The organism is Sorangium sp. So ce204, from assembly GCF_051526795.1.
Taxonomy (GTDB): domain Bacteria; phylum Myxococcota_A; class Polyangia; order Polyangiales; family Polyangiaceae; genus Sorangium; species Sorangium cellulosum_B.
This window is the reverse complement of record NZ_CP150317.1, coordinates 12357371-12818743: the sequence shown is the minus strand read 5'-3', so window position 1 is coordinate 12818743 and position 461373 is coordinate 12357371. Positions and strand designations below refer to the sequence as shown.

The 461373-nt window shown below is 71.7% G+C and carries 348 protein-coding genes, 1 tRNA gene and 4 pseudogenes (2 of these 353 only partly in view); 169 read left to right on the top strand and 184 right to left on the bottom strand.

Annotated elements, in window-relative coordinates:
- The 3 genes from eutB to WMF22_RS48520 all read right to left on the bottom strand — a co-directional run.
- A protein-coding gene (eutB, locus tag WMF22_RS48530; protein WP_438034176.1) for an ethanolamine ammonia-lyase subunit EutB crosses the window boundary here: on the bottom strand, positions 1 to 1325 show its 5' portion. Its footprint begins 877 nt before the window's first position; only the first 1325 of its 2202 coding nucleotides appear in the window; its start codon is at positions 1323 to 1325; its stop codon lies off the left edge, out of view.
- A gap of 39 nt (positions 1326 to 1364) precedes the next feature.
- The gene (locus tag WMF22_RS48525) at positions 1365 to 2777 is read right to left on the bottom strand and encodes an ethanolamine ammonia-lyase reactivating factor EutA (protein ID WP_438034175.1); all 1413 of its coding nucleotides are present in this window, start codon (positions 2775 to 2777) and stop codon (positions 1365 to 1367) included.
- Positions 2778 to 2856: 79 nt separating this feature from the next.
- Positions 2857 to 3534 carry a DUF4336 domain-containing protein gene (locus WMF22_RS48520; protein WP_437296624.1) on the bottom strand — a complete coding sequence of 226 codons (678 nt, stop codon included), beginning with the start codon at positions 3532 to 3534 and terminating at the stop codon, positions 2857 to 2859.
- Between the two features lie 50 nt (positions 3535 to 3584).
- Here WMF22_RS48520 and WMF22_RS48515 point away from each other — a divergent pair, with 50 nt between their 5' ends.
- Positions 3585 to 4091, top strand: coding sequence for a MarR family winged helix-turn-helix transcriptional regulator (locus WMF22_RS48515; protein ID WP_438034174.1), 507 nt, complete (start codon positions 3585 to 3587; stop codon positions 4089 to 4091).
- On the opposite strand, the gene WMF22_RS48510 is transcribed toward WMF22_RS48515, so the two are convergent.
- Together WMF22_RS48510 and WMF22_RS48505 are read right to left on the bottom strand one after the other, a co-directional pair.
- A complete protein-coding gene (locus WMF22_RS48510; protein WP_438034173.1) occupies positions 4027 to 4680 on the bottom strand; it encodes an exonuclease domain-containing protein in 654 nt (217 codons plus the stop codon). The genes WMF22_RS48515 and WMF22_RS48510 overlap by 65 nt on opposite strands.
- Positions 4681 to 4925: 245 nt before the next feature.
- Positions 4926 to 5831 (bottom strand): hypothetical protein, encoded by a 906-nt coding sequence (locus tag WMF22_RS48505; RefSeq protein ID WP_438037341.1) that lies wholly within the window; start codon positions 5829 to 5831, stop codon positions 4926 to 4928.
- A 217-nt stretch (positions 5832 to 6048) separates the two neighbouring features.
- Between WMF22_RS48505 and WMF22_RS48500 the strand changes: the two genes are divergently transcribed.
- On the top strand, positions 6049 to 6429 hold the full coding sequence (locus WMF22_RS48500; protein WP_012241451.1) for a hypothetical protein: 381 nt from the start codon (positions 6049 to 6051) through the stop codon (positions 6427 to 6429).
- Positions 6430 to 6447: 18 nt separating this feature from the next.
- Here WMF22_RS48500 and tam read toward each other — a convergent pair whose 3' ends face one another.
- Complete coding sequence (gene tam, locus WMF22_RS48495) at positions 6448 to 7218, bottom strand: trans-aconitate 2-methyltransferase (protein WP_437296620.1); 771 nt, start codon at positions 7216 to 7218, stop codon at positions 6448 to 6450.
- A gap of 59 nt (positions 7219 to 7277) precedes the next feature.
- Complete coding sequence (locus tag WMF22_RS48490; RefSeq protein ID WP_437296619.1) at positions 7278 to 7517, bottom strand: hypothetical protein; 240 nt, start codon at positions 7515 to 7517, stop codon at positions 7278 to 7280.
- A gap of 10 nt (positions 7518 to 7527) precedes the next feature.
- On the opposite strand from WMF22_RS48490, the gene WMF22_RS48485 reads away from it, so the two are divergent.
- Both WMF22_RS48485 and WMF22_RS48480 read left to right on the top strand, forming a co-directional pair.
- Positions 7528 to 8139 (top strand): NADPH-dependent FMN reductase, encoded by a 612-nt coding sequence (locus WMF22_RS48485; RefSeq protein WP_437296618.1) that lies wholly within the window; start codon positions 7528 to 7530, stop codon positions 8137 to 8139.
- 35 nt (positions 8140 to 8174) lie between these two features.
- The gene (locus WMF22_RS48480) at positions 8175 to 9602 is read left to right on the top strand and encodes a sigma-54-dependent transcriptional regulator (RefSeq protein WP_438034172.1); all 1428 of its coding nucleotides are present in this window, start codon (positions 8175 to 8177) and stop codon (positions 9600 to 9602) included.
- On the opposite strand, the gene WMF22_RS48475 is transcribed toward WMF22_RS48480, so the two are convergent.
- From WMF22_RS48475 to WMF22_RS48460, 4 genes are read right to left on the bottom strand one after another with little or no spacing between them, the layout of a single operon-like run.
- Complete coding sequence (locus WMF22_RS48475) at positions 9595 to 10953, bottom strand: sensor histidine kinase (RefSeq protein WP_438034171.1); 1359 nt, start codon at positions 10951 to 10953, stop codon at positions 9595 to 9597. The two genes, WMF22_RS48480 and WMF22_RS48475, sit on opposite strands and share 8 nt — an antisense overlap.
- Entirely contained in the window at positions 10950 to 12149 is a 1200-nt protein-coding gene (locus tag WMF22_RS48470; protein ID WP_438034170.1) for an FtsX-like permease family protein, read from the bottom strand. The genes WMF22_RS48475 and WMF22_RS48470 overlap by 4 nt, the downstream gene beginning before the upstream one ends.
- A complete protein-coding gene (locus WMF22_RS48465; RefSeq protein ID WP_438034169.1) occupies positions 12143 to 13402 on the bottom strand; it encodes an ABC transporter permease in 1260 nt (419 codons plus the stop codon). Before WMF22_RS48465 ends, WMF22_RS48470 begins: the two co-directional genes overlap by 7 nt.
- Positions 13399 to 14118 (bottom strand): ABC transporter ATP-binding protein, encoded by a 720-nt coding sequence (locus WMF22_RS48460; RefSeq protein ID WP_438034168.1) that lies wholly within the window; start codon positions 14116 to 14118, stop codon positions 13399 to 13401. Before WMF22_RS48460 ends, WMF22_RS48465 begins: the two co-directional genes overlap by 4 nt.
- A gap of 149 nt (positions 14119 to 14267) precedes the next feature.
- Here WMF22_RS48460 and WMF22_RS48455 point away from each other — a divergent pair, with 149 nt between their 5' ends.
- The 4 genes from WMF22_RS48455 (at position 14268) to WMF22_RS48440 (ending at position 16798) form a co-directional block, all read left to right on the top strand.
- Positions 14268 to 15227: a GlxA family transcriptional regulator gene (locus WMF22_RS48455; protein WP_438034167.1), complete on the top strand. Its 960-nt coding sequence runs from the start codon at positions 14268 to 14270 to the stop codon at positions 15225 to 15227.
- 204 nt (positions 15228 to 15431) lie between these two features.
- Positions 15432 to 16148: a DJ-1/PfpI family protein gene (locus tag WMF22_RS48450; RefSeq protein ID WP_438034166.1), complete on the top strand. Its 717-nt coding sequence runs from the start codon at positions 15432 to 15434 to the stop codon at positions 16146 to 16148.
- Between the two features lie 36 nt (positions 16149 to 16184).
- Complete coding sequence (locus tag WMF22_RS48445; RefSeq protein WP_438034165.1) at positions 16185 to 16487, top strand: hypothetical protein; 303 nt, start codon at positions 16185 to 16187, stop codon at positions 16485 to 16487.
- A complete protein-coding gene (locus WMF22_RS48440) occupies positions 16484 to 16798 on the top strand; it encodes a DUF3817 domain-containing protein (protein ID WP_437296609.1) in 315 nt (104 codons plus the stop codon). The genes WMF22_RS48445 and WMF22_RS48440 overlap by 4 nt, the downstream gene beginning before the upstream one ends.
- A 355-nt stretch (positions 16799 to 17153) precedes the next feature.
- Here WMF22_RS48440 and WMF22_RS48435 read toward each other — a convergent pair whose 3' ends face one another.
- Positions 17154 to 17444 (bottom strand): glutathione S-transferase C-terminal domain-containing protein, encoded by a 291-nt coding sequence (locus WMF22_RS48435; protein WP_438034164.1) that lies wholly within the window; start codon positions 17442 to 17444, stop codon positions 17154 to 17156.
- Positions 17445 to 18028: 584 nt separating this feature from the next.
- On the opposite strand from WMF22_RS48435, the gene WMF22_RS48430 reads away from it, so the two are divergent.
- The 6 genes from WMF22_RS48430 to WMF22_RS48405 all read left to right on the top strand — a co-directional run bounded on the left by WMF22_RS48430 (position 18029) and on the right by WMF22_RS48405 (position 25095).
- Positions 18029 to 19189, top strand: coding sequence for a hypothetical protein (locus WMF22_RS48430; protein WP_438034163.1), 1161 nt, complete (start codon positions 18029 to 18031; stop codon positions 19187 to 19189).
- Between the two features lie 10 nt (positions 19190 to 19199).
- Positions 19200 to 20510, top strand: coding sequence for a hypothetical protein (locus WMF22_RS48425; RefSeq protein ID WP_438034162.1), 1311 nt, complete (start codon positions 19200 to 19202; stop codon positions 20508 to 20510).
- Positions 20511 to 20687: 177 nt separating this feature from the next.
- Positions 20688 to 21347 carry a siderophore-interacting protein gene (locus WMF22_RS48420; RefSeq protein WP_438034161.1) on the top strand — a complete coding sequence of 220 codons (660 nt, stop codon included), beginning with the start codon at positions 20688 to 20690 and terminating at the stop codon, positions 21345 to 21347.
- Positions 21348 to 21619: 272 nt separating this feature from the next.
- Positions 21620 to 21961, top strand: a complete 342-nt coding sequence (locus tag WMF22_RS48415) for a hypothetical protein (RefSeq protein WP_437296600.1) — start codon at positions 21620 to 21622, stop codon at positions 21959 to 21961.
- Positions 21958 to 22551 (top strand): GNAT family N-acetyltransferase, encoded by a 594-nt coding sequence (locus WMF22_RS48410; protein WP_438034160.1) that lies wholly within the window; start codon positions 21958 to 21960, stop codon positions 22549 to 22551. Before WMF22_RS48415 ends, WMF22_RS48410 begins: the two co-directional genes overlap by 4 nt.
- 36 nt (positions 22552 to 22587) lie before the next feature.
- Positions 22588 to 25095, top strand: coding sequence for a hypothetical protein (locus WMF22_RS48405; RefSeq protein ID WP_438034159.1), 2508 nt, complete (start codon positions 22588 to 22590; stop codon positions 25093 to 25095).
- 148 nt (positions 25096 to 25243) lie between these two features.
- Here the strand turns inward: WMF22_RS48405 and WMF22_RS48400 are convergent, their stop codons facing one another.
- Together WMF22_RS48400 and WMF22_RS48395 are read right to left on the bottom strand one after the other, a co-directional pair.
- Entirely contained in the window at positions 25244 to 26893 is a 1650-nt protein-coding gene (locus WMF22_RS48400; protein ID WP_438034158.1) for a 5'-nucleotidase C-terminal domain-containing protein, read from the bottom strand.
- A 40-nt stretch (positions 26894 to 26933) separates the two neighbouring features.
- A complete protein-coding gene (locus tag WMF22_RS48395; RefSeq protein WP_438034157.1) occupies positions 26934 to 27827 on the bottom strand; it encodes a LysR family transcriptional regulator in 894 nt (297 codons plus the stop codon).
- Positions 27828 to 27892: 65 nt separating this feature from the next.
- Here WMF22_RS48395 and WMF22_RS48390 point away from each other — a divergent pair, with 65 nt between their 5' ends.
- A complete protein-coding gene (locus tag WMF22_RS48390) occupies positions 27893 to 28837 on the top strand; it encodes an MBL fold metallo-hydrolase (RefSeq protein ID WP_437296595.1) in 945 nt (314 codons plus the stop codon).
- A gap of 24 nt (positions 28838 to 28861) precedes the next feature.
- On the opposite strand, the gene WMF22_RS48385 is transcribed toward WMF22_RS48390, so the two are convergent.
- Positions 28862 to 29725, bottom strand: coding sequence for a LysR family transcriptional regulator (locus WMF22_RS48385; protein ID WP_437296594.1), 864 nt, complete (start codon positions 29723 to 29725; stop codon positions 28862 to 28864).
- A gap of 83 nt (positions 29726 to 29808) precedes the next feature.
- On the opposite strand from WMF22_RS48385, the gene WMF22_RS48380 reads away from it, so the two are divergent.
- Together WMF22_RS48380 and WMF22_RS48375 are read left to right on the top strand one after the other, a co-directional pair.
- A complete protein-coding gene (locus WMF22_RS48380; RefSeq protein WP_438034156.1) occupies positions 29809 to 30627 on the top strand; it encodes a hypothetical protein in 819 nt (272 codons plus the stop codon).
- On the top strand, positions 30614 to 31420 hold the full coding sequence (locus WMF22_RS48375; protein WP_438034155.1) for a hypothetical protein: 807 nt from the start codon (positions 30614 to 30616) through the stop codon (positions 31418 to 31420). Before WMF22_RS48380 ends, WMF22_RS48375 begins: the two co-directional genes overlap by 14 nt.
- Before the next feature lie 160 nt (positions 31421 to 31580).
- Here WMF22_RS48375 and WMF22_RS48370 read toward each other — a convergent pair whose 3' ends face one another.
- The 3 genes from WMF22_RS48370 to WMF22_RS48360 form a co-directional block, all read right to left on the bottom strand.
- Positions 31581 to 32681, bottom strand: a complete 1101-nt coding sequence (locus WMF22_RS48370; RefSeq protein ID WP_438034154.1) for a hypothetical protein — start codon at positions 32679 to 32681, stop codon at positions 31581 to 31583.
- A 270-nt stretch (positions 32682 to 32951) separates the two neighbouring features.
- Positions 32952 to 33251, bottom strand: a complete 300-nt coding sequence (locus WMF22_RS48365) for a hypothetical protein (RefSeq protein WP_438034153.1) — start codon at positions 33249 to 33251, stop codon at positions 32952 to 32954.
- Positions 33252 to 33371: 120 nt separating this feature from the next.
- Positions 33372 to 34016: a glutathione S-transferase N-terminal domain-containing protein gene (locus tag WMF22_RS48360; RefSeq protein ID WP_438034152.1), complete on the bottom strand. Its 645-nt coding sequence runs from the start codon at positions 34014 to 34016 to the stop codon at positions 33372 to 33374.
- Positions 34017 to 34402: 386 nt separating this feature from the next.
- On the opposite strand from WMF22_RS48360, the gene WMF22_RS48355 reads away from it, so the two are divergent.
- The 4 genes from WMF22_RS48355 (at position 34403) to WMF22_RS48340 (ending at position 38004) form a co-directional block, all read left to right on the top strand.
- Entirely contained in the window at positions 34403 to 35029 is a 627-nt protein-coding gene (locus tag WMF22_RS48355; RefSeq protein ID WP_437296589.1) for a high-affinity nickel-transport family protein, read from the top strand.
- A gap of 46 nt (positions 35030 to 35075) precedes the next feature.
- Positions 35076 to 36416: a CobW family GTP-binding protein gene (locus WMF22_RS48350; protein ID WP_437296588.1), complete on the top strand. Its 1341-nt coding sequence runs from the start codon at positions 35076 to 35078 to the stop codon at positions 36414 to 36416.
- The gene (locus WMF22_RS48345) at positions 36404 to 37441 is read left to right on the top strand and encodes a WD40 repeat domain-containing protein (RefSeq protein WP_437296587.1); all 1038 of its coding nucleotides are present in this window, start codon (positions 36404 to 36406) and stop codon (positions 37439 to 37441) included. Before WMF22_RS48350 ends, WMF22_RS48345 begins: the two co-directional genes overlap by 13 nt.
- Positions 37442 to 37653: 212 nt before the next feature.
- Positions 37654 to 38004: a hypothetical protein gene (locus WMF22_RS48340; protein WP_437296586.1), complete on the top strand. Its 351-nt coding sequence runs from the start codon at positions 37654 to 37656 to the stop codon at positions 38002 to 38004.
- 8 nt (positions 38005 to 38012) lie between these two features.
- Here the strand turns inward: WMF22_RS48340 and WMF22_RS48335 are convergent, their stop codons facing one another.
- Positions 38013 to 38618, bottom strand: coding sequence for a DUF1826 domain-containing protein (locus WMF22_RS48335; protein ID WP_437296585.1), 606 nt, complete (start codon positions 38616 to 38618; stop codon positions 38013 to 38015).
- 417 nt (positions 38619 to 39035) lie between these two features.
- Here WMF22_RS48335 and WMF22_RS48330 point away from each other — a divergent pair, with 417 nt between their 5' ends.
- Entirely contained in the window at positions 39036 to 41180 is a 2145-nt protein-coding gene (locus WMF22_RS48330; RefSeq protein WP_438034151.1) for a cytochrome C peroxidase, read from the top strand.
- An 88-nt stretch (positions 41181 to 41268) separates the two neighbouring features.
- Here the strand turns inward: WMF22_RS48330 and WMF22_RS48325 are convergent, their stop codons facing one another.
- Together WMF22_RS48325 and WMF22_RS48320 are read right to left on the bottom strand one after the other, a co-directional pair.
- A complete protein-coding gene (locus tag WMF22_RS48325; RefSeq protein WP_438034150.1) occupies positions 41269 to 41805 on the bottom strand; it encodes a hypothetical protein in 537 nt (178 codons plus the stop codon).
- A 182-nt stretch (positions 41806 to 41987) separates the two neighbouring features.
- Entirely contained in the window at positions 41988 to 42728 is a 741-nt protein-coding gene (locus WMF22_RS48320) for an SDR family NAD(P)-dependent oxidoreductase (protein WP_438034149.1), read from the bottom strand.
- Positions 42729 to 42836: 108 nt separating this feature from the next.
- Here WMF22_RS48320 and WMF22_RS48315 point away from each other — a divergent pair, with 108 nt between their 5' ends.
- The gene (locus WMF22_RS48315; protein ID WP_437301689.1) at positions 42837 to 43454 is read left to right on the top strand and encodes a TetR/AcrR family transcriptional regulator; all 618 of its coding nucleotides are present in this window, start codon (positions 42837 to 42839) and stop codon (positions 43452 to 43454) included.
- A gap of 34 nt (positions 43455 to 43488) precedes the next feature.
- Here the strand turns inward: WMF22_RS48315 and WMF22_RS48310 are convergent, their stop codons facing one another.
- Positions 43489 to 44214: an SDR family oxidoreductase gene (locus WMF22_RS48310; RefSeq protein ID WP_437296580.1), complete on the bottom strand. Its 726-nt coding sequence runs from the start codon at positions 44212 to 44214 to the stop codon at positions 43489 to 43491.
- A gap of 234 nt (positions 44215 to 44448) precedes the next feature.
- On the opposite strand from WMF22_RS48310, the gene WMF22_RS48305 reads away from it, so the two are divergent.
- Complete coding sequence (locus WMF22_RS48305; protein ID WP_438034148.1) at positions 44449 to 45600, top strand: methionine aminotransferase; 1152 nt, start codon at positions 44449 to 44451, stop codon at positions 45598 to 45600.
- Positions 45601 to 45700: 100 nt separating this feature from the next.
- Positions 45701 to 46825, top strand: a complete 1125-nt coding sequence (locus WMF22_RS48300; RefSeq protein WP_437296575.1) for an acyl-CoA dehydrogenase family protein — start codon at positions 45701 to 45703, stop codon at positions 46823 to 46825.
- Between the two features lie 82 nt (positions 46826 to 46907).
- On the opposite strand, the gene WMF22_RS48295 is transcribed toward WMF22_RS48300, so the two are convergent.
- The 5 genes from WMF22_RS48295 to WMF22_RS48275 all read right to left on the bottom strand — a co-directional run bounded on the left by WMF22_RS48295 (position 46908) and on the right by WMF22_RS48275 (position 51087).
- Positions 46908 to 47264, bottom strand: a complete 357-nt coding sequence (locus WMF22_RS48295; RefSeq protein WP_437296574.1) for a response regulator — start codon at positions 47262 to 47264, stop codon at positions 46908 to 46910.
- Between the two features lie 79 nt (positions 47265 to 47343).
- Entirely contained in the window at positions 47344 to 48078 is a 735-nt protein-coding gene (locus WMF22_RS48290) for a response regulator (protein ID WP_437296573.1), read from the bottom strand.
- A 22-nt stretch (positions 48079 to 48100) separates the two neighbouring features.
- On the bottom strand, positions 48101 to 49681 hold the full coding sequence (locus WMF22_RS48285) for a sensor histidine kinase (RefSeq protein WP_438034147.1): 1581 nt from the start codon (positions 49679 to 49681) through the stop codon (positions 48101 to 48103).
- A 25-nt stretch (positions 49682 to 49706) separates the two neighbouring features.
- Positions 49707 to 50441, bottom strand: coding sequence for a sensor histidine kinase (locus tag WMF22_RS48280; RefSeq protein WP_438034146.1), 735 nt, complete (start codon positions 50439 to 50441; stop codon positions 49707 to 49709).
- Positions 50442 to 50487: 46 nt separating this feature from the next.
- Positions 50488 to 51087 carry a response regulator transcription factor gene (locus WMF22_RS48275; RefSeq protein WP_438034145.1) on the bottom strand — a complete coding sequence of 200 codons (600 nt, stop codon included), beginning with the start codon at positions 51085 to 51087 and terminating at the stop codon, positions 50488 to 50490.
- A gap of 688 nt (positions 51088 to 51775) precedes the next feature.
- Between WMF22_RS48275 and WMF22_RS48270 the strand changes: the two genes are divergently transcribed.
- The 5 genes from WMF22_RS48270 (at position 51776) to WMF22_RS48250 (ending at position 54960) form a co-directional block, all read left to right on the top strand.
- Positions 51776 to 52267 (top strand): GreA/GreB family elongation factor, encoded by a 492-nt coding sequence (locus WMF22_RS48270; RefSeq protein WP_157907361.1) that lies wholly within the window; start codon positions 51776 to 51778, stop codon positions 52265 to 52267.
- A 162-nt stretch (positions 52268 to 52429) separates the two neighbouring features.
- Entirely contained in the window at positions 52430 to 53512 is a 1083-nt protein-coding gene (locus WMF22_RS48265; protein WP_438034144.1) for a Spy/CpxP family protein refolding chaperone, read from the top strand.
- Positions 53513 to 53565: 53 nt separating this feature from the next.
- Entirely contained in the window at positions 53566 to 54114 is a 549-nt protein-coding gene (locus WMF22_RS48260) for an RNA polymerase sigma factor (protein WP_438034143.1), read from the top strand.
- Positions 54107 to 54502, top strand: coding sequence for a hypothetical protein (locus tag WMF22_RS48255; RefSeq protein ID WP_438034142.1), 396 nt, complete (start codon positions 54107 to 54109; stop codon positions 54500 to 54502). The genes WMF22_RS48260 and WMF22_RS48255 overlap by 8 nt, the downstream gene beginning before the upstream one ends.
- Positions 54499 to 54960, top strand: a complete 462-nt coding sequence (locus WMF22_RS48250) for a hypothetical protein (RefSeq protein WP_438034141.1) — start codon at positions 54499 to 54501, stop codon at positions 54958 to 54960. Before WMF22_RS48255 ends, WMF22_RS48250 begins: the two co-directional genes overlap by 4 nt.
- Positions 54961 to 55000: 40 nt before the next feature.
- Here WMF22_RS48250 and WMF22_RS48245 read toward each other — a convergent pair whose 3' ends face one another.
- The gene (locus WMF22_RS48245; RefSeq protein ID WP_438034140.1) at positions 55001 to 55924 is read right to left on the bottom strand and encodes an NAD(P)/FAD-dependent oxidoreductase; all 924 of its coding nucleotides are present in this window, start codon (positions 55922 to 55924) and stop codon (positions 55001 to 55003) included.
- Positions 55925 to 56467: 543 nt separating this feature from the next.
- Here WMF22_RS48245 and WMF22_RS48240 point away from each other — a divergent pair.
- Positions 56468 to 57319 (top strand): hypothetical protein, encoded by an 852-nt coding sequence (locus tag WMF22_RS48240; protein WP_437296564.1) that lies wholly within the window; start codon positions 56468 to 56470, stop codon positions 57317 to 57319.
- A 425-nt stretch (positions 57320 to 57744) separates the two neighbouring features.
- Positions 57745 to 59085 carry a PAS domain-containing protein gene (locus WMF22_RS48235; protein ID WP_438034139.1) on the top strand — a complete coding sequence of 447 codons (1341 nt, stop codon included), beginning with the start codon at positions 57745 to 57747 and terminating at the stop codon, positions 59083 to 59085.
- A 4-nt stretch (positions 59086 to 59089) separates the two neighbouring features.
- On the opposite strand, the gene WMF22_RS48230 is transcribed toward WMF22_RS48235, so the two are convergent.
- From WMF22_RS48230 to WMF22_RS48205, 6 genes are all read right to left on the bottom strand, one after another.
- Positions 59090 to 60127 (bottom strand): hypothetical protein, encoded by a 1038-nt coding sequence (locus WMF22_RS48230; protein ID WP_437296562.1) that lies wholly within the window; start codon positions 60125 to 60127, stop codon positions 59090 to 59092.
- Between the two features lie 26 nt (positions 60128 to 60153).
- Entirely contained in the window at positions 60154 to 61287 is a 1134-nt protein-coding gene (locus WMF22_RS48225) for a tetratricopeptide repeat protein (protein ID WP_437296561.1), read from the bottom strand.
- 31 nt (positions 61288 to 61318) lie between these two features.
- Positions 61319 to 62878, bottom strand: a complete 1560-nt coding sequence (locus WMF22_RS48220) for a serine/threonine-protein kinase (RefSeq protein WP_437296560.1) — start codon at positions 62876 to 62878, stop codon at positions 61319 to 61321.
- A gap of 243 nt (positions 62879 to 63121) precedes the next feature.
- Positions 63122 to 63868 carry a cyclase family protein gene (locus tag WMF22_RS48215; RefSeq protein WP_438034138.1) on the bottom strand — a complete coding sequence of 249 codons (747 nt, stop codon included), beginning with the start codon at positions 63866 to 63868 and terminating at the stop codon, positions 63122 to 63124.
- A gap of 88 nt (positions 63869 to 63956) precedes the next feature.
- On the bottom strand, positions 63957 to 64139 hold the full coding sequence (locus tag WMF22_RS48210) for an ATP-binding protein (RefSeq protein ID WP_437296558.1): 183 nt from the start codon (positions 64137 to 64139) through the stop codon (positions 63957 to 63959).
- A gap of 133 nt (positions 64140 to 64272) precedes the next feature.
- Complete coding sequence (locus WMF22_RS48205) at positions 64273 to 65343, bottom strand: glycosyltransferase family 2 protein (RefSeq protein WP_437296557.1); 1071 nt, start codon at positions 65341 to 65343, stop codon at positions 64273 to 64275.
- 318 nt (positions 65344 to 65661) lie between these two features.
- Between WMF22_RS48205 and WMF22_RS48200 the strand changes: the two genes are divergently transcribed.
- Positions 65662 to 67215: a hypothetical protein gene (locus WMF22_RS48200; protein ID WP_437296556.1), complete on the top strand. Its 1554-nt coding sequence runs from the start codon at positions 65662 to 65664 to the stop codon at positions 67213 to 67215.
- A 227-nt stretch (positions 67216 to 67442) separates the two neighbouring features.
- Here the strand turns inward: WMF22_RS48200 and WMF22_RS48195 are convergent, their stop codons facing one another.
- The gene (locus WMF22_RS48195; protein WP_438034137.1) at positions 67443 to 68822 is read right to left on the bottom strand and encodes an O-antigen ligase family protein; all 1380 of its coding nucleotides are present in this window, start codon (positions 68820 to 68822) and stop codon (positions 67443 to 67445) included.
- A 1845-nt stretch (positions 68823 to 70667) separates the two neighbouring features.
- On the opposite strand from WMF22_RS48195, the gene WMF22_RS48190 reads away from it, so the two are divergent.
- Positions 70668 to 70928 carry a hypothetical protein gene (locus WMF22_RS48190; RefSeq protein WP_438034136.1) on the top strand — a complete coding sequence of 87 codons (261 nt, stop codon included), beginning with the start codon at positions 70668 to 70670 and terminating at the stop codon, positions 70926 to 70928.
- A 167-nt stretch (positions 70929 to 71095) separates the two neighbouring features.
- On the opposite strand, the gene WMF22_RS48185 is transcribed toward WMF22_RS48190, so the two are convergent.
- Positions 71096 to 71842, bottom strand: a complete 747-nt coding sequence (locus WMF22_RS48185) for a cyclase family protein (RefSeq protein WP_438034135.1) — start codon at positions 71840 to 71842, stop codon at positions 71096 to 71098.
- Positions 71843 to 72163: 321 nt separating this feature from the next.
- Positions 72164 to 73711 (bottom strand): serine/threonine-protein kinase, encoded by a 1548-nt coding sequence (locus tag WMF22_RS48180; RefSeq protein ID WP_438034134.1) that lies wholly within the window; start codon positions 73709 to 73711, stop codon positions 72164 to 72166.
- A gap of 21 nt (positions 73712 to 73732) precedes the next feature.
- Between WMF22_RS48180 and WMF22_RS48175 the strand changes: the two genes are divergently transcribed.
- The 3 genes from WMF22_RS48175 to WMF22_RS48165 all read left to right on the top strand — a co-directional run bounded on the left by WMF22_RS48175 (position 73733) and on the right by WMF22_RS48165 (position 80312).
- A complete protein-coding gene (locus WMF22_RS48175) occupies positions 73733 to 77842 on the top strand; it encodes a serine/threonine-protein kinase (protein WP_438034133.1) in 4110 nt (1369 codons plus the stop codon).
- A 283-nt stretch (positions 77843 to 78125) separates the two neighbouring features.
- On the top strand, positions 78126 to 78869 hold the full coding sequence (locus tag WMF22_RS48170) for a hypothetical protein (protein WP_438034132.1): 744 nt from the start codon (positions 78126 to 78128) through the stop codon (positions 78867 to 78869).
- Between the two features lie 78 nt (positions 78870 to 78947).
- Positions 78948 to 80312: a sigma 54-interacting transcriptional regulator gene (locus tag WMF22_RS48165; RefSeq protein WP_437296551.1), complete on the top strand. Its 1365-nt coding sequence runs from the start codon at positions 78948 to 78950 to the stop codon at positions 80310 to 80312.
- A 146-nt stretch (positions 80313 to 80458) separates the two neighbouring features.
- Here the strand turns inward: WMF22_RS48165 and WMF22_RS48160 are convergent, their stop codons facing one another.
- From WMF22_RS48160 to WMF22_RS48150, 3 genes are all read right to left on the bottom strand, one after another.
- Positions 80459 to 81925, bottom strand: a complete 1467-nt coding sequence (locus tag WMF22_RS48160; protein WP_438034131.1) for a hypothetical protein — start codon at positions 81923 to 81925, stop codon at positions 80459 to 80461.
- Positions 81926 to 82574: 649 nt separating this feature from the next.
- Positions 82575 to 83969, bottom strand: coding sequence for a pyridoxal-phosphate dependent enzyme (locus WMF22_RS48155; RefSeq protein WP_438034130.1), 1395 nt, complete (start codon positions 83967 to 83969; stop codon positions 82575 to 82577).
- A gap of 197 nt (positions 83970 to 84166) precedes the next feature.
- A complete protein-coding gene (locus tag WMF22_RS48150) occupies positions 84167 to 85894 on the bottom strand; it encodes a PHP domain-containing protein (protein ID WP_438034129.1) in 1728 nt (575 codons plus the stop codon).
- A 484-nt stretch (positions 85895 to 86378) separates the two neighbouring features.
- On the opposite strand from WMF22_RS48150, the gene WMF22_RS48145 reads away from it, so the two are divergent.
- From WMF22_RS48145 to WMF22_RS48135, 3 genes are read left to right on the top strand one after another with little or no spacing between them, the layout of a single operon-like run.
- A complete protein-coding gene (locus tag WMF22_RS48145) occupies positions 86379 to 87641 on the top strand; it encodes an AAA family ATPase (protein ID WP_438034128.1) in 1263 nt (420 codons plus the stop codon).
- Positions 87638 to 88831, top strand: coding sequence for a hypothetical protein (locus tag WMF22_RS48140; protein ID WP_438034127.1), 1194 nt, complete (start codon positions 87638 to 87640; stop codon positions 88829 to 88831). The genes WMF22_RS48145 and WMF22_RS48140 overlap by 4 nt, the downstream gene beginning before the upstream one ends.
- A 2-nt stretch (positions 88832 to 88833) precedes the next feature.
- A complete protein-coding gene (locus tag WMF22_RS48135; RefSeq protein ID WP_437296545.1) occupies positions 88834 to 90447 on the top strand; it encodes a DUF262 domain-containing protein in 1614 nt (537 codons plus the stop codon).
- Between the two features lie 88 nt (positions 90448 to 90535).
- On the opposite strand, the gene WMF22_RS48130 is transcribed toward WMF22_RS48135, so the two are convergent.
- Complete coding sequence (locus WMF22_RS48130; RefSeq protein ID WP_438034126.1) at positions 90536 to 91618, bottom strand: formylglycine-generating enzyme family protein; 1083 nt, start codon at positions 91616 to 91618, stop codon at positions 90536 to 90538.
- A 200-nt stretch (positions 91619 to 91818) separates the two neighbouring features.
- Between WMF22_RS48130 and WMF22_RS48125 the strand changes: the two genes are divergently transcribed.
- From WMF22_RS48125 to WMF22_RS48115, 3 genes are read left to right on the top strand one after another with little or no spacing between them, the layout of a single operon-like run.
- Positions 91819 to 92334, top strand: a complete 516-nt coding sequence (locus WMF22_RS48125) for a hypothetical protein (protein WP_438034125.1) — start codon at positions 91819 to 91821, stop codon at positions 92332 to 92334.
- Complete coding sequence (locus WMF22_RS48120; RefSeq protein ID WP_438034124.1) at positions 92334 to 93056, top strand: hypothetical protein; 723 nt, start codon at positions 92334 to 92336, stop codon at positions 93054 to 93056. Before WMF22_RS48125 ends, WMF22_RS48120 begins: the two co-directional genes overlap by 1 nt.
- The gene (locus WMF22_RS48115; RefSeq protein ID WP_438034123.1) at positions 93053 to 94390 is read left to right on the top strand and encodes an SLC13 family permease; all 1338 of its coding nucleotides are present in this window, start codon (positions 93053 to 93055) and stop codon (positions 94388 to 94390) included. The genes WMF22_RS48120 and WMF22_RS48115 overlap by 4 nt, the downstream gene beginning before the upstream one ends.
- A 406-nt stretch (positions 94391 to 94796) precedes the next feature.
- Here the strand turns inward: WMF22_RS48115 and WMF22_RS48110 are convergent, their stop codons facing one another.
- The 3 genes from WMF22_RS48110 to WMF22_RS48100 all read right to left on the bottom strand — a co-directional run bounded on the left by WMF22_RS48110 (position 94797) and on the right by WMF22_RS48100 (position 96224).
- On the bottom strand, positions 94797 to 95066 hold the full coding sequence (locus WMF22_RS48110) for a hypothetical protein (RefSeq protein ID WP_438034122.1): 270 nt from the start codon (positions 95064 to 95066) through the stop codon (positions 94797 to 94799).
- 108 nt (positions 95067 to 95174) lie between these two features.
- A complete protein-coding gene (locus tag WMF22_RS48105) occupies positions 95175 to 95495 on the bottom strand; it encodes a hypothetical protein (protein ID WP_438034121.1) in 321 nt (106 codons plus the stop codon).
- Positions 95496 to 95585: 90 nt separating this feature from the next.
- Positions 95586 to 96224 carry a hypothetical protein gene (locus WMF22_RS48100; protein WP_438034120.1) on the bottom strand — a complete coding sequence of 213 codons (639 nt, stop codon included), beginning with the start codon at positions 96222 to 96224 and terminating at the stop codon, positions 95586 to 95588.
- Positions 96225 to 96609: 385 nt separating this feature from the next.
- Between WMF22_RS48100 and WMF22_RS48095 the strand changes: the two genes are divergently transcribed.
- Complete coding sequence (locus tag WMF22_RS48095) at positions 96610 to 98430, top strand: hypothetical protein (RefSeq protein ID WP_438034119.1); 1821 nt, start codon at positions 96610 to 96612, stop codon at positions 98428 to 98430.
- A 66-nt stretch (positions 98431 to 98496) separates the two neighbouring features.
- On the opposite strand, the gene WMF22_RS48090 is transcribed toward WMF22_RS48095, so the two are convergent.
- The 13 genes and pseudogenes from WMF22_RS48090 to WMF22_RS48030 all read right to left on the bottom strand — a co-directional run bounded on the left by WMF22_RS48090 (position 98497) and on the right by WMF22_RS48030 (position 120255).
- On the bottom strand, positions 98497 to 100086 hold the full coding sequence (locus WMF22_RS48090; protein ID WP_438034118.1) for a hypothetical protein: 1590 nt from the start codon (positions 100084 to 100086) through the stop codon (positions 98497 to 98499).
- Positions 100083 to 103124 carry a hypothetical protein gene (locus tag WMF22_RS48085; protein ID WP_438034117.1) on the bottom strand — a complete coding sequence of 1014 codons (3042 nt, stop codon included), beginning with the start codon at positions 103122 to 103124 and terminating at the stop codon, positions 100083 to 100085. Before WMF22_RS48085 ends, WMF22_RS48090 begins: the two co-directional genes overlap by 4 nt.
- 64 nt (positions 103125 to 103188) lie before the next feature.
- Positions 103189 to 104742 carry a hypothetical protein gene (locus WMF22_RS48080; protein ID WP_438034116.1) on the bottom strand — a complete coding sequence of 518 codons (1554 nt, stop codon included), beginning with the start codon at positions 104740 to 104742 and terminating at the stop codon, positions 103189 to 103191.
- Positions 104743 to 104748: 6 nt separating this feature from the next.
- Positions 104749 to 106689 (bottom strand): type VI secretion system Vgr family protein, encoded by a 1941-nt coding sequence (locus WMF22_RS48075; RefSeq protein WP_438034115.1) that lies wholly within the window; start codon positions 106687 to 106689, stop codon positions 104749 to 104751.
- A 158-nt stretch (positions 106690 to 106847) separates the two neighbouring features.
- Positions 106848 to 107183 (bottom strand): annotated as a pseudogene (locus tag WMF22_RS48070) (contractile injection system protein, VgrG/Pvc8 family); the annotation flags it as partial.
- A complete protein-coding gene (locus WMF22_RS48065) occupies positions 107180 to 107740 on the bottom strand; it encodes a hypothetical protein (protein WP_438034114.1) in 561 nt (186 codons plus the stop codon). The pseudogene WMF22_RS48070 and the gene WMF22_RS48065, both read right to left, overlap by 4 nt.
- Positions 107741 to 107781: 41 nt before the next feature.
- A complete protein-coding gene (locus tag WMF22_RS48060; RefSeq protein ID WP_438034113.1) occupies positions 107782 to 111768 on the bottom strand; it encodes a DUF6531 domain-containing protein in 3987 nt (1328 codons plus the stop codon).
- Positions 111769 to 112212: 444 nt separating this feature from the next.
- Positions 112213 to 112644, bottom strand: a complete 432-nt coding sequence (locus WMF22_RS48055; protein ID WP_437296531.1) for a hypothetical protein — start codon at positions 112642 to 112644, stop codon at positions 112213 to 112215.
- A 340-nt stretch (positions 112645 to 112984) separates the two neighbouring features.
- A complete protein-coding gene (locus WMF22_RS48050) occupies positions 112985 to 114409 on the bottom strand; it encodes an SIR2 family protein (RefSeq protein WP_438034112.1) in 1425 nt (474 codons plus the stop codon).
- Between the two features lie 109 nt (positions 114410 to 114518).
- Complete coding sequence (locus WMF22_RS48045) at positions 114519 to 115643, bottom strand: hypothetical protein (RefSeq protein ID WP_438034111.1); 1125 nt, start codon at positions 115641 to 115643, stop codon at positions 114519 to 114521.
- A 206-nt stretch (positions 115644 to 115849) separates the two neighbouring features.
- The gene (locus WMF22_RS48040; protein ID WP_438034110.1) at positions 115850 to 118078 is read right to left on the bottom strand and encodes a biotin carboxylase N-terminal domain-containing protein; all 2229 of its coding nucleotides are present in this window, start codon (positions 118076 to 118078) and stop codon (positions 115850 to 115852) included.
- A gap of 111 nt (positions 118079 to 118189) precedes the next feature.
- Positions 118190 to 119506 (bottom strand): FecR domain-containing protein, encoded by a 1317-nt coding sequence (locus tag WMF22_RS48035; RefSeq protein ID WP_437296527.1) that lies wholly within the window; start codon positions 119504 to 119506, stop codon positions 118190 to 118192.
- Entirely contained in the window at positions 119503 to 120255 is a 753-nt protein-coding gene (locus WMF22_RS48030) for an RNA polymerase sigma factor (RefSeq protein WP_437296526.1), read from the bottom strand. The genes WMF22_RS48035 and WMF22_RS48030 overlap by 4 nt, the downstream gene beginning before the upstream one ends.
- 333 nt (positions 120256 to 120588) lie before the next feature.
- Between WMF22_RS48030 and WMF22_RS48025 the strand changes: the two genes are divergently transcribed.
- Positions 120589 to 120810, top strand: a complete 222-nt coding sequence (locus tag WMF22_RS48025) for a hypothetical protein (protein WP_437296525.1) — start codon at positions 120589 to 120591, stop codon at positions 120808 to 120810.
- A 283-nt stretch (positions 120811 to 121093) separates the two neighbouring features.
- Entirely contained in the window at positions 121094 to 122179 is a 1086-nt protein-coding gene (locus WMF22_RS48020; protein WP_438034109.1) for a hypothetical protein, read from the top strand.
- Positions 122180 to 122235: 56 nt separating this feature from the next.
- On the opposite strand, the gene WMF22_RS48015 is transcribed toward WMF22_RS48020, so the two are convergent.
- Positions 122236 to 123390 (bottom strand): ferritin-like domain-containing protein, encoded by a 1155-nt coding sequence (locus WMF22_RS48015; protein WP_438034108.1) that lies wholly within the window; start codon positions 123388 to 123390, stop codon positions 122236 to 122238.
- A gap of 238 nt (positions 123391 to 123628) precedes the next feature.
- Positions 123629 to 125113 carry a serine/threonine protein kinase gene (locus WMF22_RS48010; RefSeq protein ID WP_437296522.1) on the bottom strand — a complete coding sequence of 495 codons (1485 nt, stop codon included), beginning with the start codon at positions 125111 to 125113 and terminating at the stop codon, positions 123629 to 123631.
- A gap of 293 nt (positions 125114 to 125406) precedes the next feature.
- Here WMF22_RS48010 and WMF22_RS48005 point away from each other — a divergent pair, with 293 nt between their 5' ends.
- Positions 125407 to 126135 carry a hypothetical protein gene (locus WMF22_RS48005; RefSeq protein WP_438034107.1) on the top strand — a complete coding sequence of 243 codons (729 nt, stop codon included), beginning with the start codon at positions 125407 to 125409 and terminating at the stop codon, positions 126133 to 126135.
- A gap of 7 nt (positions 126136 to 126142) precedes the next feature.
- Complete coding sequence (locus WMF22_RS48000; RefSeq protein WP_438034106.1) at positions 126143 to 130417, top strand: serine/threonine-protein kinase; 4275 nt, start codon at positions 126143 to 126145, stop codon at positions 130415 to 130417.
- 28 nt (positions 130418 to 130445) lie between these two features.
- Here the strand turns inward: WMF22_RS48000 and WMF22_RS47995 are convergent, their stop codons facing one another.
- The 5 genes from WMF22_RS47995 to aceB form a co-directional block, all read right to left on the bottom strand.
- Positions 130446 to 134393 (bottom strand): serine/threonine-protein kinase, encoded by a 3948-nt coding sequence (locus tag WMF22_RS47995; RefSeq protein WP_437296519.1) that lies wholly within the window; start codon positions 134391 to 134393, stop codon positions 130446 to 130448.
- An 11-nt stretch (positions 134394 to 134404) separates the two neighbouring features.
- Positions 134405 to 135241 (bottom strand): hypothetical protein, encoded by an 837-nt coding sequence (locus WMF22_RS47990; protein WP_438034105.1) that lies wholly within the window; start codon positions 135239 to 135241, stop codon positions 134405 to 134407.
- A 94-nt stretch (positions 135242 to 135335) separates the two neighbouring features.
- Positions 135336 to 135680: a hypothetical protein gene (locus WMF22_RS47985; protein ID WP_437296517.1), complete on the bottom strand. Its 345-nt coding sequence runs from the start codon at positions 135678 to 135680 to the stop codon at positions 135336 to 135338.
- Positions 135681 to 136279: 599 nt separating this feature from the next.
- Complete coding sequence (gene aceA / locus WMF22_RS47980; protein WP_437296516.1) at positions 136280 to 137578, bottom strand: isocitrate lyase; 1299 nt, start codon at positions 137576 to 137578, stop codon at positions 136280 to 136282.
- A gap of 75 nt (positions 137579 to 137653) precedes the next feature.
- Complete coding sequence (gene aceB / locus WMF22_RS47975) at positions 137654 to 139276, bottom strand: malate synthase A (protein WP_438034104.1); 1623 nt, start codon at positions 139274 to 139276, stop codon at positions 137654 to 137656.
- Positions 139277 to 139486: 210 nt separating this feature from the next.
- Here aceB and WMF22_RS47970 point away from each other — a divergent pair, with 210 nt between their 5' ends.
- On the top strand, positions 139487 to 140917 hold the full coding sequence (locus tag WMF22_RS47970; protein ID WP_437296514.1) for a helix-turn-helix domain-containing protein: 1431 nt from the start codon (positions 139487 to 139489) through the stop codon (positions 140915 to 140917).
- 96 nt (positions 140918 to 141013) lie between these two features.
- On the opposite strand, the gene WMF22_RS47965 is transcribed toward WMF22_RS47970, so the two are convergent.
- The 3 genes from WMF22_RS47965 to WMF22_RS47955 are packed head-to-tail and all read right to left on the bottom strand — an operon-like array spanning position 141014 to position 143538.
- Positions 141014 to 141385 (bottom strand): response regulator, encoded by a 372-nt coding sequence (locus WMF22_RS47965; RefSeq protein ID WP_437296513.1) that lies wholly within the window; start codon positions 141383 to 141385, stop codon positions 141014 to 141016.
- Positions 141385 to 142077, bottom strand: a complete 693-nt coding sequence (locus WMF22_RS47960; RefSeq protein ID WP_437296512.1) for a histidine kinase — start codon at positions 142075 to 142077, stop codon at positions 141385 to 141387. Before WMF22_RS47960 ends, WMF22_RS47965 begins: the two co-directional genes overlap by 1 nt.
- Before the next feature lie 27 nt (positions 142078 to 142104).
- Positions 142105 to 143538 (bottom strand): sigma-54-dependent transcriptional regulator, encoded by a 1434-nt coding sequence (locus WMF22_RS47955; protein ID WP_272096441.1) that lies wholly within the window; start codon positions 143536 to 143538, stop codon positions 142105 to 142107.
- 797 nt (positions 143539 to 144335) lie between these two features.
- On the opposite strand from WMF22_RS47955, the gene WMF22_RS47950 reads away from it, so the two are divergent.
- Positions 144336 to 144815, top strand: coding sequence for a hemerythrin domain-containing protein (locus tag WMF22_RS47950; protein WP_437296511.1), 480 nt, complete (start codon positions 144336 to 144338; stop codon positions 144813 to 144815).
- A 34-nt stretch (positions 144816 to 144849) separates the two neighbouring features.
- On the opposite strand, the gene WMF22_RS47945 is transcribed toward WMF22_RS47950, so the two are convergent.
- The 4 genes from WMF22_RS47945 to WMF22_RS47930 form a co-directional block, all read right to left on the bottom strand.
- On the bottom strand, positions 144850 to 145134 hold the full coding sequence (locus tag WMF22_RS47945; RefSeq protein WP_012241329.1) for a hypothetical protein: 285 nt from the start codon (positions 145132 to 145134) through the stop codon (positions 144850 to 144852).
- 15 nt (positions 145135 to 145149) lie between these two features.
- A complete protein-coding gene (locus WMF22_RS47940; protein ID WP_437296510.1) occupies positions 145150 to 145371 on the bottom strand; it encodes a hypothetical protein in 222 nt (73 codons plus the stop codon).
- A 43-nt stretch (positions 145372 to 145414) separates the two neighbouring features.
- Positions 145415 to 145972: a hypothetical protein gene (locus WMF22_RS47935; RefSeq protein WP_437296509.1), complete on the bottom strand. Its 558-nt coding sequence runs from the start codon at positions 145970 to 145972 to the stop codon at positions 145415 to 145417.
- 228 nt (positions 145973 to 146200) lie between these two features.
- Complete coding sequence (locus WMF22_RS47930) at positions 146201 to 146365, bottom strand: DUF1328 domain-containing protein (RefSeq protein ID WP_437296508.1); 165 nt, start codon at positions 146363 to 146365, stop codon at positions 146201 to 146203.
- Positions 146366 to 147003: 638 nt separating this feature from the next.
- On the opposite strand from WMF22_RS47930, the gene WMF22_RS47925 reads away from it, so the two are divergent.
- The 3 genes from WMF22_RS47925 (at position 147004) to WMF22_RS47915 (ending at position 151971) form a co-directional block, all read left to right on the top strand.
- Positions 147004 to 149850: a PAS domain-containing hybrid sensor histidine kinase/response regulator gene (locus WMF22_RS47925; RefSeq protein WP_438034103.1), complete on the top strand. Its 2847-nt coding sequence runs from the start codon at positions 147004 to 147006 to the stop codon at positions 149848 to 149850.
- Between the two features lie 67 nt (positions 149851 to 149917).
- Positions 149918 to 150334, top strand: a complete 417-nt coding sequence (locus WMF22_RS47920; RefSeq protein ID WP_437296506.1) for a response regulator — start codon at positions 149918 to 149920, stop codon at positions 150332 to 150334.
- Positions 150331 to 151971, top strand: a complete 1641-nt coding sequence (locus WMF22_RS47915) for an ATP-binding protein (RefSeq protein ID WP_438034102.1) — start codon at positions 150331 to 150333, stop codon at positions 151969 to 151971. The genes WMF22_RS47920 and WMF22_RS47915 overlap by 4 nt, the downstream gene beginning before the upstream one ends.
- A 6-nt stretch (positions 151972 to 151977) precedes the next feature.
- Here the strand turns inward: WMF22_RS47915 and WMF22_RS47910 are convergent, their stop codons facing one another.
- The 11 genes from WMF22_RS47910 to WMF22_RS47860 all read right to left on the bottom strand — a co-directional run bounded on the left by WMF22_RS47910 (position 151978) and on the right by WMF22_RS47860 (position 175398).
- A complete protein-coding gene (locus tag WMF22_RS47910; RefSeq protein WP_437296504.1) occupies positions 151978 to 152601 on the bottom strand; it encodes a methyltransferase family protein in 624 nt (207 codons plus the stop codon).
- The gene (locus WMF22_RS47905; protein WP_437296503.1) at positions 152598 to 155792 is read right to left on the bottom strand and encodes an efflux RND transporter permease subunit; all 3195 of its coding nucleotides are present in this window, start codon (positions 155790 to 155792) and stop codon (positions 152598 to 152600) included. The genes WMF22_RS47910 and WMF22_RS47905 overlap by 4 nt, the downstream gene beginning before the upstream one ends.
- Positions 155793 to 155808: 16 nt before the next feature.
- Positions 155809 to 157170, bottom strand: a complete 1362-nt coding sequence (locus tag WMF22_RS47900; protein WP_437296502.1) for an efflux RND transporter periplasmic adaptor subunit — start codon at positions 157168 to 157170, stop codon at positions 155809 to 155811.
- Positions 157167 to 158423 (bottom strand): TolC family protein, encoded by a 1257-nt coding sequence (locus WMF22_RS47895; protein WP_438034101.1) that lies wholly within the window; start codon positions 158421 to 158423, stop codon positions 157167 to 157169. The genes WMF22_RS47900 and WMF22_RS47895 overlap by 4 nt, the downstream gene beginning before the upstream one ends.
- A gap of 164 nt (positions 158424 to 158587) precedes the next feature.
- Positions 158588 to 158977 (bottom strand): hypothetical protein, encoded by a 390-nt coding sequence (locus tag WMF22_RS47890; RefSeq protein ID WP_438034100.1) that lies wholly within the window; start codon positions 158975 to 158977, stop codon positions 158588 to 158590.
- Between the two features lie 562 nt (positions 158978 to 159539).
- Positions 159540 to 159621 (bottom strand) — tRNA-Leu (locus WMF22_RS47885).
- Between the two features lie 230 nt (positions 159622 to 159851).
- Positions 159852 to 161084 carry an ATP-binding protein gene (locus WMF22_RS47880; protein ID WP_438034099.1) on the bottom strand — a complete coding sequence of 411 codons (1233 nt, stop codon included), beginning with the start codon at positions 161082 to 161084 and terminating at the stop codon, positions 159852 to 159854.
- A gap of 57 nt (positions 161085 to 161141) precedes the next feature.
- Positions 161142 to 162917, bottom strand: coding sequence for a carboxypeptidase-like regulatory domain-containing protein (locus WMF22_RS47875; protein WP_437296498.1), 1776 nt, complete (start codon positions 162915 to 162917; stop codon positions 161142 to 161144).
- 367 nt (positions 162918 to 163284) lie between these two features.
- Positions 163285 to 171273 (bottom strand): hypothetical protein, encoded by a 7989-nt coding sequence (locus WMF22_RS47870; protein WP_438034098.1) that lies wholly within the window; start codon positions 171271 to 171273, stop codon positions 163285 to 163287.
- A 161-nt stretch (positions 171274 to 171434) separates the two neighbouring features.
- Positions 171435 to 173294, bottom strand: coding sequence for a S49 family peptidase (locus WMF22_RS47865; RefSeq protein ID WP_437296496.1), 1860 nt, complete (start codon positions 173292 to 173294; stop codon positions 171435 to 171437).
- Complete coding sequence (locus WMF22_RS47860) at positions 173287 to 175398, bottom strand: zinc-ribbon domain-containing protein (protein WP_438034097.1); 2112 nt, start codon at positions 175396 to 175398, stop codon at positions 173287 to 173289. Before WMF22_RS47860 ends, WMF22_RS47865 begins: the two co-directional genes overlap by 8 nt.
- Before the next feature lie 589 nt (positions 175399 to 175987).
- On the opposite strand from WMF22_RS47860, the gene WMF22_RS47855 reads away from it, so the two are divergent.
- From WMF22_RS47855 to WMF22_RS47845, 3 genes are all read left to right on the top strand, one after another.
- On the top strand, positions 175988 to 177115 hold the full coding sequence (locus WMF22_RS47855; protein ID WP_438034096.1) for a hypothetical protein: 1128 nt from the start codon (positions 175988 to 175990) through the stop codon (positions 177113 to 177115).
- A 190-nt stretch (positions 177116 to 177305) separates the two neighbouring features.
- Positions 177306 to 177623, top strand: a complete 318-nt coding sequence (locus WMF22_RS47850) for a YtxH domain-containing protein (protein ID WP_437296493.1) — start codon at positions 177306 to 177308, stop codon at positions 177621 to 177623.
- Between the two features lie 295 nt (positions 177624 to 177918).
- Positions 177919 to 178329: a hypothetical protein gene (locus WMF22_RS47845; protein WP_438034095.1), complete on the top strand. Its 411-nt coding sequence runs from the start codon at positions 177919 to 177921 to the stop codon at positions 178327 to 178329.
- 80 nt (positions 178330 to 178409) lie between these two features.
- Here the strand turns inward: WMF22_RS47845 and WMF22_RS47840 are convergent, their stop codons facing one another.
- The 4 genes from WMF22_RS47840 to WMF22_RS47825 form a co-directional block, all read right to left on the bottom strand.
- Positions 178410 to 178721, bottom strand: a complete 312-nt coding sequence (locus tag WMF22_RS47840; protein ID WP_437296491.1) for a hypothetical protein — start codon at positions 178719 to 178721, stop codon at positions 178410 to 178412.
- A 10-nt stretch (positions 178722 to 178731) separates the two neighbouring features.
- On the bottom strand, positions 178732 to 178941 hold the full coding sequence (locus WMF22_RS47835; RefSeq protein ID WP_012241308.1) for a hypothetical protein: 210 nt from the start codon (positions 178939 to 178941) through the stop codon (positions 178732 to 178734).
- A 315-nt stretch (positions 178942 to 179256) separates the two neighbouring features.
- Positions 179257 to 179970 (bottom strand): HAD family hydrolase, encoded by a 714-nt coding sequence (locus tag WMF22_RS47830; protein ID WP_437296490.1) that lies wholly within the window; start codon positions 179968 to 179970, stop codon positions 179257 to 179259.
- A gap of 3 nt (positions 179971 to 179973) precedes the next feature.
- Complete coding sequence (locus WMF22_RS47825) at positions 179974 to 181770, bottom strand: AMP-dependent synthetase/ligase (RefSeq protein WP_437296489.1); 1797 nt, start codon at positions 181768 to 181770, stop codon at positions 179974 to 179976.
- A gap of 179 nt (positions 181771 to 181949) precedes the next feature.
- On the opposite strand from WMF22_RS47825, the gene WMF22_RS47820 reads away from it, so the two are divergent.
- Positions 181950 to 183920 carry a serine/threonine protein kinase gene (locus WMF22_RS47820; protein ID WP_437296488.1) on the top strand — a complete coding sequence of 657 codons (1971 nt, stop codon included), beginning with the start codon at positions 181950 to 181952 and terminating at the stop codon, positions 183918 to 183920.
- 23 nt (positions 183921 to 183943) lie between these two features.
- On the opposite strand, the gene WMF22_RS47815 is transcribed toward WMF22_RS47820, so the two are convergent.
- The 4 genes from WMF22_RS47815 to WMF22_RS47800 form a co-directional block, all read right to left on the bottom strand.
- Positions 183944 to 184639, bottom strand: coding sequence for a hypothetical protein (locus WMF22_RS47815; RefSeq protein ID WP_438034094.1), 696 nt, complete (start codon positions 184637 to 184639; stop codon positions 183944 to 183946).
- A gap of 117 nt (positions 184640 to 184756) precedes the next feature.
- Complete coding sequence (locus WMF22_RS47810) at positions 184757 to 185116, bottom strand: YXWGXW repeat-containing protein (protein ID WP_437296486.1); 360 nt, start codon at positions 185114 to 185116, stop codon at positions 184757 to 184759.
- Positions 185113 to 186075 carry a prepilin peptidase gene (locus tag WMF22_RS47805; protein WP_437301686.1) on the bottom strand — a complete coding sequence of 321 codons (963 nt, stop codon included), beginning with the start codon at positions 186073 to 186075 and terminating at the stop codon, positions 185113 to 185115. The genes WMF22_RS47810 and WMF22_RS47805 overlap by 4 nt, the downstream gene beginning before the upstream one ends.
- Positions 186076 to 186085: 10 nt before the next feature.
- The gene (locus tag WMF22_RS47800) at positions 186086 to 186349 is read right to left on the bottom strand and encodes a hypothetical protein (RefSeq protein WP_437991616.1); all 264 of its coding nucleotides are present in this window, start codon (positions 186347 to 186349) and stop codon (positions 186086 to 186088) included.
- An 86-nt stretch (positions 186350 to 186435) separates the two neighbouring features.
- Here WMF22_RS47800 and WMF22_RS47795 point away from each other — a divergent pair, with 86 nt between their 5' ends.
- Positions 186436 to 187722 (top strand): formylglycine-generating enzyme family protein, encoded by a 1287-nt coding sequence (locus WMF22_RS47795; RefSeq protein WP_438034093.1) that lies wholly within the window; start codon positions 186436 to 186438, stop codon positions 187720 to 187722.
- Between the two features lie 42 nt (positions 187723 to 187764).
- On the opposite strand, the gene WMF22_RS47790 is transcribed toward WMF22_RS47795, so the two are convergent.
- The 5 genes from WMF22_RS47790 to WMF22_RS47770 all read right to left on the bottom strand — a co-directional run bounded on the left by WMF22_RS47790 (position 187765) and on the right by WMF22_RS47770 (position 192946).
- On the bottom strand, positions 187765 to 188250 hold the full coding sequence (locus tag WMF22_RS47790; RefSeq protein ID WP_438034092.1) for a YbjN domain-containing protein: 486 nt from the start codon (positions 188248 to 188250) through the stop codon (positions 187765 to 187767).
- A 54-nt stretch (positions 188251 to 188304) separates the two neighbouring features.
- A complete protein-coding gene (locus WMF22_RS47785) occupies positions 188305 to 189495 on the bottom strand; it encodes a hypothetical protein (protein ID WP_438034091.1) in 1191 nt (396 codons plus the stop codon).
- Positions 189492 to 190556 (bottom strand): alpha/beta fold hydrolase, encoded by a 1065-nt coding sequence (locus tag WMF22_RS47780; RefSeq protein WP_437296482.1) that lies wholly within the window; start codon positions 190554 to 190556, stop codon positions 189492 to 189494. Before WMF22_RS47780 ends, WMF22_RS47785 begins: the two co-directional genes overlap by 4 nt.
- A 42-nt stretch (positions 190557 to 190598) precedes the next feature.
- Complete coding sequence (locus WMF22_RS47775; RefSeq protein ID WP_012241296.1) at positions 190599 to 190829, bottom strand: TIGR04563 family protein; 231 nt, start codon at positions 190827 to 190829, stop codon at positions 190599 to 190601.
- A gap of 134 nt (positions 190830 to 190963) precedes the next feature.
- Positions 190964 to 192946 (bottom strand): aconitase family protein, encoded by a 1983-nt coding sequence (locus WMF22_RS47770; protein ID WP_437296481.1) that lies wholly within the window; start codon positions 192944 to 192946, stop codon positions 190964 to 190966.
- 229 nt (positions 192947 to 193175) lie between these two features.
- On the opposite strand from WMF22_RS47770, the gene WMF22_RS47765 reads away from it, so the two are divergent.
- The 4 genes from WMF22_RS47765 to WMF22_RS47750 all read left to right on the top strand — a co-directional run bounded on the left by WMF22_RS47765 (position 193176) and on the right by WMF22_RS47750 (position 198367).
- Entirely contained in the window at positions 193176 to 194525 is a 1350-nt protein-coding gene (locus WMF22_RS47765) for a protoporphyrinogen/coproporphyrinogen oxidase (RefSeq protein ID WP_438034090.1), read from the top strand.
- Positions 194522 to 195265, top strand: a complete 744-nt coding sequence (locus WMF22_RS47760; protein ID WP_438034089.1) for a glycosyltransferase — start codon at positions 194522 to 194524, stop codon at positions 195263 to 195265. The genes WMF22_RS47765 and WMF22_RS47760 overlap by 4 nt, the downstream gene beginning before the upstream one ends.
- 94 nt (positions 195266 to 195359) lie before the next feature.
- Positions 195360 to 197141, top strand: a complete 1782-nt coding sequence (locus tag WMF22_RS47755; RefSeq protein ID WP_438034088.1) for a glycerol-3-phosphate dehydrogenase/oxidase — start codon at positions 195360 to 195362, stop codon at positions 197139 to 197141.
- A complete protein-coding gene (locus tag WMF22_RS47750) occupies positions 197120 to 198367 on the top strand; it encodes an FAD-binding protein (RefSeq protein ID WP_437296477.1) in 1248 nt (415 codons plus the stop codon). Before WMF22_RS47755 ends, WMF22_RS47750 begins: the two co-directional genes overlap by 22 nt.
- A gap of 45 nt (positions 198368 to 198412) precedes the next feature.
- Here the strand turns inward: WMF22_RS47750 and WMF22_RS47745 are convergent, their stop codons facing one another.
- Positions 198413 to 199750, bottom strand: a complete 1338-nt coding sequence (locus tag WMF22_RS47745; RefSeq protein ID WP_438034087.1) for a S41 family peptidase — start codon at positions 199748 to 199750, stop codon at positions 198413 to 198415.
- Positions 199751 to 200319: 569 nt separating this feature from the next.
- On the opposite strand from WMF22_RS47745, the gene WMF22_RS47740 reads away from it, so the two are divergent.
- The 4 genes from WMF22_RS47740 to rpsT all read left to right on the top strand — a co-directional run bounded on the left by WMF22_RS47740 (position 200320) and on the right by rpsT (position 202991).
- Complete coding sequence (locus tag WMF22_RS47740; RefSeq protein WP_012241290.1) at positions 200320 to 200907, top strand: RNA polymerase sigma factor; 588 nt, start codon at positions 200320 to 200322, stop codon at positions 200905 to 200907.
- Positions 200904 to 202409, top strand: coding sequence for a hypothetical protein (locus tag WMF22_RS47735; protein ID WP_438034086.1), 1506 nt, complete (start codon positions 200904 to 200906; stop codon positions 202407 to 202409). The genes WMF22_RS47740 and WMF22_RS47735 overlap by 4 nt, the downstream gene beginning before the upstream one ends.
- A gap of 95 nt (positions 202410 to 202504) precedes the next feature.
- A complete protein-coding gene (locus WMF22_RS47730) occupies positions 202505 to 202693 on the top strand; it encodes a hypothetical protein (protein WP_044967265.1) in 189 nt (62 codons plus the stop codon).
- Between the two features lie 13 nt (positions 202694 to 202706).
- A complete protein-coding gene (gene rpsT / locus WMF22_RS47725; RefSeq protein WP_438034085.1) occupies positions 202707 to 202991 on the top strand; it encodes a 30S ribosomal protein S20 in 285 nt (94 codons plus the stop codon).
- A 308-nt stretch (positions 202992 to 203299) separates the two neighbouring features.
- On the opposite strand, the gene polA is transcribed toward rpsT, so the two are convergent.
- From polA to WMF22_RS47695, 6 genes are all read right to left on the bottom strand, one after another.
- Positions 203300 to 206002, bottom strand: coding sequence for a DNA polymerase I (gene polA, locus WMF22_RS47720; RefSeq protein ID WP_438034084.1), 2703 nt, complete (start codon positions 206000 to 206002; stop codon positions 203300 to 203302).
- Between the two features lie 33 nt (positions 206003 to 206035).
- A complete protein-coding gene (locus tag WMF22_RS47715; RefSeq protein ID WP_438034083.1) occupies positions 206036 to 207379 on the bottom strand; it encodes a carboxypeptidase regulatory-like domain-containing protein in 1344 nt (447 codons plus the stop codon).
- A gap of 19 nt (positions 207380 to 207398) precedes the next feature.
- Positions 207399 to 207605: a hypothetical protein gene (locus WMF22_RS47710; protein WP_437296471.1), complete on the bottom strand. Its 207-nt coding sequence runs from the start codon at positions 207603 to 207605 to the stop codon at positions 207399 to 207401.
- 86 nt (positions 207606 to 207691) lie between these two features.
- Positions 207692 to 209626, bottom strand: coding sequence for a S8 family serine peptidase (locus tag WMF22_RS47705; RefSeq protein ID WP_438034082.1), 1935 nt, complete (start codon positions 209624 to 209626; stop codon positions 207692 to 207694).
- 472 nt (positions 209627 to 210098) lie between these two features.
- Positions 210099 to 211637, bottom strand: coding sequence for an aminopeptidase P family protein (locus WMF22_RS47700; RefSeq protein WP_438034081.1), 1539 nt, complete (start codon positions 211635 to 211637; stop codon positions 210099 to 210101).
- Between the two features lie 97 nt (positions 211638 to 211734).
- The gene (locus WMF22_RS47695) at positions 211735 to 212475 is read right to left on the bottom strand and encodes an SDR family oxidoreductase (protein ID WP_012241275.1); all 741 of its coding nucleotides are present in this window, start codon (positions 212473 to 212475) and stop codon (positions 211735 to 211737) included.
- Positions 212476 to 212623: 148 nt separating this feature from the next.
- Here WMF22_RS47695 and WMF22_RS47690 point away from each other — a divergent pair, with 148 nt between their 5' ends.
- Complete coding sequence (locus WMF22_RS47690; protein WP_437296467.1) at positions 212624 to 213472, top strand: hypothetical protein; 849 nt, start codon at positions 212624 to 212626, stop codon at positions 213470 to 213472.
- Positions 213473 to 213514: 42 nt separating this feature from the next.
- On the opposite strand, the gene WMF22_RS47685 is transcribed toward WMF22_RS47690, so the two are convergent.
- The 3 genes from WMF22_RS47685 to WMF22_RS47675 form a co-directional block, all read right to left on the bottom strand.
- Complete coding sequence (locus WMF22_RS47685) at positions 213515 to 214060, bottom strand: HdeD family acid-resistance protein (protein WP_438034080.1); 546 nt, start codon at positions 214058 to 214060, stop codon at positions 213515 to 213517.
- Positions 214061 to 214315: 255 nt separating this feature from the next.
- Positions 214316 to 215662 carry a DUF1552 domain-containing protein gene (locus WMF22_RS47680; protein WP_438034079.1) on the bottom strand — a complete coding sequence of 449 codons (1347 nt, stop codon included), beginning with the start codon at positions 215660 to 215662 and terminating at the stop codon, positions 214316 to 214318.
- Positions 215663 to 215705: 43 nt separating this feature from the next.
- On the bottom strand, positions 215706 to 217406 hold the full coding sequence (locus tag WMF22_RS47675) for a DUF1592 domain-containing protein (RefSeq protein WP_438034078.1): 1701 nt from the start codon (positions 217404 to 217406) through the stop codon (positions 215706 to 215708).
- Positions 217407 to 218131: 725 nt separating this feature from the next.
- Here WMF22_RS47675 and WMF22_RS47670 point away from each other — a divergent pair.
- The 13 genes from WMF22_RS47670 (at position 218132) to WMF22_RS47610 (ending at position 239922) form a co-directional block, all read left to right on the top strand.
- Positions 218132 to 220393: a bifunctional salicylyl-CoA 5-hydroxylase/oxidoreductase gene (locus WMF22_RS47670; RefSeq protein ID WP_438034077.1), complete on the top strand. Its 2262-nt coding sequence runs from the start codon at positions 218132 to 218134 to the stop codon at positions 220391 to 220393.
- Between the two features lie 164 nt (positions 220394 to 220557).
- Complete coding sequence (locus WMF22_RS47665) at positions 220558 to 221277, top strand: MerR family transcriptional regulator (RefSeq protein ID WP_437296462.1); 720 nt, start codon at positions 220558 to 220560, stop codon at positions 221275 to 221277.
- A 338-nt stretch (positions 221278 to 221615) separates the two neighbouring features.
- Positions 221616 to 222629 (top strand): YihY/virulence factor BrkB family protein, encoded by a 1014-nt coding sequence (locus tag WMF22_RS47660; protein ID WP_438034076.1) that lies wholly within the window; start codon positions 221616 to 221618, stop codon positions 222627 to 222629.
- A 131-nt stretch (positions 222630 to 222760) separates the two neighbouring features.
- On the top strand, positions 222761 to 223711 hold the full coding sequence (locus WMF22_RS47655; RefSeq protein ID WP_438034075.1) for a diacylglycerol/lipid kinase family protein: 951 nt from the start codon (positions 222761 to 222763) through the stop codon (positions 223709 to 223711).
- A 79-nt stretch (positions 223712 to 223790) separates the two neighbouring features.
- Positions 223791 to 224954 (top strand): AAA family ATPase, encoded by a 1164-nt coding sequence (locus tag WMF22_RS47650; RefSeq protein WP_438034074.1) that lies wholly within the window; start codon positions 223791 to 223793, stop codon positions 224952 to 224954.
- The gene (locus WMF22_RS47645) at positions 224951 to 225652 is read left to right on the top strand and encodes a hypothetical protein (RefSeq protein WP_438034073.1); all 702 of its coding nucleotides are present in this window, start codon (positions 224951 to 224953) and stop codon (positions 225650 to 225652) included. Before WMF22_RS47650 ends, WMF22_RS47645 begins: the two co-directional genes overlap by 4 nt.
- Before the next feature lie 156 nt (positions 225653 to 225808).
- Entirely contained in the window at positions 225809 to 227143 is a 1335-nt protein-coding gene (locus WMF22_RS47640) for a ketopantoate reductase family protein (protein ID WP_438034072.1), read from the top strand.
- Between the two features lie 214 nt (positions 227144 to 227357).
- Positions 227358 to 229310: a hypothetical protein gene (locus WMF22_RS47635; RefSeq protein ID WP_438034071.1), complete on the top strand. Its 1953-nt coding sequence runs from the start codon at positions 227358 to 227360 to the stop codon at positions 229308 to 229310.
- Positions 229311 to 229312: 2 nt separating this feature from the next.
- Positions 229313 to 231130 (top strand): acetyltransferase, encoded by a 1818-nt coding sequence (locus tag WMF22_RS47630; protein ID WP_438034070.1) that lies wholly within the window; start codon positions 229313 to 229315, stop codon positions 231128 to 231130.
- Positions 231131 to 231159: 29 nt separating this feature from the next.
- A complete protein-coding gene (locus WMF22_RS47625; protein WP_437296452.1) occupies positions 231160 to 232665 on the top strand; it encodes an OmpP1/FadL family transporter in 1506 nt (501 codons plus the stop codon).
- Positions 232666 to 233275: 610 nt separating this feature from the next.
- Complete coding sequence (locus WMF22_RS47620) at positions 233276 to 233566, top strand: hypothetical protein (RefSeq protein WP_437296451.1); 291 nt, start codon at positions 233276 to 233278, stop codon at positions 233564 to 233566.
- A gap of 200 nt (positions 233567 to 233766) precedes the next feature.
- Complete coding sequence (locus WMF22_RS47615; RefSeq protein WP_438034069.1) at positions 233767 to 236838, top strand: tetratricopeptide repeat protein; 3072 nt, start codon at positions 233767 to 233769, stop codon at positions 236836 to 236838.
- Between the two features lie 216 nt (positions 236839 to 237054).
- Positions 237055 to 239922, top strand: coding sequence for a kelch repeat-containing protein (locus tag WMF22_RS47610; protein WP_438034068.1), 2868 nt, complete (start codon positions 237055 to 237057; stop codon positions 239920 to 239922).
- A 115-nt stretch (positions 239923 to 240037) separates the two neighbouring features.
- On the opposite strand, the gene WMF22_RS47605 is transcribed toward WMF22_RS47610, so the two are convergent.
- Complete coding sequence (locus tag WMF22_RS47605) at positions 240038 to 241567, bottom strand: sigma-54-dependent Fis family transcriptional regulator (protein WP_437296448.1); 1530 nt, start codon at positions 241565 to 241567, stop codon at positions 240038 to 240040.
- 632 nt (positions 241568 to 242199) lie between these two features.
- Here WMF22_RS47605 and WMF22_RS47600 point away from each other — a divergent pair.
- Positions 242200 to 244221, top strand: a complete 2022-nt coding sequence (locus WMF22_RS47600) for a hypothetical protein (protein WP_438034067.1) — start codon at positions 242200 to 242202, stop codon at positions 244219 to 244221.
- A gap of 35 nt (positions 244222 to 244256) precedes the next feature.
- Here the strand turns inward: WMF22_RS47600 and WMF22_RS47595 are convergent, their stop codons facing one another.
- A complete protein-coding gene (locus WMF22_RS47595; protein WP_438034066.1) occupies positions 244257 to 245708 on the bottom strand; it encodes a peptidoglycan-binding domain-containing protein in 1452 nt (483 codons plus the stop codon).
- Between the two features lie 122 nt (positions 245709 to 245830).
- Between WMF22_RS47595 and WMF22_RS47590 the strand changes: the two genes are divergently transcribed.
- Both WMF22_RS47590 and WMF22_RS47585 read left to right on the top strand, forming a co-directional pair.
- Entirely contained in the window at positions 245831 to 246931 is a 1101-nt protein-coding gene (locus tag WMF22_RS47590; protein ID WP_438034065.1) for an LLM class flavin-dependent oxidoreductase, read from the top strand.
- 176 nt (positions 246932 to 247107) lie between these two features.
- Positions 247108 to 247698: a Uma2 family endonuclease gene (locus WMF22_RS47585; RefSeq protein WP_438034064.1), complete on the top strand. Its 591-nt coding sequence runs from the start codon at positions 247108 to 247110 to the stop codon at positions 247696 to 247698.
- Between the two features lie 87 nt (positions 247699 to 247785).
- Here the strand turns inward: WMF22_RS47585 and WMF22_RS47580 are convergent, their stop codons facing one another.
- A complete protein-coding gene (locus WMF22_RS47580) occupies positions 247786 to 249498 on the bottom strand; it encodes an ATP-binding protein (protein WP_438034063.1) in 1713 nt (570 codons plus the stop codon).
- 250 nt (positions 249499 to 249748) lie between these two features.
- Between WMF22_RS47580 and WMF22_RS47575 the strand changes: the two genes are divergently transcribed.
- From WMF22_RS47575 to WMF22_RS47560, 4 genes are all read left to right on the top strand, one after another.
- Positions 249749 to 249922: a hypothetical protein gene (locus tag WMF22_RS47575; protein ID WP_438034062.1), complete on the top strand. Its 174-nt coding sequence runs from the start codon at positions 249749 to 249751 to the stop codon at positions 249920 to 249922.
- 144 nt (positions 249923 to 250066) lie between these two features.
- Positions 250067 to 250831: an ABC transporter ATP-binding protein gene (locus tag WMF22_RS47570; RefSeq protein WP_012241252.1), complete on the top strand. Its 765-nt coding sequence runs from the start codon at positions 250067 to 250069 to the stop codon at positions 250829 to 250831.
- The gene (locus tag WMF22_RS47565; protein ID WP_438034061.1) at positions 250832 to 252949 is read left to right on the top strand and encodes an FtsX-like permease family protein; all 2118 of its coding nucleotides are present in this window, start codon (positions 250832 to 250834) and stop codon (positions 252947 to 252949) included. It begins immediately after the preceding gene.
- A 534-nt stretch (positions 252950 to 253483) separates the two neighbouring features.
- The gene (locus tag WMF22_RS47560) at positions 253484 to 255265 is read left to right on the top strand and encodes a right-handed parallel beta-helix repeat-containing protein (protein ID WP_437296440.1); all 1782 of its coding nucleotides are present in this window, start codon (positions 253484 to 253486) and stop codon (positions 255263 to 255265) included.
- Positions 255266 to 255295: 30 nt separating this feature from the next.
- Here the strand turns inward: WMF22_RS47560 and WMF22_RS47555 are convergent, their stop codons facing one another.
- Positions 255296 to 256012, bottom strand: coding sequence for an RNA polymerase sigma factor (locus WMF22_RS47555; RefSeq protein ID WP_438034060.1), 717 nt, complete (start codon positions 256010 to 256012; stop codon positions 255296 to 255298).
- Between the two features lie 525 nt (positions 256013 to 256537).
- Between WMF22_RS47555 and WMF22_RS47550 the strand changes: the two genes are divergently transcribed.
- The 4 genes from WMF22_RS47550 (at position 256538) to WMF22_RS47535 (ending at position 264722) form a co-directional block, all read left to right on the top strand.
- Complete coding sequence (locus tag WMF22_RS47550; protein WP_437296438.1) at positions 256538 to 258484, top strand: YgiQ family radical SAM protein; 1947 nt, start codon at positions 256538 to 256540, stop codon at positions 258482 to 258484.
- Positions 258459 to 259685, top strand: coding sequence for an aminotransferase class V-fold PLP-dependent enzyme (locus tag WMF22_RS47545; protein WP_437296437.1), 1227 nt, complete (start codon positions 258459 to 258461; stop codon positions 259683 to 259685). The genes WMF22_RS47550 and WMF22_RS47545 overlap by 26 nt, the downstream gene beginning before the upstream one ends.
- A 427-nt stretch (positions 259686 to 260112) precedes the next feature.
- A complete protein-coding gene (locus WMF22_RS47540; RefSeq protein ID WP_438034059.1) occupies positions 260113 to 261408 on the top strand; it encodes an FG-GAP repeat protein in 1296 nt (431 codons plus the stop codon).
- Positions 261409 to 262367: 959 nt separating this feature from the next.
- A complete protein-coding gene (locus WMF22_RS47535) occupies positions 262368 to 264722 on the top strand; it encodes an FG-GAP repeat protein (RefSeq protein ID WP_438034058.1) in 2355 nt (784 codons plus the stop codon).
- Between the two features lie 6 nt (positions 264723 to 264728).
- On the opposite strand, the gene WMF22_RS47530 is transcribed toward WMF22_RS47535, so the two are convergent.
- Positions 264729 to 265310 (bottom strand): hypothetical protein, encoded by a 582-nt coding sequence (locus WMF22_RS47530; RefSeq protein ID WP_437296433.1) that lies wholly within the window; start codon positions 265308 to 265310, stop codon positions 264729 to 264731.
- Between the two features lie 39 nt (positions 265311 to 265349).
- Positions 265350 to 266228, bottom strand: coding sequence for a hypothetical protein (locus WMF22_RS47525; RefSeq protein ID WP_438034057.1), 879 nt, complete (start codon positions 266226 to 266228; stop codon positions 265350 to 265352).
- A 92-nt stretch (positions 266229 to 266320) separates the two neighbouring features.
- Between WMF22_RS47525 and WMF22_RS47520 the strand changes: the two genes are divergently transcribed.
- The 4 genes from WMF22_RS47520 (at position 266321) to WMF22_RS47505 (ending at position 272795) form a co-directional block, all read left to right on the top strand.
- Positions 266321 to 268186 carry a bifunctional homocysteine S-methyltransferase/methylenetetrahydrofolate reductase gene (locus WMF22_RS47520; RefSeq protein WP_438034056.1) on the top strand — a complete coding sequence of 622 codons (1866 nt, stop codon included), beginning with the start codon at positions 266321 to 266323 and terminating at the stop codon, positions 268184 to 268186.
- A gap of 75 nt (positions 268187 to 268261) precedes the next feature.
- On the top strand, positions 268262 to 270925 hold the full coding sequence (locus WMF22_RS47515; protein WP_437296430.1) for a M1 family aminopeptidase: 2664 nt from the start codon (positions 268262 to 268264) through the stop codon (positions 270923 to 270925).
- 44 nt (positions 270926 to 270969) lie between these two features.
- Positions 270970 to 271758 (top strand): enoyl-CoA hydratase-related protein, encoded by a 789-nt coding sequence (locus WMF22_RS47510; protein ID WP_437296429.1) that lies wholly within the window; start codon positions 270970 to 270972, stop codon positions 271756 to 271758.
- Between the two features lie 113 nt (positions 271759 to 271871).
- Positions 271872 to 272795, top strand: a complete 924-nt coding sequence (locus WMF22_RS47505; RefSeq protein WP_438034055.1) for a hypothetical protein — start codon at positions 271872 to 271874, stop codon at positions 272793 to 272795.
- Between the two features lie 200 nt (positions 272796 to 272995).
- Here the strand turns inward: WMF22_RS47505 and WMF22_RS47500 are convergent, their stop codons facing one another.
- A complete protein-coding gene (locus tag WMF22_RS47500; RefSeq protein ID WP_438034054.1) occupies positions 272996 to 274150 on the bottom strand; it encodes an FAD:protein FMN transferase in 1155 nt (384 codons plus the stop codon).
- A gap of 179 nt (positions 274151 to 274329) precedes the next feature.
- On the opposite strand from WMF22_RS47500, the gene WMF22_RS47495 reads away from it, so the two are divergent.
- Positions 274330 to 275517 (top strand): M20 family metallopeptidase, encoded by a 1188-nt coding sequence (locus tag WMF22_RS47495; protein WP_438034053.1) that lies wholly within the window; start codon positions 274330 to 274332, stop codon positions 275515 to 275517.
- 6 nt (positions 275518 to 275523) lie between these two features.
- Here WMF22_RS47495 and WMF22_RS47490 read toward each other — a convergent pair whose 3' ends face one another.
- A complete protein-coding gene (locus WMF22_RS47490) occupies positions 275524 to 276108 on the bottom strand; it encodes a hypothetical protein (protein ID WP_438034052.1) in 585 nt (194 codons plus the stop codon).
- 227 nt (positions 276109 to 276335) lie between these two features.
- On the opposite strand from WMF22_RS47490, the gene hemE reads away from it, so the two are divergent.
- The 7 genes from hemE to WMF22_RS47455 all read left to right on the top strand — a co-directional run bounded on the left by hemE (position 276336) and on the right by WMF22_RS47455 (position 285815).
- Complete coding sequence (gene hemE / locus WMF22_RS47485) at positions 276336 to 277385, top strand: uroporphyrinogen decarboxylase (RefSeq protein ID WP_437296424.1); 1050 nt, start codon at positions 276336 to 276338, stop codon at positions 277383 to 277385.
- A gap of 221 nt (positions 277386 to 277606) precedes the next feature.
- Positions 277607 to 278392: a class II glutamine amidotransferase gene (locus WMF22_RS47480; RefSeq protein ID WP_437296423.1), complete on the top strand. Its 786-nt coding sequence runs from the start codon at positions 277607 to 277609 to the stop codon at positions 278390 to 278392.
- Positions 278393 to 279445: 1053 nt separating this feature from the next.
- Positions 279446 to 280345, top strand: coding sequence for a GGDEF domain-containing protein (locus tag WMF22_RS47475; protein WP_012241235.1), 900 nt, complete (start codon positions 279446 to 279448; stop codon positions 280343 to 280345).
- A 43-nt stretch (positions 280346 to 280388) separates the two neighbouring features.
- A complete protein-coding gene (locus WMF22_RS47470) occupies positions 280389 to 281750 on the top strand; it encodes an aspartate aminotransferase family protein (RefSeq protein WP_438034051.1) in 1362 nt (453 codons plus the stop codon).
- A 48-nt stretch (positions 281751 to 281798) separates the two neighbouring features.
- Positions 281799 to 282998, top strand: coding sequence for an acyl-protein synthetase (locus WMF22_RS47465; RefSeq protein ID WP_438034050.1), 1200 nt, complete (start codon positions 281799 to 281801; stop codon positions 282996 to 282998).
- Positions 282999 to 283000: 2 nt separating this feature from the next.
- Complete coding sequence (locus WMF22_RS47460) at positions 283001 to 284119, top strand: acyl-CoA reductase (protein WP_438037340.1); 1119 nt, start codon at positions 283001 to 283003, stop codon at positions 284117 to 284119.
- A gap of 133 nt (positions 284120 to 284252) precedes the next feature.
- Entirely contained in the window at positions 284253 to 285815 is a 1563-nt protein-coding gene (locus tag WMF22_RS47455) for a GAF domain-containing protein (RefSeq protein ID WP_438034049.1), read from the top strand.
- A 27-nt stretch (positions 285816 to 285842) separates the two neighbouring features.
- Here the strand turns inward: WMF22_RS47455 and WMF22_RS47450 are convergent, their stop codons facing one another.
- A complete protein-coding gene (locus tag WMF22_RS47450) occupies positions 285843 to 285965 on the bottom strand; it encodes a hypothetical protein (protein WP_272096326.1) in 123 nt (40 codons plus the stop codon).
- A gap of 133 nt (positions 285966 to 286098) precedes the next feature.
- Here WMF22_RS47450 and queD point away from each other — a divergent pair, with 133 nt between their 5' ends.
- Both queD and WMF22_RS47440 read left to right on the top strand, forming a co-directional pair.
- Positions 286099 to 286461, top strand: a complete 363-nt coding sequence (gene queD, locus WMF22_RS47445; RefSeq protein ID WP_012241229.1) for a 6-carboxytetrahydropterin synthase QueD — start codon at positions 286099 to 286101, stop codon at positions 286459 to 286461.
- 4 nt (positions 286462 to 286465) lie between these two features.
- A complete protein-coding gene (locus WMF22_RS47440; protein ID WP_438034048.1) occupies positions 286466 to 286750 on the top strand; it encodes a (2Fe-2S)-binding protein in 285 nt (94 codons plus the stop codon).
- A gap of 51 nt (positions 286751 to 286801) precedes the next feature.
- Here WMF22_RS47440 and WMF22_RS47435 read toward each other — a convergent pair whose 3' ends face one another.
- Together WMF22_RS47435 and WMF22_RS47430 are read right to left on the bottom strand one after the other, a co-directional pair.
- A complete protein-coding gene (locus tag WMF22_RS47435) occupies positions 286802 to 287629 on the bottom strand; it encodes a class I SAM-dependent methyltransferase (RefSeq protein WP_012241227.1) in 828 nt (275 codons plus the stop codon).
- Entirely contained in the window at positions 287629 to 288306 is a 678-nt protein-coding gene (locus tag WMF22_RS47430) for a HEAT repeat domain-containing protein (RefSeq protein ID WP_437296418.1), read from the bottom strand. Before WMF22_RS47430 ends, WMF22_RS47435 begins: the two co-directional genes overlap by 1 nt.
- A 212-nt stretch (positions 288307 to 288518) precedes the next feature.
- Here WMF22_RS47430 and WMF22_RS47425 point away from each other — a divergent pair, with 212 nt between their 5' ends.
- Positions 288519 to 289454 (top strand): M23 family metallopeptidase, encoded by a 936-nt coding sequence (locus tag WMF22_RS47425; RefSeq protein ID WP_438034047.1) that lies wholly within the window; start codon positions 288519 to 288521, stop codon positions 289452 to 289454.
- Here WMF22_RS47425 and WMF22_RS47420 read toward each other — a convergent pair.
- Both WMF22_RS47420 and WMF22_RS47415 read right to left on the bottom strand, forming a co-directional pair.
- Positions 289436 to 290128 (bottom strand): response regulator transcription factor, encoded by a 693-nt coding sequence (locus WMF22_RS47420; protein ID WP_438034046.1) that lies wholly within the window; start codon positions 290126 to 290128, stop codon positions 289436 to 289438. The genes WMF22_RS47425 and WMF22_RS47420 overlap by 19 nt on opposite strands.
- A 207-nt stretch (positions 290129 to 290335) precedes the next feature.
- A complete protein-coding gene (locus WMF22_RS47415) occupies positions 290336 to 292705 on the bottom strand; it encodes a hypothetical protein (protein WP_438034045.1) in 2370 nt (789 codons plus the stop codon).
- Between the two features lie 640 nt (positions 292706 to 293345).
- Between WMF22_RS47415 and mgtE the strand changes: the two genes are divergently transcribed.
- The gene (gene mgtE / locus WMF22_RS47410) at positions 293346 to 294731 is read left to right on the top strand and encodes a magnesium transporter (RefSeq protein WP_437296414.1); all 1386 of its coding nucleotides are present in this window, start codon (positions 293346 to 293348) and stop codon (positions 294729 to 294731) included.
- Positions 294732 to 295008: 277 nt separating this feature from the next.
- Positions 295009 to 295620 carry a single-stranded DNA-binding protein gene (locus tag WMF22_RS47405; RefSeq protein WP_438034044.1) on the top strand — a complete coding sequence of 204 codons (612 nt, stop codon included), beginning with the start codon at positions 295009 to 295011 and terminating at the stop codon, positions 295618 to 295620.
- 122 nt (positions 295621 to 295742) lie between these two features.
- On the opposite strand, the gene WMF22_RS47400 is transcribed toward WMF22_RS47405, so the two are convergent.
- The 4 genes from WMF22_RS47400 to WMF22_RS47385 all read right to left on the bottom strand — a co-directional run bounded on the left by WMF22_RS47400 (position 295743) and on the right by WMF22_RS47385 (position 298955).
- Complete coding sequence (locus WMF22_RS47400; protein ID WP_438034043.1) at positions 295743 to 296405, bottom strand: hypothetical protein; 663 nt, start codon at positions 296403 to 296405, stop codon at positions 295743 to 295745.
- On the bottom strand, positions 296386 to 296751 hold the full coding sequence (locus WMF22_RS47395) for a MerR family transcriptional regulator (RefSeq protein ID WP_437296411.1): 366 nt from the start codon (positions 296749 to 296751) through the stop codon (positions 296386 to 296388). The genes WMF22_RS47400 and WMF22_RS47395 overlap by 20 nt, the downstream gene beginning before the upstream one ends.
- Positions 296752 to 296762: 11 nt before the next feature.
- Positions 296763 to 297068 (bottom strand): integration host factor subunit alpha, encoded by a 306-nt coding sequence (locus WMF22_RS47390; RefSeq protein ID WP_012241218.1) that lies wholly within the window; start codon positions 297066 to 297068, stop codon positions 296763 to 296765.
- Between the two features lie 321 nt (positions 297069 to 297389).
- On the bottom strand, positions 297390 to 298955 hold the full coding sequence (locus WMF22_RS47385) for a glycosyltransferase family 2 protein (protein WP_438034042.1): 1566 nt from the start codon (positions 298953 to 298955) through the stop codon (positions 297390 to 297392).
- 517 nt (positions 298956 to 299472) lie between these two features.
- Between WMF22_RS47385 and WMF22_RS47380 the strand changes: the two genes are divergently transcribed.
- Complete coding sequence (locus tag WMF22_RS47380) at positions 299473 to 300513, top strand: hypothetical protein (protein ID WP_438034041.1); 1041 nt, start codon at positions 299473 to 299475, stop codon at positions 300511 to 300513.
- An 82-nt stretch (positions 300514 to 300595) separates the two neighbouring features.
- Here the strand turns inward: WMF22_RS47380 and WMF22_RS47375 are convergent, their stop codons facing one another.
- From WMF22_RS47375 to WMF22_RS47300, 16 genes are all read right to left on the bottom strand, one after another.
- The gene (locus WMF22_RS47375; protein WP_012241215.1) at positions 300596 to 300970 is read right to left on the bottom strand and encodes a response regulator; all 375 of its coding nucleotides are present in this window, start codon (positions 300968 to 300970) and stop codon (positions 300596 to 300598) included.
- 285 nt (positions 300971 to 301255) lie between these two features.
- On the bottom strand, positions 301256 to 302014 hold the full coding sequence (locus WMF22_RS47370; RefSeq protein ID WP_437296408.1) for an ABC transporter ATP-binding protein: 759 nt from the start codon (positions 302012 to 302014) through the stop codon (positions 301256 to 301258).
- Positions 302011 to 302811: an ABC transporter ATP-binding protein gene (locus WMF22_RS47365; protein WP_438034040.1), complete on the bottom strand. Its 801-nt coding sequence runs from the start codon at positions 302809 to 302811 to the stop codon at positions 302011 to 302013. Before WMF22_RS47365 ends, WMF22_RS47370 begins: the two co-directional genes overlap by 4 nt.
- The gene (locus WMF22_RS47360; protein WP_438034039.1) at positions 302808 to 304058 is read right to left on the bottom strand and encodes a branched-chain amino acid ABC transporter permease; all 1251 of its coding nucleotides are present in this window, start codon (positions 304056 to 304058) and stop codon (positions 302808 to 302810) included. Before WMF22_RS47360 ends, WMF22_RS47365 begins: the two co-directional genes overlap by 4 nt.
- 56 nt (positions 304059 to 304114) lie before the next feature.
- Positions 304115 to 304831: a ClpXP protease specificity-enhancing factor SspB gene (locus WMF22_RS47355; RefSeq protein WP_437296405.1), complete on the bottom strand. Its 717-nt coding sequence runs from the start codon at positions 304829 to 304831 to the stop codon at positions 304115 to 304117.
- Positions 304832 to 305030: 199 nt separating this feature from the next.
- Positions 305031 to 306404, bottom strand: coding sequence for a phenylacetate--CoA ligase family protein (locus WMF22_RS47350; protein WP_438034038.1), 1374 nt, complete (start codon positions 306402 to 306404; stop codon positions 305031 to 305033).
- A gap of 200 nt (positions 306405 to 306604) precedes the next feature.
- Positions 306605 to 307528 carry a DMT family transporter gene (locus tag WMF22_RS47345; protein WP_438034037.1) on the bottom strand — a complete coding sequence of 308 codons (924 nt, stop codon included), beginning with the start codon at positions 307526 to 307528 and terminating at the stop codon, positions 306605 to 306607.
- Positions 307529 to 307583: 55 nt separating this feature from the next.
- Complete coding sequence (locus tag WMF22_RS47340) at positions 307584 to 309293, bottom strand: IgGFc-binding protein (protein ID WP_438034036.1); 1710 nt, start codon at positions 309291 to 309293, stop codon at positions 307584 to 307586.
- Between the two features lie 471 nt (positions 309294 to 309764).
- On the bottom strand, positions 309765 to 312809 hold the full coding sequence (uvrA, locus tag WMF22_RS47335) for an excinuclease ABC subunit UvrA (protein WP_438034035.1): 3045 nt from the start codon (positions 312807 to 312809) through the stop codon (positions 309765 to 309767).
- Between the two features lie 136 nt (positions 312810 to 312945).
- A complete protein-coding gene (locus WMF22_RS47330) occupies positions 312946 to 313716 on the bottom strand; it encodes a PP2C family protein-serine/threonine phosphatase (RefSeq protein WP_438034034.1) in 771 nt (256 codons plus the stop codon).
- A 471-nt stretch (positions 313717 to 314187) separates the two neighbouring features.
- Positions 314188 to 314634: a hypothetical protein gene (locus tag WMF22_RS47325; protein ID WP_438034033.1), complete on the bottom strand. Its 447-nt coding sequence runs from the start codon at positions 314632 to 314634 to the stop codon at positions 314188 to 314190.
- A gap of 13 nt (positions 314635 to 314647) precedes the next feature.
- Positions 314648 to 315631 (bottom strand): DUF2894 domain-containing protein, encoded by a 984-nt coding sequence (locus tag WMF22_RS47320; protein WP_438034032.1) that lies wholly within the window; start codon positions 315629 to 315631, stop codon positions 314648 to 314650.
- The gene (locus WMF22_RS47315) at positions 315631 to 316263 is read right to left on the bottom strand and encodes an OmpA family protein (RefSeq protein ID WP_437301684.1); all 633 of its coding nucleotides are present in this window, start codon (positions 316261 to 316263) and stop codon (positions 315631 to 315633) included. Before WMF22_RS47315 ends, WMF22_RS47320 begins: the two co-directional genes overlap by 1 nt.
- 115 nt (positions 316264 to 316378) lie before the next feature.
- Positions 316379 to 319768, bottom strand: coding sequence for a hypothetical protein (locus tag WMF22_RS47310; RefSeq protein WP_438034031.1), 3390 nt, complete (start codon positions 319766 to 319768; stop codon positions 316379 to 316381).
- A gap of 18 nt (positions 319769 to 319786) precedes the next feature.
- A complete protein-coding gene (locus tag WMF22_RS47305) occupies positions 319787 to 320593 on the bottom strand; it encodes a hypothetical protein (protein WP_437296396.1) in 807 nt (268 codons plus the stop codon).
- A 157-nt stretch (positions 320594 to 320750) separates the two neighbouring features.
- Complete coding sequence (locus tag WMF22_RS47300; RefSeq protein WP_438034030.1) at positions 320751 to 322889, bottom strand: prolyl oligopeptidase family serine peptidase; 2139 nt, start codon at positions 322887 to 322889, stop codon at positions 320751 to 320753.
- A gap of 374 nt (positions 322890 to 323263) precedes the next feature.
- On the opposite strand from WMF22_RS47300, the pseudogene WMF22_RS47295 reads away from it, so the two are divergent.
- Both WMF22_RS47295 and WMF22_RS47290 read left to right on the top strand, forming a co-directional pair.
- A pseudogene (locus tag WMF22_RS47295) lies at positions 323264 to 324010 on the top strand (AraC family transcriptional regulator ligand-binding domain-containing protein).
- A gap of 288 nt (positions 324011 to 324298) precedes the next feature.
- The gene (locus WMF22_RS47290; protein WP_438034029.1) at positions 324299 to 325099 is read left to right on the top strand and encodes an alpha/beta fold hydrolase; all 801 of its coding nucleotides are present in this window, start codon (positions 324299 to 324301) and stop codon (positions 325097 to 325099) included.
- 112 nt (positions 325100 to 325211) lie between these two features.
- Here WMF22_RS47290 and WMF22_RS47285 read toward each other — a convergent pair whose 3' ends face one another.
- Together WMF22_RS47285 and WMF22_RS47280 are read right to left on the bottom strand one after the other, a co-directional pair.
- Positions 325212 to 326327, bottom strand: coding sequence for a lactonase family protein (locus WMF22_RS47285; protein ID WP_438034028.1), 1116 nt, complete (start codon positions 326325 to 326327; stop codon positions 325212 to 325214).
- Between the two features lie 55 nt (positions 326328 to 326382).
- The gene (locus tag WMF22_RS47280; RefSeq protein WP_438034027.1) at positions 326383 to 327696 is read right to left on the bottom strand and encodes a lactonase family protein; all 1314 of its coding nucleotides are present in this window, start codon (positions 327694 to 327696) and stop codon (positions 326383 to 326385) included.
- Between the two features lie 431 nt (positions 327697 to 328127).
- Here WMF22_RS47280 and WMF22_RS47275 point away from each other — a divergent pair.
- From WMF22_RS47275 to WMF22_RS47260, 4 genes and pseudogenes are all read left to right on the top strand, one after another.
- Positions 328128 to 328343 (top strand): annotated as a pseudogene (locus tag WMF22_RS47275) (3-beta hydroxysteroid dehydrogenase); the annotation flags it as partial.
- A 210-nt stretch (positions 328344 to 328553) separates the two neighbouring features.
- Complete coding sequence (locus WMF22_RS47270) at positions 328554 to 330884, top strand: nitric-oxide reductase large subunit (RefSeq protein WP_438037339.1); 2331 nt, start codon at positions 328554 to 328556, stop codon at positions 330882 to 330884.
- The gene (locus WMF22_RS47265; protein ID WP_437296390.1) at positions 330881 to 331192 is read left to right on the top strand and encodes a hypothetical protein; all 312 of its coding nucleotides are present in this window, start codon (positions 330881 to 330883) and stop codon (positions 331190 to 331192) included. Before WMF22_RS47270 ends, WMF22_RS47265 begins: the two co-directional genes overlap by 4 nt.
- A 71-nt stretch (positions 331193 to 331263) precedes the next feature.
- Positions 331264 to 332229, top strand: a complete 966-nt coding sequence (locus WMF22_RS47260; protein WP_437296389.1) for a universal stress protein — start codon at positions 331264 to 331266, stop codon at positions 332227 to 332229.
- Between the two features lie 13 nt (positions 332230 to 332242).
- Here WMF22_RS47260 and WMF22_RS47255 read toward each other — a convergent pair whose 3' ends face one another.
- The 7 genes from WMF22_RS47255 to WMF22_RS47225 form a co-directional block, all read right to left on the bottom strand.
- Complete coding sequence (locus WMF22_RS47255; RefSeq protein ID WP_437296388.1) at positions 332243 to 332596, bottom strand: Na+/H+ antiporter subunit G; 354 nt, start codon at positions 332594 to 332596, stop codon at positions 332243 to 332245.
- Complete coding sequence (locus WMF22_RS47250; protein WP_012241190.1) at positions 332593 to 332871, bottom strand: K+/H+ antiporter subunit F; 279 nt, start codon at positions 332869 to 332871, stop codon at positions 332593 to 332595. Before WMF22_RS47250 ends, WMF22_RS47255 begins: the two co-directional genes overlap by 4 nt.
- Positions 332868 to 333365, bottom strand: a complete 498-nt coding sequence (locus WMF22_RS47245) for a Na+/H+ antiporter subunit E (RefSeq protein ID WP_437296386.1) — start codon at positions 333363 to 333365, stop codon at positions 332868 to 332870. The genes WMF22_RS47250 and WMF22_RS47245 overlap by 4 nt, the downstream gene beginning before the upstream one ends.
- Entirely contained in the window at positions 333362 to 335020 is a 1659-nt protein-coding gene (locus tag WMF22_RS47240; RefSeq protein ID WP_438034026.1) for a monovalent cation/H+ antiporter subunit D, read from the bottom strand. The genes WMF22_RS47245 and WMF22_RS47240 overlap by 4 nt, the downstream gene beginning before the upstream one ends.
- Positions 335017 to 335361 carry a Na+/H+ antiporter subunit C gene (locus WMF22_RS47235; RefSeq protein ID WP_012241187.1) on the bottom strand — a complete coding sequence of 115 codons (345 nt, stop codon included), beginning with the start codon at positions 335359 to 335361 and terminating at the stop codon, positions 335017 to 335019. Before WMF22_RS47235 ends, WMF22_RS47240 begins: the two co-directional genes overlap by 4 nt.
- Positions 335362 to 338277, bottom strand: coding sequence for a monovalent cation/H+ antiporter subunit A (locus WMF22_RS47230; protein WP_438034025.1), 2916 nt, complete (start codon positions 338275 to 338277; stop codon positions 335362 to 335364).
- Between the two features lie 87 nt (positions 338278 to 338364).
- Positions 338365 to 339114, bottom strand: a complete 750-nt coding sequence (locus WMF22_RS47225; protein ID WP_438034024.1) for a DUF998 domain-containing protein — start codon at positions 339112 to 339114, stop codon at positions 338365 to 338367.
- Positions 339115 to 339192: 78 nt separating this feature from the next.
- Between WMF22_RS47225 and WMF22_RS47220 the strand changes: the two genes are divergently transcribed.
- Positions 339193 to 340164, top strand: a complete 972-nt coding sequence (locus tag WMF22_RS47220) for a LysR family transcriptional regulator (protein WP_438034023.1) — start codon at positions 339193 to 339195, stop codon at positions 340162 to 340164.
- Complete coding sequence (locus tag WMF22_RS47215; RefSeq protein ID WP_437296381.1) at positions 340161 to 340394, top strand: hypothetical protein; 234 nt, start codon at positions 340161 to 340163, stop codon at positions 340392 to 340394. Before WMF22_RS47220 ends, WMF22_RS47215 begins: the two co-directional genes overlap by 4 nt.
- A gap of 29 nt (positions 340395 to 340423) precedes the next feature.
- On the opposite strand, the gene WMF22_RS47210 is transcribed toward WMF22_RS47215, so the two are convergent.
- From WMF22_RS47210 to WMF22_RS47200, 3 genes are all read right to left on the bottom strand, one after another.
- Positions 340424 to 340690 carry a hypothetical protein gene (locus WMF22_RS47210; RefSeq protein ID WP_438034022.1) on the bottom strand — a complete coding sequence of 89 codons (267 nt, stop codon included), beginning with the start codon at positions 340688 to 340690 and terminating at the stop codon, positions 340424 to 340426.
- 227 nt (positions 340691 to 340917) lie between these two features.
- Entirely contained in the window at positions 340918 to 341100 is a 183-nt protein-coding gene (locus tag WMF22_RS47205) for a hypothetical protein (RefSeq protein ID WP_437296379.1), read from the bottom strand.
- 74 nt (positions 341101 to 341174) lie between these two features.
- Positions 341175 to 342035 carry an aldo/keto reductase family oxidoreductase gene (locus WMF22_RS47200; protein ID WP_438034021.1) on the bottom strand — a complete coding sequence of 287 codons (861 nt, stop codon included), beginning with the start codon at positions 342033 to 342035 and terminating at the stop codon, positions 341175 to 341177.
- 76 nt (positions 342036 to 342111) lie between these two features.
- Between WMF22_RS47200 and WMF22_RS47195 the strand changes: the two genes are divergently transcribed.
- Positions 342112 to 343014, top strand: coding sequence for a LysR family transcriptional regulator (locus tag WMF22_RS47195; protein ID WP_437296377.1), 903 nt, complete (start codon positions 342112 to 342114; stop codon positions 343012 to 343014).
- Positions 343015 to 344221: 1207 nt separating this feature from the next.
- Here WMF22_RS47195 and WMF22_RS47190 read toward each other — a convergent pair.
- Positions 344222 to 344659: a hypothetical protein gene (locus tag WMF22_RS47190; RefSeq protein ID WP_438034020.1), complete on the bottom strand. Its 438-nt coding sequence runs from the start codon at positions 344657 to 344659 to the stop codon at positions 344222 to 344224.
- 276 nt (positions 344660 to 344935) lie between these two features.
- On the opposite strand from WMF22_RS47190, the gene WMF22_RS47185 reads away from it, so the two are divergent.
- The 6 genes from WMF22_RS47185 to WMF22_RS47160 all read left to right on the top strand — a co-directional run bounded on the left by WMF22_RS47185 (position 344936) and on the right by WMF22_RS47160 (position 351076).
- Positions 344936 to 345640: a DNRLRE domain-containing protein gene (locus WMF22_RS47185; RefSeq protein WP_438034019.1), complete on the top strand. Its 705-nt coding sequence runs from the start codon at positions 344936 to 344938 to the stop codon at positions 345638 to 345640.
- Complete coding sequence (locus WMF22_RS47180) at positions 345637 to 347019, top strand: ABC transporter ATP-binding protein (protein WP_438034018.1); 1383 nt, start codon at positions 345637 to 345639, stop codon at positions 347017 to 347019. The genes WMF22_RS47185 and WMF22_RS47180 overlap by 4 nt, the downstream gene beginning before the upstream one ends.
- Complete coding sequence (locus tag WMF22_RS47175; protein WP_438034017.1) at positions 347016 to 348095, top strand: ABC transporter ATP-binding protein; 1080 nt, start codon at positions 347016 to 347018, stop codon at positions 348093 to 348095. Before WMF22_RS47180 ends, WMF22_RS47175 begins: the two co-directional genes overlap by 4 nt.
- 285 nt (positions 348096 to 348380) lie before the next feature.
- On the top strand, positions 348381 to 349160 hold the full coding sequence (locus WMF22_RS47170) for a hypothetical protein (RefSeq protein ID WP_438034016.1): 780 nt from the start codon (positions 348381 to 348383) through the stop codon (positions 349158 to 349160).
- A gap of 196 nt (positions 349161 to 349356) precedes the next feature.
- Positions 349357 to 349983 (top strand): hypothetical protein, encoded by a 627-nt coding sequence (locus tag WMF22_RS47165; RefSeq protein WP_438034015.1) that lies wholly within the window; start codon positions 349357 to 349359, stop codon positions 349981 to 349983.
- Positions 349984 to 350086: 103 nt separating this feature from the next.
- Positions 350087 to 351076: an NADPH:quinone oxidoreductase family protein gene (locus WMF22_RS47160; RefSeq protein ID WP_438034014.1), complete on the top strand. Its 990-nt coding sequence runs from the start codon at positions 350087 to 350089 to the stop codon at positions 351074 to 351076.
- A 125-nt stretch (positions 351077 to 351201) separates the two neighbouring features.
- Here WMF22_RS47160 and WMF22_RS47155 read toward each other — a convergent pair whose 3' ends face one another.
- Positions 351202 to 353439, bottom strand: a complete 2238-nt coding sequence (locus tag WMF22_RS47155; RefSeq protein ID WP_438034013.1) for a glycoside hydrolase family 3 protein — start codon at positions 353437 to 353439, stop codon at positions 351202 to 351204.
- Between the two features lie 978 nt (positions 353440 to 354417).
- On the opposite strand from WMF22_RS47155, the gene WMF22_RS47150 reads away from it, so the two are divergent.
- Positions 354418 to 355236, top strand: a complete 819-nt coding sequence (locus tag WMF22_RS47150) for a hypothetical protein (RefSeq protein ID WP_438034012.1) — start codon at positions 354418 to 354420, stop codon at positions 355234 to 355236.
- Between the two features lie 35 nt (positions 355237 to 355271).
- Here the strand turns inward: WMF22_RS47150 and WMF22_RS47145 are convergent, their stop codons facing one another.
- Positions 355272 to 357197: a fructose-bisphosphatase class III gene (locus WMF22_RS47145; RefSeq protein WP_438034011.1), complete on the bottom strand. Its 1926-nt coding sequence runs from the start codon at positions 357195 to 357197 to the stop codon at positions 355272 to 355274.
- Positions 357198 to 357452: 255 nt separating this feature from the next.
- Between WMF22_RS47145 and WMF22_RS47140 the strand changes: the two genes are divergently transcribed.
- Positions 357453 to 357806, top strand: coding sequence for a response regulator (locus WMF22_RS47140; protein WP_437296361.1), 354 nt, complete (start codon positions 357453 to 357455; stop codon positions 357804 to 357806).
- A 16-nt stretch (positions 357807 to 357822) separates the two neighbouring features.
- Here WMF22_RS47140 and WMF22_RS47135 read toward each other — a convergent pair whose 3' ends face one another.
- Positions 357823 to 360360, bottom strand: coding sequence for a protein kinase domain-containing protein (locus tag WMF22_RS47135; RefSeq protein WP_437296360.1), 2538 nt, complete (start codon positions 360358 to 360360; stop codon positions 357823 to 357825).
- A gap of 280 nt (positions 360361 to 360640) precedes the next feature.
- Here WMF22_RS47135 and ggt point away from each other — a divergent pair, with 280 nt between their 5' ends.
- Entirely contained in the window at positions 360641 to 362470 is a 1830-nt protein-coding gene (ggt, locus tag WMF22_RS47130) for a gamma-glutamyltransferase (protein ID WP_438034010.1), read from the top strand.
- Between the two features lie 615 nt (positions 362471 to 363085).
- Positions 363086 to 368050, top strand: a complete 4965-nt coding sequence (locus tag WMF22_RS47125) for an AAA family ATPase (RefSeq protein ID WP_438034009.1) — start codon at positions 363086 to 363088, stop codon at positions 368048 to 368050.
- Between the two features lie 80 nt (positions 368051 to 368130).
- Here WMF22_RS47125 and WMF22_RS47120 read toward each other — a convergent pair whose 3' ends face one another.
- From WMF22_RS47120 to WMF22_RS47110, 3 genes are all read right to left on the bottom strand, one after another.
- The gene (locus WMF22_RS47120) at positions 368131 to 369135 is read right to left on the bottom strand and encodes a terpene synthase family protein (protein ID WP_438034008.1); all 1005 of its coding nucleotides are present in this window, start codon (positions 369133 to 369135) and stop codon (positions 368131 to 368133) included.
- Positions 369136 to 369180: 45 nt separating this feature from the next.
- On the bottom strand, positions 369181 to 370419 hold the full coding sequence (locus WMF22_RS47115; protein WP_438034007.1) for a cytochrome P450: 1239 nt from the start codon (positions 370417 to 370419) through the stop codon (positions 369181 to 369183).
- 545 nt (positions 370420 to 370964) lie between these two features.
- Complete coding sequence (locus WMF22_RS47110; RefSeq protein ID WP_437296355.1) at positions 370965 to 371234, bottom strand: hypothetical protein; 270 nt, start codon at positions 371232 to 371234, stop codon at positions 370965 to 370967.
- A gap of 551 nt (positions 371235 to 371785) precedes the next feature.
- On the opposite strand from WMF22_RS47110, the gene WMF22_RS47105 reads away from it, so the two are divergent.
- From WMF22_RS47105 to WMF22_RS47095, 3 genes are all read left to right on the top strand, one after another.
- Positions 371786 to 372454 (top strand): TetR/AcrR family transcriptional regulator, encoded by a 669-nt coding sequence (locus WMF22_RS47105; RefSeq protein WP_437296354.1) that lies wholly within the window; start codon positions 371786 to 371788, stop codon positions 372452 to 372454.
- A 22-nt stretch (positions 372455 to 372476) separates the two neighbouring features.
- A complete protein-coding gene (locus WMF22_RS47100; protein WP_438034006.1) occupies positions 372477 to 373241 on the top strand; it encodes an SDR family NAD(P)-dependent oxidoreductase in 765 nt (254 codons plus the stop codon).
- A gap of 235 nt (positions 373242 to 373476) precedes the next feature.
- A complete protein-coding gene (locus WMF22_RS47095) occupies positions 373477 to 375003 on the top strand; it encodes an ATP-binding cassette domain-containing protein (protein ID WP_438034005.1) in 1527 nt (508 codons plus the stop codon).
- 46 nt (positions 375004 to 375049) lie between these two features.
- Here the strand turns inward: WMF22_RS47095 and WMF22_RS47090 are convergent, their stop codons facing one another.
- The 11 genes from WMF22_RS47090 to WMF22_RS47040 form a co-directional block, all read right to left on the bottom strand.
- Entirely contained in the window at positions 375050 to 377272 is a 2223-nt protein-coding gene (locus tag WMF22_RS47090; RefSeq protein WP_438034004.1) for a S46 family peptidase, read from the bottom strand.
- 556 nt (positions 377273 to 377828) lie between these two features.
- Positions 377829 to 378089: a hypothetical protein gene (locus WMF22_RS47085; protein WP_437296350.1), complete on the bottom strand. Its 261-nt coding sequence runs from the start codon at positions 378087 to 378089 to the stop codon at positions 377829 to 377831.
- Between the two features lie 115 nt (positions 378090 to 378204).
- Positions 378205 to 380181, bottom strand: coding sequence for an ABC-F family ATP-binding cassette domain-containing protein (locus tag WMF22_RS47080; RefSeq protein WP_437296349.1), 1977 nt, complete (start codon positions 380179 to 380181; stop codon positions 378205 to 378207).
- Positions 380182 to 380193: 12 nt separating this feature from the next.
- On the bottom strand, positions 380194 to 380769 hold the full coding sequence (locus WMF22_RS47075; RefSeq protein WP_437296348.1) for a hypothetical protein: 576 nt from the start codon (positions 380767 to 380769) through the stop codon (positions 380194 to 380196).
- A complete protein-coding gene (locus WMF22_RS47070; protein WP_438034003.1) occupies positions 380762 to 382078 on the bottom strand; it encodes a DUF3696 domain-containing protein in 1317 nt (438 codons plus the stop codon). The genes WMF22_RS47075 and WMF22_RS47070 overlap by 8 nt, the downstream gene beginning before the upstream one ends.
- Before the next feature lie 87 nt (positions 382079 to 382165).
- Positions 382166 to 382684, bottom strand: coding sequence for a hypothetical protein (locus WMF22_RS47065; protein ID WP_437296346.1), 519 nt, complete (start codon positions 382682 to 382684; stop codon positions 382166 to 382168).
- Positions 382681 to 383514, bottom strand: coding sequence for a hypothetical protein (locus WMF22_RS47060; RefSeq protein WP_438034002.1), 834 nt, complete (start codon positions 383512 to 383514; stop codon positions 382681 to 382683). Before WMF22_RS47060 ends, WMF22_RS47065 begins: the two co-directional genes overlap by 4 nt.
- A 311-nt stretch (positions 383515 to 383825) precedes the next feature.
- On the bottom strand, positions 383826 to 384890 hold the full coding sequence (locus tag WMF22_RS47055; RefSeq protein WP_438034001.1) for a carbohydrate-binding family 9-like protein: 1065 nt from the start codon (positions 384888 to 384890) through the stop codon (positions 383826 to 383828).
- 10 nt (positions 384891 to 384900) lie between these two features.
- Entirely contained in the window at positions 384901 to 386541 is a 1641-nt protein-coding gene (gene ffh, locus WMF22_RS47050; RefSeq protein ID WP_437296343.1) for a signal recognition particle protein, read from the bottom strand.
- 169 nt (positions 386542 to 386710) lie between these two features.
- Positions 386711 to 387253: a hypothetical protein gene (locus tag WMF22_RS47045; RefSeq protein ID WP_438034000.1), complete on the bottom strand. Its 543-nt coding sequence runs from the start codon at positions 387251 to 387253 to the stop codon at positions 386711 to 386713.
- 11 nt (positions 387254 to 387264) lie between these two features.
- Positions 387265 to 387807, bottom strand: coding sequence for a hypothetical protein (locus WMF22_RS47040; RefSeq protein WP_438033999.1), 543 nt, complete (start codon positions 387805 to 387807; stop codon positions 387265 to 387267).
- Positions 387808 to 388161: 354 nt separating this feature from the next.
- Here WMF22_RS47040 and WMF22_RS47035 point away from each other — a divergent pair, with 354 nt between their 5' ends.
- The 3 genes from WMF22_RS47035 (at position 388162) to WMF22_RS47025 (ending at position 390725) form a co-directional block, all read left to right on the top strand.
- Positions 388162 to 389022: a hypothetical protein gene (locus WMF22_RS47035; RefSeq protein WP_438033998.1), complete on the top strand. Its 861-nt coding sequence runs from the start codon at positions 388162 to 388164 to the stop codon at positions 389020 to 389022.
- 169 nt (positions 389023 to 389191) lie between these two features.
- The gene (locus WMF22_RS47030) at positions 389192 to 389902 is read left to right on the top strand and encodes a hypothetical protein (protein ID WP_438033997.1); all 711 of its coding nucleotides are present in this window, start codon (positions 389192 to 389194) and stop codon (positions 389900 to 389902) included.
- Between the two features lie 40 nt (positions 389903 to 389942).
- Positions 389943 to 390725, top strand: a complete 783-nt coding sequence (locus tag WMF22_RS47025; RefSeq protein ID WP_438033996.1) for a hypothetical protein — start codon at positions 389943 to 389945, stop codon at positions 390723 to 390725.
- Between the two features lie 116 nt (positions 390726 to 390841).
- On the opposite strand, the gene WMF22_RS47020 is transcribed toward WMF22_RS47025, so the two are convergent.
- The 3 genes from WMF22_RS47020 to WMF22_RS47010 are packed head-to-tail and all read right to left on the bottom strand — an operon-like array spanning position 390842 to position 391825.
- On the bottom strand, positions 390842 to 391270 hold the full coding sequence (locus tag WMF22_RS47020; RefSeq protein ID WP_438033995.1) for a type II toxin-antitoxin system VapC family toxin: 429 nt from the start codon (positions 391268 to 391270) through the stop codon (positions 390842 to 390844).
- Positions 391258 to 391530: a hypothetical protein gene (locus WMF22_RS47015; protein ID WP_437296335.1), complete on the bottom strand. Its 273-nt coding sequence runs from the start codon at positions 391528 to 391530 to the stop codon at positions 391258 to 391260. Before WMF22_RS47015 ends, WMF22_RS47020 begins: the two co-directional genes overlap by 13 nt.
- A gap of 25 nt (positions 391531 to 391555) precedes the next feature.
- A complete protein-coding gene (locus tag WMF22_RS47010) occupies positions 391556 to 391825 on the bottom strand; it encodes a hypothetical protein (RefSeq protein WP_437296334.1) in 270 nt (89 codons plus the stop codon).
- Between the two features lie 685 nt (positions 391826 to 392510).
- Between WMF22_RS47010 and WMF22_RS47005 the strand changes: the two genes are divergently transcribed.
- The 8 genes from WMF22_RS47005 (at position 392511) to WMF22_RS46970 (ending at position 399902) form a co-directional block, all read left to right on the top strand.
- Entirely contained in the window at positions 392511 to 392876 is a 366-nt protein-coding gene (locus WMF22_RS47005) for a hypothetical protein (protein WP_438033994.1), read from the top strand.
- Positions 392848 to 393243 carry a type II toxin-antitoxin system RelE/ParE family toxin gene (locus WMF22_RS47000; RefSeq protein ID WP_438033993.1) on the top strand — a complete coding sequence of 132 codons (396 nt, stop codon included), beginning with the start codon at positions 392848 to 392850 and terminating at the stop codon, positions 393241 to 393243. Before WMF22_RS47005 ends, WMF22_RS47000 begins: the two co-directional genes overlap by 29 nt.
- 102 nt (positions 393244 to 393345) lie before the next feature.
- The gene (gene thiO / locus WMF22_RS46995) at positions 393346 to 394455 is read left to right on the top strand and encodes a glycine oxidase ThiO (protein ID WP_437296331.1); all 1110 of its coding nucleotides are present in this window, start codon (positions 393346 to 393348) and stop codon (positions 394453 to 394455) included.
- Positions 394456 to 394999: 544 nt separating this feature from the next.
- A complete protein-coding gene (locus tag WMF22_RS46990; RefSeq protein WP_438033992.1) occupies positions 395000 to 396727 on the top strand; it encodes a discoidin domain-containing protein in 1728 nt (575 codons plus the stop codon).
- 202 nt (positions 396728 to 396929) lie between these two features.
- Positions 396930 to 397514, top strand: a complete 585-nt coding sequence (locus WMF22_RS46985; RefSeq protein ID WP_438033991.1) for an RNA polymerase sigma factor — start codon at positions 396930 to 396932, stop codon at positions 397512 to 397514.
- Complete coding sequence (locus WMF22_RS46980; protein WP_438033990.1) at positions 397454 to 398197, top strand: zf-HC2 domain-containing protein; 744 nt, start codon at positions 397454 to 397456, stop codon at positions 398195 to 398197. The genes WMF22_RS46985 and WMF22_RS46980 overlap by 61 nt, the downstream gene beginning before the upstream one ends.
- A gap of 21 nt (positions 398198 to 398218) precedes the next feature.
- Positions 398219 to 399322: a cytochrome c biogenesis protein/redoxin gene (locus WMF22_RS46975; RefSeq protein WP_437296327.1), complete on the top strand. Its 1104-nt coding sequence runs from the start codon at positions 398219 to 398221 to the stop codon at positions 399320 to 399322.
- Positions 399323 to 399419: 97 nt separating this feature from the next.
- Positions 399420 to 399902, top strand: coding sequence for a DoxX family protein (locus tag WMF22_RS46970; RefSeq protein ID WP_438033989.1), 483 nt, complete (start codon positions 399420 to 399422; stop codon positions 399900 to 399902).
- Between the two features lie 52 nt (positions 399903 to 399954).
- Here the strand turns inward: WMF22_RS46970 and WMF22_RS46965 are convergent, their stop codons facing one another.
- Entirely contained in the window at positions 399955 to 400383 is a 429-nt protein-coding gene (locus tag WMF22_RS46965) for a (deoxy)nucleoside triphosphate pyrophosphohydrolase (RefSeq protein ID WP_438033988.1), read from the bottom strand.
- Positions 400384 to 400825: 442 nt separating this feature from the next.
- On the opposite strand from WMF22_RS46965, the gene WMF22_RS46960 reads away from it, so the two are divergent.
- The 3 genes and pseudogenes from WMF22_RS46960 to WMF22_RS46950 all read left to right on the top strand — a co-directional run.
- Positions 400826 to 401458, top strand: a complete 633-nt coding sequence (locus tag WMF22_RS46960; RefSeq protein ID WP_438033987.1) for a hypothetical protein — start codon at positions 400826 to 400828, stop codon at positions 401456 to 401458.
- 15 nt (positions 401459 to 401473) lie between these two features.
- Positions 401474 to 401599 carry a hypothetical protein gene (locus WMF22_RS46955; RefSeq protein WP_438033986.1) on the top strand — a complete coding sequence of 42 codons (126 nt, stop codon included), beginning with the start codon at positions 401474 to 401476 and terminating at the stop codon, positions 401597 to 401599.
- 62 nt (positions 401600 to 401661) lie between these two features.
- Positions 401662 to 401799 (top strand): annotated as a pseudogene (locus WMF22_RS46950) (AIR synthase related protein); the annotation flags it as partial.
- Positions 401800 to 401831: 32 nt separating this feature from the next.
- Here the strand turns inward: WMF22_RS46950 and WMF22_RS46945 are convergent.
- From WMF22_RS46945 to WMF22_RS46930, 4 genes are all read right to left on the bottom strand, one after another.
- On the bottom strand, positions 401832 to 403463 hold the full coding sequence (locus WMF22_RS46945; RefSeq protein ID WP_438037355.1) for a hypothetical protein: 1632 nt from the start codon (positions 403461 to 403463) through the stop codon (positions 401832 to 401834).
- A gap of 397 nt (positions 403464 to 403860) precedes the next feature.
- On the bottom strand, positions 403861 to 404322 hold the full coding sequence (locus WMF22_RS46940) for an RHS repeat-associated core domain-containing protein (RefSeq protein ID WP_438033985.1): 462 nt from the start codon (positions 404320 to 404322) through the stop codon (positions 403861 to 403863).
- 80 nt (positions 404323 to 404402) lie between these two features.
- Positions 404403 to 405938 carry a hypothetical protein gene (locus WMF22_RS46935; protein WP_438033984.1) on the bottom strand — a complete coding sequence of 512 codons (1536 nt, stop codon included), beginning with the start codon at positions 405936 to 405938 and terminating at the stop codon, positions 404403 to 404405.
- A 174-nt stretch (positions 405939 to 406112) separates the two neighbouring features.
- Positions 406113 to 410099, bottom strand: coding sequence for an RHS repeat-associated core domain-containing protein (locus WMF22_RS46930; protein WP_438033983.1), 3987 nt, complete (start codon positions 410097 to 410099; stop codon positions 406113 to 406115).
- A gap of 209 nt (positions 410100 to 410308) precedes the next feature.
- Here WMF22_RS46930 and purM point away from each other — a divergent pair, with 209 nt between their 5' ends.
- A complete protein-coding gene (gene purM / locus WMF22_RS46925) occupies positions 410309 to 411355 on the top strand; it encodes a phosphoribosylformylglycinamidine cyclo-ligase (RefSeq protein ID WP_438033982.1) in 1047 nt (348 codons plus the stop codon).
- An 81-nt stretch (positions 411356 to 411436) separates the two neighbouring features.
- Here the strand turns inward: purM and WMF22_RS46920 are convergent, their stop codons facing one another.
- Both WMF22_RS46920 and WMF22_RS46915 read right to left on the bottom strand, forming a co-directional pair.
- A complete protein-coding gene (locus WMF22_RS46920) occupies positions 411437 to 415150 on the bottom strand; it encodes a protein kinase domain-containing protein (protein WP_438033981.1) in 3714 nt (1237 codons plus the stop codon).
- 192 nt (positions 415151 to 415342) lie between these two features.
- The gene (locus WMF22_RS46915) at positions 415343 to 416167 is read right to left on the bottom strand and encodes a hypothetical protein (RefSeq protein WP_438033980.1); all 825 of its coding nucleotides are present in this window, start codon (positions 416165 to 416167) and stop codon (positions 415343 to 415345) included.
- A 661-nt stretch (positions 416168 to 416828) separates the two neighbouring features.
- On the opposite strand from WMF22_RS46915, the gene purN reads away from it, so the two are divergent.
- Positions 416829 to 417551, top strand: coding sequence for a phosphoribosylglycinamide formyltransferase (gene purN, locus WMF22_RS46910; RefSeq protein ID WP_437296319.1), 723 nt, complete (start codon positions 416829 to 416831; stop codon positions 417549 to 417551).
- Positions 417548 to 419173 carry an NAD(P)-binding protein gene (locus WMF22_RS46905; protein ID WP_437975464.1) on the top strand — a complete coding sequence of 542 codons (1626 nt, stop codon included), beginning with the start codon at positions 417548 to 417550 and terminating at the stop codon, positions 419171 to 419173. Before purN ends, WMF22_RS46905 begins: the two co-directional genes overlap by 4 nt.
- A 268-nt stretch (positions 419174 to 419441) precedes the next feature.
- Here the strand turns inward: WMF22_RS46905 and WMF22_RS46900 are convergent, their stop codons facing one another.
- A complete protein-coding gene (locus WMF22_RS46900) occupies positions 419442 to 420236 on the bottom strand; it encodes an ABC transporter ATP-binding protein (RefSeq protein ID WP_438033979.1) in 795 nt (264 codons plus the stop codon).
- A gap of 327 nt (positions 420237 to 420563) precedes the next feature.
- Between WMF22_RS46900 and WMF22_RS46895 the strand changes: the two genes are divergently transcribed.
- Both WMF22_RS46895 and WMF22_RS46890 read left to right on the top strand, forming a co-directional pair.
- Entirely contained in the window at positions 420564 to 422033 is a 1470-nt protein-coding gene (locus tag WMF22_RS46895) for a cellulose binding domain-containing protein (protein ID WP_438033978.1), read from the top strand.
- 289 nt (positions 422034 to 422322) lie between these two features.
- Positions 422323 to 423687, top strand: coding sequence for a hypothetical protein (locus WMF22_RS46890; RefSeq protein WP_438033977.1), 1365 nt, complete (start codon positions 422323 to 422325; stop codon positions 423685 to 423687).
- 230 nt (positions 423688 to 423917) lie between these two features.
- Here WMF22_RS46890 and WMF22_RS46885 read toward each other — a convergent pair whose 3' ends face one another.
- Both WMF22_RS46885 and WMF22_RS46880 read right to left on the bottom strand, forming a co-directional pair.
- Positions 423918 to 424940, bottom strand: coding sequence for an aminoglycoside phosphotransferase family protein (locus tag WMF22_RS46885; RefSeq protein WP_438033976.1), 1023 nt, complete (start codon positions 424938 to 424940; stop codon positions 423918 to 423920).
- Between the two features lie 34 nt (positions 424941 to 424974).
- Positions 424975 to 425313, bottom strand: coding sequence for a hypothetical protein (locus WMF22_RS46880; protein WP_157907324.1), 339 nt, complete (start codon positions 425311 to 425313; stop codon positions 424975 to 424977).
- 71 nt (positions 425314 to 425384) lie between these two features.
- On the opposite strand from WMF22_RS46880, the gene WMF22_RS46875 reads away from it, so the two are divergent.
- Positions 425385 to 427274, top strand: a complete 1890-nt coding sequence (locus WMF22_RS46875; RefSeq protein ID WP_438033975.1) for a DUF2169 family type VI secretion system accessory protein — start codon at positions 425385 to 425387, stop codon at positions 427272 to 427274.
- An 882-nt stretch (positions 427275 to 428156) separates the two neighbouring features.
- Positions 428157 to 429671, top strand: coding sequence for a type VI secretion system Vgr family protein (locus tag WMF22_RS46870; RefSeq protein WP_438033974.1), 1515 nt, complete (start codon positions 428157 to 428159; stop codon positions 429669 to 429671).
- A gap of 109 nt (positions 429672 to 429780) precedes the next feature.
- Here the strand turns inward: WMF22_RS46870 and WMF22_RS46865 are convergent, their stop codons facing one another.
- Entirely contained in the window at positions 429781 to 431016 is a 1236-nt protein-coding gene (locus WMF22_RS46865; protein WP_437296311.1) for an STAS domain-containing protein, read from the bottom strand.
- A 186-nt stretch (positions 431017 to 431202) separates the two neighbouring features.
- Positions 431203 to 431784, bottom strand: coding sequence for a hypothetical protein (locus WMF22_RS46860; RefSeq protein WP_438033973.1), 582 nt, complete (start codon positions 431782 to 431784; stop codon positions 431203 to 431205).
- Positions 431785 to 432138: 354 nt separating this feature from the next.
- Between WMF22_RS46860 and WMF22_RS46855 the strand changes: the two genes are divergently transcribed.
- The 12 genes from WMF22_RS46855 to WMF22_RS46800 all read left to right on the top strand — a co-directional run bounded on the left by WMF22_RS46855 (position 432139) and on the right by WMF22_RS46800 (position 450319).
- Positions 432139 to 432933: a hypothetical protein gene (locus WMF22_RS46855; protein WP_438033972.1), complete on the top strand. Its 795-nt coding sequence runs from the start codon at positions 432139 to 432141 to the stop codon at positions 432931 to 432933.
- 545 nt (positions 432934 to 433478) lie between these two features.
- A complete protein-coding gene (locus WMF22_RS46850) occupies positions 433479 to 434924 on the top strand; it encodes a hypothetical protein (RefSeq protein WP_438037338.1) in 1446 nt (481 codons plus the stop codon).
- Positions 434921 to 437143: a hypothetical protein gene (locus tag WMF22_RS46845; protein ID WP_438033971.1), complete on the top strand. Its 2223-nt coding sequence runs from the start codon at positions 434921 to 434923 to the stop codon at positions 437141 to 437143. Before WMF22_RS46850 ends, WMF22_RS46845 begins: the two co-directional genes overlap by 4 nt.
- Entirely contained in the window at positions 437140 to 438294 is a 1155-nt protein-coding gene (locus tag WMF22_RS46840) for a hypothetical protein (RefSeq protein ID WP_438033970.1), read from the top strand. Before WMF22_RS46845 ends, WMF22_RS46840 begins: the two co-directional genes overlap by 4 nt.
- 172 nt (positions 438295 to 438466) lie before the next feature.
- Positions 438467 to 438703, top strand: a complete 237-nt coding sequence (locus tag WMF22_RS46835) for a hypothetical protein (RefSeq protein WP_438033969.1) — start codon at positions 438467 to 438469, stop codon at positions 438701 to 438703.
- On the top strand, positions 438700 to 439740 hold the full coding sequence (locus WMF22_RS46830; protein WP_438033968.1) for a hypothetical protein: 1041 nt from the start codon (positions 438700 to 438702) through the stop codon (positions 439738 to 439740). The genes WMF22_RS46835 and WMF22_RS46830 overlap by 4 nt, the downstream gene beginning before the upstream one ends.
- Before the next feature lie 85 nt (positions 439741 to 439825).
- Positions 439826 to 440263 (top strand): hypothetical protein, encoded by a 438-nt coding sequence (locus WMF22_RS46825; RefSeq protein WP_438033967.1) that lies wholly within the window; start codon positions 439826 to 439828, stop codon positions 440261 to 440263.
- A gap of 131 nt (positions 440264 to 440394) precedes the next feature.
- Positions 440395 to 440694 carry a hypothetical protein gene (locus WMF22_RS46820; protein ID WP_438033966.1) on the top strand — a complete coding sequence of 100 codons (300 nt, stop codon included), beginning with the start codon at positions 440395 to 440397 and terminating at the stop codon, positions 440692 to 440694.
- A gap of 157 nt (positions 440695 to 440851) precedes the next feature.
- Positions 440852 to 442663 carry an ATP-binding protein gene (locus tag WMF22_RS46815; RefSeq protein ID WP_438033965.1) on the top strand — a complete coding sequence of 604 codons (1812 nt, stop codon included), beginning with the start codon at positions 440852 to 440854 and terminating at the stop codon, positions 442661 to 442663.
- The gene (locus tag WMF22_RS46810) at positions 442660 to 447999 is read left to right on the top strand and encodes a hypothetical protein (RefSeq protein WP_438033964.1); all 5340 of its coding nucleotides are present in this window, start codon (positions 442660 to 442662) and stop codon (positions 447997 to 447999) included. The genes WMF22_RS46815 and WMF22_RS46810 overlap by 4 nt, the downstream gene beginning before the upstream one ends.
- 62 nt (positions 448000 to 448061) lie before the next feature.
- Positions 448062 to 448673, top strand: coding sequence for a DUF488 domain-containing protein (locus WMF22_RS46805; protein ID WP_437296302.1), 612 nt, complete (start codon positions 448062 to 448064; stop codon positions 448671 to 448673).
- Positions 448674 to 449062: 389 nt separating this feature from the next.
- Entirely contained in the window at positions 449063 to 450319 is a 1257-nt protein-coding gene (locus tag WMF22_RS46800; RefSeq protein WP_438033963.1) for a hypothetical protein, read from the top strand.
- Positions 450320 to 450527: 208 nt separating this feature from the next.
- Here the strand turns inward: WMF22_RS46800 and WMF22_RS46795 are convergent, their stop codons facing one another.
- On the bottom strand, positions 450528 to 451457 hold the full coding sequence (locus tag WMF22_RS46795) for a ketopantoate reductase family protein (RefSeq protein WP_438033962.1): 930 nt from the start codon (positions 451455 to 451457) through the stop codon (positions 450528 to 450530).
- A 131-nt stretch (positions 451458 to 451588) separates the two neighbouring features.
- Here WMF22_RS46795 and WMF22_RS46790 point away from each other — a divergent pair, with 131 nt between their 5' ends.
- The 5 genes from WMF22_RS46790 to WMF22_RS46770 form a co-directional block, all read left to right on the top strand.
- Positions 451589 to 454294 (top strand): ATP-binding protein, encoded by a 2706-nt coding sequence (locus WMF22_RS46790; RefSeq protein WP_438033961.1) that lies wholly within the window; start codon positions 451589 to 451591, stop codon positions 454292 to 454294.
- Between the two features lie 373 nt (positions 454295 to 454667).
- Entirely contained in the window at positions 454668 to 457208 is a 2541-nt protein-coding gene (gene nirB, locus WMF22_RS46785) for a nitrite reductase large subunit NirB (RefSeq protein WP_438033960.1), read from the top strand.
- A gap of 37 nt (positions 457209 to 457245) precedes the next feature.
- Positions 457246 to 457644: a nitrite reductase small subunit NirD gene (nirD, locus tag WMF22_RS46780; RefSeq protein ID WP_437296297.1), complete on the top strand. Its 399-nt coding sequence runs from the start codon at positions 457246 to 457248 to the stop codon at positions 457642 to 457644.
- 119 nt (positions 457645 to 457763) lie between these two features.
- Complete coding sequence (locus WMF22_RS46775; RefSeq protein WP_437296296.1) at positions 457764 to 459506, top strand: DmsC/YnfH family molybdoenzyme membrane anchor subunit; 1743 nt, start codon at positions 457764 to 457766, stop codon at positions 459504 to 459506.
- Positions 459506 to 461373 carry the 5' portion of a molybdopterin oxidoreductase family protein gene (locus WMF22_RS46770; RefSeq protein WP_438033959.1) on the top strand. The gene runs 379 nt beyond the window's last position, so only the first 1868 of its 2247 coding nucleotides appear in the window; its start codon is at positions 459506 to 459508; its stop codon lies off the right edge, out of view. The genes WMF22_RS46775 and WMF22_RS46770 overlap by 1 nt, the downstream gene beginning before the upstream one ends.

Here is a 461373-nt window from a genome sequence, read left to right as displayed (position 1 = left end):
GCGCGGCCGTGGATCTCCCGCAACGTCTGCACGTCATGCCCGCTCGTGTCGAAATAGGCGAGCATGCGATCGGTGTTGAGACAGACATCCATGTAGTAGTTGGCGCCCGCGGCGGTGAGGAGCTGCGTCGCCATCTGCTGGCCCTCCAGCGTGACGCGGGCGTGGAGGGTGTAACAAGGGGCCATGCCCATGGGCACGCCGAGGAGCTTGCCCATGAAATGGTCCTGGAGGTTCGCGAGGATCATCTCGCGGTCGTCGAGGTGCGTCTCCGGGCCGATGAAGCCGGTGACGTTGTTGAGCATGAACGGGTCCCAGCGGCGGGCGAGGCCGTAACAGAGCGCCTCGGCCGTGGCCATGTCGATGCCCTCGTGCTTGCCGTACGTGAGCTCGCTGCCCTGGCCGGTCTCGAAATACATGAACTGCTCGGCCTGGCCCGCGAGCGGGCCGCGCGCGGCCATGCGGCGATAGCCCTCGTCGATGAGATCCACGGTGACGTCGAACTCGGTGACACAGCACGACTCGGTGCCGGCCAGGCTCTGAAAGAGGATCTCCACGGGCGCGCCCTGGTCGAGCGCGGCGAGCTGCACCTTGAGGTGCGACAGGCAGCAGATCTGCGTGGGCACGCCTGTCGCGCGGCGGATGCGGTCGAGGTGGCGGAGGATCGCGGCGGTGGCCTCCACCGTGCCGGACGCGGGGTTGACGCCGAGCAGCGCGTCGCCGGCGCCGATGGAAAGGCCCCAGTAGAGCAGCAGGGTGATGCCCCGGAGATCGTCGGTGGGGTGGTTCGGCTGGAGGCGCGAGGCGAGCGTGCCGGGGGCGCCGAGGAGCGTGCGGGCGCGGGTCGGGCGGCTGATCTTGCGGGCGAGGTACACGAGCTCGTGCACGTCGCAGAGCTTGACGAGCGCCGCGGCCATGACCCCGGTCAGGGCGCGGCCGAGGCGCGCCACCTCCGGGCCGGGGGCGCGGAGCAGGTGGTCCTTGAGCTCGCCGACGCGCAGCGAGGCGATCCGGGCGAAGGCGTCTCGGTCGATGTCGTAATTGACGCGCATCACCGCGTCGATCTCGCCCCGCTCGCCGGTGAGCGGGTGATCGTGGAGGTGCTCCAGGGTCAGCTCGCCGAGCAGCTCCCGCGCGGCTTCCCGCGCCGCGTCGTCGCTCGCCGCGAGGCCTGCCTGGCGATCGCCGGCCTTGCTGCAGTCGGCGGCGCCGAGGAGCCGCTTCAAGCCGCGGAACGAGCCGTCGTGGCCAGGCAGGCGGGCCGCGTAGACGACGTCGGTCCGGGGGCGAGGGACCTCGATCCGATCGAGCGGGGTCGGTTCCTTCACGGCGCGCTCCTCCCTTCACGGAAGGTTCGCCGAGCGACGTCATGGCGTCATCCCGTAGAACGAGATCGGCAGGATCTGATCGCACAGGCGGCCGACCTGGACGAACCGGGCGCCGTGCGCCTGCACCTCGTCGATGACGACGAGGTCGATCGGCAGCGCGCCCCAGCCGGTCACGTAGCCCCCGAGCGTCTTGCCCGCGTTCTGCGCGGTGAGCAGCACGAGGGGGTGCTCGGGGATCGGTCCGGCGCGGCGCAGCGCGCCGGCGATGCGCGCGCCGAGGCCCTTGAGGGTGGCCGCCGAGACGTCGTCGAGGGCGATCTCCAGAGCGCCGCCGCGGGTGCTCCGTCGGAAGAGGTCCACGGCGTGATCGAGCTCGGCGTCGGACGAGGCGGGCGAGAGGCGCGCCAGGATGGGCACGTCGCGCAGGGGCAAGCGCTCGGGGCGCGGGAGGAACAGCGTCGCGCCGGAGAGCTGGGTGGCGTGGCGCAGCAGGCCGTACGCCGTGGCCCGGCCCATGCTGGCCGGCGTCGCGACCCGCGCGCTCAGCCGGGGCGAGGCGAGGATCGCGCGGGCGAGGTCCACGCCGAGATCGCCGTGGTGAGCCGGCTCGGGCAGCGGGCGCCCGGCCAGGCCGGCGTAGATCAGCTCGCCCACGCCCCCGGAGAACGTGAGGGTGGGCGCCGCGAGCCCCTCCGGCAGCGAGAAGGGCACCTGCACGTGGCGCGCGGCAGCGGGCGTGTCGAAGGCGCCGGCGCGCCCCGCGGTCGCCGCCTCGAGCAGATCCACGTAGAAGGCGACGACGGCCTCGGCCTCGGCCTGCGAGAGCACCTCGCCCGGGCCGCGGCGGAGCCCGAGGTGGTCGAAGGCGGCGCGGGCCTCGGGCGAGAGGGCGCGGAGGCGGCGCGAGCGCGGGTTGAGCGCGACGTGCCGCGCGCCCACGAGGAGGCAGCCGGTGCGCTGGACCTCGCCGGCCAGGCCGAGCGCGAGGTTCGTGGTGCCGCCGCCGATGTCCAGGTTGACGAGGGGCTCGCCGGGGCGCGCGCGCGACAGGGGAGCAGCGCTGCCCATGAAGGCCACCCAGGACTCGAGGCAGGGGTCCTCGGCGACGGCGAGCAGCGCGTCCCCAACCCGCGCGCGGATCAGCGCGGCGAGCGCGTCGGCGTTGCTCCGGCGGGCGGCGAGGCCGGTGATGATCGCCCCGCCGCCGAAGAGGGCCCCGGGCGCCACGCCCGCCTCGGCGAGCCAGCGATCGAGGAGCGCCGCCGCGGCGTCGAGATCGAGGGCGTCGCCGGCGAGGGGCGTGAGCGCCATCTCCGATCGGTACCGCTCCTCCAGCGCGCCGAGCTCCACCCGGCCGCTGCCCGCGGCGCGCGTGAGCGTCGCCGAGGCGGCCACGGCGCAGCTCGTGGTGGAGCCGAAATCCAGGCCGAGCAGGGTGACCTGGGCGCCCATCACCGGACCTTCCTGATCTTCATGGCCAGGCCCCAGTCCTACCGCACCGGCGCCCGCGCGCCGCTCCACGTCAGGGACGTCAGAGCACCCGCTCGAACGCCGCCTGCAGCGCGTCTCGACCGCCGCGCTCGACGACGTCGCCGTGCGCCACCACGATGCGCTCCGGCGCCCACGCGAGCATCCGCTCCAGCGAGGCGCGCACCGCGGCGCGATCGCGCATCATCGAGCGGGCGATGCGGGACGGGCCGAACCTCCCGTAGGCGCCGTTCAGGCGCATGAAGAGGCGCGTCGGGAGGTGCTCGCTCTGCGCGATGTGAAAGCAGAGATCCCAGACGAAGAGGGTCCTGCTCGGCCGGTGGAAGAAGACCGTCTCCTCGAGCTTCGGCATCCCGAAGGCCGCCGCCTGGTCGATCTCCGCGGACCAGAGCGGGTCCGGCGCGCCGTCGAGCGCGCCGGTGAACGTCACGTCAGGGCGCTTCTCGCGGAGCCCCCGCGCGCCGTAGAGCCGCGCCCCCGGGAACAGCCGCGCCGCCGGCGAGAGGCCGAGGTGGTGCAGCAGGTTCGGCGCAACGATCGCCCGCACCTCGCCGAGCGCGCGGATCTCGTCCGCCTCCCGCTCCACGCTCGGGAGCGGCGAGAACAGCAGCAGCCCGCCGTCCTCGAGGCGCACGACCGGAGATCGCACCGGAAACCGGAGAAACCCCACCTTCAACGTGTCTTCCGCAACCCAGAGGGATTGATCGAGCCGTCGCAGCATGGTTCAATTGGTAAACCAGCTTGACCATTTAGTCAAGTAAGTTGACCATCATGACCAAGCACGACCTCGATCCATGCGACGTCGCCGAGCTCGAGCGGCGCAAGCGTGTGAGCCTCGGGCAGCTCCTGCTCCGCTCGGCGCGGCTGCTCGACGAGCGGGCGGTGGCGCGCGTCGCCCGGCGCGGCGCGACCGGGGTGCGCCGGGCGCACACGGCGCTCATGCCGTACATCGACCTCGAGGGCACGCGGCAGATCGACCTGGCGGAGCGCGCCGGCGTGACGAAGCAGGCCGTGGGTCAGCTCGTGGAGGAGCTCGAGGCGGCGGGCGTGGTGGAGCGGACGCCCGATCCGGAGGACCGGCGGGCGAAGCGGGTGCGGTTCACGCCGCACGGGCTGAAGATGCTCCTCCACGGGCTCGGGGTGCTGCAGGAGCTGGAGGAGGAGCTCACGCGAGCCCTGGGGGAGAAGCAGATGGCCTCGCTGAAGAAGGGGCTCACCGCGCTGCTCGCGGCGCTGGAGGCGCCGGAGGCCCCGGAGGCGCCGCCCGAGGGCCGGTGAGCGGCGGCGCGGCGGGGCTCCCGGGGGCGCCGGCTGGGTGGGGCTCGAGGCCCAGCGCGTGCGGCAGGAGCCGCGCGATGTTGCGGGCGTCGTCGATGGCGCGGTGCTGCGTCCCCTGAAACGAGAGGCCGACCCGGCGCAGGGCCTGCCCCACGCCGAGCTCGCGCTCGGCGCCGAGGCGGCGGGCAAAGGCCCGCTTGAGGTTGAGGTGATCGCCGCCGAAGGGCAGCGCCACCCCGTGGCGGCGGGCGTCGCGCTCGATCTGCCGCTTGTCGTAGCCGCCCCAGGAGCAGAAGAGCGCCTGTCTTCCGCGCACCAGCTCCCTCAGCCGCGCCGCCGCCGCGGGGAAGCGCGGGGCGGCGTCGACGTCGGCCTGGCGGATGCTCGTCAGCCGCATGCAGAACGCCGAGAGGCGCGGGTGTCGGATCGGGCGCACGAAGCACTGCAGCTCGGCGGCGGGTCGCAGGGTGCCGGCATCGACGAGCACGGCGCCGACCTCGATGATCTCCATCTCGTCGCGGGGGAAGGCGGGGTCGTCGCTGCAGGTCGCCTCGAGATCGATGACCAGGTAGTGAGTGAGGGAAGACATCGGCGTTCTCCTTGAATTCGTTGCGGGTAGTCTGCGGTCGCGACGACCGGAGGACCCGGACACGATTCCGGACACGCCGCCCCCACGGGCTCGCCTACGGGCTTTTCGTGGGGGGATGAAGGGCTCTCCGGGCGAGGGGGAGGGGGCGGCGCAGGCGCTCCAGATCGCGCGGCGGCTCGAGGACGAAGAGCTCCTCTGGCGGGGAGAGCGGCTCGCGCCGCGCTGTTCGGGCGCAGCGCCGCCCGTCAGGAGATCACGTCGGAAGCGTCCTTTGCTTCGAGCGCGTTATCGACCCACCGATCGAGGGTCGCAGGGTCCTTGCACGCCTGGATGCGCTCGCGATGGTCGGCGGTGAGGGCGATCCCTGCGCGCGCCACCAGCCGGAGCAATGCGTCGCGCTTGGCCTCGAGGATGCCCTCGAGCTTGCCCTCCCGGATGCCCTCGATCCGGCCACGCTCGATGAGCTGCTGGGCGAACGGGGGAAAAGTTGCCTTGCCTTCGGTCTGCCGCTCCATGATCAGCGCCTCCAGGGCTCTCCGCATGGGTTCACGCAACGCATTGTAGACGATCTGGAAGTACACCGCCGCGTGCTCGTGGTCGAGCCGTCCGAGCGCCCCCAGCGCGGACTGGACCACGGCGAGACCGTTCGGTCCGTTGCCGTGCGCCACGGCCGAGAGAATGGCGAGCTCCGTCTCCTTTTCCGCCTCGGCCTGATCCGTCACCTCCGGCACACTCGCCGGCCCCAGCACCAGCGGCTGGAGCGTCCCGAGCCCCAGCCCGAGATCGATTTTCTGCGCGGCCCAGGCGGCCACCTCCGCGTCGGGCGCGACGACGAGGACGACAGCCGAGCACTCCTTCCGGGCCCGCACGACCGCGACGTAGACAGGCCATGAGTAGCCCTTGCGCCGATCGATGTCGCGCTGGACCTCGAGGACGATGGAGAGCACCAGCGCACCGGCCCTGTCGCGGAGCTCGAGCACCAGGTCGGCGCAGAACTCGACCGGGAGGAGCTGGTCCAGCGAAGCCTCGACGACCGCGACCGTGGCATACGGCGGGAGATCCAGGTGAAAGAGGATCTGGAGGAAATGAGGCGCGAGCGAAGGATTCTCGCGGAACATGTCGACGAAACCGTTGTGCTCGAGCGTCGGCATGGGCAGCACGCTACTGCCACCTACATGAGGTGGGCAAGCCGCGCGCACGCCTCCAGCCATGTCTCCCATGAGCGTAAATGAGCGAAATGAACCATGGTTCAACCACGCAAGTCGCCGTGTCGCTCCACACGCGACGGCTCAACCGTACAGGCCGGCGCCAAGCAGCTCCACGCAACGAGGGCTTCCCGTGGCGGCGCCGCCGCGATAGGACAGCGCGGTGACACGCCCCATTGCACGGTGGATACCCCTCCTCGCAGCGCTCTCCGCCGGGTGCGCCCCGGCGCCGCCCCCCGCGGCCCCGACGGCCGAAGAGGTCACCGCGAAGAAGGCCGCCAGCATGGCGCTCACCGCGCTGTTGAACCGCAAGTTCGACGTCCAGGGCTGCGACGCCTCCGAGGCGCGCGTGGTCCAGGAGGCCGAGGCGCGCGCGGGCACGCCCCAGGGCGAGCGCTGCGCCATCCTCGTCGCGCGCAGGAGCGACCGGACCTGGCTCGTCGCCGTCCGCTCCTCGCTCTCGTCGGCGTCCGTCGGAGCGCAGGCGCTCGTGACCGTGCTCCCCGAGGCCGAAGGCGTCGGCGCCATCGAGTACACGCGCTGAGCCGCGCGGCGGCCACGCTCACCGCGCCGTGGCGACGAGGAACAACCGCCGGAACGGAAACGGCGTCTTCCCGTCCGCCGCCTTCGGATACGCCGCCGCCACCCGCCCGCCGTACTCCTCCAGGAACTCGGCCCGCTCATGCTCATCGAGCGCCGCGAGCAGCGGCCGCAGCGCCGTCCCCTTGGTCCACTCGACGACCGGATTCGCGCCCTCGAGGACGTGCAGATACTCCGTCTCCCAGATGTCGAGCCGCGCCGCGTGCGGCGCCAGCATCCCGTAATACGCCGCCGGCGCCGCGACCGGGCTCTCCCTCACCACCGCCGCCAGCCTGTCGCGGAAGCGAGGCAACCGGCTCGCCTCCGCCATCGCCGCGTGCGACGGCGCGCCGTGGTTCCTCGGCATCTGCACCGCCAGCACGCCGCCGGCCGCGAGCCGCCCGAGCAGCGCCGGGAACAGCGCCTGGTGGTCGTCCAGCCAGTGCAGCGCGGCGTTGCTGAAGATCAGCGCGGGCGGCGCGGACGGCGCGAAGCGCGCGATGTCGCCCTCGACGAACCGCGCCCCGGGCATCGCGGCGCGCGCCTGCGCCAGCATCTCCGGAGAGCTGTCGACCCCGAGGATCCCCCGGCTCGGAAAGCGCTGCGCCACGAGGCGGGTGATGTTGCCGGCCCCGCACCCGAGATCGACGATCTCGCCCGGCGCGGTGAGATCGACCCGGCCGAGCAGGTCAATCGCAGGACGCGCCCTCTGGTCCTCGAACTTCAGGTACTGCGCAGGATCCCAGTCCGCCATCGCGCCCTCCGCCGATCCAGCGCGGCAGAGCGTGAGCTCTCCGCCGCCGTTTCCTCTCCCTACTTCCAGCAGATCCGGGCGCGCCTGTCGACGCAGAAACCGAGGACGACCCCGGCGGCGACAGCGCAGGAGCCGCCGAGGCCGCCGCGCTGGACATCCCCGCACGGGAGCGGCACCCTCGCGCCGGTGGATGCCCCGGAGATCTCCGATTCCTCGACCCGCCGCGCGAGCGCGGGGTAGCATCGCGCCGCAATCCACCGATCACCGAGGAGCGCCGCGCGATCCGTCGCCGGTCGCACGCAATACCCTATGAAGCTCGCTGTCATCTCAGGCAGTCACCGCAACGGCTCCGAATCGGGGAAGATCGCCCGCCACGTGCAGCAACAGCTGGCGTCGTCGGCGGACGTCTCCTCCACGTACACGCTCGATCTCGCCGACAACCCGCTCCCGCTCTGGGACCCGGAGGTCTGGCAGCCGTCCGAGAAATGGGAGCGCGTCTGGGGCCCCATCTCCGCCGAGCTCAAGACGTCCGACGCCTTCGTGATCATCGCGCCGGAGTGGGGCGGCATGGTCCCCGCCGGGCTGAAGAACTTCTTCCTCCTGTGCACCCGGGGCGAGCTCGCGCACAAGCCCGCGCTCATCGTCGGGGTCTCCGCGAGCGCGGGCGGCGCCTACCCGATCGCGGAGCTGCGCATGAGCAGCTACAAGAACACGTACCTCTGCTACATCCCGGACCACGTGATCGTGCGCAACGTCCGCGGCCTCCTCAACGACCCGGAGGCGCCGCAGTCCCCCGACGACGAGCGCATCCGCGAGCGGCTCCGCTACGCGCTGGGCATGCTCCTCCAGTACGGAAAGGCCCTGCAGCAGGTCCGCGCGAGCGGCGTGATCGACCTGGCCAAGTACCCTTACGGGATGTGACCGGCCCCCGGCGGCGAACACGCTAGTCTCGCCGGGTGCCGAAGATCCTCGTCATCGACGATCAGCCCGCCGTCTGCGTCGCGCTGACGACGCTGTTCGAGCTGCACGGGCACGAGGTCCGCGTCGCCGCCACGCCCGACGAGGCGATGGCGGCGGTGCTCGGCGACGAGCTCGGCGCCGTGGTCCAGGACATGAACTTCCGGCAGAGCGCCACCTCGGGCGAGGAGGGGATGGAGCTGCTCCGCCGGATCAAGGCCGTCGACCCCGAGCTGCCCGTCGTGGCCATGACCGCGTTCACGTCGATCGCGGGCGCGGTCGAGCTGATCAAGGCCGGGGCGAGCGACTACGTGCCCAAGCCGTGGGACGACCAGAAGCTCGTCGCCACCGTGGGCAACCTGGCGCGGCTGCGGGCGCTCGAGCAGGAGAACGCGCGCCTCCTGGCCCAGCGCGGGCGCGCGCGGCACAGGCTCGCCGAGCGCCACGACCTGGCCGGGCTCGTGTACGTGAGCGACGCGATGCACGAGGTCGTGAGCCTCGCCGTCAAGGTCGCGCCCGCCGACGTGCCCGTCCTCATCACCGGGCCGAACGGGACCGGGAAAGAGCTCCTCGCCACCATCGTCCAGGCCAACTCGCGGCGGCGGGACCGGCCGTTCGTCAAGGTGAACGCCGGGGCCCTCCCCGACGAGCTCGTCGAGGCGGAGCTGTTCGGCGCCGAGCCAGGCGCGTTCACCGGCGCGACCCGCCTCCGCGCAGGCCGCTTCGAGGAGGCCGACGGCGGCACCCTCTTCCTCGACGAGATCGGCACGCTGTCGCTGAACGGCCAGAAGAAGCTGCTGCGCGTCCTCCAGACCGGCGAGTACCAGCGGCTCGGGAGCAGCGTCACCCGCAGGGCCGACGTGCGCGTGCTGAGCGCGACCAACCGCGATCTCCCGCGGGCGATCGTCGAGGGATCCTTCCGCGAAGACCTGTACTTCAGGCTCAACGTCATCGAATTGACGATCCCCGCGCTGCGCGATCGCCCCGAGGACATCGCGCCGATCGCGAGCCACCTGCTCGATCGCCTCGCCGCGCGCGCGGCGGGCGGCGAGCGGGTGACGCTCGGCCCGCGCGCGCGCGACGCGCTCGCCGAGCACGACTGGCCGGGCAACGTCCGCGAGCTGGAGAACCGGCTCACGCGCGCGGCGCTCGTGCGCAAGGGCGAGACGATCGAGCCGCACGACCTGGGGCTCGACGCGATCGCGCGCGCGCCGCCGGCGCCCATCGCGACCGGCGCCGCGCACGCCGCGCACGCCGCGTCGTCCGCGCCTTCCGCGACCTCCTCCGAGCGCCTCGAGATCGAGCGCGCGCTCGTCGAGGCGCGGGGCGTCGTCGCCAAGGCCGCGGCGTCGCTCGGCCTGAGCCGGCAGGGGCTCTACCGGCGCATGGACCGGCTCGGGATCCAGATCGAGCGGAAGCTCAAGTAGCGCGCTCGTCCGGCGGCGGCGGCAGGCGGCACTCCGCCTCGGCCCCGCCCCCCTCGCGGCGCCGCAGCGCGAGCGCGCCGCCGTGCGCTGTCGCGATCTCGCGGCAGAGCGCGAGGCCGAGCCCGCGACCCTGCTGCTTCGTCGAGTAGAAGGGCAGGAGCGCCTTGCCCGGCGCGTCGTCCGGCAGCCCGTGGCCTCGGTCGGCCACCGTGAGCGCGAGCTCGCCGGTCGAGAGGCGCCGCACCGAGACCTCGATCTCGTCGGGCGGGCTCCCGGCCTCGACCGCGTTCTTGAGCAGGTTCAGGAGGAGCTGCTGGATCTGCGCTGGATCGAAGAAGCCTGGCTCGTCCGGCGCGCCGCCCACCGTGAAGGGCGCGAGCCCGCGCAGCCGCTCCAGGAAAGGGCGCCAGGGGACCCGCTCGGGGGCGGGCGGCGGGAGGCGCGCGAGCTCGGCGTACGCGGCGAGGAAGCGGGCGAGGTGCGCGCTCCGCTCCTCGATGGTGTCGAAGACGACGCCGAGGCGCTCCCGCTGCTCCGGGCGATCGAGCAGGAGGCGGCCCGAGTGGAGGAGCGAGGAGATCGGCGCGAGGGAGTTGTTGAGCTCGTGGCTGATGAGCCGGATCGCGTTCCTGTGGAGCTCCGCCTCCCGGCGCGAGATCTCGCGCGTGAGCGACCGGACCGAGACGAGGACGTGCGCCTGGGTGTTCAGGCGGAACGCGCGGCGGGCGACGTACAGCGTCTCGATCTCGCCCCGGCGCTCGACGGACACGAGGGCGTCCCGCCCGGCGACCATCGCGGCGCGGAGCTCCTCGGGCTCCCCCGCGAGCAGCGCGGAGAGCGTCCTCTGGCCGACGCGCTCGCCCGCGGCGAAGAGGGCGCGCGCGGCGCCGTTGCCGTACACGATCCGGCCCGCCTCGTCGTGGAGCACCATCGCGACGGGCGTGGCGTCGAGCGCCGTCTCGAGCAGGAGCTCCTTCTGGTAGAGGTCGTCGCGCTGCGCCCGCAGGGCGTCGCCGAGGCGGTTGTGGCGCTCGACGAGATCCCCGAGCTCGTCCCGGCGGTCGTGCCGGACGCGCTGCGTGTAGTCGGACTCGGCGAAGCTCGAGAGGCCGTCGGTCACCGCGCGGAGCAGGCCGACAGCGCGCCCGAGCAGCGCGCGGGAGGCGAGCGCGCCGGCGACAAGGGCGAGCCCGAGCCCCGCAAGGGCGGACACGGGCAGGGACGCCTGCGATCGCGCGGCGGCGAGGCTCCCGGCGCAGGCGGCGGCGGCGGTCAGGGCGACCACGGAGGCGAGGCGGACCCGGAGGGGCACGCGGAGCGGCGCCCGGAGCCACGCGTGGAAGGAGGTCATGATCGCGACGCCTCCGCGGGGGAGACGGCGCTCGCCCGGAGCGCGGGCACGACCGCCGCGGCCATGCCCGCGAGCCAGAAGGCCGCGGCGACGAGGAGCGCCGTCGGCGGCTCGAGGGGCACGTCGAGCTCGGGGGCGGCGGCGCGCGCCGCGGCCCGGAGCCCGGCGAGGGCGACGGCGCCGGCGGCGAGGCCGGCCGTCGTGAGCAGCGCGTTCTCCGCGAGCACGAGGCGCGCGACGCCGGCGCGGGTCGCGCCCAGGGCGCGGCGGATGCCGAGGGCCTGGCGGCGCTCGGCCACGAGCAGCGAGGCCATCCCGATGCGCCCAAGGAACACGACGACGAAGATCGCCCCGAGGAGCGCGAGGGCCAGGCCGCCCGCGCCGCGGCTCGTGCCGGCGTCGAGGTCGACGCCCTCGTCGAGCCGGCGCACGAGCACGGCGCGGCGCGGATCGACGCGCTCGAGGGCCTCGCGCACGCGCGCGCCGGCGCGGTCGTCAGCGCCCGGATCGACGCGGACGAGGTACGCCAGCGAGCGGCCGAGGGCGGGCCCCTCGGCCGCGAAGAGGGCGCGCTGGGCGTCGTCGGGATCGCGGCCCATGGAGACGCGGAACGACGGGACGACGCCGACGACGACGAGGGGCCTCTGCCGGGCGCTCCGGCGCACGATCTGCCCGACCGCGCGGCCGTCCGGGAAGAGGCGCGCCGCGAGCGCCTGCGTGACGACGGCGGGCGTCGCCTCCGCGCCCGCGGCGTCCCCCGCGGCGAGCAGGCGCCCCGCGAGGGGAGCGAGGCCGAGGACCCCGGCGACGCCGCCGCGATCGTCGAGCATCCAGGCGACCGCGCGCGGGCCGCCCGGGAGGGTCGTCTCGACGACCTCCCTGTGCGTGAGGTTGAACGGCGCCGCGGCCGCCTCGGCGGCGGCGAGGACGCCGGCGACGCGCGCGAGGGCCGCGGCGTCGCGGCGGACCGCGGCCGCGCGCTCGTCGAGGGACGCGAAGCTCGGGCCGTCGCGCTCGGTCGCGGCGAGGAGCAGCGACCGCGTCTCGATGCCGCGCGGCGCGGAGGCGCCGCGGGCGTAGTGGACGGCGAGCCCCGAGGCGTGCACCGCCACGGCGAAGCCGAAGGCGGTCTCGAGCACCATGAGGAGCGCGGGCGTCTTCCGGCGAGAGAGCGCCCTGACGAGGGGGCCTAGCACGATCGCCGGAGCCCTTCGGCCGGGGGGATCCTCGCCGCGCGCAGGGCCGGGTACGCGCCGGCGAGGAGGCCGGCGGCCATCGCGGCCACGAGCGCCGCGCCGGCGGAGCGCGCCTCGAGGTGGTAGTCGACCGGCCGGAGGTGGATGACGCGGTTGACGATCTCGAGCGCCGCCGCGGCGACGCCGACGGCGAGCGCGGCGGCGCTCGCGGCGACGAGCGCCACCTCGGTCAGGAGCCCGAGGAAGACGGCGCGGGCGCTCGCGCCGAACGCGCGGTAGACGGCGATCTCGGCGCGCTTCGCGCGGAGCTTCCCCTCGAGCAGCCGCGCGACGCTGAGCGTGCAGGCGCCGAGGAGGACGTCGGCGAGCAGGACGAACAGGGTCGTGCCGGGGTCGTCCGCGCGGAGCGCGTGCAGGCGCTCGCGCGGCACGAGCTCGGCCCCGAGGACGCGCCGGCCGCGCGCGCGCTCGCCGCGGGCGTAGGCGTCGAGCTCGGCCTGGAACGCGGCCCGGCTGGGCTCGTCGCGCAGCTCGACCACGAGATCCAGCCAGCCGTTGTCGGTGGCGGCGAGCGCGTCGAAGCTGCCGCCCGGGTCCTCGACCTCGCGGACCAGCGCCGGCCGGACGCCGAGCGCGAGGCCGGCGGCGCTCGGCGCGAAGACAACGGCCGTGCGCGGCGCGCGCGTGCGCGGGGCGGCCGGGAGCGCGACGACGCCGACCACCCGGAACGGCTCCCCGAAGAGCCGCAGCGTGCGCCCGATCCCGCTCGCTCCGGAGAACAGCGCGCGCTCCGCCGCGTCGGAGAGCACGACGGGGCGCTCCTGGCCGGCGCCCTCCGCCGCCGGCCAGATCGCGCCGCTCCGGACTGTCGCGCCCACCATCCCGAAGAGATCGCTGGTGCAAAAGATCACCTGGACGGGGACGAGCGGGCCGTCGTCCGGGCTCCCGGCGGCCACGGCGGCGAAGAGATCCGACGCGCGCGAAGGGTGGGGGCTCTCGAGGAGGACGCGATCGCGGTGGCTCGGGGGATCGATCGCCCTGGGATCGGTGACGGCGCCGCCCTCCCGCGGGAGGGAGACGAAGTAGAGCCCGCGCGCCGACGCGAACGGATCGGACGCGCGCGCGTGGAGGACCGCGCGCGCGGCGGTCCATGCCGCGAGGCCGAGCGTGAACGCCAGCAGCATGATGGCGGTGTGCCCAGGCTGCCGGCCGAGGCTCCTGAGGGCCATCCGGAGCGCGTCGCCAGCCGTCACGGGAGGCCCTCCGGCGGAGCTTCCGAGGGCGGCGCCGGCGGCGCGGGGGCCCAGGGATCGATGAGCTTGCCGTCGAGCACGTGGACCCTGCGGCGCGCCCGCGCCGCCAGCTCGGGGTCGTGCGTGGTCATGACGATCGTCGTACCGCCGGCGTGGATGCGCTCGAGCAGATCGAGGATCTGCCGCGCCGCGCGGGAGTCGAGGTTGCCGGTGGGCTCGTCGGCCAGGAGGAGCGAGGGCTCGCCGACCAGCGCGCGCGCGATCGCGACGCGCTGCTGCTGGCCGCCCGAGAGCTCGCTGGGCCGGTGGTGGAGCCGCGCGCTCAGGCCGACGCCCTCGAGCGCGCGCAGGGCGCGATCGCGCCGCGCCCGCGCGCTCAGGCCGCGGACCCGCAGCGGCACGTCGACGTTGTCGAGCACGTCGAGGTCGGCAATAAGCTGGAAGCTCTGGAACACGAAGCCGATCTTCCGGTTCCTGATCGCGCTCGCGCGGGCGTCGGAGAGCCCCCGCATCGGCTCGCCGTCGAGCAGGTACTCGCCCCCGTCGAAGGGATCGAGGAGCCCTGCGACGTTGAGGAACGTCGTCTTCCCGGAGCCGGAGGGGCCCATCACGGCGAGGAACTCGCCGCGCGCGACGCGCAGCGTGAACCCGGCGAGCGCGTGGGTCTCGAACAGGCCGCGCCGGTAGACCTTGGTGACGCTCGTCATCCGTATCATGTCGGCCACTTTGGCAGGAATTGCAGGTACTTTATCTTCACGGCCACCGGCCAGCCAGCTACCGTCGTCGCGTGAAGCGGCTGTCTCCATCGAAATCCGCTCCCTCTGCCACCCCGCGCGCGCATCGCCATGGACCGACGCGCAGGGTCGTGGCCGTGGTCTACGACGGCGCGAGCGCCATCGACGTGGCGGGGCCCACCGACGTGTTCGCCCTCGCCTCGGACATCGCGAGCGCGAAGGTGCCCGGCGCTCCCCCCGCCTATGCGGTCGAGATCGCGGCCGTGAACGGCGGCGTGATCCGGACGCTGTCGGGGGTGCAGATCGTCGCCCACAAGGCGCTCGCGGATCTGGCGCCAGGCATCGATACGGTGCTCGTCGCCGGGGGCGAGACCCGTGAAGCGACGCGGGATGCCCGGCTGCTCGCCTGGCTGCGCGCGACGACGCCCGAGGTGCGGCGCATGGGCTCCGTCTGCACGGGCGCCTTCCTCCTCGCCGCTGCGGGGCTGCTCGCGGGGCGCCGCGCGGCCACGCACTGGCATTCCGCGGCGGCGCTCGCGCGCGAGTTTCCCGGCGTCGAGGTCGACCCCGACGCCATCTTCGTGCGGTCCGGGAAGATCTACACGTCGGCGGGCATGACGGCGGGCATCGACCTCGCGCTCTCGATGGTGGAGGAGGATCTCGGATACGACATGGCGCTCCAGGTGGCGCGGGGGCTCGTGGTGTTCCTCAAGCGCCCGGGTGGACAGTCCCAGTTCAGCCGCCCGCTCCTCGCGCAGACGGTCGCCGCGGGCTCGCTGCGGGGCGTGATCGACTGGGTGCTCCGGCACCTCGACGCCGACCTGCGCGTCGAGGCGCTGGCGGAGAGGGCGGGGATGAGCCCGCGCAACTTCGCGCGGACGTTCACCCGGGCCATGCGGATGACGCCCGCGAAGTTCGTCGAGGCGGCCAGGCTGGAGCAGGCGCGCTCCTGCCTCGAGGGGGGCCGAGCCTCGATGAAGCAGCTCGCGCGCGACTGCGGCTTCGGCACGGACGAGCGGATGCGGCGCGCGTTCCAGCGCGCCCTGCAGGTCACGCCGGAGGACTACCGGAGGCGCTTCGGTCGAGCGTGAGCGGACGCGGGCGCCCTGCCGCGCGCCCGCGTGTCCTGAAAGCAGGGCACGATGTCCTTTCCGCCGCGGCCGGCACCGCTCACAGTCAGGCCTGCGAAGCGCGCTCGTGAGCGCCAGGCGCGGGGCCGCGTCGAGACGAAGCCCCGCCATCGAGGCGATCCTCGGCAGATGACGAAACGAAACGAAAGGGTTCAGGGACGAACGATGACGGACACCTATGACATCAAGCTGCCAAGTCCTCAGCCGCCGCTCCGGGTCGGCATGGTGCTCTACCCGGGCCTCACGGCGCTGGATCTGATCGGCCCGCAAAGCGTGCTGACCGCTCACGCGACGACGTATCTGCTCTGGAAGACGCGCGACCTGGTCATGACGGACTCGGGGGTTCCTATCCAGCCGACGGCGACCTTCAGCGACTGTCCGGACGACCTGGACATCCTGTTCGTGCCGGGCGGCATGGGCACCCCCGACGCCATGGTGGATCAGGAGATCCTTCGCTTCCTGAGGGATCGGGGCGCCCGCTCCAGGTACGTGACCTCCGTGTGCACGGGGTCGCTCATCCTGGCCGCGGCGGGCTTGATGCAAGGATACAAGGCCACGACACACTGGTCCACGCGCCACATCCTGGAGGCGTTCGGCGTGGAGTGTGTCCCGGCGCGCGTGGTGGTCGATCGCAACCGGATCTCGGGCGGCGGGGTGACCGCAGGCATCGATTTCGGGCTGACGCTGCTGGCGCTGCTGCGCGGAGAAGATGCCGCGAAGCTGACGCAGCTCATGCTGGAATACGACCCCGCCCCGCCCTTCAACGCCGGGGTGCCCGAAGCCGCGGGACCCGAGCTGACGCAGCGCCTATTGAGCGTCCTCGAGCCGTACGATCAGCAGATGCGGAAGATCGCCGCCGAGAGGAGCACCAGCGCGAGCTGAGGCGCCGGCCGCGTGGCCGCCACGGGCCGCAGCATCATGCCAGCATCTGTCGCCGCGTCCCTCGTCGATCGGGAGCGCGCCACCCACGCCGCGGCCTCCCCGGGGCTGGTCGTCACGTGGATCGCGGGATACCTCTTGACCGCGCTGCTACAACTCCCCATGACGGAGCTCTGGATCGCCGCGGCGATCCCCCTGTCGCGGGCTTCGCTGCTCGCCTTCGTCCATGGCGCCGCGCGCGATCGACGGACGCTCGGCGTGTTCGTGACGACCTTTCCCCCTCTCTTCGTGGTGCTGCTGATGATGGTCTTTCACCCCGCCTGGTCTGGTGTCGAACGATGAGCGCGCTCCGCACCCTGCGCCTCGTCGGCTTCCTGGAAGGGCTGTCCTTCCTGGTCCTCCTCGGCGTCGCGATGCCGCTCAAGTACCTCTTTGAGCTGCCGATCGCCGTGCGGATCGTCGGCAGCGCCCACGGGCTCCTCTTCCTCCTGTTCGTCGGCGCGCTGATTCGCGCGGCCACCGAGCGCGACTGGCCGCATCGCCGCTCCCTCGCGGCGCTCGTCGCGTCGCTCGTCCCCTTCGGGACGTTCGTGCTGGATCGCGCCCTGAAGCGCGAGATGGAGGGCGACGCGCAGGCGGCCGGCGATGGCTGACGCTGGCGCGTCGCGTCCACGTCGCGCGCGCCGGCGCTGCGCGCGGATGCGGCTCGAGGACACGGGCGTGATGCCCAGGTACGACGGACAGGCCAGGACTGGCTGAACTTGCGAGGCGGTTGCACTCGAATCGCCCCGGCGCGCTCGCCTGCTCGCGAAGCCGCTCGTCCGCCTCGAGGTCGCGACGCGCCGACGGCGCCTATCGCGCCGGTGCGTTATAGGGCGTCGTCGGGGATGAAGCAGCAGCAAGGCGGGGAGACGGGGAGGATTTTGAAGATTTCCCTCCCCGTCTCCTCGCCTCCCTGTGAAATTGTCTCCGCTGAAAAGGGCTGCAAATGAGCGGATTCCTCGGAGGTCAGGCGGGAGGACTCCAGTCGGCATAGTAGCGTTGCCGCATGCGCTCACAGTAAGCAACGAGGTTGGGCTGGGCCTCGGCGTGGCGCTTCAGCGAGGAATCGACGGGGAAGCGGAGCACGCTGGCGAGGAGGGCGTACACGGTCGCGTCCACCGAGCTCGGCTCGGTCCCGAGCATGAAGGGCTGGTCGCCGAGCAGGGTGGCGATGGCGTCGAGGTCCGCCTTGCCCTGGGCATAGATCTCCTCGCGGCTGTGGCGCCCCGTGCCCTGCGCGCGGAGCATGCCGGTCATCCGTTTGCGCCACCTCGTAGGGGAGGCCGACCATGCGCAGCCAGGTCTCGAGCTTGACGCAGAAGGGGCTGATGTTCGGGATGCCCCACGCGGCGGGGGCCTGATAGAGGGTGATCATCTCGGCGCTCCTCGTTGACGTTCCAGCACGTCATGTCATCTCCCCGAGGAGCGGCGCGGCGTCCACGTGGACGGACGAAGGCCGGAATCCCTCGCTCTTCCCCGCAAGAAATCGACGCCGAACAGCGAGCCCACGACACCTGTCCGCCTCCGCCGCGGACACCTGTCCGGACGCGGACACGCGCCCTCGCGCGCCGCCCGCCGATTGCGGCCAATCCTCTCGGGCACGCCCGCTGCTTGGGCGCCTCGCATGCGTCTTCTCATCCACTTCGTCTTGCCCTCCGCCACGGCGCTCCTCCTCGGTTGTTCCCCCGAGGCGGCGCCGGGCGCGAGCCCCCCGACATTCCACAGGGACATCGAGCCGCTGCTTCAGAAGAGCTGCCTCGGCTGCCACGCGCAGGGCGGCACCGCGCCGGTGAGCCTGGCCTCGTACGAGAGCGCGAAGGCGCTCGCGCCGGTCATCGCCGATGAGACCGAGGCGCGGCGGATGCCGCCGTGGGGCGCCCTGCCGACCGACGAGTGCGCGCCCCCTCGCCCGTTCCGGGGGGGACCTGCACCTCTCCCTCGACGAGATCGCCCTGCTCCGCGCCTGGAGCGACGCCGGCGCGCCCGAGGGGGATCCCGCGGACGCCCCGGCCCCCTACAAACCCATCGCGGCGGGCCTGTCGCGCACGGACCTCGAGCTCTCGCCAAAGGCCCCCTTCGCCGCGGCGGAGGGCTCCGACAGCTTCCGCTGCTTCGTCCTCGATCCGGGGCTCACGGAGCAGGCGTGGGTCCAGGGCTACGACGTGCTGCCGGGCAACCGCGCCGTCGTGCACCACGCGCTGCTCTTCATCGACGCGAACCGCGAGGGCGAGGCGCTCGGCGGCGAGAGCGGCAGCTACGAGTGCTTCGGCGACGCGCGCCTCTCGGAGACGGCGCTGCTCGGCGCCTGGGCGCCCGGCACGCAGGCGTTCGAGCTGCCGCCGGACATCGGCATCTCGGTGCCGGCGAACGCGCTGCTCGTGATGCAGGTCCACTACCACCCGAAGCCCGGCGAGGCGCCCTCGCCCGACGCGACCCGGGTCGCGCTCCGCCTCATGGACGAGAAGCCGAGCCGCGCGCTCTCGCACCTCGCGCTCGGCAACGCCGAGGCGCCGTTCCGGGACGGCACCGGGCTCCTGCCCGGGCCGGGCGACCGCGGGAGCGTCGAGTTCCGGATCCCGGCCGGGGCCCGGGGGCACGTCGAGCGGATGCGGTACGTCATCGACTTCCCGATCCCCGAGATCTCGATCTACGGCGCCGGCGTCCACATGCACCGGGCCGGCGTCGACCTCAAGGTCGACCAGATCCGCGCCGAGCCGCGGGGCGACGAGGCCGACCGCCAGTGCCTCGTCCAGACGCCCGCGTGGGACTACAACTGGCAGCGGCTCTACAGCTACGACGCGCCGATCGACGAGCTGCCCGCGCTGCGGTCGGGCGACACGATCGAGCTGCGCTGCACGTACGACAACACAACGGAGAACCCGGCGCTCGCGGCGCAGCTCATCGAGGAGCGCCTGCCCGCGCCGCAGGACATCGTCCTCGGCGAGTCGACGCTCGACGAGATGTGCGTGGCGTTCCTGCCTGTCGTCCACCCGAACCCCTGAGGAGACGCCGATGCCTTCGAACCCCTGTCACGCACTGTTCGGTCTCGGCGCGCTCCTGCTCGCCGCCTGCTCTTCACCGCCGAGCGCCGCGCCGCCCGGGCCCACGGCGCCGCGCGAGGACCTCTGCCCGGAAGGCTTCGCCGATTGCGACGGCGACAGCGACAACGGCTGCGAGGCCGCCCTGTTGACGAGCGTCGAGAGCTGCGGCGCGTGCGGCGCGCGCTGCGCGGGCGGCGACGGCGCGACCGCGCTCTGCGCGGCGGGCGCCTGCGCCCTCGCGTGCGACGCCGGGCGAGCCGACTGCGACGGCGACGGCGGCAACGGCTGCGAGGTCCTCGTCGCGGAGGACCCGCGCCACTGCGGCGCCTGCGGCGTGACCTGCGCCGACGCTTGCTGGAACGGCACCTGCGACGCCGCCGTGCTCGCAGGCGAGCTCCGGCTGCCCACGTTCCTCGGGATGGACGCGACCGGGCTCTACTGGACGAACCAGGGCTCGGGCGACGCGCCGGACGGCAGCGTCATGCGGCTCGATCCGGGCGGCGGGAAGCCGGTGGCGCTCGCGCCGGAGCAGGAGCTCCCGGGCCCGCTCGCGCTCGACGAGGCCGCCGTGTACTTCGCGCACGCGCGCGGCCTCGCGGCCGTCCCGAAGGCCGGCGGCGAGGTGGCCGAGCTCGCGCCCGGCACCCGCGGCGTCACGGCGCTCGCTGTCGACCAGGGCGCGCTCTACTGGGTCGAGGCGGGGGCGCCGCCGGCGTTCGAGGACGGCGGGCTGTTCACGCTGCCGCTCGGCGCCGAGCCCGGCGCGGCGAAGGTGATGCTCGCGGCCATCCCGGGCGCCGCCAGCGGGGTCGCGCTCGACGCAGGCCACGTCTACGTGACCGCGCGGGGCACCGGCGCGGCCGACGGCGCGATCTACCGGGTGGCGCGCGACGCGGCGCCGCCGAGCGCGCCGGAGCGGCTGCACGAGGCGCTGGTCGCCCCGCGCGCGCTCCAGGCGCGCGGCGGCGCGCTGTGGCTCATCGAGGGGCGCGGGATCGCCACCTTCTCGCCCGGGAGCCCGCTTCGCAGGGTCGTCCCGGATCTGCCCCAGATCCCCGCGCAGCTCGCGTTCGACGGCGCGCGCGTCTTCTGGACGACCGCGCGGGAGGCCGACGGTCAGGTGCAGAGCGCGCGGCTCGACGGGGGCGATCTCGCGACGCACGCGCGCAACCTGAGCTACCCGTGGGGCATCGCCGTGGACGGGACGAACGTCTACTTCAGCCTCGCGTGGAACGGCGGGCCCGCTACGGGGGCGCTGGTGCGCGGGCCGAAGGGCCCGTGACCGCGCGCTCCGCCGGGGGAGCCCGGCCTCAGCGCCGGCCGACCTTCGCGCTCGCCGCGGCGTGACCGCGCTGGATCGCGCGGGTCCAGAGGTCTGTGCAGGGCTTTCGCCCTCCGGTCCTCCGGCCTTTGCGCTTCTTCACGCACCGGCGCGGTCGCCCTGACTACGCTGACCCGCATGGCATCCGGAAAAGGTCGCTTGCTCGGGCTCCTCGGCGGGCTGGTCCTGGCCGAGGCGAAGGTGCAGGCCGTGGGCACGCCCCACCCGCTCTACCGGCGCGTGGTGCTCGAGGGCGAGGGGCTGCGCACGCGCAGCTGGCAGCCCGGCGACAAGATCCAGGTGCTCCTCCCCTCGAACGACGTGCGGACGTACACCCCGATCGACTGGGCGGAGGGTCGGACCACGCTGCTCCTCCATGCGCACGGGAGCGCGCCGGGCGCGCGGTGGACGGAGACCGTCCGCCCGGGCGACGTCGTGCGGTTCGTCGGCCCGCAACGCTCCCTCCGTCTGGGAGGCGTGGGCCTCCTGACCGGCGACGAGACCTCGCTCGGCGTGGCGGCCTCGGCGCGCCGCCTCGGCGTCCACGCCGTGCTCCGGGTGGCGAACGTGCCCGCGGCGGAGGCGGCGGCGCGATCGCTCGACGTCTCCGTGGACCTCGCGGGGTCCGACGAGGAGGCCGCCGCATTGCTCCGCGAGCGCGCGGCGGGCGTCGCCACGGCGGTGGCCTGCGGCGGCGGCGCGTGGATCCAGCGGGCCCGCGAGGTGCTCCGGGCGGCCGGGGTGCGTGAGGTGCGCGCCAAGGCCTACTGGATCGCAGGGAAGACCGGGATCGACTGACCCTCTCTGCACACCCGCGAGCGCTGTGCGGAGTGATCGGGAGCTCGATCCAGCGCGCCCGCGGCGCTAGCTCTGCGACGGCTCGAAATCGCCCCCTGCCACCGTTTCAGCGTCATTTCGTCCGTCATCACCGGACGTGGCAACGCTGTCGGGCGATTGCTCCCACGCTCGACGAAGGAGGACGACGCTGCATGTCAGGGCACCGAGCGCGCGGCCCGACCCGCGCGCCTCTCTTGACGGCCGGGCGGGCGGGGGACGAATCTGGCCATACCATGTTGGTGATCCGGCGGGCGCAGTGGGACCGGCTGGCGGACGTGGCCGACGAGGCGTTGGCGGACCGGCTGGCGGAGATCGCGCGCCTGCACTGGCCGGCGGCCGCGGCGTTGACGCCGGAGGCCCGGCGCGAGCGGGTGAAGGGCGCGCTGGCGCGCGGTCGGCGGGCCGGGTTCGTCGCCGATCGCGACGCGGGGTGCTTCGTCATGCTCGACTTCGCGCTCGGCGCTGGCTTCGAGCAGGAGCGGGACTGGGCGCGCGCCATCCTCGGCGCAGGAGGAACGAGGCCCGCCGAGCGCCTGCAGCGCCTGCTCACCCGGGCGCGCGGGGAGCTGGGGTGACCGGCGCGCTCGGGGGTGTGGCGGTCGGTGTTGCGGCAGGGCTGCCCGCGCCGCCGACGTCGCGAGGCGAGCCGTCCCTTCCTCCCGCCGTCCGCCTCGAGCGCCTGGGGTTCGAGCACGCCGCCGCGCTTCAGGCGCTGCTGTCGTCGGCGGCCGTGGCCGGGGCCCTCGGGCTGCGCCGCCCGCTGCGGCCCGATCACGCCGTGGGCGACGTGGCGGCGCTGCGCCACTTCGAGCGCGAGGGGACCCGCGTCGGATTCGCCGTGGTGGTCGCGGGCGCGGGGGGCGCCGCCGTCATCGCCGGTGGATGCGACCTCTGCGCGATCGATCGTCTCCGCGGCGAGGCCACGCTCCGCTTCTGGCTGGGCGAGCCGTTCTGGGGGCGCGGGATCGGGCGCGCCGCCGTGGGCGCGCTGCTCGACGAGGCGCGCGCCCGGAGCTTGCGGACGGCCAGGGCAGTGATAGCCGCCGACAACACCCGCTCCCGGCACCTCGTCGAGGCGCTGGGCTTCGCCGTCGGCGGCGACGGGCAGCAACGTCCGGCGACGGAGCGGAGCGCGCCGCCCCTCGTCTACCTCCGCGCCGTCTGACCGCCCCGATCGAACGAATCGGCTCTCGAGCTACGAATGGACAATCCCGATCACCTTCCCGCCAAGCGGCTGTCTTCAAGGAACTGGGGGCAGGAGCGCGCCGGGTTCTTCCGGTCACCCACGCTGCAGGAGCTCGGCCTCGTCGATCTCTACCCGTTTCTGAGCTCGGAGGTGGAGGGGAGCTGGCCCGATTGCGACGAAGTGATCGAGCTGCTCGAGACCCTTCGTCTGCGGACCCGCTACTACCGCAAGCGGTTCATCACCATCGAGCAGAGCGGGCTCGACCTCTCCACCGCCGCGGTCCAGACCGAGATCGTGGACAGGAGCGGACCGACGGCGAGCTGCTCGTCCCTGACGGAGGAGGCCAGTCGTGAGGAGAAGGAGGGGGAGGAACGGCCCGAAAAGCTGTTCAAGGACCCGGGCTCCCCCGCGACGTCCGCCACCGAGCTGTTGCTGGCCTGCATCTACGAAGGGAACGTCGCAAAGGCGAAGGAGGCCATCCTGGCAGGCGCCGATCTCTACCTGCCCTGTGCGTACAAGCCGTGCATGATCGACAATTTCCTGTATCACTACTCGGGAGCCACCGATTTCTCATGCTCGCCCCGGCAGGCAGCGTACGTCGAGTATTGCTGCTCCCTGGTGGCCAACGGCGGGCTCTCGTGGGCGTGCCAATCGACGCCGCGCGACATGAAGGCGCGCCTCGCGATGCTGCAGCTGCTCCTCGACCATGACAAGACCGACGTCCACCCGGACGCGCTCCTGACCAGCAAGTTGAAGTTCGACCTGGGGCACCTCGAATGCCTCCTTGACGGGCCGCACTGGCAACATCGGGGCAAGCGGGATGCCTCCACCGACGTGCGCGACTTCATGCTCCTCTTGCTCTGCTGGCTGGTCGGCATGTGCACCGAGCTCAACGAAGCGAACCGCCAGCGCTCGTGTGGAATCGAGGATCTCTGGCAACGACTCCTGACGATCGACTCGCTCTGCGAGCTCTGTGTCGGGATCCTCTACGGCCAGGGGATGACGAACACCATCGGGCTGCCACCGTTGAAGGCGCCGCTGGCCTTCTCGGTCGAGCTCGTCACCGAGGTCTTCAAGCTGCAGGCCACCGCCTCCGATTGCGCCCGGGAGCTGGACAAGCGGCTGCGAAACGAGCTGAACATCGACGCCCCCATCGTCCCGGGGGGACGCGAGGACCTGTGGGGAGCCGCGAAGCGAAACCTCTGGAACTACCTGCTGGAGATGCAGGACGCATTGCGAGGTTCGGACCTCATCTGGTCCGCCATCTTCACGCCGATGGACCCCGCCGCGCACGCCGAGCGCTTGGAGGATCCGACGGCTGTGTTCCATGGTTTCTGCGATGCGCTGGAGAAGAGGGCGTCGAGGCACCCGGACAAGGCGGAGAGGTGCAAGCGACAGCTGGAAGCCCTGCGCGAGTACGACACGATCGCGCGACGGATCGTGAGCCGGTCGCTGAAACAGCGAGGTTGCATCGATCTCCAGACCCTACTCACGCTCCGCCGCGAGCTGCCGGTCGCGGAGAAGGTCGAGGCGCTCATCGCTGGCGCGTTGGGCCTTGGGCAGAGCCTGCAGCAGCACATCGAGGAGGCTCTCGCGGCTGTTCACGCCTCGACGACGCACCCCGAGGAGTTCGGGGTCGCCAGGGAGATCAAGAACAAGGACGACCCCAGCGTCTGCGGGAGCGGTCCCGATGTCGAGTTCTACGGCCAGGGAGGCCTGGCGTGGGACGCCAAGCGCCTGGGCGGCAACCGCAAGGAATGGGACGCCACGCAGCGCAAGGGGTTCAAGACCAAAAGCGCGGTCCCGTGCGCGCTGCTGCTCGACGCCACCTACGGCAACCAGCGCCGCTACCAGCGGGCCTGGGCCGAGATCTTCGCGGTGATCGCCCGCGCCAAGCTGCGGCTGTTCCGCGTCGTGAAGGGGACCCGCCGCCCGGCGCTGCTCGAGATCTCGGTGACCATGATCTGCAAGGCGCGGAGCCCGCAGATCCTCATGCCGGGCGATCCCGAGCTGAGCCCGCGCTGCTCGTACGGGGCCCTCATCGTCGCCGACTGGCTCGACACAAGGAAGCTGAAGCCGGGGGGCAACGCCATCCAGCTGGACACCACCACGAGCTCACATCCGTGGCTGTCCGCGGCCCTGACCATGATCTGCAAGGGGGAGCTCACCTGGTATGACTTCTTCAAGGACCACACCAAGGAGCTGCCACTGCCAGATGGCCGCCACGTGTGCGTCGAGATCGCCCTCACCGCCGTCCCCGGCCTGACATTCCCGGAGCCCCCGAGCGAGGAGACCGGCGAGGAGATCAAGAAACTCTGGCGGATCATCTGGGTGGTCGACACCCATCAGTTCTTCATCACCTTCACGCACTACGAACGCTGGTCCCTGAACCACGAAAAGCAGATCCTGGGGATGCCGGCGTTCTTCGAGATCCTCGGCGCGCCGCCGCTGAACCTGAACCAACCGCCCACGGGCCAGACCGTGGAGACGGCGTTCGGCGCCTTCGTGGGGGCGCTGCAGTGAGAGCGCCGCCGGTCGCCAGCGGGAGGCGTGGCGCCGCAGCAGCTCGGTCACGCCGTGCAGCGAGCCGGCGGTAGAAGAGCCCTGGAGCTCCTCGTGAAAGCGGCCAATCAGCACGGGTTGGGCGCTACTCGCCCCGGTCGAGCCGCGCTCACGGATCGGATCGATCGCGCACCCCCGCGCCCGCGGGCGGCGGGGAGGACAGCGCGTCGACCTCGCCGCGCGTCACGCGCTTGTCGCCGTCGCGGTCGAGCGCCTTCATCATCTCGCCGACGACCACCTCGGACGGCGTCTCGGAGGTCGTCCTCGAGACGGCGTCCCTCAGCTCCTCGGCCGAGACGCGGCCGTCCCCGTCGGCGTCGATCGCCTCGAAGGCCCCGAGCTGGCGGACGAGGTCCGCGGCGAACGACTCGACGAGGACGAGCTTCGGATCGCGCCCGCTGTCCGCCGGCGGCACCTTCTCCGGGCGCTCCTGGGCGAAGCGGACCAGCGGCGCGATGTCATCCATGCCGCCGAGGAGCCCGCGCGGGAGGGCGATCCGGTACGCGCGATCGTCGACCAGCGGGAGGCCGTCTATCGCGGTCAGGACGCCTCGGGCGTCCGTCGCCATCCGGTCGTCGATCTGGAGGTAACCGCCGTGCTGGGCGGGGGCGCGCGACCGCGACGCGGCGACGGCCTCGCGGACGACGCGGCCAGGCAGGAGGGTCACCACCACCTCGTTGCTGAAGGGCACCTCGGCCTTGAGATCCCCGTACGTGAAGCGCTCCCGGTACGCGCGACCGCCGCGGATACCGCCGCCGTTGAAGAGGCACCCGTCCGCCCCGAAGGCGTCTCGGATCCGCGAGCAGAGCAGCGCGCCGAGCGACGTCTGCTGGACCCGCGTCCCGACGGACGAGAGCTCGCTGCCCGGCGGGAGCCGGAGGAGGGTGGCCGCGTCGAGGTCCCGCACGATCTGCATGTGGCGGTCGACGCGCTCGCGCATCGCCGGATCCTCGGGATAGGCGCCGACCTCCTCGATCCGGACGGTGACCGCGGGCAGGTCGGGCACCCCGGCGGGCGGCGCCATGGCCGGCCACACGAGGTCGATGATCGCGGCGCTCTCCGCGTCCGTGCCGGCCTTCACGACCCAGCAGCCGTCCACGTCGTCGAGGATCACCTCGTGCTCGTGGCCGCCGAGGATCACGGGAAAGCGCGGATCGCGCTGCGCCCGCGCGAGCTCGAGGTCCTGGTCGCGGCTCTGGTGCGTGATCGGGATCACGCACGCGCACCCCTCGTCGCGGACGAGCCGGCGGGTCCAGCGGAGGGCCGCCTCGTTCGCCGGCTCGATGTCGATCCCCCCGAACGCATCCCGCCGGTACAGGCCCTTCACGTGCACGAGCAGGCCGAGGAGGCCGATCCGGACGGCGCGCCCGCCGGGGCTCGAGACATCGACGATCTCGTGCGTCGGCAGCGCCGGGGTGAACGAGGGCATGTTGGTGTTGAGCCAGTTGCCCCGGAACTCCTGCACCCGCGCCCTGAGCTCCGGCAGCTCGACGTCGGCCTCGTGGTTGCCGAAGATGGTGTGGGTGATCGGCAGCGCGTTCATGCAGTCGACCATGCCCCTGCCGTGATCGAGGCTCGACAGCAGGCTCGGCGCGAGGAAGTCGCCGGCCATCACCACAAGGAAGCGATCGGCGGGCCCTGCGGCGTGGCGCCGCACGAGGGTCGCGAGGCGCGGGAGGTTGTCGAGCAGGTACACGTCGTTCACGCAGACGATCCGCAAAAGGGGGCCTCCGGGCAGGGCGTGTGCGGCGGCGGTCATGGCCATCGAAGATAGCCCAGCCCGCGGGCGCGCGACGCCGTCAGCGCCGAGCGCCCCTCGCCTTCGGCGGGCGCCACGCGCGCAGGCTCTCCGCGAGCGGCTCGAGCACGGCGCGCACCCGCGGAATGGCGCGGGCGCTGCGCGGGCAGAGCAGGACGAGCGAGCGTCGCGCGGGCGGCAGGTCCACCTTCAGCTCCACGAGCGGCGGGTGCCTCCGGAAGTGCGGGTGCTCGCGCGCGAGCATCATCGCGCCGAGCCCCAGCTCGCACGCGCGGATCTGCACGAGGTAGTCGTCGGACGCGAACGACGGGCGCCACCCCGGGATCAGGCGGCCGAGCGCGCTGTTCGGCGAGAGGTCGTCGAGCGGCGGCGCCCAGCCGATCCAGGCGAGCTCGGCCGGGTCGGTCTTGCCCGCCACCCGCGCCGCGTACTGCTCCGACGCGAAGGCGCGCAGCTCGATGTCGACCGAGGCGACGCTCTCCTCGCCGGCGGGGACGCCCAGCCGCAGCGCCAGATCCGCCTCTCGCCTCGTCAGGTCGAGCGGGCGCACCGTCGACACGACGTGCAGCTCGATCGCCGGCGCGCGCCGCGAGATGGCCGCCGCGAACGGGACGAGGAAGCCGTGCGCGATGCCGGGGGGCGCCGTCACCCGGACCACGCCCGTGGGCGCGTGCCGCCGCTCCGCCGCGCGGGTCAGCTCGGCGGCCCAGTCGGCCATCCGCTGCGCGGGCTCGACGAGGCCGGCCCCGTACACCGTCAGCGCCGTGCCGGCCACGCCGCGGTCGAAGAGCGGCTCGCCGAGGAGCGCCTCCAGCTCCGCGAGCCGCCGGCTCACCGTGGGCTGGGTCATCTGCAGCTTGCGCGCCGCGGCGCTCAGGCTGCCTGCCTCCGCCACCGCGAGGAACAGCCGCGCGTCGTCCCACGAGATATTCATCTGCGTATGACACCATGCGACTTTCGCCAGTTACTCATTCATTTTTCGGAGAACACACTGGCGGCATGTCCAGACGCACCTTCCGCTTCGTATCCCGCGCTCTCCTCGCCTCCGCGCTCCTGCTCGGCGCGTGCGCCGAGCCGCTCCCGGCGCCCAGGGACCCGCCCGCGTCGACACACGGCGCGAAGAGGGCCACGCTCGGCACGCCGATCCGGCTGCAGGCGATGGAGGCGCTCCTCGACCAGGCGGGCCCCATCGCCGTCGAGACCGTCGTCAGCGCGCGGTGGGAGACCAGCCGCGCCGGGCTCATCAACCTGGCCCACGAGCGCGCCGCCGGCCTGACCGACGGCCTCGAGCCGGTCGACATCACCTTTCACGCGCTCGCGCACCCGGCCCGGGGCCTGTACCTCATCGACACGGGCGCGTCGCAGGCGCTCGCGGCGAGCGACCATCCCCTCCGCACCGGCCCCGTCGGACAGGCGCTGAACTTCGGCGCCTTGCGGGTGGAGGCCAGCCTGGGCGCCTTTCGCGGCGAGCGGGCGCTGGCCGGCGTGCTCCTCACACACCTGCACATCGACCACGTGCTCGGCCTGCCCGACGTCGCGCGCGACGTCCCGATCTTCGTCGGGCCCGGCGAGTCCACGTTCGAGAGCCCGTTCCATGCGCTCACCCAGTCCACCGTGGACCAGCTCCTCGAGGGCCGCGTGCCCCTCGAGGAGTGGGCCTTCGGCGGCGAGGGCGTGATCGACGTGCTCGGCGACGCCTCGCTCTTCGCGCTCTCGGCGCCGGGACACACGCCGGGCTCGGTCGCCTACGTCGCGCGCACGCCCGAGGGCCCGGTGCTCTTCACCGGCGATGTGTGCCACACGGCCTGGGGCTGGCGGAATGACGTCGAGCCCGGGAATTTCTCGTCCGACCCCGCCGGGAGCGCCGAGAGCCTCGCCTTCCTCCGCGCCCTCGCCGCCCGCCACCCGTCGATGCGGGTGCGCCTCGGGCACCAGTCGCTGTGAGCGCGGCCCTTCCCGGCACGGCGCTCATCCGCCGGAGGTGAGCTCCTTCTGGAGGTGCCGCTCCAGCCGCTCCAGCACCTGGCGCGCCACGCGCCGGAGCCGCCGGGGGTAGACGACGACGAGGGGCGGGCTCGGCAGCGGGAGCCTGGGCAGGAGCCGGATCAAGCGCCCCTCCTGGACCCGGCGCGCGACAAGCCAGCGCGGGAGCACGCTCACGCCGAGCCCTGCCTCCACCGCCCTGAGGTTCGTCTCGATGTCGTCGGTCGTGAGCCTGACGGTGAGCCCCAGCTTCTCTAGCTCGCGCACCCCGCCGCTCGCCACGACCCGCACCGCGGCGAGCTCCGACATGGATGTCGGCGCCGGCTTGCCCGCGAACAGGCCGGCGCTGCCGACGAGCCACTGGGGCGAGGTCCCCAGCGCTCGCTCGATGAACGACGGCTCGCTGCGGACGCCGACGCGAAGCGCGAAATCGAACGCGCCTGCCACGAGGTCGACCCGCTGATCGGTGAGCGCGGCGTCCACGACGAGCCCCGGCGACTCATGCATGATCCGCACGAGCTCCGGCAAGAGGAGCCGGCGGCCGAGCGCCCCGGGCGCCGAGAGCTTCACGCGGCCCGCGAGGTCCCCGAAGCCGGACGCGGCGCGGAGCTCCGCGTCCTCGAGCGCGCGCACGTGCTCCTCGATCTGCTCGTAGTACGCGCGCCCCTCCAGGGTGAGCGCGACGCGCCGGGTGGTGCGCTCGAACAGCCGGAGACCGAGGCGCGACTCGAGATCGGCGATCCCGCGGCTCGCGGCCGATTGCGTCATGGAGAGCTCGCGCGCCGCCCGCGAGAAGCTGCCGCTGTCCGCCACCTTGCAGAACACGCGCAGCGCGAGGAACCGATCCATGGCTCAATTTATTCTGATTTCGAATAACTGTAAGCCGTATTCTATCGGTACCGGCATGAGCGGGCGCTGACCATCCTGCGTGCATGCTCGTACGCCACACGTTCGATGGGCCGAGGCGGGGCCGTCTGCTCCGCCTCCTCGCGTTCTTGAGCGCGCTGCTGCCGCCGCTGGGCGCCCGCGCGGCCGAGGCCACGGGGGCATCTCCGCCGCCGGAGGTCGCGCCCCGCGGCGCCGATTCCGCGGGTCCGGGGCCCGCGGAGGCTCGCCTCGTCCTTGGATCACGCCTCGTGGGCAGGGACACGGGCGGCGGCCTGGAGCTCGACGGCCGCGTGCGCCTTTCGGGTGGGGCGCAGCTCGGAGCCGCTGCCTCCTTCTGGGCCCTCGAGCGAGCGTACATGGGGGGGCGAACGGTGACAGGCGCGAGCGGCGCCTCGGGCGCTGCGGTCTTCCTGATGCCGCTCGTGACGCACGGCCCGCTCGAGCTCGATCTGCGCCTCAGGACGGGGTTCCTGGCGCTCCGGGATGTCGGAGGGGGCGACGGGGGAGGCAGCACCGGGGGAGGCAGCACCGGGGGAGGCGGCGACGCGCCCGCGTCGGCGCTCCGGCACGTCGACGAGCTATCGATGGTCGCTCACGTCGCGCTCGGCGAGGCGTGGCTGCTCCGCGCGGGGGCCACCGTCGGCTTCGAGCTGGAGCTCGATCCGACAACGGAGCTGGCCGACCTGGCGCAGGTCCTGACGGCGGGCGCCGGCTACGCCGTGTCCGAGCACGTTCTCCTCACCCTCGACGCCAGCGCGGGAGGCAGCTTTGGGTTCAACGGCGACAACGGCAAGTTCCTGCTCGAGGGCTCCCTCGGAGCGCGCTTCGCTTTCGGACAAGGAGGCTCCCGTGTCGCTCACTGACCGCCGCGGCCACCGTCTTCACCTCATGACGCTCGCGTCGAGCGCGTGCCTCGCGCTCCTGCTCGGGGCCGCGCGGGCCGGCGCGCAGGCTCCGGACGCGGGGTCCGGTGCCGCCGAGCGCGCCGGCGCGGGCGCCTTCGATGCCGGGCAGGCCGCGGCCACGGACACGCGCGGCGCGCGCCGGCCCGCGCCGGGCGTCCCGGTCGGTGGCTTCGTCGACCTCGAGTGGCGGGTGATGGGCCTTGGAGGGCACGTGTCGCACGGGCCGGCGTTCGCCGCCGGCGTGACCTTCGCCGACGGCCTTGTGCGCCTCGGCCTGGGTGGGCTCGGGCGGCCGGGGCCGATGAATCCTGCCACCTTCGACGTCACCCTGCCCGGAGGGCAGACCTACAAGGGGCAACGCACGCTCGAGCTCAAGTCCGACGGATCCATGCTGGGCGCGCATGTCGGGCTCTCGTTCCGGCTCCCCTTCGCGGAAGCGCTGGCGGTCCAGATCCCGATCACGGTCGGCTACGGCGGGTTCGGCTTCTACCTGCAGGGGAACGATCGCAAGACGCCCGACGGACGCCGCGTGAGCGCGTGGGAGGACGAGCTCTTCGCGGGCAAGGACTCCTTCCTCGGCCTGGTCGTCGATACGGGGCTGCGCCTCGGGTACCAGCCGGACGACGCGCCGTGGTTCAGGCCCTACGTGGGCGCGAGCTTCACGGCGGTCCCCGGCTTCGACACGGTGGTGCGAGACGACTACCTCGGGTTCAGCGGAGTCCTCGGCGTGGAGATCGGCCACGGCATCTGAGCGGGCGCCTTCGCCGGTGTCGTCGGGTGGTCTGCCCGGCCCTGGCGCGCGAGCGAGGCATTCTCGATCTCGCGTCGCCCTGACGCGCGAGCGGGGTGCTCTCGATCTCGCGTCGCCCTGACGCGCGACCGCGCTCGAGGAGCGCCCGCTCCTCCGGGATTCAGTCCGGATCCGCCCCGACTCCCATCTTCCCGGCGACGGCCCGGCTCGCGGAGGTCGCGCGCATCGGCGCGCCGAGGCCGAACGTGATGGTCACGCCCGGCGCCTTCCTCAGCGCGCCGCCGTGCTTCGCGACAAGGGCGGCGAGCTCGGTCGCAGGCACCCTCGCGGCGGCCTTGTGGAGCGCCGCGAGCTCGTCGTGGTGGTCGATGTTGGCGAGGACTGCCCGGTTCACCGCCGATCGCTCGCTGAACATGCCCATCTGGTAGACGAGCGCCGCCGCCGCGCCGGCCGCGTCGGCGCCACGGAACCACGACCCGAGCTCGTGCGTCTTCAGGTGCGCGCACTGTCCATAGAGCGCGCCCATCTCGGCGCCCGTGGCGGTGAGCAGCCGGTCGGCGAGCGCGACGAAGCGCCTTCGAGAGGCATCTTCGAGGTAGGCCCGCGCGTATCCTCCCCCCATCCGGATCGCCGCGGCGCGGAAGGCCGGCGCGGCCTTCACCGCCTCGGGCGCGAGCCCATCGGCGAGCTCCGCGGTGCCGTCCGTCACGGTCGCGAGCTCCTCGTCCGCGTCCGCCGTCAATCGGCCTCTGGAGACCGCGGCGACGAGCGCCGGGTGGTCGTGCAAGCTCTCGCCTCTCGCGCTGGCCAACCACAGCGTGACCTGCCAGCCCTCGGTCGCGAGCGGTGGAAACGGGGCTCCCCTGTAGATCTGGCTCCGCGCGGCCTCGCACGCGCGGCGGAGCGCCTCAACCCGCGGCAGCTCCTGCGCGCTCGGTGTATCCGCCGTCACGCTCGGTGGAGGCACCGACGCTGGCAGAGAGGGTCTGGCCTCCGCGGACCGACCCCCTTGCCCGAACACCCGTCTGGCACCTCCGGCCCCGGCGGCGAGCAGCGCGCCGGCCATCACGATGATGAAGGGCTGCGCCTCGTCGCCCTTCCGATGAACGACGACGAAGAGGAGGGCGCCCCAGCACGGCAGGAGCAGGACGACGACGCCCCACGCAGGGTTCGTCTTGAACGCGCTGATACAGAGCCAGATCTGGCCCGCGACCATCACGATGAGACCGAGGCCCATGAGCACATCGAGGAACGTCGCCATGGGGGGATGCTACGCGGCTGACGCCGCGGGAGGCAGCGCCGCACGTCCTCTCGACGACCCGGGCTGTTTCTGCGCGCTCAACCACCCGGAATCACGAGCCAATTGCCCGTGTGGACGCGGGTGAAGCGCGTGCGCCGGATGACGTCGCGTCGTTGCGCCGCGCCGATTCGGCTGCTGCATGTCGTGCCTGCAGAACGACGGTCGCGCGCCAAACGTGCCATGCTCCCGCGGGAGCTCACGAGCTCCGCACGGGCTCCGCGAGCCAGCGAATCAGCGCCTCGCTCTCGAGATCGAGCAAGGCATCCTCGACCTCGCCCGGACCGCTCGCGCGGGCTCGCTCGAGGATCGAGCGCTCTTCTTCCGCCGTCGGCCGATCCGCCGCGCGAAGAGGCGACCGAGCAGCTCCGCGATCGCCTTCTCCTCCCCGCGCTGCTCGCCCCTCAGCTCACCTCGTTGCTCTCCTCGTTCCTCCCCTCGTCGCTCGGCCTCGATGATCAGCTCCCCGATGATCGGGGTGCGCCGGAGCAGCCCCTCTTCCTTGTCCTCCACCATGTCGACGAGCACCTTCATCAGATGATGCCCCCAGGCGGCGTCCCTGGCAGATCGCATGCCAGGGAGGAGGCCGACATCACGGGCTCCCCGCATGAGAGATGCGCGTCGGGCGGGTGGCGGCGCCATGGCGGGCCGCGCTCAGGGGTCGAACCGGTAGGCGGTCTCGACGGCGGACGCCCGCGCCGCGAACTCTCGACAGAAGCCGTTCAGCGCCGGATAGGGCTCGGTCGGCAGGACGCGCCGGAACTCCAGATGCGTGACGAGGCAGAACAGCGCGACCTCCAGATAACTCAGATCCCGGTCCGATGGGAGCGCGGCGAGCGCGTGACCCGCGTTGTCCTCCAGCCATGACATGGTGTCGACCAGGCTCTTTCGCTGCTTGGCCTGGTGCGCGCTGCCGTCGCTGGCCCCGGCGGCGCCGGCCATGATCAGCGCGACCTCCGTCGCCATCGCATGAACGACGAGCTCCTGGGCGTTCGCGAGAAGGGGTTCTGCGAGGTCCTCCGGCCATACCGTGCGTACCGCGCGCTTCGATTGCCGCGACAGCTCGCGGCAGATATTGAGCGCGCCGAACCACACGCCGCGGGATGTCCGGAGAGCAGGCATCTTGAGCGCGGGGTTTCCCCCGTAGTCCGCCGCGTTGGACGACATGAGGTCCCGCACGACCTCGAGCGAACAGTCGACCCCCATCTCCACGGCGAAGATCCGCGTGACGCGCGTGAAGTGCGAGCTGGAACGGCCGACGATCACGGGCTTGACGAGCTCTCCTAGAGCATCTGACATGCTTGCTCCTCCGATCCAGGAACCATTCAGCGTCGATGCGGGCCCGACGCGTGGATCGCCTCGTGCTCCGAGCCGGCCCCGTCGTGCGGCTCCCACGCATCGTGGAGCGGTAGCATGGCTGGCGTGAATCCTCAAGCTGAGCTTGGCAGCCAGGAGCGTCGTGAAAGGCGTGCTGATCGAGAGCCGCAAACGAGGTAGCTACTCGACCAGAGATACTATTGCAAATTAGTTGCAAATAACCCGGAGGTCGGCTACGCGGACGCCATGCACCCGAACACGGAAGCTGCGCCGCGCGTCGGCCGCGGCGCGGTCCCCAGGGCGTCCTCGGACGCAGCAGAGCTTCACCTCGAGGCGGCGCGTCGCGCGCACCGCGCCGGAGGGCGGCCGTGACTGGCGTGTCAGCGCTGCTCCTCGGGCTCGGGCTCGGCCTGCGCCACGCCACGGACGCCGACCACCTCGTCGTCGTCGCCACGTTGCTCCAGCGCGAGCGTGGGCCGCGCCGCGCCGCGCTCATCGCGGCGCTCTGGGGGCTCGGCCACTCCGCCACCTTCCTCGGCGTAGGGCTGATCGTCGTCCTCCTCGGCCTGCGCATCCCCGCGCCCTTCGAGAGGGCGGCCGAGATCCTCGTCGCGTTCATGCTGATCGCGCTCGGCGCATGGCACCTCGTCCGCCCGCAGCGACGAGCGCCGGCGCCCGGTCACGGCGGCGCCGCGCACGCGAGGTCCATCGCCATCGGCCTCGTTCACGGCCTGGCGGGCTCCGCGGGCATCGCCCTGCTCGCGACGGCGAGCATCCCCTCGCGGCTCTGGGCCGCGGCGTACCTTGCGCTCTTCGGCCTGGGCACCGTCGCCGGCATGATCGCGCTGACGGTGATCCTGTCATGGCCCATCGGGTGGACGCTGACGCGAGGAGGAGCGCCGCGCCGCTTCTCGATCGTCACGGCGGCGCTGCTCGGCATCGCGACCGGCGTGGTGGTCGGAGCCGATGCCCTCTTCGGCGCAGGGGCGCAATGACCCCTCGCCCCCCGTCACGAACGAACCCCGGAACTCGAAGGGCCCCATGAATCAAGGCAAGATCCCCGTCACCGTGCTCACCGGCTTCCTCGGAGCAGGCAAGACCACGCTCCTCAACCGCATCCTGACGGAGAACCACGGCAAGCGCATCGCCGTCATCGAGAACGAGTTCGGAGAGATCGGCATAGACCAGGCCCTCGTCATCAACGCGGACGAGGAGGTCTTCGAGATGAATAACGGCTGCATCTGCTGCACCGTGCGTGGCGACCTCATCCGCATCCTCGGCGCCCTCATGAAGCGGAAGGACAAATTCGACCATGTGCTCGTGGAGACCACGGGCCTGGCCGATCCGGGGCCGGTGGCCCAGACGTTCTTCGTCGATGACGACGTCCGCGAGCTGTTCGCGCTCGACGCCATCGTCACCCTCGTCGACGCGAAGCACATCCATCTGCACCTCGAGGACTCGAGCGAGTGCAAAGAGCAGGTCGCCTTCGCGGACGTGCTCGTGCTCAACAAGGCCGACCTCGTCACCGAGCGCGAGCTCGACGCCCTCGAGCGGCGGCTGCGCGGCATGAACACGCTGGCCCGCGTGCTCCGCGCGACGAACGCCGACGTGCCGATCGCCGACGTGCTCGGCGTGGGTGGCTTCGATCTCGACCGCGCGCTCGCCCAGAAGCCGGCCTTCCTGGAGCCCGAGTACCCGTTCGAGTGGGCTTTCGCGTTCGACCTCGCGGAGGGCGGCTGCGAGCTCGTCCTGGAGCCAGGCCCCGACGAGTGCATGGACGTCGTGGTCCTGCCGCTCGAGCCGGCGGTCGATCCGGGCGCGCGCGAGGCCGCCGAGCGCGCCGTGCGGCTCTGGGCGGAGCCGGCGGCGCGCGTCGCGCCGGGGGGTAGCCTCTTGATCGGCGACCACCCCTCCAGGCTCGCCCTGCGCGATCCGGGGACGATGCGGTTCCGGCTCAACGCGCCGAAGAGCGGGCGTTACGGCCTGTATCTGCAGCACGCCCCGAGCGAGTTCCGGGCGCGGCTGGAGTCGGCCGGCGCCGTGGAGCCAGCGGTGGCGCGCGAGTTCGCGGCTGGGCACAGCCACGATGAGCAGGTGAGCTCGGTCGGCATCCACCTCGAGGGCGCCGTCGACCGCGAGCGGCTGACCCGATGGGTCTCGGAGCTCTTGCGCGAGAAGGGCGCGGACATCTTCCGGATGAAGGGCATCCTGAACCTCCGCGGCTCCGAGAACCGCTTCGTGTTCCAGGGCGTTCACATGCTCTTCGACGGGCGCGAGGATCGGCCCTGGGGAGACGAGCGCCGCGCCAGCGATCTCGTGTTCATCGGCCGCGACCTGGACCGCAAGCAGCTGACCCGGGGGTTCCAGCGATGCCTGGCGTGACGGCGCGGGCGCCGCGCGGCAAGACCGAGCTCCCGCCGCGCTGGCGGCTCTCGGCGGGAGACCATGTCGTCGCGATGAGCGTGACGCCCGACGGCAGCCTGTGCGCGATCGGGACCGGCGCCGGGACGGTGCTCGCCGTCGAGTTGCAGACCGGCGCGGTGCGCTGGCGCGCCGAGGCGCACCCGAACGGGATCCTCGCGCTCGGGTTCTCCCCCTCCGGAGCCCGCCTGGCCACGTGCGGCCAGGATGAGAAGGCGCGCCTCTTCGACCTCAGCGGCGCCCTCGTGGCCGAGCTCCCCGGCGGGGCGGCGTGGGTCGAGCACGTGGCGTGGGCGCCCGGCGGCGAGCGCCTGGCCACCGGCTCGGGGCGGACGGTGCGCGTCTGGACCGAGCGCGGCGAGCCGGTCGTCGAGACGGAGCCGCTGCCCAGCACGGTCGCCGCGCTCGCCTGGCGGGAGGGCCGCGCCGAGCTCGCCGCGGCGTGTTACGGAGGCGTCTATCTCTGGTCGATCGCCGCCGGTGCGACGTCGCGCCACCTCGCCTGGCAGGGCTCGCTCGTGTCGATGGCGTGGAGCCCCGACGGGAAGGTCATCGCCTGCGGCAGCCAGGACCGGTCGGTGCACTTCTGGCGCCTCTCGACCGGGCAGGACTCCGAGATGCGCGGGTATCCCGCGAAGCCGAAGGCGCTCGCGTGGGACGCGCAGTCGCGCCTGCTCGCGACCGGCGGCGCCCCGGCGGTCACGGTCTGGGACTTCTCGGGCAAAGGCCCCGAGGGCACCCGTCCAATCGAGCTCGAAGGTCATCAAGACACGTGCCTCCAGCTCGCGTTCAGCCCGCGCAAGGGGGTGCTCGCGAGCGGCGCCCAGGACCACGGCGTGCTGCTCTGGGAGCCGCGGCGGCTCGCCAGGCCGGTGCGCTACGCGTTCCTGGAGGACAAGGTCACCGCGCTCGCCTGGCACCCCGCGCACGCGGGGCTCCTCGGCGCAGACGCCTCCGGCACGGTCGTGCTCTGGCAGGTGGAGTAGCGGCAAGGCTGGCCGGGAGCCGGGCTTGACCAGGTGATTGCCGTTTCACAAGAATTTTCGATGACTACCGCACGCCGTGCGGGTAGGTTTGGTCACCTGGAGCCCAATTTCTCGTGTCTGCCAGCCGAGGAGTCGTGCTTCAGGGGTTGATGCAATCAGCCTCATCACCTTTCAGAGCTGTGCGTTTTCCCGCGCTCGACAAGGAGACCAGGATGAAGGACCACGCGACGCACGATGAGCATGCGCACGATCACGGCCAGGCGTGCGGACACCAGGCGATACGTCACGGTGACCACGTCGACTACCTGCACGATGGCCACTTGCACCACCGGCATGACGACCATGTCGACGAGCACGTCCTCTCGGTGAACGAGGAGAACCCTGCACAGTGCACCCCGAACCACGCGTGCTCAGGGCACGACGTGAAGCACGCGCACGGAGACAACTGCGGGCACCCCGCTGTTCCTCATGGAGATCACGTGGACTTCCTCGTCGACGGCCACTTGCACCACCCGCACGGCGGGCACTGCGACCATCACGGCGACGTACAGCTGACGGCGTAGCCGCGGATTCAGGCGAGGGCGTCGAGCGTCACGACGACACGCGGCGACGTTCCGGGGGGCGACCGGTGCACCGCGCCGCGATCCTGGTTGCCCGGCCACGCCTCTCCCTTGAGCAGCCCGACGTCGAACGGCTCCATCCGGCGGAGGCGCGCGCCGGCGCGCAGCACGCCGGAGACCTCGTCGGGGAGGCCGTTCGCGCGGTGTCCGAGCCGGTCGCGCCGGACGGCCGCGTGCTCTGCCCACTCCGTCCCAGGCCCGACATAGGTGGTCACCAGGCGGACGGTCACCATGTCCGCGTGCAGACGAGGGCACATGGGTTTGTCGAGCCGCGCGAGCCGCAGGCCGACCCGCGGGCAGCCCGTGAGATCCGCGAAGAGCGATATCAGCCCGCGCACGTCCTCGAGGAAGGCTTCACGACCGGGCGAGGGGGGTGCTCCAGCAGCCAGCGCCGCGAGGTCGGGCGCGACCGGATCGACGCTCAGCGCCTCGGCGAGCGGCCGTGGCAGCAGCCATTCGCGCACGAAGCCGTCCACGTCGGGGTCGACGCCCCGCCGCAGCACGCAGACGCTCACCTCGGGCGCCGCGAGCTCGGCCAGGTCGACGAGCTCCGTCACGACGCGCGTCGAGCTGGCTGGCGCCGCGCGCGGCGATGCGAAATTCTCGTGTTCCTCAGCGGTCGTTGTCGTCATCACGTCTTGTCTGGCCTTCCGTGGTGGGCGCCGCGACATGAGCCACCATGCCGCGACGAAGTCTCGCGAGCCATGATGCCATGGGGCACGGCGTTAATGCAATCAAGTTGCATCAACGGGCAACCGATGGAGGGAGCGCTCGACGTCGGCTACCGCTGCGGAGACAACGACCTGAACGACTCGCCTCCTGACTGGGAACGCGTCATCTATCACGCGGATTGAGCCGGGGTCCGAGCAGGCCGCTCACCCCCGCCTGTCCGGCGCTCCGGCCAGGCACGGCGAGCGACCATCCCGCGGCGGCGCCCCTGTCACACTCTCGCCCGCTGGGCCGACGGTCCAGGCATGAGAGCCGCCGCTCCGACCGCCCTCGCCCTCCTCGCCCTCGCCTGCACCCCCTCCCCGCGCGACCCGGCCCCGGCGCCGCCGCCCAGCCCCCCTGCCGCGGCGGAGGCGCCGCCGCGGCCCACCTGCGCCCGGCGAGCGGCGGGCCCCGCGCCCGCGCCCCTCGACGCGACGCACGCCGGCTCCGGCGTCGCCCTCGCAAACCTCGGCGGGCGCACCCTCGCGTTCGTCGCCGACGAGGACGACGCCGCCCTCCACACCGTCGACATCGACGCACGCGCCGCGCTCGCGCGCACGCCGCTCGCTGGCCGGCCCGCCCAGGTGATCGTGCTGGGCGACGGCCGCGTCGTGGCCTCGCTGCGCGACCGCGCCCTGCTCGAGGTGCTGGAGCCGGTGGGCCCTGCCGCCCCGCTCCAGCGAAGGTGTCTGGTGCCCGTGGCGAGCGAGCCGGTGGGCCTCGCGATGACGCCGGACCGCGCCACGCTGCTCGTCGCGAGCCGCTGGGGCCACGCGCTCACCAGCCTCGCGACAGCCGACCTCCGGCGCACCGGCGAGCTCCCGCTCGCCCGCGATCCCAGCGCGGTCGTCGCGTCGAGCGACGGCCGGCGCGCGTTCGTCTCCCACGCGGTCGGCGGCCGCATCAGCGTCGTGACGCTCGGCGAAGGCGGCGCGCCGACCGGCGCACGCGAGCTGTCGACCGACGGGGTGGAGCGGCGCGCCCCGAGATCGACGTCGAAGCTCGCCAAGCCTTTCCCCCGCAGCTCGAGCGGGCCCTCACGGAAAGTGCCCTTCGATTTCGAGGACGGGACGCCGTTCCAGATGCGCCGCCCGACGGTGAGCGTGGATCGCCGCGGCTCCCAGGGCTTCGCGCTGGCGCGCGCGGCGAGCGGCGCGGTCTTCGCGCCCATCGCGCTCGTCGATCCGGGGCCCGCGACAGGCGCCGGCGGTTACGGCAGCGCGCTCGTCCACACCGTGATCGAGCACATCGCCGTCGTCGACGCGATGGGCGAACGCGCGGACGTCCCGCCGGTCTCGACCCACCTCGGGCTCCGCGGCTGCCGGCTCCCGCGCGCTGCAGCGATCGAGCCCGGGGACGACGTCCTGCTCGTCGCGTGCCTCGGCCACGACGAGGTGATCGCCTACGACGCCCGCGCCCAGATCCCCGGCAAGCCGCAGCGGACCGGATCGGCGCGGGAACGCGAGATCTTCCGCGCCCGCGTGGGCGCCGGGCCCACCGCCATCGCGGTCGACGGCGCGCGCCGGCGCGCCGTTGTCTTCTCCCGGTTCGACGGCGCGCTGACGATCCTGCCCGCCGCGCGCGATCCGGAGCCGACCGCGATCGGCGCCAGCGGCAAGGAGCTCGCGGGCGAGCTGCCGGTCATCCCCCTGCCCCGCGCGTCGCGCCTCGACGAGCAGCGCGCGGAGGGCCAGCGGCTGTTCCATGCGGCCGGCGGCCGTCGCGTCGCGTTCGACGGCCGCGCCTGCGCCAGCTGCCACCCCGACGGCCGCGACGACGCGCTCACCTGGTCGACGCCGGAGGGGCCGCGCCAGACGCCGATGCTCATGGGGCGGCTCGAGGGCACCGCGCCATACGGCTGGGAGGGCGACAAGAAGGACCTGGAGAGCCACTTCGCCCGCACCATGTCCCGGCTCGCGGGCACCGGCCTGAGCGCGAAGGAGCGCGACGCCCTCTTCGCGTACCTCCGCGGCATGGATCCGCCGGCCGAGGCGGCGGTCCTCACGGCCGAGGAGCGCGCCGCGCTCGCGGCGGCGCCGGCCGGCGCCGCAGAAGCGGCGACCGCCGAGACAGCAGCCGCGGCGGCCGGCGCCCGCGCGGCCCTCACCGCGCGCGGCGACGAGATCTTCCACGCCCGCGAGGCGGGCTGCTCGAGCTGCCATGTCGGCGACGAGCTGACCACCGACGGCGCGCGGCACGACGTGCGGAGCGCGACGCGCTTCGAGACGGAGCGCTCCTTCGAGACGCCCTCGCTGCGCTTCGTCGGCCGGTCCGCGCCGTACTACCACGACGGCCGCTACCCGACGCTGCTCGCGCTGGTCGAGGGGGTGGACGGCTCCATGGGCCACACGGCCCACCTGTCGGCCGGCGATCGGCGCGCCCTGGTCGCTTACCTGGAGTCGCTCTGAGGGCGGCGCGGCCGGCCTGATATGCGTCGTCCCGAGCGGGGCGACGCTCGGCTGCCACGCGCCCGATCTTCACGCCTCTCGCGGGAGCTCACGAGTGGCGAATCGGCTCCGCGAGCCAGCGGACCAGCGCCTCGCCCTCGAGATCGAGCAAGGCATCCGTGACCTCCCCCGGACCGTTCGCTCGGGCTCGCTCGAGGATCGAACGCGCTTCGTCAGCCGTCGGCCGTCGCCCGATCCGCCGCGCGAAGAGGCGGCCGAGCAGCTCTGCGATCGCCTCCTGCGCTCGTTCTTCGCCTCGTCGCTCGGCCTCGATGCTCATCTCTCCGATGATCGGCGTGCGCCGCAGCAGCCCCTCTTCCTTGTCCTCCACCATGTCGATGAGCTCCTTCCGCAGATTATGCCGCCAGGGATCGATGGCGGCCATCACCAGGAGCGCCGTGTACAGCTCGGCCCGCTCCGCCGCGGCCTTTGCCCCCGCGTGGATCTCCGCGACGACCTCCCGCAGCGCCGCCGCGGTCGCGTCCCGCGCCAGCGGGGCGAACACCAGCCAGAGCACGCTGCCGCGCGCCCGGAGCTCCGCGACCGTGCGCTGGTAGACGGCGTCCACGCGGGGTGGCGGCGCCATGGCGGGCTGCGCTCAGAGGTCGAATCGAGCTGCGATCTCGCTTGCCGACGCCGGCGCCGCGAAATGCCGAATGTCGGCAGATACCGATGCTCCTGGGACAACTCGACGGCACCGCGCCGTACCTCCCTGGAGTCGCCCTGGTGGCCGCGCGACCAGCGCCATGGCGGGCCGCGCGGCCCCCCTCAGGCCGTGAACCCGCCGTCGATGGTGATCGTCGCTCCGGTGATGAAGCGCCCGCCTTCGCCGGCAAGGTGAGCGACCGTGGCGGCGATGTCGTCGGTGTTGCCGTAGTGACCGAGCGCGAGCATGCTCCGCTGCCCATCCGCTCCAGCGCCGTTGGCCGGGTTCATGTCCGTGTCGATCGGGCCGGGCTGGATCAGGTTGGCGGTGATCCCGCGCGGCCCGAGATCGCGGGCGAGGCCCTTCGTGAGGCCGACAAGCGCGGTCTTGCTCATGGAGTACAGCGTGATTCCCGGCCCCGGCACCCGGTCGGCGAGGCAGCTGCCGATGCTGACGATGCGCCCGCCAGCGCCCATGTGCCGCGCCGCGGCCTGCGAGGCGAGGAAGACGCCCCGCACATGGATCCCCAGCGTCTTGTCCAGGTCCGCGAGCGTCACGGCCTCGAGCGGCGCCATGATGGCGACACCGGCGTTGTTGACGAGGATGTCCAGCCTGCCGAGCTCGGCCACCGTCCGATCGACCGCGGCGACGATCGCAGCCGGATCCGCGGTGTCCGCCGCGATCGCCATCCCCCGCCGGCCCGCCGCCTCGACATCGGCGATCACCGAGCGCCCCTTGTCCGCGGCGCTCACGTACGTCAGCGCCACATCCGCCCCGCCCCGCGCCAGCCGCTTGACGATCGCCGCGCCAATCCCACGGCTGCCCCCGGTCACCAGCGCCACCTTGCCTGCGAATTCCGCCACGTGAACCTCTTTTCTGTACAGATCGATACAGAACGTATACGCTGTCCAGTGACCGGTGGTCAATCGGTTTTTTATCGATCGTCACAGAAATACAGAAAGGTCTCGATGATGGTCGGACGGGGTCGCCCTCGCAGCTTCGATCGAGACGCCGCCTTGCGGCGGGCGATGGAGGTGTTCTGGGAGCGGGGCTACGAGGGCACCTCGCTCAGCGATCTCACGGCCGCGATGGGCATCAACTCGCCGAGCCTCTACGCCGCGTTCGGCTGCAAGGAGGCGCTGTTTCGCGAGGCCGTGGCGCTCTACAGCGAGGTCGAGGGCGCGGCGACGAGCCGGGCCATGAGCGACGAGCCGACGGCGCGCGGGGCGGTCGAGGCGATGCTGCGCGGCAACGTGGAGGGGTACGCGACGCCGGGCAAGCCGAGCGGCTGCATGATCGTGCTCGCCGCGACGCTCGGCACGCCGGAGAACGAGCGCGTGCGCGCCTACCTCGCCGGGTGCCGGCGGGCGGCGCTCGACGCGCTCCGGCGCCGGCTGGATCGCGGCGTCGCCGAGGGCGACCTGCCGGCGGGCACCGACACGGCGGCGCTCGCCGCCTTCTACACCACCGTGCTCCAGGGCCTCTCCCTGCAAGCCCGCGACGGCGCCTCGCGCGAGGCGCTCCAGGCGATCGTCGACTGCGCGATGGCGGCATGGGAGACGCTGGCGAGGCCGCGCGCCGCTGTCTGAGCGCGCGCGGCGGCGCGCGAGGCGAGCCCACGCGCTACGTGGCTTCGTTCATGGGCCGCATGACGATCTGCACGATGCGCGAGCGGTCCCGCGGCAGCGCGGCGAGCACCACGGCCTCGGCCACGTCCTCCGGCGTGGAGAAGCCGCGCATGCGCTCCGAGCCGGCGGTGCGCCCGTCGCCGAGGGCGAAGTGGGTCTCGACGCCGCCCGGACAGACGGCGCTCACCTTGATGTTGTCCTGCCAGAACTCGCGATCGAGCGCCTGGGTCAGGCCCATCTGCGCGAACTTGGAGGCGCAGTAGATGGCCTCGCTCGGATAGCCCTGCAGGCCGGCGACGCTGGCGACGTTGATGATGTGGCCGCCGCCCTGGCGGCGCATGTGGGGGATCACCTCGCGGCAGAAAAGCCACGTCCCCTTCACGTTCGTCGCCATGATGCGGTCGTAGTCGTCCTCCGACCACTCGAGGAAGGGCCGGTATCCGCCGATGCCCGCGTTGTTGACGAGGATGTCGACCCGCCCGAGCTGGCGGACGGCCTCCTCCACGCACGCGGCGACGGACGCCGCGCGGGTGACGTCGGCCTCGATCATCCGCCCGCGTCCGCCCGCCTCGCGGAGCTCCCGCTCGAGCGCCGCCAGATCGGCCGCGTTGCGCGCCACGCCGACCACGACGGCCCCCTCCCGGCTCAGCGCGAGCGCGCTGGCCCTCCCGATTCCCCTGCTCGCCCCGGTGATGAGCGCGATCTTGTCCTTCAGCCGCACGGTGTCCCCCTCTCTCCGCCGCGCGCAGAGGAGAGGAACGGAGCGCCGCCCCCCGCGCCGGCGGCAGGCACGCTATCACGGGCGCGGCTCGCCGGCGCGAAGCCGGTGGCCGGCCTCGGGCGGAGCGCCGGCCTCGAGCCAGGCTGGTGTCGGCGGCAGCGGTCGCGGCCCCCGCGCTCCGCGGCGCGCCGCCGGGGAGCACGGCCGGGCTGAAGGGGTGATATAGGACCTGCCATGACCACGCCCGCGCTCCCATCGAAGCTGCCGTCGACCGGCGTCAGCATCTTCACGGTGATGACGCGGCTCGCGAACGAGCACGGCGCCATCAACCTGTCGCAGGGCTTCCCGGATTTCGACTGCGCGCCGGAGCTGGTGGAGGCCGTCGCCCGCCACATGCGCGCCGGCCACAACCAGTATGCCCCCATGCCCGGCGCGCTGGCCCTGCGCGAGGCGCTCGCGATGAAGATCGAGCGGCTCTATGGCCGCCGCTACGATCCGGCGACCGAGATCACGATCACCTCGGGCGCCACCGAGGGCATCTTCAGCACGATCACGGCCTTCGTCCGCCCCGGGGACGAGGTCATCCTGTTCCAGCCCTGCTATGACTCGTACGCGCCGGCCGTGCTGCTGAACGGCGGAACGCCCGTGTTCGTCACGCTCCGCTTTCCGGAGTACCGCGTCGACTGGGACGAGGTGCGGCGCGCGATCACCCCGCGCACGCGGCTCCTGCTCATCAACTCACCGCACAACCCGACCGGAACGGCGCTGTCGGCCGACGACATGCGGGAGCTCGCCCGCGTCGTGGACGGGCGGGACGTCCTCGTCGTCGGCGACGAGGTCTACGAGCACATCCTCTTCGACGGGCGCCGGCACGAGAGCCTCGCGCGGTACCCGGAGCTCTCGGATCGCTCCGTCGTCATCAGCTCCTTCGGCAAGACGTACCACACGACCGGCTGGAAGGTGGGCTATTGCGCGGCGCCGCAGGCGCTCTCGGCCGAGATCCAGCGGGTGCACCAGTTCGTGACGTTCGCGGTGAACGGCGCCATCCAGCACGCGTATGCCGAGGTCGTGACGCGCGACCCGCTCGCCGCCGATCTCGCGCCGTTCTACCAGGCGAAGCGGGATCTCTTCCTGAAGCTCATCGAGGGCTCGCGGCTCCGCCCGCTGCCGTGTGAGGGCACGTATTTCCAGCTCGTCGACTATTCCGAGATCACGACGGAGCGAGACGCCGATTTCGCGCGGAGCCTCCTCCGCGAGCACAGCGTCGCCGCGATCCCGATCTCCCCGTTCCTCTCCGGCGTGGAGCCCGGGCCCGTCCTGCGGTTCTGCTTCGCCAAGCGGGACGAGACGCTCGAGCGCGCGGCGGAGCGGCTGCGCCGGGTCTGAGGGCCCGCCGCGGCGGGCCGCCGGAGCGCCACGCTCTGTACACCCGGCTTCGTTGACAAACAACCAACTCAATGCCTCGCAGCCACAGAGGAACGACCTCATGAATGCAGAGAAGAACGACGCACGTCAGGCCGGCGAGCTCCTCGCCGAGGCCGAGCGGATCTCGGCGGTCCTCGCCGAGCACGCGGCCCGGCACGACCGGGACGCCACCTTCCCGGTCGAGGGGCTGGCCGCCACGATCCGCTCCCCGATCAACACGGCGCTGCTCGGCGGGGCCGCGGGCGACGACGCCGCCCGTGCGCCCTGCTCGTGGCTCACCTTCGGCCGCATCGTCGCGCTCCTCGCGCGGGGCGACGCGTCGTTCGCCACGGCGTGGCTCATGCACCAGGGCGCCATGTCGGTGTACCGCGCCCTGGTCGACCCCGGCGAGCGGTCCCGCTTCGAGCAGGCGATCCGCCGCGGCGCGTGGGTCGGCAACGCGCTCTCCGAGCCCACCAGCGGCAACATGTTCCTCGTGCCGCGCCAGGTGGCCCAGAAGGCCGAGGGCGGCTATCGCCTGACCGGCGAGAAGCGCTTCGTCACCGGGTGCGAGCACGCGGATTTCTTCTTCACGGCCGCGGTCTGCGACGGCCAGCCCGCGTTCTTCCTCATCGAGAAGGACGACTCGATCGCCATCGAGCCCGTCTGGGACACGCTCGGCATGCGGGCCACGCGCAGCCAGATCGTCCGCTTCCAGGGCACGCTCCTGCCCGAGTCGCGGCGGCTCGCGGTCGATCCCACGGCGCCCAACCCCATCCCCAACGGCCTCGGCTGGCTCTCCGTGGGCATCGCCGAGGCCGCCATGGCCGCGGCCGTGGCCTACGCCAAGGAGCGGGTCCTGCCGCCGGGGGACCGGCCCATCGCCGAGCTGCAATGGGTGCAGTTCGCCGTGGCCGACATGAGCCTGCGCCTCGAGGCCGCGCGCGCCCTCGCCATGCGCACCGCCGCCGCCCTGGACGCGGGCGACCCGAGCTACGGCCTCCTGCAGCTGCAGTCCAAGGTGGTGGCCAACGAGGCCGCGGTGGCCATCGCCACCTCGGCCCTGGAGATCGCCGGCGGCGCCGGGTACATGCGCAGCCGCCCCATCGAGCGCCACCTGCGCGACGCGATGAGCGGCCCCATCATGGCCCTGTCCGGCCCCGCGATCCGCGACATCGTGGGCAAGGCGCTGCTCGGCGTCGCGTGACGCCGCGCGCGCGGCCGTCTCGCGCCGCGCGAGCCCGCGCCGCATCGGAGGGCGCGGCGCCGGCGCGCACGGCGCCTACGCGTCAGCCGAGCAGCTGCCGGATCCGATCGAGCAGATCCGGAAAGCCGATCCCCTTCGAGAGCACCGCGTCCGGCGGGGGCGCGTCGCCGAGGGCCTCGTCGCCGCTGCCGCTGATCAGCACCGCCTTCGCGCGCGGCAGGCGCGCCCGCAGCAGCGCCACGAGATCGGTGCCGTGGCCGTCGCCGAGGTTCTGATCGAGCAGCGCGAGGTCGTACCGCGCGCCCTCCGCCGCGATCTTCCGCCCGGCCTCGGCGAACGAGCCGGCCTCCTCCACCTGGAAGCCCTCGTCCTCCAGGAGCGTCGCGAGCACGAACCGGGACGACGCGTCGTCGTCGACGAGGAGCACGGTCACGCTCACGCCGCCCTCCTCCGCCCGCGCGGTCGCGGCCGGGCAGGGCGGAGCGCCCGCCCCTGCCCGGCGCCATGTCCCGCGGCCCTCAGCACGTCCCCGGGTCGCTCCGGGCGCGCGCGATCGTGTGCATCAGCTCGCGCACCTCGAACGGCTTGTGGAGGCAGGCGTACCCGCCCTGGCTCGTGAACGCGTGGATCATCTCCGGCGTCGCGTGGCCGGTCATCGCGATCACCGTGATCCCCCGGCTCAGCCGCCGGATCTGCTCGTGGGTCCTCACGCCGTCCAGGGACGGCATCCGCAGGTCGAGCACGCACACGTCGACCGCCGCGTCCCGCGCGCGCTGGATGGCCGTGTGCCCGTCGTACGCGGCCTCCGCGCGCAGCCCGGCCGCCGTGAGCCCCGCCACGATCGACTCCGCGACCGCGGGGAGGTCGTCCACCACGAGCACGCCGCGCGACGAGAGGGCCCGCGCGATGATCCGCATGAGGTGCTCCATCGAGAACGGCTTATAGATGACCGCGTAGACGCCCTCGCCGATGCCCTGCTCGATGAGCTGCTCGCGCGCGAAGCCGGTCATCAGCACCACCGTGAGCTCCGGCTGGAGCCGCTTGATCTCCCGGAACGTCGCGACGCCGTCGAGGCCGGGCATCCTCACGTCGCTCAGCACGAGCGCGAAGCGCCGCTGCCTCACGAGCTCGAGCGCGTGCGCCCCGTCCCGCGCCTCGACGACCTCGTACCCCTCGAGCTCGAGGTTCGCGGCGAGCGTGGCGCGCATCCCCTCCTCGTCGTCCACCACGAGCACCGGTCCGGTCCCTTGCATCGACGGCCGTCTCCCTCCGCTGTCACGCGGGCTGCATGGAGGAGTGTACCTCCGGCGCCGCGGCGCGCGGCAACCGGATGGTGAACGTCGTCCCCGCGCCGGGCGCGCTCTCCACCGCGATCGTGCCGCCGTGCAGGCGGACGATCCCGGCGGTGATCGCGAGCCCGAGGCCCGTCCCCTTCAGCTTCGTGCTGAAGAGCGGCTCGAAGATCTTCGCGAGGTGCTCCTCCTCGATCCCCTCCCCGTTGTCGGCCACCTCGAGGCTCACGGCCTCGTCACATACCCGTCCAACCACGCGCACCCACCCTTCGCGTTCGACCGGGATCGCCTCGGCCGCGTTCTGGATCAGGTTCACGAGCACCTGCCGGAACTGGTCCTTGTCGAGGCTCGGCACCGGCAGCGCCGCCGGCACGAGGTTCTCCAGGCGCACGTGCGCGGGCGGCGCGACGACCGACATGGCGTCGTCCACCAGGGGCGCTAGCGGACAGGCGGTGCGGCGGAGCCTGCGCTCACGCGCGAAGTCCAGGAGATCGCCGATGATCCGGTTGCACGAGAGCAGCTCCTTCTCCATCAGGCCGAGGAGCTGGGCGACGCGCGGCTCCGCGCCGACCTCGGTCCCGGCGAGGCGCTTCTTGAGGTAGTGCGTCGCGTTCCGGATGGCGCCGAGCGGGTTGCGGAGCTCGTGCCCGACGCTCGCCGCGAGCTGCCCTATCGCCGCGAGCCGCTCGACGCGCACGCTCGACGCCTGGGCCTCGCGCAAGCTCTCGGCCATGTGGCGGAGCGCCGTGCCCATGCGCCCGAACTCGTGCTTTCCCAGGTCGGGCAGCGGGTAATCGAGGTCGCCTCCGGCGATGCGCCGCGAGCACTCCGCGAGCGCGCCGAACCCGCGCGCCATCGAGCGCAGGAGCCCGCCGAGGAGGACGACGAGGAGCACGAGCGCCGCCGTCATCAGCGCGGTGCTCGCGATCCTGATCCTGGCGCCTGCGCGGCCCGCCTCCTCCGCGTTCCGCGCGACGTCGCGCCGCGCGTCGGCGATGGCCGCGTCGATCTGGGGCACGAACCCCTCCTCGTACTCGGCCTCGGGGCGCTCCACGAACCTCCGGTAGGCCGCCAGGTCCCCGGCGCTCGCCATGCGGGACACGTGGTCCACGCCTCCGGCGATCGTCGCGAAGCTCGCGCGCATCCGGCGCAGGCCCTCGTCGCCCTCCTGCGCCTCGCGCAGCGCCTCGGGGCCGCGCTCGCCCTCGATCAGCGCCCGCTCGAGCGGCGCCCACGCCCACTGGAGCGGCTCCCGCGCCCGCTCGAGCGGCGCCCGCGCCCGCTCGAGCGCCTCCGCCGCGGCCAGGTCCCGCGCGACGAGCCCGGCCAGGTGATGGAGCTCCTCGGTGTCGCCGCCGCCGAGGGAGATCTCCGCGGCTTCCCGCATGTAGCGGCCGGCGTGGTTGGCGAGCGTGACGTGGCGGGTGAGCCCCTCGTACGACAGCTCGGCGCGCCGCTGGAGCCGCGTCATGCTGGCGGACGTGACGTGGAGCGCGCCGGTCGCGAGCAGCACGACGGCCGCGGCCACGGCGAAGATCAGCGAGAGGGCGGCCCGGATGCTCATCGCGGCGCCTCGGCCGCGCGCGCCGTCACAGCCGCTCCTCGGCGCCCCCGCCGGGCGGCTCGGGCGGAAGAGCGAGGGGCAGCTCGATGCAGGCCAGCGTGCCCGAGGGCGCGCCGCGGCCGACGGTGAGCGCCCCGAAATAGCGGCGCGCCACGCGCCCGGCGATGTTGAGCCCGAGCCCGAGGCGGCCCGGCTTGGTGGTGTAGAACGGGCGCGTGATCGCCTCCCGCTCCTCCTCGGGCACGCCCGTCCCCGCGTCGCCGACCTCGATGCGGTAACGCGCGCCGGCCACGCTCCCGCGCAGCGTGACCACCCCGCCCCCGGGCATCGACTCCGCCGCGTTCTCGACGAGGCACCGGACCGCCAGGGCGAGCTCGGCCGGATCGAGCTCGACCACGCCCTCCGCCGCGTCGACGTCGACGCGGATCGCCGGCTCGGCGATGCGCGCGCAGGCCGCCGCCGTGAGGACGCACGCGCGGGCGCTCGCGCTCACCGGCCGCCGCCTGAGGCTCGGGTTCGCGTCGACGGCGCCGTCGACGAGCGCGCTCGCCGCGATCGCCTCCTCGTCGATGACGTCGAGGAACTGCTCCACCCGCGGGTCGTCCCGAAAGGCCTGCTCCCGGGCGACCTTGCGCCGGAGGAAGAACGCCGCATTGCGGATCGTCCCGAAGCAATTGCGCAGATCGTGGCGCAGCGTGGCCACGATCTCCTCGGCCGTCGCGGTCTGCTCCACCGCGCCGAGCGGATCTCGGCTCGTCATCGTGGGGGATGGCCTCCTCGGGTGCCGCGTTCGCCGCCGCGGTCGATCACTTGAGGGTCCGGGCCGGGAGCCCAGCGTCTCCGCCCCGCACCGTGTCCAGGTAGCTCGACGCCGCGCGGGAGGACGGGGGCGGGTACGAGCTCACCCGCTCGCGCTGCGAGGACGCCGGCGCGTCCTGGGCCTCCCGCGGCCTGAGCGACGGCGCGGCCCGCCTCGTCTTCGAGGCGGGCGCGGCGGCCTCGCGCGCCGAGGAGGCGTCCGCGGACCGCCGCGCGTGGGCGAGGCGCGCGAGCTCCAGGACGATCCGGGTGACCCGGGCGGGCTCGAACGGCTTGAGGATGACGTAGTGGCGGGCAGCCTCGCCGGAGCGGATGTACTCCTCGTCGCCGGTGATCAGCAGGCAGCTCGTGTAGAACGGCAGGCCGGCGACCCGCTTGAGGAGCTCGTCTCCGTTCATCCCGGGCATCTTGTAGTCGGAGCAGACCACGTGGAACTGGCCTGTCTGCAGCAGCTCGAGGGCCCGGTGGGCGGACGTGCAGGTCTCGACATCGACGTCGTCGTCGAGGATGGCCGCGATGCTGTCCAGCATCCTCCGCTCGTCGTCGACGACGAGCACGCGCAGCCGCTCCTGGGCATACAGGCTCACGATTCTCCTCTTGTGTGCTCGTGCAGTGATCTGGACGCAGCCCGGGCGAGCAGCGGCAGGACGCCTCGCGTCATGTCGCGCGCGCTCCAGGCTGTGCGGTGGCGCCGCACGACACCCATGCTCTCGTGTCGATGCGTTCCAGCCCGGAACAGCGGCGCAGCAGATTAGGAATCTACACCACTCACCCTAGCCCGGCAAAGAGATTCCTGAACGATTCCTGAGCGGTTCTCCGGCTCGCCGTTCTGCGGCGTCTTCGAGCGTCGTCGTGCGTCTTCCCGCGTCTTCGTGCTTCCAAGTCACCGTCTTGAAACATTCGATTCACACGAACGATAAGCGCGTCGGCAGTCCGCCGCTCGAGACGCGCATGGATTGCAACTCTGCAAGGAGCGGGGAGATCTCGACGCGAAAAGGCGCCATGAGCTGCGACTCTGTGCGAGAGGCATCCATCACAGAGCTGCAATCAGCGCAGGTGTGCGCTCGGCGCCGCTCGCCGGCGGGCGGGCGCGCGGCGCACGGCCTTCCCGGAGGAGCCGGGCTGCCTCCCGTCTCCTCCTCTGCACCGGCGGAGACGGACGCGCGCCGGGCGGCGCCGAGGGCGGCCGCGCCCCCCGGCTGTCCTCGGCGCCGCCCGGCGCCTGACGACCGTCGAGTGACCGCCGCGATCCCGTCTGGTAAGGTGTGCGTGTCCATGCCACCGGCCATCGACAAACGCGCGTTGCTCGCGGCCCTGAAGGACCAGCTCGCCCGTGAGCTCGAGCGCTCCACCGAGCGGGCGCGCGACGCCGCGAGCGCCGTGACGCACGAGGAGAACCGCGCCGAGGGCGACAAGGACATGCGCGCCACCGAGGCGTCCTACGTGGCGCGAGGTCACAGCGAGCGCGTGCTCCAGATCGAGCAGGCGCTCGCCAGGCTGGGCGCCGTCACGGTGCGCGACTTCGGCCCTGGCGCGGGCATCGAGAGCTCGGCGCTCGTGGAGCTGGAGAGCGGAAAGCGGCGCGCGCTCTACTTCCTCCTGCCGGCCGCGGGCGGCGAGCGCATCCAGTTCCAGGGGGTCGAGCTGCAGACCCTCGCCACGACGAGCCCCCTCGGCGCGTCCCTGCTGGGCCTGTCGGAGGGCGACGAGGCCGAGGTCGCCACACCGCAGGGGACGCGCACCCACCTGATCGCCAGCGTGCGGTAAGGCCGGGCCCGTTCCAACCCGCGCTGGCCTCTCCCGGCTCCCTGCGGAGCTTGCCTCCGGAAAAAGTAGCTCGCCCTCGTAGGGCCCCCCTCCCCGCCGGCGTCACAGGGATGAACGACCCGCTCGGCACGACGCGGGCGACGCAGGACAGGAGAAGAGTCCATGACGCAGTCTCGTTGGTGGAGGCTTGGTGGGATATTGCCGCTCGTCGGCGCGCTCGTCGGCGCGGCCGGTTGCACGGCGGAGACGGGGCAGGGCGACACGTCCCCGAGCGACGAGGCCGCCGAGGCGGCGCTCGCCAAGGGCCCGCCCAGGGCGGGCGGTCCCCGGGAAGGCTTCGGCGGCCATCGCGGCGGGCCGCGCGGCCCCGAGCACCTCCTGCGCGCGGCGCTCCACGAGCTCGACCTCTCCGACGCGCAGGAAGCGACGATCGAGGGCGCCCTCGAGGGGCTGCGCGACGGCGCGAAGGAGCGCCCGAAGGACGGGGCCGTCTTCGCGGCGCTCGCCGAGGGCGTGCGCGCCGGCAAGATCGATCGGGCGGCGATCGAGGCGAAGCTCCCCGACGCCGGCCGCGCGGCCGAGGAGCGCCACGCCCGCGTCGCCGGGGCGCTGAGCACCCTGCACGCAACGCTCACGAAGGAGCAGCGCCGGCAGCTCGTCGACGCGATCGCCGCGAAGTTGGACGGGCGAGGAAAGCGCGGCCCGCGCGGCGGCGAGCACCACCGCGGCGGCATGGGCGGCCCCGGCATGCGCGGCGGTCCGCTGGGCCACCTCCTCGCCGGCCTCGACCTGCGCGACGAGCAGCGCGCGCAGATCGACAAGGCCCTCGAGGCGGCGCGCCCGCGCGACGCCGACCGGGTCGGGCGGAAGGAAGATCACGCGGCGAGGCGCGCCGAGATGCGCGCGCGGCTCGAGACGTTCGCCGCGGATCGCTTCGACGCGAACGCGTTCCTGCCGCGGCCGCCGGCGGGCGAGAAGATGGGCCCGCGGGCGCACCTGGACCGCATGGTCGGCGCGCTGGCCGCGATCGTCCCGATCCTCGACGAGGCGCAGCGCAAGGCGCTGGCCGAGCGCATCGAGAAGGGGCCGGCCGCGGTCAGGCCCGAGCGCGGCGAGCGCGGCCCCGGGCCTGGCAGGCACGGCGGCATGCGCGGCCCCGGGCCCGGCATGCGCGGCCCCGGGCCTGGCGGGCCCGGCTTCGAGCGCGGCTTCGGGCCCGGCGGGCGAGGCCCCGAGCGCCGCTGAGCGCCCGTCCCGGTAGCGCGCGCGGTGCCATGGGCGCAGAATCGCGAGGGAACGTGATCGTCGACCTCAGGCTCGTCGCAGCGCGCGTCGCCAGGGGCGATGATGCGGCCTTCCGGCAGATCGTCGAGCACACGCGCGCGCCGATGTACCGGCTGGCCGCGCGCCTGGTCGGCGACCTCGCCGAGGCCGAGGACGCCCTGCAGGAGGCGTTCGTCGACGCCTACCGCGCCCTGCGCGAGGGGCGCTACGACGGGAGATCGAAGGTGGAGACCTGGCTGTACCGCATCGTGACGAACGCCTGCCTCGACGCCCTCCGGCGCCGCCGCGACACCCCGCGCGAGGCGTCGACCGAGCCGCGCTTCGACGGCCTCGTCTCCGCCGAGGCGCGCGTCGCGCTGCGCGAGCTCGACGCCCTGCTCGCCGCGCTCCCGCCCCAGGAGCGCGCCGCGCTCGTCCTCGTCGCCGTCGAGGGCCTGCCCGCGAAGGAGGCCGCGGCGGCGCTCGGCTGCTCCGAGGGCGCCGTCGAGCAACGCCTGGTGCGCGCCCGCGCCGCGCTCCGCGCCCGGCAGATAGAGATAGAGAAGGAGGCGCCGCATGTCTGACCGCGACGACGACCGGACCGGACCCGATCGGGACCTCGCGCGCCTCGCGGCCGCGACCGCTCGCATCGACGCCGACGACCGCTTCACGGCGGCCGTGCTGCGCGCTGCGACGGCCAGCGCGGCCAGCGATCCGCTCGCGCGCATCGCGGCCGCGACCGACGGCCTCGAGCCGGACGCCGGCTTCACCGAGGCCATGGTCCGCGCCGCGACGGCCTCTGCCCTGCCCGCGCGGCCCGCGATCGCCGACGGCATCGTCCGCTCGGGTCGCCCCGCCCTCGTCGTGACCGCCCTCGCGGCGGCCGCGAGCGTCCTCTTCTTCCTGCAGACGCAGCGCGACGTCGACAGCGCGATCATGGCCTCCGTGGAGGCCCTCGAGGCGAGCGAATGACAGAGCGCTCCGCGTCCCCGCCCGCCCTCGCCCGCTGGAAGCCGCTGGCCGTGCTCGCCGCGGTCTTCCTCTTCGGCGGCGTCGCCGGCGCGTCCATCGGCCGCGTCACGGCGTTGCGCGACCTCGAGGCCACCTTCCGGGGCCCTCCGACCGAGGCGCGCGCCCAGTTCCGCCTCAAGGCGATGCGCCGTCACCTCGACCTCAGCGACCGCCAGGTGCGCGAGCTCAGGGCGACCCTCGCCGAGGCCGAGGCCGAGCGGGACAGGCTCCTCTCCGAGTGCCGCCCCGCGCTCGACGCCCTCCGCGATCGCACCGACGCGCGCGTGAAGGGCGTGCTCACGCCCGAGCAGCTCACCCGCTACGAGGAGCTCGAGGCCGAGCGGCGGCGGCGCCCGGGCCCGCCGCCGTTCGGGCCGGGGCCCGGCCGCGGGCGCGGGCCGGGCGGTCGGGGCGACTGAGCGCCCGTCAGGGCGGCGCCGGCGAGGGCGCGCTGCCCCGCTACGCGAGATCCTCTTCTTGCAGCGCGCAGTTGATCCCGAACGCCGCGGCGGCGCCCTCGGCGGCGGCCACGATGGCGAGCAGCACCTCCTTCGAGGCGTCTCCGGCGACGAAGACCCCTTCGCGGGTCGTCTCCTCGTGCTCGGCGACCGTCTCGACGCCCCGCTCCTCCGTGACCGCGCAGCGGAGCCGCTCGGCCAGATCCGACCCCTGCTCCTGCTTCGCCTTGACGAAGAGCGAGCGGCGCTCCACCGCGCTGCCGTCCTCGAGCACCACGCGCTCCAGCATCCCGTCCGTGCCCTCGAGCCGGACGACGCGCTCCTCGCGCACGCCGATCCGGTGGCGCGCGAGCCGATCCGCGTCCGATCTCGACAGGGACGCTGGCCCGTCCGTGAACAGGACGACGTCATCGCTCCACGTCTTCATGTTCACGGCGAGCGAGACCCCGGTGCTGCCCTGTCCGTAGACGCCGATCGCCTGATCGCGCGCCTCCCATCCATCGCAGTAGGGGCAGTGGTGCACGCTCTTGCCGTACATCGCCGGGAGCCCCGGCAGCTCCGGCAGCCGGTCGACGAGCCCGGTGGCGAGCAGGAGCTTGCGGCAGCGCAGGCGCTCGCCGCCTTCCAGCGTCACCTCGAAGCGCCTCGCTCCGCGGCGGACGTCGGTGACGGCCGCCTCGCGGATCTCGACGCCGTACGGCGCCAGCTGCTCGCGCGCTATCCGCCGGAGCTCGGACGGCGCGATCCCGTCGCGCGACAGGAAGCCGTGCATCTCGCGCGCCGCGTGGTTGCGGTACTGCCCCGAGTCGCACACGAGGACGCGCCTCCGGCAACGCCCCAGGATGAGCGCCGCGCTGAGGCCGGCCGGCCCTCCGCCGACGATGATCGCGTCGTATCCCGGGATGTCCTCTTCGCGTGTCGACATGGCCGGTGCCCGCCTCGCAACGGGCGCGCCGTGCGCGCCGGTGGCACGGCGCGCACGGCGTCGAGGTGGGCTCGCGGGCGCCGCTCGCGGGCGTTCGCTCGGTGAGGCGGATCGCAGACCCGAGCAGCTCGATCACCGCCCGCTCGGCCTGCCTGCACGAGATCCCCTGACAGCGTCGGCCGGGGCCCTCGGCGACGCGCTCGTCAGCGGTGTGCCCCGCGCCGTTGGCCCCAGCCGCGCACACGCTCCTATCGCCACACTGCACATTGCAACGACACACAGTCCGCTCGCTGCCCTTCTGTCGAGCCTTCATGCAATGTGAGATTTCGATCATCCACCGCTCTTCACTGGGTGTCAGACGACGCGCGACACGCGGCCTCGCGCTCGCCCAGCACGCCGTGGACAGAGCACCCCTGACTCCAACGATTCGAGAATTCTACACAAATCGCGAGTTGAGTACTGGACATGATGGCTAGTCATCGGTACACCCCATGTGACCTTCGACGAGGGCACGAAGGGACGAACCCGGGGGGGGGAACGACGATGTACCGGATCAGCATCGCTGATTTCGCAGCGCTCTTGCTCGCGTCTTTGGTCGGCTGCGTCGCAGTTCAGGAAGAGGAGGAGGACTCCGTAGGAGCTGCCCTTAGCGAGCTCGAGTTCGTCAACGCCCTCAACCCCAACGCCCTCAACCCCAACGCCCTCAACCCCAACGCTCTCAACCCCAACGCCCTCAACCCCAACGCCCTCAACCCCAACGCATTGAGCCCGGCGGCCCTGAGCGCGATCCGGGATCCGGGCGCGGCCGGCGATCTCTCGCGCCAGCTCCTCAGCTATGTGGTCGGCTGTGCGTTCCTCCCCTCGCAGTCGTTCAGCTTCTCGTGGACCGACGGCTCGGGCACGGTGCATAGCGAGGAGTACAGGGGGATCATCGGCCTCGTGCCGGACTGGAGCACCAGGCCGCTCGGCACCAACGATCAGCAGTGGATCTCGGCGTGCATCGCGTCGCGGACGAACTGGTACGGCGTCTCGGTGACGATCTCCTCGCGGGGCAACTCCGCGGTCATCGACAAGAGCGGGACCCTCGAGCTCACGACGTACACGCATCTGGAAGGCGCCTTCTGGGGCAATCTATTTGCCCCCTCTCCTTACCTGAACGCCTGCTACGACGAGGCCAATCGCAGCTATGTGCGGTCGCTCTCGCGGGAGTGCGCCGCCGGTCACCTCACGAGCGGCGGGGCCGTCCAGCAATGCGGGATGCTCAGCATCCGCGGGTCGTGCGCCGCCTACTGCCAGCAGCTCAACACGAACGGCATGTACTACCCGAGCTGCGTCAACAACCTCACCGGCATCCCGGAGTCGACCACCCGTGTGATCACGGTCTTTCTTCCCTAGCTTCGGAGACGGCGAGCCCGAGCCGCGGGACCTATCCCTGGTCGACAGGACATTCTCCGGGAACAGGCGCCACGCAAACACGAAGCGGCGTCCGTCCGGATCGGATGTGCCTTTCGCCGTGTCGATAGCGCCTCGGAGATGCTCCGATGTACGAGGCGGCGAGCACGAAGGGCAGGTCCCGGTCGGTGGTGCGCGGGGCTGCGATGAGGGCGAGTCGGTCGTGCGTGGGAGTACCGCTGTCGGCGCGCCAGCCCGAGAGAACGAGCCAGCCGGGCCGATTCAGCACTTCACGGGGACAGCCTTATGGTGCACCATTTCAGCGCAGACGAACTCCGGGATGGCCGCGGGCGGGGGCTGAGCGCGCTCTCCTCGGCGGCGAGCGGCCGCGCGTGAGATCGCAGATCAGGTAGGGCTCAGGGGGAACGATGGAGATCGACCGGCACAGCGACGAGCGAATCAAGGCAGAGAACGCGCGGCTCCGGGCTCGCGTGGAGGAGCTGGAGCGAAGGCTCGGCTCGGGCGCGGCGCCGCGCGACGCGCAGCGCGAGCTCGCGGACAGCGTGCCTTACCGCGCGCTCTTCGATGCGGTGACCCTACCGCTGGTGGTCCACCGCGCGGACGGGCTCCTCGTCGCGATCAACCAGGCCGACTGCGCGCGATGGCGCATCAGGCCCGAGCAGATCATCGGCAAGTACAACGCGCTGGAGGATCCGCAGGCGGTGAAGACGGGCCACGCCGAGGCCTTCCGCCGTGCGCTCGCCGGGGAGGTGGTCACGCTGCCCCCGGTCCCCTACGACACCGAGCCGGGCGAGCTCTACAAGGAACGGCGTCGGCTCTGGACCGAGCCGAGCTACGTTGCGTTCGAGGACGCGAGCGGGGACCGCTTCGTGGCGGTGGTGAGCATCGACGTCACCGCGCGCGTGGAGTCCGAGGCGCAGAGGCGCCGGGGCGCCGCGCTGCTGGAGGCCTTCATTCAGAACGCGCCGATGCTCATGTTCGCGCGGGACAGCGAGGGCCGCCACACGCTGCTGAACCCGCCGGTCGAGGCGCTCCTCGGCAAGCCGCGCGAGGAGCTGATGGGGAAGACCCAGCACGACCTGTTCCCCGCGGAGATCGCCGACCGGTTCGCGACGCAGGACCGGGCGGCGATGGCGTCGTCCGAGCCCATCACCTCCGAGGACGAGATGGAGCTGTCCGACGGGACGCACGTGTACATGAGCACCAGGTTCGCGCTCCGCGACGAGGAGGGCAGGGTCTCCGGATGCGGGGCGATCGCCGTGGACATCACCGAGCGGGTGCGGGCCGAGGCGAGGACCCGGCACCTGCAGGAGAAGATGCTGCTCGTGCAGCAGGAGACGATACGGGCGATCTCGACGCCGCTGTTGCCCATCGCGGACGGGGTGCTCGTGGCGCCGCTGGTCGGCGAGCTGACCCGCGAGCGGGGCGCGCAGTTCACCGAGACGCTGCTGGAGGGGATCTCCCGCCAGCACGCCCGGATCACCATCCTCGACGTGACGGGGGTGCCGCAGGCGGGGCCGGAGGTGGCGGACGCGCTGATCCGGGCGGCGCGGAGCGCGCGGCTGCTCGGGGCCGAGGTGGTGCTCACCGGGATCCGGCCGAGCGTGGCGCAGGCGCTCGTGCAGCTGGGGGCCGATCTAGGGGGGATCGTGACGCGGGGGACGCTGGAGCGCGGGGTGACCTATGCGCTCTCCGGCCGCGAGGGGGCGCGGGCGCCAGCGCGAACCCGGAGCGGGCGCGGCGCGTAGCAGCTCACATCCCGGGGCCATCGTCGCTCTTCGCCAGCGTCGCGGCGTTGGCCTTCACCTGCTCGGGGGTGAGCGGCTCGCCGTACAGCGCGGCATACTGGATCGAGCCGCGAAGAGAGCGCCCGGCCTTCCGCGTATTTCCGAGCACGAGATACCACGTCGGCTCCGCCCACGTGAAGACATAGTCGGCGGGCGGCCGATCCGGGATCGCGTTCGTTTGCACATCGCCGTTCACGTAGAGATCGACGACGCCCTCGGCGGCGTTCAGCACGAGGTGCAGGACGCACGGCTGCTCCAGCTCCTCGACGGGAATGAACCACTGCCCCACGAACTGCGTCTTGGAGTCGGCGTAGATGTGGAACTGCAGCTCTCGGTTCCCCATCCCGTCGGGGTCGCCCGCGCTCAGCGAGTACTTCCCGAACTCGCCTGTATCGGTCCCGAGGTACAGGATGCGCGCCGGCACGCCCTCGACCGCCGCGTCCGTCACGCTCACCACGGTCTCGAGCGTGAGCGCCGCCTTCGACACGAGGAGCTTGCTCGGGGGCGTGGCGGTGGACGGAAACGCGGCCTCCACGCGCGCGTTGCCGCCGAGGTTGTTCCAGCGGATGCCCACGCGCCCCGCCTCGCCTTCCAGGTTGAGCCGCTCTCCGTCCGACACCACGTCGAGCGAGAGCCCCGGCTCCGGTCCCGAGTCGACGAGCTTGCCATCCGTGCCGTACGCGTCGAGGAAGTACCGCGCGAGCAAGCCATCATCGACAAGGCACGTCGAGACATGGCTCCCCGGCCCATCGCAGCCCTCCGGGGGAGCCCCGCCGCAGCCGCCACCCCCCTGGCCGCAAGGCTCCACGGTGCCACCGGCGCTGCCGCTCGTTCCGCCTGTTCCGCCTGTTCCGCCTGTTCCGCTCGTTCCGCCTGCGCCGCCCGCGCCGGGGACGACATCCTCGTAGCTGTAAAAGACGCAGCTACCCCCGGTAAGCGCGACAAGCGGGACGATCGTCGAGAGCGCCCGACCCATCCACGTCCAAGATACGATGCGCACCATCGGGACGATCCCTCTCTTCGGAAACCTCACCAGCGCTTGCTGATCACGAGCCCGCCCGGCATGGGGCTCACCGACAGGCCGGTCGCCGTCGCGTCCCGCGCGTCGGGCTGCCCTGTCAGGAGGACGTACGCCGCCGTGCCGAGCCCCGCCGCGCCCGCGGCCAGGAAGCTCCAGACCGCCGCGTTCGCGAGGTCTGCCTTGGCGTGTCCCAGGTCGTTGTACTGGCGCAGGTCGAGCCCGGGGCAGCGCGCAGGGTCCGTGCAGGCCGGCTCCAGGAGGCGCTGCTGCGCGCTCGCCTTCCCGTTCGAGAGCAGCACGAACGCGACGCCGAGCCCCGTCCCCGCGGCGGTCGCGGCGAGCCCCGTGTACACGACCGCGGTGCTGCGCGGGCTCGGGCGTCCATCCGCCGCGTCACCGCCCTCCTGGGCGCTGCCGTCGGCCGCCCCCTCCCCAGGGCCGAGCGGCCCGCCGCCCTCCTGGGCGCCGCCGTCGGCCGCGCCCTGCCCGGGGCCGAGCGGCTGCGGCTCGCCGCCCGCGTCGCGCCCGATCCTGTCGCTCTCGATCCGCACCTTGCCGGCCGCGAGATCGACCTCGACCTTGGCCATCATCCCCTCCTTGAGGACGATCTCCTTCGTCAGCCCGCGCCGTCCAGGCGCCCCCACGGCGAGCGTGTGGCTGCCCGGATCGCGCGCGACGGGCGTCGACGTCGGCACGTCGAGCCCGCCGAGCGCCACCTGCGCGCCCCCCGAGCCGGCGCCCGTCACGGTGATCTCCACGGTCGGGATGCGCGACGAGAGGGCCTCGAGCTCCGTCCTCGCCTCGGCCTGCGCCTGCCGGAACGCCTGCGAGGCGTCGGCCGAGAGCTGCTCGTCGACGATGACCTGGTAGACCGAGCGCGCCTCGGTCAGGCGGCCGAGCTTGTGGCAGGAGCGCGCGACCATGATCAGGAAGGTCGGCGCATGCACCGTGGCCTCGGCTCGGCGGAAGGCCTGGAGCGCGTCCCGGTACCGGCGTGCTCGGTAGGCCGTCCACCCCTGGTTGGCGTGCGCGACGGCCGCCTGCCGCGCCTTCGCCGACGGGGGCGGCGCCTGCGCGGACGCCTCCGCGCAGGCGAGCGTGGCAAGGAGGAACGTACCCATCACCGCCGCTCGGAAACGCATTCTTTCTCTCTGGGGACGCGGAGCCACCCGGCTAGAGCCCCCAGTCCGGCCTGCTCCCGCCGGACTTCTTGCGAGGAGCCGGCAGCGCCTTGCGCGTCGACGCGGTCCGAGCGGTGGCCGGAGACGTGGGGCGCGCGGGCGCCGCGCTCCGCGCCGCCGCCGCGGAGGGGACGGCGGAGGCCTGTGCCGGCGCCACGGAGGCGGCGCCCGGCGCGCCCGCGCCCGGGTCGAGCGGCAGCGGCGCCGGCACCACCGCGGGCGTCGCCGCGGCGCGCGCCTCGGGGGCGCTCGCGATGGCGGGGACCGCGGCGAGCCCGGCCGGCGCGCCGCTCGGCGGCGCGGCGGGCGCGGGCGCCGCGGCGGCCGCGGACGCCTGGGTCGCGGTCGGGTCACCGTCGGTCGATGCGCCCCTGAGCGTGGCGACGAACAGGCCGCCCCCCACGGCGACGATCGTCGCCCCGACGGCGACGCGCCCCGCGACCCGCGCGATGGCGCCGCGCGCCGGGTGCGGCGCCGACAGGTTGATCGCGCCGGTCAAGGTGCCCGGCAACGATTGCGGGTTCGGCGTCGAGGCGCGGACATCGTTCGGGTCCGAGCGCCGCTGGATGGGCATCGTCGTCAGCTGCGCCACCGGCGGCGTGCCGAGCTCGGCGAGCCCGGGCTCCCCGCCGGAGCCCCGCGATGACCACCCGGCGCCCGGCGAGGTCTCCCCCACGAGCGAGAAGAACGGCGGCGCGCCCGCGACGCGCGCGAACTCGTTGACCATGTCGCGCACGTTCTGGAACCGCTTGTCCCGATCGCGCGCCAGCGCCCGCTCGAAGAACGCGTCGATGCCGCTCGGCAGATCGGGGGCGAGCTCGCGCGCCGACGGCACCGTGCCGAGGATCACCTTCGTGACCACGCGCCCGATCGCGTCGCCCGGGAACGGCAGCTGCCCCGTGAGCATCTTGAACAGGATGACCCCGAGCGACCAGAGATCGCTGCGCGCGTCCACGTCCCGCTCGCCATAGAACTGCTCCGGGCTCATGTAGTTGGGCGAGCCCATCACCTCGCCCGTGGCCGAGATGTCGGCCGCGAGCACCGCCGAGACGTCCTTCGCGATCCCGAAGTCGAGCAGCTTCACGATCTCGCCGTCCTCGCCGTCGACGCGCGCGAGGAAGAAGTTGGCGGGCTTGAGGTCGCGGTGCACGAACCCCGCTTCATGGACGCTGCGGAGCGCCTTCCCGGCCTGGACGATGATGTGCAGCGTCTCCGGGAGCGAGAGGCGGCCGCACCGCTGGAGGCGCTTGCTGAGATCCTCGCCCTGCAGGAGCTCCATGACGAGGTAGGGCACCTCGTCCTCCTCCTCGAAGCCGAAATCGTGGACCTGCACGATATGAGGGCTCTTGAGCTGCGCGGCGGCGCGCGCCTCCCGCTCGAAGCGCGCCCGGAGCACCGGCAGCCGCGAAAACGAGTCGCGCATGAACTTGATCGCGACGAGCGTGCCGAGCTGTACGTGCTGCGCCACCCAGATCGAGCCCATCCCGCCGTGCGATAGCTCTCGCTCCAGGCGGAATTTGCCGGCCAGAAGGACGTCTTTTTCGAACTTCATACGCCCGGACACCTCCCGAGGGGGGAGTCGAGAGGATACCGAATCCCGGGCAGGACGCGAAGCTCCGTGTGGTCGCTCCGGCGCGGGGAGCAGCACCTCGTACGACCGTCGCGGGGGGCGGTAGGCAAACAGGCGACACGGCGCCAGAGCAGGGCGACGGGGCCGGGACGACGCCGAGCTGCGCCCCGCGCTGCAATGCGCAACGCCACAGCCGCCCGATCCTGCCCGGGGATGCGCGCCGCGCTAGCTCGCCGGGCCGCCGGAGGCCGGCACCAGCGCCAGCACCCGGGCCGGCGCGCCGCTGCCGCGCGCGAGCGGGAGCGGCGCGACCACGACGACCGCCCCGGCCTCGGGCAGCTGCTCCAGATTGGCCAGGTTCTCGATGTGGTAGCCGCCGGCGCCAAGGAAGGCCCTGTGCTGCTCGAATGTCTCGCTCTGCCCCGGGTCGGTCGACAGCGTATCGATCCCGATGCAGCGCACGCCGCGCTCGCGCAGGTAGCGGCTCGCCTCCACGGACACCCCGGGAAAGTGCATCACGCCCTGGGGGTCCTGGTTCAGGTACCTCGCCGGATCGGACCAGCGAGCCCCCCAGCCCGTCCGGATCAGCACGATATGCCTCGCGCCCATCGCCCCGTGCCGCGCCTCCCAGCTCCGGAGATCGTCCACGGTGACCCGGTGGTCCGGGCTCGCCGCCACGGCCGCCGTCACGTCCACGACCGCCGCCGCCCCGACGAGCTGCTCCGGCGCGATCTGCTCGACGGTCGCCGCCCCGGCCGTGAAGTGCGCCGGCGCGTCCACGTGCGTGCCCGCGTGCTCGGCCATCGAGAACCGATTGGAGCAATACGCGTCCTCCTCGATGGTGCTCAGCGTCTCCGGCGCATAGGGCTCGTCGCCGGGAAACAGCGGCATCTCCCGGGTGATCGGGTGCGTCAGATCGACCACCCGCGCCGCGGCGAGGTCGATCACGAGAGCTCCGTGCGCCTCCTTCATGGCGCGCAGCTCACCACGAGCCCGCCGCCCGCACAAGGCACGCCGACGGGCGCTCGCGCCGCGCCCGCCCGACGCGCCCGCCCGTGTGCTAGCGCAGCCTGCGCAGCATCGTGTCCGCGCTCAGGAAGCGCACGCTGTAGCCGTGCTGGCACGCGAGGTGTCCGAGCGCGTTCGCGAGGAAGGTCTTGCCGACGCTGCCCCATGACGCCGCGAACTTGCAGAGCCCGCTGCTCCTCGCCCGCCCGCACGCCCTGTCGCTGCGCAACGCCATTCCGCCGCGCCCTTCCCCTCCGGCTAGCGTAGGGCGAACGCCCGCGCCGCAGCCGGGCACGGTGGAACAGACGCGCGGCGCGGGGGAGCCGCACCGCCGCGTTGCCCTCGGCGAAGAGACCGAGAGACTCTGCTTACCCTCGCAGCTCAAACGTTCCGGTCGTATCGTGCAGTCTATTCACCGTTCCCGTGATGTCCGGCTGTCGATTGACGACGTCCCCCTCGGCGGTGCCGCTCTGGCGCGTCGCCAGCTCGGAACCTCGCGCTCCGCGATAATGACGGATCGATGGGGACCCAGAGGGGTACGGCCTGAGGAGCCGCGCAAAGACCTTCGTTCTTTCCCAGGAGAAATCGCGATCGGGATGGGGCAGAGAGCGCGGATAGCTCACGAACCAGCGCAGCAAGAAGGACAGCGCCGTCCAGCGATCGTCCTGGCACATGAACGCGATCGTGGCGTCTCGATAGAGGAAGGCGAACGCGGCTGGGCGGATGTGGCGGTATCTGGGATTGTCCTTGAAAAACCTGTCGAGCACGAGCACGAGGCCTTGATACATCGCCATGGCGTTCCGGCTCACCTGCTCGGGGTGCGCGCGATAGTAGTACAATGGCTCCTTCACCCGAGCCGTCGCGAAGGCGGCGGCGAGCCGAATCCACATCTCGCGATCCTCTGCGTAACGGATCTTGACGTCGAAGCCTCCGACCTGGTCGAAGCAGCGCCGCCGGACCATCACGGAGGACTGTGCCAGGGGAGTCCAGGTCAGGAAGTCCACCACGCTCAACCGATCGACCTCTGGCTTTTCAGGCAGGTCCGGCGGCAGCGCGCCCGAGCTCCCGGCTCCGCCGATGACGGAGAGATCGGGGTGAGCTTTCGACACCCGGATCTGCAGGGCCAGCTTCTGCGGATGCCACACGTCGTCGGCGTCCAGCAGGGCCACCCACTCGCCGGAGGCGAGGCCGATGCCGAGGTTGCGCGCCGCGGACACGCCCTGGTTTTGCTGGCGAACATACCGTATCCGGTCTCGGTAGGGGGCCAGTCGCTCGGGCGTATCATCGGAGCTCCCATCGTCGACCACGATGATCTCATGCCGCTCGTAAGTCTGCGCGAGCACGCTCTCCACGGCGTCCACCACAAAATGACCATAGTTGTATGTCGGGATCACCACCGACACCAGCGGTTCCTGCCGCAGCGGCTTCACCTCATTCATACATCAACCCTCCCCTGGGCACAGACCATATTCCATGTTCCTCGGACCCGCCAGCAGGTACTCATTATTGGTCAGAAATCCAACTCATCGTCCGACATGGGCGTGAGCTCCGTAGCCGCGATGGGTGTGCATGCATCGTTATTCGACGTATTAGAACGCGCGGGACGCAGGACGATGTCCGGAGCGGCCGACGCGTAGCGCCGGGCAGAGCGCATGCCGCAAATTCGGCACAAGCGCGTGGACCTGGCAAATCTGGCGCGCTAGAACGAGGGACGGCCACGTATCGACTTTACGGGCCTTACGAGGCTTGCGAGACACATGCAATCCATCGATATCGAGTATGGACAGGCGGCGAGCAAGCCGGCGAGTGTCGCGTCGCGCTGGTCCCGACTGCTCCCCGTCGGGAACGTCTCGGTGTCCTGGCTCAACACGCTCGTGTCGACCGCGGGCGGGTTCATCGTGACCCCGGCGCTCCTGGGAGCGCTCGGGGAGGTGAACTACGGGATCTGGCTCCTCATCACCTCGTTCATCTTCCAGCTGCGGATCCTCGATCTCGGCATGTCGAACGGGACGATGAAGTTCACCGCGGGCGCGTGCGAGCGAGGCGACAACCGGGAGCTCACGAGCGTATGGAGCGCGAGCCTCCTCCTCTTCGGCGCGGCCGCCCTCCTGACGCTTGGGGTCACGAACGTCCTCATGATGGTCCTGCCGAGCGTGTATCCAGCGTCGCTCGGGAAGCACAGAGACATCATCCTGGCGCTCGGGGCGGGCACCGCGCTGGAGCTCTTGCTGAGGCCGTACGCGGCGTGCCTACGCGCGCGCTCTCTCTTCTTCGTATGCGATGCGACCGAGACGGTGTCGTACGCCGTATTCAAGCTCGGCCTCGTGCTCTACTTCGCAGCGACAGGATCCATGTCCCTCGCGCTGCTCTGCGGCATCACGGTCACCGAGGTGGTGTTCAGGAACGTTGTCGTCGCCTCGGCTGCGCTCAAGCTCGCCCCGTGGACGCGCAGGTTCACGCCGCGGGCGGCAGACCGCGCTACACTGATCAAGCTGACGCGCTACGGCGGCGCGACGTTGCTCATCAACCTCGCCGATGTCTTGCGGTTCCAGATCGACTCGGCGGTCATTGGTTGCTTCATGCCAGGGGCGCTGGAGAACATCTCGATTTACAGCATCGGCATACGCCTCGTAACGGTCGCGTGGTACAGCATCGGTGTCATCGGCGCCGTGCTCATCCCGCGCTTCAGCGGGCTGTCCGAGAAGGGAGACGCGGCCGGGCTCACACGCCTCCTCGAGCGTGCGAACCTCGTCACGGGGCTGTTCACGGCTTACGTCCTCGTCAACATCGCAGCGCTGGGACCAGACCTCCTGGCGCTGTGGATCGACAAGCCGTGGATATCACAGAGCTCGACCGTCATGCTCCTCATGCTCCCCTCGTACTATGTGATGCTGTTGCACGGGCCCGCCACGAGCCTGCTCGCCGGGAGCGGGAAGCTGCGCGGCCAGATGAGCATCACTGCGGTCGAGGCGATCGCGAACGTGGCGCTCAGCGTCGCCCTCGTACGCCCGTTCGGGATCTACGGGGTATGCCTCGGCACGGCGATCCCGATGATGCTCGTGCGCGGCATCGTGTTCCCCATCGTCCTCAAGAAGGAGCTGGGCATCGGGGTCTTGCGTTATTACCGCACGCACCTCCCGACGGTGGCGATCGCCGCCGTTTACTCCATCGTGATCGTCGCCGCGCGCTTCCTTCCGATCCACGGCTCCCTCTCGCTCATCGCAGCGGGCGTGGCGAACACGCTGTTCTTCGCCGTCCTTGTCCTCGCGTTCATCCCCGAGGCGCGCCAGCTCGCCGCCACCCGCCGCTAATCCGCTCCTTGTGCCTGCGGTCGCCGGTCGCGTCCTGATGCGCGGCTGGTCGGGCGCGATCTCCGTCGGGCGGGGCTCGCGGGGCGACTGACCCGCTCTCGGGAGCGATCGCTCGGTCCTCTTCCTCGGGGCCGGGCCCCGCCGGGTCACATCTCTGTCTTCTCTTTGGATCGCGCCTTGACGCCGAGGGCCCTCCGCGGGCGAGAATGCTCTCGCTCGCCTGGCCTTCACCCTCTCAAGCGAAGGGAGATGTTCAAGGCTGCGAGGAGGGCGAACATGGCGCAGCACACGACGGCAATTTCCTTGGCCGATATGCGGATCGAGACGCGTGGGTCCTGCGCGCGCGCGGCGCCATACAGGGCCATGGAGGCGCCGAGCACGATGTAGAGCACGTCCTTGTAGCTCCACGACAGGAAGAAGATACCCACGAGCGCGCCGCACAGGCTCACGAAGACGGCCGGGGCGAAGCGCGACACCGTGACGTCGACATTGTAGCCGTCGCGCCAGATCTTGAACGACACCTTCAGCGATGCATAGAGGAGCAGCGCGAAGAGGCTCGCGCCGACGACGCCGGTTTCTGCAGCGGCGAGCAGGTAGGCATTGTGCGCGGTCTGCGCGCCCACGGATTCGTCGGTGAACTGGCCCATGCCGACGCCAATGCCCATGGTCCGCTGGATCATGTCGAAGCCTTCATGCAAGAGGTCGACGCGTGCATCCGTGCTCGAGGCGGCCTCGTCTCCGTCCCGGCCCCCGAACATGAGCATCGGCGTGCCCGCGAACCCTGCCACGAAGAGGCCCTTCAGGCCGTGCCGCTGTATGACGCACAGGCTGATGATGACGAGGTACACGAGGAGCCCCATCCGCGAGCGTGCAAAAACGATCATGGTCCCGATCCCGGCCAAGTTCGCCGTCGCGAAGACGGCGCGAAAGGTCGCCGCTACCCAGGAAACAGGCGTGCTGTGCTCCATGGCCGCCGCGTCCCAGCGCGGCGCATGCTGCAACGCGGGCGCGTGGCGCATACCGGCGCTCGAGTGAGCCCGTCTTCGATGTCGCCCAGTGAGGGTCAGGACAAAGGGAATGGTCATCCCCGCCATCAGCGACAGGTCGTTGGGATCCATGAGCGTTCCGCGGTAGCGGACGCGACTGCTGATGGTCGTGGTCGCGAACGGACCCGGACGCTCGCATCGATACTCCGCATAGGGGTCAGGCGCGTCGCGCCGGCAGTCGTAGTGGAACTCGCACGGGCGACCATCGGGCACCAGGTTCTCCCCGCTCGCCGCCGTGGGGTCGACGATCATGCACTCGAGAGGCGCATACGCCTGCTTGAGCGCGACGGCGGTGACCAGGACGGCGCAGCCGACCAGCGTGAGCACGAAGATCTGGAGGCCCCGCGACGAGGCGCACCCGAAAGCGAGCGCGAGCATCACGCACGCAGTGGGCAGCAGCGCCAGCGCGCGCTCGCCGAAGACGTGAGGGCTCTTCAGCGCGGTCGTCATGAGCGCCCACAGCATGAACCAGATCGCGTAACGCGTTTGCGGCGCGACCGTCAGCGCGATGCATCGCCTCCGGACATCGACGATGATGCAAGCGACGGTGATCGCGAGCATCACGTGCAGCACCGGTACGGCGCCGAGCGCCGGGACGAACTCTTGTGGCTTGATGATGATGAGCGCGCAGAGCGCGCAAGTAGCCCATGCAGCCATAGCGTCGTCGCGCCGCCGCTGCCACCGAGTTTTAGGCTCTATGCCGCGCCGGCCGCTCGTACGAAGAGAGGCACTCTGGCGGACATACGAGCGGCGGGCGCCCCCTTCGATTTGCCAATTTACACCGGCAATCCATGCTTGTCCAGCACGCGGAGTCCGCCTTGCCGAGCCTTCTTTGAGGACGACCTGTGCTCGTGCCGAGTCGTGGGTCCACGCCGCCCCGCGCCCAGCGTGGTCGACCCCGGCGAGAGCGCAAGGGGCAGTGACCGTGGCGATGGCCTGGCGCTTACGGATCCGGAGCATCCGGAGGTATACAAGTCCGGGAGCTTGGACTCAGCGAGCAGAGGCGCGTGCCGCGCGCGCGAGTCAGGCTGCGCGGTGCGCGCCAGAGGTTTGGTGTCACGAGAAAGCGCCACGTCTTACTCAGGCATGACACTCGCAACCATGTATCGCGGGAGTGGTTTTCCCGAACACAGTCTTCGAACGGCGCACAAACAGGGAGGTCGCAGGGAATTCGGATGCTTCGCGACGAACGAGCGAGAAAATGTCGCTATGGCGCCTCCCGAGCCTCGACGCTCGCTTTCGCATGGCACCGTCGCGGCATCGTTCGCCCCGCCCATGTCGGCGAAGTAGCTCGAATGCGGCCTCGACGGAAGGATTCCGCCACGTGCGTCCGAGAATGTCCGGGAGAATTGGTCGCATCGCTTCGAGTGCCGCGATCTCCTCCGCCAGCGATAGGAAGGCGTGCCATTTTCCGCCGCGCCTGTCTACATCGAGCGCGGCGGGGTCCTCATGATGCATTTTCAGCCAGCGACAAATGGACTTCCATTCCACTTGAGACAGCGCATCCATCCGGCTTGCAGGCAATGATTCACTTGCGCGAGCGAGGTGGCGCAGCAACGCTTGCAATTCATCCTGGACCTATATTCACGCATTCAGCTAGCCATTTGCGCCGGCGTAAGCCACGGGCGGATGTCCAGCGATCGATACATGCCGATTGAGCGCAGCGCGACGCTGGGAATTCTGATCCTCGCTTGGCATCAATCTCACGCGCAAGGTCATGCATGATACCTCGGAGGAGCGGTCTGCGCAAAGACAGTCTGGAATTTCAATAGTGTCCGCCCACGACGCGGCAGTAGCGGTCCGTGCTCGAAATCGTGAGCAATCCGCCCTGGGCTGGGCGAGACGGCGAATTTGGACGATTCAGCGCCGGTGCCGCGCTACCTCGCCGACTCGCCGGAGACCGGCACCAGCGCCAGCACCCGCGCAGGCGCGCGGCTTCATGTTCATCGTCGTCCCCTTCATCATCCTGGTGACGAAGCTCCTCGGCTGAGCCGGTGCGCTGGAGAGCGAGGCGCTCCGGAGTCGCATCACGGCCTTTATCGAGTTGGCCTGGACGCCCTGATCACCGCCCGAGGCGTATCTGCGCCGGTCGAAGGCCCTCTTCAGATCGAAGCGACCGTTCAACGGGGGCGAAACGCTGGTCGACAGCGATTGACGAGATTCGCGCGACAGGCCTCGAGTAGTGTTCGTTGACATGCTCCGGAGAGGTGCAGCCGATCCGCGACGGTGCTACGCTGGAGAGGATGAACAACGGTGAAAGTTGCCCGGTCATACCGCACGAGTCGGACTCACGCGTTCCGGACACGAGCGAACTGGCACACCTGTTCGCGCCCCTGTCACCGAATCGCGAGAGGCTGCGTCGCAGCTACCGCCTCCTGCAGCGCTACAAGCCGGCGCCGCCGCCGTATGTCTACTGGCACCTTGCGACGTCTCGTCGAGACCGCCGGCTTTCGCGTCGATAAGCTCGTCACGTTCGACGGCTATTCGAACGACCGTCAGGATCTGCGTACGCGCGCGCTGTGGTTTGGGACCGTCCTGTGGCACGCCGCCAGCCTGCAAGCAGGGCGGACGCGCAACCTCATCGCTCGCAGCGGTTCGACGTTGATGGTCCTCGCGACGAAAGTCGCGCCTTGTAACGTGACCAGGGTCACTGCCGTCAAGGTCTGAACCGCCAGGCGCTCGGGGCAGACACGCGCTCTCAGGCGTTCACGAGGGTGCGGCGATGGCGATTCCCCACCGGACAGGCGCGCGAACGACAGCGCCGCTCAATCGACCCGCGCGTGCCACTTCACACGCAATCAGGAACGAACTTGGTCGGTGCGGTGTTGCTGCCGCTACGTCGCCGGCTCGGCTGAGCCCGGCACCAGCGCCAGCACCCGGGCCGGCGCGCCGCTGCCGCGCGCGAGCGGGAGCGGCGCGACCACGACGACCGCCCCGGCCTCGGGCAGCTGCTCCAGATTGGCCAGGTTCTCGATGTGGTAGCCGCCGGCGCCAAGGAAGGCCCTGTGCTGCTCGAATGTCTCGCTCTGCCCCGGGTCGGTCGACAGCGTATCGATCCCGATGCAGCGCACGCCGCGCTCGCGCAGGTAGCGGCTCGCCTCCACGGACACCCCGGGAAAGTGCATCACGCCCTGGGGGTCCTGGTTCAGGTACCTCGCCGGATCGGACCAGCGAGCCCCCCAGCCCGTCCGGATCAGCACGATATGCCTCGCGCCCAGCGCCCCGTGCCGCGCCTCCCAGCTCCGGAGATCGTCCACGGTGACCCGGTGGTCCGGGCTCGCCGCCACGGCCGCCGTCACGTCCACGACCGCCGCCGCCCCGACGAGCTGCTCCGGCGCGATCTGCTCGACGGTCGCCGCCCCGGCCGTGAAGTGCGCCGGCGCGTCCACGTGCGTGCCCGCGTGCTCGGCCATCGAGAACCGATTGGAGCAATACGCGTCCTCCTCGATGGTGCTCAGCGCCTCCGGCGCATAGGGCTCGTCGCCGGGAAACAGCGGCATCTCCCGGGTGATCGGGTGCGTCAGATCGACCACCCGCGCCGCGGCGAGGTCGATCACGAGAGCTCCGTGCGCCTCCTTCATGGCGCGCAGCTCACCACGAGCCCGCCGCCCGCACAAGGCACGCCGGCCGGCGCTCGCGCCGCGCCGCGAGCGCCGCGAGCGCCGCGCCCGCCCGACGCGACGACCGAGCGAGCCGGCATCGCCCGCGCGCGGGCCCGTGCCCGCGCGCGCGGCTCACACCTCGTGCAGCCTCACCCGGCGCCGAAGGTAGTTGCTCAGGTCGATGCGGGTAACCGGCCCGACGAACTCGTCACCCTCGGTCAGGGCCGCCGCGAGCGGCGTCCCGGACGACGAGCCGGCGAGGATGCCCGTCCTGGCGCGCTGGGCATGAGGGGCGGGTGATCAGCCCTGTCGTGTCCGTGGCGCTGTGATCCGGCGGAGCGCGCCCTCTTCTCCTGTCGTTGCGATCTCCAGATCGGAAAGGAGCTCGGGTGAGGCGAAGACGCCCTCTCCGGCTTGGTCTGGCACCCACGCCGCGACCTCCAGCAGCTTGCCGGCTGCGGGCGAGCCGTCGCCGGTATCCATGAGCTCTCCCGCGTGGAGGCACAGGCGCACATCGACCCTGGGATCGCGCCCGGAGCGGGCCTCGAGCCGCTGGTAGATCGCGAGCGCCGTGCGCACCACCTGGCGGCGCGCCTCCCTGTCCCCGGCCGGGTCGTCGGGACGATCCGCCGTGAGAAGCACGCTGCTGCCGGTCTGCGCCATGCTCGTGAGACCGGCGCTGACGAGCTCGGCGGCGATGAAGGGGAGGATGACCTCGAGATCCGCGAGCAATCCATCCTCCGGCTCCTCGAGGGCGCTCGGCTCGACGTGCACTTCGGCGTAGAGCGCGAGCGCCTGCCGCGCGCGCGCGGCAGAAGACAGCGCGCCCGTCCCGCCGCTCGCCTCCACCTTGGCCCTCAGCTCGCTCAGAAAGGCCGTGATCGTCGGGGTGCGCTCCCTGCGATCCTTGCTCATCGCACGGAGGATCACCTCATCCAAGGCGGGATGGACGCGCGCCCGGGTGCTCGGGCGCGGCGGGTCCACGTAGAGGTGCAGCTGGCGCAGCATCGGATAGGAGCGCTCGACGAAGGGCGGCTCGCCGACGAGCATCCGGTACGTCAGCACCCCGAGCGCGTAGACGTCAGCGCGAGAGTCGATCGACTCGCCGAGGATCTGCTCCGGGCTGATGCACGTCGGGGTCCCGACGATGTGCCGCGACGACGTGAGCGCAGGCCCCGGCGCATCGAGCAGCTTGGCCACGCCGAAGTCGAGCAGCACCACCCGCCGCCGCCCGCCCTGCTCGGCGAGAAAGACATTCGATGCCTTGATATCCCGGTGCACGATCCCACAGCGGTGCGCCGCATCGAGCGCGCTGCAAAGCGGCTCCAGGAGCGCGAGCACATCGGCGGCGGACAGGCGTCCGCGGGCGCGGAGGTGCTCGTCGAGACTACATCCCTCGAGCAGCTCCATGACATAGTAGGGGTGACCACGGCTGCCGAGCCGCCCGTGATCGAAGATCTCGACCACGTTCGGATGATCCAGGCGCTGTATCGCCTCGATCTCCCGCGCGAAGCGGACGACCGCATCGAGATCCGAGGCGAGGTCGGCGTGAAGGACCTTGAGCGCCGCAGCGGTGCCGCGCTCGGCGTGCGTGGCGCGATAGACGAAGCTGAAGCCACCCTGGGCAAGGGGGCGATCGAGGATGTAGTCGCCGACGCGAGCCCCCCGCGGCAGGGTGCGGAGCGGCAGATGGGACGACGGCTCCTCCAGCGTGGGCGTGGCCTCGGCCTCCCGTATCGGAAGTGTGCTGTCGTCGAGGGCGCTCGGCGGATGAGCCACGGCCGCCGTCGCCAGCGCGGAAGGGGTATGTGAGCTGGGGAGCGTGTCGTCTTCCGTGGTTCGTGCCATGCGCCGGGCAACAACGATATCATGAGCGCCGCTCACGGCTCCCGCGCGCGGCGCGAAGGGAAAACCGATTTGCATCGCTGTCCATCGTGCCACAGGCGGATCGCAGAGGCGGCCCCGTGCCCCCGGCACGGCGGGCCGCCGCTTGGGCCTGCGCCCGCAGAGGCCCGCGGCGCAGCGCCGCGCGTCGAGGGCTTCCGTCTGACCGAGCTCCTCGGTCTGGGCGGCTTCGCTGCCGTCTGGGCAGGCTGGCGCGAGCGCGACGAGATGCCGGTCGCCGTCAAGGTCGGCCTGAGCGACGCGGAGCAGAGCGATGCGCGCTTCCAGCGCGAGGCCGGCGCTCTCGAGCGGATCGGCCCCCCACACGTGCCGCGCCTCTACGGGCAGGGGAGGCTCGACGATGGCCGACCGTGGATCGCCATGGAGCGGCTGCGAGGGCGCACGCTCGCGGCGGACCTCGCGGCGCTGCCCGCGCCGCCGGACCTGGGCTGGGCGCTCGGGCGAGCCGACGCGCTGCTCGTCGCGCTCGAGGCGGCGCATGCCCGGGAGGTGATCCACCGCGACGTGAAGCCGGAGAACGTCTTCCTCGTGCCAGCGAGCGGCAGCGGAGCGCGCGCCGGCGCCGCGGGGCGAGGCATTCCCGGCGCGGAGGAGCGCGTGGTCCTGCTCGATTTCGGCCTCGCCAAGCGGGGCTCTGGCGCCGAGGCGACCGGCGCCGAGCTCACGCGCGCCGGGACCGTCGTGGGGACGCCCGTCTACATGTCGCCCGAGCAATCGCGCGGGGACCTGGCGATCGACGCGCGCGCCGACATCTACGCATTCGGCGTGATCCTGTTCGAGCTCCTGACGCTGCGACCGCCGTTCGTCGGCGACGCGAGCGCCATCGAGCACGGCCACCTCGCGCTGCGTCCGCCGCGCCCGACCGAGCTGGCCGCCGTCCCGGCCGCGATCGAGGACGTGGTGCTCGCGTGCCTCGCCAAGGAACCAGATCGCCGGCCCGCGAGCGTGTCGCTGCTCCGGCGCGCCCTCGCCGGGGCGGTCGCTGGCCTCGCCCGCGGCGCTGTCGTGGACGCTGACCGCGCCCGCGGCGCTGTCGCCGGGGAGGCGGCCCCGCCCGAGAGCGCCGGGAGCGGTCGGCTCATCGCGGACGGGCGCGAGCCGGTCTTGGTGCTGGTCGCGGACGTCGGCGGCGCCGTGCCGCCGGCCGTCGCCGCGCTGGCGAGCCGCAAGGGGCTCGTCGTCCGCCAGCGCGGACGCCGCCTCGTGGCGCTGTTCTCGGGCCTCGACATCGAGCATCCGGCGCAGGCGGCGCTCGCCGCCGCGCGGGAGCTCGTCGACCGATGCGATGCGCGCGCGGGGCTCCACCTCGCGGGCGTCACCGTGCGCCGGAAGGGGAGGTGCGCGCCCGTCGCCTACGGCGCGGCGGTGGATCGCCCGGAAGGCTGGCTGCCGCCCGAGCCCTGGACCGGGGTCGTGCTCAGCGCGGAGATCGAACGCGTGCTGGTGGAGACCGAACCCACGCCCCCCTCGGCAGGCGCCGCGGCCGCGACGGGCGCGGTCGACGGCGAGGTACCCCTGTTCGGGCGGAGCGAGGTCGTCGAGGCGCTGCTGGCGAGCGCCGCCGCGGCCTTTGACGGCACGTGTCCCGGCCTGATGACGCTGCTCGGCGACGCGGGCCTCGGCAAGACGCGCCTCGCGAGCGAGGCGGCTGCCGTGGCGCGATCGCTCCATCCGGGGGCGCTGGTGCTCTCGATGCGCGCGGCGCAGCCGCTGTCGTGCGAGCTCGCGCGAGACGCGGAGGAGATCCTGCGCGCCGCGCTGGGCGCGCAGGAAAGGCCGCCGGCCGACGTCGAGGCGTTCTGCGCGGAGCGGCTCGGCCACGAGATCGGGCGCGCGGCGGGGCCGTCCGTGGCGGCGGCGCTCGGGTGGGGCGCCCCGTCCGGCGGCGCGTCGCACGACCACGAGCTCCGGCGGGCGATCGCGGAAGGGCTCCGCCGGCGCGCGCGCCGCGGGCCGGTGGCCGTGATCCTCGACGACGCGCACTGGGCGGGCGACGCGTTGCTCGATGCCCTCGAGGTCGCGACGCTCGACGGCGCCGGCGTGGCGCTCTGGGTCGTGGTCGCCGCGCACCCGCGGTTCGAGCAGCTCCGCCCCGGGTGGGGTACCCGCACGCAACGCTTCGACAAGAGGGCGCTTTCGCCGCTCGACGAGGGCGCCGGGATGCGGCTCGCGGCGGAGCTTCTCCTGCCGGCGGAGTACCCGCCGGCGGACACGCTGAGGCGGCTCGCCGCGTGGGCCGGCGGCAATCCGGCGTGCCTTGCGGCGATCGTCCGGGCGCTGAAGCGGGCCGGGATCGTGCGCCAGCGGTCGAACACAGGCAGCTATTACGCGGCGACCGCGGCGCCCGAAGGCCTGGCGTCCTCGCCTGGGTGGCAGTGGCTGGCCATGCGGAGGCTCGAAGCGCTGCCGCCGGAGCTCGCGGCGTGCGCGCGGCTCTGCGCGGTGCTCGGGGCCTCGTTCACCAGGGCGGAGCTGGAGTGGGTCCAGGACGCCGCCGATCGGGCCGGTGGGGCCGGGTCGCCGGTGGACGCGGGCTTCGGCCTGAGCGCGCTGGTCGAGCGGGGCATCCTGGAGCGCGCGCCGCGCGCGTCGCGCGCGCCAGGTGAGCGGTACGCGTTCCAGAGCGGCGTCTTCCGGGACTCGGTGATCGAGCTGCTCCATCCGGAGCACCGCAGGGACACCCACCGGTACGCGCTGGCCTTCTGGCGAGCGCGGGTCTCCGCCGGGGATGCGACCCCGGAGACCCTCGCCTCGCTGGCGCGGCACGCGAGCGCGTGCGGAGCCAGCGAGGAGGCGGCGGAAGCCTACGTGAAGCTCGGGGACATCGCGCTCTCGGCTCACCGGCACGTCGAGGCCGACCAGCACTACACTGCGGCCCTCGGGCGCATCTCCGAGGCGGACCTGCGCCGGCGCGCGCTCGCGCTCGCGGGCCGGGGCAGGGTACGCTACCGAGCGCACCGGACGCGGGAAGCCATCGAGGATCTGACCGTGGCGCGCGAGCTCGGCGAGCGCCTCGCCGACGAGGTGCTCGTCGCGGAGATCCTCCTGGAAGAGGCCACCCTGCTCGACTGGACCGGGGATTACGAAGGGTCGGCGCGGCGCGTGGAGCAGGCGCGCCCCCTCGTCGCGCGGTCGGGCTCACCGCGGCTCGCGGTCCGGCTCGTGGTGGCCGATGGGCGCAGGTGCGTGCGGACAGCGCAGGTGGCGCAGGCGATCGCGCTCCTGGAGAAGGGCGCCGTCGAGGCGGAGGCGCTCGGCGATCACGACAGCCGGATCGTCGCGCTGCTGCTCCTGTCGGTCGAGCTGGCGCACGCGGGCTCGTTCAGCGAGGCAGAGGAGCGCGCGCGCGAGGCGATCGACCTCTGTGCAAGGGTCCACGATCTGCCGCACCTGTGCGTCGCATACATGAACCGCGTCGTGCTCTGGACGCTGAAGAAGTCGCCGTCCCGGGCCACGGAGGATCTCCAGCGCGTCATCTCGCTCGCGCGCGAGATCGGCAACCCGTGGCTGGAGCGCGTGGCGACCTACAACGTCGCCGAGCTGCTCTACTGGAGCGACCGGCGCGAGGACGCGCTCGTGCTCGCCCGCCGGGCGCATGTCCTGGAGCGGCGGTTCATCGAGCGCCCGGTGCCCGAGTGTTCCCTGCTGCTCGCGCGGATCCTGGCCACGGCGGAGCAGGACGACGAGGCGCGCGAGCTCATCGCCTGGGTAGCGGGCTCCTGCCCGCCAGAGCCGGGGGCGCACGCTGCGTTTGCGTGCTTCCGGATGCTCCAGGCGCTGCTGATCGACGAGGCGGGGCGCGTCGTCGGTCCCCGTGAGGCGGTGGCCCATGAGACGGTGGATGGAGCGATGGGCGCCGCCGGCAGCACGGGGAGCCTGCTGTTCGCCGATGAGCTCCTGGAGATCCTGTACTGGCGTGCTCGCCTCGCCCTGCGGGACCGGCGAGAGGCCGACGCTTCTGCGGTCGTGCGCAAGGCGCAGGCCATGCTGGAGGAGCACCCGGCGTGGCGGGATCGCTTCGATGGCCTCGCGCGCGCCCTCGAGAAGGTGCTGGCTGGGCCATGCAGCACCTGAGGGCTTCAACATGCAGGTACCGCCGGATCTCGGCCGCATGGGTGTTGTACGACTCACGTGCTTCGCGCGGCGGCGCGGCCATTTCTCATGCAGGGCCTGCTCCTGCCGGGGCGGGCCGCTGAAGCAGGGGGCCGGCCTGCGCCTTGCACAGCTTGCTCGCCGAGCACATGCGGTCGGCGCCGCGCGCTCCGGGGGGATCATGTCCATTTCACGAGCGTTCAGCGCTATCACAACGGTTTTTTCTCTCTTCATCGCCGGATGTGGGGCAGAGCGGCACAGCGGCATGAGCTCGCGCACCGAGGAGCAGGACGCGATCATCGTCATGAACGGAGACGATCCTGCGTTCTTCTGGCGATCCGCGACGCAGCAAGCCTTGCGCGCCATGGCTGAGGCGCCGCTCGAGGGATCAAGCGGCGAGCTCACCGACACCCCGCTGCTCGCGAGCGCAGAGGGGCGGCGGCTCCTCTCCTACGTGGTCCTCTGCGCGCTCCCTGGAGGCGAGGCGCTGCGCGGTGAGGCCGCGGGGGTCTCCTTCGAGGGCGCGGTCGGCCTCGCGCCACGGTGGATATCCTCGCCTCTCGAGGACGTCGAGACACAGCGGTGGATGACGGCGTGCCTGCTTCAGACGCTCAACGGCCTCAGTATGGAAGTGGAGGTCCGGATGACGGGCAGCCATCCGGCGCTTGCCGGGCGCGCGGGGGCCGCGCCGTCCGAGTTCACCACCCCGGATGCCACGATGTTCGGCAACCTCTTCCATCCGGACAGCCCGGCTGCTTTCGCCTGCGTCGACAACGCGGATGTGGCGGCGTGCGGCGCCGACTGGAGCGGGCATTCGGTCCAGCGGATCTGCGGCATCTCGCCCACGTGTGGCGTCACCCTCCTTGGCCCGTGCTCCCTCGCCTGCGCTCGCGACGCGGACGGCCGCTCGACGTGTGACACGCCGAGAGACGGCCGCTACGTGGAGGCCATCTCCACGAGCCTGCATCGCAGTATCTCTCTCGACTCGTTCGCGCCCTGCAGCCTGTGACGCGCCGGACGGGCTCAGCGCTCGCCTGTGTGCGCGCCGAGAGCGCGGGTCGGTCGCTCGTGTGGTAGCTTGAGGTCGATGGCCTCGGAGCGACCCCCCTGTCAAGATGTCGGCGCGACAGCGGTGCTGGAGGCGCGCCCCCGCGAGGTGGCGTTCAGCCGGTTCCACGTCCAGGTGCAGCGCGGCCCTGATCAGGGCGCCTCGCAGGTGGCAGATGCGCCGGAGCTCGTGATCGGCTCCGCCCGCGGCAACCAGCTTGTCCTGACCGACCAGGCCGTGTCGCGGCACCACTGCGTGATCACCGTCACGCCACAGGGGTTTCTGCTCCGGGACCTCGGGAGCACCAATGGCACGAGGGTTTCGGGGATCCGCGTCGAGGCCGCGTACCTCGATCCGGGGGCGCTGATTGGCGTGGGCCAGTCCACGCTCCGCTTCGACGTCCTCCCGGACGAGATCCGCGAGCCGCTCGGCGACGAGGACCTCTCCGGGCGCGTCCTCGGGCAGAGCACCGCGATGCGGCGTATCTTTGCCATGCTGCCGCGGGTCGCGGCATCCGACTCGACGGTGCTCCTCGAAGGGGAGACCGGCACCGGCAAGGGGCTCTTCGCCGAGCTCATCCATCAGCAGAGCCGCCGCGCCTCGGGGCCGTTCGTCGTGATCGACTGCGGCGCCATCCCACCCACGCTCATCGAGTCCGAGCTGTTCGGGCACGCCAAGGGGGCCTTCACGGGCGCGCAGCAGGCGCGGGCGGGCGCCTTCGAGGCAGCGCGCGGGGGGACGGTGCTGCTCGACGAGCTCGGCGAGCTCCGACTCGACCTGCAGCCCAAGCTGCTTCGCGCCCTGGAGGAGCGGACGATACGGCGCGTCGGCAGCCTCGACCCGATCCGCCTGGACGTGCGGGTGATCGCCGCCACGAACCGCGATCTGCGCCAGGAGGTGAACCGGGGCAACTTCCGCTCCGATCTCTTCTATCGGCTGAACGTGGTACGGATACGCGTCCCGTCGCTTCGGGAGCGCCGCGAGGACATCCCGCTGCTCGTCGCGCACTTCTACCGGCAGTTCGCCGACGGGGCCAAGCCGCCCCTGGAGCTCGTGGAGGCGATGGCGCGCCACGACTGGCCGGGCAACGTCCGCGAGCTGCGCGGCGCGGTCGAGCGGGCCGTGCTGCTCGGGGATCCGCTCCTCTGGCGGGAGGGCGCGGCGACCGAGGGCGAGGCCGCGCAAGGCGAAGCCCGCGAGAACGTCTTCAGGGAAGACGATCTGTCGCTGTCGTTTCGTGAGGCGAAAGAGCGAGTCATCACGCTCTGGGAACGCGCTTATGTCCACGCGTTGATCCGCGCCAATGGCAGCAATGTCTCGCGCGCGGCGCGGGCGGCGCGGATGGATCGCAATTACCTGCGGGAGCTGCTTCGCCGGCACGGCGTCCTGGCGACCGACGTCTGAACGTCCGTGGGCCATCGCTGGCGCCGACGTGCAGGGCGGCCCGGCAAGCGATCATGACACCGCATCCAACCGGGAGGAGGGCGTGGAGGAGTTCCCCGGTTCGCCCTCCCATGGTCACGGTCGAACCCAGCCGCGGCGACCTCGGATCACATCGGCGTGCGGAACATGGCCTGCGCGGAGCAGAGGACGTGGGTCACCGCCTCCGCCTGCGCGTCGCTGGCGGCCGCCGCGGTGAGCGTCGGCGCGAGCGCCTCGACCCCCGCCGCGAACTTCGCGTAGGCCTCGACGATGCCGTCCAGCTCGGCGTCGAGGCTGGCCGACGCGCTCGGGTCGGCGTGCGCCTCGGCGTCGAGGTAGGCCGAGAGCGCGGCCTTCAGGTCGGCGTCGAGCTGCGCGTTGAGGTCGACCGTGGCATCGAGCACCGTCCGCAGCGCCGCCTCGGCGTCGGCCGTGGCGCCCACCAGGAGGCCGAGCGCACCGCCGGCCTCGGCCTGCGCCTCGCCGGAGAGGCTCGCGACGAAGTCGGCGCGCGCGGTCGTGATCGCGTCCACGCTGGCTGCTGCGGCCACGTCCGCCGTCAGCTTGGCGCCTGCGTCCGCGATCGCATCGACGGTGGCCTGCGCGGCGCCGCTCAGCTTGGCGATCTCCGTGGTCGCCTGCGCGGTCGCGCGCGCCTCCAGCTGTGCGGCGGCGTGGGCGCAGGCGAAGAGGACCACCTCTACGTCCGCGGACGCGTCGAGCTCCGCGCTGAGCGCGGCGCGGAAGGTCATGCTGGCCGCGGCCTGCGCCTGGGCGCGCACGTCGGCGGTGGCTCCCGCGGCGTCCAGCGCGGCGTCGACCTCCGCGAGGAACTGAGCGGCCGCCTCGCCGGCGGGAACCTCGCTGTCCAGCGCCGCGTTCAGTGTCTGGGCGGCCTCCAGCTCCGCGCTGGCGAGCGCGTCCGCGTCGATGTTCGCGCCCGCGGCTGCGAGCGCGCGCAGCTCCGCGTGGTGCGCTCCCAGGGTCGCCCCCGCGATCGCGTTCACGACCGCCTTGGTCTCGGCGCCGGCCGACGCCGCGGCCGCGACCGCGGCGGCGAGCTCCGCGTCGACGAGCGCGCGCACGTCCGTCGCCACGGTGGCGTCCACCGCGACGCTGGCGGCGAGATCGATGAGCACGAGCGCCTCGACCGAGCTCTCGGTCGAGATCGGCGCCGCGACGGCGATCTCGCCCGCGGCGCTCCCTGCCGCATCGAGGAACGCGGAGCCGATCACCTGGCCCGAGCCGTCGAGGGCCTGCACGATGAGCGGCTTTGCGTCCACCGGGACCTCCGCGGAGAAGGCCCCCTCCGCGTCGATCGTGGTCTCTGCCAGCGGCTCGAGTGCTCCGCTCTCGAGCAGATGAGAGACGCGGACCGTCCTCGTGTTCGCGACGGTGCTCTCGCCGGCGAGGCTGTGGTCGTGAGACCCGGCGCCCTCGTCGGTCACGTGTCCGTTGACGATCGCGAGTGCGCCGTCTCCGGTCTGCGGATCGCCGTCCGAGGACGAGCCACCGGAACCGGAAGAACATCCCAAGGCCATCGAGACGCCAATCACCAAGGCCAACACGCTGCACTTCGAAGAGATGGTTCTCATGCTCACTCCTGTGTTTGCGGTGTACGCTCCGCGCCGCTGGGCCATGTCGTTCGGACGAGCCGACGAACCCCCTGCGACGCGATCACGACGTGATCACGAGGCGATTTGCGGAGGTGGTCGCCGGCCGGTGCCGACAGGAAGCAGGGTTCGCGCTGCGCGCCTGCTGTCCTGACCTACTAGCAGGCTGCGTGCCGCCGGCGCTGCGCGCCTGGCCCGCGGGGAAGGCACCGCAGGCCCGCGCGTCTTCGGCATGGAATCGACGGATCCGAAGGTGCGAATCGACCGGGTGTCACGAGCGCGAAGGGGTGTCGGTTGCTGGGGACAGCCAGCAGTGCCGCAGGCTGCCGCAAGCAGCGGCCGTCGACTTCCGTTCCGGATTGGACGTCCATGTAAGTGCGTTGATGTCGACCTGCGCATGGTCGGATGAACTCGGCCACGTCCTCCGCGCCGACGCGCAGCGGGCCCGAGCGGGAGGGGCGCGATTACCAACCACGACAGCCCCGGCCTCCGGGGGCTGATCCAGATGGGCCGGGTTCTCGATGTAGTAGCCGCCGGCGCCGAGGAAGACCCTGTGCTGCTCGAACGTCTCGCTCGGCCCCGGGTCGGTCGACATCGTATCGATACCGATGCAGCGCCCCGCGCGCGCGGCTCACACCTCGTGCAGCTTCACCCGGCGTCGCAGGTAGTTGATCAGGTCGATGCGGGTGACCAGCCCGACGAACTCGTCACCATCGGTCACGATCGGCACGAGCCCCGCGTCGAACATCGGAAGGAGCTCCCGGATCGGCGTCCGCACGTCGACCGTCCGGAGCCGCGTCGTCATCGCGGCCTCGACCGGCTGGCGGAAGCGCGTCACGTCGTCGACGGCCGCGAGGAGGAGGTCGGACTCGTCCAGGATGCCGATGATCTTGCCGTCCTCCAGGACGGGCAGCTGCGACACGTCGTAGAGCTTCATCCTCGCATAGGCCACGAGGAGCGCGTCCGACCGCTGCACCGTGACCACCGCCCTGTCGGCGTGGCGGCGCGTGATCACGTCGCGCAGATCCCCTGTCGGCGCGCGGTCGGTGAAGCCCTGATCGGCCATCCAGAAATCGTTGTACATCTTCGACAGGTACTTGTTGCCGCTGTCGCAGACGAGGGTACAGACGCGCTTCGGCGACGACTGCTCGCGGCAATAACGCAGGGCCGCCGCGAGCAGCGTCCCGGACGACGAGCCGGCGAGGATGCCCGTCCTGGAGAGCAGCAGCCGCGCCGTCTCCAGGCTCTCCCGGTCGGAGATCGTGTAAGCGCGCTTGACATGGGAGAGGTCGAGGATCGGAGGGAGGAAGTCCTCCCCGATGCCCTCCACGAGCCACGAGCCCGCCTTGCCGAGCTTGCCGGTCTTCACGTAGCCCGCCAGCACCGAGCCCTCCGGATCGGCGAGCACCATCTCGCAGCGCGGCTGCGCCGTGGCGAAGTAGCGCGAGAGCCCTGTCATGGTGCCGCCGGAGCCGACGCCGCACACCATCGCGTCGATCCTTCGATCGAGCTGCGCGTCGATCTCGGGGCCCGTCCCTGTCTCGTGGGCGAGCGCGTTCGCCGGGTTCTCGAACTGGTTCACGTAGAACGCGCCCTCCTCGCGCGCGATGCGGGCGGCGAGGTCCTGGTAATAGCTCGGGTGGCCCTTCTCGACGTCGGAGCGCGTCATCACCACCTGCGCGCCGAGCGCCCTCAGGTGGAACACCTTCTCCTGGCTCATCTTGTCCGGGATGACGAGCGTGAGCCGGTAGCCCTTCTGCGCCGCGACGAGCGCCAGGCCGAGCCCTGTGTTGCCCGCCGTCGCCTCGACCACGTGGCGCCGCTCGCCCCCGAGCTGGCCGGCGCGCTCGGCCGCCTCGATCATCGACAGGCCGATGCGATCCTTGATGCTGCCCCCCGGGTTCTGGCTCTCCATCTTGAGGAAGAGCTCGCACGGGCCGGCGTCGAGCTGAGTCACCTGGATCATCGGGGTGTGCCCGATGAGAGCGACAATGTTCTCTGCGGGCGCAGCGGTCGGCATGGGCATTGGCATGACAGCTCAACGGTCACACGACGCGCACCGTCTGTCGAGGTGGTGCCAGCGATGACGCGCGCGTCACGCGCGTCGCATGGGCGGCGTGGGCCGCGCAGGGTTGCCGCGGACGGCCGACCTCTGGACCGAAGCGACCTTCGCGGCGTCCGGGCCGCACGCTGCCACGCTCAGAGGCGCGATCAGGGACGCGATCAGGCGGGCCGGACCGCCTTCTGGAACGCGGCCGGGCCGAGCGCGTTCAGCACCTCGCCCCGGCGGAGGCCGCCTCGCCGCGCGGTCCCCACGCCGAAGCGCAGGTTGTGGAGCGCGCGCGTCGAGTGTGCGTCCGTCGAGACGACGAAGCGGATACCGCGCTTGCGCGCCTCCTTGATCCACCGGGGCTCCATGTCGAGGCGGTACGGGTCCCCGTTCACCTCGATGGCGGCCCTCGACTCGGCCACGGCGTCGAGCACCTCCTCGACGCGGCACGCGAACGGCTCGCGCCGCTGGATGAGCCGGCCGAGCGCGTGCCCCCAGATCTTGAAGACCGGCAGCCGCATGGCGCTGACGAGCCTGCGCGTCATCTGGTCCGCGTCCATCTTCATGCGCGAGTGGATGCTCGCGATGACCACGTCGAGCTGCTCCAGGATCGCGTCCGGATAATCGAGCCTCCCCGACTCGAGGATATCCGACTCGGTGCCTCGGAGGAGCTTCACGCCCACGCGCTCCTGGACGCGGGCGATCTCGTCCCACTGCTCCTTCAGCCGGTCCAGGCCGACGCCGTTCGCGTAGTGGGCGGCGGGCGAGTGATCGGTGATGGTGAGGTATTTCATCCCCATCGCCTCGGCCTCCAGGGCCATCTCCTCGATCGTGTTCTTGCCGTCCGAGTACACCGTGTGGCAGTGCACCATGCCCTGGATATCGCCCTGCTCGACGAGCTCGCCCTCGCGGCCCGCCCGCGCGGCGCGCTCGATGGCGGCGACGATGTCCTCCGCGCTCTCGCGGAGCTCGGGCGCGATGTACGGGACGCCGATGTGCTCGTAGAGGTCCTCTTCCGTCTTCACGGAGAGGCGCTTCTTGCCCCGCCAGAGCCCTCTCTCGTCGAGCGTGAGCCCCAGCTCGCGCGCGAGCGCGCCGAGCGCCGAGAGGTACTCGGGCGCCCCCGTCCGGTGGTGGAGCGCGGCCGCGTAGTCCCGGGGCGGCACGCAGAGGAGCTCGCCGCGCAGGCCGCCCGAGAGCCTCACCCTGCAACGCGCGCCGCCGCGCGCCTCGACCTCGGCGACGAGCGGGGACCGGACGAAGCAGTCGATCACCTGCGCGGCGTCGTCCGCCGCGGCCACGAGGTCGATGGCCGGCACCGTCTCTTCCCAGCGCCGGATCGAGCCCGCGAGATCGGCCTGCTCGGTCGCCTCGCAGCCGCGCACGTGGGCGAGGAGCGGCTCGGCCGCCTCGAGCGCGTCGACGAGCAGGACGCGCTCGTCGCGCGCCTCGTGGCGGGCTATCCCCTCGAGCAGGCTCGCCTCGGTCTTCGCCCCGAAGCCCTTCACCGCACGGACCTTCCCGGCGAGACAGGCCCTCTTCAGCTCCTCCACGCTGCCGATGCCGAGCGCTTCGTGGAGCGCCTTCATCCGCTTGAGGCTCATCCCAGGCACCTGGGCGAGCTCCAGCACGCCGCTGGGCAGCTCGGCGCGGAGCTCCTCGAGCTGCCCGGAGCGCCCCGTCTGGTAGAGCTCGGCGATCTGGGCGGCGAGCGCCGGGCCGATGCCCTTGATGCCGGTGAGCTTCTTCTCCCGGACGAGCGCGCCGAGGTCGTCCGTCAGCTGCTCCAGCGCCTCGGCCCCCGTCTCGTAAGCGCGCGCTCTGAACGGGTTCTCGCCCTTGATCAGGAGGAGCGCGCCCGTCTCGCGGAGGGCGCGGGCGATGTCGAGCTTGTCGAGCATGGGTCGTGGCAACTCTAGCACCTGCGGCTCGCGGACCGGAGGACAGGAGGTGTGGCTTTTTGCAACGAGGCAGCTTGCCACAGATACGCGTCCAGCCCCCGCCACGGCGGACGACATTCCACGTCCAGAGCGGCGGAAAACGCTCCTCGCCCACGATCCTCCCGTGGAGCAGTTCGCCCCCCAGCTCGATCCGGCGTCGCCTCACCGCCGACCCAACATCGCGCGCCAGACGACGGCCCCCAGGCGGAGGCGCGCGTCGCGCACGGCCGCCAGGGGAGGCGGTGGAGCAAGGTCACGCGCCGAGGGCGCAGGACGCTCGGCCCGACGCCCCCCACCCGAGCTTGAGACGGCGAAAGCTCTACCGATTCCTATGCCCCGAAGCCTGCTCGATGGTCTCCCACGGCGCCGAACCGGTGCGCCGGCGCGCCGACGACGAACTTTCCACGGGAGGGAGGGCGCACTATGCTCCAGCGAGAGAGCGTTCATGCCCCGCCTGCGCCGCATCTTCGTCGAAAACTACCGCGCCTTCGAGCGCGGGCTCGACCTCGACCTCCGCCCCCTGACGCTTATCTACGGGAAGAACAACGCGGGCAAGAGTTCGGTCGTGCGGCTCGCTGGCATCCTCCACGACTCCGTCACGGAGGGCAGCAAGAGCCCGTTCGAGCTCGGCGGCGCCGCGGGGGGCAACGCGTCCTTCAGGGATGTCCTCAATGCGCGGGCGCGGGACGAGGGCAAGTCTTTCCTGGAGCTCACGCTCGGCTGGGACGACGACATCGAGGCTTCCTGGCGGATTGGTCTTCACGAGCCAGGGGGTGTGGATCGGGTCAGGGTCGAGCAGCTGCTGGTCAAGAACGGCGGCGCGCCGGCCCACTACGCCGCGCCCAAGGTCCTGGAAGCAATCCCTCCCGCGGGCGCCACGCACGTCCCGGAGCTCTCGTTCGGCGGACTCGTCCCGCTCGAAGCCCCCGCCCTCCCCGTTGCCGTGTCGGATTTGCGCGCGCGGCTGCGGGAGATTCACGGGCGCGTCCAGTACCTGTCCGCCGTGCGAGCTCCCTCGCCAAAGAGCGTTGAACCGCGGGGCGTTACGCCCGATCTTTCGGCCGACGGGAGGGAAGCGCAGGAGATCCTGCTCTACGACCGCGCTGTGCAAGCTGAGGTCGAGGCCTGGCTCCGAACCGAGGTCGACCGCGACCTTCGAAGGGAGCGCATGGGAGACAACAGCTGGCGCTGGCTCCTTCCTCCCTGCGCGGCGCCGACGCTCTCCATCCCCTTTGCCTCCACCGGAGAGGGCATGACCCAGGTGCTCCCGATCCTGGTGGCGCTCGCGCAACGCTGGGGCAAGGACCGCCCCGATGGCAAGCGGATGTTCGCGCTCGAGGAACCGACGACGCACCTGCACGACGATCTCCAGATCCGGCTTGCACGGCACTTCGCCTCCATCGCGATGGCAGCCGAGCCCCCGGTCGTCCTGCTGGAGACCCACGCCCGCCCGCTGCTGCTCGGCGTACAGCTCGCCATTCTGAAGGAAGGGTTGGACCCCGCGCGGGTGATCCTCTACTGGGTGGACCAGGACGAGACGGGCGCGAGCCACGCGGAGCCGGTGGAGTTCGACACGAATGGGCTCCCCAAGAGCAGCACCCTGCGCACAGCCTTCACGGAGGAGCGGCGCCTCCTCCAGGAGTTGAGCAGAGCGCACCTCCGCGGCCCGGTGTACGAAGCCCCCAAGGAGGAGCCTCCGACGCGATGATCGTCATCGTCGATCGGCGCCTCTTCCAGAAGGGCCTGCCCGCTCTCGTGCGCTGCCTCCAGTTCGTGTTCGCGGCGAGCACGCGGGAGCACGTGCTGCTGACCGACCCCCCATGGAACGCCGAGGACGACGCCCACCCGGTGCGCGTATGGCTCAGCGCCCTCTCAGCCGAGATCCAGGAGGCGGTGCAGAATGAGCTCGAGCGGAGCCTCGACAAGGCCACGACCATGGCCGCGCACGCCGCCAAGCTCCGCGTGGAGCCCATCGCGGAGAGCCGCTGGGAGGACGGCGAGCTCACCCCCGAGGACGCGCTCCGCGCCATGTACACACCGCTATGGCTCGCGCTGGAGAACGGACGCAACGATCTGCAATTTCTCCGTCGTATCCTGGAGGGGCGCGATCGTGCGGAGCTGGACAGATGCATTGCCGAAGGGCTCGTCGAAATCCCGCTCGGCGGCGGCACGGGAGAGCTCAAGGCCTTCCTGGCGAGGCTCAAGGAGCCCGACGGGGCGACGAGCTGGATTCGCCGCCTCCGGAGCTGGGCCATGTTCGATCGCGACGCGCACTCCAGCGATCGGCGCCTGCCGTCGAAGGAGTCAAAGGACCTCCACGGCCACGTGGCGTCCATGCAGAAACCCTGGCCCTTTCCGGGTCACCAACTCGGCCGGCGTACCATCGAGAACTACCTGCCATTCGAGGCGCTCGACATGTGGGCGGAAGGCGGAGAGGGGCACGACAGGACGAGGCGCCGCCAGCAGGTAGAGGCGTTCAAGTCGGCCGACTTCGGACCGACGCGGCGCGCGTGCTTCAACATGAAGGATGGTTTCGAGAAGGACGTCGCTCAGGAGGTCCGCGATGAGCTGAATCAACGCAAGAAAGAGCAGTACAAGCTCAAGCGACAACGCCGCCAGCTCCTCCCTCGCAACGCGCCCGCGAACCACCGGGCGATCGCGCGGCCGACCGTACGCTGGCTGAAGGAGACGGAGTTGCCCGTGGTCTTCCAGGGGATGCAGAACGAGGCGTTCCGCAACCGACTGAACCGTGGCTTCGGGAAGGACATCGCTGCTCTCTACCGCGAGGACGAGGACACGAAGATCGACGACATCTGGTTTCATCGCGTCTTCGAACTCGATCCCGCCGCGCAGGCCTGGCGCAAACGGCTCGTGGAGAGCCTCTGGAGCGTGCTCTGAACATGAGCCGGATGTTCGACACGCCGGTCCTGCCCCGGCTTCCCGAGCTGCTCCAGGAGGTGCACGAGGGCACGATCCAGGTCCCCGAGTTTCAGCGCGGCTACGCGTGGTCGGACGAGCAGCGGCTCCGGTTGATGGACAGCATCTGGCGCGGCATTCCGATCGGCAGCCTGCTCGTCTGGCGCACCACAAGCGATCGGGGGATCCGGGTCAAGACGCAAATCGGCCCCTGCCCCCTGCCCCAGGGCCAGCGTTCGGGCGCTCGCGGATATCTCGTTGACGGCTTGCAGCGCGTCACCACGCTGTACTCGGCCCTGATGCCGCTCCCCGAGGGCGTGGAGCAGGACGGCGAGGGGCGCCGCTGGCCCATCTACTACGATCTCGCCGCCCCGCCCAGCGACGACCTGCGCTTCCGATTGCGCCACGGCCGGCAGAACGCGCCGTCCACGTGGATACCGCTCGCGTGCTTGCTCGACGACGATCTGTTCTTCAAGTTCCGCACACAGCTCGTGGACATGGGGCGGCGGGATCTTCTGCAGGAGGCGCGGCGGCTGGAGAGCCGCTTCCGCAGCTACGTCGTGCCCGTAGTCCCGCTGGTCTCGGACGACCAGGAGCTGGTCACCGAGGCGTTCGCCCGGGTGAACAGCTACGGCCAGGACCTCGACGAAGGGGACATGGCCCACGCTCTCACGCTGGGGAGGACCTTCAGCTTCAACGACGAGCTGGCCGTCATCTCCGAGCAGCTCTCTCCGATGGGCTTCGGCGAGCTCGATCGCAAGACCATCATCGCCGCACTGAAAGGGATGTGGGATCTCGACATCTACAAGTCGGGCGCCAAGGGGCTGAAGCTCAAGCTCGAATCGCAGGACGGCCGAGATCTGCTCCGCGCGTTCCCCGAGATCTTCGCCCCGGTCGCCGATTTGCTGCGTGAGTTCGGGGTCTACGGTCCCGGAAGCCTGCCTTACGCCTACCAGCTCGTCGCCCTGGTGCGGGCGCGTCACGTCATCGGCGAGCCTGGCCTGCGGCAGGCTCGGCCGGCGCTGGAGCGGTGGTTCTTCTGGACGAGCTATCACGAGCACTTCACCGGCATGACGAGCGGTCAGCTCCGACAGGAGTTCGAGCGTGTCGAGGCGCTGATCCGGGGACATCACCTGGCGAACTTGATGGCGCGGCCCGTGGTCCAGCCCGTGGACAAGCTGCGGCTCAACTCGGTGCGCTCGCGCCTCGCCCTGCTCGTGATGGCGACCGCGGGCGACCGCGAAGCCGGCGGCGACACGCAGAGGCGCCTCTACGGCGCGATGGGCAACGAGGCGCTGCATCGCCTCTTTCCGGAGCGATCGGCGCACGATCTGGCGAACCGGGTCATCGCCAGCGACGACGGTCTAGCACAGCTCCGCGCATGGATCGGCGCGCCGGGCCCGGGTCTGCCGGGGCTCGAGAGCAATCGCGATGTCGAGCTAGCGGCTCGCCATCTGCTTCCAGCGGACGATAGAACGCGTACCCCGGAGACGGTGCTCGGCTGGCGCTACCAGCGGCTGTGGCGCGAAGAGCGTGACCTGATCCAGCATTTTGGCGGATCCTGGGAGCTCCCCGAAGGCGAAGATCTGGACGACTGAGTCACCAAAGACGATAGGAAGTCGGGCCAACGTTGGGGACGCTCGCGTGCGCGTTGGATCGCGCTGCCAGCCATGGCCGCGCGGAGGCTCACGGCCCTGGCAGGTCGCGCGCGCACATCGCCGATACATAGTAGTGGCGACCATTCGTCTCGTACGGCGCGCGGTAGGTCGTCGTCTGCCGGTATCCGGCGGCGACGAAGCTCCCGCCGTGCGTGACGCGCAGGGCAGCGTGATTGTCCAGGCGGGAGCAGTCGTCGCACGGCACGAGCGGGCGGTCGTCGTCGGCGGCGTCGCGCGTGACCTTGTAGGCCTCGCCGGCGAGATCGAGCTGGCCCCAGCGCCCCGCTCCCCTGGGAAAGGAGCCGACAGGCGCGAGATCGTCCGTGGTGCAGTGGATGAGGCTCCACGGGGGAAACGCGTCCTCGCAGGGCAGCGACGTCGAGCCTTCCCCCTGGCAGCAGAAGGCCGCGTCCTCGGAGGTGATGGGGGAAGAGCCCCACGGATACAGCCGCTGCTCGTCGCCGCCAGCAGCGGCGTAGTTCATCTCGGCCTGGGTCGGCAGGCGCCCGCCGTCCCACGCGCAGAACGCGAACAGCTCGAGCCATGTCGCGCACACGATGGGTTTGTCCTCGTTCGCGGCCGGAGCGTCGGTCCACGTCGGCCAGCCGTAAGGATCGCAGACGAGCGCCCGCTTCATCGCGGCCGTTGTCGCCGGGAGCATCGCGTTCCAGGCCGGGTCCCACCCGCTGTCCGGGATCTTCGGGTGCGCCCCTGCGCCGGCCGGCGGCGGGCTCGCCTGCGTCGGGCCGCCTGTCTCTTCCAGGTAGCGGCGAAACCGCCCGACCGTGACCATGTACTTGTCCAGGTGGAAGCTGCTCACGCTCGCCGGATACCGCGGGTCGTTGAGCCGGTTGAACGTGCCGCCGGGCACGGGCAAGCTGGCGCAGCAGTCGTCGTCGTGGCCGAGGCCACAGCGGTCGTCGGCGCCGGGTGTGCCGCCCGCGCAGCTCGGCGGAGGCGCCTGCGCGCGGTCGCGCCCTGCGTGAACGGAAGCATTCGCGTCCTGCTCCGCAACGCCGCCGCTGTACGCGTGGCTGGATCCCAGGATCGCCGCGAGCGTGCAGAGGGCGAGGAGGGTCGATAGCGGCTGTCGAGGCGGTCGCGTGGCCATTGGAGCGGTTAGGTGCGAGCGCCGCCGCTCTGGTTGTGCGACACGGCGGAAGGCCCGCGCGAGGCGGCCCGGGCGCCCAGGCGCACGGGGACCAGCGCGCTCCTGCGCGCGTCCGCGCGCGCGCGTCCGCACTGTGCCGCTGGCGCGCGAGATCAGGCCTGGATCCAGGCCCTTCCGGGCAGCTACGCTGGAGTGCCCTCATGCCTCCGCACCGACCGCCTCGCGACCCCGGCCATCGTTACCCTTCATTGCCCTCGTCCGTGGTGTCCGCGTTCATCCGCCCCGCGAGGCTCGATGCGCTGCTCGCCCCCTGGATGCCCGACGCGGAGGAGCGCGCCTTCGTCGTCCGGTGCATCGTCGGGGAGGGCCCGGTCCATCACCGGGGCGCGAGCTACACGCTGGTCTGCCTGCTCGGTCTGCTGCTCGAGGAGCTCGGCCCGCCGGCGGGCGGCGCGCCGAGCGGCGAGTCGCTGCCCGTCCCGATCCGCCTGCCGCCGCACCTCGCGCGCGGCAGCGAGCACGACTACCCGCTGGCCCTCCCGCTCGCGCCGCTTACGCGCCTCGCCCCGAAGGGCTCGCCGGAGCTCGCGGCGCTCGTCGACTGCCTGACCGACGGCCCGCCGCACCACGCGCTCGCCAACGCCGCGATGGTCTGCCTGCTCGACGCCCTCTTCGCGCGCGCCGAGCGCGCCCGCGCCGGGGCGGAGCCGGCCTGATGGCGCTGCCGCCGGCGCTCGGACAGGCGTTCCGGATGGTGGCCGCCGAGCTGGGCATGCGCTCGGCGGCGCGGCTGTTCCTGCGCGAGCTGATGGGCGAAGGCGGCGCCCCGCTCGCGCGCGAGGCCCGCGACCAGCTCGGGCGCGAGTTCCCCGTCCTCGACTTCGTCGCCGAGCAGTGGCTCTCCGGCGGCGCCGAGGCGCCGCTCGACCTGGCGGGCGTCCTCGACGCGCTCCGCGGCGTGACCCGGCTGCTCGTCGTGGGGCTGGAGGCCGACTGCCTCGACGCGCTCGTGCCGCGGCTCTCCGGCGTCGAGGCGGGCCTCGTCACCGACGCGGGCGGGCTCGACACGGACTTCGGCCGCGTGCTCGCGAACTACGACGGGCTCATCGCGCCGGTGGGTCTGTCCGAGCTCCACCGCTGGGCCGGGCGCAGGAGCGCGCTGCTCACGTTCGTCTACGGCACCGACGGGCACGCGGCGCACGTGAGCCCCTCGTGGCTGCGCGTCTCGGGCCCCGACGTGCGGACCCAGTTCCGCTCGCTGATCGGCTGGGACATCCTCGGCCGGCCCATGACGGTGTACCCGCGCTGGATGGTCGAGACGAGCTCGGCCGATTTTTCCTGCCTCGTCGGGCCGGCCCCGCGCGGCCCCGCGCCCGAGGTCGCCGCCGCCGGCGCGGGCGACCCGCGCGCGCTCGCGCCGGCGATCGAGGCGACGTGACGGCGCCCCAGGCCGCGCTCTTCGCCGTCCTGCTCGGCGCGCTGCTGCTCCAGGCGCTCCTGCCGTCGCGCCGCGTGCTCATCGTGACGGGCGGCGCGGGCCTCGCCTGCCTCGCGTCGACGCTGCTCGGGGTCGCGACGACGCCGCTCCTGCTCGCCGACGTGCCGTGGGACGTGCTCGTCATCCTCGTGACGCTGGGGCTCCTGTCCCAGCTCTTCGCCGCCTCGCGGCTCTTCGATCGGCTCGCCGTCGCGGCGACGCGGCTGAGCGGCGCCGAGCCCTTCCGCGTCCTCCTCGTGTTCTCGATCGCGATGTACGTCGTGAGCGGCGTCGTCAACAACCTCACGGCGCTCGTGCTCGTCCTGCCGGTGCTGCACGTGCTGCTCAAGCTGATGGGCACGCGCCAGCGGTACGTCTCCTGGCTGCTCGGCCTGCTGCTCGTCGCGTGCAACCTCGGCGGGGCCGCCACGCCGATCGGCGATTTCCCGGCCATCCTGCTGCTCGGCCGGGGCAGCATGACGTTCGGGGGCTACCTCTCGCGCGCCGCCCCGGCGACGCTCTGCGCGCTCGCCGTGCTGCTCCTCGTCGTGCGCGCCGTGGTGCGCCCGACCGCGGGCGTGCCGCGCGATCCGGTCTCGGCGCGGCTCACGCGCGCGGCCATGGAGGCGCTGCACCGGCGGGTGCGGACCGACAGGCGCCTCCTCGTGCCGGCGGCGGCGTCGCTCGGCGCGATGGTCGTCGCGTGGCTGTTCCTGCCCGCGGAGCTCGGCGTCGGCCCCGAGCTCGTGTGCTGGCTCGGCACCGGCGCGGCGCTGCTCGCGTCGCGCAGGCTCGGCGAGCGGCTCGCGCGGACGGGGCTCGACATCGAGGCGGTGCTCTTCCTGCTCTCGCTCTTCGTGATGGTCGCGGCGGTGCGGCGCACCGGCCTGTTCGAGGAGGTCTCGCGCTCGCTGGCGCGGCTCCCGGTCGCCCCGTCGCTGCAGCTCGTCGCGTTCCTCGTGCTCGCCGGCGTGCTCACCGGGCTGTTCTCGGCGGGCCCCAGCATGGCGGCGCTGCTCGACGTGGCCGAGTCGCTCGCCGAGCGGCTGCCCGCGCCCGCCGTGTACGTCGGCCTCGCCCTGTCCGTCTGCGCGGGCAGCTCGCTCTTCCTGACCGCCGCGACGTCGGGCCCGCTCGCGCAGGCGCTCACCGAGCGGGCCGACCTGCGGGACGTCGACGGCAGGCCCATCCGGTTCGGCTTCTTCGATTTCCTGCCGACCGGGCTCCTGAGCTTTGCGGTCATCCAGGCCGTGGCGATCGCGTATGCGCTCCTCGCCATCTGGGCGGGGCGATGAGGTCGCCCACCGGGGGGCACGAGTTGGGTCACCCGTACGGCAGATGGGTCGCACCCGCATCTGGGTGGGTGCGCCTAGAGCATGACGACGGGTCGCATCCATCTCCCGCTGGCTCCCCTTCCAGAAGGAAGACGGGTCGCACCCGTCTCCGGCTGGACATGCCCCCAACAAAACACGGGTCGCCCCGTCTCCCGCTGGCCCCTCTCCAACAAAAAGACGGGTCGCACCCGTCTCCCGGTGGACGTGCCTCCACAAAAAGATGAGTCGCACTCGTCTCCCGGTGGACGTGCCTCCAACAAAAGACGAGTGGCGCTCGTCTCGCGGTGGACGAGCCTCCAACAAAAGACGAGTGGCGCTCGTCTCGCGGTGGACGAGCCTCTAGCAAAACACGTGTCCGGTCCGGTCATCACGCGCGAGGCATCGCGGCGACGTAGCGCAGCTGCAACGCGCGGCGCTCCTCCTCCGTCGACGCCGTGATGAGCTCGATGTAGGGCTCGAAGGCGAGCGGCATGGGGAGATCGAAGAGCAGGTGCTTCTCCGGATCGACGCTCTTCCCCGCGCCATGACACAGGAACAGCCGCTCCTGGAGCAGCGGGAAGACGGCGAGCGAGGTGAGCTCGTGCCGCTCGATCGTCTCGATGTCGGCAATCGACGGCTCGAGGATCTCGTCGAACACACCGCTCGGATGCTTGAAGGGACCTCCGGCGTGATGGTTCACGTCCTTGCACACGAGCGCCCCTCCGCGACCGATCGTGATGAACGAGCGCTCGTGAGGCGTGCCCTCCTAGACCGTCACCCGTCGGCTCGTCGCGTCGGGGTGGATCCACGCGGTCGGGAGGTCGACGTTCAACGGCTCCACGCCCTTGACCCGGCCGATCGCGCTCGACCTGAGGAGCTGCCGGGTGACGCCCGCGCAGAAGAGGACGTCCGCCGGAGCGAGCCGTGTCCCCTGCCAATCGCGATCGCGGCGGAAGTGACGGAAGAAGACGAGGTAGGGAGACCTGCTCATCTGCGCGAGGACGAAGAGCCCTCGGCGGGTCTCGAGATCGATCACGTTGCCAACGCCCCAGGTGACGCGCCCCATCGCGGCCGCGACTCTACCCATTCCGGCTCGCTCCGGCGAGGCGAGCGCCCTCGATCGCGGCCGTGGATGGCCTTCCCGGACCCGCCGTATCGGGCGGCGCCGATCCCGGCGTCACCGCGCCTCGCCGCCAGGGTTGAAGTCAGCGCATGACGGGCACTTGGACGCCGCGCAAGCCAGCGCGGGGCACGACGTCGGGCAGCTCGGGTCGTCCGGGTCGCATTTGATGAGCTGCCAGGTCAACGAGCTCATATCCTTTAGATCCGCTGGGCACACGTCGACGTCGAACGCATGCGACGCCACCATGGTGAGTGTGTGGCAGCCCGCCGTCACGGAGGACGAGTCCAGGAACCAGCGCCTCACGAAGGGGCGCTGCCCTTCATTCATCGTGCCCGCCTCGATGGCCTCGAACGGGTAGGCGCGGTCCCGGTAGGGCTGCCCGGCTGAATTGCGGGTGCCGTAATCGAGGTAGAGCGCGATCTCGACATCCACGCTGTTGTCCTCGGAGAGCACGGCAGCGCCGAAGTCCACGAAGACGTCTTGTTCCTGAATGTAGACGGCCTGCAGCTGGCTGGGAGATGCCGCAGACGCGATCAGGTACGGTGCCGTCTGCGGAGGCGTCTCGTGATCGGGCTGCGAGAGGAGGAGGCAGCCCGACGCGAGCAGCGCGAGGGCCGTCAGCGCGGCCGAGGAGAGAGCGCGCGCCACCGACGCCGCAGCGCGCAGGGATGGACCGAAGGATGGGACAGACATGGTCAGAGGATCACGGGCTACCAGGACCATTCTACACGGGGGGCGGGCCGCCTCGGTACGCGGAAACTTGCGCGAGGGCGCCGACCTTCCAGCCGGGTCGGTTCGGGTCCCCCGAGCGTCGACCCGGCTTGCAGGCTCATGGGGCCAGCGGGAGACGACGTGATCCGCCTCGACGATGCGTGACACCGCGAAACGTCTCGAGATCCCCGGCGCCGCGCGCGAAGCGCCGGGGTCTCGCCGCCGCGGCCAGCGTGCGTGAACGCCACCGATGTGCGGGGTCTCGGAGCACGCCGCCAGACGCGCCTCGCCAGCGTGTAATTTTCCACGTCGCGATTGCTGTGCACGCAGGGCCGGTGATAGCGTCTCCTGATTGCCTGGGGGTGCCATGCCTGTACGACATATCATGTTCAATGCGCTGCCCGATCCCGTCCGCGATCGGCTCGTTCGGTGCCTCGATGGCCAGGGCCCGCCCAGGCCGATCCTCTCCGCGCCGACGAGCGCAGGCGCGGGGATCCTCGGATGGGGCTTCCTCGCGCTGGCCGCCGCCGCCGTGACCCTGGTGCTCGTCTGCAATCGTTTTGGATCGCTTTGGTCAGGCGTTCAGGGCACGGGGCACCTTCTCGGCTACGCCGGCGGCCTCTTCCTGCTCTTCGTGTCGACCCTGATGGCCATCAAGCGGCTCAGGTTCAAGTCGACCCTCCCGTTCAGGACGGGCCGGTATCTCTTGCCGGCGGACTACGTCGACGCGACGGGGCCCAGGCTGACGATGATCCCGATGTCGGATCTCGTGAACGTCGGCGCGGTACACCACCACACGAATGGGGTCTACACCCACTCGCGCATCACCTTCAGCTTCCAGGGGAACGTCAGCCAGTCGTTCGACGTCCGTTCACAGGCAGAGGTCCAGGCCAAGATCGGCGAGCTCGAGTGGTCCCGGCAGGCGCTCCGGGCCGCGTTCGCGTCGAGGGACGTGCAGCAGCTCATCGCGCTGGATCCGTTCTTCGAGGTCCGGCGCGACGACGCGTGGGACAGGCTCGTGGCCGTCGATCCACCACACGCGGCGGGCGGCCACGCGCCGCGTGTGGGCGCGATGCCGTCGTTCCTCCACCCCGGCTTCATCGCGGGCGCCTCGGCGCTGGTGGCCGTGATCCTCGCGCTGCCCTTGTGGTACGTGCGCAACCTTCTGAGCGACGAGGCGATGTTCCGCAGCGCCAAGGAGGTAGGGAGCGAGTTCGCCTACGAGGGCTATGTCCATTCAGGCCGCAGGCACCTCGATGAAGTGAAGAACAGCTTGCTCCCCCGGGCCGCGCTCGCGGAAGCAAAGCGCGAGGGCAGCGTCACCGCGCTGCGCGCTGTCCTCAAGAAGTACCCGGGATCGGTGGTGGAGGGAGAGACGCGCGCCGCGGTCCATGCGCTCTTCTCGAAGACGCTGGCCGACTTTCGAGCGCAAGCCTCGACGTCGGACCCGGTCATGCTGAGCTTCATGGAGAAGCTGATCTCGTATCTGGAGAAGAGCGAGCGGTCGACCGTCGAGGTCCGCTTCGACCCGCCCTCCACCGACATGCTCGCGAAGCTGGATGTGGTCTTGCAGCAGAAGGCGCAGGCCCTCCGCCCGCGGGGCGCGGGCGTGGCGCCCGTCGCGAAGCATTTCGATGTCGAGCACTCCCTTCCTCGCGAGGCGGCCATCGTGAACAACCTGGCGGCCGGCTTCAAGCGGGTCTTCCCGACGGACATCCTCGAGCTCAAGCAGGGGGAGCGCCTGACCGACGACGCCGGCGCAGCCAGGGTCGATCCGAGCGTTCCGACGATCGACATCCATTACGATGTCGGCTGGTCCGGCACCATGTACTCGGGCGAGCGCAGCGAACGAGCGTTCGTCGGCATCCTGGTCGATTTCGACGGGACCATGCGGATCCCCGGAGAGCGCGACGCGTTCGACTTCAAGCTGAAGGTGATGCCCCCGGACGAGTTCACCGTGGAGTACAGGAGCACGGCAGGGCTGGGGGCCAACCTCGCGAGCGCGCCTCCCGATGACCGGGTCTACGAGGTGATGGCGCTCCGCGCCTTCGACCAGCTCGCGGGCAAGCTCAGGAGCATCTTCTTCAAGCCTGGGAGCATAGCGCTCCAGGGGGCGGACGAGAGCGGCCCGGCGCAGGGGGGCTCGTCCCCCGGCGCGCGCCCGCTCGGGCGCTCCCCGCGCCAGTGACCGGCTGAGCACGCGCGGGCAGTCGCCCTCGAGGTGGCGGAGACTCCGCGACACGCGGCCGTAGCGCTAGTTGCACCCCAGCCGGCACACCATGGCCGCCGTGTAGGAGCACCCGTGGTCGCCCCATATCGTGGAGCTCGGCCCCGTGCACCGGAACGCGCACCCCCGCCCGTCGGCGGTCGCCTCGGCCGTCAGCCGGTATCCCTCGGCGCTGCAGCTCCCCGTCGATGACAGGCAGCTCGCCAGCTGCGGCTCGCACTGCTCGACCACGTAGCCGGCCGGGCACGTCCAGTCGACGCTCGCCCGGCCGTAGTCCGGCGACCGCCCCGTCTCGGTCGCGATCGGCTCGTGCTTCGAGAAGGTCGGCATCCCCGTCGTGACCTGGAGCGGCACCACGACGGCCCGCTCGCGCGGCACCACCGGGGCGGACGCGTCCTTCGGCTGCACGACGAACGTGTCCCGCCGCGTCTGACGCTCGCACCCGGCCGTCGCGCCCTCCGGCGTCCACGAGAACGCGAGCTCCGCGCTCCCGTGCGCGGGCACCTCGACCGTGCGCTCGCCGTGGGTCACCCGGACATCGACCTGCGCCCGGTTCGTGATGAGCGCCTGCGCCGTCCCCGTGGCGCCGTACGGCACCACGCCGAGGTCGACGGGCAGCGGCGCGATCTCGGGCTCGGCGAGCGAGAAGCGGCACACGTCCGCCACCGGGTAGATCGCGTACGCCAGCGGCACCGCCTTCTTGACCTCCATCCGCAGCGCGCCGAACGCCTGCCCGCCTCCCTTCGCGCCCGCGACCGGCGCGCCCTCGACGCCCTCGATGGCCAGCTCCCCGACCGAGGTCATCGTCACCCGGCGGTCCCCCGCCTCGAGCCGGGCCTTGAACAGGCCGAGCGCCGTGCCGTGCGCCTCGCCGGCCGTCACGTCCGTCTCGTAGGCGACCATCGCGCCGCGCTTCACGGCACCGATGAAGTGCGTCGCGCGACCGCAGGCGCAGCCGCCGGCCGCCGCCGGCACCACGCTCTCGGTCGGCTCGAAGAACTGCGGATCCTCGTCCGCGACCAGCGCCATCGCGACCAGCCGCAGCCGGCGCCGGTGGAGCGTCCCACCGGCGCTGAAGTACGCCGGCAGATCGACGTCGGCGCCGACGAGGACCGAGTCGACAGCGATGCCCACGTAACGGAAGTCGATCGCGCGCTCGCCCGGCGCCGGCGCGGGTGCGCCCGGCGCCGCCGTCGCCGCCGGGATCGCGGCCACCGTCTGCGCCGCGGGCGCTGCCGCCGCCCCGGGCGCGCCCGTCACCGCGGGCGCCGCCGGCTCCGCCTTCGGACGGGCGCAAGCAAGGCCGACCGGCGAGAACGCGCCCGCCGCGCTCCTCGACAGCCCGCGGCCCGGCACCATCGCGCTCGATGTGTCGAGGAGGTAGTCGTGCCGCACGTCGCTGAACGCCCGCGCGGCGGCGAGCAGCGCCCCGGCCTGAGAGCAGCCGCTGTCCTTGCAGCCCGGCAACACCGCCGCGCCGGCCGGCTTGCGCGCCGGCGGGACCGGCACCTCCGGCGGCCCGGGGCAGCCGAGCGCGGAGGCCAGCGCCCCGAGGAGGAGCCCGCCCGCGCGCAGCGGCGCGGCGCGCCGCCGGCGAGCGCGATCTGCGCCGCTCACGGCCATGCGATCGTCATCCACCGGACGCGCCCTGAGCCGCTCACCGCGTCGTCCGCAAAGAACAGCGAGGCGCCGGACCGCCCCGCGAACGCCGGCGACACGTCCTGCGACGCGCCGCCGGTCAGCCACGCCAGCGGCTTCAGGGAGGGCGCCGACACGTCGCCGGGCGCCAGCGTGAACGCGTTCAGCTCCACCGCGTCCCCCGGGGCCGACGCGAGCACACCGCGGCAGATCTTGTCGCACGCGAGCGCGAGCGACGAGACCGCCGCGCCGTCCGGGCCGCTCACCACGACGGGCGGGCCCTGCACCGCGCCGTTGCCGTCGACCCGCACGAGCCGCGCGCGCCCGCCGGCCCCCGCGCCCCCGCCGGACTCGTCGGCCGGCTCGTCGATCCAGCCGACGAAGAGCCCGCCTTCGAGCGGCGCGATCACCGGGCTGCGCGAGTGCTCCGAGGACGCGTGGAGGCGCGATTCGTCGCCGATCCGCTGCAGCGTCTTCGCGTCGAGCCGCGCGAGGAAGATGTCGCCGACGGGCTCGTCGCCCTGGCCAGCCGCTCCGCCCGCAGCCGCGCCGCCGCCCGCGGCCGCTCCGGCACCCGCAGCCGCGCCGCCCGCAGCCGCGCCGCCGTCCGTGCGCGCGTCGGACCACACGAGCCACACCTCCTGGCCGCGCACCGCGATCTGCACCTCGGCCGCGTCGAGCGGCGCGTTCGTGATGCGGCGGTCCGGCGCCGTCCGGTTCAGCGCGCGGTCCACCCGCGCCGCGTACACCTCGGCGTTGCCGTCGCGGGTGTCGATCCACGCGACGATGAAGCCCCCCGCGCCGTCGTAGGCGATCGCCACGTCGGACGCCTCGCTCGCGGCGCCGCCCTGCTTCTTCCGCGGCGCCGTGGTGAGCTTCTTCTGCGCGACCTTCGCGCCCGTCGCGTCGACCTTGGTCAAGTACACCTGCGTCTCGCCCCGCTCGCGCGCGACCCACGCGATCACGCTCTCGCCCTGCGTCGCGCCCTTGCCCTTCGCGTCGGCCGGGAGCGGCGGCGCCGCCGCGATCGCGACGCCGCCGAGCGACGACGCCTTCTGCGAGAGGACGCTCAGCTTGCCGAGGCCGCCCGGGGACACGGCGCGCACCGCGAGCGTCGCAGAGACCTCCTGCCCGCGGGGCGCGGCGTCCGACGCGCCCTCGACGAAGTACGTGACCCACGCCGAGAGCGCCGCGCCGCCGTCGAGCTCGACCGCCGCGACCTCGGCGATGGGGTCGCCCTCGGCGAGGGCGCGCACCGCGGTCGCGCGCGGCGGCGGGTCCTTGTCCTCCCGGAACGCGGGCGCGCGCCACGCGCTCTCGCGCACCGGGAGCGACACCAGCGCGAGCGGCGCCCGCGCGCCCGCCGCGCCGCCAGCGCCGCCAGACGGCGCGCCGGGCGCGGCGCTCGCCAGCGTCGCGCACGCGCCCGCGTGGCACGTCAGCCCGCGCACGAGGTACGGCACGCCGTCCGTCGCCGCGAACGGCGCGGCGCGCACCGGCTCTGCCGCCCGCACCGAGAGATCCGGGCCGAACCGCACGAACGTCGGCCAGACCGGCGGCGCGGCCGCCCCGTCGCGCGCCATCTTGAGCGTGGCGGGCGCGAGCGTCACCGCGGCGAAGCCGTCGCCGTCGGCCACGAGGTCGGGCGGCCCGCTCGCGCTGAAGACGAGCGCCGCCCGCTCCGCGCCGAGCGTCCCGTCCGGGCCGACCGACGCGAGGTGGATGAGGCGCCCCGGCCCGCGCGCGCCCGCGCCGCCGGCCTCGCCGCCGCGGGCGCGCAGCAGGTCCTCCCACGCGAGCAGCGCCCGCCCGCCTCCGCCCTGGGAGGGCGCGACGAGCGACACGAGCGCCTGCTCGCCGGACGGCGACGTCGCCTGCCGCGGCGCCACCACCACCTTGCCGCCCGGCTCGACCGCCGCGAGGTAGACGGCGCCGTCGATGTCCCGCTCGTCGGTCCAGGTGAGCAGGTAACGCCCACCGAGGGAGGCGATCTCGAGATCGATCTGCGCCGTCGGCTCGGGGCTGACGACCACCGGCGCCGACACCTTCCCGGCCGCGTCGATCTCCAGGAGCGCGACGGATCCGAGCTTCCCATCCTCCGCGGCGTCCGCCGCCTCCGCCTTGCGCGCGGGCTTGCCCTCGCCTCGGCCGCGCGGCGCGGCCGGCGGGAGCACGAGGGCGACCGCCGCGCCCCGCTCGGTGGCGACCGCGTGCCACCCGAGCACCTCGCGCGCGACCGACGCGGGCGCCGTCGGCTTGATCGCGGCGCCCTTGCCCTGCGCCACGACCGTCATGACCACGTCGACGCGGTCGACACCGGGGTGGGCGACACCGGGGTGGGCGACGCCGGGGTGGGCGACGCCGGCGCGAGCCGCGTCGCCCTGGGCCTCGCGCGGCATCTCCCACAGCACGAGCGCGCCCTGCGCGTTCGGGAGCACGTCGAGCCACGAGATCTCCTCGGCCGTCTGCGCGACGAGGCTCGCCGGGGCGCTCGGCTTGCCGGCGGGGTCGAGCGCGAGCACGCGCACCGCGCGGCTCCCCTCGATCTGCTCGATCCAGGCGGCGAGGTAGCCCTGCGGCGTGGCGCGCAGCGCGGCGACGGGCACGTCGGCGGCGACCGGCCCCGCGTCCACGGTGTCCCCTCGCGGCGCGCCGTCCGCGCCGAGGAGGCGCGTTCTCCAGCGCCCTCCCGCGGCGTGGAGCAGCAGCGCCTCGTCGCCGCGCCGGACGAAGTAGGGCGTCGCGTCCTCGTCGTCGAGCTCCGCGATCACGCGGGCCGGCAGGAGCGGCGGCCCTTCCGGCGCCTTCGGCTGCGCGGGCGGCGTCTTCACGACCCGCGCCGGGCGCGCGACGGGGGCCGGCGCTGCGCCGGAGCACCCGAGCGAGAGCGCGAGCGCGGCGCCGAGCAGCGCCGGCGCGCGGCGCCCGAGCGCGGGGCCGGTCAGGCGGCGTGCGTCGCGCCGCGGGCCGCGTGGAACCGAGGGGAGAGCGCTGCGGACGAGCATGGCGGCGACCATGCCAGAAGCGAAGAGCCCCCGCTACAGGGCGCCGCTCGGAGTCACGTCGCGGCGCTCCGGAGCACTAGCCCGCGCCCGGCCCCTCCTTGGTGGAGCGGAAGGGCAAGACCGGACCGCTCGGGACGCGCGAGATCGGCACCGTCCTGGTCTCCAGCGGTTCGAGATCGTCAAGGTCCTGCAAGGCCGCGCCCTCCTCGAGCGCCGGCGGTGGCTCCGCGTGCTGCGGCGGTTCCCGCACACCTCGGCTGGCCTGTGCCGCCGACCGATCCGACTCCGCCGAGACACGATGGAGATCGACCGACGGGTGCACGGCCGCATCCAGGAGCGATCGCACGTGCTCCGCCTGGAGCCGCAGGCCGACACGCTGCAGAAATGCCACGAGGGCGCTGGCCACCTGGGGAAAGGTGCTCGCGCAGCGAATCGGCGCATCCAGCGCGGCGCCCGCGTCGACCGCCTCTTGCCATGCGGCCACCGCGTCCTCCCGGCGACCGTCGAGGAGAGAGCACGTGCCCGCCATGCGGAGGGCCTCGATCGTGAGGAGGGCGATCCGTCCCCTTTTGGCCGCGCTGGCCGACGCGCGGTAAGCGACCGCGGCAGGCGCGTACCGCTTCGCCGTAAGGTACGCGCCGCCCGCGCCGAGCCAGGCTTGGCAGACGACCGGCCAGGCCGCTCTGCCCTCGGCGAGCTCTGCCGCCTTTCGATAGCTCTCGATGGCGAGATCCACCGTGCTCGCCGCGAGGCACGCCCCACCGAGGGCGATGAGCACCATCGACTCTTCGAGCACGAGCCCCTCCGCCCTGCACAGCTCGCGCGCTTTTCGGTAGTCCTCCGCCGCGCCGAGGGGATCGCGCGACGCGGTTTTCTGGCCTGCGCCAAGCAGGAAGGCACGCAGCCGCACCGCTGCGCCGACCGAGGGGAGCCTGCGCCCGGCCACCGCCTCCAGCGCACGCCGCTGCTCCTCGGTAGGCAGCGGGGGGCCCTGGATCGCCGGACCTGCGCTGCTGGCGGCGCCGAGATGCTTGAGGAAGTCCACGAGCTCTTCGGCGTCGATGTGGAAGCGTGCGCCGTCCTCGCCGAGGACGCCGTTCAATGTCCCTCCAGGCGGGTTCCAGACGGCGATCCGAACGCGCTTCGAGAAGCGCGTCCGCTGGAGCGCCGCGATGCTGTCCCGCCAGCCCGATCCGCACTCCACCCGGCCCGGCAAGAGCGCCAGGAGCACGCCGTCGAGGCGCTCTCCGAGCAACGTCGCCGCGCGCTCGAGCGTGAGCACTGCGCGCTCGAGCGCCGGAACCGCCAGCTCGCCAGCTCGCCCTCCATCGGGCGCGAAGACGGGCAGTGAGACCCCTTCTTCCTCAGCGCCCCGCCGGATGAGCTCGTAACCCTCCGAGATCGCGCGCGCCAGGCCCTCGAAGTAAGCGCGCGGATCGATGAATGGCTCCTCATGAAGGAACAACGGCCGCCGGTTCTCCGGGGCGAGCTCTTGGATCCTCAAGGTCTTGGCCACCTCGACGCGCTCGGACGGGCTCGCGACCAGAGGCAAGAGCGGGCCGCGGCCGGAGCGCCAGAACGCCTCGGCCTCGGCGAGGAACGCCTTGGAGGCTCGGGTGATCGGGTCCATGCGGCCTCAGTTGATCTTGACCATGCCGCCCGTGACATCCACGGTGCCGCCGGCGATCTTGACGGCGCCGCCGGTGATCTCGACGCCGCTGCCGCTGATCTTGATGGCGCTGCCGCCGGCGCCGAGGACGATCTCGCCGCTCGCGGTCACGTGGACGCTCGTGCCCTGCAGCGCGGCCTCGGCCGCGGCGATGAGGCTCAGGTTGGCGCCGGCCTGAACGCCGGCGTTGGCGCCGGCCGAGGTAGCGATGTTTGCACCGGCGGTCTGCGTGATGTCCGCTGCCCCGCTCAGCTCGACCGCGCCCGAGATCGTGTGCGTCATCGTCCCGGATACGGTCACCGATCGGCTTCCAGAGACGGTCTCCTCGGCGTTCCCCGAGACCGTGACGGCCTTGTTGCCGGCGACGATCTGGTCCGCGTTGCCGCCCACCGACTCGCTCCGGTTGCCCGAGACGGAGATCGATCGATTTCCTCCGACGGAGAGAGCATCGTTGGCGGCGATCGACGTGGTCTGGTTCGCTCCGACCGAGAGGGTTTGATCGGCGCCGACCGAGACCGTCCGATCGGCGCCGACGCTCAGGCTCTGGTTGGCGCCGACGCTGCTGCTCTGGTCGACGCTGATGGAGCTGGTCTGGCTGCCCTTGACGGACACGGACTCATCCCCATCGACGCTCTCGGCGTTGTTCCCCTTGACCGAGGTGGCGCGATCACCGCCTGTCGACTCCGTTCGGTTGACGCCGACGTCCGAGGTGCTGTCGTTGCTCACCTTCTCGGAGCGGTCGTGTCCCACGGTGCTGTTCCAGTCCTTTCCGGCGTGCATCTTGATCTGCTCCTTGCCCGCGGTGTCGTCGAAGCCGAGCTCGTTGTGCACGCCTGCGCCTGGGCTGGCGAACGACTTGAACATGCTCACGGTCGCAGCCCCGGATGCCGGGGCCGGCGGGCGGTTCGCGCCGTTGTAGACGCGGCCAGTGACGAGGGGTCGATCGGGATCGCCGTCGAGGTGATCCACGATCACCTCGACGCCGACGCGCGGGTGCCACACGCCGCCCTCGCCGACGCCGGCGAACACCTGGCTCACGCGGACCCAGCAGGAGCTCGGCTCCGTGGCCAGGCGCTCCTCGTCGAGATCCCAGTGGAACCTGAGCCGCACGCACCCGATCTCGGCGCCGGGAGGCCCCCCGACATGGATCTCCGCCCCCTGCGACCGTGGATCGGCGGTGACGAACGCCGTCTGGGAGCCGACGATCCGCGGCTTTGGGGTCACGCGCGGCGGCCGGAACCGAGACTCCGCGGGCGCGCCTCCCTTGCCGCGCCGGGCGCACTCGAAGGTGCACGAGAAGGGAACGGCGCCTTGGGCCGAGTCCACCGTGACCGCGCCCTGCTGCTCGCCACGGACGTCGAGCTTGGTGACCAGGTACTCGCCGTCGTAGCGGGCCTTCTCGTGATCGAGCTGGAAGACCGAGCCTGCGGAGAGCACCCTCGAAGCGCCGTCGCCCACGGCATATTCGGCCTCGGTGCGGTACCGATCGAGGCGCGCCTTCGCCAGCGGATCGCCCTGGCTGGGGGCGTCATGGGAATATCCGCCGGGGTAGCGGTACTCGAAGAGGTCCTCCTCGTCGCCCTTGGCCTCTGCGAGCAGGGCGAGCGCTGGTTTGCGCCAGTCGTAGTCCCTGAGGCGCACCTTTCGCTCGCGCAGCCTCGCGCCGAGCTTCACGCTGGTCACCGCGCGGCCTGCGATGTGGCTGCCGAGGGGATCGAACGGATCGAGGCGCGCCTTGCCCTGGTCGGAGTCGGAAAGGACGAGCAGGCAGGCGCCCGCGCCGTTCTCGAAATGGTAGCTGATGCCTTCTTCCTCGAGCAGGCGCGACACGAAGGCGAGGTCGCTCTCGTTGTACTGGACGCAGTAGGGCCTGACGTGCGCATCGTTGATGCGCGAGGGGTCGTCCATGCGCCAGGCGAACTTCTCCGCTGCAGGGGGGAGAAGCTCGAGGCATCCCCATCGTCCTCCTTCACCGCGGCGGCGTCTTCCAGCGTCAGGTTCGGGTCGCCCTGGAGGACGGCCTCGACGATGGCGCGCGTGGTCTTCTCCAGGAAGATACGGCAGCGCGTCCGGTGGCTCGCCCGGACGAGCGGCGGCATGAGGAGCACGCGGTATAGCATGCCTTCCGGTACGGGGTGGAGCTCTTCAACCTCGGCGAGGACGCCGTGGACGAGCCTGTAGGCCGGCCGCGTGAGGGAGGCGATGCGCAGGGTGGCGCGCGCGCCGATGAGGTCGTGCGGGTCGACCTCGGGGGCGGGGTCGCGGGCGAGGAGGGTGATGTCATAGCGATAGAGGCTGGAGATCTGCTCGCGGCCCTGGAAGCCGACCACCTGGAGGTGCGCCCAGGGGCCACCGGGCGCATCGGCGCCCTCGAAGGCGAAGGTGAAGTCCGGGGTGGTCATGGACATGATGCACCGCCGGCGGTGATTACCGGGATCACCACGAGCCTATACTTGCCACCAAAGCCGCGTTCCCACATACCACGAGACTGTGCGCCGCCCACATGCATACCATCAAAATTCATTGGATCGAAGAACAAATATTCACCTTTGTCGAGCGCCAGACCCAGCGAGGAAATAGCCCGACCGCTTTTGTCCTCCTCATGCAAGAACGAGTCGATTTGAAGCACACGCGCTGAGTCTCTTCCGCTTGGCAATAGGCTGCGCAGCACCGACATGACGCCGAACGTATCGTCGGGATCGAGCTCGAAGCAATGGGCGATCCGTTCTACAATCTGGATACTAATTCTGGAGTAATTATCAGCGGTGCCGCAGGCAATAAGATGCTTTCCCGTGTCCAAGTAGCAGATGTCCCACATGGGATGAAACTGAGAAAAATCGCTTATTGGACGAATATTATCCCGCACACCGCTTCCGCTGTCGATGTAGCCGCCGACGTATATGTCTTCTATATTCGATTCAGTGAATATGTCTTTCAGATCGAAAACTGAAATCTCCATGGTTTCACCGTTCAGCGAGAGCTTGTCACCCGGGAGAACTGCTACCAGGGTGTGAAGCCTGGCAGCAGGAGCTGCTGTGGGTTCAGAAATTGCATTGCACCCGTTGTGGCGCGTCCAGTGCCAGACTCCAGCAGCGTCACAAACTCGCCGTTCGGTCGAATGACTGCGGTGATCCCGAGTCCCTCGAACACATGCGCAGGCACGGCGCCTTTGTTGATGGTTGCCAATCCTTGATGTTGGAGTTGACCGCTGGAAATGAGATCCTGAAGCGATTGTCTAAACAGTAAGCCTTCCGCGGACTCGCTCCATTTCGGCAAGCGTTGACCAAGGACTCGCTCAAGCAGCCCCTTGTGACGGATATAATGGTCTTTGAAGTTCTTTCCGGCCGATATTTTGCACGATAATCCCAGCGGATCTGTCGATCGGGTTGGATCCCCAGTGTACCCGAACAGGTTCGATCCGCCTTCCAACCCTATTGGATCTTGGCCTATATACCTACCAGTTTCCGGATCGTAGTACCGAAACCGATTGTAGTAGAGCCCCGTCTCCTCGTCTTCGTACTGCCCCGGCCACCGCCACGGGCAACCCGTCCGCGCCGCCTCCTCCCGCACCACGCCGTACAGATCCAGCTCCCCCTTCCAGGCCACCTCCCCGCTCTCGTCGAACAGCGCCACAGACGTGCCCAGGTGATCCGTCACCACCCCGTACCGCCTGTCGCCCTCCATCTTCGCGATCGGCGCAAACGTCTCCGGCTCGAACTCCCACGTGACGAGCGCCTCCCCCTCCGTTACCTCGTGCACCAGGTCGTTGCCATCCCAGACGAACGTCGTCGTCCGCCCGCCGGACGTCTTCCGCACGCGCCGACCGAGCGCATCGTAGCCGAACGTCACCCACTGCCCGTCCGGCCGCACAACCACGCGGAGCTGCCCCGCGTGGTCCCACGCATACCGCCATCGTTTCCCGTCGGGCATCACCTTCTCGACGATCTGCCCATCCGCGTCGTGCACGTAGCGCACGCCGCCGGCTTCCTCGATCCGCCCGCCTCGTCCATATGTCCTGTCGCTTCGATCCGGGCTCCTGTACACGTTGCCCACGGCATCCGGCGCCCGGTACTGCACCGACCCATCCGGCCGCGAGGCCGCCACCAGGTACGACCGGGCGTCGTGCTCGAACCACGTCGGCCCCGCGTGCACATCGACGATCCCCGCGATCTGATCGTGCGATCGCCACCGGTACCCTGTGCCCATCACCGGCTCGCCGCCCCGCGCCGTCCGATGCACCCGAGGCCGCCCGGAGGCATCGCGCTCCCAGGAGCTCACCACCTCGCCTGGCAGCACCCGCTCCACCTCGCCCCCTGCCGCATCACGCCTCAACGTCGCTTGCCACGGCGCGCGCACCGGTCCACCCTTGGCCAGCGACTCGGGCGTGAAGTCCTTCCACCGCGGATCCCGCCCGAACACCAGCCCGAGCAGCTCCCCATTGCCGTCGAAATCGTACGTGGTCTCGTGCCCCAGGCTCGTCCGCCGACCTATCCGGTTGCCAGCCGCGTCGTACTCGCTCCGGATCGTCCGCCCGTCGGCGTGCTCCTCGATCACCCGCCCGAGCGGGTCGCGCACGAACCGCACCTCCGCGTCGCCGTTCCTGGCCAGGATCAACCCGCCGAGCGCATCATAGCCATACTCGACCTCCTCTCCCGTCGGGATCGGGTCGCCCATCACCGGATTCTTCGGAATGACCAGCTTGGTCGCGCGCCCGAGCGCGTCCCGCTCGATCTTCGTCCGCTTCCTCTGCCCGTTCACCGTCTCGATACAACGGCCCGCGCGGTCGTACAGGAACTCCAGCGAACGCCCGTCAAACCCACGCTCCCGCACGACCCGGCCGGCGAGGTCCACGTCGATCGCGTACTCCTCGCCAAGCTCGTTCGTCACCGCGACGAGGTTCTCTTCCGTGTCGTACGTGTACCGGACGATCCCGCCCACCGGGTCGATCCGCTCGACCAGCTTGTTGAACCCCGTGTACCGAAATCGCGTCGTGCTGCCGAGCCCATCCGTGCGCTCGATCAGGTTCCCCTCGCCGTCGTACGCCAGCCGCAGCGCCGAGCCGTCCGGCAGCCGCACCGCGACCGGCCGATCGCACGCGTCCCTCGTGATCGCCGTCTCGCCGCCGAGCGCGTTCACCTTGTGGATCACGCTCCCGCGAGCGTTCACCACGTAGCGCGTCGCGTGACCCTCCCAGTCACTCACCTCGGCGAGCTCGCCTGCCGTCGTGTAGCACAGCGCGAGTGTCCGCCCTTTCGCGTCCTCGACGGAGACGAGATTCCCCCGCCGATCATGCCTGAAGCGGGCCACATTTCCGAGCGGGTCTTCCGCCCTCCGGATCTTCCCCCGCGCGTCGAACTCGCGCCTCCACACGCCCCCCGCCGCGTCGATCCGCTCCACCGGGAGGTTCAGCTCGTCGAAGCGCCATCGCGTCTCCTGACCGAGTGCGTCGCGCTCCAGCACCCGGTTCCCACGCGCGTCGTAGGCCCACTCCGTCCGGTGACCCAAGCCGTCGACCTCGGCGACCTTCCGGTAGCTCGAGTCCCATTCATAGAGCCTCTCCCGCCCGGTCGGATCGACCTCGCGATCCACGAGACCCGCAACGTTTCCGTAGTAGAGCGTCCGGCCGCCGCGCGAGTCGTCCACCACCGTGAAGTGCCGGTGCTTGTCGTAGGTGATACGTCGATCGTAGATGCCGCCGTCGCCCCAGGTCCTGACACACCAGCCGTCCGGATGGTACCAGTCGTACTCGAAGTAGAAGCTCAGGCCGTTCCGGTTCGTCTCCTGGACCAGCACGCCGCCCTTGTACGCATAGCGCACCGGCCGCCTCATCGGGTCGAACGCCGCCGCGAGCCGCCCATCACCGTCGTACTCGTACGCGACGAGGTCGATCCACCCCTCTCCGCGGCGCATCCGGATGGAGCGGAGCCGCCCCTCCGCGACGGCGAGCTCCAGCACCCTGCCCACGCTGTCCACGACCTGGCGGAGCCGGCCGCCGTCGTAACGAAGCTCCACGGCGTTCTCGCAGCGATCGGTCATCCTCACGAGCGGGTGCGTCACCGGAGCGCCTCGGACCGGCTCGAAATGCAGGCACCGGCCGTCCCAGAAGGTCAGGTGGTACCCTCGCTGCGTCCGCTCGAGCGTGTACCGGTCGATGTCGTCCCACAACGACCCGCCGGGCGGCAAAGCGTCGTGCGTGCGCTCCCGCCCGTCGGGCAAGCGCACCCGCACGCTGTCGGCCCGCTCGTCGGCCGACGCGTCGAGCGGGTGATGCCAGCCGGGGCCGAGCGGGCCGTCCCCCACATCGCGGCTGTAGTAGTTCCTCTCGAACTTCAGCGGGATCGGACCGGGCAGATCGAAGTCCACCGCGTCCGCGAGCACCTCGCCGGTCACGACATCGACGGGGTGTCCGGTCAAGAAGCAGATGACCCTGGACAGCCTTGGGCCAGCCCTGGTCACGCGATGCAGGAAGTCCGAGAACCACTTGGTGCGGATGCCACGGGTGACGGCCGCGAGGATATCGAACGAATCCGGTCCACCCACCAGCACCGGCGCCCCCATCGGGACGGCCATGCACACCGAGGTCGGCAAGTTGATCGGGAAGTTGCACGTCATCACCATCGACGTCAGCCGCCCAGCCGACGCCCCCGCCATGCTGACGGTCTTGCTGCCCGTGATGATCGTGCCTGCATTGTCCGGGATATCGTTCGGCGCGAACGAGACGCCAGGGGGCGTAGGCAGATGCGGGATCCCCTTCGCATCAGTGCCTGTGTTTCCCACGGGCATCATGTTGATGAGCACCGGGCCCCCGCCGCCGAACACGGCCCCGATGGCCGCGCCAAGCGCCGCGCCGAGCGGATCGAACACCACCCCGATGAAAGGGTGCGGCAACGGCGTCGGGACCGGTGCGGGGGCGGGCGGAGCCGGCACCAGCACCATATGGACGTCGACACCGAGCACCGGATCGCCGAATTTCGCCGCCTCGAACACGCGTCGCGTCCCCGTTCAAGCGCCTGCAGGCGCCGCCCAACGCCCGGCGCGTCTATGCAGGCTTCCCCCGTGAAGCCGCTCCATTACCCATCATGGAGCCATCTTCATCTATAGCAGGAAGAGAGAGCCTGCGTACTCGGAACCTATCGAAGGAAGCGGGACGACATGATCGATTCAAAGACATTACGTCCATCCCCAAATCGATGGTCCTGCGCCAGTCGCCGCCTCATTGGTCCACCTCAAAGCTCACCGAGAGGGCGACATCATGCTTGACAGGTGCAGAACCCTGGTACAGCGGGGCGCCGGAGCCGGCCGCGAGCGGAGGAGCTCCGGCCCCTCGGGAGATGATCGCGTCAGCGCCGCGCGGTCTCCGCTGTCAGCGACGGCGCTCCGCTGGTTCCTCCTCCGCAAGCCCGCTGAGGCGCGGGCGCGGATTGCGCGAATTTAGAACGCGAGCAGGCGCCCGAGCAGCGTTCTGTACCTGCGCAGCGCGAGCCGGAGTTCCTCCGTCGACGCCTCGGCTCGCCCGGGCTCGCCGTCGACGAGGCGCTGCAGCGCGGCGCGCTCCTCCCGGAAGCTCTGCGTGACCCGCTGGATCACCTCGTTCACGAGCGCGTCGGCCTGCTCGACCGAGAGGCGCGGCGCTTCGATGAAGCCCGCCTGGATCGCGCTCCAGCGCTCGGACAGCTCGCGCGCCTCTTCCGGCGTGAGCACGGGCGCGCGCTCCGGCCAGGGCTCTCCGGTGGGCCCGCCGCGCGCCGTGTAGACGGCCGGCTGGCGGCCCGACTCGGGTGGGATCTCTTCGTCGGCGAACCGCGCCTCGGGCTGGCTGCTCTCGCGCGCCGTCACCATCCGTTCTCTGTGCAATGGGCTCACGATGGCCACCTCTCCGCTCGTTCGCGCTGTGCGCCCAGCGGACATAGCAAGCCGCATGCGCGTCCCGATGTGCATCCGCGCCCGCTGCGGCGCGCGCAGCGCGACAAGGCCAGAGGCCCGGAAGAGCGCGAGAAAATCCAGACAGCCCTCCGGGCACGCCGGGCAGCCCGGCGCCGATCACGCGGAGCGGCGATCCTTCACGAGCCGATGAGGCGGAAGAGTACGGAATACGCCCGGCGCCGGCCAGGCCGCCGCTCGCGCATGCTCGCGCATGCTCGCGCATCACGGAGCCGCCGCCCGAGCGCGGCAGGGCCGCCGCTCGGGCGAGCGGCGCGCAGATTCACCTCAGCGACGGGCGCAGCTTCGTCACGACCGCGCGGATCTCCCGCACCACCTGGAGGAGCGCCTCGTCCTCGTCGGGCCACTTGCTCACGGGCTTCTTGTCCCGCGGCACCGCCTGGAGCTCGGCGAAGCGCGTCGTCTCCCAGTCGCAGGGGCGGAGCAGGATCGGCACGACCACGGCCTGCCCCGCGGCGCGCCGCTCCATCGCGCGCGCCACCTGCGCGTCGCCCTGCTCGGACGCGAGGTAGCTCGCGCTCACCAGGAGGAGGACGAGGTCGGCCGCCTCGAGCTGCTCGCCGATCGCGCGCTCGGTGTCCTCGCCGGCGCCGATCTTCCCGCTGTGCCACGGCGCGATCAGCCCCTCCCGCCGGAGCGGGGTCATGTGCGCCTCGAGGCGCGCGAGGAGCTCCTCGTCGCGCGAGGCGTAGGAGAAGAAGACGCGCACCGGCCGCGGCGCCGCCGTCGCGCCCGCGCCCGGCGCGCGTGCCGCCACGGGCGAGGACGGCAACGTGGGCGACGACGGCTGCGCGGCCCGCGGCGCGGCGTGCGGCGGCGCAGCGGCATGCGGCGACGCAGCGGCGTGCGGCGGCGCAGCGGCATGCGGCGGCGCCGCCGCGCCAGGCTCCAGGCCGAGGAGGACCTGGACGACCTCCGCGTGATCGCCCGCCTGGTTCTCGTAGACGATGAGCTGGACGCCCGACTCCTCGAGCAGCCGGCGGCGGAACGGCGGCACCCCCTTCGGGAGCAGCGCGAAGTGCATCGGCGGCTGCCCGCCGGAGAGCGCGCGCACGCGGGCGAGCGTCTGGTCGATGTTGTCGTCGGCGAGGCCGAAGCCCACGAACAGGATGGAGTGCGTGCGGTAGAGGGCCCCGAACGCGTCCTGCAGCAGGGGCGAGCCGAAGATCGCCCGGTCGTACTGGTCGCGCGAGAACACCCAGGTGTCCCACGCCCGCAGCGTGCCGTGCAGCTTCAGGATGAAGCCCCTGTCCATGGCGACGTCGCCCGCCGGCCGATCGACCATGCGCCACTCGCCCTGGAACGCGCGCTCCAGGAAGCGATCGATGTTCGTTGTGAGCACGGCCTTGAGCTTCGGCTTGAGCGCGGCGATCGCCCGCGCCAGCGCCGGCACGTCGCGGCCGGTGTCGTCGAGCTCCTTGTCGACGGTCCAGTTGAAGTCCTGCGGCCCGAGCGCGAGCCTCGCGGCGGAGAGCGCGTTGATGAGCTGGTTCGAGGAGATGTACTGCTGGATCTCGTCGATGACCGCCTGGTCCGCGCTCCGCCGCCGCGCGCGGTCGCGCAGCTTCTCGGCGAGCTGCTTCCAGGTGGGCATGCCCGCGGCCGCCGAGACGCCGGCGCCCGCGAAGACGATCAGGTTCCCTGACGTGTAGCGCTCACGCAGCTGCTCGAGGATCTCTTCATCCATCAGCGATCAAGATACCGCGGATCTGCGCCAGCGGGCGGCGCCGCCCCCTCACCGCGCCGCACCCTCACCGCACCACACCCTCATCGCGGCGGCGCGGAGCGCCGCACCCTCACCGCGGCGGCGCGGAGCGCCGCTCGGTGGAGAGCGAGAGGCCGACCCCCAGCCAGGCCCCCTCGACGGCGCCCGCCTCCCCGCGGGCGCCCTCGTAGGGCGCAGGCCGGAGCACGATCCCCGGGTCCAGCGTGAGCCCGAGCCACACCGGGCCGCCCAGCCGGGTCTCCACGCCGAGCCCGAGGCCGGCGCGCGCGGACCACGTGTCGCGCTCGCCCGCGATGCCATCGACGGAGACGGCGGCGGGCAGCCTGAGCGACGCGACGGAGGCGGTGGCGCCGATCGAGAGGCGCCACGAGGCGGCCAGCCAGAAGCGGTAGTCGCCCGAGAAGCCCGCCTCGATCCAGCGCAGCGGCTCGCCGCCGGACGGCGCGGCCAGCAGGCGGGCGAACAGCGACTCCGTGAGCCGCAGGCGCCGCAGGCCGAGCGCGAGGCCGGCCCCGCCGAGCACCCGCGGCCCGCCCGAGACGATCGCCCCGTAGGGCCCGGCCGAGACGGACAGGGTGTCGAGATCGCGCGAGGCGAGCTCGACCTCGTCTTGCGTTGGGCGCCGCGGCGACGGCGGCCGCCGCGGGGCGCGCGCGCGGCGCATCTCGGCGAGGATCATCTCGGAGGCGGCGATCGCGACGAGCCGCGCGGCCACGTCCGAGGTGAGGCCGGAGACGGCGATCTGCCGCCGCACGACGGCGCGGCCGTCGAGGCGCACCTGGATCTCGAGGCGCGCCGCGGTGGGCCGGTCGACCCACACGCTCGCGACGCGGTCGCCGAGCGGGCCGACCGGCTCGGCGGCCAGCGCCGCGCCGTCCGGGAGCTCGATCTCGAGCAGGCGCCGCACGCGGACGCTCGAGACCTCCTCCGCCGCGCCGCGCGACAGGGCGACGCGCACCTCGATGGGCGCCGCCCCCTCGGGGAGCCGCGGCGCGACGGGCGCGGCAGCGCGGCCGGTGATCGCCACGACGGCGCGCGGCTCGGCGGCCGCGGCCGGGAGGGCGAAGCTCAGCTGGACGACGACCGCGGAGGCGGCGAGCGCGGGAAGATCCCGGCGCGGGGGGCGCGCCGGGGGCAGGCGGCCAAAGCCCGTCCTCTGCGGCGCCGTCCGCGCCGGAGATGAGCCGCTGGGCATCCTCGCACGGGCCATCGGGGTACTTGGCCACATACCTTGTTGCGATCTGAATTGCCTCTTTCTTGTCGTCCGAGACCACCTCACCGAGGCTGCTCTGGCCGGACGAATCCACCGCGACGCGCCCTCGATCGAGAACGGCCGCGCGTTCGCGGATTATTTCGCTGCCAGCGCTCACCCCACAGGGGAGCGCGGCTGCCTACCCCGGCTCACGCCTCCTGGCGGAACGCGGCCACGAGCCAGTTGACGTGACGTCCGGTGTCGTCGCCGCTCGAATGGCGCTTGAACAGCGGCATCCTCAGGATGCGCACGTGATCCTGGAGGTTCGTCTTGAAGGGCGAGCCCTGGATGGGCGTCCCGTCGGGCCGCACCTGCCGCCCCTCGATCTTCATCTTCTTCAGCACCTCGAGGGACGCGAGCCGCAGGAGCTCATAGGCCCTGTCCGGGTCCTTGCAGCTCACGGAGACGATGAGCTTGCCGAACGTGGGGTCCTTGTTCACGAGGACGTCCCCCGCCTCGAAGCCGCAGTCGAAGCGGACCTTCAGGTCGGTGAGGCCCTTCTCCTCGAGCGCCTCGCGGATCGGGTCGGTGTCGGGGAGCGCGATGCGATCGAAGATACCCGCGTTGGGCAAGAACAGCCCTTTGCCGCCGTCCCGCGAGTCCCTGAGATCGGGATTCCAGCTCTCCGCGTTGATGCGGAACTCGCGGCTACAGTGGGTCTGCACCACGTGGTCCTGCTCGAAATCGATGGGTTGCCCGTCCGCGATGCGCATCTGCCACGCGACGAGGTTCACGGGGACGCGGCTGCGCTTCCGCTTGATGGCGTAGCTCTCCTCGCTGACGGGGTGCTCCACCTGGATGCGCGTGTTCATCTCCAGGAAGTAGAACTTCCCTTCCTTGAACATCAGCTCGACGGTGCCCGCGCCCACGTAGCCCACGCGGTCCGCGATCCGCACGGCGAGCCCGCAGATGCGCTCTTCCAGGCCCGGGTACCGCCGGAGCAGGGCCGGCGGCGCCTCCTCCTGGATCTTCTGGCTCGCGCGCTGCTCGCTGCAGTCGCGCATGCCGAAGTGCCGCGCGTTGCCGTAGCGATCCCGCAGCACCTGCACCTCCAGGTGGATCGTCTCCGGGATGTTCTGCTCGAACATCACGCCCGGCTGCCAGTTGTACGCCTTGATCTCGCCGAGGACCTTCTGGATGGCCTGAGGCACCTGCTCCACCGTCGGGATGACGGCCTGCCCGCGGCCGCCGCCGCCGTTGGCGGCCTTCAGCCGCCCCGGGAACGTGAAGCGCCCAGCCGCGTGGGCCTCCAGGACGATCCGCTGGATCTCGCCCGGATCGTCGCTGTCGATGACGATGCCCGGCGTCACCGCGGTCGGGTCGAAATCCTGGGCCATCAGGCGGAATTTGCGCTTGTCGCCGGCGCTCTCGACCACGTCCTGCATCGGGCCGACGAAGACGATGTTCTTCTGGCGGAAGTGCCGGATGGCCGCGGCGTTCTCCGCCAGCGGGCCGTACCCGGGGTAGAGCCCCGCGCGCGACAGCTCCTCCTGCCAGCCGTCGCCGAAGCGCCGCTCGAACTCGGCCCTCACCTTGTCCGCGATCTGGGTGAAGTTCGCGTAGCTCTCGCGGAAGCTCCCCTCGAGCCCCACGCCGAACCCGCCGCCCTCCCGCGCGATCCGCAGCTGCAGCGCGTTCGCGTCGTCCTGCAGGCTGTAGAGGACCACCGGGATCTTGCCGAGCGCGATCGCCTCCCGCGTCGCCCGCACGCCCATCTCGCCCTTGTCCGCGACGAGGACGTACTTGAGCTGGCCCGCGCTCACCGTCGTGGCGGGGTAGCTGTCCAGGCGATGCACGGCGGCGTACAGGAGATCCAGCGCCTGCGCGTCCTCCCGCAGGAGGTCGCCGGCCCGGGAGCGCAGGAGCTCCGCCGCCTTGTCGCGGAGCGAGGGCTCGTCCTGCTCCAGGATCAGGAACTTGAGGAGCCGCTCGTCGTCGAACTCACGGCGCTTCAGCGCCCGGAGCAGCCCGCCCTCCAGGTAGCGCGCGAACCCGTCGCGGTCCGCGGCCGTGATCGCCGCGCGCGTGTCCCGGATCCGCGCGAGCAGGCCCTCCGCCGCCGCGAGGTGCTCCTGCACCCGCTCCTCGTCGAGGAGCGCCCTGCGCAGCGCCGCTTCCAGGGGGCGCTGCCAGCCGAAGTGCGTCCTCCACACCTCGCCGTTCGCGATGAGGTACCGCAGCCCGAGGAGGCGGTGCGCGTCCTTGCCGCCGGCCAGCGTGCCCAGATCGAGCAGCACGAAGCCAGGGACGCCCATCGCCGTGGTGAACGCCTCCATCGAGGACACATAGCCGCCTCGGGGCAACACCAGCTTCCACGACGGGAGCGATTGAACGTCGTTGCGAGCGGGTAGAGAGCTGGTGCGGACGGCGGTGGTCATCCTGAGCGGTTCTCCGGCGCGGCGAGCAAGCAAGCGCAGAACCGCTAGGGGATGTCAAGCGTGTCCGCCGCGCTCGGCGGAGCGCGATCGACGTGGACGGGCGCCCCCGCGCTACGGGGTCGGGCTCGCGTCCGGGGCCGGCGGAGGCTGGGGCGGCGGGGCCGCGTGCTCCTCTTGCTCGACCGCCTCTTCACCGGACTCGCCGGAGACGATCCGCTGGACGTCCTCGCACCGGCCGTCCGGGTACTTGGCCACGTACTCCTTGGCCATCTGAGAGGCCTCTTCCTTGTGGCCGGCGACCACCTCGGCGCGGATGCGCTTGCAGAACGAGTCCTCCGCGAGGTTGCCCTCGGGCGACAGCGAGCGCGCCTGCTCGTAGTACTTCGCCGCCAGCGCCTGCTCGCCCATGCTCGCGTGCATGTCGCCGAGCTTGTAGGCCGCGATCGGCGCGTTCGCGTCGCTCGGGAAGCCCTCGACCACGCGCGCGAACGCGCGCATCGCCGCGGCGCGATCGCCGCCCTTCCCGCGCAAGAGGTCGCTGAGGTCCATCAGCTCCCTCGCCGTCTTCGCGGAGGCGATGGCCCCGTCGATGCCGCCGCTCTGCTGCTGCAGGCTCTGCAGCGCCTCGGCGACGTCGCCCGCGTTGTACCGCGCGCGCCAGTCCGGCGCGGCGGCGGCAGAGGCGGCCGGCGCGGCGGCCGCCGGCGGCTCGATCGGCGCCACCTCCGCGCTCGAGCGCGGGAGCGACGGGGCGCGGGCGCGCCGCGGCTCCGGCGGCGCCACGACCGCGATCCGCTGCCGGATCGGCACGCCCTCCTCGGCGTCGCCGCGCCCGAGCTCCCGCGAGCCGGCCGGCGACGTGAGCTTGACCGAGCCATCCGCGACGTTGACGTCGATCGCGTCGACGTTGTGCTTCACGCGCAGCACGCTGCCCGCCGCCGCCGCGAGGCGGGCCTCGCCGGCGACGAGCGCGAGCGCCGCCGTGCGCGTCCCGCTCACGGTGTCGAGCCACGCCTCGCCCTGCACGAGCCGCAGCGTCAGCGCGCCGCCGTCCGCCTGCTCGACCTCGACGGTCGTGCCCGCCGTCAGCGAGATCCTCCCGCCGCCCGGCAGCTGGAAGGTGCGCCCCTGCGAGCCCGCGGCGAACACGTCGACGAGCGACGGCGCGTCGTCGGCCGGCGCCACGGCGGTGGGCGCGGGCGCCGCGCGCTCGTCGCTCCAGATCGCCTTGCCGAGCCACAGGCCGCCGCCGAACGCCGCGAACGTCGCCGCCGCGAGCATCGCGGCCATGCCCGCGCGCCGCGGCGACGAGCGCTCGCGCGCCCCGAGGTCGTGCTCGATGCGGTCCCAGACGCGCGCGATCCGCTCCTCGGTCGCGTGGTCGCGCAGATCTGCCGTGGCGATCCGGGGTAGCCCTCGCCGGCTCATGATGAGACCTCGCTGCTGGTTGAATCTACAAAATGACCGTCGAGGAACTGCTGCGCCCGCGAAATCCGCCGCTTGACGGTCGCGAGCGAGCAGCCCGTCATCTGCGCGACCGTCTCGAGATCGTGCCCCTCCACCGAGCGGAGGATCCACGCGATCCGGTCGTCCGCCGGCAACGTCTGGAGCAGGGCGTAGATCTGCGCGATCTGCGCGCGCGCGTGGGGCGACGCGGCCGGGCTCGCCAGCGCGTCGAGATCGACCGGCTCGCTCGACTTGCCCATCCCGAGCACGCCGAGCAGCCGCGCGCGCCGCATCCGCGAGCGGACCTTGTGGACGATGATCGACCCGAGCCAGGCGCGGAACGCGGCGGGATCCACGAGATCGTCGAGGCGCTCGTAGGCGCGGAGGAACGCGTCGTGGACGATGTCCTCCACGTCGCGCGCGGAGCCCTCGATGCGCGTCGCGAGGTGGATGGCGAAGGCGACGTGCCGCCGGTAGAGCTGCTCGAGCGCGCCCACGTCCCCGCGGGCGCCGAGCACCACGAGCTGCGCGTCCGGCAGCTCCGCGAGGCCCGTTCCGCGCTCGGCCGGCCCGGTCGCGGCGGAGGACCGCCGGTCCTGCGCGCCCGCCCCCCCGAACCGGCCATCGCCGCGGCCGCGCTCCTCCGGAGCGAACGCGGGCCCGGCGTCGCCCATGTCCTCCTGGGCCTCCGCGGCCGGGGCAGCCGGGGCGGCCGGTTCGACAAGGCGCAAGCGCCCTCGCTGAGGTCTCAGAGCCATGCGTTCGTACCAGGGGACATGACTGGAAATGTACAGCAGACGGTGATCGCGGTGCCCTCGCGGGAGGCGGGGCAGCGGCCCGGGCGGAGCGCCGAGCCCTGAGCTCCTGTCCAGAGCGGCATCAGGAGCGCCCCGAGGTTCCCACACTTTTCTAGACGCCTGGTCGGGCCCGGGCGGCTCATCGAAAAAACTGTGAGCCGTTCTGGCCCCCAGCGGCGTCTGGGTGGTGGCCGCCGGATTTGCGTGCGGTTCACACGCCTGTTGGTTGTGAGGGTGGCCTGACCGCCCTCTTTTTCGGAGGATTCCATGAAGAAGCTCGTTCTTGCGCTCGTCGCCGTGTCGTCCCTCGTCGTCGCCTGCGGCGGCAGCGCCCCGGCCCCGACCGACCCGGGCGCGGCTCCGGCGGCTGACCCGGCGGCTGACCCGGCGGCGGCTCCGGCGGCTGACCCGGCGGCGGCGCCGGCGGCTGACCCGGCGGCGGCTCCGGCGGCCGACCCGGCGGCGGCCCCCGCCGACGCCCCCAAGTGAGCTCTCTGCGCGGCACGTCGCTTCCTGGTTGAAGCGCGCACCGCGGAGCGCTTTGGGCGACGCCTCTCCGGAGGCGCCGCCCTCTTTTATTTTGTGCCCCGCGTCGCGCATGCGGCCCCGGCCCGCGGCGCGCCTGTGCTTTGGCGCCATCCGTGGGCCGTCTCCATGTATGTTCCGTCCGCGCGCGTTCCCGTGGACGGCTCATCGCGGCGCCGCTGCAGCCCGCGAGCCGGTCCCGCTCCTTCTGACAACCCGACCTCTCGTGATCCCCGGGGCTGATCGTATGGGTACCACAAGCCGGCTGAGCTTCCTGCTGCGGCCCGGGCGGCGTCGCCCTGGCTTCCTCTCCTCGCGCGCCTTCGCCTGGTCTGCGCTCGTCGCCCTCGCGGGGGCCTCGCTCGGGGCGGGCTGCGGCCGCACCGAGACGTGGGAGTACGACAGCTCGTCCGGCGCCGAGCCCCCGGCGTGCGGCGACGGCGCCTGCAACGGCGCCGAGGACTGCCGCTCCTGCGCCCCCGACTGCGGCCCGTGCCAGGGCCAGGGGTGCGGCGACGGCGCCTGCTCGGGGACAGAGACGTGCTCGAGCTGCGCGATCGACTGCGGCCCGTGCGGGGGGTGCGGCGACGGCGCCTGCAACGGCGCCGAGGACTGCGGCAGCTGCGCCGAGGACTGCGGCCTCTGTCCGCGCTGCGGCGACGCCGCCTGCGATCCGGCGAGCGAGTCGTGCTCGACGTGCCCGGGCGACTGCGGGGTGTGTCCGAACTGCGGCGACGGCGTGTGCAGCGGCGCCGAGACGTGCGCGACGTGCGCGGGCGACTGCGGCGTCTGCCAGGGCTGCGGCGACGGCGTCTGCTCGCCGCGGGAGGACTGCCGCTCGTGCGCCCCCGACTGCGGCGTCTGCGAGGCCTGCGGCAACGGCGTGTGCAACGGCGGGATCGAGAGCTGCTTCTCTTGCCCGGACGACTGCGGCGCCTGCGCCACGTGCGGCGACGGCGTCTGCTCGGGGACGGAGACGTGCGCGTCCTGCCGGCGCGACTGCGGCGTCTGCTCGGTGTGCTCGAACGGCGTCTGCGAGAGCTTCGAGACCTGCGGCATCTGCCCCCAGGACTGCGGCGCGTGCGAGCCCGTGGACTGCCAGGAGGTGGTCACCTGCGCCGCCCGGTGCATCGACAGGGAGCGGATGCCGCCGGAGTTCAGCGTCGCGTGCGTCTCCAGCTGCGTCTCGCGGGGCTGCCCCAACGCTCAGTTCTTCGCCGATCAGGCCCTCTCGTGCGCCTTCAGGTCGCTCGCCGCCTGCAACGGCGACTTCGCCTGCATCCAGAGGCGGTGCGGCGTCGAGCTCTCGGCCTGCGCCCGGTCCACCTGCTGATCTCTCCCCGGGGCCGGCGCGGGCGTCCGCGTCTTTCGCCCTCGGCCGCCCTCGCCTCACGCGTCGTCGAGCAGCTCCTTGGCCGTCAGCTCGCTGGCCGCCCGCCCGTGCTCGTACTCGAGCAGGCCGAGCGAGGCGTAGCGCGGCCGCATCCGCGCGGACAAAAGGCCGATCCGCTTCAGGTTCGGCACGATCCGCCTGAACATCGTCCGGCGGAAGAACCCCATCAGGTCGCTCTGGAGCATGAGCTCGTCCCACGCGCAGCGCGTCATGCGGTGAGCGTAGAACTCGTCATAGAACTCGTGCGCCAGGAAGCGGTTGCGCAGGAGCACCGACAGGTCGAACGCCCAGTCCTCACGCTCCCTCCGCGCCCGCTCGTCGATGCCCTCGCGGTAGAACCTGCTCAGCGCGAGCACCCCGTAGTGGACGTGGCGCGCCTCGTCGGTGATCACCGACCGGAGGACGTCCTTGAGGAGCGGCTCGCTCGTCATCTGTCGAATCGAGCCGAACGCGCCGAGCGCCAGGCCCTCGATCATGATCTGCATGCCGAGGAACTTCATGTCCCACCGGCCGTCGCTCATGATCGCGTCGATGACGACATAGAGGTTGTCGTTGATCTCGTAGAGCTTCTCCAGCTTCTGCGTCAGGTAGGCGTGGAACACCTCGACGTGGCGCCCCTCGTCGGCGACCTGCGTGCTCCCGTAGAGCTTCGCGTCGAGCGACGGCACGCACTCCGTGATCTGCGACGCCGCGAACAAGGCGCCCTGCTCGCCGTGCAGGAACTGGCTCAGCATCCAGGAGAGCAGCCCGTGGCGCTGCGTCGCGCGCTCCCGCTCGGAGAGCCTGCCCCAGGCGGGCAGCTTGGACGGCGGCATCCAGCTGTCGGGCAAGAGCGGCATTGCCGGGTCGAGCCAGTCGACGCTCCGCGACCAGTCGAGGTCTGTCGCAGCGTCCCACTGGGACGTCTTGGCGAGGTGGTAGAGCCTCGCCATGTCGGGGTCGTCCCGCCCGTAACTCCAGTTAAAGCTGGCCTCGTATCCAACCGAGATATCGGTCGAGACCACGCCCTTGCCCCGCCGCTGGACGAAGCCGCGGAAGGCGGGCCCGAGGAGCGAGGCGAGCACACGGACGTTACCGCTGCTCGATGCGTCGCGAAGGAGAGGGGCGGAATCGAGGAGGGTCTGGAGTGCTTGCTGAAGGCGCATGGACATGAGAGCTTTCCGGAGCCGCGAGGCGCGGGCGCGAGGCCGAGCGACCCGCGGGCGGCCCTTATAATGGCACCTATCATCGAGCGGCAATCGCCCCTCGCTCGTTTTTGCGTCGTCATATCGACTCCGGGAGCTCCCGAGTCGGCCAGGGGGTCCACGCCGAGCGCGCGCCCGTCGCCGACCTGACATCGCGCGTCGCGGGGGCGCGGCGCGCGTCGCTGAAGGGCCGACGCCGGCCGCGTCAGAGCGCGCGGCACCGCAGCGTCGGCGCCGGCGAGGAGCAGTGCCCGGAGAGCTCGCCGATCAGCAGGAGCCCGGGCGGCCCCGCGGAGAGCTCGAGTCCGCCGATCCCGCGGACCGCCGCCTCCGTCGCGCAGAGCGCGTGCACCGCGTCGACGGGCGCCCACGCCCCGACCCGGGCCAGGTCGCCGCCGATGATCTCCGGGTGGTTCGCCGAGCGCACCACGACCTGCCCGGCGTGCAGGCACAGGTTCGTGTGCACGCGCGTGTCCGGGCCGCTCCTCAGCGCGATCTCCTCGTGGAGCGAGGCGGCGATCTCGATCACCGCCGCGCGCTCCAGCAGCGACTCCCGCAGCTCGCTGGAGAGGAGGCGCACGGCGAGGATCTCGCTGCCGGTCACGGAGACCAGCGTGAGCCCGGCGTCCCGGAGGCGCTCCTCCGCGAGGTCGAGCACGAGGCCGAGCTCCTCGGCGAGCGCGTCGTCGAGATCGTCGGCGTCGGTGCGCACCCGGAGATCGAGGTAGATCGCGATCGCGTCGGTCTGGAGCTCCGGCATGCTGCTCCGCCCCGACGTCGGCTCGCCGACCGCCTCGCGCAGCGTGTAAAGGAAGCTCTTCACCGAAGGATAGCGGTGCTCCGGCTGCTTCTCCATGCAGCGCAGCACCACCGCGTCGAGCGCGGGCGGCAGCGGGGTCCGCCGGCTCGGGCGCGGCGCGGGCTCCTCCAGGTGCTGCCGGAGCAGCTCGGTCGCGTCCGGCGAGTAGAACGGGAGCTTGCCCGTGAGGAGCCTGTGCAGGAGGACGCCGAGCGCATACACGTCCACGCGCGCGTCGAGGACGCCGCCGAGGATCTGCTCGGGCGCCATGATCGTGAGGGTGCCAGGCGCCCTCCCCGCCGTGGTGAAGCCGCTCGCCCCCTCGTCCGGCTCCATCAGCTTGGCGATCCCGAAATCGAGGAGCTTGACCGCCCGCGGGGCGCCCCGCGAGACGAAGATGTTGCTGCCCTTCACGTCGCGATGGATGATCCCGGCCGCGTGCGCCGCGTCGAGCGCCGAGCAGACCGGCTCGAGCAGCTCGAGCGCCTGCTCCGGCGAGAGCCGCCCCTCCTGCCGGAGGAGCACGTCGAGCGTCACCCCGTCGAGGTGCTCCATCATATAAAATGGCCGGCCGTCCGCGAGCTCGCCGGCGTCATGAATCTCGACGATCCCGGGGTGGTTGAGCAGCCGCACCACCTCGATCTCGCGCAGGAAGCGCTTCACCATCTTCGGCGACGCGGCGAGCGTGCCGTGGAGCACCTTCATCGCCACGCGCTCGCCGGTCCGGAGGTGAATGGCCTCGTACACGGCCCCACATCCGCCCCGGGCGATGGGCGACACAACGGTGTACTCACCCGCCCGCGTGCCGCACGGCAGCTCGCCTCGGGAAAAGGACCTCTCCTCCAGTGAAAATGCCCGCGTCTCGTTATCTCGTGTCGCCAAAGCATCCATCGTCATAACCCCCCCGATGCGACTAAGGACTCACCCGAGCGAGGAGTTTCTCCGCGCCAGACGGCCGGGTTGGCGCTACACGCCGCTTCGCCAAGTGGTACAGTAAATCCATCGTTATCCTTACGGTAGCCTATTCCATCTGCTAGCAGAACGGGCGCGGAGGGGGACAGATGAAGAGGCGAATCCGAGCTCTGTGCGCACACACATTTCTGTTGGCTTCAGTGCCGTGCTGCGGTGGCAGCGACGGATTTCCCGCGGAGTGGGGGTCGGTCGACGAGGTCTCAAGTGCGCTCGTGAATCACAACGCGCTGAACCCGAACGCGCTGAACCCGAACGCGCTGAACCCGAACGCCCTCGACCCGATTGCGCTCGCCCCGAACAGACTCGCCTCGAACGCCCTCTCGGCGGCGGTCCGCGCCGCCATCACCCGCCCAGGGGAGCTCGGCGCGATGTCCAGGCAGCTCCTTCAATACATCGTCGGCTGCGCGCTGACCCCGTCGCAGTCGTTCAGGTTCTCGTGGCGCGACGAGCGCGGCGAGCTGCGCGAGGAGGTCTACCAGGGTTACCTCGGGCTCGCGGCGAGCTGGGCCATCGCGCCGCTGAGCGAGTCCCGGGAGCAGTGGGTCTCGGCCTGCGTGGCGTCGCGCGCCAACCGGGCCGGCGTCTCCGTGATGATCTCGTCGCGCGCGGCGCACCTCGCCCTCAGGCACCCGGACGCGAGCGAGGTCGAGTCGTATCCGATCGAGGAAGGCGCGTTCTGGGGCGATCTGTTCGCGACCCCGCCCCGCCTCTATGCCTGCTACAACAAATCCAACGTGGAGAGCTCTCGGGCCCTCAGCAGGGACTGCGCCGCGGGGCTCCCCGAGCCCGGCGGGGGCGTCCGAGAGTGCCCGAACATTCACATCGTGGGCTCATGCGATCTCGCGTGTGACGCGCCCGGCGCGGCCGACGGCTATCGCCCGAGCTGCACCGACGATCGAGGCGAGTCGTGGCCCGCGGTGATTACGACGTTCCTGCCATGAGGCCCCCATGTTGCCCGATGCTCGTCGAGGCGGAAGCGCGGCCCGCTCCGGGGCGCCCACCGCGCGGTGCAGGGAGTGCGGCAGGCGCGTCGCGCACGCGGATCCGGGGTGTCCGGAGCACGGCCCCGTGGTGCGGCAGGCGAGCCCCGAGCCCGGCGCGCCCGGCGGCGCGGACGAGTCCAGCGGCAGCTGGCTCGGCGCGACCGCGGTGCCCAGCATCGAAGGCTACCGGGGCGTCCGGCTCGCCGGCGCAGGCGGGTTCGGGGCCGTGTTCGCGGCCGAGCCCGAGGAGGGCGGCCCGACCGTGGCGATCAAGGTCGCGCGCGTCGACCAGCCGGACGCGAGCGCGCGCCTCGTCAAGGAGATGCGGGCCCTCTACGACGTCGGGCCGCCCCACGTGCCCGCCGTCTACGGGTGCGGCCAGCTCGCCTCGGGCGCGCCGTACTTCGTCATGGAGTACCTCGACGGCCCCACGCTCGCCGACCGCCTCGTGGCGCGCGGGGTCGCCGGGCCGATGCCGGCGCGCGAGGCGTGCGCCCTCGCGCGCTCCGCGCTCCGGGCCCTCGAGGCGATCCACGCGCGCGGCTACGTGCACCGCGACGTCAAGCCGGAGAACATCTTCGTCTCCGGCGCGCCGCTCGCCGCGCGCGCCGGAGCTGGCGGGCACCGCGCCACCATCATCGATCTCGGCCTCGCCGCGGGGCACCGCGAGCCGTCGCCCCGCCTCACCGCCGAGAGCGACGCGCCCGGCACCGCCGAGTACATGGCCCCCGAGCAGTGCGACGGCCGCGGCGACGTCGACGCGCGCGCGGACGTGTACGCCCTCGGCGCCGTGCTGTTCGAGCTGCTCACCGGCAAGCCGCCCTTCTGGGGACCCCCCGCCCTGGTGCGGCAGGACCACCTCAGCCGCCGCCCCCCGCGGCCCTCCCTGATCGCGCCGATCTCGCGCTCGCTCGAGGAGATCGTGCTCCGGTGCCTCGCGAAGGACAGGGGCCAGCGCTTCGCGAGCGCCGCGGCGCTCGGCGCCGCCCTGGAGAGCTTCGAGCGCGGCCAGGAGCGCCGCCCCTCGCGCCTCCGGGGCCCCACCACCGAGCCGCCGCCGCCGAGCGGCCGCAGCGTCGAGCGGCGCGCCGTCGCGCTCCTCTTCTTCGAGGCCGAGCTCGACGTCGTGGCCCTCCAGCGGAGGCTCAGCGCGCTGGGCGGCGAGCTCGCCCACGCCGCGGGCGGCCGCTTCGTCGCCGTCTTCGATCACGCGGACGGCGCGAGCCCGCTGCGCCGCGCGGTGCACGCCGGCCGCGAGCTCGAGCAGCAGCGCGTCCTCTCCCGCGGGCTGCTCGACCTCGCGACCGTGTCCGTCCAGCCGCGGCCCGACGGCACGCGGCGGTTCCTGAGCCCGCTCTTCCACCGGGAGGATCGGCTCGCGGCGGGCGGCCCTCCGGGCCTCACCCTGTCGCCGGCGGCCGCGGCGGCGCTCGGCGACGACGCCTCCCAGACCCCGGGCGACGGCGCCCCCCCGCCAGGACCGGCCTCCGCCGGGCCCGGGCTGGCCGCCGCCCTGCCCGACGCCGACACCGCGTTCGACTCGAGCTCCCAGCCGCTGTTCGGCCGGAGCGACGTGCTCGACGCGCTGGTCGCGGGCGCGCGCGACGCCGTGGCGACCGCGACGCCCACCATCGCCAGCGTCATCGGCGTGGCCGGCCACGGCAAGAGCCGCCTCGCCGGCGCGCTCGCGCAGCGGCTGCGCGCGATCGAGGGGCGCGCCGAGGTGATCGAGCTCCGGACCGGCGAGCCGGTCGCGGGCGGGGCCGATCGCGTCGTCCGGGAGATCCTGCAGCGGGCGCTCGCGCTGCCGTCGTCCCCTCCGGCGGACGGCGGCAGCGCGCTCCTCCGGCGCCGCCTCGCGGGCGCGCAGCAGGCGCGGCTCGGGGCCGCCGTGGCGCTCGCGCTCGGCTGGATCAGCGACGACCCGCTCGCCGAGGAGCGCTACCCCGAGCTCCGCGCGCTCTCCGCGGCGCCCGGCGCGCTCCGCGCCGCGCTCTCCGTGGCCGCCGGCGAGGCCCTCCGCCGGCGCTCGCGCCGGACGCCGCTCTTCGTGGTGCTCGACGACGCGCACGTCGCCGACGACGCGGCGCTCGCCGCGCTCGAGTACGCGGCGCTCGCCGAGGCGCAGGCGCCGCTCTTCATCTGCGCGTTCGGGCGGCCGAGCTTCGAGAGCGCGCGCCCCTCCTTCGGCGAGCGCGCCGCGCGCCGCGAGACCTATCGGCTCGAGGCGCTCGATCGCGAGAGCGCGATCGCCCTGTGCCGGCGGCTGCTCCTGCCCGCGGAGGACGTGCCCGAGCCCGCGGTCGCGCACCTCGTCGAGCGCGCGCAGGGCGTCCCGCTCCTGCTCATCGAGCTCGTGCGCGGCCTCAAGCGGGGGGGCGTCGTGCGCCGGCACCCGCGGGGCGACGCGTGGTACCTCGCCACCGACGAGCTCGATCGGCTCCCCGACATGCCGCTCCTCGACTGGCTGGCCCTCGGCGAGATCGACGCGCTCCCGCCCGCGCTGCAGGCGCACGCGCGGCTCATCGCGCTGCTCGGCCCCGACGTCGCGGTCGCCGAGGTGGCCGGCGTGCTCCACCGGCTCGACGAGCACGGCGAGGCCGACGACCTGCCGCTCGACGCCGCGGTCGCCGTGAAGCGCCTGATCGCCGCGGGCCTCCTCGTCCAGGACCGGCGGGGGCGCATCGGCTTCCGCCACGCGCTGGTCCGCGAGGCGGTGGCCCGCGGCGCGCCCGAGCCGCTCCGCCGGCGCGTCCACCTCGCGGCCTTCAAGCTGCACCGCGACGCCGCGGGCGACGAGGCCGGCGAGCGCGACGCGCCGCACCTCAAGAACGAGCGCCTCATCCCGTTCGCGTACCACGCCGCCCAGGCGGGCCTCGGCGAGATCGCGGAGATCGCCTACCTCACCCTGGCGGAGCGCGCGCGCGCCCGGCACGCCTACCTCGACGCGGAGACGCTCTACAGCCGCGCCCTGGAGCAGCCGATCGAGCCGACGGCCCCGGGCGGAGGCCCGCCCAGCCGCCGCGCGCCGGGCGGGGCGCGCCCCGACCGCGCGGCCGCGCACCGGGGCCGCGGCCTCATGCGCTACCGCCTGGGCCGCTACCACGACGCGCTCGCCGATTTCGCCAGCGCGCGGGCCATCGCGCGGGCGCGCGGCGACGTCCGGGCGCAGATCGACATCCTGCTCGACGAGGCCACGGCGCTCGACTGGATGGACGAGTTCAAGAGCTCCGAGGAGCGCGTCGAGGAGGCGGGCGTGCTCGCCGAGGAGATCACGCTGTCGCCGGCGCTCACCGCGCGCCTCGCGCTCGGCGCCGGGCGCACGCTCCACCGCTTCAGCCGGGAGGAAGAGGCGGCCACCGCGCTCGAGCGCGCGGCGGCGTCGGCCGCCTCGCTCGGCGACGAAGGGTACGAGACGCTCGTCATCTCGCTGCTCATGCTCGGCTTCGTCCTCCAGGGGCTCGGCCGGCTCGACGACGCCGAGGACGCGCTCGGCCGGGCGATCGCGCTCTGCGAGGCGCACCACGACACGCTCCACCTCGGCTCCGTGACGAACAACCGCGCGCTCCTCTGGGCGTGCCGCGGCGACAAGGCCCGGATGATCGCCGACCTCGAGCGGGTGCTCGCGCTCGCGCGCGATCTCGGCCAGAGCGGGCTGGAGCGGGTCGGCGAGTACAACCTCGGCGAGTACCTCTACCTCATGGACGACCTCGCGGCGGCGGGGCCGCACATCGATCGCGCGCTCGAGATCGAGCGGCACCGGCTCTGCGGGGCGTGCCGGCCCGTCGCCTTGCTCCTCAAGGCCCGGTTCCTCTTCTTTTGCGGCGAGCATGCCGAGGCGCGCGCGCTGTTCGAGCAGATGCGCGAGATGCAGGAGCGCGCCCGCGACGAGGGCCAGGCCGACGCGCTGATGGTCCCCTCGGAGGAGGTGCTCTGCGCCATGATCGATCTGGCCACGCAGGACAGGGGCGCCGCGGACGACGCGGCGTGGGACGCGCTCGTGGACCGCTCGGCCCAGAGCTCCGTGGGCCAGGAGCACATCGAGGTCCTCGAGATCCGCGCGGTGACCGCGCTGCGCCGCGGCCGGCTCGCCGCCGCGCGCCGCGCGCTCTCGGCCGCGCTCGCGGCCTCAGCGCGCATCCCGAACGTGATGGGCGACCGGCTGCGCCGCCACGCCGCCGCCATCGCCGAGCGCGAGGCGGCGGAGGCCGCCCTGGATCAGCCGACGCAGCCGGCGTAGGCGAGCCGCGCCGCCGCCCCGTGAAATGTCACTCGGCGGCGGCGAGCGCGAGGGTCTTCGCGTTGTCGGGCACGCACGTCAAGAACCGCTCCCGGAAGGACGCGTCGCTGATCTTCGCCGCGCGGTCGAGCAGGTGCTGGCGCGCGACGGCGAGCGCCTCCGCCGCCTCGCGCGCGGCGCCCGCCGCCGCGAGCGCCTCGGCGTAGGCGAGCCGCACGAGCGACTCGCCCTCCTCGAGCGAGCCCGCCTCCTCGAGCTGCACGAACGCCTCGCGCGCGGCCGGCAGCGCCTCTTCCGGGCGGCCCTGCGCGAGCAGCGCGCGCGAGAGCACCGCCACGGCGGCGGCGCGGAGCGGAGGCGCCACCACCAGCGCCTCGACCGCGGCGCGCGCCTCGCGCTCGGCGGCCGCGGGATCGCCCGACAGGAGCATGATCTTCGCCATGTACGTCAGCGTCACGCCCTCCATGCGCCGGTCGCCCTGCTGCTGGAACGCCGCGGCGGCGCGCTGCTCGAGGAGCTTCGCCTCCTCGAGCTGCCCCAGGTGGGCGATGACGTAGCCGAGGTTCTGGAGCGCGGCCGTCTCCAGGTCGTCGAGGCCCATGCGCTGCGCCCCGGCCAGCGCCGTCCGGAGCTCGGACTCGGCCACCTCGAAGTCGCCGAGCTCGCCGTACAAAAAGCCCAGGTTCGAGCGCGCCGCGCAGGCGTTCCGGCGGTCGCCGGCCTGCTCGAACGCCGCGCTCGCCGCCGTGAACCCGCTCAGCGCGGCCCCGATGTCGCCCCTCGTGTGCGCCCGGATCGCGCGCGCTTGCTGGTATTGGCCCGCCGCCTGCGGCTCGAGCCCGGCGGGCTCGCTCGCGGCCGCCTCGAGCATCTGGATCAGCGCGTCGGCCGCCGTGTAGCGGCCGCCGAAGATCAGGTACATCGCGGCCTCGCACAGGCACATGATCCGCGCGCTGATCGCGCCCGCCGCCTCGGCCGCCCGCGTCGCCCACGCCTCGACGCGATCGAAGTGGCCGAGCTTCCCCTCCGCGATGATCACCTGCCCGATGGCGCGGAACCACGGCGAGCTCCCGGTCCGCACGAGGCTCGCCGCCTCGGTGCCGCGCTGCACGGCGAGCGCCGTCTCCTGTTGCCACAGGGCGATCTCGGCCTCCACGAGCCGCAGCCGCCCGAGCTCCTCGTCGGCCGCCCCGCACTGGACGCCCATCTCGGCGCGCGCGAGCGCGCTCGCCAGATCGTTCGCCTCGAGCGCCTGCTCCGCGGCCCTCCGGTACCACCGCACCGCGCGCGCCGGCTCGCCGCCGCGACGGAAGTGCTCCGCGAGCGCCATCGCGTCGGTGTGCCCGCTGCGCTCGAGCCACTCGCCGGCCAGCTTGTGGCCGAGGGCGCGGTCCGGCTCGGTGAGCATCGCGTACGCGGCCTCGCGCACGATCGCGTGGCGGAACACGTAGTCCGTCGGGATGAGCCACCCCGGCGTCGAGACCGGGGCGATGAGCTCCCGCGCCGCGAGCGCGTCGAGCCACGTCTCGGTCTCCTTCACGCGCGTCGCGCCGCCGAGCAGCGCCGCCACCGCGAGCTTCGAGAAGCGGTCGCCGAAGATGCTCGCGGCCCGCAGCACGCGCTTCGCCTCGTGCCCCTCGGCGTCGAGCCGCGCCTCGACCGTGCCCAGCACCGAGTCGGGCAGCACGTCCCCCTTGCCCGTCGCCACCGCGCGGATGAGCTCCTCCAGGTAGAACGGGTTGCCGTCGGCCCGCTCCACGACCCGGGCCACCGTCTCCGCGGGCGTGTCCTCGCCGAGCGCGCTCCGCACCATGCGCTCGCTCGCCTTGGCGGGCAGCGGCCCGAGCTTGATCGTCTGCACCTCCCGGTCGGTCCACAGCGCGGGGAACTGCTTGCTCACCTCGGGCCGGGCCAGCGCGAGCAGCATGAGCGGCAGGTCCCGGAGGTTCCGGAGCGTCTGATCGATGAGGCGCACGGTCGCCGGATCGCCGAAGTGCAGGTCCTCGAGCACGAGCAGCACCGGCTGCGCCGCGCACTCGGCGGCGAGCCAGTCCTCCCACGCCGCGCGCGTCGCGTCGGCCATGAGCATCGCGTTGTCGCGCGCCGCGCGCAGCCCGCTCGTCTCGCCGTCGGGGAACGGCGTCCGCGAGATCTCGCCCAGGAAGGCCGCGATCCGGCTCAGCGACTCGCCGCTCAGGTGGCGCCCTAGCCGGCGCGTCAGCTTGCGCCGCCGGGCCTCCACCGGCTCGCCCTCGCGCATCCCCGCCGCCTTGTGGATCGCGTCGGCGATGAGGCCGAACGGGGACCCCGCGGCCATCGACTCGGCCCGCCCGGAGAGGATCTCCACCGACCCGAACTGGCGCCGCACCCGGGTGAGGAACTCCAGGCGGAGCCTCGACTTCCCGGACCCCGCCGCGCCGATCACGAGCACCGCGCTCGCCAGCGACTCGCTCACGCACCCGGAGAACACGCCCTCCAGCATGGACAGCTCGCGGATGCGGCCGACCCAGACGCTCGGCTTGCCGAGGAGCACGGGGACGCTCTCGTCGGCCGCCGTCTCGGTCGCGAGGAACGGCCCGTTCTCGTCGGTCTCCACCTTGAGCCGGCCGCCGACCACGCTGGCCGTCACGTCGTCGAGCCGGACCGCCCCGGCGTGCGCGGCCCGCAGGGCGCGCACGCCCCGGTCGATGACGTCGCCCTCGATGAGCTTCGCCGACGACACCCCGCGCCCCGTGGCGACGGCGAGCGGGATGCCGGGGAACCGCGCGCGCAGCGCGAGCGCGCACCGCGCCGCCCGCTCGGCCCGGTCCACCGCGCTCCCGGCGCCGGCGAGGATCGCGATGAGCGAGCCTCGCGAGATCTCCGTGATGTGGGCGCCGTAGGGCTCCACCGCGGCCCGCACCTCCGAGCGCGGCACCGCGGAGCCCGGGCCCTCGCTCGAGAGCTCCTGCAGCACGCTCGAGACGTCCGAGGCGCTCGGCACGCCGCCGGCCGCCGCGACGCTCATCTGCACGTCGTCCGGCTCGCCGGCGAGCACGAGGGACACGAGCCGCTGCTCGCTGCGCGTGAGGAAGCCGTCGGGCCGCGCCGAGCGCATGGTCGCGTCGCGCGGGGAGGCCAGCGTGGCGGGCCGCGGCGTCGCCCAGGTGTCGAGCACCTCCGCGATCTGCGCGAGCTCGACCCCGACGTCGCCGCAGTCGCGCGGCCGGTCCTCGGGGTTCTTCGCCATCATCCGGTCCATGAGCTGCTCCAGCGGCTCCGGGACGTCCGCGCGGACCTCGCGCAGCCGTGGGGTCGTCTGGAACAGGAGCTTGGCGAGCGCCGCCATGACGTGCGCCCCCTCGAAGGCCGGGCGGCCCGCGACGCACTCGTAGAAGACGCACCCGAGCGAGAACACGTCCGCCCGCGCGTCGAGCGCGCCCCCGCCCTCGATCTGCTCGGGCGCGATGTACCCCGGGGTCCCGAGGATCCCGCCCGTGTAGGTGAGCCGCCGAGACTCCCCGTCCGGGCGCGCGATCCCGAAGTCGACGAGCCTGAGCTGGCCGACGTCGCCGGCGACGAGGAAGATGTTGCTCGGCTTGACGTCGCGGTGGATGATCCCGCGCGAGTGCGCGAAGGCGAGCGCGTCCGCGGTCCTGCGCAGCACCGAGAGGCTCTCGGCGAGCGCGAGCTGCCGGCGCGCGAGGCACGCCGCCAGGTCCTCGCCCTCCAGCCACTCCATGGCGAGGTAGTGGTCCCCGGCGCCGGTCCGCCCGTGCGCCACGTACCGCACGATCCCCGGGTGGCTCAGCTCGGCGAGGATCTGCGACTCACGCTCGAACCGCTCGACGTCGAAGGCCTCGCGGCTGTGCAGGACCTTCAGGGCGACCGGGCGGTCGTCGAGGCGGTCGTGCGCGCGAAAGACCGTCCCCATCCCCCCGGCCGCAACCTTCTGCCCGACGACGAAGCGGTTCGCGAGGACGGCGCCGGAATCCACGCCGCCCGATGCTACTCGAGGAAGACGGACACCGAAGCCTTGTAGCGGTCGGTGCCGCGCGGAAAGACGGGGGGACCGCACGGAAGGTCGAGCGGCTCACGATCGCGGCAGTTCAAGAAGCTGCCGTCCGACCTCGGGCCATCGCACACATCCTCACACTTGCCCACGACATCGATCGGGCAGTTCTTGATCGAGGGCCCGCAGACGCGCGGGATCTGCCGCTTGCCCGGCGCCAGGCAGGCGAAGAGGCGCTGCGGCCTCTGGAAGACGTTACCGAAGTAGGTCGCCTCCTCCTCGTCGTATCTCGCCCGCTCCCGCTTCGTGGACGAGAGCGCTTCGTGCTGTCCGCGGAGCGAGATCATGACGTGTTCGCCCCGGTAGTTGACGCGCGCGAGCAGGCACGCGGAGACCCACTCCTGGCACTCTTCATCACACGAGCCACGCTTCGAGCCCCACTCGGGCGCGAGGCCGAGATCCCCCGCGAAGCTGTAGGGCACCCCATCGACCTTGACGTCGAGGCGGGCCTCCTCGGGGAGCGCGCAGCCCACGATGAAGCTGAGGAGCTCCCTCGACTCGGGGGAGCGGAGCGCATCTTTCAACCGCGAATTACCCATCAACGAATTGACGGTCAGCGCGTTGACGGTCAGCGCGTTGACGGTCAGCGCGTTGACGGTCAGCGCATTGACGGTCAGCGCATTGACGGTCAGCGCGTTGACCGTTATGGCCGCCTGCTGGACCTCCTCCACCGCCTCATCGTCCCCTTCGAGCCCGGCAGACGCGACGCAAGCGGCCTGTGAGAACGACACCGCCACGCAAGCGAGGAGAGCGAACTGGCGTGCAGATTCCATAGTACCAATCAGATCTACACCACTCCAGCTATCAAGCTCAATTGATTTATGAACATTTTGCTGGACATCTTTCTCCACACCGCCACGACAGGCGTTACGTAGTCAGGTGCCGGGAGTGGGATAACGCAGAGCGCAGCACTCGGGCGCACCCTGCGTCGGGGGGGAAGCGAAACAGCGCGTGGGTGGGAGATTTACGCCAGCTTCCTGGGCAGCAGCGGAGTGACCAGGTCGGGGCTCGCCTTGCCGCCGGAGCCTTCATGACCTGACCGACGAAGAGCCCGATCCGCTTCGAATTCCCCGCATGGAAGCGGGGAACCTCGCCTGCGTGGCCGGCGATGATCGGGTCGACGACGCGCTCTAGGGCGCCTTCGTCGGCGACCTGCCGGAGCCCTCTCTGCGCGACGATCGCCTTCGTCTTCGGACTACCGCCCTGCTGCATTATCTCAGTGAGGACAGCTTTTCACTCTTCCCGGAAATCGTCTCGTCATCGTCAACGCCCGGTATCCCACGTGTTTCGATGAGGTGTCTGGCCTTCTCGGCCCGCGCCGGGTCGAGCCGCGCGAGGCGCTCCTCGGAGGGCGCGCGCTCGCGCCGAGGCTCCGGCGGCGGCGCCTTCTCGACCGTGGACAGGCTCGGTTCCACCTGACACCCGCTCAGGGCAACCAGCCAACCAGGATTCAAGTTCTCCAGAAAATCCCTTCCCCCCTTCGACCGCGTCGGGCCGCTCGGCCGCGACGAGCCGGTCGTGGAGCCGGGCCTCGGCGGTGAGCGCATGGGCGGCCGAGACCCAGAGCGACGTTCCCTTCGGCTTGCGGCCGTCGGGCGCGTCACCGCTCTTCGTGGGGGCGCTCGTACGTGCGGCGGAGCTCGACGACCTCTCCTGTGGCCTCGTCTCTCACCACGTCGCGACAGGTGACGAACCCGGCGTAGCCGAGCCGCGCCTGCTGCCCGGGCGCGCGCCGGGACCACTTCTTGGGGGGGCGCCGCGGCCGGCAGGCGCGGGCGTGCGCGACGGACGGCGCACGCCCGCGCGGGCGCTCAGAACTGGGCGGCCTCGGTGGACTCGTGGAGGGCCAGCGTGGACGCAGCGCCGCCCGAGATCACCTGAGCGACCTCGTCGAAGTAGCCCGTCCCGACCTCGCGCTGGTGGCGGGTCGCGCTGTAGCCGAACTGCTCGCCGGCGAACTCGGCCTGCTGGAGCTCGGAGTACGCCGCCATCCCCCGGCGCTGGTACTGGCGGGCGAGCTCGAACATGCTGTGATTCAGCGAGTGGAACCCGGCGAGGGTCACGAACTGGAACTTGTACCCCATCGCGCCGAGCTCGCGCTGGAACCGGGCGATCGTCGCGTCGTCGAGGTGCTTCTTCCAGTTGAACGAAGGCGAGCAGTTGTAGGCGAGCAGCTTGCCCGGGAACTGCTTGTGGATCCCCTCCGCGAAGCGCTTCGCCTGATCGAGGTCCGGCGTCGATGTCTCGCACCAGACGAGGTCCGCGTAGGGCGCGTACGCGAGCCCGCGCGCGATGGCCGCCTCGAGGCCGCCCTTCAGCACGAAGAAGCCCTCGGGCGTGCGCTCGCCCGTGACGAACGGCCTGTCGCGCGGGTCGACGTCGGACGTGATCAGCTTGGCGCTGTCGGCGTCCGTGCGGGCCACGAGGACGGTCGGTACGCCCATGACGTCGCTGGCGAGGCGGGCCGCGATCAGCGTGCGGATGAACTGGCTGGTCGGGACGAGGACCTTGCCGCCCATGTGCCCGCACTTCTTCTCGGAGGCGAGCTGGTCCTCGAAGTGAACGCCCGAGGCGCCCGCCTCGATCATGGCCTTCATCAGCTCGAAGGCGTTGAGCGGCCCGCCGAAGCCCGCCTCCGCGTCGGCCATGATGGGCGCGAGCCAGTAGCGCCCCGCCTTGCCCTCGGCGCTCTCGATCTGGTCGGCGCGGAGGAGCGCCTGGTTGATGCGGCGCACGAGCGTCGGGACGCTGTTCGCCGGGTACAGGCTCTGGTCGGGGTACATGGTCCCGGCCTCGTTGTTGTCGGCCGCCACCTGCCACCCGCTCAGGTAGATGGCCTTGAGCCCGGCCCGGACCTGCTGCATCGCCTGGTTGCCGGTGAGGGCGCCGAGCGCCGCCACGTAGGGCTCGGCGTGCATCAGGTTCCAGAGCCGCTTGGCGCCGAGGGTCGCGAGCGTGTAGTCGATACGGACGGTGCCGCGGAGGCGCGCGACGTCCGCCTCGGAGTACGGGCGGACGACGCCGCTCCACCGGCCCGGGACGGTGTCGCTCGGCGGCGCGTGCAGCGAGTCGGCGGAGATCGGCGTGTTCAGCGGGAAAGCAGCGGACATGACTGGGCTCCTAGTGCGTTGGGGTTGGGGGCGGCAGCGGCCGCTGTGTCGACGTCAAACGAAGCGCGCCGGGCGTCACGAGCGCCGCTCTCCGGCGGTGGAGATCAAGAGCTCGTAAGCAGGCAGCGTGAGGAACTCCTCGAAGGTCTCTCCGATCGAGAGCCGCTCGAACAGCGCGCGCGCCTCGGCGAAGCGGCCGCCGTCGAAGCGCGACGGGCCGAGCGCGCCGCGGAGCGCGGCCATCTCGCCGTCCACCGCCGCGCGGAAGCGCTCCACGGTGAGCGGCTGGCCGTCGTCGAGCGTCGCCCCGTGGCGGATCCATTGCCAGACCTGGGTGCGGGAGATCTCCGCGGTGGCCGCGTCCTCCATCAGGTTGTAGAGCGGGACGCAGCCGAGGCCGCTGATCCACGCCTCGAGGTACTGGACGCCGACCCGGATGTTGTGGCGCAGGCCGGCCTCGGTGCGCGCGCCCTCCGGGACGCGCAGCAGGTCGGCCGCCGAGACGCGGACGTCCTCGCGCTTGCGCTCGATCTGGTTCGCAGCGGGCATGTGCGCGTCGAACACCTCGCGCGCGAGCGGCACGAGCCCCGGGTGCGCGACCCAGGTGCCGTCGTGTCCGTCCTTCACCTCGCGCAGCTTGTCGGCGCGCACCTTGTCGAGCGCCGCGCGGTTCGCCTCCGGGTCGCTCTTGATCGGGATCTGCGCCGCCATGCCGCCCATCGCGTGGACGCCGCGGCGGTGGCACGTCTTCACGAGCAGCTGCGTGTACGAGCGCAGGAAATGCTGCTCCATCGTCACCTGCGAGCGGTCCGGCATCACGCAGGCGGGGTCGTTCCGGAGCTTCTTGATGAAGCTGAAGATGTAGTCCCAGCGACCGCAGTTGAGGCCGGCCGAGTGCTGCCGGAGCTCGTGGAGGATCTCGTCCATCTCGAACGCCGCGGGCAGCGTCTCGATGAGGACCGTGGCCTTGATCGTGCCGATGGGGAGGCCGAGCGCCTCTTGCGCGAAAACGAAGACGTCGTTCCAGAGGCGCGCCTCCAGGTGACTCTCCATCTTCGGCAGATAGAAGTAAGGCCCGGTACCGCGGCGGACGAGCTCACGCGCGTTGTGGAAGAAATAGAGTCCGAAATCGAAGAGCCCGCCTGGCAGCGGCTTGCCGTCGAGCTCGACGTGCCTCTCGGGGAGGTGCCAGCCGCGCGGGCGCACGAGCAGCGTCGCCAGCCTGTCTCCGAGGGCGTACCGCTTGCCGGTCGCCGGGTCGTCGTAACGGAGCTCGCGCCGCGCCGCGAGCCTCAGCGCCGCTTGCCCCTCGATGAGGTTCTTCCACGTGGGCGACGTGGCGTCCTCGAAATCGGCCATGAACACGCTCGCGCCCGAGTTCAGCGCGTTGATGATCATCTTGGGATCGACCGGACCCGTGATCTCCACGCGCCGGTCGAGCAGGTCGTCGGGCAGCGGCGCCACCGTCCAGTCGCCCTCGCGCACATCCCGCGTCTCGGGGAGAAAATCGAACCGTTCGCCCGCGTCCAGCCGCTCTTGCACGGCGCGCCGCCGGGCGAGCAGGGCGGGTACCCGGTCAGCGAACTTGCGCCCAAGACCGGAGAGGAAACGAAGGGCCTCTGGCGTGAGGACGGACTCGTCTCCCCCGACCCGAGGAGCGAGCAAGCGGACGCTTGCGGTCTCATGATTCTGGCTCATCCACATCTCCTGCAACGCTGCGCGTCGTTACAAGCAACCTATGTTTGTCGACGAGGTTTCAGCGTCAACTTCGCTCTGAAATGCAGGCGGATAACGATGTAGACGAAAGGGCTTTACAGCGTGTTAACGTGTAAACTATTGTAAATTTCCACCAGGCGAGCTGCGCCTACATTTCATCCAGGTTGTCCTGGTCACGTCGGGAGGGTCCTCATGGCCGATGCACCTCTTCTCGGAGCCAAGGTCCGCGCGCTCCGGCGTCGCGAGCACATGACGCAGGTCGATCTGGCGGAGCGCCTCGGTGTCTCGGCGAGCTATCTGAACTTGATAGAGAACAACCGGCGTCCGCTGACTGCGCCGCTGCTCATCCGGCTCGCCCAGATATTCCAGCTCGACCTCCAGAACTTCGCGTCGGAAGAGGACGTCCGGCTCACGGCCGATCTCCACGAGGTGTTCGGCGATCCCATCTTCGAGAGCCACGGGCTGACGAACGCGGATCTGCGGGAGCTCGTCGCGGCGTCCCCGAACGTCGCGCGCGCGGTGCTCACGCTCTACCGGACCTACGCGACGACGCGCGAATCGCTGGATACGCTGGGAGAGCGGCTGGCGGGGGACGGGTTCGTCGCGGTCGACAACTCGCGTCTACCGTCCGAGGAGGTCAGCGATCTCATCCAGCGCCGGATGAACCATTTCGCGGAGCTCGAGGAAGGCGCCGAGGCGCTCTGGCGCGAGGCGGAGCTCGACGCGGACGACGTCTACCGCGGGCTCGTCCGGTACCTCCACGCGACGCGCGGCATCGAGGTGCGCATCGTCCGGGTCGCGGACGAGCGCCAGGCGATGCGGCGGTACGACCCCGACAGGCGCGTGCTGAGCATCTCCGAGGTGCTGCCGCCCCGGAGCCGCAGGTTCCAGCTCGCGCACCAGCTCGGCCTCCTGACGCAATCGACGGCCATCGACCGCATCCTGCGCGACGAGAACCTCACGACCCCGGAGTCCCGCGCGCTCGCCCGCGTCGCGCTGGCCAACTACTTCGCCGCCGCGATCCTCATGCCGTACCAGCCGTTCCTGGAGGCGGCGCGCGCCGAGCGCTACGACATCGAGCTCCTCGCGCACCGGTTCGGCACGAGCTTCGAGCAGGTGTGCCACCGGCTGACGACGCTCCGCCGGCCGGGCGCCGAGGGGGTGCCGATGCACATGGTCCGCATCGACATCGCGGGCAACATCTCGAAGCGCTTCAGCGGCTCCGGCATACGGTTCGCGCGGTTCAGCGGCGCGTGCCCCCGCTGGAACGTCCACGCCGCCCTGATGACGCCCGGCATGATCCGGATCCAGCTCTCGCAGATGCCCGACGGCGCCGTCTACTTCTGCATCGCGCGCACCGTGCGCAGCGACCGCGGCGGCTACCACGTCCCCCACACGGTGCAGTCGATCGGCATGGGCTGCGACGTCCGCTATGCCCGCGAGCTCGTCTACGCCGACGGGATCGACCTGGACAACATCGGCGCGGCCGTGCCCGTCGGCGTCACGTGCCGGACCTGCGAGCGCCTCGACTGCGCCCAGCGCGCGCTGCCGGCGCTGCAGCACCCGCTCCGCCTCGACGAGAACCGGCGGGGCGTCTCGTTCTACGCGTCAGTCGACAAGTGAGGCGACAAGTGAGGCGACAAGTGCGGCGAGCCCGCGGCCGCCCTGCTCCGCGCGCCGGGGTGGCCGGCGCGCGGCGCGGGACCGCCGGCGGCCCGCTCAGCTGGGCCGCCCGAGCAGCTGGTTGAGCGTGGCCACGAGCCGGGCCACGTCGATGGGCTTGACCATGTGCGCGTGAGCGCCGGCCGTCCGGCTCTTCTCGCGATCGTCGTCCCCGCCGAATCCGCTCACGACGATCACCGCCCGCGGCCTGTCCACGAGCGACGCGACAAGCTCGACGCCGCTGCCGTCGGGGAGCGACACGTCCGTCACCAGGGCGTCGACCGCGCTCGCGGCGAGCGTCGAGCGCCCTTCCTCGCACGAGCGCGCCACGAGCACGCGGAAGCCGCGGCGGCGGAGCGCCATGCCGAGCAGCGCCGCCGTGTCGTCGTCGTCGTCGAGCACCAGCACCTGCGGCAGCTCCGCGCTCATCAGGCCCCCGCCTTGCGATCGGCCGCGTTCAGCGGCCACTCCAGGGTGATCTGCGTCTCCGCGCCGACGCGGTCGGCCCGCGCCTCGCCGCCGTGCGCCTTGAGCACGCCGTCGATCACCCGGACGGGCAGCCCGCCGTCGGCGAGCGGATCCGCGTCCGGCGCGAGCGCCGCCTCGAAGAGCTTCTCCACCGAGGCCGCGCTCGAGTCGCTCGTCACCACCACCCGCGCGCGATCGCCGTGGGCCGCGAGCGCAACGACGACCCGCGCGCGGGCGACGTTCAGGGCGAGCATGAGCGCGTCCGAGAGCGCCGCGGTCATCGACGCGGCGTGCGCGAAGCCGCGCACAGGGACGAGGTCGAGCGCCACCGTGACGTCGCGCCGCCCGTAGACGAACGACGCCTCCGCGACGGCCTTCTGGACGAGCGCCTCGAGGTCGAGCGGCTGCGCCGGGGCGTCGAGCTGCCGCGACAGCTCGGACGCGGCGGTGTAGCGGTCGGCGAGGCGCAGCAGGCGGCGCACGCCCCGCCGCGCCATGGTGAAGTACGCCGCGTTCTGGGCGGTGGCCTCGCCCCCGAGGACGCTCTCCAGCTCGTTGAGCGCCGTGGCCACCACCCCGGCGGGCCCGCGCACGTCGTGCCCCGCGCGCGCGAACAGCCTGTAAATCGAGTCGGACAGCGCCTTTTCGCTCATTCGTTACGCCTCGCCTCGCGTCCCGCCTCAGCTCAACGAGGAGCTCGCCGAGCCCGGCGAAGAGGCCGCCTTGTCCTTGTCCGGGCCCTCGTCCCCGCCCGAGCCGTCCTGCTCCCCGTAGCGCTCCAGCTTGCGGTAGAGCGTCCGCCGATCGAACCCGAGCATCTGGGCGGCGCGCGATTTGTTGCCGCCGACGAGCGCGAGCACGCGCTTGATGTAGCGCTTCTCGAGCTCGTCCATCGTCATGATCTCCGCCGGCTCGTCGACGGCGACGACGAAGCGGTCCGGCCGGTAGGCCTGGACCTTCTCCGGCAGGTCCTCGACCGTGATCTGCTCGAAGCGCGCCAGCGCCACCGCGCGCTCGATGCTGTTCTCGAGCTCGCGCACGTTGCCCGGCCAGTTGTACGCCGTGAGCTTCTCCGCGGCCGCGGTCGAGAGCGAGAGCACGCCCTTGCTGCTGCGGGACGAGAACTTCTCGAGGAAGTGCATCGCGAGGTGGAGCACGTCGGTGCCGCGCTCCCGCAGGGGCGGCAGGTCGATCTTCACGACGTTGACCCGGTAGTAGAGGTCCTCGCGGAACCGCTTCTCGTACACCTCGGTCTCGAGATCGCGGTTCGTCGCCGTCACGATGCGGGCGTCGAAGGGGATCTCGGCGTTCGAGCCCACCGGCCGCACCTTGCGCTCCTGCAGCGCGCGGAGCAGCTTCGGCTGGACCTCGAGCGGCATCTCGCCGATCTCGTCGAGGAAGATGGTGCCGCCGCTGGCCTCCAGGAACAGGCCGGTGCGCTGGGTCTTGGCGTCGGTGAAGGCGCCGCGCGCGTGGCCGAAGAGCTCGCTCTCGAGGAGCGCCTGGGGCACCGCGGCGCAATTGACCGCCACGAAGGGGCCGGACCGGCCGCTGGCCTCGTGGATCGCCCGCGCGATGAGCTCCTTGCCGGTGCCCGTCTCGCCGTGCACGAGGACCGAGGCGTCGCTCCGCGCGACGCGGCCGATCAGATCGTAGACGCGCTTCATCGCAGGGCTTCGCCCGACGAGGCCCTTGGTCTGCTGGACGTCGTGGGCCGCCTCGCGCAGGCGCTTCACCTCCGAGCGGAGGCGCCTGTGCTGGACGGCGCGCGAGACCGTCAGGCCGAGGAGGTTCGCGTCGAGCGGCTTCGTGACGAAGTCGAACGCCCCGGCGCGCATGGAGGAAATGGCGGTCTCCATGCTCCCGAGCGCCGTCATGACGATGACGAGCATGTCGGGGCGGGCGCCGAGGATGCGCTCGCAGAGCTCCAGGCCGCTCATCTCGCTCATACCGACGTCGGTCAACACGACGTCGAAATCGTCCTCGCTCACCAGCTCGAGCGCGCTCTTGGCCGAGGTGCGCGCCGCGACGGAGAACTCCTGCCTCTTGAGGAGGGCTTCGACCAGATCACACGTCGCTTCGTCGTCGTCGACGACGAGTATCCTGCCGCTCATCGCGTGTCCTTCCCCGGCAGCTCTTCTAAAGGTCGACCGCTGCCTGCACTTGCAGGGAACGTGCCACGGAGAGTTCGCGCCATCAAGCCCAGTCCGCTCCTCGCTGACGTCCTTCCAACGTGACGTTTCGCCACAGGTGCGCGTTCTTGCCCCATCCTGGATGGCACCGGCCGCGCGCAGCGGCCGAGCGGTCCGCCGCCGACGGGGGCCAGTCAGCGCCGCTGCGCTGGAGGCGCCACGGCCGGTGGGGGCTCACCGACCCGCCGTTCCTCCGTGGATCGGCGCGAGCCGGCGGCGCGCCTCGTCGGGGCGCGTGCCGCGCCTCCGGCGGGTCACGCGGGGCGAGGGGCCGCTACCGAGGCATCGCCGCGGTCCCCCGCGGACCGGCGCCTCTCTCGATCAGACGGCGCCGCCTGAAGGCAACAGCCGAGTTCGCCCGGGCTCCGGAAGCCATGGCGAGAGGCGAAATTCCACATCGATATTCCCTGTCCGGTGTCCAGCGTCTCTTCGCATCCGGAATGAACCTAATCGGCACGGTGATTGCTTGAGTGCGCCTCATGCAGAAGAGGGGGCGGGAGGGGGGCTCCCGCGCTCGCGGGCCTCGTCGCTGACGCTGCGCGACGGCGCGATATCACCCCGCTGAAGCTCGGCGCGCCGCCGCGGGCCCTCGCCCTCAGCCGCTGCGTGAGCTGGTCGCGAGCGAGCGAGCGTGACGAGCTCCTTTCCACCTCGATGAACGGCGGCCCAGCCACCTCGATGAACAACAACCCGACGTCCGGTCCTTGAGAGGAGAATGCATGAAGGCGACACAGCTCTTGAAGGGGCAACACCGCGAAGCCGAGAGGCTGTTCGATCTGGCCCTCTCGACCACAGGCGATGTCCGGGGAGCGACGGACGAGCTGACCAAGCACCTCCTCGCCCACATGCTCGCCGAGCAGGTGGTCCTCTTCCCGGAGCTGCTCGCCGTCGAGCCGGACCTCATCGGCGGAGCTTGCGAGGAGCATACGGTCACGCGGTTCGAGATCCGCCGCGTCGTCGGCACGGCGCCGGAGGACCCGAGCTTCCAGGCCAGGCTGGCCACCCTGAGGGAGCTCGTCACGCACCACGCCGAGGAGGAGGAGCGGGACCTCTTGCCGAGGATCGAGGCGGAGCTGACCGAGGACACGAACGAGCGCCTCGGCCGGCAGATGCTGGAGCTCTTCGAGGCGCTCATCGCCCACTCCCGCCGCCCCCACGCCTCGAGCCACGCCCCGCTCCGCACGGCGAGGGCGGCCTGACGGCCGGCGCCCTCCTCCGGCGGGCGGCGGTGGATCAGGGGCCGGTCGCGGGCGCGTCGCCGGGGCCGGTCGGGCCGCCGTGCGCGGGTCCATATCCATGGGACTCGCCGTAGCCGAGATCCTCGGGGACCATGGGGTCCGCCGGGCTCGACGGAGCGGTCGAGGCGGGGCTCCGCGCGTCGTTCGTGACGAGCTCGTAAACGCCGCGCTCGAGCTCCACCTCGTCGAGGGCCGAGCCGCAGGCCCGGCAGGGCGTGGCCGCCGTCGACACGAAGACGTACCGGCGGCCACAGGCTTTGCATCGGAGCTCGCGGATCATCGCTGCTCACCCGGTTCAGCTGGGTTGACCTCGCCGCGCAGCTTCCTCGGCTTCGCGCAGCTCGCCGCCCTCGGGTCCGTCGAGCGCGCGGGCGGCCTCCTCGGCGTGCTCCTTGATCTTGCCGGCCTTCACCGACTTCTCCACCCCTTCTCGGTAACGCCGATCGGCCGTGCGGTTGCCCTCTCCCTCGATGTCCGCCGACGGGGTCTGCTGAGTCGCCTTCTGATTCGCCATCATGTCCTCCTCGTGTCGAGCCTTGCTGGGCCCAGGCGAGCCTGCATCAAACGCGCCGCTTCACCGCCTGGATCGCGCGATCCAGCTCCTCCACGCGCTGGTAGACGCCTTGTTTCACCCGGTCGAGCGTCTCGCCGGTCGCCGTGTCGAGGTCGCGCAGGCTCCTGCGGACCGCCTCCGACTTGTCCTCCACGTCCTTCATCAGCCTGCCGACCTCGTCCTTGGGCAGCTTCTTCTCGGCCTTTTCGCGGAGCTCGACGGCATCCTTCTCGAGATCCTCGATCCTGCGCGACGTGGACGCGCGCACGTCCGCGCGCGCCTTCGCCAGCTCCGCCTCGGCCTCTGCGGTCTTCTCCTGGGCCTCGACGGCGGCGTTGTTGAGCTTCTCCGCGGCCTCGCGGAGCGCGTCGTCGGTGGCCCGCTCGGCCTTCTGGTCGATCTCGGCGACCTTCTTGTCGAGCTCGGTGGCGACCTCCGCCGCCTTCTGCTGCGCCTCGCGCTGCGCGCGCTCGGCCTTGGTTTGCGCGTCCGCCGTGGGAGACTCGCAGCCCACGACGGCGCTCATGACGATGGCGATAGGCAGGAATGTTCGGACGGTCAACATGATGATCTCCTCTGGTCTGGGGTCGACGCGCGACCTCGCGTCCGGGCGAGCGCCCGGCGCGTCACGGTCGCCCTACCGACGCCGCCCGAGATGGGCCTCATGGCGCGATAGATGGGTCGATCCGCGGGCATTGCGACAGACGTGCCATGCGGAAGCATGGATACCGCTCGTCCTGGCGAGGCATGTCGCCCCGATCGTGGCCTCCGAGCACGTGCGATCCGCGTGGCGTCAGGTCGGGGCGCGTCGGCCGAGCGCGAGGGAGACGACCGCCAGGATGAGGAAGATGACGAAGAGCAACTTCGCCACCGAAGCGGCGCTCGCCGCGAGGCCGCCGAAGCCGAGGATCGCAGCGATGATCGCCACGACGAAGAACGCGACACTCCAACTGAGCATGACAACCTCCTCATCGGGTGAATGACTGGGTGAATGACTGGGTGAATCACTGGGTGGATCACTGTGTCGATCGGTGTTCCAGCGCTTCGATGCTGCGTTGTTGCAGCGATTGCAGCGGTTACGTCGTTACCGCGTTACGGCGTTACGGCGTTGCAGCCGACGTGCCGCGACATCGCGAGTTCCCCGGATCCGCGGAGCGCCCGGGCGCCCCGGCGGCTCGCTGCAGATGCCGACGCGCGACACGGGCAGGCGGGGGAGCTGCGGCAAATTGCCTCACTCGTGACGTCGCGCACCGCGCATCCTCTCGTTCATCGGCTGGCCGATCTCGGCACAACGCTTGCTCGCGCCTGGGCTTGTACTGGCGAGGTGGAAGTCAGGCTCAGCTCAAGGCCGGTGTCGAGATCGACGCCGACGGAGAGCCGGCCGCGGCTGTCTCAGGAGGGTGGCGGCCGGCCGTCCGAGGCGGGGTGAGCCGCGCTGGCAGTGCGCCTTGTGGCGCTCGGTCAGCTCTCCGAAGATACCGTGCTCGCCGATGCCACCCGCGCCGCCGATCGCCCACCATCGCTCGCCGCTCGCTGCCCAGGCCCCCTGACGGCGACGTCTGCCGAGGTCGGGCTCCCGACGCGAACGATCCGATCATGACGATCCCGCTCTCCACGCTCATCAGGACCCGCCGCGAGGCCATCATCGAGCGGTTCGTGGGCGAGCTGCGCAAGCGAAGCGCGGCGGTGCGCAACATGCCGAAGCCGCTCATCATCAACTCGCTGCCGAGCTTCCTCGACGAGGTGGCCGCCAGCCTGGAGCAACGCGCGTCGACGGCCGGCAGCAAGGAGGCCGCGCGCGAGCACGGCGAGATGCGCTGGGAGCACGGGCTCGACCTGGGCGTGATGGTCCGCGAGTACGGCGTCCTCCTGCAATCCATCCTCCGCGAGCTGGAGGAGGCCGGGATCACGCCGGATCTGCGGGAGATCGAGGCGCTCTCCGAGCGCGTGGACGCGGGCATCGCCCAGGCGGTGAGCGAGCACGCCCGGCTCCAGCTGGAGGCGATCGAGACCGAGCGCAGGCGCACCGAGATCGAGCGAGGCAGGAGCGGCTCGCTGCTCTCGCAGGCGCCCGCGCCGATCTGCTTCCTCAAGGGCGCGACGCTCGTGTTCGAGCTCGCGAACCCGCTCTTCTGCCGCATGGTCGGCCGCGACGATCTCCTCGGCAAGCCGCTCGTCGAGGCGGTCCCGGAGCTGCGCGGGCAGCCGCTGCACGCGCAGCTCGAGGCCGTCCTGGCGAGCGGCGAGCCGAGCGTGGCGAGCGAGATCCCGGTGCGGATCACGCGCTGGACCGGCGAGACGGTCGAGCGGCTGTACAACGTCCTGTGCAAGCCGGTGCACGACGTGGGCGGCGCCGTGGAGGGCGTCATGGTGACGGCGTTCGACGTGACCGAGCAGATCGGCGCGCGCCGGAAGGCGGAGCGGCTCGCGCTCGAGCTCCAGCAGAGCGTGGCCCAGCGCCTGCGCGCGGAGCAGGCGCTCCGCGTGAACGAGGAGCGCTTCCGCAAGGCGCTCCGGGGGTCGCCGGTCATGGTGTTCACCCAGGACCGGGACCTGCGCTACACGTGGATGCACAACTCGTTCGGCAAGTCCGAGCGCGAGGTGCTCGGGAAGACCGACGGGGAGGTGCTGGAGGACCCGGAGGCCGCGAGGTCGCTCGATCGGACGAAGCGCGACGTGCTCGCCAGCGGCGTCGGCCAGCGGCGCGAGATCGCGGTGCGCGCCGGCGGGCGCACCCAGCACATCGACGTCTCTATCGAGCCGCTGGCCGATGATACGGGCGAGATCGTCGGCATCACCTGCACGGCGACGGACATCACCGAGCGGAAGTCGATCGAGCAGGCGCTGCGGGCGAGCGAGGCGAGGTTCCGCACCGTGCAGGAGGCGTCGCCCGACGGGTTCATGATGCTGCGCAGCGTGCGCGACGCGTCCGGGGCGATCTCCGACTTCGAGTGGGTCTACGTGAACCCGGCCACGGGGCCGATCGTCGGGGGCCGGGGCAAGGATCTGGAGGGCAAGCGGCTCCTTGTCGAGGTCCCTGGCAGCGCGCTCGCGAGCGCGTTCGACGCGTGCGCGCGCGTCGTGGAGACCGGGGAGCCCGCCCGGGTCGAGCTCTTCTGCGCGCACGAGGGCGCGCCGCGGACGTTCCGCGCCATCGCGGTGGCGCTGGGCGACGGCGTCGGCCTCTCGTTCCACGACATCACGGAGCAGAAGCGCGCCGACGCCGAGCGCGCCCAGCTCCTCGACCAGGAGCAGCGCGCGCGCCAGCACGCCGAGCAGCTGAACCGGCTCAAGGACGAGTTCCTCGCGACGGTGTCGCACGAGCTCAGGACGCCGCTCCAGTCGATCCTGGGCTGGGCGCGGATCCTCCGGACGGGCGAGGTGGACGCCGAGTCGCTCGAGCGGGGGCTCGCCACGATCGAGCGCAACGCGAAGGCGCAGTCGCAGCTCATCGAGGACGTCCTCGACGCCTCGACGATCCTCGCGGGGAAGCTGCAGCTCCGGACCGATCCGGTCGACGTGCGGCAGGTGCTCGCCACGGCGCTCGACCTGGTGCGCCCGGCGGCGCTGGCGAAGGGCGTCGCGGTCGACGCCTCCGTCGCCGACGACGTGGGCATCTTCCTCGGCGACGCGGAGAGGCTCCAGCAGGTCGTCTGGAACCTGCTCGCGAACGCGGTGAAGTTCACGCCGTCCGGGGGCCAGGTGCGGGCCCTCGCCCGGCGCGTCGAGGCGACGCTCGAGGTCGAGGTGGAGGACAACGGCGAGGGCATCCCGCAGAGCTTCCTGCCGTTCCTGTTCGAGCGGTTCCGGCAGGCGGACGGGGGGATGACCCGGGCCCACGGCGGGCTCGGGCTCGGCCTCGCCATCGTGCGTCACCTGGCGGAGGCCCAGGGCGGCAGCGTGCACGCCGAGAGCGACGGAGAGGGCAAGGGCGCGCGCTTCCGGGTCCGGCTGCCGATCCGCGCCGACGCGCCCGCGGCGCCGCCGTCCCCGCAGCGCCGGGGCGGCGAGGCGCCGGGGGGCGCCGCGCGGCGCGTGCTCGAGGGCATCCGGGTCCTCGTGGTCGACGACGAGACCGACGCCCGCGAGCTGCTCGGCATCATCTTCGTGCGCGCCGGCGCGACGGTGAGCGAAGCGGCCTCGGCGGGCGCGGCGCTCGAGGCGCTCCGCATGGGCGAGTTCGACGTGCTCGTGAGCGACATCGGCATGCCGGGCGAGGACGGTTACGCGATGATGCGGCGGCTGCGCGCCCTGGGGGCCGACGTCCCCGCGAGCGGCATACCGGCGCTCGCGCTCACCGCGTACACGCGCATGGAGGACCGCCGCCAGGCGATCGCCGCCGGCTTCCAGATGCACCTGGCCAAGCCCATCGAGCCGAACAGCCTGGTGACCGCGGTCGCGCACCTCGTCGGCCGCGCCGGCACGCGTGGTGGCTGGCCGTAGCCCCTGCGCGCGGCCTGCGGTTGATGCTATCAACGAGCCTCCGCTTTGCCCCTCCACGAGGACGAGGATGGACGGTAAATTCCTGAATATTATCCTGGTCGAGGACGACACCGTCGACGTGATGAACGTCCGGAGGGCGTTCGAGAGGGGCAAGATCACGAACCCGCTCTGGGTGGCGGGCGACGGCGTGGAGGGGCTCGATCTGCTGCGCGGCAACCAGGTGCCCAGGGATCGGCGCCTCGTCCTGCTCGACCTGAACATGCCCAGGATGAACGGCATCGAGTTCCTCCGCGAGCTCCGGGCCGACGTCTCGCTGCGGGCGACGCCCGTCGTCGTGCTGACGACCTCGAACGACGATCGGGACAAGGTGGACGCGTACGATCTGAACGTCGCCGGCTACCTGCTCAAGCCGGTGACGTTCATGAGCTTCGTCGAGCTCATGACGGCGCTGAACCGGTACTGGACGCTCGTGGAGATGCCTTGAGCCCGAGGTCGGTTCGCCTCCTCGTCGTCGACGACGACACGGTCGATCGGATCGCGATCTTGCGCGCGCTGCGGAGCGGCCGCGTCGACGCCGAGATCAGGGAGGCCGATTCCGTCGATTCGGCGCTCGCGGTGCTGTACGAGCAGCAGATCGACTGCGTGCTGCTCGACTATTACCTCCCCGGGGGCGACGGGCTCGCGGTGATCGAGGCGGCGCGCAAGGCGAAGCTCACGGCGCCGTTCATCATGCTGACCGGGCAGGGCGACGAGTCGCTCGCGGTCGATCTGATGAAGCGGGGCGCGGCGGATTACGTGCCGAAGAACCTGCTGACGCCCGAGCGGCTGGTGCAGAGCCTGCGCCACGTCCTGCGGCTGAGCGAGGCGGAGCGCCGCGAGGAGGAGGCGCGCAGGGCGCTCGCCCGCCACGCGAACCAGCTCGCGCAGCTCACCGAGGCGACGCTGCGCATCCACCGGTCGCTCTCGCTGAACGAGCTGATCGAGCGCACCACCGACGAGGCGCGCGCGCTGCTCGACGCGGGCGTCGCGGCCTCGCGGCTCTCGGCGCGGGGCGTGGAGCAGCGGCCCTTGACGGGCATCTCGCTGTCCGAGGAGTACGCCGCGCGGGAGGACCGCGACGGCGTCCGCGAGGTCGCGCTCGGCCTGATCGAGCGGAGGAGCACCGGCGTCCGGCTGACGGGCGACGAGATCGCGAGCGATCCGACGTGCGCCGACGTGCTCTCGCGCGCGCCGGCGGAGCTCCACCCGCGCTCGCTCCTCGCGGCGCCGCTGCGCGGCCGGGACGGCCAGTGCATCGGGAGCATCCAGCTGCTCGACCGGCGCGACGGCCCCTTCGTGGAGAGCGACGAGGTGCTGCTCACCCAGCTCGCGCAGTCGGCGTCCGTCGCCCTGGAGAACGCGCGGCTCTACAACGAGGCGCAGGCCGCGACGCGCGCCCGCGACGACCTCCTGGCGATCGTGTCGCACGATCTCCGGAACCCGCTCAACACGATCGCGATCACGGCGTCGCTGCTGCGGAGCGATCTTCTCCAGCGGAAGGACGGCGGCGACGACGACGACGCCGTCCAGCTCGTCGACCGCATGGACCGCGGCATCCAGAGCATGACGCGGCTCATCGAGGATCTGCTCGACGCGTCGCGCATCGAGGCGGGGCGGCTCGTCGTGTCGCCGAGGGTGGAGCGGGGCGGGACGCTCGTCCGCGAGGCGCTCGACGCCGCCACGTCGCTCGCGGAGGCGAAGGGCTGCCGGGTGACGCAGGGGACGCTCGACGCGGGCCTCGAGGTCCTCGCCGACCGGGATCGCGTGCTCCAGGTCTTCTCGAACCTGCTCGGCAACGCGCTGAAGTTCACGCCGCGGGGCGGCGTCGTGAGCGTGTCGCTCTGCCGGGTCGCCGACAGCGCGCGGTTCTCGGTGGCCGATACGGGCCCGGGCATCCCGCCCGAGCACCAGCCGCACCTCTTCGATCGCTACTGGAAGGCCTCGCAGGAGTCGCGCACCGGGGCAGGGCTGGGCCTCTACATCGCGCGCGGCATCGTCGAGGCGCACCACGGGACGATGGCGGTCGAGAGCGCCCCGGGCCAGGGGACGACGATCCACTTCTCGCTGCCCCTGGCGAGCTGAGGGGCGTCAGGGCGGCGGCGGCGAGCCCCCTCGGCCGATCCCGGGCACGAAGCGGCCGACCTTCGCGCAGTAGGCCGCGTACGCGCCGCCGTGGGTGCGCGAGAGGTACGGCTCCTCGACGAGGCGGACCTGCAGCTCGATCGCGATGACCAGCGCGACGAGCGAGGCGAGTGCGGCCGCGTTCGGGAGGATCAGCGGCAGCCCGAGCGCGGCCAGCATCATGAAGCTGAAGACAGGGTTCCGCACCACCGCGAACGGGCCTCCGGTGACGAGGCCCGTGCGCTCCGCCTCGCGGACGCCGATGCGCCAGGACGCGCCCATCGCGCCCTGGGACCAGAGCGTGCCGAGCGTCCCCGAGATCGTCATGGCCGCGCCGAGGCCGACGAGGAGCGGGCCGGGATCGGCGAGGGGCCCGATGAAGGCCGCGAGCTCCGCGACGGGGGCCAGCGCTCCCAGGACGAGCGCGATCACGAAGAGCACGCCGCCGAGCCACGGCAGCGACCCGGGTGGCCCCGAGATGCCGCGGAAGCCCGCCGATCCCGTCGCGCGGAGCTGCCTGAGCGAGCGCCATCCGAACGCGAGCGCGATGTAGATCCCGTAGAGAACGAGGGCGAGCCAGGGTCGGTTCATGTCGAGGTCTCCTGTCGATGGGTCAGCCGGTAGAGGACCGGCAGGACGACGAGCGTGAGCGTCGTGGACGAGAGGATCCCGCCGATGACGACCGTCGCGAGCGGGCGCTGCACCTCGGAGCCGGTGCCGGTGGCGAGCGCCATCGGGACGAAGCCGAGCGCCGCGACGAGCGCCGTCATGAGCACGGGGCGGAGCCGCGCGATCGAGCCGTGGAGCACGGCGTCGTCGAGCGCCTCGCCGCGCTGCCGCAGGTTCTCGATGAACGTCACCATCACGAGCCCGTTCAGCACGGCGACGCCCGAGAGCGCGATGAAGCCCACGGCCGCCGATATCGAGAGCGGGAGCCCGCGGCCCCAGAGCGCGAGGACGCCGCCGGTGAGCGCGAGCGGGACGCCGGTGAAGATCAGCGCGGCGTTCCTGAGCGTCCCGACGGAGAGGAAGAGCAGGCCGAAGATCAGCCCGAGCGCCACGGGGACGACCACGGCGAGGCGCCGCTGGGCGGCGAGCATGTTCTCGAACTGGCCGCCCCACGACATCCAGTAGCCCGGCGGGAGCTTGATCTCGGCGTCGATCCGCGCCTCGGCGTCGGCGACGAAGCCGCCGAGGTCGCGCCCGCGCACGTTGCACTGGACGACGACGCGGCGCTTGCCGCTCTCCCGGCTGACCTGGTTCGGGCCCTCCTCCACGCCGATCTTCGCCACCGCGCCGAGCGGCACGAACGCCGCCCGCTCTAGCGCGCCGGCCGCGGCGGCGATGGTGGGGCCGCTCGGTCCGGTCGCGTGGCCCCCCTTGCTCCGGAGCGGGATCGGGAGCCGCTCGAGCGCCCCGATGTCGCGGCGGATGGAGTCGGGCAGCCGGAGCACCAGATCGAAGCGCTTGTCCCCCTCGAAGACCTCGCCGGCGCTCACGCCCCCGATCGCGGCCTCGACGACCGCCTGCACGTCGGCGACGTTGAGCCCGTAGCGGGCCACCATGCGCCGATCCACGTCGATGGTCAGCACCGGCAGGCCCGTGACCTGCTCCACCTTGACGTCGGCGGCGCCCGGCGTCGCCTTGAGGAGCGCGCCGATCCTGCTCGCCTCCTCGAGCATCACGCCGAGGTCGTCGCCGAAGACCTTGACCGCGACGTCGCTCCGCACGCCGCTGATGAGCTCGTTGAACCGGAGCTCGATCGGCTGGCTGAACTCGTAGTTCTGCCCCGGCAGCTCGTGGATCACCGCCTCGATGGCCTCGGCGAGCTCCTCCTGCGTCTTCGCCTTCTTCCACGCGCTCCGCGGCCGCAGCATCAGGTAGGTGTCGGAGACGTTCGGGCCCATCGGATCGGTCGCGACCTCGGCCGTCCCGGTCCTGGCGAAGACGTGCTCGATCTCGTCCGGGAACCGCTCCCTGAGGAGGCGCTCGAGCTGCGCCTGCATGGCCACGCTCGTCGTGAGGCTGATCGACGGGATGCGCGCCGGCTGGAGCGCGAGCGCCCCCTCGCTCAGCTTGGGGGCGAACTCGCTGCCGAGCCCCGCGGCGACCAGGCCGGAGGCGGCGAGGGCGACGCCCGCGATCGCGACCACGATCGGCCTGTGGGACAGCGCCCAGGCGAGCGCCCTCCCGTAGGCGTTCTTCGCGTGGTGAAAGAGGAGGTTCTCCTTCTCCGACACGTTGCCCCTGAGGAGCAGCGCCACGAGCGCCGGGATGAACGTCATCGACAGGATCGTCGCCCCCGCGAGCGCCAGGACGACGGTCTGCGCCATCGGCCGGAACATCTTCCCCTCGATGCCGGTCAGCGTGAGGATGGGCAGGTAGACGATCGCGATGATGAGCTCACCGAAGATCGTCGCCTGGCGGACCTCCTGGGACGCCTCGTAGGCGAGATCGAGCCGCTCTTCGCGGGTGAGCGCCCGCCCGAGCCGGCGCTGCTCCTCGGCGAAGCGCCGCACGCAGTTCTCGACGATGATCACCGAGCCGTCGACGATGAGCCCGAAGTCGATGGCGCCGAGGCTCATCAGGTTGCCGCTGATCTTGCTCTCGACCATGCCGGTGACGGCGATCAGCATCGAGAACGGGATCGCGAGCGCGGCGATGAGCGCGGCCCGGAGGTTGCCGAGCAGGAGGAAGAGCACCACGACGACGAGCGCCGCCCCTTCGAGAAGGCTGTTCCTGACGGTGCTCAGGGTGGCGTCGACGAGGTAGGTGCGGTCGTAGACGGTCTTGACCGTCACGCCCGCGGGCAGCGACTTGTTCACCGCCTTGATCTGGTCGTCCACCCGCCTGGAGACGGCGCGGCCGTTCTCCCCGACGAGCATGATGGCCGTGCCGATGACCGCTTCTTCTCCGTCCTCGGTGGCCGCCCCCGTGCGGAGCTCCTGGCCGACGCTGACCTCGGCGACGTCCTCGATCCGGATCGGCGCCTCGCGGTGGTTGCCGACGACGATGCCCCGGATGTCGTCCTCGCTCTGCACGAGGCCCGTGGCGCGGACGAGGTACTGCTCGCCCTTGTGCTCGATGTACCCCCCGCCCGCGTTGGCGTTGTTGGCCGCGAGGGCCTCGAGCACGTCGCGGAACGAGAGCCCGTAGCCGACGAGCTTCGCCGGATCCGGCGAGACCTGGTACAGCCGCTCGTATCCGCCGATCGAGTTGACCTCCGTCACCCCCGGCACGGTCCGGACCTGGGGCCGCACGATCCAGTCCTGGATCGTGCGTAGATCGGTCAGGTCGTACGGCTTGCCGTCGGGCCGCCTGGCGTCCGGCGCGGCCTCGAGGGTCCACATGTAGATCTCGCCGAGGCCGGTCGCGATGGGGCCCAGCTGCGGCTCGCCGAGCCCTGGCGGCAGGCTCTCCTTCGCGGCGCCGAGGCGCTCGGCCACGAGCTGCCTCGCCCAGTAGATGTCGGTGCCGTCCTCGAAGATCACCGTCACCTGGGAGAGCCCGTAACGGGACAGCGAGCGCACCTGCTGGACGCCCGGGATCCCGCCCATGGCCCACTCGATGGGGAAGGTGATCTGGCGCTCGACCTCCACGGGGGAGAGCGCCTTGACCGACGTGTTGATCTGCACCTGGACGTTGGTGATGTCCGGGACCGCGTCGATCGGCAGGCGGGTGAAGTTGTAGGCCCCGAGCGCGCCGACCGCGAGGGTGATGGCGACGACGAGGAAGCGATGGCGGATCGAGACGGACAGGAGCCGCGAGAGCAAGGTGAGCATGGGGTCCTCGCGCTCCTCAGTGCTGGTGTCCGGCCTCGGATTTGCCGAGCTCCGCCTTGAGGATGAAGCTGTTCTTGCCGACGTAGCGCTCGCCGGCGGCGACGCCGGCCTCGATCTCGACGACCGGCGCGCCGCGCCGCGGTTCGGCGGCGGGGGCGCCGGGCGGCCCGCCCCCGCTCGTGCCACGGCGCCCGATCTTCACGGGGCGGGCCTCGAAGGCGCCGCCCTCCTCGACGAAGACGACGTCCTTGCCCTCGACCCGCTGGATGGCCTCGTCGGAGACGACCACGGGCGCGGCCGCCTCCTCGACGGCGATGTCGGCGGTCGCGAAGAGCCCGGGGCGCCACGCAGCGCCCGGGCTCTCTAGGACGACGCGGGCCACGGCCGAGCGGCTCTGCTCATCGACGACCTGCCCCAGGTACGCCAGCGTGCCCTGCGCGCTCTGCTCGATCCCCTCGGCCTTGACCCAGGCCGTCTGGCCGATCCGCGCGCGGCTGAGGTCCTTGGCGTAGACGGTGACGTTGACCCAGATGGTCGACAGGTCGGCGATCACGAAGACCTGGGTGTCTTCCTTGAGCACCTCGCCGATGGCGATGTGCTTCTCGATGATGGTGCCGTCGATGGGGGCGACCAGCGCGTAACCGCTGCCCTTGCCCGCGCCCGAGCCCGCGGCGGCGCTGAGCTTCTGGGCGGCGCTGCGGTGCTCGATCCGCGCCTCGGCGACCGCCTGCCTGGCCGCGAGGTACTCCTTCTCGGCCGAGATGCGCTCCTTCCAGAGCGCCTCGTGGCGCGTGAAGCTCGCCTCGGCGAGGGAGAGGCGCTCCTTGGCCGCCAGGAGCTCGCGCTGGAGCTCGGCGAGCTCGCGGCTGTCGAGCACGGCGAGCACCTCTCCTCGCGTGACCGTGTCGCCGAGCTGCTTCTTCACCTCCCGCGCCGTCCCCGGCACGCGGGGCGTGACGTGCGCGATGGCCTCGGCGTTGAGCGCGACCTCGCCGGGGAGGGTGACCGTCACCGCGACGTTGCCCGGTCCGGCGGTGAGCATCTCCAGCCCGGCGTTCTGGATCATCGCGGGCGACAGCTCGAGCCTGTCGCCGTGGGCGTGCGCTTCCCCGGGCTCGTCCGGCGCGTGCTTTTCCGCGCGGTCGTCGCCGTGGTCGTGATCGTGATCGCCGTCGTGGCCATCGGCGTGCGCTCCCTCCTCCTCGCCGTGCCGATGCCCGTCGTGCTCCTCGTGGCCGGCCTCGCGGTCGTGCCCGTGGCGTCGATGCTCGACGCGCACCGTGATGGCGACGGCCGCGACGACGAGCGCCAGGATCGCGGCGGCGATCGTGGCGATCACCTTCGGGGAAAGCTCGATCTTGCGCGGAGGAGCGCTCATCGGGGCGCCCTCCCCGCGGCGACGAGGAGCTCGATCTTGGCCGCCGCGTGGGCGTGCTCGGCCTCCAGCAGCGCCGCCTCGGCGTCGATGACCTCACGCCGCACCAGGAGGACGCTCGCGAGATCCTTCTCGCCGAGCTCGTACCCTCGCGCCGAGATCGCGGCCGCCTGTTCCATCAGGGTGGCCGTCGGTGTCAGCGCCTGGAGGGCCTCTTTCGTCGCCTTGTAGCGCGCGTAGAGCTGGGTGATGTGGCCCGCGGCGCCGGTCCGCGCGGCCTCGGCGCGGGCCTCTGCGACATCGATCTCCGCGGCGGCGGTCGCGGCGCCGGCGCGGTTGGCGTTGAGGATCGGCAGCGGGATCGCGAGGCCGAGCATGCCGATGTTCGCGCCGTCGTCGCGCTCGACCTGGGCGACGACGTTGACGGTGGGCCACCCGGCCGCCCGCTCGCGCTCCGCCCTGGCCCGCGCGGCGTCGACCGAAGCCTCGGCGGCCCCGACATCGGGGCGCCGCCCCAGGTCGCCGAGGATCGACGCGAGCGGCGGCGGATCGTCAGGCGGCACGAGGGGCCCCTCCACCGGGGGCAGCGGCTGCGCCGCTCGCAAGGGGAGGCCGAGCAGGCCGAGGAGCGCCGCCTCGTCGGCGTCGCGCGCGCCTTCCGCCGCCTTCGCGGCCGCCTGGTCGCGCCCTCTCTGGAGCGACGCCAGGGCGACATCGACCTCCGGCACCTCGCCTGCCTTGCGCTGGCGCTCCGCGGCGGCGTGGAGCCGCTCTGCGAGCGCGACGCGGGCGCGGGCGAGCTGCACCTGCCGCTCGCCCCGGAGCACGAGGGCGTGCTGGAGCAGGGCGGCGAGCAGGACGCGGCGCCGGCCGTCCTCGGCGCCGATCTCGGCGGCGCGCTGCTCGGCCTTCGCGGCTGCGATGCGCTCGCCTCGCTGGCCGCCGAGCTCGATCGGCCACGCGAGGGACGCCGAAGCGGCCGCCGGCTTGCTCCCGTCGGGGTTGAGCCGAACGCCGCCCATGCCGGTCAGCACGGGGTTCTCGAGGGAGAGCGCGCCTGCGGCCGAGGTCGCTGCGCGGGCGACGCCGACCTCCGCCGTGGCCACGCGCGCGCTCGGGGCTGCGCGGGCGAGGTCGGCGACGCGGGCGCGGGTGAGGGGCGGCTCTGCGGCGAGGGCCGCCGGGGGCGCGATCGACAGGAGGTGAAGGGCGAGCGAGGAAGCGACGAACAGACGACGCACGGGGGGACGGAACATGGACGGACAGCCCTCGAGCGCGTGGAGCGCTCACGCGAAGAACCGCGGTTGTGCCCGGTCAGGATCGCGTGAGAGGGCCGAGCCCACGGCTGCGCGGCGCAGGGGCGCTCAAACGCCTGTGCGCTGCTGCCGTGCTCGCGGGTGCGACACCTGACGCGGGCGCCTCAGGCGCGCGGGTGTCGGGGTGGCCGTTCGAGGCGGTGAGGGAGGCTGCGCCCTGGCATTTCCGGCAGCGTCGACGCGGCGATCTCGTACGCCTCCAGGAGGATGTAGGGCAGCGCGGCGCCGACGGACAGCGTCATGGGGATACGGCCACAAGCGCAGTCGCTGCAGCTGGGCGGACAGTCCTCGTGGGAGCTGTCAGGCGCCGCGTCCTCCTCGTGATGGGCCGACGACGCCTCGATCATCGGGTGCTCGCAAGCGATCGTCATGCCGAGCGCCTGGAGGGTGTGGCCCTGCGCCATGAGACCGACGACGAGCAGCACCGGGAGCGCGGCGCGGATCCAGCGAAGGATCGCGCTGCGGTCACGATGGGGTCGCCGGAGGCGGAACATCCGATGCGAGCGTGGGGGAGGACAAGACGGACGTCAAGGAAGGCGTTCGGCCGAGCCCGACCAGGCCGCTCGGCGACCGATGCAAGCCTGCGCGCGCCGTCGATGCGCGCCCGGACGGAGGATTGAGCAGGAATGCGCGCGACACGGTCATCGCGGCACCCCGGACTCCACGCTGGAACATGCTGCGTGGACCCTCCACGAACAGCGTAGGTCCGACTTCAAAGCCCCCTGCCGCGGACACCTCGCGCTCACGACCGATGGCTCGATTGGCGTCAACGCCAGTGCGATAGGGACATGAACCATCGTCCGTATCGAACGGAGCGCCACTCCCCGCGCGGCATGTGCTGCCCGCGTGCATCGCCGTGCGTCCAGCTGGGCGCAGACGAGCGCTCAGCGGTGCCACGGCAAGCCGTCGAGACTCAGACGCGCGCTCCGAAGCCGGGCGGCCCCGTCAAGACACAGGGGCAGCCTCACCGGTACCGCACACGAGCCGAGGGAATGCGCTCAGCCAGCTGTGCACGAGGAGGGGAGAACGAGGCGTCGAGAGTAGAGAGACAGGGAGTGCGAAGGGGGGGACTTGAACCCCCACGGTGTTACCCGCTAGCACCTCAAGCTAGTGCGTCTGCCAATTCCGCCACCTTCGCGAGTGCGGTTGCGGGACGGAACCTACCCAGCTGGCCGGGGAAGTCAAGCTAATCCTCACAACGTCGTCCCACGGCGCAGCGCCTGCGCTGGTCAGCCCGGCGCGGCGGCCTCGCGGCCTCGACCGATCGCCGGCTGCCACGGCGGCGCGCGCGACCGGAGCGCGCACGCGCACGAGAGGAGCACGCCCGCACCCGCGCGGAGCGCTGCGCGCACCTCGCCCGCGGGCTCTTCAGCGGACGAGCGCCTCGACGATCTCGCGGATCTCGAACGGCTTGCGCACCCAGGAGACGCCGGCGTTCGCGGGGAGAGGATCGGCGCCGGCGCTGCCGGACATGACAACGAGCCGCACGTCCGGGTTGGCCCTGCGCACGGCGGAGACGGTGCCGAGGACGTCCTGCTGGATCGGCGAGATGTCGAGCAGCGCAGCCTGGAACGGCCCGGAGGCGAGGGCCCCAGGGAGCTCGACCGCGCTCTGCACGCTGACGATGCTCGCGCCGCGCGCTGTGAGCGCCGTGTCGAGCAGATCCACCACCGCGTCGTCGTCCTCGACCACCAGGATCCTGACGCCATCGAGGATCGTCCCGTGCTGCGGCGGCGACGTCGTGTTCCGCGGCGCAGGCGGCTTTTCCTCGGCGCATGCTTCGCCGGGCGGGGCGTCGGCGGGCGGCGTGTCCTCGACGGGCCAGCGCAGCTCGAAGCGAGCGCCTTCCTCCGAAGGCACGAGCGCGAGCGCGCCGCCGGCAGCGCTCGCCAGCGCCGCGGAGTGGCGGAGGCCGATGCCCGCTCCGCCAGGCCGCGTGGAGACGCCGGAGCTCAGCAGCGTCGCTCGGCGCGACGGCGGGACGCCGGGCCCCTGGTCCGCGACGCCGATGACGACCGCGGCACCCTCCAGCCTGGCATCGACACGGACGGACGAGCCGCGGGGCGACAGCGCCACGGCGTTGAGCAGGAGGTTCGTCAAGATCTGCACGACCGCAGCGCCGTTGCTCACGCCGGTGCGCGCGACAGCGGGCGCGATCACCGCGCGGAGCGCGATCGCCGAGCGGCGCGCCTCGGGCTCGAGCCCCATCACGGCGTCGTCGATGACGTCGGCGATCAGGCGCGCCGGCTCCCCCAGCGGCCTCGACGCGACCTCGCCGTCGCCGGCCGGACGCCCCTCGGCGCCGATGGCCCGCCGGATCAGGCGGCGAGCGTCGTGCGCGCGGGACGCGGCGACGCCGAGCGCGCGGCCCAGCTCGGGGCCTTGCTCGCCCTGCGCGCGCTCGATGCACCCCACGATGACCGTGAGCGCGTTGGAGACCTCGTGCAGCGCGATCGCGAGCTCCTGCGCAGACGGAAGCGCGGTCCCGGTCGCGCGCTCCTCGTCGGCGCGCTGGCCGAGGTCGCCGCGCAGAGGAGGCGCGAGGCTCAGGCCATCCTCGGTTGAAGGCTCCGATGTCCCACCGCGCGTCGGCTGCGCCACGGGCGTTAGCCTATCTCGCTCCGCGCTGGGCTGGTACCGCCCTTTTTCGCTCCGACTTCACCGGAACATCGATGGGGGGAGCGGCAGTACATAGGAGCCATTGGCCGCCGACCGGGTCTCGCCGATCTGGATGCCCCTCGTCTCCTGCGCGGTCGCGCCCTGGACCGGCAGCCAGGCCACGACCGTGGCGTCGCCGAGCCGGGCGCCCGACGCGTCGCGGACGACGCCCTGGAGCACGGCCGGGAACGAGATGGCGAGCTCGAGGTCGGTGACCGCGGCGTCCATCGCAGAGACCGTTAGGCGCGGCCTGACGAGCCACGGGAAGGCGGAGCCGGGCGTCGGGCGGACCGAGAAGTCGAACTCCCCTGGGTCGATGCCGATCGAGAACGCGCCGTCACGGAGGACCCCGGACGCCTGCCGGGGCAGCAGCGGCCCGGGCGTCAGCACCTGGCCGATGTAGGGCGTGACCTGGCCGCGGGCAGGGACCGCGAACACGCTGGCGCCGTCCATCAGCTCGCCCATGGGCCCCTGGACGCGGCCGCGCAGCGTCCCGGCCTCGGGGATGACGACCGACTGACCGCAGTAGCAGTCGTCGCCGGCGGCGAACTTGAGCGGCTGCTTGACGGCCGCCTTGGTGGTGTCGTTGATCGGCTGCGCGAAGAGGACGTACTCGCCTGGCGGGAGATCAGCGCGGAAGAGGCCGTTCGCGTCCGTCTCGGTGTCCAGCTTGTAGGCGGCGGTGGGCGCCCTGTCGATGATGGCGCTCTGGATACGGACGGCGGAGAGCACCGGGTTGCCGTTCACGTCGAGCGTCTGACCTTCCACGCGGCGCGCCGCCGCGTCGAGCTGGAGGAGCGACAGGTCCAGGTTCCCCGTGGAGCCCTGGAGCGCGAGCGCGGCGAGCTCCCAGTAGACCGTGGGCCTCGGCACGCCGTCCTTCGGACGCAGCCGGATGAGCGGGCTCCTGTCCTTGTCGGCCCAGTAGAACTTCACGTTGAACCCGACCTGCGTCGCGGTCGCCTGCGAGTCGGGCTCGGCCTGTTCGAGGAGGCCTGCCTGGGAGAGGACGCTGCCGGTCACCGGGTCGACGAGATCGAGCTTCCACCCGTCGACGCGCATGCCCTCGGGCACCTGCAAGCTGCCCTGGAGCACGGCGGGCGCCTCGGCGTTGATGCCGAGCGTCCACTGCTCGGGGACCACCTGGTTCGGCAGGAAGATCGGCGGGGGGATGTCGTCGAGGCAGTCGGCGCGCGCCTGCGGAATCAACGAGATGTGGTAGTCGCCTGCGGGGATAGAGAGCTCGAATCTCTGGCCGTCGGTGCCGTCCGGCTCCGAGAGCGTCGAGTAGCTCTGGGTGGGCAGGCCCAGGATCGGCGCGAGGCGCCGGAACTCGACCTTCACGGGGAACTGCCCGCCGGTCAGGGGAGGCAGCCCGCTGGTGCGGCCCTCGCAATAGGAGCCGCCGAGGCGCATCGTGGCCTTCACGCGCGCGGGCATCGGGATCGTGAGATCGACGGAATGCACCTGCCCGCCAGGGTCCTGAGGAGGGAAGCCGCTCGCTGCATCGATGGCGAGGAGATGGGAGACCTCCGCGCCCAGCTCGGGCGAGGCGCGCGGCCGGATCTCGAGGATGAGCCCCTCGAGGTTCGCGCTCGTCGAGACGCACGCGCGTTGCCCGCTGACATCGGCGCAGGTCGCCCCCGGGCCGCACTCGACCGACCCGTCGCAGGCGTTCATGGGGGCGGATTCCGCCATTTCGAGGGGAATGCCGCAGGCCACCGAGGTCGGGAGGCAGGCGAGCAGCGCGGCGCACACGACGTGTCGCGCGCTCACGGCGCCCTCCTCGCCGCGGACGCAGCGCGCGCAGCGCGGAGCAGAGACCGCCCCCGTGGCGGCGCGGAGAGAGAGCGCCGCGGCCCCGCGGAGACGCCGGCGACCGGTGGCCGCCGAGCGGAGGAGAGCGACGCGCGGAGCCCGAACGGGTCCGCACCCGAGCAGGCGCAGGGGAAAATCACACCCGAACGAGAAGGCGATGTTCGTGCCAACCGACAGACGGCGTTCCGGGCAGCGTGTGGCGTGCATCCACTCGACAGGGCGCCGCGCAACCCGCGGCGGCGCTGTGACAGCGCTGTCGCGTCGAGACGGATGCGCCGATGCGGCCACCCCGCACTCATCGCAACCAGGCGAAGCACGGAGACGCCTACGTGCCTGCACGGAAGCGCGAGCTTCCCGTGTCGACCCGCCGGAGTGAAGGCACCGTACCGGGCTGCCATCGCGCTTCGGCGTACTCCATCCGCGTCGCGAGGCGTACGAGATCGGCGATCTCGGGGACCGCCGCGCAGGCCGCGGCGAGCCCTTCGGGGTCGGAGAGCGGGACCGCCAGCTCCACGCCGCGCTCCTTGAGGGTCGCGCGCACGGCCGTGGCGACGTTGCCCGCGGCGAAGAGGCCAGCGCGGCGCATCGCGGTGCGGGTCGTCTTGACGGCCCCCTCGTAGGTGATCTTGTCGGCGCTGTCGCAGATCTCGCGGAGGCGACGCTCTGCGCGCGGGGGGATGAGCTGCCAGAGGTTCTGCTCGAGCCGCACCACGGCCGGATTGCCGCGGGCGCTGTGCGCGGTGGCCTCCAGGGGCCCGAACGCGGCGACGATGGCGGAGAGCAGCGTGCGGAGCTCATCCTCCGAGCTGGTGTTCACCAGGACATGGTCGGGCATGGCGCCAGCGAGCTGAGCGCCGAGCAGGTAACGCAGCTCGGGGGTGTCCTCGCGGACCTCGCCCCGCAGCAGCACGGCCGGCGGGTTGACCCGGACGATCTGCCCCTCCGGCGGCGACGGAGCAGGCAAGGGAGCGCGCTGGTGGAAGAGCGCGGTGCGCAAGAGGCCGAGGTGAGCGGCCATGACGCCGTAGATCTCCCCGAGGAGGGTAGGCGATGTCGGCTGGATCCGCTCGGAGGGGACGAGCCCGGACTGGCCTGCGTCGCGGCGGTAGAGGCCCGTCTCCCAGACGATCGCGAGCGCCTCGTTGACCGGCGACTCCAGATCGCGGAAGAGCAGCGCGCTCACGAGCTCCGGCGCGTCGCGCTGCGCGGCGAGGGCCGGCGGCGTGACGACGCCCTCGCCGGGCCGATCGGACGGCTCGTCACCGTCGAAGGCGCGCAGCACGTGCTCGATGGCGCGGGCGTAGGTCATGTTCTTGTCGGCGATCGCGGCCGCCTGGAGGCGCTCCAGCGTGCCCCGATCGCCGAGGCGCAGGTGGGCCTGCATCCGTCGGACCGCCAGCGCCTCCCGGGAGCGATCGTCGCGCGGAGCGAAGCTCTTGATGAGCCGCTCGCCAGCGTCGTACGAGCCCGCGGCGAGCTCGCGGAAGAGCGCTGCCTCCTCGAAGCTCTCGGCCGCGGACGGCGACCACGCGGCCACGAGCCGCGTCGCGGAGGAGGGCGGCTGGATCGACGCCGGGGCGGAGACCGGGGGCCCGGGCTGCGGCGCGCTGACGCTGGAGCGGAACGACGCGGCGCCGCCGCGCGCGGCGTTGCTCTCCGCGGCGCCCGACGCGGCGCTCGGCGACGGCGCCGGCGAGGCGGCGGTGCTCGCCGTCCCGTCGAGCAGATCGTCGTCCGACACCGCGGGAGAGGTGGATTGCGACGGGTCGTCGGCGATCAACCCCTCGTCGAGCGGGTCGTTGAGCTCGACGAGATCGATGTGCGGGTTGCTCGAGGCCGGCGCGCCGCCGCTCGACGGCGCGCGGCTGCTCGCGGGCCCGATCCCGCTCGACGGCGCGCGGCTGCTCGCCGGCCCGGCGCCGCTCGACGACGCGCGGCTGCTCGAAGGCCCGGCGCCGCTCGACGACGCGCGGCTGCTCGCGGGCCCGACCCCGCTCGACGGCGCGCGGCTGCTCGCGGGCCCGACCCCGCTCGACGGCGCGCGGCTGCTCGCGGGCCCGACCCCGCTCGACGGCGCGCGGCTGCTCGCGGGTCCGGCGCCGCTCGCCGCCGACGCAGCGCTGGGCGGCGCCTCTGGCGCCGCCTGGACCGGCTCCGCCGCGGCCCGGAGCGTCGCAACCTGGAGCACTTCCTCGGGAGGCAGGGTCGCCCGCTCGCTGGCCAGCTCGGCGTTCAGCTCGGCGATCTTCAGCCCCAGCGAGCGATCCGAGCCCGCGAGCGCCGTGGCCTGCGAGAGGATCTTCGCCGCGCGATCCGGGTCGCTCGACACGTGCAGGCGCGCGAGCTGCATCAGCGCGCGCGCGCGATCGATCCCCGAGCTCTGCGCGGCGAGCTCCTCGAGCGCCTTCCGGGCGGCCTCGGGCTCACCTCGCGCGGCCGTGAGCTCCAGCTGGCGGCGCAGCGCCAGCGTGCGCGTCTCCGGCTCCGCCGCGGCCTCCTCGAGCAGGCGCGCGGCCGCCTCGAGATCGCCGGCGCTCTGAGCGGTCTCGGCGGCGGCGAGCGCGACCCGACCGCGCGCGCGCATCCCCTGGAGATCGCCGCCGAGCGCGCGGTCGAACAGCGGGAGGGCGGCAGAGAAGTTCCGCTTCAGGGCCAGGCGCTCCGCCATGCCGAGCGCGACCAGCGTGCTCGGGCCGACCTCGGCGTGGCGCCGGGTCAGCTCCCGCATGCCGGCGCCGTGGCCCTGGATGACGTCGAGCGTCTCGGCGAGCAGGAACGCGTGCAGGTCGACGTGCGCCGGGCGCAGGCGCGGCGCGATGCGGCCGAGCTCCTCCACCGCGGCCTGCGCGTCGCGCGGCGTCCCGGTCCCGCGCAGGCGATACTCGATGCGGCGCGCCTCGAGGACGGCGTCGGGCGACTCCGGGGCGAGCTTCACGGCGCGGCGAGCGCGCTCGAGCGCCGTCGCGTCGTCCCCGAGCGTCGACGTGGCGCGCGCCGCCTCGACCAGCAGCTGCGCGCGCCGCTCGGGGGCGTCGCGCGACGCGCTGGCGAGCTGATCGAGCGCCGCGGCGAGCGCGTGGCCGTCCCCCTCCCGGCGGGCGATCTCGACGCGGAGCTCGATCACGGCCTCGCGCGGCGCGATGCGAGCGACGCTCTCCAGCGTGTCCTTCGCGGACTCGACGTCCCCGCCGCCGAGGTAGCTGCTGCACGCGCGGAGGCTGTACTCGGCCCGCTCGTCGGTGGTCGTCGCGAGATCGCCCAGCCTGCACCAGAGCGGGGCGGCGCGCAGCGGCGTCCCGAGCCGCTCGTGGATGTCCGCGAGGAACCTCAGCGCGCTCACGTCGTCCGGTGACGCCGCGAGCAGGGCCTCCAGCTCGGCGCACGCCTCGTCGAGGAGGCCGAGGCGCTGCTCGAGCAGGGCGGCGCGCCGGAGCCGCAGCGCGCGCCGCGTGTCCGGCAGCGGAGCCGCCTCGATGCGGCGCGCGAGGAGGGCAGCGACCGCGGCGTGATCGCCGCGGTCGCTCGCGTCCTGCTCGACGACCTCGACGGCGTGCATGTCGGTGAGATCCAGCCGGGCGATCGCCTCGTAGAGCGCCACCGCGGCGCCGCGATCGCCGAGCTCCTGGGCCAGCGGCGCGAGCTCGCGGAGCACGACCAGCCGCTCCTCGTCGCCGCTCAGGATGCCCTGGAGGCGCGTGAGCACGTCGAAGAGCCGCTGGCGATCGTCGGCGCTCCGCGCGAGCCGGATGAGCTCGTCGATGTGCGCCTTGTCGAACGGCGTCCTCTGGGCGGCCTCCAGGAGGAGCTCCACCGCGCCATGGAGATCGCCGCCGGCGGCGAGGATGCCGGCGTGCTCGCGCGTCAACCCGAGGCGGACGGCATCCGGCAGGTCGACGCGCGCGAGCTCGGACTGGACGAGCGTCTCGAGATCGGCGCTGCGACGCTCGGCCGCGTACAGCCGGCGCAGCCGGGTGACGACCTCGTCGCGCGTCTCGCCCACGAGCTGCCCGCCGGCGAGCGCCCGCTCCAGGGCGACGGTGGCCTCGGCGCGCTGGCCCTCGCGCTCGTGTTTGTCGGCGAGGTGCAGCAGCGCCTCGAGGCGCCGCGCGACCGGCAGCGCGTCGTCCAGCGAGCGCTTCAGCGCCTCGTCCCCGCTGGCCTCGACGGCCCCCTCCGCCTCATATGCGAGCGCGTCGTCCTCCGGCGCGCGCCGGGCGGCCTCCACGAGCAGCGCCGCGGCGACCGGCGGCACGTTCAGGGCGCCCGCGAGCTTGCTCGCCCACCTGAGCAGGCCGGGACCGACGCTGGAGTGCGGCCTCATCGCCGCGGCGTACACGGCCGCGACGAGGTGCGACGCCGGCTCGGTCTGCCGCGCGAGCTCGCCGACGATATCAAGGAGCGTCTGGAACTCGTCGACGTCGCCGTCGGCGAGCATCGCGCGCTCGATCGCGGCGAGCGCGAGCGCGGGCGCGTCGAGGACGGCGACGGCGATGCGCGCCATCGCGAGCCCCGCGCGGGCCCCCTCGGGGCCGTCGAGCTTCGCGATGCTCGCCTTGACCGCGCGGTCGAAGCGGATGGCCTCGACCTCCGGCTGCCCCGTGCACGCGATGAGATCGCGGATGGCCGCGCCGACGTCCTCGACGAGCGCCGCGTCCGGGCGTACGACCATCGCGCGGAGCAGGATGTCGAGGCGCAGCCGGAGGCCCTCCTCCGTGCGGCCGGTGAGGGCCGCGGCGCGCTTCAACCACGCGTTGCGCGACGCCGGATCGGCCGTCGTCGCCACCCGCTCGAGCGCGCGCACGGCGTCCGACGGCTCGCCGACGTGCTCGGCGAGCCGGGCGAGCAGCACGTACGAGGTGCCCTCGGTCGGGACCGCCTCGAAGCTGGCCACGGCGTGCGCGAGCGCGAGATCGAACGCGCCGCGCCTCTCCAGCTGCCGCGCCGCGCGGTAATGGGCGGCGCGGCGGCCATAGCAGCCCAGGGCCGCGTCGGCGAGCAGCCGGTAGGTCTTGTCGAGGACGACGACGCCGCCGTCGGCGTCCGCCGATTTCTCGACCAGCGCGACGGCGTCCGCGCGGAGGGGATCGAGCTCGATCGCGCTCGCCGCCGCGGAGAGCGCGCGCTCGGGCAGGCCGTGCTCGTGCGCCAGGTTGGCGGCCTCGATCAGCAGGTTGGCGCGCCTGCGCCGCTCGGGCCCGACGTCGCCCGACCACCTGTCCTCGTCCGCGGCGGGCTGCGCTCCCCGCTCGCTCCGCGCCTCCGCGGCGCGCGCGACGATCGCCTCGATCGCCGCCTCGACGCCCGCGAACTCGCACATGTCCCGCGCGTAACGCTCGGTGCCGCCGCTCGGCGCGAGCTCGCTCGCGCGGAAGAACGCCTCCTCGGCGCCCCGGTGATCCTCCGCCAGGTCCCAGCGCAGGCTGCCGAGCTCACGCCACGCGGCCGCGGCCTCCGCCGCCGCGCCGGCGCCCTGCGCGGTGAACGCCCGGGCCTTCGCCTCGGTCAGCGCGATGGCGCCGTCGGAGCCGAGCCCCTTCGCGTCGAGCAGCGACGACTCGAGGCGCTGGACCCGCGCGAGGATCTCGTGAGGATCGGCCTGCACCGCGGCTGCGCGCGCGAGCTCCTGCGCTGCCCCGTCCGGATCGCCGCCGTCGAGCCGGCAATCGGTGAGCATGAACATCAGCTCGGGGGCGTGCGCCGCCGTGATCTCGACGGCCAGCCACCGCTCGAGCACGGTCACCGCGAGGTGAGGGTCGCCCGCCCGGCGCGCGAGCTCCAGCAGCCGCTCGCGCAAGAGCGGGTTCTGCGGGCCGAAGACGTCGAGCGAGCGCCTCGCGAGCGCCGTTCCGCGCTCGGGATCGAGGTCGTAGAGGGCGTGCAGCGCGCTCGCCAGCGCCGCCGCCATCTCGCCGAGCGGCTTGGGCTGCGCCAGGATCCACGCGAGCGCGTCCGAGAGCCGGGCCGCGTCGCCGGCGGCGGCCGCGCGGCGGATGAGCTCCGCGGTCGCCTGGGGGCACCCTGGCCGCAGCGCGAGCCAGCGCTGGGTCCACGCGAGCGCGAGCGGCAGCTCGCCCAGCGCCTCCAGCGCCCTCGCGAGGCCGTCGCAGAGCGCGCCGCGCGGGAACACCGTGGTGATGGAGCGCTCGATCGCGGCCGCCACCGCCCGGTCGACCTCGAACGGAGGCGCCTCGCCCGCCTCCGCGGCGACGGCGAGATCCGCCGTGAGGAGGGAGGCGAGCGTGGCCACGGCGCGCGCGGACGACGGATCGGCCTCGCAGGCGAGCAGCGCGACCTCGCGCGAGAGCGCCGCCTCGCGCGCCCGCTGCGTCCGGTGGTAGAGCGCCGCGGCGATCGAGAGCAGCACCGCGCGCAGCGCCGGCCAGACCGGCGCGGCGAGCTGCACGAGCGCGTCGGCGCGCTCCCGCAGGCGCCCGGTCCGCGTGGCCAGCACGAGCGCGGCGCTCGCCGCGCCGCGGTGCCCCGGGGCCTCGCCGAGCAGCGGCAACACCTCGTCGAGGGCGCGGGCGTCCTGGCCTTGCCGCCGGGCGATCGCCGACAGGAGCAGCCTTGCGCGCACCAGCTCGACCCGCGTCAGCGAGGCCGCGCGGATCGCCTCGGACCTCGCGGAGCGCGCGCCTTCGCCCTCCGAGGGCGCCCGCGTCGCCTCGGCCAGCCGCGCGCGGAGCAGGGCGTCGAGCGCGGCGCCTCCCCCGCTCCGCCGGCTCAGCCGATCGAGCGCCAGCAGGCAGCCGCGGTCGGCCGGCAGCGCCCGCGAGAGCCCGACGAGCGCCTCCTCGTAGGCCGCGCGCTCCTTCGGGCGGCCGCGGTAGATCACGACCAGCCGGCGGAGCGCGTCGATCCGCCCCTCGGCGGTGTCCGCGCCGCGGAGCGCGCGCTGCGCCGCGGCGAGCGCCTCGTCCTGCCCCTTGAGCCGATCGGCGATCCGCTGGAGCCCTGCCTCGGCGGGCGTCGGGTCCCCGCCGATGTCTCTCAGCGCCTCGAGCGCCCAGCGCGCGAGGCCGGGGTCGCCGATCTTCTCCTCCGCGAGGCGCGCGAGCTCCGAGAGCGCGTCGATCCGCCCCGCCGCGTCCTCCGTCGCCCGCGCGTCGGAGCCCTCGCCGATGCGGATGAGCGCCTCGACGAGGGGCGCCATGTCGTGCAGCGTCGCCGCGTGGTCGCGCAGCGCGGAGCGCGCGGCGGCGCTGCCGGAGTCGCTCGCCGCGGCCTCGATCCAGGCCTCCACGGCGCGATCGGGGCTCGCGAGCGGGCCAGCGTGGAGCCGCGCGAGCGCCACGTACGCCTCGGCCCTCGACGCCCCGACCCGCTGCTCCGCCCTGAGCTCGATCCGCGCGGCCACGAGCTCGTAGAGCCCCGCCTGCTCGAGCACCTCGTCGATCGCGCGGGCGGCGTCGCCGTCGATCGCCCCGTCGAGGCCCGCGTCGAGCACGCACCCGACGGCGCGCGCCCAGTCGCCCTCGTTCGTCGCGCCCTGGAGCCGGTGGCCGTGCACCTCCAGCGCGCGTCGCAGGAGGGCGGAGGGGCCAGGGGCCTCGCCCTCGCCGCGAGGCGCCCGCGCCGCGAGCGCGTCGGCGTGCGTCCGGAGCACCTCGTCGGCCGCGCCCTGCCGGCCGCGCAGGAACAGCGCGGCCGCCATCGCCTTGGCGGCCGTGTCGTCGTGAGGCGCGATCTCGAAGGCGCGCAGGCGATCCTCGAACGCCGCCTCCCGCTCCCGCGCGGCTTCGCGCCGCTTGGCCGCCTCCAGGTACGCCTTCGCCGCGGCCGCGGGGAACACCTCGTCCGACGCCCAGGCCGCGATCGTGCCGAGCAGCTCGCTCGCCATCGCGTCGTCCGGGGCGAGCGCGCTCGCCTCTTCGAGCGCGTCGACCGCGCCCGCGACGTCGCTGGCGCGCGCGAGGAGCACGGCGATCTTCACCAGCATCCGCGCCGTCGCGCCGGGCGGCTGCGCGTCGTCGCGGAGGCCGCGCAGCGCCGCGGCGGCCAGGGCTGGCTCGCCCAGCCCGGCCAGCCAGCCGGCGAGCTCGCTCCTCATCGCGGGGTCGTCGCCCAGCGAGAGCGCCCGGCGCGCCAGCGCCGCCGCCTGGTCCAGCTCGACGCCGCGCGCGGCGAGGATCCTCGCGAGGGCGAGGGCTGCCTCGCGCTCCCCTTGCGCGTCGCCGGCGGCGCGGCGCTCGTCCACCCGCGCGCGCCAGTAGGCCTCTTCAGCCCGCGGGCCGCGGTGGCGCGAGACCGGCGCGATCGCCCGGGCCCCTGCGAGGACCAGCTGCCCCGCAGAGGCGGGCCCGGCAGGATCCATCAGCTCCGGCGAATGCAGCGACCTCCTCGCGCCCGACGCTGATGCTGCCCGATCCGGAGGTGAAGAGCTCATTTCGGCGACCCGCTTCGGGTATGCTGAACCCGCTCAGCCTACCAGAACGACCGAGGTACAAGGCCAGTCTTCCGGTGCAATCTCGCGCTTTACCGGAGCGTCACCGCGAACGGTAACACCGTGAGCGCCCTCTCTCCGGCCAGGAGAGGCGCCATGGAGGCGGCGAAGGTCCCGACCTCCGGCGCGACGCCGAGCCACTCCGGCAGGAGGACGGAAGCCACCGCCTCCCGCGCGCGCTCCTTGAGCGCTGCGCGGTCGGGAGCCCGAGCGCTGCCCTCGTTGGCTTCGTCGCCGGTCGCCAGGAGCTCCAGCAGCCCGCCGTCGTCCTGCTCGATCTCGACCGGCGCGTCCGCCGGCAGCTCCGCCAGCTCGCGCGCGAGCGCGATCGCTCGCTCCAGGCCGCCGAGCTCATCGACGAGCGAGCGCCCTGCGGCCTCGACCCCGCCGAAGATCCGTCCCTCCGCCGACGGCGCGATCGTCTCCAACGGGAGGTTCCGTCCCGCCGTGATGCGCTTCAGGAACAGATCGTAAACGGCCTCCATGGAGGCGAGCACACGGACCCGTGTGGGCTCGTCCCAGGGTGTGAGCGCCGACATGTACGCGGCGCGCGCTGCCCGCTGAGGATCCGGGTTGGCCGCGACCGTCTCCGCGTTGATCCCGATGTCCGCAAGCGCCTTCCCCACGGCGAACTTGCCGCCCACGACGCCTATCGAGCCGATGATGCTCGTCCGCTCTGCGACGATCTTGGTGCCAGCGCAGGCGAGGTAGTAGCCGCCGCTCGCGGCCATCCCGCCGATCGAGACGACGAGCGGCTTCTTCTGCCGCAGCCGCATCAGCTTCTGCCAGAGCAGATCCGAGGCCAGCGCCGAGCCGCCGGGCGAGTCGATCCGGAGCACCACCGCCTTCGCGCTCTGATCCTCGGTGAGGCGCGTGATCGTTTTCCCGAGCTCGCGCTCGCCGATCCCGTCCGACGAGCCGATGGGCATCCCCTTCGCGCTCATGCTGATGCCGCCGATCGCCGGGACGACCGCCACGTGCGGCGTCCCCAGCGAGCTCGCCCCGGAGACCGAGCGGAACACGTCCACGAGGCTCCGGGAGAAGCTCGCATCGCGCGGGGCGCCGCCGAACCGAGGCACGGAGCGCTCGGTGCCAGCGAGCTTCTTCGCGTCCTCGGTCGCGGACTCGAGATCGCCGATCTCGTCCACGAGCGCCCTCGCCTTCGCCTCCTCGGGCGCGAACGGGCCGTCCTCGAGGGCCTCCCGGAGCTCCTCCTTGCCGCGCCCCTCCACGATGGCCGACAGCCACGCCTCGCGGACCCCGCCGAGCGCGGACTCGAGCGATCGACGCGCCTCAGGGCTCGCTCCTTCCCGCGTGAACGGCTCGCTCGCGCCCTTGAACTTCCCCACCTGGAGGAAGTCGACGTCCACGTTGAGCCTGTCGAGGAGCCCCTTCGCGAACACCAGCTGCGCCGCGATCCCCACCGTGTCGACCTGCCCGGCAGGGCTGAGCCAGAGCTTGCTGCAGGCGATGGACGCCAGCAGCATGGTCGCGTTGTTGTACTCGTCCGCGTGGCACACGACAGGTCGCCCCGCCGCGCGGACATCGCCGAGGATCCGGCCGATCTCGTGGGCCCGCGCGAACGCGAGGCGCGCGCTCCCGAGCCGCACGAGGAACCCCTTCGCGCTCGCGGAGTCGGACAACGCTCGCAGCGACTGCACGAGCTGCGCGTGGGTCCTGCCGCTCGGCGGGCCGAAGAGCGACGCTGACGCGCTCTCGGGGAGCCCGCGCGAGAGATCGATCTCGATGACCGCCGGCTCGTCGAGGCCCGCCGCGGCGGGCGCCGGCAGCGCCGCCGCCCGCTCTCTGCCGGTGCACCCGGCCATCGACGCCGCCACGGCGAGGGCGCCGACGCCGGTCCACCGCACCCCTCGAGCTCGGCGCTTACTCATGCTTCATTCCAGGCAGATCCGAGGTGTCGATATGCGGCGCCGTCACCCCGGGCGCGGCGGTCGGCGGCGGATGCACGCCGGGCAGATCGCTCGTATCGACGGTGCCGCCCGGGGCGACGTAATCGTCGGGCACGCGGCCGTCGTCCGGCTCCGGCGCGCGGCGAACGCGCGCCGGCGGGCTCGCGGGAGGAGCGCTCGCCGCGGCCTTTGGGCTCGGCGGAGGAGCGCCCGGCGGCGGGCTCTCCGCGCGCGCGCTGGGCGCCGGCTCGGCGGCGCTTCCTGGCTCGCCCTGCGCCTTCTCGAGCCGGTCGATGAAGGCCCGGAGCGGGTGCGCGAGCGGGTGCGGCCGGCTCGTCGCCAGCAGGCGCTCGTCCTCGGCGCGCGCGGCCGCCAGATCGCCGGACCTCGCGAGCGCATAGACGAGGAGCGCCCGCGCTCGCGCGGGGCTCTGCTCGATGCTCGCCGCCGTCCGGAGCCGCTCGACGACGGCGGCCCAGCTCGGATGCGCCTCGGCGAGATCGAGCGCGGCCAGCGTCAGCGCGCTCTCCGGCTGCGCGCTCTCGGCCGAGATCGCGCCGACGAGCTTCCGCGCGGAGGCGAGGTCGCCCTGCATGCGGAGCAGATCGATCGCCGCGCGGGTCACCTCGGCGTTCGCCGGCGCGACGCGCCGCGCGTGCTCGACCGCCTTGCGGGCGCGCTCGATCGCGATGTCGAGCTCGTGCCGCGCCGTGTCCAGATCCGCGTCCCCTGCGGCGAGCAGCTGCAGCCGCAGCCACCGCACGTCCGCGTTCACCGTCTCGACCCGGGCCAGCGCCGCCGCGACGCGCGGGTCGTCCTCGGCGAGCGCGCTCGCCTTGACGAGCTTGTCCCTCGCCGTCTCCGGATCCCCTTCGGCCAGGCTCCTCTCGCCCTCGGCGAGCAGCGCCGAGACGCGATCGTCGCTCGCCGCAGGCCGGGCCTGGACGGCCGGCTTGAGGTACTTCGGCCCGAGCGTCGCCGCGCTCACCACCATGAGGCCGACGACGATGAGGCCGACGACCCACCGCGCGATCCCCGTCCTCCTCGAGGGCAGCGACGTGATTCCCGCGTCGCCCTCCCCCTCGTCGACGTAGGAGGGACGCCCCTCGGGCTCCGCGGGTGCGGTCGGCGACCCCGACGTCGCTGTCCGCCGCGACGCGTGGTTCTCGCTCGCCGCGCGCGGCGCCCCGCGCCTCGCCACGGGGGCTTCTTCTCCCGCGCTGTCGGCGCGCTCCATGCGCGGCGGTGGGACGCTGTTCGGCATCCGCAGCGGAACGACGCCTGCGGCGCGCCCCTGCCCCTCGCCGCCGGCGTCCGCGGGCCCGGGCTTGACGCCGCCCTGGCGCGCTTCGGCGACCCCCGGGCCGCGGAGGGTCCGCGGCTCCTGCCGGCGTGCGGGGTGCCCGTCCGGCAGCGGCGGCGCCTCTTCCGGCGGCACCACGACCCCGGGCAGCGCGCCCGGCTTCGCCATCGCCCGCGCGGGGGCGCCGGCCTCGGAGTCGTAGGCCGCTGTCTGCGCCCCGCGGCGCGGCGACGGGCGCTCCCTGCCCGACTGGACCTCCCGCACGTCCCGAACGATCGTCTCTGCGTCGTGGATGGACTCGGGGGCGACGTCCGCGTCGCTCTCCGCCCGCGGGAGCGGGATCGCGACCGAGTGCTCGGTCTGCGCCGGCGCCGGACCGCCGAGCCCTGGAGGCGTCAGCGACCTCGAGCGGCCAGGGAACGGCGAGGGCCCGCCGATGCCCAGCGCGGTCCCGGCCATCACGATGCTGCCCGGCCCCTTGAAGAACGGCTCCAGCTCCGCGATCGACCCGAGCCGCCGCGGCCTCGCGTTGCCGCGCGAGATCACGTCGTCGCGGGTGATCTGGCCCTGGGTGATCGCCGCCTGGAGCTCCCGGAGCATCTTGAACTCGAGCTCCCGGCCGCCGAGCGTGCGCACCACCCACTTCTCGGGGAGCGCGCCGTCGGTGCGGCGGACCTTGAACTGGAAGCCGCAGTTCGTGCACTTGACCGTCGTGCCGCGCTCCGACACGAGCGCGTCGTCGAACTCGTACTCGGTGCTGCAACGCTCGCAGGTGACATCCATCTGCTCGACCAGTCCCCGTGTCCTCGCGAACGGCTGGCCCCCCAGGCGCGAGCCTGCCGGGGTTCCTCGTTCGGAGGTAGCCGCCCGGAACTCGGCGGAACGGTAGCACGGGTTCCCCTGCGCGCCCCAAAGGGTCGCGCCGCGCCGCGCCGTCCTCCGCTTTCCACCGCGGTTCAGGGTTCGCGGTCCCCTGCGGCCCCCTCCCCTGCGGGCCCCCTCCCCTGCGGGCCCCCTCCCCTGCGGGCCCCCTCCCCTGCGGGCCCCCTCCCCTGCGGGCCCCCTCCCCTGCGGCCCCCTCCCCTGCGGTCCTCCCTGCCCCCCGATGTCGCGGCGGCCGCCGCGTGACCTCCGCGAGGCACGGCACATCGGGGCCGGGCCGCGCCTCGCCTCGCCACGCGCGCGCCACATGCCGACGTGAACGCGGCTTCACGGCGAGCGCGCGATCGGCCGAAATACGCGCCGAAATACGCCGCGACCTGCCAGGCTTGTTTGGGGCATGTCGCTTGCTACGCTCGTCCGGTCGCGACCGTCACGCGCGAGGGCGCGGCTCCTCGACGCCGGGCGGCCGAATGCTTTCGGGAGACGGTGAATGAAGCGACTTACTCTGCTGGGTCTCGCGAGCGTGCTGGCGCCCCTCCTCGCGGGTTGCCCCATCTACGACGACGACGCCGACAGCCCCTTCTGTGATGCAGTCGTCGAGGACTGCACGCCCGGCATCCCGAGCGGCTGTGACGGGCCAGCCGACTGCTGGATCAACGAGACCTGTGGCGAGGACAACCAATGCCACATCGGCGACTGCACGACCTGGGGGTGTAGCCGGGGCTTCGAGTGCGTCATCGCCGACGACCACACCGCCGCCTGCGTCGCGAGCGGCTCCTCCGGGGAGGGGGGCAGCGGCGGGGCCCCCGGCGGCGTCGTGTACTGCGGCAACCCGGACGACTGCGCCGACGGCGAGACCTGCGCGCCGGATGGCACGTGTCAGCCCGGCAGCTGCGATCAGGTCCTTCCGAGCGGCGAGCCGCTCGGCTGCATCCACGGCTATGTCTGCGAGGGCGACGGGGACGATGCGACCTGCGTGCCGACGACCCCGGCCGCGTGCGGCGCCGACGCCGACTGCGCCCGCCTCGGCGCGGACTACCTCTGCGTCAGCGGCATCTGCACCGCGCCTCAGGACCAGTGCTTCGATCAGACGCAGTGTCCGGTCAACGACAAGTGCGTCGAGGGCAAATGCACGCCCGCCTGCAGCGAGGACGCGGACTGCCCCAGCAGCTACCGCTGCGACGCGACCCTCGGCATCTGCTCCCGCCCTGCGCAGCCCTGCGTCATCACCGACGACTGCGGCGGCCCCTCCGCCGTCTGCGTCGACGGCGCCTGCGTTCCGAGGAGCGACGGCGCCGCCTGCCCCGAGGGCGACGTCTGGGTCGAGAACGGCTGCATCCCGAATCAGTCGAGCAACTTCGTGTGCGGCGAGGATGGAGCACAGGACGTCTGCGCGCCGGGGTCGATCTGTCTGCACCACAGCTGCTACATCTCGTGCGACCAGCCGAACCCGAACGCCTGCGACAACCAGTCGCCCTCGCTGAGCGAGTGCAGGACCGTGGCGACGTTCTCCGGCGAGCACCAGGTCTGCGGGTCGAGCGAGAACCTCGGCGGCGACTGCGATCCCGAGACGCCCTGCAGCGAAGGCAAGATCTGCATCGACGGCTTCTGCCGGTAACGCCGCGGCGCTCCTCCGCCGCGATCGCACCTCGGGGCGGGGCAGCCCCCTGCCCTGCCCCCTCCGTGCGCAATATGCCCTTGGCATGCGCGCTGCCTCACGTCCCGCCGGTCACTGTTCCAGCCACGTGAATCCACGCTGAGGGATACGCGTCACGCGCCCCCACGCGATACGAACCGACGGAGCCACAATGAAGGCAGACGATCTCGTCAATTACATGGCCGACATGTTCCCCTACAGGAAAAGGAGCTCACTCGATTGGATCGTTCCCCTGTCGCTCGGGCTCGGCCTCGGCGTCGCCATGGGCGTCGGGGTTGGCGTCCTGGTCGCGCCGACGTCAGGTGACGAGGCCCGCCGCCGGCTGCGCGACAGCACGAGCCGGCTGCGCGAGCGCGCGGAGAGGGCCAAGGAGCGCGCCCTGGGCGCTGCGCAGCGGACCCAGGACCAGATCCAGGAGAAGCTCCAGGAGAGCACCGGCTCGTACTCCAACGAGCTCGGCGCCCGCTGAGCGAGCTCCAAGGGGGGCGCGAAGGCGCCGCACCGCCCACGCGCGGAGCGGCGCCTTCCATCATTTCCCGGGATGTGCTCCAGCAGCCGAGCGACATCTGCGCAGCCGGAGCGGCACAAGCGATGCTTTTCCGAGAGCAGATGGATTGAACGAGACACCTCGCGAACCGCGGCACAGGGGCACTCGTCGAATGATGTATTACCGGACGCTCACTGCATTCTTCCCAGGTCGCACGGAAGCCGCGGGCGCACTTGGCCGCCTCCTCGCCCTGGGCGTCGCGGCCGAGGACATCAGCATGGTGCCCAGGCAGCACTCCCGTCTGGACGAGATCGAGCTCACGATCCACAGCAAGGCGTCCGAAGGGGCCGCCCTGGGCGCCGTGATCGGAGGGCTCGTCGGGGGTACGCTCGCGGCGATCACGGCAGGAGGCGCGCTGATCATTCCGCGGCTCGACGCGTTCCTGGCGGGGCCCATCGTCGCGTGCCTCGCGGGAGCGGGCGCCGCCGGCGCTGCCGGCACCCTGCTCGGCGCCGTCCTCGGCGCGCGCCTGCCCGAGTACGAGGCGCGCCGCCTCGACGACGGCGGCGCCGGCGGCGGGGCGTTGCTCTCCGTGCGGTGCTTGCCCGACGTTTCCCGCAGCGTTGAAGAGGTGCTGAGCGAGAGCGGCGGTCGCCGCATCCGCAAGACCTGCAGCCGCAGGGCCTGAAGGAGGACCTGCGCCCGGCGTGGCCCAGCGCAAACGAGCCCACCTTCAGCCAAGGGAATGCGCGGCAGGTGCCAGCTGGATCAGGGCGACGAGCCGAGAGGACTCTGGGGCCGCGTCTGCTCATCGAGGACGAGCTCGACCGCCTGGGCCAGCGCGCTCTTGACGTAGCTGCGCGTCGCGAGCAACCCGAGCCTGCTGAGCACGCGCGGCGTCAGGCCCCCGCCGAGCAGGAACCCCAGCCCAGCCGCCGCTGCGATCGCCACGTGCGGGTTGTCCCGCGCGAACGCCGAGACCGCCCGCTTGACCTCCGCCGCGTCGAGCCGGCTGAGCGCGTCGTTCACCATCTCCCGCGCGTCGCGCTCCCCTTCGGCCTCGACCTCACGTGCCGTCATGATGACCTCCTCAGCTCAGCCGTGTAACGACCCGTCCGATCAGGTAGCCCACGGCGGCCACCGCGAGGAGCGTGGCCACAGGGCGCTCTTGCACGAGCGAGACGAGCCGCTCGTCCGCGCGGCGGACCTCGCCGAAGAGGCGAGGGACGGCGGCGGGAACGTTCGCTCGCCGCTCCCGGCGTCCGGACTCTTGTTCGATGTCTGCATCGTTGGCGATCATCGTGAACCGGTCTCCAGCAATGCCCGAACCACCGCGCGACGTGCATCGGCTGCACGATCTGGAGACCGACCCACCGGCGCGGGGCAGCAGGACGAGGAAAGCCAGCGGAGAAGCGCGCGCGACGAGCGCGGGGCAGAGCGCCTTCCGGGACGTTCGTGCTCACGGACGGAAGGGCGAGCGCGCGACGCGCTAGTGGACCTCGCGACCTCGCGACCTCGCGACCTCGCGCGCGAGCGCCGCGAAGGCGGGCCGCGCTCGCCAGGTGACGGGCTCCTGGAGATCGCTGGCCGCACGACGGCGCGCGGCAGCGCACGGCTAGAAGCGGATACCGAACGCCCGGAGCGCGCGGCGCAGCGCCTCCGCGCCGTCGCACACCGCCACCCGCTCGGGCTCGGACACCTCCGCGGCACGCGCCGGGTCCCCCTTGAACCAGACGGCCCGCATCCCTGCCGCGAGGGCGCCGCCGACGTCGGCGGCGAAGGAATCGCCGACGTGGACCACCGCGGCGAGCGGCGCCCCGAGGCGCTCGGCCGTCCACGCGAAGATCTCCCTGCCCGGCTTCTCGAACCCGAGCCGCCCCGAGTCCGCCACGGCCACGAAGTGCGCCGACCAGCCGAGCTCTTCGATCAGCTCCTCGAGCCGGCCCTCCGAGTTCGACAGCACCGCGACCGGCACGCCGGCCTGCCGGAGCTCGATCACGACGTCGATCATCCCCGCGATCGGCCGGCGCCAGAGGTTCTTCCGGGGCTGCTCCGTCCAGAGCCAGTCGACCGCCGCGTCGAGCGCGCTGGCCTCGACGCCGCCCGCCTCGAGCAGGCGGCGCATCATGATCTTCCACGGGTGGCCACCGAGCCCGCGCTGGATCGCCTCGTTGTACGCGCGCCAGCCCTCGTCCACCGCCCCGTCCAGCCGCTCCCGAGGCGCCGCGATGCCCCGCTCGGCGAGGCGCGCGGAGAGCAGCCCGGTGTCGAGCTCCACCAGGGTCTGGCCGAAGTCGAAGGAGACGGCTGTAGCAGGCTCGTTGCGCATGGATTACTCGGCGTACATCGCCTCGATCTCGCGCGCAAAATTCTGGCTCACATTGCGCCGCTTGATCTTGAGCGTCGGCGTCAGCTCGCCGTCCTCGATGGTGAAGCCGCGCGGCAGGATCGAGAACTTCTTGATCGTCTCGACCTGCGCGAGCTCGCCGTTCACCTCGTCGACGGCCCGCTGCACGGCCTCCCTGATCTCGGGCGACGCGTGCGAGAGCTCGCGGCCGAGCCCGCGCTCGTCCGAGAGGCGCTTCACCGCGTCGGGGGCCAGCACGAGCAGGGCCGTGAGGAACTTGCGCCCATCGCCGACGACCACCGCCTCGGCGATGAGGTCGTGGCGCTTGAGCGCCTCCTCGATGTTCTTGGGCGAGACGTTCTTCCCGCCGGCCGTGATGAGGATCTCCTTCTTCCGCCCGGTGATGTGGAGGAACCCTTCCTCGTCGAATCGGCCGAGATCCCCCGAGTGGAGCCAGCCGTCGACCAGGGCCTGCGCGGTCGCCTCTGGCTCCTTGTAGTAGCCGAGGAACACGGTCGGCCCCTTCACGAGGATCTCGCCGTCGTCCGCGATCTTCACGTCCATGCCTGGCACCGACGGCCCCACGGAGCCGAGCTTCGTCCTGCCCGGCAGGTTGTAGCTCGTCGCGCCGGTCACCTCGGACTGGCCGTAGACCTCGGTGATCAGGATGTCGAGCGACGCGAAGAACTCGAGGACCTCCTTCGCGATGGGGGCCGCGCCGCTGCTGAACGCGTGCGCGCGGCCGAGCCCCACGGCCGCCTTCACCTTCGCGTAGACCAGCGAGTCGAAGGCGCGGTGCTGGAGCGCGAGCAGCGGCCCCGGCGGCTCGCCTCGGGCGCGGAGCTCGCTGTGCTGGAGCCCGACGCGCCTCGCCTGCTCGAGCATGATCTTCTGCAAACCCTTCGCGCCGGAGAGCTTCGCGTCGATCCCGGCCCTCAGCTTCTCCCAGACGCGCGGGACCCCGAAGAAGGCGGTGGGCCGCACCTCCTTCAGGTTGTCGGCGAGCGCCGCCATCGACTCGGCGAAGTACACGGCCGCGCCGACCGAGGCCGGGATGTGGATCGTGAACATCTGCTCGGCGACGTGCGAAAGAGGCAGGTAGGAGAGCGCGATGTCCCGGGACGAGCACGGGATGAGGCGCGCCGCCATGTCCGCCGAGCGCGTGAGGTTCTCATGGCTCAGCATGACCCCCTTCGGCGGCCCCACCGTCCCGGAGGTGTAGAGCAGCGTCGCGAGGCCGTTCGGCTCGAGCGCGTCGAGCCGCTGCTCGAGCAGCTCGTCCGAGACGCGGTCGCCCCGCGCGAGGAGCTCATCCCAGGCCAGGATCCGCGGATCGCGCGGATCGCGCGGATCGCCCGCAGACTCCGCGCCCCGCATCAGCACCACCCACGAGAGCTGCGGCAGCCGATCCCACTGGCTCAGCACCTTCTCCAGCTGGGCCCTGTCCTCGACCAGCACCACCTGCGACCCCGCATGGCGCACGACGTGGCGCACCTCCTCGGGCGAGCACGTCGTGTAGATGCCCGCGGGAGCGCCCCCGATCGCCATGCAGGCCACGTGGAGCACCACCCACTCGGGCCGGTTGAAGCCGAGGAGGCTGACCGTGGCGCCGGGCTCGAGGCCGAGCGCGAGCAGCGCCTTGCCGGCGCGCCGCACCTCGCCCGCGTACTCCCGGAAGCTGGTCATCCTCCAGAAGCCCCCCTCCTTGACGTAGTGGGCAGGAGCCTCGGGACGCGCCTTGGCCTGGCCTAGCAGGCGCCGCGGTATCGAGTCACAGGGCATCGGGCTACCTCGTTCACGGGCAAGGGTCCGCAATCACAGGCGAATCTCGCTGCACCCGCCCGGGGTCCGGGACCGCCTGGGCGGGTGGCGCCCCGCACAGTAGCAGCAGACGCCGCGGCGTTGCTGGCCCGCGCTGTCGTCAGCTTGACGGCACGTCTTTGGATCAGGACCATTCGGCGGTGGGCGAGCGCAAAGGGACGATCGAGGAGGCTGACTGGGCGGCGGACTCCGCCCGCAGCAACGAGCTCGCCGCCTCGGGCCCGCCGGAGCGCGTGCGGGCAGCGATCGACGGCGGGACCCTGGTCTCCAGGCAGGGGCTCGTCCCCGCGCCCGAGCCCCCGCCCACCGTCCAGGTGCGGCGCGCGGATCGCGACGCGCCGACCACGGTCGGCCGGGATGCGCCGCCGGACGCGCCGCCGTCGCCCTCGGATCGGCACGCGCGGAGCTTCGGAAAATACCGGTTCATCGCGACGCTCGGGCACGGGGGCATGGCGGACGTGCACCTCGCGGTCGCTGTGGGGCCGGCGGGCTTCAGCAAGCTGCAGGTCATCAAGCGCCTCCGGCCCAACATCGCCGACGAGCCCGAGTTCCGGGACATGCTGCTCGACGAGGCCCGCCTCGCCGCCCGCCTGAACCACCGCAACGTGGTGCAGACCAACGAGGTCGGCCTCGCGGACGGCGAGTACTTCATCGCCATGGAGTACCTCGACGGGCAGCCGCTGAGCCGGGTGATCTCCCGCGCGCGAGAGCAAGCGCGGGCGATCCCGTTCGCCATCCAGTTCTGGATCCTCAGCGAGGTGCTGGCCGGCCTCCACTACGCCCACGAGCTCGTCGACTACGACGGGGCGCCGCTCAACGTCGTCCACCGCGACATCAGCCCCCACAACATCTTCGTCACCTACGACGGGCAGGTGAAGATCGTCGATTTCGGGATCGCGCTCGCCGCGCACCGCCTCGTCGAGACGCAGACCGGCACGATGAAGGGCAAGGTCGCGTACATGGCGCCGGAGCAGGCGTTCTCGCACTCGTCCCAGATCGATCGGCGCGCGGACGTCTTCTCGGCCGGCGTCATCCTCTGGGAGATGCTCGCCGGCCGCCGCCTCTGGCGTGGGCTGTCCGATCCGCAGATCATCTCGCGCCTGATGCGGGACATCCCGGACCTGCGGTCCGCGCGCCCCGAGGTGCCCGTCGAGCTCGCGCGCATCTGCGGCAAGGCGCTCGCGCACTCGCCCGACCAGCGCTACTCGACGGCCGCCGCCTTCCGCACGGAGCTCGCTCGCTACACGGAACGCCTCGAAGAGCAGGTGACGGCCGAGCAGCTCGGCGCGCTCATGCGCGAGCTGTTCGCCAGCGAGCGGTCCGAGATCCGGGCGATCATCGATCGCCAGCTCAAGCAGCTGCAAGAGCACGGCGCGGAGGCGGGGAGCCCGGGGCTCGCCGGCCGCGCGCCGAGGCTGCCGTCGCTGCCAGGGCGCGATCCGCTCGACTCGGATCCTCCCGCGCAGGAGGACGGCGCGACCACGGGCTCCTCGCCGTCGGCGCCCACGCGCGCCCTCCACCGCTCGAGCCCCCCGCAAGCGACGCTCCACGCCGTCGTGCGGACCGAGCCGGCCACGGCCGTTCAGCCCGCGCCGGCGCCGCGGCGCTCCCGGTTGCCGCTCGTCGCGTTCGCGGCGGTCATCGCGCTGGTCGGCGCCGCGACGCTGTACCTGAAGCTGCGCGATCCGGTCCAGCAGAGCCTCCGCGTGGCCCCGCCGCCGGCCCAGAGCGCGCTGCCCGCGCCGGAGCCCGCGCCGCCATCCGCCGCGAGCAGCGCTCCACGCGAGGAGACGGACGCGTCGCTCCTCCGCGCATCGATCAAGGCGCGCCCCGCCAGCGCGAAGATCTTCGTCGACGGGGTGGAGCTCCCCTCGAACCCGTTCGACGGCAAGCTCGTCAAGGACGGCGCGGCGCACCGGATCGAGGTCTCCGCGCCGGGCCACACCACGCAACGACGGATGCTCGTGTTCGACCGGGACATCGAGCTCGAGCTGACGCTCTCCCACGCGCAGAGGGGGCCGGCTCCCGCGGCCCCGGCGACCCCGAAGATCGTCAAGCCCCCCGCCGAGGCGGATCCCACCGTCCCGCCGCCGAAGCCCGATCCCTACTGATGCGCGGGGACCGCGGGCGGTCGTTACAGATCCTGGTAACCGATCGGCGGCTCGACGAGCTTCGCCGCCTTGGCGACGCCGCGGAACACGTAGTCGGAGTAGCTGTAAGGCCCATCCGACCACACGAGGAAGTCGTCCGCGAGCACCCCGTTGGGCGCTCCCTCGCAGAGCTCCGGCGCCGCCATGACGGGCCCTTCGTTGTAGATCGGCGCCGACGCGTTGACCGCCTCCTCGGCCTCTTCCATGGCGGCCAGCGCGCCGGCGTGCCGGTCGGCGTCGAGCTCGTCGACGGGGTAGAGCTCCCAGTCGAGCATCACGAGCTCCGGGTGCGGGGGGTCGTTCGGGGCCGACGCGAAGGGGGCGTGCGTCGCCTCGGGGAGGCCCGTCCGCGCGAGCGCCTCGAAAAGGCGGCTCCGGTAGCGCAGCGCCGCGTCATCCGGGGTCCAGAACGCCGTGAGGGCCGCGATCACGTCCTCGGTCTTCGCCTCGCGCCACAGCGAGGGGTCGCGCGAGCCGAGATCGAGCGCGCGCTCCTTCTTGAGGCGCGCCTGGAAGGCCGACGCGTGCGGCGCGAACTCCGGCAGCTCGGCCAGGGCGTGATCGACGGACCAGTGGAGCCGATGATCGACCTCGCGCACGTACCGGTGCTTGCCGAGGGCGCGGAGGAGTCGGGCGATTTCGTCGAGTGTGCGCGCTGCGAACGACCAGGCAAGCATCATGGGGCAAGGCTCATCGATCCGTGCAGGGGATGGCACGCCGAGCTGGCTCGCCGGTGCCGATCGGGCGGCGGGCACCTCGGCACGACGTGGATTCCCATCGCGCGGCCGCGGTGTCGATCACTTCTTGCCGGGGAGGTGCCACACGCCGGCGAACCACACAAGGGATCCGTCTGCGCGGCGCACGGTGGTGGCAGGCGCGAAATACGCGCCCGGCGGGACGGGCTCCCATCGTCCCTGCTGCCACGCCCAGCGGCGGCTCCGCCACTGCCACTCGCCGTCGATCCACACATCGCCCGGCCGCTCGGATGGCGCGATGATCTCGACCCGCGCAGGCGGCGGAGGGTACGGCACGACCACCGTCGTCTCGCTCGGCAGGTGAGGGCCGGTCGGAGGCAGCGGGAGCGAGCTGCCGCAGCCCGCGAGCACGAGGAGCGACGCGAGCGGGATCCCGAGCGCGCGGCGCAGGGCGGCGTTCATCCTGCGTCGATCCAGGCGAGGTACGCGTCGAGGACGTCGCGGCCGACGAGCAGGCACTCCAGCGTCGCGAGCGCGAGGAACGGGCCGAACGCCATGCGGGCCTGACCGAACCCTTCGCGAGGCTCCTCCGCGAGCGGATCTTGCGCCAGCTCTTCCTCGGCGGCGGCCCGCTCCTCGGGGGACATGGCCGCGAGCTCGGCGCGGATCTGCTCCCGCTCGAGGCGCACCGCCTCGGGCTCCTCGATGCTCCCGCGCAGGAGCAGCACGGCGATCGCCATGATCGATCCCTGGATGGCGCCGGCGCCGAGCACGAACAGGGCGCCCCCCCAGCCGAACCACGCGCCCGCCAGCATGAGGAGCTTGGCGTCGCCGAGGCCCATGCCGACGCGGCCGCCGCGGATCCGCGGGTAGATCACGACGAACGGGAGCCAGACGATGCCGAAGCCGACCGCGGCGCCGACGAGGGCGTCGACGAAGCCCATCGATCGCAGCGAGGCGGTCGCGACGCCGAGCACCGCGCCGCCGATGGTGATCGAGTCGGGGATGAACATGTGCTCGAGGTCGATGAACGTCGCCGCGAGCAGCCCGAGCGCGAGCGCCAGGCCGGCGGTGTACGTGGCGAGCGCGTGGAGGGCCGGCGTCGTCCCGGGGAGCCGGAGGATGATGACCTCGATGATCGCGAGCGAGAGCAAGCCGCCCGCCGCCTCCACCAGGGGATACCGCGGCGACACGGGCGCCCCGCAGCAGCGAGCGCGGCCGCGCAGCAGCAGGTAGCTGAGGACGGGGATGTTGTCGTAGGCGCGGATCGGCGCGCCGCACGCCGGGCAGCACGAGCCCGGACGGACGACGCTGAGCTCGCGCGGGACGCGGTGGATGACGACGTTGAGGAAGCTCCCCCAGAGCAGGCCGAAGCAGAGCCCGAAGGCGCGCAGGAACCACGGCGGAAAATCGGCGAGCATCACCTGGGGCTCACGTCCTCGGGCTCGACGCGGCGAGCCGGAGCATCATCGTGAGCGCCTGCTCGAGCTCCGCGATCGTCGGTTGCACGGGGTTCTCGGCGAGCGCCGCCTTGAGGTCGACGAGGCGGCCGCCGAGCTCCTGGTAGTGACGGCGCACACCCTCGGTCGGCGCCTCGGCGACCCACCGCCTCACGATCTCGCGCAGCTCGTCGAGATCGCTGCCAGCGAGGAGCTGCGCCATCTGCGAGGCCATCGGATCCGGTGCGCCGCTCACGCCCTGCCCCATCCCGGCCAGCATAGCGCGGGCACTTTGACGGGCGAGGGGTCCTGCGACATAAGGCGAGGCGCTCACGAGGAACCGTGCCGACGAGGACGCCTGCCGTTGCCCTGATCCTGCTGGCCGCCGGCATCGCCGGAGGGGCCGGCTGCAGCCGCGCCGAGCAGCGAGAGCCCGGGGAGAAGCGCGTGGACGGAGGCGCCCCGAAGGCGCCCGCGCCCCAGGGGAAGGTGCTCGAGGCGGCCGAGAACGAGTCGCCCGCCGCGAGCGCGACGCCGCGGGCCGGCGCCGCGGCGGCCGGGCCCGCGCGGATCGAGATCCCCGCGGGAAAGCTCGTCGCGGGCAGCACGCCCGGGGACAAGGGGCGCGATCCGACGCTCGAGCCGGCGTTGCTCGACGTCGAGCTGGGCGGCTTCACCGTCGATCGCCACCTGTACCCGAACGATCCTGCGCAGGCTCCGCTCACCGGGGTGACGCGGGCGCGCGCCTCGGAGCTCTGCCAGCAGGCCGGAGGGAGGCTGTGCACCGAGCTCGAGTGGGAGCGCGCGTGCAAGGGCCCCGAGGGGACGCCCTACGCGGGCGGCGCGGCGTGGGACCCGGCGTGCGCCAAGGCGCCCGCGTCGTGCGCATCCGGGTTCGGCGTCGTCGGGATGGGCGCCGCGCTGCGCGAGTGGACCGCGAGCGACATCGCGCCGATCGAGAACCTCCAGCCCAAGGCCGCCGCCGTGCGCGGGGCCACGGCCAGCGCGAGCGCCGTGGATCACCGGTGCGCGCGCCGCGCGGCGGTCGATCCGGCGGTGTCGGGCGACGACATCGGCTTCCGGTGCTGCCACGGCGCGCCGAACGCGGCGTCGATCCCGTCGCCGCAGTGGCAGCAGACGTTCCGGCGCGCGGAGATCGGGCCGCAGCAGGTCGCAGAGCTGCTCGCGTCGGTGCCGCAGCTGCGCGACCTCGGCGGGCAGATCTCCTTCTTCAAGGAGCCCGACGACGCGAACGCCGTGCTCAGCCGGAGCCGGACGCGGCTCGCGCCGAGCGGCGCTCCGGCGAGGCAGCCCGAGGCGGGCCCGCCCCCGAACACAACGCTCACGACGTCTCCGCTGCTCTGGAACCCGGTCCCGGGCGAGGAGGTGCTCGTCGTGACGGGAAAGGCCGACGACGACGCGTTCATCGTCGCGTTCCTGAAGCTCCCTGGAGATCGCTACCGCATCGCGTCGTCGCTGCTGCTCAAGGACGACCCGGGGCCGCTCGCGCTCGGGTTCAACGGCTACGTGCGGCGACGGCTCGCGTGGGCGACCTGCTGGGACTGCCGCGGCGAGTCCGGCAACATCACCTACCGGGACGACAACCGCGTGGTGATCACGCAGAAGTGACCCCGCCGCGGCGCGGACCGGACACCGACGCGCCCCGGCGCCTCAGGTGTCGGCGCCGAGCAGGGTGTGCTGGTAGGTCGTGCCGTATTCGATGATCCGCTCGACCGCGTCGACGAACTCCGAGCGGTCGAGCGACTCGGTGGGCAGCTCGGCGCACAGCAGGATCTCGTTCCGATCATCGAGGGCGAACTTGGCGACGCGCATGTCGCGGTTGGCCTCGAGCAGATGACGGAGCAGGCCGAGCACCTGGCCGGTGTCCTCGGCCAGGGTCGGCATCGCAGGGCCGCCCTGGGCGTCGCATTGCGCGTCGAGCAGATCGAGCACGCCGAACATCGAGAGCACGACCCAGTTCTCGGTGCACTGGACGTAGAACGGAGGGAGCTCGACGACCCCTTCCTCGCGCGGACGGATGCGCAGGGTCGACGGCTTCGTCAGCTCGGCGCTGTAGCCGATCTCCTCCGTCCAGCGCTGCAGGGTCGCCACGTCGATCACGGATAACGTGATCGCCCTGCCGCCGCCGGAGATCAAGATGCGGCGCGCCGGGAGCCCTCTCGCGGGGGCGAGCGACGGAGGCGAGGGGCGCTAGAGGCTGAGGACGGCGTCCTCTCCCCGGTCGGCGAGCTTCGCCGCGATCAGGCTGAGCAGCGCTAGCCTCCGCTCCTCGAGCTCGACGAGCGCGCGCGGCGGCACCAGCTCCTCCTCGATGCCGCCGGGGCGCAGCGCCGCGGCGGCCGCCTCGGGGCCGAAGCGCGCCAGCGCATCGCGGAGGGCCCGGGGGAACCGCGCCGCTTCCACGAGGCGCCCGAGCTGCCTATCGAGCTCGTGCGCCTTCACGTGCAGCGGGAAGGCGCTCGCGTTGGCCTCCAGGCTGAGCGCTCCCGCTTGCACGTCGATGACGATCTCCTTCCGGAGCCCGTTGCCCGCCAGGTAATCGAGCGCCAGCACCTCCAGGTAGTCACGGAGGATGACCGTGCGCTCGCCGCGCACAGGCGACGGCGACCGAGCCCAGCGCGCCCACACGTCGAGCTCGGGCGCGTCGTCGAAGCGCACCGACCGCCGGCGAGGCGAGATCCAGCGCGGGCCGGGCGGACCGGGAGCGGGCGCGAGGACCAGCGCGTCGACCGTCCCGTCGTTCATGACGGCGAGGCGGCGCAGCAGCTTGCGTGCGTTCGGCTCCCGGCCGATGAGCGCCGCGAGCTCGCCGATGCCGATGCGTCGCGCCGCCGCCGCGGGCACGACATGCGCGCCGAGCGCTTTCGCCATGCGGTAGAACGCGAGCGGGCGCCGGAACGCGAGCGGGGCCTTCTTCTGCGCCGGCGCGAGCTTCACCTTCACCTCGCGCGGGGCCGCCCCTTCCGCGGGCGCGCCCAGCGAGAGCGTCGCCTCGAACCGGCCGTCCGCCAGCTTGCCCGTGAGCCGCAGCGCGCGCAGGGGAGAGCGCTGGAGGGCACGCGCGACGCGCGCTTCCCCCGCGGCCCAGGCGCTCGACGCGGGAGGCGAGCTCGTCTCGGCCGGCGGGCGCGCATCGGCTGCCGAGCGCGCATCGGCCGGCGAGCGCGCCGTGGGCGCGCCGATCGCAGGCGCGCTCTCCTCGTCGACGAGCGCAGCGATCGCGCCGACGGACCCGTCGCTGCGCTCGGACGACGGTCGCGCGCACGAGGCCGCGAGCAGCGCCGCCGCGACGAGCATGCGCGGCGCCCCCACGCCGCCGAGGCGCCGCAGCGGTCCGCGCGCCGATCCGGGGGCGCGCAGGTCGCGCGCGCACCGCCTCATCCGTCCTTCGCGAGCCCGCGCGGATGGTCCGGCGAGGACCCGCCCTCGGCGAGACGCTGCGACGACGCCTCCTCGGCCAGCGACCGCGAGCGCCCGTCATCCGTCGCAGCCTGCGGGCCTGACGCCCGCGCGCTCGCCCCGAGCGACGCGCCGCCGATGACGCGCTCCAGGAGGAACTGCTCCACGCGCTCGATGACCATCTTCTTGCGCTCCAGCGGCACGACGTGCGTGCCGCCGCTCACCATCATCAGCTCTCCGCGCGGCAGCGCCGCCGCCATCTCCTCCGCGAGCCGAGGCGGGGTGAACGTGTCGCGATCGCCCGCGATCACGAGCGCGGGCACGTCGATCTGCGGGAGCAGATCGAGCGCCGAGTGTTCGCCGGCGCTGCGCAGCATGTGGAGGAACATCGAGAAATCGATGTCGACCATGTGCCGCATGTACGGCAGCAGATCCGCCGGCGTGACCGCGCTCGCGTCGACCTCCCGCGTGAGCAGCGCGATCCGCAGCGCCATCGGCGCGGGCACGCGGCTCCAGAGCGCGCGCGCGATGTGCGGGTACGCGTCGACCTGCTCGATCAGCCGCGGCAGGAGCTGCGCGAGCACGTCCGTGCCCTTGAAGTGGTGCGTGATCCTGCCGGACGAGCCGCAGACCAGCACGAGCCCGCGCACCCCCTCGCGGTGGGTCCGCAGGTGCTCCAGGACGACCTGGCAGCCCATCGAGTGCCCGAAGAGCACCACAGGGCCGTCGCCGATCGACGCGCGCACCGCAGCCAGATCGCTGGCGTGATCGCGCAGCTCGACCGCCTGCGGATCACCAGGCAGGCTGCTGCGACCGTGGCCGCGATAGTTCCAGTGGGCGACGTTGACCGTACGGGCCAGGTCGTCCCAGAGGTACTTCCAGATGAAGCCGTCGCACGCGATGCCGTCACAGAGCACCGCGGTGAGGCGTCCCGAGCCCGCCCCGACCCCGCTGGCCAAGCTTCCGCTGCCGCCGGGACCTTCCCGGTAGCGGACGTAGATCCGCGTACCGTCCTTCCCGGCGGCGAAAAGCTCTCGACCCATCGATCCCCGAGCGACGCGGCTTACGCGAGGCTCGCGGCGATGTTAGTCGCCGCTGTCCTCGTCGTCAGCCACGTCATTGACACTCGGAAGCTTTTTGATGTCTATCCGCGCCAGCTTCCACGCGCGCTGCACAACCCAAGAAAGCGAGCGATCGAGCCGCGCCGCTTCCTCCTTGATTTCCTGCAGCATCGACTCCGGAAAGTAGAGGCTCTGCTTCCGCTTGTCCGTCTTCGAGGCTTCGTTGTTTTTCGCCAGCGTGTCCTTGTCGGTCATACGCTCTTGGGGCTCCTCCCGATCCGCCACAGAAGAGCACCTTAGCGTACGGTGCACTTCCGTGGAAAGCATTCGTTTTTCCATGCTGCCGATTGCGGCCACCATGTGTGTATTACCGCGATAGGCGCTCTGCGTCATGATTCCGGGAATGCGATCTTCCCCGCAATCGCGCTCGCCGCGACGATGAGGGGACTGGCCAGGTAGACCTGGCCGGGCCCGCTTCGCCCCGGGAAGTTCCGGTTGATGGCCGAGACCGTGACCTGTTCCTTGCGGTCGGATACACCGGGACCGGCCTTGATGCACGCGCCGCAGGAGGGGTCGACGAGCTCGGCGCCGGCTTTCTCGAAGATCTCGAGGTAGCCCTTGGCCTCCGCGTAGCGGCGGATGTCCTGCGAGCCGAACTGGATGTAGAGGTGCACGCCGTCGGCGACGCGCTTGCCCCGCTCGACCGCCTGGCGCAGCACGGACGCGTACATGTCCATGTCGGCCTTCTTGCCGCCCGTGCACGAGCCTCCGTACGCGATGTCGATCTTCACCGGACCGCCGGCGGCCTCGTCGAGCGACCGCAGCGGCACGCCGTTCCGCGGATCGCCCGGCGTCGCGACCATCGGCTCGACCGACGCGAGATCGACGTCGAACGTCGCCATGTACTCGGCGCCCGCATCCGCGCGCACGATGCGCGCGCGCACGTCCTCCGCGGAGAGCCCGCGCTGCTCGACGAGGTAGCGCACGATCTCCTCGTCGGCCTCGATGATCCCCGTGAAGCCGCCCGCCTCGACCGCCATGTTGGTGAGCGTCGCCCGCTCGTCGAGCCCCATCGCGCGGACGCCATCCCCCGCGAACTCGAGCACCTTGCCGATGCCCTGGCCCGTCTTCCAGAACGGCTGCGAGAGCAGGAACAGCATCACGTCCTTCGCCGTGACCCCCGGCCCGAGCCGCCCGGTCAGGTTGAAACGCACCGACTGCGGCACCGCGACGCGGACGTCGCGCGTGAGCCACGCGTTCGCCATGTCCGTCGAGCCGACGCCGAACGCGAAGCACCCGAGCGCCCCCGCCATGCAGGTGTGCGAGTCGGTCCCCGCCACGATCTGCCCTGGCAGCGCGAGCTCCTCGATCACCTTGTTGTGGCAGATGGCCTCCGAGCCCACGGTCCTGCCGTCGCGCTCGACCTCGCCGTACAGCTTGATCCCGTGCCGCTCGGCGAAGGCCTGCTGCACCGTCGCGAGCGAGGCCGCCTGCTCCCGCAGGCCGAGCCTGAGGTGCGCCTCCGGCATCACGCGATCGAGGAACGTCAGGTGATCCCGGAAGGCGAAGACGCTCTCCGGCTCGGTCACGACCGCGTCCGGCCCGACGCCCGCCCGGAAGAGCGACTCGGCCATCGGCGTGACGTACTCGTGCGAGAAGCGCACGTCGATGCGGGCGAAGAGCGCGTCTCCAGGCTTGACCGCGGGGACGCCGATCTTCCCTGCCCGGGCGTCCACGATCGCGTGCGCCGCGATGATCTTCTCGCACAGCGTCATCGGCCGCGGCGGCGTGGCCAGGGTGGGCGGCGAGACCTCGCCGGCCATCCGCGCCTTGTTGTAGGCGAAGAGGCCGCCGTACTCGACGACGTCGGCGCTGATCGGGTCGAGCCCGCGGGTGAACTCGCCGATCGGGATCTCGTCGCCCCGCGCGATCCGGTCGAGGAGCGAGAAATCGGTCGTCGTGAGCAGCCCGATGTTCTGGCAGTTCTGGCCGTAGATCTTCTCGATGCTGCGCGCGACGACGATCTGGATCCCCGCCTCGCGCTCCGAGTACGGCGCCGTCTCGCGCGAGCTGCCGCACCCCTTCGAGCGCCCGCTGACGATGACGCCGAAGCCGCCGTTCTTGATGGCGTCGCGCTCGATGTGCCCGCCGCGCAGCCCGACCAGGCAGTAACGGGCGAGCGTCTCGTCGTAGTAGTAACAGACCCAGCCCGGCGTGAGCTCGTCGGTCGAGATGTTGTCGATCAGCGCGTGCTGCTCGGGATCGAAGCGAAGCTCGCCGCCCGCCAGCTGCTGCTTCAGGAGCGCCGGGTCCTCGGTCAGGTAGAGGGTCCTCCCGGTGACTTGAACGGACTTCCGGCGGGGGATCGGCATCTGCACCTCGGACGCCCCGGGACGCGCCGCGCGCGCTGGGACCTCTCCACACCTAGTCGCTCTGGGCGGAGGCGCCAACGGCGGTCTTTGCGCGGCGCGCGCGGAGCTCCGTGCGTCTTACGTCGAAGGCAGGAAATCCAGCATGAGCCGAGGAGCGCCTGGACGGCAGCGTGCCTTGACGACGCACCAGGGAGATGGTGTCTTCGCGGCCGCGGCCGGGCCGCGAGCGATGACCCGACCCACGATCTCCAGCGTTCCCGTCGCGATCCTCGGCGCCGGCCTGACGGGCATGGCAGCCGCGTATCATCTGGGACGGGCCGGCGTGCCGCACCGGGTGTTCGAGCGCCTGCCGCGCCCGGGCGGCCACGCGATCACGCTCGAGGACGCCGGCTTCCGCTTCGACCGGACAGGGCACCTCCTCCACCTGCGCGACCCCGCGACCCGGGAGCTCGCGCTGAGCTGGCTGGGCCCCGACCCGCTCGAGATCGAGCGACGTTCGATGATCTGGTCGAACGGCACGTACACCCGCTATCCGTTCCAGGCGAACACCTTCGGCCTGCCGCCCGCGGTGGCCTACGACTGCCTCCGCGGCTTCATCGAGGCGCACTTCGCCAAGGACAGACCTCTGCCCAGGAACTTCGAGGAGTTCTGTCTGGCGCACTTCGGCGAGGGGATCAGCCGCCACTTCATGATCCCCTACAACAGCCGCCTCTGGGGCGTGCACCCGAGCGAGATCACCGCCGACTGGTGCTCCCGCTTCGTCCCGATACCGAAGCTGGAGGACGTGCTCGCCGGGGCGGTCGGGCTGAACGACCGGGAGCTCGGCTACAACGCGAGGTTCCTCTACCCGCGGCTCGGCATCGGGCAGCTGACGCACGGGCTCGCGCGGGCGCTCGCCGAGCAGCGGCCACGGGACGCGCGAACGCCGGCGATCGAGCTCAGCCGCTCTCCCAGATCGATCGACTGGCGCGCGCGGGAGCTCGTGTTCGACGACGAGATCGTCCGGTACGACGTGCTCGTCTCGTCCGCGCCGCTGCCCGCGCTCGTCAGGCTCCTCTCGGACGCGCCTCGCGCCGTCGGCGAGGCGGCCTCCCGGCTGCGCTGCACGCACCTCTACTACCTCGACGTGGCGCTGGACACCCCGTGCGGGCAGCCGCTGCACTGGGTGTACGTCCCGGAGGCGAAGTACCCGTTCTACCGCGTGGGCTGCTACTCCCACTTCTCCGCCGCCATGGCCCCGCCAGGCAAGGCCGGCCTCTACGTCGAGCTCGCCGATCGCGCCGAGCCCGATCTCGCGGCGCTGCTCCCCCGCGTCGCCGAAGGCCTCGTCGAGATGGGCCTCATCCCCGCCCCGAGCGCCATCCGCTTCGCCCGCCTGCGCCGCATCGATCACGCGTACGTCGTGTTCGATCACAGCTACTTCGGCTCGCTGGAGGCGGTGCGGCCGTTCCTCGAGGGCCAGCGCATCCTCTCGTGCGGGCGCTACGGCGGCTGGAACTACTCCTCGATGGAGGACGCGCTCCACTTCGGGCGCGACGCGGCGCACCGCGCGCGCGCGCTCCTCGGAGGCGCGCCGTGAGCACGGCCGCGCCTGATCGCGAGGACGCGGGCGGATCGCCGGAGATCTCCATCGTCATCCCCGTTTACAACGAGGAGGCGATCCTCCACGCCGCCGTCGTGGATCTGCGCGAGCGGCTCTCGCCGTTCGGCTGGCGCTGGGAGCTCGTGCTCGCCGAGAACGGCTCGCGCGACGGGACCCTCGGCATCGCCGGCGAGCTCGCGCAGAAGTACCCGGAGGTGCGGCATTTCTCGATCGGCGAGCCGAACTACGGGGCCGCGCTCCGCGCGGGCATCGAGCGGGCGCGCGGGCGCTTCGTGCTCTGCGACGAGATCGACCTCTGCGACGTGGATTTCCACCGCCGCGCCATCGCGATGCTGCGGGCAGGCGGCGTCGACATGGTGATCGGGTCCAAGCTCATCCAGGGGGCGCGCGACGATCGCCCGTGGGCGCGGCACGCGGCGAGCCAGGTGTACAACGGGCTCCTCCGCGCCACGCTCGGTTTCCGTGGGACGGACACGCACGGGCTCAAGGCGTTCCTGCGCGAGCCGCTCCTCGGGGTCGCGCGCGACTGCGTCGTGGACAAGGACGTCTTCGCCAGCGAGCTCGTCATCCGCGCCTACCGCGCTGGCCTGCGGATCGAGGAGATCCCCGTCCGCGTGCTGGAGAAGCGGCGCCCCTCGATCAACCTCACCCGCCGCGTCCCGAACGTGCTGCGCAGCCTCGCGAAGCTGACCTGGGCCATCCGCGTCCGCGGCTGACGGCCGGCTCCTCCAGCCTTCGCGCAGCATTCGCAGCGCCGCGCGCGAGGCCGGGCCCGCTCGTGGAAAAATTCTGGCATGCTATACGCCGCAGGTGACGATCCTCCTCTCGAGCGCCGCAAGACCGGCTCGCCGCGCGGACACCGACGTGGACGTCGTGGTCATCGGCGGCGGCGTGAACGGCGTGGGGGTCGCGCGGGACGCTTCGCAGCGGGGCCTGAGGGTCGCCCTCTTCGAGCGCAACGATCTCGCGTTCGGCGCGAGCGGCAACTCGAGCGGCATGATCCACGGCGGGCTCAGGTACCTGACCAGCGATCCGCAGGTGACCGAGAAATCGTGCCGCGACTCGGGCCACATCCAGGCGATCGCGCCGCACCTGCTCTTCCGGATCCCCTTCCTCGTCCCGTTCGAGAACGCGCGGCACGGGCGCCTCCTCTACCCGCTCGCGGACGCCTTCTTCGAGGCGTACGACAACTACCAGCCGCTCAAGCGCGGCAAGCCGCACGCGCGCCTCAAGCCCGACGAGCTCCGCCGGCTCGAGCCGGGGCTGCGCGGCGACCTGGTCGGCGGCTTCAGCTTCGACGAGTGGGGGATCGACGGCGCGCGGCTCTGCGTCGCCAACGCGGTCGACGCGATCGAGCGCGGGGCCAAGGTCTACGTGGGGCACACGGTCGAGCGGATCGAGCGCCGCGAGGACACCGGTGAGGTCGTCGCCGTCCGTTACCGGGACCGCACGACGGGCGAAGGCGGGCGGCTCCGCACGAGCACGGTCGTGAACGCGACGGGCGCGTGGTCGCCGATCACATCGTCCCTCGCCGGCCTCCCCGCCGCGAGCTCGCGCGTGCGGCCCGGCAAGGGCGTGCACGTCGTGTTCGACCGGCGCCTCACCAACTACGCGATCATGGCGAGGACGATCGACGGCCGTCAGATCTTCCTCGAGCCGTGGGAGAACATGAGCGTCATCGGCACGACCGACGACGATTTTTACGGCGATCTCGATCAGGTCCGCGCGACGAGCGAGGAGGTCAGGTACCTGGTCCAGGGCATCGCCCGCGTGTTCCCGCAGATCCACGAGGCGCGCGCGATCGGCACGTTCGCGGGCGTGCGGCCCACGCTCTACGCGTTCGGGCCCACCGAGGACGCCCTCTCGCGCGAGCACCAGATCGTCGATCACGCGGCGCACGGCGCGCCGGGCCTCTACTCGATGATCGGCGGCAAGCTGGCCAGCTTCCGGCTCTTCGCCGAGGAGATGACCGACGTGCTCTCGCGGCGCTTCGACCTCGGCGCCCGCTGCGTGACGCACACGACCGCGCTGCCCGGCGGCGATCGCGCGGTGGACGCGCTCGCGCTCTCGCGGCGGATGGAGATCGACGCGGTGGCCGCCCGGCGGCTCGTGTACCGGCACGGCTCGCGCGCGCTCCGGATCGAGGAGCGCGTGCGGCAGCGGCCGCGCGAGGCCGCGACGGTGTGCCCCTGCGAGCCCGTGATCGAGGCCGAGGTGCGTTATGTCCTCCGGCACGAGCTCGCCCGGAGCGTCGCCGACGTCGCGCGCCGCACGCGCCTCGGCCTGGGCGCGTGCGGGGGCATGCGCTGCGCGGCGCGGTGCGGGCAGATCGTGGCGCAGGAGCTCTCGCTCCCGCCGCGCGACGGGATGCGGCAGGCGGCGAATTTCCTCTCGCGGCAGGCGGTGACCCGCGCGGTCGCGCTCGGCCCGGAGCAGGCGCGGCAGGAGGCCCTCGCGATCGCCAGCGTCAGGTCGGAGCTCGGCGCGCCCGCGGACGACGAGCCGGCGGCGGCGTGCGAGGACGCCGATCGTCGCGGGCAGCGCGCCGCGAGGGAGCCGGAGGAGAGGGCGTGGCGCGATCGATCCTCGTGATCGGCGCCGGCGTCGCCGGGCTCGCCGCCGCGTGGAGCGCGCGGCGGCGCGGGGCCCGGGTCACGGTGATCTCCGCGGGCGTCGGCGAGACGGCGCTCGCGGGCGGCGCGGTGGACGACGCGCCGTGGGAGCAGATCGAGCGGGCGTCGCGGCTGCTCGGCGGCGACCTGCCCGCGAGCGATCTCGCGCCGGCGGCGAGGCAGTTCGCGGCGGAGCTCGGCCTGTGGGAGCTGCCGCAGGCGGCGGGCGTGCGCCTCGCGACCGTCGCGGGGCGGATCCGCCCCGCCCGCGGCAGGGATCGCGCGCTGCTCGACCTCGGCCCGCTCCGCCGCACGCGCGTCCTCGTCCCGCGCGCGGCGCGCGCCGCGTGGGACGCGGACGCGCTCGCGGAGGCGCTCACGGACGAGCCGTTCGCCCGGGCGCGGGGGCTCCGCTTCCTGCCGGTCGACGCGCCGGTCCTGCGCTTCGACGACGAGCGGCACATCGCCGACGGCGATCTCGCGGCCCGGCACGACGATCCGGCGCGGCTCGCCTGGCTCCTCGATCGGCTCCGCCAGGCGCTCGAGGGCGCGGGCGGCGCGGGGGCGATCCTGCTCGGCCCGTGGCTCGGCGCGAGCGCTCCGCGGGCCGAGGCGCTCGCGGCCCGCCTCGGCGTCCCGGTGGGCGAGGCGCTGATGGGCGCCGGCTCGCCGGCGGGGCTGCGCTTCGAGGCGGCGCGCGACGCGCTGCTCGCGGCGATCGGGGCGGCTCAGCGCCACGGCCGCGTGCGCGCGGTGGGCGGCGGGCACCCGGGACCAGGGGCGCCCGACGAAGGCGTCACGATCCACGTCGAGGGGGAGGACGTGCCGCTCGCGGCGGACGGGGTAGTCCTGGCGATCGGCGGCCTGGCCGGCGGCGGGATCGCGTACACGCCGCCCGAGAGCGGCGCCGGCGCCGATTTCCCCGCGCGCGGCGCCGCGCCGTTCGCGCTCTCGATCGCGGCGCCCGTCACGATGGGCGACGATCGCGGCGCGTTCGGCGTGGTGAGCTCCATGCAGGGCCCGGAGCTCGACGTCGTCGCGTGGCCCCGCGGCGAGCGCCTCGGCGCGCTGGAGGCGGTGGGGGTGCGGTGCGAGGGCGTCCGCGCCGCACCCGGGATCCTCGCGGCCGGGGCGACCATCGCGGGGAGGGCGCGCACCGTGCTCGACGCGGTGACGACCGGGCTCCGCGCCGGCGCCGAGGCCTGACGCGCGTCGAGCGGCGCCCGGCGCAGGTCGCTCGACGCGCGATCCTCAGCGCTGGCGGATCGCCGGGATGGCGCGGAGGAGCTGCTGGTACCCGACGGCGAGCGCGAAGTCGCTCCCGCGGGTGGGATCGGAGGGCATGTCGCCCTCGGGGCCGGCCCCCGCGGCCGTCTCGGCGCGCTTCTCCACGAGCACGGCCCTCGGCGAACGGTCGCCGATCGCCCCTTCGGCGGGGAGGTGTCCCTCGAGGTCCTGCTCGCGGAGGATGGCGGCCGGGGCCTGCTGCGCCGCGCTCTCGATGACGACATCCGGCCGGATGCCCTGGGCCTGGATCGAGCGCCCGTTCGGCGTGTAGTAGCGCATCGTCGTGAGCCTGACCCCGGCGCCGCCGGGCAGCTCGTAGATCGTCTGCACCGACCCCTTGCCGAAGGTCCTCGCGCCGACGAGCACGGCGCGCCCGCTGTCCTGCAGGGCGCCCGCGACGAGCTCGGCGGCGCTCGCGGAGTACTCGTTCACGAGCGCGACGATGGGCAGCGAGGCGAACGCGCCGCCGTCGTGCGCCTTCGCCTCGTCGACGACCTGGTTGCGCTGGCGCGTCGAGTAGATCGTCCCCGAGGAGAGGAGCTCGTCGGCCACGGCCTCGGCCTCGTTGACGAGGCCTCCGGGGTTGTTGCGCAGGTCCAGGATGACGCCGGCCAGCGGCGCCTTCGATGCGGCGCGCAGCTTCGCCGCGGCGCGGAGCATCTCTTCGTGGGTGCCTTCCTGGAACTGCTTCACGCGGACGTACGCGATGTCCCGGTCGAGGCGCTTCGCCGCGACGCTCGTGACGTGGATCTGCTCCCGCGTGAGGTCGAACGAGAGGGGCTCGGGCGCGCCCTGCCGGCGGATCGTGAGCTTCACCCGGGAGCCGGGCGCCCCGCGCATGATCTTCACGAGCTTGTCGAGGCGCTCGCCGCGGACGGGGCGGCCGTCGATCGCGAGGATCTGATCGCCGGGGCGGATGCCCGCCCGCGCCGCCGGCGAGCCCTCGATCGGCGCGATGACGGTGATGTTGTCGTCCTTGGCGTCGACCTCGATGCCGACGCCGCCGAACGTCCCCCCCGTCTCTTCCTGGAACTGGGCGAACTCCGAGGAGTTCATGTACGCCGAGTGCGGGTCGAGCTCCGCGACCATCCCCTTGATGGCGCCGTCGAGGATCTTGCTGCGCTGCGCCGGCTCGACGTAGTTGTTCTCGACGAGCACGAGCACGCGCGCGAGCTGATCGAGCGGAGCGTAGGGGCTCTGCGCCTGTGTGCTCGCGCCCGCGAGGTGGGAAGTCGCCGCCCCTCCTGCGAAGGCCGCAGCGATGAGCCCCAGGGTGCGCATCCAGCTCGAGAAGCGTTGCATCCGCCGACCATAGCAGCGGAACGGGCGGCGGCGCCGTGCGCCGGCGACGGCCGCGCTCGTTCTCACGCCTGCGCGGCGCGCGTTCTCACGCCTGCGCGGCGCTCGTTCTCACGCCTGCGCGGCGCTCGTTCTCACGCCTGCGCGGCGCTCGTTCTCACGCCTGCGCGGCGCTCGTTCTCACGCCTGCGCGGCGCTCGTTCTCACGCCTGCGCGGCGCTCGTTCTCACGCCTGCGCGGCGCTCGTTCTCACGCCTGCGCGGCGCGCGGTGGGCCGGGCGACGCCGCGCAGGCTTTCGAAGTGCCAGCGCGGGCGTATCGCCCGCCGGTCGACGAGGTCATCACGGCGCCCAAGCTCCGGGCGCATGGTTTGTCCTAAGAGGAGTGTTCGGCTATCTTCGCGCGCCTGAACGTGGAACTTGCCTCCTCATCGCCCGGCTTCGCGCTCGCGAAGCGGGGCTCGCCGCGAGGGGCTTCTCTCGCCGAGACGGTCGGGGGCCGTCGCGAGGAGGTGTCCGCGGCTGCGCTGTCGTCCGTGCGCGGGAGACAACTCGCACCCCGAGGCGGCTAGGATGGCCAAACCCACCGATCGTGAGCTCGTCGATCAAGCCCGGAGCGGAGACGCCCAGGCGTTCGGGGTGCTGGTTCGTCGATATCAGAAGCGCATCTTCCGGCTGGCGTTCCACCTTGTCCGCTCGGGCGCGGAGGCAGAGGACGTGACGCAGGAGACCTTCGTCCGGGCCTACCAGGCGCTCGACCGGTTCGATGGCCGGAGCGAGCCGTTCACCTGGCTCTACCGGATCGCCGTGAACCTCTCGCTCAACATGATCCGGGCCCGCAAGCCGAGCAAGAACTCGACCCCCGCGGACGATCCGCGCATCGAGGCGCTGCTGCTCGAGACGCGCCCGAGCCACGGCGTCGATCCGGCCGCGTCGACCCAGCGGCGCGAGCTCGCGGCCGCGCTCTGCGACGGCATCGACGCGCTCTCGGACACGCTGCGGACGACGCTCATCCTCGTGTGCATCGACGGCGTGCCCCACGAAGATGCCTCCAGGATCCTGGGTTGTCCGGAAGGAACAGTCGCCTGGCGCGTCCACGAGGCGCGCCGCAAGCTCCGTGCATACCTCGCGGAGCGCGGTTTCGGAGGGGACGCCGAATGAACGTCACCGACAAGCTCGACCTCGACGGGATGCTCAACGATTGGCCTGCCCCCGCGCCCTCGACGAACGACGAGGAGGCGTGGGAGACGCGGGCCGCTCACATCGTCGAGGCCGCCATCTCCCGGCGCTCGGAGGACACCGCGGCGGCAGCCGACCTGCTCGCCCCCCCCGACCTCACCGCAGCGCCAGGCGAGGAGCAGGCAGAGGACGCTTCGCGCGAAGCACGCGCGTCAGGAGAACGCAGCACCATGGGGGACGGATCACAAGCAGCCAGGGCCTCGAAGCCTGAGAGCCTGTCGGGCGGCACCTTGTCGCGGCCGCCGGAGAAGAGGCGCCAGTCGCTGAAGGAGATCGCCGAGCGGGTCAGCCAGGCGCCGGGTCGCGCGAGCGGCATACCCGCGATGAGCGGCGCTGCGCTCTCGACCCCGCTGCCGGCTTCGGGACGCAGCTCGGCGCCGCCAGGGCGTGTGTCCCCGCTGCCGGGGCGCGGCTCGCTCTCCGGCGGCTCCCGCGCGTCGTCGCCGTCCCTGCGGCCGGCGGAGGGGGTGCCCGAGGACTCCGGGGTCATCGATCTGAACCGGCTCAACGCGTCGGCGCCCTCGGAGGTGGAGGCCTCCGAAACGGCGCGGCACGGCGCGACGGCTCGGTTCGAGGACGCGAAGGCGGCGGCGGTCATGCCGGTGGCGGCGCGCCGCGCCCCGTCCGCGCCCGTGGCCGCGGCTCCAGCGAAGAAGCGATCTGGCGGGATGATCGCCGGTGTGGCCGTCACGGCCCTGGGGCTGGCGGCGGCGATCGCGGTCATGGTGAAGACGACAGCGCCGCCGCAGCAGGAGATCGTGGCGACCGCGGCGCCCGCGCCGACCACCGTCGCGGCGCCCGCCGCGCCGCGCGGCGACACGCGGGTGGAGCCGGCGGCTCCGGTCGCTGCGGCGCCGGAGGAGCGCGCGGTGGTCGAGCAGCCTGTGCAAGCGGAGGAGAAGCTCGTCGCGGCGCCCAAGGCGCACGCCGCTCCCGCCGGCGGCGGAGCTCCTGCGCCGGCGGCCGTCGAGGCGCCGGCCACGCCTGTCGCGTCGCCGAAGCCCGAGCAGGGAAAGACGGCGGCTGCGCCGGTGGCGGCTGGCAAGCCGGGGGACCTCCCCTCGGCCATGCAGGCGGCCGTGGGCGACGATGCGGAGCGGCAGCCCTCGGTCGTCTCGGAGGCGCCGGTGCCGGCGTCGGGTCCGCTCCGGCAGCAGAACATCCCCGAGCAGCCGTCGCAGGGCTCGGTGCAGGCCGCGCTCGGCTCGGTCATGGGCAGCGCCAAGGCGTGCGTCGCGGGCGCGAACGACGTGTCGCGCGCGCAGATCACGTTCTCGTCGACAGGCCAGGTGAGCAAGGTCAGCGTCAGCGGGTGGGCGGCGTCGAACGGCCAGTCGAGCTGCGTGCAGTCCGCGCTCAAGGGCGCCAACGTGGGTCCTTTCTCCAAGCCGTCCTTCTCGGTCAGCGCGACGATCCGGCCCTAGCCCTGACCACGCACCCGCACGCCGACGCGCCCTCGCGGAGGGCAGAAAACCTCCCGGTTGACACAGCCCCCCCCGTGGGTAGAATGCGCGCCCCCATGGTTTCCGCGACTCAGCAAACCCAGCGCATCCGCCGGCGCAAGGCGCGCACGGCGGGTACCCGCCGCAAGCGCTTCGAGCGCGCACACGGCACCCCCGCGTTCCCGATCCATCCGGCGGGTTACGACCAGAACGCGCCGGACGCCCTGCGCGCTGCCACGCCCGCCGAGGCGCAGGCGAAGAAGTAGGAGAGCTTTTCTCATGGCCAATCACGCATCTGCCGACAAGCGCAACCGCCAGCGCATCACGAGGACCGCGCGCAATCGCGCCATCAAGTCGGAGCTCCGCACGACCGTCAAGAAGGCGCGCACCGCGCTGAAGGGCGTTCCGCAAGAGTCCGCTGCGCCGGTGACCACCGCGGTGAGCGCGCTCGATCGTGCCGCGTCGAAGGGGACGATCCCCGCCAAGCGCGCGTCGCGCGTGAAGAGCCGCCTCGCCCTCGCCCTTCACAAGGCGAGCGTCGCTGCCAAGACCGCCGCGAGCTGAGAACACCCCTTCCGCACGTACGCCCCGCTCACCGCAAGGTGCAGCGGGCGTCGTCGTTTTGTCTCCCCGCAACACCGTAGCCCCCCGTTGCAGTAGACCCTCGCTGCCGTCCCGCCGCCGCCGTCACAGCCCCGGAGAGCGCGCCTCTTCTCTCCGCCCCTCTCTCCTCTCCCTCCATGACGCCAGCGGGCGGGCACCCGCACAGGAGACGGGTCCAGCTCGGCGTTTTCGGCGCGGAAGCGTACTCCGGTACGCTGAGCACCGAAAACGCCGAGATGGGCCCGTCTCCGAAGCGGGTGCCCGCCCCTTCAATGAGCGTCGGCCCAGGTGGGTCCGTGGCCGACGTCGACGACGAGCGGGACGTCGAGCGGGAAGACTGACTCCATGGCCTCCCGCACCTTCGCCTTGGCCTCGTCCACGGCCTCGGCCGGCACCTCGAACGCGAGCTCGTCGTGCACCGTGAGCACCATGCGCGCGCCAGGCACGACGGGGCGCGGGACGCGCACCATCGCGAGCTTCAGGAGATCCGCCGCCGTCCCCTGGATGGGGGTGTTCTGCGCGATGCGCTCCGCCTGAGCGCGGCGCATGCGGTCGCTGCTGCGCAGATCCGGGAGCAAGCGGCGCCGGCCGAGCAGCGTCCGCACCGACTCGGAGCGCTTCGCCTCGGCCATCGTCCCCTCCATGAACTCGTGCACGCCCCGGTAGCGCGCGAAGTAGGCGTCGATGAAGCGCGCCGCCTCCGCCCGCGAGATGTCGAGCCGCTTGGCGAGCGCCGACTCGCCCATGCCGTAGATCACGCCGAAGTTGATCGTCTTGCTCCGGCGGCGCATCTCGGCGGTGACCCCCGCCTGGTCCACGCCGAAGATCTCCATGGCCGTGCGCACGTGCACGTCCTGCCCGGTGCGGAAGGCGTCGACGAGCACCGGGTCCTTCGAGAGGTGCGCGAGGACGCGCAGCTCGATCTGGGAGTAGTCGGCGCTCACGATCACGCTCCCGGGCGGCGCCACGAACGCGCGCCGGATCATCCGGCCGAGCTCCGTGCGGATCGGGATGTTCTGCAGGTTCGGGTCCTGCGACGAGAGCCGCCCTGTCGCGGCCACGGCCTGGCCCCAGCGCGTGTGGATCCGGCCCGTGCCCGGGTGCACGAGGCGCGGCAGCGCGTCGACGTACGTGCCCTTGAGCTTGGCGATGGCGCGGTGCTCGAGGACCACCCCGGGGAACGGGTGCTCCTCCGAGAGCGCCTCGAGCACGTCGGCGTCGGTCGAGCGGCCGGTCTTCGTCTTGCGCTGGGAGCGCAGCTTGAGCTCGTCGAACAGGACCGCCTCGAGCTGCTTCGGCGACGCCAGGTTGATGTCGTGCCCCACGATCTCGCGCGCCTTCTGCTCCAGCGCGGCGAGCTCGGTCGTCATCTGCGCGCCGAGCTGCGCGAGCGCCTGCGGATCGACGAGGACGCCCGTGAGCTCCATCTCCGCGAGCACGGCGGAGAGGGGCAGCTCGATCTGCACGAGCAGGTCCTCGAGCTTCTCGGCGCGGAGCCGCGGGCGCAGCCGGTCGGTGAGCGACAGCGCGACGTCGGCGAACGCGGCCCCGTAGCTCGACGCCTCGCCGAGCTCGATCTCGTCGAGGGCGCGCTGCGCCTGGCCGCGGCGCTTCGGGGCCACCTCGTCGAGGGTCTGCATCTTGGCGCCGAGCTCGCGCTCGGCGAGCTCGTGGAGCTGGTTCTTCGCCTCGGGATCGAGCAGGTAGCTCGCCAGCATCGTGTCGAAGGAGACGCCCACGAGCCCGATGCGGTGCCGCAGGAGGATCACCTCGCAGAACTTGACGTCGTGGCCGACCTTCGGGAGCTCGGGGTCGGCGAGCAGCGGGCCCATCACCGCGTCGATGTCGCTCATCGAGAGCTGGGCCGGCGCGCCGAGGTAGCGGTGGCCCAGCGGGACGTACACGGCCTGCCCCGGCTCGCAGGCGAGCGCGACGCCGCAGACGTGGGCGCTCATCGGCTCGCGGCTCGTCGCGAGCACGTCGAGGGCGAGGCGGCCGGCCGCGCGCGCCGACCTGGCGAAGGCCTCGAGCTCCTCGCGCGTCGTCAGGACCCGGTAGGTCGCCGCGCGCGCGGTCGGCTCGGGGGCGCGGACCGCCTTCAGGAAGCGCGAGAAGCCGAGCTCGGTGAAGAGCTCGCGGAGCCTGCCGGTGTCCGCGCCGCCGTAGCGCAGCGTCTCGAGGTCGAGCGACACGGGCGCGCCGCCGTCGAGCGTCACGAGCTTCTGCGAGAGGCGCGCGTCGGCCTCGTTCTGCTGGAGCGACTCCCGGATGCGGGGCTTCTTGACCTCGCCGATGCGCTCGTAGATCGCCGAGAGCGAGCCGAACTGCGCGAGCAGCTCGGCGGCCGTCTTCAGGCCCACGCCGGGGACGCCAGGGACGTTGTCCGAGGTGTCGCCGACGAGCGCGAGCAGGTCGCGCACCTGCTCCGGCGGCACCCCGAACTTCGCGATGACCTCGGGGTGCCCGTAGACCTTGTCGCGCATCGCGTCCCAGAGCATCACCTGCTCGCCGTCGACGAGCTGCATCAGATCCTTGTCGCTCGACGCGATGACGACGCGCAGCCCCCGCTCCCTGGCCCGCGCGACGGCGACGGCGACGAGATCGTCCGCCTCGAGGCCCTCCTGGATGAAGATCGGGATGCGGTACGCCTCGACGATCTCCCGGCACCGGCTCATCTGCACCCCGAGGTCGGGCGGCGGCGGCGGCCGGTGCGCCTTGTAGCGGGGGTCGAGCTCGTCGCGGAACGTCTTGCCCGGCGAGTCCATCGCCACGCCCAGGTACGCGGGCTTCCGCTCCTCCACGAGCTTCGTGAGCATCGCGACGGTGCCGTACGTCGCGTGGGTCGGCTCGCCGCTCGGGCTCGAGAGCGGGCTGATCGCGTGGTAGGCGCGGAAGACGTAGCCCGACAGGTCGACGAGGTAGAGGACGTCCGGAGCTCCGGCCGGGGGAAGCGCGGTAGGGCGCGTGGACATGGACCGACCCTTAGCACCTCGGCGCGCGGCCGTTCACCGAACCACGACGTCGCGCCGTATCGTCACGTCGAGGGTGCGCCCTTCCCGCTCCACGCCGACCGAGACGACCGTCCCCGCCGGGCCGCGGAGGCGCTGGATGCAGTCGGTGAGCCCGAGCTCCGTCGTGGGCCGGCCGTCGATGCGGGCGATGACGTCGCCCGCCAGGAGCCCGGCGGACGCCGCGGGCCCTCCCTCGACGACGCCTGCGATGATCACGCGCCCCGAGGCGAGCGAGAGCATCGCGCCGATGCCCGTGAGCTCCTCGCGCGCCCCGCCGTCGTCCAGCTGGCGGAGCTCGACGTCGACGCGCGTCGACTGCGCGCCGCGCGCGTCGAGGCCGGACACGATCTTGGCCATGTACTGCTGGTGGCGCACGCGCACCGAGAACGGGCCGCTGGCCGGCACCCCTTCGAGCTCGTAGTCGCCGTTCGCGTCGGTGAGCGCGAGCGAGATCGCGTTCGCGCCCGACGAGGTCGCGGAGTCGAGCTCGACCTGGGCCTCGACGACCGGCGCGCGCGACGCGGCGTCGACGACCCTGCCCCTCAGCGTCGCGCCCTGCGCCAGCACGATCCGCACGCGTTCGGCGGCGCGGCCCGCCTCGACGTCGACGGGCCGGCTCCGCGCAGGCGGGCGTCCGGCCGAGCTCGCCGTCAGCACGTAGCGGCCCGGGGCGAGCGCGTCCCACCGGAACGCGCCGCCCGGATCCGACACCTTGCGCGCGCGGCCGTTCACGCCCGCGTGCGCGCCGGACCCGGCGGGCGTGAACGACTCGATCGCCAGGAGGTACGCCTCGACGGGCCTGCCCGATGGATCCACGACCTCGCCCACGATCGCGCCCGCGGCGAGCAGGCGAAGGACGTTGTCGCGGCCCGCGGCGAGGCGCGTGGGCTCGGCGTCGCCGTACGGAGGCTGCGCGGCGGTGGCGGTACAGCCGTCGGCCTCGGGCGGCAGCTCGAAGCGCCCCTCGCCGTCGGCGCTGGCCGATGCGCCCGGCGGTTCGCGGCAGCTGACCATGGCGCCAGCGCTGGGGTGGCCCTCCGGATCCAGCACGACGCCGCGGACCGGCCCCACGCTCGCGGCCGTGACCTCGCGCGGCGGCGGTGGGGGCGCTGGCGGCGCGGGCGGTGCCGGCGGCGCCTCGACCTCGCGCGGCGCCGTGAGCTCCGGCTGCGGTGGAGGGAGCAGCGCGGCGGCCGGCTCGCGCCGGAGCGGCATCACGGGGCTGGGGCGCGGCAGGAGCAGCCAGACGAGGAGCGGCATGACCAGCAGCGCGACGGAGAGCAGCGCGGCGGAGAGCCAGGCCCTCCGCTGCGCGCCTGCCGTCCGGATGTCCGCCATGCCATCCTCCGCCGCCGGTTCACCGGCCGGCGTCGGCCTCGTTCGCCGGGCCCTCGCCCGCGCCTCGAGGGGCCGCGCTCGGGTCGGCCGTCCCGTCCGGCGACGCCTCGTCCGAGGGACCGAGCGCGGGGCCCCGTGGCTCGGCGGGCCACGGCGTCTCGCTGGAGGAGCCGCCGCACGCCCCGAGGAGCAGCATGAAAGGTAGGAGCAAGGTGCCGGACCGCATCGCCGGCATCCTAGCTCGTTTTTGCAGGGTGGTCATGGCGGCCGGGCGCGCCGCCCGGCCGTGGAGCGAGCGCGGCAGGCGCCGGCTCAGCGCGTGGACAGGTTGGTCCGGGCGATCCAGAGGCAGGCCGCGGCGTTGACCGCGCACCACACGACGAGGGCCATCCTGCCGAAGGGACCGGCGGCCTCGCCGAGCAGGACGACCGACGTGAGGTAGGCCGCCGTGCCGACGGCGAAGCCCGCGATCGCCGGCCGGAGCCGCTTCACGCCGAAGAAGAGCGCCGTGAGGCCGAGCGGGACGAGCGCGTTGGCGAGCGGCAGCCAGCGGTGGACCGACGCGCCGATCAGCAGGTCGAGGTCGGCGATCGGCCGGGCCAGCACGTCGACGGCGAGCTCCACGCGCGGCAGGAGCCACGGCGCGAAGAAGAACAGCCCCGGCCCCGCCGCGAGCGCCGGCAGGAGGAAGCTCGCCCGCCACGGGCTCGTGGCGGTCGCGTCCTTCTTGCGCGCGCGGCGCGCGACCCACGTCGCGAGCACCAGCAGCGCCAGCAGCCGCACCACGATGTGGCTCTGCGTCACGCGCACGACCGAGCTCGCGGCGTCGAGGATGCCGGCCCCGTAGAGGAGCTTGCCGCCGTCGGACTCGTCGACGACGCGCGCGCCTGCGCGGAGCGCGTCCTCGACTGCGCGCGGGTCCGTCACGCCGAGGCTCACGAGCAGCGCCGCCGCGCCGGCCACGTGGGGCGCGGCCATCGAGGTGCCGCTGTACGCGTAGAAATTCTGGCACTTGTCGCGCCCGCGGTTGCAGATGGTCTGCTGGGTGACGTTCACGCCGGGCGCGGCGACGTCGACGCCCTGGCCGCGCGAGGAGAACCGCGCGATCTTGTCGTTCGCGTCGGTGGCGCTCACGCCGATGACGCCATCGGAGGCGCCGGGGAACTGCACGCGCCCGCCGGTGTTGCCGGCCGCCGCGACGACGACCGCGCCGCGCGCGACCGCGTCGTCGATCGCGCTCTGGAGCACCTTGGAGTTGCGCGGGCCGCCGAGGCTCAGGTTGATGACCTGGGCGCCGTGCTCGGCCGCCCACCGGATGCCGTCGGCCACGTCGGCGGTCGTGCCCCAGCCGCTCTCGTTCAGCACCTTGACCGGCATGAGCCGCGCGTGGAACGCGAGCCCCACGGCGCCGAGGCCGTTGTTGGTCGACTGCGCGATCGTCCCGGCGACGTGCGTGCCGTGCCCCTGGTCGTCGTTCGCGTGGTTCGTCTTGGTGACGAAGTTCCATCCCTCCACGCACTCGGTCGAGGCCAGGTCGGTCCCCTTGGTGAAGGGCCCGTGGTCCTCGCACGCGATGCCCGTATCGACGACGGCGACGGTGACGCCGCGGCCGGAGGCGAAGTCCCACGCGCGCTCGGCGCCCACGCGCGCCATGTGCCACTGGTCCTTCATCAGCGGGTCGTTCGCGACGAACGAGGCGCGCACCCAGGCGAGCGGCTCCGCCGCCTCCACGCGCGGATCGCGCGCGAGCCGCTCCAGCGTCGCGCTGACCGGCCCGTCCACCGTGGCGATCTGGATCCTGGTCTGTGACGTGAGCGCCGTCGGCATCACGCGCAGCGAGAAGTCGCGCACGAGGTCCGCGAGCGAGGCGTCATCGAGGTCGTCGCGCGCGTCGACGACGATCTGCCCGGGGATGTCGTAGCTGGTCTCGTCGAGCTCGGAGGCCAGGCCGTGCAGCGGCTCCCCCGCGGTCGCGACCGGTTCAACAAGGAGGTCCGTGCCGCGCAGCGACGGGCCGACGTCGACGGGCAGCGCGGGGTTGACGTACCCGGGGAGGCGAGGCTCGAGCATCCCTGGCGAGCGCGCCGCGAGGGCGGCCCCGGCGCCTTGGCTGTCCGTCCCGTCGTCGGCCCTGACCGCGCCCGACACGGCGACCAGCGCGGTCGCAGCGAGCAGCGACGTCGCGAGCGCGCGTCCGGTTCGGACATTTGCGGTCCCTGGCCAACGCAGAAGGCGAGACGTGTGCATGCGGGTCTCCTCATCGCCAGGGTAGCGCCGCCGCCCGCGAGCAGCCATCGCTCCAGCATCCTCGCCGCGCCCGTTGCGTCCGTGCGCCAGCCCCCCTCGCCCCCGTCGCCGTGTCCCGATGGCGCCACCCCCAACCACGGACTTCCTGGAACACCGCCCCATCCCCTCAAGCCCGAGCTCGGCTGCCCAAGCTCCCGCTCACCGCTCCTCCTGGCAGAGCCGCCGGTGGAGGGTGGGGCCGCGCGGGAGGGCGGCGGGGGTGGGCCCCACAAACCCGAGCGCCGGCCCGCATCGAAGCGAGTCGCCCCCAGCCCCACCCCACCCTCCTGTGTGGCAGTAGCCCCCAAAAGGCGCGAGTTTGTGGGGGGACCCCCGCCGCCCTCCCGCGCGGCCCCACCCTCCACCGGCGGCCCCCGCGTCTGGGCACGCCCGCCTTCTCGCTCGTGGACCGTTCCCCCGCCCGCCGTTCAGTTCACTTCGGCGTGCCCCAGAGTCCCGCCATCCACGCTTCCACGTCGCTCACGGACCTCGGGATATCGCTCGACAGGTTCCGATACCCCGTCTCCGTGACGAGGATATCGTCCTCGATGCGCACCCCGATCCCGCGGTACCTGGCCGGGACGGTCTCGTCATCGAGCTGGAAATACAGCCCCGGCTCGACCGTGAGCACCATGCCCGCCTTGAGCTTGCCGAACTTGTAGACCTGCTGCCGCGCCTGCGCGCAGTCGTGCACGTCGAGGCCCAGCATGTGGCTCACGTTGTGGAGCGAATACCGCCGGTAGAGCTGCCTGTCCTCCTTGAGCGCCTCCTCGGCGGAGACGTGGAGGATGCCGAGCCGCTCGAGCCCCCGGGCGAGCACCCGCATCGCCGCCCGGTTCGGCTCCATGAAGTCGTTGCCCGGCTTCACCTCGCGGATCGCCGCCTCCTGCGCCTCGAGCACGAGCTCGTAGATCTCGCGCTGCTCCCTGGAGAACGTCCCGTTGATCGGCAGGGTCCGGGTGATGTCGGCCGTGTAGAGCGCGTTGCCCTCGACGCCGGCGTCGACCAGGAGGAGCTTGCCCGCCTCCAGCGCGCCGTCGTTCCTCGTCCAGTGCAGGATGCACGCGTGGTGGCCCGACGCGGCGATGGTCCCGTAACCGACGTCGTTGCCCTCGACCCGGGCGCGCAGGTTGAAGGTGCCCTCCACCTCCCGCTCGCTCCGCGCGCGGGGGAGCGCGCGGATGACGTCCTCGAAGCCCCGCTTCGTCGACGCGACGACCGCCTCGAGCTCCTGCACCTCGAGGGCGTCCTTGACGAGGCGTACCTCCGAGAGCGCCTCGCCGAGCTGCTTGTCGCGATCGTGCCGGGCGAGGAGCTTGTCGACGCGCTCGGACATGCCGCGGAGCACGCGGTGGGGGCGCGTCACCGTGCCGACGAGGCCGCTCAGGTACGCGTCCAGCTCGGGGAGCCCCCGGCACTCGTCGACGCCGAAGTGCGCGCGGCTCTGCTCGACGCCGAGGCGGGGGCCGACCCAGAGCTCGCCCTTGGCGCGATCGGTGAAGAACGTCTTGTCGCTGCGCCCGGGGTTCGGCTCGACGAAGAGGATGTCCCGGTGCCCGCCCCCCTCCTGCGGCTGCAGCACGAGCACGCAGTCAGGCTCGAGGTTGCCCGTCAGGTAGAAGAAGTCCGAGCCTGGGCGAAAGCGGTAGTGCGTGTCGTTGGAGCGCACCTTCTCGTGCCCGGTGGGGATGATGAGCGTCTCCGCCGGGAAGAGCTTCGACAGGGCGCGGCGGCGGGCAGCGAACACCTCCGCGTGCGCGATCGCCTGCGGGAGCTCACCGGACGCCGGCGCCCAGCGCTCCAGCATGAACGCGACGAGCGCCTCCGGCAGCGTCGAGTCGTGGCTCGCCGGCTTGGCCTCCGCGCCGGGAGCCGCAGCCGCGGCCGCCTCGGCCGGGGCGCCGCCGGCGGGCGCGCTGTGGGCAGGATCTGCCTGGAGGGGAGCGGCGCTGGTCTCGGGCGTGTGGCTCATGAGGCTCGAACTATGGGTCGATCAGGTGAGGTCGTTCAAGCCAAAGCGCGCGCCCGTTCACGCTGGGGCGGATCGACCCGTGCGAGAAGGCGGCGCGTCACGCGACCGAGACGCCGCCGTCGACCGCGAGGATCTGGCCGGTGATGAAGTCGTTTTCAGCAAGGAACACCACGGCGCGGGCGACGTCTTCCGCCTCGCCGATGCGCTGGAGCGGGATGCGCTCGCGGAGGCGAGCGAGCGTGGCCTCGTCGTAGGAGGACGGCGGCAGCACCGTCCCGGGTGAGACGCCGTTCACGCGCACCTCCGGCGCCAGCCCCACGGCGAGGCCGCGGACCAGGTGCGCGAGCGCGGCCTTCGACACGGAGTACGGAATGTAATTTTTCCAGGGGCGCTCGGCGCTCACGCAGACCATCGCGACCACGCTGCCGCGGCAGGCGCGGAGCGCCGGGGCGAGCTCGAGCGTGAGCAGGTACGGCGCGGTCGCGTTGAGCGCCATGGCGCGATCCCACGCGTCGGCGGAGAGCTCGGCCGGCGGGACCCGATCGAAGTTCGCCGCGTTGTGGACGAGGAGGTCGAGCCGGCCAGACGACCAGTCGAGCACCGCGCGGGCGAGCGCGGCGAGCGCCCCCCGGTCGTGGAGGTCCGCCTGGAACGCGGCGGCGCGGCGGCCGAGGGAGCGCGCCTCGTCGACGACGACCTCCGCGCCGGCGGCGCTCGTGGCGTAGTGGACGGCCAGGTCGGCGCCGGCGGCCGCGAGCGCGCGGGCCGTCGCGGCGCCGAGGCGGGTGCCGGCGCCGGTCACGAGGGCGATACGGCCGGTCAGGGGAGCATGGGGCATGGGGAGCTGTGTAGTCGATGCGGGGCCCCGCGCGTCGAGTCGGTCTACGTTCGCACGCCGCACGCCGCACGCCGCACGTCGCGCGCCGCACGCCGCGCGCCGCCGTTTTTTTCGCCCACGCCGCGCGCCATGGCACGCTGGACCGGCTTTGCCGACGCCTCCGACACGCCGAGCAGCCGCACAGGAACGCTCCCTGGAGCCGCCGCGCCGCCTGCGCGCCCTCGCCGCGGCGCTGCTTTGCGCGGCTGGATGCAGGGAGCGGCTCGAGTCGATCGATCTGCCCAGCATCGGCCTTCCGGGCCTCGATCCGCCCGGCGCGAGCGCCCCCGCGGCGCCGGCGAGCGCCGCGCCGCGGGCCCCGAGCGCGCCGCGCGCCGCCGGGACAGCGAGCGCCGCGCCGCGCGCCGCCGCGCCGGCGACCCGACCCGAGTGCGACGAGCTGCCGTCGGAGGAAGAGGAGCGGCGCGCGCAGCTGCCGCCCCTGACGGCGCTCGGGAAGGCCGTGCCGACGGAGCCGTGGGCCCCGCCGCCGTACGAGGTGCTCCCGGGCGTGACGCTCCCGGCGAAGATCGCCGCGAAGGTCGAGCAGATCGACCAGGGCTACGCGCGACGCACGCGCGAGCACCTCGTGATCACGAGCGGGACACGCGACGCGAACCGCCAGGCCAGGGCGATGTTCACGAAGCTCAGGCTCGGCGAGGACCTCCTCCAGCTCTACCGCAACAAGGCGGCTGTCCAGGAGATCAAGAAGGCTTATAAGGCGAACTCCCGCAAGCGGCCGGAGCAGGTGGTGGCCGCCATGGAGGCCGTCATCCAGGGCCAGATCGACCGGGGGATCTACGTCTCCGCGCACCTGCGCAAAGGCGCCGTCGACGTGCGCAACAGGACCATGTCGCCCAAGGAAAAGCGCGCGTTCCTCGAGAGCACCGCGGAGGTCGGGGGCGTCCTGGTGATCGAGGAGACGACGCCCGCGCACTACCACCTGCAGATCGATTGACGGGCGCGCTCAGGTCCATGGCGTCCCGCCGGCCGCCGGGCGTCAGGGCATGTGCAGCGGCGCGCCAACGCTCGGCACGCGGCGCAGGCGCAGCGAGAGCGCGATGAGCATCGCTCCCTCGGCGATCGCGAACGCTCCGATGAACCAGACGAGCGCCAGCACGCCGGCCGCCGGGAGCGCCACCATCATGACGCCGAAGATCAAGAAGGCGGCGCCGCTCAGCCCGAGCCAGATCTCGTTGTCGATCACGTGCCGGAGCTTCACCGCGCTGACGATCTTGAAGATGCCCATCACGATGGCCCACGCGGCGACCACGCCGTAGAGCGTGAGCGCAGTGATCATGGGCCGCCAGAACGTCAGCACCGCGATCCCGACGCCGAAGATGCCCTCGACCACGGAATACACGCCGCCGCGGCCGCTGATCGCGGACGCGAACGCGGCGCAGCCGTCGAACAGCGCCCACACGCCGAACAGCAGCACGAGCGTGGCGAGCGATGGGATCGGCCACACGAAGAACAAGATCCCGAACAGGATCCCGACCACGCCCCTCAGGGCCAGCAGCCACCAGTACCGTCCCAGCGATTCCATGCCTCACCCCCTTCTCTGGAATCCACGTCGCGCACACCCGGCGGACGCGCGCGGCCTGAGCGGCACGGCGTCTCCGCCGCGCGCGCGGCGGAGACGCTGTGCCGCTCATGCCCGCGCGGCGTCACACTGCCCGGGCTGGATGCACGTCCCCTGCCCGACAGCGGCGAGCGAGCTGCTCAGCAGCCGCGAGCAGGCGGGCCCATCGAAGGTCGAGCGCTGGGAGGTGTCACGGGCGGGCCTCGCGGCGCGCGAGGTTCACAGGCCGGCGATCGGCTTGCCCGCCGGGTCGCCGTACTCCGACAGCTCGACGCCGAAGTAGTTAATGATGGAGCAATGGAGCGCGCCTGTCGGGGGCTTGTTGGCCTTGATGGCGCGGCCTGTCTGGAACCCCCCCACGTGGCCGGCGAGCATGATGGGCATGTTGGTCCGACCGTGGGAGTCCCCGTCGCCGTTCTCTGACGTGTAGAGCACGAGCGACTCGTCGAGCAGGTTGCCCGTCGCCGTCTGGGCGGCCTTCATCGCGTTGAGCAGGTAGGCGAAGCGGCGCACCTTGAACCGCGAGGTCTGGACGACGCGGGCGTTCGCGATGCGCATCGCCTCCGCCTGCGGCAGCCCGTCGAGATCGGTCGCGCGGTCGCGATCGCCGAGCTTGTGCGAGATGAAGTGGTCGCTCCAGTCCCCCACGCCGTCGGGCAGATCGTACCCGGCGAAGTCGAGGCCCCAGCTGTTCGAGTACTGCAGGACGAGCACCCGCGTCAGGTCGCAGGTGAGGGCGAGGAGCCCGAGATCGATCATCTGCTTGAACTTGCCGTGCAAGCTCTGCCCCTTCGTGGGCGCGCCGGGGACGGTGCAGCCCGCCTGCGTCGTGGACTGGATCTGCTTCTCCAGCTCGAACACCGACTCGAGGTGCTGCTCCACGCGCGCCCGGTCCGCCGCGCCGAGGCGCAGGTTCAGGCGCCTCGCGTCCTCTCGCACCCAGTCGAGGACGCTGGCGCGGCGCCGCCGGATGTCGTCCATCTCCTCGCTGGGGTTGCCCATGTTGCTGAAGAGCGTGTCGAACACCTTCGCCGGATCGCGGAACGCATCCTCGACCTGACCGCCGTCCCTGAACGAGATGAAGCCCTGCGTGACCGCCGTGTCGCCCGTGGGGGACAGGTTGAGGCTGCGGAACGGGGTCTCGGCCGCGATGTGGTTGGCGAGGTACTGGTCGAGCGTGGCCTTGCGCGGGACGGCCGTCCCGCCGCCGTCGGAGTGGGCGCACAGCGCCATGGCCGGGCTGTGGATGTCGGAGCAGATCACCTGGTGGTCGACCCCGGACACCATGGTGACGTCGCGCCAGATCGCGTCCCCCGCCGGCCACTCGCGCTCGGCGTCGAAGCCGTTCATGTCGACGAGGCACGGCGGCAGCCCCTCCGCCGAGAGCGGCCCCTCCGTCTTCGGGTGCCACGCCCCGGGATCCGTGCCGTTCGGGACGAAGAACGCCACGAAGCGCTTCGGATCCGCCGGCGCGGCGCTGGCGCGCTGGGGCCGCATCACGTCGAGGAACGGCAGGGCGACCGCGACACCCGCCCCGCGGAGCAGAGCTCTTCTCGAGATCTTCACTGGCGACACTCCTCTTCCGTCGGTCGAACCGTGTGCGAAAAGCTCACTTTGGCGCCCTCCGCAGCCGGAACTCCGGCGAGCGCACGATGGCGGTCAGGAAGGAGCGGAACCGGTTGCCGTCCTGCGTGAAGCTCCCCGCGGAGGCGTCGATCGCGCAGCGGTCCTCGGCCGCCGGCTCGCGCCCCTGGGTGTAGATGAACAGCTTCTCCGCGACGCAGGCGGCCAGATCGGGGCTGCGCCGCAGCTCCGCCGCCAGGGCAGCGAGCGAGTCGAACGACTCGCTTTCCGCGCCCTCCAGGCGCGGCTCCAGCCCGAACTCGTCGATACCGATGCTCCCATCGTACTTCCCCAGCTTGTCGTACTGGGCAAAGCCGACGCCGATGGGATCGATGAGCGCATGGCAGCCGGCGCACCCTTCCTGGGTGTTGCGCTTCTGGAGGACCTCGAGATAGGTCAGGCCCGAGAGCTCGCTCTCCAGCTGCTCGAGCAGCCCCGCGGGGATCGAGATCTTCTCGCAGAGGAAGGCCGCCCGGAGCCACTGGCCGCGCACGGCGATGAGATCACCGTCGTTCTTGGCGCTGATGAGGCTCGCGTGCGTGAGCAGCCCCGTGTTCGCCCGGTGGTGGCCGGCCGGGAACTCGACGCGGCTCACGCCGTCCCCCGGCACCTCGAGGCCGTAGAACTTGCCGAGCGCCGGGGTGACATACGTGTGGTTCGCGGTGAGCGCGTCGAGGAAGTCGACGTCTGGGGTGAACGCGTGCTCGCCGAGGACGAGCTCGCTCTCGGCGATCATGTCCTCGAGCAGGGCGGGCGTGAACGACGCGTCCGGGTTGACCGGCGCGCGGAGCTGCTCGAAGGTCAGCCACTGCTTGAAGAAGGCGTTAAAGAAGACCTGCGTCCGCTCGTCTTCGACCATCTCCTCCGCGACCGCGCGGAGGCCCTCGTCGCTGTCGAGCTCGCCGGACTCCGCCCGCTCGAGCAGCGCCGCGCTCGGGGACCGGCCCCACAGCGTGAACGACAGGCGCGACGCGAGCTCGAGCGGCGTCAAGGTCGACGTCTCCGAGCCGGCCGAGCCGACCTCGATCCTGAACAGGAAGCTCGGCGAGGTCAGCAGCGCCTCGATGACGAAGCGGAACGCGTCCGCCCTGTCCCTCGCGACCTCGCCCGCCCGCGCGACCAGATCGCTCGCCTCCTCGGCCGAGAGCGGCCTTCGATACGCCAGCTTGCCGAAGCGCTGCACGAAGCGCTCGAGGCAATCGTCGGCCTCCGGCTCGCAGCCGAGCACCGATGCCCGGCGCGCCGCGTCCGCCATGAGCTCCTGCCCGAGCGTCTCCGCGATCGCCAGGTAGGCGCGCAGGTGCTGATCCGACACGTTCTGGAGGGCGGCAATCGTCCGGAAGCCGCCCTGCCCTGTGTCCTCCGGGATGCTGTCGACGGCGGGCGGCTCGTCGAGCTGGAACAGGTCCTGGAGGGTCAGCTGGACCTCGACCCTGGACAGGCGGCGCAGCACGCCGGGGCTCGTTCGGGCCTCGCGGCAGTCGTACGCGGCCGGCTTCCCGGTGGCCGGATCGATGGGCCTGTCGTCGTTGGAGCTGCCCGAGCTGCCCGGGCTCCCATCGCCGAGCTGCCCGGTGCAGGCAGCCGCCGTCAGGCCGACGAGCCCCATCGCGAACATGCCGGCCGCGATGGAACGGCGGAGGAACGGTACCGAGCGATCGGTGTCGGGCGGCGCTGTCTTGCTCATGGAGTGACCAGCCGTTCGGGTGGAATTCACCTGGCCCATGCCGAGGCGTGCCCCGGGCGATGCGCCGCATCGTGGCTAAGGAGAATATTTGAAGCAGAGCGGTACGTGCGCCCCGGCGTCACCTCGGGGCTCGGTCTACAGTATTCCCGACGATCGCTCTTCTGATCCAGGCTTACCCTACTTCCGCCCGCCGACCAACCCCTTCGTCGGTCGCCCGGGGGCGCTCATGCAGAGGCATTCAGGGCAGAAGAAGCATTCCCTCGAATTTCCCGGAGAAATTGAACAGGGAGGCAGGGAGACGGGGAGGAAAAAAATCCCACCGATTTCCCTCCCCGTCGCCCTGCCTCCCTGTTCAATTTTCCGCCCTCCAATGCCAATCCATGAGGGCAATTGTCAGATTGAGAGGACCGATCTGCTCCAGCGCGCCGAATTCGCTCTCTGGCCGTCGGGCTCGACACCGATGCTCGCGGCGCTCTCGGAGCCTCCATGAGATCGGGTGGGGTGGTCGTCTCTGATAACGGCGTCGCCGGCCGCCTGTGCGAGCCGAGTCACGGCGCGGACTGCCGCGCTCGATCGCGCGATGATGCGAACCAGCTCTTGCGCGTCCCGGAAATCCCGTTCTTCGATCCTGTCCACCCTTGATTTCCACCGGAGCGGCGCTGTACCCCGGCGTTCTCGTGTAGGCTCCGGCGCGGGCGCAGACGCGGGAGCAGAGGAGCAGGGCGTTGAGGATCACATGCGTGGGCGGCGGGCCGGCGGGCCTCTATTTCGCCCTCCTGGCGAAGCAAGCAGACCCCCGGCGCGAGGTCGTCGTGGTGGAGCGGAATCGGCCCGATGACACCTTCGGCTTCGGGGTCGTGTTCTCGGACGCGACGCTCGACGGCCTCGCCGACGCGGATCGCCCGAGCTACGACGCGATCCGGAGCAGCCTCGCCCACTGGGACGAGCTCCACGCGCACTTCGGCGGGCGCGTCCTCGTGTCGAGGGGACACGGCTTCAGCGGCCTCTCGCGCCGGAAGCTGCTCGCGATCCTGGGGGACCGGGCGCGCGAGCTCGGCGTCGTCCTGCGCTTCGAGGAGGAGGTGACGGATCCGGAGGAGGCCCTCGCCGGGAGCGATCTCGTTGTCGCGGCCGACGGGGTGAACAGCCGGATCCGCGAGCGGTTCGCCGATCGGTTCGGGCCGCGCATCGACGTCCGCCCGAACCGGTTCGTGTGGCTCGGCACGACGTTCCCGTTCGACGCCTTCACCTTCTACTTCGAGGAGAACCATCACGGCCTCTTCCGGGTCCACGCGTACCGCTACGAGCCGGAGCGCTCGACGTTCATCGTCGAGTGCCGGGAGGAGACCTTCCGGCGCGCGGGCCTCGATCGCGCCACCGAGGACGAGACGATCGCGTACTTCGAGGAGCTCTTCGCCGAGAAGCTCCAGGGACACCGGCTGCTGAAGAACCGGAGCGTCTGGCGGAGCTTCCCCACGGTGCACAACGAGCGCTGGAGCGCGGGCAACGTGGTGCTGCTCGGGGACGCCGCGCACACGGCGCACTTCTCGATCGGCTCGGGGACGAAGCTCGCGCTCGAGGACGCGATCGCGCTCGTCGACAGCCTAGAGCGGCACCGGGGCGTGCCCGAGGCGCTCGCCGCGTACGAGGCGGAGCGCAAGCCCAAGGTGCTCGCGCTCCAGCGGGCCGCGCAGGTGAGCCTGCTGTGGTTCGAGAACACCGAGCGCTACATGGCGCTCGACCCGGTGGAGTTCATGTTCAGCCTGCTGACGCGGAGCCTGCGGGTGACGCACGAGGGCCTGAAGGCGCGCGACCCGGCGTTCGTGCGCGAGATCGACGCGCACGTGGCGCGCAAGGCGGAGGCGCAGGCGGGGGCGCGCATCCTGGCCGAAGGCGGGGCGCCGCCGCCGCCGATGTTCACGCCGTTCCGGCTGCGATCGCTCGTGCTCGAGAACCGGGTCGTCGTGTCGCCCATGTGCCAGTACTCGGCCGAGGACGGGCAGATCGACGACTGGCACCTCGTCCACCTCGGCAGCCGGGCGCTCGGAGGCGCAGGGCTCGTCATCACGGAGATGACCGACGTCAGCGCGGAAGCGCGCATCACGCCGGGCTGCGCGGGGCTCTATCGCCCCGGCCACGTCGAGGGGTGGCGGCGCGTCGTCGATTTCGTCCACGCGCGCTCCCGGGCCAAGATCGGCGTCCAGCTGGCCCACGCCGGGCGCAAGGGCGCGACGAAGCTGCTCTGGGAGGGCATGGATGTGCCGCTCGAGCGCGGCGCCTGGCCGCTGCTCAGCGCCTCCGCCATCCCGTACCTGGGGGAGAGCCAGGTCCCGAAGGCGATGGATCGCGGGGACATGGACCAGGTGACCTCGGACTTCGTGCAGGCGGCGAGGCGGGCGGACGAGGCCGGGTTCGACCTGATCGAGCTGCACTGCGCGCACGGCTACCTGCTCGCGAGCTTCATCTCGCCGCTCACGAACAGGCGCGACGACGCGTACGGCGGTCCGATCGAGAACCGGATGCGCTACCCGCTGGAGGTGTTCGACGCCGTGCGGGCCGCGTGGCCGGCGGAGAAGCCCATGAGCGTGCGCATCTCCGCCACCGACTGGGCGCCTTCCGGGCTCACGACGGACGATCTGATCGCGCTCTCGACGATGTTGCGAGAGCACGGCGCCGACATCATCCACGTCTCGGCAGGACAGACGGACCCGTCCAGCAAACCGGAGCACGGCCGGCTGTTCCAGACGCCGCTCTCGGAGCTCGTGCGGCTGGAAGCCAACGTGCCGACGATCACGGTGGGCAACATCCAGAGCTACGCGGACGTGAACAGCATCGTCGCGGCCGGGAGAGCCGACCTGTGCGCGCTCGCGCGGGCGCACCTCTACGACCCGTACTGGACCCGGCACGCCGCCGCGGAGCAGGGCTTCGACATCGACTGGCCACCTCAGTACAGGTCGGTCGAGAGATACACGCTCCGCATGCGGTGACCCTGCGCGGGGCGAGGGAGAGGCCTGTCCCGACCGGACCGCGCCGCGCGGCGCCCCGGTCGAGCGACAAAAAGTGAAGGCGGGCCCTTGATCCTCACGCTACGTGAGGACCTAGCCTCCGGGGCATGGACGTGCTCACCCGCCCTGGAAACAGGGGTAACGCCATGCGTTCAGCACCGTTGAAAGTCGGCGATCTCGCCCGGCAGACCGGCCTCTCCGTCCGCACGCTCCACTATTACGAGGAGATCGGCCTGCTCGCCCCGTCGCATCGCACCGCGTCGGGGCACCGGATGTACTCGGCAGGCGACGTCGCCCGGCTCCAGCAGATCAAGTCGTTGCGCGAGCTCGGCTTCAGCCTGGAGCAGATCGCCGCGTGCCTGGACCAGCCGGGCTTCTCTCCGCTCCAGACCGTCGAGCTCCACCTGGCGCGGCTGCGCGAGCAGATCGCGCTGGAGCAGCGGCTCTGCGCGCGGCTCGAGGGCCTGGCCCACGTCCTGCGGTCGGGAGAGGACGTCTCTGTGGAGCAGCTCCTTCAAACCATCGAGGTGATGACCATGATCGAGAAATACTACACCCCAGAGCAGCTCGAGGAGCTCAAGCAGCGCGCGGACGCGATGGGCCCCGAGAAGATGCGTGAGGCCGAGTCGGCGTGGAAGCAGATCTACGACGACATGCGGGCGGAGATGCAGAAGGGCTCCGACCCGAAGGGCGAGCCGGTGCAGCAGATCGTGAAGCGCATGCGGGAGCTCATCGACGCGTTCACGGGGAAGAACCCCGGGATCGAGCGATCGCTCAACACGATGTACAAGCAGGAGCCCTCGGTGAGGACCCAGCACGGGATGGATCCGGAGCTGCACGAGTTCATCGGCAAGGCGATGAGCTAGCTCGCGGCGCCGGCAGGCCGCCGGCGGAGCGCCCGGCCGCGCGGGGCGGAGCGCCCGCGCGGCCGGCCGGAGGCCACGCGCGAGCGCCCGGCCAGGTGGCCTCGGGCGCTCGCGCCGTGGCCGTTCTGCCGTGTGGGGCAATTCGCGCCACGCGCGAGGATCGAGCCGCCTCTGCGCTCGGCCGGGGCCCCGCGAGCGAAAATCGCCGGCCTGTCCCGGGTGCTGCAGCCGCTGGCCTGGCACCCGCGTTGCTTTTGGTGACAGCGTACAGCGCCTCCGGCGCGAGCCGCCCCAGGAAGAACCCAGCAGCGCTCCATGCGCCCCACCGAAGGTCCATCATGCACCTGCCCGGAAGAGAGATCCCCTGGAAGGATTTCCTGAACGACATCAAGCAGGAATGTATCAAGGACAAGATCGACACCGTCGCTGCTTCGCTGGCGTTCTTCGGTGTCCTGGCGATCTTCCCGTTCCTGCTGTTCGCGGTCGCCCTCGCCGGCCTGGTCATCGATCCTGCCGAGTCCGCGCAGCTGATGGGCCAATTGTACCAGGTGGCCCCGCCCGCCGTGGCCAACATCCTGGGCGAGCGCCTTCAGGCGCTCACCGGGGGCCAGAGCCCGGCGCTCCTGACGGTCGGCGCCCTCGGCGCGGTCTGGGCCGCCTCGGGCGGCGTCACTGCGCTGATGGACTCGCTCAACTCTGCCTACGGCGTCGAGGACAGGCGGTCCTACCTCAAGCGCCGCGGGATCGCCCTCCTGGTCACGCTCGGCGGCGCCGTCCTGCTGACGATCGCCTCGGCGATCGCGGTCGCCACGCCGGCGCTCGCCGCGCACCTCGGCCCCTTCGCGACGCTCGTCCTCTGGCTGCGCATGCCTGTGTCGGCGCTCATCGTGATGGCGGTCCTGGCGACCCTCTATTACTTGCTCCCCGACGTCGAGCAGAAGTTCAGGTTCATCACCCCGGGGTCGGTCGTGGCGGTCGTGATCTGGGTCATCGCGTCGCTCGGCTTCTCCTTTTACGTCAGCCGCTTCGGCAGCTACGAGGTGAGCTACGGCGCGCTGGGCGGCGTCATCATCCTCCTCCTCTGGATGTGGATCTCCTCGATGGCGGTGCTCCTCGGGGCCGAGATCAACGCCATCATCGAGCACCGCTCGCCCGAGGGGAAGCGCACGGGCGCCAAGGACGCCAGCGATACGGGGGCGGATCTACCCAAGGCCGCGAAGGAAGAGGCGCAGAACGCCGCGGTCACGTCGGGCGCCGCGCGCGCCCCGCGCGACGAGAGCTCGGGCAGCGACGCGGCGCTCCCCCGCCCCGCCGGCTCGCGCCGCTCGGAGCTCCATCGAGGGAGGGCGTAGGCGACGGACGCTCGTTCGCCGCCGAGCCTTCACGCCGAACCCCGCGCAGCGGGCCTGCCGGCGGAGGCGCGGGGCTCGCTACAAAAACACCTCGCCCTGGGCGGCCTGCGGCATCTAGCATCGGCGTCCGCATGCGCCCCCTCCTCATCGTGAATCCCCGGTCCAGCGGCGGAAAGACCGGCAAGCTCTTCGACGAGATGCAGGCGCCCATCCAGCGCCTGCTCGGCGAGGTCGACATCGTGCGCACGGAGCGCCCGCGCCATGCCGTCGACCTCGCGCGCGAGGCCGCGCTCGGCGGGCGCGAGACGGTCGTGGCGGTCGGCGGGGACGGCAGCATCAACGAGGTGGTGAACGGCCTCATGCAGGCGAGGGACCGGGGCGCTTCCGGCACCCGGCTCGGGATCATCGGCGCGGGCACCGGCGGAGATCTCTGCAGGACGCTGAAGCTGAACCGCCGGCTCGACCAGTACTGCATAGCGATCGCGAACGGCGCCGCGCGCCCCATGGACGTCGGCCGCTTCACGTACGAGACGCACGACGGCCGGCAGGCCGAGGCGTTCTTCGCCAACGTCCTGTCCGCGGGGATGAGCGGCCTCGTGGATCGGATCGTCAGCGAGACGACGCGGGTGCTCGGCAACACGCTCGCGTACACGATGGCCTCGCTCCGGGGCCTCGTCGGCAGCCGCGTCGGCCGGGTGCGCTGCGTGGCGACGCTGCGCGGGGAGCGCCGAGAAGAGGAGTTCGCGACGCGCATGCTGGGCATCTGCAACGGCCGCTTCTTCGGCGCGGGCATGCAGGTCGCGCCGATGGCGAAGCTCGACGACGGCGTGTTCGAGGTCATCGACCTGGGCAGCGCCCCCCACGTCCGCTTCGCGGCCGTGTCGACCGGCATGTACACGGGCGCGCACATCCGCCACCCGGACGTTCGCCACTTCCAGTGCGATCGCCTCGAGCTCACGCTCCTGAACCGCGACGTCGAGCGGGCGTTCTTGCTCGACGTGGACGGCGAGCCGCTCGGGCGGCTGCCGATCACGATCACGCTGGAGCCGAAGGCGATCGAGGTGCTGGCCCCGGGCGATTGAGGGGGACCGCGAGGGGAGGCGCTGCAGTCGAGCCGGCAGGGCTAGCCGGAATGGGGCAGGCGCGTAGACTGGCCGACGTATGAGGATCCTGACCTTCGAGTTTCAAAGCGCTGGGCGTGGCTGGACGCTCGAGCCGATGGTGCTCGATGCGTTCAACCTGCTGGTCGGCGTGTCCGGGGCGGGCAAGACGCGGATTGTACGGGCGATCGAGCAGGTCTGCGCCGTCGCGCTCGGAAACAAGGAAGTGTCCGAGCATATCGAGGCGATCCGCGGAGCCAGCTTCGCGATCGGCTTCGAGCATGACGGGCTCACCTACCACTGGAAAGCCGCGCTGGAGCCGCGCGTGGGGCGAGGGTCAGAAGATGATGGGGCGCTGCAAGCGGTGGAGCCTCCGCTCATCCAGACGGAGCGCATCTACCAGGGAGAGAGGTCGCTCGTGGATCGCACGCCAGAGCGATTTCTTCTGAACGGACACCCAATCCCGAAGCTAGATCGAGCGAAGAGCGCGATCGCGGTCCTGAAGGAGGACCCCGCACTGGAGCCGCTCTATGCGGCGTTCTCGCGTTGTATCTTTAGGTCCCTCGAGGGGTTGCCGCCTCACGGATTTCGATTCGGCTCTGTTGATGATCAGAGGCAGAACTACCAATCTGCCGCTGATATCGGCGCAGACTTTTCTCTGCCGCTGCATGTCAAGGCGGAGTTTCTCCAGGAGTGGTTTCCCGAAGCGTTCGCCGCGATCAAGGAGGCGTTCCAGGAAGCGTTCCCCACTATCGAGAAGCTCAAAGTCCATCGACGCCATTACCCCAAATTAACCGAAGAAGGCGCGAGTTTCATCACGCTGACAGTGAGGGAGTCGGGGATCAACGAATGGATCGTCTTCGCCGACATGTCCTCCGGCATGCAGCGTTACCTCTCCTTTCTCGTCCACCTCTCGTTCGCCCCCCGTGGCACGGTGGTGCTCATCGACGAGCTGGAGTCGAGCCTCGGCGTCAACTGCCTGCCCGCGGTGACGCGCTTCCTCCTGAGCCGGGCGCCGGACCTCCAGCTCATCCTCACCAGCCATCACCCCTACATCATCGAGCAGATCCCGCCGAGCCACTGGAAGATCGTCACCCGGAAGGGCAGTCGCGTGCGGGTCCTCGACGCCGAGAACATCCCGGCGATGGCAGAGGAGCGCTCGCACCTCGACCGCTTCACGCGCCTCATCAACCTGCCGGAGTACGAGCACGGGGTCCAGGGATGAACCTCGTCCTCCTCGTCGAGGGCGCCGAGACCGAACCGCGGGTCTACGAGGCCTGGCTCCGGCACCGGCTCCCAGCGCTCCGTCGCGTGCCCAACGTGGCCGACCTGACGGCCGACGGGTACGTCCTCGTGAGCGGCAAAGGCTATCCGTCGTGCTACCGCAGGATCGCGGGCCTCCTCCAGGACATTGAGGCCAATCCGGGCCGCGTGCAGGAGTTCTGGATCTGCATCGACTCGGAGGAGGACACGTACGAGGCCCGCTACGCCGAGGTCCACCGCGCCGTGCAGGCCGAGCTCCAGGGCGCCCGCATGGAGAGGACCAACCCGTCTCTAGAGATCCGCATCATCATCCAGCACTGCTGCATCGAGACCTGGTTTCTGGGGCACGACGGCTTCCTCCGCGCCGGCCCGCAGTCACCCCAGCTCGTCGATTTCAAGCGCTTCTACGACGTGAGCACGGACGATCCCGAGGAGATGCGGACCTATCCGGGCTACGTCACCCGCGCCAGCTTCCACCTGGCGTATCTCAAGGCCATGCTCATCGAGCGCAGCCATCGCTACACGAAGCAGCGCCCAGGCGTGGTGGTCGAGCCGTCGTACTTCGACGCGCTGCGGGCGCGGTGCGCGCGCACGGGGCACATCCAGAGCTTCCGGCAACTGCTCTCAGCCTTCGAGGCCGCCGGGGACACGGGGCTGTAACGCCCCTGCGGGCCGCCCCTCGAGCCACCGCCGCATCACCCGCTCTCACCCATGACGCGCTGCGGAAGCCGCCGTGGCTTCCGACACCCCTGCCCCCTAGTGCCGCTCCCCTCGAGCCCGTCGAGTCCGCGCCGCAACGGTGGTAATGGATCTTTCATGAGCTTCATCGATTCACCTGCCGAGCTTGCCCCGGGCGCCCCCGTGGCCCCCGCTTCTTCCGCGCCCCGGCTGCTCGTCGTCGGTGCCGGCGGGATCGGCGGCATCATCGCCGCGTACCTGTTCGAGCAGGGCCACGACGTCACCGCCTTCACGACGAACGCGCTCATCGCGGACGCCATCAACGCCATCGGCTTCCGGGTGCGCGGCGAGGCGAGCCCTGGCACGGTCGGGGGCCGCGCGGTGCGGGAGCTCGCCCCGGACACCCGCCCCTTCGACTACATCCTCCTGGCGACGCAGCCGCCGCAGGTCGAGGAGGCCGCGCGGAACGCGGTCGCGCACCTCGCCCCGACGGGCGCCATGATCTGCCTCCAGAACGGCCTCTGCGAGGAGCGCATCGCGCGCATCGCCGGCCCGGAGCGCACCTTCGGGGGGATCGTCGCGTGGGGCGCCTCGATGGTGGAGCCCGGCGTGTACGACCGCACCTCGAGCGGCGGCTTCGTCCTCGGCCGGCTCGACGGGGCGAGCGACCCGCGCCTCGACGAGCTCGCGCGAATCCTCGAGGCGATCGGGCCGACGACCGTGACGGACAACCTCGCCGGCGCGCGCTGGTCGAAGCTCGCCATCAACTGCGCCATCTCGTCGCTCGGCACCGTCGGCGGCGATCGCCTGGGCGTGCTGCTCAGGCACCGCTTCGTCCGCCGCCTCGCGCTGGAGATCATGACCGAGACCGTGCAGGTGTCGCGCGCGCTCGGCGTGCGCCTCGAGAAGGTCGCAGGGACGCTCGACCTCGACTGGATCGCGCTGACGGACGCCGAGCGCTCCGCCGTGGGCTCGCCGGGGCTCTTCGCGAAGCACGCGCTGCTCCTCGCGGTGGGCGCGCGCTTCCGCCGCATGCGCTCCTCGATGCTCGCCGCCATCGAGCGAGGCCGCCCGCCGGCCGTCGACTTCCTGAACGGCGAGGTCGTCGAGCGCGGCGCGGCGCTCGGCATCGCGACGCCGATCAACGCCGCGATCCGCGAGGAGGTGCTCGCGATCGCGGCGGGCAAGCGCAAGCCGAGCCTCACGCTGCTGCGCGCGTTCTTCGACCGGACGCGCGAGCTCGTGGGCGCGCCGTCGTCCATGCGGCCCCCGCCGCCGGCGACGCCGGCCGAGCCGCCCGCGGCCGCGCCGCACGAGCCGCCCGGCGCTCCGCCGGCCGAGCCGCCCGCGACCGCGACGAACGAGCCGCCCGCGGCCGCGCCGCCCGCGACCGCGACGAACGCACAGCCGGATGCGTCGGGTGAGCCGTCCCTACCAGCAACGAACGTCCAGAGCGATCTCAGGGACGCGTAGGAAAGCGCCGAGCAGCTCGGCGACAGAACACCGACAAGCGGACGAACAGCCGAAGGACGCCGATACGTGTCCTGGCGCGCCTGGCGTCGTCGCGGATCGAGCTCACCGCGCCGTCGCGGCACGAACTCTTTGTCGCGCCGCCGCTTCGAAGTTCGGTAGCATCGGGCGTCTCTTCCTGCGGATCCCGAGAGATCCCTCGACGAGGAACCCTCGCATGACGCACTTCTCGCTCGCCCTATCCTCCCGGTGCGGCGCCGCGCTCCGCGGCGCTTCCCTCGTGCTGCTCGCCGCGCTCGCCGCGTGCGGCGACGACGGAGGCGGCGGCGGCAGCGGGGCCGCGGGCGGCGGGGGGAGCGGCGGCGAGGGCGGCGCTGGCGGCGGCGCGGTCATCGAGGAGCCGAACCGGTTCCGCCTGCGCATCGACGACGCCGAGGTCCCGTCCGTCGTGCTGGAGCTCGACAAGCAGAAGGCGCTCCAGGTCTTCGGCGAGGACGGCGCCAAGCAGATCACGATCCTCGACGTGGACACGACCGGGCTGCTCCGGAACGCGCTCGAGCAGATCCAGAACGCGTGTGGGACCTCATGGCAGAACGATAGCCCGGACCCGGGCCATAACTGCTCGCTCACCGAGCTCGGCCAGAGCTTCGGGGCCGAGTGGCGGAGCTCCCCGGAGTTCGCGCTCGTCCGGCTGCTGAGCATGACGCCCGCCAACGCCAATGTGACGGGGACATCGCTCGCGGGGCTGCGGGCGATCTTCGATGACAACCCCCCCGGCACGTTCGGGTTCGACTTCGCCGACGTCCTCTCCGACAGCATCACCCTCGATCTGGCGGTCGAGCCGGCTCCGGACGCCGTGCGCAGCAACCGGACGGCCCCCTTCGTGCCGATACCCAAGCTCATCCTCGCCCTCCAGCAGCAGCTGCTCGGCACACACCCGGCCATCGCCAGTCCAGATGGCTTGAGGATGCCTGTCAGCCTCTACGAGGCCCTGGTCGATCTCCAGCCGCTGTCCGAGAAGCTCGGACCCAGCGGGGATCATCCAGGCGTGCTCGTGCGGGACGATGAGACGTTCACGACGAAGAGCGATGTCCTCCTGCCCGAGTTCCAGATGCGCGTCGTCGCCGAGTCCGGCCTGCGCAGGGTCTCGGGGGTCGATCTCTCCAAGGGAGGTGGTGACATGTTCCTCCGGGACGGCGACGCGCCGCTCCGGTTCGACTTCACCGATCCGGAGAAGCTCCAGATCAGCGGCATCGCCCCGACACCGACGATCGATATGCGCATCTCGCTGCGCGAGCTGCCCGCCGAGGTGGAGGCGTGCGTCGAGTCCGAGGAGCCAGCCTGCAAGGAGAACCGTCCGGGCATGCCGGTCGGCTCCAATACGGTATGGTCCACCCCTCCATTCATGATGGAGCACATCGTGGGCAAGGCGGCTTATCTCACGTATGGCGAGCGCGTGCCCTTCACAGGGTGCTACTTCCGCCTGAGCGGGACGTGCCGGGTGGGCGTGACCATCGGCCAGAACGGCGACCCGCGCGGCTGGACGGCCTTCACCGACCTGGTTTCCGACCAACCGCCCCCGATACCGCCGTCGCAGTTCTTCTGGGAGCTGCTCACCGAGGTCGGCCAGGTCGCCATCCACGACCCCACCGGCGACGGTAGCCCCGAGATCCCGGAAGGCGCCGCCCAGCCGGTCTTCGCGCTCCGCAACGTCGGCATCGGCCTGACCGCCGACGAGATCGTGGCCGAGCTCCGCCCGACCCTGCAGAGCCAGGCCAAAGACATCGCCGACATCATCCTGGGCCGTTACTGGGTCAACAACGACGGGCTCGACTTCTTCTACGGCCGCGGCGCGCCCGACGGCGCGCCCACCTTGTTCTTCGTCGCCGAGGACGACCTCCGGCCTTCGGATCAAAGCTCGGAGGCCCCTCGCGCCTACACCTACGAAAGTCCCGGCTTCTTCACGAGCCCGGATCTCGGCGAGGCGAGCAAGGTCTCGACGAAGGAGCTCGACGGCGTCGACGACACGACGCACGAGAAGTACAGGCTGCCGCCGGGCGAGACCACGCTGTACATGCAGGACGACGAGGGCGCCGTCTACGAGGTCCGCTTCTACGTGCCCGAGAGCGACGATCCGGTGGAGATCACCGCCGACGTGGAGAAGCTCTGATCATGGAAGCGCGAGACCGCACCCGCCCCGCCGCCCGCCGGCTCTCCCGGCTCGGCCCCCTGCTCGCCGCCGCGCTCTCCACTGCGCTGCCCGGCTGCGTCGATGCCGTCACGGTGGAGCAGGCGCCGCCCCCACCGGCGCTCGGCGTGCGCCAGAGCCGCACCCTCACGCTCGAGTTCCTGCGGTTCGACGCGAGGGGCTTCGCCAAGACGCTCACGCTCGACGAGCTCAAGGCCATCCCGCGGCCCACCCTCGAGGGGATATGGCTGCTCGATCTCGACATCTCGACGCTCATCGAGAACGCGCTGCTCAAGGTCATGTACATGCCCCCCGCGGAGATCGCGGCGCTCCCGCCCGCGTCACGGAACCTCGTCGGGCTCCTGAACATGACGCCGGAGAACGCCGACCTCCGCGGCACGAGCCTCGAGGGCCTGCTCGGGGTCGGCAACGCCGTGGGGCTCTCGACGTCGAAGATCCTCTCGGACCTCACGGGCGCGGCCGGCAACGAGCGGCTCATCCCCGTCCAGATCACCTCGCAGGCCGTCCTGGAGAACCTGGTCAGCACCCACCCGAACACCCAGCACCGGAGAGGGCCGACGAACGACGAGCACCCGGACGGCGTCTACCCCGTCGCGCCGCACTCCATCCCCGTCACGCTCTACGACGTCGTCACCGACTTTGCCGGCCTCGCCGCGCAGTTCGGCCCGGCGCCGCTCGATCCGGACGACCCGGACGGCGCGAAGCACCCCGGCTTCATCAAGGCCGCTTCGGGGGTGAAGGCGGCCCTCGACGACTTCACGATGACGGTCCGGGTCGACGTCAACGCCCTGCCGTACAAGGGGGTCGACGCCACGATGGCCGATGTCGCGAGCGTCAACAGCACGCCCGGCCAGATAGACACCCTGTTCGATTTCAGCCAGGAGGACTGGCTCGTCCTGGACAACCTCGCCAGGAACCTGAGCATCGGCGAGCTGACGCTGGCCATCCCCGAGAACGCGATGCTCCTGCCGGGCGGCACGAGCCGGGAGCCCGCGCCGCGCGGCAACTCACCCGTGTGGGAACAGCCGCTCTGGGAGTTCGAGCACATCCTCGCCCGCGCGGGTGAGCTCAGGGCGGCCCAGATCGAGGATCACTGCTCGAGCTACGCGCCCGCGGGCACCTCGACGAGCGACTTCGAGGCCGTGAAGGTCTGCATCGACGAGAGCGGATGGACCGAGATCAGCGTCGACGAGAGCGTCGTCCTGGAGGACCCGCCTCCGGCGCCTTCCTACTTCTGGGACATCCTCCTCGACGTGGCCCAGGCGCGGCTGCATGACGGCGGCCTCGCCGAGGGGGAGGCCAACCTCGAGGTGACTTTGCGCGACGTGCCGGTCGGCGTGAAGACCGAGGATCTCGTCGCGAGCATCAAGGAGAACCTCGCGAGCGATCCAGCGGTCCTCAAGGACATGGCGCTCGAGCTCAACAACAACGCCGCCGGCGACGCGGACTTCTACCTCTACCAGCCGAGCACCGAGAGCGGCGTCGCCGGCCAGCGGGATTACCTCTACTTCGTCGCGCCCGACGACATCCGCAAGGACGCGGAAGGCGTGCGCGTGCGCGACTATGCCTACGAGAGCCCTGGCTTCTTCTCCGACCCCGCGCTCGAGAAGAAGGTGTCGACGACCGAGGAGATCGACGGCGACGCGCTCCACGAGAAGGTGGAGGTCAAGGCGGGAGATACGCTGTACTTCGCGGACGACGAGGGGCACCGCTACGAGATCAGGATCGGCGACAAGCCGAGCCCCCATCGCCTCTCGCTCACCCTCACCCGGATCCAGTGATCGGCCCCCCCACCGTGAGGACCCGTCTCATGCAAGGAGCTCTGCCGTCCCCGCGGCCCCGCGGCCGCGCCGGTGCCCGCGCCCGTGCGCGTCAACGAACAGGACGTGAACTCGCCGCGCTCTCGCTCGCGACAGGCCTCGTCTGCCTGACGGCGCGGGACGCGCACGCCTCGGGCATCGACGCGCCCTGGGTGACGAGCGGCCTCTCGGGCCCCACGACGGCCGACGCCGCGGCCGTCTACTGGAACCCGGCCGAGCTCGCGGGGGTCCAGCGGCCGGAGCTCGTCCTGGGCGCGGGCCTCATCGTCGGCCACGCGACCTACCAGCGCGAGCGGCGCGGCACGTACCAGACGCCGGACACGCTCCAGTTCAAGCTCCCGCTCGATCCGGCGAACGTCGACGCCAGCAAGCGCGGCCGCGCCGAGGAGGTGTCGACGACGCCGATCGCGCCGACGGGCAACGCCTTCCTGGCGATCCCGGTCCTGCCGGACCGCCTGACCGTGGGCGTCGGCCTGTATGTCCCTTATGCCGCGGCGCTCAGCTTCCAGGACGGCGCGCAGCGCTGGCAGCTCCGGCAGGCGTTCATCGTCTCGACGTCGCTCACGGCGGCCGCCGGGCTCAAGCTGACCGACCAGGTCTCGCTCGGCGCCGGCGTGTCCTACGTCAGCGGCCTCGCGGAGCTCTCGAAGGTGCAGGACTTCGGGAGCCTCAAGGAGTTCCACGACGGCCTCGACTACCTCAAGCAGGACAACGACTTCGGCCCGAACACGCCGTCCGAGCTGCGCGAGCTCGACGTCCTCGCGCGCTCCATCTCGATCAAGGAGGCCCTGTCGCACGGCGCCTCCTTCCACCTCGGGCTGGCCTTCAATCCCAACAAAGACCTTCGCTTCGGCCTCACGTACCAGCACAGCGCGGCGATGCGGTACAAGGGCAAGTTCGCCATCGACATGGACCACCCGTTCTTCACGCAGGACCTCGCCGAGCAGGGCCTGCGTTACAAGCCGCTGGTCGAGGGCGACGTGGAGCTCTCGTTCACGCTCCCCAAGCGGCTCACCGCCGGCGTCGGCTACCGGGTGAACGACAAGCTCAGCGTCGATGGGCTCCTCTCGTACGTGCTCTATTCGGACATCGAGGCGTTCGTCGTCGAGGCCTCGTCTCCGGATCTCGCCCAGCCGAAGCTCGGGATCACCGATCGCGTCACCGTGACGCTGCCGCGCAGGTGGAACGACACGGTGTGGGCGGAGATCGGCGCCAAGTACAAGCTGAGCGAGTCGCTCCTGGCGACGGCGTCGGTCGGGTACCAGTCGGCGGCCTCGCCGGACAGCACGATCGACGTGGCCTCGCCCGACAACCACCGGCTGATCGGGGACGTCGGCGGCGTCTTGAAGCTCAGCGATCGCGTGTCGCTCTCGGGCGACGTCCGCGTGCAGGGCATCTTGCCGCGCACGGTGACGGGCTCGGATTACGACCTCGGCAACGGGAAGTACTCGCTGGTGCTCGCGACGGTGGGCGGACACCTCAAGTTCGTGTTCTGACCGCGATTTGCCGGCCGCCTGCGGCTACTTGACCCCGTTCGAGCAGTACGGGCTATCGACGTTCTTGCAGGAGTAACAACCAGAGCTTGTAGGCATTCATCGTCCTCGATCACGGACTCCTGTCTGGCGGTGAGGCTCGGAGGGGGCGAGCCGGCGGTGACCGAGATGCACTGCTTGCCGTAGAGGGAAGACGTGCCGGCGGCGCCGAAGGTCACCGAGAGCCCCACGTCGTGGCTGATCGCCGCGAGCCGGCGCGCTGTTCTCCGCGAGGAACAGGTGTCTCCTTCAGAGAGACAGGAGGCTCGGCAGCCGCGTGCTCAGCTCCGGAGATCAGGCGAACGATGCGCCTCGATTCCGGCGCAAACGCGGGAGCTCGCCGGCGGACGCCCGGCCCGCTCGCCGTGGCATGGCAGCTGCAAAACCTCTCGCCGGACGCTTCGTTTCTCGCCGACAGCGCCGCTTCAACCCACGGGCAATGCTCGTTGCGCGCGGGTCGACGCGCAGAGGGCCATTCGCCGTGAGCTCCTGTCGACGTCAACGACATCGCTGTTCCACCTGTCCGGTCACCATCGAGGAGAGTCGAATGTTCACTCACGTCACCCAACGATCCATGTCTGTCCTTCTCGCGTCGCTGCTGGCGAGCTTCACCCTGTTCGGCTGTCAGGTCGAGGTCGCGGAGGAGCCGTCCCCCGACGTCGAGGTGGGCGAGGCGAGCCAGGAGCTGATCAACTGCAAGGGCCGGTGCGTCAGGTCCTTCCTGGCCTGCATCCGGTCGTCGAGCGAAAGCGAAGACCGCGAGTTGTGCACCGCCGAGCGGGATGCCTGCCTGGCGGACTGCGACGAGCAGACCTGCGAGCCCGGGGAGCCCGGGTGCTGCCAGGGTCAGCCGACCTGCTGGTAGCCGCCTCTCCCCCGCCCTGCCGGGATGATGGAACCGCCAAGGCGCCACAAGACGCCAAGATTGTTGGGATTTTCTTGGCTCCCTTGGCGTTTTGACGCCTTGGCGGTTCCAAAGACCCACCTTGGTCAAAACACCCCACCACCCGAGAGAGGGCGACGCAGGAACCGCAGGCCGCGACGCGGCATGCTACACAGGGTCCTGTGAGCCTGGGCGAGAGCGTGATCATCTGCCCGGGGTGCAGCGCGGAGAACTCACCGTTCAACCCGCGTTGCACCCGCTGCGAGGCGCTGCTCTCGGAGGAGCCGCGGCCGCGCTCCACAACCGCCGAGGAGCACCCGTCGAGGCAGTCGACCTCCCGCGACGAGCACGTGTCCTCGAGCGCCACGATCGATCCGCTCGCAAGCACGATCGTCGTCCCGCACGGGGGAGCGTCCGGGCCTCCGGCGCCGCCCGAGGCCGAGGCGTCGCTCGATCTGCGCCCGGGGACGAAGCTCGGCCGGTTCGAGGTGATCGATCACCTCGGCGAGGGCGGCATGGGCGTGGTGGTGCGAGCGCGCGATCACGTGCTCGGCCGCGACGTGGCGATCAAGGTGCTGCGGCCCGAGGTGCTGGGGCGATCGGGCGCGGCGACGGCGCTCGCGCGGCTCGTCCGCGAGGCGCAGGCCATGGCGAGGATCAAGCACCCCAACGTCGTCACGGTGCACGAGGTCGACGCCTCGGCCGGGCAGGTGCGCGTTGTGATGGAGCACGTCGAGGGCCGGACGCTGCGCGCGTTCTGCGCGGAGAAGCGGCGGCCCGCCGCGGAGGTCGTCGCGGCCTTCCTCCAGGCGGGCAAAGGGCTGTCGCAGGTGCACCACGCGGGGCTCGTGCACCGCGATTTCAAGCCCGACAACGTCCTTGTCGGCGCCGACGGCCGCGTGCGCGTCACCGATTTCGGGCTCGCGGGGCTCGCGGAGGGCGAGGCCGGCGGCGGCGCCGCGGAGGCGGGGATCGAGGCCGCGCTCACGCGCTCGGGCTCGTTCCTGGGGACGCCCGTCTACATGGCGCCGGAGCAGCACCGGCGAGAGGCCGCGGATGCGCGGGCCGATCAGTATGCGTTCTGCGTGTCGCTGTGGGAGGCGCTCGCGGGCGAGCGTCCGTTCGCCGGCAAGACCTACGACGAGCTGCGCGAGAACGTGGCGCTCGGGCGGGTGCGAGAGCCGCCGCGAGGGGCCGAGATGCCGGCGCGGATCCGCCGCTGTCTCGAGCGCGGGCTCTCCGTCGACCGGGACGCTCGATACCCCGACATGGACGCGCTGCTCGCCGATCTCTCGAAGGATCCGGCGGCGGCGTGGAAGCGCGGGCTCGTCGCGGCGTCGGGGCTCGCGCTCGCGGGCCTGCTCGTGTTCACGTTCGCGCGGCAGCCCGCGGACAGGCTCTGCAAGGGCGGTGAGGCGAGGCTCGCGGGCGTCTGGGACGAGGCGACGATGGCCAAGGTGCGGGCAGCGTTCGCCGGCACCGGGCGGCCGCACGCGGAGGACACGTACCGGCGCGTGGAGAAGGCGCTGGGCGATCGAGCGCGCGCGTGGGTCGCGATGTACGCCGACTCGTGCGAGGCCACGCATGTGAGGGGCGATCAGTCGGCCAGCCTCCTCGATCTCCGGACGCTGTGCCTGGAGCGCCGCCGCCAGGAGATGGGGGCGCTCACGGCGCTCTTCGCGCAACGAGCGGACGCCGGGGTGCTCGATCGATCGATCGAGGCGTCGCTCGCGCTCCCGGGCCTCGAGCGCTGCGCGGACGCGGGCGCGCTGACCGCGGCGATCCCGCCGCCCGCGGACGCGGCGGCGCGGGCGCGCATCGACGCGCTGCGGGGTCGCCTGGCCGAGGTCAGGGCCCTCGATGAGGCCGGCAAGTTCGGCGAGGCGCTCGCGCTCGCGCGGCCGCTCGCCGACGAGGCCCGCGCGACGGATTACGCCCAGATCGAGGCGGAGGCGCTCTTGATGCTCGGGCGCGCGGCGCGGGACGCGCACGACGCCCCGGCCGCGGAGGCGGCGCTCCGCGAGGCGCTGCGCGCGGCCGCGCGGGCCAGGGACGACGCCCTCGCGGCGGAGGCATGGCCGCAGCTCATCTACGTGGTGGGCTATCTGCAGGGCCGGCACGCCGACGCGCTCGCGCTGCAGCTCGCCGCCGAGGGCGCGGTCGAGCGGACGGGGGGCGACACGCTGGCGAGCGCGCGGCTGCTCGGCACGCTGGGCAGCGTCCTCGACGAGCAGGGGAAGTACGGCGAGGCAGCGCAGCACGTCGAGCGCGCCCTGGCCGGCCTCGAGAAGGCCCTTGGCCCGAAGCATCCCGAGGTCGCGACGACGTGGAGCCGCCTGGGCACCGTCCTCCTCCACCTCGAGCGGTTCGACGACGCGGAGCGCGCGTACACACGAGCGCTCGCGATCCGAGAGGAGACGCTGGGCGCCGCTCATCCGAGCGTCGCGCTCACGCTCAACAGCCTGGGTCGCCTCTTCAACACCCAGGGCAAGTACCGAGATGCCTTGCCCCGGATCGAGCGCGCCATCGCCATCCAGGAGACGGCGCTCGGCCCCGATCACCCGTTCCTGGCGGCCTCCGTCAACAACCTCGGCATTGCGCTCGTCATGCTCGGGGAGACGGACGCGGCCAGGCGCGCTCACGAGCGGGTGCTCGCCATCCGGGAGAAGGCGCTCGGCCCCGATCACGCCGACGTGGCGTCATCGCTCAACAACATCGGGGCCGTCCTGGAGATGCAGCAGAAGTTCGCGGAGGCGACGCCCTATTACGAGCGGTCGCTCGCGATCCGCGAGAAGGCGCTCGGCCCCGATCACGCGAGCGTGGCCGCGTCGCTCGCCAACCTGGGGAGCGCGCTCGTCGCGCAGAAGCGGTACGCCGAGGGCCTTGTGCGCCTCGAGCGCGCCGCGGCGATCCAGGAGAAGGCCGTGGGCCCGAGCTCGCACGCGGTCGCGTCGATGCTCACCGGGATCGCCAGCGCCTACAACGAGAAGGGCGAGCCGGAAAAGGCGCGCCCGTTCGCCGAGCGGGCGCTCGCCATCTATGCGGCGAAGGGCGAGGGCGTCTCTCCCATCGAGCTCGCCGATACGCGCTTCCACGCGGCCCGGGCGCTCTGGGGCTCGGCGCGGGACCGGGCGCGGGCGATGAAGCTCGCGACCCAGGCGCGCGACGCCTATGCGGCCGAAGAGGGGGAGTACGCGAAGCGCGCGCTCACGGCGGTGAACGGGTGGCTCGCGGAGCACGGCGGCGCGCGGTGACGACGGGGGCCGCGCAGGCCCTCACCTACCCGCGGCTCTCGAGTCTCGAGTCTCGAGCTCGCGATCGTCATCGACCTTGGCGAGGTGAGGGTGAGGCAGGGTATCCATCGCGTGGTCGCAAGTCGTTATACCCTTGTTCGAACCATGCACTCACAGCTTCCACGGAGGAGCCCATTTTTCTTGACAGCCAGAACATCGATATTGCTATCGTCGAGCATGCGTTCAGCCTCGTTCTTGCGCCGCTTCGCCCCCGTCCTCCTCGTCGCGCCGCTCGCTGCGGCGCTCGGATGCGATGACGCCGATACCCCGCGAAGCCGCGTGGAGGAGCAAGGCATCGGGGCGGCTGTCGCCGCGCTCACGGCGCCGCGCTGGGACATGGCGCCGCCGATGAACGTCGCCCGGAGCAGGCACACGGCGACACGTTTGCTCGACGGGAAGGTCCTCGTGGCCGGCGGAGCGAGCGAGACGGCCGAGGTGTACGACCCCGCCACGAATACATGGGTGCTCGTCGCGCCGATGAGCACGCGGCACACCGGCCACACAGCGACGCTCCTTCCGGACGGCAGGGTCGTCGTGGCCGGCGGCGTGACCGAGGTCGTGGAGATCTACGACCCCGCCGCGGATGCATGGACGCTCGCCGCGCCGCTCGTCACGCCGCGCGAACGCCACACCGCGACGCTCCTGCCCGATGGCCGGATCCTCGTGGCCGCCGGCGAGTTCGAAGAGTGGGTGATGGGCTCGAGCGAGATCTACGATCCCGTCATGAATACGTGGACCGACGCGGGCCCGCTGGCGCAGGTGCGCTCCTCCCACACGGCCACGCTCCTGCCGAACGGCAAGGTCCTCGTGGTGGCCGGGGTGGACGCATCCGGTGACCCCATCGGCAGCGCGGAGATCTACGATCCGATGACGGGCACGTGGACCGCCGCGGGCTCGATCCAGAATCGGGAAGGGCACACCGCGACGCTCCTCGCGAATGGCAAGGTGCTCATCGCCGGCGGCTACACCGATTACGGTGGTGAGGGGTTCTCCTCCACGAACCGCAGCGCGGCGCTCTACGATCCGGCGAGCGATACATGGACGACGGCGACGCCGATGAACGTCACCCACCACAACCACACGGCCACGCCGCTCGCCGATGGCCGGGTGCTGGTCGCCGGCGGCGGCGCGCTCACGGAGGTCTACGATCCGGCGAGCGGGAGGTGGTCGCTCGGCAAGTACCTGAACATGGACCGGAGCCGCCACACCGCCACGGCGCTCGCAGGCGGGCGGGTGCTCGTGGCCGGCGGCGGGAGCGCGACCGTCGAGCGGCTCACCCTCGCGGCCCAGGGCGACTCCTGCCTCTTCGCGGGCGAATGCGCGAGCGGCTTCTGCGTCGACGGTGTCTGCTGCGATGCCGCGTGTGACGCGGGCTCGTGTGACGCGTGCGCGGTGAGCGCGGGCGCGTCGGCGAATGGCACCTGCACGCCGCTGAGCGGAGCCGTTTGCGGCAGCGCCGACGGCTGCACGGCGAACGGCGTCTGCCAGGCGGGCGCTTGCGTCGGGGCGTTGCCGGTCGGCTGCCAGTCCCCGTGGACGCCGGCCGGGAACATGCCCGTGCCGCGGCAAGACGGCACGTGGGCCGAGCTCGCCGATGGCCGCGTGCTCGTGGCCGGCGGGTACGACAACGACTGGAACGACACCCTGTCCGCGGACCTCTACGATCCGGCGACGAACGCCTGGGGCGGCGTCGCGTCGCTCTCGCGGGCGCGCCGCAAGCCCGCGTCGATCCGGGTCTCGACCGGCGAGATCCTCGTCGTGGGCGGTGATTCTCCGTCGACGGCCGAGGCCTACGATCCGGCGAGCACTACGTGGACGCTCACCGGCGCCATGGTCGCGCACCACGATCCGAGCGTCGCTCTCTTGCGGCTCCCCGACGATCGTATCCTCGTCGTGGGCGGCGGGACGGCGGTCGCCGAGCTCTACGATCCGACGACGAAATCCTGGGACGCGACGGGCTCGCTCGGCGTCTCGCGCTCGGGGCACTCGGCGGTCCTCTTGCACAACGGGAAGGTGCTGGTGAGCGGCGGCGCTGGCAATCCGGCGACGGCGGAGCTCTACGACCCGGCCACGGGGACGTTCTCTCCGGCGGGGACGCTGACCTTCGCGCATTCCGGGCACAAGGCGACGAGGCTGCTCGACGGCGGCGTGCTCGTGGTGAGCGGCAACGGCGCCGATCGGTATGACCCGGCCACGAACACCTGGACGCCGACGCAAGCGTTGCTCATGCCGCCCGCCGATTTCACGGCGACGCTGCTCGGTGATGGTCGGGTGCTGGTCATGGGCGCGCCGCACGTCCCGCACGCGCAGGTCTACGACCCGGCGACGAATGACTGGACGGTGACCGGGCCCCTGGACGTCGCGCGCCGACGTCATACGGCCACGCTGCTCGGAAACGGAATGGTGCTCATCGCGGGCGGCACGGAATGGACGGGCGGCAGCCAGTGCGACCTCCGGAGCGCCGCGGTGTACGACCCCGTGACGAATGGCTGGTCGATGGTGCCGAACCTGAGCAGGCTACGCGGCTCTCCGTCGTCCGTGCTGCTCGATGGCAATCGCGTCCTCGTCTTCGGGGGGTTACTGGGAGGTTGCTCGTCCGGGGACGGCGACCCCGAGGCGCATGGAAGCACGGAGATTTACGAGGGCGGCGTCACCCCGGAGGGCAGCGGCGGAAGCGCGGGCGCGGGCGGGTCCGGCGGAATGGGCGGCTCCGGTGGCTCCGGCGGAAGCCCAGGCGCCGGCGGCTCCGGCGGAATGGGCGGCTCCGGCGGAAGCCCAGGCGCCGGCGGGTCCGGCGGAATGGGCGGCTCCGGCGGCTCCGGCGGAAGCCCAGGCGCGGGCGAAAGCGCAGGTGGCGCCGGTGGAATGGCCGGCTCCGGCGGTCAGGGCGGTATGGGTGGCGTGAGCGGCACCGGCGGCTCCGACGACGGCGAAGAGCCGGGCGACGGCTGCCGCGCCGCACGCGGATCCGCGGGAAATAGCGGGAGCGGCTTCGCGGCCCTCGTGGCCCTGGGCGCCCTCTTCACGCGCCGCCGCAGGCACTGAAACGCGAGAAGGCTCTCGAAAGCTGTGGAGAATAGGGGGATGCCCGGACGGCCACCTCCCCCCTCTCCCCTTGGCGTCCTTGGCACCTTGGCGGTTCAAAAGCCGGCGGCGTCCGTCACCCATCGAAGGCAGGGCGCCGGCCGCCTGCGCCGGCGACCCGGTGCTTCGCCAGGAGCTTCTGCAGGTAGGTCCGGTTGAACCCGGATTCCCGCGCCGCCTGCGACACGTTCCCCCCGTGCCGATCCATCAGCGCCACGAGGAACGCGCGCTCCAGCTCGGCGACGCCCGCCTCGCGCGCCGCATCGAGCTCGTCGGCGGAGAGCCGCGAGAAGCGCGGCGCCAGGGGCCCGGGGCCTGCTGGCTGAGCCACGTCGGACGGCAGCAGATCCACGTCGAGCTCCGGCCCCGCCGCCAGGATGCACGCGCGCTCCACAACGTGGGCGAGCTCGCGCACGTTGCCCGGATAAACATGCTCGCGGAGCGCCCGCGCGGCGCGCTCCGTGAAGCGGGGCCGCTCGCCGGGGCGCTTCCAGCAGGTGCGGAGGAAATGCTCGACGAGGAGCGGGACATCGCTCGCGCGCTCGCGCAGCGGCGGGATCTCGATCTCGATCACCTTGAGCCGGAAGTACAGATCGCGCCGGAACTTCCCTGCCTCGACGAGCGCCGGCAGATCCTGGTGGGTCGCCGCGATCACGCGGACATCGACCTTGTCGGTCCGGTCGGAGCCCACGCGCTGGATCTCTCCGAACTGCAGGAAGCGCAGGAGCTTCGCCTGCACGTCGGGCGCGATCTCCGCGACCTCGTCGAGGAAAAGCGTGCCTCCCTGCGCCGACGCGACCCGCCCGACGCGGTCCCGGTCGGCCCCGGTGAACGCGCCTTTGACGTGCCCGAAGAGCTCCGACTCGAGGATGGTGCCCGGCAGCGCCGAGGTGTGCAGCGTGACGCAGGCCTTGCTGCGCCGCGGGCTGTTCACGTGGAGCGCGCGGGCGATGAGCTCCTTGCCGGTGCCCGTCTCCCCGCGCACGAGCACTGTCGCGTCCGAGTCGGCCACCTGCGCGACCGTCTTGAGGAGCGCGAGCATCCTGGCGTCCTGCGTGACGATGCCCTCGAAGTCGTAGCGGGCGAAGAGATCGCGCTCGAGGCGCTGGCTCCGTCGGCGCAGCGCCTCGCGCTCGCTGGCCCGCTTGAGGAAGAGCCCTGCGAGCTCGGCGAACTCCGCGACGAAGCGGAGCGCCTCGTCGCTGGCGGCCCGGGACCTGTACTCCACGTAGACCGCGCCATAGACGTCGGCGCCGTGGGCGAGGGGCGCCACGAGCGCAGCGGACGCGCCCGACTCCTCGAGGCTCTTGAGGAGCGAGGCGCGCGGCTCGTCGGCGTCCCTGGAGAGGTGGACGATCTGCCGCGTCTCGATGGCCTGCCGAACGAGGCCGCGGCTGAACTTGCGCTCCTTGTCGGAGATCTTCGCCTTGTCGAAGTGGACCGCGAACTTCTGCTCGTAGGAGCCGTCCTCCCGGACGACGATGAAGCCGCGGTCGGCGCCCGTCGCCTCGAGGACGCGGCGGAGCACGAGCTCGGGGGCCTTCGCGTCGTCGTCCTCGGAGAGGAGGATCCTCACGATCTGAAGGAGCGAGGGGTAGAGATCCATGGGCGCAGGGGCCAGGGTACGACGGGGGAGCCCTGCGGGCCATCGTCACCTTCCTCGCGTGCACACCCGCACCGCTCGCGGCTCTCCGCCGCCATCCGGTGCACCACCGCGCCTGCGTCCGCGCGCCAAGGAGCTTCGGGGCGTGGGCCCCCGCGCTTCGGCTACCCTGCCGAGCCGGGATGAAGAGCGTGTGAGCTCGCCACGCTCGGGTTGCGAGCCATCGAGAGAGCCGGCACCGGCGCCGCGGACCCCGGCGGCACCCCGAAGCGCCATTTCGAGGTGGCCTACGCTTCGGAGACAGGCGCGTTTCGACAGCGAACATCTCTTGATTTCTGGCGCCGCCAATGCGGAGCAAGTCAGCCGTGTCAAGAGCGGATCACCACGCCCGACTCAGGGGACAGAGGGTCGCTCGCGCGATCCGCCTCGCTCCTAAAAGCGTGGCGTTGGGTCGACAGTTTACCTCAGCATCGAGAGGGACTGCGTCCGTTCGACGGCCGCGGACCCGAGTGACAGCTCGGGCTCTCGCGGCTCGGGCCGCCTTGACAGCGAGAATGGACTGGCGTCCGATCCCTCGTCAGGAGACCATTGCAATGCCAGATCGAACCACCCGACCGCCCGCGAAGCTCCACGGAGTGTTTCTCGGCCTCTTCATGACGCTCTCCGTCATGGCCGTCCCAAGGACTTCGAGCGCCGACTTCACCGAGGCAGTCTACGAAGACACCCGATCGCTCGTGGAAGATCTCATCGAGGAGGAGATACGAAAGACAGCCGTCCCCAAGATGGCCTGCTATGCAAAGTACCATGGGCTCCTGAAGTATTTCCCGAGGACCTTCGGCCAGGCGTATCGAGGCCAGTTTGGGTCGATACGCAACACGCTCCGCAGCGAGATCAATGGTCTCCTGGCGAACGCGGTGGTCGTACTGTACCTACATTCCAATGAGATCCTGCAGAAGAACGCGGATGCCGGAAGTGGACAGAAGAAAAAGGTCGATCTGAAGGAAGTCTTCAGCATACTGACGCGTCCTGACCAGAACTTGAAGAAGGAAGGCATGGACGCGCAGTGCCAGAGCATCGCGGAGAAGGACGAGGAAGACGCGGAAGCGAACACGGAGAATGGATCTCCTGCGAATCAGCTTGGCGAACGCAAGACAGCGCCGGATCCAGCGGACATCAAGCGCGGAGAGGCGCAATGGACGGCGCTCGACATCTGTGACGCTCTTCCGTTTCTCAGCGGGCAGCCGCTGGCTGCGTCTCAGCAACCGTTGCCTGCGCCGGAAGCCATTGAATATGAGATGGCTTGCACCCTGGGTCGAATCACGCGAGATTCGCTCGATGGAAGGGAGCGGTCGGCGCTCGACCGGGTCCCTACGGTCGTGGCTCTGGCGATCTCGGACGCGATTTACCGTCTGTCGGTCAAGGAGCCGCTCTTGCAAGACAGCGCCACGAAGGCGCTGCTCGGGGACCGGCAGCTCGTCGCAGAGGTGGTGGAGACCATCGAGGCGCATGTCCGCGCTCTGATGGCCGATGGCAACCTGAACCTTCTCGCCGGGGCCACGGCTGCGGCACCCGCGCCGCTGGCCCCGCCGCCTGGGACATTGCCGCCTCTCCTGCCTGCCAGCGACCAGGAGAGCCTCAAGCGCCTCAACACGCAGATCGCGAGCTCTACCTCGGATCCGAACGTCTACGTCGGTTTGCTGGGCAAACTGGAGCAGGTGCGCGAGGTCGCTGCTTCCTTGCAGCGCGTGAAAATTCTGTGGAGCCTGCGGACCAGTGGCACCTCCGCGATGGGCAACCTCCGGCGGATGGCTGGCGCTGCAGGGCCGCTTTGCAAGCTGCGAGCCCAGGGCCAAAAGGATCCCGATTGCATGTTCGAACCGTCGGCGCTGCTCGACGAGCTCGCTCGCCTCGCGGACGTCAAGGACTACTGGGAGATGCTCGGTCGGATCCTCAAGCCGCTCAACTCCGAAGAATCCGAGTTGTGTAAAGGCGATCGCAAGATCTATTGCACCTTCGCCCTCCGCTTTGCGAGTTACTCCATCGACGCGGTCGATGACGGCGCGGTGAGCGTCGAGGTGCGCGTCGCGCTCCGGCAGAGCATCCTTGATATCGTCCGGTCGACAGGCCAAATCGGCGGGATGAACCGGCCGATTTTCCGTACGCGGTGGTACCGGAGCAATGTTCTGGTGCCGGACTTCGCCTTGCGCCTGTCCTGGAACAGCGCGTACATCAACGAGAGTGACGGAAACGGCTTCCGGTATACGCCCAGCGTCGAGGCGCTCTCACTCAGGGGGCACTTCTGGTACACGAACCGCGTCTACATCGGCGCGGACCTGGCGTTCGTGGATGCGGTCGCGCCGTTCCAGGAGTTTGCCTTGCGCAAGGCCGAGGTCAATTACCGGCATTCGAGCCGCCCCTGGGCAAACTTCCTCAACCCGAGGCTGGATCTCCTGTTCGGGGCGCCGTTCCTGACGCGCAAGCTCGCGCTGGCAGCGGGCGCGTCGTGGCGCACGACGGTCGCCATCGCGGAGCCGGGCGGCGAGCATACGACGTACGCGTACTGGTGGGACCAGCCGCGCGAGCTCGAGAACCTGTCGACGGCCTCGTTCCTGTCGCGGTTCCTCGAGATGAACATCGGTATCAAGTACATGCCCTGACGCCGTGGCCCGCGGCGCTCCCCTCCCCGCGAGGTTCACCCCCTGATGCTCGCGCCGTGGATATGCGCGGCGAGATCGGCGTACTTCATTCGAAACCGCCCGCAGCCCTCCGGCAGCGGCGCGCGGGGCGGGATCCCCTGGCAGCTGTCCGAACCCGCAGGGTTGCGCAGGATCACCGAAGCAGGCGTGCCGTCCGCCCCACGCTCGATCTTCTCGCCCGCGACCCAGTGATAACCACCTTCCCACTTCAGAAGAATCGGCACCTTCTCCCCGCGCCCCAGGGCCCCGGCGACATCGTCAGCGACGGACGCCCCGCTGCGCAGCAGCGCCGACACGCTCGTGTAGCTGCCGCCCATGATGTCCTGGAACAGGCTCGTGAAATTGCCGAGCGGGACGCGCGAGTCGCCCCCCAGAGCAGCCCAGAACGTGTCGTTGTCCTCGGGGTTGTCGTAATCGAAGATCCAGCTCATCAGGGTCGCATGGTTCATGAGCGCCGACTGGAACAGCCGGTCGATGTCGATGCGGCCCGAGGCGTCGCGCGAGATCGCGTTGCGCGGCATCCTGAGCACGCGGCCGGAGCGGAGCGTCACCTCGCCCGTCTCCCGCGTGATCCCGTCGAGGAGCCGCGTGAACTCGGCCGGATCGGCGCGCAGCAGGACGTACTCCATCGTCCCCGCGCCGCAGGTGCCGTGGCGCGCCCCCTGCTTGACGCGCAGCGGGTTGTCCACGTGCCGGATCGCCTGCGCGAGCACGAGGTGCGGATCGATGCCGCCCTCGAGCACGAGCCTGCCGTCGCGCCGGACGCCCGCCATGGTCGCGAGGTTCGGCAGGAGCGCCCCCGCGTGCAGCCGGCCCGCGGCGAGCAGCCTGTCGAGCGCGGCCAGCGCGCGCGCGTCGCCCCCGAGCGCGCGCCGGACCTCGTCGAGGCGCGCGCTCCGATCGGCGGCGAGCGCGCCCGCGGCAACGGTCGCGGGCCTGTCGCCGACGGAGTCCACGGCGGGCGGCGGCGTGTCCAGGTCCAGCTCGGCCCCGGGCACGACCCGCGGGAGCCCCTTCGCGTCCGTGAAATAGCCCTGATCGTGGCGCGAGGCCGCGGCGGACGCCTGGACTGCGGACGGCTTGCGGCCGAGCGCCGCCACCTCCTCCGGGCTGAGCCCCGCGGCCCTGGCCATGGCCTCGTCGAGCGACGGCGTACGCCGGGCCCCGAGGCGCCTGTCGAGGGCGGCGATCGTCGCGGCGTCCACGATGCCCGTCCGCGGCAGGCCCTCCGCGGCTTGCAGCGCGGCGATGGCGGCGTGCGTCTTCGGCCCGAACGAGCCGTCGGCCTTCATCGCCTCGCCCATCGCGCCGAGCGCCTCTTGCAGGGCGCGCACGCCGTCGCCCTGCGCCCCCTGCGCGAGCGTCGCCGCGCCCGCCGCGACCGCTCTCAACGCCTCGTTCGACGCGAGCTCGGGGGCGCCGAGCCCTGTGTTCCCGCTGTCCCCCATGGATCCCCTCCTGCGATCACCAGACGCGCTGGGTCCGTCCCAGGATACCACGCCGCGCCCATCGGTGCGCGCGTCAGGCGGCCCTGCGGTGCGCGTGAGACGATGGGGTCGGAGGAGCAGCTATGAAATCGATCGCAGGAGCAGCGGGGGACGGCGGACATCTGGAGCTCGGGATGTTCGGCCCCAACGGTACGGGCCACTCGATGTCGAAGGTCCCCGAGCGATGGTATCCCACCTGGGAGAACAACCGCGACCTGGCGCTCGCAGCCGAGGCGGCGGGCATGGAGTTCCACATCCCCTTCGCGCGCTGGAAAGGCTACGGCGGCGAATCCAACCCTCAGGGCGTCACGCTCGATCCCATCGTCTGGGCGGCTGGCATCCTCGCGATCACGAAGCGGATCAAGGTCTTCACGACCGTGCACACGCCCTTCGTGCACCCCATCGTCATGGCGAAGCACCTGGCCACGATGGACCACATCGGCCCCGGGCGCGTCGGACTGAACATCGTCAGCGGCTGGGACAGGGAAGAGTTCGAGATGTTCGGCATCGCCCTGCGCGAGCATGATGAGCGCTACGAGTACACGAAGGAATGGCTCGACGTGATGCGCGCGCTGTGGACACCGGACGGCCCCGGCGACCATCGGGGCCGATTCTTCGACCTGCCCGGGCTCGTCGGCGAGCCGAAGCCGCGGGGCAAGATCACCCTGATGAACGCGGGGGTGTCCAGCGCCGGCCGGGCCTTCGCCATCGAGCACTGCGATCTGCTGTTCAATATCCTCGTCTCTCCCGAGGCGTGCCGGGAGGAGGTCGCGAAGGTCAAGGAGGCGGCGCGCCGCGCGGGTCGCTCCATCGACGTGTACACGACGGCCTGCATCGTCTGTCGTCCCACACGGAAAGAGGCCGAGGAGTACCAGGAGTATTTCTCCAACGAGATGGCCGACTGGCCCGCGACCGACCACCTCATGGAGGCGCTCGGGATGGGCTGTCAGTCCTTCTCCCCGGAATTCTACGGCATGTTCCGGCAGCGATTCGCCGCGGCGCACGGACACTACTCGATCGCCGGCGATCCGGGCCATGTGGCCGAGGAGATCCGGCGCATCCGTGACACGGGCGTCCGGGGCCTCACCCTGGGATTCATCGACTTTGCCAGCGAGTTCTCGTACTTCAAGGATGAAGTGATGCCACGCCTCGTCGACATGGGTGTCCGCCGGCGGCCTGGCTGATTCCGCGGTCATGGTCCCTGGCCTGCTCGGCCCCGATGGAGACGAGCAGGCCGGTATCGAGCGCGCGCCGTCAGGGCGCGCGCATCACATCGGGCGGCCGGCCGGTCGCGCGCGCCCTGCCTGGCGCCGTTGCTCACCGCCTTGCCTCGCCGCTCGCCTCCGGGCAGGCTTCGCCCATGGGCCAGCCCGCCGAGAAGCAGCGCCGCGCCACGTACGCCGACCTCGGCGCCGTCCCGCCGAACAAGGTCGCGGAGCTCGTCGGCGGTACGCTGCACGTGTTCCCCCGGCCAGCGCCGCGACACGCGAGCGCCGAGAGCGCGCTGCAGGGGGAGCTCTTCGGTCCCTTTCAGCGGGGGCGGGGTGGCCCAGGGGGCTGGCGCATCCTTGTCGAACCCGAGCTCCACTTCCCCGGCCCGGACGCGCCGGGGGAGGTCGACGTGCTCGTGCCCGACCTCGCCGGCTGGCGCGCCGAGCGCATGCCCGAGCTGCCCAAGACGGCCTATTTCGCGCTCGCTCCAGACTGGATCTGCGAGGTGCTGAGCGCATCCACGGAGAACGTCGACCGTGACGAGAAGATGCCTATCTACGCGCGCGAGGGCGTGCGGTATGCGTGGCTGGTCGACCCGATCGCGCGGACCCTCGAGGCCCACGTGCTCGACGCGGATCGTCGCTGGGGAGCCGCGGCCGTCTACCGCGACGCCGCGCGCGTTCGCGTCGCGCCGTTCGAGGCCATCGAGCTCGACCTGTCCGTGCTCTGGGCGGAGTAGCAGGCCGCGGCGCCGTGAGCGCCACCTCCGAGAGCCGGCGTAGCTGGTTGCCTGTTCAAGGCGGCCGATAAAGCCAAGCAGAACGCCTCACGTCCAGCCCTGGGCCGGCCGCGCGTCCGCTGGCAGCCGCACCGTGAACGTCGTGCCGCGACCGGGAGCGCTGTCCACATGGACGCTCCCGCCGTGGGCTTCGGCGCACGCGCGTACCAGCATCAGACCGAGTCCCCATCCGTGCGCGCGGTGCTCGCCCGCGGCGCGCATGAACGGATCGAACAGCGTCTCTTGCGCCTCCGGCGGGATCGGCGCGCCCTCGTTGTGCACGCTCATCTCGACGCCGTCCCGCAGCTTCGTGATGGCGACGGCGATCGGCGCGTCCTTCGCGCCGTACTTCAGCGCGTTCGAGATCAGGTTCCAGAGCGCGCGTCGCAGCTCCGAGGCACCCCAGATCCCTCGCACGCCCTCGTCTGCATGCAGCACGATGCGGTCAGGGTGATCGGCCGCGAGATCGTCGACGAGCTCGCGGCCGATCTCGCTCAGGTTGCACTCCTCCAGCGTGACCGAGAGACGCCGGCCGGCGTGAATCCGATCGGCGTCGAGCAGATCGGTCACCATGCGGTCCGCCCGATCCAGGTTGCGGACGACGACCTCGACCCGCTTCGCGACGACGGGCCCGCCCGCGTCCGGCTGCACGGCGAGCAGCGTCGCAGCCAGCCTCGCGGCCGACAGCGGACCGCGGAGATCGTGCGCCAGGACCGAGACGAACTGGTTTCGTAGCTCGCGCGCGGCGCGCAGGGCACCGAGCTGATCGAGCAGCTCCGTGTAGAGCCTGGCGTTGTCGAGGTGGAGCGCGAGCCGCTCGCCGACCGCCGCGATGCGCCGCGTCTCACGGGCGGTGAACGTCCGCTTTTCACGGAGGCCGATGTACAGGACACCCATGAGAGAACGCTGCGGCGGGAGACGGATGCCGAGCAGCGAATGGATGCCGCTGTGCCGGAGTCTATCCGGCACGTCGAGCAACGTGGTCTCCACGTCGCGCATCGACATCGCATAGTCCTGCAAGGCGACGGCGCCCGCGAAGGACGATGCGTCGACGGCTCGCACGTACTCGACGAACGGCTCATCGGCCAGGCCCACCGAGGCGACCATCTCCAGCTTCCCGGTCCTGATGTCGTGCAACAGCAGCGCAGCCGTATCGGCGTCCATCGACGCCATGACGACCTCGAGGACCTTCCTCAAACGCCCTGACGACAGGGGCGCCTCTCCGCCGAAAGGCTGCAAGAACGGGTCATGGAGCAGCCGCAGGTAGCGCTTCTCGGCTTGCTCGTCCTCCAGGAGGTGTTGCCGGAACGCTCGCGCTATGAACACGGAACGGGCGTGGATCTCGGCGAAGAGGCGATCGATCTCCTCCAGGCTCGGCTGCTCTTCGGCGGCTGCGGTGGCCCAGGTGCGCACGATCGCGCGCCCGAGGATGGCGAACTCTTCAAGCGCTTCCTCGAGGCTGAAGCCAGCACGCAAGCGTGAGGACAGATGGCTCTCGATGAGCTCGTCTCGCTCGCGGCGCACTTCCTCCCCGTCCCATCCGCGCGCGAGCGTCCGCACGTACTTGGGCATCATGTTCGTCAGCTCGGGGCTCGCCAGCCCCCGCGCCGCCGCTGCGCTGTTCGCTTCGCTGGCCCACGCATCGACGATCTCTGATGCGCGCGTCGCGATGATATGCTTGATCGTCCGCATCGACCCCCTCACATTCTTGTCGAGATGATCCTTAAGAGGCTCGACGGGGCTCGTGCCAGTGCGCGTCACCGAGGCGCCGGATCACGCCACCCGAGCGCTTGGACGCGTTCCCAGATCTCCCGGTCAGCGAACCCGCGCGCACTCGGGCTCGCCCTGGTGATCGCGGTCATAGCCCTGCCCCGGTCACCCCCCGAGCGGCGCGGCGACCTCCCCTGCTCTCACCGCCTTGCCTTGCCGCCCGCCCCTGGGCAGGCTTCGCCCATGGGCCAGCCCGCCCAGGGGAGTCCGGCTCCCGAAGCCCCTCATCGAGCAAGCAGGCTTGACCGAGGAGGTCGAGCTCCAGGTGCGTGGCAATACCATCATCATTGCCGCACGAAAGTCGCCTCGAAGCGGCTGGGCGGAAGCCGCACAGCGCTTGCACGCCGAGGACGGCGACCCGATGCTCGACGCTCCCACGCCGACACGCTTCGACGAGGCCGAATGGCAGTGGTAGGCATGAAGCGACCTTCACGCGCGTCCTGGCCGTCCTTCAGGAAATGTTCTCTCCCTGAGCGGAGGAACACGCGCCGCCGAACACCACAGAGATAGACTAGGCGCTGACACCCGGGACGTGACGAGCCCGGCACCGCGCACGCCCATGAGCACCCCCTCGACCCCTGCCTCCGACGAGGCCGTCCTCCGCGTCCGCAACCTCCACAAGTCCCACGCGCTCGGCGCGACGCCCATCGAGGTGCTCCGCGGCGTCGACCTCGACATCCACGCCGGCGAGATGTGCGCGATCATGGGCCCCTCCGGCGTCGGCAAGAGCACGCTGCTCTCGTGCGTCGCGGGCCTCGAGTCGCCCGATCGCGGCGAGATCCGCGTGCTCGGCGAGGACATGGCCGCCCTCGACGAGCACGGGCGGACCCTCCTGCGCCGCCGCCGCGTCGGCATCGTCTACCAGTTCTTCAACCTCGTCCCGACCCTCACCGGCTACGAGAACATCGTCCTGCCCTACCTCATCGACGGCGCCGCCCCCGACCACGACGCCGCGTCGCGCATGCTCGATCGCGTCGGCATGCGCGCCCGCGCCGAGCACCTGCCGTCGCAGATGTCCGGCGGCGAGATGCAGCTCATCTCCATCGCCCGCGCCCTCGTCCGCCGCCCCGCGCTCGTGCTCGCCGACGAGCCGACAGGCAACGTCAACGTCGCGACCGGCCGCCGCATCATGGCGCTGCTCGCCGACGCCCTCCGCGACGCCGGCAGCGCCATGCTCCTCGTCACGCACAACGCCGAGGACGCCGCCCGCGCCCACCGCGTCGTCTTCATGCGCGACGGCCTGCTCCTGCACGACGCCGCCCTCGCGGGCCCCGCCGTCACCTCGGCCGCCGTCCACGATCGGCTGAAAGAGCTCGGCATCTGAATGCTCCTCCTCCGCGCCCTCTTCCAGCCGCTCGTCCGGATCCTCGCCCTGCGCAACCTGCGCGCCGACCGCTTCGGCGCCATGGCCGCCGTGCTCGGCGTCGCCCTCGGCACGGCCACCGTCAACGTCGTCCTCATCCTCGACGTCGGGACGCGCGCCGTCGAGGCGAGGAGCGCCGTCACCAACCCCGACCTCCCCGTCTTCACCGACCAGACCATCACCCTGCGCGGCCTCCGCCCCGACGGGCAGCCCATCGACGCGGAGGACGCCCAGGAGGAGACCCACGAGGACTACGAGATCATGCGGTCCGCGATCCGCCTCGGCTCGCTCTCCGCGTTCCTCGTCGGCGCCCTCATCGTCTTCTTCACCTTCAACGTCGCCGTCGAGCGCCGCCGCCGCGAGATCGCCCTCTTGCGCAGCGCCGGCGCGCTGCCGCCGCAGGTCGCGGCGGTCTTCGTCCTCGAGGCCCTGCTGCTCGGCGTCGGCGGCGCCGCGCTCGGCCTGCTCGGGTCGATCCCGCTCGCGTACCTCGCCGCGAAGGCGGGCATCACGACGACGGGCCGCGCGCGCATCCCGCTCAACGCCATCGTCCTGCCCTGGAGCGCGATGCTGCTCGTCTGCGGCACCGGCGCGCTGACCGCGCTGCTCGGCGTCCTGCGCCCTGTGCGCGACGCGCTCCGCCTCGACATCGCGCGCGCCCTGCGACCGCGCTTCGTCGAGGGCGGGGCCGAGCAGCGGCGGCGCATGCGCGGCGTCACGCTGCTCGCGCTGCCGTTCATGGTGCTCGTCTACGGCCTTTTGCGCCCGTTCTTCCAGGAGTCCGTCCCGCTGTTCGCCTTCTTCGTCCTCGAGGCGGGCCTCGCGTGCGCGGCGTTCCTCGCCGCCATCGTCTTCGTCCCGGACCTCGTCGCGCGCCTCGGCGCGCTCGCCGTCCGCCTCGCGCCGCGCCGCTGGGCCGCCGAGCGCCTGCTCTTGCGGCGCCGGGTCGAGCACAGCGGCCACGAGCTCGCCTGGAGCGTCGGCGGCGTGATGATGGTGTTCGCCCTCCTGCTCGCGCTGCACATCGCCACGGCGGCGCTCAAGCAGGAGGTCACGGCCTGGGCCGGCCGCGCCCTCGCGCCCTACGCGTTCCTCTACCCGGACGAGCCGCTCGGCCACGCCGAGCGCCTGCTGCCGCGGTTGCCCGAGCGCCTCGTCGCGGCGCGCTTCTCGAGCCGCACCCCGTGGCCCAACGTCGCCTACGCCGTCCCCGCCGACGAGCTCCTCGCGCTCGCCGAGGCCACGGGCCGCGCCGAGTCGATCGCGCTCGCCCGCCGCTTCGGCCCGGGCAAGGCGCTCGTCTCCACGATGATGGCCCGCCGCTTCGGCGTCGGCCCCGGCGACCAGCTCGAGGTGGGCGGCCGCGCCGGCACGCGCCGCCTCGAGGTCGTCGGCATCACCGACGAGCTCGGCTACGTCCACGCGGCCGGCGCGTACCGCAACCTGCGCACGTACGCGGTCATCGACGCGTCCGACTTCCCGGTCATCTCCCCGTACGCGACCGCGATCGGCCACACGATCGCCCTCGCCGATCCCCGGACCGGCGCCGCGGCGGCGCGCGGCGGCTCGGCGACGCCGCCCTGGGACGAGCTCCTCGCCGACGCGCCGCGCGCGCGCGACGTCCGGATGCAGACGGGGGTCGAGATCGAGGCCATCCGCCGGAAGGCGACGGGGCGCGACTTCGTGATCTTCGACATGATCCTCGGCTTCACGACCGTGCTCGCGGCGATCGGCGTCGCGAACCAGATGGTCCTGGCGCTGCACGCGCGGCGCCGGGAGCTCGCGCTGCACCGCGTGCTCGGCATGACGGCGGGGCAGGTCCGCCGGATGGTCCTGATGGAGGGCGCGCTGGTGGGCGCGCTGGGCGGCGCGCTGGCCGTGCTGCTCGGGATCCCGCTGGGCTCCGCGGCGCTCGGCGCGCTGCGCACGGTGTCGACCTTCGAGGTCGAGTTCCATATCCCGCCGGAGTACGGCCTGTTCACGGCGCTCGGCGCGACCGCGGTGGCGCTCTTCGCGTCGCTCTATCCCGCGCGGAGCGCGGGGCGGAGCAACGCGGCGGAGTCGGTCCACTACGAGTGACCACGAGCAGGAGCGCGCGCCCGTCCTTCACGAAACTCGCCCGGCCGTCGCGGGCTCTTCTCCCCCGATCGCCCTCGGCGTGCCGCCTCGAAGCGCTCGGACGCGGCGCTTGCGCAGAGGCGTTCAGCATGACAAGCCACGTTGCATATCGTGGGCGCGACCACATTCCCGCGGGCATGTGCGGCGGTGCCTCCGGCGCGTTCAGCGCGACGGGCAACTCGCTCTCGAAAGTAACTGTCACGGACAGCCTCGCTAGCCGTTGACGGCGAGCCAGCGTGCTCAGCGTCCCTGGCGTTGACGCGCCTCCCCGCGCTCGCCGGGACGGGCGGCCGCACCGCGCGCGGCGCGCCCGCTCATGAAATCGCTCAGGCCGGACACGGAGCGCGGGACATCGGTGAGCTCGCGTCGCGGCGACCCCGGAGAGGGTGACTCTCTCCCTGGCACAGCGGTGCTCCGCTCGACTTCCGCGCTCGCTCCTTGCCCCTGGTGGTGATTGACATCGACGGATCGACCCTCGTCCGTGAGGAGGTATGTGTGTTATTGGACCAGCGGTTTTTGCAGATCTGGATCGGAGCCCTGCTCGCGCTCGCCTCCGCTCCAGCCGGAGCGACGCAGCCCCCGGCCAGCACCGCCCGCTCCGAGGCGGGCTGGGGATATCACCCTCCTCCGGAGGAGCGCGCGGTGTCCTCCCAGGGTTTCTGCAGCCTCGATCTGCCCTACACCGAGCCGCCCTTCCTGGCAGACCAGACGACCGGCGTCGCCTGCCCCGGTTACGCCACGCAATCGCCGATCTGCACGGGGCCTTTCTGCCCCGCCAACGGCGTTTGCCCGGGGACGAGGGCGCTGCACGAGGACCTGAATGCTTGCCAGGGGGCGGCCTGCTGCCTGCCAGGCTCCGTCGACCCGGACGGCGTGGTCAACGCCCTGCCCTACCTGGCGAGGCCGGCGGAATGGCCCTTCTCCGCGGACGCATCCGTCGACCGCAGCACGAACGTCGACGACAGCCCGGGCATCGCGACGGCCATCGAGTGCGCGGCGTCGCTGAGCGCCAGCAGGCGCACCGTGGCTTTCGCTGCCGGGCGTTACGTGCTGCGCACCCCGCTGCGGCCACACCATGACGCGCTCACCCTGGAGGGGCCGGAGCTGTCTCCCGAGGCCAGCCCTGGCGATCCCCGGACCGCGACCCTCGTGGCGATCCCCTGCAATCCGGAGCAGTACCCCGGGGCCATCCAGGTCACCAGGGTCGTCAAGCCGGACGGGACCACCATCAGCGCGGTCCGGGGGCTCTGGATCCGCAACCTGCAGATCACGGCCACGGAGGGGCCACGCAGGACCGCGAACAGCGGCATCCAGCTGAACACCTGCTCGGACTGCAAGGTGGAGAACGTCATCGTGCGCTACTCGCCCCTCGTTCCCCAGCTCCCTTCCTGCAAGCCGAGCAACCTGGAGGGCATCAGCTTCACCTGGGGCTCCGGGGGCGTCATCCGGAACGTGCTCGTGGATGGCTTCTCGAAGAGCGGCATCTACCTGTCCTCCATCGCCGGGTACCACGACACGCCGCCCATCCTCGTGGAGAACTGCGAGATCAGGAACATCGACGGCCCGGTCGGCGCCAGCGGGATCAAGATCGTCACCGCCAACGTGACCGTGCGAAACTGCCATGTCCACCACAACATGATCCATCCCAGCGACGGCTCCACCACGGTCAGCGGCGGGCATGGCCTCTGGATCTCCACCCAGATCTCCCCTGGGCCCGGGATCCCGAGCCCGGCGCCGTACAACGTCGTGGTCAAGGACAGCTACTTTCATCACAACGGCGGCTCCGGCGTCGTGCTCGCGAGCCCCATCGAGGACGAACGTCCGAAGGGGATCCTGATCAAGAGGGTCAAGTTCGCTTACAACGGGGGCCATGGCGTCCACGTGCAGGCTGGCGCCGGCGTGGAGTTCTCGGACGTCTGGTCCTGGGGAAATGCGCTCTACGGCGTGCTCCTGAGCTCGCGGACGACGCTGCCCGCGACCTCGGTCCGGGTGGAGGACGTGACCCTGGAGAACCTGCTCGTCTTCGACAACGCCCTGCGCTTCACGTCGGGCTCCTTTCCCGGCATCAGGATAGAGGCCAGCGACGTCACGATCCGCGGCGGCACGGTGGCTCGCTGCGAGCCCTGGCGCGGGATGCAGTCGCGATCCATCCAGCAGCAATGCTGGCTGTCGGGGCCGGCCGGCGCGCAGGTGCTCTTTCCTCCGGAAGAGAACGCCATCTCGGGCGTGAGCACCTACGGCACGAGCGCGCCGGAAGTGCTGGCGTGCCCTTATTGACGAGCGGCGGGGGGCGCGCGCTGCGCCGGCTCACCTCCCCCGCCTGCGCCGCCGGGGGGCCGGCCGGCGGCGCGTCGTCGCCTCGGCGGCGAACGGCCTGTCGCCGAGGCGCAGCGCGCTCCGCTGCTCCGGGTCGAGCCGCTTCACCGCCGCCCGGAAGTCCTCCCGGGCCAGCCGTAGCCGGTTCTGCCCCGTGTTCTCGTTGATCTGGAGCTCCCGGGCGATGTCCACGACCGGGATGTCCAGCATGTCGTGCATCACCAGCATGACCCGCCGCTGCGGGTCGAGGCTGGCGAGCAGCGCGTCGATCACCTCGGCCCGCTCCATCGCCTCCAGCCGCTGCTGCAGACGGGGCCGGCTGTCGGCGCCCGGGGAGATCGCGATGAGCCGCAGGCCGTCCGGGATCTCGCGGCGACGATAGGCCCGGTCGCGGTAGTGGCTGACCTGCCGCCACGCGATCCCGTAGAGCCACCGGTAGAGCGAGTCCCAGACCCGCCGCGGCTGCCCCTCCCCGATCCACGGGAGCACCTCGCTGAGCGGCACCGGCTCGTGGTCCTCGTCCTCGAAGTCGTCCTCGAAGAAGTCGTCCTCGTCGCGCCGCCCCTGCAACGCGCGCAGCAGGCGGCTCGCGTCGAAGGTCTCCAGATTCCGGTAAGCGGCGAGGAGGACGTCGTGCAGCACGTCCTCGCGATCGTTCGCCCCCACGCCAAACCCCTGGAGCAGCCCGCGAAGGAAGGGAACGCCCACCTCGTGCACAACAGCGAAGCTGAGATGTTTGACGCGGAGGGCATCATCTGGTCGTGATTCCACATATTATTTTTACGAACCCTCTTTCCGGGTCGTTTTGGAACCCTCCCCCACGCGCAAAAACCACTTGTTTTGAAGCGTTTTTTGATGAGCTCACCAGCGACTGACGCGGAGTGGAGCGCCGCGGCCCGCCGCGGTGGTGCGTGGCGCGAGCCAGCCCTCATGTCGCGTCCGGAGATCGGATGCTCCGTGACCAGAAGCCGTGACCTGCTGGCCGGGTATCGTGCAAGTTGTGCGTTTTTCCCGGGAAAACGCGGGCTGCGCCCTCCCGCCGGCCCCCCGCGCGCCGGCCTCGGCCGCGGCCCGGCGGGGCTCCCCCGGCGCCGTCACGCCGTCACCCGTCCAGCCGTCGCCCACCCGTCGCCACCCGTCGCCACCCGTCGCCCACCCGTCGCCCACCCGTGGCTTCCCCGCCGGGGCCGCCCCCTTGCCGCCCGCTCTCCCGGCCCGTAGGGTGACGGCGCCGTGCCCCTCACCCAGCTCCGCCGAAGCGCCGGCGCCGCCCCCCGCGACCTGACCGCCTTCCTGCCGACGACCCGGGAGGAGATGCGCGCGCGGGGCTGGGACGCGCTCGACATCCTGCTCGTCAACGGCGACGCCTACGTCGACCACCCCGCGTTCGGCGCCGCGATCATCGGCCGCTTCCTCGAGGGGCGCGGCTTCCGGGTCGGCATCGTCTCCCAGCCCCGCTACCAGGACACGAGCGACCTCCTGCGGATGGGCGTACCCCGGCTCATGGTCGGGGTCACCGCCGGCAACCTGGACTCGATGCTGAACAAGCTCACCGCGCAGAAGAAGGTCCGCAGCGAGGACCAGTACTCGCCGGGCGGGCAGGTGGGCCTCCGCCCCAACCGGGCCTCGATCGTCTACGCGAACCTCTGCCGCCAGGCGTTCCCGGGCGTCCCCATCGTCCTCGGCGGCATCGAGGCGTCGCTCCGGCGCATCGCGCACTACGACTACTGGTCCGACCAGGTCCGCCGCTCGGTCCTGCTCGACGCCAAGGCCGACATGCTCATCTTCGGCATGGGCGAGAAGGCCGTCTGGGAGGTCGCCGATCGCCTCCGGCGCGGCGAGCCCGTCCGGTCGATCCGCGACGTCAGGGGCACCGCCGTCCCCCTGCGCAAGGGCGAGTGGGAGCAGATCGAGGGCTCGCGCTACGTCGCCGACGGCAAGGCGGTGATCCTCCCGAGCTACGAGGAGGTGGCCGCGGACAGGGGCGCCTTCGCGGAGATGTCGCGCGCGTTCCAGTTCGAGACGAACCCCGGCAACGCCCGCCCGCTGCTCCAGGCGCACGGCGCCGAGGCGGTGTACTTCAACCCGCCCGCGTTCCCGCTGGAGACGGGCCAGATGGACGCGCTCTACGACCTGCCGTTCACGCGGGTGCCGCACTGGTCGTACGACGCGCCGATCCCCGCGTACGAGACGGTGAAGCACTCGGTCGTCACGATGCGCGGCTGCTTCGGCGGCTGCACGTTCTGCTCGATCACCGAGCACGAGGGGCGGGTCATCCAGTCGCGCTCGGCGGACAGCATCCTGCGCGAGGTGCGGGCGCTGCGGCGCATGGACGGCTTCCGCGGCGTGCTCAGCGACCTCGGCGGGCCGACCGCGAACATGTACCAGATGCGGTGCAAGGACGAGGCGATCGAGAACGCCTGCCGGCGGCTCTCGTGCGTCTTCCCGGAGGTCTGCGAGAACCTGAACACCGACCACGGCCCGCTGCTCAAGCTGATGAAGGCGGTGCGCGAGGAGCAGGGGATCAAGAAGGTCTTCATCGCCTCGGGCGTGCGCTACGACCTCGCGGAGCGGTCGCCCGAGTTCATCGAGGAGCTCGCCGCGCACCACACGGGCGGCCAGCTCTCGGTCGCCCCGGAGCACAACAAGAAGGACGTGCTCGACAAGATGAAGAAGCCGGGCATCGAGAGCTACGAGCGCTTCGCCGAGCAGTTCCGGTGCGCGAGCGAGGAGGCCGGCAAGAACCAGTTCCTCGTGCCCTACTTCATCTCGGGGCACCCCGGCTCGACGCTCCGGGACATGGTAGACCTCGCGATCTACCTGAAGAAGAGCGGGATGAGGCCGCGCCAGGTGCAGGATTTCATCCCCACGCCGATGTCGATGGCGGCCTGCATGTACCACACGGGGATCGACCCGCTCACGCGGGAGCCGGTGTACACGGCGAAGGACCTGCGCGAGAAGAAGCTCCAGAAGGCGCTGCTCCTCTACTGGGACCCGGCGCACCACGACGAGGCGCGGGAGGCCTTGATCAAGGCGGGCCGCGGGGATCTCATCGGCACGAAGCCGCACTGCCTCGTGCCGCCGGCGGCCGGCAAGGGGGCGCCGCCGCGCTACCTCGCCAAGGTCCGCGGGGAGCGCCGGGGGAAGCCAGCCGATGCGACACACCGCCGAAGTCGATAGGGATCGGGCGTTCACCGCGAAGCTCGGCGATCGCGGGCTGTTCCCGCACCTCGCGCCGCTCGTCTACGTGAACCACGCGGGGATCTCGCCGCCGTCGCGGCCGGTGCGCCTCGCGATGATGGCGCTGCTCGACGACTACGCCGCGCAGGGGGCGGCCGCGTTCCCGGCGTGGTACGCGCAGCGGCTCCGCCTGCGGGAGAAGCTCGGCCGGCTCATCGGCGCGGCAGCCGAGGACATCGCGCTGGTCCAGAGCACGACGCGCGGGCTCACGGACATCGCGCTGTGCGTCCCCTGGCGGCCGCGCGACCGGGTGATCCTCTTCGAGGGGGAGTTCCCGGCCAACGTGACCCCGTGGCAGCGCGCGGCCGCGATCTTCGACCTGGAGGTCGTCTTCCTGCCGCTCGGCGGCTTCGCGGACGGCAGCGGCTCGGGCCTCGCCCGGCTGGAGGGCGAGCTCGAGCGCGGGGCGCGGCTCGTCGCGGTGAGCGCCGTGCAGTTCCAGACGGGGCTCAGGATGCCGCTCGAGGCGATCGGCGCGCTCTGCCGCGCGCACGGCGCCGAGCTCTGCGTGGACGCCGTGCAGGCGGCCGGCGCGACGCCGGTGGACGTGGAGGCGGCCGGGGTCGATTACCTCGCGTGCGGCGGCCACAAGTGGCTGATGGGCCTGGAGGGCACGGGCTTCCTCTACATCCGCCGCGAGCGCCTGCCGTCGCTGCGGCCCGCGGTGGCGGGCTGGCTGAGCCACGAGGACGCCGTGAGCTTCCTGCTCCAGGGCCCGGGCAAGCTCCGGTACGACCGGCCGATCCGGCAGCGCGCCGACTTCGTCGAGAGCGGCAACCTCAACGCCGCGGGCTTCGCCGGGCTCGAGGCGGCGGTGGACCTCATCCTGCAGATCGGGGTCGAGCGGATCCACGAGCATGCGAACCGGTTCCTCGATCCGCTCGAGGAGGCGCTCCGGGAGCGCGGATGGGAGAGCCTGCGGCCGGGCGATCCGGCGCTGCGGGGCTGCTCGCTCGGGGTGAGGCCGCCGGGCGGCGCCTCGGTGGTCGAGCTGTACCGCGAGCTCACCCGCCTCGGGATCGCCTGCGCGATCCCGGACGGCGTGCTGCGCTTCTCGCCGCACTGGCCCAACGCGCTCGACGAGTGGGAGCAGGTGCTGCTGTCGACCGACGAGGCGCTCGGGCGGATCGCGACGAGGTGAGTCGCGGATCGGTCGTTGGCCGCGGTGCGGGCGGGTCCCGCGATAAGCTAGGTTCGCCTCCCGCGGCGCCCGCGTCTCCCGTCTGCGGTAGAGGTGCGAAGCTAGCGCTTCGTTGGCCACGATGGATGCGCTCGGTCACGTCGTCCGTCTCGCGAGGAGCGATCACGACAGCATCACACTCCTGAACGCGTCGCGGGAGAGCCTCTTGGCCGCATGACCGGTGTGTGCCTGTCAGAAGCCGGCTGCTCTGCCTTGACATCATCAAACCGTTCTGCTCTTCCTGTCCACCTCACAATTCTTCGCGCCAAGAACACTTCGTCGGCAGGCGTGAACGCCGGCCAAGAAGGCGTTCATTTATCCACGTCGTCGACCTGCGTGCGGCATTCAGCCGGCCACAAGGAGAGACGACGAATGAAGAGGAATGATCATGAAGATGACGTCGTGGATTCGCCTTGGATCGAGCGTGCTCCTCGTCGCGGGCGTTGCCTCATGCGCGGTCGATGCCATGCCGGAGGAGGACACGGGGCTCGCCGCGCTGGCGGTGTCCGATGAGGATCAGCTCCTCGCCCCCTCAGGAGCGAGCACCGACCGCTTCGGTACCGCGGTGGCGATCAGCGGGGACACCGTCGTCGTGGCCGCCCCTTTCGATGATGACGCGGGTACGGACGCGGGCGCTGCTCATGTCTTCGTCCGCTCCGGATCGAGCTGGGTCCACCAGCAGACGCTCACCTCCACGACGGTCGGCTCATACGACTATTTCGGCATTTCCGTCGCCATCAGCGGAGAGACCATCGTGGTGGGTGCTTGGGGCGACGTAGTCAACGGCGTTCGAACCGGAGCGGCCTATGTCTTCGTCCGTTCCGGTTCGACCTGGACCGAGCAGGCGAGGCTCGCCGCATCCGATGGGGCCCTTGACGACTCCTTCGGAGGATCGGTGGGGATCGACGGGGACAGTGTTGTCGTGGGTTCCTTCATGGATGACGACCTCGGCACGTCCTCTGGATCGGCCTATGTCTTCGTTCGCTCCGGCTCGACCTGGACCCAGCAGCAAAAACTCACGGCCTCGGATGGATCCGCGACCGATAAGCTCGGGAATTCCGTCGCGATCAGCGGCGACACCGTCGTCGCGGGGTCCCCCGACATCACCTCCAACGATACGGGAGCAGCCTATGTCTTCGTCCGCTCTGGCTCGACGTGGACCCAGCAGCAAAAGCTCGTGGCCTCGGACACGGCCCCCTACGACCACCTCGGCTTCTCGGTGGCGCTCAGCGGTGATAGCGCGATTCTCGGGGCGTATGGCGCAAATTCCAGCGTCTCCTCGAGCAATCAAACCGGAGCGGCCTATGTCTTCGTTCGCTCCGGCTCGACCTGGACCGAGCAGCAAAAGCTCATGGCCTCCAATATTACCATCAACACTCCACCGGTGGCTCTGAACGCCTCCTCCCAGTTCGGCTACTCCGTCGCGATCGACGGAGACAGCGCCATCGTAGGATCCCGCTTTGGCCGCACGAGCCTCGCAGCCACAGGTGAAGGCCTCGCCTATCGCTTCACCCGCTCCGGATCGACCTGGAGCGAGGTCGAGATCATCGATGCCTCCACCGCGGCCAGCGGCGATCAGGTCGGTCACTCGGTCTCGCTCGATGGAACGACGACCGTCGTGGGAGCCCCGTATAACGACGACAGCGCGTCGAATGCCGGTACGGCCTGGGTCTTCGCCCTGTAATGACCTGCCATTTTGCCGGCTAGCTGAAGCGGTGAATTCACGGGGATCCTGATGATAGGGCCGGGCCTCGTCCACTATCTCTCCGCCGTCGTGAAGATGGATCTCCGCGCCGACGAGACGACCCTCCCGGCGCGGCGGGCCGTCGACCGTCGATCATCTCGGCGCGCATAGCGAGGCTCCGGGCGGATCTTCGCCCCGGACGCCGAGATCTTCGATCATGCCGGACAAGCATGGCGGCGACTTCGTGACGCGGGTCGTGACGTGCGCCGAGCCTCGCGGCTCGATGACGCCTTAGTCGCGCTCTTGGCGCCATCCGCCGCTGCTCACTGAAACCCTCACCCGCACCGTCCCGCTCGGGCTGTCGTGCTCCGCCCTGTCGACATGTCGCATTCCGTGCGGCGACGGTCTGACATCCACGCATTGAAGGACCCACCTTCACACCACGACCTATCGAGGCGGCGCCCTCCCTCCCTCACGTCATCGATGTTCGCCCTCCTTGACACGCGCGAAACCGAAGAGGACGATGAGAACGGCAAATAAGGACGGGACCGTCCTTCACGTGACTTAACCATCCGCGTGCGCTCGTGCGCTGGCGGGCTCCGCAAGGCGCTCGACAGAAGCGAGCCGCTGTGGACTGCCTTCCAATCCAAGCTCGGGTCATTGGCTCCGGCGCCGCACACGCCGCCGGTCCGTCAGGGTTTACCACCGACAGGGAGAGCCACATGCCGCGTCATCGAACATCCATTCATGCACTCTGGTTCTGCATCACCGCCGTCACGTCCTGCATCGCGGAGGTTGATCCAGCGAGCACGGACAGCGCCGAGGAAACTCGGCCTCACGGGCAGCAGGGGCCCGACGCCGCGTCCCTGGAGCGCCGCGCGGCGTTCATCGCGACAGTTCAGAGACAGGCGTCTTCTGCGTACAATGTAAGCCTCAACACGGCGGTCGCGCGCGCCGGGGTGAGCGCTCTGAATCCGGCGCACGGCTTCCTCTCCGAGTTCACCTCGGCCGGCGTCGCCGTGACCCGGCAGGGCTCGGAGAAGGCGGGTCGAATCACGATGAAGCTCGCGCGTTATGGCTGCGAGGGGGAGCTCGTCCCCCTGGACGTCGCGGCCGAACCGCGCGGATCAAACAACCGCGTCGAGCTCAGGCACCTAGCCCGGTCCGCGGGCCTGAGCGTCACGGAGTGGTACCTGAACGGCCCCCTCGGGCTGGAGCAGGGCTTCTCCCTGGATTCGCCGCCTCCATGCCGTCGCGACGGCGAAGGCAAGGTGGAGCTCGAGATCGCGCTCGGGGGCGATCTCTGGCCGGAGCTCTCGGAGGACGGCCAGTCGGTGGCGCTCTTGGACGAGGCCGGCGCGGCCGTGCTGCGGTATGCCGATCTCGTCGTTCAGGACGCGCGCGGGAGCGTGCTTCCGGCGGAGATCAAGCTGAGCGACGCGAGCCTCTCGATCGTGGTGGACGACGCCGGCGCGACCTATCCGCTCGAGGTCGACCCGCTCATCGCCACGGAGCAACACGTGCTCTATGCCAGCGATGCCTCGAGCGACGACTATTTCGGCTGGTCGGTGGCCGCCTCGGGGGACACCGCGGTTGTCGGCGCCATGGGCGCCGAAGCAGCGTACGTGTTCGTGCGCGACGGCGCGTCGTGGTCCCAGGCGGCCGTGCTCACCCCCAGCGATGGTCTGCCTGGCGATTTCTTCGGCGTTTCCGTGGCCATCGACGGGGACACGATCGTCGTCGGAAACAGGACGTCGGCTCGCGCCGCCGAGCGCCGCGCCGCGTACGTGTTCGTGCGCAGCGGCGACGCGTGGCATGAGCAGCAAAAGCTCGTCGCGAAGGACAGCCCAGGCGGCGACAGCCGGTTCGGATACACCGCCGCGATATCGGGCGACACGATCATGGTCGGGGCGCCCACCGAGTATGGCCCGGGCGGCGCGTACATCTTCGTCCGGAGCGGCGCCGCGTGGGAGCAGCAGGCCAAGCTCGCCCCCGGCCGCGACGGACGCAACCAAGGCTACGCCGTCGCCCTGCACGGCGACACCGCGGTCATGGGCAGCGACTGCGACGACGGTTCAAGAGCGCGTTCGTGCCAAGTCTACGTGTTTACCCGCGCCGGCGACGCCTGGTCCGAACAGGCCGTCCTTTACGCGCCGGTCGGAGCGACACCGCATTACAGGTTCGGCGGCTCGCTCTCGTTGAGCTCGGAGACGCTGGCGGTAGGCACCATCGTCTACAATGAGTATGGCCCTGACAGGCTCGCCGCCGTGGTCTTCGCGCGCGGCGAGGGCGCGTGGAAGCAGCAGGCCATGCTGCACTCCAGCGACGTCGATGCTCCGGGCTGGGGCGGCTGGTATCGCAACGCCAGCGTCGCCGTGTCCGGGGACAGGCTGGTCCTCGGCGGAAGCGACGACGGTGAACAGGGACCGAGCATCTTCGCCAGGATCGGCGACGTGTGGACGCCGCAGGGCGCGGCCGAGAGCTCCACATGGAACAGGCGGGATGTTCGCGTGGCGCTCTCGGGAGACACGCTGATCGCCGGCACCTGGACCGACGACGCTCGCGGCTTCAGCGCCGGCGCTGCTCATGTCATCCAGCTGCGAGAGGGTCCGCCGCCTCACCTCGTGGGCGCCCGCGCCTTCGTCGATCATGCCGCCGACAAGCCATTTGTGCTCGACAACCCCGACACCAACAGGTTCGGGACGCCGAGCAGCATCAACTGGGCGAACTTCACCGGGACCACGCAGGGCGCGTCGCTGTTCACCCTGTCCCTCCTGCATGAGGATCCCACGCTGACGACCTCGATCCTCCGCGGCTGGTGGGGTTCCACGAGCCCCACGTCCGCGAGCCTGTACGGCCACGTGGTCGCCGGGAACCACTTCAAGCGGATCTCGAAGATCGGCGACATTCTGCCCGGCGATCTGCTGGTCATCAACTACACGGACGGCGGCTCGGGACACACGGCGATCGTCGATGCGCACCCGACCGCCATCGCGCCGGCCATCGAGCCCGTCGTCTCCGGCACGACGCAGTATTCGCTCCGGATCATCGACTCGACGAGCACCGCCCACGGATGCGCCACGGACCCGGGCACGGGAGACACGCGATGGGTCCCGGCCGATCCCACCAGGCCGTGCCGCGCCGGGAGCACGGACGGGGGGGCGGGCAGGGGCACCATGCGCCTTTACGCCGTCTCCCCGGGCCAGGCGAACGCCGGGGACCTCACCGGCTACAGCTGGAGCCTCACGTCGGGCTCCGCGTACTTCCCGCAGTCCGGCGCGCGGCCCCACGTGATCGGCCGGCTCGTCCGCTGACCTCGCTCACCGCCCCCGCTCGTAGTCGAGCGCGGCCTTCTCCACGACGTCCCAGTCCCGCGCGGCCCGCTCGGCCTCGGCCACGAGGTCCGCGGTGAACAGCGTGAGCCCCCAGATGCCGTTGTCGCGCCGCCGGAACGGGTACCGCGTGCCGCGCGCCGTCTCGACCGTGGCCCGCTCGCCCGTCACCTCCACCTTGCCGATGCCGGACAGGTCGCGCCGGAGGCGCGCGACGAAGCCCTGCTTCGTGGCCATGTCGACCCACACGTCCGCCCCGTCCTCGGCCATCGCGTGCGCGCGGTACTGCTCCAGCAGGCGCGCGCGCTCCGCCTCCGGATAGCTCGCCTCGATCCGCTCGCTCGCCTTCCGCCGGTAGTCGCGGATGGTGTACGCCGCATGCTGCGCCCGGTCCTCGAGGTACGCGAAGCACGCGCGCGGATCGTTGACGCCGATGCTGTTCGCGATGCGGAGATAGGCGCCCTCGGGCGTCGTGTCCGGCGGAAACCGGCCGAACTTGACCACGACGAGCACGAGGGCCAGCGCGCCGACGATGGCGGCGCCCCAGGCGATGGCACGGCGACGGGTCATGTCCGGCTCATCTCTCGCTCTCTCGAACCGCCCGGCACGCTAGTCGATGTGCCCGCCGAACTGCAGATACAGGGACGCGACCCGATCCCTGTCGAACGCAGGCCCGAGCGGCTCGTCCAGCGCGAGGAGCAGGCCGGCCCGCATGAAGAAGCTCTTCTGGCTGTCGTACACGAAATACGGCAGCAGCGAGACCTGCCCCCGGTCGGCGTAGACCGACGACGGCACCCACACCGTCTGGAGCGCCACGCCGCCGCCGAACCCGGAGCGGCTCTGGAGCTCGGGCTCGACCTTGGCCTGGAACACCGCCTCGAGATCGTCGGAGTCGTCGATGAAGCCGCGCCGGACGCCGTCCCCCACCGGGATGAAGAACGTGAGGTCCCCGCCCGCCCGGAGCACGAACGACCTCCCGAAGCGGTACTCGATGCCGCCCAGGCCGCCGACCGGGAGCGAGTTCGCCGCCCAGAGGTGCATATCGTACCAGGCCATCGCCAACGCGCTGTAGCCCCTGGCCACGTGCCAGTCGATGCCGTCGACCGCGCCGAGCGGCAGCCCGGCGCGGCCGCCCGCGTACCAGGTGAGCTTGCGGGCAATGTCCGAGTAGTAGATCGTGAACGTCGGGTTGCCGAGCGCGGCGCGCGACTGGCGGTCGAGATCCTCGGCGTCTCCGGGGCCGTCGAACGAGAGCGCCAGCGGGAATTTCAGGTTGATGAACAGATCCGGCGTCGGCTCGAACTGCACGAACGGGACGGCGGCGAGCGACGTGCCGTAGAAGCGGGCGCTCCACATGTAGAGATCCACGCCTGCGTCCGAGCGGTGCACCGGCGGATGCCAGGCGCGCGCCTCGGACGGGGCGGCGAGGAGCGGAGCAGCGGCGGAGACCGCCAGGGCGAATGCTTGAAGCCATCGGGGCGTGCTCATCTCGAGAACTGCCCTACCGAGATCCGCCCCGCGCCGTCAACCGCGTCGAGCCCCCCTTCCTGAGAAGCCGGAGCGCCCCTACGATGCGCCCCATGTCCCGCACGAGACCAGAGGCCCCATTCCTCGACGCGCTCCGGCGTTCGATCCTCGTGTTCGACGGCGCGATGGGCTCGCTGCTCTACGAGCGCGGGGTGTTCGTCACCCAGAACTTCGAGCAGCTGAACGTCGCGCGCCCCGATCTCGTGAAGAAGATCCACGCCGAGTACGTCGCGGCGGGCGCGAACGTCATCGAGACGAACACCTTCGGCGCGAACAGGTTCCGGCTCGAGCGGTACGGGCTCGTCAACGAGGTGCGCAACTTCAACCTCGCGGGCGCGCGCCTCGCGCGCGAGATCGCGGGCGGCGACGCGTACGTCGCCGGCTCGATCGGCCCGACGGGGCTCGTGCCCGGCGTCGCCACGCGCGACGACCTCGCCGCCGCGTCAGCAACGTTCACCGAGCAGGCCGGCGCGCTCGCCGAGGGCGGCGCGGACCTCCTGATCCTCGAAACATTTCGCCACCTCGACGAGATCAAGCTCGCCATCGACGCGGCGCGCTCGGCCGCGCCGGGGCTCCCGCTCCTCGCGTCGATGACGTTCGACACGAGCGGCGTCGCGGCGGACGGCAGCGAGCCGGAGCGCGTCGCGCGGACGCTGCGGGACTGGGGGGTCGAGCTGCTCGGCGTCAACTGCGGCGACGGCCCGCAGCTGTCGCTCGCGATGGCGGAGCGGATGGCGACCGCGGGGCTCCCGCTCTGCGTGCAGCCGAACGCGGGCCTGCCCCGCACGGTCGACGGCCGCCAGCTCTACATGGCGACGCCCGAGTACTTCGACGTCTTCGCCCGCCGCATGATCCAGGCCGGCGCGGCGATGATCGGCGGCTGCTGCGGGACGACGCCGGAGCACGTCCGGTGGATGGCCAAGTCGGCCCGCATGCTCCGGGGCGGCGCCGCGCCCGAGGCCGCCGCGCGCCCGCACATCACGATGGACGCGCCCACGGGGCTCGAGCCCACGCCGCTCGCCGAGCGGAGCCCCCTCGCGGCGAAGATCGCCGCGGGCAAGTTCGTGGTCTCCGTCGAGGTGAACCCGGCGCCGGGCCTGAACCCCGAGAGCGCGCTGAGCGCCGCGAAGATGCTCATCGACAGCGGCGTCGACGTCGTGAACGTCGCCGACGGCCCGCGCGCCACGGCGCGGATGACGAACCTCGCCTTCTGCTCGCTCCTGGTCCAGCGCTACGGCATCGAGCCGATCCTGCACGTCTGCGGCCGCGACCGGAACCTCATCGGCCAGATGGCGCACCTGCTCGGCGCCCACGCGATCGGCATCAAGAACCTCGTCATCATCACGGGCGATCCGCCGAAGGTCGGCGACTACCCGGAGGCGACCGCCGTCTACGACCTCGACTCCATCGGGCTGCTCCACATGGCGAGCACGATGAACCGCGGCCTCGACCCGGCCGGCAAGCCGATCCCGGGCGGCAAGACGTCGTTCCTGCTCGCCACGGGGCTCGAGCCCGGCGCCCAGGACCTCGACAAGGAGATCGCGCGTCTGGAACGGAAGCGCGCGGCGGGGGCCGACATCATCATGACCCAGCCGATCTTCCACCAGGATCTGCTCGAGAAGGTGCTGCGGCGCATCGAGCACCTGGGGATGCCGGTGCTCGTCGGCGTTCTGCCGCTGGTCAGCCACAAGAACGCCGAGTTCCTCCACAACGAGGTGCCCGGCATGCAGATCCCGGAGGAGATCCGCGAGCGCATGCGCAAGGTGCCGGCCGGCCCCGAGGCGCGCAAGGAGGGGGTAAAGATCGCCCGCGAGATGCTCTTCTCGGTGCGCGACCGGGTGCAGGGGGCCTACCTGATGCCGCCCCTCGGCAAGTACGAGCTGGCGCTCGAGGTGCTCGACGGCCTCAAGACGGGCTGATCTGCCCGGCGGCCCGCCCCCGCGCACGAGTTCTTGCTTGCAGCGCCGGGCGCCGCGCGGGGAAACTCCGCGGAGATGTCCATCGAGTACCGGCTCCACTCGCGCTGCGCCTGCGGCTCCGTGCTGTCGTCGTCCGAGTTCGCGGCCGCGTCGCGGCCCTTCACGCTGGCCGGGACGAGGCGCGTGTACGAGCGCTCGCGCCCCTTCACGATCCGGCACATCGCCCTCGATCTCGCGCTCGACGTCGAGGCGCGCTCGATCCGCGGCACGGCGCGGCTCGACGCGGTCCGCGTCGACCCCGGCGCGCGCGAGATCGCGCTCGACGCGATCGGCTTCGACCTCGAGGCGGTCGAGATCAGCGCCGGGGCCGGCCGCGCCGCGAAGCCCAGGCGCGGCGCGGGCAAGGCGGCGAGCGGCGCGCTCCACCCGGCCGAGCACACATACGACGGCGAGACGATCCGCGTCGCCGTGCCGCTCGACGAGGCGGAGGTGTCGATCCTGGTCCGGTACCGGGCGACGCCGCGGCGGGGGATCTACTTCCTCCAGCCGGACGAGCACGTCCCCGACCGCCCGCGCCAGGTCTGGACGCAGTGCCAGGACGAGGACGCGCGCCACATCTTCCCGTGCATCGACAAGCCCCATATCAAGCAGACGACCGAGCTCCGCGCGCAGGTGCCGCCGGGCTGGTACTGCCTGTCGAACGGCGAGCTCGTGAGCGACGCGAGATCGCAGAAGGAGGGCGTCTATCACTACCGGCTGGACGAGCCTCACCCGAGCTACCTGTTCACGCTCGTGACGGGCGAGTTCGCCCGCATCGACGACGCGGCGCTCGACATCCCGCTCGCGTACTTCGTGCCGAAGGGGCGCGAGGAGGACGGCCGCCGCACGTTCGCGCGCACGCCGGACATGATCCGCCACTTCAGCGAGAAGCTCGGCGTCAAGTACCCTTTCCGCCGCTACGCGCAGGTGGTGGTGAGCGACTTCATCTTCGGAGGGATGGAGAACACGACCGCCACCACGATGTACGAGCACATCCTGCTCGACGAGCGGGCGGCGCTCGACATCTCGTCGGACGATCTCATCGCCCACGAGCTCGCGCACCAGTGGTTCGGCGATCTGGTGACCTGCCGCGACTGGTCGCACGGCTGGCTCAACGAGGGATTCGCGACGTTCATGGAGCACGTCTATCGGGAGCACCACCTCGGCGCCGACGAGTACGATCACGGCCTGAAGGCCGATCTCGACTCGTACCTTGGCGAGGCGCGCGGGCGTTACCGGCGGCCCATCGTCTGTCAGGACTACGACGCGCCGCTCGACGTCTTCGATCGACACCTCTACGAGAAGGGCGGGCTCGTGCTCCACCTGCTCCGCCGGGAGCTCGGAGACGAGCTCTTCTGGCGCGGGGTGAGCACCTACCTGACGCGCCACGCGCGCGGGGTGGTGGAGACACGGGATCTCGCCCGAGCGCTCGAGGACGTGAGCGGCAAATCGCTGGAGCGCTTCTTCGAGCAGTGGGTCTTCCGCGCCGGGCACCCCGAGCTCGACGTGAAGATCGAGATCGAGGGCGACCAGTGCACCGTGACGGTGAAGCAGGCGCAGGCGGCCGGGCAGCCCAGCCGGGAGCACGCGCTCCAGCCGGACGCCTCGACGCCGCCCGTCTTCGCGTTCGACCTGGTGCTCGATTTCGGCTTCACGGAGGGCAAGGCCTCGATCACGCGGCGCGAGGTGCGGCGCGTGGATCAGGCGGCGCACACCTTCGTCATCCCGCTCCCGCGGCGGCCTCGCTTCGTGGTGGTGGATCCGGACCTCAGGATCCTGGGGGAGGTCAGGGTCGACGCGCCCGGCGATCTCCTGCGGGCGCAGCTCGCCCACGCGCCCACGGCGCGCGGCCGCATGCTCGCGGCGAAGCCGCTCTCCCGGCGCGACGACCCGCCGACGGCGCGGGCGCTCGGGCAGTCGCTCTCGGACGCGAGCGAATTCTGGGGGGTGCGCGCCGCCGCCGCGGCCGCGCTCGGCGCGCTCCAGTCGAGCGCGGCGTTCGCGCTGCTCGAGGGCAGCGCGGGCGTGGAGCACCCGAAGGTGCGCCGGGCGGTCGCGAGCGCGCTCGGCAGCTTCCGATCGGCGAAGGCGGCGGAGGTCCTCGGCAAGCTCGCCCTGCGCGACGCGAGCTACCTGGTGCAGGCCGAGGCGGCGCGCGCGCTCGGGGCCACGCGGCAGAGCTCGGGGTTCGAGACGCTTGTCGATCTCCTGGATCGCCCCTCGTGGGGCGAGGTCATCCGCTGCGGCGTGATCGACGGGCTGGCCAACCTGCGGGACGAGCGCGCCGTGCCGCACCTGACGGCCCGCACGCGCTACGGCGTCCCGACGCGGGGGCGGCGCGCCGCGATCATGGCGCTGCCGAAGCTCTCCAGCGATCGGCGGACGCGCGAGCTCCTCGAGGAGCTCCTCGATCAGCCGGATCCGTACCTCCGGGTCGACGTCGCGCGCGCGCTGGGCGATCTCGGCGATGGCCGGGCGCGGGGCGCGCTCCAGCGGCAGCTCGACCGCGATCTCGACGGGCGGGTGCGGCGTCGGATCCGCGAGGTGTTGCGCGATCTCGGCGGGACGGGCAAGCGCGAGCTGGATCGGCTGCGGGACGAGCTCGAGGCGCTGCGGCGCGACAACGCGGAGATCAAGGCGCGGCTGGGCAAGCTCGAGGCGGCGAGCGCCAAGGTCAAGAAGGCGGCCGACGCCAAGTGAGCGAGCCTCTTTGCCGCGCCGCCGCGGTCGGCTAGGCAGGCTCCATGTCGGAAGCCACTCCCGTGAAGCTCGACCGGCGCGGCGCGGTCGCGGTGCTCACCATCGATCGGGCGGATCGCCGCAACGCGCTCTCCCGGGACGCGCTGCTCGCCTTCGGCCGCCTCGGGCGCGAGCTCGTGGACGATCCGGAGGTGCGCGCGATCGTGATCACGGGCGCCGGGGACAAGGCGTTCTGCGCGGGCGCCGACCTCAAGGAGCGGCAGGGCATGAGCCCCGACGACGTCCGTCGCCAGGTGGGCCTGTACCGGACGGACCTCGGGGTGCTCGCGCGGAGCCCGAAGCCGGTGATCGCGGCGATCAACGGCGTCGCGTTCGGCGGGGGGCTGGAGCTCGCGCTGATCTGCGATCTCCGGGTGGCGGCGCCGCACGCCGAGCTCGCGCTGCCGGAGACGTCGCTCGGCATCATCCCGGGCGCGGGCGGCACGCAGCGGCTGCCGCGGGTCATCGGCGAGGCGCGGGCGAAGGAGATGATCCTGCTCGGCAGGAGGCTCACCGCGCCCGAGGCGCTCGCCTGGGGCCTCGTGAACCGGGTGTCGCCCGAGGGGACGCCGGTGGTCGACGACGCGATCGCGTGGATCGAGCCGATCGCGAGCGGCGCGCCCATCGCGCAGGCCGCGGCGCTCGGGGCGATCGACGACGGCTATGACGTGCCGCTCTCGCTCGGGCTCGAGATCGAGCGGGTCCACTACGACGAGACGCTGCGCAGCGAGGATCGGCTGGAGGCGCTGCGCGCGTTCGCCGAGAAGCGGAGGCCTGTCTACAAGGGGCGGTGAGGGCAGCGACCGGCGGTGACGGCGCGCCTCCGCCCGATCTGGGAGCGGCCCCGCGGCGCGCGCTGGCCCGGTGGTGAAGCTCGTGCGACCGCCTTCGTGCTAGCCTTGTCCGCATGGATCCCAAGCCGACCGGCGCCGCGCTCCTGCTCGCCCCGGCCGCCCGGGGCGGCTCCGCGGTGAGGTTCCCCCCCGCGGAGCCTCAGCGGGCGCATTTCCCGGCCGTCGATGAGCACCTCGTGGCGCCCGAGGTGACGCGCGACGAGCTGATCCGTGGGCGCAAGGTCGTCGCGGCGCCGGCGCTGGAGCCGCACGCCGAGCAGCAGGTGCGGCTGGATTTCCTGATCGCGCCGCACCTTCGGCCCGGCTACATCGGCGCGGCCGATCTCATCACCCGCGTCGCCGAGGGCTCGGATTTCGCCACCGACCTCTCCATCCGCAGGGCGGGGACCGATCCGGCGACGGGGCGCCGGTATCTGGAGGAGCTCTCGTTCGAGATCGTCAACGAGCAGTCGATGCGGGACGCGCGCGAGAAGGCCGAGGATCTCGTCGCCCGGGGCGTGCGCCGCGTCTTCGCCGTCTTCGTCAAGCGCGACGAGGTCGCCGAGTGGTCGGCGGCCGAGGGGCGGTTCGTGCCGCTCGCGCCTGACGCGACGATCGAGGATCCGTGCTTGGTCCGTCCGGTCCCCGTCCGCGCGTTGCTCGACGGCGCGGCGGCCGAGCGTGAGGTCGTCCGCGCGCTGGAGCGCAAGGGCAATTCCGAGATCGAGGCCATCAAGGCCCGCGAGCGAAAGACAGCGCTCGACGAGGGGCGGCGCGCCGGGCTCGACGAGGGGCGGCGCGCCGGGCTCGACGAGGGGCGGCGCGCCGGGCTCGACGAGGGCCAGCGCGCCGTGCTGCTGCGCCAGCTCCGGGCGCGGTTCGGAGAGGTTCCCGAGGCGAGGCGGGAGCAGGTCCTCGCTGCGTCCGGGGAGCGGCTCGCGGTATGGGCCGAGCGGATCCTCACGGCCAGGACGCTGGACGAGCTCTTCGAAGGCTGAAACACCGCGATTCGCGGGCGACTCAGCAGATGCGTCGACATCTCCCTCGCCGAGAATGGCAATTGCAACATTGAATTCGCCTTGATGTTTGATGGTCCGAAGCTCCTCGGAAAGCGCGCGGACGCCGCAAGTTCCCGAGAGCACGATTGGCCCCACACGCAAAGCGCAACACCTGAAACCGGGCCTCCGGGCCGAGACCACTACAGCCCGTCGGTCGGCTGCCGCAGCACCTCGACCTTGCCCTCCAGCCGCTTCGACACCCACACCTTGTTGTTCCGGTCGACGATCACCGCGCCGCAGTCCTCGATCGACTCGACGAGCGCGAGCCCCTTCTCGGCCCCCAGGATGAACGCCGCATCATCGACGGCGTCCGCGGTCAGCGCGTCCTTTGCCCAGATGGTCACGCTCCGGCTCTCGGACGCCGGGAAGCCGGTCCGCGGATCGATGATGTGGTGATAGCGCCTGCCGTCCTTGATGAAGCTCCGCTCGTAGTCGCCCGCCGTGGAGAAGGCGTGGTCCTCCACCTCGATCATCGCGAAGTGGTCGTTCGCGTCCTTGCCGCGCGGGTCCCGCACCCCTGCCCTCCACGGCGACCCGTCCGGCTTCTTTCCGGCGATGTACAGGTCACCGCCGGCCTGCACGAAGAACGACGTCAGCCCCTCCCCGCGCAGCACGCGCGCCGCGGCGTCGACGGCGTAGCCCTTCGCGATCCCGCCGAGGCTCATCCGCATCCCGGGCTTCCCGAGCATCACCGTGCGCCGCGCGCGTTCGATCTTGATCTGCCTGTGATCGATGAGCGCGCGCGCCCGCTCGACGTCTTCCTTGCGCGGCACGTTGTCGTCGATGTCCTCGTCGAACTTCCAGAGCCCGTGCATCGCCTCGAAGGTGACGTCGAAGACGCCCTCGGAGCGCTCGCTGATCCAGAGGCTCTTCTCGATCACGGCGAGCGACTCCGGGCTCACCTCCACCGCGCCCTTCCCGGCCGCCGCGTTGACCCGCGACAGCTCGCTGTCCGGCCGCCAGGTCGTCATGAGCCCCTCGAGCCTGCGGATCTCGGCGATCGCCTTGTCCAGACGGGCCCTGATCGCCGCCTCATCCATCGCCTCGCTCGTGTAGGCGGCGAGGAGCAGGCTCGTGCCCATCGCCCTCGCCTCGACCGCGACGCGGGCGGGCCCCGCCTGCGCCGGAGCGGCCTGAGCCGGCAGAGGCGCCGCGCTCGCGCTCGAGGCGGCCGGTCCGGCCTCCTGGCGCGCGCGTGGGCGCGCGTCGCAGGCAGCGAGCGCGAGCGCCGCCGCGAGGCAGGGGCAGAAGCAGAAGAAGCCGAAGAGGAGCGGAGAACAGCGCGGTCGGTGCATTCGAGGGTCCTGGCTCCGTGAGAAGTCCCGACAGCGTGGCGGCGCGCGGCGTGCCAGCTTGCGAGCGTGCGAATGCGCGAGCGCGCGAGCACCACCGGGCGGCGTCGGCGGAGCTCCTCCGCCAGCGCCACCATGGCCCGGGCGAGCCGCGCGGATCCAGAGTAGTATCGCTCGCCGCCATGAACCTCGACACGAGCCGCATCCAGCGTGACATCGACGACCTCTCCCCGGACCTCCGCGAGATCGCCGCGCGCATCCACGCGAACCCCGAGCTCCGCTTCGAGGAGCACAGGGCCGCGGCCTGGCTCGCCGAGGCCGTCGAGGAGCGCGGCATCCACGTCGAGCGGGGGCTCGCCGGCATGCCCACCTCGCTCCGCGCGCGCATCGGGCGCGGCGAGGGTCCCCACCTCGCCATCCTCGCCGAGTACGACGCGCTCCCGGAGATCGGCCATGCTTGCGGGCACAACCTGATCGCGGCGGGAGCGCTCGGCGCGTTCCTCGCGCTGGCGCGGCAGAAGGACGCCGTGGCCGGCACCATCGATCTGGTCGGGACGCCCGCCGAGGAGGGGGGCGGCGGCAAGATCAGGCTGCTCGAGGCGGGCGCCTTCGAGGGCGTCGACGCCGCGATGATGTTCCACCCGTTCGACCGCGACCTGCTCGCGCACGACACGCTGGCCAGCGCCTGGCTCGAGCTCCAGTTCCGCGGCAAGCCGTCGCACGCCGCGCTCGCGCCGTGGGACGGCAATAGCGCGCTCACGGCCTGCCTCGACACCTTCCGGCTGATCGACGGCCAGCGCGTCCACTTCCGCGACGGCGTCCGGGTGCACGGGTTCATCAAGAACGGCGGCCGGGCGGTCAACATCATCCCGGAGCTCGCCGTCGCCGAGTTCTCGGTCCGCGCCCTCGACACCGAGGAGCTCGCCCGCGTGCGGGCGATCGTGGAGCGCTGCGCCCGCGGCGCGGCCATGGCGAGCGGGGCCGAGCTCACGCTCGTCGATCAGGGCGGCTACAAGAACATGGTCAACAACCGGAAGATGGCGCGCCGCTTCGGCGAGCACCTGCGCGCCCTCGGCCGCTCGCCGATCGAGATGGACCCCGCCGTCGGCACCGGCTCGACCGACATGGGCGACGTGTCCCACGCGCTCCCCGCCATCCATCCGTGGATCGCGATCTGCGGCAAGGGAGAGACGACCTGCCACCAGCACGCGTTCGCCGAGCGCGCCGCGAGCCCCGCCGGCCAGGACTCGATGCTGATCGCCGCCAAGGCCATGGCGATGACGTGCGCGGATCTCCTGCTCGATCCCGAGCTGCGGCAGGGCGTGCGCGAGGAGTTCGCGCAGCGGAAGGCCGGGGCGAGCGCGCGCTAGGCGCGTTCAGCCGTCGTCCTGAAGGGGGTTCCCGAGGTCGTCCATCAGCCCGGTCCCCCCCTCGATCGGGATCGCCCGCGCCAGGGCGACCCGCTCCAGCATCACCGACAGCGCGATCTTGTCTCCGACGTCCGGCAGCCAGGTGCGGGACCCGTCCCAGAGATCGAGCCGGATGTTGCTCGACGGCACGGCCCCGCCGACCGCCGCCGCGGCGCCGGCGCCCGCCTGCGCGGAGGGCACCGCCATCCGGTCGATCTGCGACCAGGCGAAGCGCCGCACGCGCGGCACGCCGAAGGTGAGCAGCTCGCGCAGCTCGATCCCTTCCGGGTGCACGACGACCCCCCGCATCTGCTCGCGCAGCACCATCGCCAGCGCGCTCACGCACAGGACGATGGCGCACACGCTGGAGGAGACGAGCCGGTGGCGATCACCCTCGACGACGTACTGGAAGATCCGGGAGCTCGAGGGAGCGTTCTGGCCGTAGAAGATCACCGCCGAGACGCCGAGGGCGAAGGTCAGGTAAAGCAGCGCCGGGAGGCGCTCCTTCAGCGGCGGCCCGAACGCGATGCGCTTCTCGGGCCTGTACGTCATGTCAAAGCCGGGAGGTCTGGAGGGACGCGCCATAGACTCGTAGTCTACACGGCGGGGGAGCCGACGCTTGGGTCCGCCCCCTCGACCGGGCGCCCTCGGGCCCGGCCGCGCCGCGCTCCCGGCGACCCACGTGCGGGCGATGGGCTGAAACCCATTGCCGGGCGATGGCTGAACGGACATGAAGGGGCATCCCGACGGCGTCCCGTCGACCCCTCCTGGAGCCTTCCATGCACGATCGCTTCCTGCGCGCCTGCCGGCGAGAGCCGACCGATGTCACGCCCGTGTGGTTCATGCGCCAGGCCGGCCGGTACATGGCCGAGTACCGGGAGCTCAGGAAGAAGTACACGCTCCTCGAGATCTGCAAGACGCCCGAGCTCGCGCTCGAGGTGACGCTCCAGCCGCTGCGGCTCGGGATGGACGCGGCGATCCTCTTCGCGGACATTTTGCTGCCGCTCGAGCCGATGGGCGCCCCCTTCGAGTTCGCGAAGGGCGAGGGCCCGGTGATCCACGAGCCCGTGCGCGATCGGGCCGGCATCGAGCGGCTGCGGGTGTTCGAGCCCGAGGAGGGCCTCGGCTACGTGCTCGACGCCGTGCGCCTCATCCGCAAGGAGCTGGACGGCAAGACGCCGCTCATCGGCTTCGCCGGCGCGCCGTTCACCATGGCGAGCTACCTGGTCGAGGGGGGCAAGTCGAGCGACTACCGGCTCACGAAGCAGCTGATGTGGAGCGACCCCGAGGCGTGGTCGGCGCTGATGGGCAAGATCTCGGAGGTCGTCCGCCGCCTGCTGCGCGCTCAGGTCGCCGCGGGCGCCCAGGCGGTGCAGCTGTTCGACTCGTGGGTCGGCTCGCTCTCGATCGACGACTACCGCGAGCACGTGCAGCCGCACGTGCGGCACATCCTCCGCGACCTCGAGGCGACCGGGGTCCCGGTCATCCACTTCGGCACGAACACGGGGGCGCTCCTGGAGGCGCAGCGCGACGCCGGCGGCACGGTCATCGGCGTCGACTGGCGCACGCCGCTCGACAAGGCGTGGCAGCGCGTCGGGTACGATCGTGCGGTGCAGGGCAACCTCGATCCGCTGCTGCTCTGCGCGCCGCGCGCCGTCGCCGAGCGCCGCGCGCGCGCGGTGCTCGAGGAGGCCGGCGGGCGCGCCGGGCACATCTTCAACCTCGGCCACGGCATCATCCCGGAGACGCCGGTCGATACGGTCAAGGCGGTCATCGATCTCGTCCACTCCATCCCGCGCGCGTCGCTCCAGGGCGAGCCGGATCGCTGACGCCGCGCATCGCGCCGCGGCGTCGACCGGGAGCGTGCGGCGGGCGCCAGGCCGCGCCGCCGCATCGCGCCGCGCCGGCGCATCGCGCCGCGTCGCTGACCAGGAGCGTGCGGCGAGGAGCGCGGCCGCGCCGCCGCCTGGCCCTGATGAAGAAGCCGCACCGGCGCCTCACCGTCGAGATCTCAGACACCCTCCCGGGGTGATATGGTCCAGCCGCGAGCATGTGCGAGCTCCTCGGGATGGAGTGCAACGTCCCCACAGACATCGTCTTTTCGTTCAACGGCCTCCGGCACCGGGGCGGCCGCACCGGTCCCCACGCTGACGGTTGGGGCCTCGCGTTCTTCGAGGGGCGCGCCGCGCGCGTGTTCCTCGATCCGAGCCCCGCCGCGGAGAGCCCGCTGGCGCGATTCCTCAGCGAGACGCCCATCAAGACGCTGCTCGCGATCGGCCACATCCGGCGCCGCACCCGCGGCGACGTGCTCCTCGCCAACACGCACCCGTTCATGCGCGAGCTCTGGGGACGCCACTGGGTCTTCGCGCACAACGGCACGCTCCCTCGCGTCCGGCGCCGCGCGCTGGGCCGCTTCAACCCCATCGGAACGACCGACAGCGAGCACGCCTTCTGTTACCTGCTGGAGGGGCTCCGCAGCTCGTTCCCCGGCTATCCGCGCCGGCCCAGCGAGCTCTGGGAGGCGGTCGCGGCGCTCGGCGGCGAGCTCGGCCAGGATGGCACGTTCAACTTCCTGCTCGGCGACGGCCGCCACCTCTTCGCCCGCTGCGCAACCCGGCTCTGTCACATCATCCGCAAGGCCCCCTTCGGCATCGCGACGCTCCTCGACGACGATGTCCGCGTCGACTTCTCGGCCGTCACGACCCCGAAGGATCGGATCGCGGTGGTCGCGACGAGCCCGCTCACCGCGAACGAGACCTGGACCATGGGACGACCGGGCGAGCTCTGGGTATTCGACGGCGGTGAGCTGCGCGCGACGCTGTCGTCGCTCGCCTGACCGGCGCGCCAGCGCGGCCTCCACCCCTCGCGCGCTGTCGTGCCGCGGCCTGGAGATGGGCACGGCAGCCTGAAAAGAAAAACGCCGCGACGGACCTGGGGGGGGAAGGTCTCCGCCGCGACGCAGGTCTATCCTACGCACCCTGTGTGCCAAGTCAACTAACCGGCACGCTGGCGGGGCCGCTGCACGGTCGCGGCACACGCGGTTCCGCTCGGCTCCGCTCGGTTCCGTTCCGCTCCGCTCGGCTTCGCTCGGTTCCGCTCCGTTCCGCTCCGTTCCGCTCCGTTCCGCTCTGGAGCAGCTCCGTTCCGTGCCGCTCGGTTCCGGTCCGCTCCGTTCCGTGCCGCTTCGCTCCGTTCCGCTTCGCACGGTTCCGGTCCGCTCCGTTCCGCTTCGCTCAGTTCAGCGTTGTGATGCACCCTGGTTTTGAGGCAGAACTCACAGAGCCTCGTCCCCGCAGAACGCGGACATGCCAGGCGAACAGACACATCGTGTTCCAGCGAACCATTCTCTCCCTTGCCGGCTCAATCGCTCGCCGGACGGGTGGCGGCGCGCTCGGGAAACGCATAGAGAGACCCGCGTCCTCGGCAGCTCGGGCTGCACAAGAGGAAAGAGATGGGGCGCCAACTGCGATAGCAGCGCACAGCGCCCCACAAGGCGCATCGGCGAGCACCGGCGGTGCGGCGCGGCGTGAGCGGCGGCAAACGACGGCGAGGGGCGGACGGCGTGCGGGGAACAAGCCGAGAACGTGGAAGGGCACAACGGGCGCGACGAGCGCAACGAGCGCGACGAGCGCGACGAGCGCGACGGAGCGCAGAGGGCGACGTAGGCCGTTGTCGGGTCGGGAAGGCGGAGGAAGCACTGAAGACGGCTCCGCCCGGATGGCCGTCTTGACGGGAGTCGGGGCATGTCAGTACGCTTTGACGTTGGGCGAGCTAGGGCATATCGAACCGTTGCATCGCGACCGAAGAGCCACGCCCGGGTAGGTTCCGTCTCGGGAAGAGCTCGAACGATGTCGAGGCTAGGTCGCACGACGGGTTGGGCTGAGCGCGCGTGAGTGACTTCGACGAAAAGACTCGTGTAACGCAGGTGGTCCAGCCCCCACCGGGCGGCGGCAGCAAGAACACGACCGACTGCCTGGTCGTGATCTACACGAAGGAGCCCACGCTGCTCGGCAAGCGGTTCGTGCTGGAGAACAACCCGACGCGGGTCGGTCGCGGCGCGGACAACCACATCGTGCTCGACGGCGACTCCGTGTCACGAAGGCACGCCCATTTCGAGCAGCGGCCGAGCGCCTGGATGGTCGTCGACGATGGGAGCACCAACGGGACGTACTGCAACGATGAGCAGATCTCCCGCGAGGTGGTGCTGAAGAACGGAGACCGGGTGAAGATCGGCCCCACGATCTTCAAGTTCCTGTCCGGCGCCGACGTGGAGGCGCAATACCACGAAGAGATCTACCGGATGACCATCATCGATGGTCTCACGCAGATCCACAACAAGCGCTACCTCTACGAGGCGCTCGAGCGCGAGATCATCCGCGGCCGCCGCCACGAGCGGGACCTCGCGATCCTCCTGTTCGACATCGACCACTTCAAGCGCATCAACGACGTCCACGGCCACCTGGCCGGCGACTTCGTGCTGAAGGAGGTCGCGCGCATCGTGCAGAGCCGCATTCGCCGCGACGAGGTCTTCGCGCGCTACGGCGGCGAGGAGTTCGCCATCATCCTGCCGGAGACGTCCATCGAGGGCGCGGCGGCCCTCGGCGAGACCCTGCGTCAAAAGGTCGCGGAGCACCTGTTCGTGTTCCAGGCCGACAGCATCCGCGTGACGATCAGCGTCGGCGTGGCGCTCCTCCAGGAGGGTGATCGCACCGCGAACGACCTCATCAAGCGCGCGGACGAGCGCCTCTACCACGCGAAGAACAGCGGGAGAAACCGGGTGTGCGCCTGAGCAGCCGCCCGCGGGCGCGCTAGGCTCCGGCGGAGGAAGGACGATGCCGAACAGCGATCTGCCGCTGCCGGCGGCGCCGGACGCGGGCAGCGGCGCGGAGCTGCCCGCGATCCTGTCGCCGCCGCCTGGTCCCCTGTCGCGGAGCGCCCTCGAGCGCCTCGAGCGCGTCGAGTGCCCGGCGTTCGGCCGGCGGCGCGAGGCGCGGGCGCAGAAGAGCGGCGCCGACATGCTGCCGATCGTGCTGTCGCACGGGCGCGGCGCGAACGTCTGCGACGTCGACGGGAACCGCTACGTCGACCTGTGCGCCGGCTTCGGCGCGCTGCTGCTCGGCCACGCGGCGGCGCCGGTGCGGCGCGCGGCGGAGGAGCAGCTGTCGCGGCTGACCCTCGCGCTCGGCGACGTGTACTCGGCCGACGTGAAGATCGCCCTGCTGGAGCGCCTCGCGGCGCTGCACCCCGGGCCCTCGCCCATGGCGCTGCTCGGCCAGAGCGGCAGCGACGCGATCACCGCGGCCGTCAAGACGGCGGCGCTCGCGACGGGGCGGCCGGGGCTCGTCGCGTTCGAGGGCGCGTACCACGGGCTCGGGTACGCGCCGCTCGCGGCGTGCGGGCTGCGCGAGAGCTACCGGGCGCCCTTCGCGGAGCAGCTCAACCGGCGCGTGACGTTCGCGCCCTACCCGCGCGACGAGGCGGGCGCCGCGCGCTCGGTCGACGCCGTCGAGCTCGCGCTGCGCGGGGGCGACGTCGGCGCGGTCCTCCTCGAGCCGATCCTCGGGCGGGGCGGCTGCGTCGTCCCGCCCGACGCGTTCCTGCGCGCGGTCTGCGAAGCGGCGCGCCGGCACGGGGCGCTCGTGATCGCGGACGAGATCTGGACCGGCCTCGGTCGATCGGGGGCGATGACGCGCACAGGAGAGCTCGGGGCGCCGGTCGATATCCTCTGCTTCGGCAAGGGGCTCGGCGGCGGTCTGCCCATCTCCGCGTGCGTGGCGCCCGAGCCGATCATGCGGGCGTGGGCGCGCGAGGGCGAGGTGGTCCACACGTCGACGCACTCCGGGTCGCCCCTCGCGTCGAGCGCCGCGCTCGCGACGCTCGACGCCCTCGACGAAGGCCGGCTGGCCGCGCGCTCGCGCGACGTGGGCGCTCGCTTCCAGGCGATGCTGCGAGAGGCGCTCCCGCGCAGGGCAGGCGTCGTCGACGTGCGAGGCGCGGGGCTCATGGTCGGCGTCGAGCTCGAGAGCGCCGAGCTGGGGCTCCGGGCCATGCGCGGGATGCTGGCCGAAGGGTACCTGGTCCTCACGGGCGGGGTGCGCGGCGAGACGCTGACGCTGACGCCGGCGCTCACCATCCCCGAGGCGCTGCTCTCAGCTGCGGCCGGCGCGCTCGCGCGCGTGCTGCGCGCGTGTTGACGGCCTAGCGCGCGAGCGGAGCAGGACGCGCGTGCTATCCCGGTGCCCGTGGGACCGATAGACCAGAGCGAGGCGCTGCACCGCCGCGCGCGGGCGTTCATCGAGGCGTCGCTCGGCGTGGACGGGGCGGGCTCGACAGGCGCCGGGCGAGCGGCGGCCGCCTCTCCTCCGCAGGACCAGGGCGAGCGCGGGGCGCTCCCGGAGACCTTCGATGCGCTCGCGATCGCCCTCGCCCGGCACCAGGCCGCGCATTGCGCGCCGGTGGCCCGCCTCTTCGAGGCGCGCGGCGCGGACGTCGCCGCGATGGATCACGCGGCGCAGATCCCCGCCGTGCCGTGCGACGTGTTCCGGTTCGCGCGCGTCGCGGCCCACCCGCCGGAGGCGGACGAGCGCGTCTTCCGCACGAGCGGGACCTCCCTCGGCGCGGCGTCCCGCGGCGAGCACCCGTTCCGCACGACCGCCACGTACGAGCTCGCCGCGCTCGCGTGGGGGGAGCGCCTGCTGTGGCCCGACGGCGCGCGGCTCCGGGCGATCGTCCTCGCGCCGCCGCTCCACGAGGCGCCGGACTCGTCGCTCGGGTTCATGATCGACCGCTTCGCGGCGCGCCTCTCGGGGCCGGCGAGCTGGCACGTTCGCGGCGGCGAGCTCGACGCCGCGGGGTTCGCCCGCGCGTGCGCCGAGGCGCGCGCCTCGGGAGAGCCGGCGCTCGTGCTCGGCACGTCGTTCGCCTTCGTGCATTGGATCGAGCACCTGACCGAGGCGCGGCTGCCCGAGGGCGCGGCGCTGCTGCCCGAAGGGAGCCGGGTCATGCAGACCGGCGGCTTCAAGGGCCGCTCGCGCGAGGTGCCCGCCGAGGAGCTGCGGGCGTCGATCGCGCGGGCGCTGGGGGTGCCGCTCTCGCACGTGGTGAGCGAGTACGGCATGACCGAGCTCTCCAGCCAGCTCTACGAGGGCACGCTCGCGGCGGCGCTCGCCGGCGCGCCGGGCGCGGCGCCGGGGCTGTACCTCGCGCCTCCCTGGACGCGCGTCACCGCGGTGGACCCCGAGACGCTCGCGCCGCTCCCCGCGGGCGCGATCGGGCTCGCGCGGATCGTCGATCTCGCGAACGTCGACTCGGCGGTCGCCATCCAGACCGCCGACCGCGTGCGCGTCACCGCGGAGGGCGTCGAGCTCCTGGGCCGCGCGTCCGGGGCGCCGCCGCGCGGCTGCTCGATCGCGATCGACCAGATGCTCGGCGGCGGGGCGTGAGGATGGACGAGGGCGCGGCGCGGCGCCTCCGCGTCGAGCGCGCTGTCGCCGCGGCGGCGCGGATCGCGGACGCGCGCGATCCGCTGGGCGAGGAGGCGCGCCTGCGGCTGCCTTCCACGAGCGGCCTCTCGCCCGAGGGCGTGGAGCTCGCGCTCGGCCGCCACCTCGAGGTCGCGCCGAGCCACGGCGAGCTCGACGCGCTCGTGGCGGCCTCGGGGCGCGCGCGCCGCTGCCACGTGGTCCTGGCGGCCAACGTCTGCACGGCGCCGCTGCGGGCCATCGCCGTCGCGACGGCCACAGCGCCGGAGGTCCTCGTGCGCCCGTCCCGCCGCGATCCCGTCGTCGCGGAGCTCCTCGTGCGCGCGCTGCAGGCCGACGAAGGCTTCCGCCGCGCCGGCGGGGTCATCGCGCTGGTCGCGGACGTCGCGCTCGGGGACGCCGGGGCGGCGTCCGGCGAGCGGGTTCCCGGGGATCTGCCGCACGCCGAGCTGCACGTCTACGGCTCGGACCAGACCGTGGCGACGCTGCGGGCCCAGGCCGGCCCGGGCGTGCTCGTGCGCGGGCACGGCGCCGGCCTGGGGCTCGCCGTCGTCGGCCTGGACGCGAACCTCGTCGAGGCGGCGCGGGACATCGCCGCGGACGTCGTGCCGTTCGATCAGCGCGGCTGCCTGTCGCCGCGCTTCGCGCTGGTGGAAGGCCCGGCCGAGCGCGCGGAGGCGCTCGCGCGCGGCCTGCACGAGGCGCTCGCGGAGGCGGGCGATCGCGTCCCGCGCGGGCCGCTCGACGGCCCCGCCCGCGCGGAGGTGACCATGTACCGGGCCACGCTCGAGGCCGTGGGCTCGTTCTGGGAAGGTCGAGGACACGGGGTCGGCCTGGATCCGGCGCCGCGATCGCTGCTGCTGCCGCCGGCGGCGCGCGTCGTCCACGTGGCGGCGAGCAGCGCCGAGGCCGCTCCGGCGCTGCTCGCGCCGATCCGCGGCGCGATCACCGCGATCGGCGCGGGCGGAGGCGGGATGCTCGCGCGCGCGGCGGCCGCGGCAGCCCCGCGCGCCCGGCGCTCCGCGCTCGGGCGGATGCAGCGCCCGCCCCTCGACGGCCCCGTCGATCTGCGGACGCCCTGACGTCCGGCCGCCCGCGCGGGCGGCTCGTGGCGAACGCGCACGTCGCGCGGCCACGCCGTCCAGAGCGCGGCACGATCGGGACATGGTGGGAGCAAGGTGCGCTCGAGCGACGGTGTGTGATAGCGATCATGGCATGTCGTCGCGCACCGATCCGAAGGCGACCCATCCGCCCACGGAGCTCGAAGCGATCGCGAGCCCGTCGGCGACGCCGTCCGGCGTGGAGGGCTCACGGGACAGCCTCGTGGACCGCGCGCTGGACGAGCGCCGCCCCGACGACGAGGGCGCGCCCCTCTCGAGCGATCCGGCCGGCAGCTCGGCCCGCGTCGCGGAGGCCGACGACGAGGGCGCGCCGCCGTCGGTCGCCTCCGCGAGGATCCAGGTGCGCCGCGACGAGCGCCTGGATCTCGTGATCGAGTACCTGGCCTTCGTGGCGAAGCCGATGCCGCTGTCGCTCCTCCTCGACGAGGCGCCGCAGCGGATCGCCGCGATCCTCGGCGCCGACGTGGCCTCGCTGTACCTCCTCGAGGGCGACGGCGACGAGCTCGTGCTGCGCGGCAACGTCGGCTTTCCGCGCGAGGCGCGCGGCACGGTGCGGCTCTCGGTCGGGCAGGGCATCACGGGCATGGCGGTCGAGTGCCTGCGGCCGATCTCGGTCGTCCAGGCGACCGAGCACGAGCGCTATCGAGCGTTCCCCGAGCTCCGTGAAGAGCGCTTCCCGGTCTTCCTCGCGGCGCCCATCCTCGGCAGCGGCCGCCCGCTCGGCGCCCTCGTCGTGCAGCGGGCGGGCGATCGCGCCTTCACGGCGCGGGACGTCGAGCTCGTCATGGCGCTGACCGCGCCGATCGCGGCCGGCGCTCGCCACGCGCAGGTGCTCGACGAGCTGCGCGAGCGGCGGCGGCGCACGGGCGGCGGCACGCGCAAGGTCACGCTGCCGGGGTTGCCCGTCGTCGCCGGGCGCGCGCTCGGCGCCATCGCGGCCCTGCGGCGGCCGGCGACCTCATCGCTCGGCGCGCGGCAGGGCAGCGGCGATCCGAAGCTCCTGCGGCTCGCGTTCGACATCGCGGAGAAGGCGCTCCTCGACCTCAACGCCCGCGCGGCGAAGCGAGGGCTCGCGCAGGAGGCGGCGTTCCTCTCGACCTACCTCCTGATGATCGGCGACGGCCGCCTGCGCGCGCGCGCCTTCGAGCTCGCGGCCGGCGGGCGCAACGTCGCGCAGGCGCTCGGGACGGTCGCTCGCGAGGTGGCGCGGGCCGCCAACGGGATCGTCGGTGACCCGTTCTTGCAGGATCGCGCCCGTGACATCGAGGATCTCTGCGATGCGATCCTGATGCTGGCGACCCCGGACGCCCGGGCCGAGCTCCCGTCGAAGGCGGTCCTCGTGGGAGACCAGCTGACGGTCTTCGACCTCTTGATCTCCGCCCGGGCCCATCCGGTGGGCGTCGCGCTCAGCGACCGGTCCGGGCCGCGCTCGCTCGTGCTCCTCCAGCTGCTCGGCGTGCCGTCGATCGTGGATGTGGCGGGGGCGTTCCGCTGGGCGTCGCCAGGAGACGTCGCGCTCCTCGACGCGGACCACGGCTTCCTGGTGATCAACCCGTCCCGGGCCGAGGTCGCGACCGTCCGCGCGGCGCGACGCAGGGGACCCGCGTCGCCGGAACCCGACGAGGACGACGACGAAGAGGACGAGCCGGCGAGCTGAGCACCGGCCGGGGCCGGTGCTCGCGGCTCAGCTGCCGGACCGCGCGGCGGCGGCCGGCTCGGCCGGCGTCCCCTGGGCGCTCTGCAGCTCCTTCTTGGCGCGCCAGTTCGCCAGGCGCTTCGTATCGCGACGCTTCTTCTTGGCTCTCACTGCGGGCTTCTGCGGCATGGCCGGCGGTATAGCCGCTCGAGCCCCTCGAGGGAACCCCGTACCTCACGCCGCCCCCTGTTCAGGCCACGGGGCGTTGACGCCCCACGGCGACCGCCCCATGACCGCTGCTCCGATGAACGTCCGTCTCGTACACGAGTTCCGCTTCGAAGCCGCCCACCGCCTTCCCAAGGTGCCGCAGGGGCACAAGTGCGCGCGCCTCCACGGTCACAGCTTCAAGGTCGAGGTCGCGATCCGCGGCCCGGTGAACGAGGAGACAGGGTGGTTCATCGATTACAGCCACCTCTACGAGGCCTGGGCTCCCCTCCACGACCTGCTCGATCACCACTACCTGAACGAGGTCCCCGGGCTGGAGAACCCGACGAGCGAGGTGCTCGCACGGTGGATCTGGACCCGCCTCGCGCCGTCGCTGCCGTCCTTGAACCGGGTCACCATCTTCGAGACCTGCGACGCCCGCTGCGAGTACGAGGGCGACTAGATCGATGAAGACGCTCGTCTGCCGCTGCGAGGACGTCACGCTGCACGAGCTCGAGGCCGCGATGGATCGCGGCTACAAGGACGTCGAGTCCGTCAAGCGCTACACGGGCTTCGGCACCGGCTGGTGCCAGGGCAAGTGGTGCCTCGCGCTCTGCGCGCGGCTCATCGAGGAGCGCGGGGGCGACGCCCGGAAGCCGATCACCCCGCGGCCGCCGTACCACCCGGTCTCGCTCGCGGCGCTCGCCGGGCTCGACGAGCTCGGCCTCCGCGGCGGCGGGCGCGAGCGCTAGCGCTGGCCGCGCTCCGCGCGACCAGCGCCCTGGCCCGATCGTCGGCCGTGATCAGACGAGGGGGCGGCGAGCGCTCGCGCACCCGACGTTCACGGTCAGCTCGAAGACCCCTTCGGACCAGTACTTCGAGACCGCGTGGTGCAGGTACTTGAGCATCGAGTCGATGATCTGCGGCTCGACGTCGAGCATCGCCGTCGACTCGGGGATCACCATCAACCTCGAGATGGGATCCTCGAGGAACTCACGCCCGCTCTCGAACGACACGGCGATGAGCTGGACGTCGACCTCGACCTCGTCGAGCCCCGCGCCCTCGATCTCCTCGGCGATGGTCTCGATCGTGGGGCGGCTGACGGCGGCGGCGTCCACCGCGGCGCCGAGCTCCGAGAGGTCTTGCTTGAGCGCGCACTCCCGCGCGATGTCCGCGATCTCCGGGAACGAGCCGCGGAGCGGCAGCGCGATGAGCGCCTGGCCGCCGGGGACGAGGACCCGGCGCAGCTCGGCGAGGAGCTGCGCCCGCTCGCTCGGACGGCAGACCGGGTGCAGCGTGAACGCGTGGGAGAAGCTCGCGTCCGGCAGCGGCGTCGGCAGGGCGTCGGCGAGCACGTAGCTCGCGTTCATCCCGGAGAACAGCGCGGCCTTGTCGCGCGCGAGCTCGAGCGCGGCGGCGGAGCCGTCGACGCCCACGAGGGTCGCGCCGGGCAGCTTGTCGGCCACGATCGCGTCGGGGAAGCCGCTCCTGCAGCCGAGGTGGACGATGCGCGCCGCCTCGGAGGGCAGCAGCATCTCGACCGCCAGCGAGGCGAAGAACGAGAGGTAGCGCGGGACGACCGCGTGCTCGAACAACACGGCGTCCGCCGCGCTCAGCGGCGGGCCGATCATCAGGCGACCCCGTCCTCCTCGTCGTCGTAGGGCGCGAGGAGGCTGAGCGCCTCTTCGGCGAGCTCGCCGATCGTGACCTCCGACGTCGCGTCGTCGCCGCCGTCGTCGGCGAGCTCGACCGTGCGCTTGTCGTCGAGCAGCGGCTGGATGAGCGGCGCATGCGCCGGGTCACCGATCTCGACGAGCGTCTCGATCGCCGCCGCGACCGCGTCCGGATCCTTGTGGCTCAGGAACTGGCTGAGCAGCTTCGGCACGCCCGGCTCCGGCACCTCGGCGATGAGGTACGGCAGCTCCGGGAGCGCCGACGAGCCCACCGGCAGCCGCTTCAGCGCGCGCTCGATCGCCTGCGCGACCTCCTTGAACCGATCGTAGGCCAGCGTTTCGATCTCCTCGCCCGCGGCCTGCCGCGCCTCGGGGTGCTCCGACGCGAGCACGTCGATGAGCGCGTCGAGCGCGCGCGGCCCCTCGTGCTCGCCGAGCAGCGACGCGATACGCACCAGCCGGAGCGCCGCCTCGTCCTCGTCGTTCTCGCGCGTCGCGGCCGCGATCGCGTCCGTGAGGACATCCAGCAGCCCATCGCCGGGCATGGCCGTCAGGTCGTCGTGGAGCCGGCGAGCCGTGCGCTCCGCGTCGAACAGCTTGTTCAGGGTCGTCTCGATCGCTTGACGATTTTGCACGAAGAGGAGCTATCAACAGCGCGTCGCCTCCGCAAGCCGGCAGGCAACAAGGGCCTGTTCCTCGCGAATTCCCGTCCACGGCGGGCGCGGCCGCGCGTGCCCGGCGCCGCCCACGCCGTGGCCGCGCGCGCGAGCCGGGCGGGACGAGCGCGCCGCCGCTCCATCGAGCTCGCCCGCCGCGCGCGATGCGGTAGACCGTTCGTGGCATGCGTGTGTCCGGCTCATCGCAAGCCCGCCCGGCGAGGGCGGCGGTCTCCCCTTCCCCGCTGGTGCGCGGCGCCGCGGCGTCGGCGCTGGTCCTCGCGCTCGGCGGCATCGACGATCCCGAGCCGCCGCCGCCCGCGGTCGTCCCTCCGGCGGCCGCGGCGCGCGGCGCCGCGGGCGCGGCGGCGCTCTGCGGCCCGCGCACGGTGCCGGAGGGCGCCGCCTGCGTCCCGCTGCCTGCTCCGGGCGCGCCGCTCCCCGAAGGCGGCGCCGCGGCGCTCTCTGACCCTGCCGGCGCGCGCCCCGCAAGAGCGGGCACGCGCAGCCAGGCCCACGAGCACATCCCCCGCCGCCCGGAACGTCCGGCGAGCGCCGCCGCGTACACGTTCCCGATCGGCGCGCCGGACGCGCCGCCGGGGTTCCTCCTTGTCGAGGAGGCTCCAGCCGGGGCGGGCGCGCTGCCTGCAGCGGGCTCCGTCGCCGCTATCGGCGCGGCGCGGCCCGAGCCGCCGTCGTGGATCGGCGGGATCGACATCGCCGCGACGCGCGGCGAGCGGGTGGCGGCGCTCAGGCTCGAGGGCCAGGAGGGGAAGGCCGAGGTCGTCTTCGTCGGCGCGCTGTCCGGGATCACGGTGGCCACGGCGCACGACGTGCGCGAGGCGCCCGACGCGGATCGCGTGCGCAGGTACCTCCTGCTCCATGGCCACCTCGATCGCCCTGGCCCCGGCGTCGTGGCGGGCGCGCGCCTCGACGCGGGCGACGTGGTCGGGTACGCCGGCGAGACGGGCAGCCCGGGCCTCGTCCGGCTCCGCCTCGAGGCGCGGCAGATCCGCGAGGGCGCGCGCCTCCCCGAGCTCGATGCGAAGCGCATCACCGACGCCGCGGTGACGGTGCCTTGCGACCTCCGCAACGTCCTGCCGCTCCGTCAGGGAGCGAGCTTGTAACCGAAGCCGTAGACCGTGAGGATGTGCTCCGGCTTGTCGGGCGAACGCTCGACCTTCTTGCGCAGCTTGACGATGAAGTTGTCGACCGTGCGGTTCGACGGCCCGGCCTCGATCCCCCAGATCTTCTGGAGGATCTCCTCGCGCGAGACCGGCTGGCCCAGGCGCTCGTGCAGCAGGCGAAGGAGCTCGACCTCGTAGAACGACAGCTGATCCGAGCGCGAGCCCCGCGAGACCGTATGGGCGGTCATGTTGATCTGCACGTTGCCGATGGAGAACACCTCGACGGGCGCCTCGGCCGGCCGGGCGGCGCGGCGGAAGAGGGCGCGCAGGCGGGCGATGAGCTCGCCCACGCTGAACGGCTTGGTCACGTAGTCGTCGGCGCCCGCGTCGAGGCCGCGGATCTTGTCGATCTCCTGGCCGCGGGCCGTCAGCATGATGATCGGCACGAACGCGTCCCAGCGCCGCAGATCCTCGCAGACCTTGAAGCCGTTGGTGTCGGGGAGCATGAGGTCGAGGAGGATGGCGTCCGGCTTCTCCTGCCGCGCGAGCAGCACGCCGTCCTTCCCCTTCGAGGCCGACGCCACCGAGAAGCCCTCGAACTCGAGGGCGTCCGTCAGCCCCAGCACGATGTGGGGCTCGTCCTCGATGATGAGAATCTTCTTGCGTGCCACCACGACGGAGTCCGGTCTTAGCACAAAACCGAGCAGGTCCCTCCCAGCGCTCCTCCGGCCGGCTCGCTGGAGCCGCTCTGGAGCCACAAAGCACCACAAAAGCGTCGCGGGGCGCGATCTCACGACCGCACCCCGCGCGCCGGGCTCAATCAGACGTTAGCGGACGTTAGCGGACGTTAGCAGACGTTAGCTGACGCCAGCTGACGTCACCTACTCGCCGGAGCAGGTGATGAACAGCGTGGCCCCTTGCTGGGCTTCGCCCTGACCCGTGAACCGGATCTTGCGCTGCTCGGTCGACGGGCAGTCGGCCACGATGCTGGCTTCGCCGAGCCGGATCGACGGGTCGACGTAGCACCACCCATGCACGTCGATGTCGTCGCTGACGCTGGTCCTGCACGCGACGGCGCCGTCGCCCTCGAGCTGCTGGATCTCGCACACGCAGTCCCAGCCGGACGCCTTCGCGATGTCGAGCGAGAGCACCTCGTCCTTCGCCGCCGTATGATCGCCCGTCACGTCGAGGCGCCCCAGCTTCCTCGGATCGTTGCAGTTGCACTGGCCCTGCGAGTTGCGCGCCTCGAGGATCAGGCAGGAGACCTGCTGCTCCGTGTCCGGCGTCAAGGTGCGCGGCAGGCACTGGCCGCCGAGCACCGTCTTCAGGCGGTCGATGATGGCGCCGATCGCCGGCCGGTAGCCGTAGTCGGCGTCGCCGGCGCGCTCGAGCTGGCGCGGGCACACCGAGCCGACGATGCCCTGGGGGCCGAGCTCCCGGATGAGCTGCAGCTCGCGGAGGCCCGGGTAGGCCTTCGCCTTGATCTGCGTCGTCGACCTGGGCGCCGGATCCTCCTGATCGTTCCCCGCGTCAGGCCTGCACAGCGGGTTGTCGATCGGCTGACCCCCCACCGCTCTGCAGTCGCAGCTCGTAGCCGCCCCGTCGCAGGTCTTCACCGCGGCCTGGGGGAGATCGAAGATGCAGGCGTACTGGAGGTCCCCCGTGCTGTCCGCCGGGATCGTGTACTCGCGGCCGTTGATGCCGTTCCAGCCCGTCGCCTGCGGTCCGACGATCGCATCGCCCGTGATCGGGTTCATGCCCGAGCGAGGCGTCATCGACTCGACCATGAAGGGATCCTTCGGCGCCTGGTACGTCGCGGGATCGCCGAGGATGAGCTCCCAGGTGCTGGCGGCGCCGGCCACCGGAGCGCTGAGCTCGTCGGAGTTCTTGAACCCACCGACCGGCTCGCCATCCTGGTTGAGGCCGTTCAGCAGGTCGGGCTGGCCGTCCGCGTTCTGACGCGCGATGTCCTGCCACGGCACGCCGACGATACCGGCGAAGAAGACGAGCCCGGGATCGCGGACGTTGGAGTCGAGGTCGTCCGGGTTCGGATCGCTGAAGATCGGGTTCGGGACCAGCTCGCCCCTGCGGTTCGGGATCTGCGCCTCGGTGAAGGCGCGCCGGTAGCGGTCGATCGGGTAGAGGAAGTCGAAGCCGAACCGGCGCTTCTGATCCCAGCAGCGCGAGTTGACCGGGTCCTCCTCCTTGCTCAGCCTGGCGGTGTTGCCGTCCGTGCCCGTGCACGTCGGGTCGGGTGAGCAGCCATCCTGCTTCTGGCTGCACGACCTGCAGCACTTGTCGCCCGGATTGGTGGCGCACTCGCTGCGCGGCCGCCACAGGCGGAAGCTTGGCGTGGTGTCTGCCACGAGGTAGTTCTTGCCCTCCTCGCGGATCGAGCAGTCGTTCTCGTCGGTGAGCATGATGATCGCGAGGAGCGAGCTCGGCCGCATGAAGTCGGCGCGCTGCTTCTTGACGACGGCATCCTCGCCGGTGACGACGATGTTCTGGTCCGCGTCAATGCTGATCGTCGCGTAGGGCTCCGGGTCGACGAGGAAGCGGTACACGCTCTCGAGCTGCGCCTCGAAGCCGCAGCCGGTCTGCCCCGTGCCTTCGACCATCGCGGTGAGCGCCCCGACCAGCGTCGTGTTGTTGAGGTCGGCGTTCGAATCATTCGGGCCGATGTCCGCCTCGCCGTCGTTCTGATCCGGCGTCTCCGGCTCACCGTCGAGCTTCTGATCCGGATCCCAGGCCAGGAAGCCCAGGTTGAGGTAGGTCGGGAGGTCGTTGACGTCGGAGTTCTCGTCGCTGCGCGCGAGGAGGTGCGCCATGTCCACGTTCGAGGCGCTCGTCGACGCCTGGCAGGCGCCCGCCCCGTGGCCGCCGAGGCTCGAGCTGATGATGCCGATGTGGATGTCCTTGACCGGCTCGAACTCACGCTTGTAGTCCTGCGGACAGGGCGTGTTGGGCGAGGCGACCGTGGTCGTCATCACGCCGTCCCTGTGGATGCAGCGCGGGTTGACGAGACCCTCGACGAGGTCGGGGATCGCGGTGGCGAGGATGGCCTGCTTGTCGGCCATCGAGCCCGAGTTGTCGATCGCCAGGAGCAGGTCGATCTTGTCGACCGAGCTCTGCGTCAGCCGCTCGACGATCGTCGACGTCGACCGGGGCTTGTTCTCGGCGATGGGGCGGCTCAGACATCCGAAGGCGCTGCCTGTGCCCGCGATCAGCAGGCCCGCCATGGCGAACCTCACCGCGCCCCTCCACGGGCGCCTGCTCTCACGCTCTATCCGCGTCATATTCGACTTTCCTTTCGACCACCGATCCAGTTGCGCGGCGGTCAAGCCACCGAAAAGGCCCGCCGTCCACGGGCCCATGACCGACTTCCGCAGGCGATCCACGGCTCGACGGGAGCCCGATGCTAGGGACCCGACCGGAAGGCTGTCAATTCGACCCGGCCGGCCCCGCTCGACCCCGCGAAGGGGTGCCATAGCAAACGAGATGCCGCCGCACGCGGCCCCGTGCCCTCCATGCCCCGCGCGCCGCCGCGACGTCAACCTGATTGCGCGACAGCCAACGCAGTAGGCGACCCGCCCCTCAACCTGGGCGACCCGCCCTCAACCTGGGTCGACCTGGCTCCTCCGGCCTGATCCTCAACCTGGGTCGGCCAGTCGAGAAAGTTCACTTATCACTGTATTGCAAATCACTCCTTCCCAGGTTGCGGGAGCCCAGCCTCCATCGCGCGCGGCGGGCGGTCGTGGGAGGGCCAACCTCGGTCGGCCGCGGCGCCGCAGCCCAACCTCGGTCGGTGCGGGGAGCTGGGTGGGTCGCGGGCCCGGCGCCGGTGGGGTTTGCCGCTTCCCAGCAGGGCCGAGTTGTGGTCAGTGCCCGGGCATGTTGCGCGTCGCCCTCGCCATGGTCCCGGAGGTACGGCAGCTGCTCGCCGAGGATCCGGCGCAGCTCTCCGAGCTGCTGGACGAGATCCACGACGAGGACCTCGCCGACCTCATCGGCCTGCTGGACGACGCCGAAGCGGCGAAGGTCCTGATGGCGCTCAGGGCCGAGGAGGCCGCGCCCATCTTCGAGCGCCTCGACGAGGAGACCCAGGAGGCGCTCGTCGAGCAGATGGGCGTCGAGAGCATCGCGCCGATCGTCTCCGAGATGGCGGCCGACGACCGCACGGACCTCATCGAGGCCCTCCCGGACCAGGTCAGCGGCACGCTGCTCTCCACGCTGGAGAAGGTCGACCCCGAGGCGGCGGCCGAGGTCGAGGAGCTCGCCAAGTGGCCCGAGGACAGCGCCGGCGGCCTCATGACCACCGACTACGTGTCGGTGGGCATCCACCTCACGGTCGCCGACGTGATCGAGCGCATCCGCGCCGTCGGCGAGGACGCCGAGACCATCTACTACGTGTACATCGTCTCCGATCGCGGGCACCTCATCGGCGTCGTGTCGCTGCGCGATCTGCTGCTCGCCTCGCCGTCCGAGAAGCTCGCGGACGTGATGACCGAGAACGTCTTCGCCGTCAGCCCCGAGACCGACCAGGAAGAGGTCGCGCGGACCATGGCCAAGTACGATTTCAACGCGCTGCCCGTGCTCTCCGCGGACCGCAAGCTGCTCGGCGTCATCACCGTCGACGACGTGATGGACGTCCTCACGGAGGAGCAGTCCGAGGACATGCAGCGGCTCGGCGCGGTCGGCCCCATCGAGGACAGCTACTTCAAGACGAGCTTCTGGACGTTCATCCAGAAGCGGGCCCCGTGGCTCGCCGTGCTGTTCGTCGGCGAGTTCATGACCGGGGAGGTGCTCCGGCGCTTCGAGCACGAGCTCGAGGCCGTCGCGACGCTCGCCTACTACGTGCCCCTGCTCATCTCCACGGGCGGCAACTCCGGCTCGCAGTCGTCGTCGCTCATCATCCGCGGCCTCGCCGTCGGCGATGTGCGCGTCGGCGACTGGGCGAGCGTCCTCGTCCGCGAGCTCGGGCAGGCGGTCGTGCTCGGCCTTATCCTCTCCGTCATCGGCATGGTCCGCGTCTGGCTCTGGGGCGACGGCACCGGCTTCGTCCTGACGATCGGCGCGACGCTGATGGCGATCGTCCTCATGGGCTGCACCGTCGGCGCCATGCTCCCCCTCCTGCTCCGGCGCATCGGCCTCGATCCGGCGACCAGCTCCACGCCGTTCATCGCGAGCCTCGTGGACGTCCTGGGGATCCTCCTCTACTTCACGATCGCCCGGCTCTTCCTGGCCGACCTCCTCGCGCAGGCCGGAGCGGGCGGGTGAGCGGAATCACGCGGTATTGCGCGGAGCCTGGCGGAATTGGACGGCGATCGGACGGCGATCGGACGGCCATCGGACGGCCATCGGACGGCCATCGGACGGCGATCGAGCGACGCCGCGCCGACCGTGCCGAGGCCCACGCCGGTCCCCCCCGCGCGGGCGCGCCGCGTGCTTTTCGGCGCGCCACGACCCTTGACGCGTCGGCCCCCATGGGGGAGTGAAGCAGGCGACGTTCGTTCAGCGCAGCGTGCGCTGAGCCCCTCCTAGGGAAGGAGTGACGATGGCCGAAGGCTTGAATCGCGTAATGCTGCTCGGCAACCTGGGCGCCGACCCAGAGCTCCGGTTCACCCAGGGGGGTCAGGCCGTCTTGAACCTGCGGCTCGCGACGACCGAGTCGTACCTGGACCGCGACAAGGTCCGGAAAGAACGGACGGACTGGCACAATGTCGTGATCTGGGGCAAGCGCGCCGAGGCCTTGGGCAAGATCCTCAGCAAGGGTTCCTCGATCTTCATCGAGGGCTCGCTCCGCACGTCGAGCTACGACGACCGGGATGGCAACAAGCGCTACAAGACCGAGGTGATCGCGAACAACGTCCTGCTGACGGGCGGGGGCCGCGGTCGCGGCGCTGCCGGCGATGACGCAGGCGCGTTCGGCGCGGATCCCGGCGGTGGCTACAGCGGCGGCGGCGGCGGCGGCGGCTACAGCGGTGGTGGTGGTGGCGGCGGCGGTTACGGTGGCGGTGGCGGCGGCGGCGGCCGCCCGGCAGGCGGCGGCTACAACCGCGGCGGCGGCGGTCGCCCGGCGCCGGCTGCGCAGGATCCCGGTCCTCCGCCCGACGATTTCGGCGGCGGCGGTTACGGCGGCGGCAACGACGACGACATCCCGTTCTGATCGCTCCCCCTGCCCGGTCGAGTCATCCGCCTGGCGTACGCCTCTCCCTTCAGCATCTCGCATCCACGCGACAGGCCCTCTCCGACGGCCAGGCAGCTCTCCACGAGCCCCTCTTCCCCATCCTAGGGCCGCGGCCGCGGCCGCCGCGCCAGCAGGACGGTCACCCCCGCCGCCGCAAGCACGCCGAGCGCCGCGGTCATGGCGAGCGGCTGCTCCGCGGCGAGGAAGATCGTCCGCACGAGCAGCCCCGGCTCGGGCGGCGCCACGAACACGCCCTCGAACGCGGTCGCGCCGAGCAGCGCGCCGCACCGAGCGCCCGTCCCCTGCGCAGGCTCCAGGCAGGCCAGGCTGCAGAGCGCCGCGTCGTGCTCGCTCCCGGCGAAGCCGAGCGCGTGCTGCCCGCGGATCACCACCGCGCGCGCGCCTGCCCTCCCGGCTCCCTCGAACGCTTGCTCGAACCGCTGCGACTGCGCGTGGATCGGCCCTGCTTCCCACCGCTCGATCGTCACCCCGAGGCCCCCCCGCACGAGCCCCGAGGCCCGATCGAGCACGAGCTCCTCCAGGCCGGTCACCCATTGCCGCGACGGGGCCGTCACGCACACCGCGCGCAGCGAGAGCCCGTCCGCCTCGACGCCCCGCAGGAGCGTCACCTTCGCGCCCGCGATCGCGGAGACGTCGATCGCGGGGAGCGCCCCCTCCGGCGTGTCGCTCGCCCCGGCCGGCAACGCAAGGCGCAACCCGAGGCCCGGCGCCACGCCGTGGAGCTCAGACGCGCTCGAGCTCATCCATCAGCGCGAGCACCTCGGTCCGGATCTCGACGAGGGCCGTGCGCATCCGCTGCACCTCCTCGTGGCTCGCGCCCGCGTCCGGCGGCGGCGGCTCGATGCCGCCCTCGCGCAGCTTGCGCCGCGCGCCCGCGATCGTGAAGCGGTGCGAGTAGAGCAGCTCCTTGACCTTGAGGAGCGTCTCGACGTCGCGCCGGCTGTAGACCCGCTGCCCCTTCGCCGACTTCTGCGGGCGAATGGAGCGGAACTCGGTCTCCCAGTACCGGAGCACGTGCGGCTCGACCCCCACGATGCCGGCCACCTCGCCGATCCGGTAGTACAGCTTCGCCGGAAGCTGCGCGCGCACCGCCAAGCGGTCTACTCCTCGGCCGCCGAGGCCGTCTCACGCGGGTTGAGGGCCTGCTTCAAGATCTGGCTCGCCTTGAAGTTCAGGACCCGGCGCTCCGTGATCAGGATGGGGTCGCCGGTCTGGGGGTTGCGACCCTGCCGCTGGCGCTTGTCGCGCAGCACGAAGTTGCCGAATCCAGAGATCTTGATCTTCTCCCCGCGGCCCAGGGTTTCCTTCATGGTCTCGAACACGAGGTCCACCAGATCGGCAGATTCCTTCTTCGAGAACCCCCCAAGGCGGGAGTAGACCGCCTGAACGATTTCGGCTTTCGTCATGACACCCCCATCGCCCTTGCAGAAGGGGGGACGCGCCGCAACCCCTGAAGACCGTTCAGGAAGCCGCGTGCGGTCCCCCGACCGGCCTGGAGGGCAGAATGCCAGCGTGCGTCGGTAAGGTCCAGGGGGTTACGCAGGCTTCGCCCGATGTGCACCAGGCACGCTTCGTGGAGCCCCCCCGAGCAACGCAGCGCTCGGAGCGAACCTGCGACCCCACGAGCAGCGCCCCACACCTCGCACCCTCGATCCGGCGGCCAGGAACCCCGGCAGGCTCACCGGCGCGACCAGGGGCGCAGGAGGGGCCCGGCGGCGACGATCCGCTCAGACGGCAAGATCGCCGAGGTGGCGTTCCTTCGTCGGCTGCCGGGACCAGGCGCCGACGACGGCCGCCTCGCTCGGCCGCGCGTCGCTCCAGCCGACGACCGGCGCGCTCGAGGCCACATCGCGGCGGCGCACGATCTGCTCCTGGACGACCAGGAACGCCACGTAGAGGTAGCCGACGGCGAAGAGCACCGCGAACGGCGTGGCGAAGTAGTGCCCCGTCTCCACGGACGCGACCACCGCGCCGCACGACAGCACCGCGAGCATCGCCTCGGTGATCGGCAGGTCCGTGCGGACCTTGTACCGGCCCTTGTTGTCGCCCTGCTTCGGCGTCCGGACGAACTCGCCGGACATGCTGCGGAGCCCCTCGATCACGGCCTTCGACAGGTACGGCGCGAGCCCCGTCCCGAGCGCGATGAGCATCGGCAGACGCCTGACCGCGCCCCAGCGCGAGCGGCCCTGCGCCGTCTCGGCCAGCATGTAGAACGCCGCGAGCGACCCCGTCGTCGCCGTGCAGAGCGGCAGGTCGATGGCGATCATCGTCAGCGTGTCGGCCGCGGGGAACAGCACGAGCGCCGGCAGCAAGAGGACGCTCAGCAGCACCAGCAGCGGGTAGGCGAAGTGCGGCGTGAGGTGGAAGAACGCCTCGATCCGCTGCCCGAGCGAGAGCTTGGCGCTCAGCACGGTCGCCATCAGCTTGCGCGCCGTCTGCACCGTCCCCTTGGCCCAGCGGTACTGCTGCGCGCGCAGCGCCGAGATGTCCTCGGGGAGCTCCGCGGGCGAGACGACATCCTCGCGGTAGATGAAGCGGTAGCCCGCGAGCTGCGCCCTGTACGACAGGTCGAGGTCCTCGGTCAGCGTGTCGTGCTGCCAGCCGCCCGCCTCGCGGATGGCGTCCTTGCGCCACATCCCCCCGGTGCCGGAGAAGTTGAACAGGAGGCCCGCGCCGAAGCGCGCGCGGTTCTCGACGAGGTGGTGGCCGTCGAGCATGAGCGCCTGCACCTGCGTGAGGATCGAGACGTCGCGGTTCAGGTGGCCCCACCGCGTCTGCACCATGCCGACCGTCGGGTCCTCGAAGTGGCCGACGATGGACCGCACGAAGTCCGGCTGCGGGATGAAGTCGGCGTCGAAGATCGCGACCAGCTCGCCCTTCGCGATCTTGAGCCCCGCGTCGAGCGCCCCCGCCTTGTAGCCGACGCGGTCCACGCGGTGCAGGTACACCGCGTCGAGGCCCAGCGCGCGCAGCCGCTCGACGTGCGCGCGGACGAGGCCCTGCGTCTCGTCCGTCGAGTCGTCGAGCACCTGGATCTCCAGCTTGTCGCGCGGGTAGTCCATCTTCGCGACGGCATCGAGCAGCCGCGCCGCGACCGTCGACTCGTTGAAGAGCGGGAGCTGGATCGTCACCGGCGGGAGGTCGCGATCGGTCAGGGCCGCGACCTCCTGCGCGCGGGTGATCTTCGCGCGGTTCAGGCGACAGAGGACCACGAGGTGCAGCCGGTGCAGGCCGTAGCCGCTGAGGCCGAGCAGCACGCCGAAGTAGAGGACACAGAGCAGCAGGGAGAGCATCGCGAGCACCTACCGCCGGCGGGTTGCCGTGCAGCCGTGGGGACGGGCGAGAGCGCCGTTCTCCACCCCTGCAGGCGCCGACAGACAACGAACGCGTACCACCCGCCGGATCCGAAGTTGTCAGGCACTTGTAATTCGTTGCAACTCTCTGTCGCGAGGTCCGCAAAGTTGACTTCGGCCCGAGTCGCTCCCCGCGGGGAATGACAATCACCGACAATCCCGCTTCGCCCGGGCGCGCGGCGCTGCCCGCAGGTCCGCCGCACGAACGCCCATGCGCGAGCGGCGCGCCGACTCAGGGGGTTCCCGGATACTGGAGCTCCAAGTAAGGTGTTTTTGGTAAGGCTCCTCCGAAACCACGTTCGATGAGTAAGGGGCTCACCCGCTGGGCAGATTCACAGTACTGCGCGATCTGGGGGTCTGGGCAGGGCCGCGCGCCGGGCGCCGGGCGCCGCGTCGGCAGGGGCCCGGGGTCATCTGCGCCTGGCACCGGCGGGGGCTCGGGGCTATCGGTTGCCCGATGGATCGCGCGCTACTTAATGAACTGAAGGCTCGTCAGATCGCGTTCCTCGAGGCGCGGCTCGTCTCGGAGGCGGCGGCGCGCGACTTCCGGGAGCGGCTGCCTGCCGGCTTCGCGGCGCTGCTCGCGACGCCGCTCGGCGAGCTCGTGGACGCGGGGGCGATCGGGCGCGCGCTCGAGGCGCTGGCGGCGGAGGAGCCGCTCCGGCGGGCGGTCCGGCCCGCGGCCGCCGCGGCGCTCGCGGCGCTCGTCGAGGCGGCGCGCGCCGAGCGGCGGCGCGCGAAGGAGCTCCTGCCGGAGGGCGCCCGCGACAAGCTCGACCGCATCCTCGAGCAGCCGAAGATCGTGCCCGAGCGGCTCGTGCGCGAGGTGCTGGAGAGCGCGGCGCTCGACGCGGTGATGCGCGACGTCCTCTACGACACGCTGATGGAGTTCTCCGAGAAGGTGAACCCGTTCTTCGCCGAGTGGGGCCTGCCCGCGCTCCTCAAGCGGGTCGCCCCCTTCGGCCTCGGCGGGGTCGGCAAGACGATGGGCGCGATGCGGGGCGAGTTCGAGCGGCGGCTCGAGCCCGAGATCCGCCGGTTCTTGCAGGGCTTCTCGCGCACGGCGATGCGCCAGGTGCACGACCTGCTCGTCGCCAAGGGCGACACCCCCGAGTTCGTCGGCCTGCGCAAGCAGGTCGCCACGTGGGTGCTGGAGCAGGAGATCTGCGCGCTCGTCGGTCAGCTCGACGCGAAGAGCTCGGCGATCGCCGAGGAGCTCGGCGCCGACATCGCCGCGCAGCTGCTCCGGGATCGGCCCGTCCGGGCGCGGACCAGCGAGGCGATCGCGGCGTTCGTCGCCGCGCACGCGGGCGAGCCGCTCGGCGAGGCGCTGGGGCGGCTCGGGATCGCGCCCGAGCTCGACGTCGGCGCGCTCGCGGACGCGCTCTGGCCCGTCGTGAGGAGCATGTGCGCGACCGGACCGGTGCGCGCCTGGCTCGCGTCCGTGGTGGAGGAGTTCTTCGACGGGTTGCCGGACGGGATCGAGCCGTCCGCCTGAGGCGAGCCGATGCGGCAAGCGCCTGCCCCGGGTGGGACCCGGCCCGCGGTGCGCGCGGGCCCCGATCCGAGGCCGGCCGCGGTCAGCCCATGGCCGAGGCGTCGGCCACCGCAGACTCGATGTACGCGAGGCCGCGCGACGGGCACGCGGGCACCGTGGGCGCAAACGCCTCCATGTCCAGGATGAGCTCGGGGCCGACCGCGGGCGTGAGCACCACGACGGGCACGCGCGGCGACATGCGGCGGAGCTCCTCCATCTCGCTGTGGAGCTCCGCCTCCTCCCGGGGCACGAGCACCATCACATGAGGACGCCAGCGGGCAAGCACGTCACGCGCGTGGCCGAGCCCGCAGCACGTCTCCACCGTGTAGTCCCGGGATGAGAGGAAGTGGACGAGCGGCTGGGAGTTGCTGGCGTCGTCATCGATCACCAGGACGCGGGTCGTGCTCTCAATCTCCATGGGTATCCCCCGTCAGCAGCCGGCTCTGGCCGCCGCTGTGAAAACCAGGTCTTCATGGCCTGGCTCACAGTGACCATACTCCATATTCGGCAAAGAGCGATATCAATCGCGCCTCAGCGCATCACGCGATGCGTTGATACGCGCTTGAAACACCAGCGCTCCCTGCCTGTTTCTTTTCCGATCCGCTTCTGATCCGCTGCGATCCGCCGTGATCCGTGATGGCCCGTCTGCGACCCGCTCGGGGAATCGCGACGCGCCGACGCGCTTCGGCGCGGGGACGCGGGATCAGCCGCCGAGGTAGGCCGCGCGGATCTCTTCGTTCGCCGCGAGGTCCTTCGACTCGCCGCTCATGGCGATCTGCCCAGTACGGAGCACGTAGGCGCGCGTCGAGTACTTGAGCGCCAGTCGGGTATTCTGCTCGACGAGGAGTACGGTTGTTCCTGACGCCGCGATCTTGGCGATGGACTCGAAGATGTCCGCGACGAGCCGCGGCGCGATGCCGAGCGAGGGCTCGTCGAGGAGCAGCATGGCGGGGCGCGCCATCATGGCGCGGCCGATCGCGAGCATCTGCTGCTCGCCGCCGGAGAGCGTGCCGCCGTGCTGGTGCATGCGCTCGCCCAGCCGGGGGAAGAGCTTCACCACGTCGTCGACGGTCTCCGCCATGGTGGGGCCGTGCTTGTGGCACCACGCGCCGAGCTCGAGGTTCTCGCGGACGCTGAGGTTCGAGAAGATGGCGCGGCCCTCCGGGACGAGCGAGACGCCGGCCGCGACGAGCTCCTCCGTCGAGACGGACGCGAGGTCCTTGCCGTCGTAGCGGACGCGGCCGGAGGCGATCGGGAGGAGGCGGACGATCGTCTTCAGCGTGGTCGTCTTGCCGGCGCCGTTCGCGCCGATCATCGCCACGATCTCGCCGCGCCGCACCTCGAGGCTGACGCCCTTGAGCGCCTTGATGCCGCCGTAGCTGACCGCGAGATCGTCGACGACGAGCAGGGGGTCGCCGGGGGCCACCGAGGGGGGCTGCCGCGTCGGATGCGATGTCTTCATGCGGGCTCCTCCGCCGCCGCGACGGCCGCCTCGTCGTCGATCTCCTCGCCGAGGTACGCGGCGAGGACCTTCGGGTCCCTGCGTACGACCTCCGGGGTGCCGTGCGAGATGGTCTCGCCGTGATCGAGGACGTGGATCTCCTCGCACACCCCCATCACGACTTGCATGTTGTGCTCGACCAGCACGACCGTGATGTCGAAGGTGTCGCGCAGCCAGCGGATCTGCTGCTTGAGCCCCTCGGCCTCGCCGTAGTTCATGCCCGCCGCCGGCTCGTCGAGCAGGAGCACCCTCGGCTTGAGCATCATCGCCCGCGCGATCTCGAGGCGGCGCTGGTTGCCGTACGAGAGCGACGTCGAGATCTCGTCGGCCATGTCCTCCAGCTTGAACACCGAGAGCAGCGAGAGGGCGCGCTCGGTCATCTCCTGCTCGTCCTTGTAGAAGAACGGCGAGCGCAAGAGGGCGGCGGCGAGCGTGGATCTCCGCAGGTTCTCGCAGGCGACGAGCACGTTCTCGAGCACCGTGAGCTGGCCGAAGAGGCGGATGTTCTGGAACGTGCGGGCGATGCCGAGGCGCGCGATCTGGCTCGGCCGGAGCGGCGCGAGGTCGGTCCCGCCGAAGCGGATCGCGCCCTCGTCGTGCTTGTATACGCCGGTGATCAGATTGAACACCGTCGTCTTGCCCGCGCCGTTCGGGCCGATGAGCCCGAAGATCGAGCGCTCGGGCACGGTGAAGGAGACGTCGCCGACCGCCCGCAGGCCGCCGAACCGCTTGGTCACGTGCTTCAGATCGAGGTTCACTCGAGCTCCCTCCGGGCCGCCTTGCCCTCGCGGCCGACGGTGATGCCGGGCGGCGGCTCATCGGGCGGCGCGCCCGGGATGGGCGGCGCGCCGTCGTGCCCGACGCCCGCCTCCACGCCGGTCGTGGCGGGGACGGGCTCGGCCGGGCCCACCGGGAAGCGCCTCCTGCGCGACCAGCGCCGGCCGAAGAGCTCGCGCTCGCCGAACAGCCCCTCGGGGCGGAGGACCATCAGCCCGATGAGGATGGCGGCGTAGATCACCATCCTGAGGGCGTTCAGATCGAGCGCGGGGTAGGCCGCCTTCAGCGCGAGGACGCTGTCGAGGCCCTGCAGCTGCTCGATGAGCTTCACCGTGAAGGTCACGAACACGCCGCCGAGGATCGCCCCGGAGACGCTGCCCGAGCCGCCGAGGATCACCATCGTGATGGCGTCGAACGAGTAGTTGAACGTGAACTGGTCCGGCTGGACCGTGGGGTTGCCGTCGCGCATCGACGAGAGCAGGGCGCCGGCGATGCCGCCGCCGGCGGCGGAGATGACGAACGACGTGACCTTGTAGCGCGTCGGATCGACGCCCACCGCGCCGGAGGCGATCTCGTCCTCGCGGAGGGCGCGCAGCGCGCGGCCCCAGCCGGAGAACTTCAGCCGCCAGGCGACGATCGTCGCGAGCACGACGGCGCCGAAGATCCAGAACGGGCCGGCGTACTGCGGCACGCCGGTGTCGTCGGGGCCGGCGTAGCCGATCGGGCCGCCGAGCGCCCCGAGGAGCCTGCCGATCGCCCCCTGGTCGGGGCCGCCGGTCGTCGCCGTCGCGATCGTCAGGCGGAAGATCTCGGCGAACCCCAGGGTCACGATGGCGAGGTAGTCGCCGCGCAGCCGGAGGCTCGGCAGGCCGACCACGAGGCCGAAGAGCGCCGCGACGAGCCCGGACGCGAGCAGCGCCGCGGGCATCACGACGAACGAGTTGCCAAAGAGCGGGTCGCCGCCGCCGAGGTGCTGGTGCAGGTTGCCGGCGACGACCGCCCCGGTGTACGCGCCGATCCCGACGAAGCCTGCGTGGCCGATCGAGAACTGGCCGGCCATGCCGTTGATGACGTTGAGCGAGAGCGCCGCGATGACGTTCACCATCGCGAACAGGGCGAGCTGACGCCAGGCAGCGTCCGGCAAGAGGGTCTCGAAGCCGAACTCGAGGGCGACGACGACGCCGAGGAGCAGGAGCGCAGTGAGGATGCGCTGCAACGGTCGAGGCATGGCCGGCCAGAGTTGGAATGGCCGAGCCGCACCGTCAAGCAGTAGCGTCAGTGGCGTTACTTGATGACCCGCAAATAGGGGGGCAGTTCCCGCTTCGGCTTGCCCGCCCCTTGGCGCGGCTTGGGCTCGGGCTCACCGGAGCCGCCCGATTCGTCGTCTTCGCGCTCCTCGGTGGACCGCACCGGCGCGAGGGCCGGCGCCGGCACCGGCGCGAGCGGCCTCACGGCCGCGCCGGCGTCCCGCGCCGGGGCCTCGCGCTCGCCGGCCTCCACGGGCTCGAGCTGGGGGCGCGCCCTGTCGCGCGCCCGCGCCTCGTCCGCCGCCTCGTCGCTCCGCTCGTCGTCGCCGCTGGGGGGCGCGACGGCGGCGAGCCGGGGGCGCGGCCTCTTGGCGGGCTTCTGCGGCGGGGCGACGGCGGGGCGCTGCTGCTTCTGCGCGGCGAGATCGGCCGGGATGTCCTCGGGCCACACCATGCCGCGCTGATCCTCGCTCACGAGCGCCCAGATCGCGTGCCACGGCAAGCGGCACCAGAACGGCGCGCGGTTGAACGACAGGGTGCAGCTGATCCCGTCGTCGTCCACCTTGAGGTCGGGGATGGCGATCGCCATGTTCATGCCGACCTGGAGGATCAGCTGCGGCTGCCCCGTGAACCACTTGGGGACGGAGACACCGGGCCGGCGCGGATCGAGGTGGATGAACACGCTCGGCTCTCGCTCGAGGAGGGCCAGCGCGACGTCCTTTTTCGGCGGGAGCGGTCTCTGCACGTCGGACATCGTACTGCTCTGCCCAATACCCCGGACCGCGCGGCTCCGCCAGCGCTTCGGGGAGGCCACGCGCCGAGCAGCGTGCCGGGTGAGCAGGCCGCCGCGCCCCAGCCACCAGGCGCTCCAGCAGATCTGTAGAAAACGCGCTGTGAGCGCAGCGCGCGGCGCGGCCGGCGCCCCTCGAGCTTCCCGGCAGCCCCGGCGACGCTCACGCTGCGCGCCCCCGGCCCAGCTGGACGGGGACCTCGGAGAGGGTGACCCGGTGCTTGCCGCCGCTCGTGAGGGGGATCTCGTCGACGATCTGGACGCAGACCTCCGCGCGCTCGCCCAGGTGCTGCCGGACGAGGCGCTCGATGAGCCTCGCGGTCTCGGGCTGGAAGCCCTTGCCCGGCACGAGCTTGACCGTGAGCGCGCGCCGCCGGTCCTGGTGGACCTGGTAGCGGGCGATCGTCGGCTGGTCCTTGATGAGGTGGGGGAAGAACTCCCCGGCGAGCAGCTCGCCGTCGGGGCCGACGAGCAGGTCGAGGACGCGGCCCTCGACCGAGGCGAGCATCGGCAGCCCGCGGCCGCACGCGCACGGCGCGCCGGCGGCGATCGCGACGTCCTGGTTCTTGTAGCGGATGAGCGGCATCGAGCGGCAGACGAGGTCGGTCACGACGACCTCGCCGGGCTCGCCGGGGAGGGCGTGGCGCCCGTCGCGGAGCAGCTCGACGAACACGTTCTCCATGTTGATGTGCTTGCCGGCGTGCCGCTCGCACTCGGCGGCGATCAGCATGAGCTCCCGGCAGCCGTACCGATCGAACACCGGCGCGCCGAACGCGCGCTCGATGGCCTCGCGCTGGTGCGCGAACAGCCGCTCGGCGCTGGTGACGATGCCGCGCGGCGCGGGGAGCGCGCGGCCATCCGCGAGCGCGTAGCGCGCCGCGTGGTACAGCGCGCTCGCGTACCCGACGATGAGCTGCGGCCGGTACCGCGCGATCTCGTCGAGCAACGCGGCGAGGCGCCGGTCGGACAGGTCGAAGGCGGAGATCATCTTCTTGCGGAGGATGGCCTCGTGAAGGGAGCGCTTGGCCTTCTTCGCGAGCGTCTCGCTGACAAGCACGGTGCTCCACAGGTGGAGCTCCCGGTCGCCGAGCCGGGCGCCCGCCCACCCGTCGGACCGCATGGCGGCCGCGATGCGGCGCTCGTAGGTGCGGTGGTCGAACCGGAACTGCACCGGCTCGCCCGTCGACCCGCCCGTGCCGCTCGCGTACAGCCGGCCGACGAAGCCCTCGGCGAGGAGGTCCTGCCCGTGGGCGCGGAGGTCGGCCCTCGTGAGGACGGGGAACCGCAGGAGGTCCTCCGGCGCCTTCACCGAGGCGGCGCGCACGCCGTGCTCGGCGAAGCGAGCCCGGTAGAACGGGACGTGCTGCTCGGCGAACTGGAGCGCGGCGAGCATCCGCCGGAAGCCGAGATCGCGAATCTCACTCTCCGATCGCCACTGGGAGCGCTCTATCCGCTCCAGGTCTTTCAGGGTCTCCCTGCCCCTCAAACGGGTCTCGTAGAACGGAAACAGGATGTTTCGAAACAGCCCACCGTACATGGGCGAAGCGTTCTTTCGAATCATCGACCGTCAAGCGCGCGCGGGCGGCTCTCCCGCAGAATCCCTGTGTTCGTGGCGCGGAGTCCGACCGGAGCGGCGCGCGCCGGCAAGCTCCGTCCCAGCAGAGCGGGTGAGCGCTCGGCGCGACCGCTGCACGGACACACGCTGTCACGCCTTCACGCCGCGCCGGCGGGGGCGCGTCAGCCTGCGCTCGCGGCCGCGGACGAGCTCGACCCGAGGATCGCGACGGTGGCGCCGAGGAGGATGATCGCGGCGCCCGCGATCTCGAGCGCGGTGGGGGTGGCGTGGAGCCACAGGGCGCCGATGACGATCCCGCCGAGCGTCTCGCCGGGGGACACGAGCGCGACGATGGACGGGGACATGCGGCGCGCCGCGATCTGGACCGCTGTGTGGCCGACGACGGTGGGGACGAGCGCGAGCGCGACGATGGCGAAGGCGGCGTGGGCCGGCGGCGGGGCGACGCCCTCGAGCGCGCCGGGCGCGAACGGGAGCGCCACGGCGAGGAAGACGGCGGCGCTGCCGTAGACGAGGGCGGCGTAGCTCCGCGCCGGCAGCGCGTCCCGGAGCGCGCGGGCGAAGGACACGTAGAGGCCGTAGAGGAGGGTGGCGCCGACGACCAGGAGGTCGCCCGAGAGCCGGTGATCGCCGGCGCCGGCCGAGCGCGCGACGACGAGCGCGCCGGCGGTGGCGAGCAGCACGCCCGCCTGCTCGGAGCGCGTGGGGCGGACGCCGAAGAACGCCCACGCGCAGAGCACGACGGCGAGCGGCTCGAGCGAGACGAGCGAGAGGGCCGCGGGGAGGGACGTGCGGTCGAGCCCCCAGAGGAAGAGCGCGAAGTGGACGGCGAGCAGGAGGCCGGCGCAGAGGACGGCGGCGCCCTGGCGCGGCGAGAGGCGGGCGGCCGAGCGGGCGATCGCGCGCGGGTCGAGCAGGGAGAGCGCGATGGCGGCGAGGGCGACCCGGCCGAAGGCGATGGCGAGCGGGTGGACCGGGCGCGCATAGCGGGCGAGCGGGCCGCTCGCGGCGAAGGCGAGGCTGGCCAGGACGACGAAGAGCGCGGCGCGGCGGGCGCGACGCGCCGAGGAGCGCGGCTCGTCCGTCATGCGAGGGTGCTAGTTCAGGAGACCGGGAAAGACAACCAGCGCGGCGCGCGCGGGGTCAGCGGGGCGGGGGCGGCGGGGGCGCGATGGCGACGAGGTTGAGCCCACCAGGGTACTGGTAGCTCGTGTACGCGCCGTAGCCGAGCACCTGGATGCCGACGGGCGCGGAGGCGGTCAGCACGTGCGCGCCGCCGTTGCCGGGGCCGAGCCGGACACGCGCGACACCGAAGCCGGAGCCGTTGCCGATCGGGGTCGGGGCGACGTCGACGGCGCCGTCGTCGAGCGTGATCATGGCGTCGAGCGGCTGGATGATGTCGACGTAGCTCTCATCGTAGTCGCTCGGCGCGAGGAAGACGTACTTGGAGCGGTATTGCTCGACCGCGGTGGGGTGGCTCTGCGACGGATCGCCCTTCTGGCGAGGCTCGGTGTCCGCGTCGACGATCGCGGCGCCCAGCATGAACGTGCTGATCGCGAACTCGTGGTCTCCCACGACCTCGAAATCCCGCCTCACCACGTCGAGGTCGACGACCTGGCCAGCGTCGATGGTGGTCGGCGCGCCGTCCGGCTTGCCGGACGGGTACGTCAGCGCCGTGCCATCGACGTTGCCGTAGAGGCGCACGATGTGGCCGATGACGCGGCCGCCCGGCGATGTCGGGACCGTCACGAAGTACCGCTTGCCCAGCGTCTCGGCGGGGAACACGGACTCCTCGATGTGATCGCAGGCCTGGCGGCCGATCGGCGCCTGCACGCACGGGATGCCCGTCAGCACCTGGACAGGGCGGGTCGCGGTGACGAGGCTGCCGCTGAGGTCGCTCCTCGGGTGCCCGAGGACCTCGACGACATCCCCCTCGTCGAGCTGGACGGTGAAGCTGCCGCCGCCGCTCGTCCGGGGGATGCCGCCGCCCGCGACCACCGAGCCTCCCTGGGCGACGTTCACGGTGACGCTCGTGCCGTCCTGGATCCCGCTGATGACGATGTAGCCGCCGAAGTCCGCCGCCGCCCAGCCGCGCTGGCCGGTGATGCGGTAGTTGCCTGTCATCGCGGTGCTCGGCAGGAGCAGCGACGCGTCGTTGGTGAAGGAGAAGCAGCCGAAGGGCTCCCCGTCGTTGGCCGCGCACGCCTCGTTGCCAGGGCAGGACGACCAGTCCTTCCCGGACGGGCCGCCCTCTCCCTTGTACTCGAGCGCGTTGAATTGATAGACCGTGACCGGCCTTGTCGAGACGAGGTGGTAAGCGCCTCCATCGACGCGGACGGAGCTCGTGATCGAGTCGCCCCCGGTGCAATGGGTGGCGTCGGGCCCCTTCAGCTCGCGCACCCAGGGGAGGTAGATCTTGCTCAGGCTGTTGGGCTTGACCTCGGCGCGCGCCACCGCGGCGCCGGCGCGCGTCACCTCGACCTCGGCGATCTCGTCGCCGGCGTTCGCGACGACGACCGCGTAGTCGAAGATCGACCAGACGATGTTCGCGGTGACCGTGGGCCAGAAGTCACAGCCGATATAGGACTTGTTCGCGGCGGCCTCCGCGCACGTCCTCGGGTCGCCGCCGAGCTCGGGCCCGAGGTCGCCGCCCCCGGTGCCGGCGCCGATGTCGTCGCCGAAGCCGCCGGAGCTCATCGACCCGACGGCGTCGCCGCTCGAGCCGCCGCCGCTGGCGGTGGTCCCCGGCCGAGGGTCGCCCGCCGACGAGCCGCTGGCGGAGCACGCCGCCGCCGAGGCGGCGCCCACCCAGAGTCCTACGCCGAGAAATAGAGCATGCTTCGAGATCTGCATGGGCCCTCCCGTCAACGGATCTCGAGCGCAGGGGCCTGTACGACAGCCCCGCTGGCGCGAGATATCATGGTGCTTTTTTGCTGAAGTTGCTTGTCGGGTGCTCGCGCACTCCTGGACACGTTGGTGTCCATCGATCCCGGCTACGCGCTTTTGCAGCGCGGTGCAAGCCGATCGAATAAAACCGTTATGGGCGCCACCAATGAATATCGCGCTTCTCTGAAATGGATGGTCGGCGAGCGACGCAAATCACAAACGCGTCTGTCTCAGGCGCGTCGGACTGAGCCGTCGCAGACGTTCTCTGCCTCACTCTGCCCCGGATGATCCATCGCCGAGCAGCCAGCGCCTGCACAGGAGAAGGGGGCATAGGCGTTGACCGAGCTCGTTCCGTTGCACTCAACGCACGAAGCTCGCCCCATCGGTCACCAACGTGAACGTGGTCGTGAACGTAGGAGAACGCGGAGCGAGGCTTGGTTAACGCTTATGGGGGAGAAGGGGGCCAAGGAACTGCCCTGTATACGAGCCCTTCACCTTCGCGACGTGCTCCGGCGTCCCCTCGGCGATGACCCGTCCTCCGCCGGCGCCGCCCTCGGGCCCGAGATCGATCACCCAGTCCGCGCACTTGATGACGTCGAGGCTGTGCTCGATCACCACCACCGTGTTCCCCGCGTCGACCAGCCGGTGGAGCACGCCGAGCAGCTTGCGGATGTCCTCGAAATGCAGGCCCGTCGTGGGCTCGTCGAGGACGTAGAGCGTTCTCCCCGTCTGGCTCTTGCCGAGCTCTCGGCTCAGCTTCACGCGCTGCGCCTCGCCGCCGCTCATCGTCGGCGCGCTCTGGCCGATCTTCATGTACCCGAGTCCGACCTCGACCAGCGTCTCGAGGACGCGGCGCAGCGCGACGTGGTGCTCGAAGAGACGCAGGCAATCCTCGATGCTGGTGTCGAGGATGTCCGCGATGCTCTTGCCCTTGAACCGCACCGCGAGCGTCTGCGCGCTGTACCGCTTGCCGGCGCACACCTCGCACGGGACATAGACGTCGGCGAGGAAGTGCATCTCCACCTTCACCATGCCGTCGCCGCTGCACGCCTCGCAGCGCCCGCCCTTCACGTTGAAGCTGAACCGCCCCGGGCCGTAGCCGCGCGCGCGCGACTCCGGCAGCTCGGCGAAGATCTCGCGGATCTGGTCGAACGCCTTCGTGTACGTCCCCGGGTTCGAGCGCGGCGTGCGGCCGATCGGCTTCTGGTCGATCGCGATGACCTTGTCGAGCGCCTCGAGCCCCTGGATCGCGCGGTGCGCGCCCACCGGCTCGGTGCTGTGGTGGAGCGCCCGGCCCAGCGCCGGCAGGAGGATACCGTTCACCAGCGAGCTCTTGCCGGCGCCGCTCACCCCGGTCACCGCGAGCAGCACCCCGAGCGGGAAACGGACGTCGATGCTCCTCAGGTTGTGCTCGGCCGCGCCCAGGATCTCCAGCCACCCGCGCGGGGCGCGCCGCGCCTCGGGCACCTCGATGCGCGCGCGCCCCGCCAGGTACGCCCCGGTCACGCTCTCGGGGTCACGCGCGATCTCCTCGGGCGTCCCCGCGGCCATCACCCGGCCGCCGAGGTGCCCGGCCCCGGGGCCGAAATCCACGACGTAGTCGGCGGCCCGGATCGTCTCCTCGTCGTGCTCCACCACGAGCACCGTGTTGCCCAGATCCCTGAGGCGCCGCAGCGTCTCGATGAGGCGCTGGTTGTCCCGCTGGTGCAGGCCGATGCTCGGCTCGTCGAGCACGTACATCACCCCGGAGAGCTCGCTGCCGAGCTGGCTCGCCAGCCGGATGCGCTGCGCCTCGCCGCCGCTCAGCGTCGGCCCCGAGCGGTCGAGCGTCAGGTAGTCGAGCCCCACGTTCAGGAGAAAGCTGAGCCGGCTCGTGATCTCGCGCCGCACCCCCTCCGTGATCTTCTGCCGGTTGCCCGGCAGCTCGAGCCGGGCGAAGTGATCGTAGGCGTCCCTCACCGTCATCGCGGTGACGTCGGCGATCCCCTCGCCGGCGACGCGCACGGCGAGCGACTCGGGGCGCATCCGCCGGGAGCCGCAGGCGTCGCACGGGCGCTCGCTCATGAACTTGCGGTAAGCATCCCGCGCCGACTCGGACGACGACTGCTGGAACCGGCGCATCAGGCTCGGGATCACGCCCTCGAACTTCATGCCCCAGGTGCCGTGCGTCTCGGTCCCCTCCTTCCCCCACGTCACCGCGATGCGCTTGCCCGAGAGGCCATGGAGCACCATCTCCTGCTTCTTCGCCCCGAGCTTGCGCCAGGGCACGTCGAGGTCGACGGAGCACGCCTTGGCCACGGCGTCGATGATGCGGAACGTCCAGCCCTCCCCGCGCGCCATGGCCGACGCCCAGGGGGCGATGGCGCCCTCCCGGATCGACAGCGCAGGATCCGGGATCACGAGGGCCGGATCGATCTCGAGGCGGGTGCCGAGGCCGTTGCAGGCGCCGCACATGCCGAGCGGGCTGTTGAAGGAGAAGCTCTGCGGCGAGAGCTCGGGGAAGCTCTGGCCGCAGCAGGAGCGCGCGGCGCTGAACAGCAGCGGGGCGTCGGGGCGACGCCGCCGCCCGGACGCCCCCTCGTCGGCCTGGAGCTCGACCCGGAGCTCGCCGCGCCCCTCCTGGAGCGCGACCTCGACCCCCTCCGTGATGCGCTGGCGCTCGTCCGCCCGCACGACGAGCCGGTCCACCACGAGCGCGATGGTGTGCTTGAGCTTCTTGTCGAGCTTCGGCAGCTCGTCGAGCCGGTGCTGCGCCCCGTCGATCTCGACCCGCACGAAGCCGCGGCCCCGGAGCTCCTCGAACAGGTCCTTGAACTCCCCCTTCCGGTGCGTCACGAGCGGCGCGAGCAGCACGAACCTCGTCCCCTCCGGCATCCCGAGGAGCTCGTCGACGATCTGCTCCGAGCTCTGCGCCTTCACCGGCTTGCCGCAGAGGTGGCAATGCTGCTCGCCGGCGCGCGCATAGAGCACGCGCAGGTAATCGTAGACCTCCGTGATCGTGCCGACCGTGGAGCGCGGGTTGCTCGACGCGCTCTTCTGCTCGATGGCAATGGTCGGCGACAGGCCGCGCAGGTGCTCGACCTGCGGGCGCTCGAGCTGACCCAGAAACTGGCGCGCGTAAGAGCTCAGCGTCTCGACGTAACGCCGCTGCCCCTCGGCGTAGAGCGTGTCGAACGCGAGGCTCGACTTGCCCGAGCCGCTCACCCCCGTGAACACCACGAGCTTCCGCTTCGGCACCTCCAGCCGATCGATGCGGAGGTTGTGCTCCCGCGATCCGAGCACCTCGATGAAATCCGGCTCGCGCGCGGCGTCGAGGAGCTTGAGCGCCGGCCGGTGGTGCTCCGCGGGATCGAGCTCCGCCGCCGCCGGGCCGGCGCGCCGCGCGCCCGAGGAGCCGCCCTTCCCCGGCTTGCTCAGCGCCGCGCTCCGGGACGGGGATTCGATGGATTGCGGGTGTGTGGATCCGTTCGTTCGCGCGCCCATTGGATTCGCCACCGCCATTAACACGGTGGCGCGCTCTCCGGCACCTCCTGGCACGCGATGTTCCATGGAAAAACTGGCGGGCTGAACGCAATGCTCTCGTCCGCACACCGCCGGAGCGGCAGCGCGGGCGCGCGGATCAGCGCCTGGTCGGGCCGCTGGGCGAAGCGCGCCAGCGCACGACAACGCAGGTGACGTTATCGGGGCCACCGTTCTCGTTGGCGCGCTTGACGAGCCGGGACGCGATGCCGGCCAGATCGGCCGGGGTCGCCAGGATACTTGCGATATCTTGCGCCGGCACGACGCCGGACAGGCCGTCTGAGCAGAGCAGGAGGACATCCCCTCCCTCGATGGCGTCGATCCGCGTCTCGACGTCGACCGCCTCGTCGGTGCCGAGGGCGCGGGTGATCACGTGCTGGAGCGGGAACGAGCTGGCCTGCTCGGGGAGGAGGTGGCCGAGCCGGATGCACTCGTTGACGAGCGAGTGATCGCGCGTGAGCTGCTCGAGGCGATGATCGCGCAGGCGGTATACGCGGCTATCGCCCACGTGCGCGACGGCGATGAAGCCGTCGCGCGCCAGCACGGCCGCGATCGTGGTGCCCATGCCGCGCTTCTCCCGGTCGCGCCGCGCGGCGGAGAAGATGCGGCCGTTCGCGAGCTGGATGCCCGCGACGAGCAGGGGGAGCCCCTGATCGACGTAGCGCGCCTCCGAGCCCCGCGTGGTGGGCGGCCCCACGCCGACGGCGACAGGCCAGGTGGAGTCCGGGTCGTCGAAGAAATCACGCACCGTATCGATCGCCATGCGCGAGGCGACCTCCCCGGCGGCGCGCCCTCCCATGCCGTCGGCCAGGAGGAACAGCCCCCGGGGCTCGAGGATCGCGAAGCTGTCCTCGTTCGTGTCTCGGACCATGCCAGGATGGCTGATCCCGGCGGCTTCAAAAACGAGGTGACGCTGCACGGCGCTTCCCTCCAGCGTGCTCGCAGGCACGCTCTGCCGGACTGCCGGACGACGGGCGCGCGTCTTCCGTCATCGCGTCATCCACACCCTTCCGGCGCCTTCCTCGGACCGATCGCGCGACACGGGGTGCTTCGTCTGCTCATCTTGCCGCCCGCTCCGACTGCTCCCAGCGAGCCTACGCGCCAAGGATCGGTCGCGTCCACCAGATCAGGCCTCGGGGCGCGCCCGCCCGCGGCCGTCCGCGCAGGACTCCACACGGTGCGCGATTGCGCCTCACGCCGCGCGCCCGTCACCGTTCCGTTTCCAACGTCTTGATTTGCCGCGGCTTCGGGGCGGCCTCCCGTCGGGCCAGCGAGCCGACCGGGCCGCCGGGCCGACCGGGCCGCCGGGCCGAGCCGGGGACGCCGGCGCGCGGCGGCCTCGTCACGGGACCGCGAACCGATCGGCGCCGCCGCCGGAGCACGCGCTCAGCGCGAAGCCGAACCGCCCCTCGTCGGTGCCCTCCTGCATGATGCGCTCGAGGTTGCGGCACTCGTGGCGGAAGACGCCCCGGAGCGCGTAGCGATCCTTGCTGTCCACGACGACGACGACGCCCGTGAGCGTGACCTCGAGGCGGTAGGTGACGGGATCGCCTTCGATGGTGTACCGCGTGGTCGTGAACTCGGACGGGTCGTGGTTCCTGTACGCCTGCCAGATGCACTCGCGCGCCGCGCCGTTGTAGCCGTCGCCGCGCTTGACCACCTCGGTGCCGCACTGCTTGAGCGGCGGCGTGAGCGGCCCGCTCTGCACCTTGTCGGGCGAGGACGAGCAGGAGCTGGCGAGCAGGAAGAGCGCGAGGGAAGCGAGCGATCGGCCTGGCGAGCGAAGCATGGGGACTACTTACCTAACGCGATCCGCGAAAAAGGGATTCTTTTTTTCGGGCGGACCGGGCCGGCCGCCGGCGAGGGGCGGCGTCGCTCGTGTTCCGAGGGGCGGCTTTTTTCCGCGCTGGCTTCTCGGGCTGCGGCTCGAGCGCGGCGGCCAGGGCGCCGAGGTCCTGGAGGCTGGCCACGAGCGCGCGCAGGTAGTGCCCCGAGAGCCGCTCGGCGGCGCAGAGCGCCCGGGAGGCGAGCACCTGGGCGTTGTAGGGGCCGGCGTCCTCCGGCACGTTGTCGGCCGCGCGCGCGACGGCGAGCGTGGCGCGCGCGCTCACCAGCGACTCGTGGAACAGCGCGGTGGACAGCGCGCTGCTGAGGGCCTGGGCCTGCCGCTTCACCCGGCGCTCGACGACGTCGCCGTCGCACGGGAGCTCCGCGAGATCGCGCGCGAGCGGCCCGGGGAGGCGCACGTCGCGCGCGGCCACCTCGCCGCGAAGGCGCGCGAGCGAGGGGACGGCGGTCGTCTTCCGCTCGGCGGCGAGCGCGCGCAGGCGGCGGCGCGCGGTCCTCACGACGGCGGGGAAATCGCCGAGCGCGAGCGCCGCGGCCAGGGCGCCGTCGTGAGGGAGGCCGGCGTCGGCGAGGGCGCGGAGGTGGGCCTCGGCGTCGGCGCGGGCGCGGTGGAAGGCGGCGTCGAGCGCCGCGAGCCGCGCGGAGGCGCGGGCAACGAGGCGCGCGCGGGCGCCGCCGTCGAGGGCGCGAGCGCGCTCGAGGAGCGCCTCGACGAGGCGGTAGCCCGCGGGGTCGAAGCGGTGGGCGCCGGCCGCCCGCAGGGCGGCGAGGCGCGCGTCGGCCGGGGGCGACCCAGGTTGGGGGGACGGGGGCGACCCAGGTTGGGAGGGCGCGGCCGACCCGGGTTGGGGGCACGCGGCCAACCCGGGTTGGGACGGCGCGGCCAACCCGGGTTGGGAGGGCATCATCGTCGGAGAAAAATCCGACGTGGATGTCATCAGGGCGCGCCTCGCCGCGGGATCGGCGAGATCTCCACCCGGCGGTTCTTCGCCCGGTTCTCGCTCGTGTCGTTGGGCGCCACCGGGTGCCGCTCTCCGAAGCCGGCCGCGAACAGCGACGTGTCGGGGACACCCGCCGCGGAGAGCGCCCGCGTCACCGTGAGCGCTCGCTGCGCCGAGAGCTCCCAGTTGTCGGCATAGCCGCGGGACGAGCTCGTGAGCGGGCGGTCGTCCGTGAAGCCGCTCACCATGATGAGCTCGTCATGATGCTCGAGGTACGCCTTGAGCGGGTCGGCCAGCGCGCGGAGCAGCGCGATGCCCGCAGGCTGAAGCTCGGCCGAGTTGAGCTCGAACAGGATGCTGCCGCGGATCCCGATGCGCCCCTCCGTCAGGGTGATCCTCCCCTCGGCGAGCGGTCCGGCCAGGGCGCTCTCGAGCGCCTCCAGACGCGCGCGCTCCGTCGCGCGGGTGGCGCGCTCGGCGGCGAGATCGCGGGCCAGATCGACCTGAAACGAGATCGCCCAGACGAAAAAGAGCACGAAGAGGCCGAAGAGACAGGCCATGAGGTCGCCGAAGACCGGCCAGACCGCCGCCTGCTCGGGGACATCGTCTTCGGCCGGCGTCAGGGACATCGCCTCGCTCTCGCGGCTGACGCCAGCCAACGCGGTGAGCTCTCGCCACGATCCGCGGAGGCCACGATCTCAAGGCGCGAGAGACGAGCGCCTGACGCACGCGACGCGCGGCGCATCAGCTCGTCTTGCTCCTCAGCGCCCGCAGCTCGGAGAAGAGCTCGCGCTGGAACTGCAGCGAGTGATCGAAGACCTCACGGGTCTGGTCGAGGTAAGCGCCGAGGAGGTCCGTCGCCTCGCCGTGCTCCCGGCGCTCGATCGCGTCCTCGATCGCCCCCAGGCTGTTCAGCCAGCGATCGCTCGCGTCGCGGTAACGGTCAACCGCAACGGTGAACATTTCCGCCACGGATGTCATCTCGGCACCGCCGGCCCGCACGAGCTCCGAGGCCTCCCGCACCACCGCTGCGGTTGCCTCGAGGCTCTCGCCGAGGCCGCGGGCGTGGGCGCTGAGCCGCTCGGCGAGCCCGTCGGCCGCCTCCCGCCGCGCTCCGTCGAGCCGCTCCTCGAACGCCAGCAGCCGCGACGCCTGCTCCGCCAGCTGCGCCCGCGCCGCCTCGCCCAGCGCCGCCACGCGCGCCTCCGCCCGCGCCTCGCGCTCCGCACCGCTCCGCTCCGCCGCCTCCGCGAGCGCTGCCACCCGCTCCGCCTGCTCCCGCGCGCTCCCGGCCATCCCCGCCGTCGCCTCCGACAGCTTCTCCAGCAGCGCGTCCAGCCGCGCGTCCCGCGCTGCGTCCGCCTCCGCGCGCGCCGACAGCCGCTCCGACGCCTCCCCGATCAGCCGCGACGCCGCCTCCGGCGCCGCCTGCGCCGCACGCGCCGCCTCCGACAGCGCGCCCGACAGCGCCTCGCCCAGCGCCGTCAGGTGCGCCGCACGCTCTGCGTCCAGCTCCGCCTGCCGCTTCGCCGCTTCCGCAGCGCGCGCCGCGTGCGCTCGCTCCAGCCGCTCGATCGCCTCCCCCACCACCGACGACAGCCGCTCCGCCTGGCCCGCAAGCCTCGACGCCGACGCCGTCTCGAGCTCGCGCCGGCGCGCGGCCGCCTCCTGGTCGAGCCGCTCGAGCCGCTTCGCCGCGCCCTCTTCCATCCGCTCCAGCCGCGACGCCACGCCCCCTTCCAGCCGCTCCAGCCGCGACGCCACGCCCCCTTCCATCTGCGCCAGGCTCTCGCCGAGGCCGCGGGCGTGGGCGCTGAGCCGCTCGGCGAGCCCGTCGGCCGCCTCCCGCCGCGCTCCGTCGAGCCGCTCCTCGAACGCCAGCAGCCGCGCCGCCTGCTCCGCCAGCTGCGCCCGCGCCGCCTCGCCCAGCACCGCCACGCGCGCCTCCGCCCGCGCCTCGCGCTCCGCCCCGCTCCGCTCCGCCGCCTCCGCGAGCGCCGCCACCCGCTCCGCCTGCTCCCGCGCGCTCCCGGCCATCCCCGCCGTCGCCTCCGACAGCTTCTCCAGCAGCGCGTCCAGCAGCGCGTCCCGCGCTGCGTCCGCCTCCGCGCGCGCCGACAGCCGCTCCGACGCCTCCCCGATCAGCCGCGACGCCGCCTCCGGCGCCGCCTGCGCCGCACGCGCCGCCTCCGACAGCGCGCCCGACAGCGCCTCGCCCAGCGCCGTCAGGTGCGCCGCACGCTCTGCGTCCAGCTCCGCCTGCCGCTTCGCCGCTTCCGCAGCGCGCGCCGCGTGCGCTCGCTCCAGCCGCTCGATCGCCTCCCCCACCACCGACGACAGCCGCTCCGCCTGGCCCGCAAGCCTCGACGCCGACGCCGTCTCGAGCTCGCGCCGGCGCGCGGCCGCCTCCTGGTCGAGCCGCTCGAGCCGCTTCGCCGCGCCCTCTTCCATCCGCTCCAGCCGCGACGCCACGCCCCCTTCCATCTGCGCAAGCCGCGACGCCACGCCCCCTTCCATCCGCTCCAGCCGCGACGCCACGCCCCCTTCCATCTGCGCCAGGCTCTCGCCGAGGCCGCGGGCGTGGGCGCTGAGCCGCTCGGCGAGCCCGTCGGCCGCCTCCCGCCGCGCTCCGTCGAGCCGCTCCTCGAACGCCAGCAGCCGCGCCGCCTGCTCCGCCAGCTGCGCCCGCGCCGCCTCGCCCAGCGCCGCCACGCGCGCCTCCGCCCGCGCCTCGCGCTCCGCACCGCTCCGCTCCGCCGCCTCCGCGAGCGCCGCCACCCGCTCCGCCTGCTCCCGCGCGCTCCCGGCCATCCCCGCTGTCGCCTCCGACAGCTTCTCCAGCAGCGCGTCCAGCCGCGCATCCCGCGCTGCGTCCGCCTCCGCGCGCGCCGACAGCCGCTCCGACGCCTCCCCGATCAGCCGCGACGCCGCCTCCGGCGCCGCCTGCGCCGCACGCGCCGCCTCCGACAGCGCGCCCGACAGCGCCTCGCCCAGCGCCGTCAGGTGCGCCGCCCGCTCCGCGTCCAGCTCCGCCTGCCGCTTCGCCGCTTCCGCAGCGCGCGCCGCGTGCGCTCGCTCCAGCCGCTCGATCGCCTCCCCCACCACCGACGACAGCCGCTCCGCCTGGCCCGCAAGCCTCGACGCCGACGCGACGTCCGCCTCGCGCCGCGCGCGCGCCTCCTCGTCGAGGCGCCGCTCGACCGCCTGCAGCGCGCCGCCCGCGACCGCGCCAGCGCGCTCCACCGCCTCCGCCAGGATCGGACTGACCACGCTCGCCGCGACGTCGGCGGTCTGCCGGAGGCCCGCGGCGATGTCGCCGCGGACCTCGGCCGCGGCCGCCGCGAACGAGGCGGCCGCCTGGCGCGCGCCCTCCACCTGGACCGCGAGCAGCCGCTCCTCGAGGCGCTCGAGCCGGCCCGTCGCCTCGCGGAGCGACGCCGCCGCGGCGGGGAGCGCGTCGCCCTGCCGCGCGAGCGCCTCCAGCGCCGCGAGCTGCCGCCCCGCCACCGTGAGCGCCGCGAGCGGGCCCGACGCGTAGGCCTGGAGCGCCGCCGCGGCCCGCGCCTCGGCCCGGCGCAGGAGCACGCCGGCGAGCCCGAGCATCCCCGACGCCGCGACGCCCGCCGCCGACGTGCCGAACGCGCGCGAGAGGCCCTGCATGGGCGCGGCCAGGCTCTCCCGCAGCGCGTCGACGTCGGCGCTCAGCGTCAGCGCCTCGCGGGCCCCCCGCAGCGTCTCGAACAGGCCGAGGAACGTGCCGAGCAGCCCGATCATCACGAGCAGGCCGACGAGGTACGACGCGAACGTCGCGCTCGCCGGGGGCAGCGCCGCGCCGGCCATCCGCGCCTCGAGCATCGATCGGAGCGGGGCGCCGCTCTGCTCGATCGCCGCCCGCGTCGCCGGCCGCGGCAGCGCGCCGAGCTCGCGCTCGATCCGGGCAGCCCGCCCCGCGCGCACGAACACCTCGAGCGTGCCGAGCGCGAGCCCCAGCGCGATGAGCTGCACGAGGCGGTACGCGAGCGGATCCGCCCCGCGGTAGACGAGCGCCGCCCGCCCCACCAGGGCGAGGCCGACCCCGCCGGTGAGGAGCACCAGGATCCGCGTCGTCCACTGCCGCGCCGTCGCGAGCCGCATCGTGAAGCCCCCCGCGAGCTACGCGGGCGCGCCCGCCGCCGCCGCCCCGTCGACCAGCGAGAGCAGCCGGCCCGCCTCGTGCGCGAGCGCCGCCTGGACCACGAGCTCCATGCGCTGGAGCTCCCGCAGGAGCCACTGCTCCTGCCCGAACCAGCCCGCGACGTCCTCGAGCCCGGCCCCCTCCGGCAGCGCGCCCACGGCCGCGCGGAAGGCCCGCGCGAAGGCGCGCGAGAGCCCGGGGACGAGCTCGGCGAGCGCGCGCTCGCGCCGCTTCTGGGTGGCGGCGGAGATCGCGGCGTCGAGCCGCTCGAGCCGCGCCGCCTCCGGGCCGAGCGCCCGCAGCGAAGGCGCGAGCTCCTCGCGCAGCGCGCGCGTCTCGAGCCGGATGCGGCCGAGGAGACGGCCCATGAGCTCTCCGAACGGCTCCCAGATCTGCCCTGCCGCGGACGCGAGCGGGCGCCCCCCGCGGTCGCGGGCCGCGCGGGCAGGCAGCACCCCGGCCTGCTCCAGCGTCGCGTGCACCGCCGCCGCGTCGGGGAGCTTGTTCCGCCGGTGGAACGGGGCGGCGAACACCTGGTCGAGCGCCTCCGCGAGCTCGCCGAGGCGATCGGCGGCGAGCGCCCGGACCTCGGCGCGAGCGCCCTCGGACGCCGGCGGCGGCGCGGCGTGGCGGTCGAGGAGCGCGAGCTCGCGCGCGAGCGAGACGCTCCCGTGCAGGTCCATGAGCCCGGCCAGCACCGCCGCAGGATCGGCGAGGTCCGCGAGCGGCGCGCGCGGGCCCTCCGCGAGCGCCGAGACGGCGGCCGCGAGGGGGCGCGAGATCAAAGGCCCGCGGCGGGAAGCCCCGGCTACGGGGTGAAGCGTTCGCACAGCGGCGCGTTGTTAGCCGTCGCGGCGCGGAGCCGCAAGCCTGTCCGTCGCCCCGCTCGCGGCGCGCGTCCCGCGCCTCACGCGCGCCGCTCGTGGTGCGCCGCGCGCCCCCTCACCGCTTGATCGCCGCCGCCTGCGCGCTCGTGGCCCACAGCGCGAACGAGATCTGGTCGGCGCCCTTCGCGACCGCCGACTTGATGAGATCCGCGCCGCCGTGCCCGGCGTTCCGCTCGATGCGGAGCAGGACCGGACCGCCCGCGCTCGCGGACTGCAGCGCGGCGGCGAACTTGCGCGCGTGCATGGGGTCGACCCGATCGTCGCTGTCGGCCGACAGCAGGAGCACCGGCGGATACCGCTTCCCCGCCTGCACGCGGTGATAGGGGGAGTAGGCGTGGAGCGCCTTGAACTGCTCCGGATCGTCGGCGGAGCCATACTCGCTGATCCACGTCTTGCCGGAGCCGAACAGGTGGTATCGCACCATGTCGAGCAGGGGGACGCCGCAGAGGACGGCCCCGAACAGGTCGGGCCGCTGCGTGAGCGCGGCGCCGACGAGCAGGCCGCCGTTCGAGCCGCCCAGGATGGCGAGCCGCTCGGGCCGCGTGTACCCCTCGCCGACCAGGTGCTCCGCGGCGGCGATGAAGTCGTCGAAGACGTTCTGCTTCTTGAGCAGCATCCCGTCCCGGTGCCACGCCTCTCCGTACTCGCCGCCGCCGCGCAGGTTCGCCACCGCGTACACGCCGCCCCGCTCGAGCCAGGGGTACATCGAGGAGGTGAACGCGGGGGTCTGCGACATCTGGAACCCGCCGTAGCCGTAGAGCAGCGCGCGGGAGCTCCCGTCCTTCTTCATGTCCTTGCGGCGGACGATGAACATCGAGATCTTCGTGCCGTCCTTGGAGGGGAAGAAGGTCTGCTCCACGCTGAAGGGCGACGGATCGATGGGCACCTCGATGCGCGCGTAGAGCTCGGTCCGACCCGTCTTGATCGAGGTCGCGTGGATCTCGTGAGGCGAGGTGTAGGACTCGAACGAGAAATACGCCTCGTCCTCGTCGGGCAGCCCGGAGGGGCCGCCGACGGTGCCGATGCCCGGCAGCGGGACCTCGCGGACCAGCTTGCCGTCGAGCGCGCGCACCTCGACCCGGCTCGAAGCGTCCTTGAGATAGCTCAGCGCGAGGTGCCCACCCACGATGGAGACGCTGTCCAGCGTGGCGTCGGGGCGCTCCGGGACGATCTCCTTCCATGCGGCGCGATCCGGCCTGTCCGGATCGACCTCGAAGACGCGGTAATGGGGCGCGCCCTCGTCGGTGTGGACGTAGAGCCGGTCCTTGTAGACCTCGACGTTGTAGTGGGCGTCGCGCCCGACCGCGAGCGGCTTGTCCGCGGCGTGGCCGCCCGGCCTGCGGAGATCGCGAAAGTAGACGTCAGCCGAGGTCCACCCGTGAGAGACGGTGAGCACCAGGAAGCGGCCATCCTTGGAGAGGGACGCGTTCAGGAAGGTCCTTGGATCGCCCGTCCTGCCGCGCACCACGCGATCCTGCTTGGGATCCTGGCCGAGCCGGTGGAAGCGCACCTCGGCGTAACCCGGCCGCTCGGCGACCGGGATGGACGGGTCCGTGGGGAGCCAGACGTAGTAGAAGCCGTCGCCGGAGGGCGTCCACGACGCAAAGGCGTACTTGGCCCCTTCGATGACGTCCACCTCGGAGCGCTTGCCGGACGCGACATCCATCACATAGAGGGTCGCCTCATCCGAGTTGTTCTGCTGGATCTTGTAGGCGACGTTCTTGCCGTCCCACGACACCTCCCATCCGCCCAGCGAGACGCTGCCGTCCTCGGACCAGGTGTTCGGGTCGAACAGCACGCGCTCCGCGCCGCCCTTTCCCTCCTTCCAGTAGACGACCGACTTCTCCTTCGTCGCGTGCCGCCGGCTCAGGAAGTACCGGCCCCTGCGGTGGCGCGGCGCGGAGACCGCATCGATGTAGAATAGCTGCTTCAGCCTTGACGCGATCGCGTCCCGCTCGGGGAGCCGGGCGAGCTCGGCGCGCGTGAACGCGTCCTGAGCCTTCATCCACTCCTTCACCTCGGGTGCGTCGCCGTCCTCGAGCCAGCGGTACGGGTCGGTGATCTCGACCCCATGCAGGGCGTTCGTCACCGGGGCGACGCGGGTGGGCGGGTACGCGGGGCGGCTCGGGTTTTCGGGGGCGGGCGCGGGCGCGGCGCTGGCCGCGGTGGGGAGCAGAGGGGAGCTTGCGGTCATGGTCGGACCTGACGGGTGTGCCTCGCCACCTCCGCAGGCGCCAGCGAGAAACGCCGAGAGGAGCAGGCAGGGAGGATACTTCATGGTGCGACAAGCATACCGTGCCCCCGCCGGCAGGAGCACGCGGGTTCGCGGGGCGCGCGCCCGGGAGCGAGCGTCGTGCGAGGCGGGTCGCCGGGGAGGGCGGGGCTGCCGCGCCGGCCGGAGGGCGGGAGGTCACATGATAGGCTGGAATATCCGATAGATACGCTTCGAGCGCGCTTCTCGTCGTGTCCCGACCTGCTGGTCGTGGCGAGACTGGAGGGGCGGCTGCGGCATGACATCTCTTGATTCTCGAGAAGGCGTTTGCTCCTCTTGGCTCCTCTCCTCGGACGATGCCCCCGCGCGGTATAAAAGGCGCAGCACCGAGCCACAGCGCTGCCGCCGGCGCCTTCCTGTCGATTCTCGTCTTTTCCGACGAGCTCGCCCCCGGCGCTGCGAACCGCCTCCGCGCCGAGGTGCTCGCCGGCATCGCGCTCGACGGCGTCGACGCCCGAGGTCCGGCCGAGAAGCTCCCCGAGCTCCTGGGGGCCGCGGTCGAGCTGACCCGCGCCGACGATCTCGGGCTTCGCCTTGCGAAGGCGGCGGACCCGCGCCGCTTCGGGGTCGTCACCTATGCTGCTTCCACGAGCCCCACGCTCCGCGCCGCCTACGAGCGGACCGCTCGCTAACTGGGGCTCTGGAACGAAGGAGTCCGCCTCGAGCTCGACCGCGATCGCGCGGCGTGCCTCACGTCGATCGTGCTCCGGTTTCAGGGGAAAACGGCCATGGCCGCTCCCGATGGCCTTCGCCAGCTCGCGGAGCTCGGCAGCGCCGCCATGCTGATGCTCGGCCGCTCCTTCACCGGCGCGCCGATCTCCCCGGTGCGCGTCGAGCTGGCGTCATCGGCCCCGGCCGACGTGCGGCCTCACGAGCGCCTGTTCGCCGCGCCGATCGCCTGGAACGCGCCGGTGCCGCGGCTGATCTTCGATGACGGGCAGCGCGCGGGACCTCTGGCGAGGTCGCAGAACGCCGCGCGCTTGGCGTCGCGCGCCACCTTTCTGGCGCGTCCGGGCAATGTACGCCGTCGAGCAAGGCGCTAGAGCGACAAACGGGTTGAAACCACGAGAAAAAGCAGGAATTTCACAGGGAGGCGGGGAGGCGGGGAGCGAGAGACGGCAAGAGGGAGAAAATCATTCTTTTCTTCCTCCCCGCCTCCCCGCCTCCCTGTGAAAATTCTCCGGGTTTCAACGTGATCGTTGTTCTAGGGTCGAGTCATCGAAGCCGCCACGCTGCGCCCAGCGGGACGATCCGCGCGCACGCCGCTTCGACAAGAGCCTTACCACCAGCGGTCCGGCGAGCGCGCTCGCCGCAACCGCACAAGGAGCCCCATGGCAACGCACAGCCTCACCCTCCCCGGCCACGGCCAGGTCGATGTCACCGTCGACGCGTACGGCGCCGGACACCCGTTCCTGCTCCTGCACGGCGGCGCCGGTCCCCGGTCCGTGGCCGGCTTCGCCAAGACCCTTGCCGAAGGCAACCACGCCCGGGTGATTGTTCCCACCCATCCAGGCTTCGACAGGACCCACCGCCCGCAATGGCTGACCACCATCTCGGGCCTTGCCCAGCTCTACCGCGCCCTGCTCGACCAGCTGGAGCTCGTCGACGTCACCGTCGTCGGCAGCTCCATTGGCGGCTGGATCGCCGCCGAGCTCGCCCTCCTGCAGAGCCAGCGCATCAGCAGCACCATCCTCGTCGACGCCGTCGGCATCGACGTCGCCGACCAGCCCGTCGCCGACATCTTCTCTCTCACCCTCGCCCAGCTGGCGGAGCGCAGCTACCACAACCCCGAACGGTTCCGCATCGACCCGGCCAGCCTCAGCGACAGCCAGCGCGCCGCCATGGCCGCCAACCGGGCCACCCTGCGCACCTATGGTGGCACCATGACCGATCCGACCTTACGCCCACGGCTGGCCGCCATCTCCCAGCCCACCCTCGTCCTCTGGGGCGAGAGCGACGGGATCTGCACCCCCGACTACGGCCGCGCCTACGCCGCCGCGATCCCCGGCGCCCGCTTCGCGCTGCTCCCCGACGCCGGTCATCTCCCCCAGATCGAAACCCCCGAGCCCCTCCGCCAGCTCGTCTGGGACTTCGCCGAGACCCACGCCACCCACCGACCCGCCACTCGCTGATCCAAGATCACTCCCACCTTCATCCAAGCAGCCCGGGAACGGCGCTGTCGGGCGCCGGCCGGGCTCTTGAAATTCCTGCGGTCCGTGAGAGGCGCCTGCCGCATCGCCCCGGCTACACCGCGGCGAGCCCGGTAGCGCCCTGGGGCAAACAGCCTACCGGCGGGCCCAGCGAGGTCAGCGCGCCGCTCGGCTCGATCCGGTAGCCGTGCACGACGGTCGGGCCCGCGCCCGTGAAGGGCGGCACGCTGAACCCATCAGGGCTCAGCACGTAGAGGAAGTCGTCGCCCATGCTCACGGCGCAATCGAGGGCCAGCCCGCTCGTGAACGCCGCCTGCACCGTCGCGCTCAGCGGCCCCACCGGCGTCAGGCCGCCGCTCCGGTCGACGCGAAGCGCGGTGACGGAGCGCGAGCCCGCCGACGTGATGAACGCGAACGTCGAGGGGCCGGCCGTCGCGGTCGCCACCCAGCACGCCGCGGTCGTGAAGATGCGCTGCTCCGCGATGAGCCGCATTTCCCCGGTGGGGGCGACGCTGTAGCGCGAGACCGAGCTGTCGCCGGTCAGCGACAGGTTCGAGAGGATGACGTGGCCGCGCCGATCGAACGTGAAGCCGAACGGCGCCTGGCCGGCCTTCACCACGTCCTGCCGGCGGACCGGCCCGGGCATCCCGTGATCGTCGACGGTGACCGTCTCGAGGCTCCCCATCGGCTCGCCGTCCCCGCGGCTCGCGATCACAAGGACATCACCCGTCCGGTTGAACGCAATGGTGGCGATACCGGAGCCGCTCAGCGAGCGCGATGCGCCGGCGAGCATCGTCAGCTCTCCCGTGTGGCCGACCCGGTATCCCTGGATGCTCTTGCTGTCCGCGTTCGCGACGTGCAGCACGCCCTCGTGCAGCGCGAGGGAGACCGGGCGCGCGCCGTTCGACGAGACAAGGCCGACCCGCTGGAGCTCCCCGCCTCGGCGGACGACGAACGAGGAGATCGTGCCGCTCCCCGCGTTGACGGCAAAGAGCATGCGCCCGTCCCGGCTGACGACCAGGGCGCTCTGGGACTCGAGGATCGGGAAGCCGAGCGGAGGGTTCGGGGCGTGGCCGTTCCCGCCCGTCGGATAGGACGCCCCGGGGGAGAGCATGCCGTCGCCCGCCCGGTGAAACACCTGGATGGCATTCGGGGTCGCGTTGGTCATCACGTAGACGGCGCGTCGATCGTTCTTCGCAACATTGTTCATGACTCGATTCCTTGAGGTGAGCGTTGATGGATGCGTTGGAATGGGCCCGTGAGCCTCAGAGGACGCCGATGCCGGCCGGGCTCCCGCCGGGGCCGAAGCGCTCCTCCGGCGCCCTGTCGCCGTCGACGGTCCTGGGGAGCCCGCCGTATTCGCCGATCTTGGTGAGCCTGCCGTCGTCCTCGATCCGCCAGGCGCCCACGCTCCCGGAGCCCGGCAGGACGTCATAGAGGAATCGGCCGTCGGGGCTGATGCCGAGATCGAGCGGCGTCGAGCCCTGCTGGCTCGCGCCGGGGGCGCCCGCGCGCTCGTCGGTGAGGCCGGCCTGCTCGTCGAGCACCGTCAGGCTGCCGTCGTCCCCGATACGGAAGCTCGAGAGGGTGCCCGAGGTGTAGTTCGCGGTGAACGCGAACTCCCCGTTGTTCTCGAGCCAGCACGGATCGAGCTGGCTCACCTTCGCTGTCCGCGTGATCGGCGTGAGCGTCCCGTCCGCGTTGATCTGAAACGATCCGGCCGCGCCGGCGAGATCATCACCGCCCACGAACAGGGCCGTGAGCAGGTGTCCGGCCGCGTCGAACGAGAACCCGAACGGGCCGTCGTTGTCGAGGTCGGTCTGCGTGAATGTCTGCGCGAGCTGGCCGTCCTCGAGCACATCGAACACGAGCACCCGGCTCGGACCGGTCGGGGTCACGCCGTCGATCAGGCCCGCGGCGGGCCCGTCCTTGATCGTGACGACGAGCTGCCTCCCGCTCGGCGTGAAGGACGCCTGCGCCGGGTTGAACAGCGTGTCCGGCGGGCTGACCTGGTTCGCGGAGAGCAGCCGGGTCGAGCCGGGGATCGGCGTGAGCTTCCCCTGGCTGCTCAGGCGAAAGCCGGTGACGCTCCCCTCGCCGGCGCCGTTCAGCGCATAGACGAGATCGCCGTGCTGGGTCACGCTGTTCGGGAAGCCCGGCCCGGCGCCATCCTTGGTGGGCTGGACGTCGGTGACCTCGAGGGTGTCCTTTCCGACGCGGAGCACGGAGAGCGTGTCGCTGCCGGCGTTCGTGACGAACAGGAATGCCCGGTCCTGGCTGAGCACCATCGAATGGGACGAGCCGAGGCCGTCACCGGCAAAGCGCGCCGAGGGCCCCGACCCCTGTCCGCCGGTGTCGACGTGATCGGCGAGCTCGAGCGATCCATCGGCGAACCTGCGGTACACGGCGACCTGGTTGGCAGGTTCGCCGGCGTCGTGCGTGTTGTTATGGTTCGTCCCCACGAACACGAACCCGACGGCGCTCTGGCCGTCCGCGGGGCTCTCGGGTTCACCCCCGCAGGCGCTCAGACAGGCCGACGCCAGGGATACGAGCAACAGGGCGCCAGTTGATTTTCTCATAGCTGCCTCTCCATTCTTTGATGGTTTGCGCTGACCGCAGCGCGCCATGCGAGCATTGCGGCCGTCGTGCGGCGTCCACGGGCGAGCCCGTGTCCGGATACGGCCGCATGCTTCGGCGTTCGACGCGTCGCCGCGCTCGTGTCGAGCGGCGCCCAGTCCTACGGCGAAGGCGCCGAGCGGTTTCTGGGTGAGCTCGATCTTTCAGATCGAGGCGGCGACAAGGGCGGAATGTGGGAGCGGAAACGAAGGAGGTCGATGGAAGCGGGAGGACTACATGTCCTGGACGACCGCGGCCTTCTGCTGCAGCGGGCGGGCATCGCGCAGCGGCGAGTTGCCGAACATGCGCGAATACTCGCGGCTGAACTGCGAGGCGCTCGTGTAGCCGACCTGGAACGCCGAGACCTCGGCGCCAACGCGCGGTCGGCGACGAGGGCGTCCCGACCCGCGACATCGCCGGTGTGATCGGCCGCAAGCTCGGCTTGCCTGTCGCGTCGGTCCCCAAGGAGCACTTCGGATGGCTCGGCGGGTTCTTCGCGCTCGACACCCCCGCGTCGAGCGCGATCACGCAGGCCCGGTTCGGCTGGAAGCCCGAGCAGGCGGGCCTGCTCGCCGACCTCGAGCACGGCACGTACTTCGCGCGCCCCTAGCGGCGTACGCGATCCCGGCCCGCGCGGCCGAGCTCCAGGCGCGCCGAACGCCGCCCGACCTTAAGGACGAGCTCGCCGGCAGCGGCCAGGGGGAATCGCGGAAAGACCCCCATTTCCTCGTCCAGGCGCACGAACGCCGCGCAACGCAGCCTCCTCGGTCGTCATCTCGGAGAACGGGTGAGCCCTCCTCGGCTCGCTCCCGGCATTCCCATGGCGCGCTCCTCCGGACGGCGAAACCTCCTCATCTCGCGCGGCTGGGTCCAGGCGACGGCCCTCGTTTTCCTGTTCGGGTTCTTCGTGCTCGGCCTGCTCGCCTACCGCACCTACGCGGCACAGCCACCCATCCCCGCGCGGGTGGTCGACCCCGCGGGGCGCGTTCTGTTCACGGGCGACGACGTGCTCACGGGTCAGGAGCTGTTCCTGCGCAACGGGCTCATGGAATACGGATCCGTCTTCGGCCACGGCGCCTACCTCGGCCCGGATTTCACCGCCGATTACCTCCGCCGGGCCGCCTCCCACGCCGCCTCTCGCCACGGCGGCGCGGGCTCGGCGGAGGCGCTCGCGCGCACCGTCGGCGATTTTCGTCAAAACCGCTATGATCCCGCGACAGGGACGCTGGTCTTCACCGACGCCCAGGCAGAGGCCTTCGAGCTGCTGAAGGATCACTATCGCCGCTTCTTCGCCCAGCCCAGCGGCAAGCACGGCCTGCGCGCCGGCCTCTTCTCGGACGCGCGCGAGCTCTCTCAGCTCACCTCGTTCTTCGCCTGGACGGCCTGGACCGCCGCGGCGGAGCGCCCCGGAGAGGCCTACTCGTACACAAACAACTGGCCTCCAGAGCCGCTCGTCCGGAACCAGCCCACGGGCGAGCTGGTGATCTGGAGCGTGCTCTCGCTCATCGCGCTCCTCGGCGGGACAGGCCTGCTCTTCGCGGCCTTCGGGCGATGGCGCTTCCTCGGGTGGCACGGGCGGGAAGGGCACCGGCTCAGCTTCCGCCAGCCGGGCGAGGTCGCCTTGACCCCAGCCCAGCGCGCGACGGCGTGGTTCTTCCTGGTCATGGCGTTGCTGTTCACCCTCCAGTCCGTCCTCGGAGGCGCCACGCAGCATTATCGCGCCGAGCTATCCAGCTTCTTCGGGATCAACCTGGCCGGGGCCTTCCCCTTCAACCTGGTGCGCACGTGGCACCTGCAGCTCGCCATCTTCTGGGTCGCGGTCTCCTATCTCGGCGCGGGCATCTTCATCGCGCCCATGATCAGCGGGCGCGAGCCGAGAGGCCAGAGCTGGCTCGCCTACGGTCTGCTCGGCGCGCTCGTCATCGTCGTCGCGGGCAGCCTCCTCGGCGAGCTCCTCGCCATCCACGGCGCGTCGGACAGCATCTGGTTCGCGCTCCAGGGGTTCGAGTACCTCGATCTGGGTCGCTTCTGGCAGGTGCTCCTGACGCTCGGCCTGTTCGCCTGGGTCGCGCTGCTCTTCCGCGCGCTCCGGGGTCGGCTCGCCGTCGAGCACCGGGGCAACATGCCCTGGCTCTTCTTCTTCGCCGCGCTGGCCATCCCGGCCTTCTACGCCGTGGGCCTGCTCGCGCACCCGCGCGCGAACTTCACGAGCACCGACTTCTGGCGCTTCTGGGTGGTGCACCTCTGGGTGGAGGACTTCCTCGAGCTGTTCACCACGCTCATGGTGGCCTATCTCTTCGTCCTGCTCGGGGTGGTGGCCGAGGCGATCGCGCTGCGGCTCATCTACCTGGAGGTCATCCTCTACTCGGCGGGCGGGGTGATCGGCACCATGCACCATCTGTACTTCTCCGGCACGCCCGTGGAGCACATGGCGCTCGGCGCCTTCTTCTCGGCCGCGGAGGTGATCCCGTTGACCTTCCTCACGGTGGAGGCGTGGACCTTCCTGCGCCTGGGCATCGCGCAAGGAGGCCAGTCGACGAAGCCCTTCCCGCATCGCTGGGCCATCATGTTCCTGGTGGCCGTGGGGTTCTGGAACTTCCTGGGGGCCGGGATCTTCGGGTTCCTGATCAACCTGCCGATCGTGTCCTATTACGAGATCGGCACCGCGCTGACCGCCAACCATGGGCACGCCTCGATGATGGGCGTCTATGGCATGCTGGCCGCCGGGCTCGCGCTCTTCGCGCTGCGCTACCTGATGCCCGCCGAGCGGTGGTCCGACAGGGCGGCCAAGATCAGCTTCTGGTCGCTGAACGTCGGGCTCGCGTGGATGGTCTTTGCCACGCTGTTCCCGCTCGGGCTCATGCAGCTCCACCACGCGGTGAGCTACGGGTACTTCGAGGCTCGAGAGCTCCAGTACCTGACGAACCCCACGAACCGCCTCATGGAGTGGATGCGCCTGCCGGGCGATGTGCTCTTCATCCTCGGCGGCACCCTGCCGCTCCTCCTCCTCGCTTACCGCGGCGTCCGCCATCGCGTCCCGCAGCTCGCGGGGCCGGAAGCCCGGGACAACCTCTTCACCGAGATCGAGGCGCCGCCCGACAGCGCCGGGAGCGCCGCGCCCTCGGGCGCGGGGCAGGGCGAGCTCTCGTGAGCGTCTCGCCGGAGGCGCTGCTCGGCGCCGGGTATGCGGTGCTCCTCCTGGGGATCGCCGCCGGGATCCGGGCGTTCGGAGGAGCCAGGGCCGAGCCCGCGCCCGGGTGGCCGCACGACGACGCGCGCCGCTTCCATCTCGGCCTTTCGCTCGTGGTCCTGCTCGTGGGCGATTGCATCGTCGGGGCGGTCGCGCTGCGGAACCACGGCCTCGCCGATCTCGGGATCCTCGGCCTCGCCGCGGCGCTCGTGACGAGGGCGCTCGCCAGGGGCCTGGCCGCCTTCGCCCGAGGCGGTCGTCACGCCTAGATCGGCTGTTCCAGGCGCGGTGAAGGGCGTTCTCCGGGAAGGGACCTGCTTCATAGAGAGGAGGCCACACGATGACCGAGAGTCTGAAGGAGCCGGAGGCAGGCAACGGGCAGCCCGAGATGGACGAGGCCGGGCGCTTCCATTCGCTGCTCGTCCCCGTCGATCTGACGGCCATTTCGGACCGCGTCCTCGGCCGGGTCGCACGTCTGCCGCTGGCCGATGGAGCGCGCGTCACGCTGCTTCACGTCGTTCCCGGCAACCTCCCCGCCAGGGCCCAGGACCGCGCCGAGCGGGATGCCAGAAAATCACTCGCGAGCGAGGCGCGGCATCTCGCAAAGACGCTGCCCAAGGGCGTCGACGTCGAACCGGTGGTGAAGATCGGCAGCCCGGCCGCGGAGATCGCAGGCTGCGCGACCTCGACGAGGGCCGAGCTCATCGTCATGGGTCGCGGCGGCAGCCGCGCGCTCCGGGACACCTTCCTCGGCTCGACCGCGGAGCGTGTCATCCGCCGCGGGCAGCTCCCGGTCCTGGCGGTCCGGCTGGCTCCTCGCGCGGCGTACAGCCGGCCCGCGGTCGCCCTCGATCTCGAGCGAGGATCCACGGATGTGCTCGCGCTGATGCTCCGGTTGATTCCGACCCCGCGGCCGCGTGTCCTGGTGATCCATGCGTTCGACACGCCCTATCGCGGAGCCATCTATCGCAGCCTCTCGGAGGAGGACGCAGAGGCATGGAGCAGCGAGCTCGAGCGAGCAGCTACACAGCAGCTCGTGAAGCTGCTCGCTGCCTCGCTCGCGCGGGCGGAGGTGCGGCCAGCAGAGGCGCCGCGCTGGAAGATCCATGTTCGACGCGGCTCCGCCCGGCTCGTGATCGAGAAGGCCGTCAAGAAGGCAGACAGCGACCTCCTGGTGCTCGGCACCCACGGCTACTCCGGGGTCGCTCACGCCTTCCTCGGGACGGTCGCTGGAGACGTGCTGCGTCAGGTCGCCAGCGACGTGCTGATCGTGCCCGCTCGGCCACGCGCCGAGGAGCCCGAATGAGGCTGAACCGCCCTCAGGGGTCGCGGCGTGGAGCGAGCGGAGGCGGAGCGTCGGCGGCTCCCGCGGCGCGGCGGCGGAACAGCGCCACTCGTGCCAGGAGCAGCGTGGTCACAGGGACCGTGATGGAGAGCATGATGACGATGAGCCACGGGTGCAGCACGGGCCGGGACTCGATCGTCGAGGAGTAGAGGATGCCCGCCAGCGTCACGCACCAGCTGCCGAAGGTGTACGCCAGCGCGGGGGGATGCATGCGCAGGAAGAAGTCTGGCAGGCGCAGGAACCCGAACGCGGAGATGACCACGAACAGGCCGCTCAGCACGAGCAGCGCAGCGACCGCCGCCTCGACCCAGAGGGGAAGCTGGTTCATTCAATCACCTCACCGCGCAGGATGAACTTCGCCATCGCGGACGAGCTCACGAAGCTGAAGAGCGCGATCAGCAACGCGGCGTCGAAGTACGTGTCGCTCCGGTGACGAATGCCGAGCACCAGCATGACCAGCATCGCGTGGAAGTAGAGCAGGTCGAGCGCGAACACGCGATCCTGCGCCCGCGGCCCCCGGATCAACCGGATGACCACCAGGACCGACGCGACGGCGTAGCAGCCGAGCGCGAAGGCAATCGCGCCAGACAGGAGTGCGCTCATTCGAAGATCTCCCTGAGAGGCTCCTCGTAGCGAGCCTTGAAGCGGGCGACGAAGGCGCCTTCATCACCGACATCCCACACGTGCAGCAAGAGCGCGTGCCGATCGAGCGCGAGCTCCGACCACACGGTGCCAGGAACCACGGTCGTCACCATGGATAACGCGGCCAGCCCGACGGGGTCACGCAGGTCGAGGGGCACGATCACGAACCTCGACCGCGGTCGCCGCCATTGCCATGTGACCACGCCCCAGGCGACCTCGAAATTCGAGAGCAAGACGTCGTAGCCGACCCTCAGGATGAAGCGCACGACGACCAGCGGTCGCCGCGCCCGGACATTCGTGAGCCGCAGGGTCGAGGTGAGGAGCGGCACCGCCAGCGCGAGCCCCAGCCCGAGGACGATCTGGCCCGCGCTCGTGGAGCGCTCGAGCGCCAGCCACAACGCGAACAGCGCGGCGGACAGCAGCGGCGCGGGCACGATCTTCTTGAGGAAGGTCACGGTGCCCCCTCCTCTTCGATCACGGGACGCGTCGGCCCCGGGCGAGGCCTCGCCGACAAGACGGCCTCGATGTACGCCTTCGGCGCGTGCAGTCCCGCGGCTGTGGCGCGCGTGGCGCGCATGACCGGCTCAGCGTACAGCGTGAGCAGGATGCAGCAGAGAAGGAGGCCGAGGACGGAGGCGGCCTCGACGACCTTCAAGCGGGGCGGGAGCCGTCCACCCGTCAACCAGAAGTGTCGAATGCCCGCCCTCGCGAGGGAGATGGTGGCCGCGAGCCCCGAGAGGAGCAGCAGCCCAAAGAGGATCCACGCGGCGGACGAGACGGGGGCGCCGGCGCTCGCGTGGCCGTCCGCTCGGGGCGACAGGAGGGCGGTCAGCAGCGAGGTCTTCGCGACGAACCCCGAGAGCGGCGGCAGCCCCGCGACGAGCAGCGCGCAGACCATGAACGCCAGGCCGAGCAACGCGATGGACACCGGAAACGCCTGGCCGACGAGCGGCGCCTCCTCTTCATCGAGGTTGGTGTCCTCGCCCGGCTCCACGTCGAGGTCCGGCACCCGCCGCTGTCCATCGGAGCCGACGCGCTCCACCAGCTCGACGAGCAGAAAGAGCGCGCTCACCGCCAGCGTGGCGCTCAGCATGTAGAACAGCGCCGCCGACGTCACCGCGGGGGTCCCCGTCCCGAGCGCCGCGAGGAGCGTCCCCGACGACACGATCACCGAGAAGCCCGCGATGCGCCCGAGGGACATGGACGCCATGAGGCCGATCGCGCCGAAGGCGATCGTCGCGAGCCCTGCGTAGAGCAGGACCGTCCCCCCGAACTGCGCTGAAGCGCCCGCGGAGAAGAACAGCGTCCACGTGCGCACGAGCGCGTAGATGCCCACCTTGGTCATCAGCGCGAAGAGCGCCGCGACAGGCGCGCTCGTGGCCGCGTACGCCGGCACCAGCCAGGAGTTGAGCGGCCAGATCGCCGCCTTGATGAGGAACGCCACGGCGAGGACCGCCGCGCCTGCATGCAAGAGCCCGCGATCGCGCGCCGGGACGAGCGCGAGCTTCTCGGCGATGTCGGCCATGGAGAGCGTGCCCATGACGCCGTAGAGCACCGCGAGGCCGACGAGGAAGAGCGACGACGCGAGCAGGTTCACAGCGATGTAGTGGAGCCCCGAGCGCACCCGCGGCCACCCCGACCCATGAAGATGCAGGCCATACGACGCCGCGAGCATCACCTCGAAGAACACGAAGAGGTTGAAGAGGTCCCCCGTGAGAAAGGCGCCGTTGAGCCCCATCAATTGAACCTGGAAGAGCGCATGGAAGTACGCGCCCGCGCGGCCCCACGCGGCCTCGGCGTAGAGGGCGGCGCAGAGGCTCACCACGCCGACCAGCACCAGCATGAGCGCCGAGAGCCGGTCCGCGACGAGCACGATCCCGAAAGGCGCCTCCCAGTTCGACATGAGATACACACCGGCGGCGCCGGACGAGCCGCCGGCGTCGGCGCCGCGCAGGATCTGGAGCGCCACGAGGAGGCCTGCCAGGGCCGCGCTGATGTTGACGATGGATTTGGCGCGCTTGCGCTTCTCACCGAGCAGGAGCAGCAGGGCCGCCGTCATCAGCGGCAGCACGACGGGCGCGACGATGAGGTGCGGGAAGCGCTCGGTCATGGCTCCTCCCTCGTTCCATCCACGTGGTCGGTGCCGCTGAGGCCGCGCGAGGCGAGGAGCACGACGAGGAAGAGCGCCGTGGTCGCGAAGCCGATCACGATGGCCGTGAGCACGAGGGACTGCGGCATCGGATCCGTGTAGTGCTGGAGATCGGCCGGCGCTCCAGGTCGCACGATCGGCGGCTTGTCGATGAAGATGCTCCCCATGCTGAAGATGAAGAGGTTCACCGCGTACGAGAGCAACGTGAGCCCCATGATCACCTGGAAGGTCCGCGGACGCAGCACGAGCCAGACCCCGGCTCCGCCGAGCACGCCGATGACGAGCGCGAGCAAAGCTTCCATCTAGCTCGTGCCCTTTCTCGTCGACGGCGCTGGCCCCTGCGTCGATCGCCGGTGCGCGCGCAGCGACTGGTGCGCGAGCGCCGTGAGGGTGAGGAGCGTCGCTCCCACGACGGCCGCGAACACGCCGAGGTCGAAGAAGGTGGCGCTCGGCAGGTGGACTTCGCCGACCAGCGGCAGCCTGACATGGGCCGTGTGCGTCGTCAGGAAGGGATAGCCGACGGCGAGCGCGCCGAGGCCCGTCGTCGCCCCGAGCAGCAGTCCAGCGGCGATCCAGCGCGCCGGACGGAGGCGCGCGCGCGCCTCCAGCCAGAGCGCCCCCGAGACCATGTACTGCATGAGCATCGCTATCGCGACGACGAGGCCGGCCACGAAGCCGCCGCCTGGCTCGTTGTGCCCACGAAGAAGGAAGTGCGCCGCGACGAGGACGGAGACCGGCAGGAGCACGCGCGCGATGACCGCCGGCACCATCATGTATCCGCGCTCGGCGTCCTCGGCCGTGCGCGGCTTCATGAGGTCGGTGACGATGTCGGCCGGCAAAGCCCTCTGTTGCTGGGGCTGCTCGACGCTCTCCGGCGGCGGTCGAAAGCGGCGCAGGAGGGCGTAGACCGTGAGCGCGACCGCGCCGAGGACCGTGATCTCGCCGAGCGTGTCGAAGGCGCGAAAGTCGACGAGCATGACGTTGACGACGTTGGCGCCTCCTCCCTCCGGCAGCGCGCGGCTGAGGAAGAACGGTGAGATGCTGTGCGGCGCCGGCCGGGTCAGCATCGCATAGGAGAGCGCGGCGAGACCGCTGCCGGCGCCGATCGCGAGCAGCAGATCGCGCGCGCGCCGCGCCCTGTCGCGGGCCGTGACAGGCCTCGAAATTCCTTCGATGCGCATCGGCAACCAGCGCAGCCCGAGCAGGAACAGGATGGTGGTGACGACCTCCACGACGACCTGCGTGAGGGCGAGGTCCGGCGCCGAGAACCACATGAACGTCAGGCAGGTGACGAGGCCCGCGCCGCCCATCAACGTGATCGCGATCAGCCTGTGGAACTTTGCCATCACGGCGGCGCCGACCGCGCAGACCGCGCCGATGCCCCACAAGATCACGAACGCAGGCGACGCGGGGAGCCTGTCCCGGTCGCCCCACTCCAGCGGGACGCCGTGCCCCGCGAGGAGCGCGAGGAGGAGCGCGACCGCGATGATCGCGAACATCTGCGTCTGAAGTCGTCGAGTTCCGACGAGCCCGAGCGCCCTCCGCGAGAGGCGCGTGAGCCCGAGCAGCGCGCCCTCGAACAGCCGCCTTCCGTTGAACCGCTCGATGAAGGGCGTATCCTGGAGCCGCCCCTGCTCCTGATGCTTGCGCAGCCAGAGGTACCCGACGACGCCGCCCGAGATGGCGACGAGGCTCATGACGAAAGGCTGGTTGAAGCCGTGCCAGATGGCGAGGCTGTAGTCCGGCAGCGTCCCGCCGACCACGGGGCGGGCGGCCGCCGCGAGCGATGGCCCGATGGAGATCGTCGGCGCGACGCCGACGATGAGGCAGCTGAGCACCAGGAGCTCGATCGGTGTCCGCATCCACCGCGGGGCTTCCTCCGGCTGGCGAGGGAGATCGGTCGACGGCGGGCCGAAGAAGATGTCGTAGCCAAAGCGCAGCGAGTACACGACCGCAAAGACCGCCGCGAGCGTCGCCAGCGCCGGGAGCCCCACTTCCACCGACGGGTGCGCGGACAAGAACACCGTCTCGGCGAAGAACATCTCCTTCGACAGAAAGCCGTTGAGCAGCGGTACGCCGGCCATCGCGCCGCTCGCCACGAGCGCCAGCGCGCCGGTGCGAGGCATGGCGCGAATCAGGCCATTCAAGCGTCGGATGTCGCGTGTCCCGGTCTCGTGGTCGACGACGCCCGCGGCCATGAACAGCGAGGCCTTGAACGTCGCGTGGTTCATGATGTGGAACACGCCGGCGACGGCGGCGAGCGCGCTGTTGAGCCCGAAGAGGAGCGTGATGAGGCCGAGGTGGCTGACGGTCGAGTAGGCGAGCACGCGCTTCAGATCGTTCTGGAACATCGCGATATACGCGCCCAGCAGGAGCGTCGTCATGCCCGCGCCGCTGACGATCCAGAACCACAGCTCGGTCCCCGAGAGCGCCGGCCAGAGCCGCGCGAGCAGGAATACGCCCGCCTTCACCATGGTCGCCGAGTGCAGGTAGGCGGACACCGGCGTCGGCGCGGCCATCGCCCGCGGCAGCCAGAAGTGAAACGGGAATTGAGCGCTCTTGGTGAGCGCGCCGAGCAAGATGAGGACGAGCGCGACCGGGTAAAGCGGGTGTGCCCGAATGAGGGCGCCCGAGGCGAGGGCCACATCGAGCTCGTAGCTGCCGACGATGTGGCCGAGGAGGATCACGCCTCCGAGGAGCGCGAGCCCGCCCGCGCCGGTCACGGTGAGCGCCATGCGCGCGCCCCGCTGCGCGTCCACCCGGTGATGCCAGTAGCCGATGAGCAGGAACGAAACGAGGCTCGTGAGCTCCCAGAAGAGGACGAGCTGAACGAGGTTGCCCGAGACAACGACGCCCAGCATCGCGCCCATGAACGCGAGGAAGAGCGCGTACAGGCGCGCCACCGGATCCTCGGGGGACATGTAGTAGCGCGCGTACAGACAGACGAGGGCGCCGATGACGGTGATGAGCACGGCGAACATCCACGCGAACCCGTCGATCCGGAGGACCAGATCGAGACCGAGTGAAGGCACCCACGAGATCGTCTCGCGGATCACGCCCCCGTCACGCACCCGCGGAAACAGGCTGATGACCCAGGCCGCCGCGCCGGCCGACACGAGCCCTGCGCAAGCCGCAAGCTCGGACCGTGCCCGCGTCGGCAGGAGCGCGGTGAGCACGCTCCCGAGAAATGGCAAGAGGAGCAGGGCGACCACAGGCATGGCGCGCGAGTGTACTTGCCGGCCGCGCCGTTTTCAGCCAAAAGACGGGAGGGATCGCGGCGCTTGCGGCCTGCGCGACGATGTCGGTCAGGTAGAGCTCGCCCTGCGCGACACCGCGCTCGAAGGCAGAGGTCGCGAAGCTGCATGAGCGGTCCTGCGAGTCCAGATCGACGTCCCCGCACAGAGGAAGCCGACCAGGATGGGATAGACAGCGCAGCGCTCGACGAGGCCGATGAGGACATTGGCCCCCGAGCTGGCGACCGCGAGGAAGGCCACCATCGAGGCGAGCCCGAACACGCCGAGGGCGACCATGGCCCTCCCGGCCTTCGGAGTGACTCCAGTCTGTTGGCGCTGGCGTCCAAGGAAGATCACGAGCACGTTGCCCCCGACGATGGACGCGAAGGCGCCCAGGCCGTGATAGTCGATGGCGCCGTCGGGCGGCTCTCCGGAACCGGGGTTGAGCGCCAGCAGGACGCCGCCAAGCGCCACGAGAGCTCCCAGGATCAGCGCTGCCCAGCGGCGCCAGCTCCGCAGGCCCTCGAGCGCGGCGACACCGATGAAGAACATGATCCCGAAGAGGAAGAACCCGGTGTTCATGACCCAGGCGAGCGGCGAGTTCATGAACTGGCCAAGCGCCTCGAGGGGGCCACGCACTCCCAGGTTGCTGATGTAGTGATGCGTGTAGCTGTAGGGAGGGTCCGTCCACGCCGCGGCGGCGATGAGCTCGGCGAGGAAGAAGATCACGGCCCCGGCGACGAGCGCCGCGCCGGCGGGGCGACCTTGCATCATCGGGTTCGCCTCGGGGTGAACCGCCGGGCCTCTCTCGTGTCGCAGCATGTTGAACAGCCTGCGCCGTCGCGTTCAAGGCCACCAGGACATTGATCGCAACGGTTTCAGACCCTATAGGTCTGAAACATGGAGCTACGTCACCTGCGGTACTTCGTCGCCGTCGCGGAAGCGGAGCACTTCGGAAGGGCGGCCGAGCAGCTTCACGTCTCGCAGTCGCCCTTGAGCCGGCAAATCGCGCAGCTCGAAGAGGAGATCGGCGTCGAGCTCTTCGTGCCCTCGGGACGCGGGGTGAAGCTGTCCGCCGCCGGCCGGAGCTTCCTCGAAGGTGCGCGTGCGACGCTGGCTCGCGCCGCGCTCGCGGTCGAGGACGCCCGCGCGACGGCGCAAGGGCGTATCGGGACGATCGTGGTCGGATTCGACGGCGCCCTGGCCGACGCCCTCCTGCTGCCGGGGATCGTGCAGGCGTTCCGCGCGCGTCACCCGCGCGTCGAGGTACGCCTTCGGCCGCTGCCGAGCGAGGAGCAGGTCGCCGCGCTGCGCGACGGCAAGATCTCGGTCGGGTACGGCTATCATTCGCCGGAAGACGACCCGCTCTTCCGCTTCCGCGTGCTGTACCGCGAGCGCGTCGGCGTCGTGATGTCGAAGAGCCATCGCCTCGCGGCGCGGCGCACGCTGAGGGTCGCGGACCTGAAGCAGGAGCGCTTTCTCTGGCCTCCGCGCAAGGAGGGCCCGCGCCTCCAGGACGACATCATCGCTGCCTTCCGGGCGCATGATCATCGGCTCGAGCTCGCCCACGAAGAGGCCAGCAGCGATGTGATCCTCATGCTCGTGGCGAGCGGCGAAGGTCTCAGCTTGTTTCCCGAGAGCGCCGCGTCGACGCTCCTTGCCGGAGTGGTGTTCAAGCGGGTTCGAGACCTCGACGTCGTCGTCCTTGGCCGCTCGGTGTGGCGCGCCATGGACGACAAGGACCTGCTCGTGCGGTCGCTCCTCGAGATCACGAATTCGGAGCACGGATCGAACCAGGCCGGACGGAGACCGCCCGGCTCCGGCGGCCCGCCGTCGCTGCTGGTACGCGGATTGCCTCGAAGCTCATCATGAAAAAGCAGCAGAAGAATCAGCCGACACGAGCGACGAGCCAGCAGAAGCAGGCGGACCCGGCGGCGGAGGGAGAAGCGAAGGAGTGCTCGCCGGAGGACGAGCTCGCCGGAGGCGCGGCCAAGGGGGCGCTCGCCGGAGGCCTCCTCGGAGGCGCCGGCGGCGCGGCCGTGGGCGGCGCGGCCGGCCTGATCGGCGGCGTGCTGGGCGAGGACGAGAAATCCGGCTGGTGACCGGCATCAGCCGCCCGGTGGAATGGGCGTCAATCAGAGATGGGGCACTGCTCGTAGCAGCGCCAGGCCTCCGTGCTGCGGTCCGTGCCGCCGGCGAAAGATGCCTTGATCTCGTCGCAGGGCGCGTCGAGCACGCACGACGCGCGACACGCCTCGTGTTCGGAGCAGCCGGCGAAGTCGTCATCGAGCTCGAGGTCGTCGACCCCGCAAGCCTCGGCGTGCTCGACGGCATCCGCGCATGTCCCCGTTTTGCAGCCGGCCGCGAGCAACGCGGTCGCAACGAAAATCGACGCCATGAGATAAGTCTTGCGCATGGTCCAGCCCTGCAGCTCGCAACGTGTGGATGGAGGGGAGCCGGCCGGCCCATGCAGCGCGGCGCCCCGGAAGCGGCCCGCCGTTGTCGCCGGCCCCTTCACCCTGGGAAGAACGTGACGGAGCCAGTCTGGGCACGGACCGATGTCGATTTTTGAGTTCGAGTCTTGCTGGAATCCGGCGGAGGCTCAACCGGGCGCCGTACGCCGGCTCAGTAGGTCTCTGCGCACACGCCGTAGCCGCACGGATAGACCATGAAGGCGCCGGCGACGGCGCTTCGCAAGCCCGGGAAGGTCGCGAGCGCCGCCCCCGTCTCGATGTCATAGAGGACGCCGTCATAGCGCGAGTAGAGCGCCGTCGCCGATACCGGCTGGATCCCGTAGTTGTCGCGCACATCCGTGGAGTCGGTGCGGATGGGGATCCTCGGCAGCGGCGGCGCGTCGACCGGGTTGCCTCATCGTCGGTGATCTAGATACGGTCGAGCACCTTCATCGCGTCGTCGGGCAGCTCGAGATCTGCCGCCGCGAGGTTCTCGCGCAGGTGCGCGACGCTCGACGTCCCGGGAATGAGAAGGATATTCGGCGAGCGCCGCAGCAGCCACGCAAGCGCGACCTGCATCGGCGTCGCGCCGAGCTGGCGCGCGACGTCGGACAGCGTCGAGGACTGGAGCGGCGAGAAGCCGCCGAGCGGGAAGAACGGCACGTACGCGACGCCCGCCGCGGCGAGGCCGTCGATCAGCGCGTCGTCCTGCCGGTGCGCGAGGTTGTACAGGTTCTGCACGCACACGATCTCGGTCATCGCGCGCCCCTCTTCCACCTGCCTCGCGGTCACGTTGCTGAGGCCGATGTGGCGGACCTTGCCCTCGCGCTGCAGCTTCATGAGCGCGGAGAGCGGCGCCTCGATCGAGCCTTCCGCGGGTCCCTGCGCGTCGAACAGGACGCGCAGGTTCACGACGTCGAGCACGTCGACGCCGAGATTCCGGAGGTTGTCGTGGACCGCGCTCGCGATGTCCTCGGCGGCGAACGCCGGCTCCCAGGATCCCTGTGGGCCGCGTCTCGCGCCGACCTTCGTGGCGATCACCAGATCCCTCGGATACGGGTGCAGCGCCTCGCGGATGATCTGATTCGTGACGTGCGGCCCGTACACGTCGCTCGTGTCGATGTGATCGACGCCGCTCTTCACCGCCTCGCGCAGCACGGCGAGCGCGGCGTCGCGGTCTCTCGGCGGTCCGAACACGCCCGGCCCGGCGAGCTGCATGGCTCCGTACCCGAAGCGCTTCACTGTGCGACTGCCCATCTTGAACGTCCCGGCCTTGGCTAGATTCGTCATGGCTGTCGACGGTAGGCCACGACGGGGTGTATGATAAGAGCCTCGAATCAGCACGGCCTGTACGGAAAGGCGAACAATGGCAGTGGATCTCGACGACGTCCGGGTCTTCGCCGCGGTGGCGCGCGCCGGCGGCTTCCGCGAGGCGAGCCGCACGAGCGGCACGAGCGCGTCGAGCGCGAGCGAGGCGGTGCGCCGGCTGGAGGGCGAGCTCGGCGTTCGGCTCCTTCATCGGACGACCCGCAGCGTCGCGCCGACCGAGGCAGGCGCGCGTCTCCTCGAGCGGCTCGGTCCTGCGCTCGCCGAGATCGCAGCGGCGCTCGACGTCGTGAAGAGCTCGAGCGAAAAGCCGGCCGGCACGCTCCGGCTGAACGTCCCCGTCGTCGCCGCGCGGCTCGTGCTCCCGCGGATCTTGCCGCCGTTCCTCGCCGCATATCCCGATATCCGCGTCGAGGTGACGGCGGACGACACGCTCGTCGACATCCTCGCCGCGGGCTGCGACGCAGGCATTCGCTACGAAGAGACGCTCGAGAAAGACATGATCGCGGTCCCGATCGGCCAGCGCGAGCAGCGCCTGGCGCTCGCGGCGTCGGGCGCCTACCTCGAGCGGCACGGGCGCCCGACCCACCCGCGCAAGCTCCTCGATCACGCATGTCTGCGCGGCCGCTTTCCGAACGGCGCGCTGTGCCCGTGGGAATTCGAGCGCGACGGCGAGGTGGTGAAGGTCGACCCGACCGGCCCGCTCGTCGGCAGCCTCGGGAGCGCGACGGACCTCCTCGTGGACGCCGCGATCGCGGGCACCGGTCTCCTCTACTGGTTCGAGGACTGGCTGCACCCGCACCTCGAGAGCGGCGCCCTGAAGCCGGTCCTGGAGCGCTGGTGGTCGCGTTTCCCGGGCCCCTTTCTCTATTATCCGAGCCGCCGCCACATGCCCGCCGCGCTTCGCGCGTTCGTGGACTTCGTCCGCGCGGGCAGCAAATGACGCGCGGGCGCGCCCGCCGCGACGGGGGCGCGCAGGAAAATCGAGCCGGATCGCGTCGATCGAACCACGAGTGAAAGCGCGAGGAGAACGCCGAGGAACGGAGCGTAGGCGAAGCGCGAGAACACGGAGCGCTCCGAGGCGCTCCGCGCAACGCCCGATTCGGAGCTTGCCCGCGTCTCGTGCCGCCCGTCCTGGTGAAACACGCCGGAAGGCCCGAAGCGAGCCGCGCGGACGATCGGGACCTGATTCTCGATCGCGCGCATAGAGCGACAAACGGGTTGAAATTTGACTGAATTCAATGAGCTGCGAGCCCCCGTCGAGCTGCCAGAAAGCAAGCTCCAAGGGCAAGGAATGCGGGAAAGAGAGAAACCGCAAGGGGCGCAAGGGACGCAAGGGACGCAAGGGACGCAAGGGACGCAAGGGACGCAAGGGACCAGAGACGAGATATTATCTTTCCTTCCCTTGCGCCCCTCGCGCCCCTTGCGGTTTCTCTTCCCTTCTGTTGATTCCTCGGGACTCCAACGTGATCGGTGTCCTAGAATAGCCGGTCTTGCCGCGCACGCTCGTTCGATAGCTGTACCAGCAAGCTCTCCTGCATCGGCTCAGCACCGGCGCTCTGGAACCCGTCCACGTCCGACCTCACGACCGGCCGAGGCCGCGGCGGTTGGCGGTGGCTAGAATCAGAGACACTCTGGTCCTGCCGCGAGCGAGGCGCGGCGGGGTGATCCTACCTGTGTGCCTCGCAACGGTCCGTTAGACCAGCACGTCCCGCGGCTCATCTTGCTTTCTTTCGCTTAGGTCGCACAACAAATCCTATGCGGATCGTGTGCGAAGTGTGTCGAGACATCGATCGCCGGGTTAGCGACGAAGCAGTCGAGCATCGTCGACCGATCCATGGCGGTCGTGTACGACGTGCTCTGCACGACGCGACCGTCGACGTCTGACGCGAGCTTCGTTCGGCTGCCCCTGGGGTCCGACGCCGTGGGTTCAAAGCACGAGTGCCCGTACCGCGTTCCCCGGATCCGCCCATGAGCGAGGACTTCCTCGATCTGCTTTCGGCCCTGTCCGCCGCTTACGCGGGATTCTTAATCGTCAGTGCATACGCCGTCGCGGTGCGGTTTCGGTGGCAAGCTCAGTCGCCCCCGCCCCGTCGATCTCGACCATCGCGGCCGCAGCTCCAGGCGCTCCGAGCGCCGCCTTCCGCCGCTCAGCGCGGCGAGCTGCTCGCCGCCGGCACCGCCGTCCGCTGCCCCGAGCCCGAGCGCGCGCCGCCCTTGATGCGCGCCTCCGTCACGACCTCGTCCCACTGCGCGTCGTACCCGTCGAAGTGGACCCGGTAGGAACCCGGGGCGACGACGCTGGTGATGACGGCGGGCTTGTACGAGCCCTTCCACTCGACCTCGATGCGGTCACCGACCTTGCGCGCGGCCCCCTCGCCCGAGGCGCGCTGCTCCTCGTCGCGCAGACGCCGGGCGCTCCCCTCGTGCAGGCATTGCTCGCGGTGGCAGGCGAGGCCGGACCCGCAGTCGTCGTCCGCGCGGCACGGAGACCCGAGCGGCGCCTTCTTTCCGCACGCGGCGAGCGCCCCAGGCACGGCGGCCACGATCAACAGCGCTCTCAGGAAGGTAATGGCTCGAACGCGCACGACACGGCATCCCATCAGAGCGGCCGCGGCCCGACAACAGGGATCGCGACGCTCTCGACCGCAACGCCTCTCGAGACGCTCGCGTTCCCCGCGTCCCCGCCGACCACGCCGTTCGGGCAGCGGCCTGCGCGCGCCCACCACCGCCCCTCCCGGGCGCGCCGCCGCCCTCCACGCCCGAGCGCGCGCCCCCGCTTCGGATGCGCCGCGCCCCTGCGCGCCGCGCCCGCCACCACCCGCCGCGCCACCGGGGCCGCCCTACCCGGGCCGCCCTCTGCTATGGTCGCCCCCGCTGTGCGTCTGCTCGCCGCCCTCGTGCCCGTGGCCCTGCTCGTCGCGGCGCCGCCGCTCCTGGGCTGCGGCGGCGGCCCCGCGAAGGACGCGGGCGTGTGCGCGGGCGCGGGCGTCTGCGGCGCCGGCTACTGCGTCGCCGGGCGCTGCCGCCCCGCGAGCGCCCTCCCCGCGCCCCTCGACGCGCGCCGCGTGCTGCTCCCGCCCGAGGACCTCGCCCTCCTCGTCGAGGACGACGACGCCGCGGCCACGCCGGGCGTCCCCGACGCCGTCGCGCTCGGGCGCGCCAGGGGCGGTGAAGTCGTCCTGCTGCTCCGGTTCTCGCCGAGCTTCGGCGCCGGCGCCGACATCGCGAGCGCCTTCGTCGTGCTGGAGCCGGCCCCGATGGCGCCCCCCGCCGAGCGCGCGCTCACCCTGGAGGTCGCGCGCATCCTCGAGCCGTGGCGCTCCGAGACGGCGACGTGGGGCCGGCAGCCGCGGCTGTCGATCCCCGAGGCCGCCGCCATCGCGCGGCCCCGACCGGCGACGCCGCTGCGGATCGACGTCACCTCGCTCGTGCGCGACTGGGCCAGGCGGCGCAAGGACGACCACGGCATCGCCATCCTCGCGCCGGGGAGCGACGCCGTCGGGGCCGCCTACTCGATGGGCATCTCCCAGGGCGTCGGCCCCCGCCTCGAGGTGTACGTACGGTGAGCAACGGCCAGGACGACGAGGACGACGACCTCGGCGCGCGGAACTCGCTCCCGCTCCCCCTGATCCGCCACGACCTCGGCGAGAGAAGGCCGCCCGTGCCCAGCGCGCCTTCCCTGCCCAGCGCCCCGGCCACGCCCGGCGCCTCGAGCGCGAGCGCTCCTCCCGCGCCCGCCACGCCGACCGCGGGCGCTCTCCCCGCCCCCAGCGCCTCCGCCGTCACCCACGGCGCCGTCACGCGCGGCCTGCTCGACGACGACGAGCCCGCCGTCACCCAGCGCTCGACGGTGAGCGGGCGCCCCCTCCCGCTGCCCCGCGCCGCGCCGCCCTTCTCGCCCGAGGAGGCCCCGCCGCCCACGCTGCTCCGGGTGAGCGACCTCCGCGTGTCGTTCGCCGCCGACGGCCGCGTCACGCGCGCCCTCGACCGCGTCTCGTTCACGGTGCCGCGCGGGCGCACCGTGGCGCTCGTCGGCGAGTCGGGCTGCGGCAAGACGGTGACCGCGCTGAGCATCCTGCGGCTGCTTCCCGCGCCCTACGCGTCCATCGACGGCGGCTCGATCGAGCTCGACGGCCAGGACCTCCTCGCGCTGAGCGAGCGCGAGATGCGCGCCGTGCGCGGCGGGAAGATCGGCATGATCTTCCAGGAGCCGATGACCTCGCTGAACCCCGTGTACACGGTCAGCGCCCAGATCGCCGAGGCCATCCGGCTGCACCGGCCGATGTCCCGCGGCGACGCCCGGCTCTACGCCGTGAACCTCCTGCGCAAGGTCGGCTTCCCCGAGCCCGAGGTCCGCGCGAACAGCTACCCGCACGAGCTGTCCGGCGGGATGCGCCAGCGCGTCATGATCGCCATGGCCCTCGCGCCGGAGCCCTCGCTGCTCATCGCCGACGAGCCCACCACCGCGCTCGACACGACGACGCAGGCGCAGATCCTCGACCTCCTCGAGCGGCTCAAGGCAGAGACGTCGATGAGCCTCCTGCTCATCGCGCACGACCTCGCCGTCGTCGGCGAGCTCGCGGACGAGATCGTCGTCCTCTACGCCGGCGTCGTCGTCGAGCAAGGGCCGGCGCGCGACGTGCTCGCGGCGCCCTCGCACCCGTACACGCGCGCGCTCCTCAGGAGCATCCCCGCGCGCGGGCTCCGCCCGCACCGCGTGCGCGGCGAGCGCTCGCTCCGCCTGCCGACCATCCCGGGCGCGCTGCCCGATCTGCGCGATCCGCCGCGCGGCTGCCGCTTCCAGGACCGCTGCGACGCCGTGTTCGACCGCTGCCGCGCCGAGGCGCCGGACCTCTACGCCGTCCCGCCCGGCGCGGGGCACCACGCGGCGCGCTGCTTCCTCCTGACGGGCCCGGGGCGCGCGGGCAACGAGGGCGCCTCGTGACGCGCGACAGCGGATCCCCGCCGCCCACGCAGCGCGACGAGCCCGCCGCGCCGCACCTGCACCCTGCAGCCGCGGCGCGCGCGGAGAGCGCGCCGGGCGAGCGGCCGCTCGTCCAGGCGGAGGGGCTCTCGAAGTTTTACCCGGTGCAGCGCGGCGCCTTCGCGAAGCCGTCGTTCGTGCAGGCCGTCGTCGAGGCGACCTTCCACGTTGACCGGGGCGAGACGCTCGGCCTGGTCGGCGAGTCGGGCTCCGGCAAGAGCACCCTCGGGCGCCTCGTGCTCCGGCTCATCGAGCCCACGGTCGGCCGGGTCCTCTTCGACGGCCACGACCTGAGCGCCCTGTCGAGCCGCGCGCTCCGGGCCATGCGCCGGCGGATGCAGATCGTCTTCCAGGACCCCTACGGCTCGCTCAACCCGCGCATGACGCTGCGCGAGATCGTCGGCGAGGGCATCGTCATCCACCACCTCGCGAGGAGCCGCGACGAGGAGACCGCGATGGTCGAGGGCGCGCTCCAGAAGGTCGGCCTGCGGCCGGACATGATGGAGCGCTTCCCCCACGAGCTCTCGGGCGGGCAGCGGCAGCGGGTCGCGATCGCCCGCGCCCTCGCCGTGCGCCCGGACTTCATCGTCTGCGACGAGCCCGTGAGCGCGCTCGACCTCTCGGTGCAGGCGCAGATCGTCAACCTGCTGGAGGAGCTCCAGGACGAGCTGTCGCTCGGCCTGCTGTTCATCTCGCACGACCTGCGCGTCGTCGAGCACGTGAGCCACCGCGTCGCGGTGATGTACCTCGGCCGCATCGTGGAGATCGGCCCCACGCAGGGCGTGGCCGGGCGGCGGCACCACCCGTACACGCGCGCGCTCTTCGAGGCGACGCCGTCGATCGAGCGGGGGAGCAAGGCGCGCCGCCTGCTGCCGGGCGCGCCCGGGAGCGCGATCAACCCGCCCGACGGCTGCGTGTTCCACCCTCGCTGCCGGAGGGCCGAAGAGGGCAAATGCGACGTCGAGATCCCGCCGCTCGAAGAGCTCGTCCCCGGCAGCGGCCACCGCGTGGCGTGCTGGTACCCCGAGATCGAGTGACGGCGGCGCGCCGGCGCGTCGCGGGATGAGCCGGGCCGGCCGCTGGTTCGCGCGTTGAAATGTCGCCGGGATGCCCCGGAATAGCTGGCTCGCCGGGAATGACGCCCTGGGAGCGCAGCAGCTCACAGCCCACCACGGCCCAAACTGGCACAATCGAACATCCGGGGGTGTCGCGAACCAGCGGTGCTCCTGCGGGATCTGCGCTTGTGGCGCGAGGCATCCCTTTTGCTGCACGCCCCGCGCCGCCGCGCGCGAGGTTCGGTGGCGGAGCCACGAGGTGATGCGATGACGAGCGACGTGCTTCGCGTGCTGGCGGCAGCCCTGCTGTCCAGTGCGTGCCTGATGGGATGCAAGGACAGCGTGAATGACGGCGCTGGCGGAAGCGGCGGAAACGGCGGCAGCGGCGCCAGCAGCAACAGCGGCGGCGCGGGCGGCACCGGCGGAAGCGGCGGCAACGACGGCGGCAGCGGCGGCCACAACAGCGGCGGTGGCGGCAACGACGACAGCGGCGAGGACGGCACCGGCGGCTGCGGCGAGGGGAGCGGCGGCGGCTGCATCGACCCGTCGGACGGGCCGTGCGCGGTGCTTGACGTCGAGGGCACGATCCCCGGCGTGAAGATCTCGATCGAGTCGAGCCGCTGCAACTACCGCCAGGGAGAGCCGGCGGAGTTCATCTACACGGTCACGACCGACTCGAGCGTCCCCCCGATCGACTTCGCGGCCTCCACCGGCTGCGGGCGCTGCGTCGAACCGACGAGCGATCCCCTCTCGCTCGTCTCCTACAAGATCAGCGGCCTCTCGTGGGGCGCTGATCCGCAGCCGCAGCTCTACTGCCTGTGCGACGTGGGCTGCTGCGCTCCCGACGAGGCGGTGACCGTGCAGGTCGACGCGACCACGGCGACGCAGACGATCCGCTGGTCGGGGCGGCAGTGGACCGGGCCGTCCGACACGAGCAATCCGGAGGGCGACCCCTTCGCGCCGGGGAGCTACGAAGTCGAGGTGACGTTCGATGGCAAGGAGCAGGGCGTCGTCACGGCAAAGCTCGGGATCGAGATCTACCCCTGAAGCACGGCCGACGCGACGCCCGCAGGCAGGCCGCGGCCCAGACTGGCACAGTCGGCGGCCCGGGGTGGCGCGCCACGGCCTGTCCCTCCGGAGCCCGCGCGCGCATCGCGGAGCATCTCCCTTGCTGCCGATCGCGCGCCGCCGCAAACAGGCGGCGTGGCGCGAAGGAGGGAGAGGTGAGGGAATGGCAAACGACATGCTTCGAGCTCTGGCGATAGCCTTGCTGTCCGCCGCGTGCGCGACCGGATGCGGTGGCGGCAAGGAGGGCGCCGGGAGCGGCGGCGACGGCGAGAGCAGCAGCAGCGGAGGCGACCGCGGGCTGCCGCCGGGGGCCGAGCCGTGCGCGGTGCGCGGCGTCCAGGGCACGATCCCGGGCGTGACGATATCGATCGAGTCCAGCCGCTGCGTCTACTGGAGGGGCGAGCCAGCGGAGTTCGTCTACACGGTCACGACCGACTCGAGCGTGCCTCCGATCGAGATCGCGGCCTCGGACGGGTGCGGGCACTGCGTCGTGCCGAGCGCGGATCCGCGCTCGTTCGTCACGTACCAGATCACCGGGCTGTCGACGGCGGGGGATCCACAGCAGTACTGCCTCTGCGACACCGGGTGTTGTGCTCCCGACGCCGCGGCGACCGTGCAGGTCGACGCGACGGCGGCGACGCACACGATCTCCTGGTCGGGGCGGCAGTGGAGCGGGCCATCGGACACGGACAATCCGGAAGACGAGTTCTTCGCGCCGGGGACCTACGATGTCGAGGTGACGTTCGACGGGCAGGAGCAGGGCTCCGTGACGGCGAAGCTGCCGATCGAGATCGTCCGCTGATCTCGCGCGCGCCGGCGATCCCGCAGGGGATCCCCGGCGCGCCGAGGCGGCGCCGCGGCGGCTTCCGCCGGGCCGCCCGGGCTTTCTGCTAAGGTCCGCGCGCATGCATGCCTGGCGCGGACACGCCTTCGGTCCCCCCGAGATCCTCGTCTGGGAAGAGGTGGACGACCCCCCGCTCGCCGAGGGGGAGGTCCGGATCGAGGTGGCCGCCGCCGCGATCAACTTCCCCGACGTGCTCTTCACGGCGGGCGCGCACCAGGTCAAGCCGACTCCGCCGTTCGTCCCCGGCTTCGAGGTCGCCGGCGTCGTCGTCGAGAGCCGGGAGCCGTCGCTCCCGCCGGGCGCCCGCGTGGCCGCGACGCTCCCCGGCTCGGGGGGGTACGCGACGCGCGCGATCGCGGGGCCGCGCACCACCTATGCGCTCCCGGACGCGATGCCGTTCGAGGACGCCGCGGCGATGACCATCACCTACCAGACAGGCTATTTCGCGCTCCACCGGCGCGCCGGCGTCCAGCCGGGCGACACGGTCCTCGTGCACGCCGGCGCGGGCGGCGTCGGCAGCGCGGCGATCCAGCTCGCCAAGGCGGCCGGCGCGACCGTCATCGCGACCGCCGGCGGCGAGGAGAAGACGGCTGTCTGCCGCGCCCTCGGGGCGGACGTCGCCATCGACTACCGGCGCGAGGACTTCGTCGCCCTCGTGAAGGAGCGGACCTCGGGCCGGGGCGCCGATATCGTCTTCGACCCCGTCGGCGGGGACGTCTTCGATCAGTCGACGAAATGCGTCGCCTTCGAGGGACGCATCGTGGTGATCGGCTTCGCCGCCGGCCGCATCCCCGCGGCGCGCGCGAACCACCTGCTCGTGAAGAACTATTCGGTCGTCGGCCTCTACTGGGGCACCTACAGCCGCGCCCGGCCCGATCTCACGCGGAGCGCCCAAGACGAGCTCTACGCGCTCTACGGCCAGGGCGCGATCAAGCCGCTCGTCTCGGCCGCGCCGCCGATGGCGGACGCGAAGGCGGCCATGAAGGCAGTCGCGTCCCGCGCGACCACGGGCAAGGTGGTGCTCACGACCGCGCGAGGCGGCGGCGCGTGACGCGCTGATGCGCTGTTCACGGAGACCCGGCCCGCCGCGCGGCGGACTGGGTCCCTCGGCCTATCTCACGAATGCCGCCGCCGCTGCGGAGAGCTGGGAGAGCTGCAGCGGCGCGGAGGATGGGATCAGTTGCAGCCGCCGCCGGAGGACGCCTCCGGGAGCGCCGCAGGCGTCTCCTTGTTCTCCGTCGTCAGGCCGAAGCCGTACGGGAACAGCGCGCCGTCTTCCCCGCGGTTGACCCGCTGGCAGTCGGTCGCAGGCCAGGAGAACGAGAGCTTGCCCTGGAACTGCTGCTTGCCGAACAGCACGTCGGCCACGCCGCCGCCCTCGGAGCCCGGGAGCCACGCGGCCACGAAGGCGTCCGAGCGGTTCAGCTCCTTGTTGACGTAGAGCGGACGGCCCGACAGAAAGACCGTCACGATCGGCAGATTCGGCTTGGCCGTGCGGATCGCCTGGAGGACCTGCAGATCCTCGGGGTGGAACACCGCGTGCTCCAGCGTCTTCGCGTGCGGGGTGTCGTCCGTCGCGACCTGGATGTCCCCGTACATCTCGGCATAAGGCGTCTCGCCGATCACCACGATCGCCGCGTCGAAGGTCCCCGAACTGGCGCCGGAGCCGTCGGCGCTCAGCGTCGCCTGGCCGCCGCCGGCCGACACCAGGTCCTGGATCCCCTTGAGGATCGACGTCGCGCCGGGGAAATCGGCGTTCGTCAGGTCGGTGCCCTGCCACGTCCGCGACCAGCCGCCGGACTGGTTCGAGATGCTGTCCGCGGATTTGCCCGCGACGAGCACCTTGGCCGACGGGGCGAGGGGCAGGACCCCGCCCGCGTTCTTGAGGAGGACGAGAGACTTCCGGACCGCCTCGCGCGCGAGGGCCCGGTGCTCCGCTTGCCCGAGCACCGACTGATCTCCCGCGAACATCCGCTTCGACGGCGCCTGCTTGGTCTTCTTCGGGCCGAGCAGCCCCGCCCGCATCTTCACCCGCAAGATCCTCGTCACGGCGTCGTCGACCCGCGCCATCGAGATCTGGCCCCCCTTCACCTGGCTGAGGGTGTTCTCGTAGAACGCCTTCCAGTCGTCCGGGACCATGATCATGTCCACACCGGCGTTGATCGAGGCGGCGCACGAGGAGTTGGTGCAGCCCGACACCTGCCCATGACCGTTCCAGTCGCCGATGACGAAGCCGTCGAAGTGGAATTTGTCCTTCAGCACCCCGGTGAGCAGATCGCCCTTCCCGTGCATCTTCTGGCCGCGGATGCTGTTGTACGACGCCATGACCGTCTGCGCGCCCGCCGGGATGGCAGACAGGTAGCCCTGCGCGTGGATCGTGCACAGCTCGGTGTCGGAGGCGAGGTTGTTCCCCTGGTCGTCGCCCTTGTCCGTGCCGCCGTCACCGATGAAGTGTTTGGCCGTCGCGATGACGCGCGTCGCGCCGAGGAGATCAGGGCTGTTCGCCGCGCCCTGGATGCCCTGCACGACCCGGCCCGCATAGGCGTTCACGATCTCGGGATCCTCGGAGTAGCCCTCGTACGTGCGGCCCCAGCGGTCGTCGCGCACGGTCGCGAGCGTCGGCGCGAAGGTCCAGTCGAGCCCGGTCGCGAGGACCTCCTTGGCCGTCGCGGCGCCGATGCGCTCGAGCAGCTCGGGGTCGCGGGCCGCGCCGAGGCCGATGTTGTGCGGGAAGAGCGTGGCGCCGCGGACATTGTTGTTCCCGTGCACCGCGTCGATGCCCCAGATGATCGGGATGCCCACGCGGCCACCGCTCGTGTCCACCGAGGCGTTGTAGAAGTCGTCGGCGAGCTTCACCCAGTCCGCCGCCGCCGCGTTCTTGTTCTTCCCCGGCCAGGAGCCGCCGCCGTTCAGCACGGAGCCGATGTTGTACTGCTTCACCTCGGCCGGCGTGATCTTCTGGATCTCGGCCTGCACCATCTGGCCGACCTTCTCCTCCACCTTCATCTTGCCGAGCAGCTCGGTGATGGCCGCCTCGATCGCCGGATCCTGCGCGATCGCGCTCCGCACCTCGGGCCAGCCGTTGTCGCAGGGCAAGAGGCCCACGCTGTCCCCGGCGCCGCTGCCGCCGCCGCCGGTGCTGTCGCTGCCACCGGTGCCGCCGCCTCCGGTCCCGGAGCCGCTGCCGGAGGAGCCAGCGCCGGCGCCAGAGCCGCTTCCAGAGCCAGAGCCGCTTCCGGAGCCAGAGCCGCTTCCGGAGCCAGCGCCGGCGCCGGAGCCGCTTCCGGAGCCGGCACCAGCGCCAGAGCTGGCTCCGGAGCCGGTCGCGTTGTCGGACGTGTCGTCACCGCAGGCGGCCGGCGCGAGAACGACAGCCGCCGCCATGATCCATGTTGCATACCGTGTGAGGCGCATGAGTGCTCCCCTCTCTTGTCGATGAGATGAAGGATGGGCTTAAGGTGAACCGTGACAGTCGAGCAAAGCGTCGAGCGGGACGTGTAAGAAATATAAGACAGAGAGGGAACGTTCTAATCCATGACTCCCCCCGCACGCAAGCCCCCCTCACGCCGCGACCGAGGGTTCGTCGGCGTGAGCGCGCGAGCGCGCGAGCGCGTGATCCCGCGGGCGTCACCGCCGCGCCGTCGCCATGAGCCCGAGCCAGGCTTCCCTCGTGCCTCGTGCCTCGTGGCGCGCCGGATGACACGGTGCGTCCTGTGCCCCCACCGGTTAACCATAGTCCGAGTCGGGCCGCAATATACAAACCCGATGGCGCGGCGCGGTAATCCACCCGTGGCATAACGCGACAACCCGTGCACGAGCGAGGACGCGACGGGCTCATCGATGGATGCGGGCTCACCGGGGTCGAGCACATCACCTCCGATCCGACGTTCGAGAGACCGCGCGACGAAGACAAGGAGGAGCGCTGACGTCCGCGCGATGACGAGAGACGCTCAGAGCAGTTGACATTACCTGCATTCCGTCGGCGTCGAGGGAGCCTGCGCTCGACGATCCATCATGAAGAAGACGACGAACAGCTATCATGAGCCCTGGCACCTCGGGGATTACGATGAAGCCGCGACACCACGCCGCGCCGCGCGCGAGCTCCAGATCGTCGAGCCCCCCTCGCGCGGTCGATCACCCGTAATGCCGATTCCAGCCGGGCGCGGCGCGATCGACGCGGCCGACGGGGCCAGCGGGCAGAGCCGTGGCCTCACTGCAGCGCGGGCCGGCGGGCGAGCCGGAGCGTCCGCCGTCGCGATTCAGCGGAAGCATATTCCGTCAAGGGAGCAATGATAGAATCGTGTCGTCTGTGCGGCAGCATTTACCCGCGAGACTGCACGTGCCTATTCTCCGCGCATGGTCTCTATCCCCCGTACTTCCATTCGTCTCTTCATGACCACCGGTACGCTGCTCCTCGCGCTCGCCGCGTGCGGTGACGACGAGGTCGACTTTGGCTCAGGCGGCGCAGGCGGTGAGGCCGGCGGCGGCACCTCCACCAGCACCAGCGCAGGAACTGGCGGCGGCACCTCCAGCGGCAGCGGCGGCGAGGGCGGCACCGGCGGCGCTCCCGGCACGGGCGGCGAAGGCGGCGAGGGCGGCGCTCCCGGCACGGGCGGCGCAGGCGGCGAGGGCGGCGCTCCCGGCACGGGCGGCGCAGGCGGCGAGGGCGGCGCTCCCGGCACGGGCGGCGCAGGCGGCGAGGGCGGCGCTCCCAGCACGGGCGGCGCAGGCGGCGAGGGCGGCGCTCCCGGCACGGGCGGCGCAGGCGGCGAGGGCGGCGCTCCCGGCACGGGCGGCGCGGGCGGCGCTCCCGGCACGGGCGGCGAGGGCGGCGCAGGCGGCGAGGGCGGCGCGGGCGGCGATGACAGCGAGCCCGTACGGTGGGCCGACGTGGAGCCGATCCTGCTGGCGAAGTGCTCGCCCTGCCACACCCGCACGGATCCCCCGCCGGCCAGCGGCTTCTCCATCACCTACGAGTCCTCGCAGCTTGCCTCGAGCTCGACCCAGTGCGCCGTGGGCGCGGGTGAGCCTCCGAGGACGCAGGGGGCGTGCACCGTCATCCGCATCCACGACCTCGACGCAGCCAACCGCATGCCGCGCAACCGCGGATGCACCGGCGACCCGGCGCTCGACGCCGCGAATTCTGCCTGCCTGACCGCGGCGGAGCAGAAGACCCTCGAGGACTGGATCACGGACGGCCAGCTCCCGTGACCCGGCAAGGCGCGGCGGCCCCGCCGCGCCTCACCTCACCTCGGCTGCTCCAGGAGCGCTCCGTCTCGATACGCCTCGATGAGCCGCTCCAGGATCTCGATCTCCCGCTCGAGCTCCTCCCCCTTCTCGGTGTCTCCCACCCGGCGCTCGGCCTCGTAGACCTCCACGTCGGAGATCACGGGGATGATGTCCTCCCCCGCCTCGACGGCCTGCTCGACCGACGTGAAATGGTGGTGCTGCGCGAGCCGCGCCCCGCTCGCCTCGAGCACGAGCGTGTACCCCTTGTCGCCGTACGCCTCCGAGAACGCCCCGTCGATCGTCACCGCGCGGCGCGACGCCTTGATCGGCGACTCCCCCCGCTCGACCCGGACCGGCACGTGCCCGTTCACGATGAGCCCGCGCTCCTCGTCCACACCGAACTCGCGGCACACCCGGCCGCAGAACGCGGCGTCGTGAATCAGGTGGAAATAAGGGTTCTTCGTCTCCCTGTGTGTCCTCTCGTCGGCGACGAAATACGACTCGAACGTCGTCATCCGGTCCTTGCCGAACATGGGCGAGAGCGGCCCGGTCCAGAGGTACCAGAGCATGTCGACGTCCTCCTGCGCGCCCGCCCGGAAGGCCCGGCGCACCGTCCGCTCCAGCGCGTCGAACAGCGCCCTGCCGCGGCGAGCCTCGCCGTCCACCACGAAAGGAAGGAGCTCGCCCTCGCCGTCCACCGGGACACAGCCGTGGAAGATGAGCGCACGGTCGCGCCTGAGCCACGTCGTCCCCTGCTGCACCATCCAGCGCATCTGGCGGGACAGCGCCGGGCTCCTCAGGAAAGACTCCTTCAGAAGGGCGACGCACGCCGCCTCGTCCGGCGTCAGCGCGTACGGATCGCCGGCGTCGAGCGTCGGGAAGCGCGCGTCGAGCAGCGGGAACACCTCGCCGTCGATCGCGACCGTGCCCGCGCGCGCGTCGATGTGATGGAGCAGGCAGCGGTGCTCGAGCGCGTACTCCGGGCGGCGCCGGCAGAGCTGCCCCTCCAGCTTGAACTGGAGGACGGCCGCGGCCTTCTGCATCCGCGCCATCAGCAGGGCGTCGCGCAGCCCCTCGCCCCGGACCGCGAAGCGCTCCGCCGGATCGTCGGCGTAGGCCGTGCGCGCGAGCCGATCGAGCGGCGCCACGGAGATGCCAAAGCCCTCTTCCAGCTGCGACAGGCGCCCGTACCGCAGCGAGAGCCGGACGACCGTGGCGATGAGCGCCTCCTGGCCGAGGCTCGCGCCCATCCAGCTCACGTCGTGGTTGCCCCACGCGACCCGCACGCGCGGCTGGCGCATCAGGTACTCGATCACCTTGTCGAGCCGGGGACCGCGATCGCCGAGATCGCCGGCCACCACGAGCTCGAAGACCGTCAGGTTCCGGATGGCGCGCGCCATGGCGCGCAAGATCTCGATCTCGCGGCCGTGCTGCACGAACGGCTCGATGAGCGCGTCGAGGTAGCCGCCCTCGCCGAGGGTGGCGCGCGCCGACACGAGCTCGCGGAGCAGGCCCCGCATGTCCTCCGGGAACGCCGCCTCCACCTGGCGGAGCGTGTAGCGCAGCGACAGCGCGCGGATGACCTCGACCTCGCGCGCGAGCGTCCAGATCAGGAAGGCCCGCCGCTCCGCCTCGCCGCGGGACGCGACGCGGGCATGACTCTCGCGAGGGTAGTAGACGGCCGAGAGCAGCGCGCGCTCCTCGGCCGCCGTGAGCCGGCCGCCGAAGACCCGCTCGACCAGCGGCCGCAGGCTCCCCGAGGCGTTGTTGATGATGTGCTTCAGCTTCCTGTGCTCGCCGTGGACGTCGCTGACCACGTGCACCGTCCCCTTCGGGAGCGACAGGATCGCCCGCAGATGGCCGATCTCCGACAGCGCGGCCTCGGTCGTCGGGTACCGGCCCGCGAGGGCCCGGAGGAGCGGCAACTCCCGCGTGTCAAGCATGGCGCCACAGCATAGAGCAAGGCCGCGGGCCGACGCACGCGCGGGACGTGCTCCCCGCGCCGCCCTGAAGCGGCCGGACAGGCGCGCAAGGCGAGCGCATGTGCCTGGCTCTGCCGCGTTTCTCCTTGCGGCCGCGCGGCGTCCTACTAGCAAATGCCATGGGAGCCCATGCAATGTTGTGGCAGCGAGGCAGCATCTCCGCGCCGAGCGGCCTCGACGTTGGCCCACCTTCACCAGCGAACGCCCTCTTCCTACATGAACAAGTCTGTCCTGATCATCGATGACGACGTGGATCTGGCGACGACCCTGGCCGAGACGCTGCGCGACCTCGGTTATGAAGCGACGCCTTTCTTCAGCGGGCGAGAGGCGCTCGAGCGGCTCCTCGACGGCGAGCGGCCCGGAGTGATCCTGCTCGACCTGATGATGCCGAAGATGAACGGCTGGAAGGTGTGCGACGAGCTCTGCGCGATCCCCGCGCTGGAGGAGATCCCCGTCGTCATCATGACCGCGGCGTCGAACATCAAGCAGCCGATGCCGACGCACGCGCGCGAGGTGCTCAGCAAGCCGTTCGAGCTCGACGCCCTGCTCAGGACGATCGACGCCGCCTGAGCGGCGGGCCCCGGCGCTACCGCTTCTTCTTCGCCTTCGGCGGTGCGCTCGGCTTGATATCGATGCTCGTGGCCCCCTGGCACGGCACCTGCGCTGTCACACCCGCGCTGAGCCACTCGGGGAACTTCGTCTTCCCGGCCCGGCCGACGCGCACGAAGAAGCGGCCGCAGCGCACGGCCAGCGCCTGGTTCACGTCCCCCGCGTACTTGCCGGTCATGTAGACGGCCCCCGGCTGCGGAAACCCCACCGTGATCAGGCCCTGATCCTTGGGCAGCGACGCAGGATTGCCCCCCTGCCGCGCCTGGCTCGCGGCCTCCTTCGCCGCCGCGGCCTCCTTCGCCGCCGCGGCCTCCTTCGCGGCAGCCTCCTTCGCCGCCGCGGCCTCCTTCGCGGCAGCCTCCTTCGCCGCCGCGGCCTCCTTCGCCGCGGCTTCCTTCGCCACCGCGGCCTCCTTCGCCGCGGCCTCCTTCGCCGCCGCAGCCTCCTTCGCCGCGGCTTCCTTCGCCGCCGCGGCCTCCTTCGCCGCAGCCTCCTTCGCCGCCGCGGCCTCCTTTGCTGACAGCGTCTTCGCCGCCTGCGCCTTCCCGGCAGGAGCCTTCTTCACCGGGGGCGACTCGCTCGCCGCGGACGCCGCCGCGGCGACGGGCTCGACGAGCGCGGGCGCCAGCTCCACCGCGGCAGGGACAGCCGGCTCGGGCGGCTCCCGCCGCGCCACGTAGATCCAGAGCCCCGCCACCACCGTCGCCGTGATCGCCGACACCGCGATCGTCCCGACAGGCGACAGCGAGCGCGGCACTTGCCATGGCAGCCCGGGCAGCCGCGGGCGTCGCGACGACGCGCCCGCCGGGGGCGACGACTCCCCCGGAGAGCCGCCGCGGCCCCCCGCGCTCGGCCTCGGGTACGGCACGCCCCCGGGCGGTGTCAGGCCCGATGAGCCGTCCACGGGCACCGTCACCCCGGGCGGCGTCAGGCCCGTTGCGCCCATCGGCACGGTCACGCCGGAGGGGGTCACCGGCGAGCCGGAAGGCGGCTTGGGCGGCGCGCCCAGGAACGCGGGCGCGAGATCCGCCGGGAGGGCCGGCGGCGGGCCGAAGCGGATCGCCTCCGGGATCACCGAGGTGGTCGGCACGAAGTGGGCCACCTCCGCGCCGGTGCCAGGCATCGTCGTGCCGTCCTCCTCGAATATCGGATCGACCTCGGTCAACGTCGGCGGCCCGCCCGCCGGCGGCCCGTCGTCGGCCGCCGCCGCGTCGCGCTCCGCCGCGCGCTTCGACGCCTCGAACAGGCGGCCGAACGTCTCGCGATCCGGCAGCGCGGGCCTTCGTCCCTCGGCGCCCTTCGCGCCGTCGCCCCTCACCTCGGACGAGGCCGGCACCGGGATCGTGATCGGCTCGGGCGCGCCGATCGGCGCCTTGCCGTCCTGCCGAGCCGAGCCGAGCAGCGCCTCGGACGCCCCCGCCGAGGGAGGCGCGGTCTTCGCCTGCGCGCCGGGGGTCCGCAGCCTCGCGGCGCCGCCGTCCCTGGCCGCCTGATCCCTGGCGAAGAGATCCTTCGCGAGCCGCTTCGCCGCGTCCGCCGCGGGCCTCGCGGTCTGACCTCCCTTGCCCTTGACCGGGATCGTCGGCCGCCGGTCCTCCTCGTGGTCCGCGTCCTCGATCTCGATCGTCGCGTGCGCCGATTGCACGCGCGTCACGAGCTCGGCCTTCCCCTTCTCCGGGCGCGCGACCTTCGCGAGCGCCTGCTCGATCTCGTGGACGGTGATCTTCCGATCGTCCGGCGCCGGCGCGAGGGCCGTGTCGAGCAGCGCCACGATCGGGCGCGGGATCTCCGGCCGGATCGTGGCGATCGCCTGCGGCCGCGTGCCGTCCGCGGGCGGCCGCCGCCCCGTGAGCAACGACCAGAGCAGGAGCCCCACGCCATAGATATCGGCCTTCACCGTGACGCGCTCGGCGCGCGCCTGCTCGGGCGCCATGTAGCCCGGCGCGCCCTTGACCACCCCCGCGATCGTGTCCGGCGTGCGCCCGAGGATCTTGCCGATGCCGAACCCCGTCAGCCGCACCTGCCCGTCCCACCCGATCACGATGTTCTCCGGGTGGAGGTTCCGATGGATGATCGGCGTGGGGCTGCCGTGCTCGTCGACGGACCCGTGCGCGTGCGCGAGCGCCCCGGCGATGCAGTGGACCAGGTAGTAGACCGCCGCGTCGGCCAGCTTCTGCTGCCGCGCCGCGAGGTGCTGGTGCAGCCGATTGAGGTTCACGCCCTCGACGTGCTCGAGCACGAGGACGAGCCGGCCGGCGTGCTCGAAGAAGTCGAACATCCGCACGATCGCCGGGTGGTTCATCGTCGCGCAGATCGACGCCTCGCGGGCGAGCTCGTCGGCGAAGCGCGGATCCCCCTCGGCGGTATTCGGGACGAGCTTCAGCACGCAGACGCGGCGAAACCCGAGCGGCCCATCCAGTCGCCCGAGATAGACGCTGGTAGGCCCAGAACCGGACAGGCGCCGGAGAATCTTGTAGGCCCCAATCGTCTCGGGAGCGGGCTCCGTCGGAAACATCCGGGGCCGATCATACCCAAGCGGGGCGAAGCCCCCAAGCCAACGACCAAGACCGATCACTTCGCGGCGCCGGGAGGCGTCCCCGGGCGCCTCGGTACGAGCCCATGCTCCACGCGCCCTGTACGGCGCGTCGCTCTCCCGTTCGCCAGAGAGCGGTACAGCTGATCAGCAGATGCCCGAACAGCTGTGACGGATCACCGTGGAGAACCCTCCGGCCGCGCTCGCGCGGCCGCGCCTCTGGTCTTCGAGCGGCGCGGGGCCTGGGCTATAAGCCGCCGCGATGAAGCTCCGCGCCTGGCATCGATTGCTCGCCGTCGTCCTCCTCGCGGGCTGCGAGGCCGCCGTCCCGCCCCCTCCGCCCGCGCCTCCCCCGCCCCCGTCGCCGAACGCCGCCCCCGCCTCGGCGCCTGCGCCCGCGCCGGCCGCGCCGGCCGCGCCGGCGTCGCGGTTCCCCGCCGGGTGGCCTTACCCCGAGGGCGCGCCGCCGGTGCGGGGCCCCTCGATGGTCACGAGCGACGCCGCCCTCGCCACGAAGGTGGGCGCGGAGGTCCTCGCCTCGGGCGGCAACGCCGTCGACGCGGCGGTCGCGACGGCGTTCGCGCTGGCCGTGGTGCACCCGACGGCCGGCAACCTCGGCGGCGGCGGGTTCATGGTCGCGCGCGTCGGCGACAAGGAGCACGCGCTCGACTTCCGCGAGACGGCGCCGGGCAAGGCGACCCACGGCATGTACCGGGGCAAGGACGGCAAGGCCACGGAGAGCGCGCGCGTCGGCCACCTCGCGGTCGGCGTGCCCGGCAGCGTGGCGGGGCTCTGGGAAGCGTACGACAAGCTCGGCTCCAAGAAGAAGACCTGGGCCGAGCTCGTCGCGCCCGCGATCCGGCTCGCGAAGGAGGGCTTCTCGGTCGACGAGAACTTCGCGACGACGGTCAAGGCCGCGTCGGGCAAGCTCAAGCGCTTCCCGGCGTCGGTCGCGCTGTTCCTGCCGGGCGGCGCGCCCATCGAGATCGGCGCGACGTGGAAATCGCCCGAGCTCGCGGCGACGCTCGAGCGCATCGCGGAGAAGGGGCCCGCGGGCTTTTACGAGGGCAAGACCGCCGAGCTCTTCGTGGCCGAGATGCGGCGGGGCAAGGGCATCATCTCGGCCGCGGACCTCAAGGGTTACAAGGCGAAGTGGCGCGAGCCCATCGTGTTCGAGTACCGCGGGCGCCGCGTCGCATCGATGCCGCTCCCGTCGTCGGGCGGCCTCGCCCTCGCGATGATCGCGCACCAGCTGGAGGGGCTCGACGTCGCCAAGCTCGGCTGGCACTCGCCGTCGCACGTGCACGTCGTCGCCGAGGTGATGCGGCGGGTGTTCCTCGCGCGCAACGAGGTCCTCGGGGATCCCGATTTCGTGAAGAACCCGGTGGAGGAGCTGCTCTCGGTCGCGTGGGCCGAGAAGCAGCGCGCCACGATCGCGGCGGACCGCGCGACGCCGACCGACGAGCTCGCCCGCGGCGCGGCGGTCAAGGACTCGGGCGGGCGCGGCCCGCACACGACGCATTTCTCGGTGGTCGACGCGCAGGGCAACGCCGTCGCGCTGACCACGACGCTGAACGGCTGGTACGGCTCTGGGGTGACGGTGACCGGCGCCGGCTTCGTGCTGAACAACGAGATGGATGACTTCGCCACCGTGCCCGGCACCCCGAACCAGTTCGGTCTGGTGCAGGGGGAGGCCAACTCCATCGCGCCCGGCAAGCGCATGCTCTCGTCGATGTCGCCGACGATCGTGACCGGGAAGGACGGCCGCGTGGAGCTCGTGCTCGGCGCCGCGGGCGGCCCGACGATCCTCACCGCGGTGTTCCAGATCCTCTCGAACGTCGTCGACTTCGGCTTCGACGTGACCACGGGCGTGAACGCGCCGCGCTTCCACCACCAGGACTACCCCGACAAGCTGTTCGTCGAGAAGGGCGGCTTCCCCGACGAGCTGAGGAGCGCGCTCGGCGCGATGGGCCACACCCTCGACGACCGCGGGCACATCGCCGACGCCCCGTCGATCGGCCGCGAGGGCGCCGCGTTCGCCGGCGCGCGGGAGCCTCGGCGACCCGGCTCCGAGGCGGCCGCCGGGAAGTAGCGCCGGCGGGGCGCTGCTCCCCACATCGGCTCACGCGACACCAGCCCATCCCACAACGGGGCGGGCTCCAGGGCCTGCTCCGGACCGGCAGCCCGGCGCCGCGGCGCGCTCGGGAGCGCCGCGGCGTGGGGGCCTCGACAGCGCGCCACGCCCGCGTCGATCGACCCACCCGACCCACGTTGTCGCCCGCCGAGCGACGCATGTTGTCGGGACGACATGGCAGCGGTCACTCGGTCAGGCGTCTCCTTACTTCTCCGTCAGGGGCCGATCGTTGCTCATTTCAATCTTGCTTATCGATGAGGAAAAGCGCCGCGCCTCAGGGAGGGCCTGACGCGCGGCGTCTCGGCGGCGGAGCCAGCCGTGAGCGCTCGATCGGCGCGCGGCCCCGCGGCGGTTCGACCTTGACACAACCCGTCCGTTTCGATTGCGTAGGGCGATGCGCCCCGCCGAGCACGTTCGCTCCCTCGGCGGATCGCGCGACCGCCTGTCGCCGTCCTTGAATCTAGCGCCCCGAGGAGCTGCCGTGAAGCGGGGGACTGCAGCTTGACACGGACCGAGATACCGACTGAACGCCGCGCTGGGCAAGTAGCCCTGTCACTCCAGGGGGTCGCCGTCATGGTGGAGCTGTTGAATCACGAGTTGCTCGAGACGCTGCACGACGGTGCTCGCAGCAGCGTCTATCTCGGCCGGAAGAAGAGCACGGGCAAGATGTGCGTCATCAAGGTCGCGCGGAAGGGCGTCAATGGCACCCGCAACGTGGCGATCCTGAAGCGCCAGTACGAGATCACGAAGCACCTCGACCTCGATGGGGTCGTGCGGGTCCACGAGCTCGAGGTCCGGCTCGATTACGCCGCGCTCGTGATGGAGTACTTCGCCGGTCGCTCGCTGCGGGCGATCATCGACGGCAATGGGCAGGGCGTCGGGCTCGCGCAGGCGGTGAGGATAGCGCTCCAGCTCGCGGACACGCTCGGGGCGATCCATGAGCGGAACATCGTCCACAAGGACATCAAGCCGAGCAACATCATCGTCGACAGCGACGTGCGCACGTCGAAGCTCACGGACTTCTCCATCGCCTCGCTCCTGCCTGGGGAGCGCGCGGCGGTGGTCGACCCCTGGTCGGTCGGCGAGGGCACGCTGCAGTACATCTCGCCCGAGCAGACGGGCCGGATGAACCGGTCGATCGACTTCCGCTCGGATTATTACTCCCTCGGGGTCACGCTCTACGAGCTCACGACGCGGCGCCTCCCGTTCGAGACGACGGATCCGCTGGAGCTCGTGCACCATCACATCGCGAAGACGCCTGTCGCGCCGCACCTGATCCGGCCGGCGATCCCGGAGGCGCTCTCCCGGGTGATCATGAAGCTGCTCTCGAAGACGGCGGAGGAGCGGTATCAGAGCACCTTCGGCCTGAAGGCCGATCTGAAGGCCTGCCTCGACATGCTGGAGCACGGAGCGCCGGCGGCGGACTTCGTGCCGGGGAGGCGGGACAAGCCCACGCGGCTCCAGATCTCGCAGAAGCTGTACGGCCGGCAGGGCGAGGTCGGCGCGTTGATGGCGGCCTTCAGGGACATCAGCGGGTCTGGCCCGGAGGCGGTGGAGGGCGGCCGCTCGGAGCTCGTCCTCGTGGCCGGCTACTCCGGCGTGGGCAAGTCGGCGGTCGTCAACGAGATCCACAAGCCGATCGCGAAGGCGGCGGGCTACTTCGCCGCTGGCAAGTTCGACCAGTTCACGCGCAACGTCCCGTACGCGGCCGTGCTCGCGGCGCTGCGGGAGATCGTCCGGCAGATCCTCACGGAGAGCAGGAATGAGCTCGCCGACTGGAGGGCCAGGATCCTCGCGGCGGTCTCTCCGAACGGGCGGGTCATCGCCGAGGTGATCCCGGAGATCGAGCTCATCATCGGCGAGCAGCCGCCCGTCCCGGCGCTGGGCTCGATGGAGACGCGGAACCGCTTCAACCTGACGTTCCGGAACTTCATCGGCGCGATCGCGCTGAAGACGCGGGCGCTCGTGCTGTTCCTCGACGATCTCCAGTGGGCCGACACGGGTTCCTTGAACCTCCTCAGCGTGCTCCTCGAGGATCCGGACATCCGCCACCTCTTGCTGATCGGGTCGTACCGCGACAACGAGGTCGACGACGCGCACCCGCTGACGATGATGCTGGGCGCGCTCCGGAAGAGCGAGGCCCGCGTGCGCACGATCACGCTGGCGCCGCTCGGGCCCGATCACGTCAACCAGCTCGTGTCGGACACGCTCGACGCGCCTCGGGAGGAGTGTCGCGAGCTCTCGGGTGTCATCTTCGCCAAGACGCACGGGAACCCGTTCTTCACCATCCAGTACCTCGAGAGCGTCTGCCGCGAAGGCCACCTGCGCTTCAGCTCGGAGACGGGCGCCTGGCGATGGAACATCGCCGACATCCAGCGGATGGAGGTCGCGGACAACGTCGTCGACCTGATGGTCCGCCGGATACAGGGCCTGGGCGAGGCGACGCAGCGGGTCTTGAAGCTCGCCGCGTGCATCGGCAACCAGTTCGATCTGAGGATGCTCGCCCTCATCCACCAGAAGAACCGGCGCGCGACCGACGAGGACCTCTGGGGCGCGCTCGACGCAGGGCTCGTCGTGCCCGTCGACGGTGAGTACGGGATCGCGCGCTTCCTCGACGACGCGGACGAGGACGCGGTCACGTTCAAGTTCCTCCACGACCGCGTGCAGCAGGCGGCCTACAAGCTGCTCGCGGAGGGCGAGCAGGAGCGGATCCACCTGGAGCTGGGGCGGCTCATGCTCGGAGAGAGCCCTCCCGCGTCCGTCGAGGACCGGATCTACGACATCGTGATGCACCTCAACATGGGGGCAAAGATGATCGTGGACAGGCAGGAGCGCGAGGAGGCCGCGACGCTCAACCTGAGAGCCGGGCAGAAGGCGAGGCGCTCCACGGCGTACGGCCCCGGGGTGCAGTGCCTCCGCGCGGCCGCCGCGTTCTTGCCCGAGGACTCGTGGGAGACGAACCACGAGCTGTCGCTCGCCATCTACACGGATCTCGTCGAGCTGGAGTACCTGACGATCAACTTCGACCGCGCGGAGGCGTGCGCGAAGATCGTCGTGGACCATGCGAGGGACGTACTGGAGACGATCCGGGTCTACGAGACGCGTATTCAATTTTACATGTCGCAGCATCGGCTGGCGGATGCTCTCGACATCGCCCTGGCCGTGCTCGCCATGCTCGAGGTACCGCTCTGCGAGGCGCCGCCCGCTGACATCGACATACCTCGCCTGGCGGACCTGCCGGTGCTCGTCGATCGGCGAATGCTCGCCGCGAACCGGATCCTCGTCTCTTCCTTGCCGGCCGCCCTCATGGCGAAGCCCCAGTTCGTCCCGCTGATCGCATTCACCCTGATGAACATCTGCGTACAGCACGGAATCTCACCTTCCGCGGCATACGCCTGTGCCATCTACGGCCACATCCAGTGCAGTTTCATGAACAATATAGACCAGGGGTTCGCGCTGGGACAGCTGGCGATCGATCTCATCCAGCGCTTCGGGGCGATCGAGCTCGAATCCAAGATCTATACGCTCAATTACATCGCCATTCACCACTGGAAGCGTCACCTGAAAGAGACGACCCAACCGGCGCGTCATGCGGTTCAGGTCGGACTGGAGACAGGAGACATCGAGTACGTCGGGTACAGCGCCTGTCAGCACCCCACATATTCCTTTATTACCGGGGAAGAGCTGGGGACGACCGAGCAACGAATGACACATTCCATCGAGCTCGCGCTGAAGCTCAACCAGCAGTACCCGCTGTATTACGTGAAGATCTGGAAGCAGCTCGTGCGCTGCCTTCGAGATCCGTCCGCGGAGAAGCTGCGCCTGGTCGGCGACAGCTTCGACGAAACGACGATGATCCCCTGTCTCGAGCACAACAGTATATCGTTGTTCTCACTGCACCTCGCGAAGGGCATGCTGCTCTACCTCTTTGGCGAGCCGAAGCTCGCCTATGAGTGCCTTCGCGCCCGTGAGGAGTACCAGGACGTGGCGGGGTTCGCCACCGTCGTGCAGCAGAACTTCTACTGCTCGCTCGCCATCCTCGCGGCCTTCGATCGGCTCTCGAAGGAGGAGCAGGACGCGGCGCTCTCCAAGGTCGACGCGAACCAGCAGAAGCTCGGGATGTGGGCGCGCCACGCGCCCGAGAACAACCAGCACAAGCACGACCTGGTGAGCGCGGAGCTGGCCCGCGTGGGGCGCTCGATGATCGAGGCGATGGCCCTCTACGATCGCGCGATCGCGGGAGCCCGACAGCACGGATACATCCAGGAAGAGGCGCTAGGGTGTGAGCTTGCGTCGTCGTTCTACCGGGGGATGGGCCGGAGCGAGATCGCTCAGCACTACATGACGATGGCCTACCGGGGCTATGCGCTGTGGGGCGCTGACGCGAAGTGCCAGAGCCTCGTCGCCGCGTTCCCCCATCTGAGGCTCGAGGGGAGGCCAGACCAATCGACGTCGGTGACGGAGACGTCCACCCACGATGACGCGGTCCTGGACCTGCTCAGCGTGGTGAAGGCGTCGCAGGCCGTGGCGAGCGAGATCGTCCTGGAGAGGCTCCTGGAAAACCTCATGACGATCGTGCTCGAGAACCTCGGCGCGCAGTCCGGCATGCTGGCCCTGGCGCGTGGCGATGCCCTCTTCGTCGAGGTGGAGGGGACCTTTCAGCCAAAGCAAGTCCACGTGCTCAAGTCCGCGCCCGTCGTCTCGTTCAACAGAGCGCCGCTCTCGATCGTCAGCTACGTGCAGCGCACCCAGAAAGGCGTCCTGCTGGACAATGCGACGGAGGAGGCCAAGTTCTCCGCCGACCCTTACATCCAGGAGAAGCGCCCGAAGTCGGTGATCTGCACACCGATCATCCGTCAGAATCGGCTCGTCGGCGTGCTCTATCTCGAGAACAACCTGTCCACCGGCGTGTTCACGCAGAGTCGCCTCGATCTCCTGAAGCTCCTCTCGACGCAGATCGCGATCTCCATCGAGAACGCAAAGCTCTATGAGAGGCTCGAGCAGGAGGTCGCCGCGCGCACGGAGGAGCTCCGGCTGTCCTACGAGCAGCTCCGCGACGTCAACGACCAGCTGCAGGTGGAGCTGGGCGAGCGGGTCCGGCTGCAGGAAGAGCGCGTCCAGATGCAGGAAGCCATCATTCAGACGCAGCGGGATCGGCTCTTCGAGCTATCGACGCCCTGCATACCGATCACCGATCAGGTCATGGTGATGCCGATCATCGGGACCATCGATGAGAGACGGGCGGCGCAGATGATTGAAACCGCGATGCAAGGGGTCGCGTCCAGCTCCGCGAAGGTCGTGATCGTCGATGTCACTGGGGTCAAGAGCGTGGACACGAGCGTCGCGAGCAGGCTGATGAGCTTGGCCCAGGCGGTGGGACTGCTCGGAAGCAAGGCTATTTTGACGGGGCTCCGCCCTGCGGTGGCGCAGAGCTTGGTCGCGCTCGGCGTGGACCTCGGCTCGATAGAGACCCGCTCTAATCTCAAGGCGGGTATCGCCTACGCGATGCGGCGGACCTCGACGAGATTGCACGCCTGAGAAACACCCTCTCTCAGGGCGTCCGCCGTGGCGCCGGGCGAGGCGCCAAGCAAGCGCGCGCCCGGTAGGCTCCTTCGCCTTCATCCAGCGCGCACGATCAAACTTTCTAGTCCAGAATAGCGACCGGCTTCGAGCGCCCAGCGCTGATTTCCGGCGATCATGGCCTCGACCGCGTCCAGGTAGAGGCGGATCTCGTCGTCGGCCCAGAGCGCGAGCACCTTCTCCTTCACGCCTTGGTATTCCGCGACCCGGCGGTCGTGCATGTCCTTGAGCCGGTCGATCGCCTCTTCCAGCGTGCTCACGCATTCGTTCCGGAGGACGATGATCAGGTTGTGCGTCTCGCCGTTGGTCAGCTCCTTCCCGAGCGAGAAGTAGTCGTTCGTCCAGCAGAGGATGTCATTACAGATGTCTCGAACCGTCTGAATCAACGGGTGCTGGACGACCTCGAGCGGCAGCGGCCGCTCGAGCAGCAGCTCGAGCAGGTCGCAGTAGGTATAGACAGCTCCGCTGTAGCGCCGCATCATCAAGTATTCTTCAAGATGCGGCACCCTCATCTGCTTTCGGTTATTCGCCTCCCACAGGTTGGCCTCGTAGTAGTACTGAAAGTGCGAGAGCCAGCGATTCAGGAAGAAGTGCGGATGGCTGCGTCGGATGCGCTCACGTACATCGAGCATCCCGCGCGTGAGGGGATCGCTCATGTCCGCCTCGGTGTACCCGAAGAGCTCACCCAGGTACTTCTCATTGAGCCACTCGACGGATTCCGGGTCCGTGCTGAGCTGCCCCTCGTCGTACGCATCATCCAGGAGGAACAGCGCCGCCGTGAAGTCCGATGCCAGCTGGAGCGTCTGCGTGCTCGCGGACGGCAAGAGGCATGCCGCCAGGTGGGAGAAATTCGTCGCCTTGAGACGCGAAAGTGACCGACTGTCCGGCACCAGCCGCAATCGGCGAACCCACGCCAGGGTCCTTTGCTCAGCGATCTCTCTCCCGGGGTGACACGACGCAGAAAACGGGTATTCGAATACACCAGCGTCGCGCTTGCTGACGACGACGCTAGTTCGATCGGATGACATGACGAACTCCACCACAAGTCGATTCCATGGAGTAGAGGCCTATTCGCGACGGCACATGCCTTACCAGATTCCCTGAACGGCTGGCGACTCGCGTGTGGCAGGAGATGACGCTGGAATCACCTCGATGGGTAGCGCCGTCGGACAGCGGGTGTTGAGGAACACATTCCATTCAAGGCGGTCAGCACCAAGCGCGACTCGGTGGCATCGGCGGAGCAGCTCCTCCAGCATCACGCGGGCCTGCGTCTTGGCCAAAAAGACCCCGAGACAGAAGTGGGCACCATGTCCGAACGCAAGGTTGGCTTGGTCGCGGCGCTCTGGGTTGAAGCGGTCCGCCTCCTGGAACTTCGTCTCATCACGCAGACCGGAACCGATGAGGAGCGCAACGACGGCGTGGGCGGGCAGACGCGTACCGCCGAGCTCCGTCTCGGAGAGGGTCAGGCGCATCGTGGCATGCACCGGCGGCTCGAAGCGCAGGACTTCGTCGATGAAGCGCGGGATGAGCGCCGGCTCCGCGCGCAGGCGATCCATCCACGTCGGGCGCTGGGCGAGGATCAACACCATCTGGGTCATCAGCGCTATCGCCGTTTCGAGCCCTGCCACGAGGAGCAGGAAGAGGAGGGCTACGAGGTCCTGGTCCGTGGTCCCATCGTCGTCCGTCCGGGACCGGAGCAGCTCGCTGACCAGGTCGTTCTCCATCTTCCGCCGGCGGCTCGCCAGCAGGTCCAGCATGTACTGCTCCATCTCATCGATGGTTTTACGCACCTCGTCGAGCCGCGCATTATCTTCTGGAGATACCGCGCCGACGCTGACGATGTCAGTCGTCCATCGCTTGAAGTGCCGCTCCAGCGCTGAGTCAAAGCCGATCAGCCTGGCGAGGACGCTGACCTGCGCGCGAAGCGCCAGATCGGAGAGAAAGTCGGCCGTGCGGCGCTGCACCAGCTGATCGACGAGCTGCGCGGCCGTGGAGCGCATCTGCGGCTCCAGCGAGGCCACCGTCGTGGCGGTGAATGCGCGGTTGATGAGGCTGCGCAGCTGACCGTGCCGCGGCGGGTCCGCGAGTAGCAACGATCTGGACAGCGGATTATCTCGCCGCAGGTAGGGCGGCTCCGACGCGACGCGCAGCCCCGCGGACGAGAACACCTGCGTGTTCTTGAACGCCGCCACGATGTCATCGTACCGGGTGACCACCCACATCCCGTTGGGGTCCACCTGGCACACGGGCGACTCGCGGCGCAGCGCCGCGTAGAAGGGGTACGGGTTCTCTCGGACCTCGGGGGCGAACAAATTAAGTCGAGTCATTGCGCTCTTCCTGTGGCGAAGGCAGGACGCAGCCGCAACGCCGTGGCGGCACACGTCGATAAGCCTGGAGTGGGGTGTTGCCTCAAATGGCGCGCTGGGCGACGCGACGGCGTCGATTCGGTGCTGCCCTGAGGCAGCTGGCCCCTAGCGCTGAAAGGAGGACGAAACGGAACCCGCAAGCCGCGTTTCCGCGATGCTCCAGCGCGTGGTCACCTGGGCGCTTCTCCCGCGAGCAGGGCGCTGAACAGCCGCCACGCGGCCCGAGCCAACGCTCGGCGTCCGCACGACACGGCTGCACTCCTCGGTCGTCGCTGCGCTCGCCAGGATGCGAGCATGCGACTCACGAGCGCCTGGGCTGCTTCCAGGGCATCTCCCGGTGCATCATGAGACCAGAGCAAGCGAGAGAGCCGCTAGGCTCTCTTCATGGCTGCAGGGGTCCGATGGTTCGTGGGTGCTCCTCCATCTGATGACAGCATCCTATACCATGCGGACGAATGCGCAACTGTATTCTTATTTGCGGACTTCACACGACGACCTCGTCGTGATCAAAAACCCGAGGACAACGAATCTTCCAACACTTCAATACGATGGCCGAGCCGCCACGACATGCCGCGTGAATAAAAATACATTTCAGCGCCTGCGGCCCGCGCCGCGCCAGCAGGCGCCGAGAACATCGACTGCCCCCGAGCGACACCTCGATGGCCATCCGCTGGAGATGCGTTGCGATCGATGAGCGCAATGATCTCTGGATGATCGACGTCGTCTATCGCGAGCGGCTGTGCAGCAATGCAAGATGCAGTCGACTCGGGTTTCACCCGTGAAGGCATGGAGCGTGACCCGGAGCCGCCCGCGCTGCGCTCCGGATGGAGCGAGCCGTGGAAACGAGAACGCCGCAGGCGTGCGCCGGCGCCAACGCCCGCGGCGTCGACCTGGAATGCTGACGGCGAAGGTTTTCGCCATCGATGTGACGTGCATTGCAGGAATGCACGGCCGCACGAGCGTGCGCCGGCCCGCTATGCAAAATGAACGCCTCGCTCGAGCGGAGCGCTGTCACGCTTCCCAGCGCCGTCCTCCATGATGCGCGTCGCTCGATGTCACGCTCGGCTCGATCTCGTGACCTCGAACGAGGGGGCCTCTCCCTGGAACCACACCTCCTGCGGAGGCGCGCCGACCCACGCCGGAGGCGCGTTTGGGATGAGGTCCGTTTGGGATCGGGGTCACGCTCTGGGCACTCCCGGGTTGTGCTCAGGGATCTCCTTCGTCGTGCTCAGGGCGTGCCCGGTGCTGAACCGCTGAACAGCGGCCAGGGGCGCGCCCGGTCCCGCCTTGACGATGCGACCGACCGGTCATATGACTGACCGGTCGCATGCCGAAGAGCACGTTCTTTGGGTTGCCCGAGGAGCGGCGGGACCGCCTCGTGCGCGAGGCGATCGCCGAGTTCGCGGATCGCCCGTACGCCGAGGCCTCGCTCTCGCAGATCGCGCGCCGCGCGCGCATCCCCAAGGGGAGCTTCTATCAGTACTTCGAGGACAAGCTCGATCTCTACCGGTGGCTCCTGACCGAGGAGGTGCCGCGGCAGAAGCGCGCGTTCCTCGGCGCCGCGTGCCTGGAGGGCGACTTCTGGGCTCGCCTGGAGGTCCACATCGAGCGCGGCATGGCGTTCCTCGTGGAGCACCCGCGCCTCGCCCGCCTGTCGGCCGCGGCCGCCGACCCGAGCGCGACGGTCGAGGTCCGCGGCCTCCACAAGGCCATCTGCGAGGCCGGCGCCGCGGAGCTCCGGGCCCTGCTCGAGGAGGGCGTCGCGAGCGGCGCCGTCCGTTCCACCGACACGAGCCTCGAGGTGGCGACCCGGCTGGTCGCCGCCGTCATCGGCCCCGGGCTGACCGAGGCGGTGCTCCAGGAGCTCGGGGCCGAGCTCCACGAGGTGCTGGCCTCCGACGCGCTGCGAAAGCAGCTCGGCCCGAAGCGCCGCCGCCGCCTCGCCCAGCAGGCGGTCCAGTTCATCCAGCGCGGGCTTGGCGCGAGCACCGCGTGATTCCACCAGGAAAGGGAGCTTCATGATCACCTACGACTTCGCCGGACGGGTCGCCCTCATTACCGGGGGCACCTCGGGCATCGGCCTCGCGACCGCGCGCGCGTTCGCGCGAGGAGGGGCGCGCGTCGCCATCGCCGCGCGCGACGGCGACGCCGGACAGCGGGCCTGCGCCGCGCTCGAGCGAGAGGGCGCGCAGGCGCTGTTCGTCCAGACCGACGTGCGGGACGACGCCTCGATGAAGCGCGCCGTGGAAGAGACGACGAGGCGCTTCGACCGGCTCGATTTCGCGGCGAACTGCGCGGGCGTCGGGGGCGACATGGCCCGCCTCGAGCGCGCCGATCAGGCGGTGTGGGACGACGTGATGGCGACCAACGCCCGCGGGATCTGGCTGGCCATGCGGCACGAGATCCCGGCCATGCTGGCGTCGGGCGGGGGCGCCATCGTCAACATGAGCTCCATCTACGGCGTCGCCGGGAAGCCGGCGCACCACGCCTACGTCGCGTCCAAGCACGCGGTCCTCGGGATGACGCGCTCGGTGGCGCTCGAGGTGGCGCCGCTCGGGATCCGCGTGAACGCCCTCTGCGCCGGCGTCACCCGCACGCCCGCCATGCAACAGGCCGAGGCGTTCGCGCCCGAGCTGGTCCAGGCGCTTGTCGCGCAGCATCCGATGGCGCGGATGGCCACCGAGGACGAGATCGCCGGCGCCGCGCTGTGGCTGTGCTCCGAGGGCGCGGGCTACGTGACCGGCGGCGCGATCCCGGTCGACGGCGGCTTCCTGGCCGCGTGAGCGCGCCGAGCCGAGAGGCACCCACGACCGCGGAGCCGCGGTTGCGTGGGCCTTGGCCGTCTGTTACAGAATGCGGCTGACGCAAGAGGAGAGTGCTCCGGTGAAGATCAGCTCCTGAATCGGTCTCCGTCGCAGGTCGCGAGCGCGACAGGTGGCACCCCTGCTCCCTGGCCGCGCGAGGCAGCCTGCCCGTCCCGTGACCGGGCCATGTGGCCCTCAGGATTCAGGAGCTCGTATGTCGTCGTTGCGCGCGCAGCGCCTCTCCTTCTCTTATTCCGACGCGTCCACGATCCTCGCGGACGTCGATCTGTGCCTGACCCCGGGGTGGTACGGGATCGTCGGGCCGAACGGAGCCGGCAAGACGACGCTCCTCCGGCTCTTCGCCGGCGAGCTCACGCCCGAGGCGGGGAGCTTGCGGCTCGATCCGCGGGGCGCGACCGTCGCGGTCTGCCCGCAGGCCGTGGAGCACGCCGACGCGGCCATCCACGCGCTGGCCGACGCCGAGGACGGCGCCGCCCGCAGGTTGCGCGGCGAGCTCTTGCTGGATCCGGCGGAGCTCGGGCGCTGGGCCACGCTGTCGCCCGGCGAGCGCAAGCGGTGGCAGATCGGCGCGGCGCTCGCCGCGGCGCCGGACCTGCTCCTGCTCGACGAGCCGACGAACCACATCGACGCGGACGCGCGGGCGCTGCTCGCCGGCGCGCTCGCGGGGTTCCAGGGGATCGGGGCGTGCGTCTCGCACGATCGCGAGCTCCTCGACGCGCTGACCACCGGCACGATCCGGGTCGAGCGGGCCGCGGCGAGGCTCTATCCCGGCGGGTACAGCGCGGCAAAAGCGCTCTGGGAGGCCGAGGCGCGCGGGCGCGAGGAGGCGCACCAGCGGCTGCGCGCCGAGGAGCGGCAGCTCCGCCGCCGCCTCGGCGACGAGCGGCGGGCGCAGGCCTCGGCCGACGCGGACCGGAGCACGAAGCGGCGGATGAAGGGCCCGCGCGACAGCGACGCCCGGGGCCTGCTCGCGGACTTCCGCGTGTCCTCGGCCGAAGCGCGGCTGTCGCGCAACGTCGGCGTGACCCGGCGCAAGCTCGAGAAGGTCTCGGCCGAGACGGGAGAGCTCGAGCTCGAGAAGGCGGTGGGCCGCAGCGTGTTCGTCGGTTACGAGCGATCGCCCGCGCCGTGGCTCTTCGTGCTCGACGCGCCCCGGATCCACGCCGGCGGCGAGCGCGAGGGGCGGCCCCTGCTGCGGGACGTGCGGCTCTCGGTCGGCCGCGAGGACCGCATCCGTATCGCGGGCCCGAACGGCGCTGGCAAGACGACGCTGGTGAACGCGCTGCTCGCCGGCGCGCGCGTGCCGGCGGACAAGGTGCTCCATGTGCCGCAGGAGCTCGACGAGGCAGAGCAGCAGGCCCTGCTCGCGAGGGCGCGGCGCCTCCCTCCGGAGGAGCGCGGGCGGGTGATGTCGCTGGTGGCCGCGCTCGGGGTGGAGCCTGGGCCGCTGCTCGGGTCGGCGCGGCCGTCGCCCGGCGAGGCGCGCAAGCTGATGATCGCGCTGGGCCTCGGGCAACACGCGTGGGCGCTCGTGCTGGACGAGCCGACCAACCACCTCGACCTGCCCTCGATCGAGCGGCTGGAGCGCGCCCTCGCCGACTACCCGGGCGCGCTGCTCCTCGTCACGCACGACAGGGCGTTCGGGCGGAGCTGCACGTCGATCCTCTGGACGGTGGCCGAGGGAGAGGTGCGGGTGTCGTCCGACGACGCCGGCGCGTGACCCGCGCCGGCGTCCTCGCGATCGTGCTCTCGAGGTCGCGTCGCGCTCAGTCGATGGCCGGCTTGCCGCCCATCTCCTTCAGCACGGCGTCCGCGCCCGACACCGCGTCCATCACCCACTCCATGTAGCGGTGATCGACGTGGATGGTCCGGGTGATCGACGGCATGAACAGCCAGTCGGACGCCATCGCCTCGTAGTTGCCGTCGAAGGCGAGGCCCACGAGCTCGCCGCGCGCGTTCAGCGTGGCAGAGCCGGAGTTGCCGTTCGTGATGTCGAGATCGCTCAGGAAGCAGACCGGCACCTCGCCGAGGTCCTTGTCCACGTACGGGCCGAACCGCTTCTCGCGCGCGGCCTCGAGCAGGGTCGCCGGCGTGTTGAACGGCGCCTCGCCGGTGCTCTTCTTCACGACCTCGCCGAGGGTGGTGAACGGGCGAACCACCGGCTTGTCGGCCTGCAGGCGGTACCCCCGCACGGTGCCGTACGTGACGCGGAGCGTGCCGTTCGCGTCGGGCGCCAGGAGGCCGCCCCGGTGCGCGCGGAGCGCCTCGACGAAGCGCGGCTTCACGAGGGCCATCGCCCCGGCGTAGGCCTTGTCGCGCGCCTCGATGGCCTTGTCGACCGGCGCGAGCTCGAGCGCCAGGCGGATCATCGGATCCCGGCTCGCCTGTAGCTCCTCGAGCGTCGCCGTCTTGAGCAGCTGGATCCGGGTCGCCGCGTCCTCGAGCGCCGTCTTCTCGTAGATCGCGTCGATCGCCGCGGCGATGCCGGCCTCCGTCTGTGCCTGCCCGCCCGCGAGGGCCCCGAGCAGCGCGGGCCTGTCCTTCGGATCGAGCTGCAGCGCGCGCCGCGTGGCCAGCTTGAAGGTGCTCCGATCGATCGCGCGGTCGTACGACTTCTGCAGCGACGCCTGCGCCTGCTCGAGGCGCTCCCAGTTGCGCTGCTGGTACTCGGCCTCGCGCTCGGCGTCGGCCTTCGGTCGCTCCTCCGCCATGCGCACGATCGTGACCGCGGCGTCGAGGAGCCTCGCCGACGAGGCGATCTCCGACACGGCCGCGTCATGGTCGCGCGTCGCCCGCTGCTCGGCGTGCAGCGCGGCGATCCGCTCGATCGCGCCGCCGTAGGCCGCCTTGCGCTCGGGGTCGGCGTCGATCCAGGCCTTGAGGTCGCCCTCCTGCTTGGCCTTCTCCTTGGCCAGCCCGCCCTGGACCAGCCCGTCGAGCAGGCCGCGCGTCTTGAGCAGGTAGTTGGCGTAGCCCTGGATGGTCGGCTCCGCCTTGATCCGCAGGGCCGGGTCGTTCTTGCCGAGCTCCTCCAGGAGGGCGATCGACTCCTCGTAGAACGACACCCGCTTCGGGTACAGCCATGAGACGGCGGACTCGACCTCTGCCGCGGTCCGGAGCCGGTTCGTCGTGCCGGGGTATCCGGCGACCATCACCAGGTCGCCCTGGCGGAGCGGCGACGACGCGAGCTTCAGGTGGTGCGCCGGCCTGTAAGGCACGTTGTCCTCGGCGTGGGCCGCAGGCCGGTTGTCCTTGCCGACATAGGCCCTGAAGAAGGCGAAATCGCCGGTGTGGCGCGGCCAGCGCCAGTTGTCGATGTCCCCGCCGAAGTTGCCGATCGCCTCCTGGGGGACGTAGACGATGCGAACGTCCTTGATCTCCAGCTGCTCGATCAACGAGACCTGGCCGCCGCCGAAGTACTCGGCGATGGAGCAGCGGATCTCGGGGCGCCCCTCCTCGCACGCGGTGACGAGCTGCTTCTTGCGCTTCTCGATCTCCTCGTAGCGCTCGAGATCGCCCTGGATCGCCTCGATGCCGCGCCGCACCTCGGCGGTGACGTCGCGGAACGCGCGGGTCACGAGCACGCGCGCGGTGGGGCCGGCCCATCGCTCCTCGGCGCGGGATTTCGCGAGGTAGCCGTTCGTCAGGAGGTCCTGCTCCGGGGTGGAGTTGTACTGGAGCGCCCTGGTCGAACAGTGGTGGTTCGTGGCGATGAGCCCATCGGGCGAGACGAACGAGGCCGAGCAGCCGCCCAGGCTCACCACCGCGCCGAGCGGGGACGCCGTGGGATCGGCGAGCGACTCGGGATCGATCTCGAGCCCGAGCGCCTTGAGCTGGTCCTTGTGCTGCCGCATCTGCTCCGGCATCCACATGCCGCCGGGGTTCTCGAAGGGCGCCCCCTGACCGGGCTCGGCGCCCGGCGGCCTGGTATCGCCCGCTTGCGGCCGCTCCGAGCCGCAACCCGGCGCGAACGCGGAGACCGCGAACAACGCCAGGAGCGTATGACTACGTAGAGAGGAGTGAGACATGCGGTGTTGTTACCATCGTCGGTAGACAGTGCAACCACACAGCATATTTCTAGTGATACGAGACACAGTAGAACGAGCCTCCTGCGGGCCAGGGACGCGCGAAGGTGGCGCGCGGGAGGCGCTCCATGCGTGGTGATGGACACCGGATCTCATCGATGTTCGTGGAGGCGAGCTTCGCCTGTTTCAGCGGGCTTGTCGGGACTTCATGTTCCGTGCGCCGGCCGGCCGGACTGGCATCCACGGCATTCCGGACAAGGCGCGCGGGATGGTGGGGGAAGTCCCCTACCCTGACGGAAGGATGGAAGGAATGATGGAACCGCCAAGGCGCCATAAGACGCCAAGAAAAATACAAAAATCTTGGCGTCTTTTGGCGTCTTTTGGCGTCTTTTGGCGTCTTATGGCGCCTTGGCGACTCCAAAGCCCTCCACCTTCGGCCGAAGTCCCCCGCCACAGCGCGCAGGGGGGACGCCGCGCCAGGGCGTCGCGGGGGTCGGTCGAGCAGCGGGTGCGATGTGGCTCAGTCGACCTGGTGAGCCCGGAACGCAGCGACGGCCCCGTGGGTCTCCAGGCAACGGTGGATCCAGGCGGCGTCGCGCGCGCGCACGGCGATGAGCCGGACGTTGCCGGAGCCGTCGAGCGCCTGGAGGCCCTGGAAGCCGACCAGCGCCGCTTCCTGGAGCGTCATCACCTGCGCGCCTGTCTCGCTCAGGACCTCGTCGCTGAGCAGGCCGGCGCCGTCGGATCCCTCGGCGAGGTGCACCTCGAACACGGTCATCATGAGGCCATGGTCGCCGGGCGGCGCCGCGCCGACAAGGCCGTCGTGCGAGGCAGGTCGCCCCTGCGCCCTGCCCCCCGCACCGATGGCCGCCGGCCTCGCGCTCCGTCGCGCCCGGTCACGCCTTGCCGGCGGCCTCGCGCTTCGTCTCGAGCTCCTCCCAGCGGCTGACCAGGCGCGCCGCCTCCTGCTTGGCGCGCTCGAGCTCCGAGAGCAGCCCCGCCACGTCCGCGCCGCGGCTCGCGTAGAGCGTCGGGTCGGCGAGCTTCGCCTCGAGCTCGGCGACCTTCTGCTCGGCCGCGTCGATCTTCCCGACGATGCCGTCGAGCTCGGAGCGCTCGGCGTACGTGAGCTTCGGCGCGCCACCTGCCTTCGCGGCGGCCTTCGCCGGCGCCGCCGCCGGCCGGGCCTCCGCCGCCTGGGCCTTCGCGGCCCGCGCCTCGGCCTCCGTCTCGATCGCGGCGTTCGCGCGCTGCTCGCGGTAGGCGTCGTAGTTGCCCGCGTACCGCACGACCCGGCCGTCGCCCTCGAACGCGAGGATCGAGGTCGCCACCCGGTTCAGGAACCAGCGGTCGTGGGTCACGACGAGCGCCGAGCCGTCGAGCTCGATGAGCATCTCCTCGAGCGCGGCGAGGGTCATCACGTCGAGATCGTTCGTGGGCTCGTCAAGGATGATCACGTTGACGCTCTGGGTGAGCATCTTCGCCAGGGCGACCCGCGCCCGCTCGCCGCCAGAGAGCGAGCCCACCGGCTGCCGCGCCTTGTTCGGATCGAAAAGGAACCGCTCCAGGTAGCTGCGCACGTCCATGGACCGGCCGCCCACCTCGACGCGCGTGTGCGAGCCCGCGATGTTCTCGAAGATCGATTTGTCGAGGTCGAGCCCGCTCCTGTGCTGGTCGAAGTACGCGACGCTCGAGTTCTTTCCGAGCACGACCTCGCCTTCCATGCGGGGCCCCTCGGCGGCCGCGCCGTCGCCCTCGGCGCCGAGCTGGCCGAGGATCGCGCGGAGCATCGTGGTCTTGCCCGTGCCGTTGCGGCCGACGATGCCGACGCGCTCGCCCTTGGTCAGGGTGAAGTCGAGGCCGCGCACGAGCCACTTGCCGTCGAGCGAGAGGCCGAGCTTCTTCAGCTCGAGGATGGTCTTGCCGGTGCGCACCGACTCCACCGAGAGCTGCGCGGTCCGCTCCGCCTTGGGCGGCGGCGCGCTCTTGGTCGTCTCGGCGCGCTGGATGCGGGCCTTCTGCTTTCCGGTGCGCGCCTTCGGCTGCCGCCGGAGCCACTCGAGCTCGGTGCGCAGGAAGTTCTGCCGGTTCGACTCGGTGCGCGCCTCGAGCGCGAGGCGCTCGGCCTTCTGCTCGAGGTACTCCTCGTAGCCGCCGTCGTAGCTGTAGACCTTGCCCTTGTCGATCTCGAGGGTGCGCTCCGCGACGCGGTCGAGCAGGTAGCGGTCGTGGGTGATGAGGAGGAGCGCGCCGGGGTGCTCCTCGACGAGGTAGCGCTCGAGCCACTCGACCGTCTCGACGTCGAGGTGGTTGCTTGGCTCGTCGAGCACGGCGAGGGCGGGCCGCGACACGAGGAGGCGGGCGAGCGCGACGCGCCTGCGGTCGCCGCCGCTGAGCACGCTCATGGGCGCGTCGGGCCGGGTGACGCCGACGTGGCCGATGATGGCATCGACCTGGTGCATCATGTCCCACCCGCCGAGCCGCTCGACGTCGGCCCCGGCCTCGGCCTGCTCGGCGAGGAGCGCCTCGGCGTCCCCCGAGCCGGCCGCGAGCGCCCGGCTCACCTCGTCGTGGCGGGCCTTGGCGGCGTGCCAGGCGGAGAGCCCGGCGAGCACCACGTCGCGCGCCGTGTCGGTCGGCTCGAAGACCGGATCCTGCGAGAGGACGCCGATCTCCGCGCCGCGGCGGCGCGCGATGGTGCCGCTGTCGGCCTGCTCGACCCCGGCGAGGATGCGGGCGAGCGTGCTCTTGCCGGAGCCGTTGACGCCGACGAGTCCCACCCGCTCGCCCGTGCGGATGTTGACCGAGACGCCGTCGAGGATGGTCTGCGGACCGAAGGATTTGTGGAGATCGTGAGCGGTGAGGACGGGCACAGGGCGCGGAGCTTAGCGCATGGCGCCGGGGTCGGGGGGGCCGGCTCCGTCCTGTCCTCGATCGCCGGCCCCGGGAGGCATCTTCTCGGGGTTCTTGCGCCAGAACTCTCTCTGGCACCACGCCGGGAGGAGCTGCTCCACGATCACCCCTTCTGCGGAGAGCGCCTCTTCGTGCTCGTGCCAGTCGGTGTCGCACGCGTTGACGATGGTGCTTTGACCGCCTTCGGCCCGGTGCGCGAGGTGCGCCGCCACGAGCTTCTTGTCGGAGTTGTCGAAGCGAGCGAGCCGCTCGGGCACGACGGCGTACTCGCCGTCGTACTGCACGGAGACGAACGCCGCCGTCCGGAGCTTCTCCATCGCCACGACGATGCCGTAGTCCTGGGCCGTCAGCTTCCTCCTGTACTCGCGCAGGATGCCGCGGGCCCTGTCGATGATCAGGCGGCGGCCGTCATCGGCGCGAAAATCCTTGAGCCACGCGAAGACGATCCTCCGCTCGCCCGTCGGGACGTGGGTGTCCTTGAACGGCGAGGCAGGATCGGCGGCGCTCGCGACGATGAGCACGTTGGTGTCGACGACATGATCAGCCACGTTGCTCGTCCTTCTCCATGCGATCGAGCATCCGCTCCATCTGCCGCTCGACCTCGCCCACCGTGTCACCGAAGAACTTGTCTGGCCAGTTCGCGACCCGCCCGTACCCGTTCACCTCGAGCGGCTCCAGCACCGAGTCCCCTCCATCGCACCGGGCAAAGTACATGGCGCACTCGTCCGGCGTGATGCGCTCCTCGGCCATCAGCGTCTGGATCCGCCGGAAGAGGTGCTCCGAGTGCGTCTCCACGAGGAGCTGCACCCGGCGCTCCCGCACGGCCTCGACGAGCAGATCGCCGAGCGCGGATTGCGCCAGCGGGTGCAGGTGGAGCTCGGGCTCCGACATGATCACCGTCGAGCCCTCGGGCGCGAAGTACGCCGCGGTGACCACGGGCAGGACCTGGGAGACCCCGAAGCCGACGTCGAGCAGGTTCGTCCGGTGGCCCTGGAAGGTGATCATGACCTGGAAGAACGTCGTCGCCTGGCGCTCGATCTCCATCCTGTCCGCGATCCCGAGCCGCGCGAGCCCCGCGGAGACCTGCTCGACGAGGCGGCCCCGCTCGGACCCGTCGGCGTGGCGGCCGACGAGGCTCGCGATCAGCGCCGGGATCGCGTGCTCGCCGCTCGCTCCGAGCTGTCCTATCGAGCGCCCCGTCCAGGCGTAGTGGCGCGTGGGCACGCTCCGGTGGGGCCCTAGATAGGCGAGCCGCTGGAGCTCCCGCGTCAGCGCGAGCGCGAGATCCTGCGCGTCCGCCCCCGAGGCGCCGAGGGCGGCGACCGCATCGGCCGAGAAGCCGACGGAGCGCTCGGGCTCGTAGGTCCGCCGAGCTCGCCGGTCGTCGGGCAAAGGGCCGCCCGGCGCGGAGAGCGCGTAGGCGCCGTCTCGCTGGCGCGCGACGGCGTAGGCGCCCTCGGCGGTGGCGTACGAGAGCCGCTCCACGTAGGGATTCTCGTCCTCGGCGGCGCCGACCTCCACCTCGTAGTCCACGGAGCCGAGCGTGCGCGGCGCGGCCCCCTTCCCGATGCTCACGGGGCCGAACGTCAGGCGGAAGCCGAGCCCGGCGCGCACGTCGCCCCCGGAGACGACGTCGGAGAGCCTGCCGAGGTCCAGCATCTCACCGGGCTGCCCGCCCAGGTTGAGCGAAAGGAGCCGGTCGGGCGACTCGATGGTTTGCTTCAGGAGCAAGAGCGGCTGGAGCAGGCTCGTCTTGCCGGCCGAGTTGACGCCGAGCACCAGCGTGAGCGGCCTGAGGTCGAACGCATGTGCGCCACGCCAGGACTTGAAATTCCGGAGCCCGAGCTTCGTGAACATCCTCTGTTTCCCTTTCCACGGACGGCTCGCGCCGCGAGCGACCGTGCTCCTGCCCGACCGTGGCCGTGAGCATGCCCCCTCCGTCGCTCAATGCATACGGATCCCAGCGGCCGAGGCGGCTTGCACGGGCGAGCCCGCTGCTTCGACCAGCAGGCGGCGAAAGGCGGGATTGAGCCCCTCGGCGTCGTAGTGGCTCTTCAGAAGCCCAGTGACCGTGCCCCAGACGGGCCGGCGCAGGGTGCGGGAGAGCCGGCGGAGGGTGCGCTGCGCCACCGGCCCGAGCGCGGTGTGACAGCCGAGCAGGCGCACCCCGGACACGTGGAGCCGATCGAGGACCCCGCTCTCCGACAACCCGGAGAAGAACGCCGCCACCTCGGGCTGGAACAGATCCACCACCACGCCGGCGAAACGCAGGAGATTGTGCGGGGTGGAGTGGCCGTTCAGATCGAGGGTGGTGGGGCCTTCCGCCGCCGCGCGGCGCTCCAGGTGCAGCGCGAGCGCGTCGAGCGAGGCCACTTGCACGATGCGCGGGCACCGCTCGACGATCCCGCGGAGGACGGGATCCTCCGCCGGCCCCATCACCGAGATCGGGGGGATCGCGCTCACTTCTCGTATCCCGCAGCGAGCCCGGAAGGCGACACCTCGCCGAGACCGGGCGGGATCTTGGGGCTGGCGCTCTCGCCCTCCCACGGCGGGATCTTGGGGCTGGCGCTCTCGCCCTCCCACGGCGGGATCTTGGGGCTCACGCTCTCGCTCGCCCACGGCGGGATCTTCGGCCCACGCGGGGCGGCGGCAGCGGTCGTGACGGTGCCCGTGGCGAGGAACAGCGCTCCTTTCTTCGGGGCGTCGCCGACGCCAATCTGCGTGAGGCTGCCGCGCCCCACGTCGCATTGCTCGGGGGAGGCGAGATCGATCCAGGTCACCGACGGCTTCGCGCCGCGCGCCGCTCCGCCGCTGCTGTAGACAGCCACCTTCGCGAGGGTGCCGCGCGCCTCCAGGATCTCGGCGTGGTAGCCTGTGTACCGCTGGCCCGCCCGCGGGTCGCTCCGGTGAGGCCAGTACACGACCGTCTGGTACTCGTAGTCGTGCCCGGTGGCCCCGGCCGGCGGGCACGTCAGGTGCGCGGCCGCCGCGAGCCGCCTCCACATCGTCGCCTCGAGCAGCACCACGCCGCTGAGCTGCATCTCGGGCCAGCGCGGCCCGAGGGTGGTGCCGGTGAGCGCGCCGCTCAGGCTCACCGTGCTGTCGTCCACCTGGACCGCGTCCCAGCTCGTCTCGCCGCGCGCGGCGGCCGAAGGGGTGAGGGCCAGATCCACGCTGACGAGGCGCGACGGGTCGAAGCCGTGCTCCGTGGGCTCCTCGGCCCAGAACGCGCAACGCGTCTCACCGTCGATGCGGCCCACGAAAGCGACTGTCGTGATGAATTGAGACCTCATGAGATACCTCCAGGAGCGTCGGAAGCGTGTCAGCCTTGGCGGGTGTCAGTCGGGTCGTCGAAGCGACGTTGTCGGCGAGAGACGAAGCGTACGGCGAAGGTCCTGGCAAACATGAGGCCACGGCGAGCGGACCGAGCGTCCGGCGACGAGCTCCCGCGTTTGCGCCGAAAACGAGGATCATCGCTCCCCTGATCGCCGGAGTTGAGCACGAGGCCGTCGAGCACCCTGTCTCTCTGGAAGAGACACCTGTTCCTCCCGGAGAACAGCGCGCTCGCGCGTGGTGGCGAGCCTCGAAGCGCCGGACGCGCGGCTCAGCGGTCCGGCGGATCGGCCCGGTAGCCCGGCTTGGCTCCAGCCGGCGCGGAGGGCGCCGCGGCGCCCGGCCTCTCGCCCGCAGCGCCCGTCGCGCCGGGCGGCTTCGCCGATGGCGCCGCCACGGGCGCCGCGCCCGCGTCGCCCGCGCCCGCGCCGCCCGTCTCGCCCCCGGTCCCGACGAACCGGACCCGACCGAACCGCCGCGCCCTGTGGAAGTTCCCGTCGCCCAGGATCGGCGACCACGCGGCCCCGCCGTTGTTCTGCATGGCGTAGAAGTTCATCCGCCACGCGTCCCCCGGCGACGGCGGCGCCGCCTTCGCCTTCGCGAACGATCTCCACGGGATCTTCGCCTCGACCACGTAGCCCCGGTCCTCGTCCGAGTCGTCGTCGATCGTCCCCCTCAGCGCCACCGCGCTCTCGAGGCCCGCGCTCCATTCCTGGTGGCCGAAGGGCCCGCTCGGGCCGCCCCGCGGAGCGTTGTAGTCGTCGAACTGTGAGTCGAAGACGAGGTTCTGAGGGTTTATCTGAATTTCGTAATAGTCTTTATTATCTCCGTCGCCGTCGGGATCGATCATCACCTCGACGGTGTCCCGCTCCCAGAGGTGCGGGTCGCGCGCGCCCTCGGGGAACCCGCCGGTGATCGTCCTGTCGCTGACGTCGAATCCGACGTAGAGGAACCCGTCGTCCCAGAGCAGCCGCGCCTCGCCCTGCGTCGGCAGCGACCGGTCCTCGCGGCCCGTGCCCACGTTGACGAACGGGCCTGTCGTCGCCGCCGCCTGCCACGCCGGCTCGTCGAGGCGGCCGTCGATGACGACCGCCGCGCCGGGCGCGAGCTTGCGCACCGAGAGCTCTTTCACGACGGCAGGCGGTCGTCTCTGGCTCTGTCCGGCCCCCGCGCCGCTGCTCGCCGGCGCGCGACCCGTCGCCCCGGACGGCGCCGCCTCCTGCTCGCCCCCGCCGCCCCGGGAGCACGCGGCGGCGAAGGCCACGGCGGCGAGCGCGAGCGACCGCGCGCCGTGCGCACCGTCAACAACGCGCCGCCGGCAGCAGGGCCCGCGCACGCGGCCGCCGCTACTTGCGCCCCTTCTTGCGGGCGTCGCGCTCGCGCTTGCGCTGCGCCTTCTTCGCGTTGCGCTCGGAGGCGCTGAGCGTCTTCATCTTCGTCATGTTCGGGCCCCCGGCGCCGGCGCCCGGGAAGCCGCCCATGCCCGGCATCCCCATCCCGGGCATCCCCATCCCGGGGAAGCCCATGCCCGGAAAGCCCATGCCCGGCATCCCCATCCCGGGCATGCCGCCGCCGGCCATCATCTGCTTCTGCATCTCCCGCATGTTCTTGGCCATGGCCATCTGCTTCATGCCGGGGATCTTGCCCATGAGGCCCATGTTCTGGCCGAGGCCGCTCATCATCTGGCGCATGAACAGGAACTTCTGGACGAGCTCGCTCACCGCCTCGGGCTTCGAGCCCGAGCCCTTCGCGATGCGCTCCACCCGCTTCGGCTCGCGGACCAGCGCGTACGGGTCGCTCTTCTCGTGGCGGGTCATCGACTGGATGATCGCCTCGATGCGGACGAGCTCCCGGTCGTCGAGGTTCACGTCCTGGGGCAGGCCGCCCGGGAACATGCCGCCGAGGGGCAGCTTGTCGACGAGATCCTTCAGCGATCCCATCTTCTGGATCATCCGCACCTGATCGAGGAAGTCCTCGAGCGTGAAGTCGCCCTGGAGCATCCGCGCGGCGTCCTTCTCGGCCTTCTTCTGGTCGACGACCTCCTCGAAGTCCTGCATGAGGCCGACGACGTCGCCCATGCCGAGGATGCGGCTCGCCATGCCGTCGGCGCGGAACGGCTCGAACTTGTCCGTCGTCTCGCCGAGGCCGGTGAAGAGGACGGGCGCGCCCGTCACCTCCTTGATGCTGAGCGCCGCGCCGCCGCGGGCGTCGCCGTCGAGCTTCGTCAGCACGACGCCGCCGATCGACAGCCGCTCGTTGAAGCCGCGCGCCGTCTTCACGGCGTCCTGGCCGATCATCGCGTCGACCACGAGGAAGATGTTCTCCGGCTTGGTCGCGTCCTTGATCTGCGCGAGCTCCTGCATGAGCGGCTCGTCGATCGCGAGGCGGCCGGCGGTGTCGTAGATGATGACGTCGCGGCCGAGCCGCTTCGCCTCGCCGCGGGCCGCGGCGCAGATGGCGACCGGCGACTCGCCCGGGACGTTGAACACGGGGATCTTGAGCGACTCGCCGAGGACCTTGAGCTGCTCGACGGCCGCGGGGCGCTGCATGTCGGCCGCGACGAGCAGCGGCTTCTTCCCCTGCTTCTCGAGGTAGCGCGAGAGCTTCGCGCAGCTCGTCGTCTTCCCGGAGCCCTGGAGGCCGACCATCATGATGCCCGTGGGCCCGCCGTCGGCCCAGGCGATCTCGTCGCCCTCGTGGGTCATCATCGCCTCGAGCTCGTCGTGGCAGATCTTGATGAAGTGGTCGCTCGCCGAGACCTGGTGGACCTCGCCGGCGTGCTTCACGCGCGTCTCCAGGGTGCGGCCGACCGCGGCCTCCTTGACCCGGGCAAGGAACGCCTTGACCACCCCGATCTCGACGTCGGCCTCGAGCAGGCTGAGCCGTACCTCGCGGAGCGCGACGTCGATGTTGCCCGCGGTGAGCTCCGTGAGCCCGGCGAGGCGGTTTCTGGCCTGACGAAAGCCCCGTGTCAGCGTGTCGAACATGGCAGGGCGGGTCTTAGCACAGGGGACCGCGAGCGCGGATCCCCTTGCCCTCTTCAACGCCGCGCGACGCGCAGCGCGGGCGCGGACGGCGCGCCTCCCCGGGGGCGCGCGGCGCGGGCGCCTCGGCCAGCGCGGACGCCGCCGGCGCGGGCGCGGACGACGCGGGACGTCACATCCCGCGCCGGCCCGAGCGGCGGAGGATCGCGAGCGCCTCGGCGCACCTCGGCATGACCTCGGCGCTCTCCTTGACCTTCGCGTCCGCCGCGACGAGATCCGCCAGCGCGCCGGGCCCGGCGGCCCCGTCGGGCGCCTCGAGCAGGGCGCGGACGCGCGCCTCGGCGGCCGTCGCGTCGAGCAGCAGGCGGTAGGCCCGCGCGCACGTGTCCTTGGCGCTCGCGGCGGGCGGCGTCGATGCGGGCTGGCGCTCGAGCTCCGCGAGCAGCGCCTCGCGCGCCTCGCGCGGCTCGCTCGGGGCGTCACGGAGGACGTCGATCGCATGCAGGAGCGCGTCCGCCTCCTGCTGCTCGGCCGATCGGCCGCACCCGGGCGCCGCCTGGACCATGGCGACGGCGGCGAGCGCCGCGGCGATCCGCTTCGCCGCGGCGATCCGCCGGACGGCCGTCCCTGCTGCGCTCGCCGCCGCTGCCGCCTTCGCCGTCCCTGCTGCGTCCGCCGCCGCTGCGCTGCCCGTCGCGCCGGGCCTCGTCGTCACGCTGGGCGCCCTCAGTCGGCCGGCTTCGCGGGCGGGCCCATCTGGATGCGCTCGCCGAGGTAGGAGCCGATCAGCGTGAAGAGCACGCCGATGAGCGCCATGATCACGTACATGAACAGCGGCATCGTCCGGACGGTCTGGCTGTGCAGGAGGTAGAAGACGGTCGGGATCGCGACGAGGAACGACGCGACGACCGGCTCGAGGAACGTCTTTCCGGGCGAGATCATGCCGAGGAGGACGCCGCCGATGAACCAGACGGGGATGGCGACGATCATCCCGTTCGACCCCTCGAAGTCGAGCTGCTGCACGATCATGGGCAGGCCGCCGACGAGGGCCGCGGTGAGCACGCTCTGCAGGACGAGGGCGATGAGGCACCAGAGGATCGAGAAGCCCTCCTGCTGGTAGCGGCGGTGGCGGTCGAGCTCGGCGTCGCGGAAAGGCGCGAGCGAGCCCATCCTGGCGCCGCACGCGATGCAGCGCCCGCTCGCCGTCACGGAGGCGTTGTTCGCGCCGCACGACGGGCACACGATGGAGCTGTCGTTCTTCGAGGGCATCGCGGCTAGGCTAGGCAAGGCGCCGCGTGCGGGCAAGCGCGCGACGCGGCCCCCTGCGCCGCGGCCGGGCGAGCGTGCGGCGAGCTCAGGGGCGGCGCGCGAGGGCGGTGGGCGGGGCCGCGGCTGGTCCCCCGGAGGCGGGCGGTACGAGGCTCGCGGGCCGGCGGCAGGAACACGGGCGCGTGGGGGGTGCCGCCACGCGCCGCCCCCGGCGCGCATCCGGGCGCCGGCCCGGCGATCGCGTCGCGCGGTTCCTGCTGGGCGAAGGCACGGGCTAGACTCGGCGCCCCGCCGCCGGACGCTCGCGCGGCGGGGATCCCGCCGGCTGCTGCGAGTGACGCAAGAGGCGCACGAATGGGCCTGGACGCAACCGTGATGTGCAGATGCTGGCTCGACGGGACGACGCGGACGCCGCCCCCGCACGCGGAGCACGTGGCGTTCGATGAAGAGGGGCAGCTCTGCCTGACGCTCCCAGAGGAGCGCCAGGACGCGCACGACGCGTTCTATGCATGGATGGAGGACTGCTGCCCGCACCCGCGCATGTGGCTCGCCTCCGAGTGGATCTCGAACTGGGCAGGTCTCAGGGCGTTCCAGGCGGCGCTCGATCGGATCGGCTGGCAGCACTTCCCGACGCTTCGGGCCGAGCTGCCGGCGGCGAACGGCGGCATGATGCCGGCCGAAGCCAGCGCGCGCGCGCTGGGAGAGCTCGCGCGGTTCGCCGAGCTCGTCGCCTCCGTCCGCTCGGCCTTCCTTGTCGACTCCGAGACCGGTGATGAGCTCTATGACTTCGTTCCGCAGTACGAAGGCATCTTCGTCATGAGCGGATCGGAGCAGATCAACCTCGGCTTCGACGTGAACGGCTTCTTCGTGCGGAGCCGCGGAGCGCCCCCCTGCGAGCTGTTCCGCGCCCTGCGCGTCGCGCAGATCCTGCTGGAGCCCGAGCGCACCGAGGCCCACGAGGGCGGCCGCGTGCTGCTCCGGGACCTCGACACGGGACGCGAGTTCGAGTCCAGGGTCGCCGTTCCCGGCAGGTGCATTCCCTGGCCCGACGGTCGAATGCAGGACGACAAGGGGCGCGTCCGATCCGCATATCCGCGCGGCTTCCACGTGGCGCAGCGCGCGCTGGGCATCGCCGATTTCGAACGGATCCTCGGCGCCCTGCGCCGGGTCTTCGAGGCCTCGGTGGCCACGGGCAACCCGGTGTGCTGGTGCTGAGCCCGCGTACGCGCGCCGGGAGCGTGGGGTTCGCCCGTGTCCTGCGCGCCGCGCCCGGCGTCCTGCGCGCTTAGGTCCGCCACGCCCGAGCCCGCTCCTCCCCTCGTCCGGGGACCGGCGAGACGGCGGTGCACCGCGGCCGGCGCTCCGGCTATATACTCGACGGAGCGTGCCCACCGACCCGACCTCGACCCTGGAATCCATGACGTCCGGCCCGCGCGGCCCGGGCGGCGGTGGCCTCGACGTGGCGGGGCCCGATCCGGAGCTGCTCGCGCTGCCGTCGCCACCGAAGCAGGAGCGCACGGTCACGGTGGCGCTGATGGCGGCGACCGCGATCGCCGCGCTGTGGATGGCCGTCGCGTTGCTCGGGGAGGCGCGTTACGCGCTGTCGCCGGGCCAGCCGGCGGACGTGGGGGAGCTCGCGTCGCTGCGGCCGCAGGCGGACCTCGCGAACCGTTACGTGCGGGCCGTCGGCCTGCTGGGGACGCGCGGCGCGATCCGGTACGGGCGCGCCGCGGAGGGCGACTCGTTCCGGCTGGCGCCGGTGGCGGGCAACCCGGGGTTGTGGGTGGAGATCCGGGTGCCGGAGGGGTTCGAGGGCCCGCGCTTCGTCCCGCCGAGCACGTTCGCGGGGCGGCTCGTGCCGTTCAACAGCGCGGGCATCCGGCACGCGCGGCTGGCCGCCGAGGTGGAGGAGCAGGCGGGGATGGCCGTGACGGGCGACGCCTGGCTGCTCATCGACGGCAGCTCGCCGCGCGCCTCGCGCTGGGCGGTCGCGCTCGTCGCGCTGTTCGTGGGCTTCGCGGGCTGGAACCTGTTCGGCATCGCGCGGGTGCTGCACCGCGTGCGGGACTCGAGGGACGCGCGCCGCGCTTCTTGACGCGCTCGCGGCAGGGGAGCAGGACGCTCCCTGCCCACCGATGCCCAAGGTCACCTTCGTCAACGAGCACAGGACGGTCGAGGCCGCGCCGGGTCGTCTCCTCAGCGACATCGCGGCCGAGCTCGGGATAGCGGTCTGCCGCGAGGCGTTCCGGGGCACCGGCATCGGCGACTACACGTGCTGGGTGAAGGGCGAGCCTGGCGCGACGTCGCCCCCGACGTTCCTGGAGAAGCTGCTCGGCGCCCGCGGCCAGCGGCGGATGGCGAACAGGACGCGCGTGCTCGGCGACGTGCAGGTGTGGACCCAGGCCGGCCCTGGCGACCGGCTGCGCGCGCCGCGGCCGATCGCGCCGCCGCCGAGCCCGGCGACGGATCCGGAGGCCCCGCGCAAGCCGATCGACGCGAGCGGCAGCGCGGCGTTCCCGTACGGCGATCCGCGCGCGGTCGGCCACGGCAAGCGAGAGCCGATCGCGGCGGGCGCGCTCGAGGCGAAGGCCGCGAAGGAGAAGAAGGGGAAGGCGGGAGCGCCGGCCAAGGCGGCGGAGGGCGCGGCGGCGGCGGCGAAGGGCGTGACGCCGGAGGCCGCAAAGGCGCCGGAAATTGCAGCGAAGACACCAGAGACCGCGACGTCGGAGCCTGTCAAGACGGCGGAAGCCGTGACACAGACGCCGGACGTCGCGGCGCCGGAGCCTGCCGTGAAGGCGCCGGAGGTCGCGGCCTCCGACACCGCCCAGGCGCCGGGAGCCGCGGAACCCCAGGCCGCAGCGAAGGTGCCCGAACCTGCAACGGCAGCCGAGGAGACCGGCGGAGGGACGTCGGCGTAGCGGTCGTTGCGCGCTCACGCCACGCTGAGGCGAGCGAAGCCGGAGGCTCCGAGGGGCTTGTTGTGTCGAAGATCCTCGCGCCCCCTGACGCCTTGTACCAGGGCGTGCGTATGTCTTTAAGGCTCTGAAGTGGCTTCGTCGAAAGGATTGAGGAGCTTCACGCCGGTACGCGCAACGTCGCGGGTGTTGCGGGTGACCAGAATGAGGTTGTGCACAAGGGCCGTGGCAGCAAGGAGGCCATCGGCGGTCGGCAATCTGTCGGGCACGGACAGGCGGCCCCAGGTTTCTGCGATCTCCTGAGTGACTGGCAAGATTCGCCCACCAAACGAGACGAGGATACGGTCGAACCACGTATCCAAGGACTGTGCTTGTGCCGAATCCTTGCGACGCAGGCTTTCGATTCCGCGGCGAATCTCGCCCACCACGAGCACGGAGAGAAACATGGCGCTCCGATTCACGCGCGTCGACCAAGTGATGAAGCGCGGGTGCGCCGCACCTGCCTTGCGCAGCTCGGAGGCGACGTTCGTGTCGATCAGGTAGTCCATTCGAGCAGCTCCCGCTCGTGATCCCTGGGGCGCTCGAAGTCTGCATCATCACCCACGTTGGGCCCCTGCATGAGCAGCTCGTACAGCGTCCCCTCGGTCTCGAGCGCAGACGGCGCCGTGATCTCACTCACGGCCTCCGGGGCGACATCCCCACGAGCGACCCAGAAGACAGCCGCCGCCTGCCGCATCTCCTCCGCGACCTGCTCGGGGGTCTTGGCCGTTCGGAACACCTTTTCCGGTATCTTTACGATGAACTCCATCCGTTCCTCCCGTCTCGCCGGTACCTCAATCGAGCTCGGCGACCGGCCGCCTGTAGGCCCCTGGTCGCTCGAAGTCCGCGCCCTCCCCGACCTCGGGCATGCTCAACAAGATATCCATCAACGCCGCTCCTTCTCGGGCAGGGGACGGCGCGATGATTTCACTCACGACTGCCGGGGCAACATCCCCATGAGCGGCCGAGAAAGCTGCTGCCGCATGCCGGATTTCCTCCGCGACCTGCTCCGGGATCTTGGGCGTACGGAACGCGCCTTCCAGTATTTCCATGATGACCCGCATGCGCGACTCCTGTTGCTCCAGAACCCTAGCCCTATCTTCCGCGTGAGCACACCGTCCAATCACCGCCGGCTCCGAACGCGGGCAAGGCTTTCCCCTATCGTCGTTGCCGGCACCCGGAAGCGCGTTCCCCTGCCCCTGGCGGCACCTGGCAGCGCTTCCCTATCCCTGCCGGGTCTCGGCAACGCTTCCCCCCTGCCGGGTCTTCGCAACGCTTCCCCCCCACCCCTGCCGGTCTCCGCAAGCGCTTCTCCCTGCCCCTGCCGGGTCTCCGCAGCCCTTCCCCTCACCCACGCCGGGCGTCCGCAGCCCTTCCCCTCCCCCCTGCCGGGCGTCCGCAGCCCTTCCCCTCACCCCCTGCCGGGCGTCCGCAGCCCTTCCCTCACCCCCTGCCGGGCGTCCGCAGCCCTTCCCCTCACCCCTGCCGGCAGGCGGCAGCGCCTCTCCCACGCCCTTCCGGTGCCGGCGAGTGCCGGAACGCGTGGGCAAAGGCCTGGGGCGATGGATCCATGCTCACCCGCGCCGACCTACCCCTGACGCGGAGCGGAAGTCTGGCCATCACTGGCCGACGGAGCTGGCCAGCGCTCGGCGCTCTTCAAGAGATCTCCGGCGTCTCCCCAGCAGCGGCCGGACCGCCCGGTTGCACGCCATAGTGGATTTCACTATCCTGCCTCCGCGAGGAGCACCGATGAGAGGGACGGGAACGGCGAAGCGTGGCCGGGATGAGGAACGCGGTCCGGCGGGACGAGGCCCGGACGAGGACAGCGGACCCGTCAGCGTGGTGCTCCCGGCCGAGCTCCGGGAGCGGGTCCAGGCCGAGGCGAAGAAGCGCGGCCTCAAGCTCTCGCCCGCGATCCGCGCGCTCCTCAGCGAGCGCGTCCAGGAGATCGACGACCTGGAGCAGCTCAGCCGGGCCGAGGAGTGGCAGCGAGCCCAGGTCTGGGCGGTCTGGGAGCGGATGAAAGCGGGAGACCACGACGAGGCCGCGCGCCAGGAGATCGACTCCATCTTCGACGAGGCGCTCCGTGACGCCCCTCGTCGCCGCGCCCGCTAGGCCAGGGCGCCACGTGAGCCGCCGCGTCCGCTTCCGCCGGGAGTTCGCCCGCGACCTCCGCGATCAGGTGCGCTGGCTCGACGAGAACCGCGGGCTCGAGCAGGTCGAGCGCCTGCGGACCGGCCTCGACGAGGCCATCGAGCTCCTCGCCCGCTTCCCCGGGATCGGTCCCGCCGAGGCAAAGGACGATGAGAACCGCGCCGTCGTCCGCAGGCTCCTCCTGCGCAAGCTCCCCTACGTCGTCTGGTATCTCGTGGACGCCTCCGACCCCGACGGGGACCTCTGGCTGCTGCGCCTCTTCCACGCGCGGCAGCAGCGGCCGCTGGCCGGGGCCGGCCTCCCCTCACGCAAGCCGCGGAAGAGGTGAACGGGCAATGCGTCGCGTCGCTCCTCCCGGCGCGCGCCGACCCCCCGCAGCGCTCCAGGTTGGGTGGCTGCTCTCGGCGCCCGGCGTGCTATGCACGCGCCGATGAGCGACGTGGTGGTGATCGGCGGCGGCGTGGCCGGGTGCGCCTCGGCGCTGGCCCTGGCGCGGCGCGGGCTGTCTGTCCGCGTCCTCGAGCGCAACCAGGGCGAGGGCGCTTCGTGGGCGGCGGCGGGGATCATCGGGCCCCAGCTCGAGGCCGCGGGTGACGGCCCCCTCGCGCGGCTCTGCCTCGCGAGCCGCGCCCTGTACGCGGAGCTCGCCGCGTCGCTCGTCGAGGCGACGGGGATCGACGTCGGGTACCGGCAGAGCGGCGCCCTCCGCGTGGCGTTCACCGCCGAAGGACGCGAGGAGATCGCGCGCGAGCTCGCGTGGCAGCGGGAAGCCGGCCTCGCCGTGGAGATCTGCGACGGCGACGGGGTCCGCGCGCACGCGCCGGCGCTCTGCGACGAGGTCGCCGGCGGCGCGTGGCTCGCCGACGAGGCGCGCATCGATCCGCCGTCGCTCATGCGCGCGCTGCGCATCGCGGCGGAGCGCGCGGGCGTGTTGTTCAGCACCGGGGCGACCGTCCGGCGCATCGTGGTCGAGCGGGAGCACGCGCGCGGCGCGCAGCTCGAGGACGGCACGAAGGTCGAGGCGGGCTGGACGGTGCTCGCCGCCGGGAGCTGGTCGTCCCTGCTCGAGGCGTCGGGCCTCGCGCCCTCGGCGGTGCGCCCGGCGCGCGGGCAGATCGTCGAGCTCACGCCGGCGACGCCGGTGCTCTCGCAGGTGGTCTACGGCCCCGGCTGCTACCTGTCGCCGCGCGACGACGGGCGCGTGCTCGTCGGCGCGACCACGGAGTTCGCCGGCTACGTCACCGCGGTGACGTCGCGCGCCGTGCGCGACCTCTTGACCGCGGCGCTCCGGCTCGCGCCCGCGCTCGGCGACGCGCCGATCGGCAGGACGTGGGCCGGCCTCCGGCCCCACCCGAAGGACGCGCTGCCGATCCTCGGCGAGGGGGAGATCGCGAATCTGATCTTCGCGACAGGGCACTTCCGCAACGGCGTCCTGCTCGCCCCGGTGACCGCGAAGATCGTGGCGGCGCTGATCGCCGGAGAGGAGCCGCCGGTGGATCTGTCGCCCTTCTCCGCCAGACGGCCCGGCATCACCGGCTGAGCGCGGCGGCGAGATGTGCGCACCTGGCGCGGCGAGCTGACGGTCGCCCGCTCAAGCATCGATGCGCGAAGACTCTCGCGATTCCTCGGGGCGACAGCGCCCGAGCCACTGGCCACTCCGCCCGATGGGAACGAAGCCAGCGTGACGATGGTAATCCGCTGAGCTCCCTCGCGAGGCCAACGCTCCTCGGGGAGCCTCGATCGTCAGCCGTGAATTGACCACAGCCCATTCGGTCAGCGGACAAGACGCTGACATACATTCTTCTTCCAGGCGGGAGGCCAGACGAGCAAGGCAATGAGCTGTCAACCAGGAGCAGGCTCTCTGGCACGAGCTTGACATCGGCGCGGAATACCGTATTTCATACCCTTGATAGCTTCGATCTTACTTGGTGGCATCATCACGCACACGCCTTGATGGTGAAATGATCCACCGAAAGGAGAATACCTTGAGCTTACGCACCGCTGTTCCCACAATGTGTGTTGCGCTGACGGCTGTTCTCGCGGGTTGCGTCGTAGGTACCGACACAGGCGCTGACGAGGGCTCTGTGGCAGGCAGCTATGAATTCGGCGACCAGCAGCAATCGCCGCTCGCAGCGCCTGGTTGCACGGTTCGCCTCACGCCGACGAGCCTCGTCGCCAGCGTCGCGCAGGCCGAGAACCCGGCGGCGAACGTCGGCGATGGCAGCCTGGCCACCCGCTGGTCGGGCCGCGGCAAGGGCGCCTACGTGACGGCGGACCTGGGCGGGACGCAGCGCATCTGCAGCGTCTCTCTGGGGTGGTACAACGGCGGAGTCGATGGACGCATCTACGACTACGCGCTCTCGACGTCCACGGACGGCCAAAATTTCTCTCCGCTCTTCGCGGGGAAGAGCCTGCCCAACACATCGCTCCAGCCGATCGAGCTCCAGGCCGTCGACGCGCGGTACGTCCGCCTCACGGTCAACGGGAATACCGTCAACGACTACGCCAGCGTGACGGAGCTCCAGATCACCGCCAGCGCGGCCCCCGCCGGTGGCTTCGTGCATCCGGGCATCCTGGTCAGCAAGGCCCAGCTGGATTTCGTCAAGGCGAAGATCGGCAGCGGCGCGCAGCCCTGGAGCAAGGAGTACCAGCTCGCCCGGGGCTCGAGGCACGCGAAGCGGGACTACGTCGCCAGCCCGGTGCCCGTCGTCAAATGCTCCACGCCCGGCTCGAAGCAGAAAGCCCTCGATATGGGCTTCGAGCAAGCGGGGTGCAGCGAGATCGTGAGCGACGCGAACGCCGCCTATACGCAGGCGCTGCTCTTTTACTACAGCGGCGACGCACAGTACGCCGAGAACGCGAGGCGCATCATCAACGCCTGGGCGCGCACGATGACCGCCATCCTGTTCGATCAGCCCCGCTTCCCGGACAACAACGGTCAGGTCTACGCCAACGGCCACTTCGCCGCTGGCTGGGCAGGCACCAACTTCCTGCGGGCCGCGGAGATCTTGCGCTACACGTACAGCGGCTGGACTGCCGAGGACACGGCGCTGCAAGAGAACCACTTCAGGACCGTCTACTGGGACCTGGTGAAGGACGGCTGGACAGGCGGCCAGAACCGGACCTCCGTGATGAACGAGACGGCGCTCGGCATCGCGATCTTCACGAACGATCGCGAGAAGTACGAGTACGCCGTGAGCCAGGTGGAGCACTCCAGCAAGGCCATGATCTACATGCCGAGCGACGGCCGCCAGCCGCTCTATCCCATCTATCAGGGCCGGCCGCGCTACACCGACGACGCGAAGGGCGCTCTCGCGGGGATCTGGAGCAACCCGACGCGCTACATCGCCGGCCTGGAGCAGGAGACCTGCCGCGACCTCGGGCACATGCAGATGGGTGTGAGCTCGCTGGCGAACATGGCAGAGACCCTTCGCATCCAGGGCGATGCTCGCAGCGCCTACAGCGACGACCCGGCTCATGACGAGAACCGCCTGCGGGCGGCGCTCGAGCTGAACGCCGATTACGTGCTGCAGTACCTCGACAACACGGGCAATCGGGTCGGCGTGGAGGTGACACCCGCGGGCTGGATGCCGGCGCGGAACTGGCCGTGCAGCAGCTTCGCCAAGACCGCCGGCGGCGGCTCGGCGGTCATGGGCTGGGAGATCGGGTACAACGAGTTCCGCAACCGGCGCGGGATCAGCATGCCGAAGACCCAGGAGCTCATCACACGCATCAGGGCGATGAGCAGCGCCGGGACCCGGGTCGGCAACCACATCGGCTGGGAGACGCTGACGCACGCGGGCGCGCCCTAGCCGCCCGCAGCCCCGCCCGTCCTGAACACCGGCTCCCGCGCGCCGCGGGAGCCCCCTGCGCCGTCGCCCGTCACCGTCGATGTGAGCCGGGCCCCATCACGGCCGAGATCCCGCGCGTCAGGAACTTTTCGCGGGGCTCGCCGTGTCCTGGGAGTGTCCGGGGTACGAGGCAGCGTCAGCCTTCGTCCTCCCGGCCCGGCCCATGCGTACGTCTCCCCACACATCGTTCCTCGATCGGCTCCTCGTCGAGCTCCCGTGCCTCCTGCGCGCGGCGCGCCGCCTGACGCGCTCGGAGCAGGACGCCGAGGATCTGGCGCAGGCGACGATCGTGCGCGCGATCGAGCGGCACGCCGACCTGCGCGACGAGGATCGCATGCGCGCGTGGCTGCTCCGCATCGAGCGATCGGTGCTGCTCAACGCGACGCGCGGCGCGCGGCAGCGGCTCGAGGTGATCGAGGGCGGCCGCGGCGCCGAGTCGGTGCCGGAGCCGCAGGGCAATCTGGAGGCGGAGCTGCTCGAGCGCGGCTTCGCCGATGAGGTCGAGCGCGCGCTCGCGCGCTTGCCCCCGGAGTGGCGCGAGGCGCTGCTCCTGCGGGAGGTCGAGGAGCTCTCCTACGAGGAGATCGCCGATCTCCAGGCGTGCCCGGTGGGCACGGTGCGATCACGGCTCTCGCGGGCGCGGCTCGCGCTCGTCGAGGGCCTCTCCGAACGATGCGAGGAGGCGTCATGGCAGGGTGCAACCGCGAGTGGTTCGAGAACATTTCGGCGTGGCACGACGGCGAGGTGACGCCCGAAGACGCGGCGCGGATCGAGGCGCACGTCGCCGGCTGCGCGCCCTGCCGGCGCGCAGCGGAGATCCTCGGCGGCGTGCGGCGCGCGCTCGTCGCGAAGGCGGACGGGGAGGTCCCGGAGCGCCTGCGCGATCGGGCGGAGGCCGCGGCGCGGAACGCGCGCGCGCGGCGGCGCGGCCCCTGGGCGATCACGGCCGCCCTCGCCGCGGCCGCGGCGGCCGCCGCGCTGCTCGTCGGCAGCCCGGGCCGGGGCGTGAGCGCGGCGATGGCCGACGAGCTCGTGAGCCACCACGTGCGCGGCTTCGCGCGCGAGCGCCCGTGCGACCTCGAGTCCGCCGATCCGGGCGCCGTCGCCGGGTGGCTCGAGGGCGAGCTCGGCTACGCGGTGACCGTCCCGGCGGTGTCCGGCGCCCGGCTGCTCGGGGCGCGCCTCTGCCAGATCGGCGGCACGCGCACGGCGGCGCTCATGTACGAGAGCGGGGACAAGCCGCTCACGGTGTTCGTGCCGCCGCCCGGGTCCGGCGCCGCGACGGCGGCGCGCGCGCTCGCGGGGCGCGGCGTGGGGTGCACCCGGGGGCCGCTCGGCAACGCGATCTGCGCGAGGAGCGTGGAGCAGCCGGTGCTCGCGGTGGCTGAAGTGGACACAGCGGCGCTCGCGCCGGCGCTCTTCGGGCGCTGATCCCGTCGATCTCGAGGACCCATGACGATCGGTTCATTGCTGGCGCTCTTCGGCGCGGGGCTCCTGACGTTCGCGTCCCCCTGCGTGCTCCCCATGCTCCCCGTCTACCTGTCGGCCCTCGGCGGCGCCGGGGCGCTCGGCGGCCCGGACCCGGCGGCGGCGAGGCGCGGCGTGCGCCTCGCCGGTGTCGGCTTCGCGATCGGCCTCGCGATCGTGCTCGTCGCGCTCGGCGCCGGCGCCTCGGCGATCGCCGCGGTCCTCGCGCCCCACCGGCGCGCGTTCACCGTCGCGTCCGGCGTGATCCTGGCGCTCTTCGGCGCGAAGCTCCTGGGCGTGCTGCGCCTCCCGTGGCTCGAGCGCGAGGCGCGCCCGCTCCTCTCCCGCCTCCCGGGCGCGGGCGGCTTCTGGGGGGGCATGCTCTTCGGGATCGCCTTCGCGGCGGGGTGGACGCCGTGCGTCGGCCCGGTGCTCGGCGCCGCGTTGACCTACGCGGCCAGCGCGGGCTCGAGCCCGCTCACCGGCGCGATCCAGCTCGGCGCTTACGCCGCGGGCCTCGCCGCGCCGCTCGTCGCCGCGGCCTTCGTCGGGCCGGCGGCCGTCGCGCTCGCGCGCCGCCTGATGCCGGCCACGCCGGCCCTCCAGCGCGTGACGGGGGCGCTGCTCGTGGCCGCCGGGATCGCGGTCGCCGACGGCCGTCTGGACGCCCTCTCGCCGGCGCCCGCGGCGGCCGTGGATGCGGGCGCGCCCTGCGAGGTCGGCCCCGCCGGCGCGTGCGCGGCCCCGGAGGGCGCCGTGGCGCAGGGCGACGTCGCGCTGCCCGAGGGGATGCCTCGTCTGCTCGAGTTCGAGAGCGCGCACTGCGCGGTGTGCGAGCGCATGGCGCCGCTCGTGAAGGAGCTCGAGGCGCGCTGCGCCAGGGAGGACGGCACCGTCCTGCGCATCCAGGTCGACGATCCGCGCGGGCGGGCCCTCGCCGCCCGCTACGGCGTGCGCTTCGTGCCGACGTTCCTCAGCGTCGACGCCGCCGGGCAGGAGGTGGAGCGCGCCGTCGGAGAGCTGCCTGCCCAGCGGCTCGCGAGCCTCATCGGCGACGTCCGCGGCGAGGCGTGCCCCCCTGCCTTGTGAGCCCACCACGGCGGGGCTCGCTGCCCCCTCATCCCCGGAGGCTGCCCGAGCTTCGTGGGGGTGTCTTGTACCCTGTCGGGCAGGAGACATCGTCCGGATGAGCAACAGAACGTCGATCTCCGAAGCGCGAACCAGCCAATGGGCGCCCCTGCTCCTGCGCCTGGTCATGGGCTATGGATTCATGGTGCACGGCTGGGTGAAGCTCAGCAGGGGGCCCGCCCGAGTCGAGATGTTGCTCGCCCAGATCGGCGTCCCCTTCTCGAAGCTCATGTCCTGGGTGGTGCCCTTCGTGGAGCTCCTCGGCGGCATCGCCGTGATCGTGGGCGCGTTCGCCGCGATCGCCGCCGTTCCTCTCATCGCCACGATGCTGGCGGCGATGTTCTCCGTTCATCTCAAGCACGGCTTCAGCTCCGTCAACACGATCGGATTGGCGGCGGATGGGCCTGTATTTGGCCCTCCCGGGTACGAGATCAACCTGCTGTACATCGCGGGGCTGCTCTCCCTCGCGCTCGGCGGCGCAGGCGCGTTCTCCGTCGACGCGCTGAGAGCCCGTCGACGAAGGCTGCGAGGGCACGCCTGACGTGAAGCGACGACCGCGCGCCGCCGCCCGTTCGCCCTCGGGCGGCGCGGGGCTAGGCTCCCGAGAGGCGCGCGCGCACCTTGGCGAGCACCGCGACGTCGGCGGGCGGGAAGAGCTCGTCCCGGAGATCAGCCGCCTCGGCCCAGCGCACGGCGGCGACGTCGAGCGCGGCGGGCGCGGGCGAGCCCTCGGCGAGGGCGGCGGCGTAGAAGAGGAGGAGCACCGGTTTCTTGGGATAGCGGTGGTAGGTCACCTCGACGATGTCGCCGATCCGGGCCTCGACGCCGATCTCCTCGCGCAGCTCGCGGATCAGGGCGTCTCGCGGATCCTCGTCGGCCTCGACCTTGCCGCCGGGGAACTCCCAGGCGCCCTCGAGGTGCGCGCCCACCTTGCGCTGCGTGAGCAGGACGCGGCCGCGCTCGATGATGACGGCGGCGGCGACGAGGACCAGGGGCGGAGCGGGCTCGGGCGTGGCGGACATGGGCGCGTAGAATGGCGGTCGCGGCGCGCAAGACAAGGGCGAACGGCTGGCTCGACGCTGCACATCCCTCCGGCGTCTCCATTGCCTTGCGCGGCTGGGATTTCTCACTTCCCGAGATGTGCCCTGTCGGAGGATAGGGCCACCCGGTCTCGGGGCCAATTCCAGCCGATGAGCCGCCGGAGCAGGCGGCGCCCCACGGCGGCCCCGGTCGCAGCGCTTGAGACGCTCCAAACGCCGCCGCCTGGACCCGACACCCCTTCACGCCTCGCTGCCGGAAACGTGCTGAGCCATCCCGCGGCGCCCCGCGGGCGTGGATCGATCTTGCTCACCCCGGGCGTGAATGGGATCCTCGAGACCTGCTTACCGCCAGCTCGGCTGGGCTGACCCCGCATCGAAGGGGCGTCCTGCCCGCGGCGCCTTGGCCAGCGTCAAAGAGGGTATCATGAAGGGAACCGACACCTCGGCCGCAGCGATCCGGAAACTCGATCTATCCTCGTCGCGGCGTGGGGACACCCGAGCGGGAGGTGGCTGGCGCGGCCGGGCGGTGCTGCGCGCGGCCGCCGCCGCGACGGCCCTCCTCGCGATCGCCGCGCTCTTCACCGGATGTCCATTGTGCAACGGGAACGACGTCGGTTGCGGGGACGGCGTCAAGATCTCGGGGCCTATCGGGCTCGCCGCGAATACGTCGGCGCGCATCGAGGTCCGGGCCTGCTGGAACGGGCGGTGCGGGGAAGCGACGCTCGGCTCGGAGCCGGGTGATTTGCCGAGCTCGCCGAGCCCTGCCAACGGCGCGAGCGCCGATATCGACGGCGGGCGGTTCCGCTTCGCGCTCTTCGACGTCGACCCGACCAACGCCGAGTGGGAGCTCTCGATCGATTTCTCGCCGGACGTCGATACGGAGCTCGAGGACGGGGACGTCTATTCGGTCAGCGTCATCGACGCCGACACGCAACGCGAGCTCGTGAGCCTCGAGCAAAGCATCTCCTACCGTGAAGTCCAGCCCAACGGCGAGGGCGCCTTCTGCACGTCGTGCTACGTCGCGGGGATCAAGCTCCCTCCGCCCGCTGCGCAGTGATAATGAGGGCGGTTCGTGAACCAGGGCCTGCTCTCGATCGATCGCGGGGCGGCTTACTCTCTCGAGCTGGAGTGGGATCACGGTCACGAGGGGCAATCTCACCAGTTCCCTGAAGACGTGCCGCTCGTCGTGCGCTGGTAGAGCGGGCTTTCGCTGTACGTTGGGGGAAGCACGAGCGCTCGCCCGGCCAGGCGGTGGCGCGTCTGTTCCTCCTCGACTACTTCACGACGGGCAAGCTCGACGTCGACGTGGGCGAAGCCGTGGTCCGCGGCATCGCCGAGGGCTGCAAGCAGGCCGGCTGCGCGCTGATCGGCGGCGAGACGGCCGAGCTGCCCGGTATGATCCGGGCGCGAGGCCGTCGAACCGCTAGATATCACGAGTCCAAGACATCGGAATCATTGAAATCAGACCACCATTGTCGGTTTGACGAGATCGTCCGGATGCCTTCGCGGCCGAGCGCCTGCGACAGCTCCGTCCGGCTCTCGCTCCAAGCGCTGATAGCCACTGACTCCAGCCGCATCACCTCTCGTGCATTCTCGATCAGCAGGAGTGCCTGCTCGCTGGTGTCGCAGCGAACCACACAGAACGAGGTTCCAAGTGGAGCTATCAGCTCGCGGACCCAGAGGTCCTCCCCCTCATAGCTGGAGACGAGGCGGTCCGTGCACTCAGGGACAGGTCGGAGTCCGAGCCGCTCCGCGATGAGCCCCCGCCGTAGGTGCGAATCCAGCGGGAAAGCCAGCTCGACGCGGAGTCGCTCGGCCTCCGCTAGGCCGTCCTCCACCGCGAGGATCTCGAGCCATGTCCGGAGCTCGCCTGCCACAAAGTCCATCTGCTCAGGCATATTTGCGTACACCCAAAGTCCGCCTTCGCCGGACCACAGGATGAGCTTCCAGTCGTGCCATGCTCCCACGGCAACGATCTGCAAGTCCCTCCACGACCAGAGCGGCCAGTGGACAAGGCGAAGGCCGGTCGGAAACGACTCTGCTCCGCCTTCGAAATCGAGGAGCGACTGAGCTCGCTCTGGGAGCATCTCGCGCGGAAGCAGCCCCAGCCACAGTGCGCCGTCCGGCATCTCGTGCTCGCGGGGCATGACCACACAGCCTCCACCCACGAGTCCGCGTATGGACTCGACCAGCGCCGACGGCGCAGGGACCGGCGGCGCAGCGACGCAGACGGCCCCTTGGTCCTGCAGGTAGCGATCGAGCCGAGGCGAGCCGAGTGCCGGCGCGCGGCAGCGGTGCTGAGTCGCTTCCTCGCGGACGATGTCGAGCCGTGCGACTGCTTGATCCAGCACGAAATCGCCCTGAATCACGTGTTCATCAGTCACCCACACACGGCGCGAAGTGAAGGCGGACGCGTCCGTGTAGAGAGGAGCAGCCGTGGGCACCGACAGCTCTGGAAGCTCGCGCACAGCGACGCCAGCACCCACGTCGAACACCGCCCTGGCACCTTCATGGGCGCAAAGCCGAAGCACGTCCCCGAGCGCTGCCAGCGTGCGCGTGAAGATGCGCGGCTGCGCGACGACGACATCGCCCGCTCGAAGGAGCGAACCACCTTCTCCAGACGGTGAAAGCGAGAACTGCTCACTCAGTCGCGTCCAGAACGCCTGCGCGGCCCGACGACGGCGCACGACGAGCGAAGGCCAGAAAGCGTCAAAACAGTCCACGCACGCCATCTGCGCCACATAGTCGCGCCACAGGCCGACACCGAGGCCACCAAAGGAGTCGAGGTAGAGCGCGCCCTTCCAACGATCCCACGCGAAGAGGCGGCGCTCACCGCGGCTCATCGAGGGCACCGTGCTGGGCGCGAGCGCGCGGGCAGCGGGGTAGCCGAACGCTGCCCCCCCGAGGAGCGGGAACCCACGGCGTCCCGTCAGCTCGAGGAGCTCCTCGTCTTCCATGAGCGTCGGCGAATCGGTTCGAAGGCCGACGCCGCGCAAGACGGGAGCCTTGCCGATCTGCTCGCGCGTGGCGGGAGACCATCGTCGCGTCAAAGCTTCGTCCATCGATTCCCATCCCAATTCCAGGCACCAGGATCCACGACCTTGCCCGCTTTGTCCAGATACGGACCTTCCTTCGTCGATGACTGCGCCTTGTTCGCGCCAGAGATCCATGACGGGTCGTAGTTCGGCCCAGTCAAATTTCGAGTTGGATTGCTGCGGCTGGTGAACCCTCCAGGCACCTTCCCCACCCCCGGGGGAGGTTTGCCCGCGAGCCCCCAAAGGCGCGGGACTGTCTGCGAGCAATTGGGGCAGGCCTGCTCGAGTTGATCGTTATTTGTTCCCATGCACGATCTCGCACCACCGATACTATCGAGAGCCTCCCTCAGGTGCGTCTGCCAGCTCTCATGGCCTGGCCTACACGACTTTCCTGTATCCAGCCCCCATTGCTTCAAATGGTCGCTCAGTGCCTTGGGTTCGGAGCAAACATTCTGCGCTCCGCCGTTGGCACTGGGACGCGCGTTTGTCGGTGCCAGCGCAGCCTCCACTGCGGGATGCAGGTCAGTGGAACCCGCCATGCCAGAGTGCCCGTGCTTTGGAACATTGGCTCGCTTCCCGTTCTTTTTACGTAAGCCCCGGTCACTTCCGTATGCATTTTCGCGAGGTCGTCATGTTCCGAGAACTCGAGAGGCCACCCGTCGACATACGCGTATGCTCGAACGCTCCCCTCCAGCCGGATGGGCTCCGGACTCAGGTACTGCCCCGTCTCCGGGTCATAGTAACGATACCGGTTGTGGTAGAGCCCCGTCTCCTCGTCGGCGCACTGCCCCGGAAACCGCACCGGCGTCAGCTCGGCCTGGTCGCCCTCGACCTTGCTCCGCTCCCATTGCCTCACCCGCTCGGCCCACTCCTCACTCGTCGCCATTGCTTCCTCCTTCGTCGCGGTGGGAGCAGCTAACCAGCGCTGCGCGGACGATCACGATCGTCCTCGGCCAGACGCTCACCTCAAACAAGCTCCACGTCAAAGCCAGCGTCTTTCAGCGCGTAGTAGGGTTGCACACCGCCGGCAGAGCGAACGCCGATTCGTACCCCCGGCGCGAGAACCTGCGCGCTTCGAACGATTTCTACCAGCTGGCTCGAAAGCCGTGTCGACAGCAATGTCACCGTAGCAGCTGGCGCTCCCGCTCGCAGCCTCTGAACGCGTCTCAGCCAAGTATCGTCGCTCAGCCAGTGCTCGGACACGCTATCAGATGCCTCATCAATTCGCCGCAAGCCCAGCTCGTCAGCGAGAGCCGCCGCCACATCGGCGGACAATTCGACCGGAGATCCGCTTGGCATGAGGCCGCTCGCCTGCCACTCGACCGCCCACTTCTCCAGACACTTTACCGCATCGTCCGAGACCAAGACCAAATCATCAATCTCGTGACGATAGAGGAAGATCTCCCCGGTGTCTCCAGCATATAAGTGCATCGAGCCGAGAAACTTACCCCCCAGCGTGAGCCGGCGGCCGTGACAATAGACAACTGGCCAGCCGGCTGCCTCAAGAAAGCGCGAATCCTCCGCGTCATCGTCATCGAGGCCGAGCCGTTCCTTCAGGACACGATATACGCCCAGCCTGGTCTCGTTGCATGGTACACGTACAGGGTCCACCTCATCGTAGGCAGCCAAACCTCCGAGCACTTCCTCGAACCGGAGCAATGGCGCCGCTGGGGGGATCCCATGTCGCTCGAGCTCCGCCATCAACGATTCCGGGCCGCGCGTCGCATCTGGATCGCGGAAGAAGCTCTTTGCATCGAGCCATTGCATGACACGAGAGGACACGTGGCAACGCAGGTGACTCGCAGCACGCTCATACCTCCGGACGATGAGCCGCTCATTCTCAAATGTCTTCTCCTCGAGAATACGTGGTCCCTTCGACCACACTTGGCGCGCTCGCGACTCTTCAGGCTCCACCATTAGCAGGCGGACGGGCTCGCCATCGAGCCGGTACTGAAATCCCAACTCTGGCGCCAAGCTCGGTGCACTACCCTCCTCGAGGCAGATACGCTCCACCTGAGCGCCGACCAACTGAACCGGCACCGTTAATGCGTGACAAACCTCCAGTGCGCGCTTCAGTTGACTCAGATCGTCAACACGAATCCATGTCGTTTCAAGCGGCTCATCCGCGACAATCGCGTGCTCGCCGCCCCACACCGACGCTGCGTCGTCGATGGCTGAGACGGGGGGCAGCGACAACGCGCCTGCCACCGCTCTGCCGCAGCGCTGTGTCCTCACTTCAAGCCGCATTGGAAGCCACCGGGGATCCGAGAACAGCGCGAGTTGTGCCACCCAATCGACCATGTTGGGATGCATCTCCAGCCCAGACTCGAACAGCACTCTCCCATCCGAGCGCAAGTACAGGGGTAAAGCACGTCTCCTCGACCAGGCCACGAGGAAAGCGCGCCCGCGCGATCCGCCGTCAGGCGTGTGCACGTCGATCCACAGCGGCGCGCCGCCCTCCCGTGCCGCGGCGAACGCGCCGAAGACATGATCGTCCAGCACCGGGAGCCCACGGCGGGAAGCTGCGTCGTACAGAGCCGACTCGAGCTCCGCATGGATAGGTGGGAAGTCCTCATGAAGTTGGACAAAACGATCCAGCTCCTGCCGCGCCCACGGCGTGGTCGCGATTCTGGAGCTCCGAAGGACGGCGAGCGTTCTATTAGAAAGCAGTATCACCTATCGAGCTCGCTTCCATGCGCCATTTTCATTTACCCACACACCCAGGTCCGCCAATGCCGGCACAGGCTCGCCGTCCTTGCGAATGACTGGCGCCGCCTTTGTGTTGCTAGAGTCTGCGAGGAACGCTCCGCTTGGCTGCGTCCAATGCTCCTTTTTGCCCACGCCTTTCGAGCCGTCTTGCTCTCGATACCCAGGTTTGATTACGCCTGTCGGCAGACTTCTGTTGGCGAGCGCCCACAGGCGGGGAACTGTCTGGGAACAGTTAGGACAAGGTGCGCGATCCACCCCCTGCTTGCTCGATGAGATCGCCCCATCGCCGCTCTTTTCCATGTCCTCCAGAGCATGACCCAAATGGGTTTGCCAGCCGGGGTCGCCGGGCTTGCAGGATTTGCCAGTCTTCTGCTCCCATGCATTCAAGTGGTCTGTGAGAGCCCATGGCTCCGAGCACGTCGAAGGGTCTTGGCCGTCGGCCCTCGCCGCTGAGGGCGGCAACGCGGCTTGGACCGCGGGATGTAGATCACCTCTGCTACGCGGTTGTCCGGACAAGTCGAAGCTGCCGCTCTTATTTTGAGCCGTCACCCCGCTCGCTCCCTTCGTCTTCGACCACATCTTTGCAAGCCCATCGGCATCGATGAGGTCGACCGGCGAGCCATCGACATACGCATACGCATACAGGCTCCCCTCCAGCCGGATGGGCTCCGGGCTCAGGTATTGCCCCGTCTCCGGGTCATAGTACCGGTACCGGTTGTAGTAGAGCCCCGTCTCCTCGTCCGCGTATTGGCCCGGAAACCGCACGGGCGTCAGTGCGGCCTGCTCCCACTCGACCTTGCCGAACAGCGAAGCATCGATTTCGCCCACGAGCCGTCCGTCCCCTCCCACCAGCGCCGCCGGCATCCCGTTCGGCGCCTCGACGTAGTACCGCACCTCGTCGCTGTCGTGCCGCCGCACCCGATCGGCGAGGGGCGTCACCCCCTCTGGCAGCACCGCATACGCTCGCTCTTCCACCACCGGCTCCCCACCCACTTCCCCAAACAGCTCGCGGATCTCGTGCACCAGCGCATCCCCGCTCCAGGTATAGCGCGTCACGCTCTCCACCACCCGGTCGCGCCCCCGCTCGACCCACTTCTCCAGCCGCCGCGCGAACGGGTCGTAGGCGAAGCGCACCACCCGGCCATCCGGCAGGCGTACCGCCTGGAGCAGGTCGTCGTCGCCCCAGTCGAAGCGAGTGAGCCGCCCGTCCGGCAGCCGCTTGCTCGTCATCCGCCCCCGCTCGTCGTAGAAGAACTCGGCACCTCCCCGCCGCTTGAGCTGCCCGCCTGGCGCATACTCCCGCGGCGCAGCCTGCTCCTGGAGCTCTCCGCTCGGCCCGTGGCGATACCCCTCGATCAGCTCCCGCCGCGCGCCATCCACCCGCTGCCGCCCCACCACCCGGCCCTGCGCGTCGCGCAGGTACTCCACATACGCCGCGCCCGGCGCGCCGCTGCCCACCGCGCCGAGCAGCCCGGCCGCCGACCATCCATAGCTCTGCGCAAACGTCACCTCGCGCGGCAGCGGCCCCACCCACGCCGGCTCGCCCGGCCGCACCGCGGGCGTCGCCCCGAGGCCCGTCACCTGCACGCCCAACGGAAGCCCATCGGGCGTCCACCCCTCCGCGATGCGCCCTCCCGCGGGCAGCACCCGGCCGACCAGCTGACCCGCTGGATCGTAGGCCAGCTGCACCTTCATCGTCTGCGCGCCGACATCCCCGACCGCCATCGCCACCCGCCGCCCCACCACGTCGCGCGCGATCTCCATCTGCCCGAAAGGCCCGCTGGCGCGCACCGCCTTGCCCAGCGCGTCGTGCGCCGTCTCCACCACCGTCCGCCGCCCGCCCCGCGTCACCGTCTCCCGCACCACGCTCCCGCGCGCGTCACGGGTGTACTCGCACATCACGTCACCGCTCGTCACGTGCTCGACCCGGCCGAGCAGGTCGTAACCGATGCTCTCCGTCCGCCCATCCGTGAACCGCCGCTCCACGAGCCGGCCGCAAGGATCATAGACGAAGTCGACCGCACCGAGCCCATCCCGGATCTGCGTGATCCGCCCCATCGCATCGTGCCGGTAATAGATGCGCCGCCCGTCGAACGTCCGCTCCTCGGTGATCCGTCCCTCCCAGCGCCGCACGTACCGGTGCTCCTCGCCGGACTCGTCGACCACGCGCACCAGGTCCTGCTCCCGATCGTAGAAGTACCGCACGGCGCTCCCGCCCGGCCTCACCACCTCGGTCGCCACCCCGATCCCGCCCCACCGCAGCGTCGTCAGCCGCCCGTCCGCGTCGGCGATCTCCGACAGATTCCCATCGACATCGTAGCCATACCAGTCCGTCGCCCCGCTCGGCCTCCGCACCCGGAGGAGCCTTCCGCAGCCGTCGTATCCATAGGACGTCTCGTGTCCCCGCTCGTCGACGAAGCCCGTCACCCGTCCCAGGAAATCATAACGAATCTTCCGCCTCGCCCCGTCCGGCTCGATCACCTCCACACGATTGCCGAGGGCATCGTAGACCATCCGCGTCACACCGCCGTTCGGCAGCGTCGCCTCGACGAGCAAGCCGCGCTCGTCGTAACGGAACGCGACCACCGGCCCGAGCTCGTCCTCGACGGCCACCACATCGCCTTGCGCGTTCCGCTCGTAGCGCGCGAACCCGCCCAAGGCGTCGCGCATCTCCGCGATGAAGGCCCGCTCGTCGTATTCATACACGGTCCTCGCGCCCATCGGATCCGTCACGACGCGCAGCCGGCCCAGGTCGTCTCGCTCGTAGCGCCACGCGTGCCCCAGCGCGTCCCGATACGCCAGCACGTTGCCCGCGGCGTCGAACGTGTAGGCGTGCAGGCCGCCCTCCCACGCGACGCTGTTCACCTTGTCCAGGTGGTTGCCGTCAATCCGCCGTTTCGCGCGCGAGGTGATCACCTCGACGAAGTGGTCGTAATCGTCGATCTTCACGTGACAGAAGCCCTTGGCCCTGGTCTCCCGATCGTCCAGCGTGCCCGGCACATCGCCATCGAGCGCGTCGTTGCCCTCGCGATGGCACCACGCCTCCACGCAGCGGCCGCTGTCGCCATAGCGGAACTCTGCCACCAGCCCTCCCGGCTCGCGGCGCCGGACCAGGCGGTGCTGTTCGTCGTAGTCGTACCGCTCCTCGTTGCCCGCCGCGTCGCGCGCCGAGGTCAGATCACCTCGATCGTCGTAAATATACGTGCGAAACGCTCGCCACCCTCCACCAGGCGACGCGTCCTCCACCTCGAAGGCGGCGATCCTCCCGTCCACGTGCCGGCGCACCCGCACCGTCCGGCCCACCGCGTCGATCGCATGGGACAGGCGCCCTCGCTCGTACACGAGCCGTATCTCGTTGTCGTAGCGGTCGACGATGCGCGACAGCTGCCACCGGCTCTCCTGCCGCTCGCCGAAGACGAGCAGCACGCCCTCGGCCTCCAGCGTGTAGCCGCCCTCATGACGCCTCAGCACGCCGCACGGCATCGGGACGGGACGGCCCGGCTCGGGGATCTCCGCCTCGGTCGGCGCCGCGTGAGGCTCCAGGACATGCAGCGTCCGCCGCCGCTCCTCGATCGCCCACCCCAGCGAGTGGCTCCATCCGAACCCGAGCCCCAGATCCACGTCGCTCGTCTCCGACGAGTAGCTCCGCTCGATCCGGAGCGGCAGGATCATCCCGCCGAGCGCCAGATCCACGGCCTTCGCGGTGTAGACCCGCCCCGTCACCGGATCGACCGGGTCACCGGCCGACGTGCCGCCCCCGCGGCCGTGCGACGGGTTCGGGCACCCGCCGCCGCTGCCGGGCCCGCACGCGCCCGCGTTCTTGCCGCCGCCTCGCGGCCCCTTGCCGCCGCCCTTGCCGCCCGCGCCCTGGTCGCCGCCGCGGCCACGCCCTCCGCGGCCGCGGCCGCCGCCTCCGCCGCCCCCGCCGCCCAGGATGAAGGTGCCGGGGTTCATGCCGGGGATCGCAGGGATGTTCGGGACCGGGGCCGTTCGCGCCATGGGACTGCATGCTCGCCAGGCGCCGCGCGCACCGTCAAGCGGCCCAGCGTCGTCGTCGTGTGCTCCTGTGCCAGTCGCTTCGCAGGTCGGGGATGCTCGGCAGCGGCGAGCTGGCGTCGCCGCTCCCGCTTCCCTTTGCCGCCGAGGTGTGGGATGCGCCTGCCATGAGCGTCACGTACCGGGAAGCCGGGGTCGATATCGATGCAGGGGACGCGCTCGTCGAGCGCATCAAGCGGCTCGCGAAGCCGACGCGCATCCCCGAGGTGCTCGCCGACGTGGGCGGCTTCGCAGGGCTGTGCGCGTTGCCGGGCGGGCTGTCCGAGCCGGTGCTCGTCAGCGGCACGGACGGGGTCGGCACCAAGCTGAAGGTGGCGTTCGCGACGGGCGTCCACGACACCGTCGGCATCGATCTCGTCGCGATGTGCGTGAACGACGTGCTGACCGTCGGCGCGCGGCCGCTCTTCTTCCTCGACTACTTCGCGACGGGCAAGCTCGACGTCGACGTGGGCGAGGCCGTGGTCCGCGGCATCGCCGAGGGCTGCAAGCAGGCCGGCTGCGCGCTGATCGGCGGCGAGACGGCCGAGCTGCCGGGCATGTACGCGGACGGCGAGTACGACCTCGCCGGGTTCGCCGTGGGCGTCGTCGAGCGGTCGCGCATCCTCGACGGCAAGCGGATCGCGGCCGGCGATGCGGTCATCGGCGTGGCGTCGAGCGGGCTGCACTCGAACGGCTTCTCGCTCGCGCGGCGCGTGCTCGAGAAGGAGATGGGCCTCACGATGAGCGACCGCGTGGCCGACCTCGGCGGCACCGTGGGCGAGGCGCTGCTGAAGCCGACCCGGATCTACGCCCGCGCGATCACGGCGCTCCTCGCGGCCTGCGGCGATGCGGTCCGGGGGCTGTCGCACATCACGGGCGGCGGCCTGCCGGGGAACCTGCCGCGCGTGCTGCCGGACGGGCTGGGCGCGCGGCTCGACCTCGGCTCCTACCAGCGGCCGGCGGTGTTCCAGGTGCTCCAGCGCGGCGGCCCCGTGGAGGAGGCCGAGATGCGGCGCACGTTCAACCTCGGCGTCGGGCTGGTCGCGGTCGTGGAGAAGGGCGCCGTGGACCGGGCCATCGAGGCGTTCGCCAAGAGCGGCGAGCAGGCCTGGGTGCTCGGCGAGGTCGTGTCGGTCGGCGACGTGCCGTTCGAGGAGCGCGTGCTGTTCGGATGAGCGGCCCGGCGCCGGCGAGGGCGATGCGCGGCGCGCGGGCCGGGATGCGCCGAGCGGCCGCGCGGGCCTCGCGGCGCGAGCTCAGCCGCCTTCGAGCCGCGCTCGCAGGTTCTTGATCGCCTCGTCGATCGCCCGGCTCTTCTTGTAACAGGGCCTCACCGTCGTCTCGAGCACGACGAGGGTGCGCTGGTCGCCCTCGGAGACGGCGCGCTCGAGGAACGGGAGCTTCTCGCCGCACGTGGCGTCGCGCAGCTCGAAGGAGATCCGGACCGCGGGGGTCCCGCGGGCCGCGATCTCCGGATCGCGGAGCAGCTTCGCGGCCCGGGTGGCCGGCGTGGAGCGGCCGCGGGTCTCGACGATCTCGTAGAGCACGTCGATGCCCGCGTTCCCGAAGCGGCTCGAGAGCGCGTCGAAGACCTTGTCGGCGTGCTGCTCGCCCGTCTTCGCGATCGCGATGGCGACGTTGCGCGCCGCGATCGCGAGCGCGCGCTCGCGGAGCGCCGTCGGATCGCGCTCCGCGAGCTGCTGGATCGCGTCGGCGGCCTTCACCCACCGGCGCGCCCTGACGGCGTCGGTGAGCGCCTTCCGGGCCGCTTCATCGGGCGGGGGTTCGGCCGGCGGGTCGGGCGCCGCCGGCGCAGCGGCCTCGGGCGCCTGCGCCGTGGGCGCGGGGGTCTCGGGGACGGTGGCGGCGTCGGCCGGGGCCGGCTCGCTCGTGGCGAGCGCGCTCGCGGGGGGCCTCGCGGAGCCGAGCTGGGGCTCCGGCTCGGGCGGGGCGCGCCCACCGCCGGCGAGCGCCGCGATCACGGCCGCCGCGAGGAGGCCGCCGCCCAGGTACGGGGCCAGCCGGCCCACGCGGCCGCCGAGGCCTTCGGGGCCCAGCCGCGACGCGCGAGCCTCCCGGGCTTCGCGCTTTCGCCTGGCCTTCTCCTCGCGCTCGCGCTCGGCGCGCTCTGCCTCCTCGGCGAGCTTCCGCCTGGCCTCTTCCTCGCGCTCGCGGGCGACGCGCTCTGCTTCGGCGGCCTCCAGCTCCCGCAGCAGCGTCGGGGCGAAGGCTGGCCGCGAGCCGCTCATCCGCTCGGACGTCGGCTCCGAGACGGGCGCCGCATCCTCTGCGGGCGGCTCGTCCGGCGGCGGCGACGCGGACGCCACGGGAGCCGGCTCGTTCTGCGGCGGCTGCGCCTTCACGGACGGCGCGGGCGACGGCGATGGCGCCGGCTCCGCGCCGGCCTCGGGCGGCGGCTTCGACGACGCCGGCTTCGCGACGGATGCCGGCTCGACAGCGGGCGCGGACAGCGGCTCCGATGGCGCACGCTCCGCCGCAGGCGACGACGGCGGCTTCGATGGCGCCTGCTCCGCTGCAGACGACGACGGCGGCTTCGACGACGCCGGCTTCGCTTCAGGCGACGACGGCTCCGCAGCGGACGCGGGCGGCGCCTTCGATGACGCACGCTCCGCCGCAGGCGACGACGGCGGCTTCGATGACACCTGCTCCGCTTCAGGCGACGACGGCGGCCTCGACGACGCCGGCTTCGCGACGGACACCGGCTCCACAGCGGACGTGGACGGCGGCTTCGATGACGCACGCTCCGCTGACGGCGGCTTCGATGGCGCACGCTCCGCCGCAGGCGACGACGGCGGCTTCGATGATGCACGCTCCGCCGCAGGCGACGACGGCGGCTTCGATGGCGCACGCTCCGCCGCAAGCGATGACGGCGGCTTCGATGACGCACGCTCCGCCGCAGGCGACGACGGCGGCTTCGATGACGCACGCTCCGCTGACGGCGGCTTCGATGGCGCCTGCTCCGCTTCAGGCGATGACGGCTCCTCCACGCCCGACGGCGACGGCTCCTTCGCCGAGGGCTCTACCGGACGACGCTCCGGCTGCCCCGGCGACGACAAGAGATCGTCCAGCGACAGCCGTAGGGCGCTGAATCCTGTTGCCGCCGTCGCCACAGGCGTTTCGGCGGACCGCGCGGCCTCCCCAGGCGATGGATCCGTCGAGACCGGCAGCGCCGGCTCCTGCGACGGCGCCGGCTCCTGCGACGGCGCCGCCGCGTCGAGCAGCTGCCACGACTCGCGCGGCGGCCGCGGGTCATCGGTCTCGGAAGACGCGCCACCGCCGGCTGCTTCGCGAGCGAAAGCCGCCTGGGCGATGAGCGCCGCGCCGCCCACCGTCGTCGGACGCGCGTCCTCCGGCACGCTCGAGTCGTCGGCCGCGGCGGCAGCGTCGGCCCTGGCGGCCTCCTGCGCGAAGGCGATCTGCGCCATGAACGCCGCTCCGCCGATCGCCGTCGGGCGCGAGTCGCGCGTCAGCTCAGCGACGAGGGTCGGCGTGTTGCGCACCGGCGTCGGCCGCGAGTGGCTGAGGGCGTCCTCGTCGTCTTCATCGCCCTCCGCCGGCTCCACGGCCGCCGCCGCCGGCTCCACGGCCGCCGCCGCCGGCTCCACGGCCGCCGCCGCCGGCTCCACGGCCGCCGCCGCCGGCTCCACGGCCGCCGTCATCCCCGCCAGCTCCACGCTGTCCGCGCGGCCCTCCCCCGGCTCGCTCGACGCGCGCGCTCGCTCTGCCTCCGGCGCGCCCGCGCCGCTCCCGGCCGGCGCCAGCGCGCCCGCGACGTCCTCCAGCGAGACCAGGCACGAATCGCCGAGGAGGATCGCCGAGGAGCCGCCGGAGCCCGCCTCGAGCTCACGCGACGGCGCGCTGGGCACGGGCGGCCGGTTGCTCGGCACGCGCGCCGCGTCCCCGATCGCGGGCACCGACGTCATCTCCGCCCTCGAGGACATCTCCCCCCTCGACGACATCTCCGCCCGCGGCTCGTGCACCGCGATCCCCGACGTGGCGCACGCGTCGTCGAGCGCCGCGATCAGCTCCTCCGCGGTGCCGAAGCGGGCGCGCGGATTCTTCTCGAGGAGGAGCCGCACGACCGCCTCGAGGGCAGGCGGGACCACGACGCCGGGCGCGTGCGCGGCGATCGCCGGCACGGGCGCGCTCCGCTGCTGGTTGAAGAGCTCGACCGGATCCTTGGCGAGGAACGGGTGCTTGCCGGCCAGCATCTCGTAGAAGATCAGGCCCAGGGCGTAGAGATCCGCGCGCTCGTCGACGAAGTCCATCCCGAGCGCCGACTCCGGGGCGAGGTAGGCGATGGTCCCGAAGATCACGCCGGCCGTGGTGAGCCGGACCGGGAGCGAGTCGGCCCCCGCCCGCGCGGACTCGGGCGACGCGACGGAGCGGCGCAGCTGATCGACGCTCACCTTCGCGAGGCCGAAGTCGATGAGCTTCACGAGGTCGCCCTGCGGCTCGATGACCATCGCGTTGCGCGGCTTCACGTCGCGGTGGACGATGCCCATCGCGTGGGTCGCGTCGAGCGCGGCCGCGAGCTGCCTGGCGATCAGGGCGGCGCGCGCGGCGGGCACCGGCCCCCGCCGGATGATCTCGTGGAGCGTCGTGCCGCGCACGTACTCGAGGACCAGGAAGAACGAGCCGTCCTCCGCCTCGCCGAAATCGGTCGCGGTCGCGACGTTCCGGTGCTGGATGTGGGCGCCGGCGATGGCCTCGCGCTCGAAGCGCTGCACGAGCTCGGGGAGCCGCTCGGTGTCGGGGTGCAGGATCTTGATCGCGACGCGCTTGTGCATGTGCACGTGCTCGCCGCGGTAGACCGCGCCCATGCCGCCCATCGCGATGACCTCGTCGATGCGGTAGCGCTTCGAGATCACCCGCCCGAGGTAGGACCTCGCCCGGTGCTTCGCGGCCTCGTCGGCGGTAAGGGTCGGCTCAGGCGGGCGTTCCGACATCGTGGCGCCGCCACCCTACCCCGAGCGGCGCGAAGATGGTAGGTTGCCGGACCGCTCGGGGCGGCTCAGAGGGCGACGACGCGCCACGAGACGCCGGATGGCCTGCGCCGCTGCGTGCAGCACGTCAACGACACCGTCCGTGAGCGGAGGTACACGCTTCGCGTGCAGACGCCGCAACGGGGCTCGGTCAACCTACCTGACGCAGAGCGCGCGGCCTTGGATCCGGCTCCTCGTCGTCCATACGCTGAGAAATTGGGCGTGTAGCTCCTGGTGCCGCCAGATGGTGATGCTGTGGTCCTCCTGGTTGTTGCTGCTGAACTCGCCCGCGACGCGCGTCAGCATGCATTGCGTGTCGAAGTCGCCCACCGGCGTCAGCATTTCGTAGGTCGGGTCGTCTTCTGCAGGGACGCCGAGCTCGTCCGAGAGCGCCAGTTGAGTGGTTATCGACGAGACGGTGATGCAGCGCGCCCTGGCGTGTACCCCTGTGCTGCTCGAGACGCCGCTCAGGATCCAGTGGCCGAAAACCCGAAGCACCGACACGCCCTCGTTCATGCCGTTGAAATCTCCGCCCATCCGTGTGAGGAAGCACGCCCGCGGAAGGCCGGCAGACGTGGTGTCCAACCCGAGATCGACGCCGGCATCGCCTTGCGACCACGAAAATTCGGCCGTTCTGCCGAGGGTCGAAGAGACACAGGTGGCCATGGCGCGGGCGCTGCCGTGCGTGTTGTTGCCGTGGAGGTACCATCGCCCACCCGAGATGGTTGTGTGCACCCACTCGCTACCTGACTCGAAGTCCCCCATGATCCCTGTCAGAAAGCAGGTCCTGTTCGAGGCGTCGCCCATGTCCACCGGCCCGCTGCCAGCCACCCAGATGCCCCCGCTCACCCAACCCAGGGGCTGCTCGGCAACGCTGGTCTCCTCGCTGTCATCTTCTTCCTCGCCAGCCCCCGCGATACAGCCGCTGGCGCCGATCGCAACGAGGGCCAAAAGTCCCTTCATCAAGAGTTCTTTGACCATCTGTCTACCTCCAAGCAATGAGAAGCTCGTGTGTGTGGCGAGCCAGCTCGGTCGAGCAAGGCGCATGCCACCTTGTGGGCGTTCGCTTCCGTGACGGCCATGGGCGGAGATGCGGTGGATAGCTACCGAAGCGGAGGGTCGGCACACGACGGGGGCGGTCGGACGGCGCGCCGGCACAGCAGATTCAGGCCGGAATAGGCGGCTCATGGCGCGCGCCGGGCCGAGGAGCGCGACGGTACAGCCAGACGCGTGACCGTGACATATCACGATCGAGGGCGTGACATGTCACGGTCGCTGTCACGCTTTCACCGTGACATGTCACGCGGAGACCGCTCGAGGGCGATCGTCGCGATCGAATGACCAGGGCGCGCCCCCGGAAGCATCGCTCTCCAGACAACGCCGAAGTCTTCGCGAACAACGGGGTGCCGAGGGGCGCAGGTCGCGAGGCCGAGCCCGGGCGGCCGAGGCGACGCGGCGGATCCGCGCCCGCCGTCCCACCCGCGCCCTCGGGCCCGGCCTGCTCGCGCGATGGCCCGGCGCGTCACCCGGCGCGCGCTCGGCGGCCATGGAAACGGGCCTCGCGGCGCGATCGCCGGACCCGGGCGGCCGCTTCCGCCCCGGATCTCTCCCGCGCCCGCCTCCGCCGTAGTATCTGCCCCCCATGCCCCCCCTCGATCTCGGCGTCCTCATCTCCGGCCGCGGCTCGAACCTCCAGGCGATCCTGGACGCGATCGCCGCCGGCCACCTCGACGCCCGCGTGCGGCTCGTCCTGTCCAACCGGCCCGACGTGGAGGGCCTCGCGCGCGCCGAGCGCGCCGGGGTCCCCACGCGCGTCATCGCGCACCGGGACTTCGCCGATCGCGACAGCTTCGACGCCGCCGTCGTCGACGCCCTCCGCGAGGCGGGCGCGACCTGGGTCGTCCTCGCGGGCTTCATGCGCCTGCTCACGACGACCTTCCTCGACGCCTTCCCGCACCGGGTCGTGAACATCCACCCGTCGCTGCTGCCCTCCTTCCCCGGCGTCGACGCCCAGCAGCAGGCGATCGATCACGGCGTGCGCGTCACCGGCTGCACGGTCCACCTCGTGGACGCCGGCACCGATACGGGGCCCATCCTCGCGCAGGCCGCCGTCCCCGTGCTCGACGGGGACGACCGCGACGCGCTCGCCGCGCGCATCCTCGTCCAGGAGCACGCCCTGCTCATCCGCGCGCTCTCGTGGATCGCCGAGGGTCGCCTCCAGATCGCGCCGCCTGACGTGCCGGGCGGGCGAGCGCGCGCGACGCTCGCCGGCGTCGAGACCGCGCTCGGGCTCGCCCAGAGCGGCCGCGCGCGGGGAAGCGCCGGGGAGGTCAGCGAAGTCGGAGAAGTCGGGGAAGGGGCGTGATCCACAAGCACTACGACGTCATCGTCCTCGGCCGGTCCATCGGCGCGCTCACGGCCGCGGCGCTCCTCGCGCGCCGCGACTTCACCGTGATGGTCGTCGGGCACGGCGAGCGCCCGCCCACCTACCGCCTCGACCAGCACGTCCTCCGCCGGCGCGCCTTCACGATGCTCGCCGAGCCCTCGCCCGCGTGGCGCCGCTTCCTCGTCGAGCTCGCCCAGTCGCAGACATGGAAGCGCCGCATCGTCCCGGCGATGCCCATGCTGCAGGCCGTCGCGCCACGCCGGCGCCTCGACGTGCCGCCCGACATGGTCCTCTTCGGCCGCGAGATCGACCGCGAGTTCCCCGAGCTCCGGCGGGTCGTCGACGAGCTCTACGCCGAGCTCGCCCACGTCAACGGCGCCGCGGACGACGCCTTCTCGCACGACGCCCTCTGGCCGCCGGGCACCTTCTGGGAGCGGCGCGAGACCGCGCGCTACGCCGGCATGCTCCCGTACGCGCGCGCCGAGCCCGACGCCGACCTGCTCGTCGAGTTCCCGCGCGGCCACCTGTTCCGCTCGATCGTCACGCAGTCCGTCCTCTTCGCCACGGACCTCTCGGCGCTCCCGCCGCCGTTCGCGGTCGCGCGCCTGCACGGGGCGTGGACGCGCGGGCTGATGATGCTGCCGCGCGGCGAGGAGGAGCTCGAGGAGTTCCTCGTCGAGCGCATCCTCGCCCACGGCGGCCGCTGCCTGCTCGACGAGCGCGCGGCGTCGGTCCACGTCCGCCGCGGCACCGCCGCGGGGGTCGTGCTCGACGGCGACGATCACCCGAACGGCAGCAGCTTCGTCATCACCGACATGGACGGCGAGACGCTCGCGAGCCTCTCGGGCGGCGAGGGCATCCACAAGCGCGCGCTGCGCGAGTGGCCGCGGATCACCTCGTCGATCGGCCGCTTCGTCGTGTCGCTCATCGTGCGCCGCGAGGGCTTGCCCGAGCCGCTCGGCCCCGAGGCGCTGCTGTTCCCCTTCCCGTCCGCGTCGGCGGGCCGCTCGCCCGCGCCGCCGCGCGTGTCGAGCGACGGCGCCTCCGGGGGCCGTCCGAGCTCGCCGCGGCAGACGCGGCCGACCGGACCCGGGCGCCCCGTGGTCCACCTCCAGCGCTGCGATCTGCCGGCTCCCTCGACCGACACGCTGCTCGTGGCGGAGATCCTGCTCCCCGACCGGGGCCCGCTGTCGCTGCTCGAGGCGCGCCAGGCGGTGCTCGACGCGCTCACGGCCGAGCTCCCCTTCCTCGAGCGCCACCTCGTGCTCGTCGACTCGGTGCACGACGGGCTGCCCGTGTGGCTCTACGACGGCCAGCGCCGCCGCCTCATCGAGCGCGCCGCGCTGAAGGGCGCCGCCCCGGGCGCCGAGCCGATGGTGCGGCAGCTCGAGGTCGACCCGCCCGGCTACCTCGGGCTCGCGGGCGAGCCGATCCGCGGGCCGATCGAGCGCACGCTGCTCGTCGGCCGGAGCGTGCTGCCCGGCCTCGGCCAGGAGGGCCAGCTGCTCGCCGCCTGGGGCGCCGCCCGGCTCGTGACCCGGACCGACCGGCGGAAGGAGCGGATGCGGCGGGACATGTGGAGCAAGGTGGAGATCGGATAGCGGGCGGGTGGCGGACCTCGCAGGGCTGCCCGGCCCCCAGAGAGGGTGTTCTCGGCGCGGGGTGGGGGCCCCGCCGAACTCGCCTGAAACACGAGCCACCCGGCGTTGCCGGATGGCTCGTGTTTCAGGCTCAAACATCGGCCCATCCCCCACCCCGCGCCGAGAACACCCTCTCTGGGGGCCTACCGTTTTCGGATCTCTCCACTGCGCAGAGGACGAACCGTGCGTCTTGCAAAGCGGGTGAGGCGTGAAGGCGAGACTCCGTGTCTCAGAGAGATCGGGGAAAGACCTGGAAGAACCCGTCGCGCTCGACCACGGTGAGCGGCACGTCGAACAGGCGGGACAGGTTGTCGTCGGTCAGCACCGCGCGCTTCGGGCCATCGGCGAAGACGCGGCCACTCCGCAGCAGGACGACCCGCCCGATCTCCGGCGGGATCTCCTGCACATGGTGCGTCACCAGGATCAGCGTCTTGCCCTGCCGCGCGAGGCGCCTGAGCAGATCGATGAGCTCGAACGCGGCCTTCAGATCGAGGCTCGTCGTCGGCTCGTCGAACACAAGCGCCTCCGGGTCGTGCACGAGGGCGCGCCCGAGCAGACAGCGCCGCTGCTCGCCGGCGGACATCTCCGCGATGGGCTTTTCGCCGAGGTGCGCGACGCCGAGGTCACGGAGCACCTCCTCAACGCGCCGGCGCTGCGCGTCCGTCGCCGGCTCGTGCTCGTGCAGCCCGGCGCTCGCGAAGAAGCCGGAGAGCACCACGTCGGAGCCCCGCACACCCCGGGGATAGGCCATCTGCAGCTCGTACGACACGAGCCCTAACCTGCGCCGCAGTGCGGACACCTCCCACCTTTCGCGACCGAGTATCCGTACATGCGAGCTCTCGCGGTGGACCGGATAGATTTCCCGTGAGAGCAGCCGCAGCAAGGTCGACTTCCCGGCGCCGTTGGGCCCGAGGATCGCGGTGTTCTCGCCCTGCTCGATGCGCAGCGACAGCCCCTCGAAGACGCGCGTGTCGCCGCGGAAGACCTCGGCGTCCTCGATCTCGATGAGCGCGGGCGCGCTCATCGCTCCACTCCACGGTCCTGGTTCATCGGGCGCAGACTACCCGCTTGCCGGCGTCCCGCACCGAGAAATCAGGCCGTTCGCGGTGGATCATCCGTGCCCCGGTTCGGCGATCCACTCCATCGGCCCACTCTCCATCTCTCGCGGACAGGCACCGTCGGAATGCGCCCGTGAACCGGCGTTCTCCGCTCTGGAGAGACGATGGCCCGGCCGTTGCAACGCTCTCCGAACCTTCCTTTCAACAAGCGCCCCGTGCCAAGCCGATGCTGGCACTCGGGAGTGGAAAAATCCGATGCGGCGCGGAGCCGCTCGGTCACTTGGAGATTGACAATGACGAAGATCAAGGGTTCGCTTTTCGGTGCTGGGGCAGCTCTGTGCCTGCTCGCCGCTGTCGGCGGGTGCATCGTTGTCGCGGACGATGGTTCCAGCGCCTCCGAAGAGGACGAGATTTTCGCCGATGAGGCAGCGGCGGCCGCGGCGGCATCGCAGATGCGCTTCGGCGTCGCTCCGCAGTGGAGCCAGACCTGGTCGCCGCCCCAGTCCGGACCCGCCAACGTCGATGTGGTCGCCGTCGGGGACTGGTTGCAATCTGGCGGCTTCACCAGCACCCATAAGAACAAGCTTACGCAGATCGTCAACGCGGGGAAGACCCCCTACTTCTTCGGCTACATCGCCACGGACATGACGAAGAAGGGGCTCGGGTCCGAGAACGACTGCGACGGCAACAGCGGCGCTCCGCTGTGCCAGAGGGGCGCGGCGTACGTGCGCGCCAACATCGCCTCGATGGCGAGCGCCTACCAGAAGGCGGCGGCAGGGATCAACGGGGCCCTCGGAGGGCGCGAGGCGCTGATCCACATCGAGCCGGACTGGTACCAGTTCTCGCAGACGGCGCAGCAGAACGCGCTCACGGAGACGGAGTCCGACAGCTTCATCAACCAGATCCTCGGCGCCATCAAGTCGGGCTGCCCCTCGTGCAAGGTGGTCATCGACTTCAGCCCGTGGTTCAGCCCGTCGGCCACCAAGTGGGCGTCGTCGGTCGGCGACTTCTACGACGGCTGGGATCGCAGCGTGGTCAAGTACGTCGGGCTCACGGGCAAGCAATTCCCGTTCACCACGGGCAAGATCGACAACTTCACCTACAAGGAGATCACCACCGCGCTCAGCCTGCCGCTCGTCATCGTGGACGCGTACACGTTCGGCGGCGGCCCGATCAACGTCGACTCCACCTGGCTGAACGAGAGCAACGTCGCCAAGGCCGTCGACATGGGCGTCGCGATCGTCATGCTCTCCCAGACGGGCGACGTCGCCGGCTATGACAGCTTCATCGCGCGGGTGAAGGGCAGCAGCAGCTCCAGCTCCAGCAGCACCACCTCCAGCAGCTCCAGTTCCAGCTCCAGCAGCTCCAGCTCCAGCACCTCCGGCAGCGGCGGCGGCGGCGGCGGAGGCACCACCACGTCCTCGTCGAGCAGCAGCAGCAGCAGCAGCACCGGCGGCGGCAGCGGCGGGGGCAACCCCGGGACCGGCGTGCGCGTGGAGGGCGGCAACATCACCGTCAGCATCACCCCCAACTCGACGTGGACGGGCGGCTACTGCAACAACATCAAGCTGACGAAGAACGACAGCGGCGAGACCACGTGGAAGCTCTACGTGCCCTCGAACGGCGCGACGCTCCGTGACTTCTGGAACACCAACGCCGTCAAGCAAGGCACCGACTTCGTGTTCACCGGCGTGAACTGGAACGCCAAGATCAAGCCTGGAACGAACGTCGAGTTCGGGTACTGCGCGAACGGCAACCGCTGAGCGCCAGTCGATTGGCGCCGCGCCAGCCGAGGAGGCGACACAGCCTCCGGCGGCGCGGCGCGCCGGCCCGCAGGATCGGCCGAACGACACGGGAAGAGCCCCTCTTGGGCTCCCCGCGCGGCGTCCGCGCCCGGTCGCGCTCGCCCGCGGGCCGCGCCCTCTGGTACCGTAGGCGCCCCGTGTCCTCCGCCCCGCAGCGCTCCCCCTTCGCCGGCGATGGCCCGGTCGACCCCCTCCACGCCGCCGCGCTCCCTCCTGGCGGGGCGCGCCCTCCTATCCGGGGCGCCGCATGGCGCTGAGGCTCCGGGTCACCTGGCGCAATGCGGGCAGCCCGCTGCTGCCGGACGCGCTCGCCGACGTGCAGGCGACGGCCGACGACGCGCCGCTGCCGCTCGCCGGCTCGGGCCCGGGGCGGCGCGAGTTCGTGATCCCCGCCGGGGCGTCGCGCGTCGCGCTCAGCGCGCGCTTCTCGGCGGCGTTCGACGCCTTCGAGGACGTCCCCGCCCAGGAGGAAGAGGTCCTGTCGGTCGACCAGGCGTTCGACGTGGCGAGCGGCGGGACGGCGCTCAGCCCCGCCCCTGACCCGGCGCTCGGGCAGGCTCACCCGCTCATCGACGTGCAATCGACGCCCGGCCTCGCGCTCGCCCAGATCAGGACGGATTTCGTCGATATCACCCCGTTCTGGATGGCTTACGCCGGGTATGCGGACGAGTACCGGCGCGAGCACCGGCCCGGGACCGAGCTCGTGGTCCTCGGCGCCACCGCGGGAGATCCGAAGATCTGGTTCGCGAGCATCCCGGAGGCCTGCAATGCGCCGCCGGACGGCGGGATCTCGGCCCTCGTGTTCTACCGGCCGGAAGGGTATGCCTATACCCGGGTCGACCAGCGCCACGAGATGTTCGGGCTGAATCGATACCTGCTCGCGCCCGACCCGTCTCCCGGGGCGTCGTTCTGGGCGCGCGACGTGTTCGAGCGCGATCCGCGCGACCAGTCCCGCTGGGTCTATGTCCGCTGCGGCTTCGAGGAGGCGCTCGCTGCGAGCGGCAGGGCGGTGGTCATGCTGCACCCGTGGCCGAGCGGGGCGAGCTTCGGCGCCGCCACGACGGCGAGCCTGCCCGGTCTCGCCGAGGCGGCGCTCCGCTTCCTCTGCGGCGCGCAGAAGATCGGCGCGGCACAGGGCGGGCCGCGGCTCGGCAAGCTCGGGCTCGCGGGCTTCAGCGCCGGCGGGCTGGCCCTGTGGCAGGCGCTCGCGGCCAACAAGGACCGCGTGAGCGAGGTGTTCGCGTTCGACGCCCGCGGCATCGCCAAGAACGAGGCCTTGCTCGTGCGCTGGCTCGGCGGCGACGCCTCGCGCCGCCTGCGGATGACCGGCGGCCACCAGCTCGACGCGAACGCGGCGCTCCAGCAGAAGCTCCCCGGCCCCTCGAAAGAAGCGCGCCTGACCAGCCTGCCGCCCGACAAGAGCGGCTATCTCCCCGGGGCGAACCCGCGCTGGGATCACGTGTGCTCCTCGCTCGAGGCGAGCGAGAAGGATACCTATCTGAACGCCGACTGGGTATGGCACCAGTTCGCGATGTTCGGGGGCTTCCCCGAGGCTGGGGAGCAGACCGCCGTCACGTTCCTCCAGCGCTTTCTGGAGGAGTCGGAGCTCTGAGCGGCACAGCACCCGAGGCCGAGATGCGGCCGGCCGACGACCAGGCATGTCAGATTCAAACGCCAAGAGACGCCAGAAGACGCCAGAAGACGCCAGAAAAGAGACAGGATTGTTCGCGACAAGATAGCCAGGGTCGTCGATAGGGCGTTCCGAGGACCACGCGCCCCCTTTTCTCTCGTCTCTTGGCGTCTCTTGGCGTCTCTTGGCGTCTTTTGGCGTCCAACTCTCTCTCACCACGCGATGAGCCGCGCCAGCACCCGCATGTCCTCGTCGTCGCCCAGCCTCGCGAGCGCGGCGCGCGCCCTCGCGAGCGCGGGCTCGACGTAGCGCAAATACGTAGGATCCACGCCGATGCGGTCGAGAAAGACGAAGCGCCCGGCGTCCTTCAGCTTGCGCTGGACCGTGAGCACATCGAACTCCCGGCCGAGCGCGTCGCGCGCCGTCCTGTCGAGCGAGGCGGCGGCCGCATAGTCGTCCAGCCGGGCCTCGACGAACGGGCGATCCAGGTCCTGGGCGCTGTCGTTGAGGAGCGCCGCGAGATCGTAGGCGCGCGGGCCGAGGAGGGCGTCCTGGAAGTCGAGCCAGGCGATCTCGAGGCCCCCGCCCGCCGCGTCCACGACCATGAGGTTCTGGCTCTGGTAATCGCGGTGAACGAACCCCCGCGGCCACGCGGCGATGCGCCGGGCGAGGCGCTCCGAGACGGCGTCGAGCTCGGCCCGCGCGGCGTCGCCGAGCCGGAGCCCGCGCGCGTCGAGCGCCCACGCGCGGAAATGGTCGAGCTCCCAGCGCAGGAGCGTCTCGTCGAGCGCGCACGAATCGACGATCGAGCCGCTCGGGAGCGCCGCGAGCGCCCGCTGCGCCCGGGCGAGATCGCGCGCGGCCAGCGCGTAGACCTCGGCGCGGCGGGCGGGCGCGCGCTCGACGAAGGCCGAGAGCGTCGCGTCCCCGAGATCCTCCAGGAGGAGCAGGCCGTGCTCGCAGTCCTCGGCGAGCAGCGCCGGCACCCGGACGCCGCGCTCGCGGAGGAGCGCGTGCACCTCGAGAAACGGCCACCGCGGGGGAGCGGCGCCGACCGCGACGCCGTCGGCCCCCGCGCTCGGCGCGAACATCGCGACAGCCGTCCCGGCCGGCGTCACGACGCGCAGATAGCGCCGGCACGACACGCCCCCGCGCAGCGGGACCATCGACGACGGGACATGGCCCGTGGCCCGCTGCACGAGCCGGAGCAGGGCATCGGTGTCGAGCTCGCGCACTCCCTTTCCTACGCCGGCGGAGCGAGCCAGACGCTCAGCAGGCGCCGGCGCAGCCGTCGGCGCTGTTGAACCAGAGACCGCCCGAGTCCTCGCACGCGCTGCGGTCGTACCTGCCGGAGCAGCAGCGCTCCTGGCTCTCGCACACCTTCGCGGCGCCCTCGCCGCTCCGGAAGCAGCACTTCCGGCTCTCGGGCGTCTCGGGCGCGGCGGGATCCTCGGGCGCGGCCGGCTCCCCGGGCGCGGTCGCCTTCTCGATGACCACCGGCACCGCGGGCGCGACGAGCGTCGCCACCGTGTCGCAGCCGAACGAGGCAATCATGACGAGGAGGGCGAGCGCCGATCCCAGCGCACGAGCGTTTCCAGCCGGCTTCATGATCGCCGTGGGTGGCATGGGCGCAGTGCGGCGGCAAGTTCGTGACGAGAGCCGTGCTATAACGCCGCGGAATGGCGAACGGTGCGGCGAAGGGCGCGGACAAGGGCGCGGACAAGGGCGCGGACAAGGGCGCGATGAACCGTGGGACGGCCGGCGCGACCGGGCCCGTGAGGGTCACGCCGCTGAACGGAGCAGCAGCCGCCGCCGTCGCGTGGCGCAGCCGGGGCGAGCTCCACATCACCGTCATCGTCAAGGCCACCTTCGCCTTCGCGGCGGACACGGAGATGCCCAGGGTCGAGCCGCAGCAGGTCGTCCACGGGGAGGTCCATCACGGCAACAACCCTGGGCGGAGCGTCCGGCTCACGAGCGATCTGGCGCCGCACCTGGAGCGCGCCGACGTGCTCTTTACCGGCCACGCCCACGCGCCGCCGCCCGGCGCGCCCGTGCACGCCTTGCCCGTGCGACTCGCGATCTCCGATGAGGACGGGCCCCTCCTCGACAAGGAGCTCCTGGTCAAGGACAGGGCCGGGTTCCAGCGGATGCCGCTCGTGTACGAGCGGGCGCTCCGCGGGGAGAACGACCAGGAGAACTTCCTCGGCGTGCAGGGGACGGGCGACGCGTCCGAGCCCGAGGCGAACATCGTCGATCCCCTCCAGCCGGCGCGCGCGGCCGGCTTCGGGCCCATCGCGCGCGCCTGGCCCGCGCGCAGGCGGCTGCTCGGGGCCACGCCCCGCAAGGCGCTCGACGCCGCCATCGCCGAGATCCCCGATCCCTTCGAGTGGGCCTATTACCAGGCGGCGCCCCCCGATCAGCGGACGCGTTACCTGCGCGGCGGCGAGTGGATCGAGCTCCACGGGCTCCACCCCACGCTGCCGCGCTTCCGGACGCGGCTGCCCGGGGCGCGCGGCCGAGCGCGCGTCCACGGCCTCTCGGCCTTCGGCGTGGGCGAGGGCCACCCGCTCGAGCTGAACGCGGACATCCTGCGCATCGACGGCGACGAGCAGCGCTGCACCCTCGTCTTCCGGGGCAGCCTGGTCGTCCCCGGCGAGGCCGCGCTCGCGGCGGCCACCCTCGTGGCGGGGGTCGAGCTCCCCGGCGAGCCGCTCGAGTGGCCCGACAGGCCGGCGGAGCAGGGCGCCGCGGCCCAGGATCCCGCGAAGGCAGCCGACGCGGCTGGCCGCGCGCGCGGCGTGGGAGGCGACGGCGACGGCGGCGACCCCCTGGGCGCGACCCAGGCCGCGCCGGCCGCCGGGGCGCGCACGGTGAGCCTCTCGGACGCTGGCGCGGTGGCCGCTGCCCTCGCCTCGGCGGCGGCGACGCCGTTCCGCCCCGGGTCGGCTCCCGGCGACATCGCCGGGCCGGCCGAGGGCGCGCAGGGGCCGCGGGTCGACACGGGGACCCTCTCGATCTCCTCGGTGGAAGAAGGGCCGAAGGGGTCTCCCGCCGCGACGCTGGCGCTGCTGCCCGAGGAGGACGCCGGCGCGACGGACCAGCCGGCGCTCCCGTTCCAGCCGGCGCCCCCGGGCGGCGCGCTGCCTCCCTCGATGATCAGCCGGGAGCCGGTCACGGCGGAGGAGCGCGCGGGCTCTGGCACGCTCGCGCTCGCGATGGAAGACGACTGGGAGCCGGTCGCCGGCGCGCCCGGCCCCTCCGGCGCCGGCGCGCTCGCGGCCCCCCCTGCGCTCGTGCCAGCCGCCGTGGAAGCGCCAGAAACGGCGGCAGCGCCGCTCCCGGCGCCTGAGCCGGCGGCGCCACCTCCGGAGCCGCTGCTGCCGGAGCCGCCTCCCCCGCCGAGGCCAACGCTGAGCGCCTCGCCTGCGCGCTCCCCCGAGGCGGACGAGCCGCCGCCGGCCCCGCCGCCCCGCAGGCCGCCGCCTCCACCGCCCGAGCGCCCCGCGCTGCCGACCCCTTCCCCCGCCTTGAGGAGGAGCCTTTACGAACGCTTCGATCGCAAACGGTAGCTCGCCGAGCCCGCATCGACGAGCGTGAGGGGCGCCCGCGGGCGAGGCGCCCCTCAGCAGGAGCCCCTCCCCCACGTCACGAAGGATGGATCGACGATGACGACGCGCAGACCCTCCGATTCAGATGCCCCTCAGCAGGAGACCCTCTCCCACGTCACGGACGATGATTCGACGAGGACCGCGAGCAGGCTCGCCGATTCAGACGCCCCTCAGCAGGAGACCCTCTCCCACGTCACGAATGATGAACCGACGAGGACCGCGAGCAGGCTCGCCGATTCAGACGCCCCTCAGCAGGAGACCCTCTCCCACGTCACGAACGTTGAACCGACGAAGACGGTGAGTAGGCTCGCCGATTCTGGCGCCCCTCAGCAGGAGATCCTCTCCCACGTCACGAACGTTGAACCGACGAAGTCGGTGAGTAGGCTCGCCGTTTCAGACGCCCCTCAGCAGGAGACCCTCTCCCACGCCACGAAACTTGAACCGACGAAGTCGGTGAGTAGGCTCGCCGTTTCAGACGCCCCTCAGCAGGAGACCCTCTCCCACGCCACGAAACTTGAACCGACGAAGTCGGTGCGCAGGCTCGCCGTTTCAGACGCGCCTCAGCAGGAGACCCTCTCCCACGCCACGAAACTTGAACCGACGAAGACGGTGAGTAGGCTCGCCGATTCAGACGCGCCTCAGCAGGAGACCCTCTCCCACGCCACGAAACTTGAACCGACGAAGTCGGTGCGCAGGCTCGCCGTTTCAGACGCCCCTCGGCAGGAGACCCCCTCCCCCGTCACGAACGATGGTTCGACGACGACGATGAGCAGGCTCGCCGTTTCAAGCGCCCCTCGGCAGGAGCCCCTCTCCCACGTCACGAAGGAGGGATCGACGAGGACGGTGAGCAGGCTCGCCGATTCGGGCGCCCCTCGGCAGGAGACCCTCTCCCAGGTCACGAAGGAGGGATCGACGGGGACGGCGAGCGGGCTCGCCGATTTGCTGAACATTCGACTCGAGCTCTCCGGCTTCTCGTCCGACCTCCTCCAGGTGAGCAGGCTGTCGGGGCGCGAAGCGATCTCCCAGCTCTTCACGTTCGACGTCGAGGTGGTCTGTCCGAGCGACGCCGGGGTCGACGGGCAGACCTTCACGGGCGAGAGCGTCGCGATCGTCTTCGAGCAGAACAGGGTCGAGGTGCGGCGCGTCCACGGGATGGTCGCGGAGGTCCACGACATGCTCGCGAACCTGCGCGACCACCGGGCGTACCGCCTGCACATCGTCCCGCGCGCCTACCGGCTGGCGCTGGTCGAGACCACGGAGACCTCGATGAACAAGGCGGTGCCGGATCTCATCAAGCAGAAGCTCGAGCTCGTGGGCCTGAGCGGGAGCGACGTGGCGCTCAGGCTGACGGGCACGTACGCGCCGCGGGAGTTCGTGGTGCAGTACCAGGAGACCGATCTCGCCTTCATCAGCCGCCTGGCCGAGCACGCCGGGATCAGCTTCTTCTTCGAGCACCAGGACGGGCAGGACACGATGGTCTTCACCGACGGCGCCGGCTTCGAGCCCGCGGCCGGCGCCGAGTCCGTCCAGTTCCGCGAGAACAATGACACGCGCGACGTCTTCGAGCTCGAGGCAAGATCGCGGCTGGTGCCGAGCGTGTATGTCGCCCGCGACTACAACTACCGGCAACCGATGCTCGATCTGACGGCGGAGCACGTCCTCCCCGCGGGGTACGCGGGGGGCGTGGTCGAGTACGGCGGCCATTACAAGACGCCGGCGGAGGGGAAGGCGCTGGCGCAGGTCCGGGCCGAGGAGCGGCAGGCGACGCAGCTCGTGTACGCGGGCAGGAGCGCGGTGTGCGGGCTCGGCGCGGGCGCGCGATCGACGCTGGAAGGGCACCCGAACCTGGAGTCGCTCGACCTGCTCTTCGTCGAGGTGGAGCACCGCGCGACGCTGCTGACCGGCAGAGACGAGCCGCGGCGCTACGTGAACACCTTCCGCGCGATCCCGGGCAAGAACACGTACCGGCCGCCGCGCGTCACCCCGACGCCCCGGATCGGCGGCGTCGTCACGGGGATCGTCGACGCCGGGCCGGGGGGCGGGGGCAACAACGCGCAGATCGACGATCAGGGCAGGTACATGGTCCGGTTCCTGTTCGATACGGGGGCTGCGGGCGGCCTGACGTCCAGGCCGGTGCGCATGCTCCAGAACCACGCCGGAGCGAACTACGGCACGCATTTCCCGCTCAAGCCGGGGACCGAGGTGCTCATCGCCTTCGTGAACGGCGACCCGGATCGGCCGGTCATCGTGGGCGCCGCGCCCAACCCGCTGACACCCTCACCGGTCAACAGCGCGAACCGGTCGACTCACCGGATCAAGACGCAGGGAGGTATCGTCTTCGATCTCGTGGACGAGTGAGCCGCGCACGGCCCCCCCCCGGGCGGCGGGCGATGGCGCCGCTCAGGGAGCGGGCTTCTTGACGAGTGAGCCGCGCACGGCCCCCCCGGGCGGCGGGCGATGGCGCCGCTCAGGGAGCGGGCTTCTTGCCGGGCGCGGGGCTCGCGCCGTGGGAGGCGCCCTGGGCGCCTGTCATGGCCCGGATGGCGTAGTTGAGCGCGGCGCGCAGGTTGCGCTGCGTGTTGAGCTGGGTGAGGTCGAGGCCGAGCGCGACCATGGTCTGGGCTACCGTCGGCTTGATGCCGGCGACGATGCCGTCCGCGCCGAGGAGGCGGATGGCGGTGATGAGCTGGATGAGGTGGCTCGCGACCCGGGTGTCGACGACCTCGACGCCGGTGAGGTCGAGGATGGCGAAGCGCGCCCGCTTCTCGACGATCTGCGCGAGCAGGCTGTCCATGACCTCGGCGGTGCGGACGCTGTCGACCGTGCCGACCATGGGGAGCGTGAGCACGCCGTCCCAGACCTCGATGATCGGCGTCGAGAGATCGCGGATCACCTTCTGCTGCGCCGCGATCTGGTCGAGCTGGATGCGCAGCTCCTTCTCGACGAGCCTGGAGTCCGACACGTCGAGCGAGACCCCGAGCACGCCGTCGACGCGGCCGCCGGGCTCGCTGCGGAGCGGGATGAGCCAGGTGTCCCAGTCGGCGCCGTGCGCCTCGCCGCGACCGCGGCGCACCTCGCCGTCGTACCATTGCCGCATGTCGGCGGCGGCCTCCGGGGTGGCCGCATAGAGGTCGTAGATGCTGCTCCCGACGTGCTGCCCCCGCTTCAACCCGGCCTTCGCGACCGACTTGCCGTCGTGATAGACGTAGATGCCGTCGCCGTCGAGCGCCCATACCGTCATGGGATCCACGTGCTCGACGAGCCCGTCGAGGAGGCGCGCCTTGAGCCGGAGCGTGCTCAGCTCGTTCTCAGTCACCGGCGTCACCGGCGTCACCGGCGTCACCGGCGTCGCGGCGGCGGCCGCGGGCGCGGGGCGGAGCGAGCCGAGGACGGCGCTCCGGTCGGACGACCGGCTGGCGCTGCACGACAGCGGCCGGTAGGCGCCGCCGCCGTCGCGCAGGCGCACGCTGAACGAGACGGGCTCGTCCCTCTGAAGGAGCGACGACCAGGCCGCCGAGAGCGCGGCGCGATCGTCCGGGTGCGCGAGATCCGCGAGGCGCGCGCCCCCCTCGACCCCGGGGCCCAGCGCCTCGCGGAGTCCGCCGCTCCCGTGGAGCAGCGCTCCGTCGGCCGAGGCGATGAAGAGCAGATCGGGAGAGCGGGCGAAGAGCTCGCCGAGCAACACACTGGAGGCAGATTCCATCAGTCTCACGACTCCTCAGAGAACAGAGAAGGATAAGTGTATCGTGAACGGAGCAGGCTGCGAAAGAGCTCCCTGGCGGCCGTCATGCGATTGAGCCGGGAGAAACGCGCCACGGCGTGGGGGCGCTAGCGCTAGCGTGGCGGGCGCTCCGCGGCAAGACGGTGAGCCGGCTCGCCACTGAATGAGCTACGGCGAGGTGGGCCCGAGGACGGCGAGGCGCCGCTTGCGTCGACCGGAGCGGGAGAGGTGGTGAGAGGTGCGGTGCCGGGGATGCCGGGAGCGCGTCACGGCAGGTTCGTGACCACGAGGCCATGGACTGGGCCGGTCTGGACGACATACGCGCCGTGGTCGTCCCATTTCAGGATCTTCCAGTCGCTGTCGAAGGCGAAACGGAGCTTGCCCTCGTCGTGCACGAAGGTCGAGCCGGCTGGTGAAGGGCGTTTCGACACCGGTGGACTCGTAAAGAAACGGCAGCGGCCGCACCGGCGCCGGCAGGAGGTCCGGGAGCCCGGCGGAGTACTTCTCAATCTGCCCCTCCACACCGGTGAGCGTGGTGCCGACCTCCTTCGCCTCGATCACACCGACCGCCTCGCCGCCGACGTAAAGCAGGTAGTCGGCGAAGCCGTGACCGCGCTTCAACGGGAACTCCCGGACGGCGACGCCATGCGCCGCATCGAGGTTCATCGCCTGCCTGTCCTGCACGGCCCAGCCGGCAGTCGTCAGCGCTTCGTCGATGTTCTTCCGGGCAGCATCTTCGGGACGAGTCATGGGCCGGATCAGGAAGCGTAACGAAAGCAGCGGGTTCGCGTCGATACCGAGGCGTGGTGGGGGAGCCATTCCACCCGGAAACGCCAGGTGGGATATCGACGCCGGAGCAGGCGGGGAACGGGCGAAGGGAGGTGAACGCAGCGCCGGTGCAAAGTATGGAGAGAGCTCGAGCCGCGGGTCGCGACCGCGGAGCCGCGCGCCACGGGTCGCGACCGCGCGCTCCGAGGAGCCAAAGCCGGTGGCGGCGAGCATCGTTCCGGCGCTCGCCGGCGCTTGCGATGCGCTCGCGGATCAACGAGCCTGTCGGGCCATGTTGCGGCCGTTCCGGCCGCGTTCCCCGACAAGGAGGGATGGATGGCGTCGAAATTGGTGACCGACAGGGACAAGTCCAGCCGCGCCGTGGCCGCGTCGGCCGAGACGCACGCCGACGAGATCGCGAAGGGCATTGCGGCCGAGCTCGCGCCCTGCCTGAGGTCCGGCGAGAAGATGCCCGACGTGGCGTTGCTCATGCGCCTCGTCGCGCGCCGGCTCGCCGCGGACACGGCCGCGCTGGTGGCGGCCGACGACGCGCACGAGCGCGAGCTCGCCGACGACGCCGCGCCCCGCGAGGCGCGCGACGAGGCGGCCGCCCGGTTGCGCTCGGTGCTCGTCGACGGGCGCGCCGCCGTCGACGCCGCATTCGGGCCGGCGGGCCTGCGCAAGCTGCTGCTGGACGGGGCCGTCGCCGAGGACCCTTCCGTGCTCGTCACGGCCGGCGAGCGGGTCGCGAGCGCCCTGCGGGACGCGGAGATCAAGCTCCCGAAGCCGAGGCGCGCGTCGATGAAGCTCGATCGCGCCGCGCTCGCCGACGAGATCGCGGCCGAGCTGCCGGCGCTGAAGAAGGCGCTCGCGAAGGTCGCGACCGAGGAGCGCGAGAAGGAGGCCACGCTGCGCGCGAAGCAGAGCGCCATGCGCAAGAGCGACAAGAGCTTCGGCCAGGGCGCCACGCTGCTCGCCGCGAGCTTCACGTTCGCCGGCCTCGAGGATCTCGCCGCCAAGGTGCGCCCCTCCGGCCGCAGGCCCGGACGGACCGCGGCAGAGGAGGACGACGCGCCGCCCCCCGAGGAGCCCGCCTCGCCCGCATCGCCTCCAGCGCTCGAAGGCGACTGACCGCCGGCCGCGCGGGCCGAGCCTGAAAGCGGCCCCTCCGCTCCCCAACTCGCGCTGCCACGGCCGGGAAACGCGATGATCCCGCGGCAAAGCGCGCTCCGAGCCGTTCCCCGCGGCCGTCGCCGCGGGCGCAACCCTTCCGAAGCGATCGGCGGCTCCGGGGCCGCCGGCCCCTCGCCTTTCCCACGGCTCCAGCGTCGTCTCGCCCTGGGCTCGCCGCCTGTGGAGCGGCTATTGCGTCGTCTCGCCCTGGGCTCGTCGCTTGTGGACGGGCTGCTGCGGCGAGCCCCACACGTCCCTGCGTCCCCTGCGCTTCGGTGGACGGCGCTGGCGTCACCACAGACTCCCGTCGGATGCACCGGAGGACACCTCCCCGGTCCGGCGACGGTCCTTGCGTTGGCGACGGACGATATGGCGCACGAGGGCGCGATCCACGGCCGCGCAATGTCCTATCGCTTTCGTGAGGACGCTTGCGCCTGAAAAAGGGGCGGGCGAGCGTGCCCGGGCGAGAAAAGTCGTGGGGTGGAGGCAATGAGATGAGAACGGTGCGATTGGCGACGATCGTTGCGGCGGCTCTTGCCGCCCTGGTGCTTGGTGCGACCGTGCCCGGGTGCCTGTGGGATCGCGACGACGAACCCCTGAGCGGGAGGATTTGCGCGATTCCGAATACCGGCGTCGTCGAGCACTGCGTCGACGCGAGCGAGGGCCCGGCCAGCGCGTGGAACAAGGCCGAGGCGGACGGCGAGCTGCCGATATTCATGTGGGCGCGGTGGTCGGGTCGCGTGACGCCCGAGGAGCTCATCGCGAACGAGGCGGAGCTCGGGGCCTGGTTCGACACCATCGATCGGGTCGTGTCCTATGTGCGCGACGAGAAGAAGCACGCCGAGTCGCTCCGGGCGACGCTCCATGGCGAGCTCGGTAAGCTGCTCCGGCTGATCAGGGATAGCCAGGAGGAGGCCCTCCAGGCAGAGCCGATCCATGCGGCCGACAACTTCAACGAGGCGATGACCGGCAAGGCGAGCGCTGAGCGGGGGCCCCTCGCCGCAGCGATCGCGGCGGACAAGCTGGCGATGGCCGCCGTGCAGGCCATCCTCGATCGAGCCAGGGACGAGGGCGCGCCGCTGCAATCCAGGTACGCGGGCGCGGCGGCGCGCTTCGCCGCCTACCGCGCGACCGAGGCGGCGGAGACGGCGGCGTACGCGGCGCTCTCGGCGCAGGCGTCGCGATCGGCGATCGACGAGCTCGACGGCGTGGAGCAGGCGGTGCTCGCGGCGGCGCGCGAGGCGAGCCGCGCGCCGGGCGAGCTCGCCGCGGAGGTGATGACGCTTGCGGCGGAGCTCCAGGCGTTCGCTGTCTCGTCGGAGGAGGCGCTCGCGCCGCACAGGGAGTTCCTTGCGACGCACGGCGCGGCGCCGCCGGACATGACGTCGGGGGCGCTGCGGTCGCTGAATGCGATGCTCGGGTATGTGCAGCGGCGGGTCGGCCGGAGCGACGCGACGGCGACGGCGCTGCTCGGCGGCATCGCGCTGCGCCGGCAGGCGCTCGTCGCACTCCAGAGGGACGAGGGGGCGCGCGAGGCGATCGCGCGGGCGCGGAGCCGCAAGGCGTCGGAGGTGTTCGGCGAGGGAGCGCGCGCGCGGGTCGCGGCGCTCGCCGCGGCGCCGCCGATGAGCGAGAAGCTCGGGCTGCCGCTCTTGGCCGAGCGGTGCGGGGAGCTCTTGGCGCTGGTGCAGATGCGGCCGCTCTGCGAGGCGGCGCCGTCCTCGTGGCGAGAGGCCGGGTGCGCGACGCTCCGAGGGCAGCTCGACGCCGCGGAGGCCGAGCTCAGGACGGGCTTGCCGCAGAAGATCGCGGCAGGCCTCGCGGCGCTGCGGGAGAAGGGGATGGGCGCGGCAGAGCTCGACGCGGCGCAGGCGAGGCTCGACGCGGGCGACGTGAAGGGCGCCGCGATCGCGTATGACGCCGCCGTGCGCGGCGCGGAGGGGACATGAGCCGCTCGAAGGATCTCGTCACGCTGCGCGGGCGGATCGCCGCGGGCTTCCAGAAGGTCGTCGCGCTGATCGCGGTGCTGGCGGTGCTGGCGCCGTCGCCGGCGTGGGCGCGCACCCGCACGCCGTACAGCATGCTGTGGAGCAGCGACGAGGACGCCAACTCTTGCGGGTCTACCGAGCTGGAGACCGAGGGCGACGCGTTCTTCGAGGTGAACCAGACGCCGCTGCCCACCTATGGGGTTCCGGGCGCGCTGCAGACCCACGGCGACGGCTCGCGGAGCAACACGTTCGAGGCAGAGTTCGACTCGGTGCTGCTCCGCACGGGCACCAACGAGTTCCACTTCAGGGTACACACCGCGAACGGCTCCGACTGGTGTACCCACGCGCGCGAGGTGGTGCACCTCGTCTCCGAACCGCTCGGGCTGAACAAGCCGCTCTTCGACATCCGCCGCGACGGGACCGGCTTCGAGGGCAGCACCGTGGCCGACCTCAGCCTCGCGGAGATCAACCCGGCGCTCGCGCGCGACATCGCGGAGCTGGAGGTCGCCATCGGCAAGCTGATGGAGGCGATCCTCCGGAACGCCGCCAAGATAGCGGACCTCCGGGCGCGGATGGATCTGCTGCGGCAGCTCGACACCGAGTTGCACGACCTGGTGAGCCGGCCGCTGGACGAGATCTCGCGGACCGACGTCGACGCGATCCTCGACCGGTACGAGGACGTTGTCGACCCGGCGACGCGGGCAGCGATGGAGCAGCTCGTCGACGACCTGAAGAAGAGCGTCAGCGACCTGGAGGACGAGCTCGCGCGGCTGATGGACGAGTTCGGCGCGCAGGCCGACGAGGTGGGGGACCTCGCGACGCAGGACGCGCGCGCCGAGGGATGGAACCCGGACGACCCGTGGGCGTACGCGCTCGGGGAGAGCGAGGTGCCGTGGGTCGAGGTGCCCGACATCGCCGAGGTAGAGGGAGCGTTCGAGGAGGGGAGAGACCCGTACGCGGCGTATGCGGACGGCGTGATCGCGGCGCTGGAGGCCGACGTGAGCGGCGGGGTGGTGGTCGCGCGGGCGGACTTCGTGGCGAACGTGCGGGCGTGGCGGGACAACAGCGCGGCGCTGGAGATCGCGCTGCGCGACCGGATGGGCGTGTCACTGGCGGAGACCAACGCGTTCCTGAAGGCGCAGAACCGGATCACGGCGGTCGTGCGGCGGTTCATGGATGCGTCGGACTGGTTCATCGACACGCCCGTCCCGCCGGACCTGCGGGCGCAGGTGGACACGGTGCTGAAGCCGCGGTTCGACGCGCTCGCCGACCAGATGAAGGATAGCCTGAACCAGTGGACGGGGGACGGGCTCGACCTGGAGCAGACGCAGCTCTACCAGACGATCAGCGCGTTCGCGGGCGCGATGTCGACCGTCGCCGAGGGGTTCGGGGCGTACGCGGAGGTGATGCAGACGCTGGTGCACGCGACGACGCGCATCGGGGTCGGCTTCGTGCCGGTGGTGGGGCCGGCGCTCGACCTGTGCGAGGCCGTCACCGGCAAGGCGTGGTGCCTGCCGTCGGGGGAGGAGCTCAGCGACGAGGAGCGGATCTTCTCGGGGGTGGGGTTCGGGCTCGCGGCAGTCGGGCCGATGTGGCGCGCGGTCCGTCGCGCCGGCGGGCTGACGCCGGATGCGATTCGCGTTGCCGAGGAGATCGCGCAGATGGGCGAGGAGCTCGCCACGGCCCTGCGCGCACCGCGGCGCACCTGGTACAAGACGCTGCGTGGGGCAGTCACGAGCAAGTCGCTCGACGCGATGGAGAAGAAGGCGGCCAAGTTCATGCTGGACGACGGGCGGGCGCTCGTCGGGGTGGGGGATGACGGCGTGCGCACAGTGCTGGATATCCCGAAGCAGTCACCCCCTCTCACCGACCTTGCCAAGGCTCCCGATTTCCTGTCGGTCACCAAGGGGAACGCGCTCGCTCTCTCCGAGGTGAAGTCGATTGAGGAGGGGAGCATCGACGTCGATAAGGCACTCAAGCAGTTGACGAACGCAATGGAGGCACTCAAGAAGAAGGGACTCGCCGGAGATGTTCAGAGGGTCGAGCTGATCATGCCCAAGGGCGCGCCGCTCAACAATGAGGATCTGAAGATAGTGGACGGCTACTTGCTCAGGGTGAGCACGGGCGAGCGCATCACTATCAAAGGGTTCAAGAATCTGGTGATGGTCATCCAGCTATGAGCGATTCAGGTCCTTGGTTCTATGCCTGGTGTGACGAGGCGGCCCGAGTTGAGGCGTTCGAGGCGGCCCTGGTCGCCCTCGTCCACCCACAGGGGTGCTGCGATGTCGACATTACCTCGCTCGACACTCCTGCCAGGATATGGCGTCGCTCGATCCTCATCGACGAGGTTGTCACAGTGACACGTGCCGCCTTTGCTGCGAATACGCACGTCTCCGTGGACTTCGGAGTGCAGCTGAGATCTGGGCGTTGGTCCTGCTTCGGCATCGAGTGCTTCGGCGAGGAGTACGAGCGCCGGTACCCATCCGGCCCTCTGCGCGGGTCGCCGTTCGACCGGAGGGATGTGCTCCCGTCGCGCATCGAGATCGCCTTGGGCGTGGGCCTGGGCGGCGTGGAGATCGAGGCGGCGATCGCGTCGATGCAAGTCCAGCAGGACATCGATGATCTCCTGATCCGCCTCTGCGCGCCGGAGGAGCATGCGCGCGTGAAGACCGGCGCATGCGTGGGTGTCGGGGACTGGGGCTCCCCTGTCGAGACATGCGCGACCTACCACGCTGACGTCGCGTCGATCGCGCGCGATCTCGCCCTCTCATGGGTCCATCTGAACGAGGGCTATAAAACGCCGACTACGGCGGGCATGTCGCTCGACTCGCTGCGCGCGCGCATCGACGCTGCTCCGCGTGGGGCGCGTGTCGGTATCGCAGGCGACGTCGAGCTCGTGCGCCAGCACATGCGGATGGACTGGGCCGCAGCAGCATCGAGAGACATGCGGCCGACGCGCGCCGAGGCCGTTCGTCGTGGAGCGCGCGCTGCCACCGAGGGAGACGCCGAGCTCACGCGCGAAACCGTCATCAAGGCGCTTGATATGCCTCCGAGCCTGCTCCTCGACGCGCTCGAAGCCTCTGCATTGCCGGACGACGCATGGCGGTCGGTCGAATCGGCCGCCCTTGAGACCATCGCGGCCACGAAGGAGGGCGCGCCCACCTACGAGGCAGACGTCACCTCGCGCAAGCACGTCCAGTTCATCGAGCGCCACGCCCCCTACCACGTGCGGCGTCTGCCGAGTGGCGGTGTCATGCTGGCGACGCACCCCTACCGCACGCTCTGGCCGCTCTGGGCGGATGCTCTCTTCCTGCTCGACCTGATGTCCTGATGCCGGTCGTGCGACGTCGTCGCTTATCCGGACTCCGCACCCGGGCCGCAGGTACCAGACGGCGCCCCCTCCCTGAGCGCGACCTTGGGAAGGGCTCCCGACATTCTCACCGTGACCAAGGGAAACAAGCTGGCCCTGACCGAGGTGAAGGACATCGACAGTGCCATTGGGAATGGTCGACATCGACCACGCACTCACGCAACCGGAGAATGCGATGAAGCAACTGAGCGACAAAGGACTCGCCGGCGACGTCGAACGGATCGAGCTCATCACCCCCAAGGGTGCGTCGCTCAAGAACGAGAACGAGCTCGTCAAGGACGGCTATCCAGTCGACGCGCTCACGGGTAAGCGCATCAAGTTTGAAGGCTTTAAAGGCTGTAGGAACCTGGTCATGGTGATCCAGCTATGAGTGTATCAGGTCCCTGGCTCTACGCATGGTGTGACGAGGCGGACAGGGTCGACGCGCTCGCGGCGGCTCTGTCTGCTCTCGTCATCCCGGGGGGAACGTGCGGCTTCCACATCGAGTCCATCGACCATCCCGATAGCACCTGGCGATGGCGCGATACGGTCACCCTGAGCGAGACGGTCGCGGCGGTGCGCGCAGGATTCACCGCAGGGACGCATGTCTTCGCATCCTTCGGCGTGAAGCTGAGCTCCGGCAGCGCAATCGAACTCGCCATCGAATGCAATGGCGAAGAGTGGGAGCGCCGGTATCCCTCCGGTCCTCTATGCGCAAGCCCCGGCGATCGCACCGATCTACTTCCCTGGAGCCTTCGCATCGCCCTCGGCGGTACCCGCTCTGTCGAGGTCGAGGCGGCGATCCTGGCGGTGCAGGTCCAGCAGGATCTCGAAGATCTTCTGGTCCGCCTCTGCGCGCCGGATGCGCGTGCGCGCGTGTCGGCCGGCGCCTGGACGGAATTCGCGGCTTGGGGGCCGCCCACCAAGGCGTGCGCGACCTATCACGCCAACGCGGCGTTGGTTGCACACGATCTCGCCCTTACGTGGGTAAACCTGCGGGATGGTGACAAAGTCGCACATTCCGCGGGAATGCCAACGGACATGTTGCACGCGCGCGTCGACGCCGCGCCGCGCGGAGCGCGCGTCGCTGTTGAGGACGGCGCTGAGCTTTCGCGCGAAGCGGTCCTCAGGGCGCTCACGGAGTCACCGGTTGCGCTGCTCGACGCACTCGAAGCGTCCTCGGTGGCGGATGAGGAATGGCGCACCGTCGAATCGGCCGCTCTTGAGACCATCGCAGCGACGAAGGAGGGCGCTCCGACGTGCGAGGTGAACGTGACGTCGCGCAAACACGTCCAATTCATCGAGCGCCATGCTCCCTACCACGTGCGTCGCCTCCCGAGCGGCGGGGTGGTGCTGGCGACGCACCCGTACCGCACGCTCTGGCCGCTCTGGGCGGACGCCCTCCTCCTGCTCGATATCACGTCATGACGTGAAGGATCTATTCGCTCTGCGTCGCGGCCCGCGATATTCCATCGAGGCCGCCGTCAACCATCAGAATCGGGATATATCGTTTATGAGCAATGACCACGGCGAAAGGATGGGCGAGCTCTCGCGTCTCGTTGGGCTGGTACTCGACGTCGCAAAGAGTGCTCTGGAGGGACAGGGAACATTTCTCCCCGGTTCGATCGCGGTCGACGCCGCCAGGAAGTATGCCATCGGTGTGGCGCCGCACGGCGGTGTTGACGGCTGGACGCTCCTCACGACCGCGTTCCGGCAGCGCGCGGCGGCCGAGGAGCTCCGGGCGGTCGCGCTCTATCGAGACGTACGGGTCCGTGAACGAGGTGCATCGGAGCACGTGGACGCCATCCATGCCGTCGTGGAGCTCGCCTCGGGCGAAGCGGTCCAGGTGTTCCAGATCTATCGCAAGAATGACGCGGGGGAGGTCGTCTACGACAGACCGGAGATCGAGCAGGCACCCTCCGTCATCTTCGGACGGCGCACCCCTCCCTGAGCGCGCGGAGCGCGCGATTTGGGAGGGGCGGACCGCGCGCAGGCGCGGAGCGCCGAGCACGGGCCGGGGATGGGCATCCGCTCTCGCTCGGCCGTCGGGCCTCTCACCGTGACATGCTCCAGGCGCTGAGCTTGTACTATTCTTCGCTGGTCGGCGCGCTCGAGGCCTCGGCGGTGCCGGACGAAGCATGGCGCGCCGTGGAGCCTCGTGCGCGCGAGCTCGTCCAGGAGCTTATCGAAGAGCCCAGGGAGGGCGAGACCTCCTACGAGGTGAATGTCGCCACGGGGAGACACGTCCGGTTCATCGAGCACCACTCGCCCTACCACGTCCGGCGCCTTCCGAACGGCGGCCTGATGCTGGCCACCCACCCCTTCCGCACGCTCTGGCCGCTCTGGTCCGACGCCCTCTTCGTACTCGGCCTCATGTCCTGACGGAGAGTCTCCCCCGCTCTCGCCACGTCGAGCTCTGCACCTGTTGCACCTGCGCTTGTCATAGGGCCGGTCTCCGCTCGCGCAGACTCCACCGCTCCAGCCCTCGCAAGCCCCCCTCCAACCGCGGCTCCCGCCGTGTGATAGCCTCGCAGGACGCATGGCACCCTACCGCTCCTCTCGCGAGGACCGCGCCGCACCCCCGCCGCCGCCCCCGGGCCCGGTCGCCGACATGGTGCAGCAGTTCGCCGACCCGTACGCCTTCCTGCGGGAGCTCGTGCAGAACGGCATGGACGCCGGCGCGCGGAAGATCGCCGTGCGCGTCGAGGCGCTGCCCGGCGCGTGCGCTACCTCGGTCACCGACGACGGGTGCGGCATGAGCCGCGAGGACATCGAGGGGCCGCTGCTCACCCTCTTCAACTCGTCGAAGGAAGGCGACGCGACGAAGATCGGGAAATACGGCGTCGGCTTCGTCTCCGTGTTCGCCCTCCAGCCAGAGCAGGTCGACGTCGAGACGTGGCGCGACGGGAAGGCATGGCTCCTGCGGCTGCACAGCGACACGAGCTACGAGCTCGAGGACGCCGGACCGCGCCAGGGCAGCGGCACACGCGTGACCCTGATCCAGCGGCTCGACCGGGAGGCGTTCGTGGAGCACGCGCGCCGCGCGCACGCCGCGCTCCGCCGCTGGTGCCGCCACGCCGACCGCGAGATCACCCTGAGCATCGCAGACCACGAGGGGGGCTCCCGGACGGGCGCCGTGCGCATCGACGCCCCGCTCTCCATCGCAGCGCCCGTCTCCGTGACCGCCGTCGAGGAAGAGACCACCGTCGTCGTCGGCCCCTCCGCCGGCGCTCAGCACCTCGCGCAGCCGAGGAGCGGGGAACCCGCCGCCGAGCACGGGCAGAGCTTCGCCGGCTTCTACAACCGCGGGCTCACCCTGTTCGAGACCGCGGACGAGCTCTTCGGCGGGCTCTCGGGCGTGCGGTTCAAGGTGATGAGCCCCCACCTCCAGCACACCCTGAGCCGCGACAACGTGCGCCGCGACGACGCGTTCTGGGACGCGATCGCGCGCGTGCGGGAGCTCGTCAAGGGTCCGCTCCGGCGCGAGCTCGCCGCCCGCCTGCCGCAGGCCGCGGCCGCGGCTGCCGCTGGCGGGGCGGAGGGCGCCGCCGCCTACGCGGCGATGCTGGAGGCGGCGCTGTCGCCGCCGACAGCGCTCGATCCGGACGAGATCCCGTTCCCGCTCGCGAGCCCGGTCGCCGGCGAGCGGAGCCGCGCGGGGCTCCGGGCGCTCGCGCCGGGGCGCGCGCCGCTGCTCGTGGCCAGGCGATCCGACGCGCTGACCGCGGCCATGGCCCGCGGCGGGCTGCCCGTCGTGCTGTGCAACCATCCCGCGACAAGGGCGCTGCTGAAGCGGTGCTTCCCGGCGGCGCGCGTCGAGAAGGCGCACGCCGCCTACCTGCTCGTGCGCGAGGAGCGCGAGGAGCGCGAGGAGTTGAAACGCGCCCGCGCCGCGGACGCCGCGCTCCTCCAGGTGATCGCCGACGCGCTCGCGCGCGCCCGGCACGGGGTCGCCCGGGTGAGCTTCTGCCAGATCGAGGGCGCCCTCCGCCAGCGCAGCGGGTTCCTCCTGCCCGGGAGCGGGGAGCGCGCCGGGCCCGAGCAGAGCTGCCACGCGGCGCGCGAGGTCGTGCGCCGCGCGGCGCGCTTCCCGCCAGGACACGCCCTCTACCTCAACATCGAGAGCGACTCCGTGACCCTCGCGCGCAGGCGCGCCGCCGTCGACGCGGTGACCGCCGGCAACCTGCTCGCCCGCGCGCTGCTCGTCGAGGCCAAGGGGCCGCTCGATCCCGAGGACAGCGACCGGCTCCTCGACCTCTCGGCGAGCCCGCCGCCGCGCGCTGGGGCGGCGCGCGGCGAGAGGGCGCCCGCAGGCGGCGCGCGCCCCGCGCCGAGGGGGTCGCCGCGGTGAGCCGGGTCGTCGCCCGCGGCGCGATCCGCGTCGATGCCCGCCGCGCCGTCCAGAAGCTCAGGGAGCACCTGCTCGTCGACCTGGACCTCTACCTGCTCGAGCTCGTCCGCGCCGCGGCGGCCGGGGGCGCGACGCGGATCGATCTCCGCTACGACGCCGACGACGTCGTCGTGACCTTCGACGGAGAGCCGCCCGACGGGTCCGCCCTGGCGCGCCTCCTCGACCACGTGCTCAACGCCGCGCCCGACGCCGCGTCCCGGAGGCTCCGCCTGCTCGCGCTCGGCGTGAACGCGGCGCTCGGGCTGCGCCCGGCGCGCGTCGATCTGCTCACGACGGGGCCGTCCAGCGCGGCCAGAAGCGCGAGCTGCACGCGCGTGCGCTTCACGCCCGCCCTGATCGAGGCGCCCGCCGAGGCCTTCGCGCCGGCCGACGGCCCCGCCTGCGACGAGGTCCCGAGGCCGCCGGGAATGCCCGCGGCCGGCCTGCGCATCGAGGTGCGGCGGAGGCTCGGCTGGTCGGTGCTCCGCCGGGCGCTCACGGGCGATAGCCCGCCCGAGCTCGCGCACCTCGCCGCGGCCACCAGCGATTTCCCGATCCCGATCACGCTCGCCGGCGAGCCGCTGCGCCGCGCTCTCCCGGGCGGCGACCTCGCGGTGCTCGTGCGCGTGCCGTTCCACGTGCGCGGCGCGCGCCGCGCAGCGCTGGAGATCGTCGCGCCTTCCGAGCCCGCAGGAGGGCCGGCCAGCTCGGCGCCCCGCTCGCGCCCCCTCGCCGCGCCCATCTCCGCTCCCCTGCCCCCGGGCCTCCCCGCCGTCGACTACCTCGAGCGCGGCGTGCGGCTCGTCCGCGAGCGCTGGAGCTTCGCCCCGCGGTTCCCGTCGGAGCCCTACCAGGGCGTCGAGCTCCCGGTACGCGTCGTCGTCGACGCGGACGCGCTGCCCACCAACGCGTCGCGCTCGGCGGTGCGCGAGGACGCGCCCCTCCGCGCGCGGCTCCGCGAGGCGGCGGCGGGCGCGCTGCTCGACGCCATCCAGGCCCTCGCCGCGCTCGTCTGCGGCGAGGGCGCGGTCCCCGACGGCGCGCTCGTCGTCGACGAGGACAGCGGCCGGCTCGCGGACGCGCTCGCGGCCTTCGCCTGCGTCGCGACCGGGGCGGCGCGGACAGGCGCCGAGCTGCCCGCCGAGGCGCGGGCCGTGCGCGAGCTCCCGCTGCTCCGCGACGGGCGCGGGCGGCCGACGTCGCTCGCGGCGCTCGACGCGCACGATGCGGCGCGGCTCTTCCTCTTCCGCGGCGACGCGAGGCTCCCGAAGGAGCTCGCCCCCTGGGCCGACGACGTGGTCTGGAGCACGGGGGGCCTCGTCGAGCGCGCGCTCGCCGGGCTCCCGCTCGCCGACGCCGAGGCCATGATCGAGCAAGTGAAGCTCGGCGCCGAGCGCCGCAGGGCGTTCCTCCTGCACGCGACCGGCGATCCCGTCGTGCCGCCCTCCCCGGAGCACGCGTTCCGCGACGCCTTCCAGGTGGACGAAGGGCCGCTCGCCGGCCTCCGCGGCGAGCTCGCGGTCTTCGCCGGCGACCGCGAGCCCCCGCGCGGCGCGGAGGTCCGGGTGTTCGTGGACGGGCGCCACCTCGAGACCGTGGAGCTCGATCCCGCCGCCGTCCCCTTGCCCGTCGAGATCGCGCTCGCGTGGAAGGGGCGCGTGCGGCCGCGGTTCGCGTACGACGGGGTCGAGCGCGACGCGCGCTTCTGGCGCGCCGTCCGCCATGCGCTGAAGCTCGCAATCGCCGCGGCCGACCGCGAGGCGAGGCGGCTCTTCGGCCCGGGGGACGCTCAGCGAGGCGCGCCCTCGACGGCGCCCGCGCCTGCGCCCGAGGGCGAGCTCGCGCGCGTGAGGCCCGCGCTGCGCGCCGCGATCGGCGCGGTGTTCTGCGCGCCTCGGCGCCTCGGCGCCGGGGACGGCGGCCCCGGGCGCGGAGGCGGCGCGGCGCCGGCCCCGGACGACGGCCCCGCGCCCGCGAGCTTCGAAGGCCTCCTGGACGCGCGGATCTGGCCCACGCTCACGGCGGGGTCGTTCGTCAGCCTGAACGGCCTCTCCGCGCTCTCCCGGACGACGCGCGGCCTCTGCACGGCGCCGCCCGAGGCGCGGGGGCGCGCGGCCGACCGGAGGCCGGTGCTCGCCGTCTCGCAGCGCGAGCTCGACTGGCTCGCCGCCGCGCTGCCGGAGCGCGAGCTCGTCCCCTACGGCCCGGCCCTCTTCACCGAGGACGAGCTCGCGGCGCGAGGGCCGGCGCGGCGGCGCGCGCTCGCGGCGTCCCTGGAGAGGCTCGGGGCGATCCCCGCCGGCGCGCCGGTCCTCGAGGTCAGCGGCCCCGGCTTCCTCGCGCTCGCCACGCCGAGCGACGCGACGGTGGAGGTGTGGCACCACGCGTCGCGGCCCCTCGCCACCCTGGAGGCCGCGCCCCTGTTCAGCCCCGCCGCCATCGCGATCGACGACGACGCGGCGGCGCCGAACAGCGGCTGGGACGGCCTCCTGTCGCCGCGCAACAACGCCGCCGTCCACGCGGTCGAGCGCGCGCTCTGCGAGGCGCTCGTGGCCGCGCTGGAGGGCGACGCCGCAGCGCGCGCGCGGCTCGGCCTGCGGGGCGATCCGCGCGGCAGGCCCGACGCCCGCGTGAGCGCCTACCTCCTCGACAGCGTGCACGCGCTCCAGTCGCGCGCGCGGGCGCTCAGAAGCGCGCCCCTCGAGGCGGCCCCGAGCGAGCTCGCCGCCCGCATCCGGCGCCTGCCGCTGCTCGGGATGCTCGACGCGCGCGGCCAGGAGGTCGCGTGCTCGCTCGAGACCCTCGACGCGACGCACCCGGCGCCCGCGCCGATCCCGGTGCTCGACGCGGCGCCCGGCTTCGAGACGCTCTCCTGGCACCCCCTCGTCGCCCGCGACCCGCGAGAGCGCGCGGCCCTGATGCGGTGGGCCGGCGGGCGCGCCCTCCTGGCGCAGAGCGGGGTGCCGGCGCGGCGGCAGCGCGCCGCCGCCGAGCAGGAGCGCCGCGCGTCCGCCGGCAAGGCGCAGCAGGAGCAGGGCGCGCGCGGGGCCGCTGGCCCGCCGCGCGCGCCGCTCGCGCTGCCAGGCGCGCCCTCGCACCCGCTGCTGCGGGTGAGCGCCGCCGCGCTCGGCGTGCCGGGGCTCGAGGGCGAGATCGAGATCGTCGAGGGGCCGGTGTCGGACGCCCGCTTCGTCGGCCCCGACGGCGCGGAGCGGCGCGTGGAGGTGGAGCTGCCGATCCCGCTCCGCCTGCTCGTGCGCGCCGGCGCGGCGGACCCGTCGAGGGACGCCTCGCGCGCGATCCTGACGCGCCTCGCGAAGGCCGCCGGCCGCCACCTGATCGCGCTGGCGCCGCGCTTCGACGAGCTGCCGCCGTTCGCGCGGGGCCACGCGCGCCGCGCCGTCCTGAAGACGCTCGCCCAGGGCAAGCGCGTCGTCGCCGACGCGGCGCGCGCGCCGCTCTTCCACGACATCGAGGGGAACCTCTTCTCGCTCGACGACCTCCGGCGCGACCCGCGCGCCGAGTGGCTGTGCACCTCGACGCCGCCGCCCTACCCGAGGCCGCGCTACGAGCGGCCGGTCCTCGCGCTGAGCAGGCCCGAGCGGCTGCAGCTCGCGACCGCCGTGCTCGTCAAGGACATCACCGACGCGGTCGCGCGCGATCGCGCGGCCGAGGAGCGCCTCACGGCGCCGCCGCTCGCCGCCGTCGGCCTCGACGCGGCCGCGCGCGCGGCGTGCTTCGTGATCCTGCCCTTCGAGACGCCGGCCGGCGCGCAGGAGGGCGCGCGGGCCGCGCACGGCGAGATCGGCCTGCTCGCCCCGGAGCACGCCTGGGCGGCGGGCATCGCGGTGCACGTGGGGCGCCGCCCGCTCTGCGCGCTCGACGCCGGCGACGGGTGGCCCCTGTGCGCGGCCGTCAACGACGACGCGCTCGAGCCGAACCGCGCCTTCGACGGGCTCAAGGCCCGCGGGGACGCGTCGAGGCTCCGGCAGGCGGTGCGCGACGCCGCCGCGCGGTGGCTGCGCGCCCGGCTCGCGCCGCCCGGCGACGCGCTCGCGACGCGGTGGATCGACGTCGCCACCACCTGGCCCCTGCCGCTGTTCGTGACCGGCGCGCTGTGGCTGCCCGCGCGGTGGCCGCGCGCGCCCGAGGTGCTCGTCGCCGCGCCCTCCGCGGCGGTCCTCGGCGAGGGCCGCGGGGGCGGCGAGGAGCGCGACGGCGGCGGCTTCACCCCCGTCGCGCTGCGCTGCGGGGCGGGCGGGGGCCCCGGGACGACCGGCGTGGCCCCGCTCGCGCCCGTCGAGGGGAGGCTCCTCGTGTGGCCGCTGCGCGAGACGCGCTGGGACGCCATCGCGGAGCTCGCCATGGAGGCCGCGGCCTCCATGGCGGCCGAGCTCTCGGATCAGGCGGCCGCGGCGCCGTACCTGTGGAACTTGCACCTGCTCGGCCGCCTCTCCGGCGGCAAGATCGCGGCGCGGACCGCCTCCGGGGAGAGCGTCGGCCCGGCGGCGGTCCGCGCCGAGCTCGCGGCGAGCGGCTGCCTGTGGATCACCGATCGCCGGGGGAGCGCGGACGGCGATTTCCCGGACGGCTCGCCGCCGTTCGTGCTGCTCGACGACGGCTCGTCGCTCGTCGAGGTGCTGCGCCACCGCGCCGCCCCCGGCGCGCTGCGCGAGCTCGGCGCCCTCGCGGCGACGCCCGCCCCGGCCGCGGCGATCGCGGCGGAGATCGGGCCCGCCTCCGGCACGGGCCTCCCCGCCTCCGGCACGGGCCTCCCCGCCGCGAGCGCGGGCCCTCCCGCCGCGGGCGCCCGCGGCGCGGAGGCGCCCGCGGCCATGCGTGACGCGGAGGCGCCCGCGGCGGAGGCGCCGCCCGACTCGAGCGGCGCGCGGGCCTGGGCGATCGCGCTGTGGCGCAGCGTGCTCGGCCTGCTCGGCGGCGAGGCGGCGCCGGCGCCCGGCGCCACGCCCGAGGGGCAGGAGGCGGCGGCCGGGAGCCCGCTCGCGGCCGCGCTCCACGAGGCCATCGTCCGGATGAACCTCGAGGGGTCCCCTGTGCGCGCCGTCGTCGAGGGCCGCTCGGGGCGGCCGATCCGCTACGACGCGAGCCGGAGGCACATCGTCGTCAACACCGAGCACGAAGCGCTCGCGTGGCTGCGCGCGCGCGGGGCGCCCGACCCGGCGGCCGTCGCGCTGCTGGCGGCGGCCGCCGTCGGCGAGGTGAACCGGGCGCTCCAGTCGGTCACCGACGCGGAGGAGCGCCGGGCGCTCGACCATCTGCTGCGCTCCATCGGGTAGCGCGCGCGGGCGCCCCGCCCCCGGCGTTGCCCGCGCGCCGCCGGGGCGCAAAGCTCTTCCCCGTGGACACCGTCTTCACCGTCGGCCACGGCACCCGCAGCGTGGAGGAGCTCGTCGAGCTGCTCGGCGAGGGGCCGGCCGACACGCTGATCGACGTCCGGAGGTTCCCGGGATCGAGCCGCTCCCCTCACCTCGGCCGCGCTGCGCTCGCCGAGGCGCTGCCCCGGCTCGGGGTGACCTACGTCTTCCGCGGCGACGCCCTCGGCGGACGGCGGACCGGGCGGGCCGACTCGCCGCACGTCGCCTGGGAGAACGCGAGCTTCCGGGCCTACGCCGATCACATGGAGACCGCCGCGTTCCAGCGCGCGCTCTTCGAGCTCGAGGCGGAAGCGCGCGCTGGACGGCGAATGGCCCTCCTGTGCGCCGAGACGCTCTGGTGGCGGTGCCACCGCCGCCTCATCGCCGACGCCCTCGTCGCGCGCGGGCTGGCGGTCGTCCACCTGCTCGGCCCCGGCGCGCGGGCCCCGCACGCGCTGAACCCCGCCGCCCGTCCCGACGGCGCCGGCCACCTGATCTACGACGTCGGCGCGCAGCGCGCGCTGCCGCTCGGCGGCGCCGGCGCGGAGCGCGGGCCCGCGCGGCGCGAGCCTGCGCGCCCGCGCCGCGCGCGGTGATCCCGGCCAGCCTGGTGGCCGCGGGCCAGAAGCGCGTCGCATTCCTGCGGACGGCGATTGGCGCGGGAGCCCGCGATCGACCCGAGGTATCGCTGGCCGCTCACCGGCGCCGACCGGAGGGCCGTACGGTACGTGTCAAAAATCACGAAGTCCGCGTCGCGATCCAGTCGGGTATCACCTGAAAAATAGACCATCAGTCGTCTCACTGACGTCCTGATCCCGGCCCACCTGGAGCGCCATCCGCTCCCACGGAGGCTTTCCGCGGAGCGCGAGATCGAGCGCGCCCCCGCCCGTCCGGTATGGCGGAGCCGCACCGATTCCGTTACCGTCCCGAGATCACATGAAGGCGCGCCCGATGTGGGCAGGGCCTCCTGGCTCGGGAGACAGTAATGAAAGTGCAACGCATTTCGGCGATCCTGCTCACCTCGGTCGCCTTCTCTGCAAGCTTCATCGGTTGCGGCGACGACGATCCGGGCGAGGGCTCAGGCGGCGGCTCTTCCTCTTCGACCACGAGCTCGTCATCGGGAGTCGCCTCGACCACGGGCGCGGGCGGGAGCAGGGCCGAGTTCCTCGGCGCCGGCTGCAAGGCCGACGCCGAATGCGGGCCGGACGGCGTGTGCGCCCTGGAGTCGGACGGGGAGGCCGGTCCTGCGGGCGGGTACTGCACGATGGAGTGCATCGACGACGGCGACTGCGAAGGCGAGGGCAGCGCCTGCCTCGGGGGCATGTGTTACCTGGGCTGCGCCTTCGGAGAGCCCGAGATTGAGTTCATCAACGATGAACTCGACCCGTTCAAGTGCCACGGCCGCGAAGATCTGCGCTGTGAGGAGGCGGACGGCGTGACGGTCTGCATGCCGAACTGCGGCTCCGACTCCCAGTGCTCCGACTCCGGCCGCAGCTGCGATCCCAGGCAGAACGCGTGCGTCGACACGCCGCACGAGGGCCTGCCGATGGGGGCCGCGTGCGACCGCGACGCGGACGAGGACCCGTGCGCCGGATGGTGCGCGGGCTTCCCCGGCGGCGTCACCGCGTGCACCGAGTTCTGCGGCTTCGGCGGCGATCCGTTCGAGTCCGACTGCGGCGGGTCCGAGAACGGTATCTGCCTCTACCAGTTCGACGATGTCGTCGGCGCCGGCGACTTCGGCGCCTGCACCAAGGCGTGCACGGCGCACGACGAGTGCCTGTTGCCGAACGCCCGCTGCCAGAATATCGGTTTCACGGCCAACGGCTTCTGCGTCTTCACGAAGCTGGCGTGCGAGGACAACAGCGATTGCAAGGCACCGGACGAGTGCGCCGAGACGCCTGATGGCTTCTTCTGCCTCGACCCGGCGTTCCCGCTGAGCAACGAGGGCACTGGCGGCGGCGGCGGCGCGGGTGGCGCCGGCGGCAGCGGCGGCGCGGGTGGCGCCGGCGGCAGCGGCGGCGCGGGCGGCGCCGGCGGCAGCGGCGGCGCGGGCGGCACCGGCGGCGCGGGCGGCGCGGGCGGCAGCGACAGCGCGAGCAGCTCCAGCAGCGCGAGCAGCTCCAGCAGCGCGAGCAGCTCCAGCGGCGCGGGTGGCAGCGGCGGCACCGGCGGCACCGGCGGCGCGGGCGGCACCGGCGGCATCGGCGGCGCGGGCGGCACCGGCGGCACCGGCGGCGCCTGATCGCTGAGCCTCAGGACAGGCACTCATCTCATCTCCTCTCGATCTCCAGGAGGTGAGATGAGCGCCTCGCGCTCCACTCCCCTCCCTCGAAGCACCCGAGACACCGCGGTGGCGGTCGCGACGACGCGTTACCCAGGGCTCCCACGCGCCCAGGGAGCGGCGCGCGCCGCCGTCGCCATCCCCTCTCCGTCGCGAGCGCGAGATCTGTCTATCGGCCCGCGGAGGACGCGTTCGCCCGCGGCGACAGGCCGCGGACGAGGGTCGCGAGCGTGCGCAGCACCGGGGTGTCGATCCCGGCCCGGCGCGCGCGCTCGACCACCGCGCCCTGGAGGATATCGACCTCCGTCGCGCGGCCGGCCCGCACGTCCTGCAGCATCGAGGGCTCGGTGAGCGGGAACTCGGAGCGCGTGAGTGCGAGCATCGCGTCCGCGGTCGCCTCGGAGATCTCCGCCCCTTCCGCCCGCGCGACCGCGATCACCTCGAGCATCGCCGCCCGGGTGAGGTCCTCCATCCGCTCCGCGACCACGCCGGCGCGCTGGCCGGTCAGCGCGCAGATCGCATTGAAGGGGGCGTTCCAGACCATCTTCTCCCAGAGCATGGCGCGGTGGTCCGCCCCGCGGCGGACCGGGATGCCCGCGCGCTCGAGCAGCGCGGCGGTCGCCTCGACCCGCGCCTCCTGCCCGGGCCGGTAGGGCGCGAGCCCGGCGCGCGTCGGCGCGAGCGTCTCGATCTCGCCAGGCCCGGCGACGCCCGCGGACATGTACGCGATCGCGGCGATCACGCGCGGCGCGCCGACGTCGCGCGCGACAACGTCCTCGGAGTCGAGCCCGTTCAGGAGGGGCGCGGCGAGGCCGTCCGCGGCGAGCAGCCCGGCGAGCTCCGCGCTCACCGCGGCGAGCGACGGCGATTTCACGGCGATGAGCGCGAGATCGAACGGCCCGCGCGCCCCGTCGAGCGGGGCGACACGGAGCGGGGGAGTGCGCAGCTCGCCGGACGGCGTGCGGACGATGAGCCCGCGGGACCGCATCGCCTCGGCGTGCGCGCCGCGCGCGACGAAGGTGACGTCTTCCCCGGCGAGCGCGAGCCGCGCCCCGAAATAGCCGCCCACCGCGCCCGCGCCGACGACGAGGATCCGCATCGGCGGCGACCATAGCACGCTCGAGCCGGACCGCGGCGGGCCGACGAGTGGCGACCCGCGGGGATTGCGGATATGCCTACGCCGAGATGCGTAGGCCGGAAGCCCCCGCCACGGCGCACGAGAGCGGCCTCATGAGCGCAGGCGAGCCGAGCGTGACGATGGAAGCCGAGCAGCTCCAGCGCTTGCTGGACGCCCTGCCGGCGCTCATCTCGTATATCGACAGCGACGAGCGCTACGGCGTCGCCAACCGGGCCTACGAGCGCTGGTTCGGCGAAGACAGCGGCTCGATCGTCGGCCGGCAGGTGCGCGAGGTGATCGGCGACGCCGCCTACGCCGTCGTGAAGCCGCACATCACCGCGGTGCTCGCCGGACGGCCGCAGGACTTCGAGTCGCGGCTCACCTACCGGGAGGGCCGCCGGCGCCACGTGCGCATCCAGTACATCCCCCACCTCGGCGCGAGCGGCGACGTGCGCGGCTTCTTCGCGCTCGTCGCGGACGTCAGCGAGCAGAAGCGCGCCGAGGACGCGCGGCGCTTCCTGGCCGACGCGTCGGCCGCGCTCGATCCGGCGCAGGGCCGCGACGCGGGCTTCCGGCGCGTCGCGGCCCTCGCGGTCGCCTCGGTGGCCGATCTGTGCGCCGTCCACACGCTCGAACCGGACGGCTCCGTCCACGCGCGGGTCGTCGCGCACGCCGATCCGGCCAAGGCGGAGCTCGCCGCCCGTCTGACCCGGCGCAGCCGCCCCCTGCCGGCGCCCGGGGAGCCGCCATCGCCGCTGCGCGAGGTGCTCCACGGCGGCCACGGCCGGCTCCTGCCCGACCTCGCCTGCCACGCGCCGGCCGGCGAGGACCACCTCGCCGCCCTGCGCGAGCTCGGCTGCCGCTCCGCGGTGATCGTGCCCATCCGCGGCGACGGGTGCGTCCTCGCGGCGCTCACGCTCGCGTCCGCAGAGGCGGAGCGCACCTTCGACGCCGCCGATCTCGCCTTCGCCGAGGAGCTCTCGCAGCGCATCGAGGTCGCCTTGCAGCGCGTCCGCCTCTACGACATGGCCCGCGACGCCGAGTCCGAGGCGCGGCGGCGCTTCCTGGCCGAGCAGGAGGCGCGCCGGGCCGCCGAGCGCGCGGCGCAGCGCATGGCCGGCCTCCAGCGGATCACGGCGGCGCTCGCCGACGCGCTCACCAGCGAGGCCGTGGCGCAGGTCGTCGTCGACATCGGCGTCGCCGCCGCGGGCGCGTACGCCGGGGCCATCGTCGTGACGGCGGGCGACGCGCTCGAGTGCCTCAAGGAGGTCGGCTACGAGCGCGAGGCCGTCGAGCGCTTCCGGCAGATGCCCCTCGACGCCTCCCTCCCGCTCACCGACGCGCTGCGGACCGGCGCGCCCGTCTGGCTGCGCTCGCGCGAGGAGTGCTCCGCCCGCTACCCGCGCATCGCGAGCACCGTGCTGTCCGGCGCGACCGTGTCGCTCTGCTGTCTCCCGCTCGTGGTCCAGGAGCGGCCCATCGGCGTGCTCGGGCTGAGCTTCGCGGAGCCGCGCCCCTTCGACCGGGAAGAGCAGGAGTTCCTAGTCGCTGTGTCGCGCCAGTGCGCGCAGGCCATGGAGCGCGCCCGCCTGCACGAGGAGCGCGCCGCTCTCGTCGAGCGCGAGCGGCGCGCCGCCCTCGAGAACGCACGGCTCTACCGCGAGGCCCACGAGGCGGACCGGCGCAAGGACGAGTTCATCGCCATGCTGTCGCACGAGCTCCGCAACCCGCTGGCGCCCCTCACCACTGGCCTCGAGCTCCTGCAAATGAGCGCCCAGATGAGCGCCGGCGAGCGCGCCGATCGCGACGACCGGCAGATCCTGGCGACCCTCGAGCGGCAGGTGAAGACGATCGTCCGGCTCGTCGACGATCTCCTCGACGTCTCCAGGATCACGCGGGGCAAGATCGAGCTGAAGCGGGAGCGGCTCGACGTCGCCTCGGTCGTCGAGGCCGCTGTCGAGTCGGTCCGCCCGCTGCTCGTCCAGCGCGGGCACGATCTCGTCCTGTCGGTGGATCCGGGCGTCTTCGTGCACGGCGACCGCGTCCGGCTCGAGCAGGTCGTCGTGAACCTCCTCAACAACGCGATCAAGTACACGAACCCCGGCGGCCGCGTCTCGCTCGCCTGCGCCGCGATCGCCGGCGACGCGCGGATCCGGGTGACCGACACCGGCGTCGGCATCTCCGCCGACCTGCTCCCGCGCGTCTTCGAGCCGTTCATGCAGGCCCGGCGCACGCTGGACCGCTCCCAGGGCGGCCTCGGGATCGGGCTCACGCTGGTCAAGCGGCTCGCCGAGCTGCACGGCGGCCGCGTCGAGGCGCGGAGCGGGGGCCCCGGTGAGGGGACGGCCATCAGCGTCTGGCTCCCGCTCGCGGGCGCGCCGGCCGAAGCCCCCGCTCCGCCGGCGCTTCCCCCAGCGCTCGAGGCCGCCCCTCCGCGCGCCACGACGCGCCCCCTCCACGTCCTCCTCGTCGACGACAACGTCGACGCCGCCGAGGGCCTCCGGCGCGTCCTCCAGCTCCACGGCCACGCCGTCTCGATGGCCCACGACGGCCCGGCGGCGCTCGAGGCCGCGCGCGCGTCGAGGCCCGATCTCGTCCTGCTCGACATCGGCCTGCCCGGGATGGACGGCTACGAGGTCGTCCGGCGCCTGCGCGCCGAGCCCGAGCTCACGCGCTCCTACATCGCCGCCCTGTCCGGCTACGGGCAAGACCAGGACCGCCGCCGCTCGCGCGAAGCCGGCTTCGACGCGCACCTCACCAAGCCGGTCGCGACGGAGCAGCTCCTGTCCCTGCTCGCCGAAGCCGCCCCGCGCGGCTGATCGGCCCGCGCTCCATTTCAGAAGTGCAATGCAGCCGCGCCTCCCGCCAGGCGCGCGATACATCGCTGAAACAGACTCTTCCAGTTCTGAACGTTGCGCCCATTTCCTTTCATCGGCGCTGTCGCGTCCAGACGCGCTCCGGGCCTTGTTGTGCCCGTTGATGCTCGCGAAACGTGCATGAAACAGAGGTGGCAGAGGCATTTGTGTAAGAGGCCGTGCGCGCCGTCGGGCCGACAATTTATTCCTGCGAAACAGTTGCGAAACAGAGCCCACAGTACACAGTTTTTGGTCCGGGACTGTGGCTGACGCCTGGTACGGACGGCAGCGCGGCAGTGACGGTGAGAAGGACTCACCGGGTCCAAAGGTGGGTTTCATGAGCAAGAAGAAGGACCTCCTCGTCATCGGCAACGGCATGGTCGGGCACAAGTTCATCGAGAACATGGTTCTCGGTGGCTTCCTGCGCGAGTGGAACATCACGACCTTCTGCGAGGAGCCGCGGCTCGCCTACGACCGGGTGAACCTGTCCGCCTTCTTCAACGGCAAATCGGCCGAGGATCTGTCGATGGTCAAGCCCGGCCTCTACGAGGAGGCGGGCATTCAGGTCCACCTCAACGACAAGGCCGTCTCGATCGATCGCCGGAAGAAGGCGGTGACGTCGGCGAAGGGGAAGACGGTCTATTACGACAAGCTCATCCTCGCCACCGGCTCGTACCCATTCGTCCCGCCGATCAAGGGCAAAGACGCGAAGGGCTGCTTCGTCTACCGCACGATCGACGACCTCGAGGCCATGGACGCCTACGCCAAGGTCGCGAAGGTCGGCACGGTCATCGGCGGCGGCCTGCTCGGGCTGGAGGCGGCCAACGCGCTCAAGAACATGGGCCTCCAGGTCCACGTCGTGGAGTTCGCGCCGCGCCTGATGGCCCTCCAGGTCGACGACGCCGGCGGCGCGATCCTCCGGGCGAAGATCGAGTCGCTCGGCGTGAACGTGCACACGAGCAAGTCGACGACGGAGATCGTCGCGGAGCACGGCCGCGTGGCGAGGATGGTCTTCGCCGACCAGAGCGAGCTCTCGACCGACATGATCGTCTTCTCGGCCGGCATCCGCCCGCGGGACGAGCTCGCGAGGGCGTGTGATCTCGCGCTCGGAAACCGCGGCGGCGTCGCCATCAACGAGCGCTGTCAGACGTCGGATCCGGACATCTACGCGATAGGCGAGTGCGCGAGCTATAACAGCCAGCTCTACGGCCTGGTGGCGCCCGGCTACCACATGGCCAAGGTCGCGGTCGACGCCCTCACCGGCGGGAAGGAGACCTTCAGCGGCTTCGACATGAGCACGAAGCTCAAGCTGATGGGCGTGGACGTCGCGAGCTTCGGCGACGCGTTCGCGACCCAGCAGGGCGCGCGCGTGCTCAGCTTCATGAACGCGACGTCGAACGTCTACAAGAAGCTCGTCGTCAGCGGGGACGGCAAGCTCCTCCTCGGCGGCATCCTGGTCGGCGACGCCGCGAACTACGGCCAGCTGCTCCAGCTCGTGCAGAACAAGATCGTCCTCCCGCCGCACCCGGAGGACCTCATCGTCACGGCGCGGGACGGCGCGAAGCCGGCGGGCCTCGGCGTCGACGCGCTGCCCGACACCGCCATGATCTGCTCGTGCCTGAACGTCACGAAGAAGGCCATCTGCTCGGCCATCTGCGACGACAAGCACGTCACGGTCGCCGGCATCAAGTCGCACACCAAGGCCGGCACGGGCTGCGGCTCGTGCACGACGCTGATCTCCGACATCCTGAAGAAGGAGCTCAAGAAGGCCGGCGTCGCGGTCAACAACTACATCTGCGAGCACTTCAACCACTCGCGCCAGGAGCTCTATCACCTCGTCCGGATCCACCAGATCAAGACGTTCGACGACCTGCTCGCCCGCCACGGCCAGGGCAAGGGCTGCGAGATCTGCAAGCCCGCGGTGGCGTCGATCCTCGCGTCGACGTGGAACGAGCACATCCTGAGCAAGAAGCACCTCCCGCTGCAGGACACGAACGATCGGTACCTGGCCAACGTCCAGCGGGACGGCACCTACTCGGTGGTCCCGCGCGTGGCGGGCGGCGAGATCACGCCGGATCAGCTCATCGCCCTCGGGGTGGTCGCGAAGAAGTACAACCTGTACTCGAAGATCACCGGCGGCCAGCGCGTGGACCTGTTCGGCGCGCGGCTCGAGCAGCTGCCCGACATCTGGCGCGAGCTCATCGCCGCCGGCTTCGAGTCGGGGCACGCGTACGGCAAGGCGCTGCGCACCGTGAAGTCGTGCGTGGGCAGCACCTGGTGCCGCTACGGCGTGCAGGACTCGGTGGGCTTCGCGGTCGCGGTCGAGAACCGCTACAAGGGGCTGCGCAGCCCCCACAAGCTGAAGTCCGCGGTTTCCGGCTGCGCGCGCGAGTGCGCCGAGGCGCAGGGCAAGGACTTCGGCATCATCGCGACGGAGAAGGGCTACAACCTCTACCTCTGCGGCAACGGCGGGATGAAGCCGCAGCACGCCCAGCTCTTCGCGTCGGATCTCGACGAGGCGACGCTCATCAAGTACCTCGACCGGTTCCTGATGTTCTACATCCGCACGGCGGACCGGCTCCAGCGCACGTCGGTGTGGTTCAACAACCTCGAGGGCGGCATGGATTACCTCCGCCAGGTCATCATCGAGGACTCGCTCGGGATCTGCGATGAGCTCGAGAAGGAGATGGCCCACCTCATCGCCACGTACGAGTGCGAGTGGAAGGCCGCGGTCAACGACCCCGAGAAGCTCAAGCAGTTCCGCCAGTTCGTGAACGCCGGGGAGCCCGACCGGAGCATCGTGTTCGTCAGCGAGCGCGCGCAGCACCGCCCCGCGGCGTGGCAGGAGAAGTCGAACCTCGTCGAGGAGATGATCTGACAGCAGGGCCGAGGGGCCTTGTCTGAGGGAAACCGTCATGAGCGAGCTGCACACTTCGAAGGCGCCTCGGAGCGAGACCATGACCCAGGGGTGGATCGACGTCTGCGGGGTAGAGGACATCATCCCGAACACGGGCGTCTGCGCGCTCGTCGGGAAGCGCCAGATCGCGCTGGTCCGGGTCGGCGAGGGCGAGGAGGTCTACGCCATCAGCAACTTCGACCCGTTCAGCAAGGCGTTCGTCCTCTCCCGCGGGATCGTCGGGGACAAGGGGGGCGTCCCCAAGATCGCCTCGCCGATCTACAAGCAGAACTTCGATCTGCGGTCGGGTCAGTGCCTGGACGACCCGGGCGTGAGCATCCCCGTGTATCCCCTCCGGGTCCGGGGCGGGCGTGTCGAGATCCAGGCCGCGGCGGAGCCGCTCGCGGCGGCGAGCTGACGGGATGACCTGGCGAGCCAGCGCCAGGCGCTCCCGTGCGGCGGACGCGCCGCCGTTCGCTGTGTCTCTCTTGGAGTTCTCGGGGCTGGGCTTCCGCGCCGGGTAAACAGGGAATTTCGATGAGCGTTGCAAAGGTCTCGGACACTCACTTTCGCTTACCCATCGTCAACTCGGCGCCGAAGATCCACGACAGCAACAAGAGCCTGCTGGACTCGCTCCTCGCCGACCAGCAGAAGCTCACGGCGGTCGAGAAGTTCTCCAGGATGCACGAGGAGCACGCGCTCCCGGCTCAGTCCAAGTACTACCGCGACCTGATCCCGCTCGAGAAGCCGAAGCCCGGCCAGCAGTACGGCTTCGAGGTCGACCTCGACGCGTGCACGGCCTGCAAGGCGTGCGTCACCGCCTGCCACAGCCTGAACGGCCTCGACGACAACGAGGTGTGGCGCTCGGTGGGGCTCCTCCACGGCGGCACGCCCCAGACGCCGGCGCAGCAGAGCGTGACGACGGCGTGCCACCACTGCCTGGACCCGGCGTGCATGTCGGGGTGCCCGGTCAAGGCCTACGAGAAGGACCCGATCACCGGCATCGTCAAGCACCTCGATGACCAGTGCATCGGCTGCCAGTACTGCATCCTGATGTGCCCCTACGACGCTCCGAAGTTCAACGCGGAGCGGGGGATCGTGCGCAAGTGCGACATGTGCAGCGATCGGCTGGCCAACGACGAGGCCCCGGCGTGCGTGCAGTCGTGCCCGAACGGCGCCATCCGGATCACGATGGTCGACCAGCAGCAGGCCGTGCAAGAGAGCCAGACGAGCCTCTTCCTGCCGGGGGCGGCGGCGCCGGAGATCACGATCCCGACGACGACCTACAAGACGCAGAGGTCGCTGCCGCGCAACATGCTCCCCGCGGACTTCTACCAGGTGAGCCGGGAGCACTCCCACCCTCCGCTCGTCGCGATGCTGGTGCTGACGCAGCTCTCGGTGGGCGCGTTCTGCGTGAGCCTGGCCCTCAACGAGCTGCTCGGCGCGCAGGCGACGCGGGATTTCGGCGGCCACAGCGCCACGTTCGCGCTCGTCTTCGGGATCGCCGCGCTCATGGCGAGCCTCTTTCACCTTGGCCGGCCGCAGTTCGCGTTCCGCGCCTTCCTGGGGCTCAAGACGTCGTGGCTCAGCCGGGAGATCCTGGGGTTCTCGCTCTTCGCCGGGGCCGCGACGCTGTACGCGGCGTCCTTCTGGGTGCCCGCCATCCCGGCGCTCGCCCCGGTGGTCTCGGCGCTGCCCCCGGTCGACCTCGCGCAGGCGCCGCTCTCGTATGCGGTCGCGCTGAGCGGGATCCTCGGGGTCTTCTGCTCCGTGATGGTGTACGCCGCGACGCAGCGGGAGCACTGGCGCGGGGCCCTGACGGGCTTCAAGTTCGCGACGACGGCGGCCATCCTCGGGAGCTCGACGGTCCTGATGATCGGGCTGCTCCTGAGCGCCGAGCACGCGGCGCTGCTCCTGACGCGGGGCTTCCGCGCGCTGAGCGCGTTCCTGTGCGTGACGACGGCGCTCAAGCTGCTCGTGGAGCTCTCGATGTTCCGGCACCTCCGGAAGCGGAGCCACTCGACGCTCAAGCGGAGCGCGATCCTGATGACGGGGGAGCTGAAGGGCGCGACGGGCTGGCGCTTCGCCTGCGGGGTGCTCGGCGGGATCGTCCTTCCGGCGCTCAGCCTCTTCTCGGCGCCGAACAGCGGCGTGAGCTCTGAAGTGCTGATGGCGATGGCGGTCGTGGCGTTCCTGTTCTGCCTCGCGGGCGAGTTCCTCGAGCGGTACCTCTTCTTCGCAGCGGCGCCCGCCTCCAAGATGCCCGGAGGGCTCTCCTGATGTCGACCAGCGATGCAAGCGATGCGAAGAAGACGTCTTTGGCGCCCAAGCAGGCGGACAACCTCCTCTTGCAGCGCAACGGGCCGCTGACGCGCGAGCTGCTGCTCACGCCCGGCGAGTTCGGCCTCGGGAGGGTGCCTGCGCGGCTCAAGCCCGACCAGACGACGACGGTCGTGTGCGGGTTCTGCTCGACCGGGTGCGGGCTGAACGTGCACCTCAAGGACGGGGAGGCGATCAACCTCTCGCCCAACACGGACTATCCCGTGAACCTCGGGATGGCGTGCCCGAAGGGCTGGGAGGCGCTCACGCCGCTCCGCGCGACCGACCGCGCGACGACGCCGCTCCTCAGGAACGCGCGCGGCAAGCTGGAGCGCGTGGAGTGGGACGTCGCGCTCCGCACGTTCGTCGATCGGTTCAAGGCGATCCAGGACGCGCACGGCAAGGAGTCGATCGCCTTCATCAGCACCGGGCAGATCGTCACCGAGGAGATGGCCTTCCTCGGGGCGCTCGCGAAGTTCGGGATGGGCATGCTGCACGGGGACGGCAACACCCGGCAGTGCATGGCGACGTCGGTGGTCGCGTACAAGGAGGCGTTCGGGTTCGACGCGCCGCCCTACACGTACCGCGATTTCGAGGAGTCCGACGTCGTGGTGCTCGTCGGCTCGAACCTCTGCATCGCCCACCCGATCATGTGGGAGCGGCTCTGCAAGAACAAGAACCGCCCCGAGATCCTCGTCGTGGATCCGCGCAAGACCGAGACGGCGATGGCGGCGACGGCGCACTATGCGCTCAAGCCGAAATCGGATCTGACGCTGTTCTACGGGATCGCCCACATCCTCATCCAGCGCGGGTGGATCGACCCGGGGTACATCGAGGCGCACACGGTCGATTTCGAGGCGTTCAAGGCGCACGTCGAGGATTTCACGCCGGCGCGGGTCTCCGAGGCGACGGGGCTCAGCGAGGCGCAGCTCGCGTCGTTCGCGGAGAAGATCCATAGCGGAAAGCGGGTGTCGTTCTGGTGGACCATGGGCGTCAACCAGAGCCACGAGGGCGTTCGGGTCGCGCAGTCGCTCATCAACCTGGCGCTGATGACGGGCAACATCGGCCGCCCCGGCACCGGGGCGAACTCCATCACGGGCCAGTGCAACGCGATGGGCTCGCGGATGTTCAGCAACACGACGGGCCTGTTCGCCGGCCACGACTTCACGAAGGAGGAGCACCGGAAGAAGATCGCCGGGATCCTCGGCATTCCGGAGGAGGTCATCCCGACCCGGAACAGCCTGGCCTACGACCAGATCATCGAAGGCATCTTGAAGGGGAAGATCAAGGGCCTCTGGATCATCGCGACGAACCCGGCCCACTCCTGGATCAACCAGGAGGATCTGCACGAGCTCCTCGGCCGCCTGGAGTTCCTCGTGGTGCAGGACATGTACGCCACGACGGAGACGGCGGAGCGCGCCCACCTCGTCCTCCCGGCGGCCTCGTGGGCCGAGAAGGAGGGCACGTTCATCAACTCGGAGCGGCGCATCGGCCTCGTCAAGAAGGTCGCGCGGGCCCCGGGCCAGGCGCTGGCGGACTTTCACATCTTCCAGCTGGTCGCCCAGTACTGGGGCTGCGGCGAGCTGTTCAAGGAGTGGAAGAGCCCGGAGGCGGTCTTCCAGATCCTGAAGCGGCTCTCGAAGGGGCAGCCGTGCGACATCACGGGCATCGACGGCTACACGATGCTCGACGAGCGCGGCGGCATCCAGTGGCCCTACCCCGAGGGGGCTGCCTTCGAGACGAACGAGCGCCGGCTGTTCGAGGATGGCCAGTACTACCGCCCGGATCAGAAGGCGAAGTTCGCCTTCCAGGCGCCCCGCCAGCTGCC

Excerpts from the sequence above, each read along its gene's own strand:
- WMF22_RS47015 (WP_437296335.1), bottom strand. The coding sequence starts at position 391,530 with ATGGAGTTCATCGTAAAGATACCGGAAAAGGTGTTCCGAACGGCCAAG.
- WMF22_RS48430 (WP_438034163.1), top strand. The coding sequence starts at position 18,029 with ATGAGACCGAGGCGCGGCGGATGCCGCCGTGGGGCGCCCTGCCGACCG.
- WMF22_RS46975 (WP_437296327.1), top strand. The coding sequence starts at position 398,219 with ATGACGATCGGTTCATTGCTGGCGCTCTTCGGCGCGGGGCTCCTGACG.
- WMF22_RS47100 (WP_438034006.1), top strand. The coding sequence starts at position 372,477 with ATGATCACCTACGACTTCGCCGGACGGGTCGCCCTCATTACCGGGGGC.
- WMF22_RS48505 (WP_438037341.1), bottom strand. The coding sequence starts at position 5,831 with ATGCCGACGCTCGAGCACAACGGTTTCGTCGACATGTTCCGCGAGAAT.
- WMF22_RS47235 (WP_012241187.1), bottom strand. The coding sequence starts at position 335,361 with ATGGAAGCTTTGCTCGCGCTCGTCATCGGCGTGCTCGGCGGAGCCGGG.
- WMF22_RS47280 (WP_438034027.1), bottom strand. The coding sequence starts at position 327,696 with ATGAGAAAATCAACTGGCGCCCTGTTGCTCGTATCCCTGGCGTCGGCC.
- WMF22_RS46980 (WP_438033990.1), top strand. The coding sequence starts at position 397,454 with ATGGCAGGGTGCAACCGCGAGTGGTTCGAGAACATTTCGGCGTGGCAC.
- WMF22_RS48485 (WP_437296618.1), top strand. The coding sequence starts at position 7,528 with ATGAAGCTCGCTGTCATCTCAGGCAGTCACCGCAACGGCTCCGAATCG.
- WMF22_RS47380 (WP_438034041.1), top strand. The coding sequence starts at position 299,473 with ATGGATCGCGCGCTACTTAATGAACTGAAGGCTCGTCAGATCGCGTTC.
- WMF22_RS48300 (WP_437296575.1), top strand. The coding sequence starts at position 45,701 with ATGAATGCAGAGAAGAACGACGCACGTCAGGCCGGCGAGCTCCTCGCC.
- WMF22_RS48025 (WP_437296525.1), top strand. The coding sequence starts at position 120,589 with ATGAAGAAGCTCGTTCTTGCGCTCGTCGCCGTGTCGTCCCTCGTCGTC.
- WMF22_RS47025 (WP_438033996.1), top strand. The coding sequence starts at position 389,943 with ATGCCCAAGGTCACCTTCGTCAACGAGCACAGGACGGTCGAGGCCGCG.
- WMF22_RS48385 (WP_437296594.1), bottom strand. The coding sequence starts at position 29,725 with ATGGATCGGTTCCTCGCGCTGCGCGTGTTCTGCAAGGTGGCGGACAGC.
- WMF22_RS47320 (WP_438034032.1), bottom strand. The coding sequence starts at position 315,631 with ATGACATCCACGTCGGATTTTTCTCCGACGATGATGCCCTCCCAACCC.
- WMF22_RS47440 (WP_438034048.1), top strand. The coding sequence starts at position 286,466 with ATGAAGACGCTCGTCTGCCGCTGCGAGGACGTCACGCTGCACGAGCTC.
- WMF22_RS48510 (WP_438034173.1), bottom strand. The coding sequence starts at position 4,680 with ATGTCTTCCCTCACTCACTACCTGGTCATCGATCTCGAGGCGACCTGC.
- WMF22_RS48010 (WP_437296522.1), bottom strand. The coding sequence starts at position 125,113 with ATGGATGCTTTGGCGACACGAGATAACGAGACGCGGGCATTTTCACTG.
- WMF22_RS47330 (WP_438034034.1), bottom strand. The coding sequence starts at position 313,716 with ATGGTCCGAGACACGAACGAGGACAGCTTCGCGATCCTCGAGCCCCGG.
- WMF22_RS47900 (WP_437296502.1), bottom strand. The coding sequence starts at position 157,170 with ATGAGCGCTCCTCCGCGCAAGATCGAGCTTTCCCCGAAGGTGATCGCC.
- WMF22_RS46835 (WP_438033969.1), top strand. The coding sequence starts at position 438,467 with ATGGTCGACATCGACCACGCACTCACGCAACCGGAGAATGCGATGAAG.
- WMF22_RS48420 (WP_438034161.1), top strand. The coding sequence starts at position 20,688 with ATGGCATCCGGAAAAGGTCGCTTGCTCGGGCTCCTCGGCGGGCTGGTC.
- WMF22_RS47660 (WP_438034076.1), top strand. The coding sequence starts at position 221,616 with ATGCACCTGCCCGGAAGAGAGATCCCCTGGAAGGATTTCCTGAACGAC.
- WMF22_RS47240 (WP_438034026.1), bottom strand. The coding sequence starts at position 335,020 with ATGACCGAGCGCTTCCCGCACCTCATCGTCGCGCCCGTCGTGCTGCCG.
- ffh (WP_437296343.1), bottom strand. The coding sequence starts at position 386,541 with ATGTTCGACACGCTGACACGGGGCTTTCGTCAGGCCAGAAACCGCCTC.
- WMF22_RS48415 (WP_437296600.1), top strand. The coding sequence starts at position 21,620 with ATGTTGGTGATCCGGCGGGCGCAGTGGGACCGGCTGGCGGACGTGGCC.
- WMF22_RS46800 (WP_438033963.1), top strand. The coding sequence starts at position 449,063 with ATGAAAGTGCAACGCATTTCGGCGATCCTGCTCACCTCGGTCGCCTTC.
- WMF22_RS48020 (WP_438034109.1), top strand. The coding sequence starts at position 121,094 with ATGGGTACCACAAGCCGGCTGAGCTTCCTGCTGCGGCCCGGGCGGCGT.
- WMF22_RS47270 (WP_438037339.1), top strand. The coding sequence starts at position 328,554 with ATGGCGCGCTCCTCCGGACGGCGAAACCTCCTCATCTCGCGCGGCTGG.
- WMF22_RS47385 (WP_438034042.1), bottom strand. The coding sequence starts at position 298,955 with ATGCTCTCCCTGCTGCTCTGTGTCCTCTACTTCGGCGTGCTGCTCGGC.
- WMF22_RS47125 (WP_438034009.1), top strand. The coding sequence starts at position 363,086 with ATGGTGGAGCTGTTGAATCACGAGTTGCTCGAGACGCTGCACGACGGT.
- WMF22_RS47185 (WP_438034019.1), top strand. The coding sequence starts at position 344,936 with ATGGTCGCCCCCGCTGTGCGTCTGCTCGCCGCCCTCGTGCCCGTGGCC.
- WMF22_RS47695 (WP_012241275.1), bottom strand. The coding sequence starts at position 212,475 with ATGCCCCATGCTCCCCTGACCGGCCGTATCGCCCTCGTGACCGGCGCC.
- WMF22_RS48175 (WP_438034133.1), top strand. The coding sequence starts at position 73,733 with ATGAGCGCCGCTCACGGCTCCCGCGCGCGGCGCGAAGGGAAAACCGAT.
- WMF22_RS46890 (WP_438033977.1), top strand. The coding sequence starts at position 422,323 with ATGGCGCTGAGGCTCCGGGTCACCTGGCGCAATGCGGGCAGCCCGCTG.
- WMF22_RS46895 (WP_438033978.1), top strand. The coding sequence starts at position 420,564 with ATGACGAAGATCAAGGGTTCGCTTTTCGGTGCTGGGGCAGCTCTGTGC.
- WMF22_RS48160 (WP_438034131.1), bottom strand. The coding sequence starts at position 81,925 with ATGAGAACCATCTCTTCGAAGTGCAGCGTGTTGGCCTTGGTGATTGGC.
- WMF22_RS47565 (WP_438034061.1), top strand. The coding sequence starts at position 250,832 with ATGCTCCTCCTCCGCGCCCTCTTCCAGCCGCTCGTCCGGATCCTCGCC.
- WMF22_RS48040 (WP_438034110.1), bottom strand. The coding sequence starts at position 118,078 with ATGACCACCGCCGTCCGCACCAGCTCTCTACCCGCTCGCAACGACGTT.
- WMF22_RS46880 (WP_157907324.1), bottom strand. The coding sequence starts at position 425,313 with ATGAAGCCGGCTGGAAACGCTCGTGCGCTGGGATCGGCGCTCGCCCTC.
- WMF22_RS47435 (WP_012241227.1), bottom strand. The coding sequence starts at position 287,629 with ATGATCGGCCCGCCGCTGAGCGCGGCGGACGCCGTGTTGTTCGAGCAC.
- WMF22_RS47520 (WP_438034056.1), top strand. The coding sequence starts at position 266,321 with ATGTCCCGCACGAGACCAGAGGCCCCATTCCTCGACGCGCTCCGGCGT.
- WMF22_RS48255 (WP_438034142.1), top strand. The coding sequence starts at position 54,107 with ATGTCTGACCGCGACGACGACCGGACCGGACCCGATCGGGACCTCGCG.
- WMF22_RS48050 (WP_438034112.1), bottom strand. The coding sequence starts at position 114,409 with ATGGATGAAGAGATCCTCGAGCAGCTGCGTGAGCGCTACACGTCAGGG.
- aceB (WP_438034104.1), bottom strand. The coding sequence starts at position 139,276 with ATGAGCCAGAATCATGAGACCGCAAGCGTCCGCTTGCTCGCTCCTCGG.
- WMF22_RS48015 (WP_438034108.1), bottom strand. The coding sequence starts at position 123,390 with ATGTCCATGCGCCTTCAGCAAGCACTCCAGACCCTCCTCGATTCCGCC.
- WMF22_RS48150 (WP_438034129.1), bottom strand. The coding sequence starts at position 85,894 with ATGCTCGACAAGCTCGACATCGCCCGCGCCCTCCGCGAGACGGGCGCG.
- WMF22_RS47940 (WP_437296510.1), bottom strand. The coding sequence starts at position 145,371 with ATGATGGCGAATCAGAAGGCGACTCAGCAGACCCCGTCGGCGGACATC.
- WMF22_RS48085 (WP_438034117.1), bottom strand. The coding sequence starts at position 103,124 with ATGGTCGCCGCCATGCTCGTCCGCAGCGCTCTCCCCTCGGTTCCACGC.
- WMF22_RS47705 (WP_438034082.1), bottom strand. The coding sequence starts at position 209,626 with ATGCACACGTCTCGCCTTCTGCGTTGGCCAGGGACCGCAAATGTCCGA.
- WMF22_RS47910 (WP_437296504.1), bottom strand. The coding sequence starts at position 152,601 with ATGAACCGACCCTGGCTCGCCCTCGTTCTCTACGGGATCTACATCGCG.
- WMF22_RS48280 (WP_438034146.1), bottom strand. The coding sequence starts at position 50,441 with ATGACGAGCCGAGATCCGCTCGGCGCGGTGGAGCAGACCGCGACGGCC.
- WMF22_RS47700 (WP_438034081.1), bottom strand. The coding sequence starts at position 211,637 with ATGAGCCACACGCCCGAGACCAGCGCCGCTCCCCTCCAGGCAGATCCT.
- WMF22_RS47210 (WP_438034022.1), bottom strand. The coding sequence starts at position 340,690 with ATGGCGTCGATTTTCGTTGCGACCGCGTTGCTCGCGGCCGGCTGCAAA.
- WMF22_RS46845 (WP_438033971.1), top strand. The coding sequence starts at position 434,921 with ATGAGCCGCTCGAAGGATCTCGTCACGCTGCGCGGGCGGATCGCCGCG.
- WMF22_RS48065 (WP_438034114.1), bottom strand. The coding sequence starts at position 107,740 with ATGGAGATTTCAGTTTTCGATCTGAAAGACATATTCACTGAATCGAAT.
- WMF22_RS47810 (WP_437296486.1), bottom strand. The coding sequence starts at position 185,116 with ATGAACGCCGCCCTGCGCCGCGCGCTCGGGATCCCGCTCGCGTCGCTC.
- WMF22_RS47040 (WP_438033999.1), bottom strand. The coding sequence starts at position 387,807 with ATGCCCTCGAAGAACGACAGCTCCATCGTGTGCCCGTCGTGCGGCGCG.
- WMF22_RS46960 (WP_438033987.1), top strand. The coding sequence starts at position 400,826 with ATGAAGGGAACCGACACCTCGGCCGCAGCGATCCGGAAACTCGATCTA.
- WMF22_RS47530 (WP_437296433.1), bottom strand. The coding sequence starts at position 265,310 with ATGACCCGTCGCCGTGCCATCGCCTGGGGCGCCGCCATCGTCGGCGCG.
- WMF22_RS46970 (WP_438033989.1), top strand. The coding sequence starts at position 399,420 with ATGAGCAACAGAACGTCGATCTCCGAAGCGCGAACCAGCCAATGGGCG.
- WMF22_RS48120 (WP_438034124.1), top strand. The coding sequence starts at position 92,334 with ATGGCGCTGCCGCCGGCGCTCGGACAGGCGTTCCGGATGGTGGCCGCC.
- WMF22_RS48245 (WP_438034140.1), bottom strand. The coding sequence starts at position 55,924 with ATGTCGACACGCGAAGAGGACATCCCGGGATACGACGCGATCATCGTC.
- WMF22_RS48195 (WP_438034137.1), bottom strand. The coding sequence starts at position 68,822 with ATGCTCGCGATCACCGTCGCTTGCATCATCGTCGATGTCCGGAGGCGA.
- WMF22_RS47815 (WP_438034094.1), bottom strand. The coding sequence starts at position 184,639 with ATGATGCTTGCCTGGTCGTTCGCAGCGCGCACACTCGACGAAATCGCC.
- WMF22_RS47035 (WP_438033998.1), top strand. The coding sequence starts at position 388,162 with ATGGGCCTGGACGCAACCGTGATGTGCAGATGCTGGCTCGACGGGACG.
- WMF22_RS47070 (WP_438034003.1), bottom strand. The coding sequence starts at position 382,078 with ATGTTCACGAAGCTCGGGCTCCGGAATTTCAAGTCCTGGCGTGGCGCA.
- WMF22_RS48345 (WP_437296587.1), top strand. The coding sequence starts at position 36,404 with ATGCCTGGCGTGACGGCGCGGGCGCCGCGCGGCAAGACCGAGCTCCCG.
- WMF22_RS47655 (WP_438034075.1), top strand. The coding sequence starts at position 222,761 with ATGCGCCCCCTCCTCATCGTGAATCCCCGGTCCAGCGGCGGAAAGACC.
- WMF22_RS48305 (WP_438034148.1), top strand. The coding sequence starts at position 44,449 with ATGACCACGCCCGCGCTCCCATCGAAGCTGCCGTCGACCGGCGTCAGC.
- WMF22_RS47495 (WP_438034053.1), top strand. The coding sequence starts at position 274,330 with ATGAACCTCGACACGAGCCGCATCCAGCGTGACATCGACGACCTCTCC.
- WMF22_RS47775 (WP_012241296.1), bottom strand. The coding sequence starts at position 190,829 with ATGACCGACAAGGACACGCTGGCGAAAAACAACGAAGCCTCGAAGACG.
- WMF22_RS47710 (WP_437296471.1), bottom strand. The coding sequence starts at position 207,605 with ATGCGGTCCGGCACCTTGCTCCTACCTTTCATGCTGCTCCTCGGGGCG.
- WMF22_RS47220 (WP_438034023.1), top strand. The coding sequence starts at position 339,193 with ATGGAGCTACGTCACCTGCGGTACTTCGTCGCCGTCGCGGAAGCGGAG.
- WMF22_RS47840 (WP_437296491.1), bottom strand. The coding sequence starts at position 178,721 with ATGACGGCACGTGAGGTCGAGGCCGAAGGGGAGCGCGACGCGCGGGAG.
- WMF22_RS47830 (WP_437296490.1), bottom strand. The coding sequence starts at position 179,970 with ATGCGCAACGAGCCTGCTACAGCCGTCTCCTTCGACTTCGGCCAGACC.
- WMF22_RS48155 (WP_438034130.1), bottom strand. The coding sequence starts at position 83,969 with ATGCCCATGCCGACCGCTGCGCCCGCAGAGAACATTGTCGCTCTCATC.
- WMF22_RS47370 (WP_437296408.1), bottom strand. The coding sequence starts at position 302,014 with ATGAAGACATCGCATCCGACGCGGCAGCCCCCCTCGGTGGCCCCCGGC.
- WMF22_RS48210 (WP_437296558.1), bottom strand. The coding sequence starts at position 64,139 with ATGGCGTTGCGCAGCGACAGGGCGTGCGGGCGGGCGAGGAGCAGCGGG.
- WMF22_RS48365 (WP_438034153.1), bottom strand. The coding sequence starts at position 33,251 with ATGAAGGTGCTCGTCGACATGGTGGAGGACAAGGAAGAGGGGCTGCTC.
- WMF22_RS48400 (WP_438034158.1), bottom strand. The coding sequence starts at position 26,893 with ATGACCGCCGCCGCACACGCCCTGCCCGGAGGCCCCCTTTTGCGGATC.
- WMF22_RS48165 (WP_437296551.1), top strand. The coding sequence starts at position 78,948 with ATGGCCTCGGAGCGACCCCCCTGTCAAGATGTCGGCGCGACAGCGGTG.
- WMF22_RS46940 (WP_438033985.1), bottom strand. The coding sequence starts at position 404,322 with ATGGCGACGAGTGAGGAGTGGGCCGAGCGGGTGAGGCAATGGGAGCGG.
- WMF22_RS46830 (WP_438033968.1), top strand. The coding sequence starts at position 438,700 with ATGAGTGTATCAGGTCCCTGGCTCTACGCATGGTGTGACGAGGCGGAC.
- WMF22_RS47735 (WP_438034086.1), top strand. The coding sequence starts at position 200,904 with ATGAACGTCACCGACAAGCTCGACCTCGACGGGATGCTCAACGATTGG.
- WMF22_RS47390 (WP_012241218.1), bottom strand. The coding sequence starts at position 297,068 with ATGACGAAAGCCGAAATCGTTCAGGCGGTCTACTCCCGCCTTGGGGGG.
- WMF22_RS47010 (WP_437296334.1), bottom strand. The coding sequence starts at position 391,825 with ATGCGGGTCATCATGGAAATACTGGAAGGCGCGTTCCGTACGCCCAAG.
- WMF22_RS47355 (WP_437296405.1), bottom strand. The coding sequence starts at position 304,831 with ATGTCCGACGTGCAGAGACCGCTCCCGCCGAAAAAGGACGTCGCGCTG.
- WMF22_RS48230 (WP_437296562.1), bottom strand. The coding sequence starts at position 60,127 with ATGGTGCGCATCGTATCTTGGACGTGGATGGGTCGGGCGCTCTCGACG.
- WMF22_RS47300 (WP_438034030.1), bottom strand. The coding sequence starts at position 322,889 with ATGACCGCAAGCTCCCCTCTGCTCCCCACCGCGGCCAGCGCCGCGCCC.
- uvrA (WP_438034035.1), bottom strand. The coding sequence starts at position 312,809 with ATGGGCGCGCGAACGAACGGATCCACACACCCGCAATCCATCGAATCC.
- WMF22_RS47345 (WP_438034037.1), bottom strand. The coding sequence starts at position 307,528 with ATGACGGACGAGCCGCGCTCCTCGGCGCGTCGCGCCCGCCGCGCCGCG.
- WMF22_RS47745 (WP_438034087.1), bottom strand. The coding sequence starts at position 199,750 with ATGCAACGCTTCTCGAGCTGGATGCGCACCCTGGGGCTCATCGCTGCG.
- WMF22_RS47290 (WP_438034029.1), top strand. The coding sequence starts at position 324,299 with ATGGCAACGCACAGCCTCACCCTCCCCGGCCACGGCCAGGTCGATGTC.
- WMF22_RS48435 (WP_438034164.1), bottom strand. The coding sequence starts at position 17,444 with ATGACCGGCATGCTCCGCGCGCAGGGCACGGGGCGCCACAGCCGCGAG.
- WMF22_RS46985 (WP_438033991.1), top strand. The coding sequence starts at position 396,930 with ATGCGTACGTCTCCCCACACATCGTTCCTCGATCGGCTCCTCGTCGAG.
- WMF22_RS47685 (WP_438034080.1), bottom strand. The coding sequence starts at position 214,060 with ATGGAATCGCTGGGACGGTACTGGTGGCTGCTGGCCCTGAGGGGCGTG.
- WMF22_RS48200 (WP_437296556.1), top strand. The coding sequence starts at position 65,662 with ATGCAATCCATCGATATCGAGTATGGACAGGCGGCGAGCAAGCCGGCG.
- WMF22_RS48000 (WP_438034106.1), top strand. The coding sequence starts at position 126,143 with ATGTTGCCCGATGCTCGTCGAGGCGGAAGCGCGGCCCGCTCCGGGGCG.
- WMF22_RS48270 (WP_157907361.1), top strand. The coding sequence starts at position 51,776 with ATGCCACCGGCCATCGACAAACGCGCGTTGCTCGCGGCCCTGAAGGAC.
- WMF22_RS47400 (WP_438034043.1), bottom strand. The coding sequence starts at position 296,405 with ATGAGCTCGAGCGCGTCTGAGCTCCACGGCGTGGCGCCGGGCCTCGGG.
- WMF22_RS47855 (WP_438034096.1), top strand. The coding sequence starts at position 175,988 with ATGAAGCGACTTACTCTGCTGGGTCTCGCGAGCGTGCTGGCGCCCCTC.
- WMF22_RS47930 (WP_437296508.1), bottom strand. The coding sequence starts at position 146,365 with ATGCTCAGTTGGAGTGTCGCGTTCTTCGTCGTGGCGATCATCGCTGCG.
- WMF22_RS46945 (WP_438037355.1), bottom strand. The coding sequence starts at position 403,463 with ATGGACGAAGCTTTGACGCGACGATGGTCTCCCGCCACGCGCGAGCAG.
- WMF22_RS47570 (WP_012241252.1), top strand. The coding sequence starts at position 250,067 with ATGAGCACCCCCTCGACCCCTGCCTCCGACGAGGCCGTCCTCCGCGTC.
- WMF22_RS47990 (WP_438034105.1), bottom strand. The coding sequence starts at position 135,241 with ATGGAATCTGCACGCCAGTTCGCTCTCCTCGCTTGCGTGGCGGTGTCG.
- WMF22_RS48145 (WP_438034128.1), top strand. The coding sequence starts at position 86,379 with ATGCCCCGCCTGCGCCGCATCTTCGTCGAAAACTACCGCGCCTTCGAG.
- WMF22_RS46865 (WP_437296311.1), bottom strand. The coding sequence starts at position 431,016 with ATGGAATCTGCCTCCAGTGTGTTGCTCGGCGAGCTCTTCGCCCGCTCT.
- WMF22_RS47925 (WP_438034103.1), top strand. The coding sequence starts at position 147,004 with ATGACGATCCCGCTCTCCACGCTCATCAGGACCCGCCGCGAGGCCATC.
- WMF22_RS47095 (WP_438034005.1), top strand. The coding sequence starts at position 373,477 with ATGTCGTCGTTGCGCGCGCAGCGCCTCTCCTTCTCTTATTCCGACGCG.
- WMF22_RS47170 (WP_438034016.1), top strand. The coding sequence starts at position 348,381 with ATGACGAGCGACGTGCTTCGCGTGCTGGCGGCAGCCCTGCTGTCCAGT.
- WMF22_RS48330 (WP_438034151.1), top strand. The coding sequence starts at position 39,036 with ATGAGAGCCGCCGCTCCGACCGCCCTCGCCCTCCTCGCCCTCGCCTGC.
- WMF22_RS48240 (WP_437296564.1), top strand. The coding sequence starts at position 56,468 with ATGTACCGGATCAGCATCGCTGATTTCGCAGCGCTCTTGCTCGCGTCT.
- WMF22_RS47150 (WP_438034012.1), top strand. The coding sequence starts at position 354,418 with ATGACCACCGGTACGCTGCTCCTCGCGCTCGCCGCGTGCGGTGACGAC.
- WMF22_RS47060 (WP_438034002.1), bottom strand. The coding sequence starts at position 383,514 with ATGAGGTCTCAATTCATCACGACAGTCGCTTTCGTGGGCCGCATCGAC.
- WMF22_RS47085 (WP_437296350.1), bottom strand. The coding sequence starts at position 378,089 with ATGATGACCGTGTTCGAGGTGCACCTCGCCGAGGGATCCGACGGCGCC.
- WMF22_RS47630 (WP_438034070.1), top strand. The coding sequence starts at position 229,313 with ATGGAAGCGCGAGACCGCACCCGCCCCGCCGCCCGCCGGCTCTCCCGG.
- ggt (WP_438034010.1), top strand. The coding sequence starts at position 360,641 with ATGAAGCTCCGCGCCTGGCATCGATTGCTCGCCGTCGTCCTCCTCGCG.
- WMF22_RS47965 (WP_437296513.1), bottom strand. The coding sequence starts at position 141,385 with ATGAGCGCGGAGCTGCCGCAGGTGCTGGTGCTCGACGACGACGACGAC.
- WMF22_RS48035 (WP_437296527.1), bottom strand. The coding sequence starts at position 119,506 with ATGAGCCGGCGAGGGCTACCCCGGATCGCCACGGCAGATCTGCGCGAC.
- WMF22_RS48130 (WP_438034126.1), bottom strand. The coding sequence starts at position 91,618 with ATGGCCACGCGACCGCCTCGACAGCCGCTATCGACCCTCCTCGCCCTC.
- WMF22_RS48360 (WP_438034152.1), bottom strand. The coding sequence starts at position 34,016 with ATGTCAGATGCTCTAGGAGAGCTCGTCAAGCCCGTGATCGTCGGCCGT.
- aceA (WP_437296516.1), bottom strand. The coding sequence starts at position 137,578 with ATGTCCGCTGCTTTCCCGCTGAACACGCCGATCTCCGCCGACTCGCTG.
- WMF22_RS47310 (WP_438034031.1), bottom strand. The coding sequence starts at position 319,768 with ATGCGGCTCGCGACGGCGCGGCAGTGGACGACGCGGATCCTGGTGCTC.
- WMF22_RS47585 (WP_438034064.1), top strand. The coding sequence starts at position 247,108 with ATGGGCCAGCCCGCCGAGAAGCAGCGCCGCGCCACGTACGCCGACCTC.
- WMF22_RS48075 (WP_438034115.1), bottom strand. The coding sequence starts at position 106,689 with ATGGACGACCCCTCGCGCATCAACGATGCGCACGTCAGGCCCTACTGC.
- WMF22_RS47470 (WP_438034051.1), top strand. The coding sequence starts at position 280,389 with ATGCCGAACAGCGATCTGCCGCTGCCGGCGGCGCCGGACGCGGGCAGC.
- WMF22_RS48125 (WP_438034125.1), top strand. The coding sequence starts at position 91,819 with ATGCCTCCGCACCGACCGCCTCGCGACCCCGGCCATCGTTACCCTTCA.
- WMF22_RS47625 (WP_437296452.1), top strand. The coding sequence starts at position 231,160 with ATGCAAGGAGCTCTGCCGTCCCCGCGGCCCCGCGGCCGCGCCGGTGCC.
- WMF22_RS47540 (WP_438034059.1), top strand. The coding sequence starts at position 260,113 with ATGAAGATGACGTCGTGGATTCGCCTTGGATCGAGCGTGCTCCTCGTC.
- WMF22_RS47605 (WP_437296448.1), bottom strand. The coding sequence starts at position 241,567 with ATGGATCTCTACCCCTCGCTCCTTCAGATCGTGAGGATCCTCCTCTCC.
- WMF22_RS46825 (WP_438033967.1), top strand. The coding sequence starts at position 439,826 with ATGAGCAATGACCACGGCGAAAGGATGGGCGAGCTCTCGCGTCTCGTT.
- WMF22_RS46915 (WP_438033980.1), bottom strand. The coding sequence starts at position 416,167 with ATGGTCAAAGAACTCTTGATGAAGGGACTTTTGGCCCTCGTTGCGATC.
- WMF22_RS47730 (WP_044967265.1), top strand. The coding sequence starts at position 202,505 with ATGGTTTCCGCGACTCAGCAAACCCAGCGCATCCGCCGGCGCAAGGCG.
- WMF22_RS47780 (WP_437296482.1), bottom strand. The coding sequence starts at position 190,556 with ATGGGTCGAGAGCTTTTCGCCGCCGGGAAGGACGGTACGCGGATCTAC.
- WMF22_RS47945 (WP_012241329.1), bottom strand. The coding sequence starts at position 145,134 with ATGATCCGCGAGCTCCGATGCAAAGCCTGTGGCCGCCGGTACGTCTTC.
- WMF22_RS48225 (WP_437296561.1), bottom strand. The coding sequence starts at position 61,287 with ATGCGTTTCCGAGCGGCGGTGATGGGTACGTTCCTCCTTGCCACGCTC.
- WMF22_RS47785 (WP_438034091.1), bottom strand. The coding sequence starts at position 189,495 with ATGAGGCGGTGCGCGCGCGACCTGCGCGCCCCCGGATCGGCGCGCGGA.
- WMF22_RS47405 (WP_438034044.1), top strand. The coding sequence starts at position 295,009 with ATGGCCGAAGGCTTGAATCGCGTAATGCTGCTCGGCAACCTGGGCGCC.
- WMF22_RS46815 (WP_438033965.1), top strand. The coding sequence starts at position 440,852 with ATGGCACCCTACCGCTCCTCTCGCGAGGACCGCGCCGCACCCCCGCCG.
- WMF22_RS48340 (WP_437296586.1), top strand. The coding sequence starts at position 37,654 with ATGAAGGACCACGCGACGCACGATGAGCATGCGCACGATCACGGCCAG.
- WMF22_RS47510 (WP_437296429.1), top strand. The coding sequence starts at position 270,970 with ATGTCGGAAGCCACTCCCGTGAAGCTCGACCGGCGCGGCGCGGTCGCG.
- WMF22_RS48185 (WP_438034135.1), bottom strand. The coding sequence starts at position 71,842 with ATGAAGGAGGCGCACGGAGCTCTCGTGATCGACCTCGCCGCGGCGCGG.
- WMF22_RS48315 (WP_437301689.1), top strand. The coding sequence starts at position 42,837 with ATGGTCGGACGGGGTCGCCCTCGCAGCTTCGATCGAGACGCCGCCTTG.
- WMF22_RS48425 (WP_438034162.1), top strand. The coding sequence starts at position 19,200 with ATGCCTTCGAACCCCTGTCACGCACTGTTCGGTCTCGGCGCGCTCCTG.
- WMF22_RS47105 (WP_437296354.1), top strand. The coding sequence starts at position 371,786 with ATGCCGAAGAGCACGTTCTTTGGGTTGCCCGAGGAGCGGCGGGACCGC.
- WMF22_RS48350 (WP_437296588.1), top strand. The coding sequence starts at position 35,076 with ATGAATCAAGGCAAGATCCCCGTCACCGTGCTCACCGGCTTCCTCGGA.
- WMF22_RS47515 (WP_437296430.1), top strand. The coding sequence starts at position 268,262 with ATGTCCATCGAGTACCGGCTCCACTCGCGCTGCGCCTGCGGCTCCGTG.
- WMF22_RS47375 (WP_012241215.1), bottom strand. The coding sequence starts at position 300,970 with ATGGAGATTGAGAGCACGACCCGCGTCCTGGTGATCGATGACGACGCC.
- WMF22_RS48235 (WP_438034139.1), top strand. The coding sequence starts at position 57,745 with ATGGAGATCGACCGGCACAGCGACGAGCGAATCAAGGCAGAGAACGCG.
- WMF22_RS48525 (WP_438034175.1), bottom strand. The coding sequence starts at position 2,777 with ATGGGCGCCCAGGTCACCCTGCTCGGCCTGGATTTCGGCTCCACCACG.
- WMF22_RS47715 (WP_438034083.1), bottom strand. The coding sequence starts at position 207,379 with ATGGCGGACATCCGGACGGCAGGCGCGCAGCGGAGGGCCTGGCTCTCC.
- WMF22_RS47255 (WP_437296388.1), bottom strand. The coding sequence starts at position 332,596 with ATGAACCAGCTTCCCCTCTGGGTCGAGGCGGCGGTCGCTGCGCTGCTC.
- WMF22_RS48190 (WP_438034136.1), top strand. The coding sequence starts at position 70,668 with ATGTCTACTGGCACCTTGCGACGTCTCGTCGAGACCGCCGGCTTTCGC.
- WMF22_RS47480 (WP_437296423.1), top strand. The coding sequence starts at position 277,607 with ATGTGCGAGCTCCTCGGGATGGAGTGCAACGTCCCCACAGACATCGTC.
- WMF22_RS47460 (WP_438037340.1), top strand. The coding sequence starts at position 283,001 with ATGGACGAGGGCGCGGCGCGGCGCCTCCGCGTCGAGCGCGCTGTCGCC.
- WMF22_RS47325 (WP_438034033.1), bottom strand. The coding sequence starts at position 314,634 with ATGCTTCGCTCGCCAGGCCGATCGCTCGCTTCCCTCGCGCTCTTCCTG.
- WMF22_RS47490 (WP_438034052.1), bottom strand. The coding sequence starts at position 276,108 with ATGACGTACAGGCCCGAGAAGCGCATCGCGTTCGGGCCGCCGCTGAAG.
- WMF22_RS48445 (WP_438034165.1), top strand. The coding sequence starts at position 16,185 with ATGCCAGCATCTGTCGCCGCGTCCCTCGTCGATCGGGAGCGCGCCACC.
- tam (WP_437296620.1), bottom strand. The coding sequence starts at position 7,218 with ATGGCGGACTGGGATCCTGCGCAGTACCTGAAGTTCGAGGACCAGAGG.
- WMF22_RS47360 (WP_438034039.1), bottom strand. The coding sequence starts at position 304,058 with ATGCCTCGACCGTTGCAGCGCATCCTCACTGCGCTCCTGCTCCTCGGC.
- WMF22_RS46790 (WP_438033961.1), top strand. The coding sequence starts at position 451,589 with ATGAGCGCAGGCGAGCCGAGCGTGACGATGGAAGCCGAGCAGCTCCAG.
- WMF22_RS47145 (WP_438034011.1), bottom strand. The coding sequence starts at position 357,197 with ATGCTTGACACGCGGGAGTTGCCGCTCCTCCGGGCCCTCGCGGGCCGG.
- WMF22_RS47455 (WP_438034049.1), top strand. The coding sequence starts at position 284,253 with ATGTCGTCGCGCACCGATCCGAAGGCGACCCATCCGCCCACGGAGCTC.
- WMF22_RS47285 (WP_438034028.1), bottom strand. The coding sequence starts at position 326,327 with ATGAACAATGTTGCGAAGAACGATCGACGCGCCGTCTACGTGATGACC.
- WMF22_RS48390 (WP_437296595.1), top strand. The coding sequence starts at position 27,893 with ATGTCCAGACGCACCTTCCGCTTCGTATCCCGCGCTCTCCTCGCCTCC.
- WMF22_RS47650 (WP_438034074.1), top strand. The coding sequence starts at position 223,791 with ATGAGGATCCTGACCTTCGAGTTTCAAAGCGCTGGGCGTGGCTGGACG.
- hemE (WP_437296424.1), top strand. The coding sequence starts at position 276,336 with ATGCACGATCGCTTCCTGCGCGCCTGCCGGCGAGAGCCGACCGATGTC.
- WMF22_RS47740 (WP_012241290.1), top strand. The coding sequence starts at position 200,320 with ATGGCCAAACCCACCGATCGTGAGCTCGTCGATCAAGCCCGGAGCGGA.
- WMF22_RS47905 (WP_437296503.1), bottom strand. The coding sequence starts at position 155,792 with ATGCTCACCTTGCTCTCGCGGCTCCTGTCCGTCTCGATCCGCCATCGC.
- purM (WP_438033982.1), top strand. The coding sequence starts at position 410,309 with ATGAGCGTCACGTACCGGGAAGCCGGGGTCGATATCGATGCAGGGGAC.
- WMF22_RS47155 (WP_438034013.1), bottom strand. The coding sequence starts at position 353,439 with ATGCGCCTCACACGGTATGCAACATGGATCATGGCGGCGGCTGTCGTT.
- WMF22_RS48325 (WP_438034150.1), bottom strand. The coding sequence starts at position 41,805 with ATGGCGCCGCCACCCCGCGTGGACGCCGTCTACCAGCGCACGGTCGCG.
- WMF22_RS47215 (WP_437296381.1), top strand. The coding sequence starts at position 340,161 with ATGAAAAAGCAGCAGAAGAATCAGCCGACACGAGCGACGAGCCAGCAG.
- WMF22_RS48450 (WP_438034166.1), top strand. The coding sequence starts at position 15,432 with ATGACGGACACCTATGACATCAAGCTGCCAAGTCCTCAGCCGCCGCTC.
- WMF22_RS47890 (WP_438034100.1), bottom strand. The coding sequence starts at position 158,977 with ATGTTCCGCCTCCGGCGACCCCATCGTGACCGCAGCGCGATCCTTCGC.
- WMF22_RS47850 (WP_437296493.1), top strand. The coding sequence starts at position 177,306 with ATGAAGGCAGACGATCTCGTCAATTACATGGCCGACATGTTCCCCTAC.
- WMF22_RS46840 (WP_438033970.1), top strand. The coding sequence starts at position 437,140 with ATGAGCGATTCAGGTCCTTGGTTCTATGCCTGGTGTGACGAGGCGGCC.
- WMF22_RS47865 (WP_437296496.1), bottom strand. The coding sequence starts at position 173,294 with ATGAGTAAGCGCCGAGCTCGAGGGGTGCGGTGGACCGGCGTCGGCGCC.
- WMF22_RS47135 (WP_437296360.1), bottom strand. The coding sequence starts at position 360,360 with ATGTTTCCGACGGAGCCCGCTCCCGAGACGATTGGGGCCTACAAGATT.
- WMF22_RS47195 (WP_437296377.1), top strand. The coding sequence starts at position 342,112 with ATGGCAGTGGATCTCGACGACGTCCGGGTCTTCGCCGCGGTGGCGCGC.
- WMF22_RS47950 (WP_437296511.1), top strand. The coding sequence starts at position 144,336 with ATGAAGGCGACACAGCTCTTGAAGGGGCAACACCGCGAAGCCGAGAGG.
- WMF22_RS47895 (WP_438034101.1), bottom strand. The coding sequence starts at position 158,423 with ATGTTCCGTCCCCCCGTGCGTCGTCTGTTCGTCGCTTCCTCGCTCGCC.
- WMF22_RS46875 (WP_438033975.1), top strand. The coding sequence starts at position 425,385 with ATGGCGAACGGTGCGGCGAAGGGCGCGGACAAGGGCGCGGACAAGGGC.
- WMF22_RS48290 (WP_437296573.1), bottom strand. The coding sequence starts at position 48,078 with ATGCAAGGGACCGGACCGGTGCTCGTGGTGGACGACGAGGAGGGGATG.
- WMF22_RS48220 (WP_437296560.1), bottom strand. The coding sequence starts at position 62,878 with ATGAAGTTCGAAAAAGACGTCCTTCTGGCCGGCAAATTCCGCCTGGAG.
- WMF22_RS46775 (WP_437296296.1), top strand. The coding sequence starts at position 457,764 with ATGAGCGTTGCAAAGGTCTCGGACACTCACTTTCGCTTACCCATCGTC.
- WMF22_RS48380 (WP_438034156.1), top strand. The coding sequence starts at position 29,809 with ATGCTCGTACGCCACACGTTCGATGGGCCGAGGCGGGGCCGTCTGCTC.
- WMF22_RS48140 (WP_438034127.1), top strand. The coding sequence starts at position 87,638 with ATGATCGTCATCGTCGATCGGCGCCTCTTCCAGAAGGGCCTGCCCGCT.
- WMF22_RS47675 (WP_438034078.1), bottom strand. The coding sequence starts at position 217,406 with ATGAGCAAGACAGCGCCGCCCGACACCGATCGCTCGGTACCGTTCCTC.
- WMF22_RS47970 (WP_437296514.1), top strand. The coding sequence starts at position 139,487 with ATGGCCGATGCACCTCTTCTCGGAGCCAAGGTCCGCGCGCTCCGGCGT.
- WMF22_RS48520 (WP_437296624.1), bottom strand. The coding sequence starts at position 3,534 with ATGCTGCGACGGCTCGATCAATCCCTCTGGGTTGCGGAAGACACGTTG.
- WMF22_RS48180 (WP_438034134.1), bottom strand. The coding sequence starts at position 73,711 with ATGGCACGAACCACGGAAGACGACACGCTCCCCAGCTCACATACCCCT.
- WMF22_RS48095 (WP_438034119.1), top strand. The coding sequence starts at position 96,610 with ATGCCTGTACGACATATCATGTTCAATGCGCTGCCCGATCCCGTCCGC.
- WMF22_RS48395 (WP_438034157.1), bottom strand. The coding sequence starts at position 27,827 with ATGAATATCTCGTGGGACGACGCGCGGCTGTTCCTCGCGGTGGCGGAG.
- WMF22_RS48205 (WP_437296557.1), bottom strand. The coding sequence starts at position 65,343 with ATGAATGAGGTGAAGCCGCTGCGGCAGGAACCGCTGGTGTCGGTGGTG.
- WMF22_RS46965 (WP_438033988.1), bottom strand. The coding sequence starts at position 400,383 with ATGTCCGCCACGCCCGAGCCCGCTCCGCCCCTGGTCCTCGTCGCCGCC.
- WMF22_RS48285 (WP_438034147.1), bottom strand. The coding sequence starts at position 49,681 with ATGAGCATCCGGGCCGCCCTCTCGCTGATCTTCGCCGTGGCCGCGGCC.
- WMF22_RS47825 (WP_437296489.1), bottom strand. The coding sequence starts at position 181,770 with ATGCCCTGTGACTCGATACCGCGGCGCCTGCTAGGCCAGGCCAAGGCG.
- WMF22_RS47545 (WP_437296437.1), top strand. The coding sequence starts at position 258,459 with ATGCGACACACCGCCGAAGTCGATAGGGATCGGGCGTTCACCGCGAAG.
- WMF22_RS48170 (WP_438034132.1), top strand. The coding sequence starts at position 78,126 with ATGAGCTCGCGCACCGAGGAGCAGGACGCGATCATCGTCATGAACGGA.
- WMF22_RS47505 (WP_438034055.1), top strand. The coding sequence starts at position 271,872 with ATGGATCCCAAGCCGACCGGCGCCGCGCTCCTGCTCGCCCCGGCCGCC.
- WMF22_RS47315 (WP_437301684.1), bottom strand. The coding sequence starts at position 316,263 with ATGTCCCTGACGCCGGCCGAAGACGATGTCCCCGAGCAGGCGGCGGTC.
- WMF22_RS48440 (WP_437296609.1), top strand. The coding sequence starts at position 16,484 with ATGAGCGCGCTCCGCACCCTGCGCCTCGTCGGCTTCCTGGAAGGGCTG.
- WMF22_RS46900 (WP_438033979.1), bottom strand. The coding sequence starts at position 420,236 with ATGAGCGCGCCCGCGCTCATCGAGATCGAGGACGCCGAGGTCTTCCGC.
- WMF22_RS47140 (WP_437296361.1), top strand. The coding sequence starts at position 357,453 with ATGAACAAGTCTGTCCTGATCATCGATGACGACGTGGATCTGGCGACG.
- queD (WP_012241229.1), top strand. The coding sequence starts at position 286,099 with ATGAACGTCCGTCTCGTACACGAGTTCCGCTTCGAAGCCGCCCACCGC.
- WMF22_RS47115 (WP_438034007.1), bottom strand. The coding sequence starts at position 370,419 with ATGACTCGACTTAATTTGTTCGCCCCCGAGGTCCGAGAGAACCCGTAC.
- WMF22_RS47835 (WP_012241308.1), bottom strand. The coding sequence starts at position 178,941 with ATGATCGCCAACGATGCAGACATCGAACAAGAGTCCGGACGCCGGGAG.
- WMF22_RS47805 (WP_437301686.1), bottom strand. The coding sequence starts at position 186,075 with ATGCTCGCCGATTTTCCGCCGTGGTTCCTGCGCGCCTTCGGGCTCTGC.
- WMF22_RS46795 (WP_438033962.1), bottom strand. The coding sequence starts at position 451,457 with ATGCGGATCCTCGTCGTCGGCGCGGGCGCGGTGGGCGGCTATTTCGGG.
- WMF22_RS47500 (WP_438034054.1), bottom strand. The coding sequence starts at position 274,150 with ATGCACCGACCGCGCTGTTCTCCGCTCCTCTTCGGCTTCTTCTGCTTC.
- WMF22_RS47985 (WP_437296517.1), bottom strand. The coding sequence starts at position 135,680 with ATGCAGCAGGGCGGTAGTCCGAAGACGAAGGCGATCGTCGCGCAGAGA.
- WMF22_RS47870 (WP_438034098.1), bottom strand. The coding sequence starts at position 171,273 with ATGGATCCTGCCGGGCCCGCCTCTGCGGGGCAGCTGGTCCTCGCAGGG.
- WMF22_RS48135 (WP_437296545.1), top strand. The coding sequence starts at position 88,834 with ATGAGCCGGATGTTCGACACGCCGGTCCTGCCCCGGCTTCCCGAGCTG.
- rpsT (WP_438034085.1), top strand. The coding sequence starts at position 202,707 with ATGGCCAATCACGCATCTGCCGACAAGCGCAACCGCCAGCGCATCACG.
- WMF22_RS48370 (WP_438034154.1), bottom strand. The coding sequence starts at position 32,681 with ATGGCGACGTTCCTCGATGTGCTCATGGGCCTCGGTCTCATCGTGATG.
- WMF22_RS47250 (WP_012241190.1), bottom strand. The coding sequence starts at position 332,871 with ATGAGCGCACTCCTGTCTGGCGCGATTGCCTTCGCGCTCGGCTGCTAC.
- WMF22_RS46920 (WP_438033981.1), bottom strand. The coding sequence starts at position 415,150 with ATGTCGGAACGCCCGCCTGAGCCGACCCTTACCGCCGACGAGGCCGCG.
- WMF22_RS47165 (WP_438034015.1), top strand. The coding sequence starts at position 349,357 with ATGCTTCGAGCTCTGGCGATAGCCTTGCTGTCCGCCGCGTGCGCGACC.
- WMF22_RS47005 (WP_438033994.1), top strand. The coding sequence starts at position 392,511 with ATGAGAGGGACGGGAACGGCGAAGCGTGGCCGGGATGAGGAACGCGGT.
- WMF22_RS47260 (WP_437296389.1), top strand. The coding sequence starts at position 331,264 with ATGACCGAGAGTCTGAAGGAGCCGGAGGCAGGCAACGGGCAGCCCGAG.
- WMF22_RS47160 (WP_438034014.1), top strand. The coding sequence starts at position 350,087 with ATGCATGCCTGGCGCGGACACGCCTTCGGTCCCCCCGAGATCCTCGTC.
- nirB (WP_438033960.1), top strand. The coding sequence starts at position 454,668 with ATGAGCAAGAAGAAGGACCTCCTCGTCATCGGCAACGGCATGGTCGGG.
- WMF22_RS47340 (WP_438034036.1), bottom strand. The coding sequence starts at position 309,293 with ATGCAGATCTCGAAGCATGCTCTATTTCTCGGCGTAGGACTCTGGGTG.
- WMF22_RS47230 (WP_438034025.1), bottom strand. The coding sequence starts at position 338,277 with ATGCCTGTGGTCGCCCTGCTCCTCTTGCCATTTCTCGGGAGCGTGCTC.
- WMF22_RS47200 (WP_438034021.1), bottom strand. The coding sequence starts at position 342,035 with ATGACGAATCTAGCCAAGGCCGGGACGTTCAAGATGGGCAGTCGCACA.
- WMF22_RS47955 (WP_272096441.1), bottom strand. The coding sequence starts at position 143,538 with ATGAGCGGCAGGATACTCGTCGTCGACGACGACGAAGCGACGTGTGAT.
- WMF22_RS47665 (WP_437296462.1), top strand. The coding sequence starts at position 220,558 with ATGCGTTCAGCACCGTTGAAAGTCGGCGATCTCGCCCGGCAGACCGGC.
- WMF22_RS47350 (WP_438034038.1), bottom strand. The coding sequence starts at position 306,404 with ATGTACGGTGGGCTGTTTCGAAACATCCTGTTTCCGTTCTACGAGACC.
- WMF22_RS48045 (WP_438034111.1), bottom strand. The coding sequence starts at position 115,643 with ATGCCCAGCGGCTCATCTCCGGCGCGGACGGCGCCGCAGAGGACGGGC.
- WMF22_RS47770 (WP_437296481.1), bottom strand. The coding sequence starts at position 192,946 with ATGCCGATCCCCCGCCGGAAGTCCGTTCAAGTCACCGGGAGGACCCTC.
- WMF22_RS48250 (WP_438034141.1), top strand. The coding sequence starts at position 54,499 with ATGACAGAGCGCTCCGCGTCCCCGCCCGCCCTCGCCCGCTGGAAGCCG.
- WMF22_RS47525 (WP_438034057.1), bottom strand. The coding sequence starts at position 266,228 with ATGAGCACGCCCCGATGGCTTCAAGCATTCGCCCTGGCGGTCTCCGCC.
- WMF22_RS48100 (WP_438034120.1), bottom strand. The coding sequence starts at position 96,224 with ATGTCTGTCCCATCCTTCGGTCCATCCCTGCGCGCTGCGGCGTCGGTG.
- WMF22_RS47645 (WP_438034073.1), top strand. The coding sequence starts at position 224,951 with ATGAACCTCGTCCTCCTCGTCGAGGGCGCCGAGACCGAACCGCGGGTC.
- WMF22_RS46860 (WP_438033973.1), bottom strand. The coding sequence starts at position 431,784 with ATGACTCGTCCCGAAGATGCTGCCCGGAAGAACATCGACGAAGCGCTG.
- WMF22_RS47610 (WP_438034068.1), top strand. The coding sequence starts at position 237,055 with ATGCGTTCAGCCTCGTTCTTGCGCCGCTTCGCCCCCGTCCTCCTCGTC.
- mgtE (WP_437296414.1), top strand. The coding sequence starts at position 293,346 with ATGTTGCGCGTCGCCCTCGCCATGGTCCCGGAGGTACGGCAGCTGCTC.
- WMF22_RS48460 (WP_438034168.1), bottom strand. The coding sequence starts at position 14,118 with ATGATACGGATGACGAGCGTCACCAAGGTCTACCGGCGCGGCCTGTTC.
- WMF22_RS47620 (WP_437296451.1), top strand. The coding sequence starts at position 233,276 with ATGTCTGTCCTTCTCGCGTCGCTGCTGGCGAGCTTCACCCTGTTCGGC.
- WMF22_RS47960 (WP_437296512.1), bottom strand. The coding sequence starts at position 142,077 with ATGAGCGAAAAGGCGCTGTCCGACTCGATTTACAGGCTGTTCGCGCGC.
- WMF22_RS47225 (WP_438034024.1), bottom strand. The coding sequence starts at position 339,114 with ATGCTGCGACACGAGAGAGGCCCGGCGGTTCACCCCGAGGCGAACCCG.
- WMF22_RS48105 (WP_438034121.1), bottom strand. The coding sequence starts at position 95,495 with ATGGGTAGAGTCGCGGCCGCGATGGGGCGCGTCACCTGGGGCGTTGGC.
- WMF22_RS47935 (WP_437296509.1), bottom strand. The coding sequence starts at position 145,972 with ATGTTGACCGTCCGAACATTCCTGCCTATCGCCATCGTCATGAGCGCC.
- WMF22_RS48265 (WP_438034144.1), top strand. The coding sequence starts at position 52,430 with ATGACGCAGTCTCGTTGGTGGAGGCTTGGTGGGATATTGCCGCTCGTC.
- WMF22_RS46855 (WP_438033972.1), top strand. The coding sequence starts at position 432,139 with ATGGCGTCGAAATTGGTGACCGACAGGGACAAGTCCAGCCGCGCCGTG.
- purN (WP_437296319.1), top strand. The coding sequence starts at position 416,829 with ATGCCCCCCCTCGATCTCGGCGTCCTCATCTCCGGCCGCGGCTCGAAC.
- WMF22_RS47635 (WP_438034071.1), top strand. The coding sequence starts at position 227,358 with ATGACGCACTTCTCGCTCGCCCTATCCTCCCGGTGCGGCGCCGCGCTC.
- WMF22_RS48215 (WP_438034138.1), bottom strand. The coding sequence starts at position 63,868 with ATGAAGGAGGCGCACGGAGCTCTCGTGATCGACCTCGCCGCGGCGCGG.
- polA (WP_438034084.1), bottom strand. The coding sequence starts at position 206,002 with ATGTCCACGCGCCCTACCGCGCTTCCCCCGGCCGGAGCTCCGGACGTC.
- nirD (WP_437296297.1), top strand. The coding sequence starts at position 457,246 with ATGAGCGAGCTGCACACTTCGAAGGCGCCTCGGAGCGAGACCATGACC.
- WMF22_RS47845 (WP_438034095.1), top strand. The coding sequence starts at position 177,919 with ATGGTGCCCAGGCAGCACTCCCGTCTGGACGAGATCGAGCTCACGATC.
- WMF22_RS47020 (WP_438033995.1), bottom strand. The coding sequence starts at position 391,270 with ATGGACTACCTGATCGACACGAACGTCGCCTCCGAGCTGCGCAAGGCA.
- WMF22_RS46930 (WP_438033983.1), bottom strand. The coding sequence starts at position 410,099 with ATGAACCCCGGCACCTTCATCCTGGGCGGCGGGGGCGGCGGAGGCGGC.
- WMF22_RS48475 (WP_438034171.1), bottom strand. The coding sequence starts at position 10,953 with ATGACCTCCTTCCACGCGTGGCTCCGGGCGCCGCTCCGCGTGCCCCTC.
- WMF22_RS47860 (WP_438034097.1), bottom strand. The coding sequence starts at position 175,398 with ATGGATGTCACCTGCGAGCGTTGCAGCACCGAGTACGAGTTCGACGAC.
- WMF22_RS47595 (WP_438034066.1), bottom strand. The coding sequence starts at position 245,708 with ATGGGGGACAGCGGGAACACAGGGCTCGGCGCCCCCGAGCTCGCGTCG.
- WMF22_RS47765 (WP_438034090.1), top strand. The coding sequence starts at position 193,176 with ATGACCCGACCCACGATCTCCAGCGTTCCCGTCGCGATCCTCGGCGCC.
- WMF22_RS47590 (WP_438034065.1), top strand. The coding sequence starts at position 245,831 with ATGAAATCGATCGCAGGAGCAGCGGGGGACGGCGGACATCTGGAGCTC.
- WMF22_RS47920 (WP_437296506.1), top strand. The coding sequence starts at position 149,918 with ATGGACGGTAAATTCCTGAATATTATCCTGGTCGAGGACGACACCGTC.
- WMF22_RS47640 (WP_438034072.1), top strand. The coding sequence starts at position 225,809 with ATGAGCTTCATCGATTCACCTGCCGAGCTTGCCCCGGGCGCCCCCGTG.
- thiO (WP_437296331.1), top strand. The coding sequence starts at position 393,346 with ATGAGCGACGTGGTGGTGATCGGCGGCGGCGTGGCCGGGTGCGCCTCG.
- WMF22_RS48515 (WP_438034174.1), top strand. The coding sequence starts at position 3,585 with ATGACCAAGCACGACCTCGATCCATGCGACGTCGCCGAGCTCGAGCGG.
- WMF22_RS48080 (WP_438034116.1), bottom strand. The coding sequence starts at position 104,742 with ATGGACCCGATCACCCGAGCCTCCAAGGCGTTCCTCGCCGAGGCCGAG.
- WMF22_RS48405 (WP_438034159.1), top strand. The coding sequence starts at position 22,588 with ATGGACAATCCCGATCACCTTCCCGCCAAGCGGCTGTCTTCAAGGAAC.